General features: G+C 60.0%; 377 protein-coding genes, 4 tRNA genes and 1 pseudogene (2 of these 382 running past the window's edge). 196 read left to right on the top strand and 186 right to left on the bottom strand.

Going from position 1 to position 461,373, the window contains the following annotated elements; translation table 11 throughout:
- The 3 genes from E5K02_RS02395 to E5K02_RS02385 form a co-directional block, all read left to right on the top strand.
- Positions 1–491 carry the 3' portion of an SCO family protein gene (locus E5K02_RS02395; RefSeq protein WP_135391707.1) on the top strand. Its footprint begins 196 nt before the window's first position, so only the last 491 of its 687 coding nucleotides appear in the window; its start codon lies beyond the left edge, outside the window; it ends in the stop codon at positions 489–491.
- Positions 491–925: a c-type cytochrome gene (locus E5K02_RS02390; protein ID WP_135391706.1), complete on the top strand. Its 435-nt coding sequence runs from the start codon at positions 491–493 to the stop codon at positions 923–925. Before E5K02_RS02395 ends, E5K02_RS02390 begins: the two co-directional genes overlap by 1 nt.
- A gap of 117 nt (positions 926–1,042) precedes the next feature.
- Positions 1,043–2,011, top strand: a complete 969-nt coding sequence (locus E5K02_RS02385) for an enhanced serine sensitivity protein SseB C-terminal domain-containing protein (protein WP_135391705.1) — start codon at positions 1,043–1,045, stop codon at positions 2,009–2,011.
- 70 nt (positions 2,012–2,081) lie between these two features.
- Here the strand turns inward: E5K02_RS02385 and E5K02_RS02380 are convergent, their stop codons facing one another.
- The gene (locus E5K02_RS02380; protein ID WP_167856257.1) at positions 2,082–2,612 is read right to left on the bottom strand and encodes a DUF2062 domain-containing protein; all 531 of its coding nucleotides are present in this window, start codon (positions 2,610–2,612) and stop codon (positions 2,082–2,084) included.
- A 99-nt stretch (positions 2,613–2,711) separates the two neighbouring features.
- On the opposite strand from E5K02_RS02380, the gene E5K02_RS02375 reads away from it, so the two are divergent.
- From E5K02_RS02375 to E5K02_RS02335, 9 genes are all read left to right on the top strand, one after another.
- Positions 2,712–3,677: a YihY/virulence factor BrkB family protein gene (locus E5K02_RS02375; protein ID WP_167856256.1), complete on the top strand. Its 966-nt coding sequence runs from the start codon at positions 2,712–2,714 to the stop codon at positions 3,675–3,677.
- Between the two features lie 197 nt (positions 3,678–3,874).
- Positions 3,875–5,257: a DEAD/DEAH box helicase gene (locus E5K02_RS02370; RefSeq protein WP_135391702.1), complete on the top strand. Its 1,383-nt coding sequence runs from the start codon at positions 3,875–3,877 to the stop codon at positions 5,255–5,257.
- A 29-nt stretch (positions 5,258–5,286) separates the two neighbouring features.
- Complete coding sequence (locus E5K02_RS02365; protein ID WP_135391701.1) at positions 5,287–5,883, top strand: YfgJ family double zinc ribbon protein; 597 nt, start codon at positions 5,287–5,289, stop codon at positions 5,881–5,883.
- Between the two features lie 161 nt (positions 5,884–6,044).
- Positions 6,045–6,254, top strand: a complete 210-nt coding sequence (locus E5K02_RS25845; RefSeq protein ID WP_240737119.1) for a hypothetical protein — start codon at positions 6,045–6,047, stop codon at positions 6,252–6,254.
- A gap of 31 nt (positions 6,255–6,285) precedes the next feature.
- Complete coding sequence (locus tag E5K02_RS02355; RefSeq protein WP_135391699.1) at positions 6,286–7,590, top strand: hypothetical protein; 1,305 nt, start codon at positions 6,286–6,288, stop codon at positions 7,588–7,590.
- A 42-nt stretch (positions 7,591–7,632) separates the two neighbouring features.
- Positions 7,633–8,580 (top strand): M90 family metallopeptidase, encoded by a 948-nt coding sequence (locus tag E5K02_RS02350; protein ID WP_135391698.1) that lies wholly within the window; start codon positions 7,633–7,635, stop codon positions 8,578–8,580.
- Positions 8,581–8,977: 397 nt separating this feature from the next.
- A complete protein-coding gene (locus E5K02_RS02345) occupies positions 8,978–10,849 on the top strand; it encodes a M2 family metallopeptidase (protein ID WP_135391697.1) in 1,872 nt (623 codons plus the stop codon).
- Positions 10,849–11,157, top strand: coding sequence for a hypothetical protein (locus tag E5K02_RS02340; RefSeq protein ID WP_135391696.1), 309 nt, complete (start codon positions 10,849–10,851; stop codon positions 11,155–11,157). The genes E5K02_RS02345 and E5K02_RS02340 overlap by 1 nt, the downstream gene beginning before the upstream one ends.
- Before the next feature lie 11 nt (positions 11,158–11,168).
- Entirely contained in the window at positions 11,169–12,023 is an 855-nt protein-coding gene (locus E5K02_RS02335; RefSeq protein WP_135391695.1) for an alpha/beta hydrolase, read from the top strand.
- A gap of 366 nt (positions 12,024–12,389) precedes the next feature.
- Here the strand turns inward: E5K02_RS02335 and E5K02_RS02330 are convergent, their stop codons facing one another.
- The 12 genes from E5K02_RS02330 to E5K02_RS02275 form a co-directional block, all read right to left on the bottom strand.
- The gene (locus tag E5K02_RS02330; protein WP_240737118.1) at positions 12,390–13,829 is read right to left on the bottom strand and encodes an erythromycin esterase family protein; all 1,440 of its coding nucleotides are present in this window, start codon (positions 13,827–13,829) and stop codon (positions 12,390–12,392) included.
- Positions 13,830–14,038: 209 nt separating this feature from the next.
- The gene (locus tag E5K02_RS02325; protein ID WP_135391694.1) at positions 14,039–14,758 is read right to left on the bottom strand and encodes a pirin family protein; all 720 of its coding nucleotides are present in this window, start codon (positions 14,756–14,758) and stop codon (positions 14,039–14,041) included.
- 154 nt (positions 14,759–14,912) lie between these two features.
- The gene (locus tag E5K02_RS02320) at positions 14,913–15,722 is read right to left on the bottom strand and encodes a LexA family transcriptional regulator (protein WP_135391693.1); all 810 of its coding nucleotides are present in this window, start codon (positions 15,720–15,722) and stop codon (positions 14,913–14,915) included.
- 139 nt (positions 15,723–15,861) lie between these two features.
- Entirely contained in the window at positions 15,862–16,746 is an 885-nt protein-coding gene (locus E5K02_RS02315) for a hypothetical protein (protein ID WP_135391692.1), read from the bottom strand.
- A gap of 65 nt (positions 16,747–16,811) precedes the next feature.
- The gene (locus tag E5K02_RS02310) at positions 16,812–17,576 is read right to left on the bottom strand and encodes a hypothetical protein (protein WP_135391691.1); all 765 of its coding nucleotides are present in this window, start codon (positions 17,574–17,576) and stop codon (positions 16,812–16,814) included.
- Between the two features lie 85 nt (positions 17,577–17,661).
- Positions 17,662–18,363, bottom strand: a complete 702-nt coding sequence (locus E5K02_RS02305; protein ID WP_135391690.1) for a DUF2306 domain-containing protein — start codon at positions 18,361–18,363, stop codon at positions 17,662–17,664.
- A 415-nt stretch (positions 18,364–18,778) separates the two neighbouring features.
- Positions 18,779–21,013 (bottom strand): DNA helicase RecQ, encoded by a 2,235-nt coding sequence (gene recQ / locus E5K02_RS02300; protein ID WP_135391689.1) that lies wholly within the window; start codon positions 21,011–21,013, stop codon positions 18,779–18,781.
- A gap of 299 nt (positions 21,014–21,312) precedes the next feature.
- The gene (locus E5K02_RS02295; protein ID WP_135391688.1) at positions 21,313–21,933 is read right to left on the bottom strand and encodes a hypothetical protein; all 621 of its coding nucleotides are present in this window, start codon (positions 21,931–21,933) and stop codon (positions 21,313–21,315) included.
- 118 nt (positions 21,934–22,051) lie between these two features.
- The gene (locus E5K02_RS02290; RefSeq protein ID WP_135394745.1) at positions 22,052–23,923 is read right to left on the bottom strand and encodes a glycoside hydrolase family 13 protein; all 1,872 of its coding nucleotides are present in this window, start codon (positions 23,921–23,923) and stop codon (positions 22,052–22,054) included.
- A gap of 206 nt (positions 23,924–24,129) precedes the next feature.
- Entirely contained in the window at positions 24,130–25,317 is a 1,188-nt protein-coding gene (locus E5K02_RS02285; protein ID WP_135391687.1) for a THUMP domain-containing class I SAM-dependent RNA methyltransferase, read from the bottom strand.
- 95 nt (positions 25,318–25,412) lie between these two features.
- On the bottom strand, positions 25,413–25,712 hold the full coding sequence (locus E5K02_RS02280) for a carboxypeptidase regulatory-like domain-containing protein (protein WP_167856255.1): 300 nt from the start codon (positions 25,710–25,712) through the stop codon (positions 25,413–25,415).
- 201 nt (positions 25,713–25,913) lie between these two features.
- The gene (locus E5K02_RS02275) at positions 25,914–26,894 is read right to left on the bottom strand and encodes a Na/Pi cotransporter family protein (protein WP_135391685.1); all 981 of its coding nucleotides are present in this window, start codon (positions 26,892–26,894) and stop codon (positions 25,914–25,916) included.
- A 440-nt stretch (positions 26,895–27,334) separates the two neighbouring features.
- Here E5K02_RS02275 and E5K02_RS02270 point away from each other — a divergent pair, with 440 nt between their 5' ends.
- Positions 27,335–28,735 (top strand): sugar MFS transporter, encoded by a 1,401-nt coding sequence (locus tag E5K02_RS02270; protein WP_135391684.1) that lies wholly within the window; start codon positions 27,335–27,337, stop codon positions 28,733–28,735.
- Positions 28,736–28,939: 204 nt separating this feature from the next.
- On the opposite strand, the gene E5K02_RS02265 is transcribed toward E5K02_RS02270, so the two are convergent.
- Positions 28,940–29,491, bottom strand: a complete 552-nt coding sequence (locus E5K02_RS02265; RefSeq protein ID WP_135391683.1) for a hypothetical protein — start codon at positions 29,489–29,491, stop codon at positions 28,940–28,942.
- A 472-nt stretch (positions 29,492–29,963) separates the two neighbouring features.
- Between E5K02_RS02265 and murB the strand changes: the two genes are divergently transcribed.
- The 3 genes from murB to E5K02_RS02250 all read left to right on the top strand — a co-directional run bounded on the left by murB (position 29,964) and on the right by E5K02_RS02250 (position 34,560).
- Positions 29,964–30,998 carry a UDP-N-acetylmuramate dehydrogenase gene (gene murB / locus E5K02_RS02260; RefSeq protein ID WP_135391682.1) on the top strand — a complete coding sequence of 345 codons (1,035 nt, stop codon included), beginning with the start codon at positions 29,964–29,966 and terminating at the stop codon, positions 30,996–30,998.
- A 149-nt stretch (positions 30,999–31,147) separates the two neighbouring features.
- Positions 31,148–32,134 (top strand): fibronectin type III domain-containing protein, encoded by a 987-nt coding sequence (locus E5K02_RS02255; protein WP_135391681.1) that lies wholly within the window; start codon positions 31,148–31,150, stop codon positions 32,132–32,134.
- 134 nt (positions 32,135–32,268) lie between these two features.
- The gene (locus E5K02_RS02250; protein ID WP_135391680.1) at positions 32,269–34,560 is read left to right on the top strand and encodes a phospholipase D-like domain-containing protein; all 2,292 of its coding nucleotides are present in this window, start codon (positions 32,269–32,271) and stop codon (positions 34,558–34,560) included.
- Positions 34,561–34,636: 76 nt separating this feature from the next.
- Here E5K02_RS02250 and E5K02_RS02245 read toward each other — a convergent pair whose 3' ends face one another.
- Both E5K02_RS02245 and E5K02_RS02240 read right to left on the bottom strand, forming a co-directional pair.
- Positions 34,637–35,110, bottom strand: coding sequence for a hypothetical protein (locus tag E5K02_RS02245; RefSeq protein WP_135391679.1), 474 nt, complete (start codon positions 35,108–35,110; stop codon positions 34,637–34,639).
- A 3-nt stretch (positions 35,111–35,113) separates the two neighbouring features.
- A complete protein-coding gene (locus E5K02_RS02240) occupies positions 35,114–37,537 on the bottom strand; it encodes an endonuclease MutS2 (protein ID WP_135391678.1) in 2,424 nt (807 codons plus the stop codon).
- Positions 37,538–37,833: 296 nt separating this feature from the next.
- On the opposite strand from E5K02_RS02240, the gene E5K02_RS02235 reads away from it, so the two are divergent.
- From E5K02_RS02235 to E5K02_RS02225, 3 genes are read left to right on the top strand one after another with little or no spacing between them, the layout of a single operon-like run.
- Entirely contained in the window at positions 37,834–38,763 is a 930-nt protein-coding gene (locus tag E5K02_RS02235; protein ID WP_167856254.1) for a WD40/YVTN/BNR-like repeat-containing protein, read from the top strand.
- 2 nt (positions 38,764–38,765) lie between these two features.
- Entirely contained in the window at positions 38,766–39,404 is a 639-nt protein-coding gene (locus tag E5K02_RS02230) for a hypothetical protein (RefSeq protein ID WP_135391676.1), read from the top strand.
- Positions 39,405–39,433: 29 nt separating this feature from the next.
- Positions 39,434–40,999 carry a hypothetical protein gene (locus E5K02_RS02225; protein ID WP_135391675.1) on the top strand — a complete coding sequence of 522 codons (1,566 nt, stop codon included), beginning with the start codon at positions 39,434–39,436 and terminating at the stop codon, positions 40,997–40,999.
- 88 nt (positions 41,000–41,087) lie between these two features.
- On the opposite strand, the gene E5K02_RS02220 is transcribed toward E5K02_RS02225, so the two are convergent.
- Together E5K02_RS02220 and E5K02_RS02215 are read right to left on the bottom strand one after the other, a co-directional pair.
- On the bottom strand, positions 41,088–41,855 hold the full coding sequence (locus E5K02_RS02220; RefSeq protein WP_135391674.1) for a TIGR02757 family protein: 768 nt from the start codon (positions 41,853–41,855) through the stop codon (positions 41,088–41,090).
- An 87-nt stretch (positions 41,856–41,942) separates the two neighbouring features.
- Entirely contained in the window at positions 41,943–42,917 is a 975-nt protein-coding gene (locus E5K02_RS02215; protein WP_135391673.1) for a DPBB and LysM peptidoglycan-binding domain-containing protein, read from the bottom strand.
- A gap of 264 nt (positions 42,918–43,181) precedes the next feature.
- On the opposite strand from E5K02_RS02215, the gene kdsB reads away from it, so the two are divergent.
- Complete coding sequence (gene kdsB, locus E5K02_RS02210; protein WP_135391672.1) at positions 43,182–43,937, top strand: 3-deoxy-manno-octulosonate cytidylyltransferase; 756 nt, start codon at positions 43,182–43,184, stop codon at positions 43,935–43,937.
- 9 nt (positions 43,938–43,946) lie between these two features.
- Here the strand turns inward: kdsB and E5K02_RS02205 are convergent, their stop codons facing one another.
- From E5K02_RS02205 to gap, 4 genes are all read right to left on the bottom strand, one after another.
- The gene (locus E5K02_RS02205; RefSeq protein ID WP_240737116.1) at positions 43,947–44,369 is read right to left on the bottom strand and encodes a DUF1622 domain-containing protein; all 423 of its coding nucleotides are present in this window, start codon (positions 44,367–44,369) and stop codon (positions 43,947–43,949) included.
- Positions 44,370–44,466: 97 nt separating this feature from the next.
- On the bottom strand, positions 44,467–44,817 hold the full coding sequence (locus E5K02_RS02200; RefSeq protein ID WP_135391670.1) for a translation initiation factor: 351 nt from the start codon (positions 44,815–44,817) through the stop codon (positions 44,467–44,469).
- A 92-nt stretch (positions 44,818–44,909) separates the two neighbouring features.
- Positions 44,910–45,803, bottom strand: a complete 894-nt coding sequence (locus tag E5K02_RS02195; RefSeq protein ID WP_135391669.1) for a diacylglycerol/lipid kinase family protein — start codon at positions 45,801–45,803, stop codon at positions 44,910–44,912.
- Between the two features lie 116 nt (positions 45,804–45,919).
- On the bottom strand, positions 45,920–46,927 hold the full coding sequence (gene gap, locus E5K02_RS02190; RefSeq protein ID WP_135391668.1) for a type I glyceraldehyde-3-phosphate dehydrogenase: 1,008 nt from the start codon (positions 46,925–46,927) through the stop codon (positions 45,920–45,922).
- A 321-nt stretch (positions 46,928–47,248) separates the two neighbouring features.
- Here gap and E5K02_RS02185 point away from each other — a divergent pair.
- The 6 genes from E5K02_RS02185 to E5K02_RS02160 all read left to right on the top strand — a co-directional run bounded on the left by E5K02_RS02185 (position 47,249) and on the right by E5K02_RS02160 (position 54,935).
- A tRNA-Glu gene (locus tag E5K02_RS02185) sits at positions 47,249–47,320 on the top strand.
- Positions 47,321–47,343: 23 nt separating this feature from the next.
- Positions 47,344–47,415: transfer RNA gene (locus tag E5K02_RS02180), tRNA-Glu, on the top strand.
- A gap of 434 nt (positions 47,416–47,849) precedes the next feature.
- Entirely contained in the window at positions 47,850–48,500 is a 651-nt protein-coding gene (locus tag E5K02_RS02175) for a hypothetical protein (RefSeq protein WP_167856253.1), read from the top strand.
- Between the two features lie 55 nt (positions 48,501–48,555).
- Positions 48,556–51,333: a TonB-dependent receptor gene (locus E5K02_RS02170; RefSeq protein ID WP_135391666.1), complete on the top strand. Its 2,778-nt coding sequence runs from the start codon at positions 48,556–48,558 to the stop codon at positions 51,331–51,333.
- Positions 51,334–52,470: a DUF4249 domain-containing protein gene (locus E5K02_RS02165; protein WP_135391665.1), complete on the top strand. Its 1,137-nt coding sequence runs from the start codon at positions 51,334–51,336 to the stop codon at positions 52,468–52,470.
- Positions 52,471–52,496: 26 nt separating this feature from the next.
- Positions 52,497–54,935 carry a hypothetical protein gene (locus E5K02_RS02160; protein ID WP_135391664.1) on the top strand — a complete coding sequence of 813 codons (2,439 nt, stop codon included), beginning with the start codon at positions 52,497–52,499 and terminating at the stop codon, positions 54,933–54,935.
- Positions 54,936–55,020: 85 nt separating this feature from the next.
- On the opposite strand, the gene E5K02_RS02155 is transcribed toward E5K02_RS02160, so the two are convergent.
- From E5K02_RS02155 to kduD, 13 genes are all read right to left on the bottom strand, one after another.
- Positions 55,021–56,565, bottom strand: a complete 1,545-nt coding sequence (locus E5K02_RS02155; RefSeq protein WP_135391663.1) for an aldehyde dehydrogenase family protein — start codon at positions 56,563–56,565, stop codon at positions 55,021–55,023.
- Positions 56,566–56,664: 99 nt separating this feature from the next.
- Positions 56,665–57,699, bottom strand: a complete 1,035-nt coding sequence (gene fbp, locus E5K02_RS02150) for a class 1 fructose-bisphosphatase (RefSeq protein ID WP_135391662.1) — start codon at positions 57,697–57,699, stop codon at positions 56,665–56,667.
- Between the two features lie 285 nt (positions 57,700–57,984).
- Entirely contained in the window at positions 57,985–58,461 is a 477-nt protein-coding gene (locus tag E5K02_RS02145; protein ID WP_135391661.1) for a nuclear transport factor 2 family protein, read from the bottom strand.
- Between the two features lie 93 nt (positions 58,462–58,554).
- Positions 58,555–59,877 carry an MFS transporter gene (locus E5K02_RS02140; protein WP_240737114.1) on the bottom strand — a complete coding sequence of 441 codons (1,323 nt, stop codon included), beginning with the start codon at positions 59,875–59,877 and terminating at the stop codon, positions 58,555–58,557.
- Positions 59,878–59,906: 29 nt separating this feature from the next.
- Positions 59,907–60,563 carry a beta/alpha barrel domain-containing protein gene (locus E5K02_RS02135; protein ID WP_135391659.1) on the bottom strand — a complete coding sequence of 219 codons (657 nt, stop codon included), beginning with the start codon at positions 60,561–60,563 and terminating at the stop codon, positions 59,907–59,909.
- A 163-nt stretch (positions 60,564–60,726) separates the two neighbouring features.
- Entirely contained in the window at positions 60,727–61,737 is a 1,011-nt protein-coding gene (locus E5K02_RS02130) for a sugar kinase (RefSeq protein WP_135391658.1), read from the bottom strand.
- A gap of 68 nt (positions 61,738–61,805) precedes the next feature.
- Positions 61,806–63,257: a glucuronate isomerase gene (gene uxaC, locus E5K02_RS02125; RefSeq protein WP_135391657.1), complete on the bottom strand. Its 1,452-nt coding sequence runs from the start codon at positions 63,255–63,257 to the stop codon at positions 61,806–61,808.
- 135 nt (positions 63,258–63,392) lie between these two features.
- Positions 63,393–65,048: a UxaA family hydrolase gene (locus E5K02_RS02120; RefSeq protein ID WP_135391656.1), complete on the bottom strand. Its 1,656-nt coding sequence runs from the start codon at positions 65,046–65,048 to the stop codon at positions 63,393–63,395.
- The gene (locus tag E5K02_RS02115) at positions 65,045–66,571 is read right to left on the bottom strand and encodes a tagaturonate reductase (protein WP_135391655.1); all 1,527 of its coding nucleotides are present in this window, start codon (positions 66,569–66,571) and stop codon (positions 65,045–65,047) included. The genes E5K02_RS02120 and E5K02_RS02115 overlap by 4 nt, the downstream gene beginning before the upstream one ends.
- Positions 66,572–66,581: 10 nt before the next feature.
- Positions 66,582–68,633 carry a pectate lyase gene (gene pelA / locus E5K02_RS02110; protein ID WP_167856252.1) on the bottom strand — a complete coding sequence of 684 codons (2,052 nt, stop codon included), beginning with the start codon at positions 68,631–68,633 and terminating at the stop codon, positions 66,582–66,584.
- Positions 68,634–68,690: 57 nt separating this feature from the next.
- A complete protein-coding gene (locus E5K02_RS02105; RefSeq protein ID WP_135391653.1) occupies positions 68,691–69,041 on the bottom strand; it encodes a cupin domain-containing protein in 351 nt (116 codons plus the stop codon).
- Between the two features lie 12 nt (positions 69,042–69,053).
- Positions 69,054–69,884 (bottom strand): 5-dehydro-4-deoxy-D-glucuronate isomerase, encoded by an 831-nt coding sequence (gene kduI / locus E5K02_RS02100; protein ID WP_135391652.1) that lies wholly within the window; start codon positions 69,882–69,884, stop codon positions 69,054–69,056.
- Positions 69,885–69,994: 110 nt separating this feature from the next.
- A complete protein-coding gene (gene kduD / locus E5K02_RS02095; protein WP_135391651.1) occupies positions 69,995–70,765 on the bottom strand; it encodes a 2-dehydro-3-deoxy-D-gluconate 5-dehydrogenase KduD in 771 nt (256 codons plus the stop codon).
- Between the two features lie 276 nt (positions 70,766–71,041).
- On the opposite strand from kduD, the gene E5K02_RS02090 reads away from it, so the two are divergent.
- Positions 71,042–72,064, top strand: a complete 1,023-nt coding sequence (locus tag E5K02_RS02090; RefSeq protein WP_135391650.1) for a LacI family DNA-binding transcriptional regulator — start codon at positions 71,042–71,044, stop codon at positions 72,062–72,064.
- Between the two features lie 87 nt (positions 72,065–72,151).
- On the opposite strand, the gene E5K02_RS02085 is transcribed toward E5K02_RS02090, so the two are convergent.
- From E5K02_RS02085 to E5K02_RS02060, 6 genes are all read right to left on the bottom strand, one after another.
- The gene (locus E5K02_RS02085; RefSeq protein ID WP_135391649.1) at positions 72,152–73,342 is read right to left on the bottom strand and encodes an MFS transporter; all 1,191 of its coding nucleotides are present in this window, start codon (positions 73,340–73,342) and stop codon (positions 72,152–72,154) included.
- A 165-nt stretch (positions 73,343–73,507) separates the two neighbouring features.
- Positions 73,508–74,551 carry a T9SS type A sorting domain-containing protein gene (locus E5K02_RS02080; RefSeq protein WP_135391648.1) on the bottom strand — a complete coding sequence of 348 codons (1,044 nt, stop codon included), beginning with the start codon at positions 74,549–74,551 and terminating at the stop codon, positions 73,508–73,510.
- Between the two features lie 238 nt (positions 74,552–74,789).
- The gene (locus E5K02_RS02075) at positions 74,790–75,923 is read right to left on the bottom strand and encodes a pectate lyase family protein (RefSeq protein ID WP_167856251.1); all 1,134 of its coding nucleotides are present in this window, start codon (positions 75,921–75,923) and stop codon (positions 74,790–74,792) included.
- 182 nt (positions 75,924–76,105) lie between these two features.
- Positions 76,106–77,938, bottom strand: coding sequence for a glycoside hydrolase family 88/105 protein (locus E5K02_RS02070; protein ID WP_240737224.1), 1,833 nt, complete (start codon positions 77,936–77,938; stop codon positions 76,106–76,108).
- A gap of 106 nt (positions 77,939–78,044) precedes the next feature.
- Positions 78,045–79,706, bottom strand: coding sequence for a glycoside hydrolase family 28 protein (locus tag E5K02_RS02065; RefSeq protein ID WP_135391646.1), 1,662 nt, complete (start codon positions 79,704–79,706; stop codon positions 78,045–78,047).
- A gap of 444 nt (positions 79,707–80,150) precedes the next feature.
- Positions 80,151–81,254 carry a glycosyltransferase family 2 protein gene (locus E5K02_RS02060; protein ID WP_135391645.1) on the bottom strand — a complete coding sequence of 368 codons (1,104 nt, stop codon included), beginning with the start codon at positions 81,252–81,254 and terminating at the stop codon, positions 80,151–80,153.
- Between the two features lie 326 nt (positions 81,255–81,580).
- On the opposite strand from E5K02_RS02060, the gene E5K02_RS02055 reads away from it, so the two are divergent.
- Positions 81,581–81,904, top strand: coding sequence for a hypothetical protein (locus E5K02_RS02055; protein ID WP_135391644.1), 324 nt, complete (start codon positions 81,581–81,583; stop codon positions 81,902–81,904).
- 195 nt (positions 81,905–82,099) lie between these two features.
- The gene (locus E5K02_RS02050; protein ID WP_135391643.1) at positions 82,100–84,280 is read left to right on the top strand and encodes a bifunctional alpha,alpha-trehalose-phosphate synthase (UDP-forming)/trehalose-phosphatase; all 2,181 of its coding nucleotides are present in this window, start codon (positions 82,100–82,102) and stop codon (positions 84,278–84,280) included.
- Positions 84,281–84,404: 124 nt separating this feature from the next.
- On the opposite strand, the gene E5K02_RS02045 is transcribed toward E5K02_RS02050, so the two are convergent.
- Positions 84,405–85,439, bottom strand: coding sequence for an LLM class flavin-dependent oxidoreductase (locus tag E5K02_RS02045; protein WP_135391642.1), 1,035 nt, complete (start codon positions 85,437–85,439; stop codon positions 84,405–84,407).
- Between the two features lie 356 nt (positions 85,440–85,795).
- Between E5K02_RS02045 and gndA the strand changes: the two genes are divergently transcribed.
- From gndA to pgl, 3 genes are read left to right on the top strand one after another with little or no spacing between them, the layout of a single operon-like run.
- Positions 85,796–87,295, top strand: coding sequence for an NADP-dependent phosphogluconate dehydrogenase (gene gndA / locus E5K02_RS02040; RefSeq protein ID WP_135391641.1), 1,500 nt, complete (start codon positions 85,796–85,798; stop codon positions 87,293–87,295).
- Positions 87,296–87,328: 33 nt separating this feature from the next.
- On the top strand, positions 87,329–88,843 hold the full coding sequence (gene zwf, locus E5K02_RS02035) for a glucose-6-phosphate dehydrogenase (protein WP_135391640.1): 1,515 nt from the start codon (positions 87,329–87,331) through the stop codon (positions 88,841–88,843).
- Positions 88,830–89,579: a 6-phosphogluconolactonase gene (gene pgl / locus E5K02_RS02030; RefSeq protein WP_135391639.1), complete on the top strand. Its 750-nt coding sequence runs from the start codon at positions 88,830–88,832 to the stop codon at positions 89,577–89,579. Before zwf ends, pgl begins: the two co-directional genes overlap by 14 nt.
- A gap of 11 nt (positions 89,580–89,590) precedes the next feature.
- Here the strand turns inward: pgl and rpiA are convergent, their stop codons facing one another.
- The 4 genes from rpiA to E5K02_RS02010 form a co-directional block, all read right to left on the bottom strand.
- Positions 89,591–90,340, bottom strand: coding sequence for a ribose-5-phosphate isomerase RpiA (gene rpiA, locus E5K02_RS02025; RefSeq protein ID WP_135391638.1), 750 nt, complete (start codon positions 90,338–90,340; stop codon positions 89,591–89,593).
- A gap of 147 nt (positions 90,341–90,487) precedes the next feature.
- Positions 90,488–90,670 carry a hypothetical protein gene (locus E5K02_RS02020; RefSeq protein WP_135391637.1) on the bottom strand — a complete coding sequence of 61 codons (183 nt, stop codon included), beginning with the start codon at positions 90,668–90,670 and terminating at the stop codon, positions 90,488–90,490.
- A 46-nt stretch (positions 90,671–90,716) separates the two neighbouring features.
- Positions 90,717–91,373, bottom strand: coding sequence for a beta/alpha barrel domain-containing protein (locus E5K02_RS02015; RefSeq protein ID WP_135391636.1), 657 nt, complete (start codon positions 91,371–91,373; stop codon positions 90,717–90,719).
- 62 nt (positions 91,374–91,435) lie between these two features.
- Positions 91,436–93,220, bottom strand: a complete 1,785-nt coding sequence (locus tag E5K02_RS02010) for a glycoside hydrolase family 15 protein (RefSeq protein WP_135391635.1) — start codon at positions 93,218–93,220, stop codon at positions 91,436–91,438.
- Between the two features lie 188 nt (positions 93,221–93,408).
- Between E5K02_RS02010 and E5K02_RS02005 the strand changes: the two genes are divergently transcribed.
- Both E5K02_RS02005 and E5K02_RS02000 read left to right on the top strand, forming a co-directional pair.
- Positions 93,409–94,146, top strand: coding sequence for a TVP38/TMEM64 family protein (locus E5K02_RS02005; RefSeq protein WP_135391634.1), 738 nt, complete (start codon positions 93,409–93,411; stop codon positions 94,144–94,146).
- Positions 94,147–94,258: 112 nt separating this feature from the next.
- Positions 94,259–96,415 (top strand): hypothetical protein, encoded by a 2,157-nt coding sequence (locus E5K02_RS02000; protein WP_135391633.1) that lies wholly within the window; start codon positions 94,259–94,261, stop codon positions 96,413–96,415.
- 106 nt (positions 96,416–96,521) lie between these two features.
- Here E5K02_RS02000 and E5K02_RS01995 read toward each other — a convergent pair whose 3' ends face one another.
- Together E5K02_RS01995 and E5K02_RS01990 are read right to left on the bottom strand one after the other, a co-directional pair.
- Positions 96,522–99,242, bottom strand: coding sequence for a PAS domain S-box protein (locus tag E5K02_RS01995; RefSeq protein WP_135391632.1), 2,721 nt, complete (start codon positions 99,240–99,242; stop codon positions 96,522–96,524).
- 81 nt (positions 99,243–99,323) lie between these two features.
- Positions 99,324–102,392 carry a CheR family methyltransferase gene (locus E5K02_RS01990; protein ID WP_135391631.1) on the bottom strand — a complete coding sequence of 1,023 codons (3,069 nt, stop codon included), beginning with the start codon at positions 102,390–102,392 and terminating at the stop codon, positions 99,324–99,326.
- Positions 102,393–102,630: 238 nt separating this feature from the next.
- On the opposite strand from E5K02_RS01990, the gene E5K02_RS01985 reads away from it, so the two are divergent.
- The 10 genes from E5K02_RS01985 (at position 102,631) to E5K02_RS01940 (ending at position 114,275) form a co-directional block, all read left to right on the top strand.
- Entirely contained in the window at positions 102,631–103,686 is a 1,056-nt protein-coding gene (locus E5K02_RS01985) for a chemotaxis protein CheB (protein ID WP_262709828.1), read from the top strand.
- Between the two features lie 464 nt (positions 103,687–104,150).
- Positions 104,151–104,726 carry a hypothetical protein gene (locus E5K02_RS01980; RefSeq protein ID WP_135391629.1) on the top strand — a complete coding sequence of 192 codons (576 nt, stop codon included), beginning with the start codon at positions 104,151–104,153 and terminating at the stop codon, positions 104,724–104,726.
- Positions 104,727–104,919: 193 nt separating this feature from the next.
- Positions 104,920–105,285: an STAS domain-containing protein gene (locus E5K02_RS01975; RefSeq protein ID WP_135391628.1), complete on the top strand. Its 366-nt coding sequence runs from the start codon at positions 104,920–104,922 to the stop codon at positions 105,283–105,285.
- Between the two features lie 216 nt (positions 105,286–105,501).
- The gene (locus E5K02_RS01970; protein ID WP_135391627.1) at positions 105,502–106,266 is read left to right on the top strand and encodes an OBAP family protein; all 765 of its coding nucleotides are present in this window, start codon (positions 105,502–105,504) and stop codon (positions 106,264–106,266) included.
- A 231-nt stretch (positions 106,267–106,497) separates the two neighbouring features.
- Complete coding sequence (locus E5K02_RS01965) at positions 106,498–108,195, top strand: MFS transporter (RefSeq protein WP_135391626.1); 1,698 nt, start codon at positions 106,498–106,500, stop codon at positions 108,193–108,195.
- A gap of 323 nt (positions 108,196–108,518) precedes the next feature.
- Positions 108,519–110,312: an ABC transporter ATP-binding protein gene (locus E5K02_RS01960; protein WP_135391625.1), complete on the top strand. Its 1,794-nt coding sequence runs from the start codon at positions 108,519–108,521 to the stop codon at positions 110,310–110,312.
- A 302-nt stretch (positions 110,313–110,614) separates the two neighbouring features.
- A complete protein-coding gene (locus E5K02_RS01955; RefSeq protein ID WP_167856250.1) occupies positions 110,615–111,487 on the top strand; it encodes a M48 family metalloprotease in 873 nt (290 codons plus the stop codon).
- 139 nt (positions 111,488–111,626) lie between these two features.
- Positions 111,627–112,523: a PhzF family phenazine biosynthesis protein gene (locus E5K02_RS01950; protein ID WP_135391623.1), complete on the top strand. Its 897-nt coding sequence runs from the start codon at positions 111,627–111,629 to the stop codon at positions 112,521–112,523.
- 120 nt (positions 112,524–112,643) lie between these two features.
- Positions 112,644–113,474, top strand: a complete 831-nt coding sequence (gene mutM / locus E5K02_RS01945) for a DNA-formamidopyrimidine glycosylase (protein ID WP_135391622.1) — start codon at positions 112,644–112,646, stop codon at positions 113,472–113,474.
- Between the two features lie 303 nt (positions 113,475–113,777).
- Positions 113,778–114,275, top strand: a complete 498-nt coding sequence (locus E5K02_RS01940) for a hypothetical protein (RefSeq protein ID WP_135391621.1) — start codon at positions 113,778–113,780, stop codon at positions 114,273–114,275.
- A 90-nt stretch (positions 114,276–114,365) separates the two neighbouring features.
- Here the strand turns inward: E5K02_RS01940 and E5K02_RS01935 are convergent, their stop codons facing one another.
- A complete protein-coding gene (locus tag E5K02_RS01935) occupies positions 114,366–115,403 on the bottom strand; it encodes an SDR family NAD(P)-dependent oxidoreductase (protein ID WP_135391620.1) in 1,038 nt (345 codons plus the stop codon).
- A 176-nt stretch (positions 115,404–115,579) separates the two neighbouring features.
- On the opposite strand from E5K02_RS01935, the gene E5K02_RS01930 reads away from it, so the two are divergent.
- Both E5K02_RS01930 and E5K02_RS01925 read left to right on the top strand, forming a co-directional pair.
- Positions 115,580–116,083 carry a hypothetical protein gene (locus E5K02_RS01930; RefSeq protein ID WP_135391619.1) on the top strand — a complete coding sequence of 168 codons (504 nt, stop codon included), beginning with the start codon at positions 115,580–115,582 and terminating at the stop codon, positions 116,081–116,083.
- Between the two features lie 194 nt (positions 116,084–116,277).
- Positions 116,278–116,907: an HAD family hydrolase gene (locus tag E5K02_RS01925; protein WP_135391618.1), complete on the top strand. Its 630-nt coding sequence runs from the start codon at positions 116,278–116,280 to the stop codon at positions 116,905–116,907.
- An 82-nt stretch (positions 116,908–116,989) separates the two neighbouring features.
- Here E5K02_RS01925 and E5K02_RS01920 read toward each other — a convergent pair whose 3' ends face one another.
- Complete coding sequence (locus tag E5K02_RS01920; protein WP_135391617.1) at positions 116,990–117,772, bottom strand: sulfite exporter TauE/SafE family protein; 783 nt, start codon at positions 117,770–117,772, stop codon at positions 116,990–116,992.
- Between the two features lie 139 nt (positions 117,773–117,911).
- Here E5K02_RS01920 and E5K02_RS01915 point away from each other — a divergent pair, with 139 nt between their 5' ends.
- From E5K02_RS01915 to E5K02_RS01895, 5 genes are all read left to right on the top strand, one after another.
- Positions 117,912–119,507 carry an MDR family MFS transporter gene (locus E5K02_RS01915; RefSeq protein WP_240737112.1) on the top strand — a complete coding sequence of 532 codons (1,596 nt, stop codon included), beginning with the start codon at positions 117,912–117,914 and terminating at the stop codon, positions 119,505–119,507.
- A gap of 115 nt (positions 119,508–119,622) precedes the next feature.
- The gene (locus tag E5K02_RS01910) at positions 119,623–120,663 is read left to right on the top strand and encodes an LLM class flavin-dependent oxidoreductase (RefSeq protein WP_135391616.1); all 1,041 of its coding nucleotides are present in this window, start codon (positions 119,623–119,625) and stop codon (positions 120,661–120,663) included.
- A gap of 108 nt (positions 120,664–120,771) precedes the next feature.
- Complete coding sequence (locus E5K02_RS01905; RefSeq protein ID WP_135391615.1) at positions 120,772–121,224, top strand: ankyrin repeat domain-containing protein; 453 nt, start codon at positions 120,772–120,774, stop codon at positions 121,222–121,224.
- A gap of 152 nt (positions 121,225–121,376) precedes the next feature.
- A complete protein-coding gene (locus E5K02_RS01900; protein WP_135391614.1) occupies positions 121,377–122,447 on the top strand; it encodes a bile acid:sodium symporter family protein in 1,071 nt (356 codons plus the stop codon).
- A gap of 343 nt (positions 122,448–122,790) precedes the next feature.
- Entirely contained in the window at positions 122,791–123,027 is a 237-nt protein-coding gene (locus E5K02_RS01895) for a hypothetical protein (protein WP_135391613.1), read from the top strand.
- 134 nt (positions 123,028–123,161) lie between these two features.
- Here the strand turns inward: E5K02_RS01895 and E5K02_RS01890 are convergent, their stop codons facing one another.
- On the bottom strand, positions 123,162–123,866 hold the full coding sequence (locus tag E5K02_RS01890) for a dienelactone hydrolase family protein (RefSeq protein ID WP_135391612.1): 705 nt from the start codon (positions 123,864–123,866) through the stop codon (positions 123,162–123,164).
- Positions 123,867–123,993: 127 nt separating this feature from the next.
- Here E5K02_RS01890 and E5K02_RS01885 point away from each other — a divergent pair, with 127 nt between their 5' ends.
- Positions 123,994–124,461: a hypothetical protein gene (locus tag E5K02_RS01885; protein WP_135391611.1), complete on the top strand. Its 468-nt coding sequence runs from the start codon at positions 123,994–123,996 to the stop codon at positions 124,459–124,461.
- 20 nt (positions 124,462–124,481) lie between these two features.
- Here the strand turns inward: E5K02_RS01885 and E5K02_RS01880 are convergent, their stop codons facing one another.
- Positions 124,482–127,106: an MGH1-like glycoside hydrolase domain-containing protein gene (locus tag E5K02_RS01880; RefSeq protein WP_135391610.1), complete on the bottom strand. Its 2,625-nt coding sequence runs from the start codon at positions 127,104–127,106 to the stop codon at positions 124,482–124,484.
- A 421-nt stretch (positions 127,107–127,527) separates the two neighbouring features.
- Between E5K02_RS01880 and E5K02_RS01875 the strand changes: the two genes are divergently transcribed.
- From E5K02_RS01875 to E5K02_RS01865, 3 genes are all read left to right on the top strand, one after another.
- Positions 127,528–128,673: an acyltransferase family protein gene (locus E5K02_RS01875; RefSeq protein WP_135391609.1), complete on the top strand. Its 1,146-nt coding sequence runs from the start codon at positions 127,528–127,530 to the stop codon at positions 128,671–128,673.
- A gap of 323 nt (positions 128,674–128,996) precedes the next feature.
- Entirely contained in the window at positions 128,997–131,600 is a 2,604-nt protein-coding gene (locus E5K02_RS01870; RefSeq protein ID WP_135391608.1) for a PAS domain-containing sensor histidine kinase, read from the top strand.
- Between the two features lie 38 nt (positions 131,601–131,638).
- Entirely contained in the window at positions 131,639–132,055 is a 417-nt protein-coding gene (locus E5K02_RS01865; RefSeq protein ID WP_135391607.1) for a response regulator, read from the top strand.
- Between the two features lie 99 nt (positions 132,056–132,154).
- Here E5K02_RS01865 and E5K02_RS01860 read toward each other — a convergent pair whose 3' ends face one another.
- The 3 genes from E5K02_RS01860 to E5K02_RS01850 all read right to left on the bottom strand — a co-directional run bounded on the left by E5K02_RS01860 (position 132,155) and on the right by E5K02_RS01850 (position 136,371).
- A complete protein-coding gene (locus E5K02_RS01860; protein ID WP_167856249.1) occupies positions 132,155–132,907 on the bottom strand; it encodes a S1/P1 nuclease in 753 nt (250 codons plus the stop codon).
- 341 nt (positions 132,908–133,248) lie between these two features.
- A complete protein-coding gene (locus E5K02_RS01855; RefSeq protein ID WP_240737110.1) occupies positions 133,249–135,891 on the bottom strand; it encodes a TonB-dependent receptor in 2,643 nt (880 codons plus the stop codon).
- A gap of 120 nt (positions 135,892–136,011) precedes the next feature.
- On the bottom strand, positions 136,012–136,371 hold the full coding sequence (locus E5K02_RS01850) for a winged helix-turn-helix domain-containing protein (RefSeq protein WP_135391605.1): 360 nt from the start codon (positions 136,369–136,371) through the stop codon (positions 136,012–136,014).
- A 94-nt stretch (positions 136,372–136,465) separates the two neighbouring features.
- On the opposite strand from E5K02_RS01850, the gene E5K02_RS01845 reads away from it, so the two are divergent.
- Positions 136,466–136,969: a hypothetical protein gene (locus tag E5K02_RS01845; RefSeq protein ID WP_135391604.1), complete on the top strand. Its 504-nt coding sequence runs from the start codon at positions 136,466–136,468 to the stop codon at positions 136,967–136,969.
- 138 nt (positions 136,970–137,107) lie between these two features.
- Here the strand turns inward: E5K02_RS01845 and ygiD are convergent, their stop codons facing one another.
- Together ygiD and E5K02_RS01835 are read right to left on the bottom strand one after the other, a co-directional pair.
- Positions 137,108–137,941, bottom strand: a complete 834-nt coding sequence (gene ygiD, locus E5K02_RS01840; RefSeq protein WP_135391603.1) for a 4,5-DOPA-extradiol-dioxygenase — start codon at positions 137,939–137,941, stop codon at positions 137,108–137,110.
- 209 nt (positions 137,942–138,150) lie between these two features.
- Positions 138,151–138,732 (bottom strand): Crp/Fnr family transcriptional regulator, encoded by a 582-nt coding sequence (locus E5K02_RS01835; RefSeq protein ID WP_135391602.1) that lies wholly within the window; start codon positions 138,730–138,732, stop codon positions 138,151–138,153.
- A 233-nt stretch (positions 138,733–138,965) separates the two neighbouring features.
- Between E5K02_RS01835 and E5K02_RS01830 the strand changes: the two genes are divergently transcribed.
- From E5K02_RS01830 to E5K02_RS01815, 4 genes are all read left to right on the top strand, one after another.
- Positions 138,966–141,470 (top strand): TonB-dependent receptor, encoded by a 2,505-nt coding sequence (locus E5K02_RS01830; RefSeq protein WP_135391601.1) that lies wholly within the window; start codon positions 138,966–138,968, stop codon positions 141,468–141,470.
- A gap of 132 nt (positions 141,471–141,602) precedes the next feature.
- A complete protein-coding gene (locus tag E5K02_RS01825) occupies positions 141,603–142,865 on the top strand; it encodes a PepSY-associated TM helix domain-containing protein (protein WP_135391600.1) in 1,263 nt (420 codons plus the stop codon).
- A gap of 195 nt (positions 142,866–143,060) precedes the next feature.
- The gene (locus E5K02_RS01820) at positions 143,061–144,317 is read left to right on the top strand and encodes a pyridoxal phosphate-dependent aminotransferase (RefSeq protein WP_135391599.1); all 1,257 of its coding nucleotides are present in this window, start codon (positions 143,061–143,063) and stop codon (positions 144,315–144,317) included.
- A 172-nt stretch (positions 144,318–144,489) separates the two neighbouring features.
- Positions 144,490–145,140, top strand: a complete 651-nt coding sequence (locus E5K02_RS01815) for an HAD family hydrolase (RefSeq protein WP_135391598.1) — start codon at positions 144,490–144,492, stop codon at positions 145,138–145,140.
- Between the two features lie 693 nt (positions 145,141–145,833).
- Here E5K02_RS01815 and dnaB read toward each other — a convergent pair.
- Positions 145,834–147,363 carry a replicative DNA helicase gene (dnaB, locus tag E5K02_RS01810; RefSeq protein WP_240737223.1) on the bottom strand — a complete coding sequence of 510 codons (1,530 nt, stop codon included), beginning with the start codon at positions 147,361–147,363 and terminating at the stop codon, positions 145,834–145,836.
- 288 nt (positions 147,364–147,651) lie between these two features.
- On the opposite strand from dnaB, the gene E5K02_RS01805 reads away from it, so the two are divergent.
- Together E5K02_RS01805 and E5K02_RS01800 are read left to right on the top strand one after the other, a co-directional pair.
- Positions 147,652–149,037, top strand: a complete 1,386-nt coding sequence (locus E5K02_RS01805; RefSeq protein WP_135391596.1) for a UDP-N-acetylmuramate--L-alanine ligase — start codon at positions 147,652–147,654, stop codon at positions 149,035–149,037.
- Between the two features lie 155 nt (positions 149,038–149,192).
- Entirely contained in the window at positions 149,193–149,891 is a 699-nt protein-coding gene (locus E5K02_RS01800) for an alpha/beta fold hydrolase (protein WP_135391595.1), read from the top strand.
- 468 nt (positions 149,892–150,359) lie between these two features.
- On the opposite strand, the gene E5K02_RS01795 is transcribed toward E5K02_RS01800, so the two are convergent.
- Entirely contained in the window at positions 150,360–150,932 is a 573-nt protein-coding gene (locus E5K02_RS01795) for a hypothetical protein (protein ID WP_135391594.1), read from the bottom strand.
- 23 nt (positions 150,933–150,955) lie between these two features.
- The gene (locus E5K02_RS01790) at positions 150,956–151,750 is read right to left on the bottom strand and encodes a M48 family metallopeptidase (RefSeq protein WP_135394741.1); all 795 of its coding nucleotides are present in this window, start codon (positions 151,748–151,750) and stop codon (positions 150,956–150,958) included.
- A gap of 219 nt (positions 151,751–151,969) precedes the next feature.
- Between E5K02_RS01790 and E5K02_RS01785 the strand changes: the two genes are divergently transcribed.
- The 7 genes from E5K02_RS01785 (at position 151,970) to E5K02_RS01755 (ending at position 159,496) form a co-directional block, all read left to right on the top strand.
- The gene (locus E5K02_RS01785) at positions 151,970–152,584 is read left to right on the top strand and encodes a fumarylacetoacetate hydrolase family protein (protein ID WP_135391593.1); all 615 of its coding nucleotides are present in this window, start codon (positions 151,970–151,972) and stop codon (positions 152,582–152,584) included.
- Between the two features lie 48 nt (positions 152,585–152,632).
- Positions 152,633–154,588: a M23 family metallopeptidase gene (locus tag E5K02_RS01780; protein WP_167856248.1), complete on the top strand. Its 1,956-nt coding sequence runs from the start codon at positions 152,633–152,635 to the stop codon at positions 154,586–154,588.
- Positions 154,589–154,752: 164 nt separating this feature from the next.
- Positions 154,753–155,328, top strand: a complete 576-nt coding sequence (locus E5K02_RS01775) for a lipocalin family protein (protein ID WP_135391591.1) — start codon at positions 154,753–154,755, stop codon at positions 155,326–155,328.
- 20 nt (positions 155,329–155,348) lie between these two features.
- Entirely contained in the window at positions 155,349–155,795 is a 447-nt protein-coding gene (gene bcp, locus E5K02_RS01770; RefSeq protein ID WP_135391590.1) for a thioredoxin-dependent thiol peroxidase, read from the top strand.
- 356 nt (positions 155,796–156,151) lie between these two features.
- Positions 156,152–157,033 carry a transketolase gene (locus E5K02_RS01765; RefSeq protein WP_135391589.1) on the top strand — a complete coding sequence of 294 codons (882 nt, stop codon included), beginning with the start codon at positions 156,152–156,154 and terminating at the stop codon, positions 157,031–157,033.
- A 69-nt stretch (positions 157,034–157,102) separates the two neighbouring features.
- Positions 157,103–158,506 (top strand): vWA domain-containing protein, encoded by a 1,404-nt coding sequence (locus E5K02_RS01760; RefSeq protein WP_135391588.1) that lies wholly within the window; start codon positions 157,103–157,105, stop codon positions 158,504–158,506.
- A 30-nt stretch (positions 158,507–158,536) separates the two neighbouring features.
- On the top strand, positions 158,537–159,496 hold the full coding sequence (locus tag E5K02_RS01755) for a transketolase family protein (protein ID WP_135391587.1): 960 nt from the start codon (positions 158,537–158,539) through the stop codon (positions 159,494–159,496).
- An 86-nt stretch (positions 159,497–159,582) separates the two neighbouring features.
- Here the strand turns inward: E5K02_RS01755 and E5K02_RS01750 are convergent, their stop codons facing one another.
- The 6 genes from E5K02_RS01750 to E5K02_RS01725 all read right to left on the bottom strand — a co-directional run bounded on the left by E5K02_RS01750 (position 159,583) and on the right by E5K02_RS01725 (position 164,598).
- On the bottom strand, positions 159,583–160,062 hold the full coding sequence (locus tag E5K02_RS01750; RefSeq protein WP_135391586.1) for a hypothetical protein: 480 nt from the start codon (positions 160,060–160,062) through the stop codon (positions 159,583–159,585).
- A 135-nt stretch (positions 160,063–160,197) separates the two neighbouring features.
- Positions 160,198–160,776: a hypothetical protein gene (locus tag E5K02_RS01745; protein WP_135391585.1), complete on the bottom strand. Its 579-nt coding sequence runs from the start codon at positions 160,774–160,776 to the stop codon at positions 160,198–160,200.
- 256 nt (positions 160,777–161,032) lie between these two features.
- Complete coding sequence (locus E5K02_RS01740) at positions 161,033–162,622, bottom strand: ABC-F family ATP-binding cassette domain-containing protein (protein WP_135391584.1); 1,590 nt, start codon at positions 162,620–162,622, stop codon at positions 161,033–161,035.
- Between the two features lie 159 nt (positions 162,623–162,781).
- Positions 162,782–163,180 (bottom strand): OsmC family protein, encoded by a 399-nt coding sequence (locus E5K02_RS01735; RefSeq protein ID WP_135391583.1) that lies wholly within the window; start codon positions 163,178–163,180, stop codon positions 162,782–162,784.
- A 129-nt stretch (positions 163,181–163,309) separates the two neighbouring features.
- Positions 163,310–163,906 carry a hypothetical protein gene (locus tag E5K02_RS01730; protein WP_135391582.1) on the bottom strand — a complete coding sequence of 199 codons (597 nt, stop codon included), beginning with the start codon at positions 163,904–163,906 and terminating at the stop codon, positions 163,310–163,312.
- A gap of 113 nt (positions 163,907–164,019) precedes the next feature.
- Positions 164,020–164,598 carry a hypothetical protein gene (locus E5K02_RS01725; protein WP_135391581.1) on the bottom strand — a complete coding sequence of 193 codons (579 nt, stop codon included), beginning with the start codon at positions 164,596–164,598 and terminating at the stop codon, positions 164,020–164,022.
- 215 nt (positions 164,599–164,813) lie between these two features.
- On the opposite strand from E5K02_RS01725, the gene E5K02_RS01720 reads away from it, so the two are divergent.
- A complete protein-coding gene (locus tag E5K02_RS01720) occupies positions 164,814–165,542 on the top strand; it encodes a DUF481 domain-containing protein (protein WP_167856247.1) in 729 nt (242 codons plus the stop codon).
- 8 nt (positions 165,543–165,550) lie between these two features.
- Here E5K02_RS01720 and E5K02_RS01715 read toward each other — a convergent pair whose 3' ends face one another.
- The gene (locus E5K02_RS01715) at positions 165,551–166,243 is read right to left on the bottom strand and encodes a hypothetical protein (protein ID WP_135391579.1); all 693 of its coding nucleotides are present in this window, start codon (positions 166,241–166,243) and stop codon (positions 165,551–165,553) included.
- Between the two features lie 55 nt (positions 166,244–166,298).
- Positions 166,299–167,162, bottom strand: coding sequence for a pirin family protein (locus E5K02_RS01710; RefSeq protein WP_167856246.1), 864 nt, complete (start codon positions 167,160–167,162; stop codon positions 166,299–166,301).
- A 229-nt stretch (positions 167,163–167,391) separates the two neighbouring features.
- Between E5K02_RS01710 and E5K02_RS01705 the strand changes: the two genes are divergently transcribed.
- From E5K02_RS01705 to E5K02_RS01690, 4 genes are all read left to right on the top strand, one after another.
- Positions 167,392–167,943, top strand: coding sequence for an RNA polymerase sigma factor (locus E5K02_RS01705; RefSeq protein WP_135391577.1), 552 nt, complete (start codon positions 167,392–167,394; stop codon positions 167,941–167,943).
- A gap of 30 nt (positions 167,944–167,973) precedes the next feature.
- Positions 167,974–168,432, top strand: a complete 459-nt coding sequence (locus E5K02_RS01700) for a hypothetical protein (protein ID WP_135391576.1) — start codon at positions 167,974–167,976, stop codon at positions 168,430–168,432.
- Between the two features lie 37 nt (positions 168,433–168,469).
- Positions 168,470–168,979, top strand: a complete 510-nt coding sequence (locus E5K02_RS01695) for a periplasmic heavy metal sensor (RefSeq protein ID WP_167856245.1) — start codon at positions 168,470–168,472, stop codon at positions 168,977–168,979.
- A gap of 178 nt (positions 168,980–169,157) precedes the next feature.
- A complete protein-coding gene (locus tag E5K02_RS01690; protein ID WP_135391574.1) occupies positions 169,158–170,360 on the top strand; it encodes an aspartate aminotransferase family protein in 1,203 nt (400 codons plus the stop codon).
- A gap of 3 nt (positions 170,361–170,363) precedes the next feature.
- Here the strand turns inward: E5K02_RS01690 and E5K02_RS01685 are convergent, their stop codons facing one another.
- Entirely contained in the window at positions 170,364–170,822 is a 459-nt protein-coding gene (locus E5K02_RS01685; protein ID WP_135391573.1) for a tellurite resistance TerB family protein, read from the bottom strand.
- 250 nt (positions 170,823–171,072) lie between these two features.
- On the opposite strand from E5K02_RS01685, the gene pfkA reads away from it, so the two are divergent.
- Entirely contained in the window at positions 171,073–172,044 is a 972-nt protein-coding gene (gene pfkA / locus E5K02_RS01680) for a 6-phosphofructokinase (RefSeq protein WP_135391572.1), read from the top strand.
- 239 nt (positions 172,045–172,283) lie between these two features.
- Here pfkA and miaA read toward each other — a convergent pair whose 3' ends face one another.
- Positions 172,284–173,189, bottom strand: coding sequence for a tRNA (adenosine(37)-N6)-dimethylallyltransferase MiaA (miaA, locus tag E5K02_RS01675; protein ID WP_135391571.1), 906 nt, complete (start codon positions 173,187–173,189; stop codon positions 172,284–172,286).
- Positions 173,186–174,310 (bottom strand): glycosyltransferase, encoded by a 1,125-nt coding sequence (locus E5K02_RS01670; protein ID WP_135391570.1) that lies wholly within the window; start codon positions 174,308–174,310, stop codon positions 173,186–173,188. Before E5K02_RS01670 ends, miaA begins: the two co-directional genes overlap by 4 nt.
- A gap of 146 nt (positions 174,311–174,456) precedes the next feature.
- On the opposite strand from E5K02_RS01670, the gene E5K02_RS01665 reads away from it, so the two are divergent.
- The 3 genes from E5K02_RS01665 to E5K02_RS01655 all read left to right on the top strand — a co-directional run bounded on the left by E5K02_RS01665 (position 174,457) and on the right by E5K02_RS01655 (position 179,881).
- Positions 174,457–178,569 (top strand): PAS domain S-box protein, encoded by a 4,113-nt coding sequence (locus E5K02_RS01665; RefSeq protein ID WP_135391569.1) that lies wholly within the window; start codon positions 174,457–174,459, stop codon positions 178,567–178,569.
- Positions 178,570–178,630: 61 nt separating this feature from the next.
- Positions 178,631–179,008 carry a response regulator gene (locus tag E5K02_RS01660; protein WP_135391568.1) on the top strand — a complete coding sequence of 126 codons (378 nt, stop codon included), beginning with the start codon at positions 178,631–178,633 and terminating at the stop codon, positions 179,006–179,008.
- A 105-nt stretch (positions 179,009–179,113) separates the two neighbouring features.
- On the top strand, positions 179,114–179,881 hold the full coding sequence (locus E5K02_RS01655) for an MBL fold metallo-hydrolase (protein WP_167856244.1): 768 nt from the start codon (positions 179,114–179,116) through the stop codon (positions 179,879–179,881).
- A 9-nt stretch (positions 179,882–179,890) separates the two neighbouring features.
- Here E5K02_RS01655 and E5K02_RS01650 read toward each other — a convergent pair whose 3' ends face one another.
- The gene (locus E5K02_RS01650; protein ID WP_135391567.1) at positions 179,891–180,370 is read right to left on the bottom strand and encodes a hypothetical protein; all 480 of its coding nucleotides are present in this window, start codon (positions 180,368–180,370) and stop codon (positions 179,891–179,893) included.
- A gap of 190 nt (positions 180,371–180,560) precedes the next feature.
- On the opposite strand from E5K02_RS01650, the gene E5K02_RS01645 reads away from it, so the two are divergent.
- Complete coding sequence (locus E5K02_RS01645; RefSeq protein ID WP_135391566.1) at positions 180,561–182,111, top strand: NFACT RNA binding domain-containing protein; 1,551 nt, start codon at positions 180,561–180,563, stop codon at positions 182,109–182,111.
- 133 nt (positions 182,112–182,244) lie between these two features.
- Here E5K02_RS01645 and E5K02_RS01640 read toward each other — a convergent pair.
- Positions 182,245–182,326 (bottom strand) — tRNA-Leu (locus E5K02_RS01640).
- A 353-nt stretch (positions 182,327–182,679) separates the two neighbouring features.
- The gene (locus tag E5K02_RS01635) at positions 182,680–183,366 is read right to left on the bottom strand and encodes a Dps family protein (RefSeq protein WP_135391565.1); all 687 of its coding nucleotides are present in this window, start codon (positions 183,364–183,366) and stop codon (positions 182,680–182,682) included.
- 172 nt (positions 183,367–183,538) lie between these two features.
- Between E5K02_RS01635 and E5K02_RS01630 the strand changes: the two genes are divergently transcribed.
- The gene (locus E5K02_RS01630) at positions 183,539–184,249 is read left to right on the top strand and encodes a VIT1/CCC1 transporter family protein (protein WP_206025916.1); all 711 of its coding nucleotides are present in this window, start codon (positions 183,539–183,541) and stop codon (positions 184,247–184,249) included.
- Between the two features lie 76 nt (positions 184,250–184,325).
- Positions 184,326–184,856: an MOSC domain-containing protein gene (locus tag E5K02_RS01625; protein WP_135391564.1), complete on the top strand. Its 531-nt coding sequence runs from the start codon at positions 184,326–184,328 to the stop codon at positions 184,854–184,856.
- 25 nt (positions 184,857–184,881) lie between these two features.
- Here the strand turns inward: E5K02_RS01625 and E5K02_RS01620 are convergent, their stop codons facing one another.
- On the bottom strand, positions 184,882–185,742 hold the full coding sequence (locus E5K02_RS01620; protein WP_135391563.1) for a sulfurtransferase: 861 nt from the start codon (positions 185,740–185,742) through the stop codon (positions 184,882–184,884).
- A gap of 109 nt (positions 185,743–185,851) precedes the next feature.
- Positions 185,852–186,631, bottom strand: coding sequence for a DUF2490 domain-containing protein (locus E5K02_RS01615; RefSeq protein WP_135391562.1), 780 nt, complete (start codon positions 186,629–186,631; stop codon positions 185,852–185,854).
- A gap of 421 nt (positions 186,632–187,052) precedes the next feature.
- On the opposite strand from E5K02_RS01615, the gene E5K02_RS01610 reads away from it, so the two are divergent.
- The 5 genes from E5K02_RS01610 (at position 187,053) to E5K02_RS01590 (ending at position 192,527) form a co-directional block, all read left to right on the top strand.
- The gene (locus tag E5K02_RS01610; RefSeq protein WP_135391561.1) at positions 187,053–187,754 is read left to right on the top strand and encodes a dihydrofolate reductase family protein; all 702 of its coding nucleotides are present in this window, start codon (positions 187,053–187,055) and stop codon (positions 187,752–187,754) included.
- A 163-nt stretch (positions 187,755–187,917) separates the two neighbouring features.
- Positions 187,918–188,958 carry an NAD(P)-dependent alcohol dehydrogenase gene (locus E5K02_RS01605; RefSeq protein WP_135391560.1) on the top strand — a complete coding sequence of 347 codons (1,041 nt, stop codon included), beginning with the start codon at positions 187,918–187,920 and terminating at the stop codon, positions 188,956–188,958.
- Positions 188,959–189,128: 170 nt separating this feature from the next.
- A complete protein-coding gene (locus tag E5K02_RS01600) occupies positions 189,129–190,019 on the top strand; it encodes an AraC family transcriptional regulator (RefSeq protein WP_135391559.1) in 891 nt (296 codons plus the stop codon).
- An 85-nt stretch (positions 190,020–190,104) separates the two neighbouring features.
- On the top strand, positions 190,105–190,842 hold the full coding sequence (locus E5K02_RS01595; protein WP_135391558.1) for an SDR family oxidoreductase: 738 nt from the start codon (positions 190,105–190,107) through the stop codon (positions 190,840–190,842).
- A gap of 272 nt (positions 190,843–191,114) precedes the next feature.
- Complete coding sequence (locus E5K02_RS01590) at positions 191,115–192,527, top strand: D-alanyl-D-alanine carboxypeptidase (RefSeq protein WP_167856243.1); 1,413 nt, start codon at positions 191,115–191,117, stop codon at positions 192,525–192,527.
- Positions 192,528–192,659: 132 nt separating this feature from the next.
- Here the strand turns inward: E5K02_RS01590 and E5K02_RS01585 are convergent, their stop codons facing one another.
- Positions 192,660–193,019, bottom strand: a complete 360-nt coding sequence (locus E5K02_RS01585) for a winged helix-turn-helix transcriptional regulator (protein ID WP_135391556.1) — start codon at positions 193,017–193,019, stop codon at positions 192,660–192,662.
- Between the two features lie 237 nt (positions 193,020–193,256).
- Between E5K02_RS01585 and E5K02_RS01580 the strand changes: the two genes are divergently transcribed.
- Complete coding sequence (locus E5K02_RS01580; RefSeq protein ID WP_135391555.1) at positions 193,257–193,853, top strand: FMN-dependent NADH-azoreductase; 597 nt, start codon at positions 193,257–193,259, stop codon at positions 193,851–193,853.
- A gap of 538 nt (positions 193,854–194,391) precedes the next feature.
- Entirely contained in the window at positions 194,392–195,120 is a 729-nt protein-coding gene (locus E5K02_RS01575; RefSeq protein WP_135391554.1) for a sterol desaturase family protein, read from the top strand.
- 189 nt (positions 195,121–195,309) lie between these two features.
- On the opposite strand, the gene E5K02_RS01570 is transcribed toward E5K02_RS01575, so the two are convergent.
- Positions 195,310–195,708: an endonuclease domain-containing protein gene (locus tag E5K02_RS01570; RefSeq protein ID WP_135391553.1), complete on the bottom strand. Its 399-nt coding sequence runs from the start codon at positions 195,706–195,708 to the stop codon at positions 195,310–195,312.
- 327 nt (positions 195,709–196,035) lie between these two features.
- On the opposite strand from E5K02_RS01570, the gene E5K02_RS01565 reads away from it, so the two are divergent.
- A complete protein-coding gene (locus tag E5K02_RS01565) occupies positions 196,036–196,224 on the top strand; it encodes a hypothetical protein (protein WP_135391552.1) in 189 nt (62 codons plus the stop codon).
- 38 nt (positions 196,225–196,262) lie between these two features.
- Positions 196,263–199,031 carry a class I SAM-dependent DNA methyltransferase gene (locus E5K02_RS25840; RefSeq protein WP_135391551.1) on the top strand — a complete coding sequence of 923 codons (2,769 nt, stop codon included), beginning with the start codon at positions 196,263–196,265 and terminating at the stop codon, positions 199,029–199,031.
- A gap of 543 nt (positions 199,032–199,574) precedes the next feature.
- Here E5K02_RS25840 and E5K02_RS01555 read toward each other — a convergent pair.
- Positions 199,575–200,141: a hypothetical protein gene (locus tag E5K02_RS01555; protein WP_135391550.1), complete on the bottom strand. Its 567-nt coding sequence runs from the start codon at positions 200,139–200,141 to the stop codon at positions 199,575–199,577.
- A 483-nt stretch (positions 200,142–200,624) separates the two neighbouring features.
- Between E5K02_RS01555 and E5K02_RS26020 the strand changes: the two genes are divergently transcribed.
- A complete protein-coding gene (locus E5K02_RS26020) occupies positions 200,625–201,824 on the top strand; it encodes a tail fiber domain-containing protein (RefSeq protein ID WP_135391549.1) in 1,200 nt (399 codons plus the stop codon).
- Positions 201,825–202,156: 332 nt separating this feature from the next.
- Here the strand turns inward: E5K02_RS26020 and E5K02_RS01545 are convergent, their stop codons facing one another.
- Together E5K02_RS01545 and E5K02_RS01540 are read right to left on the bottom strand one after the other, a co-directional pair.
- Positions 202,157–202,594 (bottom strand): VOC family protein, encoded by a 438-nt coding sequence (locus E5K02_RS01545; RefSeq protein ID WP_135391548.1) that lies wholly within the window; start codon positions 202,592–202,594, stop codon positions 202,157–202,159.
- Between the two features lie 180 nt (positions 202,595–202,774).
- Entirely contained in the window at positions 202,775–203,557 is a 783-nt protein-coding gene (locus E5K02_RS01540; protein WP_135391547.1) for a hypothetical protein, read from the bottom strand.
- Between the two features lie 168 nt (positions 203,558–203,725).
- Here E5K02_RS01540 and E5K02_RS01535 point away from each other — a divergent pair, with 168 nt between their 5' ends.
- Positions 203,726–205,393, top strand: a complete 1,668-nt coding sequence (locus E5K02_RS01535) for an SBBP repeat-containing protein (protein WP_135391546.1) — start codon at positions 203,726–203,728, stop codon at positions 205,391–205,393.
- 185 nt (positions 205,394–205,578) lie between these two features.
- Positions 205,579–206,733 carry a sterol desaturase family protein gene (locus E5K02_RS01530; RefSeq protein ID WP_135391545.1) on the top strand — a complete coding sequence of 385 codons (1,155 nt, stop codon included), beginning with the start codon at positions 205,579–205,581 and terminating at the stop codon, positions 206,731–206,733.
- Positions 206,734–206,841: 108 nt separating this feature from the next.
- On the opposite strand, the gene E5K02_RS01525 is transcribed toward E5K02_RS01530, so the two are convergent.
- Positions 206,842–207,315, bottom strand: coding sequence for an META domain-containing protein (locus tag E5K02_RS01525; protein ID WP_167856242.1), 474 nt, complete (start codon positions 207,313–207,315; stop codon positions 206,842–206,844).
- 243 nt (positions 207,316–207,558) lie between these two features.
- On the opposite strand from E5K02_RS01525, the gene E5K02_RS01520 reads away from it, so the two are divergent.
- A complete protein-coding gene (locus E5K02_RS01520) occupies positions 207,559–212,025 on the top strand; it encodes a DUF4394 domain-containing protein (protein ID WP_135391543.1) in 4,467 nt (1,488 codons plus the stop codon).
- 78 nt (positions 212,026–212,103) lie between these two features.
- A complete protein-coding gene (locus E5K02_RS01515) occupies positions 212,104–212,319 on the top strand; it encodes a PID-CTERM protein-sorting domain-containing protein (RefSeq protein ID WP_135391542.1) in 216 nt (71 codons plus the stop codon).
- A 201-nt stretch (positions 212,320–212,520) separates the two neighbouring features.
- Here the strand turns inward: E5K02_RS01515 and E5K02_RS01510 are convergent, their stop codons facing one another.
- Together E5K02_RS01510 and E5K02_RS01505 are read right to left on the bottom strand one after the other, a co-directional pair.
- The gene (locus E5K02_RS01510; protein WP_135391541.1) at positions 212,521–213,054 is read right to left on the bottom strand and encodes a GNAT family N-acetyltransferase; all 534 of its coding nucleotides are present in this window, start codon (positions 213,052–213,054) and stop codon (positions 212,521–212,523) included.
- Positions 213,055–213,086: 32 nt separating this feature from the next.
- On the bottom strand, positions 213,087–213,752 hold the full coding sequence (locus E5K02_RS01505; protein WP_135391540.1) for a DUF2461 domain-containing protein: 666 nt from the start codon (positions 213,750–213,752) through the stop codon (positions 213,087–213,089).
- 169 nt (positions 213,753–213,921) lie between these two features.
- Here E5K02_RS01505 and E5K02_RS25430 point away from each other — a divergent pair, with 169 nt between their 5' ends.
- Positions 213,922–214,131 carry a hypothetical protein gene (locus E5K02_RS25430; protein ID WP_167856241.1) on the top strand — a complete coding sequence of 70 codons (210 nt, stop codon included), beginning with the start codon at positions 213,922–213,924 and terminating at the stop codon, positions 214,129–214,131.
- A 2-nt stretch (positions 214,132–214,133) separates the two neighbouring features.
- A complete protein-coding gene (locus E5K02_RS25425; RefSeq protein WP_167856240.1) occupies positions 214,134–214,310 on the top strand; it encodes a hypothetical protein in 177 nt (58 codons plus the stop codon).
- Between the two features lie 130 nt (positions 214,311–214,440).
- Here E5K02_RS25425 and E5K02_RS01495 read toward each other — a convergent pair whose 3' ends face one another.
- The 8 genes from E5K02_RS01495 to E5K02_RS01460 form a co-directional block, all read right to left on the bottom strand.
- Positions 214,441–215,868: an RtcB family protein gene (locus tag E5K02_RS01495; protein ID WP_135391538.1), complete on the bottom strand. Its 1,428-nt coding sequence runs from the start codon at positions 215,866–215,868 to the stop codon at positions 214,441–214,443.
- A gap of 341 nt (positions 215,869–216,209) precedes the next feature.
- The gene (locus E5K02_RS01490; protein ID WP_135391537.1) at positions 216,210–216,863 is read right to left on the bottom strand and encodes a zinc ribbon domain-containing protein; all 654 of its coding nucleotides are present in this window, start codon (positions 216,861–216,863) and stop codon (positions 216,210–216,212) included.
- 166 nt (positions 216,864–217,029) lie between these two features.
- Positions 217,030–217,926 (bottom strand): carbohydrate kinase family protein, encoded by an 897-nt coding sequence (locus E5K02_RS01485; protein WP_167856239.1) that lies wholly within the window; start codon positions 217,924–217,926, stop codon positions 217,030–217,032.
- A 123-nt stretch (positions 217,927–218,049) separates the two neighbouring features.
- The gene (locus tag E5K02_RS01480; protein WP_135391536.1) at positions 218,050–218,670 is read right to left on the bottom strand and encodes a YdeI/OmpD-associated family protein; all 621 of its coding nucleotides are present in this window, start codon (positions 218,668–218,670) and stop codon (positions 218,050–218,052) included.
- Between the two features lie 229 nt (positions 218,671–218,899).
- Positions 218,900–220,300, bottom strand: coding sequence for an RtcB family protein (locus E5K02_RS01475; protein WP_135391535.1), 1,401 nt, complete (start codon positions 220,298–220,300; stop codon positions 218,900–218,902).
- 1,456 nt (positions 220,301–221,756) lie between these two features.
- Positions 221,757–222,590, bottom strand: a complete 834-nt coding sequence (locus tag E5K02_RS01470; RefSeq protein WP_135391534.1) for a TIGR02452 family protein — start codon at positions 222,588–222,590, stop codon at positions 221,757–221,759.
- A 134-nt stretch (positions 222,591–222,724) separates the two neighbouring features.
- Positions 222,725–224,248 (bottom strand): TROVE domain-containing protein, encoded by a 1,524-nt coding sequence (locus E5K02_RS01465; RefSeq protein ID WP_135391533.1) that lies wholly within the window; start codon positions 224,246–224,248, stop codon positions 222,725–222,727.
- A 47-nt stretch (positions 224,249–224,295) separates the two neighbouring features.
- Positions 224,296–225,597: a PcfJ domain-containing protein gene (locus tag E5K02_RS01460; protein WP_135391532.1), complete on the bottom strand. Its 1,302-nt coding sequence runs from the start codon at positions 225,595–225,597 to the stop codon at positions 224,296–224,298.
- 960 nt (positions 225,598–226,557) lie between these two features.
- On the opposite strand from E5K02_RS01460, the gene E5K02_RS01455 reads away from it, so the two are divergent.
- Together E5K02_RS01455 and E5K02_RS01450 are read left to right on the top strand one after the other, a co-directional pair.
- Complete coding sequence (locus E5K02_RS01455) at positions 226,558–227,460, top strand: histone deacetylase family protein (protein WP_135391531.1); 903 nt, start codon at positions 226,558–226,560, stop codon at positions 227,458–227,460.
- Positions 227,461–227,585: 125 nt separating this feature from the next.
- Positions 227,586–228,578: a J domain-containing protein gene (locus tag E5K02_RS01450; protein WP_135391530.1), complete on the top strand. Its 993-nt coding sequence runs from the start codon at positions 227,586–227,588 to the stop codon at positions 228,576–228,578.
- Positions 228,579–228,824: 246 nt separating this feature from the next.
- On the opposite strand, the gene E5K02_RS01445 is transcribed toward E5K02_RS01450, so the two are convergent.
- Both E5K02_RS01445 and E5K02_RS01440 read right to left on the bottom strand, forming a co-directional pair.
- The gene (locus E5K02_RS01445; RefSeq protein WP_135391529.1) at positions 228,825–229,697 is read right to left on the bottom strand and encodes an alpha/beta fold hydrolase; all 873 of its coding nucleotides are present in this window, start codon (positions 229,695–229,697) and stop codon (positions 228,825–228,827) included.
- A 34-nt stretch (positions 229,698–229,731) separates the two neighbouring features.
- The gene (locus tag E5K02_RS01440) at positions 229,732–230,523 is read right to left on the bottom strand and encodes an XRE family transcriptional regulator (protein ID WP_135391528.1); all 792 of its coding nucleotides are present in this window, start codon (positions 230,521–230,523) and stop codon (positions 229,732–229,734) included.
- Between the two features lie 203 nt (positions 230,524–230,726).
- Between E5K02_RS01440 and E5K02_RS01435 the strand changes: the two genes are divergently transcribed.
- From E5K02_RS01435 to E5K02_RS01395, 10 genes are all read left to right on the top strand, one after another.
- Entirely contained in the window at positions 230,727–231,125 is a 399-nt protein-coding gene (locus E5K02_RS01435) for a type III secretion system chaperone family protein (protein ID WP_135391527.1), read from the top strand.
- A gap of 20 nt (positions 231,126–231,145) precedes the next feature.
- The gene (locus E5K02_RS01430; protein ID WP_135391526.1) at positions 231,146–231,862 is read left to right on the top strand and encodes a PspA/IM30 family protein; all 717 of its coding nucleotides are present in this window, start codon (positions 231,146–231,148) and stop codon (positions 231,860–231,862) included.
- 60 nt (positions 231,863–231,922) lie between these two features.
- The gene (locus E5K02_RS01425; protein WP_167856238.1) at positions 231,923–232,573 is read left to right on the top strand and encodes an OB-fold-containig protein; all 651 of its coding nucleotides are present in this window, start codon (positions 231,923–231,925) and stop codon (positions 232,571–232,573) included.
- 71 nt (positions 232,574–232,644) lie between these two features.
- Positions 232,645–234,813, top strand: a complete 2,169-nt coding sequence (locus tag E5K02_RS01420; RefSeq protein WP_135391524.1) for a flotillin family protein — start codon at positions 232,645–232,647, stop codon at positions 234,811–234,813.
- A gap of 175 nt (positions 234,814–234,988) precedes the next feature.
- On the top strand, positions 234,989–235,411 hold the full coding sequence (locus tag E5K02_RS01415; RefSeq protein WP_135391523.1) for an endonuclease domain-containing protein: 423 nt from the start codon (positions 234,989–234,991) through the stop codon (positions 235,409–235,411).
- Positions 235,412–235,450: 39 nt separating this feature from the next.
- Positions 235,451–240,373 carry a DNA repair ATPase gene (locus E5K02_RS01410; RefSeq protein ID WP_135391522.1) on the top strand — a complete coding sequence of 1,641 codons (4,923 nt, stop codon included), beginning with the start codon at positions 235,451–235,453 and terminating at the stop codon, positions 240,371–240,373.
- A gap of 10 nt (positions 240,374–240,383) precedes the next feature.
- Positions 240,384–240,806: a DUF3592 domain-containing protein gene (locus E5K02_RS01405; protein WP_135391521.1), complete on the top strand. Its 423-nt coding sequence runs from the start codon at positions 240,384–240,386 to the stop codon at positions 240,804–240,806.
- 117 nt (positions 240,807–240,923) lie between these two features.
- Positions 240,924–241,334, top strand: a complete 411-nt coding sequence (locus E5K02_RS26205; protein WP_394346411.1) for a DUF3592 domain-containing protein — start codon at positions 240,924–240,926, stop codon at positions 241,332–241,334.
- Between the two features lie 146 nt (positions 241,335–241,480).
- Complete coding sequence (locus E5K02_RS01400; protein ID WP_135391520.1) at positions 241,481–241,975, top strand: hypothetical protein; 495 nt, start codon at positions 241,481–241,483, stop codon at positions 241,973–241,975.
- Positions 241,976–242,133: 158 nt separating this feature from the next.
- Positions 242,134–242,670 carry a pyridoxamine 5'-phosphate oxidase family protein gene (locus E5K02_RS01395; RefSeq protein ID WP_135391519.1) on the top strand — a complete coding sequence of 179 codons (537 nt, stop codon included), beginning with the start codon at positions 242,134–242,136 and terminating at the stop codon, positions 242,668–242,670.
- Between the two features lie 26 nt (positions 242,671–242,696).
- Here E5K02_RS01395 and E5K02_RS01390 read toward each other — a convergent pair whose 3' ends face one another.
- The gene (locus E5K02_RS01390; protein ID WP_135391518.1) at positions 242,697–244,292 is read right to left on the bottom strand and encodes a sensor histidine kinase; all 1,596 of its coding nucleotides are present in this window, start codon (positions 244,290–244,292) and stop codon (positions 242,697–242,699) included.
- Positions 244,293–244,477: 185 nt separating this feature from the next.
- Positions 244,478–245,242 (bottom strand): type I methionyl aminopeptidase, encoded by a 765-nt coding sequence (gene map, locus E5K02_RS01385; RefSeq protein WP_135391517.1) that lies wholly within the window; start codon positions 245,240–245,242, stop codon positions 244,478–244,480.
- Positions 245,243–245,545: 303 nt separating this feature from the next.
- Here map and E5K02_RS01380 point away from each other — a divergent pair, with 303 nt between their 5' ends.
- Positions 245,546–246,337, top strand: a complete 792-nt coding sequence (locus E5K02_RS01380; protein ID WP_135391516.1) for an alpha/beta fold hydrolase — start codon at positions 245,546–245,548, stop codon at positions 246,335–246,337.
- 144 nt (positions 246,338–246,481) lie between these two features.
- On the opposite strand, the gene E5K02_RS01375 is transcribed toward E5K02_RS01380, so the two are convergent.
- Entirely contained in the window at positions 246,482–247,642 is a 1,161-nt protein-coding gene (locus E5K02_RS01375; protein WP_240737107.1) for a multinuclear nonheme iron-dependent oxidase, read from the bottom strand.
- A gap of 3 nt (positions 247,643–247,645) precedes the next feature.
- The gene (locus E5K02_RS25420) at positions 247,646–247,804 is read right to left on the bottom strand and encodes a chryseobasin-related MNIO class RiPP peptide (RefSeq protein WP_167856237.1); all 159 of its coding nucleotides are present in this window, start codon (positions 247,802–247,804) and stop codon (positions 247,646–247,648) included.
- Between the two features lie 222 nt (positions 247,805–248,026).
- On the opposite strand from E5K02_RS25420, the gene E5K02_RS01370 reads away from it, so the two are divergent.
- Positions 248,027–248,446, top strand: a complete 420-nt coding sequence (locus tag E5K02_RS01370; protein ID WP_135391515.1) for a DUF3592 domain-containing protein — start codon at positions 248,027–248,029, stop codon at positions 248,444–248,446.
- A gap of 68 nt (positions 248,447–248,514) precedes the next feature.
- On the opposite strand, the gene E5K02_RS01365 is transcribed toward E5K02_RS01370, so the two are convergent.
- A complete protein-coding gene (locus tag E5K02_RS01365; RefSeq protein ID WP_135391514.1) occupies positions 248,515–249,522 on the bottom strand; it encodes an SDR family oxidoreductase in 1,008 nt (335 codons plus the stop codon).
- Between the two features lie 357 nt (positions 249,523–249,879).
- Entirely contained in the window at positions 249,880–251,661 is a 1,782-nt protein-coding gene (locus E5K02_RS01360) for a DUF885 domain-containing protein (protein ID WP_240737105.1), read from the bottom strand.
- Between the two features lie 177 nt (positions 251,662–251,838).
- On the opposite strand from E5K02_RS01360, the gene E5K02_RS01355 reads away from it, so the two are divergent.
- Both E5K02_RS01355 and E5K02_RS01350 read left to right on the top strand, forming a co-directional pair.
- Positions 251,839–254,388 carry an alpha-amylase family glycosyl hydrolase gene (locus tag E5K02_RS01355; protein WP_135391513.1) on the top strand — a complete coding sequence of 850 codons (2,550 nt, stop codon included), beginning with the start codon at positions 251,839–251,841 and terminating at the stop codon, positions 254,386–254,388.
- A gap of 271 nt (positions 254,389–254,659) precedes the next feature.
- Positions 254,660–255,643 carry an SDR family oxidoreductase gene (locus tag E5K02_RS01350; protein ID WP_135391512.1) on the top strand — a complete coding sequence of 328 codons (984 nt, stop codon included), beginning with the start codon at positions 254,660–254,662 and terminating at the stop codon, positions 255,641–255,643.
- Positions 255,644–255,773: 130 nt separating this feature from the next.
- Here the strand turns inward: E5K02_RS01350 and E5K02_RS01345 are convergent, their stop codons facing one another.
- The 3 genes from E5K02_RS01345 to E5K02_RS01335 form a co-directional block, all read right to left on the bottom strand.
- Positions 255,774–256,442, bottom strand: coding sequence for a response regulator transcription factor (locus tag E5K02_RS01345; RefSeq protein ID WP_135391511.1), 669 nt, complete (start codon positions 256,440–256,442; stop codon positions 255,774–255,776).
- Positions 256,443–256,686: 244 nt separating this feature from the next.
- Positions 256,687–258,189, bottom strand: coding sequence for a serine hydrolase domain-containing protein (locus E5K02_RS01340; protein WP_135391510.1), 1,503 nt, complete (start codon positions 258,187–258,189; stop codon positions 256,687–256,689).
- A gap of 286 nt (positions 258,190–258,475) precedes the next feature.
- A complete protein-coding gene (locus E5K02_RS01335) occupies positions 258,476–259,201 on the bottom strand; it encodes a hypothetical protein (RefSeq protein ID WP_135391509.1) in 726 nt (241 codons plus the stop codon).
- 233 nt (positions 259,202–259,434) lie between these two features.
- Here E5K02_RS01335 and E5K02_RS01330 point away from each other — a divergent pair, with 233 nt between their 5' ends.
- Entirely contained in the window at positions 259,435–259,914 is a 480-nt protein-coding gene (locus tag E5K02_RS01330; protein WP_135391508.1) for a DinB family protein, read from the top strand.
- A gap of 32 nt (positions 259,915–259,946) precedes the next feature.
- Here the strand turns inward: E5K02_RS01330 and E5K02_RS01325 are convergent, their stop codons facing one another.
- Complete coding sequence (locus tag E5K02_RS01325) at positions 259,947–260,777, bottom strand: GNAT family N-acetyltransferase (RefSeq protein WP_135391507.1); 831 nt, start codon at positions 260,775–260,777, stop codon at positions 259,947–259,949.
- A gap of 206 nt (positions 260,778–260,983) precedes the next feature.
- On the opposite strand from E5K02_RS01325, the gene E5K02_RS01320 reads away from it, so the two are divergent.
- The 3 genes from E5K02_RS01320 (at position 260,984) to E5K02_RS01310 (ending at position 262,976) form a co-directional block, all read left to right on the top strand.
- Complete coding sequence (locus E5K02_RS01320) at positions 260,984–261,721, top strand: ThuA domain-containing protein (RefSeq protein WP_206025915.1); 738 nt, start codon at positions 260,984–260,986, stop codon at positions 261,719–261,721.
- A gap of 112 nt (positions 261,722–261,833) precedes the next feature.
- Positions 261,834–262,340: a hypothetical protein gene (locus E5K02_RS01315; protein WP_135391506.1), complete on the top strand. Its 507-nt coding sequence runs from the start codon at positions 261,834–261,836 to the stop codon at positions 262,338–262,340.
- Positions 262,341–262,655: 315 nt separating this feature from the next.
- Positions 262,656–262,976: a hypothetical protein gene (locus tag E5K02_RS01310; protein ID WP_135391505.1), complete on the top strand. Its 321-nt coding sequence runs from the start codon at positions 262,656–262,658 to the stop codon at positions 262,974–262,976.
- Between the two features lie 156 nt (positions 262,977–263,132).
- Here the strand turns inward: E5K02_RS01310 and E5K02_RS01305 are convergent, their stop codons facing one another.
- Entirely contained in the window at positions 263,133–267,770 is a 4,638-nt protein-coding gene (locus E5K02_RS01305; protein WP_135391504.1) for a glycosyl hydrolase, read from the bottom strand.
- A gap of 539 nt (positions 267,771–268,309) precedes the next feature.
- Positions 268,310–269,914, bottom strand: coding sequence for a protein adenylyltransferase SelO (locus tag E5K02_RS01300; protein WP_135391503.1), 1,605 nt, complete (start codon positions 269,912–269,914; stop codon positions 268,310–268,312).
- Between the two features lie 219 nt (positions 269,915–270,133).
- On the opposite strand from E5K02_RS01300, the gene E5K02_RS01295 reads away from it, so the two are divergent.
- Both E5K02_RS01295 and E5K02_RS01290 read left to right on the top strand, forming a co-directional pair.
- A complete protein-coding gene (locus E5K02_RS01295) occupies positions 270,134–271,105 on the top strand; it encodes a helix-turn-helix transcriptional regulator (protein ID WP_135391502.1) in 972 nt (323 codons plus the stop codon).
- Positions 271,106–271,170: 65 nt separating this feature from the next.
- Positions 271,171–271,692, top strand: coding sequence for a DinB family protein (locus tag E5K02_RS01290; RefSeq protein WP_135391501.1), 522 nt, complete (start codon positions 271,171–271,173; stop codon positions 271,690–271,692).
- Positions 271,693–271,754: 62 nt separating this feature from the next.
- Here the strand turns inward: E5K02_RS01290 and E5K02_RS01285 are convergent, their stop codons facing one another.
- The 5 genes from E5K02_RS01285 to E5K02_RS01265 all read right to left on the bottom strand — a co-directional run bounded on the left by E5K02_RS01285 (position 271,755) and on the right by E5K02_RS01265 (position 275,145).
- The gene (locus E5K02_RS01285; protein ID WP_135391500.1) at positions 271,755–272,153 is read right to left on the bottom strand and encodes a cupin domain-containing protein; all 399 of its coding nucleotides are present in this window, start codon (positions 272,151–272,153) and stop codon (positions 271,755–271,757) included.
- 322 nt (positions 272,154–272,475) lie between these two features.
- Positions 272,476–273,279, bottom strand: a complete 804-nt coding sequence (locus E5K02_RS01280) for an SDR family NAD(P)-dependent oxidoreductase (RefSeq protein WP_135391499.1) — start codon at positions 273,277–273,279, stop codon at positions 272,476–272,478.
- Between the two features lie 252 nt (positions 273,280–273,531).
- A complete protein-coding gene (locus E5K02_RS01275; protein WP_135391498.1) occupies positions 273,532–274,122 on the bottom strand; it encodes a hypothetical protein in 591 nt (196 codons plus the stop codon).
- A gap of 157 nt (positions 274,123–274,279) precedes the next feature.
- Positions 274,280–274,807, bottom strand: coding sequence for a hypothetical protein (locus tag E5K02_RS01270; protein WP_135391497.1), 528 nt, complete (start codon positions 274,805–274,807; stop codon positions 274,280–274,282).
- A 98-nt stretch (positions 274,808–274,905) separates the two neighbouring features.
- Positions 274,906–275,145: a hypothetical protein gene (locus tag E5K02_RS01265; RefSeq protein ID WP_135391496.1), complete on the bottom strand. Its 240-nt coding sequence runs from the start codon at positions 275,143–275,145 to the stop codon at positions 274,906–274,908.
- A 234-nt stretch (positions 275,146–275,379) separates the two neighbouring features.
- Here E5K02_RS01265 and E5K02_RS01260 point away from each other — a divergent pair, with 234 nt between their 5' ends.
- From E5K02_RS01260 to E5K02_RS01245, 4 genes are all read left to right on the top strand, one after another.
- The gene (locus E5K02_RS01260) at positions 275,380–278,622 is read left to right on the top strand and encodes an AsmA family protein (RefSeq protein ID WP_135391495.1); all 3,243 of its coding nucleotides are present in this window, start codon (positions 275,380–275,382) and stop codon (positions 278,620–278,622) included.
- A gap of 20 nt (positions 278,623–278,642) precedes the next feature.
- Positions 278,643–279,956 (top strand): flavin monoamine oxidase family protein, encoded by a 1,314-nt coding sequence (locus tag E5K02_RS01255; protein ID WP_135391494.1) that lies wholly within the window; start codon positions 278,643–278,645, stop codon positions 279,954–279,956.
- A 190-nt stretch (positions 279,957–280,146) separates the two neighbouring features.
- Positions 280,147–281,160 carry a zinc dependent phospholipase C family protein gene (locus E5K02_RS01250; protein ID WP_135391493.1) on the top strand — a complete coding sequence of 338 codons (1,014 nt, stop codon included), beginning with the start codon at positions 280,147–280,149 and terminating at the stop codon, positions 281,158–281,160.
- A gap of 363 nt (positions 281,161–281,523) precedes the next feature.
- Positions 281,524–283,368, top strand: coding sequence for an endo-1,4-beta-xylanase (locus E5K02_RS01245; RefSeq protein WP_135391492.1), 1,845 nt, complete (start codon positions 281,524–281,526; stop codon positions 283,366–283,368).
- Between the two features lie 142 nt (positions 283,369–283,510).
- Here E5K02_RS01245 and asnA read toward each other — a convergent pair whose 3' ends face one another.
- Both asnA and E5K02_RS01235 read right to left on the bottom strand, forming a co-directional pair.
- A complete protein-coding gene (gene asnA / locus E5K02_RS01240) occupies positions 283,511–284,548 on the bottom strand; it encodes an aspartate--ammonia ligase (protein WP_135391491.1) in 1,038 nt (345 codons plus the stop codon).
- A gap of 394 nt (positions 284,549–284,942) precedes the next feature.
- Positions 284,943–285,653: a PD-(D/E)XK nuclease-like domain-containing protein gene (locus E5K02_RS01235; RefSeq protein WP_135391490.1), complete on the bottom strand. Its 711-nt coding sequence runs from the start codon at positions 285,651–285,653 to the stop codon at positions 284,943–284,945.
- Positions 285,654–286,229: 576 nt separating this feature from the next.
- Here E5K02_RS01235 and E5K02_RS01230 point away from each other — a divergent pair.
- Complete coding sequence (locus E5K02_RS01230; RefSeq protein ID WP_135391489.1) at positions 286,230–286,421, top strand: hypothetical protein; 192 nt, start codon at positions 286,230–286,232, stop codon at positions 286,419–286,421.
- 745 nt (positions 286,422–287,166) lie between these two features.
- Here E5K02_RS01230 and E5K02_RS01225 read toward each other — a convergent pair.
- The 9 genes and pseudogenes from E5K02_RS01225 to E5K02_RS01185 form a co-directional block, all read right to left on the bottom strand.
- Entirely contained in the window at positions 287,167–287,370 is a 204-nt protein-coding gene (locus tag E5K02_RS01225; RefSeq protein WP_135391488.1) for a hypothetical protein, read from the bottom strand.
- 192 nt (positions 287,371–287,562) lie between these two features.
- Entirely contained in the window at positions 287,563–290,727 is a 3,165-nt protein-coding gene (locus E5K02_RS01220) for a lantibiotic dehydratase (protein WP_135391487.1), read from the bottom strand.
- 360 nt (positions 290,728–291,087) lie between these two features.
- A complete protein-coding gene (locus E5K02_RS01215; protein ID WP_135391486.1) occupies positions 291,088–293,232 on the bottom strand; it encodes a peptidase domain-containing ABC transporter in 2,145 nt (714 codons plus the stop codon).
- 718 nt (positions 293,233–293,950) lie between these two features.
- Positions 293,951–295,108, bottom strand: coding sequence for an HlyD family secretion protein (locus tag E5K02_RS01210; protein WP_135391485.1), 1,158 nt, complete (start codon positions 295,106–295,108; stop codon positions 293,951–293,953).
- A 486-nt stretch (positions 295,109–295,594) separates the two neighbouring features.
- The gene (locus E5K02_RS01205; RefSeq protein ID WP_167856236.1) at positions 295,595–295,831 is read right to left on the bottom strand and encodes a class IIb bacteriocin, lactobin A/cerein 7B family; all 237 of its coding nucleotides are present in this window, start codon (positions 295,829–295,831) and stop codon (positions 295,595–295,597) included.
- A 240-nt stretch (positions 295,832–296,071) separates the two neighbouring features.
- Positions 296,072–297,223, bottom strand: coding sequence for a M50 family metallopeptidase (locus tag E5K02_RS01200; protein WP_135391483.1), 1,152 nt, complete (start codon positions 297,221–297,223; stop codon positions 296,072–296,074).
- Between the two features lie 1,111 nt (positions 297,224–298,334).
- The gene (locus E5K02_RS01195; RefSeq protein WP_135391482.1) at positions 298,335–298,769 is read right to left on the bottom strand and encodes a response regulator; all 435 of its coding nucleotides are present in this window, start codon (positions 298,767–298,769) and stop codon (positions 298,335–298,337) included.
- A 36-nt stretch (positions 298,770–298,805) separates the two neighbouring features.
- Positions 298,806–302,228 carry a PAS domain-containing protein gene (locus E5K02_RS01190; RefSeq protein WP_135391481.1) on the bottom strand — a complete coding sequence of 1,141 codons (3,423 nt, stop codon included), beginning with the start codon at positions 302,226–302,228 and terminating at the stop codon, positions 298,806–298,808.
- Positions 302,229–302,474: 246 nt separating this feature from the next.
- A pseudogene (locus E5K02_RS01185) lies at positions 302,475–302,651 on the bottom strand (sensor histidine kinase); the annotation flags it as partial.
- 620 nt (positions 302,652–303,271) lie between these two features.
- Between E5K02_RS01185 and E5K02_RS01180 the strand changes: the two are divergent.
- Positions 303,272–304,357, top strand: coding sequence for a PAS domain-containing sensor histidine kinase (locus E5K02_RS01180; protein WP_135391480.1), 1,086 nt, complete (start codon positions 303,272–303,274; stop codon positions 304,355–304,357).
- A 744-nt stretch (positions 304,358–305,101) separates the two neighbouring features.
- On the opposite strand, the gene E5K02_RS01175 is transcribed toward E5K02_RS01180, so the two are convergent.
- Positions 305,102–305,177 (bottom strand) — tRNA-Lys (locus tag E5K02_RS01175).
- 266 nt (positions 305,178–305,443) lie between these two features.
- Here E5K02_RS01175 and E5K02_RS01170 point away from each other — a divergent pair.
- Entirely contained in the window at positions 305,444–305,965 is a 522-nt protein-coding gene (locus E5K02_RS01170) for a hypothetical protein (protein ID WP_135391479.1), read from the top strand.
- A gap of 47 nt (positions 305,966–306,012) precedes the next feature.
- Here E5K02_RS01170 and E5K02_RS01165 read toward each other — a convergent pair whose 3' ends face one another.
- Positions 306,013–306,819: an SDR family oxidoreductase gene (locus E5K02_RS01165; RefSeq protein ID WP_135391478.1), complete on the bottom strand. Its 807-nt coding sequence runs from the start codon at positions 306,817–306,819 to the stop codon at positions 306,013–306,015.
- Positions 306,820–307,011: 192 nt separating this feature from the next.
- Between E5K02_RS01165 and E5K02_RS01160 the strand changes: the two genes are divergently transcribed.
- The 7 genes from E5K02_RS01160 to E5K02_RS01130 all read left to right on the top strand — a co-directional run bounded on the left by E5K02_RS01160 (position 307,012) and on the right by E5K02_RS01130 (position 318,265).
- The gene (locus tag E5K02_RS01160; RefSeq protein ID WP_135391477.1) at positions 307,012–309,222 is read left to right on the top strand and encodes a GEVED domain-containing protein; all 2,211 of its coding nucleotides are present in this window, start codon (positions 307,012–307,014) and stop codon (positions 309,220–309,222) included.
- 82 nt (positions 309,223–309,304) lie between these two features.
- On the top strand, positions 309,305–314,563 hold the full coding sequence (locus tag E5K02_RS01155) for a T9SS type B sorting domain-containing protein (RefSeq protein ID WP_135391476.1): 5,259 nt from the start codon (positions 309,305–309,307) through the stop codon (positions 314,561–314,563).
- 142 nt (positions 314,564–314,705) lie between these two features.
- Positions 314,706–316,112: a 23S rRNA (uracil(1939)-C(5))-methyltransferase RlmD gene (gene rlmD, locus E5K02_RS01150; protein ID WP_262709826.1), complete on the top strand. Its 1,407-nt coding sequence runs from the start codon at positions 314,706–314,708 to the stop codon at positions 316,110–316,112.
- Positions 316,113–316,120: 8 nt separating this feature from the next.
- Complete coding sequence (locus E5K02_RS01145; RefSeq protein ID WP_135391474.1) at positions 316,121–316,456, top strand: hypothetical protein; 336 nt, start codon at positions 316,121–316,123, stop codon at positions 316,454–316,456.
- Positions 316,457–316,481: 25 nt separating this feature from the next.
- A complete protein-coding gene (locus E5K02_RS01140) occupies positions 316,482–316,862 on the top strand; it encodes a hypothetical protein (protein WP_135391473.1) in 381 nt (126 codons plus the stop codon).
- 20 nt (positions 316,863–316,882) lie between these two features.
- A complete protein-coding gene (locus tag E5K02_RS01135; RefSeq protein WP_135391472.1) occupies positions 316,883–317,257 on the top strand; it encodes a hypothetical protein in 375 nt (124 codons plus the stop codon).
- A gap of 72 nt (positions 317,258–317,329) precedes the next feature.
- Positions 317,330–318,265 (top strand): hypothetical protein, encoded by a 936-nt coding sequence (locus E5K02_RS01130; RefSeq protein ID WP_135391471.1) that lies wholly within the window; start codon positions 317,330–317,332, stop codon positions 318,263–318,265.
- An 88-nt stretch (positions 318,266–318,353) separates the two neighbouring features.
- Here the strand turns inward: E5K02_RS01130 and thiL are convergent, their stop codons facing one another.
- Entirely contained in the window at positions 318,354–319,382 is a 1,029-nt protein-coding gene (gene thiL / locus E5K02_RS01125) for a thiamine-phosphate kinase (protein WP_135391470.1), read from the bottom strand.
- A 293-nt stretch (positions 319,383–319,675) separates the two neighbouring features.
- Between thiL and E5K02_RS01120 the strand changes: the two genes are divergently transcribed.
- The 5 genes from E5K02_RS01120 to E5K02_RS01100 all read left to right on the top strand — a co-directional run bounded on the left by E5K02_RS01120 (position 319,676) and on the right by E5K02_RS01100 (position 323,939).
- Positions 319,676–320,554 (top strand): helix-turn-helix transcriptional regulator, encoded by an 879-nt coding sequence (locus E5K02_RS01120; protein WP_135391469.1) that lies wholly within the window; start codon positions 319,676–319,678, stop codon positions 320,552–320,554.
- Between the two features lie 142 nt (positions 320,555–320,696).
- Positions 320,697–321,581, top strand: a complete 885-nt coding sequence (locus E5K02_RS01115; RefSeq protein WP_135391468.1) for an NmrA family NAD(P)-binding protein — start codon at positions 320,697–320,699, stop codon at positions 321,579–321,581.
- Positions 321,582–321,585: 4 nt separating this feature from the next.
- Positions 321,586–322,524, top strand: coding sequence for an alpha/beta fold hydrolase (locus E5K02_RS01110; RefSeq protein WP_135391467.1), 939 nt, complete (start codon positions 321,586–321,588; stop codon positions 322,522–322,524).
- 217 nt (positions 322,525–322,741) lie between these two features.
- Positions 322,742–323,335 carry a hypothetical protein gene (locus E5K02_RS01105; protein WP_135391466.1) on the top strand — a complete coding sequence of 198 codons (594 nt, stop codon included), beginning with the start codon at positions 322,742–322,744 and terminating at the stop codon, positions 323,333–323,335.
- A gap of 112 nt (positions 323,336–323,447) precedes the next feature.
- Positions 323,448–323,939 (top strand): hypothetical protein, encoded by a 492-nt coding sequence (locus E5K02_RS01100; RefSeq protein WP_135391465.1) that lies wholly within the window; start codon positions 323,448–323,450, stop codon positions 323,937–323,939.
- A gap of 130 nt (positions 323,940–324,069) precedes the next feature.
- Here E5K02_RS01100 and E5K02_RS01095 read toward each other — a convergent pair whose 3' ends face one another.
- Positions 324,070–325,815, bottom strand: coding sequence for a M3 family oligoendopeptidase (locus E5K02_RS01095; RefSeq protein WP_240737101.1), 1,746 nt, complete (start codon positions 325,813–325,815; stop codon positions 324,070–324,072).
- Positions 325,816–326,151: 336 nt separating this feature from the next.
- Positions 326,152–327,258 (bottom strand): ferredoxin--NADP reductase, encoded by a 1,107-nt coding sequence (locus tag E5K02_RS01090; protein ID WP_135391464.1) that lies wholly within the window; start codon positions 327,256–327,258, stop codon positions 326,152–326,154.
- A gap of 166 nt (positions 327,259–327,424) precedes the next feature.
- Between E5K02_RS01090 and E5K02_RS01085 the strand changes: the two genes are divergently transcribed.
- Positions 327,425–328,129: a peptidoglycan DD-metalloendopeptidase family protein gene (locus E5K02_RS01085; protein ID WP_135391463.1), complete on the top strand. Its 705-nt coding sequence runs from the start codon at positions 327,425–327,427 to the stop codon at positions 328,127–328,129.
- Between the two features lie 329 nt (positions 328,130–328,458).
- Here the strand turns inward: E5K02_RS01085 and E5K02_RS01080 are convergent, their stop codons facing one another.
- Positions 328,459–329,673, bottom strand: coding sequence for an ABC transporter permease (locus E5K02_RS01080; RefSeq protein ID WP_135391462.1), 1,215 nt, complete (start codon positions 329,671–329,673; stop codon positions 328,459–328,461).
- A 48-nt stretch (positions 329,674–329,721) separates the two neighbouring features.
- On the opposite strand from E5K02_RS01080, the gene E5K02_RS01075 reads away from it, so the two are divergent.
- The 4 genes from E5K02_RS01075 to E5K02_RS01060 are packed head-to-tail and all read left to right on the top strand — an operon-like array spanning position 329,722 to position 332,769.
- The gene (locus E5K02_RS01075; RefSeq protein ID WP_135391461.1) at positions 329,722–330,957 is read left to right on the top strand and encodes an exo-beta-N-acetylmuramidase NamZ family protein; all 1,236 of its coding nucleotides are present in this window, start codon (positions 329,722–329,724) and stop codon (positions 330,955–330,957) included.
- 6 nt (positions 330,958–330,963) lie between these two features.
- Positions 330,964–331,302, top strand: a complete 339-nt coding sequence (locus E5K02_RS01070; RefSeq protein ID WP_135391460.1) for a hypothetical protein — start codon at positions 330,964–330,966, stop codon at positions 331,300–331,302.
- Between the two features lie 40 nt (positions 331,303–331,342).
- Positions 331,343–332,287 carry a methionyl-tRNA formyltransferase gene (gene fmt, locus E5K02_RS01065; protein ID WP_135391459.1) on the top strand — a complete coding sequence of 315 codons (945 nt, stop codon included), beginning with the start codon at positions 331,343–331,345 and terminating at the stop codon, positions 332,285–332,287.
- Positions 332,284–332,769, top strand: a complete 486-nt coding sequence (locus tag E5K02_RS01060) for a dihydrofolate reductase (protein WP_135391458.1) — start codon at positions 332,284–332,286, stop codon at positions 332,767–332,769. Before fmt ends, E5K02_RS01060 begins: the two co-directional genes overlap by 4 nt.
- Here E5K02_RS01060 and E5K02_RS01055 read toward each other — a convergent pair.
- The 4 genes from E5K02_RS01055 to E5K02_RS01040 form a co-directional block, all read right to left on the bottom strand.
- Positions 332,741–334,009 (bottom strand): acyltransferase family protein, encoded by a 1,269-nt coding sequence (locus tag E5K02_RS01055; RefSeq protein ID WP_135391457.1) that lies wholly within the window; start codon positions 334,007–334,009, stop codon positions 332,741–332,743. The two genes, E5K02_RS01060 and E5K02_RS01055, sit on opposite strands and share 29 nt — an antisense overlap.
- Before the next feature lie 39 nt (positions 334,010–334,048).
- Positions 334,049–339,256 carry a putative type IX secretion system sortase PorU2 gene (gene porU2, locus E5K02_RS01050; protein ID WP_135391456.1) on the bottom strand — a complete coding sequence of 1,736 codons (5,208 nt, stop codon included), beginning with the start codon at positions 339,254–339,256 and terminating at the stop codon, positions 334,049–334,051.
- 90 nt (positions 339,257–339,346) lie between these two features.
- On the bottom strand, positions 339,347–344,524 hold the full coding sequence (porU2, locus tag E5K02_RS01045; protein ID WP_135391455.1) for a putative type IX secretion system sortase PorU2: 5,178 nt from the start codon (positions 344,522–344,524) through the stop codon (positions 339,347–339,349).
- 71 nt (positions 344,525–344,595) lie between these two features.
- Positions 344,596–345,708 (bottom strand): putative type IX sorting system protein PorV2, encoded by a 1,113-nt coding sequence (locus E5K02_RS01040; protein ID WP_135391454.1) that lies wholly within the window; start codon positions 345,706–345,708, stop codon positions 344,596–344,598.
- 316 nt (positions 345,709–346,024) lie between these two features.
- Between E5K02_RS01040 and E5K02_RS01035 the strand changes: the two genes are divergently transcribed.
- Together E5K02_RS01035 and E5K02_RS01030 are read left to right on the top strand one after the other, a co-directional pair.
- Positions 346,025–346,384 (top strand): PadR family transcriptional regulator, encoded by a 360-nt coding sequence (locus E5K02_RS01035; protein WP_135391453.1) that lies wholly within the window; start codon positions 346,025–346,027, stop codon positions 346,382–346,384.
- 60 nt (positions 346,385–346,444) lie between these two features.
- Positions 346,445–349,147 carry a GIN domain-containing protein gene (locus tag E5K02_RS01030; RefSeq protein WP_135391452.1) on the top strand — a complete coding sequence of 901 codons (2,703 nt, stop codon included), beginning with the start codon at positions 346,445–346,447 and terminating at the stop codon, positions 349,145–349,147.
- Positions 349,148–349,335: 188 nt separating this feature from the next.
- On the opposite strand, the gene E5K02_RS01025 is transcribed toward E5K02_RS01030, so the two are convergent.
- The 3 genes from E5K02_RS01025 to mce all read right to left on the bottom strand — a co-directional run bounded on the left by E5K02_RS01025 (position 349,336) and on the right by mce (position 352,105).
- The gene (locus E5K02_RS01025) at positions 349,336–350,766 is read right to left on the bottom strand and encodes a CCA tRNA nucleotidyltransferase (protein ID WP_135391451.1); all 1,431 of its coding nucleotides are present in this window, start codon (positions 350,764–350,766) and stop codon (positions 349,336–349,338) included.
- Between the two features lie 333 nt (positions 350,767–351,099).
- Positions 351,100–351,693, bottom strand: coding sequence for an L-threonylcarbamoyladenylate synthase (locus tag E5K02_RS01020; RefSeq protein ID WP_135391450.1), 594 nt, complete (start codon positions 351,691–351,693; stop codon positions 351,100–351,102).
- Positions 351,686–352,105, bottom strand: coding sequence for a methylmalonyl-CoA epimerase (gene mce, locus E5K02_RS01015; RefSeq protein WP_135391449.1), 420 nt, complete (start codon positions 352,103–352,105; stop codon positions 351,686–351,688). The genes E5K02_RS01020 and mce overlap by 8 nt, the downstream gene beginning before the upstream one ends.
- A gap of 163 nt (positions 352,106–352,268) precedes the next feature.
- On the opposite strand from mce, the gene E5K02_RS01010 reads away from it, so the two are divergent.
- From E5K02_RS01010 to E5K02_RS00995, 4 genes are all read left to right on the top strand, one after another.
- Positions 352,269–353,483, top strand: coding sequence for an IscS subfamily cysteine desulfurase (locus E5K02_RS01010; protein WP_135391448.1), 1,215 nt, complete (start codon positions 352,269–352,271; stop codon positions 353,481–353,483).
- A 96-nt stretch (positions 353,484–353,579) separates the two neighbouring features.
- Entirely contained in the window at positions 353,580–353,996 is a 417-nt protein-coding gene (iscU, locus tag E5K02_RS01005; RefSeq protein WP_135391447.1) for a Fe-S cluster assembly scaffold IscU, read from the top strand.
- Between the two features lie 88 nt (positions 353,997–354,084).
- Positions 354,085–354,492 (top strand): RNA-binding protein, encoded by a 408-nt coding sequence (locus E5K02_RS01000; RefSeq protein WP_135391446.1) that lies wholly within the window; start codon positions 354,085–354,087, stop codon positions 354,490–354,492.
- Between the two features lie 78 nt (positions 354,493–354,570).
- Entirely contained in the window at positions 354,571–354,897 is a 327-nt protein-coding gene (locus tag E5K02_RS00995) for a HesB/IscA family protein (RefSeq protein WP_135391445.1), read from the top strand.
- A gap of 82 nt (positions 354,898–354,979) precedes the next feature.
- Here the strand turns inward: E5K02_RS00995 and E5K02_RS25415 are convergent, their stop codons facing one another.
- From E5K02_RS25415 to murI, 18 genes are all read right to left on the bottom strand, one after another.
- Positions 354,980–355,555: a T9SS type A sorting domain-containing protein gene (locus tag E5K02_RS25415; protein WP_167856235.1), complete on the bottom strand. Its 576-nt coding sequence runs from the start codon at positions 355,553–355,555 to the stop codon at positions 354,980–354,982.
- Between the two features lie 958 nt (positions 355,556–356,513).
- Positions 356,514–361,250: a T9SS type A sorting domain-containing protein gene (locus E5K02_RS00985; protein ID WP_167856234.1), complete on the bottom strand. Its 4,737-nt coding sequence runs from the start codon at positions 361,248–361,250 to the stop codon at positions 356,514–356,516.
- A gap of 243 nt (positions 361,251–361,493) precedes the next feature.
- Positions 361,494–363,776 (bottom strand): T9SS type A sorting domain-containing protein, encoded by a 2,283-nt coding sequence (locus E5K02_RS00980; RefSeq protein WP_167856233.1) that lies wholly within the window; start codon positions 363,774–363,776, stop codon positions 361,494–361,496.
- A gap of 1,510 nt (positions 363,777–365,286) precedes the next feature.
- A complete protein-coding gene (locus tag E5K02_RS00975) occupies positions 365,287–366,822 on the bottom strand; it encodes a carboxypeptidase regulatory-like domain-containing protein (RefSeq protein ID WP_135391441.1) in 1,536 nt (511 codons plus the stop codon).
- A gap of 69 nt (positions 366,823–366,891) precedes the next feature.
- A complete protein-coding gene (csgH, locus tag E5K02_RS26015) occupies positions 366,892–367,233 on the bottom strand; it encodes a curli-like amyloid fiber formation chaperone CsgH (RefSeq protein WP_262709843.1) in 342 nt (113 codons plus the stop codon).
- 143 nt (positions 367,234–367,376) lie between these two features.
- A complete protein-coding gene (locus tag E5K02_RS00970; RefSeq protein WP_135391440.1) occupies positions 367,377–367,970 on the bottom strand; it encodes a hypothetical protein in 594 nt (197 codons plus the stop codon).
- Positions 367,971–368,201: 231 nt separating this feature from the next.
- Positions 368,202–369,176 carry a hypothetical protein gene (locus E5K02_RS00965; protein WP_135391439.1) on the bottom strand — a complete coding sequence of 325 codons (975 nt, stop codon included), beginning with the start codon at positions 369,174–369,176 and terminating at the stop codon, positions 368,202–368,204.
- A gap of 125 nt (positions 369,177–369,301) precedes the next feature.
- A complete protein-coding gene (locus E5K02_RS00960; protein WP_135391438.1) occupies positions 369,302–370,246 on the bottom strand; it encodes a hypothetical protein in 945 nt (314 codons plus the stop codon).
- A 242-nt stretch (positions 370,247–370,488) separates the two neighbouring features.
- Positions 370,489–371,898 (bottom strand): CsgG/HfaB family protein, encoded by a 1,410-nt coding sequence (locus tag E5K02_RS00955; RefSeq protein WP_135391437.1) that lies wholly within the window; start codon positions 371,896–371,898, stop codon positions 370,489–370,491.
- Positions 371,899–371,916: 18 nt separating this feature from the next.
- The gene (locus E5K02_RS00950; RefSeq protein ID WP_167856232.1) at positions 371,917–372,357 is read right to left on the bottom strand and encodes a curli assembly protein CsgF; all 441 of its coding nucleotides are present in this window, start codon (positions 372,355–372,357) and stop codon (positions 371,917–371,919) included.
- Positions 372,358–372,384: 27 nt separating this feature from the next.
- A complete protein-coding gene (locus E5K02_RS00945; RefSeq protein ID WP_167856231.1) occupies positions 372,385–372,972 on the bottom strand; it encodes a CsgE family curli-type amyloid fiber assembly protein in 588 nt (195 codons plus the stop codon).
- Positions 372,973–373,346: 374 nt separating this feature from the next.
- Positions 373,347–374,525: a glutathionylspermidine synthase family protein gene (locus E5K02_RS00940; protein ID WP_240737098.1), complete on the bottom strand. Its 1,179-nt coding sequence runs from the start codon at positions 374,523–374,525 to the stop codon at positions 373,347–373,349.
- 15 nt (positions 374,526–374,540) lie between these two features.
- Positions 374,541–375,272 carry a hypothetical protein gene (locus E5K02_RS00935; protein ID WP_135391434.1) on the bottom strand — a complete coding sequence of 244 codons (732 nt, stop codon included), beginning with the start codon at positions 375,270–375,272 and terminating at the stop codon, positions 374,541–374,543.
- 128 nt (positions 375,273–375,400) lie between these two features.
- On the bottom strand, positions 375,401–376,063 hold the full coding sequence (gene nfi, locus E5K02_RS00930) for a deoxyribonuclease V (RefSeq protein WP_135391433.1): 663 nt from the start codon (positions 376,061–376,063) through the stop codon (positions 375,401–375,403).
- Positions 376,064–376,112: 49 nt separating this feature from the next.
- Entirely contained in the window at positions 376,113–376,760 is a 648-nt protein-coding gene (locus tag E5K02_RS00925; protein WP_135391432.1) for a hypothetical protein, read from the bottom strand.
- A gap of 3 nt (positions 376,761–376,763) precedes the next feature.
- The gene (locus tag E5K02_RS00920; protein WP_135391431.1) at positions 376,764–378,104 is read right to left on the bottom strand and encodes a DUF4280 domain-containing protein; all 1,341 of its coding nucleotides are present in this window, start codon (positions 378,102–378,104) and stop codon (positions 376,764–376,766) included.
- A 1-nt stretch (position 378,105) separates the two neighbouring features.
- Complete coding sequence (locus E5K02_RS00915; RefSeq protein WP_135391430.1) at positions 378,106–378,954, bottom strand: hypothetical protein; 849 nt, start codon at positions 378,952–378,954, stop codon at positions 378,106–378,108.
- Positions 378,955–379,157: 203 nt separating this feature from the next.
- Positions 379,158–379,991 (bottom strand): glutamate racemase, encoded by an 834-nt coding sequence (gene murI, locus E5K02_RS00910; protein WP_135391429.1) that lies wholly within the window; start codon positions 379,989–379,991, stop codon positions 379,158–379,160.
- 120 nt (positions 379,992–380,111) lie between these two features.
- On the opposite strand from murI, the gene E5K02_RS00905 reads away from it, so the two are divergent.
- The 3 genes from E5K02_RS00905 to E5K02_RS00895 all read left to right on the top strand — a co-directional run bounded on the left by E5K02_RS00905 (position 380,112) and on the right by E5K02_RS00895 (position 382,937).
- Positions 380,112–380,345, top strand: a complete 234-nt coding sequence (locus E5K02_RS00905; protein ID WP_135391428.1) for a hypothetical protein — start codon at positions 380,112–380,114, stop codon at positions 380,343–380,345.
- Between the two features lie 9 nt (positions 380,346–380,354).
- Positions 380,355–380,903 carry a DUF1877 family protein gene (locus E5K02_RS00900; protein WP_135391427.1) on the top strand — a complete coding sequence of 183 codons (549 nt, stop codon included), beginning with the start codon at positions 380,355–380,357 and terminating at the stop codon, positions 380,901–380,903.
- A 114-nt stretch (positions 380,904–381,017) separates the two neighbouring features.
- Positions 381,018–382,937 carry an ABC-F family ATP-binding cassette domain-containing protein gene (locus E5K02_RS00895; protein ID WP_135391426.1) on the top strand — a complete coding sequence of 640 codons (1,920 nt, stop codon included), beginning with the start codon at positions 381,018–381,020 and terminating at the stop codon, positions 382,935–382,937.
- 62 nt (positions 382,938–382,999) lie between these two features.
- Here E5K02_RS00895 and E5K02_RS00890 read toward each other — a convergent pair whose 3' ends face one another.
- The 3 genes from E5K02_RS00890 to E5K02_RS00880 form a co-directional block, all read right to left on the bottom strand.
- Positions 383,000–383,887: a hypothetical protein gene (locus E5K02_RS00890; RefSeq protein WP_135391425.1), complete on the bottom strand. Its 888-nt coding sequence runs from the start codon at positions 383,885–383,887 to the stop codon at positions 383,000–383,002.
- A 136-nt stretch (positions 383,888–384,023) separates the two neighbouring features.
- A complete protein-coding gene (locus tag E5K02_RS00885) occupies positions 384,024–384,377 on the bottom strand; it encodes a DUF952 domain-containing protein (protein WP_167856230.1) in 354 nt (117 codons plus the stop codon).
- Positions 384,378–384,529: 152 nt separating this feature from the next.
- Complete coding sequence (locus tag E5K02_RS00880; protein ID WP_135391423.1) at positions 384,530–384,928, bottom strand: hypothetical protein; 399 nt, start codon at positions 384,926–384,928, stop codon at positions 384,530–384,532.
- 186 nt (positions 384,929–385,114) lie between these two features.
- Here E5K02_RS00880 and hppD point away from each other — a divergent pair, with 186 nt between their 5' ends.
- The 5 genes from hppD to E5K02_RS00860 all read left to right on the top strand — a co-directional run bounded on the left by hppD (position 385,115) and on the right by E5K02_RS00860 (position 391,039).
- The gene (gene hppD, locus E5K02_RS00875; RefSeq protein ID WP_135391422.1) at positions 385,115–386,248 is read left to right on the top strand and encodes a 4-hydroxyphenylpyruvate dioxygenase; all 1,134 of its coding nucleotides are present in this window, start codon (positions 385,115–385,117) and stop codon (positions 386,246–386,248) included.
- A 396-nt stretch (positions 386,249–386,644) separates the two neighbouring features.
- Positions 386,645–388,381 (top strand): phospho-sugar mutase, encoded by a 1,737-nt coding sequence (locus tag E5K02_RS00870; RefSeq protein WP_135391421.1) that lies wholly within the window; start codon positions 386,645–386,647, stop codon positions 388,379–388,381.
- Between the two features lie 654 nt (positions 388,382–389,035).
- Positions 389,036–389,557 (top strand): response regulator transcription factor, encoded by a 522-nt coding sequence (locus tag E5K02_RS00865; RefSeq protein WP_240737096.1) that lies wholly within the window; start codon positions 389,036–389,038, stop codon positions 389,555–389,557.
- Between the two features lie 3 nt (positions 389,558–389,560).
- Positions 389,561–389,695 (top strand): response regulator transcription factor, encoded by a 135-nt coding sequence (locus E5K02_RS25830; RefSeq protein WP_240737094.1) that lies wholly within the window; start codon positions 389,561–389,563, stop codon positions 389,693–389,695.
- A gap of 183 nt (positions 389,696–389,878) precedes the next feature.
- Positions 389,879–391,039, top strand: a complete 1,161-nt coding sequence (locus E5K02_RS00860; protein ID WP_135391420.1) for a hypothetical protein — start codon at positions 389,879–389,881, stop codon at positions 391,037–391,039.
- Positions 391,040–391,104: 65 nt separating this feature from the next.
- On the opposite strand, the gene E5K02_RS00855 is transcribed toward E5K02_RS00860, so the two are convergent.
- The 8 genes from E5K02_RS00855 to E5K02_RS00820 form a co-directional block, all read right to left on the bottom strand.
- Complete coding sequence (locus E5K02_RS00855) at positions 391,105–392,169, bottom strand: DUF4349 domain-containing protein (protein ID WP_135391419.1); 1,065 nt, start codon at positions 392,167–392,169, stop codon at positions 391,105–391,107.
- A gap of 189 nt (positions 392,170–392,358) precedes the next feature.
- Positions 392,359–394,041, bottom strand: coding sequence for an ABC1 kinase family protein (locus tag E5K02_RS00850; RefSeq protein ID WP_135391418.1), 1,683 nt, complete (start codon positions 394,039–394,041; stop codon positions 392,359–392,361).
- A 136-nt stretch (positions 394,042–394,177) separates the two neighbouring features.
- Positions 394,178–394,723: a phasin family protein gene (locus E5K02_RS00845; protein WP_135391417.1), complete on the bottom strand. Its 546-nt coding sequence runs from the start codon at positions 394,721–394,723 to the stop codon at positions 394,178–394,180.
- A 240-nt stretch (positions 394,724–394,963) separates the two neighbouring features.
- On the bottom strand, positions 394,964–395,953 hold the full coding sequence (locus E5K02_RS00840; RefSeq protein WP_135391416.1) for an alpha/beta hydrolase: 990 nt from the start codon (positions 395,951–395,953) through the stop codon (positions 394,964–394,966).
- 182 nt (positions 395,954–396,135) lie between these two features.
- Positions 396,136–397,296 (bottom strand): lysophospholipid acyltransferase family protein, encoded by a 1,161-nt coding sequence (locus E5K02_RS00835; protein WP_135391415.1) that lies wholly within the window; start codon positions 397,294–397,296, stop codon positions 396,136–396,138.
- A 139-nt stretch (positions 397,297–397,435) separates the two neighbouring features.
- Positions 397,436–398,569: an aspartyl protease family protein gene (locus E5K02_RS00830; protein WP_167856229.1), complete on the bottom strand. Its 1,134-nt coding sequence runs from the start codon at positions 398,567–398,569 to the stop codon at positions 397,436–397,438.
- Positions 398,570–398,790: 221 nt separating this feature from the next.
- On the bottom strand, positions 398,791–399,861 hold the full coding sequence (locus E5K02_RS00825; RefSeq protein WP_135391413.1) for an o-succinylbenzoate synthase: 1,071 nt from the start codon (positions 399,859–399,861) through the stop codon (positions 398,791–398,793).
- Between the two features lie 152 nt (positions 399,862–400,013).
- The gene (locus E5K02_RS00820; RefSeq protein ID WP_135391412.1) at positions 400,014–400,298 is read right to left on the bottom strand and encodes a KGG domain-containing protein; all 285 of its coding nucleotides are present in this window, start codon (positions 400,296–400,298) and stop codon (positions 400,014–400,016) included.
- A gap of 299 nt (positions 400,299–400,597) precedes the next feature.
- Between E5K02_RS00820 and egtB the strand changes: the two genes are divergently transcribed.
- From egtB to E5K02_RS00790, 6 genes are all read left to right on the top strand, one after another.
- Positions 400,598–401,908, top strand: coding sequence for an ergothioneine biosynthesis protein EgtB (gene egtB, locus E5K02_RS00815; protein WP_135391411.1), 1,311 nt, complete (start codon positions 400,598–400,600; stop codon positions 401,906–401,908).
- A gap of 38 nt (positions 401,909–401,946) precedes the next feature.
- Complete coding sequence (gene egtD / locus E5K02_RS00810) at positions 401,947–402,927, top strand: L-histidine N(alpha)-methyltransferase (protein WP_135391410.1); 981 nt, start codon at positions 401,947–401,949, stop codon at positions 402,925–402,927.
- Positions 402,928–402,973: 46 nt separating this feature from the next.
- Positions 402,974–404,086: a pyridoxal phosphate-dependent aminotransferase gene (locus tag E5K02_RS00805; protein WP_135391409.1), complete on the top strand. Its 1,113-nt coding sequence runs from the start codon at positions 402,974–402,976 to the stop codon at positions 404,084–404,086.
- 65 nt (positions 404,087–404,151) lie between these two features.
- Positions 404,152–405,519 carry an MATE family efflux transporter gene (locus tag E5K02_RS00800; protein ID WP_135391408.1) on the top strand — a complete coding sequence of 456 codons (1,368 nt, stop codon included), beginning with the start codon at positions 404,152–404,154 and terminating at the stop codon, positions 405,517–405,519.
- A 118-nt stretch (positions 405,520–405,637) separates the two neighbouring features.
- Entirely contained in the window at positions 405,638–406,204 is a 567-nt protein-coding gene (locus tag E5K02_RS00795; protein ID WP_135391407.1) for a DUF922 domain-containing protein, read from the top strand.
- A 23-nt stretch (positions 406,205–406,227) separates the two neighbouring features.
- Positions 406,228–406,581: a tRNA-binding protein gene (locus E5K02_RS00790; RefSeq protein WP_135391406.1), complete on the top strand. Its 354-nt coding sequence runs from the start codon at positions 406,228–406,230 to the stop codon at positions 406,579–406,581.
- Positions 406,582–406,593: 12 nt separating this feature from the next.
- On the opposite strand, the gene E5K02_RS00785 is transcribed toward E5K02_RS00790, so the two are convergent.
- Complete coding sequence (locus E5K02_RS00785; RefSeq protein ID WP_135391405.1) at positions 406,594–406,959, bottom strand: DUF4296 domain-containing protein; 366 nt, start codon at positions 406,957–406,959, stop codon at positions 406,594–406,596.
- Positions 406,960–407,050: 91 nt separating this feature from the next.
- Between E5K02_RS00785 and E5K02_RS00780 the strand changes: the two genes are divergently transcribed.
- The 5 genes from E5K02_RS00780 to E5K02_RS00760 all read left to right on the top strand — a co-directional run bounded on the left by E5K02_RS00780 (position 407,051) and on the right by E5K02_RS00760 (position 411,210).
- Positions 407,051–407,899 carry a DUF58 domain-containing protein gene (locus E5K02_RS00780; protein ID WP_240737092.1) on the top strand — a complete coding sequence of 283 codons (849 nt, stop codon included), beginning with the start codon at positions 407,051–407,053 and terminating at the stop codon, positions 407,897–407,899.
- A 1-nt stretch (position 407,900) separates the two neighbouring features.
- Positions 407,901–408,809, top strand: coding sequence for a hypothetical protein (locus tag E5K02_RS00775; protein WP_135391403.1), 909 nt, complete (start codon positions 407,901–407,903; stop codon positions 408,807–408,809).
- Between the two features lie 33 nt (positions 408,810–408,842).
- Positions 408,843–409,892 (top strand): vWA domain-containing protein, encoded by a 1,050-nt coding sequence (locus E5K02_RS00770; RefSeq protein WP_167856228.1) that lies wholly within the window; start codon positions 408,843–408,845, stop codon positions 409,890–409,892.
- Positions 409,893–410,058: 166 nt separating this feature from the next.
- Complete coding sequence (locus E5K02_RS00765) at positions 410,059–410,742, top strand: YggS family pyridoxal phosphate-dependent enzyme (RefSeq protein WP_135391402.1); 684 nt, start codon at positions 410,059–410,061, stop codon at positions 410,740–410,742.
- A gap of 90 nt (positions 410,743–410,832) precedes the next feature.
- Positions 410,833–411,210: a DUF423 domain-containing protein gene (locus tag E5K02_RS00760; RefSeq protein ID WP_135391401.1), complete on the top strand. Its 378-nt coding sequence runs from the start codon at positions 410,833–410,835 to the stop codon at positions 411,208–411,210.
- A gap of 315 nt (positions 411,211–411,525) precedes the next feature.
- Here E5K02_RS00760 and E5K02_RS00755 read toward each other — a convergent pair whose 3' ends face one another.
- The 4 genes from E5K02_RS00755 to E5K02_RS00740 all read right to left on the bottom strand — a co-directional run bounded on the left by E5K02_RS00755 (position 411,526) and on the right by E5K02_RS00740 (position 414,612).
- Positions 411,526–412,071, bottom strand: coding sequence for a DUF1573 domain-containing protein (locus tag E5K02_RS00755; protein WP_135391400.1), 546 nt, complete (start codon positions 412,069–412,071; stop codon positions 411,526–411,528).
- A 128-nt stretch (positions 412,072–412,199) separates the two neighbouring features.
- Positions 412,200–413,612: an ATP-dependent DNA helicase gene (locus E5K02_RS00750; protein ID WP_135391399.1), complete on the bottom strand. Its 1,413-nt coding sequence runs from the start codon at positions 413,610–413,612 to the stop codon at positions 412,200–412,202.
- Between the two features lie 34 nt (positions 413,613–413,646).
- Positions 413,647–414,147: a hypothetical protein gene (locus E5K02_RS00745; RefSeq protein ID WP_135391398.1), complete on the bottom strand. Its 501-nt coding sequence runs from the start codon at positions 414,145–414,147 to the stop codon at positions 413,647–413,649.
- Between the two features lie 27 nt (positions 414,148–414,174).
- The gene (locus tag E5K02_RS00740; RefSeq protein ID WP_135391397.1) at positions 414,175–414,612 is read right to left on the bottom strand and encodes a PaaI family thioesterase; all 438 of its coding nucleotides are present in this window, start codon (positions 414,610–414,612) and stop codon (positions 414,175–414,177) included.
- A gap of 92 nt (positions 414,613–414,704) precedes the next feature.
- On the opposite strand from E5K02_RS00740, the gene E5K02_RS00735 reads away from it, so the two are divergent.
- The 4 genes from E5K02_RS00735 to coaD all read left to right on the top strand — a co-directional run bounded on the left by E5K02_RS00735 (position 414,705) and on the right by coaD (position 417,610).
- Entirely contained in the window at positions 414,705–415,292 is a 588-nt protein-coding gene (locus E5K02_RS00735) for a DUF4126 domain-containing protein (protein WP_135391396.1), read from the top strand.
- Between the two features lie 19 nt (positions 415,293–415,311).
- Positions 415,312–415,845 carry an NUDIX domain-containing protein gene (locus tag E5K02_RS00730; protein ID WP_135391395.1) on the top strand — a complete coding sequence of 178 codons (534 nt, stop codon included), beginning with the start codon at positions 415,312–415,314 and terminating at the stop codon, positions 415,843–415,845.
- 71 nt (positions 415,846–415,916) lie between these two features.
- Positions 415,917–416,816, top strand: a complete 900-nt coding sequence (locus E5K02_RS00725) for a DUF3822 family protein (RefSeq protein ID WP_167856227.1) — start codon at positions 415,917–415,919, stop codon at positions 416,814–416,816.
- A 314-nt stretch (positions 416,817–417,130) separates the two neighbouring features.
- Complete coding sequence (gene coaD, locus E5K02_RS00720) at positions 417,131–417,610, top strand: pantetheine-phosphate adenylyltransferase (RefSeq protein ID WP_135391393.1); 480 nt, start codon at positions 417,131–417,133, stop codon at positions 417,608–417,610.
- On the opposite strand, the gene E5K02_RS00715 is transcribed toward coaD, so the two are convergent.
- On the bottom strand, positions 417,607–418,071 hold the full coding sequence (locus E5K02_RS00715) for a hypothetical protein (protein ID WP_135391392.1): 465 nt from the start codon (positions 418,069–418,071) through the stop codon (positions 417,607–417,609). The genes coaD and E5K02_RS00715 overlap by 4 nt on opposite strands.
- A gap of 38 nt (positions 418,072–418,109) precedes the next feature.
- Positions 418,110–418,814 carry an NUDIX hydrolase gene (locus tag E5K02_RS00710; RefSeq protein ID WP_135391391.1) on the bottom strand — a complete coding sequence of 235 codons (705 nt, stop codon included), beginning with the start codon at positions 418,812–418,814 and terminating at the stop codon, positions 418,110–418,112.
- A gap of 206 nt (positions 418,815–419,020) precedes the next feature.
- On the opposite strand from E5K02_RS00710, the gene E5K02_RS00705 reads away from it, so the two are divergent.
- Complete coding sequence (locus E5K02_RS00705) at positions 419,021–419,527, top strand: metallophosphoesterase family protein (RefSeq protein WP_135391390.1); 507 nt, start codon at positions 419,021–419,023, stop codon at positions 419,525–419,527.
- Positions 419,528–419,979: 452 nt separating this feature from the next.
- On the opposite strand, the gene E5K02_RS25410 is transcribed toward E5K02_RS00705, so the two are convergent.
- Positions 419,980–420,153 (bottom strand): hypothetical protein, encoded by a 174-nt coding sequence (locus tag E5K02_RS25410; protein WP_167856226.1) that lies wholly within the window; start codon positions 420,151–420,153, stop codon positions 419,980–419,982.
- Positions 420,154–420,270: 117 nt separating this feature from the next.
- Here E5K02_RS25410 and E5K02_RS00700 point away from each other — a divergent pair, with 117 nt between their 5' ends.
- Positions 420,271–421,311 (top strand): threonine aldolase family protein, encoded by a 1,041-nt coding sequence (locus tag E5K02_RS00700; protein WP_135391389.1) that lies wholly within the window; start codon positions 420,271–420,273, stop codon positions 421,309–421,311.
- A 5-nt stretch (positions 421,312–421,316) separates the two neighbouring features.
- Here E5K02_RS00700 and nhaA read toward each other — a convergent pair whose 3' ends face one another.
- On the bottom strand, positions 421,317–422,495 hold the full coding sequence (gene nhaA / locus E5K02_RS00695) for a Na+/H+ antiporter NhaA (protein ID WP_135391388.1): 1,179 nt from the start codon (positions 422,493–422,495) through the stop codon (positions 421,317–421,319).
- A 208-nt stretch (positions 422,496–422,703) separates the two neighbouring features.
- On the opposite strand from nhaA, the gene E5K02_RS00690 reads away from it, so the two are divergent.
- Together E5K02_RS00690 and E5K02_RS00685 are read left to right on the top strand one after the other, a co-directional pair.
- A complete protein-coding gene (locus E5K02_RS00690) occupies positions 422,704–423,360 on the top strand; it encodes a metallophosphoesterase (RefSeq protein ID WP_135391387.1) in 657 nt (218 codons plus the stop codon).
- Positions 423,347–424,003 (top strand): DNA-3-methyladenine glycosylase family protein, encoded by a 657-nt coding sequence (locus E5K02_RS00685; protein WP_240737090.1) that lies wholly within the window; start codon positions 423,347–423,349, stop codon positions 424,001–424,003. The genes E5K02_RS00690 and E5K02_RS00685 overlap by 14 nt, the downstream gene beginning before the upstream one ends.
- Here the strand turns inward: E5K02_RS00685 and E5K02_RS00680 are convergent, their stop codons facing one another.
- Genes E5K02_RS00680 through E5K02_RS00670 form a run of 3 tightly spaced genes read right to left on the bottom strand, consistent with a single transcriptional unit; the run spans position 424,004 to position 425,429 of the window.
- The gene (locus tag E5K02_RS00680) at positions 424,004–424,219 is read right to left on the bottom strand and encodes a CHASE3 domain-containing protein (protein ID WP_135391386.1); all 216 of its coding nucleotides are present in this window, start codon (positions 424,217–424,219) and stop codon (positions 424,004–424,006) included.
- 33 nt (positions 424,220–424,252) lie between these two features.
- A complete protein-coding gene (locus E5K02_RS00675; protein WP_135391385.1) occupies positions 424,253–424,510 on the bottom strand; it encodes a hypothetical protein in 258 nt (85 codons plus the stop codon).
- 1 nt (position 424,511) lies between these two features.
- Positions 424,512–425,429, bottom strand: a complete 918-nt coding sequence (locus tag E5K02_RS00670; protein ID WP_135391384.1) for a DUF58 domain-containing protein — start codon at positions 425,427–425,429, stop codon at positions 424,512–424,514.
- A gap of 271 nt (positions 425,430–425,700) precedes the next feature.
- Here E5K02_RS00670 and E5K02_RS00665 point away from each other — a divergent pair, with 271 nt between their 5' ends.
- The 4 genes from E5K02_RS00665 to E5K02_RS00650 all read left to right on the top strand — a co-directional run bounded on the left by E5K02_RS00665 (position 425,701) and on the right by E5K02_RS00650 (position 428,292).
- Positions 425,701–426,054, top strand: coding sequence for a DUF3276 family protein (locus E5K02_RS00665; RefSeq protein WP_135391383.1), 354 nt, complete (start codon positions 425,701–425,703; stop codon positions 426,052–426,054).
- 365 nt (positions 426,055–426,419) lie between these two features.
- Positions 426,420–427,520, top strand: a complete 1,101-nt coding sequence (gene ychF, locus E5K02_RS00660; RefSeq protein ID WP_135391382.1) for a redox-regulated ATPase YchF — start codon at positions 426,420–426,422, stop codon at positions 427,518–427,520.
- A 20-nt stretch (positions 427,521–427,540) separates the two neighbouring features.
- On the top strand, positions 427,541–427,750 hold the full coding sequence (locus E5K02_RS00655) for a zinc ribbon domain-containing protein YjdM (protein ID WP_135391381.1): 210 nt from the start codon (positions 427,541–427,543) through the stop codon (positions 427,748–427,750).
- A 167-nt stretch (positions 427,751–427,917) separates the two neighbouring features.
- A complete protein-coding gene (locus tag E5K02_RS00650) occupies positions 427,918–428,292 on the top strand; it encodes a hypothetical protein (protein ID WP_135391380.1) in 375 nt (124 codons plus the stop codon).
- Positions 428,293–428,354: 62 nt separating this feature from the next.
- Here the strand turns inward: E5K02_RS00650 and E5K02_RS00645 are convergent, their stop codons facing one another.
- Positions 428,355–429,794 (bottom strand): M48 family metalloprotease, encoded by a 1,440-nt coding sequence (locus tag E5K02_RS00645; protein ID WP_135391379.1) that lies wholly within the window; start codon positions 429,792–429,794, stop codon positions 428,355–428,357.
- A 171-nt stretch (positions 429,795–429,965) separates the two neighbouring features.
- Positions 429,966–431,420 (bottom strand): M48 family metalloprotease, encoded by a 1,455-nt coding sequence (locus tag E5K02_RS00640; protein WP_135391378.1) that lies wholly within the window; start codon positions 431,418–431,420, stop codon positions 429,966–429,968.
- Between the two features lie 208 nt (positions 431,421–431,628).
- Here E5K02_RS00640 and E5K02_RS00635 point away from each other — a divergent pair, with 208 nt between their 5' ends.
- Together E5K02_RS00635 and E5K02_RS00630 are read left to right on the top strand one after the other, a co-directional pair.
- On the top strand, positions 431,629–432,624 hold the full coding sequence (locus E5K02_RS00635) for a DUF2157 domain-containing protein (protein WP_135391377.1): 996 nt from the start codon (positions 431,629–431,631) through the stop codon (positions 432,622–432,624).
- Positions 432,605–433,831, top strand: a complete 1,227-nt coding sequence (locus E5K02_RS00630) for a hypothetical protein (protein ID WP_135391376.1) — start codon at positions 432,605–432,607, stop codon at positions 433,829–433,831. Before E5K02_RS00635 ends, E5K02_RS00630 begins: the two co-directional genes overlap by 20 nt.
- A gap of 259 nt (positions 433,832–434,090) precedes the next feature.
- Here the strand turns inward: E5K02_RS00630 and E5K02_RS00625 are convergent, their stop codons facing one another.
- The gene (locus E5K02_RS00625; protein ID WP_135391375.1) at positions 434,091–435,431 is read right to left on the bottom strand and encodes a type IX secretion system plug protein; all 1,341 of its coding nucleotides are present in this window, start codon (positions 435,429–435,431) and stop codon (positions 434,091–434,093) included.
- 191 nt (positions 435,432–435,622) lie between these two features.
- Here E5K02_RS00625 and E5K02_RS00620 point away from each other — a divergent pair, with 191 nt between their 5' ends.
- From E5K02_RS00620 to E5K02_RS00600, 5 genes are all read left to right on the top strand, one after another.
- Positions 435,623–437,284, top strand: coding sequence for an alkaline phosphatase PhoX (locus tag E5K02_RS00620; protein ID WP_167856225.1), 1,662 nt, complete (start codon positions 435,623–435,625; stop codon positions 437,282–437,284).
- Positions 437,284–438,201 carry a leucine-rich repeat domain-containing protein gene (locus E5K02_RS00615; protein ID WP_135391373.1) on the top strand — a complete coding sequence of 306 codons (918 nt, stop codon included), beginning with the start codon at positions 437,284–437,286 and terminating at the stop codon, positions 438,199–438,201. Before E5K02_RS00620 ends, E5K02_RS00615 begins: the two co-directional genes overlap by 1 nt.
- The gene (locus E5K02_RS00610; protein ID WP_135391372.1) at positions 438,198–440,021 is read left to right on the top strand and encodes a cytochrome c peroxidase; all 1,824 of its coding nucleotides are present in this window, start codon (positions 438,198–438,200) and stop codon (positions 440,019–440,021) included. The genes E5K02_RS00615 and E5K02_RS00610 overlap by 4 nt, the downstream gene beginning before the upstream one ends.
- A 226-nt stretch (positions 440,022–440,247) precedes the next feature.
- The gene (locus E5K02_RS00605; RefSeq protein WP_135391371.1) at positions 440,248–440,931 is read left to right on the top strand and encodes a hypothetical protein; all 684 of its coding nucleotides are present in this window, start codon (positions 440,248–440,250) and stop codon (positions 440,929–440,931) included.
- 339 nt (positions 440,932–441,270) lie between these two features.
- Complete coding sequence (locus tag E5K02_RS00600) at positions 441,271–442,260, top strand: hypothetical protein (RefSeq protein WP_135391370.1); 990 nt, start codon at positions 441,271–441,273, stop codon at positions 442,258–442,260.
- 187 nt (positions 442,261–442,447) lie between these two features.
- On the opposite strand, the gene abc-f is transcribed toward E5K02_RS00600, so the two are convergent.
- Complete coding sequence (gene abc-f, locus E5K02_RS00595) at positions 442,448–444,337, bottom strand: ribosomal protection-like ABC-F family protein (RefSeq protein WP_135391369.1); 1,890 nt, start codon at positions 444,335–444,337, stop codon at positions 442,448–442,450.
- A 59-nt stretch (positions 444,338–444,396) separates the two neighbouring features.
- On the opposite strand from abc-f, the gene E5K02_RS00590 reads away from it, so the two are divergent.
- The 3 genes from E5K02_RS00590 to E5K02_RS00580 all read left to right on the top strand — a co-directional run bounded on the left by E5K02_RS00590 (position 444,397) and on the right by E5K02_RS00580 (position 448,665).
- The gene (locus tag E5K02_RS00590; protein ID WP_135391368.1) at positions 444,397–445,104 is read left to right on the top strand and encodes a hypothetical protein; all 708 of its coding nucleotides are present in this window, start codon (positions 444,397–444,399) and stop codon (positions 445,102–445,104) included.
- Between the two features lie 10 nt (positions 445,105–445,114).
- Complete coding sequence (locus tag E5K02_RS00585; protein WP_135391367.1) at positions 445,115–445,444, top strand: hypothetical protein; 330 nt, start codon at positions 445,115–445,117, stop codon at positions 445,442–445,444.
- 470 nt (positions 445,445–445,914) lie between these two features.
- Positions 445,915–448,665 (top strand): S8 family serine peptidase, encoded by a 2,751-nt coding sequence (locus tag E5K02_RS00580; protein ID WP_135391366.1) that lies wholly within the window; start codon positions 445,915–445,917, stop codon positions 448,663–448,665.
- Between the two features lie 83 nt (positions 448,666–448,748).
- Here E5K02_RS00580 and E5K02_RS00575 read toward each other — a convergent pair whose 3' ends face one another.
- Together E5K02_RS00575 and E5K02_RS00570 are read right to left on the bottom strand one after the other, a co-directional pair.
- A complete protein-coding gene (locus E5K02_RS00575; RefSeq protein ID WP_135391365.1) occupies positions 448,749–450,377 on the bottom strand; it encodes an amidase in 1,629 nt (542 codons plus the stop codon).
- Between the two features lie 75 nt (positions 450,378–450,452).
- Complete coding sequence (locus tag E5K02_RS00570; protein ID WP_135391364.1) at positions 450,453–450,635, bottom strand: DUF2256 domain-containing protein; 183 nt, start codon at positions 450,633–450,635, stop codon at positions 450,453–450,455.
- 122 nt (positions 450,636–450,757) lie between these two features.
- Here E5K02_RS00570 and E5K02_RS00565 point away from each other — a divergent pair, with 122 nt between their 5' ends.
- A complete protein-coding gene (locus tag E5K02_RS00565) occupies positions 450,758–451,780 on the top strand; it encodes a hypothetical protein (protein ID WP_135391363.1) in 1,023 nt (340 codons plus the stop codon).
- A 53-nt stretch (positions 451,781–451,833) separates the two neighbouring features.
- On the opposite strand, the gene E5K02_RS00560 is transcribed toward E5K02_RS00565, so the two are convergent.
- The 3 genes from E5K02_RS00560 to E5K02_RS00550 all read right to left on the bottom strand — a co-directional run bounded on the left by E5K02_RS00560 (position 451,834) and on the right by E5K02_RS00550 (position 455,207).
- Positions 451,834–453,942 (bottom strand): hypothetical protein, encoded by a 2,109-nt coding sequence (locus tag E5K02_RS00560; RefSeq protein WP_167856224.1) that lies wholly within the window; start codon positions 453,940–453,942, stop codon positions 451,834–451,836.
- A gap of 351 nt (positions 453,943–454,293) precedes the next feature.
- Positions 454,294–454,833, bottom strand: coding sequence for a PAS domain-containing protein (locus E5K02_RS00555; protein ID WP_135391361.1), 540 nt, complete (start codon positions 454,831–454,833; stop codon positions 454,294–454,296).
- Between the two features lie 11 nt (positions 454,834–454,844).
- Positions 454,845–455,207 (bottom strand): hypothetical protein, encoded by a 363-nt coding sequence (locus E5K02_RS00550; RefSeq protein WP_135391360.1) that lies wholly within the window; start codon positions 455,205–455,207, stop codon positions 454,845–454,847.
- A gap of 554 nt (positions 455,208–455,761) precedes the next feature.
- On the opposite strand from E5K02_RS00550, the gene E5K02_RS00545 reads away from it, so the two are divergent.
- Positions 455,762–458,347, top strand: coding sequence for an outer membrane beta-barrel family protein (locus E5K02_RS00545; RefSeq protein ID WP_135391359.1), 2,586 nt, complete (start codon positions 455,762–455,764; stop codon positions 458,345–458,347).
- Here the strand turns inward: E5K02_RS00545 and E5K02_RS00540 are convergent.
- Entirely contained in the window at positions 458,344–459,102 is a 759-nt protein-coding gene (locus E5K02_RS00540) for an acyl-CoA desaturase (protein ID WP_135391358.1), read from the bottom strand. The two genes, E5K02_RS00545 and E5K02_RS00540, sit on opposite strands and share 4 nt — an antisense overlap.
- 202 nt (positions 459,103–459,304) lie before the next feature.
- Between E5K02_RS00540 and E5K02_RS00535 the strand changes: the two genes are divergently transcribed.
- The 4 genes from E5K02_RS00535 to E5K02_RS25405 form a co-directional block, all read left to right on the top strand.
- Positions 459,305–459,877, top strand: a complete 573-nt coding sequence (locus tag E5K02_RS00535) for a DUF1572 family protein (protein ID WP_135391357.1) — start codon at positions 459,305–459,307, stop codon at positions 459,875–459,877.
- Positions 459,878–459,882: 5 nt separating this feature from the next.
- Positions 459,883–460,503, top strand: coding sequence for a 2'-5' RNA ligase family protein (locus tag E5K02_RS00530; protein ID WP_135391356.1), 621 nt, complete (start codon positions 459,883–459,885; stop codon positions 460,501–460,503).
- A gap of 121 nt (positions 460,504–460,624) precedes the next feature.
- On the top strand, positions 460,625–461,089 hold the full coding sequence (locus tag E5K02_RS00525; RefSeq protein ID WP_135391355.1) for a hypothetical protein: 465 nt from the start codon (positions 460,625–460,627) through the stop codon (positions 461,087–461,089).
- A gap of 215 nt (positions 461,090–461,304) precedes the next feature.
- Positions 461,305–461,373 carry the 5' portion of a hypothetical protein gene (locus E5K02_RS25405; RefSeq protein ID WP_167856223.1) on the top strand. 108 nt of this gene lie beyond the right edge of the window, so 69 of the gene's 177 nt are visible here — the first part of the coding sequence; the start codon lies at positions 461,305–461,307; its stop codon lies off the right edge, out of view.

The raw sequence follows: 461,373 nt of genomic DNA, 5'->3' as shown, positions 1-461,373 counted from the left end.
CCAACCAGGAAGGCCAGACCATTACTAATCAAACCTTTGCCGGCAAGGTCTACATCGCCGACTTCTTCTTTGCCTCCTGCCCCAGCATCTGCCCCAAGATGCAGAGCGAAATGCTGCGCGTCTACGAGCAGTACAAGGATAACCCACAGGTAGTGTTTTTGTCGCATACCATCGACCCGGCCCACGACTCCATTCCGGTGCTGCGCGACTATGCCGAGCGCCTGGGCATCAAGGACGCCAGCCGCTGGCATTTTGCCACCGCCCCCCACGACACGATTTTCCGCTTGGCCCCGCGCTACTTCGCCGCAGCGCAGAAAGACAGCACCGTGGCCGGCGGCTACGCCCACAGCGGCGCCTTTGCCCTGGTTGACTCCGACCGTCACATCCGCGGCGTCTACGACGGCATGGTGAAGGAGAAGGTCGACCAGCTTATTAAGGACTTGCCCGTGCTGCTGCGGGAAGAGGCCGCCAAACAGAAAAAAGCGCAGTAATGAAGCCGCGGATCCAGCCCATTCTCGTTTTGCGCGCCCTGGCCGTTTTGGCCGGAGGGGCCAGCGTCGTGGGCTGTTTTTCCAACCGGCAGAACGAGGGTGCCAAGCTCTACGCCTCGCACTGCTCCAACTGCCACGGGGCGGCAGGAGAAGGCCTGCAGCGCCTGATTCCGCCCCTGGCCGGGGCCGACTACCTGGTTAAAAACCGCAGCGGCCTGGCCTGCCTGGTACGCAAGGGGATGCAGGGGCCGCTGATAGTTAATGGCGTGGATTACAACCAAGTGATGCCCGCGGCCGACACCCACCTGACCGACTCGCAGATTACCAACATCCTGAACTTTGTACAGACATCGTGGGGAAATAAGGGCGAGATTTTCACTATTCGGGAAGTATCTGAGCAGCTGCGGGGCTGCGGGGCCAGCGACGGACAGTAAGAGCCCAGCAAACCCGCTGGGAACCAAATTGCTACCATAAAAGTCATACGAAGGAGCATTTTTGGCGGTATTCTTCCGCAAACCTCCTTAGCTTGCGTATCCAATCCACTACGTCCTATGGGTCTCTTCGACTTTCTGAAATCCAACAAACCGGCGCCCCAGACGCCTCCTGCTACTCCGGCCCCGGCCACTCCCGGCGCCGCGTCTTCTACGCCTGAAACACCGGCCCCCGGCGGCCCCCGCTACAAAGGCTCCAGCTATACCTCGCCTACGCCGGCTGCCCCCAGCCCAGTTCCGCCCATGCCAGCCCCGCAGATGCCGATTCCGGAGATGCCGCAGATGCCGCACTTCGAGCCGGTCAATGTGCTGGAGCAGTTGCTCTTCAACGCGGCCACCATGCCCGAGTTTCGCCCCGGTTTTTACCAGGCGCTGCTCAACGAGGAGGTGTTCGTGGTAACCATTCCCAAGGAAGGGGAACCCATGGGCGAAGTAACGCCCGTGGAAGGCATGGAAATTCAGCTCCAAGTGCTCAACGACGGCAAAATCCCGGTTTTCACTTCTAAGGAGCGGATCTTTGAAGCCGATGGGCAGGAAGAGGATACCCTGCCCTACATGCGGCTGCGCGGCCTCGACTTCTTCCAGATGGTTCAGGGAGCCGACTGCGCCCTGAACCCTTTCTCCACCGTGGGCAAGCTGCTGCCCGCCGCCGAAATTGCTGAAATGCTCAACAGCAGCATCACCCAGGGTCCTCCCGGCAACGTGCAGGTAATGCTGGGCCCGCCCACCGAAGAGCACGCCGGCCTGATTGAGGCCCTGCGCGGCTTTGCCCTGAGCAAGCCCCAGGTAGAAGCGGCTTACGTGGCCATGGTGCACTTCCAGGACGGCACTTCGCCCTCCCGCCTGCTGCTGGCCTTCTACACGGCCGACAACGACCCGGCTTTCCTCGAGGAAATGGGGCCGGTGGTGCAGGGCAACATCAAGGAAAACGACCTGGTCGACGTGATGGTGCTCGACAAAAATTCCGACGAGCCTCTGAACCAGTACTTCCTACAGGCCGAGCCCGTGTATAAGCGCGCCGACGCTTAGCCTCCCATAACTTTCATAAAAAAAGCTCCGCTTAACGTCGGAGCTTTTTTTATGGCTACTTATTGGTCAATCACAAGGGCGTGGCAACCGTCTGCCGGGCCAGCAAACGCCGAAAAACGGGCTTGAGCGCAAAGTAGAGCAGCAGGCCCAGCGGAATGGATAGCACCACCCAGAGCAGCACGGCCCCCAGGCCCGCCCGCCACAGCAAAGCCAGGGCACTGGTCCAGTCGTGCTTGAAGAGGGTGCTCAGCTGGTCGATGGTCAGTTCGGGGCCTTGGCCGTTGCCCAGCAAGCGGGCCCCCAGCCGCATCAGCGGAATCAGCACGATTAGTTGAAACGGGCTCATCAGGTGGCTGACGATGAGCATGGCGGCCACGTTCAGGCGCAGGCGCACGGCCGTGAAGGTGGCCAGCAGCGTGGTAATGCCCAGAATCGGCACCAGGCCCATGGGTATGCCCAGGGCCATGGTTAGGGCGAGCTGGGGCGGGGTCAGGCCTTGCTTGAGGATGTTGCGCACCGGGTCCACGACGCGGCGGCGCCACCAGTTGCCGGGGCGTTGGGGCGGGGCAGAAGGCAGCACGGACGAAGACGGAGAAGACACGGGCAGGGCAAAAAAATGAGTCTGGGCAGTACGACGCCGGCACCTTACCTTCGCTCTTCGCACCAAACGGCCGGGCGCCGAAGTTCGTACGCGAAGCCGATGACAAATGTACGCCAGCCGGGGCAGCCCCGGCGAAAAGTCTGGACAGATTTCTTCCTGCTGCTAAAGCGGGCGGCCCGGGAATTTGCCCTGAATGACCCGCTCCGGTTGGGCGCGTCCACGGCCTTCTTCACTACGTTTGCCCTGCCGCCCATCCTGATTATCCTGATTCAACTGCTGGGGTCGGTGTATTCTACCTCGGGCGTGCGGCAGTTGCTGCTCAACAAGCTTTCGGCCCTGCTGGGTACCTCGGCCGCCGAGCTCGTCGAGCAGATTCTGCTCAACGTAACCAACGTGGAGCGCAGCCGCCTGCTGACTTGGCTGGGCTTTGCCTTTCTGCTCTTTATTTCTACCACCCTGTTCGTCGTCATTCAAAACTCGCTGAACCAGCTCTGGCAGGTGCGTACTACCCGCACGACAGGCCGCTTCAGCAAGATGCTCAAGGAGCGCAGCCGTTCTCTGGGCCTGCTCCTGACGACGGGCCTGCTGTCTTTGGTAGCCTTTCTGAGCGACGCGCTGCTGGCCTTTTTTGCCGACTACATCCGCGGCTTCGACCCCAATTTCGGCTATTTCCTGGTGCAGACGCTCAACCAGCTGGTGTCCTTGCTGATTCTGGCCGTGTGGTGCGGCGTCACGTTTCGCAACCTCAGCTACGCCCACGTGCCCTGGAAGGCGGTGCTGCGCGGGGCCGTACTGACGGCCGTGCTCATCGACCTGGGCGAGTTTGCCCTGGGCCACTTGCTGGTGCCCCGCAACCTGGGCCCAATCTACGGCCACGCCTCCAGCATCGTACTGGTGCTGCTGTTTGTGTTCTACTCGGCCATGATTTTCTACTTCGGTGCCTGCTTTACCAAAGTGTATGCGCACTACGTTGGCATGGATATTCGCCCCAAGAAAAACGCTGTGCGCTACCGCCTGGTCGACATTCCGGAGGAGAAAAAGCGCGGGGCCTCCGGCCGTTGGTAAGTAGGGCCAAACGCCCGTAGTAAAGCCACCAAACACCGGCAGCCGCAGTAGGCACCGCGCGGCGGGGCACGCCTTACGGCCGGCCCCGCGACCAGTCCCCAGGCTAGCTCCCCAGGCCAGCCGCTTGCTATCCACAGCCGACCCGCGGCGGCTGCCGAAATCCGGCGTACCTTTGCATTTATACTATACCGTTTCGCATGCCCTCTTTTGCCGACCTTGGCCTCGCGCCGTCTTTGATACAAGCTCTCGACGAGCTGAATTTTACCGTTCCTACGCCCGTTCAGGAGCAAGTAATTCCGATGGCGCTGGCCGGGCAGGACGTGGTGGGGCAGGCGCCCACCGGCTCGGGCAAAACGGCCGCCTACGGCTTGTCTATCCTGCACCAGGTTGACCTGAAGCTCGACGCGGTGCAGATTATCGTACTGGTGCCGGCCCGGGAGCTGGCCCTGCAGGTGCGCGACGCGCTGAAAAAGCTCGGCAAGTACACGCCCAACCTGCGGGTGGCGGCCTTCTACGGCGGCCACGCCTTCCGCGACGAAACAGCTTCCCTGAAGCAGGCGCCCCACATTGTAGTGGCCACGCCCGGCCGTTTGCTCGACCACTTCGAGCGCCGCACCATTATTCCCAACCAGCTCAAAGTCCTGATTCTGGACGAGGCCGACAAGCTCCTGGAGCTGGGCTTCCAGGACGAGCTGGTCGAAATCATCAAGCGCCTGCCCCGCCGCCGCCAGACTTTGCTGTTCTCGGCCACGATGTCGGACAAGGTGTTGGACTTGATTCGCAAGAACCTGACCCGGCCTCGGGTGGTGAACGCCGGGGAAGACGAAGGCACTCTGCCCGAAAACCTAAGCTTGCGCGGCCACGTGGGTCCCATCGAGAAGAAGCCCGCCGCGTTGCTACACCTGCTGCACCAGCCCGAAACCGGCCGGGCCCTGATTTTCTGCAACACCCGCGAGAAGTGCACCGAGCTGGCCCGCTTCCTGCAGGGCCGGGGCGTAGCAGCCGAGGTGCTGCACGGTAAAATGCCCCAGCCCGAGCGCGACAAAGCCCTGATGAAGCTGCGCAACGGCTCCAGTCAGGTGGTCGTCGCCACCGACGTGGCCGCCCGGGGCCTCGACGTAACGGCCCTCGACACGGTCATCCAGTACGACGCGCCCGACAAGGCCGATTCCTTCCAGCACCGGGCCGGCCGCACGGCCCGGGCCGGCGCCGAGGGCGTGGCCCACATCCTGGCGACGCCCCACGAGCAGAAGCACGTGCAGAAATGGCCGGTGGCCGAAACCATCCAGTGGCAGGACATGCACGCGCCCAAGCTGCCGCCCGCCGCGCCCAAAGCCCCCCGCCCCACCAGCACGACCCTGCACGTATCGGCTGGCCGCCGCGACAAAGTCAGTGCCCACGACCTGGTCGGAACCTTCGTGGCCCACGGCGGCCTGGAGCGCGACGCCGTCGGCCATATCGAGGTGTTTGACCACTACAGCTACGTGGCCGTGCCCCGGGAACAGGCCCAGGAAGTAGCCAACCGCGTGACGGGCGCCAAGATTAAGGGCCGCAAGATTCGGGTGTCGGTGGTGGAATAAAAGCAGATTATGGTGCGAGGACTTACCACATGAAAGACGAAACTATAACTCGTTTTACCGGTGGTCCTCGCACCATTTATAGTTTCACCGATACATTCGTTGTCGAGTGTCCACATTGCCGGCACCGGGCCGAAGTCACCAAGAATTCAGCGTCCGGCCAGTACGAATTTCATTGCTCCACGTGTCATCGGGGCCTTGCGCAACGGGGGCTCTATAAGGTATCTGTGAACCGATACTGTCCAGATTGCGGATATCGGGTAGAGGTTACGCTTCCAGCCGTAAAGCAGAAGACCAGCTTCGTCCTCCTCAAATGTCCGGCTTGCCGCCTTAGCAATAGGTTCACTCCCATTTACGAGGATTATGTACCACCCCAAGTGCAGGATGGAGAAACCGAGCCATATTTCGGCTCCAAGCTTTGGCTACAAGACTCGTTTGGTGCAGCAATTTTATGGGCCTATACCTACGAACATCTGCAGCATCTGAAAGAATATATTCAGGCAAAGCTGCGGCAACGGCAGACTACTACTTTCTCACCTATGGTTGAAAGACTGCCACCCTTTATCAAATCAGCGAAAAACCGGAAGGCGCTGCTCGCTTCCATCGAGAAACTCACGCTTAAAAAGTAGCTTACGTTATCAGCGCTTCTTTACAAACCTCAGCCTCTCAGCCCCGCCAACTGCTGTTTATCTGCAGCCAGAACCGCTGGCGCAGCCTCACGGCCGAGCGGCTCTTCGACGACCACCCGCACTACGAGGCCCGCTCGGCCGGCACCGAGCCGGGCGCCCGGGTGCGGGTGACGGCCGGCCAGTTGGGCTGGGCCGACGTCATCTTCGTGATGGAGCGGCGCCACGCTGATATTCTGCGCGACAAGTTTGGGGAAGCCCTGGCCGGCAAGCCTATTATCAACCTGCGCATTCCCGACAAATTTCAGTTTCTGGCGCCCCTGCTGGTCGAGCTGCTGCGCGAGCGGCTGCGGGAGCACCTCCCCCAACTCTAACACACCATTCATCAAGTACCTATTGCAACGTATGATTCGACGCTTACTCCTTGCCGCCTGCTTTAGCCTTTGCGCGGCCCACCTGCAAGCCCAGGCTTTTGAACCCGGCCTGCTGGTGCAAAGCAACGGCGACACCCTGCGCGGCCTGATTGAAAACAACTTCTGGACCGAGCCGCCTACGTCTATCCGCTTTCGGGCCCAGGCCGATAGTCCCGACCAAGTCTTCAAACCGCGGCAGCTGCGGGCCGTGAGCTTCACGCAAGGGCGTTACTTCCGCTACGAAGTGCTGCCCATCGACCACGCGGCCGAAACCCGGCTGGAAAAACTGACCCTGGGCTACAGCCCGGATGTCCGGCGCGACTCCGTGCTGGCGGATGTGCTGCTGGAAGGGCCGGTTATGCTCCTGCGGGTTGTTACGACAAGCACTCCCCACTACCTCATTCACCTGCCCGGCCAGCCCATTCTGGATCTGAGTGAGCGAAAATACCTGCGCAACACCACGGGCAACCGGGTTATTACGGACGGCAACAACTACCAAACCCAATTGAACCTGCTGTTTGGCAACTGCCCGGCCGCCGTCGAGCAAGCCAGCAAAATTCCTTTTACCCCCGAAGGACTGGCCGCCGTCATTCAGACCTATACCACCAAGTGCACACCCAACCAGCAACCCACCCGAAGCTGGCTGGCAGAGTCCCGGCCCCGCCGCCGGACCGCTTTTCAGGGGGGCCTCCTGGCCGGGGTGCGCTACAATCGGATTGAGAGTGTTTATACTCCTTTGTACAATCCCACCACCGACGGCGCCTGCGTGGATTGCCGCCCCCGCCCCTTTGGCGGCTTGTACGCCGAACTGTTTCAACCCGGCCGCCGGACTGCCGTGTATGGGGAGCTTAGCCTCAGCTCTTTTCGCAGCAAGGGGCAGCGGTACTTTGCGGCCGACCAAGGCGGTATTGTGTACGCTCCTTTCACGTACCAGGCATTACTGGGCACGGCCCGCCTGGGCGTCAGGGTTTTCTTGCCGCTGCCCCACGACCAGCAATGGTTCGTGGGCCTGGGCTATGAGCTGAATAAGGTAATAAAGCCGAAAGTCGTAGACAATGCCAACCCCTTGTTCACGCCCAATCCCCAAGACCTGGGATACGCGAGTACTACGCTGCTGCCTAATATAAGCACAGGGTGGCGGCATAAACGCTTGACAGTAAGCCTAGACGGGCAGCTTTACGTGACCGGTAATGTCGAGGATGACAAGGGCGCCCTTTTCGGTTCCAACTTCGCTCTGCGCCTGGGCCTGGGCTACCGCCTGGGCCGCAACCCCGACGTAGAGGCCCAGCCGAAATAAGAATTACCCCAACCTAACGCCTGCTGCCGCGTTTAGCCGCCCATGAATTATATCGTTTACCTAGCCGTGCTGGCCGGGATTGTCTTTCTGTTTTACCGCTACGCAACGCGCGACGCCCGCGTAAAAGCCGCCGCCCTGGCCGCCGATTTCCCCGAGGAGTGGCGCCAGATTCTGGCTACCCGGGTGGCTTTTTATCTGTCCCTCACCGTGGATGAGAAGAAGCGCTTCGAGCGGGAAGTGCAGGTGTTTCTGGCCCAGACCCGCATTACGGGCCTGCAAACCGAAGTCGACGACGTGACCCGGGTGCTGGTAGCGGCCTCGGCCATCATTCCCATCTTCGGCTTCCGCGACTGGGAATACGGCAACCTGGGCGAGGTGCTCATCGTGCCCGACTCCTGGAAAGAAGCCCGCGACCCGGACAAGGAAGTGGCCCCGCTGCAAGGCCAGCTGCTGGGCTCGGTGCGCAATTTCCAGAACCAGCACTACATGCACCTGTCGAAAGCCTCGCTGGAGCAGGGCTTCAAGGATGGCCTGGACAAGCAGAACGTGGGCATTCACGAGTTTGCCCACATGCTCGACGAGGCCGATGGCGTTATCGACGGGGTGCCGAAGATGGCCTTGCCGCCCGAGCTGCTCCAGCCTTGGGCCGAGGTCATGGCCCGCGAGATTGAGGCTATCCGGGAAGGCAAGTCGGAAATCAACGCCTACGGGGGCACCAACGAGGCCGAGTTTTTCGCCGTCGTGACGGAGTACTTCTTCGAGAAGCCTGAGAAGCTCCAGGAAAACCACCCCGAGCTCTACCAGCTCCTGAGCCGGGCCCTGCGCCAAAACCCCAAGAAACGCTTCCTGCGCTTCAGCGTCGACCCACGGGAATGGCTCAAAACCCTGCGCTCCAGGCGCAAGTTCGGCCGTAACGACCCCTGCCCCTGCGGCAGCGGCAAGAAGTATAAAGACTGCCATTTGCTGCAGCAAGAAGCTCAGGCCGCGTAACTCTTTCGTGTCATTGCGAGGCGCAGCCGAAGCAATCCGTCCTCTGCGCAGGTAGACACGCTCTTTAACCAGAAAGCCCTTTATCGTGGCCCGATGTAGAGACGCATACTTGCGTCTCGTCGTTGAACGACGGCGCCCCAACAATTCCGGGCTAAGCACCCTCAGCAACGATTGAGACGCAAGTATGCGTCTCTACACGCCAGCAATACAAAGCCCTTACTCGTTGCTTACGGGTAAGGGCTTTCTGGTAAAAGAGCGGGACTACCTGCGCAGAGGACGGATTGCTTCGGCTGCGCCTCGCAATGACACGAAAGATCCGACTTCGGCCGTTTTGTCGGCAAGTGGCTATTTTAGCCAGCGAAATACTTGTTGCCCTTTCCGCTCCTCTTCCCTTCCAATGAAAAAACCTTTGATTTCCGGCCTGGCCCTGGCTACGCTGGGTTCGGCGCTGTGGGCCTGCGCCCCCACGGCCAAAACCGCTACGGCTACTACCCCGGCCACCGAAGCTGTTCCAGCTCAGGCTTCTACCCCACCCGCGCCTATCGATTGGGGCCGGCAGGCCGATGAGTTTCTGGCCAACTATTCGGCCCAGTACCAGCAGCTTTACACCCGCTCGGCGGAGGCCGAGTGGCGCTCCAACACCCGCATCGTGGCCGGCGACACGACCAACTCGGCGGCTACGGCCCGGGCCAACGAGGCCATGGCCGCCTTCACCGGCAGCAGCCAGAACATTGCCGATTTGCGCCAGCTCTTGGAGCACAAGGACCAGCTCACCGACATCCAGGTGAAGCAGCTGCAAACGGCCCTGTATAACGCCGCCAACTCGCCCCAGACCATTGCCGACGTGGTGAAGCGCCGCATCAAGGCCGAAACCCAGCAGACCGAAAAGCTCTACGGCTTCGACTACAAGTACCAGGGCAAGTCGGTAACGACCAACGACCTGGACGAGCTGCTGCGCAAGGAAAAAGACCCCAAAAAGCGGCAGGCCATCTGGGAAGCCAGCAAGGCCATTGGCCCCACGCTCAAGGACGGCCTGCTGAACCTGCGCGGCCTGCGCAACCAGACGGTGCAGGCCCTGGGCTACCCCGACTACTTCACCTACCAGGCCTCCGACTACGGCATGAGCCGGGAGGAAATGATGACGCTGATGCGCAAAATCAACGAGGAGCTGCGGCCCCTCTACCGGGAGCTGCACACCTACGCCCGCTACGAGCTGGCCAAAAAGTACGGCCAGAAGCAGGTGCCCGACTACCTGCCCGCCTCCTGGCTGCCCAACCGCTGGGGGCAGGACTGGAGTGCCATGGTCGAGGTGAAGGGCGTGAACCTGGACGGCACCCTGGCCAAGAAGGGCGCCGAATGGCAGGTGAAGCAGGCCGAGCGGTTTTACCAGAGCCTGGGCTTTCAGGCCCTGCCGCCGGTGTTCTGGGAGAAAAGCAGCCTCTACCCGCTGCCCAAAACTGCTACCTACAAGAAGAACAACCACGCTTCGGCCTGGCACATGGACCTCAACAACGACGTGAGGAGCCTGATGAGCGTGGAGCCCAACACCGAGTGGTACGAAACGACCCACCACGAGCTGGGCCACATTTACTACTACCTCACTTACACCAACCCCGAGGTGCCGGTGCTGCTGCGGGCTGGGGCCAACCGCGCCTACCACGAGGCCATGGGCAGCCTGATGGGCCTGGCCGCCACCCAGAAGCCCTTCCTGGTGGGCCTGGGCTTGCAGGACGCTAAAGCCAAGACCGACCAAACCCAGACGTTGCTCAAGGAAGCCCTGAACTACGTGACTTTCATCCCCTTCTCCTCGGGCGTGATGAGCGAGTGGGAAAACTCCTTCTACGCCGACAACCTGCCCGCCGACCAGCTCAACGCCAAGTGGTGGGAGCTGGTGAAAAAGTACCAGGGCATCGTGCCGCCCAGTACGCGGGGGGAAAACTTCCTCGACCCGGCCACCAAAACCCACATCAACGACGACCCGGCCCAGTACTACGACTACGCCCTCTCGTACGTCATCCTGTTCCAGCTCCACGACCATATCAGCAAGAAAATCCTGAAGCAGGACCCGCACGCTACCAACTACTACGGCAGCAAGGAAGTGGGCTCGTTCCTGGCCGACATCATGCGCCCCGGCGCCAGCAAGGACTGGCGGCAGGTGCTGAAGGAGAAAACCGGCGAAGACCTCTCGGCCCGCGCCATGGTCGACTACTTCCAGCCCCTGATGGCCTACCTCAAGGAGCAGAACAAGGGCCGCAAGTACACGATGTAATGGGTAAGGAACTCCGGCTTAGCGGCCAGAATTTCAACCCGGAGGCGGCGCTGCAGTTTGTGCAGCGCCGCTTTCGTGTGGTGCAACACGAGGCCTCTCAACTCGGCCTTAGCCTGCCCATCACGCAAGAAAGTTCGGCTTTTTCCGGCAGCCTTGCGGCGTGGCCTCCGGTTATCGTGGCTGTGGAAGCCGATGGGTTCTACTACTGCGACAATCTTTCCAACGCTCCGGTAGCGGCTCTCATCTTCAAGCAACTATGCGAATTCATGCTCACTACGAATGAGGTAATTCAAGTAGCAGAACTCTAACATCTTCAAGCATGAACACCAGACATATTTTCTGCGGCTTTCTACTGCTGCTCCTCCTTTTCGCGGGCACTTTTGCTTCCTCTGCCACGGCCCAAAGCAAAGCCGAGCCCCTGGTCATCGGCCAGACCTTTACTATAGACTCCAAAGTCCTGGGCGAAAAGCGGCGCATCAACGTGTACCTGCCCGCCGGTTATGCCGAAACCCCGACCCTGCGGCTGCCGGTGCTCTACATGCCCGACGGCGGCCTGGCCGAAGACTTCCTGCACGTAGCGGGTTTGGTGCAGGTGTCGGTGGGGAACAACACGATGCGCCCTTTCATCGTGGTCGGCATCGAAAACACCCAGCGCCGCCGCGACCTGACCGGCCCCACGACCAACGAAAAAGACAAGCAGATTGCGCCCAAGGTGGGCGAGTCGGCGGCTTTCCGCAAGTTTATCCGCCAGGAGCTTATGCCCCAGGTACAGCAGCGCTACCGCACCACCCCGGAAAAAGCCATTGTGGGCGAGTCGTTGGCGGGCCTGTTCGTCGTCGAAACCCTGCTGCTCGAGCCCGACCTGTTCGACACCTACCTGGCCTTCGACCCCAGCCTGTGGTGGAACAATGAGCAGCTCGTCAAGCAGGCCGCGGCTACCGTCAAAGCGTACAAGGGACCGGCCAAAACTCTGTATATGACCTCCAGCGACGAGCCCGTCATTGCCGCCGCCTCGGCCCGCCTGGCCAAGCTTCTGCAGGACACGCCCAACCCCGCCCTGACCTGGCACTACGAATCGATGCCCACCGAAACTCACGGGACCATCTACCATCCGTCGGCGCTGCGGGGCTTTCGGGTCGTGTTTAAGCCCAAGGCGGAAGGAGCAGCTAAATAGTAGAATGTACTGGATCTGTAGCATAACTTACTTTTGCGCAATGAAGAAGCTGCTTGAGAAACCCATGCTTCTCTGGACCCTCAGCCTCCTGATGGCGGGGCTCAACCCCGTACTTGGCACCCTTAATGACATCCGGCGCCTTACGGCGCATGACTTCCTTTGGAGCTTCGGCCTCGCACTGAGTCTAGGCCTTCTTGCGGCTCTCGTTATGAGCCTGGCTCCACTGGCCAATAGATCTTACAGTAAGCGCCTGCTCTATTTGCTTCCCCAAACAACCTTCCTATATGTGAGCCTAGTCTTTTCGTACTGGATTATACTTCACGCAGTAGTACTTATCCATTAGGTATAGCCGGTTGGGGCCAGCTACTACGTTCCCGATGGGTACAAGTCCGGGGGCTCATTGGCTTTTACCGGGGTTTCGAGCGGGTGCAGGGCCGTGGTTTTATCCAGGTAGATAAAGGCGTCGTAGCGCTGCGGTATCACCGACGGCACGTAGTTACCAAACCGCTCGGTTCGTGGATTATATACCACGCCGATGGCCCGGTGGCCGAGGCGGCGCTTGAAATACGGATTGTCCCGCAAATCCTGGGAAAGAACTAGCTTATCGGCGGGGCCTACGGCGTGCAGCAAATCTTCCCAGCTGCCCGCCTTGGCTTCGGGCACCAGCATCTGCTTGATGGGCGCGCCCCAGGCATCGGCCGCAATTACGGAGCCTTGGTAAGAGCCAAAACCCACGATAAACACGTTTTCCCGGCCCAGCTGCTGCCGGGCTAGTTGCCCCACGTTTACTTCGGCACTGCTGGCCATGTCGGTGTAGCGGGCGTCGCCCACGTGGGTATTATGCTCCCACACAATGGCTTTGCTCTGCGGGCCGTGCAGCTCCAGCAGGCGCTGTAGGGTCTGCATCATGTGCTTGTCCCGAACATTCCACGACTCGGCGTTGCTGGTGGTCATGGCCCGGTAGTATTTCTCTCCATTCATGGCTACTAGCGCGTGCTGCTGGGCCACAAACAGCTCTTCATTCTTGGGCACGGCTCCGCCCGTGAGCTTCTCCAGGTACTTCCACAGCCGGTTGGTTTCCGTCCAACAGCTTTTATCGGCGCGTGCAATGGCCAGGGCGTATTGCTGAGCATCATTGCTGTAGGGTTTAAAGCACTGCTGGGCCCGCTGAGCTGCCTGGGCCGCCTGGGCATCCCGGCTTTCGAGGTGGGGCACAATATCGGCCAGCGACTCCCAGACACAGTACACATCCAGGCCGAAGAAGCCCACCTGGCGGGGCCGAGCTGCTTGCTGGTTGTGGTGGTTTAGCCACTTCACCAGCGAGGCTACTTCGTGGTTGCCCCACATCCAGGTGGGCCAGCGGTTGTAGGTGCGCAGCAGCTTTACGGCCGCCGCACTGTCCTGACGCGGGCCTTTGATGAAATTATTCACCCGGTACGAATCGGCCCACTCCCCTTCCACGGCAATAAAGCTGAAGCCCTTTTCCTGGATCAGGCGCTTACTCAGCGCCGCCCGCCAGAGGTAGTACTCCCGCGTGCCGTGCGAGGCCTCCCCGAGCAATACCACCCGCGCCTCCCCAATCTGGGCCATGAGTCGGTCAAGGTCAGCCGGGGAGCGGAGCGGATAATAGGGAATCTGCACCTTCTTCTCTTTCCCGCCCTGACTGGCAAAGTGCACCGGGGCTTCTGGTTCCGGCTTCGGCCCGGAGGCCTGCTCAAGCGGCTGTTTGTGGTAGTTACAGGCCAGGGCATGGACCGCAAACAACCCAACGGTCATCCATTTGGCCGCGCTATTAATGGCAATCATAAAGCCTCCTTCCGAATCAGGCACTCACTGCTGTGGGTGCATACCCAAGGTTTTACGGTTGTTTGCCAGGCTTCGAACTACGCATTTTTGGCGGTACTTATACGGAATTAGCTTGCGCTGACTCTCCTAATAAGGAGTTGGTATAGCCTATAAACACGACAAGCCGGACATAACTGTCCGGCTTGTCGGTAGCAGCGGGTACTTCTGGTTTAGTAGTTGGCTTCGGCCGCCGGCAGGTCAATCAGGATAAACTGCGAGTCCTTCGTGGCTCGAATCTGTACGACGTGCTCATCGGTCATGCGGGCTTGGTCGTTGGGACCCAACTCGGTGCCATTCACGTAAATCGTGCCTTCTTTGACGTAGATAAAGGTGTTGCGAATCGGGAAGGTTTTGAACTCGATTTCCTTGCCTTCCTTCAGGTTCGACCAGTAGATGGTACTGTTGGAGTTCATATAGACCACATCCTCCAGCACTTTCTGGCCCGAAACTATCGGCATTAGCTCGTTTTTGCTGTCGAGCAAGTCGAGGTCCTTCTGCTCGTAGCTGGGGGCCAGGCCTTTCTGGTTGGGCAAAAACCACAGCTGGTAGATATGCAGGGGTTTATCCGTGCGGTTGAACTCGGAATGGGCCAGGCCCGTGCCCGCCGTCATGCGCTGCACTTCCCCCTTGGGAATAGTGGTTTTGTTGCCCATCGTGTCCTCGTGGGTTACTTCACCGTCGAGCACGATAGTCACGATTTCCATTTCCGAGTGGGGATGCTGCGGAAAGCCCGAGTTGGGCGCAATGCTGTCGTCGTTAAAAACCCGCAGGGGCCCGAAATGCATGTTATTCGGGTCGTAGTAGTCAGCAAACGAGAACAGAAAATAGCTGTTCAGCCAGCTCACGGGCGAGGCGTGGTGACGGTCGGTGGCGGGGATATACTTCAGCATGGAGTTTCAGGGCGTTGGTGTGGTAGCAAATTGCCTAAAGCATACGCGCAAAGGCCGAGCGAAGTTAGACACCCCCTGAAAACAGCAAGGCCCACCCGCGAAATACGAGTGAGCCTTGCTATGATACGAATGCGGATCAGGAGATGAAAAAGCGTTACGCCTTTTTCAGCGTGCTCATCTGCTGCTGCAGGTCGAGCACGATGCTGGCCAGACGCGAAAGCGACAGATCGGCAATGGGGAAAGTGCTGCTGATATAGGACTTGGCCTCCCAGATTTCCACTACATCCTCCACCCCAATCTCGTACGGCGAGTACACGGGGTTGTCGGAGTGCAGGGAAAGCGTGGCGCCGTCCTTGAGCTTGTTGAAGATGCGCTTGAAGACAATGCCTTCCTTGCTGCTCACCACAATGCAGGGCGTTCCATCCTTAATGGTCATCCAATCCTCTACGTACTTGCCCACGATGACGGTGCCCGAAGCAATGGGCAGCATCGAGTCGCCGGCAATTTCGAAGGCCCGGTAGGTGCCGCCCGTGCTGAGCATGGGCAGGCGGAACTTGGGCAGATCCTCAATAAACTCGGGGTCAGCGTAGCCATTGAGGTAGCCGGCGCTGGCCTTCAGCGGCACAAGCTCGATGTTCTCGTTCTGCTCTTTATCGACGGTAAGAGCCAAAATGCGCAGGCCGTTGGCGGGGCGTGGCGTGGGAGGATCGGGGGAGGCATTCACGGGCTCGAGCTGGCGCAGGGCGGCTTTCTGGGCGCTCTTCTTGGTGAAGTCAGTGGTGACCAAAGCATCCAGGGAGATACCAAACAAGCGGGCCATGTTGACCAGGGTGCTGAGCTTGGGCTCGGCGCGCCCCTCCTCATAAGCACCTACTAGTGAGCGTTTGATACCTAGTTTTTCGGCCATCTGAGCCTGAGTCAGGGCCAGTTCGCGCCGCCAGAATTTCAGGTTGGTGTTAATCATCGCGGGTAGGGAGCCGGGAAAGGCTTCGACATCAAAGGGTTATCGGCTCGTGAAATTAGCAACAAACCCGCAGCTTTACTAATTCAATTAGCTTTAAATTTTTAGAAAAAAGTTCCGCTCTATTTTCCTGCACGCTAGCCTAAAGTCCCAGGCTGTCGGGCAAGGCCTGGGCCACGGCCGTACCGGGCTCCGCCCACCACTCCTCATTCGTCCAGTACTCGTTCCAGCCGAGCTTGGCGTACTTAGGATTGATAGCCATTTCCCGCTCCCCAATGCTGAAGTCGGCCAGCACGCCGCTGGCAATGGGCAGGAAATTGAAGGCCCACAACGCGGGCTTTTCCTGACGGTTTTGGTAGCTGCGCCACGTCCCCTCGTAGAGCAGGCCCGTGCCCCGGGTGGGCGAGGCTTGCACGGCCGGAATGTCCAGCGCGAACAGTTGGAGCCCATCGGGCCGGTTCGGGTCCATGCTAAAGTTTACGGCCATGCTGCCGGCGAAGGTACCGGCTCCTTTGCTGGCTGGCTCCTCGTTGAAAACATACGTTCCGGTAGCGGTATAGCCCTTAGCATCCCCGTTGTCGTCCATATACTCCCTGATATCTTTGCCCAGATCCTGCACGGTCTGTAGCGTAATAGTGCCCGTAAACGGGGTAATCCGGCCCTTAAAGCGGTTTTTACCCGTGACGTAGTACACCTCGGGCTGCAGCGTGTCTTTCCGGGCCGAGAGCACTACTACTTCCACCCGGTAATGGTCGGCACCCAGGAAGCCATTCATCAGGCTAATCCGGGTTTTATCATCCGGCGACCAAAGCTCCGACAAGTCGTATTGAGCGAGGAAGGTTCGCATTTCGGGCGTCAGCACCGGGGCCGGCGCGGTCGGCTTGGCGGCGGCCGGGCGAGCGGCGGCCATCGTTGGCGCCTCAACGGGGGCCGCGGCCGCTGTTGCTGAAGTGGAGGGCTGCTGGCAGGCCGCCAAGCCCAGGACCGATAGCAGGGCCGCAGCCGTTACTTGTTGTAGCGAATTCATATAAAGGAGACTAGTTTGCCCAACCAGCCGGGCTGTTATCAGGAGACAAAATACGGTTTTTAGGGCTACAAAACCGGCCCTTCGGCTTCGACCCACCACTCGTCGTTTTCCCAGTAGCGCGACCAGCCAACCCGGGCGTATTTGCGGGTGATGCCCGGCCCCCGCTCCCCCACGCTAAAGCCGCTGATAACCGAGTCGACGATGTTCATAAAGTTGCTGGCCCACACCAGCTTCACGGGCTGGGGATGCATCGCGCTGGTCCAGGTGCTGGTGAAGGTAGAGCCCTCCCCCGCCGGGCCTTCCGTCCACCAATACGGCCGGCCGGGCATGTACGACAAGCCCTCGGGCGTATGGGAAAACGTGGTGGTAAAGGTGCCCGTAAACGTGCCCGCGCCTTCTTGCTGAGCACTTTCGGTTAGTCGAAACCGCCCGGTGGCCTGGTAGTGCGCCGGGGCCTTCGAGGCCAAGGCGCTATTACCATACGTTACCTTTTTCAGGGCCACGACGGTGATAGTGCCGCTGAACGGCAGGAGCCGCTCCCGCTCCCGGCTTTTTCCCTGCACGTGGTAGACAGCCGGGTTCTTACTGTCGCGCATCACTTTTTCGTACACCAAATCGAAAGGCCGGTATTGCGGGCCCATGCACCCAAGCATGGTCTGGGCCTCGGCCGGTTTGGCCGACACCAGCCACAGCGGAGCCAGATTGAACTTGCGCAGCACAGCAGGGGCACTGGCTACCGAGGAGCTGCGTGGGGCAGTCCTGGCAGGACGCGTAGAAGGATTGCCGGCGGTGGCAGTGCCTAGCAGGAAAAGCAGCACCAGGAATTTCATAGGCAGAAAGGAAACACAGCAGAAAGAGGCCAGGACCACGGTTGGGCAAAGTTGTACTAGACGAGGCCGGTGCTTGGTATCGGCACTAGGCAACTACTGGTGGCACGGACGCCGAGGCTTTAAATACCTGCGCCTGCCGTAACAGTCGCCGCGCGGCCCCAGCCTGAATCAGCACTTCGGCCAGCACCAGGTTGCCCGTCCACGAGAGCCAGGTAACCGTCAGGTAGGTTTCAATGGGCTTGGTGCCAAAGACGTAATACAGCAGGTAGCTTTCCGAGCGCAGACTCAGAGCCGCCAGCGTCACGGCGAAGCTGCGCAGCATCCATTCGGTGTGAAGCTCCCAGCGGTGCTGCCGGGCCAAGCGGTATGCCTGCCAGGTACTGAGCCACCACACCAGGCATTGCAACCCAAAACCGGCCTTGGCCACCAGCCCGCCGTTCGCATATCCGGCCAGGATCAGTCCGGAGGGTGCGGCCAGGGCCAGAACGGAAATAATATAGAGCTTACCCAGGCGGTGGTGCCAGGCCACCCGGCCCCGAAACCAGCGGGGAAAGAACTGCACCAGTCCGGCCGCCAATACCCACAAGCTACTGGTAATGTGCACGTAGAATCCGAAGCGAAACAGGCCGCTGGCGTTGGTAGCCTCCGATTTGGTTGTTAGAAAGTGAATGCCCGGCTCCAGGTTCCGGTACGGCCACACTTTGCTGACCATCAGGAGCAGAAACGCAGCAACCAGAGCGCCAGCCAGCCAGTGCAGCAGGCGCGGAACAGATAAGGAGGAAGACATACAGAGGCGGGCAAAGCGCGAAGGCAATATAACGCGGCTGGCATATTCTTAGGGTGCCGCCAGCCAAGTATTTTCCCAGACCTTTTACCTCGCAAAATACAGTCGTAAAGCCTGCTTCTAAGGAGCCGCCCTCCTTGTCCTTGCGAGGAGGAACGAGGAAGCCATCCGTCCTCGGCGAAGTGCTAAGCTTCCTTCACTGAAAAGCCCCTTACTACGACATGGAGTAAGGGGCTTTCTGGGTAAGTGGCGTGACTACCTGCGCCGAGGACGGATGGCTGCGCTTTGCTCGCCATGACAGCGCAAAAAAGGCTAGCATATGAAGGATAAATCGTGGGACGCAGCGGATGAATTGCCTCGCGCTGCTTGCAAGGACGGAAGAACGTCAACTCATCCGTTCACTAACTCACCGTCTACCCTACTTTCCTCGCAGACGCTTTTGGTACATCACGGCCAGGCGGAGCTTAAAGTAGTCGTACTGCTCCCGCAAGTGGTCGAACAGGTCGCGCAGGGGCGGGTCGCCGCCGAGCTGGCCGATGGCGGTCTGGATCTTGGCGAATTCGTCCATGGTCAGAAACTCCTCCAGGCGGATGGGCTGGCCCTTGGCGTAGAGGGTTTCGATGTGGGCCCGAATGGTGCTCGGGCTCAGGCTGCGGCGCTCGGCAATGGCCTCCACGCTCAGGCCCGCGCGGTGGAGCTGCAGGGTGTTTTCGTGGGTGTCGCCGGCTTCGCGGGTGCGGCGGGCGGGCTTGCGCCCGGTGCTAAGCAAATCCTCATCCTCGTCGTCATCGGTGGTATCCGAAGGATTCGGGGCGCCCCCGTGCTCCAGAATAGCTTTGATAAAGACCTCCCCGTAGTTCTCAAACTTCTTCATACCCACGCCGCCAATAGCCAGCATGGCCGTGCGCGACACGGGCCGCTCGGCCGCCATTTCCTGGAGCGTGGTATCGGTGAAGATAACGTACGGGGGCACGTTCTGCTCGTCGGCAATGCGCTTGCGCAGCTGCCGCAGCCGGTCGAAAAGCTGAGTCGTGGCATCGGTGGGCGCCGCGGTTTCGCGGGCAGCCTTTTTGCCCTTGGCCTGCTTTTCGGCTTTTTCGGCAGGCTGGAATTTCTTCATCGGCAGCTGGCGCTGGCCCTGCAGCACCTGCTTGCCCAGCTCCGTGATTTTCAGCGCATAGCCCTCTTCGTAGGCAATGTAGAGCAGGCCGTCGTTGAGCATCTGGTGGATGTAGCTGTACCAGTCCAGATAGGGCAGGTCGCGGCCCGCGCCGTAGGTTTTGATTTGGTCGTAGCCGCCCTGCAGGATGGCCTGGTTGCGCATGCCCCGCAGCACGTCAATCAGCAGCCCGATAGAGGCCCGCTCGCGCATGCGCACCACGGCCGATAAGGCTTTCTGGGCCAGCTCCGTGCCATCGAAAGTGGTGGGGGGGTTGCGGCAGATGTCGCAGTTGCCGCAGTCGGTAGCCAGGGTTTCGCCGAAGTAGTTGAGCAGGATTTTGCGGCGGCAGCTGGCCGCTTCGGCAAACTGCTGCATGCGCTCCAGCTTGGCCAGACTAAGCTGGGACAGGCGCGGATCGGTATCCTTGGTGAGCATGTCGCGCAGGCTCATCACGTCGGCGTAGCTGTAGAAGAGCACGGCCGTAGCCGGGGCCCCGTCGCGGCCGGCCCGCCCGATTTCCTGGTAGTAGCCCTCGATGTTCTTGGGCAGGTTGTAGTGAATGACCCAGCGCACGTTGCTCTTGTCGATGCCCATGCCGAAGGCAATGGTGGCCACAATGACCTGCAAATCGTCGCGCAGGAAGGCTTCCTGCACGGCCCCGCGCTGGTTGGGCGTCATGCCGGCGTGGTAGTGGCCGGCGCGCACGCCCTTCTCCTTAAGCTTCTGGGCCAAAGTTTCGCACTGCTTGCGCGAGAGGCAGTACACGATGCCCGCCTCCGTGGGCCGGCCGGTTACGAACTCCACAATGCTACCCACCCGGTTCTGGCCGGGCCGCACTATCAGGTTGAGGTTGGGCCGGTCGAAGCTCGAGAGGAACACCTGGGGCTCGTGCATGCGCAGCTGCTGCTGGATGTCGCGCTGGGTGAGGCGGTCGGCGGTGGCGGTGAGGGCAATAATGGGCACCCGCGGAAAATGCTCCCGCAGCAGCTTGAGCTGGGTGTACTCGGGCCGGAAATCGTGGCCCCAGGACGAGATGCAGTGGGCCTCGTCGATGGCGAACATGCTGATACGCAGGCGCTGCAGAAACTGGATAAAGCCCGGGGAGACGAGTTTTTCCGGGCTCACGTAGAGCAGCTTGAGGTAGCCGTTGAGGCAGTCGGAAGCAATGCTGGTTTGCTCGCTCTGGCCCACGCTGCTGTTGATGTACTCGGCTGGAATGCCGTTGGCCTTGAGGGCCTCGACCTGGTCCTTCATCAGGGCTATGAGCGGAGACACGACCACGCACACGCCCTCCTGCACCACGGCCGGCACCTGAAAGCACACCGATTTGCCGCCCCCGGTGGGCATGAGCACCACGGTATCCTTGCCGCTCATGATGTTGGTAATGATACTTTCCTGCATGGGCCGGAAGGTATCGTAACCGTAATACTGCTTCAGGACGCGCCGGGCGGAAGCCAGCGTGGGCGCGAGGGGTTCGGGGGCAAATAACATTCGGTAAAAATACGGCTAAACCAGGACTTGACAGACGTAAATAAACCACGGCCACGGGGAAATAGTGCACGAGCTACGCACAATCCTGGCCTGCCCCGGCCGCAGGGTTACCGCAGAGCTTGGGAACGGCTTGTTAGCCACTTTCTCCGGCTTTTCGATGCACCTTTTCGCGCCGGCCCGCCTACTACCCACTCGAAATCTGCCGCCAGGGTGCCCAGTAGCGCCGCCAGCACCAGGATGCATACTTGCCAACAATGCGCCGCCGGCCGGAGCTGCGAAAAGCCTGCGAGGCTTCCCAATCAGCGACTTAGCGCTTCCACTATTTCTACTCCGCTTTGCCGTAGGGTCAGGTCGAGCGTGTACTTACGGCGGCCATCAGGAGTTTTGCCGGCTCGTTGCAGCGTAGCGGTGGCCTGCCAGCGCGGCACCCGCCCACCCCGGGGCGGCACGGCCGCCGCTACCACGCCTTGGGCAGCGGGCTTCGTCTGGCGGCGGACGAAGCCCTTGGCGTCGAAGTCACCGACCCACTGGGTGGTGCCGTAGCTGTAGTAGTCGTTATACACCTCGTAGGACGGGAGCGGGCCGCTACCTCGGACGGCAAACCAGTAGTAAAGCGGGGCTAGGTCGGGAAACGCCAGCCGCACCCCGAAGGACTCCGGCCGAAGCGGCCCCACGGCGCTGGAGCCAAACGACTCCGACAGCTCGCGGGTAAACTGCCCGGCTTGGTCGAGGCGAAACTCGTGCTGCCCGCTGCTCCGGTCCCAGAGCAGCAGCCGCTGCGGGGGCAGCGGCTGTCCCTGAGCGTCCAGCACGGTCAGCTTCAGTTCGTAGGCCACGGCCCGCTGCCCCAGAGAATACAGCAGCAGACCACCTACCGCCGCCACGACCAGCCCCCCGACGATATATAGGATTTTCAGCATCTGGCTTTTGGTAGATTTACGGCCCAAGGTAATTACATGCAGCAGCTCCCAACGCACAAAAAGCCCCGCCTCTTTGGGTAGCAGGCGGGGCTTTCTGTGCGGAACGAGAGTAGCCGGCTTACTTCATCAGCTCCAGCACCACCGCCGTTTTGGCCGGCAGTTGCAGGGTTGCCAAGCTGCTCAAGGTTTCGCCATTGAGTACGTTGCGGGCTTTGTTAAAGCCGCTCATCCGCTCCGCAAAACGGGCCGTGGGCAGGGCTGCCGCCTTATCGGTGGTGTTAGTCGCCACCATCACGGTACCCGAGGCATCGTAGCGGAAGTACACGTAGAGGCCATTTTCGGGCAGATATTGCATCAGCTTGCCCGAGTGCAGGGCGGGGTGGGTACGGCGGTAGGTAGCCAGGGTGCGCACAAAGTTGAAGGCCTCGTTTTCCTTCTGGCTGCGGCCGGCGGCGGTAAACTTATTCTCCTTGTCGCCGGGCCAGCCGCCGGGGAAGTCCTTGCGCACCTCGGCGTCGGTGGGGTCCTTGAAGTTCTTCATCAGGATTTCGGTGCCGTAATACAGGCTGGGAATCCCGCGGGTAGTCAGCAGCCAGGTCAGGCCGATTTTGTACCGGTCAAAGTCCTCCCCTACTTCCGACAAAAACCGGTTGTGGTCGTGGTTGTCGATGAAGGTCACCAGCTTGGTGGGGTCCTGGTACACGGCATCCTGGGCCAGGGCCTGGTAGAGACGCTGGGGGCCGTTGTCCCAGCCCGTGGCGGCCGGGGTGCCCACTTCCTTCAGGCCGGCCAGCATGGCGCCTTCCACCACAAAGTCGAGGCCGCCGGGTTGGTTGGATTTGAAGGGGAAGTCAATCTTGTTCTTGACGTAGTAGGCCTGGTCCACAATGCTGGTCACGGACGACTCGCCGAAGATGTGAATCTTGGGATACTCCGTGAGCAAGGCCGCGTTGCAGCGGTTCATGAAGGGCTGGTCGTTGTACATGTAGGTATCAATACGCCAGGCATCTACGCCAAACGTTTCCACCGACCAGATGGCGTGCTGAATCAGGAAGTTGGCCACGTAAGGATTCTGCTGATTGAGGTCGGGCAGGAAGGGCACAAACCAGCCGTCCAGAGTTACGCGGCGGTCAATCTGGGCGGCGTGGGGGTCGGTAATGGGCTGCTGCCGGTAGCTGGTGTTGGTGTAGGTGGGCCACTGGTGGAGCCAGCTTTTCATCGGCAAGTCCTTGACAAACCAGTGGTTGATGCCCACGTGGTTGTACACCGCATCCTGCACCACTTTCAGGCCCGCGGCGTGGGCCTGGCGCACGTAGGCCTTGTAGGCCGCGTTGCCGCCCAGGCGCCGGTCGACGGTGTAGTGGTCGGTGAAGCCGTAGCCGTGGTAGGCCGCGCGCATGGTGCCGCCCTCGTTGGTCAGGGGCTGGTCGTTTTCCAGCACGGGCGTAAACCACACGGCCGTCATACCCAAGTCCTTGAGGTAGCCAATGCGCTGGGCGGCCCCCTGCAAGTCGCCGCCGTGGCGGAAGAAGGGGTTGGCCCGGTCCATATTCGGGTCGGCTAGGTCGGCAAACTTGTCGTTGCTGGGGTCCCCGTTGGCAAACCGGTCGGGCATGGCCAGGTAAATCAGGTCGGCCTGGGTCACGCCCTGAGCTTTCACGGTGTTGTCGCGGGCCAGCAGCTCCCATTTCTGGGTTACAGTCTGGGTGCCTTTTTTGCCAACAATACTCACAGTGCCGGGTTTGGCCGTGGCCGCAATAGTCAGGTCCAGAAAGGCGTAGTTGGGATTTTCGACCGTGCTGGCTTTCACCAGCTTCACCCCCGGATAGTTAACTGTATAGCTCAGCGTGCCGGCCTGGGGGCCGTAGACGAGCAGCTGCACGCTGCCGTTTTTCATACCCACCCACCAGTTCGTCGGGTTCACGCGGGTAATAGACTGGGCTGAGGCCGCCAGCGGCAGTAGAGAAGCCGCCAGCAGCAGGCGGAGCATGGTTTTCTTCATGGTGGGAATTAGAGAGAGCAAGAGCCGGCAAAGGAGGCCCGCAGCGCGGCAGGACCTTGCACAATACTAGCAATAAATGACGCAACTAATTCACCCCGCGGGCAGAACAGTCGCGGCGGGGCGGGGCGCGAAACTGGCAGCGCCCCGCCGACCACGGGGGCCGACGGGGCGCTACGCGAAAATCCGGGCGCTGGCTACTCCGGACGGGCCGTTTTGCGGGTGCCCTGATACAGTTCGTACTTCAAGAGGCGGCAGTCGATGGGCCCGTTGAAGAGCGGAATGCGGCGGGAAGCTTTCAGGCCCACGCGCTTGGCGGCTTCGAGGTTGCCGGTAAACAAGTACGCGTCGTAGCCCTGGAAGCTGGTTTTGAGCGTGTCACCGATGGTTTTATACAGCGCTTCCATCTGGGCCTCCTCCCCGATTCGCTCCCCGTAAGGCGGGTTGGATACCACGATGCCGGCCGGCTCGTTCTTCGGAGCCTGGGCGTCTTTCACGTCGCGCACCCCCAGGCGGATAAAGTCCTCCAGGTCGGCGGCGGCCACGTTTTCCCGGGCCAGCTCGATGTACTCCCGCGACAGGTCGGAGCCGGCAAGGTAGGCCTGGGGCTCGTCGAGGCGGGCACTGCGGGCGTCCATCACCACCGAATCCCAGAGCTGCTGGTCGAAGTCGGCCCAGTTCTGGAAGCTAAACTTGCCCTGGTGATACAAGCCCGGGGCAATGCGCTGGGCAATCAGGGCGGCCTCGGTGAGCAAGGTGCCCGAGCCGCACATGGGGTCAATAAACGGCTTCTTCCCGTCCCAGCCCGTGAGCAGAATGATGCCGGCGGCCAGGGCCTCGTTCAAGGGGGCCACGTTGGTTTGCTGGCGGTAGCCGCGGCGGTGCAGGGAGTCGCCGGAGGCGTCGAGGCTGAGCACGACGTCATTTTCAATCATGTGCAGGTGCAGGCGGATGTCAGGGTTCTTGACGTCCACGCTGGGCCGCGAGCCGGTGCGGTTGCGAAACTGGTCGACAATGGCATCCTTGGTGAGCTGGGCCACATACAGGGAGTGCTCAAACGTGGACTTGTTGACCACGGCCGTAATGGCGAAGGTCTGGTCGGGGCGGATGTAGTTCTGCCAGTCGATGCGGCCGACTTCGCGGTAGAGGGCCTTTTCGTCGCGGGCGTAGAAGCCGGCGAAGGGCTTGAGGATGCGCACGGCGGTGCGGCACCAGAGGTTGGCCTCGTAGAGCAGCTGCTTGGTACCGGTAAACTCAATGGCCCGCTGCCCCACCTTCTCGATTTTGGCGCCCAGGTCCCGCAGCTCCTGGGCCAAAACTTCTTCCAGGCCAAACTGGGTGGTGGCGGTCATAAAGAAGGTGGCGTCGCGGCGGTTTTCAGACATAAGGCGGGGAGCTAAGGAAATGAAGAACCACAAAGGTCGGAGTTTTTTGCTGCCGCTCCCTCTTGCCCGGCCTCCTGCGTAGCCCCCACCCCGGACTAGTGCCTGGTCCGCCGCGGATGCGCCGGCGGGCGGGTCGAAAACAGCCTTACCCGCAGCGGCAGGCGCGTGGTATCCGTCACCACGACATCCGTCAGCAGGTGGGCCGGGTAATCAAACCGCAGGGTGTAGGTACCGGGCCCCGCGAGAGGCAGTAAAAACGTCCCCTCCGCATTCGTGGTGGTGCTGATGGCGGTGCCCGTCACCAGGACGCTCACGCCCGCCAGGGGGTGATGAGCCGCGTTTTCAACCTGTCCCGTCAGGGGTGGATACGGCTGAGCAGATTGCGCCTGCGACACCAGACCCGTGGGCCCCAGCACGACGAGAAGGACCCCAAGAAAAATACGCATAGTGGTTGCGACAAGTGGGTAGACGACCGGCGCAAAGATGCAATACCCCAACCCACTATCCTTATTATCAAACCATTACAGCAAGTACTACCCCGCAGACCCAGGGCGGCGGCGGGCCCGGCGCCACGGCCCCTACCTGCCCACGTAGCCTTAGGCTACCTGGGGCCGCGCCCCGGCTGCGGGCAGGCCCTCGTCGGGCAGCCAGGCATCGAGCAGGCGCTGGCACAAAGGCAGCAGGGGGGCAAACAACAGCACGCCGCCCACGTTGAACAGCACGTGGGCGTGGGCCAGCTGCCGGGCCACGTGGGTCCCGTCGGCCAGGTGCAGCACCAGGGCGGTGAAGGGCCCGATTAGCAGCAGGCCCAGGGCAATGGACAGGACGTTGAAGAACAGGTGAAACAGCCCGGTTTTCAGGGCGGGGCGCCCCCGGCCCAGCGTCGCCAGCAGCGTATCGGAACAGGTGCCCAGCTCGGCCCCGAGCATTACGGCTATGCCGGCCGGCAGGGTCAGCAGCCCTTTGTCGGCCAGCTTGATGGCCATGCCCAGCGTGGCCGACGACGACTGAATCAGCAGGGTAAGCAGGGCCCCGGCCCCGGCCCCGCGCAGGGGCGTTTCGAGCTGCAGCAGCCAGGCCTGCACGCCGGGGTAGTCTTTGAGCGGAGCCGCCGCTTCGCCCAGCAGAAACAGGCTGAAGAACAGCAGGCCAAAGCAGAACAGGGCCCGGCCCGCCGTGCGCCCCCCGCGTTTTTTACTCAGCGACAAGAGCAGCAGCCCCGGCAGCATGGCCACGGCGGCGTACTGGCCCAGGTCGAAGGCGAATAGCTGACTGGAAATCGTGGTGCCGATGTTAGCCCCCAGCACCACGCCCAGGGAGTTGCGGAACGGCAAGGCCCCGGCACTGACCAGGGCAATGGCCAGAATAATCACCACGGAAGAGGAATCGAGCAGGGTGGTAACGACCGTGCCGGTGAGAATCGCCAGGGGCACCGAGCGGGTGAAGCGGTGGAGGATGTCCTGCACCCGGGGGCCGGCTACCTGCCGCAACGCCAGGGCCAGGCGGTTGACGGAGTACAGAAATAACAGTAGCCCGCTGCTGGCAAACAGGCCTATTTCCAGGGGGGAGGAGTTCATGGCACGGGGCGCCGGCCTGAGTACCGGCCGTATGCTCAACGCTAGTTCTGGTCCCGGCAGCCACCGCCGGAAGTTAACAAATCATTACGCTGTGCAGCGGCGGCCCGGGCGCGGCCGGAAGCGCCGGGGCTACTTTCTCTCTTGCCTTCCCCGAACTGACCGGCCCGCCTGCTCGAAGCCGCCCCCGACGCCTTATTTTCCGAAGCTCCGGCCCCGTGGCGGCCGGGCCGCTGGCTGGCTGCCCGGCCGAAGGAGCCGCACCAGTGGCCCCTCTGGAAGTAGCGCGAACTTTGTAGTACGCGTGCCCCGAGCCGTTTCCACGATTAACGTGCTGATACGCACAGCCAAAGTTCGCGCTACTGGTCGGGCCACTGGCTTGCCGCCGCGCTTCGCCCGAATTCTTATCTTTAAGGCCTCACTAGTTCCACTCTCCCGCCTGCATGGCCGCTCCCGTTTCTTCCTCCTCTACTTCCGCCAGCACTGCCACCCGCTCCTACGCAGGTCCCATGCTGCTGATGACGACCCTGTTTTTTCTCTTTGGGGCCGTCACCAACTTTAACGACGTGCTCATGCCCTACCTCAAGGACGTGTGCCAGCTCACCGATCTGCAGTCGTCGTTGGTGCAGTCGGCCTTTTTCGGGGCGTACTTTTTGATGTCGTTGCCAGCGGGCAAGGTGTTGGAGCGCATCGGCTTTAAGCGCGGCATTGTGCTGGGCTTGCTGGTCATGGCGGCCGGGGCGCTGCTGTTTGTACCGGCGGCTAATTCGCGCACGTTCGGCTTGTTTCTGCTGGCCCTGAGTCTGCTTGGCGCGGGCGTGACGCTGCTGCAGGTGGCGGCCAATCCCTACGTGAGCGTACTGGGGCCGGCCCGCACGGCAGCCAGCCGGGTGAGCATCGTGGGCGTGGCCAACGGGCTGGGTGGCACCATCTCGCCCCTCATCGGCGGCCTGATCCTGTTTGGGGGCTCGGCCGTGCTCCAAGCCCAGCTGGCAGCCCTGCCCCTGGAGCAGCGCCTGACGCAGGAAGCCACGCTGGTCAAGCCCCTCTACTTGGGCCTGGCCTTGTTCCTGGCTTTGCTGGCGGTGCTGTTTTTCCTGGTGCGCCTGCCCGAAATCGAGAGTATTCCCGCCGACGAGGAAGCCGCCCTGGCTGCCGAAGCCGGCAGCACCGGCCGCCGCTCGGCCCTCGACTACCGCCATTTGGTGCTCGGTATCGGCGCCATCTTCATGTACGTGGGCGTCGAAGTAGGCCTGGGCTCCTTTCTGATTCGCTACGGGGAAAGCCAGAACATCAGCCAGCTCAGCGGCTTCACCCAGCAGTTGGTGCGGGGCCTGAGCGTGGCTACCGGCTGGGCCGCGGCCCTGTTTGGCCACTCCCCCGAGCCCATCGACACCAACACGGGCTTTACCAAGGCCGTGGGCGCGGTGCTGGTGTCGTCCTACTGGTTTGGGCTGATGGTGGGCCGCATCATCGGTATTCCGCTGCTCACGCGCTTCAACGCCCGCAAGCTGCTGGTGGGCGTGTGTGCGGCCGGCACTTTGTTTGTGCTGGCATCCTTGGCCAGCCGGGGCGAAACGGCCCTGTGGCTGGTGGTGCTCTGCGGCCTGTGCAACTCCATTATCTGGCCCGTGGTGTTTCCCTTGGCCATTACCGGCCTGGGCAAGTTCACCAAACAAGGCTCGTCCTACCTGATTATGGCCATTGTGGGCGGGGCCATCATTCCGCCCCTCATGGGCTGGATTGCCACCAACGGCGGCGGCCTGCGGGTGGCCTTCGTGCTGCCGGCCCTGTGCTACGCGTACCTGTTGTTCTACAGCCTGAGCGGGTACCGGGTGCGGTAGAGCGGCTTGATTGATTCGGCTCGAAGCCTGCTTGTCTACCCTACTTGCCTTTACCCAACTTTTGAAAGTGTTTCAGCTTATGGTTGAAACACTTTTTTAGTATTGCTGGTGGTCTCTGAGAAAACAGAAGCTATAGCAGGGTGAACGGCGCCTAGCGCCTTTTCAATGAAAACCACCGTTTAAGTGAACAGTTGCAGTAACACCTTAAGGCATGTGCTGAAAGAACCGAAACGTTTTCGTTTGGGTATTTAGCCGCACGTAGCCTCCTCGCAGGCCAATGCAGACCTCGTTGTTGTTGAAAACGGCCACGGAATTAGGATACAGACTGCTCCAAAAGGTCTTCTTCACAATGACCTCTTTCTGTAGATTCCGCAGTATGGTAAAGCCGTGAAATTGGGCAATGTATACGTCGTTGCCCACCACCGCAAACGCTTCTGGCGCGTCGTCGAAATCCGCTAATTTAGTCCACGTAAACGCCGGGGCCGTTCCGGTGATTTGGTAGAGCGCCCCGGCATTCAAACTCATGTGGGCTAAGCCCTCGATGAAGTACACGCAGTTATTGGCCTGGAAAATCAGGCGGATGTTGCCCTCTTTAATGGGCACCGGTTTGGTTTGTTTCGCGGCGGACTGAAACACCAACTTCCCGCCCCACTCGCCATGGTCTTCGCCAAGGAAAGTCCCGTCGGGCGTTTGCAACTGGGTGGCGTTCTGCTCGCTGCTTTTTCCGGTCAGGAGCTTCCCGTCAACGTTTTTCACAGAATACCCCGGCGCGTAGTTCAACTTCAACCAGGCCGAACTCCCAATTGCGGGTGGGGGCGTTTCGCGGAACGAGGCCGGTGCATAGGCTTGACCAGTGCTGGAAAGAACCCGGCTCCAAAGCAGCAAGACGAATAGCCAGCGAGTACGCATGCAAGAAGTATTTTTAGTGGAGCATAATGTTACGCTCCTTTTCCTGAACTGCTGCTTATGCACATTTATTGGCATGGCAAAGTCGTCCTACAGCCCAGATTGAGTTCAGGAAACTGGTTCAGTTTATCAAAGTACAGAAAACGCCCAGGGGCACGAGTTTCGTGAACTCCTAGCTTTCCGAAAGATTTGGGTAAGGACAAGCTAGTTCAACGAGTAGGCCTTTTCATTTCGCGCAGGAATTACAGGGTCATCCTTCTACCGACTCCCACAAGCGGTAAACGGCTAACTTTGCCGTTCCACGCATTTACTCCGCTTTGCTATGGCTTCGGCTCCCGTTTTAGAACACCACGTTTCCCTGCTGCCTTTCAACACCTTCGGCATCGACGCCCAGGCCCGCCTATTTGCCCGCTTCCGCTCGGTGGAGGAATTGCGCGCCCTGCTGGCTTTACCCGAGGTGCAGCAGGCCGAGAAACTGGTGCTGGGTGGGGGCTCCAACCTGCTTTTCACCCAGGACTTCGACGGCGTAGTACTCAAAAATGAAATCACCGGCCTCGAAATCATTGCCCAGGATGAAGCCCAGGATACGGCCCTGGTGCGGGCCGGGGCCGGCGAGTCGTGGCACGGGCTGGTGCAGTACGCCTTGAGCCAGAACCTGAGCGGCATCGAGAATCTGTCGTTGATACCTGGCACGGTGGGCGCGGCCCCGCTGCAGAACATCGGGGCCTATGGAGCGGAGCTCAAAGACACGTTCGACCACCTCGAAGCTGTGGAAATCAGCACCGGGCAGCTACGCACCTTCACCCACGAGCAGTGCGGCTTCGGCTACCGCGAAAGTGTGTTCAAGGGCCCCTTGCGCAACCAGTACATCGTCACGGGCGTGGTGTTGCAGCTGCGGCGCAAGCATCAGATCAACGTCAGCTACGGGGCCATCAGCACCACCCTGGCCGACATGGGCATCGAAGCCGACCCCACGCCCCACGACGTGAGCGAGGCCGTTATTCAGATCCGGCGCAGCAAGCTCCCCGACCCGGCCCAGATCGGCAATGCGGGCAGCTTCTTCAAGAACCCCGAAATTTCTCAGGCCAAGTACGACGAACTCAAAAGCCAGTATGCCGACCTACCCGGCTACCCCGTGCCGGGGGGCGTGAAGGTGCCCGCCGCCTGGCTGATTGAGCAGTGCGGCTGGAAAGGCCGGCGCTTCGGGGCCCACGGCGTGCACGACCGGCAGGCCCTGGTGCTCGTGAATCACGGCGGGGCCCAGGGCGGGGCCATCCGGGATTTGGCCCAGGAAATCATTGCCTCGGTGCGGGAAAAGTTTGGGGTGGAGCTGCACCCGGAGGTCAATATTTTGTAAGTATTGCTGATTCCTTGCATCAACCCGATCAGCTTCTCAAGGGTGGAGGTCATTTTGCGCGAAATCCGTAATTACAATTAGGCTAGAAATAGGCATATTTGTGTTTTACACGCTGACCTGAACTCAACCACTTGTTGCTTTTTAGCTTGATGAAAAACGTTACTTTCCTCGCGCTGCTCGTTGGTGGCGCAACTTCTGCTCACGCGCAAGCCCCGGTGACTATTACGGCGGCCCGCGCAGCCGGCCCGGGGGCAACTGTCGTGATTCGCGGTACCGTATCCAACGGCCCCGAACTCGGGGGTTTGCGCTACGTGCAAGACAAGGACGCCGGCTTGGCGGCCTACTCGCTCAACGCCCAGGGCTTTTCTTCCCTGGTGCTGGGCGACAGTGTGGAGCTGCGCGGCACACTGAAAAACTACAACGGCCTGCTGGAAATGGACCCTATTTCCTCGGTGAAAGTGCTGGCCAAAAACCGCCGCCTGAGCATCGTGGAAGTACCCGCCGCCGAGCTAGCGAAAGTGTACGCCGAAGCCTACGAAGGCCGGCTGGTGAAAATCAAGGGCGTCTCGACGCTGACAACGCTGAACGGCTCGCCGCTGACGAGCATGAACGGCAACAGCAACTATCTGATCAACGGGCAGAAAAGCAACCCGATTCGGATCAATGTGGCCTCGGCCGGCGAAACCGGCCTGGTGGGCAAAGCCGCCCCCGTCGGCGACTTCGACCTGGTGGGCGTGGTCAGCCAGTTTACCAACTCGGGCACAGGGGGCTACCAGATTCTGCCCCGTCTCTATACCGACTTCATCCTGGGTGGCGGCCTGCCCAATGTGATGGGCGAGCCAGTACCCACGGAAATGAGCCGCACGGGTTTCACCGTTACCTTTCAAACCCAGAACCCCGGGGATACCAAGGTGGAATACGGCAAAACCTCGGCCCTGGGCACGGTGGTAGCCAACGCCACTCAGACCACCAAGCACAACATTTCCCTGACCGATCTGCAGCCCGGCACCGTGTATTACGTTAAGGTATCGTCGACCAACTCGGTGGGAACCTCCTCCTCGCCGGCCGTGCCCATGATTACGGACACCAAAAAGCGCTCTACCTCCCGGGTACGCACCGCCGATGATGCGGAATAATCCGGCCCCCCGCCCCCTGCTTTCCATTCCTGAGTAGCCCTCCAGCGCCGGGTTAGCCATAACTTAACCTGTGGTTAACCCGGCGTTGTGTTTCTTTGTGCGCCTTTTTTCTCAGTGCCTCCTACCCACATTTCATGAAAAGAATTACTCTTCTAGGCCTGCTTGCTCTCGGGGCAAGCGTCCGGCCGGCCCTTGCCCAAACCGTGGAAACCATTGCCGCTGCCCGGGCCAAGGGTGTGGGCGCAACGGTAGCGGTGCGCGGCACCGTTTCCAACGGGTCCGAACTCGGTGCCATTCGCTATTTGCAGGATAAAGAAGCGGGGCTGGCCGCCTACGCCACCACGGCCGCTTTTACCGGCCTAGGCGTCGGCGACAGTATTGAAGTACGGGGGACGCTGAAAAACTTCAACGGCATTCTGGAAATTGACCCCGTGACGTCGGTTACGGTGCTGGGCCAAAACCGCCCGCTGACGATAACGGAAGTGGATGTGGCCACGGCGGCCTCGGTGTACGCCGAAACGTATGAGAGCCGCTTGGTTCGCGTCAACAGTGCCACCAGCATCACGGGCGCCAACGGAGCCGCCGTCACCGTTTTTACGGGCAATACCAACTACCTGCTCAACGCCCAGCCCACGCTGGTGATTCGCCCCAATACAGCTTCGACCGGCGCCAATGGCTTGGTGGGCAAGCCCGTGCCCCGGGGCCCGTTCGATATCATCGGCATCATGAGCCAGTTTTCCAGCACGGGCACGGGTGGCTACCAGCTGCTGCCGCGCCTCTACGCGGATATTATTCTGGAAGGTCCCAAGATTCTGAATGGCCCGGTGCCCTCGGCCCTGACCCGCAACAGCTTCACGGTTTCCTTCACCACGCAGTTTGCCGGCGACACCAAGCTGGAGTACGGCCCCACCCCCGCCCTGGGCACCGTGCTGACCACGCCCGCCGCTACCACGGCCCACGAAGTGAGCCTGAGTGGCCTGCAGCCCGCCACCGTGTACTACGTGCGCGTGTCGTCGACCAACGCCAACGGTACTTCGACCAGTGGCATCGTGCCCATGATTACGGTATCGAACTCGACCGGCAAAATTCGGAACTACTTTAACAGCTCCGTAAACACCAGCCTGGCACTGCCTTCCAACGCGGCCCTCTACCTGAATCAGACGGTGCCCGACACGCTGGCCCGCTACATCGACCAGGCCCAGGAAACCCTCGACGTGGCCATCTACAACTGGAACAACCAGACGATTACCGATGCCATTAACCGGGCCCAGGCCCGCGGGGTGAGAGTGCGCCTGATTTACGAGGCCACCAATACCAATGCCAGCGTGCGGGTGCTGAACTCGGCCATTCCCCGCATCGGCCGCGACTCGGACAGCGACGCCAGCAACCGGGGCATCATGCACAACAAGTTTGTGATTATCGACGCCAACAGCACCAACGCCAACCGCCCCTGGGTCTGGACCGGCTCGACCAACTGGACGCAGGCCCAGCTCTTTACCGACCCTAACAACGTCATTGCCGTGCAGGATCAGAGCCTGGCCCGCACCTACACGATGGAGTTTGAGGAAATGTGGGGCTCTAGCACCGCTACGGCGGGCACCCCGGTGTATGGCAACCGCAAAACGGACAACACGCCCCACTTCTTCGTGATTGGTGGCTCGCGCGTAGAGTCGTGGTTTAGCCCCACCGACAACGTCAACGCCCGCCTGCTGGAAAGCATCCGCACGGCCGACAACGATCTGCACGTTGAAACCATGCTCATCACGCTGAGCGAAATCGGCCAGGTAGTGCGCGACCAGGTGCAGCTGCGCACCATTGCCGGCTGCTCGGAAGTCCTGCTCAACGACACTTCCAACACGGGCACGGGCGCCATTTTCCGCACGATGCGCACGGCCCTGGGCAACCGCATCCTGGTGAAGAATACCAACGGTATCATGCACCACAAAACCCTGATTGTGGACGCCGGGGCGTCGCAGTCGGACCCGCAGGTATTCGTGGGCTCGCACAACTGGAGCCTGTCGGCCAACACGACCAACGATGAAAACACCCTGGTGGTGCACGATCCGCGGGTGGTGAACCGCTACTACCAGGAGTTTGCCGCCCGCATTGCCGACCAGAACCGCGGCATCTCGGTGTGCAACCTGGTGCTGTCCAACAAAACGGCCACGGTGCAGCAATCCTCTATCCAGGTGTACCCCAACCCGACCAAGGGCAAGTTCCAACTGCGCGTAGAATCGGCCAGCAAGGCCCGCACCGCGACCATCACCCTGCGCGACGCCACCGGCCGCGTAGCCCTGACCCAGACTCAGACTATTGGGGCCGGCGAGGAAGTGAAAGTAGACGCTTCGAGCCTGAAAGCCGGCCTGTATATGGTGCAGGTAGTAACGCCCGAATCGACGCAGGTTAGCCGCGTGGTCGTGGAATAATCCTTTACTATCAGACATAAAAAAGGCGGCCTCCGAGTTCGGAGGCCGCCTTTTTTATGGAGCTTAGGCCTTAGAATTACCGTGGCATAAGCTCAAAGCTGCGCTCCAAGTCCTGCCGCAGCAGTCGGGTAGAAGCCTGGTGCAGTATCCGCAACGCGCCCGTGCCTAGAATTCCAAAGCCCGCGCTCAGCCCCACGTGCAGCCAATGGCTATGCCGCAGGCAGGAAAAGCCCGACCACAGGGCCACCACGATGATGCCGTAGAACAGGGTCGGTAAGGACGCGGCCGGGGACACGGTCAGGTGCACCAGCGTTTCGCCGTTACCAGGCCGGAAGTCGAGCGTAGCCCGCTGCCGGCCTGTATATTTCAGGCCGCCCAAAGCCCCTTTCGGGGCTACTTCAAGCACCGTTGCCGACTGCCAGCCGGCCGAATACATCTTCGGATACTGCACGCTCCCCTGCCGGGCAACAAACTCGTCAGCCGAAGCGCGGAGGGCTTCGGCCGACAGGTTGCTGCGGTACGCAAAATGCTGGGGCTCGCTGACGAACATAAATTACTTCAGCACGGCCACGGTGGCGCCGTCGCCGCCCCGGTCGGCGTGCTCGTCGGCGACGCTGGCGGCGGCCCGCACCCGGTGCAGGTAGTCGCGCACGACCTGGCGCAGCACCCCGTTGCCACGGCCGTGCAGGAATTTGATTTCCGGTACGCCCAGCATCACCGCATCGTCGACGAAGGCCATTACCTTTTGCAGGGCATCTTCGGCCCGTTCGCCGCGCAAGTCGAGCGTGGGGCTGAAGTTGGCCATGCGACCGGTCAGGTCCATACCCAGGCTGGCCGAGGAGTTGAAGCTGGCTTTTTCGGCCTTTTTCTCCCGCTCCCGAATTTCAGCCCGGCCCACCTTTTCCAGCTGGTTGGCTTTGACGATGGTCTTCATACCGCCAAATAGCACCTCGGCCGTTTTGCCTTTGATGCTGATCAGCTCCCCATAGCCGTCCTGGCCAATGAGGGCCACTTTGTCGCCGGCCTTCAGCGTGGTAGCATCGGCCAGTTCCCGGGTAGCCTTGGGCTTGGGCGGCTCAATCTGAAGCTTCTCGCGCACAAAGGTGTCGAGCTTCTGCCGGGCATCCTTGGTTTTCTCCTTATCGGCCTGATTGGAGCGGATTTCGGCAATGGTGGCTTCAATCTGCTGGTTGGTATCCTTGAGCAGCAGCTTGGCCTTGGCCTTGGCATCGCGCAGCACGTCGAGGGTGGTATCGTCGAGGTGCTTCTTGAGGTCCTGGTATTCCTGGGCGGCTTTTTTCATGCGCCGCTCGGCCTTGGCGGCTTCGGCGGTGCGCTGCTCCAGGTCAGCCTTTTCCTTCTCCAGGCCCTCCAGCAGCCGGTCGTAGCGGATTTTGTCCTTGCCCACGAGCTGGGTGGCCCGCTCCACAATTTGCTTGGGCAACCCGATTTTGCGGGCAATTTCGATGGCAAACGAGGAGCCTGGCTTGCCAATTTCCAGTCGGTAGAGCGGCTGGAGCTGCTCGGGGTCGTAGCGCATGGCCCCGTTCACGATACCGGCGTTGCGCTCGGCAAAGTTTTTCAGGTTGGTATAGTGCGTGGTGATAACGCCAAAGCTGCGGGCCCGGTTGAGCTGGTCGAGCACGGCTTCGGCAATGGCCCCGCCCAGGGCGGGCTCGGTGCCGGTCCCGAATTCGTCGATGAGCACTAGGCTGCGCTTGCCGGCCAGGGTCACAAACTGCTTCATGCTCAGCAGGTGTGACGAGTAGGTACTCAAATCGTTTTCCAGGCTTTGCTCGTCGCCGATATCGAGGAAAATATCGTCGAATACGCCGGCCTCCGACCCGTCGCCGGCCGGAATCAGCAGGCCACACTGCAGCATGTACTGCACCAGGCCTACCGTCTTCATAGCCACCGACTTACCCCCAGCATTGGGGCCCGAAATCAGCAGGATGCGCTGGTCGGGATTGAGGTCCATATCCAGGGGCACCACCTCGCGCGGGTTTTCCTTGAAGTGCTCCTTGAACGTGAGGTAGAGCAGCGGGTGGCGCACCCGCTTCCACTGTAGCAGCGGGCGGGGGTGCAGCACGGGCATGGTAGCTTCCAAGCGGCCGGCCAGCAAGGCTTTGGCCCGGATGAAATCGAGCAGGCCCAGGTACTGATAAGCCTTGCGCAAGTCCGGGATGTGGGGCCGCAGCTGGCTGGTCAGGGCCGTGAGGATGCGGATCAGCTCCCGCTGGTAGGCATTCTCAAGGTCCTTGATGTCGTTGTTTAACTCAAAAACGGCTTCGGGCTCGATAAACACGGTCTGCCCCGAGGCCGACTCGTCATGAATCAGGCCCTTGACCCGGCGCTTGTGCTCGGCAATGACGGGCAGCACCAAGCGGCCCCCACGAATGGTAGGCTCGGCGTCGCCGGGAATCCAGCCTTCGGTTTTGGCGTGGCGCAGAATGCCCGCAATCTGCTTGCGCAGCATGCCCTGGCGGTTAATCAGCTCCTGACGCAGCTGCGACAAGAGCGGGGAAGCGTTGTCGCGCACCTGGCCTTCGTCGTCGATAACCTTGTCCAGGGCCGCCATCAGGTTGCGGTCGACCTGCACGCCGATGCCCAGCAGACGCAGCGTGGGATACAGGGTTTCCTCGGCGTGGGTAAAGAAGGTAAGCGCCTGACGGATAGTACGCAACGACATTTTAACCGCAAAAAAAGCGGGCACGTCGAGGTAGGCCCCGGGCAGGCTAGCGCGCACCAAGTGGGGATGTACGTCGTGGTAGTGCTGGCTGGGAAAGTCGGCGCCCGACTGGAGCAGGGCGCGGAACTCATCGGTTTGCAGCAGCAGCTTCTCTAGCTGGTCGTGCTTGGTCTGGAACTGCATCTTGGCCAAAAACTGGCGGCCCAGGGCACTCAAACACAAGCTTTCCAGCATCTCGCGCAGTTGCGCAAAGCCGATTTTCTGCTCGAAGTTATGGGGAAGAATCAAACTCGGTAGTGGGTAGTGGGGTCGTAATCAAACAAGAATGTAAAAGTAAACATCTGCGGCGAGGGGAAAGATTCAAGCAGGTTAATAAATGATGTTTTCGGGCTCTTTTGGCTATGTTCCGGGTATAAACACAGCATATTAAAATATTTCAATAAGCTCCACCGTAACACTCGTAAATCAGATATCTTTGAAACCATTTATCTGATTGCATGCATAAAACTCTACTAGCGTATCTTTTTGTTGGACTTGTAAGCGGCTGTTCTGAGGAAAAGTATATTCTTGACCGCTATTCCACTATGCGTTTCGAAAACCTGCCAGTACCCGCGGCGGCCGCCGGGCAGGACTTGTTGACGGTCGACTTCATTTCAGCTACTCAGGGCTTTGTGGGCGGCAATCAGGGGACTTTGCTGACGACCACCGATGGGGGGCAAAGCTGGCAAAACCGCAGCCGCTCCAGCCTGGGTGATATCCGGAAGCTGGTATTCAACTCGGCCACCACGGGCTGGGCCGGCACCAGCACGGGGCTGTACCGCACCGCCGACGGGGGCCAGAGCTGGACGCTGGTAAACTACTCGCCCACTTATGACATCCAATTTGTCAATAGCCAGGTCGGTTACGCCGTCGGGAGCCAGAACAGCATCCTGCGCACCAGCAACGGGGGCCAGAGCTGGGTGGCCCAGAACGCGTACAACTGGTATCCGCGCCTGGATTTGCACGCCGTTTCCTTTACATCGGTGGATTCGGGGGTAGCTATGGGTGCGGAACGCTCCCGCTACCAGACTACCGATGGGGGCCAGAGCTGGCAGCGCGACAGTCACGGCAGCCTGACCACTATTTACGACGTGATTCGCTACCGCAACGGCCGGGGCTTCGTGCGGGTAGGCGAGCCCCAGTCCTATGGCGACTCTCAGTCGGGCTTCGAGGATGCGTATCTGGTAGGGTCCACGCCGACCAGCTCGTTCTGGTCCTCGAACTACGCCTGGCCGAACAATACCTTTGCGGTGTATGGCCTGGCGCAGTGGCAGAATCGCATCGTGGCCGTGGGCAACTCCACCATTATCCGGCAGCACCGTGAATATGCCACGCACGACTCGCCCTGGGTACAGGTGCTGGGGCCGGATGCCACTACCATTCGCAATAACTACCACGCCGCCGATTTTTCCACTGCGGACACCTTTTATGCGGTGGGCGAAAAGGGCCTTGTTTCGCGCTTTCACTATAACTAAACATGAGTAAAGTACTATGGAGCGCCCTGCTGCTGTCGGCCGGGGTGCTGCCGAGCGCGCACGCCCAGGTCAGCAAGTTTTCGGGCTACTACGGCACCGGGGTGGTGCTGGTGCGCAGCACCGGGCCCGAAGTAGCCGAAACCTACGTTGTCACGTCGGGGGCCCAAAACGAAACCTACGATCTGAAAACGGTCAACTCGACGGCGCTGCACATTTCCGGCGGCATCAGCTTCGATACGCCCCTGTATAAGTTCAGCCCCGACCAATCCGTTGGAATTTCGCTGAACGCCAGCGCCGGGATTCTGGGCGCGCCCGAAGACATTGACGGGTTCAATACCCGCCTGCTGCTGGATTTCCCCGAATACCTTACCTGGCGCTACGGAGCCAAGGCGAGCCGAAAAACGAAGAAAACCTTCGGCATCGGGGCCGGGCTGGGCTACCGGTTTTCTTACTTCTTTGTGCCCTTCCACTCCCCCAGCGCTATGCTCGAGGGCGTGTATGCCGGAACCCGCGCCGACTGGTTTCTGCGCCTGAGTGGTGACTTGCGCCCGACCCGCTTCTACAATATGTACTCTAGTGAAGGCCCCGTTGAGGTACTCTCCCTGCGGGAGCTGCACGTGGTGGTTGGCCGCTCCTTTTAGTTTTTTGCCCTTTTTCTGCTTTACCTTAGATGAAACACCTATTACTCGTTGTAACCCTAAGCACCGTGGCGGGCCTGCCGCCGGCCCTGGCCCAGGCGCCGCAATCGGTGCGCACGATTACGCTGACCAAGGACGAAACTTTTCACGGCACCGTGCAGCTGGCCAACGCCAACACCGTTGCCTGGATTGGCAACGACGACGACCACACGGCCCGCCTGCTGGCATTGTCGGGCGGGGGCCAAACGGTCTGGGAAGCGAAAGTGCAGCGGCCCAAGAGCACGTATCTGCACCACGACCTGAGCCTGGAGGCCTGGGGCAACCGCCTGGTGGTAGCCGAAATCCTAACCCGCGACGACGACAAGCTCAAAGGCAAAACCGGTCAGCTGCTGCTGCACATTGTGGATGAGCAGGGCAAGGTTAGCCGCAAGCTGGTCAACCAACCCCCGCTGGATAAGCGGGAGGAGCGCACCACGTTTACGGGCTTCGTGGAAAACGACAACTACTATATGGTGTCGGAATACCGCAAGCCGCGCGACGTGACCGAGGAGTTTTTCCTGGACCGCTACGACCTGACGACCCACACCCTGCAGCACACCAAGCTGGAGCTGCCCGCCCGCTTCAGTGACAAGGAAGACAAAGACCGGTTTACCGACTGGGTATTTGGCGGCCACCAGCCCAACCGCAACTTCTTTTACCGCCACACCGGCACGCCCGGCCAGAAATCAAATTTCAAGGGCGACGAAGGCTTTGAGTTTGAAGTCAAAATTCTGGATAACGCCGGCCACGCGGTGGGGGGCTTCACCAGCGCCCTGCACCAGCAGCTCAAACCCGGCACCTACAGCTACTACTCGGGCAAAATGCCCCACTACGCCGGCCAGGGCCACACCCCGGTCTGGATAACGAAAACCAGCAGCACCGGCAGCGGCAAGGTGTACTCGACCACCTACGATTTGTACGACGTGAGCATGGGCGCCATCGGCGACTTTTACCTGGAGCCCACCACCGGGGAATGCTGGTTTTTGGGGGAATATGCCAACGAGAAGTACGGCCCCCGCCACGACTCGGAGCGCACCTTTGGCACGTTCCTGCAGCGCTACTCCGCCGACGGTAAGCTGCTCTCGGCCGTGCAGGCGCCCTACCCGCTGAAGCCCAGCGCCCAGATCCGGGAAGTGAATTATCTGCGGCGGGTCAGCTACCTGCGCGCCCCAAGCTCGGGCGCCCTGACCATGCAGTTTACCCCGGCGCGCTACCGGCAAACCCTTTTTGCGACCTACGATACCCAAGGTCAGCTGAAGACCACGGCGGCCTGGCCCAGCGAGGAAGTCAAGAACCTGGGCACCAAGCTGAGCCTTACGGCCGGCCGCTTCTGCACCTGGGAAGGCAGCGGTACCAGCCAGATGCGCCTCGACGCCCTGCTGGCGGCCGAGCAGGACGACCCCCTGCTGCGGCGCATAGCGCCCGTGGCCAAGCTGGCCGGGGAAGACCGGGACAACCCGGACTACCTCTTCCTATCTACTTTACCCGGCAACAAAGGCCTCATGCTGCGCCATCACGCCGAGCGTAAAGGGGGCTTTCTGCAAGTGTACACCCTGTAAGGCCGGACTTAACTCACAAAAAACGCCGCCTCTTCCTGGGAAGGGGCGGCGTTTTCTAGTGGTGCTAATAGCCAAATGGCCTACGTCTTCAGCGTTTTTCTTCAACACCCAGGCCAAACAAGGCAAAATCGTACTTCACCGGGTCCTGCGGGTCGAGCTGGCGCAGGTTGTCCGTCAGCTCTTCGGCGGCCCGCCAGTCCACGACGGGGCGCTCCAGCAACCCCAGCTGCCGGGCCTGGCGCTCGACGTGCACATCAATGGGGCAGACCAACTCGGCCATGGGCAGGCGGGTCCAGAGGCCGAAGTCGACGCCGTGGCCATCCTGGCGCACCATCCAACGCAGGTACATGTTCACCCGCTTGCAGGCCGAGCCCCGGGCCGGCGTGGCCACGTGCTTGCGGGTACGCTGGGGCGCATCCTCCAAGCTAAAAAACAGGTCGTGGAAGTTTTCGAGCCGCTCACGCTGGGTAGAGCCCTGCAAAAACGCATCTTCCAGCGTGTCGTGGGTGGCATAAAACCAGCGCAGCCAGTGCACGAAGTACAGCAGGTCGGTGTCGCAGAAGGTGCGGTGGCAGAAGCCCAGCAGCTGTTTCAGGTCCTCATCCTGGTGCTGGCGGATAAACTGGTAGGGCGCGTTGTCCATGCGGCGTAGCAGCTCCTGGCACTTGCTGATGATGGTGGGGCGCCGCCCCCAGGCCAGCAGGGCCGCAAACAAGCCGCTGATTTCGACATCCTGCCGCTGGCTGAAACCGTGCGGAATACTGATGGGGTCGTGCGCAATGAAGCTGGGCTGGTTGTAGCGCCGGTAGCGCTCCTCCAGCACTTCCCGAATCTTGTTGACTTGCGCTGCTTGCACGGAAAAAGGACGTTGGTAAATAGGTAGTAAACGATAAAGGCCATCGAATCGACAGCCTTTAGGGAAAATGCCTCGGGGAAGCCCGGGCTACGGCACGTAGGAGGTTTCCACACGGAAGCGCGAATCAGGAGTAGCCAGCTTTTGCACGGCGCGCTTGGAGAGGCGCACCAGGATGTTGCTGTTTTCACCCGTATCGGGCAGCTGCCCGATAACGCGCACGTACACCGACTGCCCATTCATAATGTTGCGCACCTGCATAATGGTCCCCACCGGCGCGGTTTTGTGCAGGGCCAGATACTTATCGGTTCCGCCGCCTTCAATTACGGCCGCCAAGCCGCCCTCCGTGACTTTACGCACAATCTCGCTGGCCCGCTCGGGGGCTTTCTCCTCCTCTTTGGCCGGAGTAGTCGGCGGGGTAGCCGGCGCGATTTCTTTTTCCTTGTCGGCTTCCTCGGCCCGTTCCGGCCGATTGGTAGGGGCCGGGGTTTTAGGCACCGGGGCTTTGGGCGCTGGAGCCGCCGCAACGGCAGGCTCGGCAGCCCCACTGCCCCCACTCGCAGGCACAATAATCAGGGTCTGGCCAATCCGGACGCCGGCATTTTCCGGCAGCTTGTTCAGCTGGGCCAGGGCATCAGGGGTGGTATTGAAGCGGCGGGCAATGGAAAACAGGGTTTGCCCCTTCTCTACCTTATATACTTTGTTGCCCCGGGCATCGGTGGTCAGCTCGCGGGTAGCGGCGCTGGGCGCGGCGGGCGTAGCCGCCGGTTTGGCCGCACCGGCGGTGGTCATCACAACGCGGTTGCGCGGGACCAGCACAATCTGGCCGGTTACGAGCGTGCCTTCCAGCTTGGGATTGGCCTCCACAATCTGGTCGACGGGCACCTTGTAGCGGCGACTAAGCCCGTAGAGCGTTTCGCCGGGCCCGACCCGGTGCTTGATCAGGATTTTATTATTGCGGTACTCAACGCCAATGGAATCAGGCAAGACCACGGGCCCAACGGCCGCACTGGCAGAAAAACCACAGGTAAGAAATGTGGCTACTAGCAAAGAAAAACGAGTCATACGGACAGGGCGCGAAAAACAGGCAACGGGCGAGAAGATGGGAACAGATGGCACGCTGCCAGCAGAGTAAACGCGCCGAAAGATAAATAAATAATCCTGGAGCCGACCGGGTAAGCCTGGCCAAACCAGGACTATCGGGTTATGAGCCGGCCGCGCCAATCGTTCCGAAACCCAGGGTTAGCCAATTTAGCGCCATATTGGGTGGAAGCCTACCTTTGGGCTACTTTCGGCCTGATTTTCTCCGCTTTCTTCGCCTTTGCCGCTATGCTCAACGCTGTTGGTATCATTCCCGCCCGCTACGCCTCCACCCGCCTGCCCGGTAAGCCGCTGACCGACCTGGGCGGCAAAACCATGATTCAGCGGGTGGTCGAGCAGGCCCGGCAGGCCCAGCTGAGCCGCGTGGTCGTTGCTACCGACGATGAGCGGATTCTGGACCACGTGCGCGGCTTTGGCGGCGAGGCCCTGCTGACTTCTCCCGACCATCCCAGCGGCACCGACCGGGTATTCGACGCGTATTGCCAGCTCGACGCCCCGGCCGACTGCATCATCAATATTCAGGGCGACGAACCATTCATTCAGCCCGAGCAGATCAATGCGCTGGTTCGCCTATTCGAAGCCGACCCGCGCACCCAGCTAGCTACTTTGGTAAAGCCCGTGGAAACCCAGGAGGAGCTGCTGAGCCCGCACATGCCGAAGGTAGTGCTCGACGCGCGCGGGCAAGCCCTGTACTTTAGTCGGCACCCCCTGCCCTACCTGCGCCAGGCCCCGCCAGACCAGTGGCTGCGCCAGCACCGCTACCTGCGCCACATCGGCCTGTATGCCTACCGCCCCGATATTCTGGCTGAAATAACCCAGCTTCCGCCCTCCCCGCTTGAACTAGCCGAGTCGCTGGAGCAGCTGCGCTGGCTGGAAAACGGCTACCATATTCTGACCGCCGAAACGACGGTAGCCACGCTGGGCATTGATACGCCCGAAGATGTCGAGCGGGCCCTGCAGGTGCTGGCCGGCCAGGCTCGGTAAGCCCAAAACTCAGGCCGCCGGGGGCGGTGCCTGCTGCGCCAGCCGATCTGTTTTTTGGCTTATGTGCTGCTCGCCCTCGGCCCGTTGCTCGTCTTTCATTTCCTTGGACAGGAAAAAATTCAGCGCCGTGCGAATCACGGCAATAGCACCCAGCTTACCGATCTGCTCCCAACTCGGCGCTATTGCCGTGGATAAGATATCGGCGCCCAGCTGAAACTCCAGGGCCAGAGCCAGGTAGCGCGCCAGCGTGAGCCGAATAGCCGTAAAATCGGCCGTGCGCCGGTGCCACAGGGCCAGCACAAACAGGCGCCCGGCCACCAGAATGCCCAGCCCGATGATAAAGGCCCCGACGGTTTCGATGCCAAGCTTGAGCCACTGTACGGCACTGATGACGCCGCTTTCGGCTACGCTATGAAGGGTTGTGGGTTCCAAAGGCAGAAGTCAGGAGCAGATAAGACAAGAGTTTGGTGCTAAGGCAGGCCGGTGGAAGGTTGTACGGTCCGCTGGTTTGCTCCGCCGACCAGCGCCCTTATCCCCCGGCCTTTTTCGCCTTGTATTTCTGCTCGAGCAGCACGGCCAGCACTTTGTCGCGGAAGTCGCCCTGAATCAGGATTTCGCCGTCCTTGGCATTGCCGCCCACCCCGCACTTGGTTTTCAGCAGCTTGCCCAGGCTCTGCAAGTCGGCGTCTTTGCCCACGAAGCCGGTAATGAGCGTCACCATTTTGCCCCCGCGGGATTTTTTATCGAGCTGCACGCGCAGATTTTGCTGCTGGGGCGGCAGGGTTTCGGCGTCCTCCTCGTGGCTGTGCTGGTACTCAAAGTCCGCATTGGTTGAGTACACCACGCCTTCCCGACTCTTGCGGTTTTTATCGGTTTTCATATAACCCTATGTGAAGTGGTAAAACGGTCCTGCCAGCTATTCTCGGCTGATTATGACAAAGTAAGCCCGGAGTTTGTGCTGCCCGCTGGCGTCTATCGGCTTTGCCCCGGAACAGCGACTTCCAGCGCCAGGGGCTCCAGCCGAACGTCAAACTCGCGCGCATCGCCCACGTAGTCGCCGTCGACGTGAAAACCCAGCGCCCGCGCCGCCTGCACCCGCACCTGGCTGCAGGTATGGTATACGGCGGCCCCGGAGGCGGGCAGGTTGCCCAGGGCCAACCCGATACCAACCCGCACGGCCCGCCGCAAAGGTAGCGCATCAATCAGGCACAAGTCCAGCAGGCCATCGGCAATATCGGCCAGGGGAGCAATGTAGGCGTTGTTTCCATACTGCGCCGCGTTGGCAAAAGCCAGCATGTAGCAGTTCGTTGCCAGCGTGTTGCCCTGCATGGTTACCTGAATGGGCGTGGGCTGGTAGCGCCGATACTCGCGCAGGGCCACCTGCACGTAGGTGCCCAGGCCCCGGGTACCAGCCACGGCAAAGCACTTGCTTACGTGCGCATCAAAGCCCAGCCCCGCCGTGCAGAAAAAAGCCCGCTCATTGATGTAGCCCACATCAATACGCTGGAACGCGGGAGTTGCCAGTTGCCGAATAGCCTCGGGCAGAGCCAACGGCACCCGCAAGTGCCGGGCCAGCCCGTTGCCCGAGCCCCGGGGCAGAATGCCCAGCGCCGCCGCCGTGCCCAGCAGCCCGCGCCCTACCTCATTAACGGTGCCGTCGCCGCCCACGGCCACCACAATGCGGAACCCATCGGCGGCGGCCTGCCGGGCCAGCTCCACGGCGTGGCCGGCGTATTGCGTTAGCCGCACCTCGTACGCCACGGCCTCGCCCGGCAGGTAACGGGCTATGAGGGCAGGTACGTCCTGGCGCCGGTTGGTGCCGGAGTTGGGGTTGACAAGAAAGCAGATGCGCAACGTATCGGACATAGACGGCAACAACGCAGGAGGTAGCGGAAAGTTGAGCAGCAAACGCGCTGCTTCACATAAAAAAAGCCCACCCAAGCGGGCAGGCTTTCTTTAGGTAGTCAGCAAAGATGCCGCCCTTACTTGCTCATGGCCTCACCCAGCTTCTGGATCAGGTCGGCGGTGCGGGTGCTGTAGCCGGTTTCGTTGTCGTACCAGCCGATAACTTTAGCCAGCGTACCGCTGGCAGCCGTCAGCTCCGAGTCGAAGATGCAGCTGTGGGGGTTGCCCACGATGTCGATGCTCACCAGCGGGTCGGTAGCGTACTCGATGATGCCTTTCATGGCGCCGTTGGCGGCCGACTTCAGGGCCTCGTTGATTTGCTCCTTGGTGGCTTCTTTCTTCAGCACCACGGTCAAGTCGGTCATCGAGCCGTCCGGCACGGGTACGCGCATGGCCAACCCATCGAGCTTGCCCTTCAGCGTGGGCAGCACCAGACCAACGGCCTTGGCAGCACCGGTGCTGGTGGGGATAATGCTGTAGGCAGCGGCGCGGGCGCGGCGCAGGTCCTTGTGGGGGGCATCCTGCAGGTTCTGGTCGGAAGTGTAGGCGTGTACCGTGGTGATGTAGCCTTTCTCGATACCGAACACCTCGTCGAGCACCTTAGCCATGGGGGCCAGGCAGTTGGTGGTGCAGCTGGCGTTCGAGATGATGGTCTCGTTGCCGGTCAGAATATCTTCGTTTACGCCCAGTACTACCGTGGGAATGTTGCCGGTAGCCGGAGCCGAAATCACAACTTTCTTGGCGCCAGCGGTGATGTGCTGACCAGCGCCGGCTTCGTCGACGAAACGGCCGGTCGATTCCAGCACCACGTCAACGCCCATGTTGCCCCAGGGCAACAGCTTGGGGTCACGCTCCGCCAGGGCGGCGATGCGCTGGCCGTTTACCGTCAGGCTTTCCTCGTCGTAGGTCACCGTGCCATCGAAACGGCCGTGTACCGAATCGTACTTCAGCAGGTGCGCCAGCGTTTTGTTATCAGTCAGGTCGTTGATGGCAACAACTTCAACGTTGTCGCGGCCAAGAAGAGACTTGAACGTCAGGCGGCCAATGCGGCCGAAGCCGTTGATGGCGACTTTAATTTTAGCCATAATAAAGGGAGATGAGGTTTAACGGCCCACAAGAGGCCGAGTGAAAACGCGGAGCGAAGGTACCGGGTCCGGCCAACTTCGCCAAATCAATATCCAACCAGAAAAAACACCCCGCATCGGCAGCTGCACCCCGCAACTTAGCACTTGGCTCCCGTACTGGCCAACACCCTCCGGGTTGTGAAGCTAGGACGAAGTATTCATTTTTTTAACCTGGAAATCAGCCTACTTGCTGTCCTGGCACATTTTTTTTTACGCCAGCTATTGCGCTGCAAGCTTCGCTATCTATCTTTGCAGCATCAAAACGGGATAGGACAGTTATCTGGTCCGTTCGTCTAGGGGTTAGGACTGCAGATTTTCATTCTGCCAACAGGGGTTCGATTCCCCTACGGACTACTACCCGTCCCATTTTGATATCTGGTCCGTTCGTCTAGGGGTTAGGACAGTAGATTTTCATTCTACCAACAGGGGTTCGATTCCCCTACGGACTACAAAGGTCAATTTATTTTGCCTGCCAAAAGCCTTCTGGTTCTCACCAGAAGGCTTTTTTGTTTTGGCCCCGTTCCTAGCTGCTCCGCCCCTGCGAATGGCCCCCGTGTGAACAATAGCGCCAGTGTCGGCAGCTACCAGGGGCAGGCGGTAACCGCAAGCAACCATGTTGCTGCTTGGTGGGTCATGTCAAGCAATAAGGGTAACCGAGTTGTTTTAGGCTTATATTTAGATAATCCTTAACGTTTCAAATAAAATATTAACCCTCACCAATACATCATCTACCTTATCAGCTGCTAGCCTACTCACTGTGCCCCTGGTCCCCTATCTAGTTGCTCCTATGAAGTCATTACGTTTGCTGGGCACATTAGCACTCTTCGCTTTAGAATCTACAGATCAGGCATTTGGCCAAAATAAAACTGCCGATTCCACCGCCTTGGCAGCCGCCACGCACCACCTGACCCACCTGCAACGCCAGCCCCTCGAAAATACCGCGGCCTTGTACAGTGGCCCCGAGTATCTGAATTACGAGAAAAATTACCGCAACGTCACAGGGCATCAGTTCTACCTGAGTTCGGAAGAGCAACTGGGCGACGTTTTCTATGATGGAGCATTGTACAGAAACGTGCCGTTGCTGTATGATATTCGCCTTGATCAGTTGGTGCTGAAATTCCCCGGGAGCCCCTTCAAACTCAGGCTCGTGGAGGAGAAGGTAAATTACTTCACGGTCAAGGGCCATCGGTTTGTGCGCTACGCCGGCCAGAATACAACCGGGGACTTGCCCACGGGCTATTACGACGTACTTTTTGAAGGCAAAACCCGCGTGTTGGCAAAGCGCCTGAAGAAGTGGAACGAGCAGATAACGGGCGGCGGAGTGCAAGTAGAGTTGCAGGAATCCAACCGCTTCTACTTGGAAAAGGACGGTAAGTTTTACCCGCTTACCAGCAAGGGCTCCTTGTTAGGGGCAGTGCCGGAAAAGAAAAAAGACCTACGCCACTACATAAGCGCGCAGAAGCTGAGCTTTGCCAAAGACCAGCAAGAACAATCCTTTATCAAAGTCGCTCGGCAGTACGACAGCCTGCCCTAGCCGAGCAGATTCACTTTTGCCGGGTTCCGCGTTTTTTGGCCGCATTTACGCTTCTATGAGAAATATTTATGCTCTGTTTTTTTTCTTTCTACTGTGGAGCTACCCAGGCAGCCCGGCCGTGGGCCAGCAACTTTCCGACCCGCTCGTAAGCGGAGAGTTCAATGCTATTCGGTTCCCCGAATTTGTCAGACAGCTGGAGGCCCAAACGGCATACCGCATTTACTACCAACCCGAGGCCCTGGACACGCTGCTCGTGCGGCTGCAGGTGCACGACCAGCCCCTGCAAGTCGTGCTACAAACGGCGCTGCGCAACACGTCCTTCCGTTTTGCCATCGATGCGGAACGACGTGTGTTCGTTACCAGCGGCACTGCCATTCAGCCCAATCTGCCCGACAATATCTTTACGCGGGATGGGGCCATGCTAGCCGCCGCCGCCGAAGCAGAACCTACTCCTACCGAAGAGGAGCCCCGTCCCGCGGGCACTTCCGAGCTCAAGCTGTATGAAATTGGGAAGAAAGGAGCTGCACCAGCCTCGGGCAAAGTAACGCTGGCCGGGCACGTGCGGGAGGCGGCCTCCGGGGAGCCCGTTATTGGGGCCGCCGTGTTTGTAGAATCGCCCAGTACGGTAGGCACCACCACCGACCAGTTTGGCTACTATGCCCTGACTTTGCCCGCGGGCCGCTACACGCTTAATATCCGGGGTATCGGCATCAAGAATACCCGGCGCCAGGTGCAGTTGCTGGCCGACGGCAAGCTGGAGCTGGAAGTGGAAGAAGACATTACCAACCTAAAGGAAGTCGTTATCGAGGCCGAGAAGGACCGCAACGTGGCGGGCTTGCAGATGGGCGTGGAAAAGCTCGACATCAAGACCATCCGGCAGGTACCCACGGCCTTCGGCGAAACCGACATTCTGCGGGTGGTGCTCACGCTGCCGGGCGTAAAGTCGGTGGGCGAAGGCAGCACGGGCATGAACGTGCGCGGCGGAGCCACCGACCAGAACCTGATTCTGTTCAACGACGCGACGGTGTATAACCCGGCCCACCTGTTTGGCTTCTTCTCGGCCTTTAATCCGGATGTGCTCAAAACCGTGGAGCTCTACAAAAGCGCCGTGCCGGCGAAGTACGGCGGACGGCTGTCGTCGGTGCTGGATATTACCACCCGCGACGGCAACAAGAAGAAGTTTTCGGGCTCGGGCGGCATTGGCCTGATGACCAGCCGCCTGACCCTGGAAGGCCCGCTAATCAAGGACAAGAGCGCCTTTATTCTGGCCGGCCGCACGAGCTACTCCGACTGGCTGCTGCACCAGATTCCCAACAAAACCTACCAGGAAAGCTCCGCCTCTTTCTACGACCTGAACGCCCACATAAGTCATCAGATCAACGACAAAAATGCGGTGTATGCCACCGGGTACAGCAGCCGCGACCAGTTCAAGCTGGCCTCCGATACGCTGTACCGCTATGTAAACCAGACGGCCAGCCTGAAGTGGCAGCATAACTTTAGCAACAAGCTGTACGGGGTGCTGACGGGCGCCTACAGCCATTACCGGTACAGCATCAAAAACGAGAAGAACGAGGTGAATGCCTCGGAGCTGGCCTTCGGCATCAACCAAACCAACCTGCAGGCTGATTTCAGCTACTTCCGTAACAACAAGCACACTATCGACTTCGGCATCAACAACATCTACTATTCCGTGGCGGCCGGTAGCTTAACGCCCATCGGTGGCGCGTCCCTGATTAAGCGCGACGTGCTGCCCCGGGAGCAGGCCCTGGAACACGCACTCTACGTGTCCGATAAAATAGATGTCACCTCGCGGTTTGCCGTTTCCCTGGGCCTGCGCTACTCCTTGTTTAATGCCCTGGGGCCGCGCGATACCTATGCCTACTTGCCCGGCCTTTCCAAGTCGGAGAATACGATAACGGACACGATTTCGCACAAAGCCGGGGCCAGCATTGCCACCTACCACGGCCCCGAATACCGGGTGTCGGTGAAGTACGCCTTGTCGGACAACGCCTCGGTGAAGGCCAGCTACAACCGTATGCGCCAATACATTCACATGCTGTCGAATACGGCGTCGATGTCGCCGACGGATATCTGGAAGCTGAGTGACGACCACCTTCGCCCCCAGGTGGGCGACCAGTATTCCATCGGTTTCTACCGCAACTTCAAATCCAACACGATTGAGACATCGGTAGAAACCTACTACAAGGCCATGCACGACTTTGTGGACTACAAGAGCGGGGCGACGCTGGTGCTCAACCACCACATCGAAACCGACGTGGTGAATGCCGAGGGCAAGGCTTACGGCGTGGAGGTGATGGCAAAAAAGCTGACCGGCAAGCTTAATGGCTGGGTGAGCTACACTTATTCCCGCTCCCTGGTGCGCGTCGATACGGGCCCGAACGGCGACGTTATCAACGGCGGCAAGTTTTACCCCAGCAACTTCGATAAGCCCCACGACTTCACCATGATTGGCAACTACCGCTTCAGCCGGCGGTTCAGCACTTCCCTGAATTTCACCTACAACACGGGCCGCCCCATCACCCTGCCCCTGGCCAAGTTCTACGTCGGCAACTCTATGCGGGTATACTACTCGGAGCGCAACGCCTACCGCGTGCCCGACTACTACCGCGCCGACCTGGCGCTGAATATTGAGGGCAACCACAAAATCAAGAAGCTGGCCCACGGCTCCTGGACCCTGGCGGTGTACAACCTGACGGGCCGCAAAAACCCCTACTCCGTGTACTACAAAGCGGAAAACGGGCAAATCAACGGGTATCAGCTGTCCATTTTCGGCCGGCCCATCCCGACCATCACCTACAACTTCAAATTCTAGATGAATACGCACGTGAGTTTACGGGTTCGGCTGCTGGTCTGGTGCACATTGGTGCTGGGCCTGAGCAGCTGCATCGAAACGTTTGAGCCGGACATCAGCAATGCCCCCCAGAGTTTTCTGGTGGTGGACGGCTTTCTGAACAGCGACGGGGTGACCACCATCCGGCTTACGCGCAGCCTGGGGCTGAAAGCCAAAACGCCCCCGCCGGTGGAGGCCAAGGCTACTATCTTTATCGAGGAGGAGGCCGGGCAACGCTACCCGCTCACCGAAACCACGGCGGGCACCTATGTTTCGGCCCGGCTGCAGCTCAACCCGGCCCGCAAGTACCGGCTGCACTTCAACACCCGGACCGGCCGGGAGTACGTCACGGACTACACCCGGGCAAAATTCACCCCTCCCATCGACGAGGTGGCCTGGGAGGTGGAAAACGCCGGGGTGCGGGTGCTGGTGAGTACCCACGACAACACTAACCAAACCCAGTATTACCGCTGGGATATGGACGAAACCTGGGAGTTTACCTCGGCCTACCGCAGCTATTACGAGTACGTTAATAACAAGATGCAGCAGCGGACGGTGAATATTTACCGGTGCTGGACCTCCCAACCCAGCGGCTTTATCAAGCTCAATACCACCACCAAGTTGAGCCAGGACGTGGTAGCCAAATATCCGCTGCTGACGCTGCCCTCCACCTCGGTAAAGCTGCGCTATAAGTACAGCGTGCTGGTGAAGCAGTACGCCCAGAGCGTGGAGGAATTTGCCTACTGGGAAGCCCTACGCAAGAACACGGAAAACATTGGCACGCTGTTCGACCCGCTGCCCAGCCAGCTTACGGGCAACATTCACTGCCTGACCGACCCCTCGGAACTAGTGCTGGGCTTTATCGGGGCCTACTCGGTGCAGGAAAAGCGGCTGTTCATCAGCCGGGAGGATCTGCCGGCCGCCTGGACCTTTGAAACCGGTTACGAGAACTGCGTGCGGCCCGACACGGTAAATTTTATAAACGTGTCTGTCTCCTTTACCACGGCCAACTACCTGCCGCTTGACTTTCTGGAAGGCCGGGGCTACACGGCTCACTACGCCGACTGCATCGACTGCCGCCGCCGCGGCAATAATACCCCCCCCGCTTTCTGGAAGTAATCCTTGCGCATTCAGCCCGTTCTTCTGTGAATAGAAGCTCTACCTCGTATTATCAACGTGCCGGACGTGGGTTTCTGGTTCGGGCCAGCCTGCTCACGGGCTTGCTGCTGTGGGCAGCGGGCTGGGGCACTGCCTACGGCCAAACCGATTCGCTGCGCGCCGTGAGCCGGCAACTGAGCCGCTACAGCCAGCAGCAACTGCCGGAAAAGCTGTTTTTGCACGTCGACCGGCCCTTCTACGTGAGCGGGGAAGTTATGTGGTTTAAGGTATATGCCGTGGACGGTATGCTGCACAAACCACTCACGGTGAGCAAAGTAGCCTACGTAGAACTGCTCGACCAGGACCAGAAACCCGTACTGCAGGGCAAAATTGGCTTGCAGCAGGCCATGGGCCAGGGCTCGTTTGTGCTGCCCAAAAATATGGCCTCCGGCACCTACACCATTCGGGCCTACACCAGCTGGATGAAAAACGCGGCGCCCGACTTCTATTTTCACAGCGCCATCACCATTTTCAACACCTTTGGCACCGGGGGCGGAAAGCCCGCTTCGGAAACCGCGGGCTTCGAGGCTCAGTTTTTCCCGGAAGGCGGTCAGCTGGTGAAGGGCCTGACGAGCACCGTGGCCTTCAAGGTAACCGACCCACTGGGCAAAGGCACGGAGGCCGCCGGCATTATCATTGACCAGCAGGGCCGCAACGTGGCCCAGTTCAAGACCTTGAAGTTCGGCTTGGGCTCGTTTTCCTTTACTCCGGCAGAGGCTGGGGCTACCTACAGCGCCATTATTCAGCTGCCCAACAAGCAGACCCTCACCCGCAAACTCCCCGCCGTGCAGGAGCACGGCTATGTGCTGCACCTAAGCCAGGACCAACCCGGGGCGCTGACTCTTTCCGTTCAGACGACCAGAGCGGAACTGGCGGCCGAGGATGTTTTGCTGCTGGGCCACGCCCGCCACGTGCCTTCCGTTGCTACCGTGGGCCGCTTTCGGGGGCAGCAGGCCGTGTTTACCATAGACCAGAACGACCTGGCCGACGGCATCACGCACTTTACCGTTTTCAACAGCGCCCGTAAGCCCCTGTGCGAACGGCTTTATTTCAAAGCCCCAACGCAGCGGCTCTCCATCAGTGGCAAGACCGACAAGACCACGTATGCAACCCGCGACAAGGTGACGCTGCAACTGGCCGCCGGGCCCGTTCCCGCCAGTTTATCCGTGGCGGTATACCGGCTCGATTCGTTGGCGGCGGCCCCGGCTGCTACAATCAGCAGCTACCTGTGGCTGGCCTCGGACGTGAAAGGATACATTGAAAATCCGGAATACTATTTCTCGGCTACCTCGCCCGACGTAGCCCAGGCGGCCGACAACCTAATGCTGACCCAGGGCTGGAGCCGCTTCCGCTGGGAAGACGTGGTGGCGAATAAAAAACCGGCCCTGCGCTTCTATCCCGAAAGCACCGGCCCCTGGATTCAGGGGCGGCTGACGCAAGGCGGCACCGGGCAGGCCGCGCCGGGGGTCACGGTGTATCTGGCCAGCCCCAGCCGGCAGGCCCGCCTCTACACCGATGTCAGCCAGCCCGACGGCACCTTCCAGTTCGACATGCGGGACTTTTATGGATTCAAAGAAATCGTTGTTCAGCCCAATACCCAGCTCGACAGCACTTTCCGCGTGGAAGTATACTCCCCTTTTTCCGCGGAATACGCTGCCCGGCAGGTGCCGTCGTTTCAGGTAACCGAGTTTTTTCGACCCGAAATTGCCCAGCGCCACGTGCAGAGCCAGGTGCAAACGGCTTACTTCAAAAAGCTCACGAACCGCTTCCGCTTCCCAGCCAATGACAGTATTCCCTTCTATGGCAAGCCGGGCGAACGGTATTTGCTGGAAGACTACACCCGCTTTAAAGTGATGGAAGAGGTGATGCGCGAGTATGTGCCGGGGGTGCTGGTGCGCAGCCGCAAAGGGCATTTTCACTTTCAGGTGATGGATCAGCTGACCAAAACGCCGATGACCGACGACCCGCTGGTGCTGCTCGACGGAGTGCCGATCTTCAACATCGACAAGGTAATGGCGCTGGACCCGCTCCAGATTCAGAAGCTGGAAGTGGTTACGAGCCGGTATTTTCACGGGCGTAGCATTCATCAGGGCGTGGTGAGCTACACCACGTACAAAGGCAACCTGGGCAACCACAAGCTTGACCCGCACGCCCTGCTGCAAGAGTATGAGGGCCTGCAGCTGCAGCGGGAGTTTTACGCGCCCCGCTACGATACGCCCGAAGCCCGGCAGAGCCACCTCCCCGACCTGCGCAACCTGCTCTACTGGAACCCGGACGTGAATACCACGTCCGCCACCCGCAGCACCAGCCTGGATTTTTACACCGCCGACCAGCCCGGCCGCTACGTGGTAGTCGTGCAGGGACTTGCGGGCAACGGGCTGGCCGGCAGCACCCGGTTTACATTTGCCGTAAAACAGGTTTTGTAGTCTGAACAGGGGCGACACAAGAAGGGGCGGAGTCTCCAACCGGAAACTCCGCCCCTTCTTATGCTCAGCTCAATCAACCGGCCGCCTAGATTTTCTCGGGCAGCAGCGTGGCCTCGGGGTAGTTGCCGAGCACCGGTTGGGCGGGGGCGCCTTCGGTCACGGCTTCCACCAGCAGCTTGCCACCCACAAAGGCACCCTTCCAGGATTCGCCCAGGCCGCCGAACACCTCTTCCCGGTCGCCGCGGGAGCGGAGCTTGTTGACGCCCACCTTAAAGGCGCGCACTTCGCGGGCCGTGCGGGCAGCCCACTTCGGGTCGTCGGAGGCCACGGCGGCTACCAAAGCCCCGTTGGAGATGTTCATTTCGCCCACCAGCTCCTCGACCCGGTCGACGAGCACAATGGAGTCGATGGGGCCGAAGGGTTCCTTGAAGTACAGCTCGCTCTGCCGGGGCAGGTTGACCAGGGCCCGCGGGGCGCGGTAGGTACTCCTGTCCTGGCCGGGCAGAAACAGGCTGTCGTCGAGCTTGCCGGCATAGATGGGAGTAGCGCCGGTTTTCAGCGCGTTGTCGTAGAGCCGGTCGAGGTCTTCGGCCTGGGTTTTATTGATAACGGGCCCGAAAGCCAGGTCGGGCAGGGCGTCGCCGGGGTTGTCGACCAGCGTGGGGTTGCCCACTTTCAGGCTCTTTACGGCCGCGTGGTAGGTTTCGAGAAACTCCGGGAACAGGCTCCGCTGCACCACAAACCGCACGTAGGCCGTGCAGCGTTGCTTGCCGTAGTCGTAGCCTTTCTTGAGCTGGTCGGCCAGGGAGTTCCAATCGGAGTAGTCCCAGATGCCGTAGGTGTTCACGCCTTCCATTTCCAGCATGTAGCGCTTGTGCTCCTGGCTCAGGGCGTCGGCAATGTTGCGGCCGTTGTAGCGCCCGCCCACAAAGCTCAGGCAGTCCACGGCTTCGTTTTTGACCAGCACCTCGCTCAGCTCGCCGCCCCCACCGCTGACCAGCGTCACGGGCAGGCCGCAGCGGCGGGCAATGGCAAAGGCGAAGCTCAGGGAGATAAAGCCGCCGTCGGTGGGGGTTTTGGCAATCACCGAGTTGCCGCACAACGCCTGCACCAGCACCGCGTGCAACAGCACTGAATGTGGGTAGTTCCAGGATGCAATGTTGCTCACCAAGCCCAGCGGGGTGCGGGAGCCCAGCATTTCCTCAATGTTGTCGACGTACCACTGCACGCCCTCGATGGCGCGGTCAATGTCGGTGAAGCCCAGCTTATAGGTTTTGCCGATTTCCCACATCAGCAGCTTGCCTACCAGCTCCACGTGGGGGCGCAGCTGATTAAGGCAGTTCTGGACCTTCTCGCGGCGGGCATCGAGGTCGGTGGCGGCCCAGGCGGTAGCTTCCTTTTTGGCAAACTGCACGGCTTTCAGGGCCTGCTCCCGGTTCAGCATGGGCATCCAGCCCAGCTGGGTTCCGTCGATAGGCGAAGTAAACTCGCGGGGGGTGCCGGGCTGCTGCCACTGGCCTTCCATCAGGTTCTGGAACTTGCCGTCCTGGGTAAAAATTTCAGGGGTAATCTGCTTAACCTGGTTCAGCAAAGAGCCGAATTCTACCGCGGGCGAAATGATTTTGGGCATGAAAGAATGTGTGAGAATGGTGGATTGGACCGGGCGGGTGGGAGCAGATGGAGCGTGCAATAGTAGCGTAAGCCGCCTAAGAAAGTTGTTTGATTTAACTTAGGCAACCTTGGACGGGGCCGTTCTTCCCTCCTGTTCCATGCAAGCCACCAGGTCGTCGACCATCTGCGAAGAGCCAATAAAGAGCGGGGCGCGCTGGTGGTAATCGGTGGGCACGATGTCGAGTACGGCTTCGGCGCCGACCAGGGCTTTGCCGCCCGCCTGCTCGATGAGAAAGGCCAGCGGGTAGCCTTCGTAGAGCAAACGCAGCTTGCCGTTAAGGTTTTTGGCCGTGGGCGGGTACAGGTAAATACCGCCCTTGAACAGGTTGCGGTGGTAGTCGGCTACCAACGAGCCGATGTAGCGCCCACTGTAGCGGCGCTGCTTGCACTCGGTCAGGTAGCGGCGCACCCACTCCGGGTAATCAAACCAGTTGCCTTCGTTGCAGGAAAACGTGGTGCCCTGCTCGGGGATTTTCACCCCGTCGTGGGACAGGAAAAACTCGCCCAGGGAATTCTCATAGGTAAAGCAGGCCACGCCGTGCCCGGTGCTGTACACGAGCATGGTGCTGGAGCCGTAGAGAATGTAGCCGGCCGCCACCTGCTTGCGCCCGCCCTGCAGGAAGTCTTCCCGGGTGGCCTTGGTGCCCATCGGCGAGACGCGGCGGTAGATGCTGAAGATGGTGCCGATGCTGACGTTGACGTCGATGTTGGACGAGCCGTCCAGGGGGTCCATGGCGACTACGTAGCGGCCCTGGTCGTTGCCGGTGTGGATGATTTCGTCGTCTTCCTCCGACAAGATGGCGCAGGCTTCGCCCCCGTTTTTCAGGGCCCGGATAAAGCGGATATTGGCCACCACGTCGAGCTTCTGCTGCTGCTCCCCCTGCACGTTTTGAGCGCCGTAGTTGCCGGTAATGTCCATCAGGCCGGCCCGGTTGATTTCCCGGTTCACGATTTTGGCAGCCAAGGCTATGTCGCGCAGCAGCTGGCTCAGCTCCCCGGTGGCAAAGGGAAACTCGGCCTGCTTGCGCATGATATAACGGTCCAGCGTCGTCCCGACGGGGCTGGCAAGGGTGTTTTCGTTAGGAGCACTCATGGGGGAGGTCAGAAAGTGGGGAGGGTAGAATTTGGGCAATAGGACGGCACTCCGCTCCTATTGGCGCGGTGCAGAGGATGATTCGAAGGCAAAGTTGACTGGCAGACGGCAGGTGAGGCCAGCAAAGTCGGGCGGAGGCGGCCGGACGACGGCTGTGGAAACGTTTGCGCAGACCGGAGGTTAGGAGCCGCGCGAAGTTGCCAAACCAAGGAGAGGAAATGGGGCAAGCGGCCCGGCGGGTTCCCCACCTCTGCCAAGGTGGGGAACCGCGCTAAGCAAAGAAATTTAGCTTTTGGCTTCGGGCTGCTTCTGGCTTTGCCAGAGCACCACCTGCCAGCCTTTCTTGGCGTCTTTCACCTGCACCACCACGTACTTGAGGTGGGCCACGTTGGGCGTGCCGTCGGGCTTATTGGGCTGGTAAATGGTGATGGTGCCGTTGACTACGGCAGCTTTACCGTCGTTGTAGGCGCGCACGTTCAGGGCTTCCACGTCAATCTTGTCGTAGACGCTCTTGCCGTCCCGGATGGACTGGATGTAGTCGGGCTTGCCGTTCTGCTTGCCGTTGGAGTGGGTGTAGACCAGGTCGTCGGCAAAGACTTTTTCCAAAAAGGCGTAATCCTTCTTGACCTGGGCCTCGAAGCGCTGCCGCTCCAGGGCTTCTACTTCCTTGACGGCGGCCTGATCTTTTTTATTGCCGGCCGACTGGGCCAGGGCCGTTACGCCGAGCACGAACAGCAGGGCAAAGGTGAGGAGTCGTTTCATGAATAGTGGTTGGTTGTTGGTTATTGGTTGTTTGCTTTGACACCAGTCGTTTTAGCGACCAAAAACCAAAAACGAACAACCAACAACCAGTCCTTATTCGATTTCAATAGGCTTCATGCGCGGCACCAGGAAGTGCATAATCACCCAGGCCAGCAGGTAGGCCCCGCCGCAAATCAGGAACATGATGAAGTAGGCCGTTTCCTTCTGCCCGATGCTTTCGTAGTAGACGAACATGCGCTTCTGCACTAGGGCCGAAAGCAAAATACCACCCAAACCGCCGGCCATGCCGCCGATACCGGTTACGGAAGCCACGGCCCGCTTGGGGAACATATCCGACACGGTAGTGAAGATATTGGCGCTCCAGGCCTGGTGGGCCGCCGCCGCAATGCCGATTACCAGCACGGCCAGCCACATGTTGATCTGCCCCAGGTACTGGGCAAATACGATGGGGAATACGCACAGGGCAATGAGCAGCATGGATGTTTTGCGGGCCCGGAACGGCTCCCAGCCCTTGCGGATAAAGTTCAGCGGAATCCAGCCCCCACCCACGCTGCCCACGCTCGACAGCACGTACACCATGGCCACGGGAATAGCCACGGCCGTGCCTTTCAGGCCGTACTGCTTGTTGAGGAAGTCGGGCAGCCAGAACAGGTAAAACCACCAGATCGGGTCGGTCAGGAACTTGCCCAGCACGAAGGCCCAGGTCTGGCGGAAGGTCAGCAGCTTAAACCACGACACCTTGGGCTGGGTCTCGATGGAAGCCGCAGCCAAATCGTCCACGTCGGAGTGGATGTAGTCGAACTCAGCTTTGGTCAGCTTGGCGTGGCGGGCGGGCACTTCGTAGAAGTAGAACCAGAGCACCAGCCACACGAAGCCCAGGGCCCCGGTGATGATGAAGGCCCACTGCCAGCCAATGGTTTCGGCAATGAGCGGCACGGTGAGCGGGGCAATGATGGCACCCACGTTGGAGCCGGAGTTGAAAATACCGGTAGCCAGGGCCCGCTCCTTCTGCGGAAACCACTCGGCCGTGGTTTTGATGGCGGCGGGGAAGTTGCCGGCCTCGGTGACGCCCAGAAAGGCGCGGGCCACCGAAAAGCCCAGGGTGCTGGTCACGAAGGCGTGGCCGATGGCAGCCAGGCTCCACAGGAACGTGGAAAGCGCGTAGCCCATCTTGGTGCCGAGCTTGTCGATGATGCGGCCCACGCCCAGCATACCCAGGGAGTAAGCCAGCTTGAAGGCAATTTCAATGTCGGCGTAGTCGGCGTCGGTCCACCGGAACTCGGTTTCGAGGTAGGGCTTGAGCAAGGAAATTACCGCCCGGTCGAGGTAGTTGACCGTGGTGGCAAAAAACACCAAGGAGCAGATGGTCCAGCGGTACTTACCGATGGTATCGTTTAGCGAGGGCGGGTTAGGCACGGCTGGGGGGATAACCGGGGCTGTTTGCATCAGGAAGCGCGAGAGGTGAGAAACTGCATGAGCGGCGCAATACGCGGCGCGATGACCGCCACGTCATCGGCACCTTTAAAGAGCTGGGAGCCAATCCCAACCACATTCACGCCGGCCCCAAACCACTCGGTGAGGCTGGCCTCGGTAGGCTCAACGCCCCCCGTTACCATCAGCTTCACCGAGGGCATGGGCCCGCGCAGACTCTTAATAAAATCCGGGCCCAGCACGTTGCCGGGGAAGATTTTCACCAGGCCCGCGCCGAGTTGCGTGGCGTTGTAGACCTCGGTCAGCGTCATAGCGCCGGGCACCCAGGCCACGTCGTGGCGGCGGCAGGCGTCGGCTACGTCGGTGGTCATGATGGGCTGCACCACAAAGTCGGCGCCGGCGCTGATGAACTGCTCGGCCTGGGCGGCGGTGTAGATGGTGCCGATGCCCAGGAGCATGTCGGGCAGATTTTCGCGTACGAAGCGTTGCAGCTGGGAAAACACCTCGAAGGCGTTGGCGCCGCGGTTCGTGAATTCAAAGACGCGGATGCCGCCCTCGTAGCAGGCCTGCACCACGCGTTGGGCGTAAGCCGCGTCGGCGTGGAAGAAGACCGGCACCAGGGGCGCCGCCAGTACGCGCTCTAGCACTTCGGCGGTAGAGTATTGGGACATATTTTTGGTTTTTGGTTACTGGTTTTTGGTTTTTGGTCTTCAGCTTCAAGCCACTTGGGCCACAACCAAAGACCAGTAACCAAAACCGACAGGCTTTTAACTATTGGCTTCCAGAGCTCAGCCTAACGGGCCAACAACCAAAAACCAATACCTAAAAACCAACTTACCGGAGCAGGCGCCCCGAGGTGTTGCCTTTCACGACTTCGTCGACTTCGGCCTTGGTGGCCAGGTTGAAGTCGCCGTGAATGGTGTGCTTGAGGGCGGAAGAAGCTACCCCGAAGGTCAGGGCCTGCTGCTGGTCGTTGAAGCTGAGCGAGCCGTAGATGAAGCCCGCAATGAAGGCGTCGCCACCGCCGATGCGGTCCACGATGGGTACGATGTCGTAGCTGGGGCTTTCCACGAAGCTCTGGCCGTCGTAGAGGATGCCCTTGAGCTGGTTATGAGAAGCGCTGAGAGTTTCGCGCCGGGTCGTAATGACCTGCTTCACGTTCGGAAAGCGGGCCATGAGCTGCTCGGCCATCGAAGTAAAGCTATGCGCGGCACCTTCTTGTGGTATAATGCCGAATAAATCCTCGGAATCGTTTTCGGAAGCCACGATGACGTCGCAGCCTTCGACCAGGCCGGGCATGACATCCTGGGCTTTCTGCCCGTACTGCCACAGGTTGCGGCGGTAGTTCACGTCGCCCGAAACGGGGATACCCAGGCGGCGGGCCGCCGCAATAGCGTCCTTACAGGCCTGGGCCGCCGAAGCGGAAATGGCCGGCGTGATGCCCGTCCAGTGAAACCAGCTGGCGTCTTTCAGAATCTCTTCCCAGTTGAAGTCCTCGGGCCACAGGTTGGCAAAGGCCGAGTCGAACCGGTCGTAAACCACCTTGCTGGGCCGCATCGAGGCCCCGACTTCCAGGAAGTACAAGCCCAGCCGCTCGCCCCGGAACACGGTGTGCGCCATGTTTACGCCGTAGCGCTGAAAGTGCTGGGTAGCGGCCTGGCCCAGCTCGTTGGCCGGAAAGCAGGTGACGTGGGCCGCGGGCATGCCCAGCTGGGTCAGGGAGGCGGCCACGTTGGCTTCGCCGCCGCCGTAGGTAGCCTCGAAGGTGGCGGTTTGGGTTAAGCGGTAGTTCAGCGGCGGCGAGAGCCGCAACATGATTTCGCCGAACGTTACTACCTGCTTCATCTAGGGGGTGGTTGTGAGTAAAGGAAAGGGAAAGAGCGGGGCCGCCGGTCAGCCGGCCCCGCCGCAAGCTAGGCTTTCTCGGCTACGTCGGCAGCTTCGACCGGCTCAGCCTGCTTTTCGAAGCCGAAGTACTGCCGGGCGTTGTGGTAGCAGATGTTCTGCACCATGGTGCCGAGCAGCTCCATATCGTCGGGCAGCTCGCCGTTTTCCACGTCGTTGCCCAGGATGTTGCACAGAATGCGGCGGAAATACTCGTGGCGCGGGTACGAGAGGAAGGAGCGCGAATCGGTGAGCATACCCACGAAGCGGCTCAAGAGGCCCAGGTTCGACAGGGCGTTGATCTGCCGCTCCATACCGTCCTTTTGGTCGAGGAACCACCAGCCCGAGCCGAACTGCAGCTTGCCGGGCACGGTGCCGTCCTGGAAGTTGCCAATCATGGTGGCAAACAGCTCGTTGTCGGCCGGATTCAGGTTGTAGAGAATGGTCTTGGCCAGCTTGTCCTGGGTGTCGAGGCGGTCCAGGAACTTGCTCATGGCCTGACCCTGGGCAAAGTCGCCGATGGAGTCCCAGCCCGTGTCGGGGCCGAGCTGGCGCAGCTGCCGGGCATTGTTGTTGCGCAACGCGCCCACGTGGTACTGCTGAGTCCAGCCCTTCTCCCAGTCGAGCTCGGCCAGGAAAACCAGCATGGCCGACTTGAACTGCAGGATTTCAGCTTGTTCGAGCTGCTCGCCGCCGCGCACTTTAGCGAAAATGCGGCTGATGTCGGCGTCGGTGTAGTCGGCGGCGTAGATCTGCTCCAGGCCGTGGTCGGAGAGGCGGCAGCCCAGGGCGGCGAAGTAGTCGTGGCGCACGCGCAGGGCCGTGAGCAGGTCCTGGTAAGTCAGGATTTCCACGGCGGCCGAGGTGCCCAGCTTGTCGAGGTAGGCGTTGTAGCCCGCGGGGTCTTCCGGCGACATGGCTTTGTCGGCCCGGAAGGTGGGCAGCACCTGCACCTCGAAGCCGGAGGCGGCCAGGGCGCGGTGGTGTTCCAGGGAGTCCGAGGGGTCGTCGGTGGTGCAGAGCGTCTGCACGTTCATCTTGCGCAGCAGGTTGCGCACCGAGTACTCCGGGGTGCGCAGCAGGGCCGAGCAGTGGTCGTAGATGCGGCGGGCCGACTCCTTGTTGAGCAGCTCCGTGACGCCGAAATAGCGCTGCAGCTCCAGGTGGGTCCAGTGGTAGAGGGGGTTGCGCAGGGTGTAGGGCACGGTTTCGGCCCACTTCTCAAACTTCTCCCAGTCCGACGCGTCGCCGGTGATGTAGCGCTCATCGATGCCGTTGGTGCGCATGGCCCGCCACTTGTAATGGTCGCCGTAGAGCCAGATCTGGGTCAGGTTCTCAAACTGCTTGTCGTCGGCAATCTGGTCGGGCAGCAGGTGGTTGTGGTAGTCGATGATGGGCTGCGGGGCCGCAAACTGGTGGTACAGCGTGCGGGCCGTTTCGGTCTGCAGCAGGAAATCCGCGTCGAGGAAGGGCTTTTTCATATTCACGGGGCCGGGTGGGAAGTCGGCCGTAAGAGGATGGTCTGAGTTACAATTTAGTTTTTGGTTAGTGGTTTACGGTTTTTCGCCTGCTGTTTTATATCGACCAAAAACCATAAACCACTAACCAAAACCCACTTACAAAGAAACGCCACGTTTCCAGGGAATGAAGTCGGTTTGGCCGTGGCGCACGGCGGCTACTTCCTCGCCGCTGGCCACGCGAATGACGTAGTCCAGAATCCGTTCCCCGGCCTGCTCGATGGTTTCTTCGCCGTCGATAACCGTTCCGGTGTTCAGGTCGATAATGTCGGGCATGCGCTGGGCCAGGGCCGTGTTGCTCGAAATCTTTACTACGGGCGCAATCGGGTTGCCGGTGGGCGTGCCCAGGCCGGTGGTAAAGAGCACGATGTTGGCCCCCGACCCTACCTCGGCCGTCGTCGACTCCACGTCGTTGCCGGGGGTGCAGAGCAGGTTCAGGCCCGGTTTGGTCACCAGTTCGGGGTAGTCGAGCACGGCCACGACCGGCGAAGAACCGCCTTTGCGCGCTGCCCCGGCTGATTTCATGGCGTCGGTAATCAGCCCGTCGCGGATGTTGCCCGGCGAGGGGTTCATGTCGAAGCCCGAACCCACGGCCACCGCCGACTCGCCGTAGGCCTTCATCAGGGAGCTGAACCGCTCGGCCGTCGGCTGGTCCACGGAACGGTCGACGAGTTCCTGCTCCACGCCGCAGAGCTCGGGGAATTCGGCCAGGATAACCGAGCCACCGAGGGCCACGAGCATATCCGACACATGCCCCACGGCGGGGTTGGCCGAAATGCCGGAGAAGCCGTCCGAGCCGCCGCACTCCAGGCCAATAGTCAGCTTACTCAGGGGCGCGGGCTGGCGGTGCTGGGCGTTGGCCTGCATCAGGCCGGCGAAAGTCTGGCGCAGGGCCGTGCTGATCAGGGCCTCTTCGGTGCCGATTTTCTGCTGCTCCAGAATGTAGAGCGGCTTATAGAACTGGGGGCTGCGCTTGTTGATTTCGTCCTGGAGCATGCTCACCTGCGCGTTCTGGCAGCCCAGGCTGAGCACCGTAGCACCCGCCACGTTGGGGTGGGTGATGTAGCCAGCCAGCAGGCCGCACAGGGTTTGGGCATCCTGGCGGATACCGCCGCAGCCGCCCTCGTGGGTTAGAAACCGTACGCCGTCCACGTTGGGAAACAGCCGGGGTTTCTGCCGGCTGGTTTCGGCGCCCTGCAAGTCGGCCTGCAGGATTTCCTCCACCGTTTTGCCGGCCTGCATCAAGGCAATCAGCTCCTGAGTCTGGGGCTGGTAGCTTTTCTTGCGGCCGTACCCCAGGTCGTCCACCAAGGCGGCTTCCAGGACCTGAATGTTGCGGTTTTCGCAGAATACCAAGGGAATTACGAGCCAGTAGTTGGCCGTGCCCACGCGGCCGTCGGCGCGGTGGAAGCCCATAAAGGTGCGCTCCTGCCACTTGGTTACGTCGGGCACGGGCCAGTTGAGGCGGTGCATGCCCGAAGTTTGGTCAAACGAATCGGTGGCGTGCTGAATGTTGGACGTCGTGAGCAGGCCGCCGAGCGGAATGCTCTGGCGCACTTTGCCCACGAGCACGCCGTACATGTGGACCAGGTCGCCGGGCTCGAAGGCCTGGGGGGCTACTTTATGCTTGGCCGGAATGGCCTGGGTAGTGGTAATCATGCCGTCCTTCCACGGCACGGGCGTACCGATGGGCAGGTCCGTGAGGGCTACCAGGACGTTGTCGTGCGGGTGAATCTGGGCTACTAAATGCTTCATGAGGCAAGGGAAACCTTTTGGGTGAAATAGCTGGCCAGCGTGGCCGGGGCGCCGTCCTGCAAGAGCTTGTGCAGGTACTTCTCGACGCGGGCCGCGAAGCCGGGCAGTTGGGCCAAATCGTGGCCCCAGAGGGTTTTATTACGCAGTACGGTTTGGATTAATTCCGCCGGCGCCTGGCGCTGCCAGAGGTCGGCGAAGTAGCCGGCCTTCTCGTCCTGAATCGGGTAAGCCTGGCCGTTCGCCTCGCCGTACCACACGTCGTCGTGCAGCTGGGTGCCGCGCATAAACAGCAGGTAGGCGGCAAAGCCCAGGGCCATGTAGTCGGGCACCACGGCCAGCTTCTGGTAGTAATGCAGCAGCGTGGGCACGTTGCGCATCTGAATTTTCATGGTGTAGTTGAGCGTAATGCCCAACCACCGGTGCTCGATGTAGGGGTTGCGGAACCGGTCCAGAACCTGCATGCCGAAGCGCTGCCCCACTTTTTCATCCACGCTGTAGGGAATGCCGGGCAACAGATCGGCCAGCATCAGGTTTTGGATAAAGCCAGCCAGGGCCGCGTCGTCCATGGCAGAGCGCACGGTGTCGAAGCCGGCCAGAAAGGCCAGGCCGCAGCTGAGCGTGTGGGTGCCGTTGAGCAAGCGCAGCTTCAGCTCGCGGAACAGGTCGATGTTGGGCTGCACGACAACGCCCGCATCAGCCTGCTCAAAGGACAGCACCGATTTCACGTGCGCGTCGCCTTCAATGGCCCAGAGCAAGTAGGCTTCCGACATCGTGAGCAAGTTGTCGGAGTAGCCCAGCTCAGCTTCCAGCGCGGCTTGCGTGGCGGCGTCGGGGCGGCCGGGCACGATGCGGTCCACGAGGGAGTTGCAGAACGAGTTGGCCGATTCCAGCCACTCGATGAACTCGGCGTCGAGGCCGTTGAGGTGGGCCAGCTCCAGCACGATGCTTTCCAGCTTGCTGCCGTTGTTGGGAATCAACTCGGTGGGCACGATGACCAGACCCTTATCCGGGGCGCCGCCAAACGCCTGGTAGCGGGCGTAGAGCACGGCCAGCAGCTTGCCGGGAAACGACTGGGGCGGGCTTTGCTGGATGGACTCCGAAACCAGCTGAATACCGACCTCCGTGGTGTTGGAAATAACGACCGTCAACTCCGGGTTCCGGGCTACGCGCAGCACCTGCTCCCACTGACTTTTGGCCGACAAGACCCGGCTAATGGCCGAGCAGACCACGTTTTCCTCGATGGTACTGCCATCTTCCACCCCGCGGATGCTGAGCGTGTAGAGCCCGTCCTGCCGGTCGAAAGCCGTAGCGTCGCCCCCGTCGGTCGACTTGACCACCACGATGCGGCCGTTGAAGATGCCCTGGCGGTTGGCTTTGTCGATGAGGTAGTCGGGCAGGCCGCGCAGCAGCACGCCCGTGCCGAACTGCAATACCTTTTCGGGCAGCTCAAAGTGCTCCGCCTCGGGCATAACGACGGCCGCCGACGAGAGGGCCAGTGCCGCTTGTTTGGATAAGTTGGCCATAATCAGAGCCTTAGATTTTACTTCCTTCTTTCTTCTCCCACTTCTGCTGCCACTTCGGATAGTCCTTGGTTAGCAATTTCTGCGGCCAGGTGCTGGCGTACACGTAGCCCGTCCGGCGCTCATTCTCAATCTCGCTGAGCTGGCTGCGCTTCTGCCCGTCGCGGCCCACGTACATCGGCTGGTTCGTATCCAGGTCGTAAAACCGGGCCCAGAGCACGCTGCCGGCTTCGGGCACAATGACCCGGTCACGCCCCGTGGGCTGGGAGGCATCTACCACGTCTTTCAGCACGAAGCCTTCCATCTTCACTTCCTGAAACCAGGCGATGGCTGCCTGAATCGACTTTTTCACCTCGGGCGAGGGGTTGTCGAGGCTCATCAGAAACTGCACGATGCCCACGCTCTCGGCCCCGCTGAGCGAGGCCAGCTCGAAGGCCCGGGCCTTTACCGGCAGCAGGGTTCTCCGGTCGTGCTGGGCGCACCAGGCCGTAAGCTTGCCGCGCTGCACGTACTGGGTTTTGAGAATGCAGCTCACGCCCTTGTCCACGGCAAGCTTCGCGGCCGGGGCCAGCGTCGGGTCCAGGGCGGCGTAGTCGGCTTGTTTCTCGGCTACGGCCTTGAGCAGAGTCAGCACCCGCACCATGGCGTTGTCGTTGTAGGTAATCTGGGCCCGGTAGCTGCTGCTGTCGGGGTAAAACTGGGGAAAGCCGCCGTTTTTATGCTGCATCTTGAGCAGGTAGCGGATGCCCTTTTCGGCGGCCGCGCGGTAGGCTGCGTTACCGGTAGCTTTGTAGGCCTTGGCCAAATACTCGATTTCCCGGGTCGTGGCGTTGTTATCGATGGTGGCGTCCTTGCGGTTAGCGTCGGCCAGGGTAGCGGCTTTCACGGCAGCGCTGAGCGGGGCCTTGTAGTCCACCTTCTTTTCCTTCACGGCCTTGGGCCAGCCCCCGATGCTGCGCTGATACACCAGCATTTTCTCGGCCGTGGTATCCACTGCTTCGGCCAGCAGCCCGCCCATTTTCAGAGTTTGGGAAGCGGCAGCCGAGCGGCTGCCAAACTGAGGCCAGCGACTACCGAACGTCCAGGCGGCGTCAATCTGCTTGGCTTTGGGCGCGTTTTCGGCGGTATTCAGGTTGTCGCGGTGCCAAGCGTAGTCGCCGCCCTGCCGGTGGCAGCCCGCGTAGTACACCCGGCGGCCCCACTGCGGCGCGCCCTTGCCCGACGGCGCCGGGTAGATATCCGCGTCGGCCATGTTCTTGGGGAACTGGCAGTCAATCAAATAGAACTGCGACTCGGTGTGGTAGCGGCCCAGCTTGAAGTTGTCGTCGCCCTCGAAGGTGCAGTTCTTGAGCACCGTTTTGGCGTCTTTGCTGCCCGAGCCGTCGTGCCAGATGGCGGCATTCATATTGTGGCAGATAAAGCGGCAATTCTCGGCAAAGGCCCAGCCGCGCGGACAGTAAAAGTCCACGCTGCCTTCCAGGGTGCAGTCTTTGAAGTAGTACACCCCGGCCTCGGCATCCCAGGGGCTCACCGTGTCGTTGCCCAGGGTCCGGAAAGTGCAGTTCTTCACCGTCAGCCGGGTCGTGCCCTTGCCGGTGTACAGCGCCATCTGGTGGTCCGACTTCTTGATCAGCTTCTTGCCCGTGGGGTCCGAGGGGCAGTCGATGGTGACGGGGCCGGTGGCTTCGGCGCCGTAGGTGTTCAGTACCGTCAGCTTTTCGAGCGTGATATCGGGGCTGTTGCGCAGGCTCAGCGTGGCAATGGTCCAGTCGTTGGCATTGGCCGGGTCGCAGCGGAAAATAGCGTTGGCCTGGGAAAAAGTCAGGATTACGCCCTTTTCCGATTCGCCCTGCAGGGTAAGGTGGTCCTTGCCGTCGATAAAGACCTTCTCTTTATAAGTGCCTTTTTTAATGCGAATCACCCGTTGCTGGGTGCTGCTGGCGGGCAGGCTGTTGACGGCGGCCTGAATGGTCGGGAAGTCGCCCGAGCCATCCAGGGCCACCGTCAAATGCTGGGCGTAGGCCGAGGAAACCTCTCCCAAAATTGCCCCTGCCAGCACCAGCATTGCCTTCAAATACCCTTTCATCAATTCTTTTTCTTTCAGTCGAGTTGCCCCTGAGTTCTACACAAAATCTTCCCGCATCGGCGAAAAGGCATCAATCAGCACGCCGGCTTCGAGGCAGACCACGCCGTGCCACACGTCGGAGGGCACGTAAAACGCGTCGCCGGCACGGAGCACCTGTTTCTGCTCGCCCAGCGTCACCTCGAACACCCCACTCTGGATGTAGCTCTGCTGCACGTGTACGTGGTGGTGCAGGGCCCCTACCCCACCGGTTTCGAAAGTCACTTTCACCAGCATCATCTGCGCGTCGTAGGAAATGATGCGGCGGCGCATGCCAGGCCCGACATCTTTCCAATCGGCACCTTCTTCCGAAATGAAGCTGGCTGGCATTTCTTTAAAGTCAATTGTCATGCTAGCAAGCAGTTAGCGAAGCTGGTCCAGCGCCACGGCGTCCATGTCGGTGTACTCGCGGTTTTCGCCGGCCATACCCCAGATGAAGGCGTAGTTGCTCGAGCCGCAGCCGGTGTGAATCGACCACGGCGGCGAGAGGATGGCCTGTTCGTTGCTCACCCACAGCGGGCGGGTTTCCGAGGGCTCCCCCATCAGGTGCAGCACCCGCTGCCCGGCGGGCAGATTGAAATAGAGGTAGGCCTCCATACGCCGGTCGTGGGTGTGCGAGGGCATGGTGTTCCAGACCGAGCCGGTTTTGAGCTGGGTCAGGCCCATCACCAGCTGGCAGCTCTGGATGCCTTCGGCGTAGATGTACTTATAAATGGTGCGCTGATTGGCCGTTTCCACGGCGCCCATTTCCACGGGCGTCGCTTCGGCCTGAGTTTTGAGCGTGGTCGGGTGCTCGGCGTGGGCCGGGGCCGACAAGAGGTAATACCGGGCCGGCTCATCGGCCGAGGCGCTCAGAAACTGTACGTCCTGCGCGCCTTTGCCGACATACAGGCAGTCCTGGTTGCCCAGCTCGTAGGTCGTGCCGTCTACAGTGACCTGGCCGGCGCCGCCCACGTTGAGGATGCCCAGCTCCCGGCGCTCCAGGAAGTAGTCGGCCTTCAGGTTAGCTGGGTTGGGCAGCACCAGGGGCTTGTCGGTCGGCACGGCGCCGCCCACAATCATCCGGTCGTAGTGGGTGTAGACCAGGGTAATATCATCAGCCACAAACAGGCGTTCAATCAGGAAATTCTCCCGGAGTTCGGTCGTATTCATGCCCGCAGTTTCGCGGGGGCTGATGGCAAAGCGTTGGGTCATCGGGGAAGTGGTGAGGTGGTGAGATGGTGAAATTGGAAGTTGATGGAGGTAGCGAAGCAGGAGTAGTTGAACAAAAAACTCACTATTTCACCACTTCCCAATTTCACCTTTTACCGGCCCATCCAGCCGCCGTCGACGGTGAGGATGGTGCCGTGGATGTAATTGGCGGCCTCGGAGGCCAGGAATACGGTGGGGCCCTTGAAGTCGGCGGGGGTGCCCCAGCGGCCGGCCGGAATGCGGGCCAGAATGCTCTGGCTGCGGTCCGGGTCGTTGCGCAGGGCCTCGGTGTTGTCGGTGGCAATGTAGCCGGGGGCAATGGCGTTGACGTTGACGCCGCGGCCGGCCCACTCGTTGGCCAAAGCTTTTACCAGGGAGCCGATGGCGCCCTTGCTGGCCGCGTAGCCCGGCACGTTGATGCCGCCCTGAAAGGTCAGCAGCGAGGCGGTGAAGATGATTTTGCCCGAGCCCTGCGCCAGCATGCGCCCTCCGATGGCGCGGGCCAGGCGGAAGGGCGCGTCCAGATTAATATGGAGTACCTCGTCCCAGAGTTCGTCCGAGTGCTCAGCGGCCGGGGCGCGCTTGATAGTACCGGCGTTGTTGATCAGAATGTCGATGCGGGGAAAATCCTGCTGCACCTTTCCGATAAAGGTATCCACGGCGGCGCGGTTGCTGAAGTCGGCCTGGTAGGCGTAGAAGCGGCGGCCCAGGGCCCGCACCTGCTGCTCGGTTTCGGAGCCGCTCAACGCCAGCGTGGCCGAGACGCCAATGATGTCGGCGCCGGCCTCGGCCAGGCCCAGGGCCATAGCCTGCCCGATACCCCGGTTACAGCCCGTAACGATGGCAAGTTTACCGGCGAGGCTGAAGCTAGGGGCAGTATGCATAGGACGAGGCTTTTCGTAATTTTTTAGGGAATCAGAATTGGTTTTGGGCACGATGGGCCCAGAAACCGGTTTGATAAGTTTACACGACTACCCAGGCAAAAGGAAGAATAGCACAATGTTTATTTGCGCAAACGTTATCGGGAACGTTGCCGATAGCGCTTTTTGCCGGGGGTCAAAACTGGGATGAAGAGAAATTCGGAATAGAACTCTACTTTAGGCCCCGAAATGGCCTCCTTTCCAGCCTTTCGCATAATTGCACTTTAACAAGCCCACCCCTTGGATAACGTTACTATAAAGGATATTGCCAAGGCGCTGAACCTGTCGACCTCCACCGTGTCGCGGGCCCTGCGCGGGAGCTATGAGATTAACGCTGAGACCAAACGGCTGGTCATGGAATACGCCGAGCGCCTCAACTATCGGCCCAACCCGATTGCGCTCAGCTTAAAGGAAAACCGCAGCCGCGCCATCGGCGTCATCGTTCCGCAGATTGCCAACTACTTCTTTTCCCAGGCCATCAACGGCATCGAGGCCATTGCCTACAACCGCGGCTACCACGTTATTATTTTCCAGACCCACGAATCCTATGAGCGGGAAGTAGTGAACATGCAGCAGGCCGTGTCGCGGCGGGTAGACGGGCTACTGATTTCCCTTTCCAGCGAAACCTCCGACGTTACGCATCTCAAGGAGCTGCAGGATCAGGGCATGCCGGTGGTGTTGTTCGACCGGGTTTCGTCGGAGCTGAACGCTACGCAGGTCGTGGCCGACAACTTTAAGGGCGCTTTTGAAGCTACCGAGCACCTGATCTGGTCGGGCCGGCGGCGCATTGCCCACCTCACCATTCCTCCCTTTCTTTCCATTACCCAGGAGCGCCTGGCCGGCTACCGCGCCGCGTTGGAAAAGCACGGCATCCCGTACGACGAAAACCTGATTCGCTACGGCACTTTCGGGCCCGATGAGGTCGGCCCCATGGTGGATGAGCTACTGGCCCAGAACCCACGGCCCGACGCGTTTTTCACCGCCAGCGACCGGCTCGCCGCCGGCTGCCTAGGGGCCCTGCAGAAGCGCAACCTGCGCATTCCCGAGGATATCGCCCTGATTGGCTTTACCAACATGACCGTGGCCGAGTTGCTTTCCCCGCCCATGAGCACCGTGGTGCAGCCAGCCCAGGAAATCGGGCAGGTGGCTGTCGAGCGCCTCATTGAGCTCATTGAGCGCAAGCAGAAAGCCGCCCCGCCGAGCGTGATTAAGATTCCGACGACGCTCGTGGCCCGCGACTCGACCCGCACCATTGTGGGATAATGTGGCTCAATACTCACCTTTACCTAGAAATGCGCTCCGGCCAGGTGCCAGGGCGCATTTTTTATGACTTCAGAACCCGGCTGACCATTATTCTTCCACCCGGGACACCAGCAGCACAACAACGAGCCCAAGCACGGACATCAGCGCCAGCGCCCAGCGCAGATTGGCAGCGGAGGCAATAAAGCCCACCACCGGCGGCACGATCAGAAAGCCTAGGTAGCCCACGGTAGAGACGCCCGCAATGGCCGCTCCCGTGCTCAGGGTGCCGGAGCGGCCCACCATGCTGAACACCATCGGCACCACGCACGACACACCCAGGCCGACCAGCGCGAAGCCTAAGCCGGCCGTAAGCGGCAGCGGCAGCAGGGCCGCCAGCACCAGTCCGCTGGTCATCAGCAGGCCACTCAGGCGCAGCAGGAGCTTCACGCCGTAGCGGTTCACGAGCCAGTCGCCCAGGAAGCGGCCGGTCGTCATGGCCACCATGTAGGTAGCAAAGCCGGCGGCTACCCAGTTTTGGGGGGCATGCACAGCTTTGTCGAAATAGACCCCGCTCCAATCGTACATCGTGCCCTCGCAGGCCATGGACGCAAAGCAGATCAGGCCGAATTTGAGGAGGTGCTTATCGGGCAGGGCAAACCGGGGGCGGGCGCGCTGGTCGGGAGACGGCGGGGCGGGCGCCAACTCCAGGCTGCGCGGGAAAAAGGCCAAGGCCAGCCCCGTGAGCACCGTACCCACGGCCACAAAATGGTAGCCCGGGGCGATATTCAGGCTAATCAGCAGGGCTCCCACGGCCGCGGCCCCGAAGCCAGCCACGCTCCAGACCCCGTGAAAAGTGGCAATGATGGACCGCTGGTAGAGCGCCTGCACTCCCACCGACTGCGCATTCATCGAAATATTGAGCAGATTGCGCGAGCAGCCAAAGCAGAACAGCACCGTTACGAGTTGCCAGGTAGTGGTTGCGAAGCCCAGCAGCCCCAGGGCCACATTGTAGAGCACGGCTCCAACCAGCATGATCTGCCGGCTGCTGAAGCGCTGCAGCAGATACCCCGTTACGGGCAGGGTCAGGAGCAGGCCGGTGGGCAGAGCCAGCAGCACACCGCCCAGCTCGGCCTCACTCAGGCCAAGCTGCTGCTGAATTGTAGGAATACGGGAAGCCCAGGTAGCGTAGCCGAAGCCGGATACCAGGAAAAATACGCCGATAGCCAACCGGGCCGCGGCAGCTCTAGGCTCTGAGGCAGCGGCCGTGTGCACCTCGGCCGCTGGTGGGGATACGCTCATGTACTTTGCTCTAATCACCGAATTAGCAGCCGTATACGCGGCGGCGGCCCCAACGCCGAATCTACTTGGCGCCAGCACTGGCTACGGTGGGACTTCTACCCAACAAAAACGCCGCCCGGCTTATGTCGGGCGGCGTTTTTTGGTACGCACGTAAGTAGAGTGGCGTTATTGCTTTACCACTTTGGAAGTGATGCGCTGCTGACCGTCCGAGTATTCGACCATGTACATGCCGGCCGACAAATTTGCCAGGCGCACGTCGGTGCTGGTCGAATTGGGCTGGGCCGCAAACGAGGCTACTTTCTGCCCGCTGAAGGAGTACACCGCCACCGTAGCGCCTTTCGGAGCGGCAGGGTGAGCCACCAGCAGGTTGTCCTGGGCGGGGTTGGGATACAGGTTCAGGGCCTGCTTGGCCACGGTGGCCTTGTTTGCCAGCGTCACGGCCTGCAGACTCTTGAGGGTTACGTTCTTCAGCAGCACGTAGCGGCCTACGCCGCTGCTGCCCGCGCCAAAGTACAGGCGCAGCGTCAGCGTTTGGCCGGCGGCCAGGGTTACGCCATCCGTACCGTTGAGGGCAAAGCGGAAGGTGCTGGGCACTCCACCGGTAGCGTACTGGGGCAGCACCGCGCCGGCCGAGGAAACCCCGCCCGTGGCCGATCCAAACGAGCCGTTGGCCGTGGCGGGCAGCACGCCGCCGGGCGTGATAACAGTAGAGTTGTTGATGGCCGGGCCTTTCGAACCAGTGATGCTGGCGGAGTCGGCCGTGAAGTTGCTCAGCGAGTACATCACCACGATTTTACCAGCGGCCGTGCTGACCATGGCTGCATCCAGAATTACTGAGTCGAGGCGGGTAGCGGCCGAAGCCGTGGCCGTGAACTGCTGATAAAATGTGCGGCGCGGGTTAGCCCCCGGACCGGGAGGCGTGTTGTTGGAGCTCCAGCCGCCACCATTGGCCAGCACGGCAAAGGCCTGCCCGGTAGCCGCCGAGTAAGGCGCGTAGGCAGCGGCACCCGTGGGAACCTGCCCATCCGAAAGTGTTAGGCGTCGAAACGTCGAAGGTGCTCCGGTCAGGCCAGCCGAACGCACGGCTGGGTTATCCTGGTTGTTGACCAGCAAGGGCCACTGGACAAAACCCCGGGTCTGAGCCACGGCTTTATCCGACAGGGCAACCGAGGCCAACAAGGCAAAACCAGTAAGTAGATTTTTCTTCATAAGGAAGGGAAACTGTTTGTGGGAATTTTACAGATAGATGCTTCCAGGGGCTGCATCAAGCCCTGAAGACGCTTTCTTAAATTTTCACTATTCGAAGCAGAATGAGAAGGATCCGGCTTCTTAAATTTGCGCAATCGTTACCGGGAACGTTGCCAGAACCACGCAGTTGCTCCACAAGCCGCCCGTTATGGGCAACTACACCGGGCTTGCGGCCTTGCTTTCACAGCTACTGACGCCTTTAGAGTCGGCCTACTCCGGCTCCTTTCACCACGATTTCCCGGACCTGAGCTGCCTCATGCAAAGCACTGGCGTAGGCATAGGGCGGCGTAAAGGAGCAGGAACTCGTTGTGGGCTGGGAGCCCGAGCAGCCCACGTACAGATTATCGGCGGCATCCCACTTGCCCGGCACACTGCTATTTTTGGTCGTAACTGGGTCCTTGGTGTCCTCAAAGTAGTTTTTCTCCACCCGCACGCAGGCATCCATGCGGCTGTTGATGCCGGTGCCGTAGACGTGCTTGTAGTAGTTATTGAAGACGTGCCCGGTTCCGAAGCGGTACACGGGCACCCGCTCGTGAATGTTGTTGTAGTAGTTGTGGTGGAAGGTCACCTTCCGGTCGCCGGTGTCCTTGTCGGAATTGCCGATCAGATGGGCCTTGTGGTGGTCGTGGAAGTAGCTCCAGGAAATGGTGATGTAGGCACTGGCTCCCTTGGCATCGATCAGGCCGTCGTAAAGATCCTGGTTAGGTTGGGTAGCAGGGTCCTGGTTGAAGAACTCACAGTGGTCGACCCAGATGTTCTGGCTGCTGCCCTGAATCGTGATACAGTCCCCATCGTTGACGGCTACCTGGGGCCGCTTCTCATCGTTGATCTTGGTGTTGGTGACCGTGGACATCGTGAACTTCAGGTTCTGCACAATGATGTTGCGCTTGCTGCTGATGTTGAGCCCCACTCCTTCCAGAAACCCGTTCTTGCCCACGCCCAACAAGGTTTTATTGGAATTCACGTTGACAGAAGCACCCTGAGTGCCGGCCGAAATCGGGCGGTCGATGGTAATGACCAGCGGCTCGCTGCTCTTGGCAAACTCCAGCAGCTCTGCCAGGGTACTGGCGGTCACCGTGCGCCCCCCAGCCCCGCCCGTCGTGCCCCCGTTTTCAGCGGCAAACCCAATCAAACCAGTCGCCGGCCCCGCTTCCACCGCCGCAGGGCTGGTAGCCGCCGGCAAGGTAGCCGCCACCGATTCTTGAGGCTTTTTGGCACAAGCTAGCAGGCCTAGCAGCAGGGCCGAGGCAAGCGCGGGCGAAGTCAGGGGCAACAGGCGGTGGTACCCACCGCGGCGCGCGGCGGTAAGCAAGGGTAACAGGTGGTGCTTCACAATTGGTGGTTCGTAAGAGAAAAAAGCCGGCCCAAGCGTCGCTCCGGCGGCCGTAAGAAGAGCGAAAACTTACCACGGGAAAGCCCAAACCCTCCACTGGCCGCCCGGCCCCGCGTCCCCTTCCGGAACGGGGCCGGGCTTTCTTCACCCCAAGGTCAGCTTCGGGTTTGCGCTACGTAGGCCTAGCGTTTAGACTGTTGCAGCAGCCAGGTTGCCAGGTCTTTGCCCGCTTGAAAATTCTCGTACTCAGCCGGAATCTTGCGGCCGTCGACGTATTCATTGTACAGCCACGGGTCGCCCACGGCCAGCACGGTGCCTTTGCCGAGCTTGGCGACGGCCACAATCTGGTCCTGGCCCTGGGTAATAACGGGTTTAGCAGGGTCCTGCAGGCTTAGGGGCGAGAGTTCTTTGATGTAGGCGGCGCGGGCGTTGGTAAAGACGGGGTTACCGGCTGGCAACACCACTTTGCCCTGCTCGAACTGGCTGCCTTTCACCATGTTCACGCTGCGGTTGGTGAACTGAATGCCGAAGTTCTTGGCCAGCTCGTTGAAATGCTTGATTTCGCAGTTCGCCGTGTCGTTGGCCATCAGCACCAGTACGCCACCATCTTTCACCCAGTCGGTCAGCACCTTGGAGTCGGCGGCCCCAATGAAGTTGGGCTTGGCCGTTTCTTTCTTGGTATCGGGGTCCACCAGGATGTACACATCCACGCCCTTAAGCGCGGCTTTGGTGGGCGCTGTCGGAATAGAAACCGTCTTGGCGCCTAGGTCACGGAAGGTATTGCCCCAGAGCCAGAAGCCCGAGTGCATCCGGTCTTCCCAGGTATAGTGAAACCGCTCCTGCTGGCCGGTAATGGCGCTTTTGCGGTATTCGTTGTTGAAATAATAGTCCAGGCCGATGGTCTTGTTCTTGCCCACGTTCTGGGTGGCGGCAATTTCCATTTCCAGACTAGCCATAATAAACGGACCCACACCCTTCAAGTCGTTCTTGCGCAACGGCTCCGAGAGGTAGTACTCAAAGCTGCCGTCGCGGTAGGGGTTGCCACCTAGGCCGCCCACACTCACGGTGCCGTTGAAAGCCAGGGCGCCGTTTTCTTCGGCCACAAACGTTTTAACCAGTCCGTCGTAGCCCTTCTTGGCCACGTCAGCGTACTTTTTATCGAGGTAGCCCATGCGCACACCTTTCTGCAGGAAGTAGACAAACATGCTGCTGCCCGAGGCCTCGGCGTAATTGCCCTTGCGCGCGGCCTGGTCGACGACAAGCGACCAAGTCCCGGTTTTCGAATCCTGGTACTTGGCCAGCACCGGGGCCAAGCGCTGCACATCCTTTATCAGCTGCTGACGCTGCGGATGGTTCTGGGGAAAGTAGTCGAGCACGTCCACCAGCGCCATAGCGTACCAGCCCATTCCCCGGTCCCAGAAGTTGGGGCTTTGGCCGGTGGTTTTGTTGGCCCACTTCTGCTCCTTGCTTTCGTCGTAGCCGTGGTACATGAGCCCCGTTTTGGGGTCGACCAGGTTCTTCTCGATCAACGCAAACTGCTTGGCCACGTCGTCGAAGCCCTCGGGCCGGTTGAAAACGGCGCTGTACTCGGCGTAGAACGGCTCGGCCATGTAGAGGCCGTCGAGCCACATCTGGTTCGGGTATACCTTTTTGTGCCAGAAGCCGCCGGCCTTGGTGCGGGGCTGCCCGTCGAGCTGCTTGCGCAGGAGCTGGGCCGCCTTGATGTACTTTTCCTGCTTGGGCACCGAGCTCTGGCTCAGCGTGAGCAGAGCGTGGCCGGTGGTCAGGTTGTCGAGGTTGTAGTCCTCGAGCTTGTAGGTCCGGATGGTGCCGTCCTCGCGCACAAACTGGTCGAGGTCCTTCTGAATGTAGGTGAAGTACTTCGCATCGCCGGTGCGGTTCCAAACCCGCTCCAGGGCCTTGAGCATCAGGCCCTGCTCGTAGTCCCAGCGGGCGGTTTTGCGGGAGCCAATCAGGATGGAATCGGGGTGCCAGCCGATAAAGGCATCAGCCATGCGCTGCGACATGGGCTTAGCAGTCGAGGCAGCGGTCTGGGCCTCGGCGGCCGAAGTCAGAGCCAGCAGGCTCAGGAGCAGAGAAACGGATTTCTTCACAGGGATTTTACAGCTTGGAAATGGTTACCGTTTTCTTCGAGACTTTGTCGCCAAACTCCAGGTCTTTCTTGGCCGCTTTGGTGTCGGTGCCCACCAGCTTCACGTTCTTGGCCCGGTCGCCCGTTACGCGCATCAGCAGCTCGGCGCCCGGCGTGTAGCGAATTCCGTCGAGGCTGATGTCTTTGCTGTTCTGGATTTCCATGACCGGCATGGTGTCCTTGCTCAGCAGGGTCACGTTTTTCAGCCGGATGTTCTCGGCCTCAATGCACACCAAGCCCTTTTTGCTTTGCAGCACGGCGTTTTCAATAGAAATGTCGCGCAGGGGCATTTCGGGCAGGCCGCGCATCATGATGCCGGTTTCGGCCCCGTTGCAGGTGATATTCTTGATGTCGATGCGGCGAAACTGGGGCGTGCCTTCCCCGAGCGGCTCGGCCTTAATCACGGGCGGGGCCGTCGACTCGCCGGCCAGGGGCACTGGGTCTTTGGCCATGTAGTAGAGGTCAAAAATCACGGCCTGGCCCACAATGTCCTTCATGTCCACGTTGTTGATGAAGATATTCTCCACCACTCCGCCCCGGCCGCGGGCGGCCTTGAAGCGCAGCCCCACGTCGGTGCCCATGAAGGTCAGGTCGTAGGCGTAGATGTTGCGGGCCCCGCCCGACATTTCCGAGCCAATCACGAAGCCGCCGTGGGCGTGGTACACTTTCGTGTCGCGGATGATGAAGTTTTCGGTGGGCATGCCCCGCTGCCGCCCCTGCTCGTCGCGGCCCGATTTGATGCAGATGCCGTCGTCGCCCACGTCGAAGGTGCAGCCTTCCACGATGCCGTTTTTGCACGACTCCAGGTCGATGGCGTCGGTGTTCTGCCCATACTCGGGGTTGAGCACCGTCACGTTGCGCACCGTAATATCCTCGCTCATCAGCGGGTGCAAGGACCAGGCCGGCGAGTTCTGGAACGTCACCCCTTCCAGCAGCAGGCGCTTGCAGTGGTCGAGCACGAGCATGTCGGGCCGCAGGAAATCCTTGATTTCCTCGTAGTCCTTCACGTCCTTCCCCGGCTTCAGGTAAAAGGCTTCGGGAATAGTTGAGCCCTTGAGCGAGGAGGCCGACGGGTACCAGGTATCTTTTTTCTCGTTGGTCACCCCGCCGCCTTCCACCAGGCGCTTCCACTGGGTTTCGGTCAGCTTGTTTTTCTTCACCGAGCGCCAGGTGCCCCCGTCGCCGTCGAACACCCCTTTACCCGTAATGGCAATGTTTTCGAGGTCTTTACCGTAGATCTGGGCCTGGTTGCGCACGGCGGCCACCCCTTCCCAGCTGGTCTTGATCAAGTGGTAATCAGCGCGCTCCTTGCTGAACTGGACCAGGGCGCCTTTGGCCAAGTGCAGGTTCACGTTGCTACGCATTTCGATGGGGGCCGTAAGCCAGTGCCCGCGGGGTACCAGCACGACGCCCCCACCGGCTTTGCCAGCGGCGTCAATGGCTTGTTGAATAGCCGTAGTTTTGGTCAGCCCGTCGGCCACGGCGCCGAACTTGAGAATAGACAGGGTATCGGCGCGAAAGGCAGGCGTTTTGACGGCCGGTAGATTAGGCTTGGGTTGGTCGGCGGCCGCAGCACTCAGGCTGGCAAGTAGCAGGCTAAAGGCGGCCGGGGAAGCAAAAGGAAATTTCATACGGGGTGGTTAACGTCTACCGGGGGTGGTGGGAAAGCAGACTACGAAAGGAAGCAACCAGGCAAGCAGACAACACTACCGAATTGCTTCCTTGATTACACTATTCCAAGAAGTAAGCCAGAAGATACCCTAGCCTATCCGTTCGTTAAGATTGAAGGAAATTCAGGATTCTTCACAGGAAGGTCTTTATTTTCTATGCAAACGTTACCGGGAACGTTCTCACTACCGCCTATATCTTCTGCTTTAATCAGCCTTTAATTTATCTTTTAAGAATAGCTGCCTGCTCGGCGTTCCCGCAGGCAGCAGCTGTGGGCTCAACCAATTGACTTTTCCCAACCTGCCGGTAACCAATACCCCGAAAGCAGGACGCGTGCCAAAAGCCCGAGGAGGCCTTTGGCACGCGTCGTAAAACTCACGAGAATTTTGCCGACCGCAGCAGCGGGTTTAGGCACCCGCTAGACGGGCTTTTCTACGGACCCGCTCCACAACCGGCTGTACGCTGAGGACCGTCGGTATGGGTGGAGCAAACCGCGCCTTCAAATCTTTCACCCAGAACTTCAGCCGTAGCTTGGCTCCGAGGGGATATTCCCGGCTGAGGGGGAAGTTGTAAAAGGTTTGCAAGCCTCGGACGCTCGAACTGCAATTATTGTAACAGGTCAGGAACCATCGTTCGGCAATGCATTTGAGCATTGTGGCCGAGTGAAGCGAAGTGCTGACTTGGGTATGCACATAGAGTTTCCAGAGCCAGGTGTGCACCTCTTCCAACGACAAATTGCCCAGGCGGAACGGGTAACTGCATACGGTATTATGCACCCGTAGCTCCCGCCGGGTAAAGGGAATGTTGATGTCGCGTAGCAGCCGCTCCCGGATTCGGTTGGCCTGAGCCAGGCGCGCAGCAAGAATTTTGGCTTTGACCGGGGCCGCCTGCGTCCGGTACTGCACCAGCACCTCGGGCTGATTCACCATCGTGACCTTTTGGGCCGCCCGGGAGATGAAGTCGTAATCTTCCGTCTGGGCCAGCGACTCATCATAACTCAGCCCATGCTCGCGCAGGATGCTCCGGCGGAAAAACACCGACGGATTACCAACCGGCATATCAAATAGCACCGCGCTGCGAATCTGGTCGGTGGAAACCGGGTATTCATACACCAGGCGCGACTCGCCGATACATTGCAGGAAACTGCCTGTTAGGTCCACTTCCGGATGTTGTTCCAGAAATGCGACCTGCGTCTGTAGCCGCTGCGGCAGGGCAATATCGTCGGCGTCCATTTTGGCGATGTAGCGCCCCCGGGCCAGCTGGGCCGCATAGTTGTCGCAGAAGGCCCGGCCTTTGTTCTCCGGCATGCCGAATACCCGCACACGTGGGTCGGCTGCGTAGGTCTGGGCTACCGCCCGGCTACCATCCGAGGAGCAGTCATCGACAATAAGCAGCTCGAAATCAGTAAAGGTTTGGTGCAGGACACTTTCTATGGCCGGTCGCAGAAAATGGCCGCCATTGTACACGGGCATGATTACCGATACCATTGGGGGTTGCAGCACATCCATCATGATGATTTGGGTTAAAGAGAACAACTCAACACTACCTACTTCTCTCCTCAAAGCGCCCTGTATCAGGCAGCTATACTTTTAACACGGCCAAAAGTACCGGTCCGAATTTATCTCCTGCTCGGTATAAACCCCTAATTTTAGATAAAAAATACCCCAAATAGTTCTACCAACCTCCACCGTAGAGGGCCACTTCTATAAAGTGGAGGAAGCGACGTGGGCGGGAATACTTAATTAAAATTATTCTAAATAACACTTGCTCTTCTGGGATTAGCCACTACATTTGGGTTATATCTAGACAAATTCTAAATAACAACCCACCCCGTTTTATGCGCCAGTACTTGCACCACAATGATTTCGGCTGCATTTCCCGCTGCCCCACGGGCTGCTGCTTACACGTCTACTTCGGCAATGTGGCGCTGTGCCTGCAAACCGATGAGCTCGAGGAATGGAGACGTATGACGGCCGAGCTTTACGGCAAGCACGCACCTTTGCTCTCCGACCCCAGCAGCCGGTGCATTACGCTACCAGGCCCGGTGGCGTATCAGGCCTTTGTGTTTTCCTTGGAAGAAGTGTTTCTACTTCACGACTTACTGATAAGCGCGGGGCTGCTGCTTGAAGCCGAGCTAATATTGGCCAGCAGCACGCTGTAAGTAACGAGAAGCAACGGGCGGCCTCGCTATTTTCCCTTGCATAACCCTTAGCATATATTACTGTATATCAGCTAGTAATGACGCTACCTAAAAGAATATTACTGTCGAGCCAGGAGGAGACTGGGGGCTTTTTTTTGGGCGCAAACCCATTTTCCTCCGTAAGCACAGGGCAAAAGAATACGAAGCACAACGCTTATGTCCCGCACGATTATCGTTTCCAACCGCCTTCCCACGAAAGCACACCGCACTGAGGAAGGCCTGCATTTTACCCCGAGTGAAGGGGGCCTGGCAACTGGTTTGGGCTCCATTTATCGGGCTGATGGCAACATTTGGGTAGGCTGGCCCGGCCTGGAAGTGGAAGACCCCGAGGAGCAGCACGCCGTGACGGAGGAGCTGCGCAACGACAGTATGGCCCCCGTTTTTCTGAGCCAGGAAGAAATCCAGAACTTCTACGAAGGCTTCAGCAACGAAACTCTGTGGCCCACTTTCCACTATTTCAGTCAGTACGCCGTGTATGAGCAGTCGTACTGGGAAGCCTACGTGAGCGTGAATGAGAAATTCTGCCGGGCTATCTTGGCATTGGCTGGCCCCGAAGACACCATTTGGGTGCACGACTACCAACTCCTGCTGCTACCCCAGATGCTGCGCCAGGCCCGGCCCGACAGCAGCATCGGCTTTTTCCTGCACATTCCGTTCCCTTCCCACGAACTGATTCGCGTGCTGCCCTGGAGCAAACAGCTGCTCGAAGGTATGCTCGGGGCCGACTTGATTGGCTTCCACACGTATGGCTACATGCGGCACTTTCTTAGCTCCGTGGCCCAGATTATCGGCTATCCCAGCCAAAACGGCCTGATCGAAGCCGGACAGCGCAGCGTACTCGTGGATGCTTTCCCCATGGGTATCGACTACGACAAGTATGCGCAAGTGGCCGAATCACCGGAGGCGCGCGAAAGTGAGGAGCTCTACCGCGAAGCCACCGGCGACGCCCGCGTGATTTTGTCGATTGACCGGCTCGACTACACCAAGGGCATTGCCGAACGGCTACGGGCCTATGAGCAGATGCTGCAGCTCTATCCCGAATGGCGCGAACGGGTGACGCTGCTGATGCTGGTAGTGCCCTCCCGCGACCAGGTAGAGAAGTACAAAGAGCTCAAGGTGGAAGTCGATGAGCTGGTGGGCCGTATCAACTCGCAGTACCGCACTATCAGCTGGACGCCTATTCAGTATTTCTACCGCTCTTTTCCGCTGGAGCACTTGTCGGGGCTGTATCGCTTGGCCGAGGTGGCGCTGGTAACGCCCATGCGCGACGGGATGAACTTGGTGGCCAAGGAGTTTGTGGCCAGCAAAGGCGACCAGGCTGGCGTGCTGATTCTCAGTGAGCGGGCCGGAGCCGCCCGGGAACTGTCGGATGCCATTATCATCAACCCAACTGATACCCGGGAGCTGGCCGAAGCCATGCACGAAGCCCTGGTGATGCCCGAAGACGAGCAGCGCCTGCGCATGAGCAACATGCAGGCGCTGGTAAGCCAGTACAACGTGTATCAGTGGGTGAAGCTGTTTATGGACCGCTTGGCTTATATCAAAATTAAGCAGCAGACCCTGGCTACCGAAACCCTGGGCGAAACAGCAATCCAGCAGATGCGGACCGATTTTGACAAGGCCCAGCGGCGCATCCTGTTTCTGGACTACGACGGCACCCTGGTTCCGTTTAGCAAAAACCCGCAACATGCCCGCCCCGACGACGAGTTGCGTTACCTGCTCAGCTCCCTCAGCGCCGACTCCCGCAACCGGGTCGTTATCATCAGCGGCCGGGACCGGAATACGCTCTTCAATTGGCTCGGCGACCTGCCCGTGGACTTTATCACGGAGCACGGCGTGTGGCTCCGGGCCGCCGGTGAGGGCGAAGACTGGACCATGCTGCAGCCCCTGACCGACACCTGGAAAAAGGAAATCCGGCCTATCATGGAGTTGCTCGTGAGCCGTACCGCCGGGTCTTTCATTGAGGAAAAGGAGTATTCCCTGGTATGGCACTACCGCCGCGCCGACCTCGAGCTGGGGGCCGTGCGGGCCCGGGAACTGACCAGCCACCTCAACTTCCTGGCTTCGAATACCGATTTGCAGGTGCTGGAAGGCAATAAAGTGGTGGAAATCAAGAACGCCGGCGTCAATAAAGGAGCCGCCGCGGCCCGCTGGCTAGCCACCTACCCCGCCGACTTCGTGCTGGCCATCGGCGACGACCGAACCGATGAGGACACGTTCCAGGCCATGCCCGAGGAGGCCTACACGGTAAAAGTTGGGGAAACCGGCCGCTCGTTTGCGCGCTTCCACATCAGGTCGCACCAGGATGTGCGCCATACCCTACGGGCGTTGCTATAGCCCCGCTGCCCTAAGCCACTGTGCCGGCCTGATGCGTATTGTATTACTCACCTAAGTAAGCAGACACGCGCCAGGCCGGCATGCTATTGTTCGAACGCACCCAAGCCCAAGTGCCGGAAGCGCCTTATTTGCCGGCTTGCCGTAGCAAGGGAGCCACGCGGGTACCCAGCAGCTCGATGGCCTGCAGCAGCTTTTCGTGCGGCAACGTGGCTACATCAAGCTGAAAGGTGACCCGCGAAATACCACCCAGGGCCTCGCTATGCCGCAGGATTTTGGCCGCCACCTCCTCCGGATTGCCCACTAGCAGCGCCCCGAGCGGCCCCACCTGCGCCTCAAACTGGGGGCGGGTGATGGGCGAGCCGCCCCGCTCCCGGGCCCGGGCCGTGAAGGTGCGGGCATAGCCCGGATAAAAACTCTCGTGGGCTTCCCGGGTGGTTTCGGCCACGTAGCCGAGGGAGTGCAAGCCCACGGGCAGCTGCTCGGGCGTAAAGCCCGCCCGGCGGCCGGCTTCGCGGTACAAATCTACCAGCGGGCGAAACCGGTGGGTTTCGCCGCCGATGACGGCCACCATCAGCGGCAGCCCCAGCATGCCGGCCCGGGCAAAGGACTGCGGAGTGCCGCCCACGCCCAGCCAAATAGGTAGCTGCGGCTGCACGGGCCGCGGGTAGATGCCCTGCCCAGTTAGCGCGGGGCGAAACTTGCCCTGCCAGTGCGGGCGCTCCTCGGCCCGGATTTGCAGCAGTAGGTCGAGCTTCTCGGCGAAGAGCGCATCGTAGTCGTCGAGGTCGAAGCCAAACAGGGGAAAGGCTTCGATGGACGAACCCCGGCCCACTACCATTTCGGCGCGGCCCTGGGAAATCAGGTCGAGGGTGGCAAACTGCTGGAATACCCGCACTGGGTCGGCGGCGCTGAGCACGCTCACGGCGCTGGTCAGGCGGATGCGGGAGGTGCGGGCCGCCGCGGCCGCCAGAATAACGGCCGGCGCCGAGTCCAGATACTCGGGGCGGTGGTGCTCCCCGATGCCAAACACGTCGAGCCCGACCTGGTCGGCCCGCTCAATCCGGTCGAGCAGGTGGCGCATGGCCTCTACCCCGCTGGGGGTCTTGCCGGTGCCATTGTCGAGCAGGGCCGCGGCGAAACTATCGATACCTATTTCCATACTGCCACTGTATACCACCAGGCTATAGGTTATGTTTTTTGACGCTGACCGCCGGCATGGTGGCGGGAATAGCACCGGTTTTTTCAACGCAAAAACCAGTAGACATCCTATTGACTATCAATTTATTGCTTCTTGCCATCCCCTAGTGCAGCCCAACCATTGAAAACCCTGGCGGCTGATTTTACTTACTACGTTGGCTGAACAGCACTACCCGCCGCGGGCTTTCTCACCTGCTTCATCCCCACGTCTCGGTTAACAATAGCAATAGCCCTATACTTGCAGCCGCCCGCTTGCCCTTCGTCTGGCAGCCTAGCTGCGGCTACTTTCCCGTACTACACCTCTGAAAATTATTTCTGATGAGCGTACCTCCGACTACTTTTTCCTTTGGCATGATTGGCCTGGGCACGATGGGCCGCAACCTGCTGCTGAACCTGGCCGACCACGACTTTGCCGTGGCCGGCTACGACAAAGACGCGGCTAAAATCAGTTTGCTGGCCGAGGAAGGCGCCGGCAAGCCCGTGCAGGGCTTCACCAGTCTGCCCGAGTTTATCGGCAGCCTGAGCACGCCCCGGGCCATTATGATGCTGGTGCCGGCCGGCAAGGTTGTCGACAGCGTGGTGGAGGAGCTACAGCCCCTGCTGGCCCCGGGCGACATTCTCATCGACGGCGGCAACTCGCACTTCACCGATACCAACCGCCGCGCCGCGGCCCTGGCCGCCGCGGGCCTGCACTTCTTCGGCATGGGTATTTCGGGGGGTGAGGAAGGGGCGCGCTTCGGGCCCAGCATGATGCCCGGCGGCGACCGGCAGGCCTACCAGGTGGTGCAGCCCATGTTTGAAGCCATTGCCGCCCGCGTCGACGGGGAGCCTTGCGTGACCTACATCGGGCCGGGCGCGGCGGGGCACTTCGTGAAAATGGTGCACAACGGTATCGAGTACGGGCTGATGCAGCTTATTGCCGAAACCTACGAAATCATGCAGCGGGGCCTGGGCCTGGATAACGCGGCCATCGGTCAGGTCTTCGCCCGCTGGAACAGCGGCCGGCTACAGTCTTTCCTGCTCGATATTACCAAGGACATCTTCACCTTCCAGGCCCCCGGCACCGACCATCTGCTGCTGGACGATATCAAGGACGAGGCCCGCTCGAAAGGCACCGGCAAGTGGACTTCCCAAGTGGCCCAGGACCTGGAAATGGCTATTCCGACCATCGACACGGCCGTGGCCCTGCGGGACTTGTCGAAGTACAAAGCCCTGCGCGAGCAGCTGGCCCAGCTCTACAGCCCGGCTCCGGCCCAGTTTACCGGCAACTCCGACGCCTTTCTGGCCAGCCTGGAGCAGGCCTTTTACTTCAGCATGGCCCTAACCTACGCCCAGGGCATGCACCTGCTGAGCAAGGCCTCCCGCGACTTCGGCTACGACCTGCAGCTGGCCAATATTGCCAAAATCTGGCGCGGGGGCTGCATTATTCGCTCGGAGTTCCTAACTCACATTTTCAACGCCTACCAGCACAACTCCACGCTCGCGCACCTGCTGCTCGACGAGCAGGTACGTGCCCTGGTAAGCGCGGCCGTGCCGGGGGCCCGCGCGGTGGTAAGCGCGGCCGTGGCCGCCGGGGTAGCCGTGCCGGCTTACGCGGCTTCCCTGAGCTACTTCGACACCATCCGCAGTGCCCGCATGCCTTCGAACCTGATTCAGGCCCAGCGCGACTATTTCGGGGCCCACACCTACGAGCTCATTGGCAAGGAAGGCGTGTTTCATAGCCAGTGGACGCCCGCCCACGAGGACGCGGCCAACAAGCAGGACACCGTGGTGGAGCCCGGCAAGCAGGGCGAGCAGCCGGTTATTCCCAACAAGTAGGCTGTCGATTTACTACCCCTTAACCTGATTTGTATGAAGGCCACACTCACGTCGCAGCCCACAATATTTGTCATTTTCGGCGGTACCGGCGACCTGAATGCCCGCAAGCTGGCACCGGCGCTGTACCATCTGTTTCTGGACGGCTGGCTGCCCGAGCAGTTTGCCATCATCGGCACGGGCCGCACGAGCTTGTCGGACGAAGATTTCCGGGCCAAGCTGCTCAAAGACATCAACCAGTTTTCGCGCACTGGCAAGGCCGACAAAGCCCAGTGGGGCCGGTTTTGTGAGCACATCGTTTACCAGGTAGCCGACGTGAAAGATGCGGCCACCTATAAGGAGTTCGGCAAGCGCATCGAGGCGTATGAGAAGGACTGGAAAACGGCGGCCAACGTCATTTACTACCTGGCCGTGGCTCCCGAGTTCTTTCCCATTATTGCCTCCAACCTGGCCAAAAGCAACCTGACGGCCGATGCCGACCGCACGCGCATCGTCATCGAAAAGCCGTTTGGCCACGACCTGGAATCGGCGCGGGCCCTGAACCAGCTGCTGGGGCAGATTTTCAACGAGCGGCAGATTTACCGCATCGACCATTACCTGGGCAAGGAAACGGTACAGAACATCATGGCCTTCCGCTTTGCCAATGCCCTGCTGGAGCCGCTGTGGAACCGTAACTACATCGACCACGTGCAGATTTCGGTGACCGAGCAGTTGGGCGTGGGCGAGCGAAGCGGCTACTACGACGGGGCCGGGGCCCTGCGCGACATGATTCAGAACCACCTACTGCAGCTGCTGTGCCTGGTCGCCATGGAGCCGCCCATCAATTTCACGGCCGACGAGGTGCGCAACCGCAAGGTGGACGTGCTGCGGGCCATGCGCCGCTTCGGGCCCGACGAGGTGCGCGAGTCGGCGGTGCGGGGGCAATACGGCTCGGGCTGGATGGAGGGTGAGCAAGTGCCCGGCTACCGCGAAGAAGTGGAAGCCAACCCTACCTCAAACACCGAAACCTTCGCGGCCGTGAAGTTTTTCGTCGACAACTGGCGCTGGCAGGGCGTGCCCTTCTACCTGCGCACCGGCAAGCGGATGCACCGTTCGTCCTCCGTAATTACCATTCAGTTCAAGGACGCGCCCCACTACATCTTCCCGCCCGAAACGGCCGAAAGCTGGCAGCAAAACCGGCTCATTATCAGCATTCAGCCCGAAATGAGCATCCGCCTGCAGGTGCAGGCCAAGCGCCCGGGCCTGGATATGATGCTCAACACCGTGGACATGGTGTTCGACTACAAAGGCACCTACACAACCCAGACGCCGGAAGCCTACGAAACCCTGCTGCTCGACACCATGCTGGGCGACCAGACCCTGTTTATGCGGGGCGACCAAGTGGAAGCAGCCTGGGACCTGATTATGCCGATTCTGAACTCTTGGGAGGGCCGGGCCAGCCAGAGCTTCCCCAATTACTCGGCCGACTCCTGGGGGCCGGAAACGGCCGAAGCCCTCATTGCCCGCGACGGGTTCCACTGGTTTACCCTACCCCTCAATGGCAAGAAATAGCACGCCGCAGCTCCACGTTCAGCCCACCCCCGAAGCGGTGCTGCACGACGTAGCCCGCTTCTTCGTGACCCGGGCCCGGCAAGCCGTAGCCGACCGGGGCCGGTTTACCGTGGCCTTATCGGGGGGCAGCTCGCCCCGGAAGCTTTACGAGCTGCTGGCCTCGCCCGCCTACCGCACCCAAGTAGACTGGGCCAAGGCCTACTTCTTTTTCGGGGATGAGCGCAACGTGCCGCCTACCGACGCGGAAAGCAACTACCGCATGGCGGCCGAGGCGCTGCTCACGCCGCTGGGCCTTGCCGCGGGTCAGGTGTTTGCCATCGACACTTCCCAAGGGCCGGCCGAAGCCGCTCGGGCCTACACCCAAACCATCCAGGAGTTTTTTGGTCCCGAACCGGCCATTTTTGATTTGGTGCTGCTCGGGCTGGGCGACAATTCGCATACCGCTTCGCTATTTCCGCATACGCCCGTGCTGCACGAAGCGCTACCAGCAGCCCGGGAAGTGTACGTAGAGGAAAAGCAGACGTACCGCATAACCCTAACAGCCCCGCTGCTCAACCAGGCCCGGGCCGTGGCGTTTCTGGTGTACGGGGCCGACAAGGCCGCGGCGGTGCAGCATGTGCAGCACGGCTCGCGCAACGTAGAGGAGTTTCCGGCCCAGCTGATTGAGCCGGCTGGCGAGCTACACTGGTTTCTGGATGTAGCTGCCGCCGCGTTGTTGGTGCCCACCCATGAGTAGCCCGTGGCCTTTTAGGGCAGAGTGCTAAATGCGGCAGCCGGTGCCATCATTTGCCCGGGGCGCAGCACCACTACGCTCGTGCCCCGGGCTACGACGGCCGCCTGGGCCATACCCAGAAACAAGCCGTGTTCAACCACTCCCGGAATGGTCTTCAGGTGAGCGGCTAGTGCCGGAGCGTCCGACACAACCTGAAAGTGGCAGTCTACCAGCAGATTGCCCTGGTCGGAATGAGCGGGCTCGGCACCCGTGTGCGGGTGCATGCGGAGCACTGGCTCCCCGCCCAACTCTGCCACGGCATCCAGCACCCAGGGCAGGGCAAAGGGCACTACTTCGAGCGGCAGGGGAAATTGCCCCAGCTTGATGACCTCCTTGGAAGAGTCGGCAATGATGAGCAGGTAATCGGAGGCGGCAGCCACTATTTTTTCGCGCAGCAACGCCCCGCCCCCGCCTTTCAGCAGTTGCAGGTCGCCGTCCAGCTCGTCGGCCCCGTCTACGGTCAGGTCAAAGCGCAGCCCGCGCCGGGGCTCGACCAGCGGGATGCCGACTTCCCGGGCCAGCTGTTCACTGGCCAGGGACGTGGCCGTGGCCTCAATCTGGAGCTGGCCTTCCCGCACGGCGTCGCCCAGCAAGCGGATAAAGCAGGCGGCCGTGCTGCCGCTGCCCAGCCCCACGCGCATGCCGCTGCGCACCCAGCGCAGAGCCACTGCGGCGGCTAGCTGCTTTTCCTGGTTGAGGTTTTCGAGTTGTGCAGATGCTGCCATAGGATGGACCCGTTAGGTTCTTTTTTTAGCGCGACCAAGTGGCAAGATTACGGCACGGAGTCGGTTTTGCAACCATTTTCGTGCCGCACTGCTTTCCGGACCTTACGGCACCGGCCCTCCGGCCAGCCCAATCACAGGGTGATGCTGCTACTTCGGCCGGCGGAAATTGTAGGCCAGGGCCAGTGTAGTACGTAGGCAACGGCCATTCAAAAACCGGTTGGCATAAGGCGTCAACTCAAACACGACCTGCACGTTACGGTGGCCCGGCAACGGCTTGATACGGGCCCCGGCCGTTACCGAAAAGCCACTATGCCAGGGAATATTTCTCATGCTTTCGTGGGGCAGAATGCTGGGCGGGTAATTACCGCGCCGCTTACTACGCCGGGGTAGCCGGGCGCATGGCCGCTAGCAACTGCTCGACCTGGGTGGTTAGCGCCGCCGGATCATCGGTTTGCAGCATTCGGGAGTCAACTCCCACGCAGGTAGCGCCGACCTGCATCCAGGCGGCTACGGTGTCCGGGGTGGGATGAATGCCGCCGGTAGCCATGAAGCGCACCTGCGGCAAGGGAGCCCGCACTGTTTTCAGGTAGTTAGGACCCAGCATGGCCGCCGGAAACAGCTTGGCGAAGGTAGCCCCCAATCGGTCGGCCTGGTAAATTTCGTTTAGGGTAGAAACCCCGGGCAGCCAGGCCAAATCGTGCCGGTGGCAGAGCTCGGCCACCTCTGCCCCAATTATGGGCTGCACGATGTAGTCGGCCCCGGCCTCAATAAACCGCTCGGCCTCTTCGACGGTGTAAATCGTGCCGGCTCCCAGCATCAGATCCGGGTACTCGGCTTCCACAAACCGCTGCAGGTCGGCGAAGTTGGCAAAGGCGTTTGCCCCCCGGTTGGTAAACTCAAAGAGGCGTACGCCACCCTCGTAGCAAGCCTGCAGTACGCGCCGAGCATACGGTATTTCGGCGTGGTAAAACACCGGAATCAAGGGGCCTTGCACTGCCTTCGTGACGACATCTGCTTTGGTGAAACGGGCCATATGAAGTAAGATGAGTTAAAGTCAGGAATAAGGCACCCCATGCCCCGGCGCAAGCCCAGGGCTTACAGGAAGTTGGGCCGGTCAAGCTTTTTAGCAATGCGGTAGGCCGCGTTGACGAGGCCCACATGGCTGTAGGCCTGCGGGAAATTGCCCCACTGGGAGCCGGTGCGGGCGTCCACGTCTTCGCTGAGCAGGCCCAGGTGGTTGGTGTAGTTGAGCAGCTTATCAAATTCACGAGTGGCATCTTCCAGGCGGCCCACGCAGGCCAGGGCCTCCACGTACCAGAAAGAGCAGATCAGGAAGGTGGTTTCGGGCGTGCCGAAGTCGTCGGGGTGGCGGTAGCGGTAAAACAGACCTTCGGGCGTCTTCAGCTCTTTTTCCAGTTCCCGCAGGTGGGTTTTGGCCCGCTCGGAGTTGGGGTCGAGGTAGCCCATCAGAATCAGCTGCAGGCCGCTGGCGTCGAGGTGGGGCGAGCCGATGGCGTTGGTATACACGCCCCGCTCGGCATCGAAGCACTCCTCGATTTTCTGGGCCGCGGTGCGGGCCAGCTGCTCGGCCATGTCCTCAATGTCGCGGTTGCCGAGGTAGCGGGCCACCTTGCGGGCGGCATGGGCCCCGGCCCAGTGGAAGAGGTAGGTGTAGCAGTGGTACTGGGCAATGTGGCGGAACTCCCAGAGGCCGGCATCGGGCATCTCCATGGTTTCCTTAATCAGGCGCAGGGCCTCGTACATCATCCGCTCGGAGTCGGCCCGCTCGGCCCCTACAAAGCGGCGGTCAACGTAGAGCGGCAGTAAGGCCACCAGCACTTGCCCGTACACGTCGTTCTGGATGTGGGTGTAGGCGTCGTTGCCGATGCGCACAGGCTGGTTGCCCAGGTAGCCTTCCAGGGGCAATTCCTGTTCGATGAGCTGCGAGGCCCCGCTGATGCTGTAGAGCGGCTGGTACTTGTCGCGCACCTTGGTCGAAATGTTGGCGATGTAGTGGAAGTACCGCTCCATTTCCTCGAAGTGCCCGATGTTGTTGAAGGCCGTCAGGATGTAGTACGTGTCGCGCATCCAGCAGAAGCGGTAGTCCCAGTTGCGGGTGCTGCCGGGCGCTTCGGGCAAAGAGGTAGTAGTGGCAGCAATGATGGCGCCGGTGTCTTCGTACTGATGCAGCTTCAAAGCCAAAGCCGAGCGAATAACCTGGGTCTGGTAGAAGTTGCTGATGCTGGTGCTTTTCACCCAGCGCTGCCAGTACTGCACGGTTTTGCGCAAAAACTCCTCGGCCGTGCTGTGAATGGCGGCTTCCAGCGGGGCCCCGTAGGTGAGGACCAGGTAGCGGGTTTCGTTGAGCACAAACCCTTCCCCGTCCAGAATGTAAGTCAGGGGAATGTCGGTGGTCAGGCGCACTTCCTCCTCCATGCCCAGGAAGGCAATGTGGTTGGAGCTGCGCCGCCGCGTGAGCTGCTGCTGCCCGTAGTCGGCCACGGGGTTGCACACCACCTTCACCCGCGGCAAACCGGCCAGGGGCTCGATCTTGCGAATGAACATCAAGGGTTTGTAGTTCCGGTCGTACTGAGCGAAGCGCGGGGCGAAGTCAGTGACGCGGTAGCGCCCTTCCGCGTTTTCAATTTCGGTGCACAGCACGTTGGTATTCTCCAGGTAGTACTGCCGGGTGCGGTAGTCGGCCTCCTCGGCGGGCTTGATGCTAAACTCGCCGCCCTTGTGGGTGTCGAGCAGGGAGCCGAAAACAAAGCTGCTGTCGAAGCGGGGCCAGCAGAGCCAGGAAACGGAGGTATCTTGCTTAATCAGGGCGAGGTAGGCGCAGTTGCCCACCAGGCCCATGTCATAGGTATGTTTGCTCATTGCCGAAGAGTCAGGTAAGGCCCCGCGGGGCGCTAGTGGCGGAGTTTCGAGCTCCTTAGTACCCCATACGTGCCGGTCGGGTTGCCCCCAACTACCCGCCGAAGCCTGCGTAAACAGAAATCCGTCGGCTGCGCCAGGCTACCCACCGCGTCATTTTCCGGCTTTCCCTCACTTTTTGCTTGTCCGCTTTGGCTGCTTCTCCTTCTGAATCCTACCCTAAAAAATCCAGCCGCCTGCCGCTTTACCTGGCCGGGGGCCTGATCCTGGCCCTGGTGGCTTGCTACTTTCTGTGGCCCGCCTTCCAGACCGGGGCCCGGGAGGCCTTCACCGTGCTCAAAAGTGGCGACCATGACAAAGTATCGGCCTGGGTGCAGCAGTTCGGCTACTGGGGGCCCATCGTCATTGTGGGCGGCATGGTGCTGCAGATGTTCTTGGTGGTGGTCAACGTGGTGCTGCTCATCCTGGTGGCCATTCTGGCCTACGGGCCGTGGTGGGGCTCGTTGCTGGCGCTGGCGGGCGTGGTGGTGGCTTCCTCGGTGGGTTACTGGCTGGGCCACTCGGCCGGCGAAGCCTTTATCGGGCGCCTGATCGGGGAAAAGAATGAGAAAAAGATGGTGGACGAAGTGCAGCGCTACGGCACCTGGGCCGTGGTTATTGCCCGCCTCTCCCCCGCCCTGTCCGACGACGCGGTGAGCTTCGTGGCCGGGGTGGCCCGCCTGGGCTATTTTCGCTTTATCCTGGCCACGGTAGCCGGCGTGGTGCCCCTGATTGCGCTGCTGGCCTGGCTGGGCGAAGACAGTGACCGGCTCAAAACCGGCCTGTGGTGGGTGTCGGGCATCAGCCTGCTGCTGTTCGTGGGCTACGTGTGGTGGGACAAGCGCCGGGGGAAAAACCAGCCGGAACCGGCACTGGCCAAGAAAAACTAATAAGTTGGACGAAAACCGCCCGGATAGGATTCGGGAGCTGCTACCTTTGCGAGCGTAACCGGAAGCCGACTTGCCGGCTTGCCCGCTCCCCTCACCTCTGATGCAGTGCCCCGTGCGTTTTCTTCCGGGTTGTAGCTGGCTCGCCAGCTTAGCCGTCCTTCTGTGCCTGTCCGGGTCGGCCCGGGCCCAGACCCTGCCCTCCACCCCGCTGCTGCGCGACCTGGTGCTGCGCACCGACACGACGCGCTACGCGCTGAGCCGCAATACCATCGGCGTGCAGGGGGAACCCAATCTGTATTTTTACTACCGCCAAGACGACGAAACGGCCGAGCTGCTGGTGTACCCGCTGAGTTGGCAGGCCAAGGCCCCGCTGCGCCTGCGCCGCTCGGCCGACTTCGTGCTGCTCGACTCGCTCTCGGCCGTGGGTACCCAGTTTTACCGCACTAAAATCCGGTTTAAGGACCTGCCCGCGGCCCGCTTCCTGCAGCTTACCTTCACCCAGGCCGCCGACAGCGCCGGGCGCCCCCCGCTGGTGCAAACCGTGAACCTGCTGCCCGTGACGCGCACCACCCTGGAATTCAAGCCCACCGATACCGAGCTGTTTGTGGGCGAGGAAAAGGTGTTCGATTTGACCAGCAACAACCCTAAAAACATCCGGGTATCGACGGAGTGGACCAAGGGCCAGGACATCGACTGGCGCATTGTGCAGGAAAAAGGCCAACTGCGCCTGCGCGTGGTACCCAACGAGCTGGGCACCCGCCTGCTCACGGTACGCCCCCAAACCGAGCGGCCCTTCCTGACCGACAACAACCGCCGCCTGAGCTACGGCCTGCCCCCGCTGCGCCAGGAATTCACGGTGAAGGCCTCCCGCCTACGCTTTTTGAGCGTGGACAAAAAGGAAATTACCATGGATGAGCTTTCCCGCCGCAAGGGCGTGGAAATCATCCTCGACAACGGCCGCACCTTCGACTTGAAGCGCACCTACCGCATCGAGGACCAGGAGGAAGCCGGCGGGGCCCTGATGGCCGAGCTTTTCACCCGCCAGTACCTGACCAACGACCGGGTGCTGTGCTGGCTGCGCGTGTACAACACCCACCGCCAGAGCGACAGTTACCTCTACATCAAGGAAAACGACCAGGCCAAGTACATTACCAACTTCAACATCTCGCCCAAAACGGCCATCAGCAGCGTGCAGGTGCGCCACCGCGGCGGCGACTGGGGCCCGAGCCTGAACGTGAACCCCGGCGAAACGGTGGATGTGCGCCTGGAAGGCGAATCCTTGCAGAAGGCGCGCTTCCATTTCGAGGATGTGGCCATCATCCCTTCCGACTCCTCTATTCGCTCGGATGCGGCCGTCGTCTACCGCGTGCAAGTGCCCCAAACCATTGACAAGCGCCGCGTTACGATCTTCAACGCGGGCCAGCCCACGGGCTATGCTTTGTCGGTTAAGGAGTTTCAGCGGCCCCACCCGCTCGATTTTGTGGCCGTCAACTTCGGGGAAAGCCCCCGGGTGATTAACCGCCTCAACGGCCCCGTGCTCTACGACCGGACCATCTCGGACGTGGTCTTCAGCTTCAACCCCAACGGCATCGACACGGAGAGCCAGCTCTACGGCAAGCAGTACCTGACCTTCGACATCCGGACCCAGAACGCCAAGGGCGAGCTGATTGAGATGCGCACCCTGGACAACGTGGTGGTGTGCCCCGGCGACAACTCGGTGCGGGCCGCCTTCTACCAGGACAAGCAGTGCCAGGTGGGCAACATCAGCCTGAATAACCTGCTCAGCTCCCGCAAAACCTACGACCTGGACGACTGGAGCACCATCATCATCACCATCCGCCACAACCAAAGCCAGTACTCGGAGCCGGGCTTCACCCAGAAGCTGGAGCTGGTGCTTAAGCGCCGCATCAAGTTCGACATCGACGTGAGCTTTCCCGGCGGCCTGCTCACCAAGTACAAAGGCGAGTCGAGCTACACCTCCTTCGGGGGTATTTCGTTGGCCATGCTGGGGCAGCTGAGCTTCTACCACCCCGAGAAAATCAACCGCCTGCGCCCGTATAAGGTCGGGGCCGGCTTCGTGGCCCTCAACGCCTTCGACCTGAGCAAAAACGGCGGCAACCGCGACCTGGGCGTCGTGATTCTGGGCTCTATCTACCCCACCCGCCGCGACGCCAAGCTCACCTTCCCCCTCTACCTGGGCGGCGGCTACCTGCTCTCCAAAGGCGCGCCCTTCTTCCTGCTGGGGCCAGGCATCGGGGTAAGGCTGTAAGGCGCTATTGAGAGGTGATGGTGCTTTTTGTGTCTTTGCGAGGAGGTACGACGAAGCAATGACACAAAAAGCATTGCCCCGCAGCACATAATTCACCTTGCCGGCTTTACTTCACCACAATTTCAATGGTGATGATGGAGCCTTTGCCGGGGCGGGAGTCGACGAAGAGGGTGCCGCCGAGCAGGTCGAGGCGGTTGCGGATGCCGGCCAGGCCGATGCCTTTGCTGGGCGAGTCGCCGGGCTGCTGGTTGAAGCCCACGCCGTTGTCTTCGGCCGAGATGTGCAGGCGGCCTTCCTCGTAAACCACGTGAATAAAGGCCTCGTGGGTTTGGGCGTGCTTGATGATGTTGGACAACAGCTCCTGCACAATGCGGTACACGGCCACGTCGTAGAGGCGGGGCAAGGGCCGCTCCAGGCCCTGCAGGTGCATCTGCACGTCGAGCTGCTGCTTGGGAATACGCTTGACGAGCTCCTGCAGGGCTATTTTCAGCCCAAAGTCTTCCAGGATGCCGGGTGTGAGCTCATGGGAAATGCTGCGGGTGGTGCGGATGCCTTCGTCGATCAGGCTCAGGGCGGCTTCCCGGTTGCGGGCAGTGGTCGAACGGTTTTCCAGGTTGAGCCTGGCCGCGTACAGCAGCTGGCCCACCCCGTTGTGCAGGGCTTCGGCAATACGCTTGCGCTCGGCTTCCTGGGTCGTCAGGATGGCGGCCAGCACTTCCTGCTGCTGCTGCAGTTTCAGGCGGGTTGCTTCCTCGGTCATGCGCACCCGGTCGGTTACGTCGCGGATGATGACCAAGCCCCCGCTGATGCTGCCACTCGGGGAGGCCAGGGGCACAAAGTAGGACTCGAAGTGCCCCTCCTGGTGGTGAAAAGGCATGTCGTAGCGCATCATGCGCATGCCCTGCAACACCTCCCGCAGGGCCCGTTGCTGATCTTCGCTGGTATATTCCGGGAACAGCTCCTGCACCGACTGGCCCAGCACCTGCTCTTCCGACCGATCCGACAGCACTTCCTGCACCCGGTTCCAGGCCGTGATGCGCAGCTCCCTGTCGAAGGCCAGAATCCCGTCGACGCTGTTGTCGAGCAGGCTACGGGTAAACTCCTCTTCTCGCCGCAGCTGGGCTTTCACCTGCTCCGACTCGGTAACGTCGATGCCAAACAGAACGCCCTGCTGGCGCTGCTCATCGAAAAACCCGTACTGCTGAAAATAGGCGCGCTGCCCGGCCTGTTCGATGGCGCTAACGAACGACACCGGCTGACCGGTAAGCAGCACTTCCAGCGGACCGGCCAAATCGGGGAATACGTCGTCGAGGCGCTGGCCTTGCCAGGCATTGTCCGGAATCTGTAGGGGCCGCAGGGCCGCGCCGGTCAGCTCCAGGTACTCGTGCTGGTGGTTGAAACGGCTCAGCACCACCGGCAGATTCGCCAGAATATGTTCCAGCAGGCGGGTTTTGTAGGTCAGCTCGTCCTGGGCTTCGCGCCGCTCGGTCACGTCGCGCATCAAGCCCACAAACCGCGTCGGCTGGCCGTTGACATCAAGCATAATCTTGCCCACTGCCGACACGTAGTGCAGGCTACCGTCGGGCCAGATAATGCGGTGCTCCAGGTCGAAAGGCCCCTGCTGGGTAACGGTACGCCGCATAGCGGCCGCCACCCCGGGCAGGTCGTCGGGGTGAATAGCCTCCTGTAGCACCTGGAAGGGCGTGGGGTTGGCATCGTAGGCTCGCCCAAACACTTGCTGGGCCCGGGCATCCCAGTGGACTAGGTTGGTGGTGTAATCAAGCACCCACACGCCGGTATGGGAACCACGGAGAGCCATTTGCAGCCGCTCCTCGCTTTCCCGGATGCGGAGGTTGGCCTGCTTCTCGTCCGTCACATCGCGCCAGGTGGCGTGCACCAGCACTTCGTCGCTGCCGGGGTCGGGAATGGCCGTGAGCAGGATGTCTTCCCAGAACTCTTCGCCCGAGGCCCGCAGGCGGCACCACTCAAAGCGGCTATGGCCCCGGCGCAGGGCTTCGGCCCAGTACGCATTGGCCTGCAGCATCGAAAACTGGCCGTTGGGCTGCTTCTCGGGCGAGTAAGCCGAGGCGTGGCGCCCCAGCAGCTCTTCCTTGTGGCGCAGGCCCAGCAGGTGCAGGGCCGCCTCGTTGCAATCCACAAAGCGGTTGTCGCGCATGAGCAGCATGCCGTCCTGGCTGCGCTCAAATAGCACGCGGAAGCGCCTTTCACTTAGTTCCAGGGCCCGGCGGGTTTGGTACTGCTCAGTTACATCGGTAAGGGCCAGGCGGCAGCTGCTGATGGCTTGGTCCGGCTCTCCTTCTACCGCCCCTCCTTCTATCAGCACCTGAATGCGGGTGCCGTCGGCCCGGAGCAGGGTGGTTTCGTGGCTTTGGCGGGCGCCGGGGCGCAAGGCCCGGGCCAGAAACTGCCCAAACTCCATCCGGGCTTCGGGCGCCACAAATTGGCCCAGCCGGCGGCCCTGCAGCTGCTGGCGCGGTTGGTTCAGCAACTGGCTGCTGCGCAGATTGAGCTGCTCGATAGTGCCGTTGGCGGCCACGGTGCAGTAGCCCACCGGGGCAAACTCGTAGAGGTCCGTGAAGCGGTTGCGGCTGGCTTCGGCTTCGGCCTGGGTCAGCAGCAGCTCCTCGTACTGCATTTCCAGTTCTATCTGGTGCACCTGCAAGTCCTGCACCAGGCGCTGCACGTCGGCGGGCAGCTCGTCGCTCAGGCTCTGAGTCACCAGGCTTTTGCGCTTCTCCGCCCGGGCCCGTAGCTCCTGCAGAGCCGCGTGCACCGAGGAGGTTGGGTGGGGAGTGGGCGTATCCATATCAGCAAGCTAGGCAATCTGGCCGCAAAAGCGAAGCTCAGCCGTGCACTTAAAAAAGGCTTTGCTTAGGTGTTCAGCCAGTTACAACTGCATAACCGGCTCTATTCGCTCCACTCCCAGCAGCACCCGCCCGGTGGGGCGCCCTTCGAAGAGCAAGGGCCGCCCATACAGCACCAGGCACTGCTGGCCCTGGCCGGGAAGATCCGCTACCACCGCCAAGTTATCGAACTCACTTGGGTTGAGCCGCGTGTCGAGCAGCTCGCGCACGGCCGCCAGCAGCCCGGGCTGGTCCAGGGTGCCCCCACCGATGGTGGTCAGGGAGGTGCCCTGCAAGTCGTTAATGGTGGAGCCGAAGATCTGGGCGAAGGAATGATTGACAAAGACCATACTCAGGTCGGCATCGAGGGCAGCCACGGGTTGCCGCATGGTTTCCTGCAAGCTGGCCTGCAGCTGGGCGCCGGCCTGCAGCTGGGTTTCCATCGTTTTGAGGGTCGTCACGTCGGAGAAGGTAATGACGGCCCCGCTGATGTAGTTGTCGAGGGTGCGGTAGGGCAGAATGCGCATGGTATACCACTCGCCGGAGGTAGCCTGAATAGTGGCTTCCACGCTGATAAGCCGGTCGAGCACATCCTGCACGTCGCGCAGCAGGTGGTCGTAGCGCAGGTTGGCAGCGAAGTGGCTGATGGGCCGGCCCAGGTCGGTGGGCAGCAGGTGAATAATGCGGGCCACCCGGGGCGTGAAGCGCTTCACGTTCATGTCGTTGTCGAGAAAGACAATGGCAATTTCGGTGGCGTCCAGCAGGTTTTTCATGTCGCTGGCCACCTGGCTCAGTTCCTCGGTTTTGGAGAGGTACTGCATGTTCAGGGTCATCAGCTCCTCGTTCAGGCTCTGCATTTCCTCCTTGTTGGTCATGGCCTCCTCGTTGGTGCTCTGTAGCTCCTCGTTGGCGCTTTGCAGCTCCTCGTTGGTGCTTTTGAGTTCTTCCAGGGAGCTTTCCATTTCCTCAATCGTGGTCTGGAGGCGGTGGCGGGTGTACTGCAGCTCCTTGTCGAGGGCGGCTACCACGGCGTCGCGGCTGAGCTCGTCGCTGGCGCCTTTGCCCAGGCGCACCTTGCGCGGGGTGGGCTGGTCTTCGAAAGCCACCAGCAGCAGGCCGGCCAGGGCTTCGGGCTCTTCCAGGTATTTCACGGTCAGGCGCAGCAGCTGCTGCTGGCCGTTATCGGTTTTCACCCGCACGTTGTCGGCCGTCACGTTCTGGCGCGACTGCAGGGCCCGGCGCACGGCAGCGCTGATTTCGTAGCTGAGCTCCTCGCGGGCCATGTCGAAGAGGTTCATGCCGCTCAGGCCCGGGGCTGGCTCCAGGTACTTGCCCGTGCGCCCGTTCACGAACAGGATTTCGCCCTTGGGATTGATAACGACGGCCGGCGGGGCGTAGGTACTAAGCAGGGTTTTCTGCACCTGGGCAGCAAACGGCCCGCCTTCGCGGCGGGTGGAGGCAGAAGCAGACATAAGGACAGAGGGATGCGGAGCCGGGGTCGTTTGCCGCGACAGGTCGAAGGGGAAGTTGATGAGGCGCGGCAGGGAGCTGGCCGTCTTGGTACGACGGGAAATCTTCCACTTGACGTCAAGGGGCTGGAACAGGTCCTGAAAGGAGGTGATATTCTCGCTGGGCCCCAGAAACAGCAAGCCTTCGGGATTGATGGCGTAGTGAAACACCGGCATCAGGTTTTTCTGCAGCTCGGCCGAGAGGTAAATCAGCAGGTTGCGGCAGCACAGCAGGTCGAGCTTGGTAAAGGGCGCGTCCTTGTTGATGTTGTGCAGGGCAAAAATCACGACGTCGCGCACTTCCTTGCGAATCTGGTAGTGCCCGTCGGTCTTGTGGAAGAAGCGCTGCAACCGTTCGGGGCTCACGTCGCCCACAATGTTGTCGGTGTAGAGGCCCAGGCGGGCAAAGTCGATGCCCTCGGTTGAAATATCGGTGGCAAATATCTGGAGCTTAACGTAGCCGGCGGTGTCTACCTCGTCGAGAAGCTCCAGCAGGGTCATGGCCAGGGAGTAGGCTTCTTCCCCGGTAGAACAACCCGGGGCCCACACCCGAATAACGCTGTCGGATTCCTTGGCCTGCACAATGGGCCGCAGGTGGTTTTTGATGCTTTCGAAGGCGTCGGGGTCCCGGAAGAATTTGGTCACCCCAATCAGTAGCTCCTTAAATAGTTGCTCGACCTCCTGGGGATTTTCCTGCAGGAAGCGTACGTACTGGGTAAACTCCTTGATCTGGTGGGAGTTCATGCGCCGCTCGATGCGGCGGAATACGGTATTGCGCTTGTAGTGGCTAAAGTCGTGGCCGGTTTGCTGGCGAATGAGCAGAAAGATTTTCTGCAGGGCGTGGGCCGGCTTGGCTTCGGAGGTTTCCTGCTGCTCGCGCAGGGGGCGGCTCATCAGGGGGCGCTCCACGTAGTCAAGCAGCTTGGCCGGCATCAGCTCGGGAGCCAGCACAAAGTCGACAAACTCGGTGGTCAGGGCCGCGCGCGGCATCGAGTCGAAGGCGGCCGTGGCCGGGTCCTGCACCATCACCATGCCGAAGCTCTCCATTACCAGCTTCAGGCCCAAGCTGCCATCGGAACCCAGGCCCGAGAAAATGATACACACGGCCCGCTCCCGGGCGTCTTTGGCCAGGGTTTGGAGGAAAAAGTCGATGGGCATGCGCCGCCCCGGGGCCTGGCTGGGCTTGAGCAGAAACAGGGAGCTGTGCATCACGCTCAGGTCACTGTCGGGCGGAATCACGTAGACGTTGTTGGGCCGCATTTTCAGCCCGTCGGTGGCCAGCTGCACGGGCAGGCTGGTGTAGTGCTGTAGCACGCCCACCAGGTTGCTCTCCTTAGTGGGCAGCTGGTGCACGATTACGACGAAGGCCATGCCCGAATGGGGCGTGAGGTGGCGAAAGAACCGCTCCAGGGCCTCCAGTGAGCCAGCCGAGCCCCCCAGGGCTACAATGGGAAACTTCTCGACCGAGGTGAGCACGCCGGCGGTAGAAGGGTTTTCACGAGTGCTAGATACCCCAGTTGTTTTGGGGGCTGTTATTCCTAATTCCTCAACGGAAACGTGGTTTTCCCCGGCTTCGGGTGAAGTCGGGTTAGCATCTGGATTCATACGGGCAAAGCAAACCGCTGCACCTACGCAGCTTTATCATCAACGGCAGCCGGTCGGCACAAGACAGGTCACAACGTCAAATTTATTGAAAAATGGGGCAAAGGCGGTGTTTCGCTCCTACCCGGTAAAAAACAACCTCAGCCGAAGCCTTCGTTTCTCATCCTACGTATCCTTGCGTAGCTAGTAGCATCAGCGCCGGCTCACCGGGCCGGGTTTACTTACCTTTTCGCTTTAGTCCGTGGCCAGACCTGCCTATCTCATTGTTATTGGAACTTCGGCGGGCGGCATGCCTGCCCTCACACGCTTGGTAGCCCAGCTACCGGCCACCCTGCCCGCCGCGGTGCTGGTAGTGCAACACTTGAGCCCCGATTCGACGGGGCAGCCGCTGGTAGACCGCCTAAGCGAACATACCGCGTTGCACTGCCAGCTAGCCCGGAATTTGGCCCCCCTCCAAGCTGGCTCGCTCTACCTAGCCCCCCCCGACCGGCATTTGCTGGTCAAGGATCAGCAGCTTTTGGTGACCAAGGGCCCGCGGGAAAACAACTTTCGCCCGGCCGCCGACTCTTTATTTCGCTCGGCAGCTGTGGCTTACGGCCCCAATGTGGTAGGCGTGGTACTGACCGGCATGCTGCACGATGGCACGGCCGGCCTCGATTATATAAAACGCTGCGGGGGCACGGCCCTAGTGCAGGACCCGTCGGAGGCCGAGTTTCCGAGCATGCCCGAAAGCGCCATGCGCAACGTGGCCGTGGACTACATTTTGCCCATTCATATGATGGGCCGCGTGCTAACGGAGCTGGTAGGGGCGCCGCCCACGCCCCCGGGCTCGGCACTCATTCCGGAAGATTTGCAAATGGAAGCCGCTATAGCCGAACGAGTTGTGGGAACTACCGACGAAGTTAACCGCTTGGGTCAGCAAGTGCCCCTCACCTGCCCCGACTGCGGCGGGGCTCTCTGGGAGCTGAAGCACGGCAGCCTGCTGCGCTACCGCTGCCACACCGGCCACGCCTTCACGGCCGATGCGCTGCTGGAAAAAACCCAGGAGTCGATGGAAGAAACCCTGTGGGTGGCCCTGCGCATGATGGAGGAGCGCAAAAATCTGCTCACCAGCATGGCTAGCCACGGTGCAGGCCCCTGGAACGTGCAACAGGCCGAAAAGCTGGAAGAAATCAAGCAGCACATCAACCGTCTGCGCGAGTTTCTGCTCAACGGCGGCCTCACCGCTCAGCCGGCCCCCACGTCCACCCCGGACCCTAATGCCGACTCTCCACTGCGCCTTTCGCCCAATTCGTAGGCTGGTAGCTTTACTCCTTTCGTAGCCCTCACAAAGCCCTTTAATCTTCGTATTAAGGGGCTTTTTTTGTGTTCGAGACGCACGGGTAGGCAGGTTTGCAATGAGCTACCCAGTGGTTGGTCTTATCCCCCCCGCCGGGCTAGTGCTGCAACAGGGGCTAGCGACACTCAAGCAACGAACTAGCCGCTGCCGCCGGGTACCCTACGAGCCGCCTCCTCCGACTATCTACCGGTAGCTGTTCTGGGAAGCTCCGGGAAGCACCTGCGCCTTGTACGCAGCTGAAAATCAGTGTTTACAGCCGGGCTTTTCCGTACTACTGCGGGAGCCAACCAAGGGGGTTCGTCGTTTAACTTTGAGAAAAGCAGCCAGCTCTATTCCCCCGCGTTGCTTTCCGGCCGCTGCTCCTATAGAAAGCAAAAGCCAGCCGCTCTACCTCCGTACCTCGACCACAGGCCTTTCTGACTATGAATCACCTATCTACTTCAGCCCTACCCTACGCCTTAGGCAGCGTTTCTTACCTCGATTTGGCCCACGCGCAGCCCAGCCAGGCCCGGGTATCGGTTCCGGCGCTAGGTGGGTCCCGGTTACCTGCTCCTGCCCAGGCCACAGCCCGGGGCCCCAAAACGCTGCGCGTCGATACCCTGCGTTACGTGCTGCACCAGGCGTCCTCGGGGGCTTCCTATCTGCATTTGTCTTTGTTTGATGATGACCGGGAATTAGCGCATTGGGTGCTACCGGGCGGCGTGGTACAGTCGGCGCTAGCCCCGCCTACGTACCTGGTGGAAGCTTCCCGCCCCCTGGCCCCGACGGCGGCGCAGATTCTGGATGAGGGCAGTTGCCAGCCGGTGGGCACGTATCGGTGCCATCCCCTGCACCAGCTCGAACAAGGCCTGCGCAACGGGCATCTGGAACTGCTACTGCGGGGCCAGGAGCTGCAAGGCGAGTTTTCGCTGCTGCGCCTCCACCCGCAGGGCCACACCTGGGAGCTGCACCGGCAGCAGCCCAGCTTGCTGACCCAGCGCCTGGTGGCCTGGGCCTAAACGGACGAGGTGATAAATACGGAGAAGCAGAACCGGTACTTACCCCGAAACAATGCGTGCAAATACGCTGGCGCTTTTCCTAACACCTTGACTATATTTAACTTCCACTTAACGCCACCCACCTACAGCAGGCGCCTACTGGGGCGGTAGCAGTTGTAGCCGGATTTGTGAAACACAAACTTTCCTTCTTTTTATGCACGGCCTTTCTACCTCTTCCACCGACGACTTTACTCCGTACATCATTCGGGTAAACTTCGACGAAATAAAACCCATGGAGCTGGCGCGTATGCTGATGCGCTATAACAAGCTGCGCCGCCCCCGCCTGCTCATCGACTGCCAGAGCCTGCGCTGCCTGCGGACCCGGGGCGTAGCCTACTTTGCCTCGCAACTGCTCACCCTGCAGGCCTCGGGCGCGAAAGTGCTGCTGCGCAACGTGGACCCCGTTCTGCACCGCACCTTGCAGGTATTGCACCTGGATAAGGTGTTCCAAATCGACTTGTCGGGGCTTGAGGCCTCCGCGGCGCATCCTACCCCATCGGTTTCGATGGGCGCCGCCTAGCCCGGTATTCTGATCCTGCTGTTGCCCTTGCCCAGCCTTTTCCACAACCTTAGTTACCAGCCACCTGCTGCCGACGGCAGGTGGGCAACTTTTTACTGACCGCCCGGTAGTTTAGCACTTCTGCTGCCCTACCGGTGGCAAGCCTCCGGGAAGCAATTTCTGGGGGCTTGTTCTTTTTCCGACCCTTTCCTCACTTTTCTTCCCGGCCCCACTCCCATGACTATTCGACCTTGTTTTCGTGTTGCTGGCTACCTATTTCTGACGGCGGCGGCTCTGGCCTGCGGCGACCAAAACACCAGCTCGCCCGTAGAGGCTCCCGGAGCCGAAAAAACAGCCAAGACCCGGGTGCTGGAAGCCGGAGCTGACATTTTGCAGGGCAAGGCGCCCCTGCAGAAGCTGAACATGTACCTCGATGGGTTTCACTTCTACAACGGGGCGCTGGGCCAGCAGATGGAAGCCCACCACTTCTGCGCCAAGCTCAACGAAGACGTAACCCAGTGCGTGATTTACGACGGCAATGGCCCCGACGCCAAAATTATGGGCATCGAGTACATCGTCTCCAAGAAGCTGTTTGAGCAGCTGCCAACCGAGGAAAAGAAGCTCTGGCACAGCCACGTGCACGAAGTGAAGTCGGGGACGCTGGTTGCGCCCGGCATCCCGGCCGTAGCCGAGCATGAATTGATGGAAGAGCTGGTGTCGACCTACGGCAAAACCTTCCACACCTGGCACACCGACCGGGACAAAACCCTGCCCCTGGGCACGCCCCTGCTGATGATGGGTTTCACCAAGGACGGCCAGATTGATACCAACATGGTAGCCCGGCGCGACCAGCGCCTGGGCATTTCCTCGCGCCAAAAGCGGCAGGAACGCGCCGATATTGCCGCCCCACCCGTAGCTCCCGGTGCCGATGCCTGGGAAAAAGGCGAAGTGCGGCAGCTGGGCATTGCAGAAGATGCCCAGGCAGCTCTGCATAAACACTAAGCGGCGGTTGCGGATTCTACTACAGCGCACAGCCAGAAGCCTAGCCAAAGGTCTGGCAGGGGCTTTCGGCTAGGCTCGCCCTACCCGTTGAAGCTAGCCTGACCTCCCTGCACCGGAACGGCCAGCTCAGCGGCCCGGTCGGCTGAGCTGGCCTTGTTACGTGAAGCGGTTGTGTGCAGCGGCTGCATCTAGTCGGCAACTTCGCGGCCCGGACGGCAGTATGGTTTGGGTATGCCTGCTTCCGCTTCTGTGGCTCCGGCCGCGCCCGTCAGCTCCTCGCCCTTCTCGCCCCTGCGGATTCCATTTTTCCGCATGCTCTGGATAGCCTCCTTCGTGTCCAACATCGGCACCTGGATGCAGAATGTGGGGGCCGTGGGCCTCATGACGGAGCTGACTCCTTCGCCCATCCTGGTGTCGTTGCTCCAAACGGCCTCGGCCCTGCCGGTCTTCCTGCTCAGCCTGCCCGCCGGCGCCCTGGCCGACCTGGTCGACCGGCGCAAAATGCTGCTCCTGACCCAGACCTGGATGGCGGCTACGGCCCTGGTGCTGGCCACCGTCACGCTGCTGGGCTTTACCACGCCCTGGCTGCTGCTGCTGCTCACCTTTCTGCTGGGCCTGGGCGGAGCGCTGAACAACCCGGTGTGGCAAACCGTGACGCCCGAGCTGGTGCCCCGCCCCGAGCTGCCCCAGGCCATTGCCCTCAACAGTGTAAGCTTCAACCTGGCCCGGGCTTTCGGGCCCGCCTTGGGAGGTCTGGTTATCGGCTACTTCTCGGCCGGCGCCGCTTTCTTGATCAACGGACTGTCGTTTCTGGCTACGATGTACATGGTCTGGAGCTGGAAACGGGAACCCCAGGCCACTTCGGCCCTGGCCACTGAGCGGGTGCTGGCCGCCATTCGGGGCGGCATCCGGTACGCCAGGTTTGCCCCGCCCGTGCAGAACATTCTGGTGCGGGGCGTCAGCTTTACTTTTGGAGCCAGCGCCTTGTTTGCCCTGATGCCCGCGGTAGTGGCCCGCCGCCTTCACGAGCCTACCTCGTTTTACTCCCTGCTGCTGTCCTGCATGGGGCTGGGCGCGGTGCTGGGCGCCGTAATTTTGCCGCGGCTCAACAAGTATCTGAGCATCAACTGGCGGGTAGCAGTAGCCACCGTGGCCTTTGCCGCAGGCCTGCTGGGCCTGGCCTTTGCCGACAGCCACTGGCTGCTTTATAGCCTGCTTACCCTAGTGGGGCTGGCCTGGATGCTGGTACTCAACTCCTTCAGCGTGGGGGTACAAACGGTAGTGCCGCGCTGGGTGCAGGCCCGCACTATTAGCCTGTATTTGCTTACGATTCAAGGCGGTATGGCACTGGGCAGCATTGTCTGGGGCAGCGTAGCCGAGCGGGTCGATATTGCCTGGGCCCTGACCGGCGCCGCGACCTGGCTGCTGCTGAGCACCTTGCTGGTTTTCCGCTTCGCCCTGAGCAGCGGCGAAACCATCGATTTCACGCCGGCCCGGCCCCGCCTCGAACCCGTGCTGGCCGAAGAACCCGTACCCACGCAAGGCCCGGTCATCGTGACCACCACTTACCACGTAGCCCCCGAGCACCGGCAGGCGTTTGTGTTCATCATGGACCAGCTGGCCGACATCCGCCGCCGCGAAGGCGCCATCCGGGTGGGCACCTACGCCGACTTAGCTGAGCCGAGCCGCCTGGTGGAATACTTTATGGTTGAAACCTGGGAAGAGCACGAGCAGCAGCACGAGCGGGGCGTAAGCCGGGAGGAAGCCGAGCTCAAGCTCCGGGCCCGGCAGTTTCACCTGGGCCCCGAGCCGCCGGTTATTGCCCACCTGCTGGCCCAGCACGCCCTGCCCTTGTCCCCGGCCGAGCCGCCCATGGTGCCCGGCAGCACCCGCCTCGTAGCCAGTACTGCCGGCGAAGCTACGGCGTAAGGCAAATGTAGTGGAATCTGCCTGGGTACTACTCATCTGTCCTGGCGAGGCGGAGCCGAAGCCATCCGTCCGCTGCGCAGGTAGTCACGGTCTTTTACCCAGCAAGCCCTTTCCCGGAACGAACAGGAAAGGGCTTTTCCCCTTAGAAAGCTTTGCACAGCTCAGCGGACGGATGGCTTCGGTCTTCCGCCTCGCAAAAACACGAGTTCTGCATCCGCACATTCTCCCCAGTATAGCCCCTGAGTTCATTATCCTTTTATCTTCCCGTAAACCTTCTGGGCAGCTTCCTTCTTTGTACCAAAGCTCCTCTCTCAACCCCACACATGAAACTTCTCTACAGTTACCTGCGCCACTACTGGGGCCTTTTGGCGCTGGCATTGCTGCTGGCTGCCATCAACCAGGTGTTTTCCCTGCTCGACCCGTATATATTTCGCCAAATCATTGACCGCCACGTCGTCAAGTCCGGTGAGTCGGCTTTTCATGACGGCTTCTGGGAGTTTCTGCGCGGCGGGGCGGGCATTCTGATCCTACAGGCTATGGGCGTGGCCATGGTGTCGCGCATTGCCAAGAACTTTCAGGACTACTACACCAACGTCATCACCCAGCGTCTCGGGGCCCAACTATATTCCGACGGCCTGCGCCATTCGCTAGATTTGCCCTACCAGGTGTTTGAGGACCAACGCTCGGGCGAAACGTTGGGCAAGCTGCAAAAGGTACGCACCGACGTGGAGCGCCTGATTCAGAGCTTCGTCAACGTGCTGTTTATTTCGTTGGTGGGCATCATCTTCGTTATGTGGTACGCCATCAGCGTGTACTGGCCCATTGCCGCCGTCTATTTCCTGACCATTCCGCTGCTGGGCTCTCTAAGCCTGTTTCTGAGTCGCCGCATCAAGGTTATTCAGAAAACCATTGTGGCCGAAACCACCGCCCTGGCCGGCTCCACCACCGAAAGCCTGCGCAACATTGAGCTGATTAAAAGCCTGGGGCTGGCCCAGCAGGAAACCAAGCGGCTGAACGCTACTACCGACAAGATCCTGAAGCTGGAGCTCAAAAAGGTGCGCTACCTGCGGTCCTTGTCGTTTGTGCAGGGCACGTTCGTGAACCTGATGCGCAACGTGATTCTGCTGATGCTGCTGTTTCTGGTGGTGCAAAAGGTCATTTCCGTGGGTGAGTTCTTCTCCTTTTTCATCTACTCGTTTGCCATTTTTGGGCCGCTCCAGGAAATGGGCAGCATCATCAACATCTACCGCGAAACGGAAGCCTCACTGGCCAATTACCAGCTCATTCTCGATACGCCCAAGGAAGTCAAGCCCACCCACCCGCAGGTAGTGGAGAAAATTGAGACCCTGACCTTCGACGACGTGCACTTCAAGCACCTTTCGGCTTCCACCTCGGCCCTGGATGGCATTTCGTTTGAAACCCGGCTGGGCGAAACCATTGCTTTCGTGGGGCCTTCGGGCTCGGGCAAAACGACCCTGGTCAAGCTGCTGGTGGGGCTGTATCCGCCGGCCAGCGGGCAGATTCGCTACAACAACATTTCCGGCATTCACCTCGACCTGGACCGGCTTCGGGAGCAAATCGGCTTCGTAACCCAGGACACCCAGCTGTTTGCGGGCACCATCCGCGAAAACCTGCTTTTCGTGGCCCCGCAGGCCACCGATGAGCAGTGCTTGCGCGCCCTGCACCAAGCCGCCGCCGATGGCCTGCTGGCCCGCGCCCCGCAGGGCCTCGACACCGTTATCGGGGAAGGCGGCGTGAAGGTATCGGGCGGCGAAAAGCAGCGGCTCAGCATTGCCCGGGCCCTGCTGCGCCGGCCTACCCTACTCGTGTTCGACGAAGCTACTTCCTCCTTGGACTCCTTGACCGAAGAAGAAATCAGCACGACGGTCCGGGAATTGTCGGGCTCCCGCCAGCACATTACCATCCTGATTGCCCACCGCCTGAGCACCATTCTGCACGCCGACAAGATCTTCGTACTCGAGCGCGGCCACATTGCCGAGCAAGGCCGGCACGACGAGCTGCTGGCGCAAAAAGGCTTGTACTACGCCATGTGGCGGCAGCAAATCGGGGAACGGCCCGCCCCAACGGCCGCCCCCAAACGCTTGGAAAAGGTGTAGTGTCGTTTCGTCAGTCAGAGATGAAAAAGAGTCATGTGGGGCCCCGCCCCGCATGACTCTTTTTGCATTGTCTACCACCCAGGCAACCATCGGGCCCGCCGCCGGCTCTTTGCAATACGGCTGGCTCTGACAAGGTCTGTTTTTGTCTTACTTCCGCGGGGCGTAGTGCTAGATTTCTTAGTGGATAAAGCACGAAAACAGTCGGGGTTTCGTTTACCAAATAGCCCCTTGCTTCCCAGCCAGCGCCTTATTTTCGGCAGGGTTCTTGAATTAGTAGTTGTATCAGCCAAAAGGATTTTTCCATGACCCACTACCGCACTTTCCGCCGCTTCGCAGGTTTGATGCTTGCCGGGTGGTTTTTGATTATACAGGCCGCTTCCGCCCAGAACGCCAGCCGCGACGTGCTGCGCGAAATCACGGATGTGGTAGGCCTCAAGCCGCGCTTCGAGCTGCAGGCCACTTCGCAGGTGCAGAATGCCGCCGCGGTGGTTTACAACGGTAAGCGCTTCTTGCTCTACAATCCTCAATTTGTATCCTCCGTAAACCGGGCCGGCCGCACCGACTGGGCGGGCATCAGCATTCTGGCCCACGAAATGGGTCACCACCTCAACGGCCACACCCTACGCCCCGGCGGCAGCCAGCCCGCCGATGAGCTGGAAGCCGACGAATTTTCGGGCTTTGTGCTGCGCAAGATGGGCGCCAGCCTCGCCGAAGCCCAGGCCGCTATGGCTGTCGTCTCGGATGAGGAAGCATCTCCGACCCATCCCGGCCGCTCGACGCGCCTATCTGCCATTGGCAAGGGCTGGCAGCAGGCGAATACCCAGATTGTGGCCAGCAGCCGCACGGCGGCCCCTTCGGCCGCGCCGGTAGCCATAGCCAGCACCCCTGCTCCCGTGCGGCCCGTGGCTAACACGGCCGTGCCGATGAACGTGGTAGGCCAGATTGTATTCCGCGACAACCCCGACCAGCGCTACTACCTGACCAGCAAGCTGAACGTGGTGCGCATGCAGAACAACTCCATGGGCCAGATTGTAGGCCGCGTAACCCGGTCGAACAGCAACAGCTTCCCCTATATTCTGGTCGATGGTCAGGACCGCCGCCTCTACATCAGTGCCAACGGTGGGGTGTTTAACAACCGGGGTCAGCAGGTAGGTCTGCTCTCCGACCCTTCCTAAGCTACTTTTGTCCTTTAATTCCAGGCCTGCTCTCCCCAGAGCGGGCCTTTTTGCTTTATAAGCCAAGCCGGATTTTTTCCAGCTTCGGCTCACGCTGGTATGCTAGCTTTGGGACTTCTACCCTAGTTGTTCCTTCTGTATGCCTACCTATCCGTTCCTGCTCGTCGACGCCTTCACTGCTACCGCCCTTGGGGGCAACCCTTGTGCCGTCGTGCTGGATGCCGACGATCTGTCGGCGGAAGCCATGCAGCAGTTGGCCCGCGAATTCAATCAGTCGGAAACGGCCTTTGTGCGGCGCTCAGCGGTAGCTGAGTTTGGGGTGCGCTATTTCACGCCCGCCGAAGAAATTCCGCTGGCTGGGCACCCCACCATTGCCACCGTTACGGCCCTGATTCACACTGGGCGCCTGACGTTAACCCAGCCCCAAACCGGCCTGCGGCTGGAATTGCTCCACGGCCCCATCGACATTGCCGTAGTGCCTCCGCAGGGCCAAGAACCCGCTCAGGTATGGATGACCCAGCGCAAGCCCGTGTTTGGCGCCGTGCACGACCCGGCCTTGGTACTGCCCCTCTTCGGCCTGACGCCCGACGACCTGGAGCCGGGCTCCTTGATACAAACCGTTAGCACCGGCACGCCCCAGCTCATGCTGCTCTTGCGCGACCAGCAGGCCCTGCGCCGCTCCCATATTCCGGATCCAGCAGCTTTTGCCCGCTACCGCGCCGGTAGCGACTTTTTCAGCCCCCATCTGTTCTGCCTGGGCGGCGCTACGGCTGCCGGGCACACCTTCGCCCGCCACTTCGGGACCCCGCCCGACATTGCCGAAGACCCCGTGACGGGCTCGGCCACCGGCGGTATGGCCGCGTATCTGTGGCACCACGGCTACGTATCCAGCCCCGAGTTTGTAGCCGAACAGGGCCACTGGATGGGCCGGGCCGGCACGGTGCACGTGCGCATTGCCGGGCCCCGGGAGAATATCGAATCCGTTACTATTGGCGGCCAAGGCCTCGTCGTGGTGGAGGGGCAGCTGAAGCTCTAGGCAGCGGCAATAGCTGAGCCGTAGTGCAACTTGGCGGGGCTCTGGCGTGTTAAGCAGAACCACCGTTCCTTACCCGGGAAATGGTGGTTCTGCTTTGTTTTCCGCCCTTACCCCAGCCCCGTGCCCGAACTACCCGAAGTTGAAACCTACCGTCGTTTCCTCGACGAACTTGTGTTGCACCAACCTATTACGGCTCTGGAAGTGCAGGACGCCCACGTACTAGGCACCGATGAAGAAACCCTGCGCCAGCGCCTGGTGGGCCAGCACGTAACGGCGACTCGCCGCATCGGCAAGAACTGCTTTCTGGAGCTCAGTGACGGGTCGGCCCTGGCCCTGCACTTTGGCATGACCGGCGACGTGGGGGCCTACCGCCACGCCCACGACGCGCCCCGCTTCACCCGCGTGGCCCTGCATCTGGCCGACGGCCTGCGCATTGCCTTTATCGACCCGCGCAAGTTTGGCCGCATCCGACACGCGGAAAGCGTGGGACACTACCAGAAAGCCAAGAAGTTGGGACCTGATGCGCTGGACGTAACGGCGGCCCACTTGCAGCAGGTAATGGGCGCCAAAAAGGTTTTGCTCAAGCCCTTGCTGCTCGACCAGAGCATCACGGCCGGACTGGGCAACTGGATAGTGGACGAGGTGCTATTTCAGGCCAAGCTGCATCCCGAACGCCGGGCCAATACGCTGACCGCTGAAGAATTTAACGCCTTGCACGCGGCTATTCAACTAGTACTAAGTACGGCCATCGGCCACGAGGCCACCTACCGGCATTTCCCAGCTTCCTTTCTCATTCATGCCCGGGAATGGGACACCTCGGCTACACCGGGCACGGAGCAACACCGCTTCTGCCCGCGTCACCCGAAAGTGGAGATAGAAAAAAGCTACGTTGGAGGCCGGGCAACCTATATATGTCCGCGCTGCCAACCGGCACCCGTTGATACAGAATAATACTATTCACCCTTACAAAAACCCTTTCTAAAACCTATTAGAAAGGGTTTTTGCGTATGTAACTAACCTGTAGCACAAAATCTTATGTTTGATTTGTCGAGTTGAACTTTGCTTACATAATGTTTGAATAATTGTCTTTTTCCGCGAAAGTACGAACTATGTTTTTTACCTTTGAGTTAGAACCACGACTTCGAGGCATGTGCGGCGGAGAGATTGTGAAGTTGGAAGAAGAAAACCCTTGCCTATGCCTGACGGCTACTACGCGTTTTTGCGTGTTGTTTCACTCACCAAATTGTCGTTTTCATGAAGAAACTGCCCATTTTCCTGAGCCTGGCGGCTGCTACTCTTTCGTTGGCAGCCTGTAACAAAGAGTTGGATGAAGTAAAGGAGCCTGTTCAGGAAACAGCAGCTGTGAAATCCCAATCAGCCACGGATTTGCTCTCGGCTGGCAACTGGCACCTCACGGACCTCACTTCGCGCACCGTTACGGCGGGCTCCACCGAAGTTCCTACCGTTAGCCTGCTGGCTCGTCTCAAGCCCTGGATGCGGGATAACACCACCGAATACAAAACAGGAGGTGCGTACACCGTCAATGAAGGAGCGCTGAAAATTTCCCCGACTACTCCCCAACTCGCAAGCGGTGCCTGGCAGCTTAACGCCAAGGGCGATTCGCTGACCGTGCGCCAGGACAATACCGTGCGCCGCTACTCCATTGCCGAGCTGACAGCCACCACCCTGCGTCTTAACTACTCGGAAGGCACCAACCCGGTGACTACCTACACGTCGGTGTTTGGCCACTAAGCCGGAGTTTACCACCGTTCGGATCAGTACTAAAAGAGCCTCAGTTACGGCCGGAACTGAGGCTCTTTTCTGTGCGCTTGGCTGGCCGGCTTACCCGTTGCTGGTCAGCTCGTTGTTTTCCCGCTCGGCTTTGCGCGTCAGCGTCGTCAGCCACGACTGGGACACTTCCGATTCGCTTTCGTAGCCGTGCCGCCGCTCATTGCCCAGGGCTCCGATAGGGTCGGGCAGGGTGCGGTTTACCCAGCTGAGGACGTTGCTGGTGGTGCCGGGCAGCAGCCCGTGCAGGCCCGAAAGCAGCTTGGCGGGTAAGCCCAGAATCACCTCCGCGTCGCCGCGGCGGCAGGCGTTCCAGATTTGGCGGGCCGCTTTTTCGGCGTCCAGCGTGAGGGCGGGCAGGGAGTCGGCTACGATGAAGGCGGCGTACTCTTTCTGGTGCTGCCCCTTGACCAGCGCATGCCGGGCGCTGCCGGTGCGCATCAGGCCCGGGCACACCGTCGTCACAAGGATATCATGCTGCAGGAGCTCCGAGCGAAAAGCCTCGGACAGGCCGACTAGGGCAAATTTGCTGGCGCAGTAGGGCGCCAGGTGCGGCACGGCCACTTTGCCGCCCACCGAAGCAATATTGACGATTCGCCCCTCGCCCCGGAGGCGCATGCCCGGCAGCACTGCCTGCATAGCGTGCAGCGGCGCCCAGAAGTGGGTATCCATCGAATCCTGGTAGTCGCGCAGGTCGGTGTGGTCGAGCGGGCCGGCCGTGATGATGCCGGCATTGTTGACCAGCACGTCGATGGTTCCAAGCTTTTGCTGCACTTCGTCGACCAGGGAATGGACTTCGGCCGCATCGGTCAGGTCGCGGGACAGGGCCAGCACTTCGGCCCCGCCGGCGGAGAGTTCCTGCCGGGCCCGCTCCAGCTCGTCGGCGTCGCGGGCACAAATGGCGACTCGGGCGCCTTCGGCCACGGCCTGCCGGGCCAGAACCAGGCCCAGGCCCCGGGAGCCCCCGGTAATCAGCACAACCCGGCCCTCCAGGTTGTAAGAACCGCGCCGGTTGGTCCACAAAGAGGCGGCGGCCACCAGGGCGCCTACGCCGACTGCCGTCAGCCAGTTGTTTCGGGTTTTTCGCTTCATACTCTCTTGTAAGCAAAGCACGGTGGAAAGGTTGCGCCGGCGGGCCAACAACCCGGACAAGAAAACATTCGGCGGCAACGTTATAGCCGCCACCGTGTCATTTTTGGCACCATCTTTACGTTGGCAAGGTTCTTATTCCACTTACCGAATTACCTTCTGCTCCCGATTCTGCCCTCATGATGAAGAACCCTTTGCTGGCCTCTCTCCTCCTTTTCCCGGCCACCATGTATGCCCAAACGGCCCCGGTCAAAACCAAGACCAAGACCGAAGTAGCCGGCACGACGGTCAAGACCAAGGCTAAGACCACGGCCCCGGCCGCTGCTCCCAGGCCCACCCCGACGCCTTCGGCCGAGAAAGTAGAAGCCAAGGCCAATGCCCTGACCGACAATATGCGCCAGGCCCTGAACCTGACGCCGGCCCAAACCGAGAAAGTGCGCCAGATCAACCTGACCAGTGTGCGCAATGTGGAAACGGCCCGCCTGCAGTACCGCTCCGATGTGCGCAAGCTCAACGCCGTGGTCGACGACATCGGCCAGTCGCGCCTGGCGATGCTGAAAGATGCCCTGGCCCCCGACCAGTTTGCCAAATACCAGCGCAAGCGCGAAGAAAAAATGGGCGTCCCGAATACGACCGGCAGCCAGGGCAATGCCGCGCCCGGCCTGCCGAGCCGCGACGAGTAAGCAACTAAAAATCAAGTAGCCGCGGGGTAGCCTGGCCAGGTTACCCCGTTTTCATGCAGGCTAATCCGCAGTTCTCCCACAACCCCGGTGAAGTTCAGCTTGCCCCGGTTCTGGATCAACAAAACGAGCCGGGCAAGGTTGTGAGGCCGATGTCTTGCTTGGGCAGAGCGTCGTTTTCACCTACTATCATTTGCATGCCACTTCACCTCGACAGCCTGATTTTTGACCTCGACGGCACCTTATGGGACGCCACGGCCACTGTCCTGGAGGGTTTTCACCAGGCCAAAAAGCGGGTCGACTTCGTTCACAACGACCTTACTCCCGAAACCCTACAGGCCGTGACGGGCCAGCCCTACCCAGTGGTGTACGAGCGGCTGTTCCCGCACCTGACGGCTGAGCAGCGCGAAAAGTTTCACGGTATCTGCTCCGAAGAAGAGCTGAACAGCGCCCGGCAGCAGGGCGGCCGGCTGTATCCGCAGCTGCTGGAAACGCTGGCGTATCTGGCAAGTAAATACCGCCTCTTTATTGTCAGCAACTGCCAGACGGGCTACATCGAAGCTTTTTTGCAGCATTCCGGAGCGGGCCAGTACATTGAAGGACACCAGTGCTTTGGCACCAAAAACCTACCTAAGGCCGACAATGTCCGCGAAATTATTGAGCAGTTTGGCTTGCAACACCCCGCTTACGTGGGCGACACCGACGGCGACTACCAGGCCAGCCGGGCCAACGGCATTCCGTTCCTTTTTGCCGCCTACGGCTTTGGGCAAGTGCCAGAATACGAAGCCCGCCTAGAGCAGCTCAGCGACTTGCGGAAGCTGCTGTAGAGAACTACTGTTAGTCAACAGAAAAGGGCCAACTGCTTATCCCTAGATAAATAGTTGGCCCTTTCATTTTTCTGCCCCGCCGCTACACGGGCTTAAAGGTTTCCCAACCCAGCTTGAGAATAATGCCGCAAACTACCACCAGAAACAGCACCCGCACGAAGCCCACGCCCTGCTTCAGGGCCAGGCGGGCGCCCAGCGTGGAGCCCAGCATGTTGCAGGCAGCCATGGGCAGGGCAATATACCAGAGAATCTGGCCGGTGTAGGCAAAGTAGGCCAGGCTGGTGAGGTTGGTAGCCACGTTTACCAGCTTCGACGAAGCCGAGGCACTCAGGAAGTCGTAGCCGAACAAGCCCACGAAGGCGAAGAGCAGAAAGCTGCCGGTGCCGGGCCCGAAAAAACCGTCGTAGAACCCGATAATCAGGCCAATCAGGGCGCCGTAGAGGGGCTCTTTGCGCTCGGGCAGGCGGGGCGCGTGAATGGCGCCGAAATCTTTGCGCCAGAAAGTGTAAATGGCAATAACCACCAGCAGCCCCAGCACCAGGGGCCGCAGCAGCTCGGAAGGCAGCAGGCTCACGAGCCGGGCCCCGACAAAGGAAAACACCCCGGCCGTGACGGCGGCCACGCCCACGGCCCGCCAGCGGATGGGCACCTGCCCCATGTAGCGGCGTAGCGCCGCCGCCGTGCCCGCTACCGACGATACTTTGCCCGTGCCCAGCACCGTGGGCACCGGCACGCCGGGCAGCAGCAGCAGCATGGCCGGCAGCTGAATCAGGCCGCCCCCGCCCACGATGGAATCAATAAAGCCGGCCAGAAACGCAAAAGCACAGAGCAGCGCCAGCGTGGCGTCGAGAAAATCCAGGTTCATAAGAAGGGGCAAAGATAGACGGCCCACGGGCATTGAGCGGCCCTAAAGCCCGGCTTTTCTTTTCGGGGAGTCAGGCAGTTGCCCAGGTGCCGCAGCCGAAACCCGTACCCCACGGGCAAATCTGCCGTACATTCGGCCCATGACCGAAAATCTTACCCAGCGCAGCAAGATGCTGACGTTTGCTGGGGTATTGCTAGCCCTTTTCCTAAGCTCCCTCGACCAAACCATTGTGGCCACGGCTTTACCGCGCATTGTGGCCGACCTGCACGGCTTCGACCGGTTTGCCTGGGTAGCTACGGCGTATCTGGCGGCCAGCACGGCCCTGGTACCGGTATATGGCAAGCTGGCCGACATGTACTCGCGCCGCAACATTGAGGTCACCGCCATCCTGATTTTCCTGACGGGCTCAGCCCTGTGCGGCTTGGCCGGTGAGTTTGGCTCCCTGCCTTTACTAGGCGACGGGATGAGCCAGCTGATCATCTTTCGGGCCCTGCAAGGCTTGGGCGGGGCCGGGTTGCTAGCCATGGCCTTCATCATCATTGCCGACTTGTTTCCTCCGGCCGAGCGAGGCAAGTACCAGGGTTTTGTAGGCGCTACGTTTGGGTTGTCGTCGGTGCTGGGCCCCTCGCTGGGCGGCCTGCTCACCGACCACGGCTCGGGCCTGCTACCGGGGGTGGCCGGGTGGCGGCTGGTGTTCTACGTCAATCTGCCGCTGGGCGCCCTGGCGCTCTGGTTTATCCTGGGCCGCATGCCCCGTCTGAAGCCCCGGGGCGAGAAAAAAGCCTTTGACTACCTCTCGGCTTTGCTGCTGATAGCCGCAATTATTCCGCTGGTGCTGGGCCTGCAGCTCAACAAAGTCGCGTACGGCTGGGCTTCGCCCCTAACGCTGGGCCTGTTTGCCACGGCTGCTGTCGTGCTGGTGCTCTTTGTGCTTCGCTCCCTGCATTCGGATAACCCGATTCTGGATCTGACCCTGTTCCAAAACCCAGTGTTTCGCACGGCCAACATTGCCACGTTTCTGCTGGGTGGAGCCTTTCTGAGCATCGTCATCTTCGAGCCCCTGTTTATGGTGAACGTGCTGGGCGTGTCGGCCACCCGGGCGGGCATCAGCCTGATTCCCTTGTCGTTGGGTGTGGTTGGAGGCTCGATGCTGGCCGGGCAGATGGTAGCGCGCTTCGGGCACTACAAGCGCTGGATGCTGGCCGGCGGCGTACTGCTGCTGACGGGCCAGGTGCTGCTGGCCACCATGCCCCCAACGGTTTCTTATGAGCAAGTGCTGCTCTACGTGCTGCTGTGCGGCCTGGGCTTGGGGCCCTGCATGCCGCTCTACACGCTAGCCATTCAGAATGCCATTGACCCGCGCTTTACCGGCCAGGCCACTTCGGCCAGTCAGTTTTTCCGCCAGATTGGGGGCGTCATAGCGGCGGCCCTGCTGGGTACCGTCCTGACGATGAGCTTGGCCCAGAACCTGCCCGCCGCTACCCAGCCTACTGCCACGGAAAGTCGCCCGGCTGTGGTGGAAGAAGGAGCCGCCGGGCTGCGGGCGGAGGTGCTTACCCGGCCCACCCCCGAAGTGCGGGCCGCTTTCACGCACGCCATTTCCCGGGTGTATTTCTGCACCTTGTGCCTGGTGCTCTGCGGCTGGGTTGCCACGCTCTTTATCCCCGATTTGCCCCTGCGTACTTCCAACACCGTGTGCCCGACTCCGGTGCGGGTGGCCGAACCCGTGAAGTAAAAGGGCTCACCCGCGGTTAGCCGCCGAAACCACTCGGCGCTAATCGGGTTTTACAGCCAGAAGTGTTCTTGGGGCCGCCTGCGCAGCAGGTTGACGCTCTTAATCGATTCTGCTTATGAACCACTCCTCACTCCGTCTGAGTATTCTGGATCAGTCGCCGGTGCGCCAAGGCGGAACGGCCCGGCAAGCCATTTTGGAAAGCGTGGAGCTGGCCCAGCTAGCCGACCGCCTGGGGTATAGCCGCTACTGGGTTTCGGAGCACCACAACACGCCCACGCTGGCCGGCTCGACGCCCGAGGTGCTCATTGCGCACCTGGCCGGCGTCACGCAGCGCATTCGCGTGGGCTCGGGCGGGGTGATGCTGCCCCACTACAGCGCGCTGAAAGTGGCCGAAAACTTTCGCATGCTCGAAACTCTGTTTCCGGGCCGCATCGACCTGGGCATCGGCCGCGCCCCCGGCTCCGACCGGCTTACGGCCTCCGTACTCAACCCGGCCAATACCTTTACCGAGTCGGATTTCATTGAGCAACTCATGGATTTGAGCCGCTACCTGACCGATACGGTGGAGCCCGATACGGTGCAGGAAAAGGTCAGAGCCACGCCCCTGGCCGCCACCGTGCCCGAACTCTGGATTCTAAGCTCCAGTGGCCAAAGCGGCTTGTTTGCGGCCTATTTGGGGATGGCCTTTTCATTTGCCCATTTTATTAACCCCGTGGGCGGCCCCCAGATGGTGCGTATGTACCAGGACCGGTTCAAGCCCTCGGCGCACTTGCAGGCCCCGCTGGCGAATGTGGCTATTTTTGTACTCTGCGCTGAAACCGAAGAAAAATCCCACCAGCTGCACGAGTCGATGGCCCTGCAAATGGTCCGCCTGGAGCGGGGTGAGCGGGTGCCGATGCCACCCTACGAGGAAATTAAAGATTACCAATATACGCCGGCCGAGCGGGAACGACTTGCTTATAACTGGCAGCGCATCATTAGCGGTACGCCCCAACGGGTAAAGCAGCAGCTAACCGAGCTGGCGCAGCAATACGGAGTCGAAGAAGTTGTGGCCGTGACCATTACCTACGACTTTGCCGACCGTCGTCGTTCCTATGAACTTTTGGCGGATGTTTTTGCACTTACACCAGCTTCCATTTCCACAGCCGCCGGGTAAGTACTTTTTTACATAGCCAGGCAAAATTATATGAAGCTTCGGATGGTTACATCCGGAGCTTTTTGTATTTTTGCCGTCTTCCCTATCTGCTGATTCTTCCTTAACTCTATGAAGAAGAGTTTTTTCCTGCTTTCCCTGCTGGTAAGCCTGGCCTCAGCCGCTTCGGCTCAGACTGCCAGCAAAGAGCTGTATACCGCCGTTGTAAAAAATAAGCCCGCTGATGCCGAAGCCCTGCTCAAAGGAGGCGCCGACCCCAATGCGGCCATCGAAGTAGTACCGGGCTTCCCTACCACCTTCCTGATTACGGCCGCCAACAACGGCAATCTGGACCTGGTTAAGGCCTTGGTGCAGCACAAAGCCCAGGTCAACAAAGCGGATGCCTTCAAAGGAACGGCGCTCATGGCGGCCGCCTCCAAAGGTCACAAGGCCGTGGTGGAATTTCTGCTGGCCAACGGTGCCGATGCCAAAGCCAAGGATGATGATGGCAAAGACGCCCTGGCCCACGCCAAGGAAAGCGCCAACAAAGAGGTAATTGCCCTGATTGAGCAAAAGATGATGTAAGCACCGTCCTGGCCGGGCCTGCCGGCTGGCACGCACCTTACGCTTCTGCTTCGCCCCCGCAGGCCCCGTTTTTGAGGCGGCTTGCGGGGGCGAAGTCGTGTTCCGGCTTTTCTTTGCCTGACCGTTGCTTTCCAAGCTTCGTACAAGCGCCTATGCCACATCCTGCCCCTACTGCCGCTCCCGTTGCTACCCCTCCTGCCCCCGGTTTGCTAACCCGCCTCGGCATCGACTGGTTCTTGGGGGCCTTGCTAGTGGCGGTTGGGCTGGCGTATGTGGCTCCCGGCATCGGCAGCAAAACCAGCCCCGTGCCGTGGTCGGCCCTGACGACAGGCGGCGTAGCGGTAATTTTCTTTTTCTATGGCCTGCGCCTGAGCACCGAGAAGCTACGGGCCGGCATGCGCAACTGGCATCTGCACCTGGTTACCCAGAGCGCTACCTTTGTGTTGTTTCCCTTGCTGGCCCTGGCCGTGCGGCCTCTTTTCGAGGGGGCCAAGGCCGAAGCCTTGTGGGCCAGTATCTTCTTCCTGACGACGCTGCCTTCTACGGTTTCGACTTCGGTGGTCATGGTTTCTATTGCCCAAGGCAACCTGCCGGCGGCCATCTTCAACGCCAGCATTTCCAGCCTGCTGGGCATTCTCGTGACGCCCGTATGGGTAAACATGGTCTTGCACACCGGGGCCGCGCAAGTAGGGCTGGGCGGCATGGTGGCGAGTCTGGGCGGCCAGGTAGTGGTGCCCGTGGCCCTGGGCATGCTGCTCAACGCCCGTTTCGGGGCGTGGGCCGAGGCGCACCGCCAGCAGTTGCGCGTGTTCGACCAGCTTATTATTCTGGTATTGGTCTACACCTCCTTCTGCGAGTCATTTGCCGAAAACCTGTTTCAGGACTACCGCGCGCTGGATATTCTGGGCCTGGCGGCGGGCATGATAACCCTGTTTCTGCTGATTTTCGGGCTGATTACTGTTATCAGCCGCCTGCTGCACTTCTCCGACGAAGACCGGATTACGGCCGTTTTTTGCGGCTCTAAAAAGTCGCTGGTGCATGGCACCGTGCTGGCGAAGGTCCTGTTTGCCAATACCATTGCCCTGGGCACCCTGCTGCTGCCCCTGATGCTCTACCACGCCCTGCAGATTATGCTGGCCAGCGTGATGGCCCAGGCCGCGGGCCGGCGCATGAAAGCCCAACACCAAGCCGCCCCCAGCTCAGTGGCAACCATCAATAAATAGCCTGCTAGCCTATGTCGGTGCGCGAAGCAGTGCTCTGGAGGCTGACGCCGGCCTGACTACACCCGCACTGGCCTACACCTACCAACTTATCCTACTCGCGTGAGCATAGTCCCGGGCTTACGAGTGCCAAGTATTCTGCAGGCTGCACTGCTTTTGCACCGGCTGGCTGCCGGGCTCCCCTGGCTAGGTTACGGGTAAATTATTTTTACGAATGCCGCCAGCAAAAACCGCGTTTCTGACGTATAGAAGCCAAGTTAACCCACAAATCAGAATATTTTTTCACCAGATATGAACTATCGAATGAAGAATATGATTGTGGCCCTGAATACATAAAACATTTACTATGCTTACGGTGCAGTTGGCAAATGCTGGTTTCTACGAAATTTCCTGGCCTACTCAAGTGGAGGAAGGTACCACATTTATCCGGCCCGGGGCCCGGGAATCTGTTCGGGTTTTTGTACCCCGCCATTCGGCCGAAGTTGAGGTCTACGCCGGGGCGCTGAAAGACGGCCGTCTGGTATACCAAGGCCCCGCCGATATGGCCGCGCAACTGACGCTGCTAGCGAACCGCGACAACTAACGCACGCTGTTTACCCTACTCCGCACGCTTGGTTTGCTTCAGCTTTGCCCACAAGTTTAGCCCAGAGCTTTACATGCCAAAAGGCGCCTGACGTATCTATCAGGCGCCTTTCTCAGGCTCGGCTGGCTCTAGCTTTAGCGTAGCTTTTCGTTAAAGAATGCCAAGGTAAGCGCCCAGGCTTCCTGGGCCGCTTCCGCGTGGTAGCTGGGCCGCTCGTCGCAGAGAAAGCCATGGTCGGCGTAGGAAATAACGGTGTTGAGGTAGGGCTTACCGGCCGCATCCAGCGCGGCCATCACCGCATCGACCTGCTCCTTAGGAATGTGCTTGTCTTGCCCGCCCCAGAAAAACAGATGGGGCGCGTGCAGCTCAGCAGCCCGGCCCGCCAGGTGATGCGTGCCACCGCCGTAGTACGAAACCCCGGCTGCTAGGGGCAGCACGGCATTCGTCAGGAACGACACGCGGCCTCCGAGACAAAAGCCAATGCTGCCGATTTTCTCCGTCACGTTGGGCTGGTTGCGCAGCCAAGTGTAGGCGGCCTGCACATCAGCCGTCAGCCCCTCGGGCGTAATGGCCTGGTAGTGGGGCGCCGCGCTGGCAAAGTCGGAATACGGAATTTCCAGACCGGCCGGGGCCGTCCGGTGAAACAGCTCGGGCGCAATTACTACATAGCCCGCCTGGGCCAGCCGGTCGGCCACGGCGCGGATGTGCCCATTCACCCCAAAGGCTTCCTGCAGCAGAATCATACCGGGATGGGGCCCTTCCAGGGTGGGGAAAGCAGTGTAGGCGCTGAAGTGCGAGTTGTCGGCGGCCGTCAGGGTTACGGCATTCGGGTAGCTCATAAGGGTTGTGTGGTTGGTGAAGTGCGGTTGGAAAAGCGAGGTATCGGGAATTTTGTTTTTAGCTGGCTACCGGTGGCATGCTTGGGTTTTGGTAGCAGGGAGGCAAGCTATGCGGTAGCTTTGGCGTATGCAACGACTCTCCCGTACTGCCTCTACCTTAGTAGCCCTATTGCTCATGGGGTTTGCCGCGCCCCAGGGCCCCACGGCCCCGCAGACAGCCGAAGCGGGCAGCACCATCAAGCTCCTGGCCCTGAATCAGCCACCCTGCGCTACCCTGTCCCGCGAATCGGTCGTGACGGCGAAGCTACGGTATCAGCTGGCCCCGCAGGAACAATCGGCGGAGGGCTTCGTGGTGTCCATCAAGTTTCAGAGTACTAACCCGAAGATGACGTTCTCCAGCACCCAGTTGGGCAGGGTGAAGCTGACGCAGCGCGCCGACACACTGACGCTGCGCTACCCCATGGCCGCCGTCTGGAACAACCCCCAACTGCGGCGCCCCCTGACCTGCTACTTTTACCTGCACCGCAATTTGGGCAATGGGCGCAGCACGGTCATTGCCCAAACGCCCCCGATTGTTTTTACCGAGTGCCAGTAACCGGCTGCCCGCCTTTGTGCTTACCCCTGCATCTGCAGCAGGCGCACAATTAGGCCCGTCCAGCCGGTTTGGTGGTTGGCGCCCATGCCGCGGCCGTTGTCGCCGTGGAAGTACTCGTGGAAGAGCAGGTAGTCTTTAAAGTGGGGGTCGGTCTGCAGCTTCTCGTTGTCGCCGAAGGCGGGGCGGCGGCCCAGCTCGTTGCGCAGCAGTAGCCGGGTCAGGCGGCCGGCCAGGGCCGCGGCTACGTCCTGCAGGTTGAGCAGCGTGCCCGAGCCCGTCGGATACTCAACGGTAAAGTTCTCGCCGTAGTAGAAATGAAAGCGCTGCAACGACTCGATAATCAGATAGTTAATCGGGTACCAGATGGGCCCGCGCCAGTTGGAGTTGCCCCCGAACATGCCCGACTCGGCCTCGCCCGGCACGTAGCCCACCTCAAAATCGGCCTCCTCGGTGCTGAACACGTAGGGGTGCTCGAGGTGGTAGCGCGACATGGCCCGGATGCCGAACTCGGAGAGGAACTCCGTCTCATCGAGCATGCGGCTGAGCAGGCGTTTGAGACGGGAGCGGCGCAGCAGGCCCAGCAGGTGGCGGGCCCCCTTGCCGGGTTCCTCCCAGCGGCTGACGAGCTGCGCCAGGTGGGGCCGGTTGTCGAGCAGCCAGCGTGCCCGCTCCGTAAATTCGGGCATGGCATTGAGCAAATCGTCCTCAATAATCTCTACCGCAAACAGCGGTATCAGGCCCACAATAGAACGCACCTTGAGCTTGGTGCGCTCCTCGTCGGGGGTGTGGAGCACGTCGTAGTAGAAGCCGTCTTCCTCGTCCCAGAGGTTGAAGAGGCCGTCGCCGCCCCGGGTCATGGCATCGGCGATGTAGAGGAAGTGTTCGAAGAACTTACCGGCCATTTCCTGGTACACGGGGTTGGTTTTGGCCAGCTCCAGGGCCATGCGCATCATGTTCAGGGCAAACATGGCCATCCAGCTCGTGCCGTCGCTCTGCTCGATGAAGCCGCCCGTGGGCAGCGGGGCCGAGCGGTCGAACACGCCGATGTTGTCGAGCCCCAGAAAGCCGCCCTCGAAGATGTTCCGCTCGCTCTTGTCCTTGCGGTTTACCCACCAGGTGAAGTTCAAGGAAAGCTTGTGGAAGATGGTTTCCAGGAAGGCTGTGTCGCCGCGGCCCTCCCGCAGTTTTTTGTCCATCTGGTACACGCGCCAGGTGGCCCAGGCGTGCACCGGCGGGTTCACGTCGGAGAAATTCCACTCGTAAGCCGGCAGCTGGCCGTTGGGGTGCATGTACCGGTCGCGGGTGAGCAGGCGCAGCTGGTCTTTGGCAAACTCGGCATCGACCATGGCCAGGGGCACGCAGTGGAAGGCCAGGTCCCAGGCCGCGTACCAGGGGTACTCCCACTTGTCGGGCATGGAGATGATGTCGGCGTTGTGCAGGTGGCGCCAGTGCCGGTTGCGGCCCTTGCCGCGCTCCACCGGCGGGGTTAGTACGGCCGGGTCGCCTTCCAGCCACTGGGCCACGTCATAATAGTAAAACTGCTTGCTCCAGAGCATGCCCGCAAAAGCCTGGCGCTGCACGTTGCGGGCGTCGGCATCGGGCAGGCTTTCCTGCAGGCAGTCGTAAAACTCGTCGGCTTCCTGGCGGCGGACAGCAAACAGGGCGGCAAAGTCGGCGAAGGGGGCTTCGTGCTGGCTTTGGCTCAGGCGCAGGCGCACGGTTTCCGACTGCCCGGGCTGCAACTCAAACGCGTACTGGGCGCCCACCTTGGTGCCCCGCTGCTCGTCGTTGATGGCCGAGGCAATGCCATCGACGACAAAGTCGTTGATGCCGTCTTTGAAGTGCATGCCGTCGGCGGTCAGGTCGTAGAGGCGGCGGCCGTTGGTGTCGTTTTCACAGAACAGCAGTGGGGGCGTATTTTCGCAGTAGAGGTAGTAGCGTCCCAGCTTGGGGTGCTCGGCCGCCACCGTGCCCAGGGCGGTTTCGCGCAGCACGGGCCGGGTGCTGTCGTAGCCCCAGCTCCAGGTGTTACGAAACCAGAGCTGGGGCAGCACCTGCAGCGGGGCCTTTTTGGGGCCGCGGTTGTGCACGGTTACCTGCACCAGCAGGTCGTCGGGCCCCGCTTTGGCATACTCGATGAACACGTCGAAGTAGCGGTTCTTGTCGAAGATGCCGGTATCGAGCAGCTCGTACTCGGGCTGCTGGCGGGTGCGGCGGGCGTTTTCCTTGATCAGCTTGCGGTACGGGAAGGCCTGCTGCGGATACTTATACAGCATCTTCATGTAGGAGTGCGTGGGCGTGCTGTCGAGGTAGTAGTACAGTTCCTTCACGTCCTCGCCGTGGTTGCCCTGCCCGTTGGTCAGGCCAAAGAGGCGCTCCTTGAGAATTTCGTCCTGCTGGTTCCAGAGGGCCACCCCAAAGCACAGCAGCTGCTGGTCGTCGCTGATGCCGCCCAGGCCTTCTTCGCCCCAGCGGTAGGCCTTGCTGCGGGCCATGTCGTGGGTGATGTAGTTCCAGGCGTTGCCCTCGGTACTGTAGTCTTCGCGCACCGTGCCCCACTGCCGCTCGGTGAGGTAGGGGCCAAATTTCTTCCAGGAAGCGGTGCGCGCGTTATGTTCGGTTAAGCGTAGCTGTTCTTGCGTCATACAATGTGGGGTGCTCCTGCGTCTGCTTACCTGCCCTTGCGGGCAAAGACAGAGCGGGCCTGCCGGCTTTTAGGCGGGTGCCCTAGCCAGGGAACCCGCCTCAGCCGTGCTGGGCCGGCCGAATGAAGTTCTGCCCTACTGCTTTTTCAGGCCTGGGGTTGCTACAGTAGAGGTTGGAGCAAAACTGCCAGGCAGCTTTTTCTTTGGCAACGGGGAAGCTATTGCAGCCGGTTCCTGGGGCCTTTTCCGGACTGCAGCCAACCGCTACCTGCCTTGTCGCAGCTGTACGATCATCGAATAGCATCTACGTATATACTTCTGTTTTTCACACAGTTACCTCCCCAACCCGCATTACACAAATAAAGAAAAAGCAATATACTCTACTGGTCAGCGTTTGCCTACGAAGCAAATTTCCTTGTGCATGGTTGTATCTGATGCGAAGCGGCAGGTAATACGCTCCCCCCTAGTTTCCCGGTATTTTCCGGCCCTGACGGGTCTGCGGGCCGTGGCCGCCTACCTGGTTTTCTTTACCCATTTCAATCCTTTTGCAACAGGCTCCCTGCCCTGGAAAATAGCCCACGAGGGAAATACGGGCGTAACCATCTTTTTCGTGCTCAGCGGCTTTCTGATCTGCACGCGCTACCTCGACAGCGTGCAAATATCACGGCCCTGGCTGATGAGGTATTTCCGCAACCGGTTTGCCCGGATTTATCCGCTGTACTTTCTGATAACTGCCACTACGTTTTTGCTGATCGGGCTGGGCTATAGCCAGGATATCAACGACCAGTGGCATCAGTACAAGGGATACGACCGGGAAATCGTCCTCTTCCTCAATTTCACGCTTCTGCGGGCCTTTTTCCGCGACATTATCTTCACGGGGGTACCGCCGGGCTGGACGCTGACGGTTGAGGAAACCTTCTACCTGCTGGCTCCTGTGCTTTTACTGCTCCTGGCCAGGACGCCGGCGCCGCGCCTGCGCTACCTGCTACTAGTAGCGGCAAGTCTGCTGTTGCTGGCCATCGGGGGGCTGTTTGTCTGGCAGGCCCCGCACTGGATGGGCTTTTTTGGTTCCTACCCCTATATGCTCACGTACACGTTTTTTGGGCGGTGCGTGGAATTTCTCAGTGGCATGGGGCTGGCCTTATTTATCCGGCGGCAGCCCGCACCGGCTCGGGCCCGCCATACTACCTGGGCCGGCTTGCTGCTGATGGTCGTCTGCATCGGGGCTATGGCCTACTCGAACCCGGTCAAGGAAGGCCTTGATTCCTTCAGCTTTATCAGTATCGGCATCAACAACTTTGTGCTTCCGGCGGGCGTCGTGCTGCTGCTCTACGGTCTGCTTTCAGAACCGACGTGGCTGCGGCGCCTGCTCGAAACCCGGGTGCTTGGTTTGCTGGGTAAGAGTTCCTACGCCTTTTACCTGGTTCACTTCAGCGTTATTACTCCTTTTATCACCACGTATATTTCGTCGCAGATAGCGGTGTGCTTTATTCTGCTGGTCCTGCTTTCCCTTCTGCTTTTCCGGTTTGTGGAAGAGCCCCTGCAGAAACTACTGCGAGCCTACTAGCTTGTAGCAGTCGCGGCAGCAGGTATTTTCCAAGTTAGGAGCAGCTTATCTTGTTCACAATGGGGCCAGTTCGAACCGGCCGCGCCAAGCCCGCCTGGGACGTGGTAATGCCCTGGCTTTTGCCCAGCACGGCTGCCCGCCGTCAGACCGGGCGCTCAGGCTGGTGAAAGGGCGGCCGAACTGGCCGGCTAGCGGCCCGCAGCAGCGGAACCAACGAAGGTCACTACTTTCGGGGCAAATCTGCGTATGAGAAAACGCCCTCATATCTCATCGTTGATTTTTTACTGCGAGCTACCGCTTATCGTAGTTACTATACGCACGAAATGTCTTCTTCCCCTGCTCTGCCGACCAAGCTTCCCGACTGGCTGCCGGCCGATGAAATGCTGCGCACCGTCTTAGACATGTCGCTCACCGGCCTGATTTACTACACCCCCATCCTGGATCCGGCCGACAAGCATACCATCGTCGATTTTGCCTTCGTGTACTTGAATCCGGCGGCCCAGCGCATGATGAGCATGCCCGAGCGCCCCACCCTGACGCATCTGCAGCAGTGGCCCCAGAGCAAGGCCCACGGTACGTTCGACTTCCACGTCGATGCGTTCGTGTCCGGGGAGCCACGCTCGTACAATATCAACTACCAGGCCGACGGCTACGATAATTACTACTGCTTGGTCGCCCGCCGCACCGGCCCGGGGCTGCTGGTCAGCTTTACCGATACAGCCGACCAGCCCCGCTCGCCCGTCGAGATTTCGCTACGCGCAAGCCAAGCCCGCGAACAGGTGGCCCGGGCCGAAGCCGAGGCCCAGCGCCAGCAGCTGGAGCGCATGATTATGCAGGCCCCGGCCTGTATTGCCCGCCTCGAAGGCCCCGAGCTGACCTTTACGCTGGTCAACCCTTTGTATCAGCAGCTGGTCGGTAATCGGGTACTCGTGGGCAAACCGTTGCGCGAAGCCTGGCCCGAATTGATTGAGCAATCCTTCCCCGAGCTGCTGCAGCAAGTGTACCGCACGGGCGAAACCTACTACGGCAATGAGCAGGTAGCCTACCTGGACCGCACCAACTCCGGCCGGCTCGACCCGGTGTATTTCAACTTTATCTACCAGGCCATCCGGGACAGCAATGAAACCATCATCGGCGTCCTGATCTTTGCTTACGACGTGAGTGAGCAGGTGCAGGCCCGCCAGCTGATCGAGGCCCAGGAGCTGAAAACGAATATCCTGAATGAGGAGCTAGCTGCTACCAACGAGGAGTTGCAGGCCTTCAATGAGGAAGCGCTGGCGAATAATGATGAGCTGAGCCGAACGCAGATTTCCCTGCATCAGCTCAATCAGCAATTGGAAAACCGCGTGGCCGAGCGCACCATGGCCCTGCAGACCGCTCAGATGGAAACGGAGCATCAGCGCCAGCGCCTGGAAACACTCTTCATGCAGGCCCCGGCCGCCATCTGCATCCTCGGCGGCCCCGACCTGGTGTACGAGCTGGTCAATCCGAGCTACCAGCAGTTGTTTCCGGGCCGTAGCTTGCTGGGCAAACCCTTGCTGGCCGCTTTGCCCGAACTGCAGGACCAGCCCGTGTGGCATACGCTGCGCCGGGTGTACCAAACCGGTATTTCCCACGAGGAAACAGCCATTCATATTCCCGTAGCGGAGTACGAAAACGGCCCGCTCAAGGATTTTTACTTTAACTATATTCAGCAGGCCCGCTACGATGAGCAAGGCCAGATAGACGGCGTGCTGGTATTTGCCTTTGAGGTGACCGAGCAAGTACTGGCCCGCCAGGCCAGCGAGGCCAGTGCCCACCGGCTGCAGCTGCTGACCGACGCCTTGCCAGTGCTCATCGGCTACCTCGACCGGGACCAGCGCTACCGCTTCGCCAACCAAGCCTACAAGAGCTGGTTTAACCGAGAGCCCCAGGAGCTGCTGGGCCAGCGGGTGGTCGATATTGTGGGCCAAGAGGCTTACCAAGGAATTGAAGGCTATATCGAGCGGGCCTTAGCCGGTGAAAACCTTGACTTTGAGGCCCGTATGCCCTACCGCAAGGATTTCGTGAAGTATATCCGGACCAGCTACGTGCCCGATGTGCAGCAGGGGCAGGTCGTGGGCTTCTACACGCTCATCAACGACATTACCGAACAGGTAATGGCCCGCCAGCAGGTTCAGAGCCTGAACGAAGAACTGGCGGCCATCAACGAGGAGCTGCAGGCCTCCAATGAAGAGTTACTGGACTCCAACCAGCAGCTCACGCGCACCAACGTGGACCTGGACAACTTCATCTACACGGCCAGCCACGACCTGAAGGCCCCCATCACCAACATCGAGGGCCTGCTGAATGCCCTGCGGGAGGAACTGCCGCCAGAGGTAGCCAGCACCGATAGTGTGGGGCCCATTCTGGCTCGTATGCTCGATTCGGTGAACCGCTTCAAGCGCACCATTGCCCATTTGACGGATGTATCCAAACTGCAGAAAGAGCATTCTCCCGCCAGCACCCCGGTGGAGCTGTCCAGCGTCATCGACGACGTACGCCTCGACCTGGCCCCCTTTCTGCACGAAACCCAGGCCGAACTACTACTCCATCTGGGTGACTGCCCGGCCATTGTGTTTCCGGAAAAAAATCTTCGCTCGGTGGTGTACAACCTGCTCAGCAATGCGCTGAAATACCGGGCCCCCGACCGCCCCCCCCGCATTGAGCTGCGCTGCCGGCGCGAAGAGCAGTACACCGTGCTCGAAGTGCACGACAACGGTCTGGGCATCGACGATATTCAGCGGCCCAAGCTGTTCAGCATGTTCCAACGCTTTCACGACCACGTCGAGGGCTCGGGCATTGGGCTGTACATGGTCAAGAAAATGGTGGAAAACATGGGCGGCTACATCGTGGTGAGCAGCCAGCCGGGCCAGGGCAGCAGCTTCTTCGTCTATTTTAGAAACTAATCATCGACGCCCCCCGGTTGGGCACCTTTCTTCCTTGTATGCACAAGCTTCCCGCCGTTTTGCTGGTCGATGACGACGACACTACGAATTACCTGAACCAGCTGCTCTTCCAACGCCTCGCCGTTACGGAGCAGCTCCTGACGGCGCTGAACGGGCAGGAAGCCCTGCGCGTGTTGCAGAACTGCTCCCCGCAGGGCCCCTCCCCCTGCCCCACCCTGATTTTGCTGGATATGAAAATGCCCGTCATGGACGGCTTCGAGTTTCTGGAGGCCTATGTGCGGCTGCCGGCCGTCCAGCGCGAGGCAGTTATCATTATGCTCACTACCTCGCTCAACCCCCTGGACATGGGCCGGATGCAGAACCTACCCATTGCCGGCTTTCTGAGCAAGCCCCTGACCAAGGAGAAGATTCGTACGGTGCTGCAGCGACACTTCGGGCAGGCGGTAGCGGACTAAGGGCGGGCTTCGGCAGACCCAGCCGAAGCCCCTACCTAAAACAACGAAGCCACCCAGACTGGGTGGCTTCGACAGAACACAGAAACAGGGAACTGGCGCTTAGCCAAATACGGCATTCAGCACGCCCGCCAACCGGATACCGGCCTGCAGCAGCCGGTCTTCTACCGTGGGCAAGTGAGCCGGCACGTACTTGTAGTCGAACGTGGCGCTTTTCTCGGTTTCGGCGTAGAGCTGCTGGCTGATGCTGTACGATTCCCAGAGCCACTTGGTGATGTCGTCTTTCTGCCACTGCTGCACCTGCAGGGGCGTGGGCTTGTCGAGCAGCACGGCCAGCTCCGAGTAGGTCATGCCTTCGTAGTCGAGCAGACCACTGTCCCAGAGGCTGTGCAGGTTGGTGTCTTTGCCCTGGTATTTCACCTGAATGGCATTGCCGCCCTTGTCTTCGGCCCGGCTTACGTGCATGGGCTGGTGCACGTCGCCCACGATGTGCACCACAAACTTGAGGGCCACCAGCTTCTGCTCCTTGGTTTTGCCCGGGTCTTTCAAGTCCTTCAGGTTCTGGGTCAGGGCAATGTAGGCATTGGGGTCTTTCAACTCTTTCACGACGCCCACATACTGGTCGAAGGGCAGGCCCAGGGGCGTGTTGATAAAGTGCCAGGGACCCGTGCCCTCAAACTCCGGGGAGTTGCGTACTTCGTCGGCCCAGCTGGCCGTGAGCGGAAACCGCTCGGAGCCCAGCAGCAGGGTAATCTGGTCTTTGGCTTTTTTGGACAGGTGATTCTCGGCAATCTTGGCCACCACCCGGTGCCCCTGCACGCCCCAGGCCATCAGGCTGAAGGGCAGAACACTCAAACAAAACAGGGCAACACACTTCTTCAGCATACGTCAGGAAAGGAAAAGCACGACCAGGTCGTTTTAAAAGATTCGGCCCAGGGACTGCGGCGCCCCCTGGCCGTTCGGGGAAACCACAAAAGTAGCACGAAAGCCAGAACTCCACCGGCTCAGGCGCCCACTCCTTTCCGCAAGCCGGGTCACCTGAGGCTCTCTGGCCCTAGGCCCACCGGTCCTTCCCGGGCCACCTACGGCGGCCGGCAAAGAGACTAGGCACGCAATAACACCGGAAGGCCGCCGCAGTTGCACGCCTCACCGTCGGCAATGCGGGTAAAGGTTACTTTGTGGGGGCGTCGCGGAGCTTACCGCAACTTGCTGACCAAGCAGCTTACCGACAGATAATACAGCCCGCCCACGCTGGGGCCGCCCAGAAAGGAGGTGTAGTAGTGGTTCAGCACGTTGGTAGCCCCCAGCTTGAAACGCAGCTCGGGCTGGGGCACTACGTAGGTCAGCTGGGCATCGAGGCTGTGGTAGGCAGGCACCTCGCCGCTGACCAAAAACGTCTGGGAAGAGTAATGCTGCTGCCAGTGGTAGCTCAGCCCGAAACCCAGGTGGTGGTACACGTTTTCGTGGCCCAGGCTCAGATTCAGCATCCAGCGCGGGGTGTTGAAACCGTCTTCCAGCCCGTCGCCCGATTCGGTGCGGGCCAGGCGGGCGTAGGTGGCATTGGCCCCGGCCAGCAGCCCAGCGGCCCGTTCGTAGCGCAGTCCCACCGAGCCACCGTAGTTATAGACCCGGGTTTGAGCGTTGGTCCAGAGGCGGTAGCGGTTCTGGGTGCTGCGGTTGGTAAGGTAAATGGCGGCCGAGTCGGGGTTTGGGGTCTTGGGCACGTAGGCTTCCACCTGGGCAATAAAGTCGCGGTAGGCGTTGTAGTAAAAATCCACGTCGAGCAGCAGCGCGCCCCCTGGCAGCAGGGCCGCCTTGTAGCCCACTTCCAACGACCGGATTTGTTCGGGACGCAGGTAGGTATAGGGGTTGCGCTGCAATAACTTCTTATTCTGCTCAATAGCCAGGCTTTGCTTCTGGGCCGGCGTCAGCGTCGTAGAGCTGTTGGCATTCACGCTGGCCGTTACGGCGGCGTTGAACGCGTCGATGCTGCTACGCAGGTAGCTGTTCTCAAACACCCCGTCGGACATAACCCGCAGCCCGCCGATGCGTTTTACCTGCCCACTATTCACGTTGGAAAACCCTTCGAATAGGCTTGGAAACCGGTAGCCGCTCTGGTAGCTTACCCGAAAGTTGTGCCGCGGGGCAGGCGAGTACACCGCCGTCAGGCGCGGGTTGAAGCGCAGGTCGAAGTAGTCGTTCTTATCGGCCCGCAGGGTGGCCGTCAGGCGTACTTTCTGGTCGAAAAAACGCGCCCCAGCCTGCACAAAGCCGCCCGTTTTACCATACACCAGGTTGTCGCGCAGCGGGTCCCTGCCTTTCTCCGGATTGATGAAATAGTTGCCATCGGGCACAATAAGGTAGGTGCGGTGGTCGGCCCCGGCCCGCAGATCCACGTTGGCCGGCAGCCACGTACGGCGGCCCCGGCGCAGGGCCTCGGCCACATCCACCTGGGTTTCGGCGTGCAGCAGGTTGGCCTGTACGCGCAGCGCCGCGCCCAGGTCCCAATTGTTAATATTCTGCAGCTCGCTTAGCTTCCGGCTGAACAAAGCCGTGCCTGGTTGGTAGCGGCCCGCATCGGCGGCCAGCCGGGCGGCGGCGTGCGCCTGGGCTACCGGCCGGCCGGCCCCGATGGTCTGGTCATAAGCCGTGCCGTAGTCGGCCAGCCAGGTATTGTCCGACTTGTAGTTGCGGTCCAGGTTCTCGGCCATGGAGCGCAGGTTGTAACTTTTGCCGGTGTTTTCGCGCGTGAGGTAGGCCCGGGCCTGCACCACGGGGCCCAGCAGCTGCAGGGCGTGCTGCTGCAGCCGGTAGTCCTGCAGCTGAAACCGGTTGGAGCGCTGATACACATTGTCAAGCACGGCCAGGCGGTAGGTGTAGGCCAACTCGGTGGCGGGGCCCGGCTTGTAGTGCAGCGCCGCATCCGCCTTAAGGGTTTGCAGGTGGTAGTCTACCACGTCCTGCTCGTCGTAGCCGGTGCGGGCCACGGAGTAGGTTTTGCCCCCGCGCCGAAACGTGAGCCGGTTCGACGACTCGTTGCCGTAGCTGTTCACCGGGTCGCGGGCGGGGTTGTCGGCCCCCAGCAGGCCCGTGGTAGCATTGCCGGTGGGGTTTAGCTCGGTTTGGTCGTCGGCAATCCAGTCGTAGCCCCGGCTGTAGGTGCCATTTACTTTAAAGGCCAGCTTAGAACTGAGCACCTGGGCGTAGCGCACACTGGTTTCGGCGTAGGCTTTCACGCCCACGTTCGAGTCATTCAAATGATTCACCCCGGTCTTCTGCTGCACGCTCAGGCCCGCCGCAGTAAAAGGGTTACGGGTGCTGAAGTTGGCCAGGCCGTTGATGGCGTTGAGGCCGTAAAGCGCGGCCGCTGCGCCGGGCACTATCTCCACGCTGGCAATATCCAGGTCACTAGGCCCCAGCGCGTTGCCGATAGGCCCGCCGATATGCGGGGCCTGATTGTCGATGCCATCCACGAGCTGCACGAAACGCACGTTGGTCGTATTGGCAAAGCCCCGGGCATTGACCACCTTAAAGCCCAGACTGGGCGTGATTACCTGCACGCCCTTCACTCCTTCCAGGGCGTCGAAAAACGATGGGGCCGGCGTCAGGCGCAGGGTCCGGGCGTTGAGCTTTTCTACCGTCACGGGCGACTGTAAAATGCTTTCCTCCACGCGCGAAGCGGCTACCACTACTTCCTGCAGCTGCACCAAACGCGGGGGCACCGTGTCGGGGGCAGCTTGCGCCGGGCGCATTTGGGCCTCGCTGCGGGCCGCTCCGGCCACCAGCAGGCTGGTTATAGCGATTCTCCACTTAGGCTGGCCGCGGGTAAACGTTTGCATAGGCACCACGATACGGGATTAGCGTTGTATTCCTGCAAACATAACGCCTAAACCGGCCGATGGTTTTCAGCCCAATCCCAGCCTACCGGTGTTTGTGCTAACTCTTGCAAGCAAACTGCCTCATTCGGCCAGCCGCTGGGTTTCCTCGGCCAGAAATGCCTGAAACCGCGCCTGCAAAGCCGCAAACTCCCGGAGCATCTGCTGCCCGGCTGCTGTCACTACGGCCCCCCCGCCCCGTTTACCACCGGTTTGGGTACTCACCAGCGGCTCCCGGGCCTGCTGATTCATGGAGCTAACCAACTCCCAAGCCCGCTTGTAGGACATTCCCATTTCCTGGGCCGCCTTGGAAATAGAGCCCAAACGCTGAATTTTCTCCAGCAGCTCCAGCCGCCCGATGCCCATAAACCGGTCGTCGGGGCCTTCAATCCAGAGGCGGCCGTTCAGGCGAAATGCTAAATCCGGGTGCAGCAGGTTTTTCATAGCTGCAATCTTAGCCAAAACGCGGGTTGCTTTAGCTTTGCTGGTTCGTTAGGGGTGCTTCCGAATGGGCCCTTGCCTTCCCTATTCTTTTCCTATGCCCCATTACCATCTTTTGCGCCGTGCGCTGGTTAGTACCCTGCTGCTCGCTGCCTGCAGCCACGACAACGTTACTTCTTCCGTTTCCTCGCCAGTTTCGGCTGACTCTACAGCGGCCGAAACGGCACCCACTGCCGCCCCTTTGCCTGGGGCCGCCCCAGCGGCAGGTGCTGCGCCGGCCGCTACCTCCCTCGCCCCCACTTCCACGCTGGCGCTACTGCAGGGAAAATGGCAAAGCACTCAGGATGAAAAGGATGTCATTGAGTTCAAGGACCACCGCTACCTCGACTATTACGACGGCCAGCGCCTGGGCAGCAAGCCCTTCGTGCTCGATAAAGCCTGCCCCGGGGAAAACGGCGCTGCCACTCCCGGCGACAACGAATCCTACCTGGTGGTGCCGGCCGACAACATGTGCTGGCACATTGCCTCCCTCGACGACACCAGCCTGGAATTGGAATACGTAGCCGGTGGCAACATACTGGTTTACAGCAAAGTCAGGTAACCGCCAGTTTCGTCCCTGTTGGCCTACCTACTCCGGCGCTTAACCCGCCGATGTGGTTCACCAACTACAAGAAAGCCCCCTTCAGACGCAGCGTCCGAGGGGGCTTTCTTGTAGTCATTGGCTACCCGGTCTTGGCTATTAACCAGCCATAAAGGTGCGCATGCTCAGGCCACCGTAGCTGACTTCCTCGAAGGCGTGGGTGATGTCCTCGTCTTGGTCGGCCAAGCCTAAACTGTAGAGCACGGGCAAGTAGTGGTCGGTAGTAGGCACCGACAGCTGGCCACTGGCGCCGGCCAGCTGTTGGTAGTTGACCAGGCTGGCAAAGTCGCGCCGGTCGATTCTGGTTTTCACCCACTCATCGAACTCGGTGGCCCAGTCGTAGGGTGTGGCGTCGCCCATCATGAGCTTGGGCATGCTCTGGCGCAGGTTGTGCACGATGTTGCCACTGCCCACAATGAGGACGCCCCGCTCCCGCAGAAACTGCAGCTGCCGGGCCAAATCAAAGTGCTGCTGCATGGACTTGGTCACGTCCAGGCTCAGCTGAAATACGGGAATAGTAGCATCCGGAAACAGGTGGTGCAGAATGGTCCAGGTGCCGTGGTCGAGGCCCCAGTCGTGGGAGCCGTGCACCTCGTGCACATGCTCGATGATGGACTGGGCAACGGCAGGCGCACCCGGGGCGGGGTACTGCATGTCAAACAGCTCCCGGGGAAAGCCCCCGAAGTCGTGGATGGTTTCGGGCTGGGCGTTCAGGCCGGCAAAGGTGCCGCGGGTCAGCCAGTGGGCCGAAACGACCAGAATGGCATGGGGCACCTGGCGCTGCCGGATTTCGCGGCCCAACTGCTTGAGGCGGCGGGTAAAGGCATTGTCTTCCAGGGCGTTCATCGGGGAGCCGTGGCCCACGAAGAGCACGGGCATCCGCTCTGATTTTGGGAAGGAAGTGGCCGTTTTATGAATGTCGCGGAGGTTCATGGCGGAGGCAAAAGGGAAGCAGAGCCCGCATTGGGAGAAAAGTGGGGCGGTGCATGCTGCTTCCGTAGGTATAACCCAAAATTACCGCCCCGGTTAGCCCCGCGCCTTGATGTAGGATAAGAAAATGGGTGAACGGGCGCAATCAAAGTGGGGGTCATGGCTTGCCTGCCCGGTGACACCCAACCTACTTGTAGCAAGTGGCCCTACTGCTACCTATGGCCCGCCAGCTCCTTGCGGATGCGGCTCAAACTTTCCGGGGTAATGCCCAGGTAAGCGGCAATCAGGCGCAGGGGCAGGCGCTGCGCCAACGACGGGTAGGTGCGAATAAAATCCAGGTAGCGTTCCTCGGCCGTGGCACTGAGCGTGGCAATCAGGCGCTTTTGCATGGCCTGCATGCTGTTCTGCTGCAACTCGTAGAAAAACGTCTGCAACGGCGGACCCAGCTGGGGAAGCTGCTGGTAGAAATCGGGGCCGAACAACAGCACCTGCGACTCTTCCAACGTATCGATGGAAAACAGGGCCGGCTCGTGGTGAATCAACCCGTACTGATCGGCTATCCACCAGTTTTCGGGGGCAAACTGCAGTACGTGCTCCTTGCCCTTCTTATCGACGACATAGCTGCGCAGGCAGCCCTGGGTAACGAAGGCTCCGTAGCGGCCCACCTCCCCCTGCTGCACCAACACCTGCTGCCGGGCCAGGTGGCGGGGCAGCAGCAACGGGGCCAGGGCATCAAACTGCGCCTCGGAGAGCGGCAGCTTGGCCTGCAGATAGTTCTTCAGGTGAACCAGCATACTAGTAAGGAGTTCAGGCGCGGTCAAGTTTACGAGGAAAGGACCGACTACCAACCTCCTTCGGGCAGATTGGGTAGGCTGGGCCCTGCCTTACGCTGAACACGTTGTAAGGCATTTCGCCTTCGTTACCTCGGCCCCGATTTCTGGAATCATTCTAAAAAGCTGATATTTTATTTGGATCCTTTCTAAACAAGCCCCAACTTTGCCTTAAGTTTAATCATTCTAAATAACCAATGCGCCGTTTTCTACTGCTACCGCTACTACTTCTCACTCTATTTCTGCCCACGACCAGCTGGGCCCAGGCAGTGGGTGGCTTGATTGTCGGTAAGATGATTGGCGCGGACGGCGGCCCGCTGGAGAATATTTCCGTGAGCCTGAAAAAGGCCGGTACCGGGGTCAATACGGCCGCTGATGGTAGCTTCAAGCTTAAAGCCGAGGCGGGAGTGCAGCTACTGCACATCAGCGGCCTGGGCTACGTAACCCAGGAAACTTCGGTGGAAGTGCTGGCCGGTAAAACCACGACCATCCCCACCCTTACCCTGCAAGTCAACAAACACGAGCTGGCGGAGGTGAAAATCACCGAGCAGCGCGGCCTCAACCAGCGCCCGGCCAGCATCAGCAAGATGCCCATTGCCCCGCTGGATCTGCCCCAGGCTGCCGTCACCGTCGACCGGCAGGTCCTCGAGCAGCAGCAGGTGCTGCGCCTGAGCGACGCGCTGGCCAACGTGAGCGGCCTGTATGTGACGAGCACCACCGGTGGTACCCAGGAAGAACTGGGCAGCCGGGGCTTCGCCTACGGCTCGAACAACACCTTTAAGAATGGGGTGCGCTTCAACAACGGCGTAATGCCCGAGGCCAGCTCCCTGGAGCGCATGGAAGTACTGAAAGGCAGCGCCGCCATTCTCTACGGCAACGTGGCCGCCGGCGGCGTCCTGAACCTGGTCACCAAGAAGCCCCAGTTTGAGCGCGGCGGCTCAGTAGGTCTGCGCGTGGGCTCCTTCGGCTTCTGGAAGCCCATGGTCGACGTGTACGGCGCGGTGGGCAACAGCGACAAAGTAGCCTTCCGCCTGAACGGTACGTTTGAAAAAGCCAACAGCTTCCGCGACAAGGTCGAGTCGGACCGCGTGTATGTGAATCCCTCCCTGCTGTTTGAGTTGACGCCCAACACGACCCTGGTTGTGGAAGGCGACTACCTGCGCGACAACCGCACGCCCGACTACGGCATCGGGGCCATCGACTACCAGATTCAGGACTCGCGCACCCGCTTCCTGAACGTGGACGGCGCCAAAAACGCTACCAGCCAAACCAGCACCACCGCCACGCTTAGCAGCCGCCTGAACGATACTTGGCAGATTCGCGGGGTGGCTGGCTTTCAGCGCTACGCCAACGAGCAGATGAGTGCCACGCGCCCCGTAGCCAGCGCCGCTACGGCGACCTACGGCGACCTGTCCCGCGGTTTGCAGCGCTCCGAAACCCAGGAAAACTACTTCCTGGCCCAGCTCGACCTGACCGGTAAATTTCGCACCGGGTTTTTGGAGCATACCCTGCTAGTGGGGGCCGATGCCGACCAGTACCAGACAACCGCCATTGCCTACACTACTCCGCAAACGGCGGCCGACGCCAGCAAAGCCATTGCGACCTTCGACATCATCAACATTCTGGACCCCAACAAAGTCATTGCCCAACCCAAAGAGCGGCTAACGGGCTTTCAGGATCTGGTGCGCAACACCTACACCAAAGGCAACACCCGCCGGGCCGGCTTTTATGTGCAGGACTTGCTGAGCGTGACGGAGAAAATCAAGGTGTTGGCCGGCCTGCGCTGGAGCTACCAGGAAACGCCCTCCGACGTGTACTACTACAACACGGTAGCCAACCGCAATACCCGCCCCGTGCCGCTGGCCGGCACCCTGGCCGACAACCGCCGCTTCGACAATGCCTTCTCCCCCCGCCTGGGCGTGGTGTTCCAGCCGGTCAAAACCACGGCCCTGTTTGCCTCTTACTCCAACTCGTTTACCCCCAACTCGGGTTTCGACCTGCAGAACAAGAGCCTGGCGCCTTCCATCATCGACCAATACGAAATCGGTATCAAGAATGACCTGTTCAAAGGCGCCTTGTCGGCCAACGTAACGGCCTACCGCATCGTGAACAGCAACCAGTCGCAGAGCGTGCTGCCCAATGACCCCCGCTTCGCCTCTTCCCTCACCAACAGCCCCCAGGAGCTGGCCGGCGAAGTAACCAGCAAAGGCGTGGAAGTGGATGTGCAGAGCAAGCCCATGAATGGCTGGTCGGTAATCACGGGCTACAGCTACAACAACACGGCCTACACCAACAGCAACATCTACGAAAACGGCAGCCGCCTGCGCTACAACCCCGCCCACACGGCCAACCTGAGTTTGTTCTACAACTTCGGCAGCGCCTTTGGCAGCACAAGCTTCCTGCGGGGCCTGAGTGCCGGCGTCACGACGTACTACGTGGGCGACAAGCTGGCCGGCCGCAACCCCCGCCTGGTGGACCCCGCTACCGGTGAAGCCTGGAAAACGGCGGATGCCAACAAGATGATCAGCATTCCCAACTACACGCAGTTCGACGCCTCGCTGGGCTACAGCTACGAGCGGTTCTCGCTGCGGGTGAAGCTGGCCAACCTCCTCAACGAGCTGAGCTATAACATGCACGACGACAACAGCGTGAACCCCATTGCGCCGCGCAATTTCTCGGCTACGGCCAGCTACCGTCTGTAAAAGTGAACTAAATAGGAAGTGAATCGGTGAAGTAAGCCCGGGAGGTTCCAGCTGCAACTGGTGGCCTTCCGGGTTTACTGCCGATACACCCTCCACCCCGATCTTTGTCTTTCCGACTCGACCGACCATTGTATGAAAATCCTGTTTCGCAACATTCACCTGTACCTAAGCTTAGCTTCGGGCCTTATCATTGCCATTGTCTGCTTCACCGGCGGCGTGCTGGTATTTGAGAAAGAGCTGGACCAGGCTTGGCACCCCGAGCGGTTCTTCGTAACCCCGCCGGCGGGCCAGCCGCGCCTCCCGCTAACCCGGCTGATTGAAAACGTAAAGGCCACTGACCCGAAAGCCAAAATCGGGGGAGTGAAAGTGTACGCCGACCCTACCCGTACCGTGGAAATCAGTCTGGCCGGTGGCCCGGGCGGCCCGGGTGGCAAGCCCGAAGGCGGCCGGGAAGGCAAGGCGGAAGGGGGCCAAGCCCGGGCTGAGCAACCCAGTGCCGAGCACGGCCCCAAAGGCGAAAAAGGCAAGGGAGAGAAGGGCAAAGGCGGTGGCGAAGGCGGCCGGGGCCCGGTGCTCTACGTGAACCCCTACACCGGCGCGCTGCTCGACAAAGTGAATTACCGCGACACGTTCTTTTTCACCATGATGGCCCTGCACCGTGGTATGGTGGGCGGGGCAGCCGGCAAGCTCATCGTGGGGGTCAGCACGCTCATGTTCCTCTTCATCATTGCTACCGGCATCGTGCTGTGGTGGCCGGCCACGCGCAACATCGTGCGGCAGCGCCTGACCATTAAGTGGGACGCCAGCTTCAAGCGCCTCAACCACGATTTGCACATCGTGCTGGGTTTCTACAGCGCCCTGTTCTTGTTCGTGTTTGCCTTCACGGGCCTGGCCTGGTCGTTTGAGTGGTTCAACAACGGCATCTTCGCCGTGACCAACTCCGACCCCAAAGGCCCCGAAGCCCCCAAATCGACCCTGGACCTGACCGGCGGCCAGCTCAGCTTCGACCAAGCCTACACCGTGGCCCGGCAGCAGGTGCCCGGCGCGTTGTCGTACGCTATTTCCCTACCCAAGGACTCGACCGAAGCCGTACGGGTGAATACAACCTCCGCCAACGCCGCCTACGAAGGCGCCACCGACGAGCTGTACCTGGATCAGTACACCGGCCAGCCCCTGGGCAAGCTCAACTTCGAAGACCGTAACCTGGGCCAGCGCGTGCGGCGCACCTTCAAGCCGGTGCATACCGGCGCCATCTTCGGCACCCCCTCGAAAATCGTAGCCGTAGTGGTGTGCCTGCTGGGCGTGACCTTCCCCGTAACGGGCGTTATTATGTGGCTCAACCGCCTGCGCAAAGGCAAGAAAAAGCAGCGCAAGCAAGCTGCCATAGCCGCCTAAGTCTTTTAGGGTGAATAATTTCGTGACCAGGCCCGGGCAACGCTGTTTGTCCGGGCCTGCCTGCTTTTCGGCCCTGGTCTGCTGGCTGGGTCGGGCCTGCAGAAGTGCTCATTTTCTCCGGTAGAAATCATAACGGCAACAATTAATTCCGCTGCACAACATGCGACAGTCCTATATTTGGCAAAAAACGACGTAATGATGGTTTCTAAAATGGCCGGCAGCCTGATAGGCTCCGAGATTATCAAGATTGGTAACGAGGTCAATGACATGATTCGCAAGGGCGAGGAAATCTGCAACCTCACCATCGGCGACTTCGACCCCTCGATTTACCCCATCCCCGACGGCCTGCAGACCGAAATTTCGGCCGCCTACGCCGCCGGCCAGACCAACTACCCGCCCGCCAACGGCATGGCCGACCTGCGCACGGCCGTGGCCGAATTCACCACCGAGCGCCTGGGCCTGACCTACTCCGTCAACGATATCCTGGTAGCTGGCGGCTCCCGGCCCCTGATCTACGCCACCTACCTGGCCCTGATTGACCCCGGCGACAAAGTAGTGTTTCCGGTGCCGAGCTGGAACAACAACCACTACTGCCACCTTTCCGGCGCCGAGCCCATCATGGTTGAAACCACGGTGGAAAACAACTTTATGCCCACGGCGGCCGAAGTAGCGTCCCACCTGAAGGGTGCCACCCTGTTGGCGCTCTGCTCCCCACTCAACCCCACGGGCACCGTGTTTTCCCGGGAAGACCTGGAGGCTATCTGCGACCTGGTGATTGCCGAAAACAAAACCCGGGCCGAGGGCGAAAAGCCGTTGTACATCATGTACGACCAGATTTACTGGATGCTGACCTTCGGCGAAACCAAGCACTACGACCCGGTAAACCTGCGCCCCGAGCTGCGCGACTACGTCATCTACATCGACGGTATTTCCAAGTGCTTTGCCGCTACCGGCGTGCGTGTGGGCTACGCCTTCGGCCCGAGCAACGTCATCGACAAGATGAAGTCCATTCTGGGCCATGTGGGCGCCTGGGCCCCCAAGGCCGAGCAGGTAGCCACCGCTAAGTACCTAAAGAAGGGCCCCGCCGTGGATGAGTTCCTGACGGGCTTCAAAGTGAAAGTGCAACGCAGCCTCGACGCGCTCTACAACGGTCTGCAGGATCTGAAAAAGCAGGGCTACCCCGTCGATGCCGTCGTGCCCCAGGGTGCCATCTACCTCACCGCCCAGATTAACGCCATCGGCAAAACCACGCCCGAGGGCAAGCTGCTGGCGACCAACAAGGACATTACTTTCTACCTCATTGCCCGGGCCCGCCTGGCGGTGGTGCCTTTCGGCGCCTTCGGCACCGACGAAACCTCGACCTGGTTCCGCATGTCGGTGGGCGGCGCTTCCCTGGAAAGCATGGAAGCGGCCCTGCCCCGCCTCAAAGAGGCCCTCGACGTGCTCCAATAATCCTCGCCGTAGGGGCGCGTTGTACGCGCCCGGTCGTTGAACGATACTCGTTCGGCTCAACAACGTCCGCAACGATTGAGACGCGAATACGCGTCTCTACACCCATATTTCCTGAATACGAGCTGGGGCAGGCCGCAAGGTTTGCCCCAGCTTTTTGTGTACTCCCTCCCCTATGAAAGCCTTTCTGTTTGACTTGAACGGGACGATGATCCACGACATGGATTATCATACCAACGCCTGGCACCACATCTTCAACCACGAGTTGGGCGGCAATTTCACCCGCGAGGAAGTGAAGCCCCAGATGTACGGCAAAAACCAGGAAGTCCTGGTGCGCATGTTCGGCCCCGACCGGTTCACCGCAGCCGAAATGGCCGAGCTGGCCCTGCGCAAAGAGCAGCGCTACCAGGAGGAATTTCGTCCCCACCTGGCTTTGCTGCCCGGCCTGCCCGAGTTTCTCGAGCGGGCCCACCAGCGCGGCATTCGCATGGCCATCGGCTCGGCCGCCATTCCCTTCAACATCGACTTCGTGCTCGACACCCTCGGCATCCGGCACTACTTCCAGGCCATCGTCAGCGCCGACGACGTGACCCTGAGCAAGCCCCACCCCGAAACCTTCCTCAAAGCCGCCGCCCAGCTCGGCGTGAATCCGACGGACTGCCTCGTCTTCGAAGACGTGCCCAAAGGCGCCGAAGCCGCCCTGAATGCCGGCATGAAAGCCGTAATCCTCACCACCACGCACCAGCAAGCGGAGTTCACCCACCTGCCCAACATCCTGCACTTCGCTCCTGACTTCCGGGACGAAGCAATAAAAAACCTCGTCTAGCACAAGGTAAGTAAGAGGAGGGATTTGTTACCGAAGTATGCTGGACTTCTCGGCCTAGTTGTATTGATCTTAGGGGTCTTTTTCATTCGAAATAGAATTCTGAATAAAGAAGAACAGGTCCGTACCAGTGGTATATATAAAAGAGCTTGTATTAAGGATGCGTATTTTATCAAAAATGGGTGGACTTTTACCTCCGATATAAGCTTAATGACGGCATTTATGAAGTTAAAGGCTATAGTTCTAACAAGCATTCGATAGGAGACTCTCTTCTTATCAAATTGCTACCTGATGAGCCGACTGGCATGGTACTGATTATTGAAAAAGATTCCTTGCCTTGATTAATCATGCCAAATACTGCCACCCTTCGGCACAGCTTCGGGAGTCATCGTCGGGCTTTCGAGAATCACCGTTGGTTAAGGAGTAAGTGCTCCTTGCCACTTTATCCTACCAGCCCCTCTGGCGGAAGTCTATAGGCCGCAGTCCTGACTTCTCGCCAGCTTACGCGGTCAGTTTTCAGACTGAAAACCAGGCGCAGACCTCGCAAGTTTGAAAACTTGCCGCATGCAAAGGCGAAAGTTCCGCGTCCTACAGCCGCTAAAACATCCACCAGGGGCCAGTTGTGTTTACAGCTTCCTACCAACAAAAAGCCTCCCGCAGCAGTGCGGGAGGCTTTTTTCATGACTATATCCAGGCTTAAAACGGCGGGTCGTCGTTGCCGAAGTTACTTTTCGGGAAGGGCACCGGCCCGGGGCCGCCCTCGTTGATCTTGCTGCCCAGGCGGATGGTGTTGGGCGCAAAGCCGGGCTCGTCGTCGAAGGTGCTGGCCGGGAAGGCGCCGGTGTTGTATTCGGCGTCCATACCGAAGCCCCCGCCGTCGAGGTCGGCAAACTTGGTGAACTTGCCGATAAACTTGAGCTGCACCGTTTCCAGGGAGCCGTTCCGGTGCTTGGCAATAATAACTTCGCCCGTGCCCTGGGTCGGGTTGCCCATTTCGTCCTCCGTAATCTTGTAGTATTCGGGGCGGTAGAGAAACACCACCATGTCGGCGTCCTGCTCGATAGAGCCCGATTCCCGCAGGTCACTGAGCTGGGGCTTCTTGTCGCCGCCCCGGGTTTCCACCGAGCGCGACAGCTGGGACAGGGCCAGCACCGGCACGTTGAGTTCTTTGGCAATACCCTTCAGGGCCCGCGAAATCGAGGCAATTTCCTGTTCACGGTTGCCAGCCCCTTTGCCCCCATCCGAGTTGCCCGTCATCAACTGCAGGTAGTCGATGATAATCATCTGAATGTCGTGGTGGGCCTTGAGGCGGCGGCACTTGGTGCGCAGCTCCCGAATGCTAAGGCCCGGCGTGTCGTCGATGTAAATCGGGGCCGACGACAAGCCGGCAATCTTGTGGTTGAGCTGGGCCCACTCGTAGTCGGCCAGGTTGCCCTTCTTAATCTTCTCGGAGTCCAGCTCCGCCTCGGCCGAAATCAGACGATTCACGAGCTGAATCGAGGACATTTCCAGCGAGAAAATCGCCACCGCCTTCTTGTGGTCCACCGCCGCGTTGCGCATGGCCGACACGACGAAGGCGGTTTTACCCATACCTGGGCGAGCCGCAATAATTACAAGGTCAGATGGTTGCCAGCCCGAGGTGACGCGGTCCAGGGCCGAGAAACCCGAGGGTACGCCGGTGAGGCCGTCCTTCTGGTTTTTCTTTTCCTCCAGTTCCTTGATGGCCTTGCCCATCAGGCTGCGCATGTCGTCGAAGTTCTTGCGGATGTTGGATTCCGACACTTCGAACAACGCCTGCTCGGTGCTGTCGAGCAGGTTAAACACGTCGGTGGTATCCTCAAACGCGTCGCGGTGAATGGTGCTGGCAATGTTGATCAGCTCCCGCTTAATGGCGTTTTCGGTGATAATACGGGCGTGGTACTCGATGTTGGCCGCCGAGTTCACCTTAAAGGTGAGGTTAGCCACGAAGTGGGCTCCGCCGCCGGCCTCCAACTCCCCCATTTCCCGCAGCTCGTGGGTTACGGTCAGGATGTCAATCGGCTCGGACTTGTCGAACAGATTGAGGATGGCCTTGAAGATGCGCCGGTGCTTCTCATCGTAGAAGCTCTCGGGCTTAAGGATGTCGATAACGGTGGTCAGAGCGTCCTTTTCCAGCATTAGGGCCCCTAAAACAGCAGCTTCCAGCTCCCGCGCCTGGGGCGGGAGCTTACCCGAGGGCGTGCCCATGGACAGCTGCGGGGGGCGGCTGTTCCAGGCGGCTTTGGCCCGCGAGGCAGATTGTTTTAGGCGGTCATCCATCCGGTCGTTCATCGGTACTCAGCAAATCTAACGCAAAAGGGGCACAAAGCTAACGGCTGAAACGCACATTATCTGATGGGCTCCATCCTTTCTTTTCGGTATATTCCCGGCCTGCTGCGGTGGCGCTTGCCCATCAGGCCCCGGTACAACGGCCCCGGTTTATTACCTTTGCCGCCCGGCTCTTAAAGCCCATCCGCCCCGATTTAGTTTTCTTAAATGGCTCCAACGCCCACTTCTCTCCAGCGTCTGCACCTGATTGCCACCGGTGGCAGCATCATGCACAACCTGGCGCTGGCCCTGCATCGTCGTGGTGCTCAGGTCACTGGCTCCGACGACGAAATCTTTGAACCCGCCAAAAGCCGCCTGGCCGCCGCCGGTCTGCTGCCAGCCCAGGAAGGCTGGTTTCCGGAGAAAGTAACGCCCGAGCTCGACGCCGTGATTGTGGGCATGCACGCCCGGGCCGACAATCCTGAGCTGCTGCGGGCCCAGGAGTTGGGCTTGCGCATTTACTCCTTCCCCGAGTTTATCTACGAGGCCTCTAAGGACAAGCAGCGGGTCGTCATTGGCGGCTCCCACGGCAAAACCAGCATTACCTCGCTGATCCTGCACGTGCTACGCTACCACAACCGCAAGTTCGACTACGCCGTGGGCGCCCAGCTCGAAGGCTTCGATTTGATGGTGCAGCTCTCCGAGGACGCGCCCATTATCATCATCGAAGGCGACGAGTATTTGTCGTCGCCCATCGACCGACGGCCCAAGTTTCACCTGTATCAGCACCACATCGGGGTTATTTCGGGCATTAGCTGGGACCATATCAACGTGTTTCCCACCGAGGAAGACTACCGGGAGCAGTTCCGCATCTTCGCCGAGATGACGCCCAAGGCCGGCGTGCTGATTTATGACCGCGACGACGAGCAGGTGCAGCTCGTAACCGTACCCAGCAGCACCGACGTGAAATACATCGGCTACGGCCCGCATGAGAACAAAGTGCGCAACGGCAAGACCGTGCTGGTGACCAAGAAAGACGAGGAAGTGCCGATTCAGGTGTTTGGTGAGCACAACCTGCGCAACATCTCGGCCGCCAAGGAAGTCTGCAAGCAACTGGGTATCAAGGGCAAGGATTTCTACGAGGCCCTGGCTACGTTTAAAGGTGCCGCCCGCCGCCTGGAGCTGGTGCGCGAAGGCAGCTCGTCGGTGGTTTACAAGGACTTTGCCCACGCCCCGTCCAAGCTCAAAGCCACGGCCACGGCCTTTAAAAAGCAATTCCCCAAGCGCCGCCTGGTGGCCTGCCTGGAGCTGCACACCTTCAGCTCCCTGAACCCGGCCTTCCTGCCCCAGTACGCCCACACCTTCGACGCGCCCGACGTGGCCGTGGTCTACTTCAACCCCCACGTGCTGGAACATAAGCGCCTGCCGGCCCTGCCCGCCGCGGCCGTGCAGCAGGCTTTCCAGCGCCCCGATTTGCGGGTATTCACCGACAGCAAAGCCCTGGCCGAGTTTCTGCACCAGCAACCCTGGCCGGACGCCAACCTGCTGATGATGAGCTCCGGCACCTTCGACGGCCTGGATTTGGCCCAGCTGGCGGCGGAAATCACGAAATAACTTGTTCTTGCGACAATAGAACGTCATGTCGGGCCCTGGCCAGACGTCTCGCCTGCAGTGGTAATCTGATTACTTTGGCGGAAGAGATGCTTCGGCTGCGCTCAGCATGACGTTCTGTTTATTCTTTCCTTATCCTTTTTCTCCCGCTCTCTCCCATGAAAGAAAACCTCCTGCTCCTGCACGGCGCGCTGGGCTCGGAAAAGCAGCTGCGCGGCCTGGCCCGCGACTTGTCGCAGTTCTACCAGGTCCACACCTTTTCTTTTAGTGGCCACGGCGGGCGGGAAATTGAAATAGAGGCGTTTAGCGTGTCAGCCTTTGCCCGCGAGGTTATCGGCTACATTCAGGAGCACAACCTGGGCTCCGTCCACATCTTCGGTTTTAGTATGGGCGGCTACGTAGCCTTGCTGGCCGCCTCGGAAGCGCCGGGCCTCATCAAGACCGTAACGACGCTGGGTACCAAGTTCGACTGGTCGGCGGAAACTCTGGCGGCCGAAACCCGGATGCTGGACGCCGCTACTATTCAGGAGAAAGTGCCCCAGTTTGCCGAGCAACTGGCCCAAACCCATGCCCCCACCGACTGGACGGCCGTAGTGGGCGCCACGCGCCAGCTACTGACTGGCCTGAGCGTGCAGCCCCCACTTACCCCGGCTCGACTCACCAAAATTAGTATCCCGGTGCAGATTCTGGTGGGTGAGCTAGACAAAACGGGCGGTGTGGACGCCTCTTCCCTCTACGCCTCGTACTTACCCCAGGCTACCTTCGAAATTTTGATGAACACGCCCCACCCCCTGGAGCGCGTAAACCCCGACGAGCTAGTGAAGCGCATCAGCCGCTTTATTCAGGGCGCAGCCTAAGCCGGCACCAGCCGGTGCGGAGCAAGCAGTAGCAGCCGTATAGCCCGATGCCCCAAAGCGCTCCATTCAGCACGCACAGCCAGAACCATGCGGCGGAGCTGCTGCCCGCATTCGGGTTAATAGGATTGTCAAGAAACAGCGAAACCAGCAGGACGTGCCCGGGAATTTTCGGGGCTCCCCAGGTCACCAGAAACGGCGTGGTAAACAAGAGCAGTGTATTCATAACAGCTCCGTAGACTCCACTGAGTACTAACCATGTATAGCGCATAACTTTCTTCGCAACTTTAATTGGTATAGGACCAAATTGCACAAAAAAGACCCGCTAAGCACTTAGCGGGTCTTTTTCTGGTGTGTCCTTCGGTTTGGGCGGCTCCGGTTCCGGCCGTGGCTGAGGCCTGGGCCGGCGGCGGTCCGTGGTTACGAGCAAGGCCAGAGCCGTCAGGCCCAGGCGCAGTAGCCAGTTGCGGTTCATTGCCGACGAAAGAGGTTGTTGCTATTTTCCACGACCATGTCGCAGCGGCTGCCCCCGCTGTTGTCGCCGCAGGTAGTGCCCGTAATCTGGTTTTTTTCGAAGGAAAAGTAGCAGAACGAGCAGCCCACGCTGGTAATCACGTACCGCTCGGCGTTGGAGCTCAGGTACAGGCTCTGGTCGGTGGAGGTGATGAGCGGAATAGCCATGGAGCGGAACATGCCGTCGCGCAGGCCCATACCCACCAGGTAATAAACCGGCTTGTCCTTGGCGCTTTCCTGCACCTTGCGGATCATGGTTTTATCCACGACGGTACCGTCGTTGAACTCTCGGATAAAGGCCGTGGCCAGCTGGGCCCGGGGCATGATGTACTCAACTTTGCCTTCGTTGATGCGGGCCAGCTGGGTACTGGTCGCTTCCCGCTTGCGCCGGGCGGCGGCATCCTCGGGGTCGTTGGTCGGGGAGCTCATTTCCGGAAAGCCCCGCTTGGTTGTTTCGCAGGAGGAGAGCGTGCCCAGAGCCGGCAAGGCCAGCAGCAGGGCACAGAAAATGGAGCGGGGTGATACGTTCATCAGGGAAGGGCGGTGCCCAGCTGTTAGCGGGCTTTGTAATACTTACGGGCTTCGGGCAATTCGCGCTGAATGTCCGCAATCCGGGTACCATTGGAGGGGTGAGTCGAGAGAAATTCGGGTGGGGAGGCTTGGTTTTCGCGGGCATCCATGCGCTGCCAGAACGTAATGGCGCCGTCGGGGTTGTAGCCAGCCATGGCCATAAAGATCAGCCCCAGGTGGTCGGCCTCCGATTCCTGGTTGCGCCCGTACTTGAGCAGGCCTACCGACGAGCCTACCCCGAAGGCCTGCAAGGCCAGTTGCTGGGTAGCGGCGGGGCGCGCCGACAAGGCCGCCGACAGGGCCTGCCCGCCGTAATCCTGCAGCAGGCCCTGGCTCATGCGCTCCGAACCGTGCTTGGCTACGGCATGGGCAATTTCGTGGGCCATCACCACGGCCAGGCCGTTTTCGTCCTGAGTGATGGGCAGAATGCCGGTATACACGGCCACTTTGCCGCCGGGCATGCACCAGGCGTTTTCCTGCTTGTCCTCAATGACATTGAACTCCCAGGCGTAGCCAGCCAGCTGGTCCTGCTGGTTCTGGCTGCGGAAGTACGTTTCGACGGCCTGTTGAATGCGCTGACCCACGCGGCGCACCATGGCTACCGAGTTGGCGTCGGAAGAAAGGCGGCTGGTGCGCAGCACTTCCTGGTACTGCTGCACGGCCAGAGCGTTGATTTCCGCGTCGGATACCAGGCTAAGCTGGCGGCGACCCGTAATGGGAACGGTAGAGCAGGCCGCCGCTACGAACAGGCAGCTGGCCAGCATGAGCTTCTTTATCATGGTAGCATCACGTTGAGAGGGAAAGTTGACGCGGCGAAGCATAACAGCAAGCGCCACCGTCGTCCGCTGTGCTGCTATACGACTGGGGCCGGGTAAAATGTTTAGGGCCGCCCAGCCCAACGCGGCCATTCGGGGTTACGTAGGCGGCATTTTGATTTTCCGGGCCGCGAATAAGCGCTATTTTTGGCCACGCACCTTTTTTCCTTCCGACTTCCCTCCATGAAAATACTCTGCATAGGCCGTAACTACGCCGAACATATTGCCGAACTCAACAACGAAACGCCCGACGAGCCCGTCATTTTCACCAAGCCCGAAACGGCCCTGCTGCAGCGCGGCATGCCTTTCTTCTACCCCGATTTCTCGACCGACATCCACCACGAAATCGAGCTGGTGCTGCGCGTGAGCAAAAACGGCAAGAACATCGACCCCAAGTTTGCCCACACCTACTTCGACGGCATTGGCCTGGGCATCGACTTCACCGCCCGCGACCTGCAAAGCAAAGCCAAAAGCAAGGGCCTGCCCTGGGATTTGGCCAAGGGCTTCGACGGCTCGGCCCCCCTGTCGCCTACGTTTAAGCCCGTTACCGATTTCCCCGACCTGGCCAACATCAACTTCCGCCTGGAAGTAAACGGGGAGGTAAAGCAGCAGGGCAACTCGGGCATGATGCTGCACAACTTCGCGGCCCAGATTGCCTACATTTCGCGCTTTATTACCCTGAAAATGGGCGACCTGATCTTCACCGGCACGCCCAGCGGCGTAGGCCCCGTCAAGATTGGCGACCAGCTGACGGGCTACCTGGAGGAGGAGAAGTTGTTGGAACTGTCGGTTAAATAGAGTCGAGTGCTGAATACGTTTTTTCGGCGGAGTAAAACCTCCGTTCTGTTGCTTACGCTGCTCACTACCATGAGCTTGCGCCCAGCTCCCATGGCCGGCCAGGAGCCCGACTCGCTGCCCAAGCCCCCGGGCAAGCCGGGCGACACCTCGCCCCGGCCGACCGTGGCCCCAGGCTACTACCTGTTTCCCATCAAGCCCGGTCAGCCCAACTTTCTGGCCGCCAGCATGGGAGAATTGCGCCCCAACCACTTCCACGGCGGCCTCGACATCAAAACCGATGGCCGCACCGACTTGCCGGTCTACGCCTCGGCCGACGGCTACGTGTCGCGCTTGAAGCAGTCGGCCTTCGGCTACGGCAACGTGCTCTACATCACTCACCCCAACGGCACTACTACCGTGTACGGCCACCTGAACCGGTTTATGGGCCCGGTGGCGGCGGCCCTGCGCGAAAAACAGTACGAAAAGCAGACCTACGAGCTGGAGCTGTTCTTTCCTAAAGACCAGTATCCGGTGAAGCGCGGTGAAATAGTGGCGTTGTCGGGCAATACCGGCGGCTCGGCCGGGCCCCACCTGCACTGGGAAGTGCGCGACGCCCAGGACAACCAGCTCAACCCCCTGCAGTGGGGCGGGTTCACCGAAATTCAGGACCACGTGGCGCCCACCCTGCAGGCGTTTGCCGTCGAGCCCCTCACGATTGAGGCCCGGGTGCAGGGCCGCTTCGACAAGGCCGTGTTTGTGCCCAAAGTGGCCCCGGCCGCCGGCGTCGCCACTGCCTGGCCCGATACCATCCCGGCCTACGGTACCGTAGGCGTGCTGCTGCAGGCCTTCGATAGGTACGACAACGCCTGGAACAAAAACGGCTTGCAGAAAGTCGAGGTCAAGGTGAACGGGCAGCCGCTCTATTCCCACGTAGTCGACAAGGTGCCTTTCCCGACCGGCACGCGCACCGTAAACCAGCACGTGGATTACGAATGGATGATGACCCAGGGCCGCACCCTGCAAAAGCTGTTCGTGGACGACGGCAATGAGCTATCCATATACACCACCGGCCCCACCAAGGGCAAACTGCGGGTAGACGACGGCCAGCTCTACGCCGTGGAAGTGCTGATGAGCGACTCCTACGGCAACACGACGCCCCTGCGCTTCGTGCTGCGCGGACAGAAGCCGGAGTACACCAAAACCCGCAGCGCGGCCGTGAAAAAGCCGGCCTTGCGCTGGGAAATCACCCGCAACATTCTCAAGGTCATTGCCGCCGACCCCGACACGGCCCGGCAGAGCGCCAACGCGGTGCTGCTGCGCGGCAACCGCCGCCTCGAGCTCAAGCCCAGCTACACCGCCCAGAGCCAGAACGTGTACCTCTACGACCTGCGCGCCGGCCTGCCCGACTCCATCCGTTTCGGCAACGTGACCAAGCGCTTCGACCGGCAGGCCCTGATTCCGGCCGGCACCGAGCAGGGCTTTACCGACAACTTTCTCAGCCTGAGCTTCGCGCCCCAGACCTTGTTCGACACGCTCTACCTGCAAACCGGCTACAAGGATGGGGCCTGGACCGTGCACAGCCCCCGGCAGTCGTTGTATTTGCCCCTGCGCATCACGCTTAAGCCCCAGACCGAAGTGGCAGATAAAGAGCACTCGGCAGTGTACCTGGTGAATGCCCGCGGGGGCCGCAGCTACGTGGGGGGTAAGTGGGACGGCAACCAGGTCACGTTTCCGGCCAAGGTGTTCGGGCAGTTCCGCATCTTCTCCGACACCATCCCGCCCTCGGCCCGCCTGGTGCGCAAAGGCCCGGGTGGCCTCACCTTCCAGGTCGGCGACAACCTCTCGGGCCTGAACAGCTACACGCTGCAGGTGGGCGGCCGGTTCCGGCTGCTGCGCTACGAGTACAAGAATTCCACGCTCTTCACCGAGCCCAACGATACGGTGGGCCCGCCCCTGCGGGGCCCGGCCACGCTGCGCCTTACCGACCAGGCCGGCAATGAAAAGGTGATAAGCTTTAATTTGTAGGAAAAGGCGGGCCGCGTGGTCCGCCTTTTTTGCTGGACATCTTTGCGGCAATTCTACCCGTAGAGCTGTAGCGCGAACTTGGTAGTTTGCGTGCCTGAACGACAACGGTTGAGGCTTCTCGTTCTGCCCCGCGAACTACCAAGTTCGCCCTATTCTCCCTTACTATGCCCTACCTACCCAAACGTCGTCAGCCTGTCATCCTCGGAGCCGCCGTGGCTACCCTTGCCACTGGCGTGGCCGCCTACGCCTACTTTCGGCGCAAGCTCTACCCCGACCTGCCCGTGTCGGCCCACGTGGATGTGCGCCGCTACATGGGCCTATGGTACGAAATAGCCCGTCTGCCCGCCCGCTTCGAGAAAGGCTGCGAGCATGTCACGGCCGAGTACAAGCTGCTGCCCAGCGGCAAAGTCAGCGTGCTCAATACCTGCCACAAGGAAGACCTCAATGGCCCGGTTGAAACGGCGAAAGGCACGGCCCGCATCGTCGACAGCCAGACCAACGCCAAGCTGCGGGTGAGCTTTTTCTGGCCCTTCGAGGGCGACTACTGGATTCTGGACCACGACCCGGAATACCGTTACGCGCTGGTGGGAGAGCCCAGCCGGCAGAACCTGTGGCTGCTGTGCCGTACGCCCCACCTGGAGCGCGCCATCCGCGACCGGCTCGTGGGCCGGGCCCATGCGCTGGGTTTTCCGACGGAAAACCTGATTTTTACGCCCCAGCCCGTCGCTGGCAAACCGTAACCGCCCTTATTCCTCGCCTCATGGCCCTCACTCCCGGCACTCCCGCCCCCGATTTTGAAGCCCTCGACCAGGATGGCAACCTCATTCGCCTCCAGGATTTGCGCGGCAAAAAAGTAGCCCTCTACTTCTACCCCAAAGACGACACGCCCGGCTGCACGGCCCAGGCCTGCAACCTGCGTGACCACCAGGAAGAACTCACCGCCAAGAACATCCAGGTTATTGGTGTGAGCGTCGACAGCGCCAAGTCGCACCAGAAGTTCGTCCTGAAGTACGAGCTGCCCTTCCCGCTGCTAGTCGACACCGACAAGAAAATCGTGGAAGCCTACGGCGTGTGGCAGGAGAAATCCATGTACGGCCGCAAGTACATGGGCACCATGCGCCACACGTTTTTAATTAACGAGGAAGGCATCATCGAAAAAGTAATCGAGAAAGTCGACACTAAAAACCACGCCGCCCAGCTGGTCTAGGGTGAATCTGCCCAGGTGCTAATGGATTGGAATAGGCTGCTATTCCCGTGTCCTTGCCAGGCGCAGCCGTGGCCATGCGTCCGCTGCGCAGTACAGAATGCCCTTTACCCGAAGAGCCCTTTATTCCAGCCGGAGTAAAGGGCTTTTCCCCTTAGAAGGCTGAGCACTTTTCAGCGGACGGATGGCTTCGCGTTGCTCGCCAGGACACACAGCCACGTTCAGCACATTACCCATATTACTAATTCCCACCTTACCCTCACCTATCGTCATCGGTTCCGATAAGAAGCCTTGCATTTCGGCTTCGGTGCCTTCGCCAAGACCATTACCTTTGTCTCATAAACCCTCTTCCTTATTCCATGTCCCAGGAAAATACCCTTACCTCCCCCACCCAGCAGAAAAGCGTGGCGGAGCTCAAGCAGATTGCGGCCCAGGTGCGCCGCGACATCGTGCGCATGGTGCACGCCGTCAACTCGGGTCACCCCGGCGGCTCGCTCGGCTGCGCCGATTTGCTGGTGGCTCTCTACTTCCGTATCATGAAGCACGACCCGAGCTTCAGCATGAAAGGGGAAGGTGAAGACCTGTTTTTCCTGTCGAACGGCCACATTTCGCCGGTGTTCTACTCGGTGCTGGCCCGCTCGGGCTACTTCCCCGTGAGTGAGCTGGCTACCTTCCGCAAGCTCAACTCGCGCCTGCAGGGCCACCCCGCCACGCATGAGCACCTGCCCGGCATTCGCATTGCCTCGGGCTCGTTGGGCCAGGGCCTGAGCGTGGCCATTGGCGCGGCGCAGGCTAAGAAACTCAACGGCGACAACCGTCTCGTGTACGTGCTCATGGGCGACGGCGAACTGGAAGAAGGCCAGGTGTGGGAAGCGGCGATGTATGCCCCCCACCACAAAGTCGACAACCTGATTGCCATCGTGGACCGCAACGGGCAGCAGATTGACGGCTCGACCGAAGAAATCATGGACCTGGGCAACCTGCGCGCCAAGTTTGAAGCGTTCGGCTGGCGCGTGCTCGAAACCGACGGCAACGACCTGGAGAAGCTGATTCCGACCCTGGAAGAAGCCGGTAAGCTCAGCGGGCAGGGCCAGCCCAGCATCATCCTGATGGACACTCAGATGGGCTTCGGGGTAGACTATATGATGGGTACTCACAAGTGGCACGGCACCGCTCCGAACGACGAGCAGCTCGAAAAAGCCCTGCAGCAGCTGCTGGTCGAGGAAGCCGGCGACTACTAAGCCGGGGGTACTACTGCAACTGTCAGGAGCTGCTGCTAGCACGGCAGTGTAGAGGGTAAAACGAATCGTATGCGCCACCTGGGCACTTTGCGCTGGATTGTAGTACTAAGCGGCCTGCTGCTTAGCACTACTTTCTTGCGCGCCCAGAACGTGCCACCGGAGAAGCCCCGGGTCACGCGTATTCTGTTCGTGCTGGATGCCTCGGGCTCGATGCTGGCGCCGCTGGAAGGCACCCCGCGCTGGTCGGTAGCCAAAGACCTGCTGGCCAAGATGGTGGATTCGCTCAATGCCTACCCCAACCTGGAGCTGGCCCTGCGTGCCTACGGCCACCAGCACGACGACAAGGAAAACAACTGCGAGGATTCGCGGCTGGAAGTGCCTTTTGCACCTAAAAATGCTAAGGCCATTAAAGACCGGCTCAAGACCCTCGAAGCGCGGGGCAATACGCCCATTACCTACTCGCTACAGCAGTCGGCCAACGACTTTCCCGCCGATAAAACCGCCCGCAACGTGCTCATCCTGATTACCGACGGGCTCGAATCCTGCAAAGGCGACCCGTGCGCTACGTCGGTGGCCTTGCAGCGGCGGCGGGTCTTTCTCAAACCCTTTGTTATTGGCTTGGGCAACGAGAAAGATTTTGGCAAGCAGCTCGACTGCCTGGGCCAGTACTACAACGCGGCCGATGTGAAAACCTTCCGCCGGGTGCTCGACAACGTCATTACCCAGACGCTGACCAAAACCACGGTGAGCGTGAACCTGACTGACGAGGCCGGCAAGCCAGTGGAAAGCAACGTGAACCTGACCTTCGTCAACAACGTCACGGAAACGCCGGAGTACAACTACGTGCACTACCGCGACGCGCAGGGCAAGCCCGACGTGCTCGACATTGACGCCCTGCAGAGCTACGACCTGGTTATCAACACGGTGCCCCCGGTGCGGCAAGCTAACCTGCCCATTCGCCCCGGCAAGGCCAACGTGCTGACTTATAAAACGCCCCAGGGAGTCTTGTCCTTACAGTCGCCAAATATCTCGCCGAATCCCTACGGCAAGGTGCAGGCGGTGGTACGGGCCCAGGGCAACCCGAGCACGGTAGTGAGCCTGAACTTTGGCACGAAGCAAAAGCTGCTGGCCGGCAACTACGAAGTGGAGCTGCTCACCCTGCCCCGCCTCGTGCGCCGCATCACCGTTAAGCAGGGCCAGGAAACGGCCGTCACCTACGAGGCACCCGGCACGCTCAACATCGTGACGGACCTGAAAGGCTACGGCAGCATCTACCGCCTCAACAACGACGAGTCGCAGACCTGGGTGTATAACTTGCCCGAGGGCAGCAGCAAAGTCAATTTGCCCATGCAGCCGGGCGCCTACCGCCTGGTGTTTCGCACCGCCTCGGCCACCGGCAGCAAGTTCACCGACGTGCGCAACTTCACGATTCGCAGCGGGCAGACTAGCTCGGTGAGCATGTTTAACAAATAAGATAGAACTCAAAAACTTCCCATACCAAGCATGAAAGATTTCCCCTACACCGAATCAAAAGACACCCGTTCCGGCTTTGGCGTGGGTTTGCACGAGCTGGGTAAAAGCAACCCCAACGTGGTAGCCCTCACGGCCGACCTGACCGGCTCGCTCAAGATGGACGCCTTCAAGAAGGACTTCCCCGAGCGGTTTTTCCAGGTGGGCATTGCCGAGGCCAACATGATGGGCATTGCGGCCGGCCTCACCATCGGCGGCAAGATTCCCTTCACCGGCACGTTTGCCAACTTCAGCACCGGCCGCGTCTACGACCAGATCCGCCAGAGCATTGCCTACTCGGACAAGAACGTGAAGATCTGCGCTTCGCACGCCGGCGTAACCCTGGGCGAAGACGGCGCCACCCACCAGATTCTGGAAGACCTGGGCATGATGAAGATGCTGCCCCACATGACGGTCATTAACCCCTGCGACTTCAACCAGACCAAGGCCGCGACCATCGCCATTGCCGAGCACGAAGGCCCGGTGTACCTGCGCTTCGGCCGCCCGGTAGTACCCAACTTCACCCCCGCCGACCAGAAGTTTGAAATCGGTAAGGCCGTACTGCTGAACGAAGGCGCCGACGTGAGCATCTTCGCCACCGGCCACCTGGTGTGGAAGGCCATCCTGGCCGGCCATATCCTGGCCGAGAAGGGCATCGACGCCGAAATCATCAACATCCACACCATCAAGCCCCTCGATGCCCAGGCCATCCTGGAGTCGGTGCGCAAGACGCGCTGCGCCGTCTCGGCCGAGGAACACCAGATGAACGGCGGCCTCGGCGACAGCATCGCCCAGCTGCTGAGCCGCGAGGAGCCCCTGCCCCTGGAGATGGTAGCCGTCAACGACTCCTTCGGCGAGTCGGGCACCCCCGACCAGCTCATGGAGAAATACGGCCTGATGGAAAACGACATCGTAGCTGCCGTGGAGCGCGTACTGGCCCGTAAGGCTAAGTAGGCTCTCAGATTGCTATTAAATAAAAACGGCCTCGGTTGCGCAGTGCAGCCGGGGCCGTTTTGTTTGCGGGAGATACAATGGCAAAACTATGGGCCATTCCCGACTCCTAGCATCCCCACTATTCTTTTCCGGTCTTCACCAGCCGACCAACTCCCGAATGGATACAAGGCCTGATTAACTATAATAAAACAGTTTTCGCCTTTGTAGCCTGTTATTATCTCTTGCAATTCAGTATTGCTTTTACCCGCCAACGTACGAGCGGCGGCAGTGCTCATCGTTACCAAAAGGTATTTTCTTTGAGCTTGAGTTATAATTTTCTCATCCTGGAGAATGCGCCAACCCAGTTCCTGATTTTTTTGCACTTCCTTCGTCACAATAGCCAGCAAGACAAGTCTGTTATCAACCGTGCGGCGGTTATTGGGGTTTAGTGAAATACATTTTTGGGCACTTTCAACACTTGTGTACGTTTTTTCACAGCACGTGCAGGGCTTATTTTGCCCAACGCTTATAACACCACAGTTGTGCAGACAAATGGTAAATATTAAAAAGTAGATGAGGCGCTTCATATTCGCTGGTATGTTGTCCAGGAATGCTGCATTAATTGATTAATGCTAGTTAAAAGCCTTGGTGTTTCCGGTATCTAACGCGTGGTGCCATCCCGACTCGAAAAGCAGTTTCCGTATCAATGGACCGAGGCCTTCTTAGCCGTTGGACTTGCTGACCGGTAGCAACAGCGCCAGCTTCGAAATGCCAAACAGCAGGGCGCGGCGGATATATGCATGCAGCACCAGGCCGATTAGCCCTAGCACGGTACCGACTATCGTAGGCAGCACCGCCCCAAAAGTGGAAGTCATTCCCAGCACAAAGCCGAGCAGGCACTCCGGCCGGTATATCGGAACGAAGAAGGCGAAGGCAAATAAGCCCAGCATCATGTTGCCCGCCATATCCGACTGGCCGGCCGTAAACAAAACTGATATCAATACCCCAAACGACAAAGCACCCACAAACCCAATCAGCGCGCGCCACAGCGGCTGGGGTGCTTGAGCATCTGCTTCGTTGCCAAAGGCTTGCTTCCGGACGCGGGACAACAGAAACCAGGTAAGCCCCGGCAGCAGCAGGGCGCCCCACCAGTTGGAAACGGCGGGCATATCCGGCCGGGCCAGGAAATGGTGACTCGGCACCCCGCCGTGGGTGTGGCTCCAGGCCAGCAGCACCCCGATACTTACCGTCACGAGTAGCGTGCCGTAGAGGCGGAGTCCGGAAAAGCTCTTTTCATTCATAGGTTCTGCCGTTGGGTTCGTGCCTGGGGACGAGGTGCGGTAGCAGGTTATTGCCCGCCGGCTAGCCGGCATCACTCATTCAGGAGCAATATAGGAGAACATCGATACTGTGAGCTATATACTTGGTTTGTGGCCGCATTAAGCACGAGTCAGTAAGCTAAAAAACGATGTCGTAGCGTCTATTCTGCTTTACTTGGCACGATGGGCTAGCAATGCAGCCTGATGCCTTTGCTTACCCAACCGCCCACCGGCGGCGCTACAGTAGCTCGAGGGTGCGCTGCACCTTGATTTGTTCGAGAAATACCTGGTCGTGGCTCACGACAAGCAACGTGCCCCGGTAGTCGGTGAGGGCGGCTGTGAGGATTTCAATGTTCTGAATATCGAGGTTGTTGGTGGGCTCATCGAGGATAATCAGGTCGGGTGCCTGGCTGCTGATGGTCAGGCAGCAAAGCATGAGGCGCATCTTCTCGCCGCCGCTGAGGCCGCGGCAAGACTTGCTCCAGTCGTCCTTCGGGAAGAGGAAGCGGCTGAGCCGGATTTTTATTTCGTGCTCCGGTAGCGCCGTGCCGTTGAAGCGCTGGGCCTGCTCGTACACCGTCAGTTCGGTAGCGAGCAGGGAGTACTCCTGGTCGACGTACACCACCTTGCCCAGGGCCCGGTGTATCGTTCCGCTGGCCGGGGCGGCGGCCCCGAGCAAGAGCTTAATCAGGGTGGTTTTGCCCGCGCCGTTCGGGCCTTTCAGGGCCAGCCTTTCCCCGCTGGTAATCTGAAAGCTCAGGTCCTGGGCCCAGAGCGGCGTTTCGGCGTAGCGAAAGTTGATGCCCGTGGCCGTCACCAGAATTTTGCCCTGGTGCAGGCCGGAAGAGTCGAACCCGAACTTCATCTTGTCGGTGGCGGGCAGCTCCTGACGCAGCTCGTGCAGCTCCTGGGAAATGGCCCCGATTTTCTCGGCGTGGACGCCCTGGAGCCGGGAAGTACTTTTCTCGGCGTTGTTGCGAAGCGTGTTGAGCATGATGGTGGGCACCCCAGCTTTTTCCTGCTTTTTCCGGCCCCGGGCGTCGAGCTTCTGCTGCCGCTCGGCGGTTTCGCGCTCTACTTCCCGGGCCTTGCGCAGGGCCTTTTCCTTGCCGCGCACGTCCTCCTGCAAAGCATTGCTGGCCAGCTGTTTTTGCTCCTGGTAAAAGGCGTAGTTGCCCCCGTACACCGTTATGCCGCGCCGGCTGAGTTCGTACACCGAATCGAGCAGGTGCAGCAGCGTCCGGTCGTGACTCACGACTAGCAGGGTGCTGGTCGTGGCTTGGATAAACTCGTAGAGCCGGCGGCGGGCGGGGGCATCGAGGTGGTTGCTGGGCTCATCGAGCAGGATGATATCGGGTTGATGCAGGGTCATGCCGGCCAGAAACAGCTTGGTTTTCTGGCCCCCGCTCAGCGCTTCCACCGGCTGGGTCAGGTCGAGGCCAGCCAGGCCCCACTGCGCCAGGGCGTCGGCGCTCCGCTCCTCCAGGGTCCAGTCGTCGTCGAGCAACGCCAGGTTGGCCTCGGTGGCGTGCCCGGCCAGAATATCGTGCAGCGCCTGCAGCTGCTCGGCAATGCCCAGGGCCTGGGCCACGGTCAGGTGGTTGAACTGCCCGACGAGCTGGGGCACATAGTACGGTGGAGAATCCAGCTTCACGACCCCGCTGGCGGGCGGCAGTCCGCCGGCCATTATCCGCAGCAGCGTCGACTTGCCGACCCCGTTGTTCCCAATCAAGGCTACTTTCTGCTGCTTTGTAACGCTCAGGTGGATGCCCGAAAACAGGACATCCTTATTGGGGTGAGCGTACCCCACATTCTGTAAAACCACCATGGCAATTTCTTTAAACGAATGAATAGCAGCTGCTAGGCCCCGAGCGGGGGCGGCAGGTCTGGTCGTCGAAAGAAATTAGCTATTACATAAGGCGGGTAGTCGTACGTGGCGGGGCAAAGCTACAAAAAATGACTTACCGCACGGCCCGGCAGCGGCTGTTCAGGGCCTTAGCGTAATCGGCACGCCGTTTCTTAGCGTCTTGTGCACTTCGGCAACCTGGTCGGTGTGCCGGATCAGGGCCTCGATGTCGGCCGCCGGGGCGTCGGCCGTGACGGTGGCCCGGTACGTGAAGTTGCGGCCGGCTTCTCCTTCCCCGTCAAAGTCGCCGGAGCACTCCACCTCCACTGCCGTTACCGTCAGGCTCCGCTTCGCTGCTTCCCGGTACAGGTCGTTGCAAAAGCAGGTAGCCAGGGCCAGCAGCAGCAATTCGCCCCCGTTTACCGCTGAGCCCGGCCCGCTGGTTTTGGGCGGCACGGCCAGCACCTGCACGACGGAGCCCGTCTGCACGCTGGTTTCGTGGCCGCTTGGGTGGCTGCTGACGCGGGCTGAAATTCTCATACAACGCCGACTGATTACGTTAGACTGCCCAGGTTCCGGGCCGACTGGGGTCCGGGGCCCATTAAGCTTTATGCAAGAGTCTAAATATAGCAAACTACCCAGAAAGCCCGGTACAACTTTACGGGCGGCTTAGTGCATACACCCCACGTACACATTCGCCTTCACCTTGAAGACGCCCTTGTCGGCTTTTCCCAGCACGGCCAGGGCGCTGTCGGCGGAGGCTTCTTTTTCGTAAATCCCCGTTACCAGGGCCATGGTTGGGGCGCCGGCCCGGTCCTGGTACTCGTTGAGGTATTCCAGGCTCAGCGAATGGGAAGGAAAGCGCCGGGGATAGTACTCGCCGGCGTACATGTCGTCCGCGTCGTTTTCGGGCACCACGATGCGGTTTTTCTGGGCGTTGAAGTACCGCCCCAGCGTATCGATAGGCAGCGTAAACTGCCGGCTCAGCCCCAGCATTTGGCTGCGCAGCGCGGGGTACGAGCGGCCGGTGTCGGCCACGACTACAAAATACGTGGCATAGTCTGCCGCGGCACTATCGGGGGCGGCTACGCCGGCCTCCTCAGCGCCGGGGGCTTGGGTCGGGGCGGCGGCTTGGGAGGCGACACCCGTGCCTTTCACGGGTACGGCGGAGGGCTCGGCCCCCGGGGCTGAGGCCGGGGCTGACTGACAGGCCAGAAACAGAACCGGGGCCAGCCGCAGCGGGCCGGCGAAGTAACGTGAGAGCATAGAAACGGAGCGGCCGCCCGGACCAGGTGATTTCCGGGCAAACCGGGGCAAACATAGGCAATACTGGATTCCTAGGCGGCAGCTCCCAAACTAAGGCGTTGCCAGCCTCTGCATTACAACGGCCCGATGGCCAAAGACAGCTCCACGGCCACGGTGTTGCCGGCCAGCCGGGCAATGCGGTCCACGGAGACAAAGCTGGGCAGCGTCTCGGAGCCGTACGCAATTTCCTGGCCGAGCACCAGGGCCTGGGCCTTATTGCCCTTGTGCCGGTCGAGGTAGGTGCGCAGGGCCCGGAGCCCGCCGGCAATATCGACCGGGGAGTCCAGGCCCGGGGCCGTTTCGGTCAGCAGTTGGGCCGCATTCCGAAACCAGGCGTCCAGGGCCGTCGGGCTTTGCCGAAACCGGGCCGTTTCGAAGTGGAAGCGCAGCACGTAGTACTCGCAGCCCTCGTGGTGAATTGTCAGCCGGTCGCCCAAGGGCAGGGCCACGGTTTCAAGCCCGGTGCGCTTGTCGGGCAGCCGCCGGAAGCTGGTTTTGGGAAAAACCTTCTTCCGGACGACCGGCTCGGCGACGCCCCGAGGACAGCTTTCGTCCTGCTCCGGCGGGGCGGGTACGAAAAGGGGCCGACTGGTGCTTGGCAAGCCTGACGGGCAGCTGAACAGCAGGCTGAACATAAAGGGGGTACGCAGCATGAGAATTACGTAGCATAAGCGGCCCGCAGCCGCCGGCCCCAGGCTCAATGAGGGCCCGGCAAGGTACAGAAGTTGCTGAGTCGACAACTTATGAGCTGGGTATGGGTGCCGACCACCGGCGGAGCGCGCCGGCCAAACTCCGGCAAGTAAGGCCAACGGCTTTGCCCGGGCCGTCCTACCTTTGCCGCTCACAACGGCCCCGGGGCTTGGCTTTCATGACGTTTCGTACCCTGCTCGGCTCAGCCATGGTGCTGGGCGCCTTTCATTCAGCCCGCGCCCAACAGGCCGATACCACCCTGATCCGTTACAGCGGGCAGCTGGCCGGGCAGTACTCGGCCGGGGGCGTCAACCGCACCCTGTTTTCGACTACCCATTCTCTAACCTTGCTACGCGGCCTGCATTTCGGCGCCCCCGTCACGGGCAGCTTCCTGTTCGGCAAGCAGGAACGACTGCTCAAGGAACGCGAGTGGCTTTTCAATACGACGCCCTACTACTGGAAAGGCCGGTTCCGCTTCTACGGCATCGGGGGGTACGAGCGCAGCAACCTACGGGGCATCGACAACCGGTTTCAGCTGGGCCTGGGGCCGGGCTGGGCCTTTTATTCCGACTCGTTGGGGCGGGAAGTGGCCGTGAGCAACCTCTTCATCCGGGAGGCCACGTATTTCCAGGGCGGTACCGAGCGGCTCGTGTCACGCAGCTCGACGCGGCTAAAGGTGGTGTATTCTTACCGGGTATTTTCCCTGAACGCCACCACGCTGTATCAGCCGAACCTGGCCAACGCGGCCGACTACCGGGCCACCCAGCTCACGTCCCTGGCCCTGCGGTTTAGCCCGCGCTTTGCCATTACGGGCACCTACACTTACACGTTTGAGAGCCGCGTACTGGAAGGCAAGCCCACCGACAATACCAATGTGACGCTGGGCGTGGCCTTCAGCACCAAGTAAGGGCCGGCTTACAGGGCCAGCCGCCGCAGGGTCGGTACTCCCTGCCACTGGGCCACGGGTTTGCCGGTGGCGTCGTACACGCCCAGCTCGGCCTTGTCCACGTCGGAACCGATACCAATCAGGATGGAGAAGTTGCGTGTGGGCGTTTCGTGCAGGTACTCGCTGGCGCCGTAGGCCGTCTGACTTTCGGTATCCTCGGGCACTTCGGCGGCCATGATGAAGCCGGGGTTCAGGTCGGCCACGCCCTCTTCGTGCTGGGGCCCATTTTTGCCACCCAGCATTTCCGCCGCAAACCGAATGCTGGTGTAGTTGAGGCGCGTAACGGTCAGGGTGAAAGTCTGGGAGCCTTGCTGGCCACTATAGGTCACGGCTTTGCCGGCGGGCAGGTCGGTGGGAAAATCGGCGGAGCCAAAGGCATCCATTACCAGGGTCTTCCCGCTTACCGTATACTTCTGGGCACCGGCTATGTCCTTCAGCCCCCGCACAAACTCCGGCGACAAGCCGGTAGAATCGGTTAGCGAAACTGCGGCCGTAGCCCCCGAATCGGCGGCGGGCGGCGGGGCGGCATCCGTATCGGCTACGGCCGCCAAGGGCTCGGCTGGCTTCGTGGCAGCTTGGTTGTTGTTCTCTTTAGACGAGCAAGCAGCCAATACGCTTAAGCTCAACGCGGTGCTCCAGAAAGTGATACGACGTAAATACACGCAGCAAGTAGAGTTGACAGGGTAGAAAAAAAGGAAAAGCTTTTCCGGCCGCAACTTACTCATCAAACAGCATCCCCATCTTGCCCATCCGATAATCGCGCATGGCCTCCATCAGTTCGGTCTGGGTATTCATGACGTAAGGTCCTTGCCAGGCCAGCGGCTCGTGGTAGGGCTGGCCGGTGCAGAGCAGAATTGTCGTTGGGGCCGTAGCCACCAGGTGAATGCCCGTATCCCCGGGCTCAAACTCTACCAGCGTATGCCCCTCAACGTCGCGACCATTGACGTGCACGGCCCCGCGCAACACGTAAAACAGCACGGTTTGCCCCGCTTCCACGTCGGCGGGCAGCTGCCCGCCGGCTGCCAACTCCACCACCAGAGCCCGCACTCCGGTAATTGACTCTATCGGCCCCGTAACTCCCTGCCAGTTCCCGGCCACCACCTTTACCGAACCGTGGCCGGCGGGCAGGGCTACCACCGGAATCTGAGCCGCGGCCGCCCCCTGGTAACGAGGCTGGGTGCGCTTCAGGCGAGCGGGCAGATTTATCCAGAGCTGCACGTACTCGATACTACCGCCGGCCTCGCGCAGCTCCCGGGAAATATTCTCGCTGTGCACAATGCCCAGGCCCGCCGTCATCCACTGCACGCCCCCGGCCCCGATAACGCCGGTATTGCCCCGGGAATCGTGGTGGCGCACGTCGCCGGCAAAAACAAAGGTCACCGTTTCGAAGCCCCGGTGCGGGTGGGGCGCAAACGGCAGGCCCCGTCCCTGGGGCTCCAGTTCCTCGGGACCGGTATGGTGCAAGAGCAGAAACGGGTCGAGCTGCTCGGCAAAGCGACTGGGCAGCGGCTGGTAGGTGGTCAGATATTCCTGCTCAAGACGCTCTGAGACGATGCGGCGGCGGACAACTTTTAACGCCATAGAGAATGCGGAAGTGGTGAGGCCCAACGGCCGGGCACAAGCCGCCCCCCGCGCAGAGCGGGCGGGCTTGCCTACGCGGTAAGGGGAAGGGCAGCTCGTCAAGGTACAACCCGCGGCGTACATGCGGCGGGGGAACTGCCGCAAAATTTTCTGCGCCCCCTGCTAAACCCTGGCGTACCTTCCTGTTCTAACCCGGCACAGCCCCGCCGCTCCTAACCCGCTCCCCTGCTTGGAAGACCAGGAAATCCTCGTCAAGTTCGCCGACCCTGCTACCCGTAACGTGGCCTTTAACCAGCTGGTGCGCAAGTATCAGTCGAAGCTGTATTGGCACGTGCGCAAGATGGTTATCGACCACGACGATGCCGACGACCTGACCCAGGATGTGTTTGTGAAAGTGTGGAACCACTTGGGCAACTTCCGTCAGGATGCCTCGCTCTACACCTGGCTCTACCGCATTGCCACCAATGAATGCTTGAATTTTCTGTCGTCCAAACGCCGCAAGTTCTTTCTGCCCCTCCACGACGTAGCCGCCGAGCTAACCCAGAAAGTCGAGGCTGACCCCGGCCTGGCGGGCGACGAAATCGAGCTGCGCCTGCAGAAAGCCATTCTGCGCCTGCCCGACAAGCAGCGGCTGGTGTTCAACATGAAGTACTACGACGAAATAACCTACGAGCAGATGGCCGACATAACGGGCACCAGCGTAGGGGCCCTGAAAGCCTCGTACCACCACGCCGTCAAAAAGATTGAGCAATACGTCAACGAAGAATCCCGCCACGATTAAACCTCTCGGCCTGAGCCGACTCTAAGCCTTATGAATACTCCTTTTCGTCTGGATGACCACACGCGGCGGCCCCAGCCGCTGGCTCCGCCGCCAGCCGACTACTTCGCCACATTGCCCCGCCAGATTATGGCCCGGGTGCAGCCCGAAGCGGCCCGGGAGGCGGCCCTGCTGGGTTGGCTTTCCGCTCTGCCGCTGCCGCTGCGCACGGCCCTGGCGTCGGTGGTGGTGCTGGGCGGCTTTGCCACCAGCTTTTTTCTGAGCCAGCCGGCCGTAGCGCCCGCCACCGCGGTTTCGGTAGCGGCCCTGGAAGCGGTGCCCCGTACGGAAATGGTCCAGTATCTGCTAGCCACCGACTCGCGCGTGAGCCTGACCGATTTGGCCGAGCTGCCCGCCGCCGACCACACCCTGACCGACAGCTTTCTGCAAGCCTCCCCCGATGAGCTGCAGGATGCCCTGGATGCCCAGCCCACCGACGAGACCTACTTATAACTCCTACTTTTGCTTCTTGCTTTTGCCTTCCTCTCCCATGAAATACCTTCTCCGTAGCGTTCTGGCCGTATTGCTTTTGGCAGCCGTGCACAGCCCGGGCCTGGCCCAGGGCGGGCTGGGTGGCCCGGGGGGCCGCCGCCCGGGTGGTCGACTCAGCCAGCTGGAAAACGCGAAAATTGCCTATCTGACCGATAAAATTGCCCTGACGCAAGACCAGGCCCAACGCTTCTGGCCCGTGTACAACGAGTTTTCGGACAAGCGCCGCGACGTGGCCCGCCGCATGCGGCAGCTGCGCACCGAAAACCCCGACGGCCTCACCGATCAGCAGATTAAGGACAACCTGACCCAGGCCTTGGCTTTGCGCCAAAACGAGGTGAACCTGGAAAAAGAGTACTTCGACAAATTCCAGAAAGTGCTTTCAATTCGCCAGGTTGGCAAGCTCTTTATTGCCGAGCGGGACTTCACCAAGGAAGTCCTTAGGCGCGTGGCCGACCGCCGCGGCAGCACCGCCGGCGCCGGACAGTTTACCGGTCCGCCGGAAGACTGATCTTTTCCTGCTTCAAGCCTAAAAAAGACTGCCTCGGCAGTCTTTTGTGCTGTCTGGCGGGTTAGGATACCGAGAGGCTGAATAGATAGGGCTTCTAGCTCCATCTTAGCCTAACCTGGTTTTTGCTGCTGGGAGTCTGCGTACCTTTGCAGCCCGAATTTGCCTATTGTCTACCCGTATGCTTACTCCGCGCCAGCTGTTTCTTCGCTACCAGGCCCAAACGTCCGACTTTCCCTTGCTCCTCGAAATTGAGCGGGCTGAGGGCGTGTATATGTATGGCACCGACGGCCGCCGTTACCTGGATTTGATTTCGGGCATCGGGGTGAGCAACGTAGGCCACCGTCACCCGCGCGTGCTGCAGGCCATTCAGAATCAACTGGATAAATACCTGCACCTGATGGTGTACGGCGAGCTGGTGCAGGCCCCGCCAGCCGAGCTGGCCTATGCCCTGCACCAAACCCTGCCCGAGCACCTCGACAGCGTCTACTTTACCAATTCCGGGGCCGAAGCCATTGAGGGCGCGCTGAAGCTGGCCAAGCGCCACACCGGCCGCACCGAGCTGATTTCCTGCCATAACGCTTACCACGGCTCCACCCACGGCGCCCTGTCCATTACGGGCTCCGAGAGCTTCAAAAACAGCTACCGGCCCCTGCTACCCGATGTGCGCCACATCCATTACAACGACCTGGCCGACCTGGAGCTGATTACCGAGCGCACCGCCGCCGTGGTCATCGAAACGGTGCAGGGTGAGGCGGGCGTGCGGGTACCGCGGCCGGGCTACCTGCCAGCCCTGCGGCAACGCTGCCGGCAGGTTGGCGCCCTGCTGATCCTGGATGAAATCCAGTGCGGCTTTGGGCGGACCGGCTCGTTCTGGGCTTTCGAGCAGTTTGGGGTTACGCCCGATATCCTGGTGTGCGCCAAGGGCATGGGCGGCGGCATGCCCATCGGGGCTTTTATTTCGTCCCAGGAAATGATGGCGGGCTTCAAGACCAACCCCATCCTGGGGCACTGCACCACGTTTGGGGGCCATCCGGTGTCGTGCGCGGCCTCACTTGCCACCCTGCGGGTTATTCAGGAGGAAAATCTGCTGGCGGGCGTGCACGAAAAAGCCGCTCTGTTTCGGCGGCTTCTGCAGCACTCGGCTATTCGCGGCATCCGGGGCCACGGCCTGCTGCTGGCCGTGGAATTCGACTCCTTCGCGGTACTCAAGCCCATCATCGACCACGCCCTGGCACACGAAGGCATCCTGACCGACTGGTTCCTGTTCTGTGACAACTCTTTGCGAATTGCGCCGCCCCTTACAATTTCGGCCGCCGAAATCGAGGAAAGCTGCGCGGCCCTGCTGCGGGCCATAGCGCACGTCACGGGGCAGCAAAGCTAGCCCCTACAGGCCGGTGCCTTTGGGGTGAGTGCCGTTGTAGTTCAGAAAGGATTCCGACTCGGTTTTGATTTGCTCCCGGGGTAGACCATCCTTTACGCCCACCGAAATTTTGCGCACCAGCACGCCCACAATGGCTTTGCGGAAACCCAGCTTTTCGGCCATATCAATGCAGAAGTCCATTTCGTGGTCATCGACAATGCCGTCGGCCAGCATCATATCTACGAGGTCGAAAATCTGGTCGAACCGCTCAGAGTCGTTGTCGGGCAGCACCAGGTTCACGTTGCCCGAGTTAGCCACTATGGTGCGTACATCATCCGCCCGCATGCCGTTCTTCTTCCCTACCGCTACGATGAAGCTCATTTCCCGCTCATCAATATGACCGTCGGCTTTGGCCAACGCTGCCAGATTCATGAGGTGGCTCTTTACTTTCTTGGTTTGCTCGTTTTCAAAAAAGCCAAACATATACGGCGTTGCTTAAGTAACGGTGAAGAAAAGAACAGGCCCCGCTAGGCCGCAAACTAGGCAGCTGTGGGGGGGTTAAGATACTCGGCAGGGGGCTTTTCTGCAATACGCAGTTCTAAAAAAAAGAGCCAGACCGCACCAATAATCTGCGCTGTTTTTTGCCTTTCCTGACTTCGAAGGCTTTGTTTTCAATTTGGATTTATCACCTTTGCCCCGCCCGCACTGGGCAGTTCCGATTACCTGAATTATGATGAAACGTATTGCAGTTTTCACCAGCGGCGGCGATTCGCCGGGTATGAACGCCTGCATCCGGGCCGTGGTGCGCACGGCCGTGTACCACGGCATTGAGGTGTATGGCATCATGCGTGGCTACAGCGGCATGATTAAAGGCGAATTTGTGAAGCTCGACTCGGCTTCCGTGGCCAACACCGTGCAGAAAGGCGGCACCATTCTCAAATCGGCCCGCAGCCAGAAATTCCTGACCAAGGAAGGCCGGCAGCAGGCCTTCGACCAGCTGGTCAACAACGGCATCGACGGCCTGGTCGCCATTGGCGGCAACGGCACGTTCACTGGGGCAACTATTTTCGAGCAGGAGTTTGGTATTCCGACCGTGGGTGCCCCCGGCACCATCGACAACGACCTCTACGGCACGGACTATACCATCGGCTACGACACGGCTGTAAACACGGCCCTGGAGGCCATTGATAAGATTCGGGACACGGCCGACTCGCACGACCGCTGCTTCTTTATTGAAGTAATGGGCCGCGACTCGGGCTACATCGCCATTCCCTGCGCCATCGGGGGCGGGGCCGAAATCGTGATGATTCCCGAAACCCAGATGTCGACTGAGGCCGTCATTGAGACCTTGCAGCGGGGCTGGAAACGCTCCAAAACCTCCTTTATCGTGGTGGTAGCCGAGGGCGACGAGGAAGGCAACTCCCACGCCGTCGCCAAACAAGTGAAGGAAGCCATTCCCGAGCTCGATACCCGCGTGACCATCATCGGCCACGTGCAGCGCGGGGGCTCCCCCACCGCCGCCGACCGCCTGCTGGGTTCCCAGATCGGCATTGCCGCCGTGGAAGGCCTCATGAACGGCATGCGCAACGTGATGGCCGGCATCGTGGACCGCAAGCTGGTCTACACCCCCTTCTCCGACACGATTCACAAAAAGAAGCTTATCAACCAGACCTTCATGCGCATGGTCGAGATTCTCTCGGTGTAGCGGTGAATGAGTTAGTACTTGAGTGAGTTCTCTATTCTCACCGCGCTAACGCTGTTTTACTTGTGGCACGAAGCCATCCGGCCTCTGAAATGCGGAAAGCTTCCTTCACTGAAAAGCCCCTTACTCCACGCGGCAGTAAGGGGCTTTTTCGAGTCGTACTTCGCAGAGGCCGGATGGCTTCGTCATGCTTGCTCGCAAGGACAGGTAAAATGGCGCCGCTCGAACAACAACACCCCGTTTCACCATTTCACCGCCTCGGGGTGCACCCACTGATACTCCGGGTCGCGGCGGAGCCAGGTGAGCTGGCGCTTGGCGTAGTGGCGGGTGTTGCGCTTGAGTAGGCGCACGGCCTCGGGCCAGTCGTGCAGGCCGTCGAGGTAATCGAATATTTCCTGGTAGCCCACGGTTTGCAGGGCGTTGTGGTGGCGGTAGGGCAGCAAGGCTGTTGCCTCTTCCAGCAGGCCGGCTGCCAGCATCTGCTCCACCCGTTGGTCGATGCGCTGATAAAGCTCTTCCCGGTCGCGGCTCAGGGCAATCTTGATGGTTTGAAAGGGCCGCTCCTTGGCTACTTTGGGCGTGTGGAAGCTCGAAAACGGCTGGCCCGTGCTGCGCGTCACTTCCAGGGCCCGCACCACGCGCTGGTGGTTTTGCCGGTCGATGCGGGCGTAGGTAACCGGGTCGAGGCGCTGCAGCTCGGCCACCAAGGGCGGCAAGCCGTGCTCGGCCAGCTCCTGCTGCAAAGCGGCCCGCACGGCCAGGTCGGCCAGGGGCATTTCATCCAAGCCCTCGGTTACTGCCTGCAGGTAGAGGCCCGACCCCCCGGTCAGAATAACCAGTTTCTTCTCCTGAAACAGCTCCGCCAGCAGCGCCAGGCAGTCAACCTCAAAACGCCCGGCATTGTAGTCCTCCGTGATGCTGTGCGAGTCGATGAAATGGTGTTGCACACCCTGCATTTCGGCCGGCGTGGGCTTGGCCGTACCAATGCTCAGCTCCCGGAAGAACTGGCGGGAGTCGGCGGAAATGATGTCGGTCTGGTAGTGCTGGGCCAGTTCTACGCACAGGGCCGTTTTGCCCACGGCTGTGGGGCCGGATATGACCAGCAAAGTAGGGTGCTGAGGCGGGGTGGCGGGAAGTAGAGAATTCATGCAGGAGTGGTGTGAGGAGCCCACAGGCTCTGGTAGAGGGCCAACAGGTGGTGCTCTTCCTGTTGCCAGTTGAAGGCCTGCCGGGCCCGGCGGCAGTTCTGGGCCAGCTCGTGGTAGCGGGCCGGGTTGTCGCGCAGCAGCCCGTTCAGGGCCCCAGCAATAGATTCAGGCGTCAGCTCCACAACCTCGGCCACTTCGTACTGCTGATTGAGGTAGCGGTACTCCGGAAAATCGACGATGAGTTGGGGAATCCCGGCGTGCAGGTAGTCGAAAAATTTATTGGCCAGGGAATAATAATAGCTCAGGCCCTGGTTTTCGAGCAGCATAATACCTACCGCCGCCTGGCTCGTCACCGCCCGCAGCGCCTCGGGCAGTACGTAGCCCCGGAATTCAACTTTACCGGAATCGAGCAGGCCCAGGCGGGCGGCGCGGGCACGCAGGTCTTCCGACAAGTCTCCTTCCCCGCACAGCACCAACCGGCCCGCCACCGCGGGCATGGCCTCGAGCAAGGCTTCCAAGCCCCGGCCCGCATTCAAGGCTCCCTGGTACAAAATATACCCGTCGGGGGGCGCGGCAACCGGCGCGGGGGGCAGTTCGGCCCCGAGGCGACTAATGTTGCGCACCACGGCAAAGGGCCGCTGGTAGCGCTGCTCGAACACCCGCGCCAGGGCTGGCCCCACGGTGTAGGCCAGCGTGGTGCGGGGCACCACAAACCGCTCGACGGCGCGCCACAGCCGCTGAATGCCGGGCCGGGCTACCACTTCGGGCACTTCCGTGAAAAGCTCGTGCGCGTCATACACAAAAGGCTGCCCGGCCACCCGGGCCCGCAGCCACACGGGCAGGGCCGTGTCCAGATCAATGGCGCACCAGGCCGCCGCCCGCTGCCCTAGCAGATAGAAAAACAGACGCAGGTTGAATTCTAAATAGAATAATTTGCCTTTATTGTTCCAGCAGCGTAAGCGGTGTTGCCGGTACGGTTGTACTGTCAGGGGTTGGGAGGCAGGCCATTGGCGTCCTACGAGCAACACCTGGTAGCCGTGCCGGGCCAGGCTGCCGCAAATTCGCTGCATGCGCTGGTCGTAGTTTAAGTCGGTGGTTACCGTGAAGATAAGGGTGCGCATAGAGCAATCAGCGGCCTTTTTTCGGAGCAGAATCGCCCTTGAAAACGCAGTATCTGGGATATTTTTGACAAATTTAAGGAGTTAAAATTCGCGTACTGGTCAGTAGTGGTGGGCCAAGCCCCGCCGCGGACCGCCTACCCTACCCGATGCCGATTCACTCTGTAACACCGGCTACCTCAGCGCCGGGAGCTGCCCCGGCTTCCAGTGCTGACTTTTACCGCGCCCTTTTTGAGGAAGCCTACGACGCTATGCTTCTCTACAACGAGCAGGGCGGGCTGGTCGACTGCAACCAAACGGCGCTGCGCCTGCTGGGCACGACCCGCCCGGAGCTGCTGAGCGCGGGCCTGATGGCCTTTGCCGTGCCCCCGCAGGAGGAACGGCACGACCACTGGCTGTCGGAGCAGATGCTGCACGAAGCGGTGCTGCACACGGCCCAGACCGGCACCAAATTCTCGAAATGGTGGTACGGCCGACACAGCGACTTTACATCACTCGATGCCTGGGTGACCCTGCACCGCGTGACCGTGGCCGAGGGCCAGCACCGGGTTCAGCTCACCCTGCGCGACGTTACCCAGGGCCAGCGCCGCCACGAGACGTTTACGCAGCAGCAGGTGCTGGACCGCACCCAGCAGCAGCTGCGCGACTTGCTGAGCCGCACCAACCTGAGCTACGTGCGCGCCGACCGCCATGGCAATATCGAGGACGTCAACGACTTCTTTCTGCACTACACCGAGTACACCCGGGAAGAAATTATCGGCCGCAATTTCCACGAAACCTTTACCCCGGCACCCGACCGGGAGAAGCTCTACAAGGCCTACCTGACCTGCATTGAAACCGAGCAGCTCCAGGATTTTTACGAACGGGCCATCATCACCAAGTCGGGCCAGACGCGCATGGTGTACTGGCACGCCGAGTTCTCCCGCGACTTCGACGGCCATATCACCGGCATGTTTGTGGTGGGCCGCGACTACACCGACCGGCACGTGGCGGCCCGGGCCCTGACCGACAACCGCCACCGCCTGCAGGACTTTCTGGACAACGCCCACGACCTGATTCAGAACCTGAGCATCGACAACCGCTTCCTGTTCGTGAACAAGGCCTGGAAGGAAAAGCTGGGCTTTACCGACGAAGACCTGACGCAAATGACGCTGGGCGACGTGGTGCACCCCTACTACAAGGCCAAGCTCCTCTACCAGCTACGCAACCTTTACAAGGGCGAAAAAGTCAACAAGCTCGAAACCGTCTTTCTGACCAAGACCGGCAAGCCCATTCACCTGATTGGCTCCATCAGCTGTTCCTGGCAGGACGACGAGCCGGTGAGCACCCGCGCTATCCTGCACGACATCACCGACCGGATCAAGGCCGAGCGCCTGCAGAAGGTATACTATAGCATTGCCAACCTGGCCATCAGCTCCAAGGATTTACAGTCGCTCTACGGAGCCATTCACCGGGAGCTGAGCAAGATCATCGAAACCAATAACTTCTACATTGCCCTCTGCGACGACGCGCGCACCCAACTGCAGTTCAGCTACTTCGTCGACCAGAACATCCAGGGCGAGCAAGGCCTCGTGTCGCGGCCGTTTTCGTCGGGCGTGTCGGAATACATTATCCGCACCGGGCGGCCCCAGTATCTGCTGCGGCCCGAGCTGCAGGAGCTCATTGCCAACGGAACCATTACGGCTTACGGGCTGATGCCGGAAGTCATGCTCTGCTCGCCCCTGAGCATCGGGGAGCGAATTATTGGCGTCATTGCCGTGCAGGACTACCACAAGGCCGATGCCTACTCGGCGGCCGACATCGAGATTCTGCACTTTATTTCCAACCAGGTGGCGCTGGCCATTGAGCGCAAGCGCAATGAGGTGCAGATCAACAAGCAGAATGCCCGCCTGAACGCCATTTTCGAGAGCGGCTCCCACCTGATGTGGTCGGTGGACATGCACTCGCGCCTGACCTCGTTCAACCGCAACTACTCGGCCTACTTCCTGCGCCGCAACGGCGTGTACCCCTCCCTGAACGTGAATCTCTGGCAGGCCGATCTGGGCATGATGGAGGAAGAAGCCCGCGAGGCCTTTGTGGAAAATTACCGCCGGGCGTTTCAGGGCCAGCCCCAGCGCTTCGAGGTGCGCGGGCGCGACCTGCGGGGCCAGGATACCTGGCGCGAAGTCTACCTCAACCCGATTTACCTGGACGACGGCACCTTCGAGGAAATTTCGGGCATGGCCCACGACATCACCGAGAAAAAACGCTCCCAGCTGGAGCTGGCCGCCCAGGAAGAGAAGTTCCGGGCCATTTTCGAGTCGTTCCAGGACGTGTACTACCGCACCGACGGCAAGGGAGTGCTAACCCTGGTCAGTCCTTCGGTGCACGACATGCTGGGCTACGAGCCCGAAGAGGTGATTGGCACGCCCATCATGGACTACTACGTGCACCCGGAGCAGCGCAACGACTTGCTGGCCAGCATTCAGCAGTTCGGGGAAGCTCGCAACATCGAAATCGACATGCGCCACAAGCAGGGGCATGCGGTCAGTGTGCTGGTGAATGCGCGCATGGTCAACGACGGACCGGCCGGCACGGAAGGCATCGGGCGCGACATTACCGAGCTGAAGCAGATGCAGGACGACCTGCGCCAGGCCAAGGAGGAAGCCGAAACGGCACTCGAAGCCAAGACGCAATTCCTGGCCAACATGAGCCACGAGCTGCGCACCCCCATGAACGGTATTATCGGCATGATTGACTTGCTGCACCAGACCGTGGCCTCGGAAGAGCAGGAAGAGTACGTGGACACGCTGCGCAAGTCGAGCGACGCGCTCCTCACGATTCTGAATGATATTCTGGACCTCTCCAAGATTCAGGCCGGCAAGCTCCAGCTCAATGAGTCGGGCATCGACCTGCACTACACCCTGGAAAAGATTCACTCGCTGTTTGCCAACCGCGCCAACCAGAAGCACCTCAAATTCACCTACCATATCACCCCGCACACCCCGCGCTTCATCATTACGGACGAAACCCGGGTGCTGCAGATCCTGAGCAACCTGACTTCCAACGCCATTAAGTTCACGGCGGCCGGCACGGTGAGCATCATCGTCTCGTCGGTATCCACGGACGGCATTGAGCATACCCTGCGCTTCGCCGTGCAGGACTCGGGCATCGGGATTTCGCCGGCTAATGCCAAGCTGCTGTTCACCAATTTCACCCAACTCGACACGACGCCCACCAAGGCCTTCGGGGGCACGGGCCTGGGGCTGGCCATCAGCAAGCAATTGGCCGAGCTGTTGGGCGGGGAAATCGGCATGATTTCCAACACCGACGACGGGTCCACCTTCTGGTTTACGATGCGCTGCCGGGTGGCCTACAACGAAGAGGAAATCGTGCAGGAGCGCGTGGCTTCCCGCGACCGGAGCCACGAAATCATGCGCCTGGAAACGGCCCCGCGGGTGCTGCTCGTCGACGACAACCCCATCAACCAGAAAGTGGCCGTGCGCCTGCTCGACAAGCTGGGCTGCCAGATCGACGTGGCCAGCGACGGGTTTGAGGCCATCAGCAAAGCAACGGCCCCAACCGGCAACTACGAGCTGATTTTCATGGACATTCAGATGCCCGAAATGGACGGCATCACGGCCATGCACGAAATCCGGCAGCGGTTGGGCCGGCAGTGCCCCCCCATTGTGGCCATGACGGCCTACTCGATGAAGGAGGACGCCGAGCGGTTTGTGCAGCAGGGTATGGACGACTACATCTCCAAGCCCGTCAAGTCGCAGGACCTCTACACCGTGCTGCTGCGCTGGACCGGGGCCAACGAGCGGCTGGCCGCCCTGCACCTCTCGGCCGCCCCCGACGCCCCCCCGGAAACGCCGGTGGCCGAGCCCGAGGTGCCCTACGATACGGCTGCTGCTGCCCCAGCCGAGCCCGAGGAAGTTGTCTTCATCGATCCGGAAGTACTGGACCAGTTGCGGCAGCTGGGCGGGGCCGAATTTGCCGCCCAGCTCTACGCTGATTTTGAACAGGAAGCCGGGCAGGTGCTCAGCGAAGCGCAGGCTTTGGTGGACCAACAGCAGTACGAGCAGATCCTGCCCCACCTGCACCAGCTCAAGGGTACGGGCTTCACGTTGGGCATCAATGAGCTGGCCGAACACGTGAAAAGCTTGGAACATGACCTAAAAAAAGGCCAACTTGACCACGTAGAACGGGATTTTCGCACTATCATGCACCACTTCGGCGTCTTTACCAAAACGTATCAGGCTGTTACCCAGAGCGAGTAAATGCCGTAGTAATTTGTAACCGACCCTTCCTTACCACTTCCGACCGTAAACTTTCTTTCCCATGGCTGATTCTAAAACCATCCTGATAGCAGAGGATAGCTCTGTTATTTTAAACCTGACCAAGAAAATTCTGGAGCTCCAGAAATACCGAATCGTATCGGCTAAAAATGGCGGGGAAGTAATCAAACAGGTCGAGTCGCAACCCATCGACTGCGTGCTGATGGACATTAATATTCCGGTAAAGGACGGCATGGAGTGCACCCGGGAAATTCGCCGCAACGCCGACCCACGCATTGCCCAGATTCCGATTATTGCCATTACCGGCAACGCCAATAATTACTCGATGGAGCAATTCCGCGAAGCTGGCGTAACCGACTACCTACCCAAACCACTCGACTTTGATGCCCTCGTACGCGTGGTAAAACAATACATCGGATAAGCTTTTACGTAAGAAATAGCAGGTAAGAATCAGGAATGAAGGAGCGCACGAAAGCGGAATCCCTTCGTTCCTGATTCTTACTTGCTAGTTGCTAATTCAGACGAAGTGCAAGTCACGTTTCTTGGTACCGGTACGTCGCAGGGGGTGCCCATGATAGGCTGCCACTGTGCCGTGTGCAGCTCAGTGGATTACCGCGACAAGCGCTTGCGCGTGTCGGTGCATATCCAGACGCAGGGCAAGAGCCTGATTATCGACTCGGGGCCCGACTTTCGGCAGCAGGTGCTGCGGGCCCGCATCGACCACCTGGACGCGCTGGTATTCACCCACGAGCACAAAGACCACACGGCCGGCATGGACGACATCCGGGCCTACAACTTCAAGCAGCAGCAGGACATGCCCGTGTACGCCGAGCCCCGGGTGCTGGACCAGCTGCGGCGGGAATACGCCTACATCTTTGCCGAGCACAAGTACCCGGGCGTGCCCAAGGTGCAAACCATGCCGATTCTGAGCGACACGGAAAGCTTTCTGGTGGAGGGCGTGGAAGTGCACCCCATCCGGGCCCAGCACTACAAGCTGCCGGTGCTGGGTTTTCGGATTGGCAACTTCACCTACATTACCGATGCAAACTACCTGTCGCCGGAGTCGATGGAGCGGGTGCGGGGCTCGGAAATAATTGTGCTGAACGCCCTGCGCCACGAGCAGCACATTTCTCACTACTCCCTGCCCGAAGCCGTCGACATTCTCACCGATCTGGCCCCGCGCGTGGGCTACCTGACCCACATTGGCCACCAGCTCGGCAAGCACCGCGAGGTAGAAGCCACCCTGCCCGACTTCATCCGCCTGGCTTACGATGGACTACAGGTGACGCTGTAGCTGGCAACGCTACCGATTGGCCTTGTCGACGTGAAACCAGAGCACCCAGTCGGCTTTGGCGGGCCCTTTGCCCTTAGCGGGCACCCGCTCGAGGTCCCACTGGGTATAGGTGAGCAGGTACCGGCGGCCGTTGGCCCGTATGCTGGCCGTGTCCAACCAGGTTCCGCTCCAGGTTCGAGCCTGGTTCTTGGGCAAGGTCAACTGCTGCTGCTGGCCGTTGGCATCCGATATGGTTAGCACCGGCCACGCCGACGGACCCACTATGCACATCATCCCCTCGGGGCAAAAGGAGGTATGCAGCTCTTCCAGCCGCAGGGTGAGTTCGGCTCCGCTGGTGGCGGGCAGCGTAGCCTGTTGCCGATGGTGGAGTCCAAAGTCCTTGTTAAAGTCTACGGCGAAATCCTGGGGGGCCGCTTCTGGGTCGATGGCCGTTTTCTGGCAGGCGGATCCCACCAAAGTGAGCGTAAGAAATAGTAGAGTTGATTTCATGGTACGAATAGCAACAGGTAGCGGTGGTCAGGCGTTGGCAGCCTTTGGCTGTTGCATGATTCAGTACTGGCCCAAATAGTTGCACCCCTCCCCTACAAAGTTTTCGCCCACCTGCTATTCTTGGCCCCGCCTCCGGCGTCTTGCCCAGGTGCTGCCGGTTGCCTGAGCCCCTTTTTTCCCCTGAGTATCCATGCACAATAACTATTACTTCCTGCGCCAGCTGGCCCCGGCCCTTACCCAGCAGTTGGCTGGTTTTACCGTAGCCACGTGTTTTTCGCAGGAAAAGGATGAGTTGGTTGTCGGGCTGACCAATGGCACGGCGGAGTTCTGGGTCAAGGCCCAGCTGTCGGCGGGCTTCACGGCCCTGGCCCTGCCCGAAACCTTTCACCGGGCCCGCACCAATTCGGTGGACCTGCTGCCCGGCCTGCTGGGCAAAACAGTGGCCGAGGTGAGCGTATTTCCCCACGACCGGGTCTTGCGCCTGCGCTTCAGCGACGACGCGACCCTGCTGTTCAAGCTCTACGGACCGCGCCCAAATGCGGTGTTTCGCTCCTCCCCCGAGGCCGGGGCCGAGCTGTTTCACCAGCGCTACCTGGCCGACGCCGACCTGGCCCCGGCCCCCGAGCCAGCCCCCGACCCGCTAAACCCGCTCCGCAGCTTCCCGGCCCTGGGCGACGTGCCGCCCCGCTACCTGCGTGCCCACGGCTACGACGCGGCCAACCCAGCACAGCGCCAGCAGCTGGTGCAGCAAGTGGTGGCCCAGCTGGAAAACCCGGCCCACTTCTACCTGACGGCCATTGAGGGCAAAACCCGCCTGACCTTGCTGCCCATCGGTGAAGTAGAGCAGACCCTGCCCCCCGACCCCGTGGCAGCCCTGCGCCTGTTTGTGCCCCTGACGCTGGGGCGGCGGGCCTACGAAACCGAGCTGCGACAGGTGCGGCAGGAACTGGAGAAACGAGCCGAAGAAGCTACCGTCAGCGCCAGCCAGGCCCGCACCCGCCTCTACGCGCTGGAGCACACGGCCGGCTACCGCCAAACCGCCGACCTGATTATGGCCAACCTGACGCAGATTCCGGCCGGCGCCACGCAGGTGGAGGTCGTGGATTTTTACCAGAACGACCAGCGGCGCACCCTCAAGCTCAAGGCCACTGAAACACCCCAGCGCACGGCTCAGAATCTGTACCGCAAGGCCAAAAACCAGAAGATCGAAACCGAGCAGCTGCAGGAGCGCGTGGAGCGGCGCGAGACGGAGGCCTTGTGGTGCCTAGAGCGCCTGGAGGAGCTAGCCAGCATCACGGACCTACGCAGCCTGCGCACTTGGCGCAAAACCCACGACCTGCAACCCGAAACCAAAGCCAAGGAGGCGGCCGAGCTGCCTTTCAAGGTGTTTACCGACAGCGGCTACACCATTCTGGTGGGCCGCAATGCCCAGAACAACGACCTGCTCACCCAGCGCTACGCCCACAAAGACGACCTGTGGCTGCACGCCAAGGACGTAACCGGCTCCCACGTGGTTATCAAGCAAAAGCCGGGGCAGACCACCCCCGAGCCCGTGGTGGAGCGGGCCGCCCAGCTGGCCGCCTGGTATTCCCGCCGCAAAAACGACTCCCTCTGCCCGGTAACCGTGACGCCCAAGAAGTTTGTGCGCAAGCGCAAAGGTGCCGTAGCCGGACAGGTAGTAGTGGAACGGGAGCGGGTGGTGCTGGTAGTACCCGCCAACCCCTTCGAGCGGGTTCAGTAAGAACCGGCCACCGAGAAGCGTATCGAATGGCGGCTGCCATCTGCCCTGTTGCCGGAAATGCTTCATCCAGGGCCAAACAAAAAGCCCAACCTGCTTCCAGGTTAGGCTTTTTGTTTGGCTATTTCAGCCGGTGTGCGCGCGGGGAGATTCGAACTCCCACACCCGAAGGCACCACCCCCTCAAGATGGCGTGTCTACCAGTTTCACCACGTGCGCAGAGGGGTAAGAAAGCGGTATTCGCAGCAGCAACCGGGGCTGCTGACTTCGCTGAGGCGGCGAAGTGGGGACAAAAGTAGCCGGTTGGCCCAAGCGGTGCAAGCGGAAAGGTGTTTTTTCTGCAAAAAAGAACCGTCCCAGGTGAGCTGCGAAGTCTGACAAGCTAAGAATCAAGGATAAAGCCCGCCGGAAAAATTTAAGCAACCGTTCCCTGCTCATGGCATCAGGCCTAGCCAGTGTCCTCAACTCCTGCTTTGCTCGCCCTGTTTTCGGCTTGGTCAGTTGGAGTAGCCTACAAAAAAGCCCGCCACCGGTTAGGAAGCGGGCTTTTTTGCCAAGTCTGGCAGCGAGGCTTACTCAGCGCGGGCCAGCGGAGTGTCGACTACGTGTTCCGAGACGAACCACACCTGCATTTCGTTGGCGCGCAACACTTCGCTTACCAGCAGGTCGTTGGTGCCATCGTCGCCGCTTTCATCGGCTTGTTTGGCAAACTCGTGGCAGTTTTTGAGGATAATCTGGTGCGCCTCCAGCAGCCGCGACACCTGAATTGGGGCCTCTTCCCGGTCGCGGGGCGGGCGTGGAATGCTGGCCAGCTCGGCTACGTCGTGGGCCATGGCTACGGCCACGCCACCCAGAATCTGGATGCGCTCGGCAATGGTATCAACGAGCACGCTTTGCTCTTCGTAGTGCTTGTCGTAGAGCAGGTGAAGCTGGTAGAAAGTGGGACCTACTACCTGCCAGTGGTGTTTTTTGTAAAGGTCGCGCAGGGTGATGGTGTCGGCCAGCATCTGGTTGAGGTTGTTGACGCTTTCCTGCCGGGTCTTTTCGTCCAGGCCAATCGGCAGGCGCTGCGACACAGTGCCGTACTTCTGAAGGGCGGCCGGGGCGTTGAACTGCTGGTTGAGCACGGGCTGCACACTAGGCCCATCTTGGCCGTTATTGGGAGTAGCGCCCGTGGAGGCAGTGGGCGAAACTTTTTTAGGAGCCGCGGCCTTGGCGGCAGCGGGTTTCTTGGCGAGGGTTGTGTCTTTGGTAGCCATTAGGTAGAGAAGCAGAAAGTACTATGGCCAGGGCGGCCACTACCGGGCTTTACGAGTGTCAACGCGCTAGGTTCCGGGTTTTGTGGCCCCCACCGGCTGCCGCTGGGCCCAGACAGTCCCAATCGGGTTCTATCTTGGCAACCTCCGTCCCGCTTTCCGGTTAGAAGTTTCTATGGCCGTCCACGCGCATCTGCACCCACACCCCGAAGACCACCTGACCAGCTCGGCGATGCTGCAGGACATTGTTATTGGCCTCTCCGACGGGCTCACCGTGCCCTTTGCCCTGGCCGCGGGCCTGAGCGGGGCGGTGCAGTCGGCGGCGCTGGTGATTACGGCGGGCCTGGCCGAAATTGTGGCCGGCTCCATTGCCATGGGCCTGGGGGGCTACCTGGCCGGCCGCACCGAGGTAGAGCACTACGAGGCCGAGCTGGCCCGCGAGTACCGCGAGGTACGGGAAGTACCGGAGGTAGAGCGGGCCGAGGTGCGCGACCTGCTGGCCGAAATCGGCCTCTCAGAAGCCACCCGGGAACTGGCCGTGCAGGAGCTGACGGCCGACCCCGAGCAGTGGGTCAGGTTTATGATGAAGTATGAGTTGGGCCTGGAGAAGCCCGACCCGCGGCAGGCACCCAAGAGTGCGGCCACCATCAGCCTCTCCTACGCCGCGGGCGGCCTGATTCCGCTCAGTGCTTATTTTGTTACGGCCACGCCCACTGAGGGCCTGCTCTGGTCGGCCGTTATTACGCTGGTGTGCCTGCTCATCTTCGGCTACCTGAAGAGCCGCCTAACCGGGCAGCCGCCCGTGGCCGGAGCCCTGAAAATGGCGGGCACCGGCGCGTTGGCGGCGGGGGCAGCGTATTTTGTGGCCCGGCAAATCGGCGGCTAATGCCCACGGGCCGCCCCACAACCGTACCAGGGCTGTTACCTTTTCAGCACTTATCCCTTTACTCTAGCCCCCGACCATGGCCTTCCCTTTTTTCGGCGACGATAAATCCGTCGTAACCCGCTTGCTCAATACCCTGCCCCAGGAGGGCCGCGTGGAGTGGATCGGCATCCGGCCCGTGCGGCGCGAACCGTTGGTGAGCTTATCCGAAGTAGAGGTGCTCACCGATGCCCGCCTGCAGGGCGACCATGCCCGCGTGAAGCCGGGGGGCAAGCGGCAGATAACTCTGGTGCAGCACGAGCATCTGGCCTCGGTAGCCGGATTTCTGGGCCAGTCCTCCCCCATCGACCCGGGCCGCCTGCGCCGCAACCTGGTCATCAGCGGCCTGAATCTGCTGGCGCTGAAAAACCGGCGCGTCCGACTCGGCGACGAAGTGATTCTGGAAATAACCGGGGAGTGCCACCCCTGCTCCCGTATGGAGGAGGAACTGGGCCCGGGCGGCTACAACGCCATGCGCGGCCACGGGGGCCTGACGGCCCGCATCGTGCAGGGCGGCCGGCTCCGGGTGGGCGACGCGGTACAGGTGCTGCCAGCCGAGCCAACTCCGTAGCTTTCGGACTGCTTGCCCGGACCCATTACGCGCCGGTGGCCTGGGGAAAGTCGTTGCGGGACCATTCGCTCCAGGAGCCCACATACAGGCGGGGCGTGCCGAGGCCGGCCTGGGTAAAGGCCAGCAGAGTGTGGCAGGCCGTCACGCCCGAGCCGCAGTGCACTATAACTTCCTGAGCGTCCCGCCCGGCCAGCACCGCCGCATATTTCTGCTGAAGCTGTTGGGGGCTCAAGTAGTGCCCGTCCGGGGTCAGATTGCCGGTAAATGGCACATTAACAGCCCCGGGAATGTGGCCGGCCACTAGGTCAATGGGCTCGGTTTCGCCCCGGTACCGGGGTGCTTCGCGCACATCAAGGATGAGGTGGCTACCGGTTTGGGAGGCGTGCTGCACCTCGGCGGCAGTGGCCAGGGGCAGCTGCCAGTTCAGGGCCGGGTAGGGCGCCACGGGCACGGGCTGCTCCGGGGCGTCGGTTAGCGCGAAGCCCGCGGCCACGGCGGCGGCCAGGCCCCCATCCAGCACCTGCACGCTGGTGTGCCCGGCGCTGCGCAGCATCCACCAGAACCGGGCCGCCGCGTTGGCGCCGCTTTTATCATCATACACGACTACCGTGCTAGCCGGCCCGATTCCCAGCTGGCCCAGAAGCCGGACAAAGTCGGGTAGGGGTGGCAAAGGGTGGCGGCCGCCCTGGGCCGCATCGGCCACCACCCGGGCCAGGTCCTGCTCCAGGTCCACGAAGAGAGCCCCGGGCAGGTGGCCCGCCTGGTAGCGTAGGCGGGCCTCGGGACCAGACCGGGCGTCGATGAGCACGAAGCTTTCGGTTTGTTGGCGCTGCAGCAGCTCGGCGGCATCGAGGAGGTGCTGATTGGGGGAGGGAGTTGGCTGCATATGCGGGGTGCTAAAACATGGGCACGCGCCCGTCGTCAGGACCGGCGCGTGCCCAAGATAAGCCGCTTCGGCCCAGTACCCCGCCCCGGCCCCAACTGCCCGGCTCGGCTTAGTCCTGCTGGGAAGGCAAGGACTCGGGCACGGGCGTGGAATTGCGGTGGGCCAGCTTGTAAATAAGGGTAACTACCACGTTGTTCTTGGTGGAGGTGGTCAGGGGCACTATTTGCCCCTGCTGCAGCCTCGGCTGCGTATAATTGGCTTGCCGCACCCAGCCCAGCTGCGCGCTCAAGTGCTTGTCGAACTGGTAGCCTACGCCAGCGTACACCCGGTTACGCTCAAACACCGGCCCCCTGGGGTTGAGAAATATTTCGTCGTAGACCGACAGAAACAGGGTCTTGTCGGTGATGGTGTGGTGAAACAGGGGCAAGAAGGCGTTGAGACGGTAGCGCAGGCGCTGCCGAAACGCCGTGCTGTCGTTGCCGCCGTCCGTCGGGAAGGTCTGCCAGCGCTGCTCCACGCGGTAGCGGTGCTCAAGCTTGAGGCGGTCCATAAACTGGCTCAGCACCAGCTGCTGCCACAGGCGCTTTTCCACGTTCACCGGGCCGGGCTCATCGTAGGTGTGGTAGCGCCCCGCGCCCAGCAGTACCGTGAAGTTTTTATCCAGATTGTAGCTGACGCCCCCCTTCAGCTCATTGTAGAAGTACTGGTTGAACAGCCGGTTGGAGCGGGCTTGCACCTCGGCGTACCCGCCCCACTTCTTCTCCACGCTGCCCGGCAGCACCACCGTACCAATACCCCAGCTGCCCCAGGGGCCCGGCGTTTGGGCGTGGGCGGCCTGATAGCTAACTAAGGCAGGAAGGACTGCGGCAAGGCACAACGCTTTGTTCATGGAGCAGGATGGTGATTGGGGCGGCGAAGGTAAGCCGGAAGCCGGGAAACCCGCGCCGGCCCGTTTAGCCGCCGGTACCGGCCGGCCCCCCAATACGGCGGCGCCAAGGGAAAGGTGGCGCTGCTGTAACAAGCGGCATTCGTTGAATTCGGCGGCGGCCGGTGCTGGCTACTACCGGGCGCGGGGCCAACCGAGCCGCTTCTGCTATAGCTAAAACGAAACCTCGGCCCCCCGCGGCGGTTATAGACTCTCGATAAGGGTAGCTAGCCCGCCTTTTCGTTTAAAAACACGGCATCTTCTTTCCGCAACGTGCTGACCGGCAAGCGGGTAACGTGCGGCCGTATGCCTACTAGCCTTTGGAAACACCCCTTCCCTGCCCCGCTCCCGGTACGCGGGCCCTGCCGGGCCGTATAGATTCGTTATGAAAAGACCCCACGTAATTTGCCACATGATGTCGTCGGTGGACGGCAAAATTCTGTCCAGCAACTGGCAGGACGAAGAAATCTACAATACGTTTGCCGGCTACTTCGAGAAGTACCACGAAACCTTTACCAGCCAGGCCTGGATGTGCGGGCGCATCACGATGGAGCGCGACTTCTCGGGCGGTGTGCAGCCCGAGCCCCAGGCCCCGCCCCAGCCTATTGCCCGGGAGCCCTTTATCGGCAACCCAGCCGCTACTTCCTTCGCCATTGCCGTGGATGCCCACGGTAAGCTGGGCTGGGACACCAACGAAACCGGCGGCGACCATATCATCGAGGTGCTGACCGAGCAGGTGAGCGACGAGTACTTGTACTACCTCCAGCAAAAGCAGATTTCCTACCTGTTTGCCGGGGCCCGGGAAATTGACTTTGCCGCGGTACTGGAGCAGCTGGCCACGCTGTTTCCCATCCAGACCCTGATGCTGGAAGGCGGCGGCCACCTGAACGGCTCGTTGCTGAACGCCGGCCTGATCGACGAGCTGAGCCTGCTGCTGCTGCCCCTGGCCGACGGCACGCCTGCGTCGCCGACGACTTTTGAAGTCAGTGACTACCTGACCAAAGGCCCGGCCACCCGCCTGAAGCTGACTCAGGTGAAGCAGCTCGATAACGACGTGGTCTGGCTCAAGTACCGCTTCGACCGCTAAAGGAAATTCTTTCCTGCAAGGGTAAAGCCCAAGCAAAACAGGTCGACGAGCTCAGCATGAGCGTTTAGTAAGCTTCCTGAAGAATCCTTTTTAACCACTTCCCCGCCGGCGGGGCCCCTATTTTTGTCGCTCCCAATCCCCATTCTACTTAACCAACCCTCTCATGATCCAAACCAAAGCCTACGCGGCCCAAAGCCCCGAAACCGACCTCGCCCCCTGGACTTTTGAGCGCCGCGACGTGGGCGCCCACGACGTGCAGATTGAAATCCTGTTCTGCGGCGTGTGCCACTCCGATTTGCACCAGATCCGCAACGAATGGTTTCCCGGCATCTTCCCCATGGTGCCCGGCCACGAAATCGTGGGCCGCATCACCCAAGTCGGCGACCATGTAAAGAAATTCGCGGCCGGCGACCTGGCCGGCGTCGGCTGCATGGTCGACTCTTGCCAGGTGTGCTACAACTGCAAAGACGGGCTGGAGCAGTACTGCGTAGAAGGCAACACTCAGACCTACAATAACCTCGGCCGCGACGGGGTACCCACGTACGGCGGCTACTCCAACACGATTGTGGTGCGCGAGGAGTTCGTAGTCAGCGTGTCCGACAAGCTCGACCTGGCCGCCGTGGCCCCGCTGCTCTGCGCCGGCATCACGACCTACTCGCCCCTGAAATACTGGGGCGTGGGCAAGGGCCACAAGCTGGCCGTCGTGGGCCTGGGCGGCCTGGGCCACATGGGCGTCAAGTTCGGTGTGGCCTTCGGGGCCGAGGTAACCGTGCTCAGCACCTCGCCCGCCAAGGAAGCCGACGCCAAAGCCCTGGGCGCCCACCACTTCGTCGTGACCTCCGACGAGGAGCAGCTCAAGGCCGTGCAGGGCTCCTTCGACTACATTCTCGACACCGTGGCGGCCGACCACAATATTCCGCTGTATCTGTCCTTGCTCAAAACCAACGGTACCCATATTCTGGTGGGCGCCCCGCCCAAGCCCCTGGAAATTCCGGCCTTCGCCCTGATTCCGGGCCGTAAAAGCGTGTCGGGTTCTACCATTGGCGGCATCGCCGAAACCCAGGAAATGCTGGACTTCTGCGCCGAGCACAACATCGTGTCCGACATTGAGCTTATCAACATCCAGGACATCAACCAGGCCTACGAGCGGATGGTGAAAGGCGACGTGCGCTACCGCTTCGTGATTGACATAGCCAGCCTCTAAACCCATAGCGGCCAAACCCAGCCGGCTCCGGCCCCACTGCTTTTCAGCACGGGCGGGAGCCGGCTTTTTTGTCTCCGACGCCGGCTGCGCCGGCGCCAACCATTCGGGCCGGGCGCGGTTAGGCGATGGGGCGGCCTTCGTATTTTGCCCACACGCTAGCCTTCCAGAATATGTACTCCTTTCCCAGTAAGCCCCCGATTCCGATATACCCTTCCGAGCGAAACGAAGCCGCCCAAACCAAACCCTTCACCATCACCCAATCGGAAGGCGCCCTGGTGTACGAGGAAGATTTGCTGATTCCGCACCGCAAGGCCTACTACCTGCTGGTGTTTGTGAAGCAAAACCAGGGCCGGCACTGGGTGGACATGAAATCCTACGAGCGCAAAAACCGCACGCTCTATTTCACGGCCCCGCACCAGATTCTGGTGAAGGAAGCCCCGACGCCGTTTTGGGGCACCTACCTCACGTTTACCAACGAGTTTCTGACCCTGCAGCAGCATGCGGCCCTGCGGGAGCTGCCCCTGATTCAGAACCCACACAACGGCCACGAATTGTTGCTGTCCGACGCGGACTGGTCCTTTGTGGAAGAAATGCTGGCCAAGCTTACGGCCGAGTACCAGCGCCCCGGCGAGTGGCAGCACCGCATGCTGACGGCCTACCTCACGCTGCTGCTCACCTACCTGAGCCGGCTCTATACCGAGCAGTTTACCGGGGGTCAGCCCTCGGCCGACCAGCTGCTGCTCAAAACCTACCTGGCCCGGATTGAGGAAAGCTTCCGCGAGCTGCACGAAGTAAGTGCCTACGCGGCCCTGCTCCACATTTCGGCCGGTCACTTGAGCGAGGTCGTCAAAGCCCAGAGCGGGCGGCCGGCCAGCAAGCACATTCACGAGCGCCTGGTGCTGGAGGCGCGCCGCCTGCTGTTCTACACATCCCTCTCGCTCAAGGAAATTGCCTTTGACCTCGGGTTTGCGGAGGCCTCCTACTTCAACCGCTTCTTCAAGCGCGAAACCGGCGCTACCCCGGCTGAGTACCGCGCCGCCATCCGTGAAATGTACCAGTAATACCGCAGAATAGGTGCCAGCCGCGCTAGGGGGTCCGGTAGTTTTGTGGTGTTCAAGCAAGTAAGCAATTGACCAACACCCAACCATGAAAACCGCACTCATTACCGGCGCCAACAAAAGCATTGGCTTTGAAACCGCCCGCCAGCTTCTCCAACAAGGCTACACCGTGTACCTGGGCAGCCGCGACCTGCTCAAAGGCCAGCAGGCCGCCGACCAGCTCCGGGCCGAAGGCTTCGCGCAGGTCGAGCCCCTGCAGCTCAACGTGACCGACAGCGCCTCCATTGCCGCCGCCCGCGCCGCCCTGGGGCAGAAAACGCCGGTGCTGGACGTGCTCATCAACAACGCCGGCATCCTGGGCGGCATGACGCAGCCGCCCCTGAGCACCTCTACCAGCGTGATTAAGGAAGTGTTCGAGACGAACGTGTTCGGCGTCATCGAGGTGACGCAGGCCTTCATCGACCTGCTGCGCCAGTCGCCCGCCCCGCGCATCGTCAACGTTACCTCGGGCCTGGGCTCCCTGACGCTGCACAACGACCCGTCCTGGAAATACTACGCCGTGAAAGGCGCCGCCTACCAGCCCTCGAAAGCGGCCCTGAACGCCTACACCATCATGCTGGCCTACGAGCTGCGCGACACGCCCTTCAAGGTCAACGCCGTGGACCCGGGCTACACTGCCACCGACTTCAACCACCACAGCGGCCCCGGTAGCGTGCAGGATGCCGCCGCCCGCCTGGTCAAAGCCGCCACGCTGGGGCCCGACGGTCCGACCAGCCAGTTTTTCAGCGACGACAACGCCCCGGAAACCGGTATCAGCCCCTGGTAAAACGTGGGGGCAGCCGCTTAGTCGTCCGTCCGAGCCCCGCGAGGCATCTCGCGGGCGGGTGCTGCCTACGTATCTGTCCTGCTTGCCCTGGCCTCCGCCAGAGCAAGCAGGACGTTCTTTTTTTCAACCAAGCCCCGTAGCGGCGCCCCGCAAGATTCCCTGGGTGCTGCCGCATGGGCAGAATACCCCGAACAACGCGCAGAACGCGTGTTCCTACACTTCCCTACCCCAACACGCCGTATTAGCCGGCTGCGCTGCCTAACTTGCAGGCTGTGTTGCTACGTCCCGTTTTCTTCCTGCTCCTGGTGGTCTGGGGCTCTGCCCAGCCCCTGGCCTGTGCCCAGAACTCCCAACCGGCCGCCCCCGCCGACAGCCTCCGCCCGGGCTCGGCCCCGCTGCCCTGGCTCGACTCGCTGCTGACGGCCGCCCCGGCCCTGCGCCAGCACCAGGTGGGCCTGAGTATTACCGACGCCTCGACGGGCGAGGAAGTGTATGGCCTGAATGAAACCCGCTACTTCACGCCGGCCAGCGTAATGAAGCTCTTTAGCTTTTACACCGGTCTGCGCCTGCTCGGCGACTCCCTGCCCAGCCTGCGCTACTTCAGCCGCCACGATACCCTGTTTTTCCAGGGCACCGGCGACCCCACCTTCCTGCACGGCGACGTGCCCTCGCGCCGGGCCTACACCTTTCTGGCCCGCCGGCCCGAGCGCCTGCTGGCGTACTGCGACATTGCTACCCCGCCGCCCTACGGCCCCAGCTGGGCCTGGGACGATTTCAACTACTACTTCCAGCCCGAGCGCACGGCCTTTCCGCTTTATGGCAACACGGTGCGCTTCTACGCCAGCACGCCCGTGCCGGCCCGGGGCAAGCTGCCCGCCCGGCCCCAGCGGGTGCGGGTGCTGCCCCGCCCCTTCGCCCCGCTCACCAGCCTGGCTACCGCCGACGACCTGCTGAGCCACAACCCCGACCAGCACGTAAGCCGGGGGCAGCTCGACAACCGCTTCACCTACTTCCCCGCCCCGAAGCGGTGGGTCGATGAGGTGCCCTACCGTACCAGCCGCACCCTGCTGCTGCGCCTGCTCGGCGACACCCTGCGCCGGGCCGTGGTGCACACGGCCTGGCAGCCCCGCCCCCAGGATTCCATCCGGACCCTGCCGGGCCTGCCCGCCGACTCGCTCTACCGCCGCATGCTGCGGGTGAGCGACAATTTCCTGGCCGAGCAGCTGCTGCTCATGTGCGCCACCAAGCTGGGGCCGCCCCGCGACTCGCTCAGCGCCTGGCGCGTCATTCGCCACGCCCGCCGCACCTACTTCAACACCCTGCCCGATAAGCTACCCTGGGTCGACGGCTCGGGCCTGTCCCGGCTCAACCTGGTGACGCCCCGCTCCCTGAATGCCCTGCTGGTCCTGCTCCACCAGCAAGTGCCCGAGCCCCGGCTGCTGAATCTGCTGGCCGGCGGGGGCGGACAGGGCACCCTGCACCGGCGCTACAAGGATGCCCAGGGCACCTGGTTCTGGGGCAAGACCGGCACCCTGACCCACACCTGCAACCTGGCCGGCTACGTGCGCACCCGCAGCGGCCGCCTGCTGGCCGTGAGCTTCCTCAACAACAGCATCGCCGGCGACGACCAGCCCGTGCGCAACGAGATGCAGCGCATCCTGGGGCAGGTGCGGCAGCGGCTGTAGGACCAGGAGTCTGGCCGTGGCTGGTGGCTCGGGTACTTTTGCCACCCCGCTGGCCCCCGAGGTCCCGGGCAATTTCCCAATCCGTCCGGGGCTGCAAAAGGGGCGTGCCGCCGGGGGCGTCAGAGCAGCTCTCTACCCCGGCCCGGCGCCACCCGCGTCTAAGCGCTGCTGGTGCTGCATGCCCCATACTCTCAAGACCTCAATCACCGGGTCGAGCGTGCGGGCATAGGGCAAGACGTGGTACTCCACGAGTACGGGTGGGCCCGGGTGTACCGTCCGGGCAATGAGCTGATGGGCTTCCAGATCCTTCAGCTCCTTGGCCAGCACCTTGGTGGAAATACCCGGAACGCTGCGCTCCAAGGCGCGAAAATGCCGGGTACCCGAGCGAAGCGCCACAATTATCTGGAGCTTCCACTTTCCGTTGACTACCAGTAGGGCGTGGCGCAGGCCCTGAATCGTCAGGGCGCATTGGGAGTGGTCGTGGTTGGTCATGAGAGCAGCGGGTACTGTAAGAGGGCAGGGTAGAAACCCTGATTACCAGCAGGTAATCAGGCTACCGCCACGTAATCTGAAGTGGGGGCAAGGTACGAACAAATGGCTAGCTGATTACTTGAGGTAACCAGAGTACCAGGCCACCAGCTGGGCTACTCCGTGGGCGGGCAGCCCTCCCGGGCTGGTAGGTCCGCGGGGGCCAACCCGTAGTTCATCACCTTTCTTACCCCCTCTTGTATGCAGATTCTGCAAATCATTTCCAGCGCCCAGGGCGCCGCCTCCTTCAGCACCCGCCTCAGCCAGGGCATCATCGACAAGCTCCTGGCCGCCGAGCCCGGCAGCCGCGTCGTGGTGCGCGACGTGGCCAGCCAGCCATTTCCCCACCTCGAAGAAGCCCACTTGCAGGCTTATCTTACGCCCACCGAAGGCCGCTCGCCCGAGCAGCAACAAGCTGTGCAGCACTCCGATGAAGCCATTGCCCAGGTAATGGCCGCCGACGTACTCGTCATCGGGGTGCCGTTCTACAATTTCAGCATTCCCTCCTCGCTCAAATCGTGGCTCGACCACCTCACCCGGGCGGGCATTACCTTCCGCTATACCCCCACGGGTCCCGAGGGGCTGATTACGGGCAAGAAGGTGTACCTGGCCGTGGCCAGCGGCGGAATCTACTCCGAAGGCCCCATGCAGGCCTACGATTTTGCCACGCCCTACCTGCGCCTCGTGCTTCAATTCCTGGGTCTCACCGACGTCACCGTGGCCCGGGCCGAAGGCGTCAAGCTGCCCGATTTCCAGGCTACCGCCTTGCAAAAAGGCATCGACAGCGTGCTGGTATAACGGCCTCCTTCTTACAGACACAACGGCCGCCCCCACTTCTGCGGTAGCGGCCCCGCCCCCGGCTGGCGCTGCATGGCCAGCGGCAGGCTACTAGCCTAAACGAGGTGGCATCTTACTTCTTCAGTCGGCCACCTCCAGGCCAACCAAAGCGGCTACCCTGTGCGGGGTAGCCGCTTTGGTTGGGTGCGTATGCAGGCAGCCCGGCGAGGCGGCTTGGCCGGTGGCGCTGGGAGTAGCCCGGGGTAATAGCGCGGCCAGAGCTGCGGCCCGGCCGGCGAATACTTGACTGTCACCAGCTGCGATACGCCGCTGCTACCACCGGCAACGTAGCTATGGCCGGTAGTATCTACCGGTATTGCCTGGGTTAGGTCCCTGGTTTGAGCAACATCAGAGTCATCGTAGCGGACGGCCCATTACCCGGTAACCTGCTGGGCCCGCAGCGTACTGCCCCACGAAGCAGGCCGCACGCTTTTGGTTAGCAGAGGCAAAGGAATCGGTATCTTTCGCCGACACTGCTGCTCCCTTCTTGCCGTACCCTATGTCCTTGCTTGATTTCTGTAAAACCCTGCCCTGGCAGGCGGCGCTGCCCCTTTTCCTGGTCGAAAACCTGCTGGTGCTGCTGCTGGCCGTGGGCCTGGGGTACCTGCTCCAGGTTGGGTTTGGCCGGGCCCGGGCGCTGGGCCCCTTGTACCAGCCGGTCAGCGCCCAGGAATTCCGTTTTGCCGCCTACACCCTGTTCCTGAACACCGGCATTACCTTCGTCGGCTTCCTGCTCTGGCGCCACGGCTATATCCGGATTCGGGAAGACGTATCCTGGCGCGTCCTGCTCGATTTTCTGGTGCTCTTCCTCGGCATGGATCTGCTGATGTACGTGTTCCACTACGGCATTCACCACTCGGTGCTCTACCGCTGGGTGCACGGCCTGCATCACCACTACACCGCGCCCCAGCCCATCGACCTGTTTGTGCTCCACCCCCTCGAAACCCTGGGCTTCGGGGGGCTGTGGCTGCTGCTGATGCTTGTGTACCCGGCCAGCCTCACGGCCATTGTGGCCTACCTGGTAGTCAACGTGCTGTTTGGGGCGCTGGGCCACTGCGGGGTGGAGCCGTATCCGGCCACCTGGGCCCGCCACCCCCTGCTCCGGCACCTGGGCTCCTCCGCCTTCCACTTTCAGCACCACCAGGACGACACCCACAACTTCGGCTTCTACACTTCCCTGTGGGACCGGCTGTTTGGCACCTATGCGGACGGGCCGGAGCAGAAGTAGTGTGGGCGCCTCACCCCCAGCCCCCTCTCCGAAAAGGAGAGGGGGAGCCACAGCGGACCTGCGGCTTGTATGAATGGTACTGTAAGCCCCTCTCCTTTTTCGGAGAGGGGTTGGGGTGAGGCGCCCCGCCGCATCTACTTTAGGCCCAGAACCCGAGGAGAGAGGGGGCCACGGCGGCTTTGGGCTTGCTTATAAGTTGGCTTTAATGGTCTGGAGGACTACTTCGGTTTCGTGGATGGCCTGCTCATTGGAGAAGCGCAGGATACAATAGCCGAGCCCGGTCAGGGTTTGGGAGCGGCCTTGGTCGTACTCGGCCTGGTTGGGTTCCTGGTGGCCGGGGCCGTCTAGCTCTACGATTAGCTTATGCGAGAGGCAAACGAAATCGGCAATGTACCGGTCGATGCTGTGCTGGCGACGGAACTTCACACCCAGCTGATTGCCCCGCAGCCGTTGCCAAAGCACTTCCTCCGCCGGTGTCGGCGCGTGCCGCATGCTCCGCGCCCGCCCTCTCAAATCTAGCTTCCCATACTGCTTCTTATCGGCGGTAAAGATTCTATCCTGCGGCAAATAAGAATCGTTCGTTTCCATATAAGAGTACAGTATCAATCAATATATCACTAAGTCAGTATACTCCAGTGCTCCAATACTCCACAAATTCTCCTTCCACTTATCGTCAGGCTCCCCCTCTCCTTTTCGGAGAGGGGGCCGGGGGGTGAGGCGCACGACAGAACGAAACGGCCCGACGAATAAGGCGCCACCCAAACCAAATTCCTCCTATCTTCCTACCCCCCATTTCTACCCTCACACCTACCCCCCACCACTACCCTTTACTTATCCCGAATTGGCAGCCCGTTGGCAGAGATTTGGCGATGAGACTAGACGGGCATTTGACTGCCGTACTCATTTCCATAACCTATGTTCCCCATTACGCAGCGCCGCCTACGCCATCTAGAGCGCAAATATGAGCGGGGTTCTCTGACCTACTCTGAATATGTGGAGCTACTAACCAAAGCATACCACGAGCCCGAGGAATTTGCCCAGCAGTCCTACGTAGGCTACCGGCACCGGTATGCTCCCCCCTACGGCCTAACCAAACTCTATTAAGCACCTGCTTACCCTCCACTTCCCACTTTTCTTACTCTATGCCCCTTTCCTTATCTGAGATTAAAGACCGTGCTATTCGCTTCGCCCAGGAGTGGCAGGGCGAAACCCGGGAGCATGCCGAAGCCAAGGCTTTCTGGGGTGACTTCTTCAACGTCTTCGGCATCAACCGCCGCCGGGTAGCAACCTTCGAGGAGCCCGTAAAGAAGCTCTCCGGCCAGCAAGGCTTTATTGACCTGCTCTGGAAAGGCACCCTGCTAGTAGAGCACAAAAGCCGGGGCAAAGACCTCGACAAGGCCGTGCAGCAGGCCAAAGACTACTTTCCTGGCCTCAAAGACCACGAGCTGCCCAAATACATCCTGGTTTCTGACTTCGCCCGCTTCCGCCTCTACGACCTCGACGAAGGCAGCAGCTTCGACTTTCCCCTCGAACAGCTCCACCAGCACCTGCACCTGTTTTCGTTCCTGACCGGCTACCAAAAGCGCCAGTATCAGGCCGAAGACCCGGCCAACATCAAAGCGGCCGAACTGATGGGCGACCTGCACGACGCCCTGCTGCGCGGCGGCTACCACGGCCACAAGCTGGAAGTACTGCTGGTGCGCATCCTCTTCTGCCTGTTCGCCGAAGACACGGCTATTTTCGAGAAAGATGCTTTCCGGGCCTTCCTGGAAGAGCACACCCGCGAGGATGGCTCCGACGTGGGCGCCCAGCTGGCCCAGTGGTTTTCGGTGCTCGACAAAGCCCCCGACCAGCGCCAGCGCCACCTGCCCGTTCACTTGCAGGTGCTGCCCTACGTGAATGGCTCCCTGTTCACGGAGTTCTTCGAGTTTCCGGCCTTCGACAAGGCCCTGCGCGAACAGCTTATCCGCTGCACTTACTTCGACTGGTCGCGCATCTCGCCCGCTATTTTCGGCTCCCTCTTCCAATCCGTCACCGACCCTGTGAAGCGGCGCAACCTGGGAGCCCACTACACCTCCGAGGCCAATATTCTCAAGGTTATCCAGGGCCTGTTCTTGGATGAGCTGCGCCAGGACCTGGCCCAGGCCGGGCAAAACCGCCACAAGCTCGACCAGCTCCACCGCCGCCTCGAAAAGCTGCGCTTCCTCGACCCCAGCTGCGGCTGCGGCAACTTCCTGGTTGTGACCTACCGCGAGCTGCGCCTGCTGGAACAAGAGATTCTGGAGCGCCAGTTTGCCGACAAAGTAGCCACCGGCCAAACCGTAGACCTGGCCCTCTACGCCCGCGTGCAGGTCGACCAAGCCTACGGCATTGAGGTTGAAGAATTCCCGGCCCGCATTGCCGAGGTAGCCATGTGGCTCATGGACCACCAGCTCAACCTGCGCCTCTCCGAAGCCTTCGGCAACCTCTACCTGCGCCTGCCCCTGACCCGCACCGCCAAAATTGTGCACGGCAACGCCCTAACCACCGACTGGGAAACCGTTGCCCCCAAAGACCAGCTCAGCTACATCCTAGGTAACCCGCCGTTTATTGGCTCTAAGCTTATGACTGAAGGTCAGCGCAAGGAACTATTGGCCGTAGCAGGACCGAAGTTGCAAGGCGCAGGCGTCCTTGATTACGTGGCGGCATGGTACCTCAAAGCAGCTCAGTACGTGCAGGGGACAGCTATAAGGGTGGCATTAGTTAGTACCAACAGCATAACCCAAGGCGAGCAGGTTAGCATTCTATGGGGTGAGATGCTACGGCTTGGGATGCATATTCAGTTTGCCCACCGCACCTTTAAATGGAGCAATGAAGCTAAAGGTAACGCTCAAGTATTTTGTGTGATTGTCGGCTTTGGTACCCAGGCTATTCTACCACGGCGCTTATTCGATTACGCGACCGTCAAAAGTGAACCGCAAGAACTGAAAGCGAAGAATATCAATCCGTATTTAGTAGATGCAGATAATGTAATAGTTGGTAAACGAAGTAAACCTCTGAGTAACGTACCTGAAATAAGCTATGGCAGTATGGCAAATGACGGTGGCAATCTACTCTTATCAGATGATGAAAAGGACGAGTTGTTAAAAAAGGAGCCTGAAGCGGTGCAATTCATTAGACCTTTTGTAGGTGCCCAAGAATTCATTAACAAAATTCCACGTTGGTGTCTTTGGCTCATTGATGCTTCTCCAAGTCAAATAAGGAGTTTGCCAGAAGTAGCTAAACGAGTGGAGGCAGTGCGATTGTACAGAAAAGCAAGTAAGCGCGCTGCGACAGCAAAACTGGCTGACTTACCGTCTTTATTTGGAGAACAGCGCCAACCTATTTCCGAGTATATTTTAATTCCAGGTGTATCATCGGAAAATAGGCGTTACATCCCAATAGGCTTTATGCTACCAGAAGCTATTGCCTCTGATTTGTGCCGCACGATACCAAGCGCGTCCATCTACCATTTCGGTGTTTTAACTTCACATATGCACATGGCATGGATGCGTGCCGTTTGTGGAAGATTGAAAAGTGATTTTCGCTATTCGGGTCTACTCGTCTACAACAACTTCCCCTTCCCCGCTTCCCCCACTGCCAAGCAAACCGCTGCCGTAGAGGCCGCTGCCCAGCAGGTGCTAGCCGCCCGGGCCCAGTTTCCTAATGAGAGCCTGGCAACGCTCTACGACCCGCTCACCATGCCTCCGGCCCTGGTAAAGGCCCACCAGCAGCTCGATAAGGCTGTGGACCTCTGCTACCGGGCTGCCGCCTTCCCTACCGAACTCAGCCGCCTGGAATTCCTCTTCGAGCAGTACCGCCTGCTGCAAGCTCCCCTGCTGCCCACCGCCCCCAAGGCCAAAGCAAGCCGCAAAAGCAAGCTGACGGCATAGCCTAGCTCCTCACCCTTGGCCTGCCCAGCCTATCATCCGTCTCCTTACTCGTATCCACTAATCCTCTCGTTATCCGATGCCTCCTGAGTTTTTCCGGGCTGCTGACTTGGCCGCCTTCCAAGACCGTATCCGCACCATCCCCTAATACAACAGCCAAGAACCGCTCGACCAAGTCTTCAAACATGAGCTACAGGCCAGCATCTTTGCCAAAACCATCCGCGCCAGCACTGGCTGTATATGCTGGCTGGATTCCTGCATACCCACGGTGCCCTTGATATGAGCTTGCAGGAAGCTTACCAATAGTTAAGCATTCTTCTCATCGACCAGCTTGACTGGCCCTCCGCAAAGTAACGCCCACTTTGGCCTCTCCTACACCCAAACGGCCGCCCCGGAATCCGGGGCGGCCGTTGGTCATTTTAGCATTTCTGCCGGATGCAGCGCTCAGGCTGGGTAAAGGGTGCCTATACAGTGCCTATACGGAAGCTATACGGCGCCTATTCAGCGGGCAAATCGCCGGAAATTGAACGAAACCAAGACTACTGCCTATAGCGTCTTGGTTTCCGTAGTCGGATTGCCGGGCTTGTCGGTGGCCCGGAAGGTGATTTTGTCGCCCTCCAGGCTGGTATTCGCTTTCTTGGCCGTAAACACCCAATCCACCGCGTTGGGCTGCTGCACGGCCGGGCCTTCTTCCACCAGGCTCCCGTCCCCGTTTTCGATCCGTACCGTGACGCCCACTACCTTAAAGTTGTCCGTCACCCGCGCCCGCATGGTGTCCCCCACTTTGCCGGCGTAGTTGCTCAGGTCCAGCTCCCGAATGTCGGGTGCCTGCATAAAGTCGGCCACGGCAATAGCGTAGGCGCTGTTGTTGTTTTCGTCGCGGGCGGCTTCGTACTCGGCCTTGCCTTCGGGCGTGGCCAGCTGGGCTTTGGCATACAGGGCCGCTTCCTGAAACCGCTGCTGATGGGCCAGCTGCTTGGGCGAGGGTTCCCGGTCCGTTTCCCGCGGGGCCGTCGAAACGATGGTCCGGTTGCCCGATTGCCGGAAGACCAGGGTGCCGCCCAGCGTACCGCTCAGACCCTGGGTAATAATGTTGTTGTTAACACGTGCCATGTGGCTTATTACTGGATAAAAGGTGAATAATGCCAATAAGCTATATATTTTCCAAGACCTTAAGTATAGCCTTTACTATATTTATTTTTCCGACTTCAAAAAGCTGCCGCATAGCCGGTTAACACCCTCCGCAGCTGCTCCGACGGACCCCCAGGTCCTGTATCAGCCTGCTCGTAGCGCTACGTTCCGTACCCGGCCCGCCACAACGGGTACTGCGGGGTGCCGCCCGGAACCGCCGTTTCGTTTTGGCCCGTCATGCGGGCGGTCCAGAGTCAGGTCCGTAGCCTGAGCTTCCTCCCAAAAGGGCCATGGAGGCGGCTGTAGTCGGCAAGGCGCCCCTGCCGGCCGCGGGTAGGTCGCCCCTGCCGTAGCCGCGGCCGGGCGAAAAATAGCGTTGCAAATATATAGTTGGACTAAGCCTATCCGGGGCCTGATTTATCTGACTAGCTTTGCCCGTATTTCCCCCTCCCTGCTCTTACCCCAATGGACAACTTTTACGCTTCTCTTGCCCGGCGGGCCGGGTTGTTCGGCCTTACGCTGCTACCCCTGACGTCCCTGCTGGCCCAAAACACCGACACCCTGCTGATCGTGCGCAAGCGCAACCCCAGCGAAGCCCGTTTCAGCGTGTTCAAATCCGGGGGCTTGCTGGCCGGCGGCACCTACGACGGGGGCAACACCTCCAACGCTATTCCGGCCGAAGGCAGCGGCACCCGCCTGATGTGGTATCCGGAGAAGGCCGCCTTCCGGGCCGGCTACATCAACGGTACCCAGTGGGACAACGCCAACATCGGTATCTACTCCACGGCCGGCGGCTACAACGCCCGGGCCTCCGGCGACTACGGCACGGCCTTCGGCAAAGACGTGACGGCGGCCAACCTTAGCAGCACCGCCCTGGGCGAGTTCTGCACCGCCTCGGGGGCGGCCTCGGTGGCCCTGGGCTACTACGCCCACACCAACACCCGCCAGGGCACCTTCGTCTTTGCCGACCGCTCGGTAGTCGACGACGGCAACTTCGCCACCGACGAAGCCTTCCGGGCCGAAACCAACCACTCGGCCACCTGGCGCGTCACCAACGGCTTCCGCATCTACACTTCCTCCAACCGCAGCAGCGGCATTATCTTCCAGTCGGGCACGCCCATTACCGGCACCAACTCGACGCCCTCCTGGTACCAGTCCAGCGCGGTGATTTCTACCTCTACCGGCGCCTACCTGAGCACGAGCGGGGTCTGGACGAACGTGTCGGACCGCCACCGGAAGCACCGCTTTGAAACCGTGGCCGGCGAAGACGTGCTGGCCAGGCTGCGCCAGCTGCCCATCACTCGCTGGAGCTACAAGGTAGATAAACACCACGTGCGCCACCTCGGCCCCATGGCCCAGGACTTCCACCGGGCCTTCGGCCTGGGCCCCGACAGCATCAGCATCGGCACCGTGGACGCCGACGGTGTGGCCCTGGCCGCCGCCCAGGCCCTCGACGCCCGCACCCAGCAGCAAGCCGCCCGGCTCAGCGCCCTACAGGCCGAAAACCAGGAGCTGCGCGCCCGCCTCGACGCCCTGGAGCGCCGGGCCTTGGCCGCTACGGTTGCCGCTACCCCCCAAAGCCCCGCCCCGGCGGGCCTCCCCCTGGCCGCGGCCGTGCTGCTGGCCGGCGGAGGCATCGGGGCGGCCCTGCTGCGCCGCCGCTAGCCCGCTCCTTTACTATGCCACCAGGGCCGCCCCGGATTCCGGGGCGGCCCTGGTGGCTTTACGGGGGTAAGGACTCAGCCCTTTGCTCAGACACCAGCAGTTGAATCGTCTAACCGCCACCCAGTGTAGAGACGCATACTTGCGTCTCAATCGTTGTTTAGCCCGGGCCGGAAACGCGTTACGAGTCGTTCAAGCCGGAGACGCCACTATGCGTCTCTACACCGGTCCGACGGACCTGCTACACCCTGGAATAGCCGCCGCGCCGACCAGAAGAACCTTATGCCTCAGCCCGCAGGCGGCAGCCGGACGGTGAGGTATGCAGCCCGGCGCCGTTACTGGGCGGCAGCTTCGGGGGTAGCCGGCTGCTGGGCGTAGGTGGGGTCCATGTACATCACATTCCAGAGGTGGCCGTCGAGGTCCTGGAAGTTACGGTCGTACATGAATTCCATTTCGTTTTCCGGCTGCTGCGGCACGGGTTGCCCCCCGGCGGCCAGGGCCGCCTCGGCGAGGCGGTCAACCTCGGCCCGGCTGTCGGCCGACAGACAGATGATAACTTCGTTGGCCTGGCGGGCGTCAACCAAGGGCTTGCCCGTGAACGTCTGGAAAAACGGCTCCACCAGCAGCATCACGTAGATGGTGTCGCTGATGACCATGCAGGTGCCCCGTTCATCAGTCATCTGCGGATCGAAGCGAAACCCCAGCTGGGTAAAGAAAGCCACCGAGGCGTTCAGGTCCTTGACGGGCAGGTTGACAAAAATATTAGTTGCCATATGGGTAGTAGTTAAGTGGGTACAAAGCAAATGTACCAGCTAAAACACCCCTGCACGGCGGCTGAATGCGACATCCTGCGGGGGCGTTTGCGACACGTTTTTTAGCACTTTGGAGCAGGGCCTTTTTGCTGCCCACGGGCTGCTGCGGCCCAGCTGGCCCCCACCCCACCCGCGGCCGGCTTATTTCACCTTCGCAAACACCGCCCCGTTGAAGCCGTAGCGGATCCGCTTGTCCGTGACCTTGCCATCGGCCCACACCACCGGAATGGCCAGCACCTGGGCTTTCGGGTCGTAGGTAATCAGGCGCACGGGCCGCTCGGGGCGGTCGACCACCGAGAAGAAGTCGAAGGCAAAGCCCAGGGTGTTGCGCAGCCCCGAGCCAGTCTGGATCAGCTTGGCCTCGGGGTTTAGCTGCCCGCCCTCCACGGCAAAGGCCTTCACGTGCTGGTAGGAGTCGTGGCTGGAGTAGATGCCCTGCCCGTAAGCCAGATAGTAGGTCTGGCTGCCCTTCTGCACCTGGAAGATGTCGAAGTACAGCTTGCCCGCGTCGTTGTCGGGGCGGGTGCCGGTCAGGCTGCGGGCAGCCACCTTGGCGCCGGCCCGGAACTGAAACACATTGTTGAAGAAGCGCATGGTGCCGCCCTCCTGCGAGTCCCAGGAGTAGATACGGAAGCGCCCGTCGGCCGAGGTCGTGATGGTAATGTGCTCCCGCCGCAGGGCCGCAAAGGCGTAGGTCAGGCTGGCGGGCTCGGTGGCGGTGTAGTGCAGCAGCCGGCGCATGAACCGGCTGTTGGCCCGGGCCAGGGAATCCTCCACGTGGGCAGTGCCCGTGCTGTCGTCATACTCGGCCCAGTACGAGATGCGCCGGGCCTCCCGGACCAGCTCCCGCTCGATGGCCGGCAGGTCTTGGCTGTATAGGCAGGTGGGTAAGAGAAGCAGAACGGCTAGGAGCAGGAGTTTCATTTGATAACGGATGGATAAGCCGGGAGCTGCCTCCCGCGGGCGGTAGCCCCACGCCGCGAAAGTCGGTAATTCGGGCGGGGATGCAAGCCAGGGCCCCTCAGGCAGTTCTTTTGCAGTCGGCCAGGACCGCCGACTTGCGCAGCTATCCTTCATTGGCAATCTTTGAGCATGCCTATTTCTACTCCCTCCTACTTGCTTCGCGCGGCCCTCGCCCTGGCCGCCTGTGGGGCTACCCTACCCGCAGCCCGGGCCCAATACGCGCCGCCTTCCTGGCTGAATGCCTACGCCCCGGGCTTTGCCCCCACTACCTCCAGCTCCCTGGCCACCGACGCGGCCGGCAACACCTACGCGGCCGGCTCCTTTACCGGCAGCATCACCATCGGCACCACCACGCTCACCGGTCAGGGTCAGAACGACGGGTTTCTGGTCAAGTACACGTCCGCGGGTGCGGTGGCCTGGATCTTTGCGTTCAGTACGCCCGGCAATGAATCGGCCACCGACGTCGCCCTCGACGCGGCCGGCAACGCCTACGTGACGGGCAGCTTCACCGGCCCCATCTCCCTGCCCAACGGGGTGAGCCTGAGCAGTACCAACACGGCCAGCAAGGTCTTCGTGGTGCGCGTGTCGCCCCAGGGTGTGCCCGAGTGGGCCCAGCAAAGCTCGGCCAGCGGCACCACCGTAGTCAATGGCCACTCCATCGGCGTCGACGACCTGGGCAACGTGTACGCTTCTGGCCTGTATACCGGCGCGGCCAATTTTGGCAACGGGGTTCCGGCAATCACGACCCGCACGGGCTTCGGCACGTTTCTGCTCCAGCTGCGCGCCGCCACCGGCGACGTCCGGGGGGCCGTAGCGGCCTTCGATTACCAGGTGCCCCAGGGCCCGGCTACCTACCAGGTGCCCCGCCTGGCCGCGGGGGCCAGCGGCAGCGTGTATCTGGTCAGCAGCTTCACCGTGCCCATCGACCTGAACGGCACTACCTACACCTCGCGCGGCAACAACGACCTGCTGCTGGTGAAGTTTAACGCTCAGGGCACGGCCGAGTGGGTACGCCAGGAAGGCGGTCCGAATGAGGACCGCATAACCGACGCGGAAGCAGACGCCAGCGGCAACCTCTACCTGACCGGCACCCTGAACGGGGCCTCCAGCTTTAGCAACACTGACCTGCCCGGGGCCGGCGGCCTCGACGGCTACCTGGCGAAGTATTCGCCCCTGGGGTCCCTGCTCTGGATACAGCCCCACGGGGGCCCCGGCTCCGATGGCTGGGGCAGCGTCAGCCTCGACGCGGGCGGCTCGCCCCACGTGGCGGGGCACTTCAGCACCGGCGCCCAGCTGGGCACCCAGAGGCTAACGGCGGTCGGCAGCAACGACATCGTGGTGGCCGCCTACACCCCCCAGGGCCAGCTCCAGTGGGTGCAGCAGGCCGGCGGCCCCGGCTCCGACGTGGGCTACCACGTCGGGTTCAGGCAACCCTACTTCTACGTGTTTGGCACCTTTGTCGGCTCCTGCACCTTTGGTTTCCAAACCGTCACCAGCACTACGACGACCACAGCCAACTTCCTGGCCCGCCTGGGCGACCCCACCCTGGCTACCCAGGCGGCCCGCTCCCAGCAGCTGGGCCTGTATCCCAACCCGGCTTCCGACCAACTGCACTTGCCCGCGTTGCCCGGTGGCACCCCGGTGCAGCTCATTGACGCCCTGGGCCGCGTAGCCCGCGAAACCAGCGTCTCGGCGGCGGCGCAAGTGTCGGTGCGGGGCTTGGTTCCGGGCCTCTACACCCTGCGCGCCACCAACGCCCAGGGCCAGCCCGTGACGGGCCGCGTGGTGGTAGAGTAACGTCCGGCCCGGCAAGGACCAGCCGGTAGCCTGGCTTACCTTCTTGCCAGGCGCTACCAGTTGTAAGTAGTGATGATGGAAGTCAGCGGCCCGGCGGCAGTAGCACACGCTACCGGCCGGTGCCGCTGACTTCCGCTTTTAATAGCAATTCTCCTATACTTGTCGGCGTACTTCGATTCTATCCTATGCCGAACCAGACTACCTCCCTCAAGCAACGCTTCTACTTTGGCCAGGGCTACGTGAGTGGCTATATCTCGATTTTCCTCTCGATGCTGGCCTTGTGCGCCGTGCTGTGCTTTCATTATCCGGAATACCTGACCACGCCCGAGTTTCGGGAAATCTATACCGGGGAAATGATGAAAACCCTGCTGGTCGCGGTTATTGTGGCTTCCTTCTTCTTTGCCACGCTGAGCTTTCTGCTGAGCCGGCGCAAGCAGCACGCCGTCATGGGCATTGTGCTGTCGGCCATGGCCGTGGTCATTGGGGGCTTTTCGGTGCAGCCCCGGGCCGTGGAGAAAACCTTCTGGCATATTGGCCTCGACTGGCTGCTGCTCGACCTGCTGCTGATGGCCGTGATTTTCGTGCCCATCGAAATGGCCTTTCCCCGCCACGAGAAGCAGGCCCGCTTCCACGCCGAATGGCGCACCGACCTGGTGTACTTCACCATCAGCCACCTGTTTGTGCAATTTTTCGGCGTCATTACCCAGGCCCCGGCCAAGCTGCTGTTTGGCTGGATGGGCCTGGCCCCGCTGCAGCACTGGGTGCAGCAGCTGCCCTTCGTGGCGGGCTTTCTGCTGGCCTTGTTCGTGACGGACCTGTTTCAGTACGCTGCCCACCGGCTGTTTCACTCCCACGTGTATTTGTGGCGCTTTCATTCCATTCACCACTCCACCCAGGCTATGGACTGGCTGGCCGGCTCGCGCACCCACTTCGTGGACATCTTCGTGACCCGCTCCATTTCCTTTATCCCGCTGTATGTGCTGGGCTTTTCGGAGCTGACGTTCAACGCCTACATCCTGTTTGTGTCCATTCACGCGGTGCTGATTCATGCCAATACCAGCCTCAACTTCGGCTGGCTGAAGTACCTGCTCGTCACGCCCCAGTTTCACCACTGGCACCACTGCGAAGACCCGGCCCACTACGGCAAGAACTTCGCCATCCACTTCCCCCTGATTGACCGGATTTTTGGCACCTACTACCTGCCCGGCAACGAGTGGCCGGCCGCTACCGGCGTGCGGGAGGGCTCCTACCCCAAGGGCTACCTGAACCAGCTGACCTACCCCTTCACCAAAAGCCCGTTCGATAAAAACCTGAACATGGAAGAGCAAAGCAGCCGCTAAGCCGACACTAGCCCGGCCGTCTCTCCATACAAAAAGCCCTGCCGACTCCCGGCAGGGCTTTTTGTATGGAGAGACGCTTAGGAACGGGCCCGCGCTTTTCTTCGCGACCTACTCAGCCACGGCCTTGAGGCGGGCCAGGGGGGTACCCAGCGTGTCGGCGGTAAACAAGGTTAGGGTATTGCCGCTGATGCGGTAGCGCTGGGCCTGGTTGAGGGCCTGCAGAAAGCTTACCTCGGTTTGAATATCGGGACAGGTGCTGCGGGTGGTGACCAGGGGCCCCAGGCGCAGGCGGCCGGCGGTAAAGAGCGTATACGGCCCGGAAAAGCGGTTGCAGCCGGCCCGGCCCTCGGCCCGGGCCCGGCCGCCCTGCAGCACCAGGTAAGGGGTTTGCTCGGCGGCGGTGGCGGGCTGTCCGGCCAGGTCTACCAGCTCCCAGCGCACTTCCTGCAGGGTAGCGGCGGGTACGGTCGTGGCCGTGGCGTCGTTGTTGGCGTTGGGGCGCTCATTCAAGTCGAAGCTACAGCCCACCGCACTGAGCAGCAGCAAGGCGGAGGCCGGCCGGAGAAAAGTAGATAACAGCATAGCAGCAGAACAAGGGTGGCACGTCAACCCGGTATACGTAGCCCGACGGCTTTGGTAAAGATTCCACCGGCCACGCTGCCATTCCATCCTAATGGGAATCAACCTTATTAATCTTTTTTTAATCCTTTTTTCTGCAATCCAAACCCGGCGCCACTTCCGTAGCTACTCTGCCCGTCCCAACGGCTCTGCTTAGCGTGGCGGCCCACTTCTCGTATTCCTTTCACCTCTATTTCTACTGTTTACATGCCAATACCCCTACTCCCGCCCCTGGCGCGTCCTGAAGGCTTACGTTTGTGGTGGCAGCGGGCCGCCCTGGGCGCCCTGCTGCTGGGGGCTGCCTCTCCGGTGGCCACGGCCCAAACCGTGTTTGGTCTTTCTGGCACCGACCTGACCTCCCTGGATCTGGCCAGCCCGACGGTCCGCAGCCGCAAGGCCATTACCGGCATCACGCCCGGGCAAATCCTGGTGGGCCTGGATTTCCGGCCCGCCACCGGGCAGCTCTACACCCTGGGCTACAACGCTGCTACCCAGCAGGCCCAGCTGTATACGCTGAATTTTGATTCGCCTTTGGCCGTGCAAACCACGGCCGCTACGCCCGTGGGCAGCGCCCAGACCCTGGCCCTGGGCGGCACGGCCGAGCGCATCGGCTTCGACTTCAACCCCACCGTGGACCGCATCCGGGTGGTGAGCACCAACGACGCCAACTACCGCCTCAACCCCAACGACGGCACCATCTCGGCTACCGATGGGGCCGTGGCCTACGCCGCTACCGACACCAACGCCGGTCAGAACCCGTTTATAGGGGCGGCGGGCTACACCAACAGCTTTATCGGCTCGACGGCTACCACGCTCTATACCGTGGATGAGCAGCGCTCCTTGCTGCTGATTCAGAACCCGCCGAACAATGGCACCCAGAACACGGTGACAACCATCAAAACCCCGATTCCGCTGAATACGCCCGGGGTCAGCACCGACCTGGATATCTTTACCAACCCCACTACCCGCGTCCAGAAAGCGTATCTGAGCATCAACGGCCCCGACCCGGACCCCACGCGGGCCGGGCAGTTTGTGACGGCCCTGTACGCGCTGAATCTGGCCGACGGCACCGTGACCCTGGAAGGCGGCATCGGGGGCGGCAGCCCCTTCGACCCACCCGTGAATGCCAACCCCGCCCCCGGCATCACCGACATTGCCATTCGCATCGAGCGGACGGCCCCCGCGCCCAGCGGGCAGCTGCTCTACGCTACCACGCCCACCGGCAACCTGATTTCGTTCTATTCCGGACGGCCCGACTTTTTGCTTTCCTCGACGACTATAACGGGCATTACGGCCGGACAAACCCTGGTGGGCACCGACTTCCGCCCCAATACTGGGGAATTGTTTGGCCTGGGCTATAACCCCACCACCGGCGAATCCCGCCTCTACATCATCAACCGCAGCACGGCCGTGGCCACGGCCGTGGGCCCGGGCCCGGTGCTCCTGGACCTGGGCAGCTCTCCCGAGGCGCTAAACGCGGTGGGCTTCGACTTCAACCCCACCGTGGACCGCATCCGGGTGACGGGCCTGAACACGCGCAACTACCGCCTCAACCCCAATAACGGCGCCGTGGCCGCCACCGATGGCAACCTGAACTTTGTGAGCGGGGCCACCGGCACGCCCTCCATCGGGGCAGTGGCCTACACCAACTCCTACGCGGGCAGCACCAGCACCACGCTCTTTGATATTGATGACGTGCGTAACCAGCTCTTCACCCAAAGCAACCCCAACGCGGGCCAGCTGTCGGGCTCCGGGGCGGGCAACCTGCTGCCCAGCAGCGGGGCGGTAAACGACCTGGACTTCTACTTCGACGCGGCCACCCAAACCAACCAGGGCTACCTGGTGTCGAATGCGGATGCGGCCACCACGACGGCTTCGTTCAGCACGCTCTATACCCTGAACACGGCAGCCGGCTCGGCGACGGCCGTGGGGGTTATCGGCCTGGGAATTCCGGTGCGCGACGTGTCGGCTACTATTGCGCCCCTGACGCAGCCCATGCTGACGGGCCGCCTGATGTACGGCCTGGCCGGCGGCAACCTGATTTCGTTTGACTCGGGCACGCCCAACAACATCCGCTCGGCCGTGAACATCACGGGCCTGCCCGCCGATGGCTCGCAGGTGCTCGTCGGGGCCGACTTCCGCCCCCTCGATGGGCAGCTGTACGCCCTGGGCTACAACGCCACGGCCCAAACTGCCCAGCTCTACACCCTGAACCTGAGCACGGGCGCGCTGACGGCCGTGGGCAGCCCGGGCAGCTACAACCTGGGCGCCGCCAGCGGCATCGGCTTCGATTTCAACCCGTCCGTCGACCGAATCCGGGTGACGGGCAGCAACGGCACGAACTACCGCGTGCATCCGCTGACGGGCGGCGTAACGACCGACCTCGCCACTGGCCGGGCTGTATCGGCTGCTGCCTACACCAACAACGACAACAACCCGGCTACCACGACCACCCTCTACGGCTACGACCAGACCACCAATCAGGTCGTGGTGTTCAGCGACCCCAACTCGGGCACCAATACGCCGGTGGGCAGCTCCAACATCACGGTGAACCCGGCCACCGGCGTCGAGTTCGACATCTACTCGGACCTTTCCAACCCGAGCAACCCGACCAACACGGCCTTTGCCGCCGCGGCCCCGACCGGCACCACCGCCGAGTCGCTGTGGGAAGTAAACCTGGCCAACGGCTCGTTTAACCAGCTGGGACGCATCGGCAGCGGCACCAACCTGAGCGGCCTGGCCGCCTTCGTGGCGGCGCCGGCCGCCGCGGGCCTCACCTGGACCGGCGCCGTGGATACCAACTGGGGCACGGCCGGCAACTGGAGCCCCAACCGGGTACCCACCGCCACCGACGACGTGACCATTCCGGACACGGCCAACGACCCGGTGCTGCTGGGCAGCCAGTTTGCCAACAACCTGACCCTGGGCAGCGGGGCCCGGTTTACCATTGCGGCCAACAGCATCCTCTCGCTCAGCGGCAACTTTACCAACAATGGCGGCACCACCGGGGCCGGCGACCGGGGCGAAGTGTACCTAACCAACGCCTCGGCCCAGCAAATCAACGGCACGACGACCTTCTTCAACACCCTTACCGTCAACGCCGGGGGCCTAGTACTGAACGCCCCGGTACAGATTCAGCGGGTGCTGGTAGTGAGCGGAGCGGTGGTAACCAACGGCAACCTGACGCTGCTGTCGAACCCCACGGGCACGGCCAACATCCTGCAGGCCGGCAACGGACCGGTTATCGGTACGGCCACCGTGCAGCGCTACATCGACGGGGCAGCCAACAGCGGGGCGGGCTACCGGCATTACTCGTCGCCGGTAACGGGCAGCACCGTGGCCGACCTGACAACTACCGGCTTTACGCCCGTGGTCAATCCGGCCTACAACTCGGCGGCTGAACCTAGCCTGGTAACGCCCTTCCCCACTGTGTTCAGCTACGAGCAAAGCCGCGTGCCTTTCACCGGCGACTACGTGATGGACTTTGACAAGGGCTTCCAATCACCGGCCGCGCTGAGCGACGGGCTGGAAGTAGGCCGGGGCTACACGGTCAACATCCCCGCTTCCCAGACGGTGGACTTCGTGGGCACTCCCAACAGTGGCAACATCACCCGCGGGGGCCTAGCCCGCAACGCCGCCCCGGGCGGTACGCCGGCAACCCAGGATGCCTCGGGCTGGCAGCTGCTGGGCAACCCCTACCCGTCGCCCATCGACTGGGACGAAGTGGGCCGCTCGAACGTGGATGGCGCCGTGTACGTGTACCGTTCCTCGGGGCAGTATGAAGGCACGTATTCCAGCTACGTGGCCGGCAGCGGCGTGGGCACCAACGGCGGCACCGATGCCATTGCCCTGGGTCAGGGCTTCTTTGTGCGCGTCAGCACGCCAGGCACCAGCAACGGGCAGGTGAGCTTCACCAACGCGGCCCGTATTACCGACGGTCGTACGCCCGGCTTCCAGCGCACCACCAGCCCCGACCCCTCGGTCCGCCTGGAACTGCGCGGCGGCAGTGGCCCGGCCGATGAAGCCCTGGTATACTTTAATGCTGGCGCTTCCCCGGGCTTCGACTCAGCTCTGGATGCGTACAAGCTCACGGCCGGCACGGCGCCCACGCTGGCAACGGAAACCACTGGTAGCCTGCGCTTGTCCATCAATGCCCTCCCGGCCCTGGGCAGCGCCGACGTGACAGTTCCCCTGCGTCTGCAGGTGTATCAGAACGGAACCTACACGCTGCGGGCCGCGGCTTTGCTGAACTTGCCCACCGGTACCTTCGCCTACCTGCGCGACGCCCAGACCGGCGCGACCATCGACCTGGCCCAGCAGCCTAGCTACTCGTTTGTGGCCACGGCCGGTTCGCAAGCGCCCCGCTTCACGCTGCTGCTCACCCAGAGCAAGGTGCTGGCCTCGGCGCCGGCTGCCCTGGCGCAGCTGGTAAGCGTGTACCCCAACCCCGCCTCGCGGACGGTGTTTCTGAGCCTGCCCGCCAGCCTACGCACCCAACCGGTGGCTGTTACGCTCGTGAACAGCCTGGGACAAGTGGTGCTGCGCGATACGCTTCAGTCCGGCCGCTCGGCCGCCGACCAACAGCTGCCCCTGACGGGCGTGCGCAAGGGCGTGTATACCCTGCGCCTGACCACGGCCGAGGGAGTAGTCAACAAACGCCTGGTCGTTGAATAAGCAAATTTCCTGTTCTCCCGGACGGCCTGGGGCCGTCCGGGGCTTAGGGTTTCTCTTTTCCAGCCTTCATTGTTTCCTATGAATCATATCTTCTTCTCGCTACGGCTGGCCATCGGCACCTTGGCAGTAGTGCTGCTTAGCAGTCTGGCCCAGCCGGCTCGGGCTCAGGGCCCCGGTACGGGCGGCCCCCGTCCCGGCGCTACGGCCGCGCCCATTGATGGCGGCGCTTCGTTGCTGCTGGCCGCCGGAGCCGCCTACGGCCTGCGCCGCCTGCGCCGGCACCAACAGCGCTGAGTAGTCGGCCGCTACTGGCGTGTTTAAGCCGACAAGGGAGGCACTACCGGGTAGTGCCTCCCTTGTTGTTTTAGGGATAGTTGGGGGATGGGGCCTACTACCAGGCGACTCCCTGGCACGCAGCTACTGCGGTACTTTATTGACGGGCAGCACTGCGCGGAATTGGGCCGTGCGGACTGAGGCGCCGACACCAGAGTAATTCTACCGGCTCCCCTCCGCTCCCTCGGGCCACTCCTCCTTTAGCACCGACATCACCAGCTTGTCATGAAAGGCGTTGTGCCGGTAGCAGGCCTTGCGCAGGCGGCCTTCCAGCTGAAAGCCGGCCCGCAGGTAGGCTTTTACCCCGCCCGCGTTGGGCTCAGAAACCGTGAGCATGATGCGGTTCAGTCCCAGCTCCTGAAAGCCCCGGCTGACAACCTGCTGCGTAACGGCCGTGCCGATGCCCTGGCCCCAGTAGCGCTTCTCGCCCAGCAGAATAAAGTACTCGCCCGAGCGGTTGACCCGCGAAATGCCGCTGATGCCCGCGTACCCGATCAGCTCGTTGGTTGCCGCCAGGTAAATACCCAGGTTCAGGCTTTTTGAATCCGCTAGCGTGTGCTTGAGCCACTGCGCTACTTGCTCCAGGGTTTTCAGGTCCTGAAAAGCCGACATGGAATAGACAATGACCTCGGGGTCACGCATCCAGCGGTGGAACGTGGGGGCCTGGTCAGGGTGCAGGGGCAGCAGTTGGATCATCGAAGGAAGGCAGGGCGAGCCGCCATAGTTGGTTAGTCCAGGGCCTGGTTCAGAAAGTAAACCAGCGGCTGCAGGGCACCAAAAGCTGCCGCAATCTGCCCGCTGACGCCCGGGCGTTGCAAGGCCGCATCAGCCAATGGATGGGAGGCCGTGAAGCTTTTGAGCTTGAGGTAGGTCAGAGCCGGATTGTTGGCCTCGTAGCCCTTGGGAGGGCGCTTCAGGCTGGTTTCCTGGCTTAGTCCCGCAAAGTGCCGCTGAAACTCCGGCGCGGTGAGCAGGGCCTCGAAAGCGGGCAGGTTGTAGTCGATTTCCTGGCGCAGCGTAGCCAGGGTTTTGGCCTCGGGCATGTACATGCCCCCCGCCACAAACGAGCCGCCCGGCTCCAGGTTAAGATAGTACCCGGCCGTGGGTGCGCCCTTGCCCCCGGCGTTGAACCAGGCGCCGAAGTTGGTTTTATAGGGCGTCTTATTCGTCGAGAAACGAATATCCCGGTTGAGGCGAAACACGCACTTTTTGGGCTGCAAGTGCGACTCGGCAATGGCCGGGTCGGCAGCTTCGAGCTGGCCCAGCACCTCGGTTACCAGGGCCAGAAAGTCATCTTTGGCCGCTTCGTAGGCCAGGCGGTTGGCGTCCAGCCAGGCTTTGTTATTGTTGGCGCGTAAGTCGGCGAGAAAAGTAAACGTGGCGGCGTGCAGCATGAGGGGCAGTATGATGCGAATTTCGGTAGTCAAAGTCAGCTCAACGGGCACCCAATATGGGCAATAACCAGAAACTGTCCGCCTTTATCCCCCCTTGCCTTTCCCTCCCCTGGGGTTTATCGAGCCGCCCTTTGCCTTCTTGCTTTATGCTTTGTTTAGGCTTCCGCTTATGTTCTTTTCTACTTTTCCGGTTAGCCGCCTCTGGCTGGCGCTTCTGCTCTGCGTATCCAATCTGACCCTGGTCCAGACGACGCTGCCGGCGGCCACTACTTTTTCGTTTACCGGTGCTCCTCCAACCTATACTGCCTATACTGTACCAGTGGGCGTGACCCGCCGGCCGGTAGTGGCCCCAACCCAACACCCGGCCACGGCCTGCTGACGGTGGAAGGCGCTGCCCCTGGTGTGCTCATCGAGGTGTATGAGGCCACCGGTCGCCGGGTAGCGCAGCAGTCGGCCGATGCGGCTGGTACCGCGCAGCTGCGCCTGCCCACCGACGTAGCGCCCGGTATCTACCTGGTGCGCAGCGGTACCCAGTCCTGCCGTCTCATCGTCGAGTAAAGTCGATACCCAAGCAAAAAGCCCGGCCGCGTCTGACAAACGCGGCCGGGCTTTTTGCTTGGGTATCGACTGCCAGCAGCACGCTGGTAAGGCGCTCAGAATAGGCTAGAAAAACTCGTTTTTAGGTATACTACTCCCCTCCTTTACCACCCTTGCCGCCGGCATCCATGCGCACAATTTTGGGTGTGAAGGAACCCAGCACATCCACTAGGTCGCGCTGGTGGGCCATTACCTGGTGAATGTCTTTGTAGGCCATGGGCGCTTCATCCAGGCCACCGCCCATCAGCTCGATGCCGTGGTCTTTGAGTTCCCGGCGCACGTCGCCTTCCTTCAGGGTTTTCATGGCCTGTCCCCGCGACATGCGCCGCCCGGCCCCGTGCGAAGCCGACTGTAGCGAGTCCCGTTCGCCCCGGCCCCGCACGATAAAGCCGGGCGCGGTCATCGAGCCGGGTATCACGCCCAGCACGCCCTTGCCGGCCGGCGTGGCGCCCTTGCGGTGCACAATGGCCTCGCGCCCGTCGGAAAGCGTTTCGCGCCAGGCGAAGTTGTGGTGGTTTTCCACCTTGGCCAGCGGCTTTTCGCCCAGGGCCCGGCTGATGCGGCGGTGAATCTGGTCGTGGCAGGCCGAGGCGTAGTCGCCGGCCAGGTTCATGGCCGCCCAGTATTCCTGTCCGGCCTGGGAGCCGAGGCTGAGCCAGGCCAAATGACGGGCTTCGGGTGGCAGCGGACAGGCATTCATGGCCAGCTTGGTGTAGTGCTGGGCCACGGCCGCCCCGATGCCCCGGGAACCCGAGTGGCTGAGCAGCCCCAGGTATTTGCCCACGGGCACGTCTAGCTCGTTGTCGGGGTCGGTGATGTCGACCACGCCGAACTCGACGAAGTGGTTGCCCGAGCCGGAGGTGCCGATCTGGTCGACGGCCGTTTGGCGCTTGCCGCGCAGCACGGCTATATCCTTGAACTCGGGCCGCTCGAAAATGGCATCGTCCATTTTCTTGTCAAAGGCCGGGAACTTGTTGCCGAAGCGGGTATTGGCCAGGATGATGTTGCGCAGCTCCTTGGCCCGCTGATACAGCTCGTGCTCGGGCAGCGGAAACACCGACAGGGCCATGCGGCAGCCAATATCCATGCCCACGCCGTAGGGAATGACGGCGTTGTCGACGGCCAGCACGCCGCCGATGGGCAGGCCGTAGCCCTGGTGGGCATCGGGCATCAGCGCCCCGTCGATGCTCACGGGCAGCTGCATGGCCACGTCCATCTGCTTGCGGGCCCCGTCCTCGATAAACTCCTCGCCGTAGCGGCGGTAATCCTTGATTTCGGGGTTGAGGCCCACGTTGTTGCTGGGTTGGGGCACGAGTTCCTTGGCCACGTCGCGCCAGGTTTCGTCGCGCAGAAACTTGTAGGGGTCGGCCTGGATTTGCTGGAGCAAAGCCAGGGCACTGCCTTTGTCGAGCTTTTTAAACTGGCGGTCGGCCAGCACGTCGAGGGCGCGGCCAATGGCGGGGCCTTCGGGAAAACCAATCTTGCGCAGGTCGTTGCCGCGCACCGTTTGCTTAGACATAACCGGGAGTAATGGGTGGTCCCGGTTGTAGCGCGGATTACGGGCGTGGGGTTATGGTTGAGGTGAACTAGTGAGCTGATGTTCGGCTGGCGCTGTCCTTGCGAGGCGCAGCCGCGGCCATCCGTCCGCTGAAATGTAGAAAGCTTCTCAAACTGAAAAGCCCTTTACTCCCGCTGGAATAAAGGGCTTTTTGAGTAAAGGACATTTGTCACATTTCCGCGGACGGATGGCCGCCGCTTGCTGCGCGGAATGTCGTGCCGCCTCGCCAGGACACAGAGAAAACGGCGCGCAGTTGATGCTCGAACGTCAACTCAGCATTTCACTAGTTCACCATCTCAGCACTACGCCTGGGGCTTGCCGCACTCGGCGCAGAAGCGCTGGCCGGGCTTGACGCTGGCCCCGCAGTCGGAGCAGAACTTTTCCTTGGTTTGGGCCGCGACGTTGGGGGTGCCGCACTCGGGGCAGAACTTCTTGTTGGCGTCGAGGGTAGCCTGACAGTTGTTGCACTGCACGACGCTGCCTTTGTTGAGGAAATCGAGGCTGCCGGTGTAGTTCTGCTCCCGGGTTTTGGTGTAAATCTGCTCTTTGGCGGCCTGGCGCTGCTGGGAGGCTAGCTCCTCGTGCTCGTCGGGGGCGCAGTCTTCGCAGAGGCCGGCTTTGTGGTTCCAGCATACGTCGGGGCACACCCAGTGGCCGCAGCGGGTGCACTGCTTGAAGTACTGCTTGCCTTCCTGCACGGCTTTTTCCAGGGCTGCGTCGTGGGCCTTGCCCCCGATGGCGCGCTGCACGTGGTAGGCCGCGTTGCCGGCGTCGGAGAAGTGGCCGCCGAAAAGGCTGCCGGCGGCCCGCATCAGCTCCCCGGCAATGCCGATGCTGTTGGGGCTAAAGCGCGACATGTGGCCGTTGCGACATTTGTCGCAGTAAAATTTAAACTGAAAGCCTTTGTCGGTGGACAGGTCGTCGTGGTTGGCGACAAACTGAATCAGGTTGCTCATGGCGGGTGTGGAAGGATGTTGGAGGCTTAAAAGTAGAGGATATAGCCGTATTGATATACCTACCCCACATGACTATGTGAGAGGAAGCCAGCGTGGCGGCCGTAATCCGGAGAAAACCAGGAGCTACCGGATGCTCCCCCCAGGCATTTACTTGCGGGTATTGAACCTACGGCGAAGCCGGCCCGGCCAGCAGCCCGCGCACGTCGGCGTCGGTGAAGCTGGGCGTGGCCCCTGCCTGCGTCGCTACCAAGGCCCCGGCGGCGCAGGCAAACCGCAGACACTCGCCCGACTCCTGCCCCTGCTGCCAGCCTTTGAGTAAGGCGGCCAGAAAGGCGTCGCCGCTACCGATGGTGTCTTGAACTTCGACCCGCAGGCCGGGGGCCTGATAGAGCTGGCCGTTGGTCCAGAGCAGGGCCCCGTCGGCCCCGCACGTCACGCACACGGCCCGCAGGTGAAAACGCGCGGCCAGCGCCTGCATGGCCATCGGCAGGTCGGTTTTCGGGCCAACCCAACTCATGATTTCGGCCAGTTCGTGGTGGTTCATTTTCACGAGCTCGGCCTTGCTGAGCAAGTATTCGACGACTTCTCTGGTGTAGTGCGGGGGCCGCAGGTTCACGTCGAACACACGGAACCGGGCGTGCTCCAGCAGGCGGTACAGCGTGGCGCGGGTAATGGGGCTGCGGGCGGCAAGGCTGCCAAAGACAAACATATCGGCCTGCTCCACTGCCGCATCCAAAGCCGGTTCGGGCTGCACGTAGTCCCAGGCTACGGGGCCGACGATATCGTAGCTTACTTCGTGGGTGTCGTCCACATTGACTGCCACGACGCCGGTCTGCTGGTGTTGGTCGCCCTGCACATAGGCAGTGCTTAGGCCTTTGGACCTGATAAAGTCGAGCAGCTCGGTACCCAGCTCATCGTCGCCGACGCGGCTGATGAGCCGGGCCGGTACGCCGAGCTGCCGCAGGTGCACAGCCACGTTGCAGGGCGCCCCACCCGGCTGCTTGCCGGTGGGCAGCACGTCCCAGAGAATTTCGCCGAAGCAGACGACATTATTGGCAGTCATAGACACGTATGTGAATCAGTAGATTAGCCGTTCCCCGTGCGCCCAACTCCCCCCGTCTTGACCTAAGCCTGGTTCCCGCCCGGCTCGTTCTGCGAGGCAGGGTACGGAGGCCGAGCCAACCGGCTAGTCATGCAGGCCCTTGCCCCGCAAGATCTGGGGAGTGTATTTCGCAATTCTGGCCGCCCGGGTTTTGGCTTGCTTGGGTGCCGCGAAATAAAGAAGATATCCGCGTTGCCGGCCGGGGGTCAAGGTATTAAAAGCGGCTTTCAACGCGGCGTTACTGGCCAAGGCGTGTTGGAGCTCCTCGGGCAGGACGTATTCTGAAGTTGGTTTGAAACTAACTTTCAACCCCGCTTTTTCCACTTCTATGGCCTCCTGAATATAGGCTTGCACAACGGCCTGCTGCCTGGTTATTTCCCGGACGTCGGTGAACCGAATCTGGCGGGTGGCCTGGGAGTTTTCGGTTTGTTGCATCAGCAGGCCGGCAGGGTCGGCTAGCAGGGCGCCGTGGAAGAAATTGAGGGCGCAATAGTCCTTGAAAGCGTGGATAAGCAGGACGTTCTTTTTCTGAAAGGTGTAGCAGGGCACTCCCCACTTCCGCTCTTCCGTCAGGCCACAGCCGAGCACCAGGGCTCTTAGCTCGCGCAACTCCGCCCTCCACGTATTGACGTTGCAGGCCGGGGTGCTCACCAGGGCGCAACGGCCGCAGCCGTCGGTGAAATAAAAGTCAACGGTTGTAGTCATTGTCAGTGGGGGTAGCAGCCATGGTTTTTCTGGGTGGGACGAAAATACCACGATTCAACCGTCAGGCCCCGCAGAAGCAGCAAGAAAAGACACTTTCCCGATAAGGTGCCCGGCGTCGGGCTCCGGCCGTGAATGTCCAAGCTTGTGGCTGTAGAACTATGCGGCGTAATTCGAACGGCAGGGACAAAAAAGAGGCCCCGGGCGGGGCCTCTTGTTGGCAAGGATCAACTCACGCGCCATCCATGCGCACAATTTTGGGCGTAAACGAGCCGAGCACGTCCACCAACTCCTGCTGGCTTTGCATCACGGCGTGAATGTCCTTGTAGGCCATGGGCGCTTCGTCTACGCCCCCGCCCTGCAGCACCACGTCGTGGGCTTTCAAATGCTGGCGCACCTGAGCGTCGGTAAGCTCCTGCTTGGCCCGGGTACGCGACATGAGCCGCCCGGCCCCGTGGGAGGCGGAGCCCAGGGCCTCCGGCACGCCCCGGCCCCGGACGATAAAACCGGGGGCCGTCATCGAGCCGGGAATGATGCCCAGCACGCCCTTGCCGGCCGGCGTGGCGCCTTTGCGGTGCACAATAACCTCGCGGCCATCCTGCAGCTGCTCTTTCCAGGCAAAGTTGTGGTGGTTTTCCACCTTGGCCAGGGGCTTTTCGCCCAGGGCTTTGGCCAGGCGCTGGTGAATCTGGTGGTGACAGGCCGAGGCGAAGTCGCCGGCCAGACTCATGGCCGCCCAGTATTCCTGCCCCAACTCCCCATCCAGACCCAACCAAGCCAGGTGCTTGGCCTCATGGGGGAGCTGGCAGTTTTCCATAGCCAGCTTGGTGTAGTGGTTGGCCACGGAGGCGCCCAGGCCGCGGGAGCCGGAGTGCGACAAGAGGCCCACGTACTGCCCCACGGCGAGGCCTAGTTCGTTGCTAGGGTCGGTGATGTCGACCACGCCGAACTCGACGAAGTGGTTGCCCGAGCCCGAGGTGCCGATTTGCTCGGCGGCCGTGGCTTGCTTGTTGCGCAGGAAGGGCACGGCGCGGAACGTGTCGCTGTCGAGCACTTCGTGGCTTAGTTTCTTGCCCCGGTCGAAACCGGTGCGGTTGCCGAAGCGGGTATTGTCGAGCAGCAACTTTTGCAGCTCCTGCACCCGTTGGCTGATAAACTTGGGCGGCAAAGCAAACACCGACAACGCCATGCGGCAGCCAATGTCGACGCCCACGGCGTAGGGAATCACGGCGTTATCGGTAGCCAGCACACCGCCGATGGGCAGGCCGTAGCCGTGGTGGGCATCGGGCATCAGGGCCCCGGCCACGGTCACGGGCAGCTTCATGGCCGTGTCCATCTGGTGCAGGGCGCCGGGCTCGATGTGCTCGGCGCCGTAGAGAGTGTAAGGCTTGCGGGCCACCAGTTCGAGGTGGCGGGACGGGGGCGGCAGCAGGGCGGCCGCTACGTGGCTCCAGTCGAGGTGAGTCGAGAAGTCGTGGGGAGCGGCCAGGATGTGCTGGAGCAGGGCCAGCTGGCCGGTGAGGGAAATTTTCTTGAGGTGCTTGCGCTGGAGCTGGGCCAGGGCCAGCCCGATGGCACGGCCTTCGGGGAAGCCAAGCTGGCGCAGGTCGTTACCGCGTAATTGATGGGCCATAAAAAAGGAGTCCGCAGACGAGAAGTTAAAGAAAAAGCGGCTGGCAATAAGGCGGCGGCACCCACATTTCGGTGCCGCCGCCGGCCGCGTGTTGTAGCCGAGAAAAGAAAAGCGAATCCGGACCGGAGCAACGGGCCGCCCGCGCCTGGGGCACTCGCGTGACTCCCAAATTGGCAGGTCGAAGCAGCGCGGACGTACGGCATCCGGCCGGAAAAGCCGCTGCCGGGCTAAGGAAACGGGTAATAGAGAGGGTAGTCCGATGGCGTATTTTCAGAACGAAGGAATACTACCCGACGACACCGTTTCCGGCCCGGCTCCTGCAGGGGGCAACCAGGCGGGCAGCCATACCTTACTGCGCCCTAACCACTAGGCTACTGCCAGTTGGCAGGCGGGATTCGAACCCACGACCTCAGTAACCGAAGAAAGGCGGCCCTACGGCACCACGACAGGAAAACCAGGCTGCTTACCGGGGCAACGGACGGTGGGCGTTGCCGCTGCGCCGTGGCCGGCGCAGCTCCCGCCGCCGAAGCGGCGGGGTGCGGGAGTTGAACCCGCTCTTCCAAAGAATCACCGAAGTAGCGCCTTCCTACGGCACCCGGTAAGCAGTACAAACAAAACTCGTTGGGGCAACTGGGTGCCCAGCCCGTTATCCTGCTCTACCCAGCTGAGCTACCGTCAATCCGGGGAGTGACGAGGGGGACTCGAACCCCCGACCCGGGCATTAAAAGTGCGAAGTAAGGCTAGGCTACGGCACCCAACGAGGTACTATTCTATTCTGATTTCGGGGCAACAGGCGGGGCGCCCTAACTGCTGGTGCGTCTACCTTTCGCCACCGGCGGCCTCGCGGCCACCGGGCGGGAGTTGAACCCGCACGCCTTGCGGCTTCCAGCCCGGAACGAAGGATTGCGCCCCTACGGCACCCGAAAAAAGAACGGATAAAACGCCCCATCCAGGGTAATAAAAGGGAAGCGCGGCCGCAGCCTTTCCGCTCTAACCAACTGAGCTACTCTCGCCGCTGAAGAACCAGACGGCAACAGGCGGGACTCGAACCCGCGACCCGAAGGAACGCTTCCCGACGACACCCGGCGGGATATTTTGCTTGCTAAAGTCAACCCAAAGCAAGGGCAACAGACGCCAGCGAATGTTTTCCTACGGCGGCCTAAACCACCGCGCGGGATTCGAACCCGTAACCGCTCGTTGCCGAACAGCCTGAAAACTCCCCGAAGTAACGCCCTGCTACGGCACCTGGCTAAGAGTTGGTTACCCAATAGTCGGAGGCGGGCCCGGCCCGATTGGCTATGCATTTAGGCCCCCGACTAGGTTGGCTTTAGAAGTGAAAGGGAGTGCCAGCCGCGTGTAGAGACGTATGCGTGCGTCTCCACCGTTGCGGCTGGTGTAGGATTGTCGTTCAACGAGGAGACGCACGCATACGTCTCTACAGCGGTCAACCCAGAGCTTACACGCCGGCCAGCTCGGCCTCAAACGCGCCAAGCACGGCGTGCGGAGCGTTGGGGTCGAAGATGGCAAAGTCGATGCGCTTGAACTGGTTGCGCCAGCCAGGCTGGGTCAGGGCTTCGGCAAACAGCCGGGCCACCTGAGCCGGGTCGTTGCCGAAGACGCCGCAGCCCCAGGCGCCCAGCACCAGGGCCTCGCAGCCGGGGCGGGCGGCCATGCCCAGCACCTGCCGGATGCGCCGCCGCATGGTGGGCTCCAGCTCCGGCAGCAGCTCGGGCGAATTGCGGCGCAGCGCCCCGGCATTCACGGCCGGCGAGGTGATGATGTCGACGCGGTAGGGCTCCGAAAGCCAGTCGCCAGCGTCGGTACGCAGCACCGGCACCCCGGGCGAGTAGATGGCGTAGTCGCTGTAGAAGCCGTTGAGGTGGGCGTTGTGCTCGTACATTTCCCGGAATTGGGCAATGCACGGATACAGGCCGGAGGAGCGGGCCAGGCTTTCTTCCTGGGCCTGGCTTCCGCCCAAAAACCCGCCGCCAGGGTTGCGGGCCGAGGCAAAGTTGAGCACCCCGACGCGGGCAAATTGCCGGCTCAGGGCCGCCGCCGCTTCGAGCGTGGTGGCCTGGTACACGCGCACTTCGCCCTGGGCGTTTCCGGCGAGTCCGGGTTCCTGCCCCACCGCTGTGGCGTCCGCCGGCCGGTAGAGCAGACTGCCTTGCATGGCAGCGTGTTGCCAGGCCTCGATGCTGACTTCCGTGCCGCTACCCGTATGGTAACGGCCGGTGTTGAGGGCTTCGAGGGTGAGGCGGGCCAGGTGTTGACGTTGTTCACGGTTCATAAGGGGGCAGGAATAGTCGGACTTCCTTAAGGCGAGGAGCAGCGGCCGGATTACCGCCGCTCCGTACCGCTTGAAGGGTCGTAGCGTTGGGGGGAGTATGGCAAGAGAAAAGCGGAACTCAATCAGGCCCTCTCCTACAGTTCAATTTTTTCAATTTCAGTTAGCGCCGAGCCCTGGTTTTCCAGCGCCTGCAGCACATCGAATACTTTATCCGACCAGCCGGCAATCAGCGCCACGCCGTGGCCTTCGCGCACTTCGAGCGGGGCCGAGCCGTGGCCGGCCAAGTCGAAGAGGTAAAGCCGGGCCTGGGGCGCCACGGTGCGGCGGTAGTCCAGCCAGGCCTGGGCCAGGGTGCCGCCGTCGCCGGTGCTGTTCCAGAGCTGGCAGTCAGTGAAGATCATCACCTTATCTACCACCTCCCGGCGCTGCACCAGGTCCTTGATGACCAGATGCCCGTTGGTGCTGTAGCCCACCTCGCCTTCGCGGCGGTAGAACTCCTGCACGTTTTGCAGGGTCCGGCCCCGGGGCAGGCTGATGCGCTTCCACGTGTCGCCGAACATGCCCGTCACGACGTGGCCGCAGCGGCTCTGCAACAGCATCCCGAGCACCAGGCCTACGTCGTAGAGCAGTACTTTGCTGCGCGCCGACACCGGCTGCTGCATCGAGCCCGACACGTCGCAGGCCACTACCACGCGGGTATCGGCCGCGAAGCCACGCAGGTTGACCACGCTGTGGGCAATGGCCGTTTCTAGGGCTTCGAGCACCACGCTCACGTAGCCCGACTTCAAGACCAGCACCTCGCGGTAGGCGGCCAGGAAGCGGAAGGGCAGCTGCTTGGCGCGGCCCACGGCCTGCTCGTTGCTGAGCGTAGCACACACCCGCTCCACGGCTCCAGCCGACACGCCGGCGTCGAGGATATTGCGCAGGTTGCGCAGCAAGGCCATGTAGCCCAGCTTGCCGCTGCTAATCAGGGTTTCCCAGGTGCTACGGAAAGCCGCGGCCCGCTCTTCAGCCGAGGCAAAACCCCGCTGGCCCAGGGCCGACAACTCGGTTTCCCAGGTGTAAGGGGTGGGCAAAGTACCCTGCACGAGCTGGTCGAACAAGGCTTGCTGCTCGGCGTCGCGGGCGGTGGGGTGCACCAGGAACAGGGCGTCGCGCAGGCGCACCGGCCCGGACCGGTCGTACTTGGCCAGCTGGTAGCCGTCGAAGCGGTTGAAGCTCATAGCCAGGCCCTTCTGCACTTGCTTGGAAAGACGGTTAAGGGTTTTGGCTCCGTCCCGCTCGTTGGCCCGGGCGTAGTAGGCCAGCAGCTCGGTGATTTCGTCGGCGCGCTGCACCACCCGGGCCACCAGGCGGCTCACGAGGCTGTTGCCTTGGTGCCGGCGGGCCAGCTCCACGGTCAGCACCAAGGGTACGGTGCGCAGGTAAAGCTGCTCGCGGGCGTACACGGCCAGCCGGGCCACGAATTCGGGGTCGTTGCGGGCTACCAACTCGCGCAGGCGTTGCAAGCGGGTGTCGGCTTTTTCGTAAAACTGGTCGCTCAGGGCGGCCGTGGCTACGGCCGCGTACAGCTCCAGCTGGGGCGTGAGGGTATAAGCTACCGCGCCTTCGTGGTTGAGGACCGGTTGCACTTTGCGGAAGGGTAGATTGAAGCGCATGACGGGGTGAAGTTGTGAGATATTGAGTTTCAGCGACTGACAGCTACCTAACTCAGCAGGTGCCTGGGCACCAGCAGGCGGTTATGGGCAGCCCAGCGTTGCACCCAGAGGGCTTCCTCATCGTTGGGGCGGCGGTTGAACAGGCCCCGGGCTTGCACCACGGTACGGTTGGCCTGCACTTCCAGCGTCACGGTGCGGGTGCCGTTGAGGGTCAGAGAAAAGATGCCGCTGCGCCCCCGCCGGCAGGCGTCCAGATAAGACGCCACGCAGTGCCGCAGGCTGCGGCCTTCCGTTAGCAACTCGCCGTAGGTGCGCAGCTGGGTGATGCGTACCGGAAACTTGCCGCCCCCGGCAAAGTCGGGCACCGGCAACGGCTCCCAGCTTGTGCTCAGCGTCAGGCTGGGCTCGGGCGGCCGGCGGGCGGCTTGGCTGAGGTGCTGGTGCCACTGCGCCGTGTGCGCCAGCAGACTATGCATGGAGCGGCCCTTGAGCGAGAAGCCCGGCTGGGCCTGCTCGTCGCCCAGGCCCACGGTCCGCTTCTGGTGAATCCAGTCGCACACGGGCCCCAGCTGGTAGGGGTCGACCATGGGGGCCGCGGCAAAAAAGTCCACCACGCGCAGCCAGAACTCATCGTCGCGCCCCAGGCACCGGCCCAGGCGGGAGTCGAGCACCGGCCCGAGCCAGCCGAGTTGGTCGCGGGCGGCGAGCTGGGCGTAGCGCAAAGCGTGCAGAAACGTGTAGCCCGCTGGGGCCAGGCGCAGGTAGTGTTCCGTCTTGCGACTCAGCGGCACTGGCAGCCCCGGAAAGGTGCGTAGCGCTTCTCCCCGCCCGAGGTGAACGGTCAGGGCAGCCACGTCGAGGCCGTCGTGCAGGCGGCCCGCCGTCCAGGAGTTGATCAGCCAGGCCGGCACGTCGCCGTACTGGTCGAAGAGGTGGCGCACCAGGCTTTCCAGCTGCCGAAACGGGTTGCGGCTGCGGGGGTGCCAGTCGGCCAGTTGCCGGCAGCGGTGGGGCATACACTTGGCCACTGCTGCCAGGGCTGGGGCCAGTTCGGGCCGCCACAATAGCTCGGTCCGTTTCTGGGCCAGGCCCCGGAGCAAGCCGGCGCACTGGTCACGCCACGGGCCTTGCTTTTCGTGCAGGCAGTGGCGGTAAAAGGCAGTCAGCGCCGATTGTTCACCCAATCGGGCTTCGATGAGCGGCAGCGGGCCGTAGAGGGAGAGCAGGTGCTCGACCTGCTCGGGGAGAGTCCAGCGGCGCCAGTTCAGGCGCTTAGACGCGGCAAGTACTATGCGGGCCTGTTGGGCTTCCCAGAGGGAATAGGGTACGGGCTTGTGGCGGTTAGACATCCGGGTGGATTCCCTGCACGAGGGATATTACCGATTGAAAAATCAGAGTGAGACGTGGCCTTGGCAGTAGGCGTAGCGAGTAAAATTCTGAAGCTTTCGTACATGATGTTTTATTTTAAAAGAGCGGGAAATTAAATTCGCATTTATCGCAAATTTGACGCGATTCTTAATTTAATACTTTACCAATTAGGCATAGCTTTTCCGCGTCGCGGGAAATTATTTTTCCGCGAATTTATAAGTATAAAAAAGCCCGGCTTCAGGGAGAAACCGGGCTTTTTTACGAATCAGTCACGTAGTATTTACCTACGAGAATTGTTCGACAAAAAATCCCGGCCGCACCCGTTCCAGTCCCGGCGCAGTGGCCGTTTGGATTCCGATTGGTGAGTAAAGCTGTCCTGCAAGAGGTACATGGCCGAAGGATATAAAGGGCTGAAAAACAAACCACCCGAACCTTCTGGGGTTCGGGTGGCGGAAGTATCAGGAAAACCTGCTGCTACTTAGCTATACCGAACCGAGGCGGAAGCCCCTGGCTTCATACCTTCTTGCTTGCTGGTGTAGTTAAAGGAGCGGAGCATGGTTTTGAGTTGTCGTTTAGTGGTTGAGTGATGCAAATATGAAGGGAGTTTTTGTATCCACCAAATAAGTTCGAAAAATAATTTAAATATTTTTTTTCAGCGCAAAACAGGTTCAATGATTGAGTTACGAATAGACTAGTTCAACGAGTATGCATATCGCTCAGGAACACTACATAAATTCAGCATGGCTTTCCTGTTCGAATAAAAAATAGTCACACAACAACGTGCGTTAGGCTGCCGCAGCAACTGAATATCGGGTAGAACAGGCGGTCCTAGTTTACCTAAGATAATCACCAATGCCCCTAGGGTAACGGCAGAAGCCATTTGCCCCCGCGGGCCGGCGCTGCCGTAGAAGGACGTTCCTGCCTCCCTGTTTTGCCGAGTTATGCCCTGCCTTGCCACATCCGAGCGTTATACGTTAGACTTACCCGCCGGCCACCGTTTTCCCATTGCCAAGTACGAACTGATTCGGGAGCAGCTGCTCTGGCAAGGCATTGCCCCACCCCACGACTTCTACGACCCGGGGCTGTGCAGTGAGGAAGACGTGCTGCGGGTGCACACCCCCGAGTACTGGCGCAGGGTGCGCGACCAGCAGCTTTCGATTCAGGAAGTGCGCCGCCTGGGGTTGCCGCAGAGCGAGCGGCTCGTGCTTCGCTCGTTGAGCAGCTCGGCGGGCACGCTGCAGTCGGCGCGGCGGGCTCTGCTCGATGGTATTGGCCTGAATCTGGCCGGCGGAACCCACCATGCCTTTGCCGACCGGGGCGAAGGATTCTGCGTCCTCAACGACCTTGCCATTGCCGCCGCCCACCTGCTGCACCACGGACTGGCACAGCAGGTGCTGGTCGTGGATCTGGACGTGCACCAAGGCGACGGCACGGCCCGCATTTTCCAGCACGAGCCCCGTGTGTTTACCTTCAGCATGCACGCCGGAGCCAACTACCCGCTGCGCAAGGAGCAGTCGGACCTGGACGTGGCCCTACCCCTGGGTCTTGACGATGCGGGGTATCTGCAGCAGCTTACGGCCGTGCTGCCGGGTCTGCTGGAGCAGGTGGAGCCTGATTTCGTATTTTTCCAGGCCGGCGTGGATGTACTGGCCACCGACAAGCTCGGCAAACTGGCCCTGACCCAAGCCGGCTGTCGGGCCCGGGACGAGTTTGTGCTGGGCCTGTGTAAGCAACACCGCCTGCCCGTGGCCGTGAGCATGGGCGGGGGCTACTCCGAGCGAATCGGCGACATTGTGGATGCCCACTGCAACACCTTTCGGGTAGCGTACGAGCTGTTTGGGTGAGCAAGTACGCTTACCAAGCGAAGCTGCATTTGGCAAGCCCTTGCTACTGCCCTACCGGTTGTCGTGCAACGATTCGCGAAGTGCCACTTCGCCTTACACCTGGTTTGCTGCGTTACCTTTGCGCTATGAACCTGCACAACCCCGCCACCGACTTGCCCGCTGCCAACGCTTTGCCAACCCGCGTACCGGAAACAGCCCCGGGCACGCCCGCTCAGCAGGCGTTCCGCCAGGCCATTCAGGATGTGGAAAACCTGCGGGAACGGCTGCGGGAGCTGGAAACCGGGCAAGCGGAGGGCCGGCGCCGCTACTGGCAGCAGGTCGGGCCCCTGGCGCAAACGGTAGTAGCGGCCCGCCGCGGCTTGTTTGAACCGCTGGAAGAAGCCCTGCTCCTGCCCTACTTCAGCCGCGCCGAGCACCGCCAGATTGAAGAGTTGATTCTGAACAATGCCAAGTCGCTGCAAAACCGGTTTGGGGAAGACGTAGCGGATATCGTGCAGCGTCACGCAGCTGCACGAGCTATGAATTCGCCGGAAAAAACCGCCGACCAGCCACCAGTCGATTCGGCGGCAACTAGCCCGGGTGCCTCCGGACCGCAAAAGCGCCAAGCCAAGAGCAAAAAAGCCCGGGAGGCCGAAAAAGCAGCGTTGGAAGAGCAGCAGAAGCTGCTGGGCAACACCAAGAATCTGTATCGGCAGCTGGCCCGGGCCAACCACCCCGACCTGGAGCGCGACCCCGCCCTGGCCCAGGAAAAAACCGAGCGGATGCAGCAAATCACCCGGGCTTACGAGGCCAACGACCTGTACACCCTATTACAGCTGCTTTCCGAGCACGCGCCCGGCAGCACCGACTCCGAGTCGGAAGACTTGCTGGCTCGCTATACCAAGGCCCTGCGCCAACAGCAGGACGAACTCAAGCAGCGTATGAATGAACTTAAATACGGCACGAGCAACGCCTTTGCGGCCACCGGCAAAAAGCAGGAAGCCGAGCTGCGTCAGGTGAAGCGCCACCTGCGGGCCGAAGCCGAATATCTACAGCGCATCCTGCCCCTACTCCAAGAACCCACCGAGATGCGCGACCTGCTCCGCCAACTCGCCGCCGAGGGCCATGACACTATTTAGTGTATCGAGGTGGTTGAATGGGAGCAATAGAAAAACGTGCCGTTGCGAGGAACGAAGCAATCCGGCCTCTGCGCAGTGACCAATACTCTTTTACCAGAAAGCCCTTACTACTGCGTGTAGTAAGGGCTTTTCAGTTAAGGTTGCTCCGCACATTTCCGCGGACGGATTGACGCCGCTTGATGCGCGGAATGTCGTACCTCCTCACAAGGACACGTGGTGTAGCACACTGCCCGCCGCAGCGGCACCTCATTCGGGCTGCAAAAACGCTACTACCTGGCTGATTACGTCCGGGTCGCGCATGATGCGGTTGTGACCCAGCCCGGTGGTGGGTCGGAAGTCGAGGCCGGGCCAACTGCGGGCAATGGCCTCGGCTTCGTGGAAAGGAATGGTTTCGTCGGCCCGGTCGTGGAGCAGCAAGGCCCGCTCGGCCGGCACTTGGTGGCCCACCTGGGTTAGGCTGTAGCTTTCGGAGCGGCGGCCGTGCCGGGCCTCGGCAAACTCCGTCATGCGGGCCAATACACTGCCGGGCAGCTCGAGCAGGTCGGCAAAGCGCTGAAACACGGCCGGCGTGCTGCCCGGCACACTCAGCAGCACTAGCCGTGGCAGCAACTGGCCATTATTAAAGTGCACTGGCAGCCCCGCCGTGGCCGCGGCCCCAAACGAGTGCGCCACCACGCCCCAGATTGGCCCTACTTGGTCAGCCACGGTCTGAATGGCAGCTCCAAACATGGGCAGGGTAGTGCGCCGGCCCGAGGAAGCACCGTGGGCCGGCCCATCAAAGGCTATTACCCGGTAGCCGGCCGCTACTAAGCCTTGGGCAAAGGCCCCCCAGAAGCTGGCCCGGTGTTCCCAGCCGTGCACCAGCAGCACGGTGCGCTTCCCCGCGGGGTTCCACTCGTAGGCAACTACGTGCCCCTGCTCAAACGGCACTTCAAACCGCCGAGCATCAGCCAGGGCCGCGGCTTCCCAAACCTTGACTGCTAGCTTACGCGGCGTGGTAAACAGCCGCCACGCTGATTGAAAGGCGACTGTGGTAGAAATAACGGTCAACAACCGAAACTTCAGCCGGAGCAGCTTTAGGGCCGTTGGCACCGGCGCCGGTGTAATGGGGGGTGTCATACGAGCAAATATCCGCACTCCCGCCGACTCTGGCTTAGTCCTCCTGCTCACCCAGGCGGGCCAGCAACTCTTCCACCTGCCGCTCCAGGCGCGTGAGCCGCTCTTCCATCGTGGATGGGGGCCGTAAATGAGTGGTAAATACGGCCTTTACCTCCCAGATTTCCAGGGCCTGGTCGAGGGCAAATTCCTCGGAGCCGTAGTCGGGGTTATCAGCCCGCAGCCGCAGACGGGTGTCGGAGAGGCGCTCGGAGAGGCGGCGCACCAGCAGCTTGCTCTGGGTGACGAAGGCGTAGATGCGCTGTACCCGCAGGTTGGGCGCGGCCAGATCCACGCGGCGGCACAGAATAACGTCCTGGTGGCGCAGCCCCTGCTGCTGGTGCTGCATTTCGGCCCCTACGATTTCAAAGGCCCGGGTAGCTGGCCCCAGGCTGTGCGGAAAAGTAAGCGGGGGCAGCGCGTCGAGGAAGGCCGCGCTGTGGTGCTGCACAATGTATTCGAGCAAACGGGCGGCTGGCACGAAGGGCGTCACGCTGGGCTGCTGGTCGGCCCGGGCGGCGGGCTGAGCGGTAGGTGCGGGCAGGGCTTCTTTCTGGTAAATATCGAAGTGGTAGAGCTCATTTACCGTTAGCTCTTTTGTTAGTAGCAAGTCGACGGACAAGCCAAAATGCTGAGCAATCTGAATCAAGGTCTCCATTTTGGGTTCGGAGCGGCCTTCTTCGTAGGCACCCACGCTGGGCCGGGCCAACCCAAATAATTCGGCAAAAGCCGCCTGACTCAGCTTCTTAACCGTTCGAATCTTGCGGATGTTCTTACCAACGTAGGACATAGCAGGGAAAAAATATTTCGCTCAAAACTTGAGCACCTCTCAAACTTTGAGTACACTTGCACCGTAAAGCTACCACATAACCACCAACTACATTTATCAATTGGCTATTTTCTTGAGCCATTAGCTAACAATCCTCCCTCCGCGCCGCCAACCGCCCAGCTTTCCTTACCTTTTACGCCTATTCTTCCACCTCAGTACTTGCTATGGCCGACGCCTACTTCCTCAAAATTTACCGCTACTTACTGGAGCTCGGCTTCGACATTCACCACCAGGACCCGGCCGCACATATTCTGGTCGTGAGCCGGCCCGAGCTGGGCATCGAGCACCTGGTGCTGGGCTGCGGCGAGCCCCTGCTGATTCTGGAGCAGCACCTGCTGGATTTGCCCGGCCCGAGCTGCGAGGTGTACCAGCGCCTGCTCCAGAAAAACCGCGACATCATCCACGGCGCCTTCGTGCTCGACGACTCGGGCCGCAAGGTCATTTTCCGCGACACCCTCCAGCTTGAGCACCTCGATTTGCCCGAGCTGGAAGCGGTGTTCAACTCCCTGGCTCTGCTGCTGAGCGAATTCGGCGACGAGCTGATTGCCTTTTCGAAAGCGTAAATCCCCGTAGCCCAACCGCCATGAACATTTTCAGCCGCCTCTTTAAAATCGGGCAGTCGGAAGCCCATTCCGCCGTCGACCAGCTCGAAAACCCTATCAAAATGACCGAGCAGGGCCTGCGCGACCTGCGCCAGGACCTCGATAAGAGCCTGCACGCCCTGGCCGAGGTGAAGGCCATGGTGATTCGGGCCCGTAACGAGGGCGAGGACTTCCGCGCCAAGGCCCTGGACTACGAAAACAAGGCCGTGCTGCTGCTCCAGCGCGCCCACAAGGGCGACCTGCCCACGGCCGAAGCTGACCGGCTGGCCGGGGAAGCCCTGCTGAAAAAGGCCGAAAACGAGGCCCACGCCACCCGCAGCAGCACCGACCAGGAGAAGTTTGCCGCCTCGGCCGCCCAGCTCGACCAGAACGTGCAGCAGCTCAAGCAAACCATCAGCCAGTGGGAAAACGAGCTGAAAACGCTCAAGGCCCGCGTCACGGTGAGCACCGCCACCAAGACCATCAACCAGCAGCTGGCCCAGATTGACTCCTCGGGCACGGTAAGCTTGCTGGAGCGAATGAAGGAGCGGGTAGCCGCCGAAGAAGCCCTGGCTGAATCCTACGGGCAGATTGCCCAGCAAAGCCGCACCGTCGACCAGCAAATCGACAAGGCCCTGCAGCAGAGCGGCGCCGGGCAGGCCGCCACCGACTTACAGGCCCTGAAAGACAAGCTGGGCCTGAATTCGCCCCCGCAATAAGCCGCTGATGGTTGACCCGCGCAGCCTTTTTTCTACCTTTAAGCTGCCCTCTTTATGCCCATGACCGAATTAGCCCAAGCCGCACTTTCCCCGCCTAATCTGGTGGCCACGAGCTTGCTGATTTTCGTGCTGCTCTACTGGCTGACGGTTATTCTCGGGCTGCTCGACTTTAAAACCCTGGACCTGCACCTCGACCCCGACGGCGGCCTGACCGAAGCGCCCAACGACCCGCACCTGAGCGTGGCCTGGCTCAACAGCGCCCTGGCCTTTTTCAACCTGGGCCGGGTGCCGCTGATGGTGTTCGTGAGCTTCGTGGCTCTGCCGCTCTGGGTGGGCAGCATCCTGACCAACTACTACACCCACAATACCTCCTGGCTGCTGGGTTTGGCGTTTTGCCTGCCGCTGTTTGTCGGCAGCCTACTGGTAGCCAAGGTGCTGACTACGCCCTTCGTCAAGCTTTTCGCCGTGCTGGAAAAAGACCAGGCGGGCACCAACCCCATCGGCAAGGTGTGCACGGTGCTGCTGCCGGCCTCGCACGAACACCTGGGCCAGGCCGTGGTAAAAGCCAACGGCGACACGCTGATGCTCAACGTGAAAGCCGCCTCGGCCGCCACCGAGCTGCACAAGGGCGACACGGCCCTGATTATCGACTACAGTGCCCGCAGCCGCTGCTATTTGATTGAGCCCTACGACCACGACGACGCCCGCTAAAGCCGGCTGACCTGGTCGTTTTTTACAATTCACCGCCTCTTCTACTGATTCTACTTTACTCCTCCCCTCCTATGATTGGTCAACTTTCCCTCGCCGTGCTGGTGCTGCTCGGCGTATTCCTGCTCGGCATCATTGCCGTGGTGGCGCGCATGTACAAGAAAGCCGTGCAGGGTGAGGCCCTGGTGCGCACCGGCATGGGCGACACGAAGGTGTCGTTTACCGGTATCTTCATCGTGCCCGTACTCCACAAGATGGAGGTAATGGACATCAAGCTCAAGACCATCATCATTCAGCGGGCCGGCTCCGAAGGCCTCGTGTGTAAGGACAACCTGCGGGCCGACGTGAAGGTGAACTTCTTCGTGCGGGTCAACAAAACCCACGAGGACGTGCTCAACGTGGCCCAGAGCATCGGGGCCCACCGCGCCTCCGACCCGGCCGCCCTGGAAAACCTCTTCGACGCCAAGTTCTCCGAAGCCCTCAAAACGGTTGGTAAGCACTTCGACTTTATTGAGCTGTATAATTCCCGGGAGCAGTTCAAACAGGAAATCCTGCGCATCATCGGCACCGACCTCAACGGCTACGTCCTCGACGACTGCGCCATTGATTACCTGGAACAAACCCCGCTCACGGCCCTGAACCAGGATAACATTCTGGACGCCGAGGGCATCAAGAAAATCATTGCCCTGACCTCGGAGCAGAAGATTCAGGCCAACTCCATCCAGCGCGAGCAGCAGAAAACCATCAAGAAGCAGGACGTGGAGGCTCAGGAAACCATCCTGCAGCTCGAAAAGCAGCTGGTGGAAAACCAGGAAAAGCAGAAGCGGGAAATTGCCAACATCAAGGCCCGGGAGCTGGCCGAAACCGAAAAAGTCTTGCAGGAAGAGCGCCTGAAGGGCGAAAAGGCCCGCATTGCCACCGAGGAAGAAGTGCGCATCGCCGAGCAGAACCGGGACCGGCAGGTGCTGGTAGCCGAGCGCAACAAGCAGCGCACCGACGCGGTGGAAACCGAGCGGGTAGCCCAGGCCAAAGCCCTGGAAGCCAACGAGCGGGAGCGGATTGTGGCCCTGGCCCAGATTGAAAAGGAAAAGGCCCTGGAAGAAGAGCGGAAGAACATCCAGACCATCATCCGGGAGCGGGTGGTGGTGGAAAAAGCCACGGTGCAGGAAGAAGAGAAAATCAAGGATACCCGCGCCCAGGCCCAGGCCGAGCGGGAAAAGCTCGTAGCCCTCACGGCCGCCAAGCAGCAGGCCGAAGCCGCCACCGTGGCCCTGGTGGGCAACGCCGACATGGAGCGCCAGGCCGCTGAGTTCCGCGCCAAGCAGGCCCTGATTGACGCCGAAGCCGAAAAGGCCGCCGCCGAGTTCAAGGGCCAGGCCATCCGGACCCTGGCCGAAGCCGAAGCCAGCAAAGCCACGGCCGTGGGTTTGGCCGAAGCCCAGGTGATGCAGGCCAAGGCCACCGCCCGCCAAAAGGAAGGTGAAACCCAGGCCAACGTATTGCAGCTCACCGCCGCCGCCGAAGCTCAGGCCATTCAGGCCAAGGCCGGCGCCCAGGCCGAAGCCGACGAGAAGCTGGGCCTGGTAGCCGCCAAAATCAACCGGGAGAAAGGCCTGGCCGACGCCGACATCATCCAGGCCAAAGCCGACGCCGACCAGAAGAAAGGTTTGGCCGAAGCGGCCGTATCAGAGCAGAAATTCGCCGTGGAAGCCAAGGGCATCGAAGCCAAGGCCGACGCCATGAAGAAGCTCGACGGCGTGGGCAAAGACCACGAGGAATTCAAGCTGCGCCTCGACAAGGACAAGTCGGTGGAGCTGGCCCAGATCAACATTCAGAAAGACATTGCCGCTTCGCAGGCCGAGGTGATTGGCGAGGCCCTCAAAGCCGCCAAAATCGACATCGTGGGTGGGGAAACTATGTTCTTCGACCAGATCATCGGCTCCATCACCAAAGGCAAGATGGTGGACCGTACCGTGCACAACAGCGAAGTGCTGGGCACCGTGAAAGACGCCTTCTTCTCCCAGGATGGCGGTGGCGACTTCAAAACCAACCTGCGCCGCTTCGTGGACCAGTTCGGCTTCTCGGCCGAGGAAATGAAGAACCTGAGCGTCTCGGCCCTGCTGCTGAAGATGATGCACAAAGCCGGCGACGATACAACCCGTAACACCATCACGGAGCTGGCTAGTACGGCCACGGCCCTGGGGATTGGGGATAAGCCGGCCAAGATGCTGGAGCTGAAGTAAAGAGCGACTACCTCTGCTAGAAACTAGCTCCCCTCCTCAGATGAGGAGGGGTTGGGGGTGGTTGACCAGCGCGTCTGAACATCCTACTAGTTCTAGTTTTCTAGCTCTAGTGCTTCAACCACCCCTAGCCCCTCCTTATCTAAGGAGGGGAACTAGTCTTTAGGCTTCTATAGCTATGCCCGATACAAATCACATTCATAACCTAGGCTATCAAGAGGCTACCCGTCGCACGCTCCGCAGCAACCTCACTCCGGCAGAAGCCTTACTCTGGAAAGCACTCCAACGCAGCCAGCTAGCCGGCCGCAAGTTCCGCCGCCAGCACGGAATCGGGCCTTACATCGTGGATTTCTACTGTCCGGCTGAAAAGCTGGTGGTAGAACTAGACGGAGCGGGACACTTCACGGCTAGCGGCGAGGCGCGGGATGCGGAGCGGGACGCTTACTTAAGCAGTCTAGGGTTGAAAGTGTTGCGGTTTGAGAATAATCTAGTCGTGCAGCATATCGAAAGTGTATTGGCTGCCATTGAAGCGGCCTTTCAGAATCCCTTTCTACCATCATCAACCACCCCTAGCCCCTCCTCATCTGAGGAGGGGAACTAGTTTCTAGCCTTAGCTCTAGCTGATGTTCGGGCTGCTTTTATGGAACAAACTACCCAACTCGAAACCGGCACCTACGAAATCCTGCGCAACCGCCTGCTCAAGAGTAGCACCGACTTGCGCCAGCGCCTCGATAAGCTGAATACGGAGCGCAAGCAGGTGTTTGGGGCCGTGGATACGCGCCTGCTAGGCACCGGCCGCATTACGACGGAAAACAACTGCGTGCCCTGGGACATGGTGTCGGTGGGGCAACGGTTCATCTTTGGGTATAACGTGGTGCTGGGGCTGAAGGCGGAGCCGGATTTAGCGGACGTGTTTGGGGTGTACGAGTACGCGGAGCACGACTTCCGGCCGCTGGGGCTGGAGCTGCTGCAGAACCCGCAGTTTCTGGAGGAGTTTCGCAACCTGTACCGCTACTACAAGAACACCCAGTTCGTGAAGTTTGCGGTGCTGGGCACGCACCTGTTCATGGTGTTTCGGGTGGGCAAGAGCGCCTCGGATGTGAAGACGTTCAAGTGGCTCGTGCAGGGCGACACGCTCACCTACCTCGACAACCGCTCCGACCACGAGTACACCTTTCCGCCCCAGCACGAGTTTCAGTGGAAGCGAGCCACCCGCGACATGCAGCGTGGTGGCAAGCACCCCCACATCAGCATCGAGGACAAGGTGTTCGTGGAAACCATTGGCGGCGACCTGACCATCAAAGTTGAGGACAACACCAGCACCGGGCAGGGCATTCTGAGCGAGCCGGTGGATGACAAGGACCAGACCCTCGACGACTCGGAAATCTACTTTGCGGTAGTGGGCAACCTGATTCTGCTCAAGATCCGGCCTTACCAGGAGCAGCAGTACCGCTACTTCATCTTCAACTTCAAGCTCAAAACCGCGCAGCGCCTCGATGCCCTGGCCGATGCCTGCGTGCTGCTGCCCGATGGGCAGGGCTTAATTTTTCCGCACGGCTTCTACCTGCAAACCGGCGACAACAAGCTCTTCGACAACGGCCTGCGGGAGATGCTGTTTGAAAAGCGCGTGGTGTCGCCGAACGGGGAGGATTTCCTGTACGTGTTCTACAACAAGGACCAGGGCACCTACCTGCTGCTGAGCTACAACCGCATTGCCCAGCGCGTCGACAACCCCATTGTATGCCACGGCTATGCCCTGTTTGAGAATGGGGAGCTGTGCTACTTCCGCGCCGACGACGAGCCCAAGAAGCACCACGCCGTGCAGATCTGGCAGACGCCCTACACGGCCCCGGATTTCGAGTTGCCCGTCACCTCCGATTCCTACCTCTACAAGCTGGGCAACAAGGAGATTGTGCGGGCCATGAGTGAGGTGCAGGAAGTCCTGACGCTGACCAGCAAGGACGATTCCTACGCCGGCCTCTACCTCGACCTGATTCGCCAGACGACCAGCCTCACCGACGCCTACCACTGGCTGCGCGAGCCCGCCGCTCAGGCCCTGGCTGAGCCGCTGGGCGACATCCGGCAGACGGCCACGGCCGCTGTGGAGGAGTTTGAGAAGGTGCAGAGCATCCGCAAAAACACCGCCCAGCAAACCCAAACCGTTTTCCAGAAGGCCGACGAGCTGGTGGGCCGCATCCGCCGCTCGGCGCCCGACACCGTGACGGAGTTTGTGCAGCTGCTGGGCGAGCTGCGCGGGGTGCGGGGCGAGGTAATTTCCCTGAAGGAGCTGCGCTACGTGGAGCTGCCGGCCGTGGAACAGCACGCCACTGGCCTAGGGGAGCTAAGCAAGGAAGTAGCCACCCAAACCGTGGATTTCCTGCTCAGGCTCGATGCCCTCCTGCCCTACGCCCAGCGCGTGCAGGCCATTGCCGACGGCGTGGAGCAGGTGCAGAAAACCATCGAGGCCGACCAGCGCGAGCAGGAAGCCACCGCCGTGGCCCAGGAGCTGGAGCTGCTGATTGAGGTAGTGAGCAACCTGCCCATCCCCGACCCCACCCAGACCACGGCCATCATCGACAACATCTCGACGGTGTACGCCCGCTTCAACCAGATTCGGGCGGCGCTGAAACGGCGGCGGCAGGCGCTGGCTGGCACGGAGGCCCAGGCGGAGTTTACCGCCCAGCTCAAGCTGCTGGAACAGGCCCTCACCAACTACCTCGATCTGGCCGACACGCCCGCCAAGTGCGACGAGTACCTGACCAAGCTCATGGTGCAGCTGGAGGAGCTGGAAGGCAAGTTTCCCGACTTCGACCAGTTTATTGAGCAGCTCACCACCCGCCGCGAGCAGGTGGTAGAAGCCTTCGAGTCGAAGAAAACCGCCCTGGTAGCCGCCCGCAACCAGCGCGCCACGGCCTTGCTGCAAAGCGCCGAGCGGCTGCTGAAAGCGGTGCAGAGCCGCCTCACCCGCCTGGAATCGGTGGCGGATATCAACGGGTACTTTGCCGCCGATGTGATGGTGGAGAAGGTGCGCCAGACCGCCCAGGAATTGCTTAACCTCGGCGACTCGGTGAAGGCCGACGACGTGCAGAGCCGCCTCAAAACCCTGCGCGAAGACGCCGTGCGCCAGCTCCGCGACCGGGCCGACCTGTTTGCCGATGGCGGCCAGACCCTCAAGTTCGGCCCCCACGCCTTCACCGTGAATACCCAGCCCCTGGAGCTGACCGTAGTGCTGCGCGACGACGCCCTGCACTACCACCTCACCGGCACTAATTTCTTCCAGAAGATAACCGACCCTACCCTGCTGGCCGCTAGGCCAGTGTGGGAGCAAACCGTGGTGTCGGAAAACCAGGACGTGTACCGGGCCGAGTTTTTGGCCTGGCGCATTCTGCAGGCGGCCCAGCACCCTGCGCCCGCCGATGCGGAAGCGGGCCGCCCCGCCGTGCTGTCCGTAACGGAGCTAGGCCACCTCAGCGCTGCCGAACTCCTGGCCTACGTGCAGCAGTTCATGGCCGCGCGCTACCAGGAAGGCTACCTCAAAGGCGTGCACGACCACGACGCCACCCTGCTGCTCACGGCCCTGGTGCGCCTCACCCGCACCGCCGACCTGCTCCGCTACCCCGCCGACACCCGCGCCGCCGCGGCCCTCTACTGGCTGCGCTTCGCCGACCCCGACCAGCGCGCCCACTGGGAGCGGCAGCTTCAGGGCATTGGGGTGCTGCTGCAGGTGTTCCCCGATTCGCAGGAGTTCGATGAGCTGAAAACCGAGCTGCAAGCCGCCGTGGAAACCTTTGCCCAGCAAACCGGCCTCTTCACCCTAGGCCAGGTAGCGGAAGCCGGCGACTACCTTTTCCACGAGCTGACCCACACCGGCACCTTCATCATTGCCGCCGAAGCCGCCGAGCTGTACCAGCAGTTCCAAAAGCAGCTGCAGGAGCGCCAGGCCACGGAGCTGTTCCAGCAGTCGGTGACGGGCCTACAGGACCAGCCCGCCGCCCAGCTGCCCCTGATCCGGCAGTGGCTGCAGGCCTACCTGCGCCAAGCCCCGGCCGCTGCTACCCTCTCCGATTTCTGCAACGAGTGCGCCGTGCTCCTGCTCACCGGCACGTATGATTCGGCGCGGGTGGTGCACACGCCCCTGCGCGAAATCCTCAGCGGCTTCCAGGGTAGCCACCCGCGCATTGAAACCAACAACCAACAACCACAAACCACCAACCAATACCACCTCAACTTCCCCGACTTCAGGCGCCGGCTACTGCACTACGATCGGGTGCTGGTGCCACAGTTCGAACAGTTTCAGGAGCTGAAGAAGCAGCTGCTGGTGCGGGCCGCCCAGGATATGCGCCTCGAAGATTTCCGCCCGCGGGTGCTTACCTCGTTCGTGCGCAATCAACTGATTGATAAAGTGTATCTGCCGCTGATTGGGGCCAACCTGGCCAAGCAGATCGGGACGGCGGGCGAGGGCAAGCGCACCGACCTCATGGGCCTGCTCCTGCTCATCTCGCCGCCCGGCTACGGCAAAACTACGCTCATGGAGTACGTAGCTAACCGCCTGGGCCTCATCTTCATGAAGATCAACGGGCCGGCCATTGGGCACGCCGTAACCAGCGTAGACCCCGCCCAGGCCCCCAACGCCGGAGCGCGGCAGGAGCTGGAAAAGCTGAACCTAGCCTTCGAGATGGGCGACAACGTGATGATTTACGTGGACGACATCCAGCACTGCAACCCCGAGTTTCTGCAGAAGTTCATCTCGCTCTGCGACGCCCAGCGCAAGATTGAGGGCGTGTACGAGGGCCGCGCCCGCACCTACGACTTCCGCGGCCGCAAGGTAGCGGTGGTGATGGCCGGCAACCCCTACACCGAAAGCGGCGACGTGTTTCAGCTGCCCGACATGCTGGCCAACCGCGCCGACATCTACAACCTCGGCGACATCCTGAGCACCGGCTCCGAGGAAGCCTTCCGCCTCTCCTACCTCGAAAACGCCCTCACCAGCAACGCCGCCCTGGGCCGCCTCGCCACCCAGAGCCCCCAGGACGTGCCCGCCCTCATCCGCCTGGCCGAAACCGGGCAGCAGGACGGCCTGAGCCTGGAGGGCAACCACTCGCCCGAGGAGCTAAACGAGTACGTGGCGGTGCTGCAAAAGCTGCTGCGCCTGCGCGACGTGGTGGCCCGCGTGAATGCGGCCTACATTGCCAGCGCCGCCCAGGCCGACGCCTACCGTACCGAGCCGCCGTTTAAGTTGCAGGGCTCCTACCGCAACATGAACAAGCTGGCCGAGAAGGTGCGCCCCGTGATGAACGACCAGGAAATAACCGACCTGCTGGCCGCTCACTACGAAAGCGAAGCCCAAACCCTGACCAGCGCCACTGAAGCCAACCTGCTCAAGCTGCGCGAGTTGCTAGGCTGGCTCACCCCCGCCGAGGAAACCCGCTGGCAGGAAATCAAAGCCACCTTCCGCGACAACCTCCGCAACTCCGGCGCCGGCCAGCTCCTGCAGATGCTGGATAAGCTCGAAAGCATTGCTGGTGGGCTGAGTGGGATTCGGGAGGTGTTAAAGCGGGAGTAATTCTACGACAGTGTATTCTATCGACACAATTCTTGATGCTCTAGCGCCAGGGGCACTGCTCTTAGCAAGCCCTGTATTCCTCTACACGGCTTTTAAAGACTGGCGTAGGAAGGTATACTTCCGTAGGTATGGCATTGAGGCGGAAGGAATTGTTGTTCGGGTTGAGGAGAGAAAAGAGGAGGAACACATTCTTCGTATTCCGATTGTGAGCTTTAGCACCCAAGATATGCATTGGATTACCCTTCCTTACGAGGGTGGCAACCTCGCCAATAAATTACAAACAGGGCAAACCATTCTGCTACGCTATGACCCAACCAATTACAAAGACTTTATTATCCCTGTAGATGAGTCAAGTACTACTATATGGCTTTGTCTACTAGCCGGTGCCAGCTTGTTCACAGCCGGAGTTGTTAGCTTGGCAAAAGCTCAGTAAACCAACAACCAACTTATTCGGCAACTCCGGCGCCGGCCAACTCCTACAGATGCTCGATAAGCTGGAAAGCATTGCCGGTGGCCTAAGTGGGGCTCGGGAGGCGTTAAAGCGGGGATAATGGACTTAATCTTTATTACCTGGGGTGCTTTTATTGTCCTGATGATGGCGTTTGCTCTCTTCTCTTCGAATAAAAAATCCTACGGCAGAATACATATTTTAAGACAGGGCATCCGCACGCAGGGCGAGGTTATAGCGATGGACTTTGTCGGTCTAGATCTACTCCACCGTTACCCTATCGTCCGATTTAAGACAACTGATGGTCGGATACTGACTCAGACTTCGAAGGAAAGAGTTCATGTTACCGACTTTCAAAAAGGCCAAACAGTAGAAGTATGTTACCTCCCAGCAGCACCCGAGCAGTTTGTGATAGTAGCAGGTCTTGATGTGTTGGTAAAATCTAGAACCCAACCAAAAACTTACCGCCTTGCCAAAGGGCAAGAACCCCGATCCGGAAGACGTAGCAAGTAAAAGCCTGTCATGTCGACCAGCGGGAGCCAGCTCACTTGGCTGACGTTGCCATGCTAACTGTCATGCTGAGCTTGTCGAAACATCTCTACCGCTGACGCTAATTACCAGCCGCGTCAACTTCCTTTCTAACCCTAAACTCACCTCGCATGAAGCCCCTTGATGTAATAAATGCCAAGCGTGTTCACCTGGCCCGCTTGGCCAACCAACAGGGAGCGGCCGGTGAAATCCAGGCGCTTAACAATATGAGTAATTGGATGCCAAGGCCCCGTGGTAAAGAGTTGAAGACTCTGCTGGCAGCCCTGCGCGACACTGGTATCAGTATAAAGGCCAGTAGCTTCGACGCTATTGAACTACCCTACGCCGTGCAGGTAGATTTTACGGATGAGGAAGCAGTACGAAAAGTACTGCCTCAGATGATATTCATTGAGGTGAAAACCGCCAACCAAGCTCGCGTAAAAGCAGATTTCTCCGGCTTCTTCTTTGCCCTGACCGAAAGCGAAATAGCTGCTGCCGACGCACTAGGTTCCCGCCATCGGGTAGCGCTGCGTAACAACCTCACGGGCGAAACTTATATGACCTCTGTGCCAGAAATTATCAGTCGGGCCAAGTCTTCCAGTTGGCAACTATCAGTGCAGCTATAGAAGCCTACGCCCACCTATCATAAGGGCGCATTTATTCATAATACCACAAGAATTTCAAGCTACACTAACGCTTCTATTACTGCGTAGGCTTGTTCTTGAATACTTGGTACCAGCCCGTCCCGGCCCTACCTTGCTCACCCACCAAACTCCTCTTCCTCATGGGCAAGCAATACACTACCATCAGCGCCGACATCCAAGCCTTTATCGAACAACAGCACATGTTTTTCGTGGGCACGGCCGCCGCGGATGGGCGCGTCAATATCTCGCCCAAGGGCCATGACACCCTGCGCGTGCTCGATGCCAACCGCGTGGCCTGGCTGAACCTGACCGGCAGCGGCAACGAAACCGCCGCCCACCTGCTGGAGGTAAACCGCATTACCCTGATGTGGTGCGCCTTCGAGGGCAAGCCCAACATTCTGCGCCTCTACGGCACTGCCACCGTGTACCACCCCCGCGACGCGGAGTGGGCCGAGCTGCTCCCGCTGTTCCCGCCCCTGCCCGGCTCCCGGCAGATAGTTGTGGTAACGGTGGATCTGGTGCAAACTTCCTGCGGCATGGCCGTGCCCTTCTTCGAGTACCGGGCCGAGCGCGACGAGCTAAACGACTACATGGAGCAGGGCGGCCCCGAGCAGGTAGCGCAGTATTGGCACACCCGCAACGCCCGCAGCATCGACGGCAAGCCCACCGGTATCTGAGCCGGGCCCACGGCAGGCTCCGCCCGCTAGGTGGCCGCGTTGGGGATGTACACCGAAAAGGTAGACCCCACGCCCAGCTCGCTTTGCACCTGCACCCGGCCCCCTAGGTTTTCCACGATTTTCTTGACCGTGTACAGCCCCAGGCCGGTGCCTTCCACGTGGTCGTGAAAGCGGCGGAACAAGGCAAATAGCGACGCCTGCTGGGTGGCATCGAGGCCCAGACCGTTGTCTTGCACGGTAAGATGCCAAAACCCGTCCTCGGTGCGGCAGTTCAGGCGCACCAGGGGCGGCCGGTCGGGGTGGCGGTACTTGAGGGCATTGCTGAGCAGGTTGTAGAGCACCGAGCGCAGACTCTTGGCCGGCATGGCTACCACGGGGCAGGCTACTGCGTCTACTTCCAGCTGCCCGCCGGTTTGCTGCAGGGCCGGCAACAGGTCCTGGCGCAGGTCGTCGACCACCGCGCCCAGCTCCACGGGCGGGGCCGCCGGGTCGTGGGCCTGGTGCAGCTGTAGCACGTCGCTGAGCTGAGCTAGGGTCCGTTGAAAGCGCCCCACCGCGTCCTGCATCATGTGCAGCAAAGGGCGGGCCGGGGCGTCGGGCGGGGCGGGCAGCTCCTCGCTCAGGGCCTGCACCAGTCCTTCCAGGTTGTTGATGGGCCCTTTCAGGTCATGGGCGGCCATGTAGACAAAGCTGTCGAGGTCGGCATTGACGCGGGTGAGCTGGCGGTTGGCCTGGTCGAGCTCCTGGTTCAGGGCCTGCACCTGCTGGCGGGCCCGCACCTGCTCGGTTACCTCAAAGGCAAACACGTACACGCCATCGACCTGCTCGTGCTCGTTGCGGCGGGCCTGAAACGTATAGTTGAAATACCGGTCTTCCCGCTGGCCATCGGGCGTGCTGTGGAGCGGCACCAGCACCTCGTGCGACTGGCGCGTGTGGCCGGTGCGGTACACTTCCCGCAGCTGCTCCCACACCCCCGTATCGCGCAGCTCGGGCAGGGCTTCCAGGATGGGCCGGCCTAGCAGCTGCCGGCCCGGAAACAGCCGTTCGTAACCCGGGTTGACGAGCTCATAGGTCAGCGCCGGGCCCGCGTGGATGCAGAGGGCGGCCGGGGCCTGCATAACCAGGTGGCTGAGCCGCAGCCGCTCCCGCTCGGCCTCGACCAGGGCGTCGTGCTCCCGGTGCTGGCTTACTTCCAGAGCCCGGCGGGCCTGCACCTCCTCGGTGATATTGACGCTGCTGTGAATGATGTAGTGCAGGCGGCCTTGCGAATCGAAGACGGGCGTGTTGAGCGGCTGCCAGTGGCGTTCCACGAAGTGGCCCGGCCGCTCGGGGTCGGGCACGTCGTAGTGCTGCTGGTCCATCTGGTGGGGCTGGCCCGTGGCAATAACCCGCTCCAGGGAGGCGCGCCAGTTGCGCACGGCATTGGCTTCGGGCGCGGCGGGGTTATCGGGAAAGACGTCGAACAGGTAGCGGCCCACCAGCTGCTCGCGCTGAGTCAGGGTATCGGCCAGGTAGGCGTTGCTGGCCGTGAGAATAATCAGCTCGGGCGATACAACTATGTAGGAATCGGGGACCGTTTCGAGGGCCTGCAGCTGCCGGGCAAGAGCCTCAGTAGAATTCATGACGACGGGAATCAAGCGCGGAAAAGAGAGTTTAACGCAGCCCAGAGGAAAGAAGCCGGGTTGGGTCCGCCGCTTAAATAGTATGGCCACCGGTTCAATTTAAAAAAAGCGCCCTGGCCGAAGCCGGGGCGCTTTTTTCGGAGCTTTATCCCGCTTGACAGCCCTCTTTCAGCGGCCAGAGCGACTTACTCCCAAATCTGGTTGGCCTCGGTCAGGATCAGGGGCGGGCCGTCGGTGATGACGATGGTATGCTCGTGCTGGGCTACGAAGCTGCCGTCTTTGGTAGCCAGCGTCCAGCCGTCATTGAGCTGGTGGGCAATGGAGGCGCGGGTGGAAATAAAGGTTTCGACGGCGACTACCGAGTTCTTCTTGAAGCGCTTCAGGTTGTGCCGGTCGTAGTAGCAGGGAATTTCTGAGGGCTCCTCGTGCAAGCTGCGCCCCACGCCGTGCCCCACCAGGTTCTTAATCACCCGAAACCCCGCCTTGCGCGCTTCACTTTCAATTAGTCCGCCGATGTCGGCTATGCGCACGCCCCCGCGGATACGGCTCAGGGCCGTGCGCAGAATCTGCCGGGAGGCATCTACGAGGGGCTGGTGGTTGTGCAGATCCTGGCCCAGGACGAAAGAGCCGCCGTTATCGGCCCAGAAGCCGCCCAGCTCGGCCGATACATCCACGTTCACCAGGTCGCCCTCCTGCAGCACCTTCCGCGCCGACGGAATGCCGTGCGCCACCTCGTTGTTGACGCTGATGCAGGTCCAGCCCGGAAAGCCATAGGTCAGCCGCGGGGCCGATTTGGCACCTAATTCTGCCAGAATGCTGCCGCCATAGTCGTCCAGCTCCTTGGTCGTTATGCCCGGCCGGGCGTACTCGCGCATTTGCTTTAGGGTAATACCAACGGCCTGGCTGATGCGCTGCAGGCCGGCTAATTCTTCTTGCGAGGTAATGGACATAAGGCAGAGTTTTTGAGCGCGCTAGCGGAGTAGAGCGTTGGCCAGCTAACAAGCAGAAAGCAGTGCCGGTTTTACGAAAGCCAGTGGCGGGCCTCAAGCTAGCCAGCTACGGTATTCACCTGTTTTCACCCTTGCTCCCGGCCGGAGCAGACCGGTTAGCTGCTTGGCCAGGAGGAGCACAGGCTGGAAAGCAAAGGTAAGTAGGCGCAAACTGTCTATTTTTTTTGTCATCATTGCCCCATACCCTTTTCCAAACCGCTGCCTTAGCATATTACAGCCTCCTCGAGCTTCTCAATACACCCCATGACCACTTGGCCCGCCGCCATCTGCGACAGGAACGGTATCCGGATCCACTACACCCGCACCGGGGGCGACAAACCGCCGATTGTTCTGCTCCACGGCTTAATGACGAACGGCCTGTGCTGGACGGAGTTGGTCCGGACTCTGGAGGCCGAGTACGACGTCATTATGCCCGATGCCCGGGGGCATGGGCAATCGAGCGTGCCCACTGCAGGCTACCGCTACGAAGACCACGCCGCCGACCTTATCGGTCTGATTCAGGCTCTCCGGCTTCCAACGCCCGTTCTGCTCGGCCACTCCATGGGAGGAATGACCGCTGCCGTGGTAGCCAACCAGGCCCCTACCTTACTTCGGGGCCTAGTCTTGGCGGACCCCACGTTTCTCAGCCCGCAAGTGCAACGCGAAGTATGGAACAGCGACGTGGCCGAGCAGCACCGGCAGATGCTGGCTTTACCCTTGGAGGAGGTAGTGGCCAGCGCCCGAGCCCGGCACCCGCACCGGTCGGCGGAAACGTTGGCGCTCTTTGCCCGGGCCCGCCGGCAAACCAGCCTGCGAGCCTTCGAGGTGCTCATGCCTCCCAACCCGGACTACCAGCAGCTGATGCGGCAGACAGACGTCCCAACCCTGCTTGTATTCGGTGACAAAGGGGTTGTCTCAGCGGCGGTTGCGAAAGACTTACAGCGGCTCAATCCTGCTTTACGAGTTGAACAAATCCAGGCAGCCGGGCACACGCTCCAGCTCGACCAGCCGGAACGCTTTGCGGCAATTGTGCTGGGCTTCCTGCGGGCCATTTAGAACAGCCGCTCCGTGCCTCTTTGTGGCAGCGCGACCCGCTTAGCCGATACTTGGCCGCGGTGCGCCGGCACTTCAACGAGTAGCTTTTGTGCCCGGCAGTCCCTATCGCACCGGCAGCTGGTGCCATCGGCGGGCGAGGGCGGGTTACTGCCATTTCTGAGCGATGCGCCGGGCCGTTTCCAGCATGTGAGGCTCCCACTCCTCAATTTTCCAGGCGGAGTGCGCCAGCGGTGAGGCCTGAAGTTGCCGCCGGGCTTCCTCGAAGGTAGGAGCCGTTTCCAAAATGCGGGAAAGCTGCTGCTGCTGGGCATACAGCGACTCGTCCTCGGCCACCGGTCCGGCAGCGCCGGGCTGCAGCGGCAGAAACAGCTGCCCCGCCCGACCAGCGGCCCGGGAGCGGTGCCGAGTTACCAGGGCCTCCATGCGGCAGAAGTCGGCGCGAAACTGGGTGTGCTGAGCGTCGGTTTTGAGGGCGTTGCCGAGTTGCTCCAGCACCACGTAGCGCAGGTTGGGGCAGCGGGGCATGGTCTGTTCCAGCAGTTGAAACACCTCTTCCGGCACGGCCCCATCGTGGGTGTCGCGCCGCACCGGCCGGCCGGGCGTCGGGCCCGAATCGTCCCAGCTGCCACCCGAAATGTGAATTTCCCGCACCCGGTCCAGGGGATAGCGCCTGATGAGCTCCTCGTACGGAACGGCAAAGTTGTGGAGCTGGCAGAACAGGTTGTGCACATCCAGAATCAGGAAACCATTTACCGGCTCCACCAGTTCATCAAGAAACTCGCCGTGCCGTTGCACTTCGTCCAGGGAGTAGGCAAAGGCCAGATTCTCCAGTCCCACCGGGCACCCGCAGGCCTGTTGGATACGCTGCAGCCGGTCTTGGCCCAGGTGCAGGGCCGAGCGGGTGTAGGGAATGGGAAGTGGGGCCCCGGAGTGAAAGTTCTGGCCCGTGAAAAAGCCAAAATGCTCGGTGATGTGGTCGAAGGCAAAGCGCTTGGTCAGCTCTTGCAACTGCTGCAACCACTGTTGCTGTTCGGCCGTCCACCGGCCCGAAAGCAGGGAGAAATATACCCCATGGCCTACCAGCCGCTGCTGCTGGCTGTAGGTGAGCAGCAGCTCGGTAAACCATTCGGGCACTTGTTCGGCCCAGAAAAGCGTATCGAACGACCATTCCAGGGCCTCCACCCGCCCGACTTCCAACAACGGAAAGGACGCCGACAGGATATCGGCGTCCAGGTTGCAAGCTATGGCCGACAGAATATCAGGAGTGCCGGCGCTGGCCCCTACCGGTTGTAGTTGCTCAGCCACGACCTAGCCCATGCCGCAGGCTGGGCAGTTATCGGGCACTTTTTTGCCTTTGACGGTCCCCTCCTCCTTCTTGGGGCCGGGGGCGTCTTTTTTGCAGCTCGTGGTGGTTTGGGCGACCATTCCCACCAAAATAGCGCCGAGTAAGGCTTGGGATAGTTTCATGGCGTAAGGGTAGTTTCAGAATGATAGAGTAGGTTTTGAGGCATTCGGAAGCCACGCCACCGGGCAGGCATCCCAGGGGAGGAGTCCAATACCGAAGGGACGGTTGCATGCGCCGCTTCAAGCCGGCTGCTTTTTTTAGTGAACGGGTAAAATGCAAGCCGGCTTATCTTCCCCGGGTCGTATTTCCAGTTTCGCTTAATTTGCCGCCTCCGTTTGTCTCAGATGTCTTTTTTCACGTTCCTGCTACCGTATCTGAAAGCTGTGCTGGCGCTCCTGCCCGGCACCTGGATCCTGGTTGCGGGCCTGCTGTTACGTCGGCAGAATCAGTATTTTCTGGCCCAGGGCCGCCAAACTACCGGCCGCGTTACCAGCATCAGCGCTACTCGAGGGCAGCGCGGCACCGCCTACCGCGCCCAGATCAGCTACCACCCGGAAGCCACTGCCCCCCTGACTACTACCCTGCTCGTCGACGCTGATTGCTTCGTGGGGGCCTACCTGCGCCTGTATTACGACCCGCGCCGCCCCCAGCGCGTAGCCCTGGCCGACGACGTGGCCCCACACAAAGAAATTGTTCCGCTGCTGGCCGGTGGATTTTTGTTTCTGAGTGGGCTGCTTTTCGCTCTTTCCTTAGTTACCGATTAGGCCCCGGACTCCATAAAAAAAGCGCCTCGGCTTCCACCAGGGCGCTTTTCCTACGAAAGGCAGGTTGCCTACGGCATGCCGGCACCGCCGCTGGCACCGTACACCTGGCCGGTGGCGTAGCTCGCCATGGGGTCGGCGAGCTGCACGTAGATGGAGGCCAGCTCGGCCGGCTGGCCGGGGCGCTTCATGGGCGTGTCGCCGCCGAACTTCACCAGCTTCTCCTGCGTGGCCCCGCCGCTCACCTGCAGGGGCGTCCAGATGGGGCCCGGCGCCACGCCGTTGACCCGAATGCCTTTCGGGGCGAGCTGTTTGGCTAGGGAACGAACGTAGTTGGTCGTGGCGGCTTTGGTTTGGGCGTAGTCGTAGAGGTTTTCCGACGGGTCGGTCGCCTGCTCAGAGGTCGTGCCGATAATGGCCGAGCCCGGCTTCAGGTGAGGCAAGGCCGCTTTAATGGTCCAGAACGGGGCGTAGATATTGGTTTTCATCGTCGCGTCGAAGTCCTCCGTCGTCAGGTCCAGAATCGACTGGCGCTGCTGTTGCCGGGCGGCGTTGTTGACCAGAATATCCAGGCCGCCGAGCTGCCGCACGGCCTCATCGACCATGCGTTTGCAGAAAGCCTCGTCGCGCAGGTCGCCGGGAATGGCTACGGCCTTGCGGCCTTCGGCCTTGATTAGGGCAATAACCTCCTTGGCATCGGCCTCTTCAGCGGGCAGGTAGTTGATGGCCACGTCGGCGCCTTCGCGGGCGTAGGCTATGGCCGCGGCCCGGCCCATGCCCGAGTCGCCGCCGGTAATCAGGGCTTTGCGGCCCTTGAGGCGGCCCGAGCCTTTGTAGCTTTTCTCGCCGTGGTCGGGCTTGGGGTCCATTTGCGAAGCCAGGCCCGGCCAGGGCTGCGACTGACTCTTAAACGGCGGCTTGGGGTAGGCAGTAGTGGGGTCTTTCAGAGGTTCGGCGGCCGTTTCGGCGGCATTGCTAGCATCATCAGCGCCCAGCACGGGGCTCACGGCGGCCACCGCCAAACTGGCGCCTAGCCCACTAATTACTTTGCGGCGGCTGAGCATGGTATCTTCTTTCATAGCTATAGGAGTTTTGGTTTGGTGTACCTGTTTACGGGCAGAAGTACCTTCGCAGTTACCCAAATACTGCCTATAAGCCCTGCTATTCGTCCTAGCGTCTCTGGCGCTCGGCAAAGCGCGTCTGTGGCCAGTTCGTGGTGGGCTTTCCGCAGGTGGCCCAAGCCCGCCCTTGCGGGTAGGCAACGCGGTGGCAGAGGCATCCTTGTTTCTAAACCCAGAACATTTAGTTTTTGTCTCGTCGACACTGCAAGCCCGTTCGGCTCCTGGCAGCTTCACCGAAAGTATGCCGCATAAAAAAAGCCCTGTACCGTTCGGCACAGGGCTTTGCTCAACGAGCTATCCGGCTTGGCTCATTCTTTACTTCTGCGTGGCGGCCCAGGCGTCCATGGTCTTCTCGGCCAGGTCGAGGGGCATGGCGGCATTTTCCAGCAACTCGTCGTGGAAGGCGCTGAGCTTGAACTTCGCGCCTAGCTGCTGCTGATACTTGCTGCGCAGGCCGATAATTTTCATCTGCCCGGTCTTGTAAGCCAACGCCTGCCCCGGCCAGGCCATATACCGCTCAATTTCGGCTGTAGCCGCCTGCTCGTCGATGGAACGGTTGGCCATCATGTACTGAATGGCCTGCTCGCGGGTCATATTCTTGGTATGCATGCCCACGTCGACCACGAGGCGAATGGCCCGGTGCATCTCCCCGTTCAGGGCCCCCATGCGCTGGTACGGGTCGGTGTAGAGGCCCAGCTCTTTGCCCAGGCTCTCGGTGTAGAGCGCCCACCCTTCGCTAAAGGCGCTGTAAAAGCCGAAGCGGCGAAATTTGGGCAGTTGCTCGTTTTCCTGCTGCAGGGCAATCTGGTAGTGGTGGCCCGGAATAGCCTCGTGCAAAAACAACGACTCCATGCCCCGGGTCACGTTGTACTTGGCAGGGTCGAGGATGGGCACGTAGAAAATGCCGGGCCGGGAGCCGTCGGCCAGGCCGCGGTTGTACTGGGCCGAGGCCGAGGCCGCGCGGAAGGCTTCCGTCTGCCGCACCTCGAAGCCGGTTTTGGGCACCCGGCCAAACATCTTCTTCAGATTGGGGTCAATTTTGGCCTGAATGCTCCGGTAGTTGTTCAGCACCTCGTCGGCCGTTTTGAAGGGCATGAACTTGGGGTCGGTATTAAGGTAGGCAAAGAAGGCGTTCAGGTCGCCTTTGAAGCCCACTTCCGCCTTGATTTTCTCCATCTCCTGCCGGATGCGCTTCACCTCGGCCAGACCAGTCTGGTAGATTTCCTCGGGCTTTTTATCCGTGGTAGTCCAGAACTTGACGGCGTAGCGGTACATATCGGGGCCGCCGGGCACGGCCGAAATGCCGGTCGTGGTACGGGCCTTGGGCAGGTACTCGTTTTTCAGAAAGTCGTGCAGTTTCTGGTAGGTGGGCACCACCTGCTCCTTGATGGCCTGCTGGTAGGCCGCAGTCAGGCGTTGCTGGTCGGCGGCGGGCACCCCGGCCGGAAACTTGGCTACGGGGCCGTAGAAAATGCTCTTGGTTGGGTCGGGCGTGACCATGGCCTGGAGCTGGGGCAGCATCTTTTCCACCAGCGGGCGGGGCATCACGACGCCAGCTTTCATGCCGCGGCGAAAGTTGCTGATGGCCGTATCGGCCCACACGGGGTAGGCCCGCACCCGGCCCAGCCAGTTGTCGTAGTCCTGGGTGGTTTTAAAGGGCTGGTTGCCCGAGCCGGCGCCGTACTGGGCCAGGGAAATCGGCAGGCCGCTAAACTGGGTGAAGGGCATCATCCAGGAATTGAGCTTGAGGCCTTCCAGGCGCATCTGCATCTCGTAGAGAAAGATGTCGTAGCTCACCCGGTCATTTTCAGAAAGCTTGGCGCGGTCAAACTTCTTGAGCTGGTCGAGGTACTGCCGGAAAAACTGCTGCTGGGCCTGGCGGTAGGCCAGGGTGCCGTCGTTGGGCAGCTGGTCGTTGTAGCGGTTGTCGCCCTGGGACGTAGCCTCCAGCGGATAAAGCCTGGCCCGCTCGTCCCAGTACTTGTCGAACAGAGTGGCCAGGGCCGGCGAGTCGGCCGCCGGGGGCGCAGTGGTGGTGCTCATCAGGGTACCCAGCAGGCTGGCCGCCAGGGCCGCCGACAGAATCAAGTGCTTCACGGCTAGAAAAATCAGGTTGGTGGAGCCTAAATGTAACGCCGTTTGCGCTTTTGATGGAGCCAATGTCCCGGGCAAACTAACTTTATTTCCCGCCGATTTGCTGATTTCGCCCTATCTTTAGTGGGATAGTTGACTGTTTTTTCTTGCGTTGTTTTTTCTGCTTCTCACACCTGCTTAATGAAACACATTTTACTGCTTGCCCTGCTGCTCACTAGCCTGGGCGCCCGGGCCGTGCAACTCACTTTCCGCGTCGACATGCGCCAGCAAACCGTGGCGGCCAGCGGCGTACACGTGGCCGGCAACTTTCAGGCCGCCGCCGGCTTCGGCGCCGACTGGAACCCGGCGACTACCCAGCTCACCGACGCGGACAATGACCGGATATATGAGGTGACGGTGAACGTGCCCGCGGGCATCTACCTCTACAAGTTTGTGAACGGCAATGCCTGGGGCGGAGCCGAACTGCCCCCCGCCAGCTGCGGCGTGGCCGATGGCGGCGGCAACGTGAACCGTCAGGTGACGTTGGGCAGCACAGCCCTGCGCCTGCCGGCCGTAGCCTTCGGCGGCTGCCCCACCCTGGTTACGTTCCAGGTGAACATGCGCGGGCAAACGGTGCCGCGGGCCGGGGTGCACGTGATGGGTAATTTTCAGACTCTGGCGGGCTACGCCGGCAACTGGGACCCTACTTCCATTGCCCTGACCGACACCAACGGCGACGAAATCTACGAGGCCCAGGTGGCCCTGCCCGCTCCCGGCCGCTTCCTCTACCGCTTCGTGAACGGCACCACGGCCGCCGACACCGAGACGGTGCCCGCCGCCTGCGGCCTCGACGACGGGACCGGAACCGGGGCCCGGGCCCGCGTCTACGAAGCGACGGCTGCTTCCAACACGGCCCCAGCGGTTTGCTTTAGCACCTGCCAGACCTGCAGCCCCACGCTTACCGGCTACGACACGCACTGGTGGAACGACGCGGTGTTCTACGAAATCTTCGTGCGCAGCTTCTACGACTCGAACGGCGACGGCAAAGGCGACTTCGTGGGCCTGACTCAAAAGCTCGACTACCTCAACGACGGCAACCCCAGCACCACGACCGACCTGGGCGTAACGGCCCTGTGGCTGATGCCCATGATGGAGTCGCCGAGCTACCACGGCTACGACGTGACCAACTACAAAGCCACCGAAGCCGACTACGGCACGATGGCCGAGTTTGAGGCGTTTTTGGCCGCGGCCCACGCCCGCGGCATCAAGGTTATCATCGACCTGGTGCTCAACCACACCTCCGACCAGCACCCCTGGTTCCAGCAGGCGGCCAGCTCACCGACCAACTCCTACCGCGACTGGTACCGCTGGTCGACCACCAACCCGGGCCTGGGCTGGTACCTGCGCAACGGCAGCTACTACTACGGCTACTTCTACAGCGGCATGCCCGACCTAAACTGGCGCAACCCTCAGCTGAAGGCCGCCATGTGGGATGCCACGCGCTTCTGGCTGCGCAAGGGCGTGGATGGCTACCGCCTCGACGCGGTGAAATTCCTGGTGGAAGACGGCACCGTGAACGAAAATACGCCCGGCACCTTCAGCGTGCTGGAAGAATTCCACGACTCGGTACGCGCCGTGAACCCCAACGCGTTTACCATCGGCGAGGCGTGGTCGAGTACCCCGCAGGTCGTGCCCTACGTGGTAAACCAGCGCCTCGACGCCTGCTTCGAGTTTGACTTGTCGGCCGCCATTGTGAGCAGCCTGCAAGCCGGCAACCCCAGCGCCCTGCGCAACCAGCTGGCCACCGTGGACGCCAGCTACCCCCGCCTGCAGTACGGCACGTTCCTGAGCAACCACGACCAGAACCGCATCTTCAATACCTTGGGCGGCGACCAAGCCCGCATGAAGCAGGCCGCGGCCCTGTACCTGACCATGCCCGGCGTGCCCTTCCTGTATTACGGAGAGGAAGTAGGTATGCTCGGCGCCGGCGCCGACGAGGAAAAGCGCAAGCCGATGCAGTGGACGGCGGGCCCCAACGCGGGCTTTACCACCGGCACGCCCTGGCGGGCCCTGAACAGCAACTACGCCCAGTTTAACGTAGCCACCCAGCAGGCTGACCCCACTTCCCTATTCAACCACTACAAGCAGCTGATTCGCCTGCGCAACACCCACGAAGCCCTGCGCAAGGGCTACGTGCTGCCCGTTACGGCTTCGGCCACGCCTTTGCTCGGCTACGCGCGCGTGTTCAACCAGGAGGCTGTGGTAACGGTGGCCAATATGGGTAACAGCCCGGTCAGTAACCCCGCCTTGTCGGTCAATATCTCGACGCTGCCGGCCGGTACGTACCGCGTTACGGAGCTGCTCTCGGGGCAGGCCGCGGGCACGGTCACGCTGAATGCCCAGGGCGGCTTCAGCACCTGGACGCCGAGCCTGAGCGCCCTGGGGGCCAACCAGACCTGGGTGCTGCAACTGGTCCCCGCCCAGCCAACCCCAACGGCCGGCGCTTCGGCGAATTTTGTGCCCCAGCTCTACCCCAACCCGGCCCAGGCGCAGGTTCGGCTGGAGTTAAGCCAGCCCGCGGCCAGCGCCCGGGTGCAGGTCTACGACCTGCAGGGGCGCCTGGTGCACACCGTATCTTTTGCCGGCAAGAGCCTCACCCTGAATACGAGCACCTGGACTCAGGGCGTCTACTTTTTGCGCATTCAGGCCGGCAGCGCCGTGTCAGTGCAGCGTCTGCAAGTGACTCACTAGTCAGTGAGCATCCGTAAGCGGCTAGCGGCCAACCAGGAGTAGCGCCGAAAAGAAATTTGACTCTTGTTCCAAGGCCGCAAAAAAAGCCCTGTACCACGTTGGTGGTACAGGGCTTTTTTTGCTTTTAGACCTGCTTCGGTGCAAAATAGCGGGTGGCGGCGCGCAGAATGGCTACGAACACTACCGCAGCTGGCCGCCCATTTCACCTCCTGCTGAACCCCAGTGGCTACGGCGCGTTAAACCAAGCCTACCTTATCCGCTACGCCCTGCTATGAAACCCCTGTCTCTTCGCCACGCCGTGGTGGTTATTACCGGCGCCACCAGTGGCATTGGCCGCGCCACGGCCCTCACCTTTGCCGAGCACGGTGCCACGCTGGTGCTGGCCGCCCGCCGGGCCCACGTCCTGGCCGAAGTAGTGGATGAGTGTGAGGAGCTGGGGGCCCGCGCCCTGGCCGTGCCTACCGACGTCACCGATGCTGCCGCCGTGCAGGACCTGACCAAAGCCGCCCTGGCGTTTGCGGGCCACATTGACATCTGGGTTAATAATGCCGGTAGCGGGGCCGTTGGGCGGTTTGAGGAAGTGCCCCTAGATGCCCACGAACGGGTTATTCAGCTCAACCTGCTGGGCTACCTCTACGGGGCCCACTGCGCCCTGCCCCACTTTCGCCGCCAGGGCTACGGCACGCTCATCAACGTTATTTCGCTGGGTGCCTGGGTGCCCGAGGCCTACACGGCTTCCTACAGCGCCAGCAAGTATGGCCTGCGGGGCCTGATGGACACGCTGCGCACCGAACTCAGCAACGAGCCCCGCATCCACGTCTGCGACGTGCACCCTTCCTATATCGACACGCCCGGCTTCCAGCACGGAGCCAACTATGTGGGCCGCGTTATCAAGCCCGCTCCACCGGTATTTCCAGCGCAGAAAGTGGCCGATACCATTGTGGCGGTGGCTAAGCGGCCACGCCGCACCACCATGGTGGGCTGGCCGGCCTATCTGCTGCGCTGGACCTATGCCCTGGCTCCCGGCCTCATCGACCACGCCGGCCGCCGCCTCTTCGACACCTATTTCCAGCAAGCCAAACCCGCGCCCGTGGGCGAAAACAGCCTGTTTGAACCCAACCCTGCCCCGCACGGAGCCGATATTTCCGGGGGGTGGCGGCAGCCCGCTACGCCGCGCAACGGGCAGTGGCTGGGGGCCGCCTTGGTAGCTGGCCTGGCCGTGGGGCTGCTGGCCTGGCCCCGCAAAGCCCACTAAGCAGCAAGGCCCCTGCATAATTCCTAGCGGACTTTCGCCCCCAGCATACCAGTAAAAAAGCCCAGCAGGCTGCCGGGCTTTATTAGTGAAATACTTTCGATAACCGGGAGGTAGCTCCACTGCCTCGCCGCTAAATCAGGTCGAAGGCGCGGGCGTACTCCATTAGGTCGAAGGCGGTGGTGGCGCCCAGCTTCTGACGCACGTTGCGGCGGTGGGTGGCGGCAGTCAGTTCCGAAATATGCAGCAGGCTTGCTATTTCGGGCGCCGAGTGACCCAGGGCCAGCAGGCGCAGCACATCCCGCTCCCGGGCTGTGAGGCTGGAAAAAGCCGTCCGGTGGCGGCGCAAAAACTGGTTTTCGTCGATCAGGCGCTGCACCTTGGCGGCGAAGTGGTTTTCGGGGTGCAGCGGAATGGCCATGCCCATTACCAGCAACGGGCCGCCCTGCTCGTCGGTCAGCAGGCGGCGCATGGAGGTCAGGTACCAGCTCCAGCCCTCCCGCTCGGTGGTGCGCACCTGCTGGTAGAACGTGTGCACGTCGGGTACCCCACTTTCGTACATGAGCTGGAACACCCGGGCCATGTACTCATCCGACTCCACGGGGTTGAAATACGTGGGCGAAAAGTCGGGCCCCAGGGCCATCAATTCCTCCAAGGTAGCGCCCAGTAAATCGAGGCCCCAGCGCGAAAGGTAGCGCACGGTGCGGGTCGGGACGTGGTGGATAATCACCACGGCCGGGTACTCATCAGCTGTGGTAGCAATTTCGGCGATTTTGGCAGTAATACGCTCTTCGTCGGTCATGCAGGGCAGGAAGTCAGGTAGTAAAAAAGTTCCATGGACTGGGCAAAGAAGTGCGTGCGGAAGTTCCGCAACTTACCATTGTTTCTGGCCATCTGTATTACCTGAGTACAAATTTTCCCAGGCTCTGCCAACCCGTCTGTCCTCTCCCTAGCGCCGCTGGGCACAGCGCCGTCTGGGAGGCTACCCATGCACAAAAAAGCCCCGGCAAGAACCAGAGCTTTTTCTTTAGGACTATAGCAGCGACTTACCGGCGACCCACTGCCTTGGCGTCCTTGCCCTTGGAAGCGGCTACCGGTGGCAACTCCCGTTTCAGGAATTCTTCCATTTCCGTCACCCGGTCCTGGCTGATGTTATCATTGACCAGAATGACGAAGCTCGTATTCTGCTCGGGATAGAGCACGAGGCGGGTATTAAAGCCGGGGAAGTGACCATTATGGAAGATGCGCCGCTGCCCGGCGGGGTCCGTATCCAGCATCCAGCCCAGCCCGATGCGGCCCTGCCAGGCCGGCTGATGGGTCAGCTCCACGGCGGGCTCCTTTTCCGAGAGGTTGGCCTGCGCGTAGGTGAGCAGGTCGGCGGGCGTGGAGCTCAGGGTGGTGCCGCCCCAGTAGCCGGTGTAATTGGTATGATGCTGGGCCCGGCTGCCTTCGTAGCCGACAGCAAAGCGGGTCTGCTCCTTGTCCGAGAGGATCCGCTTGGTGTCTTTCATGCCGAAGCGCGACTGGACGTAGCTAGTAATCAGCTGCTCGTAGGGCTGCTGGTACGCCCGCTCGAGGACCAACTGCAGCACCAAGATGCCCAGGTTGTTGTAGCGGTAGGTAGTGCCGGGCTTGGTGGCCAGCTGAAAGCCGTGCATGGCCTGCAGCAGGCTGTCGGCGGTGAACTGGTTGTAGTAGGCCGTTTTCACTCTAATATCCTGGTGCTCCTTGTCGAATTTCGCCTGGGTTTCCTTTGAATAGGTCCGGGCCCGGCCGGGAATGCCCGAGGTATGAGTGGCCAGGTCGAGCAGGCGCACTGGTTGCCCCTCAAACTCCAGGTTGGGATATTGCCCGGGCAAGTACTTGCGGATATCATCGGTGAGCTGCACTTTTTTATCCAGCACGGCCTGGGCCAGCAGCGTGGTCACGAAGGTTTTGGCCACCGAGCCCATGTTATAATAAGTGGTTGCCGAGGGCAGGCGGCCACTGCCTTTTTCTACCTCCCCATAATTGTAGAAGTAGCGCTGCCCCTGCCAAAACACCCCAATGGACATGCCTACCGCATCAGGATTCTGCATGTAGAGCGTAGCGGCCCGGTCGACGGCCTGGTCGAGCGGGGTGCGGCGGCGGTTGTCGGTCAGCACCGGGGTGGCCCGGGGCGTGGGCTGGGCAATGAAGTCGGAAAGGAAGTAGTCGTCGAGCGTGCCCGGGGCCGACGATACCCAGCGGACCCGCAGGTTCTGCTTTTCGCCCCGCCAGGCAAACTCGTGGACGTTCTGCCGCTCGGCCACCGGGCTGCTACCCAGGATACGGCCGGTTTTGGCCTGGAGGCGGCCCAGGAGAGCTGTCATGCTGCCGGCGGGTTCCAGCTTTTGCAGGGCCGGACTGCCGTAGGCCTCGATGGCCTGGAAGTCGCCCCGGTTGAAGCGGGCCACCAGCGTGTCGTTGAATTGGGCGTAGGAAGTGAAACCCGTCGTTGGGGCCTGGGCCAAACCCGAAAGCGGCGCCCCGGCCGTCAGCGCCAGGCAAGGCAGGAGTACTTTAAGCATAATGAGCTAGAAAGGATGGGTAGAACAAGAAGGATAGAGCAAGTTGCATATAGGTACCGGCAAGCTACACAACTAACCGCAGCTATGCAGCCGGAAGAAGGCTAAATCAGCGTGAGCCACGAGCTTCTTATCCTGTTTCGGCCGAGTCCTGTTCTACGCCTTCGCCGGTCCTTGCCGGCGTGCGGGGCCGGGCCCGGTAGTGTACTTACCTACTTGCCCCTACAGAAACAGCGGCCCCGGGTAGCTACCGGGGCCGCTGTGAAGGGCTCTAAAACAGATCTGGCCGCTACGGCAAGGGCTTACGCGACACGTATATCACGGCGGGCAGCTTGCCTTTTGGGGTAATCACCTCGCCGGTAGCCTCATCAAAGCGCAGGCCGGAGGCTCCTACATACAGGCGGTTGTTCGAGTCGAGGTACACCCCGTTAAGATAATGCCGGGCGGGCAGGCGCATGGCTTTCGATTCGTTGCCCGCTACGCGCAGCAGGTCGGAAGCCAATACCAGCCGGGAAGTGGAGTTGGGCTGGGGCTTGAAGTTTTCCCGCACCTGGTACGTAATCCCCGCCGCTTCGACGCGCCCGATAATCTGCGTCAGGTTGCGATACTGTCCTCTCGGATACGCTACACTCGTGTAAGTCCAGGTTTTGCCCAAATCAACCGTAAACATGTCGGCGTAGCCCGCCAGGGGCTCGCCCTCCAGCAGAGCGGGTAAGGCTCGCAGGGCAAACACGGTGTCGTGGCGGGGCAGCAGGTGCACGGGACCGAAAAAGTTGTACGACTCCTGCCAGGTTTTGCCCTGGTCGGCAGTCGAATACACTTTCTGATTGGTTGATACCAGCAGGGTTTTATCCAGGTCGCCCGCCATGGAGTAGGCTTCGTCGCCGGAAAACACGGTTGAAATTTCGAGCTTTATCCAATCCGGATCCGGCGCTTCGGCTGGCGCTACGGCTTCTTGTTTCTGGCAGGCCGTGGCCAGCAGGCCGGCAATCAGGAGTAAAGAGTACGGTCTCATAAGTAAAGCGGGCAAGAATGGGACACTATAATAAAGGCCTGGCAATTTCTGGCATAGGGTAGCAAGGTACTAGTATTGCATCCAATAGCAAGCCCGTAGCTAGTAGCTGAGCAGCGCCGGCCGGCCCCAATTGCCCGGCGACCCTTATCTTGACCGGCCCTGGCTCTTGAAAACTCGCCGACCACCACCGGGTGCAGTACCCATTTCCTTTCCACCACTTTTCTTTCCCTCTCATGGACCACACGACCCGAAACACACTGGTAGCCGAACTGACGGCCCTGCTCAGAAAAGGCTACGCCCACGCCTCTCTCGAAGAAGCCTGCGCCAACCTTCCCCTGCCCCTCGTGAATCAGCCCGTGCCGCAGGTGCCCTACACCATCTGGCAGCTGGCCGAGCACCTGCGCATCGCCCAGTGGGACATTCTGGAGTTCAGCCGCAACCCGGACTATGCGTCACCCGAGTGGCCCGAGGGTTACTGGCCCAGCGCCGACCCCGTGGACGAAGCTACCTGGCAGGCTACGCTGGCCAGCCTCACCCGCGACCGGGAAGCTTTTATTGCCCTGCTGCAGGATCCGAGCCTGGATTTGCTGGCTTCCTTTCCCCACGGCACCGGCCAATCATTGCTGCGCGAGGCCATGCTCATCGCCGACCACAACTCCTACCACATGGGCCAGCTGATTCTGGTGCGCCGTCTGCTGGGAGCCTGGGAGTAAGCGGCAGGGCTGTCAGTCATACGTCGGGCTGCTCACGCTGGCTGGGTTTCCGCCATCAGCTGCCACTTCATGCGGGTATAGGCCACGCGGAAGCCATTTTTCTCGGCGTTGCGCTGCGACTGGCTGCCCGGCAGCGCGCCCATCATGGCCAGCGTGCAGCCCTGCTGGGCCGCATAGTGCAGGCGGGCAGCCAGCAAGGCCGACTGAGCCCCCTGCCGTCGACCGGCGGGCACGGTGCTGGCGCCCATCAGCAAGGCTACGCCCTCGTGCATGAACAGGCCCCCGGCAGCAATTGGCTGCCCCTGCAGCTCGGCCAAGAACGGCGCGGCCCCTGCGCTGCTGGCGCTCAGCTGCCCATAGGCCCGCATGAATTCCTCCAGCCCGGGACTCTCGCTGGCCCAGCCCGCGGCCGAGGTCTGGGACCAGAGCGGTACCTCGTCGGGGCCGATGCGGCGGGTGCGCAGCTGCGGGGTGGGCAGCGAAGGCGCGGCCTCCTCTGGGCTCAGGGCGCGGTAAAGCACGTTGGTATACTCGATGGGAACGTAGCCGCGGGTGGGCAGCAGGGCCAGCAGCGCCGCATCAGCCAGAGGGCTTACTTCGTGGTAAACCGGGGCGCCGTGCCCGGCGAAAAACTGCTCTATCTGCGTTAGCTCGGCGGCGCCTACCGCCTCGAACAAGCCCAGGCCAAAGCTCTGAGTCAGGGGCGACTCTACCCCGTCGAACATGGCGTAGGCGCCGGCCACGGCTATCCAGTTGGCGCCGCTGCCGGGAAACAGGCGCTGCCGGGCCTCAACGAAGTTAGCGTTGGCCTGGGCTTCGGTACGCTCCAGCCGCCGGGCCAGGGCAAGGTCAGAAAATAGCATATGGGTACTATATTCAACGGGTTAGAGCACCAAGGTAGTGCTTCGGCTCTGCGTGGCAGTGGCCCGCACCTCAGTTGGGCCGTAAGCCGAACCACAGTACGGTCCAAGTCCTCCGTCTGGTTGTAGTCCCGACTAGGGTGGCTGGACGGCGGCCATAGCGGGCCGTTATTTACTCGACTCCCAGCTTCTCCATATTTTTCTTTCCTATGAACGCTCTGATTTTGCTTCTATTGAGTGGCTTGCTGGGCGGCGCCAGCCTTCCCGCCGCAGCTCCGGCTACCAGCCCGGTCCGGCAGCCAGCCATTCTGGTATTTCACAAAACGGCCGGTTTCCGGCACAAGTCTATTCCCGACGGGCTGCGGGCCTTGCTGAAGCTGGGGCAGGAAAACCGTTTCCGCGTAGATACCACTGCCGACAATACCCGCTTTACGCTGGCCCAGCTGCGCGCCTACCGCGCCGTGGTGTTTCTGAACACGACAGCCGATGTACTGAACCCGGACCAGCAAGCAGCTTTTGAGCAGTACATCCGCGCCGGCCACGGCTTTGTGGGGGTGCACGCCGCCTCCGACACGGAGTTTGATTGGCCCTGGTACGGCGGCCTGGTTGGGGCCTACTTCGTGAACCACCCGAAGGTGCAGCCCGCCACGGTGCGCGTCATCGACCAGCGCCACCCGGCCACGGCCCACTTGCCCGCCGCCTGGCTTCGCACCGACGAGTGGTACAACTTCCGCAGCCTAGCCCCCGACCTCACCGTGCTGGCCACCATCGACGAGACGACCTACTCGGGCGGGACCAACGGGGCGGCTCATCCTTTCGCCTGGTACCATCGCTACGACGGGGGCCGGGCGTTTTACACGGCGGGCGGCCACACTCCCGAAAGCTACCAGGAGCCGGCTTTTCTGCAGCATCTGCTGGGCGGTATTCGGTATGCCATGGGGAAGTAACGGCCGGCCTGGGGCAAAGCAGCCCGGGTCCCGAGTTAGCACATCAGCGGGCAAACCCTAGTATATTAGCAGGATTTTGCTCACCTGATTTCCCCTTTTACGCTTGCACTTGATGTCATTTTTACGCCGCAGCCTGTTTACCGCTGCTTTGGTAAGCAGCCTGACCGTCGGCAGCTTCGCCCAAACTTCCACCCCAGCGGCTCCGGCCAGCCCCGCCCCGACTTTGCCCACTCCACTGCTGCGGCCGGCCCAAGTGACGGGGGGACAATACAAGGACTACCTCACCAAGCGCTACGCCAACGACAAGGAGGCCCGGGCCGTTGTGCATCTCTTTGGTCGTAAAAAAACCGGCGGGGCCCTGTGGCTGGCCACTGGCGCGGGGGTCATTGTGCTAGTAGCTGCCCAGACCGGCTCAAAAACGACCAGCTCCGGTACCACCACCACGACAGTTACGCCCCTGGGTTATGGTCTGCTGCTAGGCTTGTTTGGCAGCGTAGGCATCGGCAAGCTGGCCCGCTTCAACAACGAGAAGCTGTATCAGTGCCTGGAAGCCTACGAAAAGGGCCACTCCTTCCCAGACTTTGTCTATGATTATCTGACCGAAAAGGACTATCAGTAGGACCAGTTCTTCGGCCTGGCCGTCTCTACTACAGCCCCAGCCGACATGACCGGGGCTTTTTGATGCTCCACTAGTTCCAGTATAAGCCACTACCGCGCCGGCGGAGCCAGTGCTAAGCCCGGAGCCGGCGGGAAAACTACCCAAGCCCCAGAGGCAATTACGTAAGCGCAAAATCAGGATTTAGACTCATAGCCGGGGCCAACTAGCTGGCTAGCTTTGCACTACCTGCTTCAACCATCTTGCTGCACGCATCATCTGGCTGCGAAAGCCGAGCAGCAGTGGTCTTGTCTTCACAGCCCCCTACCCCGTCTTGCCATGCGCTTCCCTCCCGTCACCTCGAAATTCTCGCCGCTGCCAATCCTGCCGGTCATGTCCATCAATCTGGACACCACGGCCGCCACCGAGCTAGTACGCACCTTACAGCGCACCCGCCAACGATACCCACGTCTGCTCATCGACTGCGGCAATCTGAAGTGCCTTCGTACGCTGGGCGTAAGTCACGTCATTTCCGAGCTGCTGATTCTGCACCGGGCCGGGGCCCACGTGTGGCTGCGCAATGTTACTCCGGTGCTGCACCACTGCCTGGCCTTGCTGAAGCTCACCGCCCTATTCCGGACCCTGCCCGCGGCCGCCTAGAAAAGCCCTGGCAGAGCGTAGCGGCTGCCGGATTACCACACATGCCGGTGCCGCCCTTCGTATTTTACTTCAGCAGCAGTTACTGACCGTACGCAAAAAGCCCCGGCCTGCGCAGGCCGGGGCTTTTTTGTAAACACCAGATAGTTCTGCCGGGCCTTAGCGCGTGAGTACCAGGCGTTGGGTTAGCGTATGCCCCTCCGTTACCAGGCGCAGCATATACACGCCCGCCGGATACGAGCTGGCCAGCAGGCTTACCTGCTTGGTGCCCGTGGCGGTACCGGTAGCTACCTGCCGCACCAGGCGACCTTGCAGATCGTAGAGGGCCAGGGAGTAAGCCCCGGCCTGCGGTAGCGTGAAGAACACCTGCACCAGGCCCGCGCTGGGGTTAGGGGCCAACTGCATTTCCGGCGCTGCCGCCGACAGCGTAGCCTCTGCCGTAGGCAAGGCGGTGCGCGCCTGCCCCGAGCAGGTAGTGCCCACCGTATAGCTGAAGGGGGTAGCCGCCGAGTTGCGCTCGGGGCCGCCGGCGCCCACTTGGTAGGTGAAGTAAAGGCTGGTCACCGTGCCGCTGGCAATGGCCTTGGTGAAGGTAAAATCCCCCGCCGCATTCTTGGTCATGGTGTAGCCCGGGTAGCCGCCCGCGCTGCCTTCGCGCAGATACAGAATAGCCAGGTTGCCGCCTACCGTAGCCCCAATCGGGTGGAAAGTAAACGTAACGCTGCCGTTGCTGGTCACGGCTCCGTAGCTGAAATCGGCCGTGGTGGCGCAGTAGCCGCCGGGCGTGGTGGTGCCATTCACCGTGACGCTCACCGCCGCGGAAGTCGTGACGGCACCAGCATTGTCGGTAGCCTTGGCCGTCAGAGAATACGTGCCGGCCGCTACACCGCTCCAGCTGAAGCTGTAGGGGGCCGAGGTGTCGGTGCCGAGTAGCGTAGTGCCCCGGTAGAATTCGACCTTACTCACGCTTCCATTGACATCGGCCGCATTAGCCGTGATGGTGATAGTAGCTGGTGCGCTGAAGCTGGCGTTGTTGGCCGGCGAAGTCAGGCTGACCGTCGGCGGGGTGTTGGTCGGCGGCGTGCTGCCGCAGCTGCCCACTACTACGCTGTGCGGCGTTTGGCTGGTATTTTTCTCCCCGCCTTCGGGCACGCTGTAGGTGTAGTAGAAATATACCGTCTGGCCCGAAGCCGCCGTCAGCGTGAAGGGCGTATTGGCCTGGACCGCGTAGCCCGGGTACGGCCCGGCAGCGTTGGTGCCGTAGTACAGCAACAAGGTAGTACTGCCCACACCCGTACGACCGGGCACAAAGGTAAGGGTGGGGTTGCTGCTGGCCGACGAAACCGCGTAGGTATAGTCGCCGCTGGTGGGGCCGCCGGTGCAGGAGCCGCCCGGGTTGGTGGTGCCGTTCACCGTGACGCTCACGGCGGCGGAAGTCGTCACAGCTCCGGCGTTATCGGTAGCCTTGGCCGTAACCGAATAGGTGCCGGCGGCTACACCGCTCCAGCTGAAGCTGTAGGGCGCAGTCAGGTCTTCGCCCAGCTTGGTAGCACCCTGAAAAAACTCGACCTTGCTCACCGTGCCGTTAGCATCGGCCGCGTTGGCCGTGATGGTGATAGTAGCCGGCGCGCTGAAGCTGGCATTGTTGGCCGGCGAAGTCAAACTAACCGTAGGAGGCGTGTTGGTGGAGGCGCCGGTGTAGGTGAACGTCAGACGGCCCACGTTCAGGCCCCCTTGCGTGAAGCTCAGGCGCAGCACATGCTCCCCGGCCGGCAGGTTCAGGCCGGTAATGGTTTTGGTGGCCCAGGTACCCCAGTTGCTGGTGGTCGTCACGGTCTGGTCGGCGCTGATGACGTTGCCGTCTACCGACAACGAGAACGGCCCGCCCCCGCTGGGGTTGCCGGCCGCGTAGCGCAGGGCCAGGGTGTGGGTGCCGGCCGTGGCCACATTCACAGTGTACTCCAGCCACTCACCGGCATCCACCCAGCCCACGGTAGCTCCTTCGGCCCCATCCGACACGGCATCCACGTTTTCATTGGTGCGGAAAGCCACCGTCGGGGCTGGCTCATACGTGGCCTGGTTGCCATCCGAGGCATCGTTGTAGCTGATGCCCTGGCCTTTGCCGCCCGGATACGTGTCGTACTTGCCCGCCTCAATGGTGCCCGGAATGGGTTGGGGCGTGCCCGTGTAGGACGCCTGCTTACCGACCTGCACCGCGGCAATATTGGTTACCTTAAACAGGGAGCCGGCGTACACTTTCGCGTAGAAGTTGTGAATAGCCACGGGCAGGTTGGCAGCCGTGCGGGTGTAGGGCGCGGCCGTTACCGTGCCCAGGGACGTGCTGCCATCGAAAAACTCCACGCCCGTAATGCCGGTGCCGGTGGTGGCTACCGTCAGCGTCACGCTGCCGTTGGCGGCTACTTCCGTTGCGTTGGCCCGGATGGTACCGGCCACGGCCACGTCGCGGCTGGTGGCCAGCTTGCGGGCGGGCACCTGGAGCGAGTAGCCATCCGAGAAAGTCACGGTGATGGGCGCGCTGGAGTAGTTATGGGCCACGTAGGTTTTCTGGCCGGCTTTGTTGAACACCACCGCTTCGGGGTTGTTGGCCGTCACGGTCGGGTCCAGCTGGCCCAGGGCGTTCATGGCGTGCAGCCAGTAGTAGGTCTGGGCATCCGACACCCCGAACTTAATAGCGCGGTTGGGGTAGGAATCGTAGAGCTGAATAGCTTTCACCGGGTCAATAAAGGCCAGATATTCCCACAAGAGGTCGTGCCAGGTGTTGGGGTTGGCCTCGTTCTGCAGAATACCGGTGTTCTGGGTAATTTCGGTCCAGAGCTTCTGCACGTAGGCCTTGTTCTGGCCCAGATACAGGGAGCCGCCGTGCATGGGGTAGAGCTGAATGCCATAGACGGCCCGGATGTCGGAGGTCCAGAAAGTGCCCGCATCGTAGCCCGCGCCCCACACCCGGCCCGTCGCGCTGTAGGCATAGTCGGGCTGGAAGGTACGGTCCCTCACGTCGAACCAGTACTCTTCAATGGCAACTTGCTCGGTAGCGTAGAGGTAGATGCCCAGGTCGCGGGTGGCCTTGTTGCCGGTGATGGCGCCCCAGTGAATCAGGGCCGAGTTGAACTGCATGCTCTCGGACGTCGACTCCTGGTTGTTGCCCATCGGCGAGCTGGCAAACCCGTCGGCCCAGGCGTGGCCGGCGTAGGGGTCGAAGTTGCGCAGGAAGGGAAACTTGGTGTCGGTCCGGCTCGGGTTGGCCGCGTCGCGGATCAGCATATTCACCATCTCGCTCCACTGGCTGGCCCAGCCGGGCTGATACTGCTCGACGAAGGCAGCGGCGTGGATAAAGTAGCCCCAGTGGAAGTGGTGGTCGTTCAGGTTGTCGTCCTGGTGGTGGCCGGCCGGGTAGCCCAGCAGCGTCGACCACTTGGTGTCGTAGTAAAACAGAAAGGCCTTTTCCCCACCTTCCACCGACAGCCAGTCTTCCAGCCGCGTCTTGATGGTGGTCAGGATTTTGTCGCGGGCCTCGGTGTTGCCGGCCTCATCGGCAATGCGGGCCGTCTGAATCAGCTTGTTCATTTCCTGGCCTTCGTTATAGGAGTCGGTCCACTCGGCCAAGCCATTGTTTTGCAGGGCTTTGACTTTCTCATTCAGCTTCACGGGGCTGAAGCCGGGGCTGTAGTTATCCAGATACGGCAGCGTAGGCAGAATGCCCCGGAACGTGTAGGCCGTCGAAAACGTGTTGGAGGCCAGCATCTTCAGCTGCCCCCGCACCGAGGGATACACCTGCCCCGCGGGCTGGGCCGAGCCACTGGCCAGATAGCCCCACTGGTGGGGCAGCAGGCCCTGGAGCACAACGTTGTTGGTGCCTTCCTTCACGGCGGGCGTCACGGTGAAAGTCGTTTTCAGCGCGGACGTAGTTTCCGTGTACTGCCAGTCGACCCGGGTGCTGCCGGGAAACACGTAGGCGTACTTCTTGTAGTCGTTGGCGGCGGCCAGCGCATCGGCGGCCGTCGGGTTCAGAAAGGCCATCGACCAGTACGTCTTCCCGTTCAGCGTCGAGGTGTAGGTGCCCGCGTTGTTGGTCCAGGTCGAGCCCACGGGCGCGTACACGGCATAGTCGGCTCCGTTGTAGGAGTCCCGAATGAGCAGCATTTCGTTGTTAATCGTCACTGTGCCCACTGTTACTTTCACCGCGGCTACATCGGCCGCCCCTTTGGTGAAATACACGAAAGGCATACCCATGCCGATGGTGGCGTTGAAGTCGTTTGAGTTGCTGCGCCAGTTCATGGTTACGGTCCAGTCGGAGAAGTCCGACACGGTAGCCCGCAGGGCGTTCAAGCTCTGCACGCCCACGGTAACGGCCATCACGTCGCTGTTGGGCTGCCGGTATTCCTTGGGGCCCGACGGCGGAATGATGTAGTTCACCACCAGCCCTGTTTCGTGGGTGCGCAGGGCCAGCGGGTAGTTGAAGATGTTGTTGACATGGTCCCGTTGCAGCTTGGCCGACCAGAACTCGTTGGTCGGTACCGGCTTGGTGGCGGCTACGCCACTGACGAGCGGAGAGCCCGGGGGCACGGCGTTGCGCCCGGCTTCGTCGGTACCCGGAAACTGGGTGGTGTAGCTGCCCGAGCCCACGGGCACTATTTGGCTCAGGGCGGGCGCGGCGCTCAGGCTCAGGCCCAACAAAGAAAGGGTTAGGGCTTTCCATGCGCGGAGCCGGAGCTTACGCGACGGAGCCAACTGCCCCGGCAAACTGCCGGGCAGGTGGTTAGGTAGGGATATACCCATAGAGTGAAGTGGTTGGTGGGGTTTATGAAAAGGAATAGAGCAGCGCACAAAAACCTGCCGGCGGCAGGCAAAGCCGCTCAACCACGGTGGGCGTGGAAGTAGCGGTACATAAGTTCTATGGCAGGTAGCGCCAGAGGACGGCACTACGCGGAGGTGCTATACTGATAGATATCCCAATTCACCCAACTTCTCTCCTGTCAACTTGCATCTGCAAAGCGTGTGCAGCAAGTGGCCGCGCGCTGAAACGAAGCTTTACAAAGCTAATTTTTTATCATTCCAGCCACACTATCTACTGAAAATAAACTCTTTACACACAATTTAGCACGAACTGCACACTTACAAACGGCTACTTAGCTACCGCCCACACTTTGTTACTCAAGCGTATACCGGGCCTTCCTCTACTTTATTGTCTATTCACACTATAATTTAACTTTCAGACAATTATGCAAAAAGGCCGTGAGCAATACCTGTATTGCCCACGGCCTTTGCCTTAGTTATAGTGCCATCATGCATTTGCGCTTACGACACACCCAGAAGAATTACGAGCTGCACGAGAGCGTGGCGCAACCCGGCTTCTCCCGAGCCCAGTCGGGGCGCTTGGCGGCTAAATCTTCGTGCTCGGGCTGCTCGGCAAACGGAGTTTTGAGCACTTGCATCAGCCGTTCCAGTACCGACAGGTTGCCGGCCTCGGCAGCTTCGATGGCCTGCTGCGCCAGGTAGTTACGTAGCACGTACTTGGGGTTGGCACTAAGCATCCGTTCCCGGATAGCCTCGGGTGCGGCCGTTTCCTGTTGCAGGCGCAGCAGGTAGCGGTGCAGCCACTGGGTCAGGCTCTGTTCTTCTTCCGGCGACGTGGAGTACGCCGCCGCTGCCAGCAGCTCCGGCCAGGCAGTGTCGGCCGAAGCCGGATGCCGCAGCACGGCTGGGGCCGCGTGCGAGAGGTGGCGGAAGAACAGCGTCATATCTACTTCGGCCCCGGCCAGGGCTTCGTGCAGGGCTTCAAACAAGGCTTTATCCTCCTCTGGGTTCTGGCTGGTCAGGCCCAGCTTGTGCAGCATCATCTCGTGGCGGGTCTGCTCGAACGTAGACGAGTACAAGTCCAGACCGGGGCGCAGCAGTTCAGGGTCGGGCACCAGGTGCGCCAGGGCGCGGGCCAGCTGCCACAGGTTCCAGAGGCCCACATTGGGCTGCTGCCCGTAGGCGTAGCGGCGGGAGCCAAAATCGGTGGTGTTGGGCGTCCAGTCGGGGTCGTAGGGCTCCAGCCAGCCGTAGGGGCCGTAGTCGATAGTCAGGCCCAGGATACTCATGTTGTCGGTGTTCATCACTCCGTGCACGAAGCCTACTGACATCCAATACGCAATCATGACGGCCGTGCGGCGGCAGATTTCCTCGAACCAGCGCACGTATACTTCCGGCCCCGTAGGCTCGCCCAACTCGGGGTAGTAGCGCCGAATGACGTAGTCGGCCAGGGCCCGCAGGTTGTCGAGTTCCCCCGCCGAGGCCATCATCTGGAAGTTGCCGAAGCGTACAAACGTAGGGGCCACCCGGGCCACAATGGCGCCGGGCTCGGCCTGGGGGTTGCCGTTGTAAAACATGTCTCGCACGACCAGGTCGCCGGTGCCCACCAGGCTCAGGGCCCGGGTGGTGGGTACGCCCAGGTGGTGCATGGCCTCACTGCACAGAAACTCGCGCAGGGACGAGCGCAGCACGGCCCGGCCGTCGGCGCGGCGCGAGTACGGCGTGGGGCCCGCGCCCTTGAGTTGAATTTCCCAGAAGGTGCCATCAGTGGCCGTTACCTCGCCCAGCGAAATGGCCCGCCCATCGCCGAGCTGCCCGGCCCAGGAGCCGAATTGGTGGCCGCCGTAGCGGGCGGCAAAGGGCTTCATGCTGCCCGTCACCAGGTTGCCGGCCAGGGCATCGACGGCCGAGCCCCGCTCCGTGGGCTTGGCCAGGCCCAGAAAAGCGGCCAGGTCGTCGGACCAGGCCAGCAGCCGGGGATCTTGCACCGGGGTGGGCTCCACGCGGGAATAATGGTAGCCGGGCACCTGCCGCGGGCGGTTCAGATTCGAGGTGTCGCCGCGCAGCTCCTCCACAAAGGAGTTCTGAAAAGAAGTCTGATCTATCGTCGGAAAAGCAGAAGACATAGCAAGTGGGTGGTTTGTAGAAATGAGGTAACCAGCAGATTTCCGCTGCCCCGGGCCGGCCGTTGGGGTATACTGGCAGCGTGCCGTAGGGGCTTAAACGTGGAAAGGAAGGCCGCAAGTTCGCCAACCCGCTTCCCGCCCTCTTGTTTTGTCAGCTAGTGTTGGGCTTGCCGCCGGCGAGTTTTTCGCGTGGCCGAGAATCGGTATTTTGCCTTCGCTATGAACCGCTTCGACCGTATTACCGCTCTTCTGATTCAGCTCCAGGCCAAGCGCGTGGTGAAAGGCCCCGAGCTAGCCCAGCGCTACGGCGTGAGCCTGCGCACCATCTACCGCGACCTGCGTACCCTGGAGGAAGCCGGGGTGCCGCTCTGCGGGGAAGCAGGCGTGGGGTATACGCTGGCGGAGGGCTACCGCCTGCCGCCGGTTATGTTTTCGCGGGAGGAAGCCACGGCTCTGCTCACGGCCGAAAAGCTGGCCGCTCAGCTCACCGACGCCCACACCGCCCAGCTCAACCAGACGGCTATGGACAAGCTGCGGGCTGTGCTACGCCGCGCCGACCGCGACTATCTAGAAGAGTTGGGGTCGCGCATCCGCGTCTTTGGGGGTACCCGTCGCCCCGCCCTACGCGCCCCGGCTGCCGGCACCCAGCAGCCCCTGCTCGATGCCATTGCCCGCCAGCGGGTGGTGCGCCTGGAGTACCGCGCCGGCCACCAGGGCACGCCCTCCCGCCGCGACGTAGAGCCCATCGGCGTGTATTTCGGGCAGCATTGGCACGCAGTAGCCTTTTGCCGCCTGCGGCAGGAGTTCCGCGACTTCCGCCTCGACCGGATAGTAGGCCTACAGGTGCTCGACGAAGCTTTTGCGCCCCGCCCCGATACGCTGCAGTCATACTGGGCCGAGCTGGCCAAGGAGCGCCAGACCCAAGTAGCCGTGGTGCGCTTCGGGCCGCAGGTACTCGGGCAGGTGCACGAAAACAAGCACTACTACGGCTGGAAGCAGGAACAGGCCCCGGACGAAGCTGGCTGGGTGGAAATGACCCTGGTGCCCGGCTGCCTGAAGCACTTCAGCCGGTGGCTGCTGCTATTCGCCGGGCAGGTGCAGGTGCAGGCGCCAGCCGAGCTACAAGCCCAGGTGCGGGAACTGGCCCAGGCCGCCCACGATTTTTTTTGCGTTCCGGTCGAAAGCTACTGACATAGAGCTGTCAGTAGGCGGTGCGAGGTTTGGGCTATCAATCACCCCTAACCCCCTACAAGCCCATGGAAACTACCCTGGTAGCCCCCCTCGCCGTAGCCTTCAGCACCGAACTGCTCGAAGAAGCCAAGCTCACCCGCCGCGTCCTGGAGCGCGTGCCCGTGGCCCAGTCCAACTGGCAGCCCCACCCCAAGTCGATGACGCTGGGCCAGCTCGCCCGGCATACCGCCGACCTCATTGGCTGGATCAAAGATACGCTCGACACCACCGAGGTAGACGTTGCCGTATTCGACGATGCGCCAGTGACGCCCATTACCAGCACCGAGGACTTGCTGGCCTACTTCGAGCAGCGCACCGAGGCTGCCTCCACGGGGCTGCGGCAAGCCACGCCCGAAAGCCTGGAGCAGCTCTGGACCATGCGTAGCGGCTCCCAAGTACTGGTTGCGCAGCCCCGGGCCGAGGTAGTCCGCCACCTCATCAGCCACATGATTCATCACCGCGGGCAGCTAAGCGTGTATCTGCGGCTGCTCGACGTGCCGGTGCCGTACATCTACGGCCCCACGGCCGACGAGGCTACCTGGTCTTAACTGGCTCGTCTTCCGTAGCTCTGGCTGGGCGTTGCAACACGTTGTTGGCACAGCAGCCGGAGCTACGGCAAGGCGCTGGGGCTGTGCGTCAGGGGCAGTTGCAAACGCTCCACGGTTTCGCCTTCGAAGTCGAATTCGATTAGAACAGCCGGCTCGTCGCCAACCACCCAGCCATCGTGGCCCGGCTCAATAGCCACGGCCTGGGGCGCCACAAATGATTCAACGACCCCATCGGCGTACTGAATGTTAATCTGGCCATGGGCCAGGAACCCTACGTGCGCGTGCATGCACAAGGGAGTGCCCACAATCTTTTGTAAATGGGTCGACCACCGGAAGCCCACTGGGTATACGATTCGCTTCACCCGTGCGGCCCCGGTCGGCACCACATCTACCTGTACGCCTCCCACTTCACGCCGCGTGGCCCCTTTCATGGGGCCCAGTAATGAGTCTGGCTGGTTCATAGGTTTGCATTGAAATACAAAGAAATAGGACAATTATTCCGTTAGCCAACACCTTCATTGGCAGCCTATGCGTAGGCAGCAGCGTTTTGAGGGCTACCTTCTGGTTCAATATAGAAAAAAATCGCAGCTCCAACCTAGCTATCTGCATTTTGCAACCCTCAAGCCGTTCCCTACCGTCCTCTTCACCGAGCAGCAACCACCCTAAACCTTGGCTTTTCTTCAGGGTTTGCCGATAGCAGGCGGCAAGGAATAATTCAAAACACAAAAGCCGTACCCTCACCAGGTACGGCTTTTGGCTGATGCAACATCCTACCGGATTCTTCTATTTGCTTTCGCCATCGACGGGCTTGCCTTGCTGGTGCATATTGGCCGCTACCAGGTCATCGGGAATGACGTTGCTGACGGCCACTTGCACCTTGTTTTTAAGGCCGGAGATAATCTTATCTTTGCCAGCTAATAGGGCTTCGTAGCCGTCCCTGGCTACCTTGGCCGGATCGGCTTTGGTGCTTTCGGCTACCAGCTTGGAACGCTCCATATCCGCCTTGCGGAAGAAATCAGTGTCGGTTACCCCGGGCAGCAGCGCCGTGATGGTCACGCCGCTATCCTTGGTTTCTTCCCGAATGGCTTCCGTGAAAGAGGTTACAAAGGCCTTGGTACCGTGGTAGACCGACTGCAGCGGGCCCGGCAGCTCGCCCCCGATAGAAGACACCTGCAGGATCTTGCCGCTGCCGCGGGCCACCATTTCCTTCAAAAAGCACTTGGTGAGCACCACGTAGGCCCCGATGTTAAGCTGAATGATATCCAACTCCCGGTTGATATCGGTTTCGATAAACTCCCCGTACTGGCCCTGCCCGGCATCATTCACCAGCACTTCCACTTCGAGGCCCTGGGCCCGCACCGTTTCGTACACTTCGAAGGGAGCTTCGCGCTGAAACAGATCCTTGGCCAGCGGCACCACCCGGATGCCGTACTCCTGCTCAAACTCCGCGGCCGTTTTGTCCAGCTCCTGCTGGTTGCGAGCCACAATCACGAGGTTATACTTATCCTGGGCCAGGAGCTTGGCCAGTTCGTAGCCGATGCCGCTGGTGGCGCCCGTCACGAGGGCAAATTTCTGTTCGTTAGCCATAGTTTTTTAGGTTAGGTAGTGGTACACAGAACTTTCCCTTACGGTGTATTCCACCAGCCGTTTTGAAAAAACAATGGCTGTTGAGCTTCCTGAGGGGCTTTTAAGCAGCTTAGTAAGCGCGGGCAGGGCGCCGAAGAACCCAAGAGGCCGGGCACAAAAAAATCCCCGCCAGATTAAGACTAGCGGGGATGTTACAAATGCGTTTAGCGGCCGTTGCCCACCAAAATGCCTGGCGACATCAGGCTGTAAAAGCTATTTCTTGTTGACCGGGGCTACTTCCAACACGGCATTGGCCGGCAGCGGAATTTCGCGGGACGTCTGAAACTCGGGCGCTTTATCAGCTTGCTCTTCTACTTTGCGCTGCACAATGCGCAGGGTGCGGCCACCTACGTTCATCACGGCCAAGTCGTAGCTGGTGCCCGAGCCGGGGTCGTAGCTGCGGAAGCCCATGAGCATGTCGTTGGGGAAACCGGCCAGCTTGGCCTTGTCCTTACTGACAACGTCAGGCTTGCCGCTGAACTGCCCCAGATCAATGTCCTGGTCCTTGGAGCCTTTCAGCAGTAAGTGAGCCGCCGTCTTGCGGTCTTCGCTGGTGGGGCCGGGCTTAAAGCTGAAGCTGAGACGAACATTTTCGGTGGTATTGGCGGGGGCGGCTGCCGGGGCCGCGCTGGGCGCCGCGGCGACGGTCGTGTCGGCGGGGGCAGGAGTCGTCGCGGCCGGAGTTTCCGTGGCAGCCGGAGCCGTGGCCGTTTCGGTGCCGGCTTGTTCGGCCGCGGGCGGTGTTTGGTTGCAGCTTGCCAGCAATACGAGGCCCGCTACCAGCGTCAGAGAGGAGAATTTCATCCGCATGAAGAGATAATCAAAAACACAACATCAGTTTGAGACTATAAGATTACGGATAATTAAGCTGCCGAACACCTCCAAAAGCAAATTGAATTTGCATTTTTCTCGTGTAGCGCCCCTTTCACCCCCGTGAATTCTGCCCTCGCTCAGCACCGGGTTAGCGGGCACCAGTGGGCTTCAAACGGGTTCCTACCACGGCCGATATGGACTGTTTCACGCGGCGCAGGCGCAGGGTATTGCCCCGGGCCGTATAGCTGAGCGTCAGGCTGTTGGGCGAGTATCCCAGCACAGTATAGCACCGGGGCGCGTTGCAGGCCATATCCACCACCGCCAAGTACTCGCCGCGGGCTACTTGTTGGGTGTCGAGCGACGCGCAGGTAGTAGCGCAGGTATCCGTTATGTGGAGCCGAAGCCGGTCGTCGTCGGCGCTGGTGCCACTCGTGACGTAGCGCATCGTGAGGCTAGTGCCCTGAATAATCCAGAACTCCCGTTCATCATCTACTGCTTGCCACTTGCCCTGCAGTTGGGCCTGGGTAATACCAGCCGGGCGCCTGTTGGACGCCTTTGGGAGTGCTTGGGCCGCTGACCCGGTTTTTGGTGCGGCCTTACCCGGGTTTCCCTGGCCAAGAGCCGACTGCGAAAAAAGACCGATAAGACTGACTAAGAGCGTAAACGAATGCTTCATTCAAGTGTGCTGTAAAGTAGAATGCAGAAAGCCGGACTGTGTTTTCTAGCAGAACGGCTTGTTGCAAGGTAGCTTCATGCAGGCTTGCCCCTGCTTGGCTACAACGGCTGGGCGTCGGAATTCGTGCTGGCTCCGGGGTCAGTAAGCTCGGACGGGGAACCCAAGGGGACTTCCTCCGGCCTTGCGGCGCTAGTCTTTTCCTCCGGCTCGGCGGCGGAAGCTGGAGCTGCCTCTGCCTCCGGATCTGTACTGGCGGGCTGCGGGTCGGGCCGGTCTTTCGGGCCGGGGATGGTGCGGGGCCCCGGCTGGGCGGGCGTCTTAGGTGCGGCAGGTTTCATACTTGGAAAAAAGAAAGCGGGGTAGTACAAAAGACCAGAATAGTTGAGCTATTAACGTAATGTCCTTGAGCATAGTTGAGTTTGGCAGGCCGAGCCCCACGCCGCCGCCCGGCCGGCCCGGCCGCCACTTGCCCGGAGCAGCTAAGTAGCTTACTTTTCCGTACTCCGGGTAGCTCCGACCAGCCCGGAGACGGTGGCGTAGCCCGCACACCCGGATTTAGCAGCTCTGCCCCTATGAAATTGTTACTTTTCCGGCGTTTTCTGCTGGCCGGATTTCTCCTGCTGCTGCTTGCCCTGGGCGGGGCTGGTTGGCTGCTGGGCACCCGCTGGGGTCGGCAACAGCTGGAGAACATGGTGCGGGAACAGCTCACGCGCAACTCGGAACTGGTGCTGGGGCCGTTTGAAGTGAGTATTTCTCCCTGGCGCGACTTTCCCCATGTCACGGCCTCCATCCAGCACATTCAGCTGACCGACACCTCCTTCCGGCAGCAGCACCCGGTGCTGAGCATCGGCCGGGCCGACATGCGCCTGGAGCTGAAAAGCCTGTTGCACAAACAGGTGCGCATTACTCGGCTTGTAGTCTGGAACGTGGATTTTCAGGAGCGGGTCGATTCGCTGGGGCGCAGCTGGGGCCTGCACGGCAAGCGCCGCCACACCAGTACCGGCGCCGGCCCGCCCCTGGATGTAGAGCTGGACTCTCTCGTAGTGCACAACTTCCGTATGCGCACCCGCAACGACTTTGCTCACAGCGCCTTCGGCGCCCAGGTGCAGCAGGGCCGCCTCGTCGCGGCCATTCGCCGGGGCGTGCTGCGGGCTCACGGCACCCTGCGCGGCGAGCTGAGCTACCTGCGCAACAGCCGGGGCACGCTTTTTCGCAAGAAGCCGGTATGGGCCTCGGTCAACTACAAGCTGGAATTTAAAAAACATCGGGGCACGTTGTTCAACACCCGGGGCACACTCAACGGCGACACCATCCGTATTCGGGGTACCCACGTGACGGTGCCCAACAAGCCCGGCACCCAGCTCCATTTTCAGTTTGAGGGGCAGCAACCGCTCATGGAAGTGCTGCAGGGGGCGCTGCCGCCGTCCCTGACGCCCTACCTTGCGGGAGCCACCAGCCCGAGCAAAGCCCGCATCCGCTATACCATATCGGGCCTGACCAGCCCCACCACCCGCCCACGCAATATACTTACCTTCAACTTGTTGCGGGCTAGCTTGCGCTGGCCCGACAACATTCGCCGCATCGACCACTGGGACCTGCAGGCGACCTACGACAATGGCGTGGCCCACAACCTGACGACTACGCAACTAGCGGTGCAACACTGCCGCCTTTACTCCTCGGCCGGCCGGCTGAACGTGGTACTCACACTGCGGGATTTTACCAAGCCGTTTATCAGTGGGCGGCTGCAAGGGCGCACTGAGCTGCCCCAGTTGGCGGCCGTGCTGGCCCCGGGTCAGTGGCAGGCCCGGCGCGGCACCGCCGAGCTGGATGTGCGCCTACACGGCCTGCTCCCGCCCACCGACGATGGGAGTCAGCTGCCCGCCGAGCCCCAGCCAAGCCTGTCGGTACGGGGCACCGTCACTCTGCAAAACGCCTCTTTTGTGATACTGGAGCGGCGCGCCGATTTTTCGGAGCTGAACGTGCGGCTTGGTCTGCGCGACAATATCTGGACGCTTTCCCAGGCCTCGGGGGTGCTCGACCAGATGCGGTTCACGGCTTCGGCCACCACCACCAACCTGTTCGATTACGTGACGGGCCAGCAACTGAGTATGGCCGTCCAAGGGAATTTTGCGGTGGATGAACTGCGGGTGCAGCGCCTCCGGGAGCTTCTACGGCCACCAGTGGCTACCTCGCGCCTGGCCGCCCGCCGCCGCGCCGCCAACGCCTCCACCCACATAGCTACGCTCGGGGGCAGCCTGATTCCGCAGGGAGTGCACCTCGACGTGGGCCTGCGCTGCCACCGCCTCGTGCTGGCGGCCGACACGATGGAGAACCTGGCAGCCACCGTGCGGCACGACGGGCAGCGCGTGGTACTGCGCCAGCTGGCCGCTCACGTGTGGGGAGCCGATGTGCAGGGGCAAGTATCGTGGCCGACCGATACCTTGCAGCAGGTTGCCCCTATTCGGTTTAATCTGGGCGTGCACTTCGACACCATTAACTACCGGCGCTTGGTAGCCCGCCTTTCCCGCCCCCCGCAGCGCGCGGCCAACGCCCCCCGCAGCCCGGCCCTGCGGGAGCTGCTGCTGGCGGCCAACGGGCAGCTGACCTGTGCCATTGGCACCCTGAAGCTCAACGGCAGTGAAAACCTGGAGCAGCTCCGGCTGCAGCTCACCAAAACCGGCCCCGAACTGCGCCTCCCTACCCTGGACTTTTCCACCACCCGCGGCGGCTCGGGCCATGCCTCGGCCGTGGTGCAGCTGGCGGGCATTCGGCTAACGGCGGCTGATGTTGATTTGAATCTGCACTACGCGACGCTTGATGTGCAACGCCTGCTGCAATTGCTGGCCAGCTTGAACCCGGAAGATAAATCGGTGCCCTTGCCCCTCAGCCTCGCCGCCCGGCGGGCCGAGCGCCGGGCCCGACGACCACAAAAGGAAGGCTCAATTCTTACCAATGGTACGCTGCAGGCAGTGGTACACGTGCAGGCCGACCGGGTAAACTACGGGGCGGTGCGGGGCCGCAGCTTCGAGTTGGTTTCCCACCTGCGCGACGGAGTGGCCCGCGTCGATAGATGCTCGTTGCGGGCCTTTCAGGGCATGATCGAGCTGCGCGGCCAGATGCTGCTGAACGTGGACCGCCAGCACCACCCGCTGCACGTGCAGATGCGCCTGCAGGATGTAGAGCTTACCGACCTGTTTTCGGCCGGCGCCTCCATTGGCCTCACCGTGCCCGACCGCCGCAACATCCGCGGCTCCATGCGCTGCACTACCGACCTGCACACCGACCTGGATTCGACCTTCCTGCCCCGCCTCGACCAGACCGTGGGCTACCTGCGGGCTACCATGCGCGGGCTGGAGCTGATGAATGTCGAGGCCCTGTCGCAAGTCCTGAAATTCATGCGGGAAAAGCGCACCAACCACCTGTTCTTTGAGCCGTTTAGCAGCGAGTTTGTTTTGAACCGCGGCCAGGTACTGATTCCCAACCTTAATCTGAACAGTAACCTGAGCAACCTGCAAGTCAGCGGCACCTACTCGCTTGATGGGGAAGCCAACCTCTACATTGGCCTGAACCCGATGCAAGCCCTGTTTGGCGATAACAAAAAGCGGATTGAGCGAATTAAGAAGAGTGAGCCGCTGCGCCGGCCCAATCACAAGCTCACCTACGTCAATCTGCAGCGCCCTGCCGCGGGCAGCCGCTACACCGTACGCTTGTTTAAAGGCCCCGAGCAACGCCAGCAGCAGGCCACGCTCCGCCAGCAGCTGCGCGACATTCTTACCATCCAGGACCTGGATACTACCCTGCACCTGCTGCGCTGAGTTCTTTCTTTTCCCTTTGCATGTTTCAACCTGATATTCTCATTATTGGCGCCGGGGCCGCCGGCCTGATGGCCGCCCGCCACCTTACCCGGGCCGGCCGGCGCGTGCTGGTGCTGGAAGCCCGCAACCGCCCGGGCGGGCGGGTGCACACTTTCTCCGACGCCAGCTTTTCCGGCCCGACTGAAGCCGGAGCCGAGTTTTTGCACGGCGAAGTAGCGCTTACCCAGGAACTGCTGCAGGCCGCCGCCACGCCCCTGCACGATACGGCCGGCCTTACCTATGAAGTAGAGCAAGGGCGGGTCAAAACCGCCGACACCTTTCTCGACGACATGCCCCTGCTGCTGGAAAAGCTGCACGCCCTGCCCCACGACCTGCCCTTGGCTGAGTTTCTCACCCGCTACTTTCCCGCCGAAGAGTACCGGGACCTGCGCGACACGGTCACCCGCTTTGCCGAAGGCTACGATGCGGCCGATGCCAGCCGGGCCAGCGCCTTTGCCCTGCGCGAGGAATGGTCGGGCGGGAGCGCCGAAGACTCGCCGCGGCCCCAGGGCGGCTACGGCCCCCTACTCGACCGGCTGGCCCGCGAAGTTGAAGCGGGCGGCGGCCTCATTCAGCTCTCAACCCGGGTTGAGCAAATCCGGTGGCAGCGGGGTTCGGTGCAGCTTCACTGCGACCAAAACCGCTCCTACACCGCTCCACTGGCTATTCTGACCGTGCCGCTGGGCGTGCTGCAGGCCGAGCCTGGCGTGCCAGGGCACCTGCCCTTTGTTCCCGAGCTGCCCCGGCACCGGCGGGCCGCCAGCGCGCTGGGGTTTGGGCCGGTCATCAAGATTCTGCTGGAATTCAAAGGGGCGTTCTGGGAGGGAAACCCCGCCGTCGGCCACCCCATGCCCGAGCTGAGCTTTCTGTTTTCCGACGCCGCCGTGCCTACCTGGTGGACCCAGCTCCCCGACCCGCGCCCCCTGCTCACGGGCTGGGTGGCCGGCCCCGCCGCCGACCAGCTCCGCTCCGCCCCCGACGAGGCCTTACTGACCCAAGCCCTGGAGTCGCTCGGGTATATTTTTGCCACCTCGCCCGAATTTCTGCGGGCCCAGCTCCGGGCCTGGCGCATTGCCAACTGGGGCGCCGACCCGCTGGCCCGCGGAGCCTACGCCTACGCCACCGTCGACTCGGCGGCGGCCCGGGCTGTGCTAACTGAGCCCGTGGAAAACACGCTGTTTTTTGCCGGGGAAGGCTTGTACGAAGGTCCGGCCATGGGCACCGTGGAAGCCGCCCTAGCCAGTGGTCAAGACGCGGCCGAGCGGGTGCTGGCTCATGGTCATTCATTAGCATAAACAGGCGCTATAACCCGGTTCGACACGAAGCGGAAGAAAACGTGAAGCCCTGCAGAATAGCAGCTTGCTTACACAAAATTGGACCCTGGTTGCAGGAAAGGCGCATCTGGATTTTTTCGCTTTCCTACACTTTTTTCCTGACCTGAAAGCCCAGACATTTGCCATCTTGTCTGTTCTCAATCTCACCGCAATGCAGCACTTTTATCGTCGTGCCCGCCGCTGGCTTTCCGTCACGGCCCTGTTTCTGACAACACCCTCCATCCTCTTTGCCTGGGGAACCTGGGGCCACGAGCGAATCAACCGCGCCGCCGTGCTGGCCCTGCCCCCAGCGATGCGCACGTTCTTCTACAACCACGTCGACTTCATGGTGCAGGAGTCGGTAGTGCCCGACCTGCGCAAGTACACGCTCAGCGACAAAGCCGAAGGCCCCCGCCACTTTATCGATCTGGAACACTACGGCGACCAAATCAGCCAGCTGCCCCAGACCTCGACCGAGGCCTACGCCAAGTACGAGCCGGCTTTCCTGGACAAAAACGGCCGCCTGCCCTGGTTTATTCAGGACATGCTGGGCAAGCTGACCCAGGCCATGAAAAACGGCCGGAAGGAAGATATTCTCTTCATTGCGGCCGACCTGGGTCATTACCTTGGCGACGCGACTCAGCCTCTGCACACGTCGCAGAACCACGACGGCCAGCTGACCGGTCAGAAAGGCATCCACGCGTTCTACGAGTCGCAGATGGTGGAGAAGTTTGGCAAGAGCTACAACTTCAAGCTCAAAGAGCCCCAGCTGATTCAGGATCCGGTGGCCGAAACCTGGCGTATCATTGCCCAAAGTCACGCCTCGGCCGATACGCTGCTGGCCGTTGAGAAAAAGTTGCAAACCGAAATGGGCACGACCAACATGCTGGAAACCGACGCCCAGGGCCAGGTAAAAAAGAATGTGTTTAACAGCAGTGTGCGGACGGCAGCTTACACCGAAGGCTTCCACAAGGCCCTGAAACGCATGGAGGAACGGCAGCTGCGCACCGCGGCGCAGGCGGCGGCCAACTTCTGGTACACGGCCTGGGTGAATGCTGGCAAGCCCGACCTAACCAAGCTCGACACCGAGTATACAACCAAGAGCAGCCAGGCCAACTTAAAAGAAGAACTCAAACTGCTCCAAACTGGCAAACTGGTCGACTTTTCCTCCTTCATGGAGTTCTAAGCTCTAGATCGGAACTCCCGAGTTCCTGGCGTAGTATGCTACGCCCTCAGTAGCCTGCTTACCCTCCCACTTGGGAGAGGGTAAGCAGGCTTTTTTGTGATTAACACCTCCTCCTTTTGGGCGTTGCCGCTCGGGTAAGTGTTTACTCACTTCTGTGCTAAGCAACTATTTTATCACCTACACGCAGCCTTGACCTACCGAAACCGATTGCATAATCGATTGCATAGTTTATCTGCTATCGGGGCCTTCTACGAGACATCAATTCAGCTGTGTAAGCTTCTATTTTTAGCATCGGAGAGTGGTCAAATATGACTTTTGCTATTCTCTCGCCAATCCCATTTTCTAACCTTCCCTTCTTCCCACATGCGTAAAAATCGACCCTCTTACTTGTCCGTAGTCTTACTATGGGCCAGCCTGGCCACGGTGCAGGCCCAAAATGCCCCGGTACTTCAGCAAGCCGAGTCGGGCACACTCGGGGCCGACTGGACTACGGCTACCCAGAACAGCGTGCAGTACATATCGGTTGTTCCCACCGCTACTATTGCGGCCCAGAACCCGGGTACCGCGGCCCGCGTGGCCACCTACACCGTCACTTTTCCGGGTCCCGGCACCTACGACCTGTACGCCCGCGTGCGGGTAGGCGCTGGCGCGGCCAACGACGACAGTTTCTACTACGGCAATGGATTCGGTACTAAGTCGCCGGCCAACGACAACGACTGGATTACCATCAATCAGGTAGCCGGCGTGGGCTATACAATTGGCTCTCAGGTGGTCGATGGCGCCGGCTCGGCCCAGAGCAATGTCTGGAAGTGGGTAAACATGTCCAAGATTGGCGGCGCCGAAACACCGATTTCCTTTACCATCACGGCCGGCAACCTGACGCAGACCTTCCAGCTTGGAGCCCGGGAAGACGGGTTCGACATCGACAAGGTTGTCTTTGGTACTACGGGCCTGTACTTCACCGTTACCAACCTCGACAACGGCCAGCAGGGCTCGGTCAATCCCCCGCCCCCACCCTTCACGCCGGTGGGGCCGCCGATGGCGACGGGCAAGCCCAAGTTTCTGGGTGGCGTACACAGCACCCCGCAACTAGCTAATTTCACGGCTTATTGGAACCAGGTAGTACCCGAAAACGCGGGTAAGTGGGGCAGCGTGGAAGCCACCCGCGACGTGATGAACTGGACCGAGCTGGACGCGGCCTACAAGCTGGCCAAGGACAACGGCTACCCCTTCCGCATGCACGTGCTGATCTGGGGCAGCCAGCAGCCCACCTGGATTGCCACGCTGCCCGCCGCCGAGCAGCTGGCCGAAATCAACCAGTGGTATGCCGCCGTGGCCCAGCGCTACCCCGCCATCGACTTTCTGGAAGTAGTGAACGAGCCCCTGCACCAGCCCCCGGGACCCAACAGCGGCGGCGGCAACTACCTCAACGCCCTGGGCGGCAACGGCACTACGGGTTGGGACTGGATAATTACCTCCTTTCAGCTGGCCCGGCAGTACTTCCCGACTACCAAGCTGATGCTAAACGACTACAGCGTCGAAAACACGGCTACCAGCGCCCAGCAGTACCTGGGCATCGTTAACCTGCTTAAGGCCCGCAACCTGATTGACGTGGTCGGCATCCAGGGCCATGCCTTCTCGACCCGCAACACGCCCGCCGCGTCGCTAACGGCTAACCTGAATACGCTGGCCTCAGCCGGCCTGCCGCTTTATATTACTGAGCTGGACATCGACGGCGTAAATGCCCAGAACCAGCTTGACGACCAAGTGCAGCTGGCTGAGTACCAGCGCGTGTTTCCCGTGTTCTGGGAACATCCGGCTATTAAAGGCGTTACCATGTGGGGCTACCGCCCCGGTCACTGGCGCACCGCCCAGGGCGCTCAACTGGTCAACGAAGACAACACGGAGCGGGCCGCTTTGGTGTGGCTCAAGAACTACGTAAAGTCCACGACGCTGGGCACGACCAAGGCCGATAACGCAGCCATTAGTCTGTTCCCGAACCCGGTTACCAACGGCTCATTTACGTTAAAAGGCATTGCGCACATCAACACGATTCGCGTACTAGATATTCGGGGCCAAGTAGTGCAGGAAGCAACTCTGCACAATCAAATTGCCGTTGACATGAAGTTAAATTTACGGCCCGGCATCTATGTAGTACAGCTGCTAGACGGCAAGACAGTGGCTTCAAAGAAGCTGATGATTAAATAACAACGACCCGAAACCCGTCTAAAGTTTGATTACTTTTTAAAGACACGAAGCGCATTATCACTACTTAAACTACATATCAATTAGTAACAAGAATAGCCGTGTAAATAATATACATGGCTATTCTTGTTTTAGGGATTTTTTATTAGAGCAGCTCTATTCCGCTAGCCGCTAATTCCTGGCGGACCGCCTCGGGCCAAATGCTGACTTGCACTTCGCCGATATGGGCTTTGCGCAGCATAAACATGCACACCCGCGACTGGCCAATACCACCGCCTATGCTTTGGGGCAGGCTGTCGGCAAGCAGCAGGCTGTGGAAGTGCAGGTCTTTACGCTCGGGGCAGCCACGCAGCTCCAGCTGCCGCGTCAGGGCCGTTTTATCTACCCGAATACCCATGGACGACACTTCAAACGCAGTTTCCAGTACGGGGTGCCAGAGCACGATGTCGCCGTTCAGACCGTAGTGGCCGGCTTCGTTCTGGGTGCTCCAGTCGTCGTAGTCGGGGGCGCGGCCATCGTGGATTTCGCCGTGGCTCAGCTCTCCGCCAATGCCCATCAGGAAAATAGCACCGTACTGCTTGGCGGCCTCGTGCTCCCGCTGCTTGGGCGTCAGGTCAGGGTAGCGCTGTAGCAGCTCTTCGGCGTAGAGAAACGTAATGACCTCGGGCAGTACCGGCTCAATCTCAGGGTATTGCTCGGCTACTTGCTGCTCCACAGCTTTCAGTGCTCCGTAGATTTTTTCAACAGTAGCTTGGAGGTAAGGAATAGTTCGCTGCTCGGGGCTGATGTGCTTTTCCCAGTCCCACTGGTCCACGTAGATAGAGTGAATCGGACTGTACTCTTCATCGGGCCGCAGGGCGCGCATGTCGGTCAGCAGACCTTTGCCTTGCTCGATGCCCAGCTCCTGCAGGCGCAGACGCTTCCACTTGGCCAGGGAGTGTACTACTACCGCCCGCCGCTCATCCAGAGCCTTGATGGGAAAATGCACGGGGCGCTCAATGCCGTTCAGATCATCGTTGATACCGGTACCGTCGAGCACGGCAATCGGCGACGATACTTTTACCAGGTTCAGCTGGCGGCTCAATTCCCGGGCAAAAGAGTCTTTGACAAAGCTGATGGCTTCCTCGGTTTTGAGCAGTTCGGCCGGGGTGAGGGTGCGGGCAGTGGCGATGGCAGTTTCCATACGTAAAAAGGGTTATGAAGTGAAGTAGAAAATGGCAGTTTTAGGACGCAAAAGGCAATAAGCAGCCAGCCGCCTTACAGGCAGTTTTTTATTTTCGAGAAAGGCCCGTTCGGGCAGCAAAGGCAAAAAAAAAAGCCTTCCGAATGATGGAAGGCTTCAATCAAATTGTTGTTCTTTTTCCTTTATATGAACAACAGCCTTCCGGTCTCGAACAAATTATTATTCGAGTTATTATTGAAAAGCACGTTGTTGAGCAGTTGCATGGCTTGCGCTAGTTGTATTTGCCTTGTCAAATAGAAAACAATATTTCAAATTTCCAAATACTGGATAAAAACTAGTGATTTATTTTTCATCTTTATTTTTCTACCTAACGTGTGTTAGTGTAGCAAAACAGCTATTCACGGTCACTAGACATCCCTTCGCGCACATCCCGCACGGCCTCGGTCATATAGCTGGGTACTTGGGCATCGGGCTGTAGCAGGTGTAGCAGCCGCAAGTACTTGGCCCGGCCCTCCTCCAGCATATGAGCAGGCACCTCTACGGTGAACAAGCTAAAGGGCTCTACTTTCTGAACCCCGACAAGTAGAAACCGGTCGGCACGGAGGGCATCGAGGTAAAAAGCAGCTTGCCGGTCGTAGTCATAGCCGCTGCACTGGGCCAAAAAATGGCTGTAGTCGCGGGCCATGGTCGTTTTGAAATCGATAATAGTATAGCCCCGGTCGGTATCGGGGGCAACCAAGTCGGCCCGCAGCTTACACACTGTATCGGTTGTGGGCTCGGTGAAGATGCAACTGGGCTCGGGCACCCCGTTAGCCAGCAGGTCACTCAGGTAGGGATTTAGTTTCACTCCTTCCACCATCCACCACACCAGCGAGTCGTTAATACCGGGCTGCCCGGCTTCGTAGAGTTCTGGCTCGAGCAGAGCCGTATGAAAGGCAGTACCCAAGCCTAGGGCCCCAGCCATCGAGGACGGCTTCTGATAACGCCCATTCAGCGCGTCGCGCAGGCGCGACAAATCCGAGTTGGCAATGGCGGGCAGAGCACGATAATCGTCGTAAGGCAGGCGCAGCAGATCGGGCCGCCGAAAAGAATCGGTTGTAGACATAGAGTATAGGTAACAACGGGAAGCACTACAATGTCCCGGTATACTTACGATATTTTGTTGAATAGAGTCCTTACCACGCCAAGCTAGGTGTGAGGCTGTCAGTGTACCACCTAAAAAGCTGGCAGGCTACAGGTGCAGATACCTATTGCTTCGCTGCCTGTGGTATGACCTGGATTATCCGTAACGAATAAGACTTGGCCTGCTCCACGCTCACCCAAGATTGACTGCTTGGAAAAAGCCAGTCTGCTTTTGCTATGTGGCCATCCTACCCCTAGCAAAACCTGCCAAAGCCTGAAGGCTTATGAACCAAGCCCAACACTACTGTACCATGCGGGCCGTCCCAGCTAAACCGTACCCTGACCGGCAGCAGCAGCAGCACGAGCTGCAAAGCAACGAAGTCTGCTGTGGCAGGGTATATTCCTTGAGGAGGTCTTTCAGAGCCTACTCCAGAACCTGCCGTACGCGCAACTCTTGCACCTCAACCATTCATCATTTCTTACTGCTATGAGAACTCCAGACCCCAACCCAGCCTCCAATAATACACAGGTCGTCCGGTATAGGATTCAGCTGCCCGCTATGGTAGAACCTGCCAGCTTAGCCGAGGTACGCGCCTTGCTTCAGGACCAGCAGTTAATAGTCGACCAACTAGTACCCGGTGAGGCCCGGGTAACCTCGGCAACCGGCTCCGTTCCCGACTGGGAAATGATCAAGCGAACTTTGCTTGCCGCAGGCTACCCCGCCGAGCATACCACCACGGAAGATGATTAACCCACGCCTTGTCTGAGACAACTTATTGTTTGGCCAGCTGCTCTGGTGGTTCCTCTAGCGAGCTGCTAGAGCAGACTCTGCTGCTAATTAAAAAGAAGTGATACAGTAAGTCTAGACCACTTATACTGTTAACGTAACATGACAGTCGGGAGGGGATTTCCACCATTGCTTAAAGGCGCTGCGTCGTTCAGGCTACACTCTGCGCTCTATTCTAAATGCCAGCCTAGTAACTACCCAAGAAAACCTCGAAAATGGAAACCTCGTGAGGTTTCCTCAGCGGCTGCTTTAGTAGGGCTTTTCCGCTCTTTCTACAGCACCTTAGTTGCGAATGCAATAACTAGTAAGTATTTGTAATAATTTAAGAGTAATCTATAGGGCGAGAACTAGAGGCTAAAAGTTATGGAGGCAAGGCTAGCTAACATCATGCAAGGTTACTGGAGCAAAGTTACCAATACACAAAACAGGGTAGTCAGCTCAACAAAAGCCCCAGCCTAATCGGGCTGGGGCTTTTGTTGAGCTGACTACCGGCACGTCATCAGGTAGCAGGCCAGTTGCTGGCAGTGATTAGTTATCAGCCTACCTGGGAAAAGCAAAAGACTGTGCCTAGTAAAGTTACAGAGCAGTCCCTAGTACGTGGCTCAGCCCTCACCCCACCTGCACTGGCTGCAGCACCCTTATCGAGCCCGACCACGAATCCAGGGTGGTCCGCTCAACACCCGCATCAGACACTCAGTGTATGCTTTTATTAAACAGCCTCGCTTACTCGTGCCATAATTTCGTCATAAGTGTGGTTCACGCGCAAAGTTACGCTCTCACCACCCAACGATGTTTCAAATAAGGTAATACTCGTTTCTCCTTTAGCAGTATCCTTAATAGTAATGACAGAGCTAATTGCTATAGCTGCACGCTTCTTACCATTGTCATAGGAAACTTCAATAAATCCTTTCATAAAACTCTAGTTAAGATGATTAAATTATGCTACAATATTTTATTTACGGCTTTAACTGGCACTTTCCGAACTTCACGTATCGTCAGTATGCTGAGCAAGAAGCAATCCATAAAAATATTATTCTTTTTGCATAATTCCACCATTACTGAAATATTTAGATGCCAATGGAAGTAGAATTCGTTCTATCGAATTTTACAGCATAGCTTCTGCTTCTGTATGAAGGAATACACTTGAACTCACTTTGTTCACATACCGTTGCGTAGTATAAAACTTATGTAGAAACTCATAAACAAGCAACTCATGGGTTCTCTCTTTATGCGTAATCAACCTATTGAGCATCATATGGATGATACTGGACAACAGATGAAAAAGATCTACTTCCAGCGACTTATCGTTATGAAGGCGCATTACATGTTGCATCAACGGCGCTAATGCGTTGGACTTCCAGTCTAACAGCTGCATTAGCTGAGCATGTTTACTTCTGTTTCCTTCACTCATCACCTCCTGTATCAATGCTTTATACGTAGTATATTTTGCATTAATACTATTCATCGAGTGCTTATTTGTATCAAACTCCTGCTGAAAGCTCTTTCTCACAACCTCCACAAATGCTGATTTTTGCTCAAGAGCAAAGCCACATGCGTTCAGGATATCGTCGATAAGCCGTAAGCTCCAGATTGATCTTAACACCTCGTTTTTATCGCCGCTGAATGCATTCAACAGTTCAACCGTTACCGCACTGTCGATAAAGAATACGGATTCGCATACCTCCATAGTACGGCTGCCGTATCGCTCGATTTCCCGGCTATATGTCTCAGGCTGAATTTTCCAGATCAAGTCGCAGTCCCGGGATTGCTGAATACCCTGCTGCAATAGCGCCAAAACCTTAAGCGAGTCCGAGGCATCCTTCAGATGCAGACGCAAGCGAATATGGAATTCAGGGTCTCTATACTTGATAAAGAACCACTTGTCCACCAGTTCTTGCTGCAGGACGGATTTCACCAGTGGCGTTATAAGCTTAGACAACAGTATATCTGCTGAGCCTGGACCACAATATAATTTGAGATACAGCCATTCGCTACCAATAGGAAAGTCTCGCTGCACTTCGGCAACCGATTCCGTGGTACAAGTACTGAGTATGGGAGTGCTGAATGTGCGTTTCTCGGTAGTCACAAGCGTCGCAATGTACTGATGTAAATAACTATGCTCCTGCGTGTTACTGGCCCACAAAAATTCCTTTAACAGAGCTGCTTTCTTGCTTTTAACCAAGCTTAGCCATACTTCCACGGAAGTAAGGTTTGAAAAATCAACCAGCAGTTCATTATCTCCTTCTGAATATAGAACCTGCACGGGCAGTTTATATTGCTCTCTCAACAGCTCTATCTGCGTCAAAAGGCTATCCGAGCTTGCTGAGCTCAACTGCTCGAGTACATTTTGATTGAGGTACCACATGGCTGGTGAGACAATCATGTTCTTGTAGCTTACTCTAGGCAGAAATGAGTACAGCTGCATCAAGCTTCCCCAGGTAAAGTTTATACTTCTATCCATGCCTTGGCTTTGCAAATCACCCAGAAAGTGATACAAAGGCAGTGAATTAGTATAATGATTATGCATATGGCTTTTACAAGGTATAATCCTCTTATTCAGCCTCTTGGAGAACAATATAATTTCATTATTCTCAACTTTAACAAAGAGGTCATTTATACCAATTGTAAAATCATCTTCGACGGAAGACTTGGCTAGGTATGGAATCTCATACTTTCTGAACACTGGATGCTTGATAATATTCGTTATTCTGTTATCAGGCATGTGGACCAACTCAGCAAACACACAATTTTCTAGTGCCTTCTCCTCAGCGGCTACAACTCGTTCAACAATATTGCCTATTTCCGGATTGCCATGGGCAAAACGCCCTAGGACAGAAACACCTGACGGTCCAAAAAAACCCTCAAATAGAATAGACTTATCCTCATCGTTCAGCAGACGAAACATTGCCGAAAGTGTAGCAGGAACGTCTCGGAACGAGTCATCTTGGTTGTATGTTGGCAGCTTTTGCTTATCCAAAGCAATGCTGTAGGCATCTTTATTTTCACGCTCTCTGAGAATTGTCAATAGCCATTTTTCCTTCGCATCAAGGCGGAAATGTGAATCCCGGACTTTCACATTGAATGGTATGTCATCCACCAAGGGTGCGGAGCCTGCCCTTTTATTTATCGGGTAGCCTATACCATAATCATTGTCTAGGACATCAGCCAGAAGAATGGCCTGTGAATCATATCGATGTACAAATTTTTTCTTGAATGATTCAAGATGATCGTTTACATCCCGTGCCCCAGCATTCAAACTCTTGAGGTATTGCAACAGCTCTATTAGCTCATCCTGGTGCTTCTTCTCAATCACAGGCTTTGCACCTACCTGATACGAGTCAATATGAAATGCTTTACTTTCTTCAATGCGGGGATTAATACTCCGCATTTTTTGAATGATATTCCTATATAGACGAACATCATTAACTTTATTATGATCAAGATTTTTTACATCCTGAATAATTTCTGAAAAAACATTCAACGCAACGTGAATTTCAGGGCTTCCGGAAGCATCATATAATTCTTGTAGATGTTTCTGAATTTGCTCTGCAAAGTCTACTTTACTTGTTAGAGCGACCTCAAAGTCGGAGACCAACAATTGCGACTGGATTAAATCATCAACAAACTGTTCACTTTGCTCCCTGCTAATTGCGCATGCAGTAATGAGGCCAACCATTTGCCCTCTAGAGAGACCACCGCGGCTATTCCCAAGTATTATATCAATATATTTATTCCTAGTGACACCAGATATTTTATATTTTCTTAGCCCATACTTGTATGTGTACTCGATGTATCGAACTTCACTTCCAATGGTGTAATGGCTACTGTTGGGGAAGTATTTTAAATGCTTCTGCACGTCAGGCAGAAGTAGTATTGGTGTAACTAAAGTGTACAGAAGATGCATATCAAGCCGAGTATGCCTTGCTCGGCTTCTCTGGATTTCTTGCGTTTCCTTCCCTTCGGAATCACCCCAAATAGCTACTCCACACGTGGAAAATAAGCCAAAAGGGGTACTTCTGGTCGTCATCCGAGTGATATACCGGTATAGACTATTTACAATCTTTGTTTTCTCCTTTGAAGTTTTTACTCGACCTTCCTTAAGCTTAACACACTCATCATGCAACAAAGGTGATGCTATGTAAATAGCCTCCATAAAGAAGCTATCTTCAAGCAACACAAGAACATCTTCAGAGTTAATTTTCTCCCTATAGGTATACACAGGGGATCGAACAATAACCTCATCAATAAACTCTAATGGAACGTTATTCATATCTTATTAGCTTTGAGCGTTAAAATAGTTGAATCGTATGTATTTCGTAATAGGCAGCTAAGAGCTATGGCATTCTGTACTATATAAATATTGGCAAATCTATACAAGTAGGTAATATAATTCGTGTTGGCCAGTAATAACCCACTCAGTGATGGTGACTTGTAAGACGCTTTGCTTACCCCCAATCGCAATTGCTTACTGCACTTCTTGGCCGGTTCTTAGATTTGCTATAAAGCACCCTGGTTAACACGATTAATATTCAGTGTCACTATACAGTGTCGTCTGTACCAAGTATCGCCAACAGTGACAATAGGCTTATCTTACCCATCTTTTCTGCACACCGAAAAGACAAGCATTGTTCTAAATCTGGTTCTTCCACAGGCTATAGTAATAGCTTTGTGAATTGACTAATGTTTCGTGCGTTCCTTGCTCCACAATTTTACCGTCTTTTAAAACAATTATCTGATCAGCATGGGTAATGGACGACAATTTATGTGTAATAATTACAATCGTTTTATTCTCCTCCTTAAGATCTTGGATGATGTCCTGAACGTAGGAATCACTGAAACCATCTAATGACGAAGTAGCTTCGTCCATTAGCAGAATATCAAAGTTTCTGTAAAGAGCACGGGCAATACCAATACGCTGCCGTTGTCCCTCTGATAATGTAGTACCGTTCTCCCCAATATAAGTATGATAGCCGTTAGGAAGTGACTCAATAAAGTCAGAGATACGAAGCTGACGGCACACTTTTATAACTTTATGAACATCAGGTTTAGGATCGCCAATCGTGATGTTCTCAAAAATATCCCCAGCAAATAGAACAATAGATTGAGGCACAACACTAATTGCTGACCGCAATGATTGATTCGACAAATTTTGCAAGTCGCAGTCACCTACGAATATTTTACCTGAACCAACTGGATATAATTTCTGGAGCAAACCTAAAATAGTGCTCTTACCAGAACCACTAACACCAATGATAGCTGTTATTTTATTCTGTGGAATAACAAATGATATATCTTCAAAAATTTTAGCTCTAGATCCATATCTAAACCCAACATTCTCGAAGCGAATATCACCCATAAGCTCTGGGGTTAGCTCTATTTTATTAATTTGCTTCTCATCTTGTTCTAAGTCCATAATCTCAAACAAACGATCGGCTGCAATTGATGCTTCTTGAATTTGTCTGTTAGAATTGACTAATGACTCGATAGGACCAGTAAAGAAGCCAATCAATGCATAGAAAGAGAATAGCTCACCAGGGGTTAATACATTTTTTGATATGTAGTAAGTCCCAGCCCAAAAAAGCACGACTGTCAGAATCCTTGCGAAAGCATCCCCTGCAAAGAAGAATGATATATTATTAGTATTTACTTTATACAAATTATTCAACAGGGAAATGAATTTCTCTTCAGTTTTAAGATTTGAATACTCTTCTAATCCAAATTGCTTAATAGTCTCCATTGCATTAATACTCTCCACCAATTGACTTTCTAAGTCAGCTGACTTCTCCATCACAGTCCTAACGCTTTTTTTATTCAATTTATTTGAAATAAAAAAAAGCCCACCATAAAATGGAATGCAAGTCGAAATCATCAATGCCATTTTCCAATTGTATGTATACATAAGCAAAAAGGAAAAGACAACGATGCAAATATTGATAAAAAAATTCACCGCTACTTCATTAATAAAGGAACGGATCTTAACCGCATCATTTATACGGCTTAAAATTTCACCTACCCGCATGCTATCAAAAAAGCTTTGCTGCAATTTCAACAGTTGCTTATAGTATCCGAGTATTAATCGAGCATCAAGAATTTGCCCTACTTTCATACTCAGTATATTTCTGAACAAGCCAACAATAAGCTGAATTATAATTATCATGAGCATGGCCGTGCTCATTAAATTCATTAGATTCCTATTATCGTTTGGAATAACAAAATCAGTTATCTTACCTATATATATGGAAGTTGTAATACCCAGAAGTGTATACAACAAGGCACCAATGATGATTTGTATCAGACTGCCGGTGTTTGGTTTGAGGAGAGAAAACAATTTCACCCTGTTGGATACACCGACAACGCCCGCTTTAAAAGTATCATCAGGTGAAAGAATCACGAGCAACCCCTTCCACTCTTCCTCAAATTCGGAATGCGTGAGTTTTTTAAACTCCCCAGACTCCGGATCCATGATTTTAATGTACTTAGATCCTACATGATAAATTACCACATAGTGAGGAAACTTTCCCTGCGCCAGTATGTGCGCTATAGCAGGCATTTGTACCTCAGAGAGGTTTGCTATTGAAGCTTTAACTCCTTTGGCAGCAAACCCTAGTTTTTTCGAGGCCTCGATGAGGCCCAGCATATTTGTGCCTCTTCTATCTGTGTTAGCATACTGCCTGACACGAGCTATTGGAATTTGTAACTTATAATGGATACAAACGCTTGCCAAAGCAGCAGCCCCACAATCCATAGGATCGTGTTGTTTTATCTTAACTCCCATAACGTTGCAAGCCTGATAGCAGGCAAAATATGATAAAATAAATAATGATTATAACAGCGCTTAGATCTTTTGCTAGGTCTAACAAAAGCTTAAGCGAAAGCAATAATAGTGGGTGAAGCCTAAATAGGCCTACTGGAAGGGCGAACTTTATAATAGTCGTTAGTCATTCGAAAAAGCTTAAAAGTACCCTAAATTGTATTATAAGAATAGTACAAGATACTACACAGAGCCAATGAATAGCTCAGCTGCAGCAGCTATATATAGACAAATATACATCGGATAGGCAATTTATACACTATTATAAGGAAGTATTGATCACTTTTTTTGAGTCATCTTAGCCTTCTACCACATTCAATACAACCACCTAATTAACAGCCTATTACCTAAATGCGGATAAGTTATCCGGTAGCATAATCTATAAAATATACTCATTCCTGTCGTATTCTCTTGTATGTATGCTAAGCTGGTGTATTCAGAGCCCAATTACTGGCTCGAGTAACAATAGTGTGCATCGAGCTCAAACAATGTCAGCCTGGCAGTGGCGCCCTGCTGAGCACCGTTAATATCAGTACTGCTTCATAAAAGCACTTGCTAGCCCCCGCATAAAAAATTACCCCTGTAAAGTTTTGCATAGCTCTACAGGGGTATATAACAATTTGATATATAATATCTTAAAACACACCCTGTCCCAGACTCATGCTTAGACGGGGGCCATGATCTAATCCTGCTTTGGATCCAGCCACTCATTAATGTTAGTGAACAAAAGCTGCCATAGGGTTCTATTTGTTAGAACAAAATTAGCTCTTCCAGTCATTCCTTTAAGCAGATTACCTCTGTATCCGCTTTTTAGGGTTAGGAATGTTTTGTCAGCTTTGCAATGAACAACGTAGAAGGGTTGGTTATCTACAATGCTTACGTCCTTTACTATTTCTAAAACTGATCCATTGATTGTTCCCCAATCATAGTAATTGTAAGCATCTATTTGCAAGCGGACCTTTTGATTTTCTTTGATGAATCCAATATCCTTTGGTGAAATCAAACAGATTGCAATTAAATCATTGTCCGGTATTATTTCTGCAATCTTCTGTCCTCCCTGCACGAAAGTGCCTGATTGAATGCCTTCGGCGTTGTACCCTGTGCCGGACATATTTGCAACAACTACGCTCTTAGTAAGTAGTTCTCGCTGCTGGGCTTCTCTTACGGCTAGATTGTCAAGCTCTTGCCGCAGAGAATATTTATCCGTTTGCCATTGAGACCGAGTGGTTGTCTCAAGAATCTTGAGGTCGATCTGCGCTTGCTTATGATCTAACTCATACTTTTCGTATTCACTTGAGGGAATGACTTTTTGTTTGAATAGATCTGAATAACGCAAATAGGCGCGTTCTGCATTGTCAAACTTTGCTGACAACAAGGATTTTTGCTCTATGTAGTGAGCATACTGTGATTGATATTGTGTTGTATACAACATTAGTGGCCTCACATCCTTCAGGTTATTCTGTAGGATTGTGATATCGTGCATATTTTGCTCAATAACTGCCTTCCTATCCTTTAATAGCTCTATTTCGTTTATGATATGAGCATCATCTAATACAAGAAGGGTATCCCCTTTTTTAACTGGACGGTTATTCTCTATTTTAAGAGTCGCTATTTTACCAGATAAGGGCGAGTAGATAGTCTGCTGATGCTTGTTGGTTTGTATAGAGGCAGGCGATGACGTAGTTACTTCTATCGAGATAAATGGCAGAGCTATAATTATTAAAATAACTGTAATTAGAATAAAATTATAAAATGCATTGGAAGGTCGAGACAATTTCTGTAAATAACCAAACTGGTTATTCTTCATATCATCTAATTCAGGTATATGTTTGTTATTCATAACAAGCCTAATTTAAAAAGACTGATAACATAGTTTATTTAAGACCTGAACTTACAAAATATTTATCATTTACGCAATACTAGATTATAAAAGAAGCACTGCAAGTTGCTTGCAGTGCTTCTTTTATAATCTAGTACCAGTAAGGTATTAGTTAGCTTCTGCGAAGTAGCCAACTACAACACCTGCCAGCAGTACGCCGCCAGCGATGCACCAGTTTGACGAAGCCACAGCAGCAGCGCATACTGGAGTCGTGCCACCGTCGATTTGCATCATCTCGAGTTCAGACAGCTCAACAATAGTACGCGATTCGAACATTGATTCGGTAGCAGGGGCGAAAGTGTAATTTGAGTTCACAGGATTGTAATTTAAGTATTCTTAACGCTTACTCTATCAAAGCTTTTCAGCATCCGCTTTTAATAATAATACTCACAACACATTGACCATTTTATCACCAGATATTGCTTCTGGTATAGGCCAAGTATTTATTTAGTCAGCGTGAGTTGCGTCGTAAATTGCGCGACCAATCTGAACACCAGTCCAGAAAATAGCAGCAGTGGCGCCAACAGCTACACAAGCTGGGGTTGTACCACCATCAATTTGCATCATCTCGTCAAGAGACAATTCAACGATAGCACGCTTTTCAAACAGAGCGGTTTGTCCACCGAAGTGAACTTGTGATAAATTGTTCATAATGTTTTTTGTAATGGTGAATGGATGTATCAAACATACTGGATGAAGTAAATGAAACCAAAACTTTTGAGCGATTTTTAAAAAAAAAATAATTTATATAACTTTTCAAGTAACAGCTTAACTAATTATTTACTGCTTAGTGACAGGTAGTCATAAATATTTTCACAGGCCGCCACCTCGTCAGTAATTAAATATGTTAGCAGGTATAGATTTACACTATGGATTTCTGCGCTTTCGACCTTATTTAAACGAAACACTAGAATACATATGTAATTAGTGAGGTACTGCCTCGTTCTTCTTTATCTGAGAGTTGCTGTGTTGCAGATGAGCGGCCCATTGCACCGTCCCGTTCAGCCAATCAGCGTAAAAGCGACAACTGCCTTTGTCAATGTTATAGTGTAGCTGACGTAAAGCAAGCTGAGCTTGAATACTCGCACTGGGGGCATCACCAACTAAGCGAGCCTGGGCGGCAGCCACTCGGGGAAGTACATCGGCGGGAGTAAGAGAGGACTGGCTTGCCCGTGCCAAGAATGCCCGTGCGGCTGACAAATCGTGCTCATAGGCCGCCGCAAAGAACGCCGACTCTAGCCATATAGCACTATGCATGGCAACAGGTATTTGAGCAATATCTTGTCGGCAAGCCGACAGATAGTAGCCGGCTTTGGCAACAAGACCTTTATCGAGAGCCGCCAAGTATAGATAATGGTATACGTAGAGCTTAGCAGACAATGAAAAGGGTAAGCTGGCGGCGGCTTCAAGGTCAGCTAGGGGCAACTCGCGTGGGCGCACGCCTGCCACGGAGCGTCCTACAACGGAAAGTAGCGTTATTTCAAGCTGACCCGCCGGAGTATTGCGCCACAGCTTCAGCACCTTTGCTCCGTCGCTAGCAACGCCCGCGGAGTGGACAGGCACTAACGTGAAGCAAGCAAGCAGCAGGGAAACTGCGCCACTCATCGCCAGGCCAATACTACTAGGCTGTGTCTGGACAGAGGCAGGCAAAAGCGCTTGAATTCCTAACGCCAGAACTGCCCACATTAAACTAGCCAATGGTCCTGCTGCACTATAGATAATGTAACGCCGGCGTAGATCATGCCCATCCAGCGGCACACTGAGTGTCATACCGCCAGCCATACCGAGGTTAGTGTTCCAGCAAAAATGCAACCGACCCTTTATCTGCTGCCACTTGCAAGGACCAACGACAAGCCACTGAAACCGAAAACCCTGCCATCGGCCTGCCAGGCTATGGCCTAGCTCATGTACCAATACGGCAAGCATCCAAGCCAGAGGCAGCAGCAATAAAACCAAGCCTACCTGCCACAGGGGCCATTTCCCAGGAGTTGCGGCATATGAACGGGCTACTCTGCCCACGCCCACGCTCAGCAGAAAGAGGAGCGCCGCCACGATAAATCTGAATAACGTTTTCATCTAGTATATAACACATAAGCTTATAGAAGCATAAGTCTAAGAAATTACTAGCACATTTACAGATCTACTTTTAAATGACGCGGCTTGCTTCCGCTTTGGTAGCTCAGAAGTCGAGTCATGTGGGATAGGGCTGGCTAGTAATGGGCTTAGGAGTCAGTAAATAAGCGTAAGCCGCAACCGTGGCCAGGTGCGTGAAGCGCAAGCCGCAAACTAGTTCTGCAGGCGCCCCAGTAAGGTTACATTACTCGTTATTGAAGGAAAAAGGCTGAGACTACGACTGACCGTATTGTAGCAGGATGCACAGCTAACTGTTACGCGTGGCAACAATTCACACTTATAGTTGGGCGACACGAGGACGATGCGCCCAACAACATTATTCGGCCAGTAGTACCGAAGCCATCGGCCCTGCCTAGGGCACCTATTAAATGTACCCAGCTGCCCTTAATGGCATCCTCTCCCACACGGGTCTCAAAACCACTGCTGGCGCGGCCCTTGGCACAAACGTGCTGTTCATCGAGGAACGTGACTACCTGCGGAAGGTGTGCGGCTTCACCAACGCCACTGCTCGACGTGACATGCAATGTGCCAGCCCGGAGCAGTTGAGGCTATTTACTCCCCGACTGCCTGCTACCCCGGTTGTACAAACAAGGGGTAATTAATGGCTCCTTGCACCGAACGCTCTAGTAGCTCACGTGCGGCAACACTTGCTTCTCACCTTTCTCGTTTTCCTTCCTCACGCGGACAGTGCTGCCGGTCAGCCTTTTCCCGCATATCTCCCCACCGAAAATCTATGGCCGCCATTTCTTGCATGCTGCCTTAAGTGTATTACCAGCAGCTGTAACAGGGCAAGCGCCGGGCCTTATACGAGCTAGCCACCACTGAGTAAGCAACTTAATACCGCACTATCTACGGAATAGGTATTGGTCAACAAAAAGCGTTGGAAGCGCCGGAGCGCGCCTTCGTCGCTTTTATCACAAGCCATAAGCAGGATTACGAGAGGGACCACAACGGCTTTAATGGCTTACAGACGACCTGACGACTCCACACGGAATGAATATTGCCGTTGCCACTGCCGGCCGCGCTTTGCCGCCGAGCCAACTCGTAGCGGGCCCTACGCCCCTCCCTCACTAGAGGCAGCCAAGGGAAAATGCTGGGCGAGCAGCGCCTTTACTTTCTCCGTGGTTAAGGGCTTGGTCAAAAAACCTGCAACGGGCAGTTCGCGGGCCCGGGCCATATCCCGCTCGTGCAGCGACGTGGTGAGCATCACGATAACAATAGCTTGGCGTTGGGCCAGGGGCAGGTGGGTGTAAGCTTCCAGAAAGCCCAGGCCGTTGAGCACGGGCATGTTCATATCCAGGAAAATAAGCTGCGGGCAAGTGGCTTCTTCGTTGTTGCTGCATAACTGAACCAGGGCACGCAGCGCCTGCTCCCCATTCTCCGCAACAAACACCTGCTGGCTCACCCCCATCTTGTCGAGCAGCAGTTTATGTAAGAAATTCGTCGTGCTATTGTCATCAACAAGCAGCACACTGGAAAGCAGGGCCATACAGAGAATACAAAAGGAATAGAAAGGTTGCGGGCCTTAGCCGGGAAAGGATACGGTAAACGTGGCGCCCGCGTCGGGTTGGCTGTGGATGGTGATACTGCCCCCGGCGTTTTCCAGCAGGCGCTTAACAATGTAGAGCCCTACGCCCGTGCCTTCTACATGCGTATGGAGCCGCTGAAAGAGCCCGAAAAGTTGGCGTTGCTGCAGTTCACTCACCCCTAAGCCATTGTCTTGTACGGTGAAAAGGACGGCTTGGTCGGTGCGCACGGCCCGCACCCACACCCGCGCAGGACGGTCGGGCGAGCGATACTTCACCGCATTGCTGAGCAGGTTATAGACAATAGAGCGCAGATTGGCCGGGGAAAAGGAGACGAGCAGCCCCGGCGGCACCTTTACCTCTACCTCGGCCTTGGCAGCCTGGATGGCCGGGGCCAGGTCGTGCAGCACTTCTTCGACCACGGCGGCTAGCTCGACGGCCTCGGCGGGACCCGTATGGGCTAGCTGTAGTTTGGTAATATCCGTGAGCTGGGTGATAGTGAGTTGGAAGCGCGTGACCGTCTGCTGCAGCATACCCAGCAACTGCGCGACCAGGACATCGTTCTGCAGGGGCTCTATCTCCCGCAGATGCTCGCGCAGGGCCAGCAGAATCCCTTCGATATTCGCAATGGGTTGCTTTAAGTCGTGGGAGGCGGTGTAGATGAAGGTATCCAAATCGATGTTGGTGCGGGTTAGCTGCTGATTAGTTACCAGCAGTTCCTTGTTGGAGGCCTGCAACTCCTCATTGATGGCGGCCAATTCTTCATTCAGCCCCTGTACCTGCTCACGCGCCTTCACCTGCTCGGTAATATCCGCTACGAGCGTGTAGAAGCCAATGACCTCGCCCGCCCGCACCTCCGGAATATAGTCCGTTTGGATATACTTCACCAAGTCTTCTCGGTAGGGCATCCGGGCGGTAAAAGACAGCCGCTCCCCGGCCAGGGCCCGGTCCATGTAGGGCACCACCACGGCATACGCCTCCTCCCCGATAATCTCCCGGGCCGGCCGCCCGAGCAAGGCGGCCGGGTTTTGGTTGAACCAGGTCCGGTAGGCTTCGTTGGTAAACTGATAGCGCCGCTCCCGGTCGACGTAGCTAATGAGTACGGGCAAGGCGTCGGTCAGCAGGCGCAGCCGCTCGGCGGTAGCTTCTACCTGCCGCCGGGTGTGCACCTGCTCGGTCACGTCGTGGGCAAAGACGCGCACGCCATCAATGCGGCCTTGTCCGTCGCGGCGGGCCTGGTAGGTAAAGGTCCAGTAGATTTCTTCGGGCGGGGCTCCTTCGTAGCGGGCCATCATCAGCGGTAACTCGCGCACCGTAACCGGCTCCCCGGTCTGATATACCCGCTGAAACAGGTCCGGAATCGGGGTGCCGACCAACTCGGGCAGGGCTTCGAGCAGGGGCTTGCCGGCCAGCTCCCGCCCCGGAAAAATGCGCTGGTAGGCCGGGTTCACCAATTGGAATACCAGCTCCGGGCCATCCAGAATAACAATTGGCGCCGGGGCTTGCAGGAAGAGTTCCTGTAGCTGCTGCTGGTACGCGTCGCGCTCCTGACGAGCCTCTACCTGCTCGGCCACGTTGTAGGCAAAGGTCGAAATGCCCACAATCTGGCCGTTTTCCCGGTAGGCCTGGTAGGTAAAGGTAAAGTACATCTGCCGCAACGAGCCATCGGGTTGGGCGATGAGCAGGGGCAGCTCGTTGCCGTAATAGGTTTCGCCGGTGCGGTACACGTGGTCCAGCAAGTCCACTACCCCACTTTCCACCGTTTCGGGCAAGGCCTCGGCGACGGAGCGGCCCAGCAGCGGCCGCCCGGGGAAAAAGTCATAATAGGCCTGGTTGGCGTAGGTATAGCGGTGCTCCGGGCCTCGTTGAATACAAATGGCCGCGGGAGTCATGGCAAAGACCTGGTAGAGGGTTTCGCGCTCCTGCACCTGGCGCTCGGCAGCAGCTAGCAGCTCCGCTTGCAGGGCCACCGCCTGCTGGCGGCTCCGCACCTTGTCCGTAACCTCAAAGCCGAACACGACCAAGCCATTAATGTGGCCGGCCGAGTCGTGGCGGGCTTGGTAGATAAAGTCGAAGTAGCGCTCTTCCAGCTCGTCACCACCGGGGCGGGCAAAGGGCATAAGCACTTCGCGGCCCTCGAAGGTCACCCCGGTTTCATACACCTGGCGGAGCAGCGCGGCGCCGGGCCCCTCGACGAGCTCCGGCAGCCCCTCCAAAATAGGCTTTCCCCCGAGGTTCCGGTCGGGAAACAGAGCTTCGTACTCCGGGTTTAGCAGCTCGACTACCCACTCCGGCCCGTCTAGCACGACAATGGCAGCGGGGGCTTCCTTAATCAGGCGCTCCAGGCGGCCGCTTTGCTCCTGAATCTGGCGGGTACGCTCCGATACCCGCGCTTCGAGCTGCTGGTTGAGGGCCACGAGCTCCTGCTGCACCTGGCTTAAAGCCTCATTGGCGGCTGAGTACTCTTCGTTGGCGGCCTGCAATTCTTCGTTGATGGCGGCCAATTCCTCATTCAGCGCCTGTACTTGCTTGTGGGCCTCTTCAGCCTGCTGCCGCGCCAGCACCTGCGCCGAAACCTCGTAGGCAAAGACCAGGATGCCGTCAATTACGCCCGCCACATCCCGCCGCGCTTGGTAGATGAAGTTGTAGTAACGCTTCTCCAACTCCTGGAGCCCCTCGTTCTGGTGGTCGAGCTGCACGAGCATTTCATGTGCGTAGAACGTTTCGCCCGTCGCGTAAACCTGGTCGAGCAAGTCGAAGATGGGCTGGCCGGCCAGTTCGGGCATGGCCTCGGCAATGGGTTTGCCTACCAGGGGCCGGTTGCCCACCAGGGCCTGGTAGGGCGGGTTGACAAACTGGAACACGTGCTGTGGCCCGGCCAAGAGGCAGATCATGGCCGGGGCCTGCTCAAACACGCTGTGCAACTGCTGGCGCTGCAGCTCGGCTTCGGCCCGGGCCCGCTCCACCAGCGTGAGGGCCGTTTCTAGTTCCTGATGCGCGGCTACGAGCTCCTGCGTTAACGCTTGGGCTTCCTCTGGCACTACGCCGGGCACCGCCGGGTCAGGCGTAAAACGAACCAACAACTGGTCGGCTGCTCGCTCTATCCGAAGCTGATAGGTATTGTCCAGACCGAAGGCCCCATTACTCGCGTTGCTCTCCGCCGGAGAGGCCGTGCCGAACGTGTGTTGTAGCAGCGCCCATGCCCGGCTGCTTTCCCCATCGGCAAACTGGCTCCGGTACGAAAACCTGGGCTGGGCGGGCAACTCGAGCAGGTGTTGCGCGGCCGGGTTGAGGTGAAAGAAGCTGAAGTCAACCACCTCGCCCGCTGCGTCATAGACGGGCTCCAACAGAAGAGCCGGCGTAGGCGAAAGATCAAAGAAGGCTTTGAACGGGCTGTCAGCAGCTGGCGGCGTAGGAGGCATAGAGAAGTACGAGAAGTACAGACCGTGAAACTACGGCGATACTGCCCCGCTGGTAACGAACTATACGGACGTGGTTTGGGCCAGTTTTTAAGATTACTTTCCTGGAATGTAGACGAACAGCTTGTTGCCGAACGGATATGCACGTCCCGGCAGGTGCTAGGCCAAAGCAAAGCCCGCCTACCGGGGCTACTTGAGACCTTTCGCTGTTTTCTCACGGCCACGAATGCCTTACTCGTAAGGACAGCGCTATGCCGACGCCCGCGGCAGCTCAATGGTTACCATTGTGCCCTGACCTTCGGCACTAGCGATGTAGAGGGTGCCACCGTGCCAGTCCACGATGGTCTTGCAGAGCGCCAGCCCCAGACCTCTGGTTGGCCCGCCGCGCAAGCCGGGCCGCCGGGCCTTGGTAAAGCGCTCAAATAAGCGGGGCTGGCTTCCGCCTGGTCCCTAAATACGGCGGCGAAGTTAGTCGCGCGGCGGAGCTTAGCAGTATGGGTATATAGGGAAGGGACGAGCCTTCGACACGGGTCAATTCTTACCGGTGCCGTTAGGTTCTGTCGTTGCCCACAGGAGTTGGCCTTGCAGGCTGAAAAGCGTAGCGCGTTTAGCTGCCGCCCAAAGCCACTTCAGGATGCGAGGTAAGTACAACGGCAGCACACTATGGAAAACACTGAATCCCGCGACAGAACCAGCTGCTCCCGCAAACTAAGCTGTGCATCCGTTCGTTGCAAGCTTTGCTCGCAGCACCTGGGCAGGTACTGAGAGTCGCTATCGGCAGGAATCAACTGGATAGGCATGCGGTAGGCCCAAATGATTCCGGCTTATTTTAACTCCATGTCCGCTGTATCCGTCCAGGAGCCCCGGAACTTCGTAGGCTTGCTATGACGGGCTCTCAGGAAAAGATTTTGACGCCGGGAACGACGCCCCGTCAGGGTAGTTCTATCGTGGCTTGCGCTTTACTTTGATGTACCCGCCCGGCCCTAGCACTTTTATTACATACGACCTCTTCTTTCTGCGAACAGCTTCTCGCAAACCACTCCCCCATGCCTTTGCCCGACTTTTTTACCCGTTTTATCGAGGAAGCTTCTCAGCTCTTTTTCGTTTATAACCTCGACAGCCACCAAGTCACCTACGTCAATCAGGCGTATCATACCGTGCTGGGCGGAAACCCTGCGCAGGTTAATGCCGAGCTGCCTGACCTGCTAGCCCGCTTGCACCCGGAGGATATAGCGTATCTGCGGCAGCAGGTCCAGCACTGGAGCCAGGGAGAACTGCCGGAAGCGGTGGAGTTTCGCCTGCTGCGGCCTGACGGTTCGGAGCAGTGGCTGTGCCTGACGCCTCACCTGGAGCAACAGGCGAACGACCCGCATCAACTCGGCGGTTTTCTTACCGACACCACAGCTTCCAAGGAGAGTATAGCCAACGCCAACAAGTTCAACAACAAGAAGAACGCCACGCTGGAGATTCTCTCCCACGACCTGGCAGGCCCCTTCACGCTACTCGAGCAGATGGGCGACTACTTCCTGGAGCAGGTGCAACCCCTGCAAAACGCCAGGCTCAATGAGATGCTGGGTGTTATGAAGGCCACCTGCGCCGACGGCGTGAACCTGATCCGCGACTTTGTGGATGACGAGTTTATGCAGTCGGTGAATGTGGAGCTGAAGCGGGAACGGGTAGACTTGGTCGAGAAGCTGGCCTTCATGATGGAAGAATACCAACGCTCGGAGCGGCATATTGCCAAGCACTTCGTCTTCGCTCCGGCCCAGGTGCCGATTTACGTACAGCTGGACGAGAACAAGTTCATGCAGGTAATGAATAACCTGCTCAGCAACGCCATCAAGTTTACCCACGACGACGGGGTTATCCAAGTAGGTATCGAGCCGCTGCCGGGCCAGGTACTCGTGACCGTCCGCGACAATGGTATCGGCATTGCCGATCAGCTCCATCCCATCCTGTTTGAGCGCTTCACCAAAGCGCGGCGGCCTGGCTTGCGCGGGGAAAAGACGACGGGACTGGGTATGTCTATCATCAAAACCATCGTCGAGCTGCACGACGGCCGCATCTGGTTCGACAGTGCCGAAAATCAGGGGGCCACTTTCTTCATTGAATTGCCTACCCTGGAGGGGTAGAATCTGAAGGCTTATAAGGCAGGCCAGCAGCACGTGTTGCGCACCCAAACCTTCGCTCGGCAGCTACCTTGCGCGGGTTATGGCTGCCTCCGAAAACCAGTTGCCGCTGCTGGCCTGCCCCAACTATGGGGTTCCCCGTACGTTGCCGGCTGGAACCCTGGCTTATACCTGCTCCCTTGACCACCTTTTGCCCCCGAGTAAGTAGAAGCCCTCTTGCAACAGCGCGCACGACTCAAGCTTAACCGTGACGTTCAATAAACGCAAGAACTAAACACGTGGCACAGCCGGTCGCCCAACGCCAGCTGATTGCCTTGCACCAGCCCGTGGTACTAGAATATAGCTATTACTACTCGGTGCAACCGGTAACTGCGGCCCTATTCCAGCTGGTGGGTTTCCCTGTTCAGTAGCGAGTATGCTTACTTAAGCTAAGGCCAACCAGCACCGGAACGAGGGCCAGCCAATGGGGCCACAGGGGTGCATCACCCTATCGGCGCTTCTGTTACCTGCCCGTACAAGAGGTGCCGTTGATATGCACCTAAGGATGGATGCGACGATTCGGCATAATGAGGTAAGGAAATAGTGGTGGGCTCACACGTGCCAAATACCCTTTACCACCTGTCATACCAGGCTACTGCCGATAGTTGCCCACACTTGCCACCGCATCCAGTATTTTCCACAATACACGATGCTTGCACAGCCCGCAATAACAAAAAAACCTCGCCTGCATTGCGCAAACGAGGTTGTTGGTGATCCCGCTGGGATTCGAACCCAGGACCCATACATTAAAAGTGTATTGCTCTACCAGCTGAGCTACAGAATCGTTTATTTGCACTTAGGAACTATCTTCCCTGATTGCGGATGCAAAAGTAGATGCCTTTGCCTAACTTTCCAAATGCTTTGCTAAAAAACGGCTTATTTTTTTTCTTATCCAGCTTCCTGTTCAGCCAGGGCGCTTGGAGTCAGACCTCTAGCGCGGCTATTCAAAAGGCCGACTCGTTGTTTGGCCGGAGTCAGTATGAGGCGGCCTTTCCTTTCTACCGGCAAGGATTGCGCGAAGGGCTGGCCTCTCCACGCATGTTGCTACGCATGGCCTATATTCAGGAGGGGTTGGGTCACTACCCGGCGGCCCTTTATTACCTGAGCTTAGCTCAGCGCCGAAAACCGACCTATGCTACGTGGCACAAGATGTCGGAACTGGCTCAGAGCTACCGGCTGGCGGGCTACCCCGATACTTGGCGGGCTCGCCTCCTGATTACGTTTCGGCGCTACTACTATTCGGTATTACAAGGCTTGCTCCTTGGGGCCGTACTGGGGGGCGTGTTGCTGCTGGTGCGCTACCGAACCGCGCGCGCCGGGTGGCTGGCCTACGGTGTGTATCTGGCCAGCGTGGGCTTTTACCTAAACTTTCTGCGCTCGAGCCAAGTGGGACTGGTGGCCCAACCCCACGCAGCCTTGATGAGCGGCCCCAGCGCCGGCGCGGCCTGGCTAACTACCGCCCGGGCCGGCGACCGGCTGCTCGTCCGCGACGAGCAGGATATCTGGTACCGCGTGGAATGGCGCAACCGCGACGCTTACATTCGGCGCAGCGACTTGCTTGTTATCCAATAACTACGCGGCCAAACTCGATGCGGGAGCTGACCCTAGCCGGAAACCAGCTACTTTACCGGCGAGCCTTCCTCTTTACGAAAATGATTCAGAACTAATGTATCGGCGAGGCCAGGCAGCCACTTGTTCAGAAATACCGTCAGCTTGCCCTGGGCCGTAAGCACCAAGTCGCGGCGGCGCTGCTGCACGGCGCGCAACAACTGCTGGGCGACTTCCTCGCTGGTCATCATCTTGCCCTCATCACGCGGCGATTCGCCCTGAGCCGAGCCGTCGGCAGCCAGAGCGGTCTGGCGAATATTGGAAGCCGTAAAGCCCGGACAAGCTACCAATACGTGCACACCCTGCGGCAGCAACTCGGTGCGCAACGCTTCTAAAAAGCCCTGCATCGCAAATTTTGAGGCCGAATACCCAGTCCGGCCGGGCAAGCCCCGATAGCCAGCAATGCTGGAAATCCCCACAATGGAGCCTTTCGATGCCAGCAGATGGGGCAAGGCGAACTTGGTGGTGTAGACCGTGCCAAAAAAGTTGGTTTGCATCAGTTGCCTGATAACGCTTAAGTCGGCGTCCTGAAACATGGCCCGCATAGAAATACCGGCGTTATTGATCAGCACGTCGAGGCGGCCGAAAGCGGCTATGGTTTCGGCCACGGCCCGTTCCGAATCGGCTTCCACGCCTACATCGGCGCGCACCGTGCGGTGCGCAATGCCATGCCGCGCTAGCTCCTCACCCGTGGCGCTCAGGCGAGCCTCGTCACGCCCCGTAACCACTACGTGAGCCCCCGCCTGCCCGAAGACCAGGGCGCAGGCCCGGCCAATGCCGGAAGTTGCTCCGGTGATAAGCACTACTTTACCTTTCATATGCTCTAAATAGGATGATTACCGGCCCCAATTCCGATGCCGATATTGCCCCAAAACTACAGTTTTTTGAGGTTCATGCATTTGACAAGCGGCCACTGATACGCTTTCCCGTTGAGCGGCCGCTATTTTCAAAATTGGATTTAGTCGCTACATTTAGGGACAAAATTTTCCTTCTTTTTCCGGGCGGCATATATGATGCAACTTCTACGCATAGGGCGCGGCGCGCCTGTTTTTCTGGGTGCTTTGCTGCTGGCTACCACTGCCCGGGCCCAGTGCCCGGCCGCCACTTCGGCCTGCACGCCGGGTGCTGCCCCGACCAGCAGTTACTCCTTTGCCATGGGCATTCTGAACGTGACGCTCGGCTCGATAAATAATACGACGGCCGGCGTCTCGGAGGGCTACCGCGACTACTCCTGCACCGGGGGCGCTGCGTTGACCGTCGGCACGGACTACCCTATTTCTATCCGGACGGGCAACAATGCCAACGAAAACGTGCGGGTATGGCTGGATTTGAACAATGACGGTACGCTGAACCCCACCACGGAGCAAGTATTCAGCTCAACCGACAAAAAAATTCATACGGGCACCCTGCGCCTGCCCGGGGGCACCACGCTCGGGACCCGGCTGCGGCTGCGCGTAGCGGCCGACTACGTAAATTCGCCCCTGCCCACGCCCTGCTCTACCCCCCAGTATTCGCAGACCGAGGACTATACCGTGACGGCCGTAGCCAACTCCACGCCGCCCGTAGCCGAGTTTGCCGCCGACCAGCCCCTGACCTGCTCGGGCTGCGTGCAGTTCACCGACCAGAGCCAGAACTCGCCGACCGCATGGCTGTGGAATTTTGGCGATAATACGACCAGTACCCTGCAAAGCCCCCGGCACTGCTACACCGCGGCCGGCACCTATACCGTGACGCTGACGGCAACCAACGCGGCCGGCACCAACCTCCGGACCCGCACCAACTACATTACCTACAACCCCTCGGTGCCCGTAGCGGCCAGCTGCACGCCCAATACCTCGGCGTACTGCTGCGGCTACGGTATCACCCAATTTACCCTGGGCACCCTAACCAAGACTTCTGCCAACGGGCAAGCCGGCTACGAGGACTTCACCTGCGCCAGCCGCGTAGAACTCACCGAACGCAATTCGTACGCCCTGAGCATGACGACCAGCCCAAGCAGCCCACAGGACACGCGGGTGTGGCTGGATCTGAACAACGACGGCAGCTTTAGCACAGCCGAGCTGCTCTTTACTGCCCTGAACCGCTCTAACCCGAGCGGCACGATTACGATTCCGGCTACGGCCGTGAAAAACCAGCCGCTGCGGCTCCGGGTGATATCCGACTACGTGGGGGCGCCGGCCGGGCCCTGCGTGGAGCCCCAGTTGGGCCAGGCTGAGGACTATACCGTGACGGTGAAACCCAACACCAACCCGCCGGTGGCCGCCTTCACCTCGAACTACGTGCCTACTACCTGCGTGAATCCGGTGCAGTTTACGGACCAAAGCCAGAATGCGCCGACCGCATGGCTATGGAATTTCGGCGACAATACGACCAGTACCCAGCAGAACCCTGCGCACCAGTACGCCGCTTCGGGCACGTATACCGTGACGCTGACGGCCACCAATGCTTTTGGGCAGAACGTGGCGACGCGCAACAACTACCTGACCGTAACGGTGCCGTGCGTGTCGTACTGCACGCCTTCGGGCCTGAACAACAACGTCTGGCTAACGAGCGTGGCCGTCACGGGCAGCACCACTTCCTTTAGCAATGCCTCCGGCGCCGACCCCTCGGGCTACGGCAGCTACATCAACCAGACAATAAGCCTGCGGCAGGGCTTGAGCTATACCCTGGCTACGACGGCCAACCAGGCCTTCCAACGCACGACCTCGATGTGGCTGGACTTGAACCGGAACGGGGTGTTCGATACCAACGAACTGCTGGTGAATACCGCCTCGGGCATCAGCTCCTCCAGCTCGTTTGCCATTCCCAATCTGGCCAGCGTGGTCGGCTTTACCCGCATGCGGGTGATGACCCGGGCCAATGCCAACCAGCCCCAGGCCTGCCTGCAAAACCAGGCCAATTCGGAAACCGAAGACTACTCGGTGCGCATTGAGCTGGTGAACGGCACGGCCGAGGCGCGCCGGTTGCCCTCGCTCAGCATTTTCCCCAACCCGGCGCCCGATGGCCAAGTGCACCTCCGCCTTGCTGATGCAGCCGCGGCCGGCACCTACTCGGTAGCCGTGCACACGGTGGTGGGCGCCCGGCTGCTGACGACTTCCCTGCGCCTGGGCCCGGCCGCCGACGCCCTGCTCGACCTGAGCAGCCTGCCCCGGGGCCTTTACCTGATTCATCTCACGGATGCCAACGGCCTGACCGCCGTGCGGCGCGTGGAGCGCAACTAACCCGTTCTGCTACGCTTGCCACCCTTCCCGGTAGCCCGCTATAATCTAGCGGGCTACGCTCTTTTCTCCTTTACAACCCTATATGCAAACACCTCTACTGCGCGGTTTATTCTTGCTGCTATTACTACTGGGGCTGCGGGCCACGCCGGCCGCGGCTTCTCACCTTGTGGGCGGGGAGATGAGCTATAAATACTTGGATGCCAATGGCAGCCCCGCCACCCCCTTCCGCTACCGCATTACGGTGTTGCTGTATATCAACTGGGAATGCACCAATTCTGCGGATGTGTCGAACGTGCCCGACGGCCGCTGCAACATCTTTGTCAACATCTACGACAAGCAGAATGGCCTGCGCCTGAACAGTGGGCAGGCGGCGCAGTCGTTTAACTGTGCTCAGGTGAGCTGCCCGGGCCGGCCCTCCCAGATCGATAATCAGCCCGCTGGCTCCTACCGCCTGCCCCGGATTACGAACCCCTCGATAACGCCCCCGCTCCCGGGTGGCTGCTCGCTGCCGGGCGGCCCGCCCCCGCCCGTGCGCCTGTGCCGCTACGAGGCCATTGTGGAGCTGCCCCGGTCTTTCGACGGCTACTACGTGGTGTATACCGACGGCACGCGCAACCGCTCCATCAACAACCTACTGCAGCCCGACAACCAGAACCAGACGATCTTCGTGGACATGGCGCCCCCGCTGCTGCCCAACACGTCGCCGACTTTCTCGGACACGGCCGTAGTCGTTATTTGCCAGGGTGATACCAGCATTGTGGTCAACAACGCGGTGGACCCGGACGGGGACCGACTGATTTACTCGTTTAGCACGCCCTATAATATTCCTGGACCAATAGGCGGGTCGCCGCCCAACAGCTTTGGCCCGCCGCCCCCGAGCGTCACCTACATTGCGGGTTATTCGGCTACCGCACCTTTCGGGCCAGGCAGTGGCAATTATGCTTTTTTGAATGCCAGCAACGGCCTGAGCCGCTACGCCACTTCCCAGCAGGGCCGTTTTGTGGTGTCGGTTGAAGTCAAGGAATTCCGCACCATCAATGGCAACGAGGTGCTGATTGGCTCCACCCGGCGCGAAATTCAGCTGGTTTCCCGGCAGTGCCAACCCAACCGCGCGCCTCAGTTTACGGCCGGCACCCTGGCCAATAAGGTGTTTACCATAGAAGAAGGCGAAACCCTGAATTTCAACCTGGCCGCCACCGACCCCGATGGCAACGCCATTAGCCTGAAGGTAAATAGTGTGCTGCTCGACGGCTCCGGCCCGTTCAACGCCAGCCTGAACGGCAACCAGGGAACCGTGCAGCCGGGCAACCCGACCGGCAGCGTAACGCTGACCGGTACCGGCGGCCTGGTGAATGGGACCTTCAACTTTACTTCCCAGTGCGGCAACGCCCGCAGCACGCTCTACGACGTAGTCGTGACAGCCACAGACCAGGCCTGCGGAGCCAAAAGCGTGTCCGATATCTTCCAAATTCGGGTAAACCGGGCGGCCGGCCCGACCAGCATCAGCGGCGACGCCATTATCTGTGACCAAAGCCAAGTGCGGACCTATGCGGCCGGCGGACCGACGGCGGCCACGTACCGCTGGAAAGTTCGGGGTGGCATCATCCAGGGTTCGAGCACGGCCAACACGGTGCAGGTGCGCTGGAACGCGCCGGGCGCCGGGCGCCTGACCCTGCAAGGCGTATCGAACCTGGGCTGCCCCTCCGACTCGGTCACCCGGGACATTGAGATTCGGCCCGCTAGTGCGTTGGCCGTAACGCCCACCAGCGCCTCCATCTGCGTGGGGGCCTCGACCACGCTGACGGCCAGCGGGGCCTCGTCCTACACCTGGACCGGGGGCAACCAGACCTTCACCGGCCCGACTATTACAGTAGCCCCCACGCAAACCACTACCTACACCGTCACCAGCACCGACGGCGTGTGTACTACCTCGCGTCAGATAACGGTTACCGTCAACCAAACCGCCGTAGCCAATGCCGGGGCCGATGCGGTGACTTGTTCGGGCGAGGCCCGCACGCTGGGCTCGGCGGCTTTGGCTGGCTATACCTACCAGTGGAGCCCGGCCACGGGCCTGAGCAGCGCCACGACGGCCCAGCCCACCTTCCAGCTGACCAATACCGGCTCCGCGCCCCAGCAGTTTACTTACACCCTCACGGCCACCACCGCCGAAGGCTGCACTAGCTCCGACGTTGTAGTGGTAACCCTCAACCCGGCCGCCGTGGCGGATGCTGGCACTAACCAGGTGTTTTGCTCCGGTGGCTCGGCGGTTCTGGGTAACCCTGCCTCCGCCGTGGCCGGCAGCACGTACCAGTGGAGCCCGGCTACCGGCTTGAGCAACGCAACCGACGTAGCTCCCACTGTTACGCTGACGAATACCACCTCGGCCCCGATTACTGTGACCTACACGTTGCAGGTCACTACGGCCCAAGGCTGTGTTGGAACCAGGACGGTACAGGTAACGGTGAACCCCGCCGCTGTGGCCAATGCGGGCACCGACGTAGCGGCTTGCTCGGGCGAGGCCCGCACGCTGGGCTCAGCGGCCCTCACGGGTTACACCTACCAGTGGAGCCCCGCTACCGGCCTGAGCAGTACCAGTGTAGCCCAGCCGACCTTTTTGCTGACCAATACTGGTACCACGCCGCAACAGTTTACCTACACGCTGACGGCCACCACCGCCGAAGGCTGCACCGCGACGGATGCCGTTGTGGTGACCCTGAACCCGGCCGCTGTAGCGGATGCGGGCACCAACCAAGTCTTCTGCTCGGGCGGCTCGGCAGTTCTAGGCAATCCGGCTTCCGTCGTGGCCGGTAGCTCCTACCAGTGGAGCCCCGCCACCGGGCTGAGCAGCGCCACAGCCGTGGCTCCTACCGTTACGCTGACGAACACTACCTCGGCCCCGATTACCATACTCTACACGCTGCGCGTGACCACAAACCAGGGCTGCGTAGCTACCCATACGGTGCGGGTAACGGTGAACCCAGCTGCCGTAGCCAACGCGGGCACCGACGTGGCCGCTTGTTCAGGCGAGGCCCGCACGCTGGGCTCGGCGGCTTTGGCTGGCTACACCTACCAGTGGAGCCCGGCCACGGGCCTGAGCAGCGCCACGACGGCTCAGCCCACCTTCCAGCTGACCAATACCGGCTCCACGCCCCAGCAGTTTACCTACACCCTCACGGCCACGACAGCGCAAGGCTGCACTAGCTCCGACGTTGTAGTGGTAACCCTCAACCCGGCCGCCGTGGCCAATGCCGGCGCTGATGCAGCCCTGTGCGACGGTGGCAAGGTGACGCTGGGCTCGGCAGCTTCGGCTGGCTACACCTACCAGTGGAGCCCCGCCACGGACCTGAGCAGTGCTACCACCGCCCGGCCCGAGCTAACGGCCGTAAACACAACGCAGAGCCCAATTACCCGCACCTATACCCTGACGGCAACCACGGCCCAGGGCTGCACTCAGACCGACCAAGTCGTGGTGACCATTAACCCCCGGCCCCTGGTCGACAATATTCAGGGGGCCCGCTCGGTGTGCCCCACCGTGCAAGGGGTGGTATATAGCATCGTAGATCCGCGCAGCAAGGAATACCGCTGGGCTGTGGCGGGTGGTACAATAACCAGCGGCGACGGCACGGCCAGCATCACCGTCAACTGGGGCCCGGCCAGTGCCACGGCCAGCGTGCAGGCCTACGCCGTCAACCAGTTTCAGTGCACCTCAGCCCCGGTAAGCTTCCCGGTCATTATCAACCAGCGCCTGGAAACGGAAACGCCCAAGGGCCCTACCAGTGTGTGTTTAGCCAATGGCCCTTACACCTACTCGGTAGCGCCAACTGCGGGCTCCATCTACGCCTGGCAGATTATTGGGGGCACCCAGATCAGTACGGGCCCTGGCTCGGTGCAGGTGCAGTGGAATGGTCCCGGCACGGGCAGCATCATCGTGACGGAAACCAGCAGCCCCGCCGGCGGCACCGTTACCTGCTTTGGCCAGAGCCAGGCCCTGGCAGTAACCATCCTGCCCTCACCCGCTGCTACCCTGACCATTGTCGGCCCCGACCGGGTATGCGCCGGTAGCCCGGCCAGCTTTACGCTGCCCGGCGCGGCTACGTCGGCGTATGTGTTCAAGCTGAACGGCACAACCATTGCCAACACCGGCAACACGGCGGCCTTTACCGCGGCGGCGCCCGGCCCGTACACCCTCACGGTGCAGGAAACCAACACGAGTGCCTGCGCCGGACCAGTTTTCACCAAGCAGTTTACGGTTGACCCGCTGCCGGTTGCGGCTATTATTTCGGGCCCAGCCAGCATTTGCCCCGGCCCGAACGGCTTTGGTACCCAGCAATATTCGGTACCCAACACGCCGGGCTCTACCTACGCCTGGACGGTAACGGGCGGCACGATTGAGAGCGGCACCGGCAGCAGCACTATTACTGTCAGCTTCCCGGCGGGCAGCACGGCCCGCACAATAACCGTTACGGAAAGCTCCGGCTTCGGCTGCGCTGGCCCAGTAGCCTCGCTCACCGTGCGCCCCGACAACGCCAGTGTAGCCTTGCGCACGGCCTCAGTGGCCACCGGCGACCGAAGCATTACCCTGAACCTGACGGTGCCCAACAACACGGGCAACGGAAACCAGGTGCGCATTCTGCGGCGCGACGCCGGTGCCACCGGCAGTTTTGCCGCGGTGGGCACTGTGGCCAACACGGCCACCACCTTTACCGATACGAATGTCGACGCTGACGCCCGCGCCTATGAGTACCGCCTGGAGCTGCTCAACAACTGCGGTACCACCCTGGCCAGCCAGGAGCACACCACGGTGCACACCACGGCCACCGCTACCGAAGGCAGCAAGGATGGCTACCAGGAAGGCACGGTGAAAGTTGCCTGGAACGCCTACAAAGGCTTTGAGGTAAAAGAGTATCAACTCTTCCGCACCGCCGACAACGGCTCCGCCCAGCTGCTGGCGACGGTGCCGGCCAGCACGCTGGAAAAGGAATTTGCCAGCAGCTCCGTCGGTTTCGACCAGTGCTTCCGCATCGTGGCCGTGAGCACCCAACCGGCGGCCGTCACCGCTTCGTCGAACGATGCCTGCGTCAACTTCGCCAACGACCTGGTGTTCTACAACGTCATTACGCCCAACAATGACGGCCTGAATGATGCCTTCTTTGTTCGCAACCTGGACCTGTACGCTAACTATTCCATGAGCTTCTTCAACCGATGGGGCAAGGAAGTGTACAAAACGGCCAACTACGCCAACAATTGGAAAGCCGAGGAACAACCCGCCGGGGTGTACTACTACCTGCTCAAGCTCAGCAACGGCAAGTCGTACAAAGGCTGGTTTGAAGTGGTTAAGTAAGCCAGTCTATTCTCTTTCTCGAAAAGGCGCTTCCCCGGAAGCGCCTTTTTTGCTTTTCAGCGCCTGGTTTCCAGCCGGGCCCTGACCACAAAATCCGCTTTGCCCGCAAAATCCGCTGGAATACCTCCTTACCTTTGCACTTGTGAGGAAATCGAAAAAATACCCGGCGGAAACGCTCCGCGAAATTGAAATCACCGACATGGTGGCCGAGGGCAAATGCCTGGTGCGGCACAACAACCTGGTCATCTTCGTGACGGGCGTGGCGCCCGGCGACGTGGTGGATCTGCGCATTACCCGCGCCAAGAAAAGCTTCCTGGAAGCCGTGCCCACCCATTTCCACAAGTACTCCGACCTGCGCGTGGAGCCGTTTTGCCAGCACTTTGGCACCTGCGGGGGCTGCAAGTGGCAGCACCTGGGCTACGACACCCAGCTTAAGTTCAAGCAGCAGCAGGTGCAGGACAATCTGCAGCGCATCGGCAAGGTGGCCCTGCCCGAACTGGAGCCGATTCAGCACTCCCCGGCTTTGCAGTACTACCGCAACAAGCTCGAATACACCTTCAGCCACAACGGCTGGCTGACCAACGAGCAGATTCAGGCCGGTGAGCAGATCGAGCGGCGGGTGCTGGGCTTCCATACCCCGGCCCGCTTCGACAAGATCATCGACGTGCAGCACTGCTGGCTGCAGCCCAACCCCTCGAACCAGATCCGGTTGGCCATCCGCAACTACGCCCTGGAGCACGACTTGCCCTTCAACAACCTCGTGACCCAGGAAGGCTTTCTGCGCAACCTCATCATCCGCACGGCTAACACCGGCGACCTGATGGTGATTCTGCAGTGCTACTACGCCCACGAGGCCCTATTCCCGCTGCTGGATTTCGTGCAGGAGAAATTCCCCGAAATCACCTCGCTCAACTACGTGCTCAACAACAAGGGCAACGAAACCTTCCACGATCTGGACGTAGTCTGCTACCGGGGCGAACCGCACATTCACGAGGAAATGGAAGGCCTGCGCTTCCGCGTGGGGCCCAAGTCCTTCTACCAGACCAATTCCGAGGGCGCCTACAACCTCTATAAGCTCACCCGCGAGTTTGCCCAGCTCACCGGCTCCGAGCTGGTCTACGACCTCTACACCGGGGCCGGCACCATTGCCAACTTCGTGGCCCGGCACGCCCGGCACGTGGTGGGCGTGGAGTACGTGGAGTCGGCCGTAAAAGACGCCTACATCAACTCCGAAATCAACGGCGTAACCAACACCGAGTTCTACGCCGGCGACATGAAGGACGTGCTCAACGCCGAGTTTATTGCCAAGCACGGTCGCCCCGACGTGGTCATCACCGACCCGCCCCGGGCCGGCATGCACCCCGACGTGGTAGCCCGCCTGCTCGAAATGCGCGCCCCCCGCATCGTCTACGTCAGCTGCAACCCCGCCACCCAGGCCCGGGACCTGGAGATGCTCGACGAGGCGTATCAGGTGACGCGCGTGCGGCCCGTGGACATGTTCCCCCACACCCACCATGTGGAGAATGTAGTGCTGCTGGAGCTGAAGTAAGGGTACCTATGCAAGTATCGGCAGAGCATAGCTTCTGGTGCTGGAAACACAAGCTGCAGGGCATCCTGCAGCTTCTTTCATTTCTTTCTGGCTATGCCTATTCAGAAGCTGATGCCGACGCCGTAGCGTACGGCCTGCACACCACCGATACGGATCAAAGGCGAGTGTTGCCGTATGACCTGTCCGGAATAAACGGACAGTGCCGGGTAGAACTCGCACTGGACGCGGACGACCGGGACATTGTCTTCATCACGACAACGGCATCCGGCGCACTACAGGAGCGGATAGTATTTCTTTCTCAGGTGCAGGAAGTGTTGAAAACAATCGAAGTCAATTTCACTTAGCCTGAATAAAGCGAATAAGCTCACGATGACCGATCCGCTAGCATACCTAGACTTTACAGCTCCGCCTGTGCTAAAGCAGATATTATGTTGGATGGACGGCGGCTCCGTAACACTTAATTTATGTGATTGTAGAGCAAAGCCTTTCAGCGTAGAGTTCAGTCAGACGATAAATTTGGACAAGGACTATGCAGCAAAATATTCCGACTCTCATATTCCAGGCAGCTTCTTACTGAATGATGCTGCCGTTCCCATCCGCTCGAATGATGAGCAGATTATACTCGACGCTTTGAAGCAGCTTAATCTCAAAAATCAAAGTGCCTTAGAGCAGCAAATACTCCAGGAGCGGATTGCCTTTGTTGAATCAGAGGAATACTTACGCGTTGCGGCCCTAATGGGCCGTATGTAGAACTAGCAACACACTCACCAATGGACTACGCCAACGACCCTGAACTGAACGGCAAATACCTCGGTACCATCTCCAAGGACTTCGCCATGGTATCCGACACCATCATGGAAGCGTCTTCCCAGGTGCGGAAGATGGACATTTCGAAGTACCCGATTTTTATCTTCGCCAAGCGCGAAATTCCCCTGGGCAGCCTGCTCGTCAACGCCGACGAGGCCCACCTGGAGTGGCACGTATTTGCCTCCTACCTGGAGCTGTTCGTGCAGCAGGGCATCGTGGGCCAGGAGGGCATCGAGGCCTTCCAGCAGACCTACAAAGACCCCAACGAGTACTGCTGCCTGTTCGTGCTCGACGAGGACTTCACCAACTTCGTCTTCATTCCTTACCCCGAGGACTAAGCGGCATCCGCAAGCAAATAAGTAGAACGTTACGTTGTTGCGCTGTAGATCTTACACACCCAATTCTGCCATATGCGCCTCGCCCACCTGCCCGCTCTACTGCCACTGCTCCTGCTAAGCTGCTCCTCGGCGCCCACCGGTGCTCCGGAAAACAGCTTCTCCCCCACGCCGGAGGTCAGCCAGTACTGGCAGCAGGGCAAGGCTGAGCTAACGAGCTATGCCCTGGAGCAGGCCCGCTACGGGGAAATGCGGCAGGGCGAGGCCGTGCTGGTGTTCGTGACGGAAGATTTGTCGAAGGCCAAGCAAGTGAAGCTCGACAACCCCGCCGCTACGCCCCAGGATGTGCTGCCGGTACTGAAACTCAATACCAGTGTAAAGTTCCTGACCGGCATCTACCCCTACTCCATCCTCTCCTCGGTTTTCACACCCCTTGCCCCCAAGCTCAGTACCGTCAAAGTCACGACCTCGGTGCAGGAGTGGTGCGGCAACGCCTTTACCCAGCTCAACCGGCGCGGCGCCGGCTACAGCCTGATGCAGCGGTCCTATTTCGAGTCGGAGGGCGACGTGGACAGTAAGCTGGGCCCGGCGGTGCTGGAAGATGGCCTCTGGAACCAGATTCGGCTGCAGCCGGACGCCTTGCCGGTGGGCCCGCAACAGCTGATACCCAGCACCATCTACTGCCGGCTGCAACACCAGCCGCTACGCCCCACCGCCGCCACGCTCAGCCTGACCGATGCGCCAAACGGGCCGTTCGGCCCCGCCCCGGCCCGGGCCTACACCATCAGCTACCCGGCTCCGCTAGACCGGACGCTGGTCATCTACTTTACTAAGTCTTTCCCTTACACCATTCTGGGCTGGGAAGAAACCTACCCCGACCGGGCCGGCACCGCCCAGCCCGTGCGCCTAACGACCCGCGCCACCCGCCGCAAAACCATTCTGCTCGACTACTGGCGCACCCACAGCAACGCCGACTTACGCTGGCGCGACTCGCTCGGCCTCAGCCGCTAACACAGAGAAAGGCCACCGCCGCGGTGGCCTTTCTCTGTGTTAGCGGGACTATCAAACCGGCCGGTTTCGCTCAGCACGACCGGGCGTTCTAAAAGTGCTGCCAGCCCTGGGCCCGTAGCGGAATGGGCTGGCCCTGCTTGGTTACCAGGTTCACGCCGTCGCTTTTGTCGGTCATGTGGCCGAGCACGGTGATGTCGGGGTGGTTTTTGATTTTGTCGTGGTCTTTGAGGGCAATAGTGAACAGCAGCTCATAGTCTTCGCCGCCGTTGAGCATGCACATAATGGGGTCGAGCTGAAACTCGTCGGCCACTTCCAGCATGGGGTTGGCGGCCGGCAGGTTCTCGGAAAACACCCGGGCACCGGTGCCGGACGCCTTGCACAGGTGCAGCACTTCGGAGGCCAGCCCATCCGACACGTCAATCATGCTGGTGGGCACCACGCCCAGGTCGCGCAGCTCGTGAATCACGTCCATGCGGGCCTCGGGGCGCAGCTGCCGCTGCAGTACGTAGGGATACTTGCTCAATTCGGGCTGCATTTCCGGGTCGGCCGACCAGGCGGCTTTTTCCCGCTCCAGCACCTGCAAGCCCAGGAATGCCCCGCCCAGGTCACCGGTGACACAAATCAGGTCGTTGGGCTGGGCCCCGCTGCGGCGCACGGCCTGCCCATGCGCGACCTGGCCCATGGCCGTGATGCTGATGGTCAGGCCGCCGCGGCTGGCGGTAGTGTCGCCGCCCACCAGGTCCACGTTATAGGCCTCGCAGGCCAAGCGCATACCTTCGTAAAGCTCATCAATGGCCTCCACCGAGTAGCGGCTGCCGATGGCCAACCCCACCACAATCTGAGTGGGCGTAGCATTCATAGCGGCAATATCCGACACGTTGACGGCCACGGCCTTATAACCCACGTGCTTGAGCGGGCAGAACGTCAGATCAAAGTGGACGCCTTCCACCAGCAGATCAGTACTGACCACGATGTCGTGGCCCGCTTCGGGGGCCAGAATAGCCGCGTCGTCACCGATGCCGAGGCTGGTGCTGGGCTGACGCAAGGTCACGGTTTCCTGAATCCGGCGAATCAGGCCAAACTCTCCAAGGTTTTCCAGGGGGGTGATATCACTCATAGCAGGCAAAAGTACGGCGCGGGATGAATAGAATGCTGCAACTGGTACGGATTTGCCGCGGGCCGCGCCGAAAAGCAGCTTCTAACAGTACTACCCCGCCTCGCCCCCTGGGGTCTCCAGTCTATGCTTTATGATTTTGACAAACCCGAAAAAGTAAAGCAAAATCGAAGTCGGAGTTGCTCTCCCTTTTTTATAACACTCGAAAAGTATAGCAACCCAGCCCCTTAGTAGTACCGTACTCCAACTAGCTACCGGAGTAACCATTCCACGCCCCACGCGGTTACTTGCCACGTATGCCGGACTTCACCACCTGTACCTATACTTCTGAACTCTACGAGCAGCCGGCCCTGGCGAGCAGCAGTGCCCTGAACTGGCCGGGCGTGCGCGTGGAGCGCTACCACCTGGAAGCCACAACCCTGCCCGCTCACACCCACGAGCACCACTTGCTCTTGGTGCACCTGGGCGCCCAGCCCGTGGTTTCGAGCCGCCGAACCGGGTCCCGCGTGGAAGAAGATCAGTTTCGAAGTGGGGATGTAGGCCTGTATCCGCGGGGGGAATACGGGCCCCTTGGCTGGAATGCTCCAGCCGATATTATTCACGTGCATCTTGATGTCCAAGCCCTGGAAACGCGGGCCCGCCGCGACCTGGACTTGCGCTACTTCACCCTGCGGGAGCGGTTTCGCTGTGAGGATGGCCTGCTGGCCCAGCTGGGTCAGCAGCTCCTGGCCACCGCCACCCGGACGCATACCCTGGGCCAACTCTACGCCGAGTCGCTGGTAACGACGCTCAGCTACCACCTCATCGAGCACCACGCCACGGCCGAGCGCCGAGCGGCCGGTGCTGCGGGCAGCCAGCTGTCGGCGGCAGTGCTGGCCCGCATCGATGCCTATTTGGAGGCTCATCTGGAAGGGCCCGTCACGCTGGACGCCTTGGCCGGCCTAGCTAATCTGAGCGTATTTCACTTCGCCCGGCGTTTTAAGCACACCACCGGCCGCTCGCCCTACCAGTACGTGCTGGACGTGAAAATCCGGCGGGCTCGTGCCCTGCTGCGAGCCCGGGAGCTACCAGTGGCTGCCATCGGCGATGCGCTGGGCTTTGCGTCCCCGGCCCATTTTGCAGCCGCCTTCAAGCGGGCCGTGGGGCAGAGCCCCCGGGCGTTTCAACAAAGCTAAGCCAGGCGAAAAAAGCGCAAGAATGTGTAAGTAAAGGGCAAGAATTGGGCGTACGGCCTGCTGCCGTTACGGGACCTTTGAAGTAGATAAAGCCGCGGCTTAATAGCGGCTGTTTCACTTCTCTATCCCTCCCTGTTTACCCATGAACTCTCTTATTATCGTAGCCGGTGCCACCGGCGACCTGGGCGGCCGCATTGTTCACGCTCTGCGGCAGCGCGGCGCCACCGTGCGGGCCTTGGTGCGGCCCGCCACCGACCCAGCCAAAGTTGACCACCTCACCCAGCAGGGTGTGCAGGTGCAGCACGTCGACTTTGCCGACCCGGCGGCCCTGACCAGTGCCTGCGCCGGGGCTAGCTGCGTGGTGTCGGCCCTGGCAGGACTGCGCGAGGTCATCGTTGACACCCAAACCGAGTTGCTGCATGCAGCCGTGGCGGCCGGCGTGCCCCGCTTTATTCCCTCCGATTTTGCCAGCGACTACACCCAGCAAGCCCCAGGGCTGAACCGCAACTTCGACCTGCGGCGCGAGTTTCAAGCCCGCCTCGACCAAGCGCCCATTGCGGCAACATCCATTCTCAACGGGGCCTTTGCCGAAGTGCTGACCTACAGCATTCCCCTGCTCGATTTCAAGCAGCAGCAAGTGGGTTACTGGGAAGACGCCGACTGGCACATCGACTTCACAACGATGGACGACACGGCCGCCTTTACGGCCGCCGCGGCCCTGGACCCGGCTACGCCCCGTTTCCTGCGCATTGCCAGCTTTCAGCCCAGCCCGCGCGAGCTAGTGACCATTGCCGAGCAGGCCGGCCGGGGGCAGTTTGCCCTGGTGCGCCTGGGTTCCCGCGCCGACCTGGCCGCGGCCATCCAGCACGCCCGGGCCGCCAACCCCGCCGGTGAGCAGCAACTCTATGCCAACTGGCAACAGATGCAGTACATGCTGAGCATGTTCAGCGTGCAGAACCAGCCCCTCGACAACAGCCGCTACCCCGACCTTATCTGGACTAATCTGCCTACTTTCCTAACCGCCTAGCGCCATGCAATCTGCTTCTTCCCCGACCCTGGCTGCTTATTCCGACGAGGAGCTCGTTAAGCGCCTGCCCGGCTTTACTAACCACTACGCTACCGTCAACGGGGTGCGCCTGCACTACGTCGAAGGAGGCAGCGGCCCGGCCCTGGTGTGCCTGCCGGGCTGGCCCCAGACCTGGTACTCCTACCACCCCATTGCCGCGGAGCTGGCCCGGCACCACCGCGTTATCATCGTGGATATTCGGGGCATGGGCAGCTCCGACAAGCCCGCCACCGGCTACGACAAAAAGACGATGGCCCAGGACATTTATGCGCTGCTACACCACTTGGGGCTAGAAAAAGCGTCATTATTGGGCCACGACATTGGCGGCATGGTTGCCAGCAGTTTTGGATTCAACTACCCGCAGGCCACCGAGAAGCTGATTCTGGCCGACGGCGCCCACCCCAGTGAAGGCATGCGGCAGATGCCCCTGCTGCCGGCTCCCGGCACCTTCACCGACAAGATGAGCGGGCAGCAGCCCTACGTCTGGTGGATGGCCTTCAACCAGGTCAAGGAACTGCCGGAGCAACTGCTGGCCGGGCGGTTTGAGTACCTGCTGGACTACCTTTTCCGCTACGTGATGCTGGACGAGAGCCGGATGCCCCCCTTCGACCGGGCGGTGTACGCGGCCGTTTACAACCAGCCCGAGAACATTCGGGCGGCCAACGCCTGGTACCAAGCCCTGGAGCAGGACATTGCCGACGCCAACACGTATAGCCGTCTGCCGATGCCGGTGCTGGGCATTGGGAGCCACGTGTCGTATAGCTACCTGCACATGAGCCTACCTTACATGGCCGAGAACGTCGAGGTCGTCGGCATCTTGGATAGCGGCCACTACATGTTTGAAGAAAAGCCGGCCCAGGTGCTGGCAGCGGTTCTAAATTTCCTGCACCCTTCTGCTGGCTAACGGGCGCATTCCTACTGGCAGGGGCAATGCCTTATGGCCCCCCTGACCAACATGGCTTACAGCAGCATAGCGCTAGGCCGGGGATTGCCGATTGGTACAGCCCTGCCGCAGACGTCAAAATTGGCTTTGGGCTTAACGAAGCTAGCCGGCACCCGTAAATTCCGCTCAACTTCCGTAGCCACGGAATATTTTAGGGATTATTGACGTTTTTGCCGCTATGAAAATTATCCTGCCCATGGCGTTGCTTGTGCTGCTAAGCAACCTGAACTCCTGCAAAACCGACCGTTCCAACAAAACCGTGGACCCGACTTCGCCCGCCGCCGCCAAGGCCCAGCTCGACGTACTGCGCGACTCCGTGGACGCCCGCTGGAGCCGCATGACGACCAGCGACGATGCGAAGATGAAGGCCACCGCCCAAGTATTGCAAGCCCTGGAAAAGCAGCCCGGCGCCGATAAAGCGCAGCTCAAAGCCCTAGCCCGGGCCAACGACAAGCTCAAAAGCCGCCGCTACGACCAGCAGAGTATGAGCGTTTCGGAACAGATTGATGCCTACGACTCGGCCCAGGATTCTGTGCTCCGGGCCGTTTACAACTTCGCCCAGCCGGCCGCCGGCCAACCCGACGCCACGGTGCAGCAGCTCACCAACGATATTCAAACGGCTGACGGGCAGGTGGTCGGCTACCGCGTCAACTACGACCGGGCCGCCAAGCAGTTCAACAACTACCTGCAGCTCCATCAGGAAACGCTAGGCAAACTCGGAGGCAAGTACGGCAAGCTGCAGCCTTTGCCACTGTTTGAGTTGAAGGAATAAAACGTTGCGGATGGTTTGTGCAATCGGGGCCGGGCCGGCATCGTGCCTGTAACGCCGTAACCGCCAGTTCCGGGCTGGGCGCGGCCCGCCTTCCGCCACGACATGTACGCCTATGAAAGATTTTCTCTTGCCTTTTTTACTAGTTCTGCTGAACGCATCCCTGGGGTACTCCCAACCGGCCGGGCAGCTGGTAGGGGGAAACAATTACCGGGGGGTCATTTTTCCAGCCGACTATAAAATCCAGCCCCTGGATACTATGCGCCGGTGGACTCCCACCGCGGCAGACATCCTGCCTCTGGAGCAAGACCTGGTTGTGTTTATGAACAAACAGCCCCGAAAATCGCTGGTTCATCAGACTACCTACGGGCCTTCGATCCGCAAGCAGTTAGGCAGGTATATCCGGCAATACGCCGGTTACATTTCTCCCAAAGGCGAGAAAATAATTTACGTGAATTGCCTTTGGGACAAAGGGGCTACGGGTTTTACCCAGGACTGGCCCACTCATTTCATCCAAGTACTCGACGGAGGAACCTCGTACTGGCGGATTTATTACGACACGGTCAAGCGCAAATTCGTGGGCCTGTCGACCAACGGCGTCGGGTAATACCTTCCGCTCGGAAAAGCCCACGCCGCATTCATCGCCCAGTAAGCAGGGTGCCCCGCTAAGCTACCACGTAAAAAGGCCCGTAGAATGTCCTACGGGCCTTTTTACGTGGTAGCTTAGCGGGGGCTGGTTACAGCTTGGCCATTTCTTCGCGCACGAAGTCGGCCAGGGTCCGCAGGTACTCCGTGCTGAAGTCGAAGCGGATGCCGGCGGCAGCGTAGATTTCGCCGATAGGCGCGGTGTAGCCCAGGGCCAGGGCCCGCTTGTAGGCGTCGAGGCCTTCCTGCGGGTTCTGGCGGAAGTTGCGCCACACGGCAATGGCGCCGAGCTGGGCCATGGCGTACTCGATGTAGTAGAAAGGCACTTCGTAGAGGTGAAGCTGCTTCTGCCACAAGTAGGGCTTGTAGTTTTCCAGGCCTTTCCAGCTCACGGTGCGCTGGTTGAACTCGTCGAACGTCTTGGTCCACTGGGCGTGGCGCTGCTCGACGCTGTGCTCGGGGTGCTCGTACACCCAGTGCTGAAACTTGTCGATGGTGGCCACCCAGGGGAAGGTTTCCAGCACACTTTCCAGGTGAGTTTTCTTGGCCCGTCGCAGCTCGTCGGCATCGGGGAAAAACAAGTCCCACTGGTCCATCGAAATCAGCTCCATGCTCATCGAGGCCAGCTCGGCCACTTCGGACGGCGGGTGCTTGTCGGCCGACAGCGGCAGGGAACGGGTCAGGAAGGAATGCACTGCGTGGCCGCCCTCGTGCAGCATCGTAATGACGTCGCGCAGCGAGGAAGTGGCATTCATGAAGATAAAGGGCACGCCGGTTTCGTCCAGCGGGTAGTTGTAGCCGCCCGGCGCCTTGCCCTTGCGCGACTCCAGGTCGAGGTGGCCCATCTGCCGCATTGTTTTCAGGCAGTCGCCCAGGTAAGGGTCGAGGCGCTGAAACACGGTAATGGTTTTCTCCAGCAGCTCTGCGCCCGTTTCGAAGGGCCGCAGCGGGGCTTTGCCCGTCACGTCCACGTCTAGGTCCCAGGGGCGCAGCTCGGGCAGTCCCAAGTCTTGGCGTCGCTCCAGGTCGATGTCGTCGATGAGGGGCACTACCGTTTCGCGAATGGCGCGGTGGAAGGCAAAGCAATCCTCGGGCGTATAGTCGAAGCGGCCCAGGGCGGCAAACATATAGTCGCGGAAGTTGGCAAAGTCCGCGTTGCGGGCCATCTGGTGGCGCAGGGTCACAAGCTCCGTAAAGAGCTGGTCCAGCGGTTTGGAATCCTGCAGGCGGCGCTGCTGCACAGCTCGGTAGGCTTCTTCGCGCACGGCCCGGTCGGGGCTTTTCAGTCGGTCGGAAGCCCGGGGCAGGGTCATTTCCTCCCCGTCGAGCGTAACCGTCATGGCGCCCACGGTGGCGGCATACTGCTGCTGCTTCGTGCTGATTTCAGTTTTGAGCGGAATATTCTCGGGCCGGTAGATTTCCAGGGCCTGCCGCACGGAGCGCACGAAAATACGGTAGCGCTGCGGGTCGAGGCTGTCCAGAAACGGCGAGCCAATCATTTTCTCGTTGAGCGCGTGGTCGTAAGGCGCTACGTTGGGCTCAATCTCGCTGACAAAATACTGAAACGAGTCGGCGCGCTGCTGGTCCTGCGTATCGCAGGTCATGCGAATGTAGCGCCAGGCTAGGTCTTCGCTCAGCACGCTTTCCAGCTCGCTGCGGTCGAGCAGCCAGCGCTCCAGCTCGTGGGCTGAGCCAACCTGCCGGTCGCGCAACTCGACGAAATATGGTTCGAGTGATTCCCAGTCGGTTACGGAGAAGGACTCGGGCAAATACTGACGCGGCGGGCGCTGCGTATCAGTAGCTGAGGCTAGGGTAGGTTCGGGGGCGGTATTCATCATGAATAGCAAGATACGTCGGTAGACGAAACAATGTAAGCTAACCAGTAGGAAGCTTTAGCACGCAGCAATTGGGTATAAACGCAAGACCAGAAAATCCTTCCCGTCGCGCAACCTTATTTCTACGGCCCGTGGAGAAAGTCGTTGACCTTCCTGGACCAGAAAAATGCTATAACGTTTAACCAGCAGCTCCCGGAAAAGTTGAGACGATCTGTGGTTGAAAAACGAACGTCATGCGGAGGACAAGCTCCGCATGACGTTCGTTACAATCTAGCAACTTCAGCCCGCGAGCTTCTGCGCTGGGCTCGAAATGACAACTGGCGAGTCGGTGCTCTGGCCTTAATCGATTTCGATAACAACGTCGCTGGTGACGGGGTGGCCCACGCAAATGAGCACGTAGCCCTGCTTCATTTCCGAATCCGACAGGCCTTCGCGCTCATCCAGATGCACCTTGCCCGAGAGGCACTTGCCCCGGCAGGCCGTGCAAAGCCCGGCCTGGCAGCTATACGGCAGGTCGATATCCTGGTCGAGGGCGGCTTCCAGAATCGTCTGGCTGGGCTTGACGGCTACTTCGTATTCGGCTCCTTCGTAGTGAATCGTCACGGTGTGGGCCGTGATTTTATCGTCTGCGGCGTCCGATACGTCACCATGGCCGTGGGGCTGCCCCGCCGCGGCTTCAATGGTTTCGGCCGCGGCCACAAAACTCTCCCGCTGAATACGAGCGGCTGGCACCCCCAGCAGGTCGAGGGCGGCGCGGGCTTCGGTCATCATACCTTCGGGGCCGCAGAGGTAGTATTCGGCCTGCTGGGCCGGAAACTGGTGGCGCTGCTCCAGAATGCGCAGGAGCGTGGTGCGGTTCAGGCGGCCGGTGTGGCGGTGGCCCGAGGTAGGGCTGGTGGGCTGGCTGAATACGTGCTCGACTTGCAGCCGGCCGCCGGCCTGATTCTCCAGCTGCTGCAGCTGCTGCCGAAAAATGACGGACTCCTCGTTGCGGTTGCCATACACCAGCAGCACGTGGCTCTGGGGCTCCTCGCGGACCACTGCTTTCAGGATGGACATGAGCGGGGTGATGCCGCTGCCCGCCCCGACCAGCACGATGGAACGCGCTGCTTTGGGGCTGGTTTTCAGGGTAAAATTGCCCAGCGGAGCCATTACCTCGATCTGCTGCCCGACGCGTACTGTGTCGAGCAGGTAGTTGCTTACCAAGCCGCCGGTCACGCGTTTCACCGTGACGGACAGGCGCGGAGCCTCCGAAGGCGTGCTGCTGAGCGAATACGCGCGCCGCTCTTTTTTGCCACCGGGGCCGCAGGGCAGAATCAGCGTCAGGAACTGGCCGGGCTCACAGGCCACGGGCTGGCGGTCGGGCCGTTCGAGGTGGATGGTGGCGGCGTCGGAGGTTTCGTGGGTGATTTCCACGACGTTAAGCATCAGGTACGGGCTGCTCATCGGGGCGAGGGACTTCGAAGATTAGAAAGGAGAAATCAGGGTTAACCGTCGCGCTTGGGCGACGGGCGTGCAAAGTACGGTAAATGGGGCGGCTTGGTCGGCATGCGCGAAGGGTTTAGCTTGCAGCCTGCCTTCCTACCTCCCTGTTGAAATAACGATTTTACCTATGTCTGGTTTTGACCTTGCCGCGTTGCTCGAACGCCATCAGCACGAGTTTGGGCCCGTGCTGCCGGTTGACTTGAATTCGGCCGAAGTTACCCGCCTCGATTTTACCGCCCAGAATCCTACGCTGGCCCAGGCCGACCTGCGCGACACCGAAGCCTTCGAGGCCCTGGTAGCCACCTTGCTGGAAGAAAAAAATGCCCTGATTGGCGTGGGCGGCTACCTCGAAAACCGGGTTATCTACCGCCGCAGCCCGGGCTTGTTTGGCGACCCGGCCGTGCCGGCCCGCTCCCTGCACCTGGGCGTGGATGTATGGCTGCGGGCCGGCACGCCGGTGCTGGCCCCCCTGGAGGCCACCGTGCACAGCGTGGCCGACAACGACAATTTCGGCGACTATGGCCCCACGGTGATTCTGCAGCACGAGCTGGAAGGTGTCCCGTTTTATACCCTCTACGGCCACCTGGGCCGGGCCGAAGTAGTGCTGCTGCGTCCGGGCATGACGTTGGAAAAAGGGCAGAAATTTGCCGAAGTAGGTCCCCACCCCGAAAACGGCGACTGGCCGCCCCATCTGCACTTCCAAGTTATTGCCAACATGCTGGGTCGTGAAGGCGACTTCCCCGGCGTGGCCCTGCCCGCAGAACGGGAGCAGTGGGCCAAGCTCTGCCCCGACCCGAATCTGATTCTGCAGAGCCGGTGGCTTTCGGCCTAATCCAGAGCCCCAAGTACCAGCAGCAGTAGCCCAATGCTGAAGAGGCCACCAATTACCTCTACCGCACCAAGCCCCAAGACGAAGAGAGCGGCCAGCTTACCCCCTAGGATACGCTGGCCGCTTTTGTTTCGGCTAAACAACTCAACTACTCCCAGTCCTACCGTTAAGAAGCCGCAGGGCAAAAGGCTCAGCAGAAACAAAACCCAAAAACGCATATTAGCATCGGCCCCAATCAGCTGCTCAGCTACGAAGGCCGTTAGGAATAGGCCCGGCAGCAAAGCAGCACAGAACGCAACCAACAGGCGGGGTCGTCTGAACATCCCAGCGGCTTAGTCGAACTTGATGGCCGCTACCGGGCGAATGCGCGAAATCAGGTAAGTCGGAATCAGCACGGCCAGCAGGGACGTGAGGAAGGTGGCAATGTTGAGGATGACCACCATCGTGGGGTCCCAGAAAATCGGCACGCGGTCCATGTAATAATTCTCGGGGTCCAGCGGGATGGGGTGGAAAAAGTACTGGATGGCGCAGAAGCCCAGCCCGATCAGGTTGCCGTAGACCATGCCGCGCAGCGTCAGGCTCAGGCCCCGGTAGAAGAACATGCTCCGAATCTGGTTGTCGGTGGCCCCCAGCGCCTTCATCACCCCAATCATATTGGTGCGCTCCAGAATCATGATGAAGATGGTGGCCACCATGTTGAAGGTAGCCACGAAGATGATCAGGATCAGGAAGATAACCACGTTACGATTCAGCAGCTTAAGCCAGTCGAAGAGCTGGGCGTACTGGTCGGTGATTTTGTCGAGCTTGAGGTCGTAGCGCAGGTTTTCGTACATGTTGTCCGAAACCGGGTCCAGCTGGTTGAAGTCCTTGAGCACGACTTCCACCCCGCCCACCAGCGAGTCGGGCCAGGCGTTTAGCTCCCGGATCTGACGAATGTCGCCGATGATGTAGACCTCATCAAACTCGTCGAGGCCAGTCTGGTAGATACCCTTGACGTTGAACTTGCGCACCCGCGGCGGGTTCTGAATAAAGTAGAACAGGGCCTCGTCCCCGACTTTGAGCCGGAGCTTATCGGCCACCTTGCGGCTGAGTAGCACGTCGTTGCTGGCGGCCGAATCCGGAAACGAGAGGAATTTACCGGCCACCAGATTGGTCCGCATGGGCGAGGCGCCGTCTTTTTCGTCGATGCCCTTGAGCACCACGCCCAGCACTTCCTCCTTGGTCTTGATAATAGCCGTTTTGCGGGCAAACGACTGCGTGGACTTGACCTGCTTGAAGCGGTGCAGGTCCTTAATTAGTCGGGGGCCACCGATGGGCTCTACCTCCAGCGAGTTATTGGTATCGTACTTGCTGACCTGCAGGTGGGCCCCGAAGGAAAAGATCTTGCTTTGAATCTCATTGCGAAATCCTTCCAGGATGGCAAACGACACAATCATGACGGCCACTCCCAGTGCAATACTGATAATGGCTATTTTTGTCACCGACGAGGTAAAAGACCCGGTGTCGGCTCCGTCAATCTTATTGGATATGTACCGCGAGATGTTCACTGGCGTAAAGCTACGCGTCTACGTTCAGTTTCCTAGCTTCGTTTCCTGATGGCATCTTCTATCTTCTCCGGGCTGCTTAGCCTGACCTTGTTTTTGGGCGACTGCAGCCGCCCGGCGGCCAGCACCGCTACGCCGCCCCTGCCCGCCCCAACGGCCCCGGTCAGCACTGCCCCTGCGGTGGCCGGGCTGCAAATGGGCGCGGCGCAGTTCGGCACGTATTTGCCCCAGCTTCAGGGCAAACGCGTGGGCTTGGTAGTCAACCAAACCTCCCTGGTCGGCCGCTCCCACCTGGTCGATACGCTGCTGGCCCAGGGCGTGCAGGTGAAAGCCATTTTCGCCCCCGAGCACGGCTTTCGGGGTGAGGAAGCCGACGGTGCCACCATCAAAGACGGACGCGACACGCGCAGCGGCCTGCCAGTGAAGTCGCTCTACGGCAAGAGCAAAAAGCCCACGCCCGAAATGCTGGCCGACGTGGACGTGCTGATTTTTGATATTCAGGACGTAGGCGTGCGGTTTTATACCTTCATCAGCACGATGCACTACGTGATGGAAGCCGCCGCTGAGCAGGGTAAAAGCGTCATCGTGCTGGACCGGCCCAACCCCAACGGCTTCTACGTAGACGGGCCCGTGCTGGAAGCCAAACACAAGTCGTTTGTGGGCATGCACCCGATTCCGGTGGTACACGGCCTGACGGTGGGTGAGCTGGCCCAGATGATAAACGGGGAAAAATGGCTGGCCGGCGGCAAGCAATGCCCCCTGACGGTGGTGCCCGTGCTAGGCTACACCCACGCCACGCGCTACGAGTTGCCGGTGCGGCCTTCGCCCAACCTGCCCAACGCCCACGCCGTGCTGCTCTACCCTACTATCTGTTTGTTTGAAGGCACCAACGTGAGCGTGGGCCGCGGCACCGAGGCGCCGTTTGAGCTGATTGGCGCACCCACCCAACCCACGACCCGGCCCTTCAGCTTCACGCCCCGCCCCACCGCCGGCTCGCCCCAGCCGCCCCTGAACGGGCAAAAGTGCTACGGCCAGGATTTGCGCAAGCTGCCCGCGGCCGAATCGGGCGGCTTTACCCTACGCTACCTCATCGACTTTTACCAGCAAAGCACGGCCAAGGACCAGTTTTTCGGCAAGTACTTCGAGCAGCTGACCGGCACTAATACCCTGCGGGAAATGGTGGTGGCGGGTAAGTCGGAAAAGGAAATCCGCAAGAGCTGGGAGCCGGCCCTGGGCCAGTACAAGGTGATGCGCAGGAAGTACCTGCTGTACCCGGATTTTAAGTAACAACTGGTGGAACAGACCTTGTTTGCTGAATTGATCAACCAGCAACTTAGCGCGGTAATCTTTGTCCAAGACTATCTGCAACTCGATTTCGATGGTAACAGGATGACCATGTACGAGTGGCCCACGCTACGCATGCCACAAGTAGACCGTAGTTTTGGCGAGCTAGAGTACCGGAACGACTTGTGCGGCTTTATTGCCAGAAAAATTTCGAGTGTTGTGCTAAGAGAGAACGAGTATTTAACTCTCGAATTTCATGACACCTCAGCCAGTATCGAGCTTAACTTAAGTACTGGGCGCGAAGCCATGTACTATGTCCAATACGACGGCAATTGGTTGTCCTTATAAACTTAGCTTCCGCAACCGTACTAACCGCCTTTCTATTTTCATGACTCCTCTCCGCCTCATCTTCATGGGCACGCCCGAGTTTGCCGTGCCCACGCTCGAAACCCTGCACACCTGGCCCGGCTGCGAAGTGGTGGCCGTTATTACGGCGCCCGATAAGCCGGCGGGCCGGGGCCGGCAGCTGGCCGAGTCGGCGGTGAAGCAGGCAGCCGTGGCCCGTGGCATTCCGGTGCTGCAACCCACCAACCTGAAGTCGCCCGAGTTTCAGGCGGAGTTGCACGGCTATGCCGCCGATTTGCAGGTGGTAGTGGCCTTCCGGATGTTGCCCGAAGCGGTGTGGAACATGCCCCGCCTGGGTTCCATCAACATTCACGCCTCCCTGCTGCCCCAGTACCGCGGGGCGGCACCTATCAACTGGGCCCTGATTCACGGAGAAAAGGAAACGGGCGTTACGTCTTTCTTCCTGCAACACGAAATTGACACCGGCAACCTGATTTTCCAGGACGTGGTGCCCATTGCCGACGAAGACGACTTCGGTGCTTTGTATGAAAAGCTCAAAGCGGCCGGCGCCCAGTTGGCCTTGCGCACCGTGCAGGCCATAGCCGCCGGCACCGCGCCCAGCATTCCGCAGGCTACCGGCCAGGAACTCCGCTCGGCGCCCAAGATTCAGAAGGAAACCGGCCGCCTCGAGGTGCAGCAGCCGGCCGCCACGCTGGTGAACCTAGTGCGGGGCCTCTCCCCCATTCCCACGGCTTTCACTCAGCTGCCCGATGGCCGCACGCTTAAAATCTTTACGGCCCGGGCCCTGGACGAGGACTCGGCCGCACCCGGCTCCTGGACCACCGACGGCCGCACGTATTTGCGGCTGCAAACGGGTCAGGGTCAGCTCGACCTGCTCGACGTGCAGCTGGAAGGCAAAAAGCGGCTGCCCGTGGTCGAATTTCTGCGGGGTTTCAACACTGCTGTTCTCAACCCTTCTGCCGTATGATAGCCGTAGTAGTTGCCGTAGCCGATAACGGCGTCATTGGCCGGGACAATCAGCTGATCTGGCATTTGCCCGACGATTTAAAGCACTTCAAGAACATCACCCTGAACCACCCCATCATCATGGGGCGGCGCACCTTTGAGGCCATTGGCCGGCCCCTGCCCAAGCGGCGCAACATCGTCGTGACCCGCCAGACCGACTGGCAGGCCGAGGGGTGCGAGGTGGCCTTTTCGGTGCCCGATGCGCTGGCAATGGCTCATGCTACCGATGCAGACGTCTTTGTTATCGGGGGCGGAGAAATCTACCGCCAGACCCTACCCACGGCCGATACCGTGTATCTAACCGAGGTGCACCACGATTTTGAGGGAGACGTGGTTTTTCCGGAACTCTCGCCCCTGGAATGGCGGGAAGAAGCCCGGGAGCGGCACGAGCCCGACGATAAGCACGCCTACGCCTTTAGCTTCGTAACGCTTCGTCGGCGGTAGCCAGCGGAGCCGAAGCTGATTGTGCCGCGCTGGGGTTTACGGCCGGTTGGCCCGGTCGAAAGAAGGTAGTATAGAGCCACTGCGCCAGCCGGATACCGGGCAAGTCAACCAGCCGGTACATAGCGTAGGATACCAGGGCCAGCACGGGCACGGTGGCCAGCACCGTGAGGCCTACGCTGGCGGCGTAGCTAAAATGGTTGTACAAGGCCAGGAAAACGGCGCTGGAAAATGAGCCCAGCACCAGAAAGTGCACCAGATAAAGTGAAAACGAAACCGCGCCGAGCCCCCGCAGCCAGCGGCCAGCCAGCAGGCGTTGGAGGCGGGGCCAGGCAACTACGGCCAGCAACAGGCAGGCAGCGCCGGCCAGGTGCCACACCTGAATAGCCCGCTCACTACCCAGCCAGCTGGGCTGCAGAAAGCGGTACATTGTATTTTCGACCCGAATCAGCTCGGCGGTGGGAAACGAGCCCAGCAACACGCCGACTGCCAACAGGCCCAGCCCCGGCCAGGGGCCGGCCGGTAACTTGCGGGAACCGTGGTGGCGCCAGTCGTTGAGCCAGACGCCCAGGATAAAGCCGGTGTAGTAAAAGTTCAGCTCGGATACGGCCAGAAACAGAATTGCCACGCTATACACTGCGCCGCGGTGACGCACGGCCCCGAACAAGGCCAGCAGCGTGAAGACCACAAACGAGCCAAACAGCTCGATACTCAGCGTCCAGAACACGGGGTTGTAGCTCGACTCGCCGCCGAGCGGAATACCGACCACAAGGTCGTGGAGAATCTGCTTGGCGCCCGGCAGCTCGGCCCAATATTCCCCGAAACGCTTGGCGCCGGTGATTTCGGCTACTTCCGTATTCTGATACGCCCCGGCCACCCACAAAGCCAAGGCTACCAGCGCGGCAAACGTGACGGGCAGCATCAGGCGCACGTAGCGGCGGCAGGCCTGGGAGCGAAGCACTTCCAGCTGCCCCGTGCGCCAGAATTTCTCACTGAGCACCAAGCCGCTTAACACAAAAAACAAGCAGACGGCAAAGTTACCCCCAATCAGAATGTTGGCCGGGCTACTGGCAATACCAACTTCCACCCCCTGCCCCAGCCGAGCCGAATAAGGGTCGCCGGACAGCAGCGTGGGGTAGAAAAAACCGGCTAGGTGGTGCACCACTACAATGGCCGCCGCCAAACCACGCAGACCGTCGAGGTAGCCCAGGGTGTGCGGTGAAGAAGACTGAATTGCTGACATGCAGGAAATGTCGTTGTTGAAATGCGTGCCTATCAGGCTTTAGCGGAGCAGTACAAGCTTTCCCCAGCCGTTCTTGAAGGCCTGGTCGGCCGCGGTGGCCCGGTGCTCGAGCTTCTGCTCGCCCTGGTCGAGCACGACCCGGTAGAGATACGTGCCGTTGGCCAGGCGCTGGCCGTACTCGTCGGTGCCCTCCCAGCGGTAGGCACTGATGTTGTGGCCGATGCGCACCGGGCCCAGCTCCTCGAGCAGGATCTGGCGCACGACCTTGCCCGTGAGCGTGAGAATCTGAATCTTCAGGTTGCGCGGCACCTGCTGGCCGGTCAGGGTGAAGACGAACTGGGCCGAGTGGGTGATGGGGTTGGGATAGGGATACACATGCGTGATGCTGGCCGCGTTGACAACCTCGAAGCTGACCTGGTAGCTGCTGGCCCCGGCCGCGCGCCCGGTGGCGTCGCGGCCCTGCACCTGCAGCGAGTAGTGGCCGTCCTCGAGCGGGGTGCTCAGCCCGGGCTCGTACTCGAGCTGGGCCGTGCCCTTGGCCGGGTCGGCGCGGAAGCGCACGTTGGCCCCGTTCAGGTTCACGGGCTGGGCCGCCCCGTTCTGCTTGGTCAATACCACGGAAAACGCAGTGCGGTCGGTAATGGGCCGCAGCTTGTCCTCATCGGTGAGCAGCACGGTGATAATGGGCCGGGGCGAGACGATGTCGCCGTTGAGAATGTGCTGCCCGTCGAAAGCCACATCCAGCACCGGCGGCACGCTGCGGTCCTCCACCCGGAAGGTAGGCAGCGTCAGCTCGTTGTTGAAGTAGTAGAGTTCGGGCAAGCGGCGCCCTTGCCGGTTTACATTCAGCGTGACCGAGCCGGTGATGTCGCCAAACAGCTCCAACACATTCAGGGTCGCCTCAAAGCGCACGGCCGCGTTGGTCCCGGGCGAGGTAAGGTCGATTTCCTGGGTGCTTTCTTTCGTGGCGCTGCGCAGGGTGAAGACGGCCGTGAGCGGGGTGCCAAACGGCAGACCTGCCACATTCTGGAAGATGACGGGCACTTTCACCTGGCCCGTTTCGGTGGCCTGCTTGGCCAGCCCGGCCGCCTCATAGGCAGCGGGCTGAGCGGCCAGCACCGAGTCGCGGCGCACCACGCCCTCGGGCACGCCTACATACGTCACCAGCAGCTGCTCGACTTGCGGAGCCGTGCGGGTCTGCTCGTCGCGCAGCTCCAGCTCCAGCTGCAGGTACGGGTACTCCTTGGCCGAAATACCCGCCAGGGAATACGCCGGGTCCTTGACGTTGATGGCCAGTACGCGGGAGGTGCCGTCGGCACTGATTCCAACCAGCTTCAGCGTATAGCTGTCGGATGCTTCGGTGCGGATCGTGTGCTGTAAGCTGGTCCACTGCTGGGCCGGGCCAATCCGCGTCGAGGTAAGCGTACCGCTGCTGCCCGATGCCGCTAAAATTCCGTTCAGCGTTACCACCTGATTGCTACGCGGTACCGGACTGTTGCTATCAGCCGTGGCCTCCTGGGCTACGGGCGCCCCGGCTACTTTGTGGCTAAACAGGACGTAGGGGTCACCATCTTGCAGCATCCCAACCTTCTGGGCGCCCAAGGCTGCAATAGCCGCTTTCAGGGCCGGGGAAAACGAAGTGAAATCGACTTTGTTGATGGAAACCAGCGCTACGTAAGCCCCCGCCGGAACGCGGCTCAGCAAGGCCAGCAGCTGGGCCTGACGGGCGGGCGTATTGATGTTATCCGTGGCGCTGAGGGCAAAATGGTAGTAGCGGTTGGTTGCCGCCCCGCAGGAGTCGTAGGGACCACCGCCCAGGGTGCGCAAGGGCCGCAGGGTGCTACCGTCGAAGACGCTGACCAGCATGTTGGGAAAGCCAATGCCACAATCCACGGCATCGACGGGCTCATTACCCAACCGAATACCGTAGCCTGGCTCGTAGGTAACGCCGCCCGTGCCCCCACCCCGGGTCGACAACGCCAGGCGTTGGGTAACCTCGCTGAAGCTCCACTTGCCCGAGGGCGCCGCCACGGCTACCTGCTTCAACTCGTCGCGCCGGAACTGCCCGTGGTGGCTCTGCGACCAGCCGCCGGTGGTACCGCGCACCACCCGGAACGAGCTGACGCTCCATTCGTTGGTTTCGTCGGGGGTAAGCTTGGTTTCGAAACGCATGCGCCAGTACCACACTACCCCGTCGCGGCCCGCCACCTGCGGCAGCTGGGGGCGCCAGTCGGCCAGCAGCGGGGCCTGTACCTTGGTCCGCTGCAACCAGGCGCTGTTGAACGTCGGCACCGTATCGAGCTCCAGCTCAAAGCCCCGCGGGGGCCCGGCCGGGTCGTTGGTCTGGCCCACGAGGCGTACGCTGCCGGGAGCCACTAGGGCAAATTCCGGCGGGTTGAGCAGGCTGATGCCATCCTGCAGAAACACGAAGTCGACCTGCGCCTGGTTGTTGCCCTCATTCAGCTCCTCAATCCGGTTCTGATAGTCGAGCTTGACGGTGAAGGTGCTGTTGCCAAATACCTTGGCCGGGCTAGCCGGGTTGGGCAGCGTGAAAGTGTACGTTACCTCGTCGGTCGTGGTGGGCGCCGCTTCGCTGCGGATGTAGGTATCGGGGGGGCGGTTGTCGGTGGCCGGGCCGTCGTATTTGCGCTCAATCAAAAAATCCAGCCGGTCAGAAGTGAGCTTGCCCGTGTTTTTGACCCGTACTACCAGGGTATAGCTCGTTGACTTGGCCCGCACGGGGTCCGGGCCAACGGGCTTGATTTCCAGGGCAGGAGCCCCGAAGGCATAGTCGGGCTTGAGCAGCGAATACAGGCGCAGGGCCGGATCGGCGTGCCAGGTCGTGGTGAGCATGTTGCTGATGGCCGAGGGTTCGGTGCGGCCCGCGCGCTGCAGTTGCCGCACGGCCTCGTTCTGGGCTTCCGCCACCGACCGGCCGTACCATGTGGCATCGTTCAGCAGCAGGTCGTACATCTTGGTCTGCAACACGTGCACGTTATCTTCGAAACCAGTGCTGGATTCCGACATAAAGCCAATCAACCCTTTCTGCTCGGCAAACAGCCAGCTCTGCGGATACGTCGCCCGCAGCCCGCGGTAGGCATTGCCGGCCGCGCAGCCATTCACGAACATTACCGGGTATTTGCCCCCGTTGTTGTACCCGTTGGAGGCATTGTTGATGTCGCCCAAATCGAGCTGAAGCAAGTCGGCGCCGCCGTGCCCGAAGTAGGTAATCAGACCCAGACCGGCATTCAGCTCGGCGGCAATGTTCTTGGTCGTAACAATACCGGCCGTGCTGAATGTGTTGATGACTTTGCCCCCGAACAGCGGCTTCTCAATCTGCCGCTTGTACTGCTCCAGGTAGGGGGCAAATTGTCGAAATTCGCTCTCCGTCTTGGCGCCCAGCAGGTTCAGAGCATTCTTGCGCCAGGGCTGGGTTTCCAGGGAGGCGTCCAGCTTGCTTTCGTACTCCTTCAGCTTGTTCAGGTAGGCCAGCACCTCGGCGGGGGTAGTAGCGGCCAGGCGGCCCGTGGCCATGCGGGCGGCATAGTCGCCGCGCGACCAGTCGGCCGTGAAAAAGGCATCCGAGGCGCCTTCGGTGCTGGTTGGTACCAGGTCGTGAGCCAGCGGGTCGCCGCTTCTGAGCAGGTAGCGTTTTGGCTGGTTCCGGTAATAGAAAATAAAGTAGTTGCGGTTGGGAGCCGTCGAATCGATGGCCTCGCCGGCCGCCACCCCGTGGCCCAGCAGCAGCAGCGACTTCGGACGCGCATCGGTGAGCATGAACTGAGCAAACTGCCGGACGGCCAGGGCCGACTTTTCCCCGTAGTGAAACTGGTCGTAGAGCTCTTCACTGGTCACGACCAGCGGGCTGAAGCGGGCCGCGCGGTAGGCGGCGTAGTCACTCACGGGGTCGCTCGAGCCGGGGGTGGGCTTCATCAGCGCGGCGCTGCTGACAATCAGAAAATTGTAGGCAGCCGGCGCAATAGCGCGAAATTGCACCCGATGCGCCGGCAGCGGCGTGCGGGCCCAGGCCAGGTCGGAGAGCAATAAGCGGCGCGTGGCCTGGGGCGTAGCACTGGGAAAGACGAAGCTGCGCCGGCTGCCGCTGCCGCTGCCTTCGATGCGCTGCACATTGTAGGGGTCCGTCACGTCGAAGCCGCGGACGGTAGCGGGCACGTTCTCCAGCTGGTAGAAGGCGGCCGCCGAGCCCAGGGTCGAATCATTGGTAAAGGGCACGTCGCGCCGGCCGGAAGGCCAGCCCGCTGCCGACGGGTAAATCAGGCGCTGGTAGACCATGCGAAACCAGTTCCGGCTGGCCGGGTTTACCGCGTTGTTGATGTCCACTATCATCCCGACAAACCCGTTGGGGTAGACATCAGAACGAAGAAACGGGTAACTCAGCTTGCGGGCTTCAAAGCCTTGCAGGACTACGGCGGGCCCCAGGGGCCGCACCACAATGGTAGTGGCGGTAGACGAGGTTTGCTGGGCCGAAACGGTCAGCTGATGTGGGCCCGAGCTGGCCCCGGTCAGCAGCATTTCCACCCGCGGAGCTGGTCCGCCGGCCGGGAGCATGTCCGACAGCGTATCGGGCTGCCAGGCAAACATTCGGCTCGGGTCGTTGCTGCCCCCGCCCTTACCGTAGCTGTAGGACATAAACCCTTCCCCGGCCTCGCCCCAGGGCTGGTACACTTTGTCGTCCTCATTTACGCGGCTGTACCGCTCGTTGCGCGCCCACAGCCGGTTCTTGAGCCAGTACGGATGGGCCCCGCCCGTGGGCGCTACGCTCGAAGAAGCCATGCGCTTCACCGGTCCGGTGGCCGCCCAGGTCAGGAAATAAGAGGCTGTGTCGGTGTAAAGGCTGTAGTGCTTCTGGTAATGGTCGGCGGGCGTTTTGTACATGCCCGCATCCAGGGCCCCATCGTTGCGCTGCCCGTAGAACTCGATGTAGGTTGTCGGTCCTAACGTGGTGGGGTTGTCCGGCCCGACAAAAATGGCGACTTGCTTACCCCGACGCCAAAGCTGGAAGCGTTGGGGGCTCACCCCGCTGATGCCGGCCTGGGTCAGGTAAGCGTAGTCGAGGCGGTAGATTCCGTCGCGGCTCACCTTAATCTTGTAGTACTGCTGGCTGGGCACTATCCACTCGTTGCCATACGGCCCCGACTGCGCCCGGCTCGGGCTAGCCAGCAGCAGTGCTCCTACCCAAACACCCAACCAGCACAGGAGATACCGAATGTGGTAAATATCTGTCATATACGTTGTAAGCAAGCCTCAATAGTACCACAAAGAAAAACAGGCAGCCGGACTTGGCTGCCTGTTTTTAGCATTTATAACTCAGATAAGTTAGCGGAGCAGTACAAGCTTCCCCCAGCCATTCTTGAAGGCCTGGTCGGCCGCGGTGGCCCGGTGCTCGAGCTTCTGCTCGCCCTGGTCGAGCACGACCCGGTAGAGATACGTGCCGTTGGCCAGGCGCTGGCCGTACTCGTCGGTGCCCTCCCAGCGGTAGGCACTGATGTTGTGGCCGATGCGCACCGGGCCCAGCTCCTCGAGCAGGATCTGGCGCACGACCTTGCCCGTGAGCGTGAGAATCTGAATCTTCAGGTTGCGCGGCACCTGCTGGCCGGTCAGGGTGAAGACGAACTGGGCCGAGTGGGTGATGGGGTTGGGATAGGGATACACATGCGTGATGCTGGCCGCGTTGACGACCTCGAAGCTGACCTGGTAGCTGCTGGCCCCGGCCGCGCGCCCGGTGGCGTCGCGGCCCTGCACCTGCAGCGAGTAGTGGCCGTCCTCGAGCGGGGTGCTCAGCCCGGGCTCGTACTCGAGCTGGGCCGTGCCCTTGGCCGGGTCGGCGCGGAAGCGCACGTTGGCCCCGTTCAGGTTCACGGGCTGGGCCGCCCCGTTCTGCTTGGTCAATACCACGGAAAACGCAGTGCGGTCGGTAATGGGCCGCAGCTTGTCCTCATCGGTGAGCAGCACGGTGATAATGGGCCGGGGCGAGACGATGTCGCCGTTGAGAATGTGCTGCCCGTCGAAAGCCACATCCAGCACCGGCGGTACGCTGCGGTCCTCCACCCGGAAGGTAGGCAGCGTCAGCTCGTTGTTGAAGTAGTAGAGCTCGGGCAAGCGGCGCCCTTGCCGGTTTACATTCAGCGTGACCGAGCCGGTGATGTCGCCAAACAGCTCCAACACATTCAGGGTCGCCTCAAAGCGCACGGCCGCGTTGGTCCCGGGCGAGGTAAGGTCGATTTCCTGGGTGCTTTCTTTCGTGGCGCTGCGCAGGGTGAAGACGGCCGTGAGCGGGGTGCCAAACGGCAGACCTGCCACATTCTGGAAGATGACGGGCACTTTCACCTGGCCCGTTTCGGTGGCCTGCTTGGCCAGCCCGGCCGCCTCATAGGCAGCGGGCTGAGCGGCCAGCACCGAGTCGCGGCGCACCACGCCCTCGGGCACGCCTACATACGTCACCAGCAGCTGCTCGACTTGCGGGGCCGTGCGGGTCTGCTCGTCGCGCAGCTCCAGCTCCAGCTGCAGGTACGGATACTCCTTGGCCGAAATACCCGCCAGGGAGAAGCTGCGGCTGGTCACATTCGGGTACCACACTTTGGTGGCACCCAGCGTGTCAATGCCGACTACGCGCAGGGTGTAGCTGTCGGATGCTTCCGTGCGAATGGTATGGTGCACGGCGGTCCACTGCTGGGCCGGGCCAATCCGCGTCGAGGTCAGTGTGCCGCTGCCCTGCTTGGTCCCGATGGTACCGGTCAGCGTAATGACCTGGTTCTGGCGGGGTACCGCGCTATTCAAGTCAGCCGTTTGCTCCTGCGCGGCTTGCCCGCCGGGGCCCTTCTGCCCGATGAAGGCATACGGGTCCCCATCCTGAAGCTGAGTTATTTTCTGAGCTCCGAGGGCGGCCAAAGCGGCTTTCAGCGGCGCGGGGAAAGAGGAGAAGTTTACTTTATTAACCGACAGCACCGTGACGTAGGCCCCGCGGGGTATGTTGGTTAGCAGGCTGAGCAGCTGCTGCTGGCGGGCCGGCGTGTTGATGTTGTCGGTGGCCGAAGCGGCAAAGTGGTAGAATCGGTTGGGCGCCGTGCCGCAGGAGTCGTAGGCGCCGGCCACGTTGCGCAAAGGCTTCAGGGTGCTGCCGTCGAAGACGCTGACCAGAATATTGGGGAACGACACCCCGCACCCCAGCACCGACACCTGGCTGTTGCCGACCTGTAGCCCGTAGGAAGTCTGAAACGTCACATCGGAGCCCGTGCCACCACCCGCGGTTTGCAGGGTCAGGTTCTGGGTAATATCACTGAAACTCCACTTGCCCGAGGGCGCTGCCACCGTCAGGTTCTGCAGCTCGTCGCGCCGGAACTGCCCGTGGTGGCTCTGCGACCAGCCGCCGGGGCTGTTCGGAATCATGCGGAACGAGCTGACCACCCACTCGTCGTTTTCCTCAGGGGTAAGCTTGGTCTCGAAGCGCATGCGCCAGTACCAGACCACACTGTCGCGGCCGGCAATAACGGGCAGGGTCGGGCGCCAGTCGGCCAGCAGCGGGGCCTGAATGCTGGTGCGCTGCACGTAGCGGCTATTGAAGGTTAGGGTCGTGTCGACTTCCAGCAGGAAGGTGCGCTTAGGGCCGACCGGGTCGTTGGTTTGGCCTACCAGCCGGGGCTTGGGCGTCGAGACAATGGCAAACTCCGGCGGGTTGAGCAGGGTAATGCCTTCCTTGATAAAGGCAAAGCTGGTAGTAGCCTGGTTGTTGGCTTCGTTGAGCTCATCCACGCGGTTGCGGTAGTCGAGCGTAACGGTAAACTGGTTGGTACCAAACACGTTGCCCGTGTTGCGCAGCACCAGCACGTAGGTCGTATCGCGCAGCACCTCCCGCAGGCCGGTGAAGGTGTAGGTCGTATCGGGCCGGGCGGGTTGGGTGTTGCTGTCGTACGCGCGCCGCACCGAAATATCCAGCTTGTCGTAGGTTACCTTGCCGGGGTTGCGCACCTGTACCAGCAGCTTGAAGCTCGGGGAGTTGGCGCGCACCGGCTGGGTACCCACGGGGGCAATGGTCAGGGCCGGGGCTCCGAAGGCGTAATCAGGCTTGTTAGGCGAATACAGGCGCAGGGCCGGGTCGGCGTGCCAGGTCGTATTCATCAGCTGGGCGTGGCCCAGGTCACTGTTCAGGGCGCCGTTTTGCAGGCGGCGGGCCGTTTCGTTCTGAATTTCGGCCACCGGCCGGCCATACCACTGCGGGTCGTTGAGCAACAGCTGGAAGGTTTGCTTCTGCTGAATGTGCAATTCTGACTCGAAGCCGAAGCTGGACTCCGACATAAAGCCGATCAGGCCTTTTTTGGCCACCAGCAGCCAGTCTTCCGGATACAGCGCGTTGTAGATGGTGTAAGTGTTGCCGGCCGCGCAGCCGTTCACGAACATGACCGGGTACTTGCGGCGGTTGTTGTAGCCCTTGGCCGGCTCGGTGCGGATGTTGCCCAGGTTCAGGTCCAGGTAGGTATTGGAGCCGTGGCCGAAGTAGTTGATGATGGCCAGGCCCTCGTTCAATTCCTTGCTCACGTTGATATCCACGGGCAGGCCCGGGTCGGTGCGGGAAATGGTGCGCACCACGCGCCCCCCGAACAGCGGGCTTTCAATCTGACGCTTGTACTCGTTCAGGTACTGCTCAAACTGGGTAAACTGGTAGGCATCCTCGCCCCCACCCAGGTGCAGGGCATTCTTGCGCCAGGCCAAGTCGGGCGAATCGGGCAGACTGATAATTTCCTCGTGTTCCTTGAGCTTGTTCAGATAATCAAGCACTTCCCGGGGCGTCTGGGCCGAAATCCGGCCGGTAGCCATGCGGGCCGCATAATCGTCGCGGTGCCAGTCGGCGGTGAAAAACACGTCCGAGGCCCCGCGGGTGCTAGTGGGCACCAGGTCACGAACGGTGGGCGAAAACCCGACGGGGTCTTTGCGGTGGTAGAGGTTGCCATTGCCGACCTCCCCGGTAATGAGCCCCTTGCCCAGCAGCAGCAGGTATTTCGCCCGGTTGTTGGTGAGCATAAACTGGGCAAACTGCCGGATGGCCAGGGCCGACTTTTCCCCGTAGTGAAACTGGTTGTAGAGCTGGTCGGTCGTCACCACGAGCGTGTCGTAGCGCCCCCCGGCCGTGGAAGCGCGGTATTTGGCGTATTCGCGCACCGGGTTGAGCGTGTCGCCGGCCGGCTTCATCAGGGCCTGGTGGCTCACGATAAGAAAGTTGTGCGCGGCCGGGGAAATGGACCGGAAGCGGATGCGCTGGGCAGGCTGCGGAACCAGGGCCTGGGCCACGTCGGCCAGAAACAGATTGCGCGCCCGGGCGCCGGCTATGGCTTGCGGAAACACGTAGCTGCGCTTGCGGCCGGTGCCGGCAATGCCCTCGATGCGCTGGATGTTGTAGGGGTCCGTCACGTCGAAGCCCCGCACGGTAGCCGGAATACTGTCGAGCGTGTAGTACGCCGCCGAGGAGCCCAGCGTGGAGTCGTTGCGGAAGCTGATGCTGCGCCGGTTGGCAAACCAGCGCGCGGTTTGCGGGTAGGTGACTTTCAAATAAGCCAGGCTGACAAAGTTGTTGTCGTTGCCGGGCGTAGCGGCCGTTACTACTTCAATCAGCATGCGTACCTGCCCGTTGGCTTTCACGTCGGTGCGCTGCAGGGTTTCCACGATTTTGCGCTGCTCAAAATTCTGCAGTACAAACGTGCGGAACACCCGCCACTGGGTGGTGCCTTCGGGCTGCACGTACAGATTCACGGTGTGGGGCGTGGCACTGGCGCCTACCACCAGGGTTTCGAGCACCGGCAGCGGCCCGCTTCCGGCCCGGCTGACGACGGAGTCGACGGTGTAAACATCCCCGGGCTGCACATTGCCGAAGTTGTCGCGCCCCTTGCCCCAGTGCTTCGACAAAAAGCCTTCCCCGGCTTCGGCCCAGGGCTGGTATACAAAGGAATTCAGGGCTACGTCGTTGTAGCGCTCGGCAATAATATTGAGGCCGGGCTTGCTCCAGTAAGGGTGCGCGCCGCCTACCGGGCCCACGGCGGGCTGGGCCATGCGGCGCCCGTTGGCCGTAGCCGACCAGGTCAGGAAGTAGGAAGCCGTGTCGGTATAGAGACTGTAGAGGCGCTGGGCCTGGTCGGCGGGGTTCTTATACATGCCCCGGTCCAGGGCTCCGTCGTTGCGCTGCCCGTAGAACTCGATGTAGGTCGAGTTGTCCATCACCGTCGGGTTGTTGCCACCCACGTAAATGGCCGTTTCCTGGCCCCGGCGCCAGAGCTGGAAGCGTTGGGGGTTCACCCCGCTGATGCCGGCCTGGCTCAGGTAAGCGTAGTCGAGGCGGTAGATTCCGTCGCGGCTCACCTTAATCTTGTAGTACTGCTGGCTGGGCACTATCCACTCGTTGCCATACGGCCCCGACTGCGCCACCGCCATGTTTCCGCCCAGGAGCAAAGCGCCCAGCAGAAAGGTAAACCAGCGCAGCATGTTCTGGAGTTGGTAAGGGTGTGTCATATACGCGTGTACACGGGTAAAAGAAGCTCGGGCCGACCAACACCAAAGTGGGCCGGCCCGTTCAGTTCAGGTTACTTAAAGCCGTAGCCCAACGACACGATAACGGAATTGGTCGAGCCCTGGTCGCCTACTTTCTCGATGGCCAGGCGCGTCAGAGCCATGTCCAGACGCAGGCCGCTGAAGGCCACCCCGACTCCCAGGCTGGGCTGGGGGCGCCAGCCGCCTTTGCCGTCAAATGACTTGGCCGCGTCGATCTTCTGAAAGTTGCTCACCCCGCCGCGCAGGAAAATCAGGTCTTTGTAGCCCAGCTCCACCCCGGCTTTAGGGTCCACGCTCACGGCGTTGCTCGACAGCAGGGTGTTGCGCTTGCCGTCGGTGGTCATTTCCAGGTCGAGGGCGGCCAGGGCCGTGAGCTGGCCGGGGAGCTTCACGCTGCGGCTTACGCCCAGGATGAAGCGGGGCAGGGTGATTTCGGTGCTGTTCGAGGGAATGGAGTCGGTGCTGTTGGCCGTGCCCTTGAACTCCTCGGCGTTGATCGACCAGGCGTTGAACGTGGTGGTAATGTCGCGGGCCATCAGGCCCATGCGCCAGCCGCCCCGGTCGTACTGCACGCCGGCGTCGATGCCAAAGCCCCAGGCATTGCCAAACTTGCCCACGTTGCGGTAGATAATCTTGCCGTTACCGGCCAGCTTCAGGCCCTCGATAGCGCCAATCTTGCGCGCGTACGACAAGAGCAGGGCGTAGTCGGCCACGGAGAAGTAGGTGATTCGGTCGTAGGAAATCTGGCCGTACTCGTTTACCAGGGCCCGGGTGTCGGCAATGTCGTCGACGCCGACGCGGATGAGGCTGGCCCCAATGGCACTTTGCTCGTCCAGGGGCATGGAAAAGGCCGCGTAATCGTTTTTGACGATGCCCGAAAACAGCTCCGAGTGCATGAGCACTCCGTCGTACTTGGTTTTCTGGTTCAGTAACCCCGCCGGGTTCCAGTAGCCGGCCGTGGCGTCACTGGCCAGGCTGACCTGCACGTTGCCCATACCCAGGGCCCGGCCCCCTACCCCAATGTTGAGAAAGTCGTTGCTGTACTTAGGAGTCAGGTCCTTGGATTGGGCCAGGCTCGTGGTGGTCAGGCCCAGGCCCAGACCAGCTCCGAGCAGTGCGGGAGCTATGCGGGAGAAGTGCAGCATAGAGATGAATGAATAGAAACGGGTTTAGTTCGCAGCAGCAACGCAAGATACTTATTAATAGTGCGCTGTTGCGTTTTGGCTTTCTGTGCGCTCGAGCTTTGCAAGTCTAAAATCGGCCTTAGAGCCGCAAAAAGGCTGTTTTTCAAGCTCTATCTACTCCCCTGGCCCGTGCTTTGGATTGCGGTTGGCAAAAGATTTTCGTTTCAGCCAGAGCTATGTAATACCTAGTACTAAAAATTATTTTGACAAGTACCTTGCGTCGCATAGTACCTTCTATTATCTTTGTTTCATTCTTCACCGATTTCTGCCACAGCCCATGAAAGTAGAGAACACCCAAGTGCAGATGCGGAAGGGCATCCTGGAGTTCTGCATCCTGGAAATCATTGCCCGCGGCGAGGTGTATGCGTCGGACATGCTCGAGGAGCTCACCTCCGCCCGCATGATTGTAGTGGAAGGCACGCTCTATCCACTGCTGACGCGCCTCAAAAATGCCGGCTTGCTTGATTATACCTGGAAAGAGTCCACCTCCGGACCGCCCCGCAAGTACTACACCCTCACCCAGGACGGGCAGGAATTCCTGCATCAACTGCGCCTGACCTGGGAGGAAGTGCAGGATTCGATCCGCATCATCCGCCAAAAGCCTCACCTCAATGGCGCCGCAACCCCAACGCCCTAGCGGCACCCAGTTGGCCCGGACCATTCCTCCATTCGAGAAATCTTGATTTGCAGCACTGAGATGAAAAAGAATATCAGCATCAACCTCCAAGGCCTCATCTTCCACATCGAAGAAGATGGCTACGACGTACTTAGCCGCTACCTGGCGGAAGTAAGGGCGCACTTTTCCGGCTACCGCGGACACGAGGAAATCGTAGCCGACATCGAGGGCCGTATCGCCGAGCTATTCGCCGCTCGCACGTCCTCCACCAAGCAGGTCATCACCCTGGAGGATGTGCAGGAGATGGTCGGCAAAATGGGCCGCGTCAGCGACTTCCAGTCGGCCGACGACGCCGAGGAAGAGGAAGAAGCCCTGGCTGGCGGCCCCGAGGTGTACACCAACTACGCCAAAGCCGGCAACGCCGCCGCGGCCGCCGCTGCTAGTGCCGACACCGACACGGAGCCCAAGCGCCTGTACCGCGACATGGCCAACCGCAAGATTGCGGGCGTCGCTGCCGGTATTGCCCGCTACTTCGCCGTCAATCCGCTCTGGATTCGGCTGGCTTTCCTGGGCCTGCTGATCTTCCCCCCCATTGCCTTCGATGACCACCACAATGACTTTGGCGGCAACGTGGCTGGCTTCTCCCTGATTGCCTACATCATTCTCTGGATTGCCCTGCCTAAGAAATACGACGCGACTTCCTCCGACGAGGACCCGACCTTCAAAAAGCTCTACCGCGACACCGACAACGGGAAAGTCGGCGGGGTATCGGCCGGTCTGTCGGCCTACTTCAAGGTGGATGTGGTGCTGATTCGGGTCTTGTTCGTGGCCTTCGTCTTCGCCGGCGGCTTTGCCATCCCGCTCTACATCGTGCTCTGGATTCTGCTGCCCGAGGCCAAAACCGTGTCCGACCGGATGCGGATGCGGGGCGACACGCTGACGCTTTCCAGCCTCGACAGCAACCTGCGCAACAACTCCTTTGATGCCGACGCCGACGCGGCGGGCAACAACCGCCCCGTGGGCACCTTTCTGGAGAACTTCTTCCGTAACGTGCGGCCCCTGCTCAACTTCATCGGCTCGGCCTTGCGCATCTTCATTGGCGTGATGATGACCGTCATTGGCTTCGGCATCCTGCTGGCCCTCATCATTGCCCTGCTCATCGGTGTCGGCCTGATTCCCGAAACCCAGAACTTCGTGCTCGGTGATGTGCCGGCCTACGTGCTGCTCAATGGCATCCCCGGCTGGGCCATTCTAGCCTTCTTCCTGGTAACGGCTATTCCGCCCCTGGCCATGATGCTGGCCGGCCTGGGTCTGCTGCTGCGCCGCTCGATTTTGAGCCGCACAGCCAACCTGACCATGTTTGGCCTCTGGCTCCTGGGCCTGGTGGGCTCGTCCATTGCCTTTGCCCGCATCAGCCACGACTTTCAGGAGGAAGGCCAGGCCGTGCAGAATCAGAGCTTCCCCGCTCTTTCGGCCGCGCCCAGCATCTACCTCGACGCCCGCAAGCTGGACCGTCCCTCCGACCAGTGGGTGAGCGTGGACTTGGCCGCGGCCGACAGCGGCGCCGTGCTGCAGGTCGATAAAACCTTCTCGGCCAACGGAGCCACGGAGGAAGAAGCCCGACAGACGGCCGTTAGCTCTGTGGCCTATGTCGTACGTCAGAGCAACGACACATCCCTGGTTTTCGACGACCACTTCAGCTTCCGCTCGGGGGCTAAATTCCGGGGGCAGGACCTGCACCTGCTCGTGCACCTGCCCCGCAACAAGACGTTCCGCCTCGGCGAGCAGTTTGCCTACATGCTCGATGACGAAAACTTTGTGAACGACCAGCGCCCCAAAGATCCTCAGAAGCACAGCTACCGCCTGCGGGGCAACCAGCTGGAGTGCATCGACTGCAGCGGCGACGACCTGCAGGACACCTTTGGCTCCTTCGACGATGAAGACCAGAACGACAGCGAGAACGAGGATATGGAGTCGGATAGCACCGACACGACGCTGAACGTGGACACGGGCGACGAGAGCTACCGCATCCGCGTCAACACCGACGATGACGAGGACGGCAACCCCAGCATCGACATCGACATCGACGAAAAAGGCTTCTCCTCCGACCCCAGCCGCTACGGCTCCTCGCGGCGCAGCTTCAACCTGCAGAATTTCCGCACGATTCAGGCCAGCGGCGCCTACCGCGTGTTTGTTCGCCAGGGCTCCGAGTTTAAGATTGAGGCCGCCGGCGACGAGCGGGATCTGAACAACCTGCGGGTAGACACCGACGGCGACGAGCTGGTTATCCGCAACCGCACCAGTTCCTCGTTCTTCCGCAACCTGCGCAACAACCGCCCCGTCCTGATCCGGGTGCAGATGCCTACCCTGTCGGACCTGTCGCTGACCGGGGCCTGCCAGGCCAACGTGGCCGGCTTCCGGGATGAAACCCTGCGCGTGCAGCAGTCGGGGGCCAGCCACGCCACCCTGAACGTGAATGTACCCCGCCTCGACCTGGACATGAGCGGCGCCTGCAAAACCAACCTGGTAGGTACCGCCAACGACCTGAACGTGGAGGGCTCGGGCGCCTGCCAGGTACAGGGCCTGCGCATGACAACCCAAACTGCCGACGTCGACATGTCGGGCATGAGCAAGGCCCGGCTGAAAGTAGCCGACCGCCTGCGGGCCGAGCTGAGCGGGGCCAGCCGCGTCGAGTACGCCGGCTCGCCCAACAAGGTGCAAAAGTCGGTGTCGGGTTCCTCCCGGGTTACCCGCCTATCGGGTCAAGACCAAGACAACGAGTAGCCTATCTGCCAGCAGATACTTACTCCCATACTCAGGGTACTGAGCCTCTAGTTGCTCGACTTCATGCCCGTATCATGTTGCCAGTCCTAGCTTTGGCACAATTATTAAGAACATAAAAAAAGCCGGCCAGGCAACTCTTGTCACCTGGCCGGCATCTTTCCCGCAACGACACGAGAAAATGGGTTTACTTATTGGTGAGTGAAAAGGTGACCCGGAGGAAGTCCTTTTGCCTGGCCGAGCTGCAACAGGTAGGCAAAGGCTTCCTCATACTCGTTCCGAATCTTGCCATCCAGAATAGCCTCTAGTACGGCTTCCTTCAGCTCGCCCACTTCGCGGGAGGGCTTCAATCCAAAGGTTTCCATGATGACTTCCCCGGTAATGACGGGCTTGAAGTTGCGTAGATGATCCTTGGCTTCTACTTCCCTTAGCTTGTCTTCCACCAGCCCAAAGTTGCGCAAGTAGCGCTCTTTGCGCTGGTGGTCTTTGCTTGTAATGTCGGCCCGGCACAAGAGCATCAACCGGTCGATATCGTCGCCGGCCTCGAACAGCAGGCGGCGCACGGCCGAGTCGGTCACAGTTTCCTTGACCAGGGCAATGGGCCGCAGGTGCAACCGTACCAGCTTTTGCACCATGCGCATCTCCTCGCCCTGGGGCAGCTTCAGGTCAGTGAAAATGCCGGGCACCCAGCGGGCCCCCTTGTCTTCGTGGCCGTGGAAGGTCCAGCCTACCTTTTTGTCGTAGCGCTTGGTCGCCGGCTTGGCAATGTCGTGCAGAATGGCGGCCCAGCGCAGCCACAGGTCGCCGCCAGCGGCCACCACGTTGTCGAGCACCTGCAGGGTGTGGTAGAAGTTGTCTTTGTGGGCGTGCTGCCCCACTTTCTCGACGCCGTAGAGCTGGGCCATCTTCGGAAAAATCAGCTGCAGAAGGCCCGTCTGAAACAGCAGCTTGAAGCCGTAGCTGGGCTTAGCGGCCTCGATAATTTTGTTCAACTCGACGGTAATGCGCTCCTGCGACACAATCTTGATGCGGTCCTTGTTGCGAGCTATGGCGTCGAAGGTATCGGGCTCGATGTCGAAGTCGAGCTGGGTGGCAAAGCGTACGGCCCGCATCATGCGCAGCGGGTCGTCGGAGAAGGTAATGTCCGGGTCGAGCGGCGTGCGGATGGTTTTCTGCTGCAGGTCGCGCATGCCGTCGTAGCGGTCTACGAGCGCACCGAAATCCTGGGGGTTGAGGCTCAGCGCCAGGGCATTGATGGTAAAGTCGCGACGGGCCAGGTCTTCCTCCAGGGTGCCGGCTTCTACTTCGGGCTTGCGGCTCTCGGCCCGGTAGCTTTCCTTGCGGGCTCCCACAAACTCCAGCTCAATGGTTTCGGTGGGCAGCATGGCCGTGCCGAAGTTCTTGAACACCGTCACCCGGGGCTTGCCCGGCAGCTTGCGGCCCACGGCCTGGGCCAGCTTGATTCCGTCGCCCACGCACACCACATCGACATCCTTGCTGGGTCGGCCCAGGGCCAAATCCCGCACAAAGCCCCCGATAACGTACGCCGGGTAGCCTAGCTCACCGGCGGCCTCGGCAATAGTTTGGAACAACGGGTCGTCGGGAAGTTGAGGAGTATTCATACGCAATGCTGACAGGTCAAACGGCCGCAAAGGTAAGGAGCCGAGGTGCCAATGTGGTTGAAAGTGCTAACGGGCTGTTAATGTGCTGAAGGGGAAAAACGTGCGCAGGTGCTGGAGTCGTGTCCTGGCGAGCCGCGCGAAGCCATCCGTCCGCTGAAATGTGCTCAGCCTTCTAAGGGGAAAAGCCCTTTACTCCGGCTGGAATAAAGGGCTTTCTGGGTAAAGGCCATTCTGTACTGCGCAGCGGACGCATGGCCACGGCTGCTTGGTGCGCGGAATGTCGTACTTCCTCGCCAGCACCGACCATTAGTACATCAGCACAGTACCAATACGCTACTCCCGGATTACCTCCAGCCCGCCGTCGGGTAGCACCCGGACGATGCGGGAAGGTTGAGAGCGGGTTTCGTCGTCCTGCCGCCAGTTTACCACGTAGTCGGCGGCCCGCACCACGGCCGGACTGATTTCCGAGTAGATAGCGGCCGTAGGCTCGCCGCTAATATTGGCGGAAGTGGAAACCAAGCCGTGACCCAGGCGGCGCACTACCTTGTGGGTAAATTCATCCTGCTGCACTACCCGCAGGCCGATGGTGCCATCGGGGGCCAGCAGGTTGGGCGCCAGGTGGCGGCTGCCTTGCACAATGTAGGTAGTAGGGCGCTCTTGCGTGGCCAGCAGCTCCGCCAGGTGGGGCGGCACCACGGCAGCGTACTTGGCAAACATGGCCTCATCGGCGACTAGCACGATGCAGCCCTTCTCGGCCGGCCGGTTCTTGATCTTGTAGATCTTTTCCACCGCCGGCGGCACCTCGGCGTCGCACCCCAGGCCCCACACCGTGTCGGTGGGGTAGAGAATAACCTGCTGCAGCAGCAAGGCATCCACGGCCGCATCGACCTCCTGGCGAAAGAAATTACTGTTCGTATTGCTATTCATGGTCGGTGGGGGGAATAGATTGGCAGAGCTCTACCAGTACGCCGACGGCGCTTTTGGGGTGCACAAAACACACCAGCTTGTTATCGGCGCCGCGCTTGGGTTCCTCATTTAATAAGGTGAAACCCGCCGCCCGCAGCCGCTGCATTTCGGCCCGGATATCGTTTACTTCGAAAGCCACGTGGTGAATGCCTTCGGGTTTCTTGCTTAGGTACTTGGTGATGGCACTATCGGGGGAGGTACCGGCCAGCAGCTCAATCTTGGAGCCGCCCACTTGAAAAAACACCGTATCGACGGCTTCGCTGGCCACATGCTCCTTTTTGTAAGGGCCCTGACCGAGCAGCGTTGTGTACAAGGCGGTGGCGGCTTCAAGATCGTGTACGGCCAGGCCTAAGTGCTCCAGATTGGTAAACATGAAAGTTGGGGTGGGAAGCTGGTGAACTCTATTTGGAATATATCTACTTTTGTGGGGCAAAGTAAAACCTGTTTACCGGTTTTTGTGTTCTACCTGCGAATCATTCTCCACTAGGATTCGCCCCGCTTACTCTGGTTTTTCGCTGATTTACATACTCCGAGCCATGCTCAAGCTACCTATTTACCTCGACAACAACGCTACCACTCCGCTGGACCCACGCGTGTTGGAGGCCATGATGCCCTACCTGACTGAGGTGTTCGGCAATGCCGCTTCTCGTAACCACCCCTTCGGCTGGGCTGCGGAAGAAGCCGTTGACTATGCGCGGGAGCAGATTGCTTCGCTCATCAACTGCGACCCGAAAGAAATCATCTTCACCTCGGGCGCTACCGAGTCCGACAACCTGGGCATCAAAGGGGTGTTTGAGATGTACGCCCAGAAGGGCAACCACATCATTACGGCTACCACCGAGCACAAGGCGGTGCTGGACACCTGCAAGCACATCGAGAAGCTGGGTGGCCGCGTAACCTACCTGCCCGTTAACGAAGAAGGCCTGATCAGCCTCGCGGACCTGGAAGCGGCCATGACGCCCCAGACCGTGCTGGTAACGATTATGTACGGCAACAACGAAACCGGTACCATTCAGCCGATTCGCGAAATTGCCGCTATTGCCCACAAGCATGGCGCCCTGTTCATGACCGACGGCACGCAGGCCGTAGGCAAGATTCCGGTTGACGTTATTGCCGACGGCATTGACCTGATGGCCTTCACGGCCCACAAAATGTACGGTCCTAAAGGCGTCGGTGCCCTGTATGTACGTCGTAAGAACCCCCGGGTGAAGGTGACGGCACAGATGGATGGCGGCGGCCACGAGCGGGGTATGCGCTCCGGTACGCTGAACGTTCCCGGCATTGTAGGCCTGGGCAAGGCCTGTGAGCTGGCCCGTCTGGAAATGGCTGCTGATACGGCTCGTCTGTCGGCCCTGCGCGACAAGCTGGAGCGCGAGCTACTGACGTTGGAAGAAAGCTACGTGAATGGCTCGCGCGAGCACCGCCTACCCCACGTGACCAACATTTCCTTTAAGTATGTGGAAGGCGAAGGCCTGATGATGGGCGTGAAAGATCTGGCGGTATCGTCGGGCTCGGCCTGTACGTCGGCTTCCCTGGAGCCTTCCTACGTGCTCAAGGCCCTGGGCTTGAGCGACGACCTGGCCCATAGCTCCCTGCGCTTTGGTCTGAGCCGCTTCACGACGGAAGAGCAAATCGACTATGCCATCAATCACGTAAAAGAAGCCGTGACCAAACTCCGCGAAATGTCGCCCCTGTGGGAGATGTTCAAGGAAGGCATTGACCTCAGCAAGATTGAGTGGGCTGAGCATTAATTTTTAGCGCTTAGAATTGAAAGCCAGAAACCAAGTTTTTGGCGTTAGGTCTAAGTTCTGAGTTCTAAAATCTGACATCTAAATTTCTTCAAAGCCATGGCTTACTCCGATAAAGTTATCGACCATTACAGCAACCCCCGCAACGTGGGCACGCTGGACAAAAGCAAAAAGAACGTAGGCACCGGTCTGGTGGGCGCTCCTGAGTGCGGCGACGTAATGCGTCTGCAGATTGAGGTAGACGAAACGACCAATACCATCACCGACGCCAAGTTCAAAACCTTCGGTTGCGGTTCGGCAATTGCTTCTTCTTCCCTGGCCACCGAGTGGCTGAAGGGCAAAACCGTTGACGAGGCCCTGGCCATCGACAACATGGAAATTGTGGAAGAACTGGCGCTGCCCCCCGTTAAGATTCACTGCTCGGTGCTGGCTGAAGATGCCATCAAGTCGGCCATCAACGACTACCGTGTGAAAAACGGCATGCCCGCGCTGGAGGAATCGAAGTCGCACCACTAGTAGCTACCGAGTCCGTCGAAGTGAGAAGTTGGTCCCGTTGGGTGGCCCGGCTTCTCACTTCTGAGTTCTACCCTCTCCCTTCTAGTTCATGGAAGTATCGCCCGATATTCACGTTGAGAGCAGCCGCATTCAGAAGCAGATCGAAGACCATCTGGGCATGGGCGCGGGCAACCTGCTGTTCGAGTTTCGCCAGGTAGACGGCCTGGTGCGCCTGGATTTGATTACGGTCAATCCGCGGCACCACCAAAGCTTTCTGTTCCGCTACGAAGAGGGCTACGACAAGCTGGATGCTCTGCGCAAGATGCTGACCTACGTGCAGCGCCTGCGTGACACGGAAAGCTCGTACACGATTCAGTGGCGGGCCCACGGCGAGAAAGAGTTGCAGACTTCCTATTTCCGGGCGCACAATGCCTACGAGGCGCTCGACAAGCTCTATTACGGGCGCGACCTGAATACCATCACCGTGTTTAGCGTCGTACTAAACCCTTCTTCCTAATTGATTGTTGATGGGGCGTAGTTGATTGCTTGACGCAAGTCGCAGTCGGTCCGCTTCACACTCAGCCAGTAACTTGCCATGATTACCGTTTCTGATAAAGCCAAGGAGAAAGTAGAGCGTCTGATGTCGGATGCTCAGCTTGACGATACCTACCGCCTTCGTGCGTCCGTAGCGGGGGGCGGCTGCTCGGGCCTGTCTTACAAGCTCGACTTTGATAATGAAGTGAAGCCTATGGACCAGGAGTTCGAGGACAAAGGAGTCCGCGTCGTGGTTGACATGAAAAGCTTCCTTTACCTAGCTGGCACCCAGCTTGACTTCTCGGACGGCCTGAACGGCAAAGGCTTCTTCTTTGACAACCCGAATGCCTCGCGCACCTGCGGTTGCGGGGAAAGCTTCTCGGTATAGAGCAGTACCTTACTTGCTGTCGCCAACAAAAAGGCCCCTCCACTTAGTGAAGGGGCCTTTTTCGTTAGCACTTGCGGTTTTTCTATTTGCGCATAAATCGTTGCACGGCCCGGTCGCGCCCGGTTCCGGTTTCCAGAAAGTAGTTGCCCTCCAGCAAACTCTGCACACTGACAGCGCCAGAAGCCGGCACGATGCCTTGCTGCAAGGTTTGCCCCAGGCTGTTGTAAATCCGGAAAGGCGTACCGACCACCGCCGCCGGCAGATTAAGTACGTCGTAGGTAGGACTGGGGTAGACCGTAGTCAGCAAGGGTGCCACTACCCGCACGGGCGAGTACGAAAAGCTCCCATCCTGGTCGACCTGCTGCAGGCGGTAGTAGCTCAACCCAGCCAGGGGCTCCGTATCCTGGGCAGTGTAAGCTGTGCTTTTGCCGGTAGTACCAGTGCCGCGGACTGTGGTGATGGTCGTAAACTCTTGGCCGTTGGTGCTGCGCTGCACATTAAACCGGTCGTTGTTCTTTTCACTGGCGGTAGTCCAGTTCAGCTGCACTGCTCCTGATTGGCGCGTGGCATCAAAGGAGGTAAGCTCAATGGGCAGGGGGCCGTTGCTACCGACACGCACATCATCAATAAAAATGGCCGTCTTGTTGGTCGCAGACATGAATATCTGTACCTGAACACTCGTTATGGCGGCGCCGAAATTTATTCGAACAGTGGAATATCCAACTCCCCCGGATGTCGGAACAGTACCGGCATTGGTTAGATCATTAGGTGAAGTAGAAATTGTGGGTGAAGCCGGGGCGGCATTTATGGCAGCTGCCGGGGCGGCAACACCGCCAGCATTGAAATCGAAAACTGAGCCGTTATTTCCTCCTCTTACTTCCAGGGTGTTGGTAAAGGTAGCAGAGCCATTATAGGCAATGCGCACCACAATGCCGTTGCTAGTACTCCCCCCCACCACTGAGTTATCTATTCCTCCGTTATTGTTCGTAGCATATGAGGCGAGCCGTAGGGAAAGATAATTTCCTGTTGTGGTAGGAAAAGTTACAGGTTCAAATGTTAGAGTAGCAGATTCGGATCCTCCACCCTTGTTGTTGACAACTCCGAAACCAGTGGTTCCCTCTGAGAAAACATTAGCCGTCAGAGGTGCAACGTTGTTATTATTTGCGGAGGTAGCCTGTGCCAGAGTACCCGTAAAAAGCCCTGAGTTAGCCGTTCCGGTACTTGTATACACCAATTGAGTTCTGGTACCAACCGGGTTGGTGTTGCCATTGAGTTCGAAGCTTTGTTGGAGGTACGATTGGCTCCATCCTAACAGAGGAGCGAAAAGTCCGGTAAGCAGAAGGCTTGTTGCAGGTAGTCGATTCATCGGCAGGTGTGTTAGAATGCTATTTTGAACCAGGTCAGCTTACTAGTAGGTTGAGTAGTTTCAGCGCGTCTTCTTATGCTCAACAGCTTGTTCACGTCCGCATGGATTAGCAATATATAAAAATATTGCCGCAAAGTACCAAAACTACCCGCACGAGTTCCGTAAGCTGCACAGTATAAGTAAAAAGGCAAGCATTCTTGGTAGAATGCTTGCCTTTTTTTATCCTATTGGCACAAATATTTACAATCGACTAACGCTTCACAAGCGTACGGGTTATGCGGCCTATTCCTTCACCGATATGAATCAGATACGTGCCTGGCGGCAGCCCACGCACATCCATCTGTCCAGCGCCATCAAGTATCGACTGAGTAACGAGCCGGCCCGTCAGGTCGGTGATTTGTACGTTTACCCCGCCAACAGACTGCGGCATTTGTATCTGGACCACATCCTCCACCGGGTTAGGATACAGTTGCACATCCACTATGGGCCGCACCGTAGCCACTGGGGAGAAGGCGGCCGTTCCGTCCAGGTCTACTTGGCGCAGGCGGTAATAGGCCAGTTGGGCGGTAGCCTGCTGATCCAGTGCTTCGTACTGCGTGCTTCGGGTGCTCTGCCCCTGCCCAGCAACGGTTGTCACTACCTCGAAGTCTTTTCCGTTTACACTACGCTGCACCTCAAAATGAGCACTGTTGCGCTCAGACGAAGTAGTCCAGCGTATAACGACGGCGGCTTTCTGCCGCTCAGCTGCAAAGCGCGTTAGCACGACAGGCAACACCACCGGGGAGCCAGGCGCGAAGGCTACACCGCGAAAGGCCTGGTTCGTAGCACTAGTGGCTAAAGAGGTGAGAGTAGAAGTGCGCGGGGCGGCGTTATAAGCCACATCGTCGAGAACGGTGTAGAGGGTGCTGGCATTGGTGGCAAAGAGCCGAATACCAGTAGCGTCGCGGGAGCCAGCCAAGCCCCGCAGGCCCGTGCCAGCCGTAATTGCCGCCCCATTCTGTACCCAGTTGCCATTAGCCAGCAGCGAGTACTTCCGGATACCGGAGTTGCCGTCGGCGACATATACCACATCGGGTCCGGCCACGGCATCTGTCAAATCGAAGAACACATAGCCGTAGGCATCCGCGGCGTTCAGCCCCGAAGCCAAAGTGGTTGACTGCCCACTGGCAGTGGGCATGCCCGTACCAACGCTGTTTACCCCAACGTTGCTGCCAGAGGCCGTGCTGACGTAGAGTTGGTCGAAATATATGGCAGCCAGGCGCGTGTTGGCAGGGGAAGAACTGACCTGGGTAGAGACTCCACTGCTGCCCAGCGCTACGTAACGGGTGCCGCCGGTAGCCGTATTGGCACCACTGCCCCCGCCGTTACCGGCCGTCCAGAAACCATTGCCATCCGTCGTTACTGCCGAGCGGATATCTCCACCCAAGTAGCCATCGGTAATCCGGGTCGAGGTGTTTACGGCGCCGTTGGCCGTAACCAAACCGACTACCCGCTCCACGCCGGCCGCACTGGCTACGCTGCTTGTGCCAGGGGCCGCATTGAAACCTGCCAGAGTGATAAACTGCCGGTTGGGCGACATCATTATCATACCGTTAGTGGTAGAAGAGCCGTTGGCGGTAAGCGCATAGTTGCTGCCGCTGGTACTGGTGGGCAGCGCGATACTGCGCACCAAGTCGCCGGCCGGTGTATACTCATCAATAAATACGGGAGCGGCGGCGGTGGTCAGCGCCGTGCTGCCATCCCCTACCCGCACCACGGCCAGATTACCCGGTCCGAAAGCCGTTGTCACCGGGGGCGGGGTTGCCTCGCCGGTTATGGTTACCGGAGCCGACAAAGCCCCGCTGGTATTGCTAATAGTGGCCGTGGTGGTACCCACAGCGGCCGGTGCCGTGAAGCGCACCCGGACTACCTGATTCACAGCGCCCGTATTGCTGGCCGTAAGCGTTGCGGCGGCGGCATAGCTAGCCCCCCCGTTGAGGGAGAAGTCCATGGCGGCGTTGTTGCTACTCAGCTCTACTGTCGCATTAGCAGGCAGGTTGCTACCCTGGAGCTGGTAGTCGCGAGTGGCCGACTGGTTTGTGGGAGCCGTTAGGGTCAGGGTGCTGGGGGTAGCGGTGAGGGTAGCAACCGGCGCGCTTACCGTAATTACGACTGGGTTGCTGGTCTGGCTACCACAGGCCGCAAAAGTGGATACGACGGTAACGTAGTAGGTTCCGGCGGCAGCGAAATTGGGCGTGTAGCTTACGCCGGTGGCGTTGGCAATAGCCGTTACAGGGCCATTGGCAACGGTAGAGTAATACCACTGGCGCGAAATTGCCGCGGGGGTTTCGGTAGCCGTAAGCGGGGCCCCATCCGTGTTAACGACCAGCGTTTGCGCGCCGCCCGGGGCCACCGACACCGTAGGGGAGTTGAGGATGGTAAGCGCTGCCGAGGCCGTGCCAGTTGTGCCGGGGTCATTGGCCACGACCCGCAGCTTATACCCGGTGCCGGTGGCCGTGCCGGCCGGAATCGTAATGCTCACCGCGACTGGGGCTCCGTTGGTTGCGTTGTCCGAAACAGTGCCGACTATTACGGGATTAGCAAAGGAGCCCGCGGCATCGGATAGCTGAACCAGGAAGTCGTTGGCAGTGGCAAAAGTGCCCGTTGGCGTAAACTCAGCGTTGAATGAGCTAGCCGTAGTGCTGCAAAAGCTGGTTCCGCTGAAGACAGGAGCACTAATAGCGGTACCGGTACCCGCAAAATCGGTGATGGTGATATCGTCAATGTTCAAGCGCGGATTGCTGCCTACTGTTCCGTCGGCATGCCGCACCCGCAGGCGGATGTTGCCGGCTATGTTTACAGTAAAGGAGGTGGCTGCCAGCGTGCTGCTTACCAGCGTCGCTGGTCCATTGTAGGCGGTAAACGTTGTCCCATTATCGGTGGAAATGTCCAGAGCATATGATGAGGGCGCATCCGAGCCGAAGGCAGCCCCATTGATGGTAACCGTACCGGCCCCGTTGGCCTTGTTGAAATTCATATAGACGCTTCCGCCGCGCAGGCGGGCCGCCTTGGTGCCGTTTTTCTTGTCATTAGCCAAATTACCCACAGCAGCTTCGTCGAAAGTCCAGCTACCTGTAGCAGTAGCCACCGTTCCGATACCATAGCCTGTTTTCGTTGGCGTCGTTACCTCAAAGTCTTCAAATAGTCCGGTTGGCGGGGCAGCAGTCGTGAAGGTCTGGTCGGTGGCGTAGGTCGTACCAAATTCGCTGCTGGCGTAGGCCGCCACATAATAGGTCGTAGCGGCGGTTAGTCCGGTCAGGTTGCTGGTAAAAGAGCCGGTCGTACCCGTTGCGCTTAGCTGACCTACGCCAGGGTTGCCAATGCGGGGAGCTGGGCTGGTGCCGTATACAACGCCGCGTCCAGTGATGGTCGCATTATTGCCAACGACTGTGCCGCCCGAGGTAGCGCTGGTAGTTGCAATAGATGCTACTGCAGCCGTTGTAACAGTTGGGGCAGCCGTCAGGGTGAAACTACCGGGGACGGTGTAGGAAGCAGTGCCATCAGAGGCAACTACTGCGTTGGCTCCAAGCGGGGTGCCGGCCGCTACGGTAGCTGTTACGGAGGAGGGGGCTGACGTTACTGCAGTTGCTGCTACTCCTCCTACGGTCACGCTGGTAATGGTGCTCAGGTTGTTACCCGCTATGGTAATCGTGGTACCGACGGGCCCCGAGCCCGGGGTGAAGCCACTGGCGACGGGCGGCGGAGCTGGAGTAGTTACGGCCAGTGTAACCGGCGTAGCCTGCAGATTCGGCACGGCGTCTTCGGCCACTACATACACCTCATACGATGTGCTGCCCGCCAAGCCACTGACTACGACTGTTGCGGCAGTGCCGGCAGTAGGGTTTGCGAAAGTACCTCGTACTACTGCCTGGGTCCCCGTAGCATCTTGTCCGGCTTTCACCTGGCCGGCCGAGGGAGCTGCGGCACCACTGGCAAGTACTACATAATAGGTAGCGCCAACTTCGTCAATCGTGGAAGACAACGTAAAGCCCGTGACCGTTACGTTCGAGCTGATTGGTGAGCCAGCGGCAAAAGCGGGCGGCGTGGTGTCTGCAACAGCCAGTGTGGCTACCTCTACTTTAACGACTGTGGTCTGGGTGTTTGGCGTCGGGGTCACATTGTCGGCCGCCACAAAATACACATCATAGTTAGTGCCGGCGGCCAGTCCTGTTACCGTACTGCTTCCTTCAGCCGTAGCTCCCGTGCTAATGGTTCCGCTGGCTAGGGCCGGGGCGCCTCCACTCTGCTGAGCCGCTTTTACTTCGGCTACCGTTGGAGCCGTTGCATTATCGGCCACGACTACAAAGTAGGTCGAACCTGCTTCACTGAGCTTGGTTACGGCGGCAAATCCACTAGTTGTAACGCTGTTGACAGCCGGGTAACCAGCAAGAAATGCAGGGGCCCCGGTGTCTGTACCTTTCAACTCAACATCATCGACCCGCATTGATCCAGCTGTCTTACGAAACCGAATCTTGAGTCCGTTGATTTGGGCTGCTACTGGTAGCTGTACTCCTGTGATAAGGCTCCAGCCAGCACCCGAATTGGTAGCCGGCAGACCGGTAACGGTTAAGGGCTGGTAAGCACTACCGTCCCAGTATTCAACCAGCAGCGTTCCAAAAGACGTACCGGACGCTGATTCCTTACGCACGGCAAAGCTTAGCGTCAGGCCGCTGAAGCCTCGAGCCTCAATGCCTTCAATAGCAAACCCCCGTTCGTTGGTAGTGGTGAAGAACACATTGGCGCCTCCGCTGGCACCGGAATAGGCTCCAGTTGAGGCAGATGATGAACGGATATCCGCTGGATTTGCAGCTCCACCATCGGTCATGGTGTACGCATCATTATCAAACCCGTTGTTTGACTCGTGCACGCTGATAGCCGTGTTACTGCCCACGGTACCCATAGTTTCCCGAAACAGCGTGCTCTGCCCCCAACCAGCCAATGGCGACAAAACCAACACCAAAAAAAGTGACCATAGCGCCAGGCGCCATGGTCGGAAATGAGTACTTGTTGTACGCATGCAGTAAAAAGCTTAGGGTCAGGGGATGAACGAGGCAATGTAGCCATTAAAGGTATAGCCTAAGCCGACTATTGTTTAATTAAGTCATTGTTAAGTAATAACGATACCTACACCAGAGGCACAAAAAAAAGGCCTCCCGTACGTGGGAGGCCTTTTTCAACTGAGTGGTTCTAGTTAGTCTTTGATCAGCTTGCGGCTCACTTTCGCCTCGCCTTCGCCAACTACGACAATGTAAGTACCTGCTTCCAGGTCCCGAACATTGAGTTCACCCTGGCTACCCAGGCGAGCTTCACGAATCAGACGACCGGTCAGGTCGGTGATGCGAACAGCCATGCCTTCAGTCGAGCCGGAGGGCAGTGCAATGGTTACAACATCACTGCCTTTGGTTGGGTTGGGATATACGCTTACGTCGGTCAGTTTCGCTTTTACAACTACTGCCTTCGAGTACGAAACCGTACCGTCGTTGTCGATTTGCTTCAGACGGTAGTAAGAAACGCCAGCCAGGGGCTTCGTATCTACAGCTTCGTAGCTAGTCCGGGTCGTGGCATTACCTGCACCTTCCTTATAGAGAACGGTCGTGAAATTCTTGGCATCAGCGCTGCGCTGTACTTCGAAGCCACGGTTGTTGTTTTCGCTAGCCGTAGCCCAGTTCAACACAACACTGTTATCACGCATCTTGGCCGTGAACGACACCAGCTCCACGGGTAGTGGGTTCTGGGGCTCGTTGTTCGGTACGCGGTAGTTTTCAGCGTTCAGTACACCGTCGTTGTTGAACTCGAAGGCGAAGAAGTAGTAAGTCAGGTTCGGGTCCAGGTTAGACACGGTGAAGTTATCCGAGGCAGCGCTGAACACAACGTACGTGTTGGTCGAGGCTTCGATAGCCGTGCCACTGCCAAACTGGTAAGCACCGTTCACTGTGGTACCAGGGTTGAAGTTCTGCTTATCGCGGGGGAACAGGCTAGCGGGCAACTGCTGGTAGGTGCTGCTGGCAATTACCAAACGGTTCTGTCCATAGCTAGTGCCGGCGGGTGGGTTCGACAGGTTGAAGGTAATCGTAGCCGAACTGCCGTTACGTACGATCGAAGCCGTCGACTGTACCGTAGGCTCAGTAGCAATCGAGAAGCCTGAAGTACGACCGAAGCCGCTGGTCAGAGCGAAGAAGTTACCGTTGAAGAAGCTAGCGTTGCTAAACTGCAACTCCTGAGCTGCATTACCAACCCGGGTTGGAGCGTAGCGCACCAGTACGTTGCGGGTGAAGTTACCCTCACCATCAGGCGTAATAGAAGCGCTTTTCACGTACGTCACACCGTTATCCAGCGAGAACTCAAACTGAGGAATCTGAGTGGGGTTACGGGTCGGGTCGTTAGCATCAGGCGGGAAACGCAGAGTAACGTCACCAGCCAGCAGGAAACCATCGAGGCGAACCGAGGTGGGCGACGACTGCGTGCCTTTTACGATGTTGTCGGGGAAGGCACCAATGCCACGGTCCAGACGGATCGTTGGTTCGCTGATACCGGTTACGGACACGTCGAAATCGGGAGCCGGAGCACTCGAGTTACGGATGTTGGCGCTAACAGTCACGGCATTTACGCCAGGCACGAAGCGTACATAAATAGGGCGCTGCGTTACGTTGCCCTGGCCGTCAGGCGTGAAGGACAGACGCGATACGAAGTTGACGTTATCGGCAGAAACCTGGAAATAGCCGGCGTTCGGGCCAATAGGCTCTACAATCAGCGGATCAATCAGGTTGGTGCCGGCTACCAGGTAAGACTGGGATACCGACTGCGTGGTAGGACGGGTAACGAAAGTAAATTCGTTGCCATTGGGGTTCGATACCGAGATATCCGAAATCGCGCCGCTGGTATTAGTAGCCGTTACCGATACCAAGGTTGGCTGCGCGCCCGTGCTGGTTACGTCGATCCGCTCATTGAAATTACCAGCTGCTACTAGAGCTACCAGACGTACTTCGATGATCTGAGAAGCAACCGTGCCATTAACCGGATTGATGGTCAGGGGAGCCGACGAGAAAGTACCACCGGCCGAAGCATTGCGAATCTGGATGTTGCTAATGCTAGGCGTCAATACAATGCCAGCCGTTAGGTCAGTGCCGCTTACCTCGAAGCTGCGGGTGCTTGTGCCACCGCTGCTAGTTACCGTGCCAAAGTTGATTGCGCCGGGGTTCACAGCCACAACCGGAGAGCCTGAGCTAGGAGTGCCTTCACCCGTTACGCGTACAAGCTGCGTTGTGGCGTTGGTAGATGCTACCGTGATGTCGCTAGCATACGTTTGTACTGCCGTGGGGCTGAAACGCACGTCGATTTGTGTGCTGGCTAACGAGCCATCAGCAGCGGGATTCAGAGTGATGGCACCAGTAGAGAAGAAGTTCGAACCGATACGAATCCGGAACCCGGTGGGAGGCGTGATAGTAACAGGACCTTGCAGGTTCTGGCCACTCACAGAGAAAGAACGGATTGCTGCGCTCGACGAACCAACGGTAACCTGGCCGAAATCAGCCAGCGTGCTCGGAGTAGCCGTTAGAATAGGAGTAGGCAGAACACCTGTACCCGACACACCAACATTTATAGTGGTAGCACCAGGGCTCGAAACCGTAACGTTGCTAACGTAGCCTTGGGCAGCCGTTGGCAAGAAGCGGATGTTAACCGTAGTAGAGCTAACCGTACCATTGACAGGGTTCAAGGTAACCGACGTGTCATAAGCACCATTTCCCACGCTTACTTGAAAGCCTGCGGGAGCTGTCACCGTGATGGGGCCCGTCAGGGAAGTTCCCGAAACAACGGTTGTTTGTGGAGCAGAGGCAGTATTGACCTCCTGGTTGCCAAAGCTACGCGAGGTTGGGTCTGCAGTTACGGTAGGGGTACCCGCGGCACGGGTGCCGGTAAGGGTGAAGCTAACCGTAGGCGCTTCATCTGAAGTAAAGTTCAGCGTGCGACTAACTACACTTCCGGCAGCACCTGCCGTCGGACGGAAGCGCGCATACACTGTAGTGTTGATATCACCATTGGCATCAGGGGCGAGGTCAAAGGCGCTACCGCTAAAGGTTACATTGTCACGGCTGATTTCGAAGCTCGTGCCACTGAGAGCTACCGTAACTGGCATCGTAAGACGGGAACCCGTAACCACGTACGACTTCGAACCGGACGCCGAACCAACTGCTACTGACCCAAAATTCTGGGGAGAGGCAGGATCCGAGGGAGTAACCGAAAACGTCTGGGCACGTCCCACAAAAGGCAAGGCCAATAACAGCAGAAGCAAAAACCGCAGGTGCGGCTTTCGTGCCCACTGTAAGGCACTCATGTAAGTGTTTTTCATAGTATGTTCAGGTAAAGGTTACGAAAGGAAGGTGAAAAGCAAACGGGTAAAGACTATGGTTTTAAACTCAACGTCATTACGGGAGAACCCAAGAAATAGATTACTAAATTTCACAGGTTCCATAGTATTTTTTAATGACAAAAGAGGATTGCTGCATTTTTTGAAGTTGTACATTCCGACCATAATTCGTGCCAAACATGGCCTATGTGAAAGTTGTTTACCATATTACACAAAAGCGTAACAAGTATTCAAATTTAACTTTATAGGTAAATTATAGTATTCCACTAAATATGCATTTAACATGATATTACCTCTGAACGCACAAAGTTGCATCATTTTTCGTACATCCGTAGCATGCATTGAGCACGAAAGTATAAGGCAAAGCATCAGAAAGTAGCGCTCAACCTTAGCTCTTGAGGCCGGGGTTATACAATTACTGAAGTAGTCTGGTTCGACCTAGACGACAATTTTATTCCTCTTAAAGTCTATTAGTTTGGCATGCAGCCTGATACAGCAAGATTAGAATTGTGATTCTTCGCAGTCTGATTTGTTTGCCAACGCCAAGCCCATGGCTCGACAGTGGCAACTGCTACTGCTGAACCATGGGCTTGGCGTTGACTTTCTTTTTAATCGAGTTCTATTTCCAATCCGGCAAAGTGGCGTTTTGAAATAAGCGGGTACGGTTGCGTCCATCAAGATCCATCACCCAGACTTCGGGGGGCGACTGATTATCGTTGCTCATATTAACAAAGATGACTTTTGCCCCATCGGGTGAAAAGCGGGGAAACAAATCATTGGTACCAGCGGGCTTACCGGTATTGGCCGTTGTGCCGGCCGGGGCGGCCGATAGGTCCACGAGCCCGGTGCCATCGGGTCGTTGCAGCAGGATGTGAGCATTAAGCTGACGACCACTCACGTTCTCGTAGCCATCTATATCGCGGCTGTATAAGATTGTGCGGCCATCAATACTATAAGAGGGAGAGTCGAGTCGCCCCGGCAGGTTGCCGACTAGCTGGGTCAGGCCGGTGCCATCGGCATTCATGGTGTAGATTTCAGCGTCGTAGATATTAGCTCCAACAGTCTGGACCAAGATACGGTTGCCTTGGGCAGTCCAATCACATTCGCGGAAGTGACGTCCGGCGGGAGCAGTGGCCAGGTGCGTCAGGCCAGTACCATCCCGGTTAATACGCCACAACTTGTCGTAGCTAGCATAAATGAGTTGGGAACCATCGGGCGACCAATGGAAAGCAACTCCAAAGTTGCTGTAGCCTTCCAGGGGCACCATATCCGGAGTTATTTGGCGCTGGTCGGAGCCGTCCCGATTCATGGTGTAGAGCTGATAGCGCCCCGTTGCATTGGAAGCATAAGCAATCCGGTTGCGAACAGGGCTAAGCTGCGGGGCCGTCTCAACAAAGGCCGAGTTGGTCAGCCGCAGTAGGTTTGCGCCCGTGTTGTCGCTCGAATAAATATCGGTATTCCCATCCACCTGACGGGCGTACAGGAAACGGTTGTCGGGCAAGGGGCCGGTTTGAAAACTCCAGACATCCCCTTTTACTGTTTCCCCGGCCTTGTCGCGCACGGTTACCTGCCAGAAATATATTGTATTGTACTTCAGGTCACTGATGGCCACGGCGGTGTCGCGGGCGTTAGTCAGCAACTGTCGGCGGTCGGTGGAATTGCTCTCAAACAGCACCACATCCGAACGCAGAGAATCGCCTTTGTCAGGATCCGTGACGCGCCAGCGCAACGTCAGGCGGGTTGCCTGGGCCGTAGCCCGGTCGGTGGGGGTCGGACTGCTGGGGGTGTTGGGACGACGATTGGAGCCAGTCGCTTTTTCCAGGGGAATCCGCACCTGGGTCAGATTACCCTCATCCACCTGCACATTGACATTCTCGGTCTTGAAATCGGTTTTGCGCACCGAAATGGCATACTTACCAATTAGTATATTCGGTAAATAAAATTTACCCTCCGTGTCGGTCGTAAACGAGGAAGTTGCCGGATTGGTCGTTACCACGGCATTTGCTAGCGGGGTATTGGTGCTGGCATCGAGCACCACCCCTTCTATAGAGCCGTACTGAACTGGCTCGACCGTATCGTCCTCACAAGCCAGCAGAGTCTGCCCTATTACTAACATGAGCAACAGGCGAGACAGCGCGCGTAGAGAAAAGAGCATATAAGATAAAAGGAAGGGCGGGAAAGGGTTACAACAGGGCGGATTATCTGAAAATGATCAGGCGGCTATCTAAGGGCGGTGCACAAGCGAGTCTTCTGCCACAACCCGGCCCTGCAGATCGAGCACCCGCAGGTTGATCTGGTAGAAATCGGTGGCGGCGACGCTCATGGTAGTTTGGGATAGATTGGCCGTTTGCTGCGGGGCTACCGTAAAGCGGCCCGATTGGGAATTACGAGAACTGCCAGCTTGCCCTCGTTTATTAGCAGATAACTCGTATTGCAGCGTCAACGGCTCATTGCCCGCATTCTGACAGTGCCCAATTACAGTGAGGCGACCAGCCTCCAGCTTCGATTCCAGGGTGGCACGACAAGGCGCCCCGTCCAATCCGGTTGCTCGCCCCTGCCCTAGCATGGCAAGGATAGGCCACATGGCCAAGAACCAATAGTGATTCATAGGTAAAGGTCTGAGAGTCTAACGAAAACGCAATAATTCAACCGCGGGGCGCGGGTAAAACACTCCGGTTAGCTGTTGCAACCGGAGTGTTCTTTTCCGGGTTATGGCATGGTTGAGGCCCGGCCTTGCTCGATAATGATGCGGATGCCGTTGCCCTTCATGGTGACTTCATAGCCAGGGGCCGTGCTGCCGCTTTCGCGCTGAACCAGGTTGTTGTTATTCCCCATTTGCTCAACGCTGTAGCGCCGGTCGTCTACGTTCAGCCGCTGATCCACCCGATTGCCGTTGCCTTTCTGCAGTATCTCCGACTCGGTATTATAGCCATTGATTTCGCTGCTGGCAACATTGTTGGCCCCGGCTTGGGAGATGATAGTGCGGCTACCGGCCCCGTTCTGCAAAATGGCGGCTAGGTTGCTAGTCCCATTCTGATTGATGCTGGCCGTGTTTCCTTGCCCAACGCCAATTATGCGCTGATCGATGCTGGCCTGGTTCTGGTTGCCGAGCTGTAGCAAGGCTGCCTGATTTTTTCCCAAGGCCGCCTGCTGCGTACTACCGGCGAGAGTTTCGGTTTCGAGTCGTTGTTCCAGGAGCTGGCCTGTGCTGATATCTTCAGGGTCCCGACTGGTTTGTGCCTGCGTGCGGTGAGCCCCCGTAAGAAGCCCCACGAGCACACCAATGGCAAGTACTCTTTTCATAGTTAAGAATGAAAAAGTAGAGTGAGAGATGATAAATAAGGTATTAGCTCTCTAAATGGCTCATGGAGCACTTCTAGCATCTGTATAAAAATAAGGTTATTTATTAATAATAAAATACAATAGGCAATATTTATTTCCAGCGCATTCCTCGCCTGCAACGACAAAGAGCATCTTACAAGCAGCTGCCTGTTAAGATGCCCTTTTTGTCATAGGTGAGCGGTAGCGCCGAGCTTATGGGTGGTTTTGCTTTACCACGCTGGTGTTGTTGTTTCCGGTTTGGGTCACGTCGCTGCTATTGCCGCTGGCTCCTTGCCAGGTGTCGGCTTGGTTGCCCACGCCGGTCTGAATCTGCCGGGCGAAATGGCCGTCTCCATCCTGGTCGATGTAGGCACGGTTGCCGATACCCCCGATGCTATTGCCTTGGGTTTGGATGGCGATGTTCAGATTGCCTTCCTGCTCGATGATGGCCCGTTGGTTGTCACCGTTCTGAGCCTGCGTGGCTTTGTTGGTATTACCGAGCTGGTTGATCGAAGCAGTAGTGCGGAAGCTGCCATCGAAGTTGCTGCCCTGCGTTTGGGTAGCTTCGTTGAAAGAGCCATTCTGAATAGCAGTAGCCCGGTTCTCAACCCCGCGCTGCTCTTGGCTGCTCTTGTTGTAATTACCCGTCTGCTCGATGAGGGCTTTGTTGTCGTTCGTGCCATAGCCCGAACTAGCGTCGCGCTGCACTTGGCGGGCATTGTTGAAGTCCCCGCCCGTTTGCGTCACCGTAGCCTCGTTGCGGGAACCATCACGCTGCTCCTGATACGAGATGCTCGTGCCGCCCAGCTGCGTGGCCGTAGCCTGGTTGCGCTGCCCAATCTGAAGTTGGGTTGCTTCATTGCCGTTGTCACTGGGAGTTCCGTCGCCCTGGGTCACAGTAGCCTGGTTGCGCGAGCCGGACTGTGACTGCGTCACGATATTGTCGTTGCCACGCTGAGTGGATACGGCCGTATTCAGGGTATTTCCGTAGCCAGCGGCAGCTCCTTGGCTCTGAGTCAGCTTGTTATTGTTGCCAAGCTGGGTGGCAGTGGCGGTGCTGAAGCTACCCGACTGCGTTACGTTCCCGGTGTTGCCACTGCCAGTCTGCGACAACGACTGGATGTTGCTTTGCGCTTGGGCTGCCCCAGTAACGAGCAGAGCAGCTGCTATAAGTGAAAGATTTTTCATGGAAGGAAGGATAAAACCAATTGAAACTGACCTTGTGTAAAAAGCAGATAGCACCTCCCACATCAGCTGATGGTAAGAAGGTGCTATCTGGACTTAGCTAGGAGTGGCAGATAGCTGCGCCCAGCTTATGGATGATTTTGCTTTACTACGCTGATGTTGCTGTTGCCGGTCTGGGTTACGTCGCTGCTGTTACCGCTCAGGCCCTGGTAAGTGTCAGCCTGGTTACCGATACCCAGCTGGGTCTGACGAGCGAAGTGGCCGCCGGCATCATCCTGGTCGATGTAGGCACGGTTGCCGGGCTGCACCAAGTCAGCACCGGCGCTCTGGTTCTGAATGGCGGTGCTACCGTTACCGGATTGCTCGATTGTGGCATTCTGATAGTCGTACTGCTGGGTTTGGGTAGCAGTGTTGCCATTGCCAATTTGCTCAATGGAGGCAACCGAGAACCAGCTTGCCGAAGGGTTAGTGCCTTGCGACTGCGAAGCGCTGTTGGAATTGCCTAGCTGATAAATAGTGGCTTTGTCCTGCAGACCGCGCTGATACTGCGTAGCGGTATTACCCGAGCCCAGTTGCGTAATGTAGCCCTGCTGGCTGCTTCCGAGCTGGGTCTGCGTGGCGGTATTGCCTTCGCTGGTGCTCTGGAAAACCTGTCCAATGTGGTCGTTGCCGCTCTGGGTCTGGGTCGAAACGTTTGCTCCGCTCAGCTGCTCCGCTCTGGCGCTGTTCCGGTCGCCGGTCTGAGTTTGCGTGGCGGTGTTACCATTATCCAGCGGAATCCCGTCGCCTTGCTTCACATAAGCAGCATTTGAGTTACCAACCTGGGTCTGAACCGACGTCTGGTTGTTACCCCGCTGGAGAGAGGTAGCCGAGTTAAGGGCACCACCCGACTGAGTTTGCGTCAGAGCGTTGCTATTACCCAGTTGGGTTCCAACGGCCGAGCTGCTACTACCCGATTGGGTAACGGTTACGGCGTTCGAGTTGCCTGTAGAAGTTGAAGACTGGGTGTTGTTTTGAGCATAAGCGCTACCGGCAACCAACAACGAGGCTGCGAAAAAAGAAATCTTTTTCATGAGTGGGATTAAACAAGGTTGAAGAAGGGGGTGCCTCAGCCGGCACGTAGCTAACATAGATTATTCCCTCCGGAGGAATAAGACAAATATATATTGAAAAAAGTAAATGTCAAGACCTGTTCAATAAAAATTGTTAAATATTTTATTGACTTATTTATATTAAATTCATCTAGTCTTCATAAATACAGAAAGCGCTATTCTTAGCGCTTTCTGGTTCAACTAGTTATAGCATCCTGGTAAGACTATGGTGTGCTAGGCTTGGAGAAGTTGGCACCACGGCCGAGGTAAAAAATCATACTAGCCTTGAGGCTCCAATACGAGTCGTTATACTTTCCAAGTTTGATATGATCTAGCTTATCAGTCATATAGTAGCGGTTATCGATACCAATGCCAATACCGAGGTGGTCAGTGGGCAGATATTCTACCCCAAGCCCCGTGGTAACATGACCAAGTACAGCCCGCATATCGGTTGACTTGTTACGGGAGGTGATGCCGGCCCCGGCCAGTATGTACGGAGTAAACCGGTCACGGGGGAAAAGCCTGTAGAGCCCGCTTAGCTCGGCGTAGTTGAAGGTTTCGCGGTAGAAGTCGCCAGCCCCTAATTGAAACCGGCCGATATTAACGGCCGCCGAAAGCTTGGCAGCCGGCTTGGGGGCATAGCGTATCGTCAGCTCTCCCCCACCCCGCAGCTGCGGCTTGCTGAAGTCGCCGCTGTAGCGAGCCGTAGCCGCGCTGAGGCCAATGCCAAGCGTGCCGCGCCGGTCGCGCTGCACCCGGCCCAACACATCGATATCCTGGTTTTCCCGCTTTTCCTGCTGATACGCTGCCATGCCGGCTCCAGTACGGTCGGCCTCATTCTGGGGCGACCACAGCCGCTCCTGAATCCCTTCGTACACCAAGGCTTCGACGGCCTTCTCAATAGCTTCCTTCACAGCCATTTCGGTTGGCTCGTTATAGGTAAAGCCCGTTTCGGTTTCGAGCAACCGTTTGAAGTCGACGAAGCGGAACAGGCTGGCATCGACCTGCTGCGACAAAATGGTTTTGGAAGTGTAGACCGTTTTCAGAATCTCGCCGGTGCTGGTACTTATAGCCCGCAGATACACAGTAACCCGGTCTTGGCGGTATTGCCCCGAAGCGCCGGCACCAAAATAGCGCAGTCCGGCCCCGCCGGTTATTACGTTGGCATCGTAGGAGATAATACCGCCTTCGAGAATAATGCCGGCAAACAGCAAGGACGGCAGCATGGGTTGGCGCTGGCCGGTTTGCTCCTGGTATTCAGCCCGACTAGAGCGGATAATTTTGCGTTCGTTTAACAGGTTGCCCAGGTTTTCGCGCTCAATGGGATTAAACCAGCGTGATTCCTCCAGGGCGCGCAGCAGGATACTGGTGCCTCCTTGCGTAATGGCCGTAGAAAAGCTGGAGCCGTTCTGGCTAGGTTTGTATTGCCCAGTTTGGTCGCGAAACTTGTACACAGCGGCTACAATTCGCTCCCGGGGCTGGGGCAAGCCGCGCAACTCCTGATTGCCGCGGATATCCGCTCCAAGGCGGGCCTTTTCGGCGGCGAAGGGCTGGTGAAAGTAAGGGGCGCAGCCCGCCACCCCGCCTACTGCCAGGCAGCCCAGCAGCAAACGACGACAACTAGCAAGAAACATGGGTGGGGAGGAACAGGATTAGAAATAAGGGATGGTAACCGTGGTCTGGTTGCCGGTATTCGAATCAGTTATCTGCACCGAAAATCCGCCGTTGGTCGGTACCACATTGATGCGGTAGGCTCCTACGGAGTAGCTCCCTTCCTGCAACCCCTGGCTCTGGCTACCAAGCTGATTGCCGATCAGGCGCTGCGCCAGCTGCCCCAGAATCTGCTGATTCAGGTTTTGCTCGAACTGTTTGAGCGGATCCTGCTGAAAGGGGTTGCTGGCATTCGACGTGGCGGGGTCAGCAATGGTGTTCTGGGCCTGGGCCGAGCTGAGCATCCAGGCGTAGTTGAAGGTATTGCCGCCGCCGAATGAAGGGTTCTTAGGCTCATACACAAAATCCTGGGCAGCCGCTTGGTGAGCACCCAGCAGCAATAAGAGGAGCAGTAGGGGCCAGCGAAGTAGAAATTGCTTCATATATGTTGGGGAGAAATACATGGCCGATTAGAAGACTTCGAGGGGGTGGCGCCCCCCTTGCTGCTCTAGATGTTTACTATCGTTGCGCAACTGCACCAAAAAGTTGGTCGCCACTTCAAAAGCGTAGGCCGCAGTTTCTTCAATAACTTCCGCCTTGGGCTGCAGGGGTAACTCTAGCAACTCATTCTCATTCACTTCCACCGAAATTAACGTGCTGGTACCCCGGGCTGGCTTTTCGTGAATAATAATGGTATAGTCGCCTACCTCCGCCGGCACCTCCCAGATGCTGTAAAAGGCATCATAGAAGTCGTGGCCTACTTTCGTAATGGTCTGGTCCATCACCAGGCCCTCTATTTCAGTGGGCCGGAAGCGGCGGCGCTGGTTGTTCACCTGGCTGCTGTCCTTGGTAGTGACTTTTAGCAACAATTGCAGAGCTTCTTCCAGCTTTTTGGCCGGTAAGGGCGCGGCCTCCGATTCCTTCTGCACTTGTGGTTTGCTGGCCGGAACTTGCTGAGCATAGCTAACGGAAGAAACGAACAGTAATAGCCAACAGCCCAGGCCCATCATCCAGGGGCGCCACCACAGTACCATCAAGGTTTGTGGCGTAGGAGGCACAACAGGGGTTACCTCAATTTTTGGTGTGGAGGCACGGTTGTCCATAGCTATAGAGCTGAGCGGAATGAAAGAAATGTAATAATGAGAACCACCGGCCCAGTTTGTGGCGGCCAGCTATTTTGCGGAATAAACTTAATTATTTAAAAGAATTATCCAAAGACTGAACGCCTTTATTTCGTAAAAATATTTAATGAAATTTTTATATAATATTACAATACGCCCTTAAGCGGCTCGCCCGCCTAGACGTAACTATGTATCTGTAAGCGGGTTGCTAAAAACAGCAAACTTGGCTAGCCATTGCCACCCTCGTTCAGTAATGCGGGGCACCCGGGCCGAACTCTCTACTTGGCGCTTGGCGTACAAAAGCTGGCCTACTATTCCAGAATATGGGGCACAAATTCGGACAGGTTGGTAATGACCCCGGATTCGCGCCGAAAGCTGATGGCACAGGCCTCCCCGGCCCAGAATACGCCGGCTTGGTACTGACGGCGCTGAGCATCCTGGGGCAGTTCGACCCAGCGCTGCCGCACCTGGGGCTGATGGGCAAAGTCGCCGGGCTGCTCCTGCACCAAGCGGCTACCGTCTACCTGAACCACGTTCTGTCCTTCCCGGCCCAGCAGAGGCTTACGGACGTAACGGCCCGTCAGGTCGTCCAGAGAAGCTTCCAGCAGCAGCGGGTGGTGCGGATACACCTGCCAGAGCCAGGCCAGCAGCCCTTTACTTTGGAATAATAAGGTATAGGCGGGGTTGGCAATAATAAGGTCACGGCTTTGCAGTAGCTGGCAGAGGTCGGCCGTCAGCTCGGGTTCGTCTTCGGCCAGAATTTCCCAGGGCACAAGTTTGAACAGAAAGCCAAACCGCACCCACTCACCCGGCTTCACTTCCGCCCAGGCGCCGCGCTCCTCGCCCGCCACGGATACCTGCATAGCATCAACCGGGCACACGTGTACCTGGCGGAAGCCCGCGGCCCGGGCGGCTTCGGCCAGCACCACACAATTGGCCTCATCTTCGGCGCTGTCGGGCAAATACACCAGCAGCAAGGAGTTGTCCAGGTCAGCGTTAAGCCCCAGCCAGTGGCGGAATTGGGCCTCCAGCCCTTCAAACAACCCATTGGCCTGACGCTCATCATCGTCTTGCTGGGCGGCCACCAGGCTAGCCCATTGCACGACGGCCGTTTCGGGAATACTGGTAGCCGTATCGGCGTTGAACTCAATCAGCTTGGGGCCATCGGGCGTGCTGGCCAGGTCGAAGCGGCCATAGAGGTGCCAGTGCCGGTCGTCGTTCCAGGAGTGGCGCACGGCAGCCCACAGGTTTGGGGGAATAGCCAGCAGTTGCAACAGATCCTCGGGCACGGCGTCGGGAATAGCCCGCACCATCATATCATAGAGGGTGTCGGCGGCGGCCAGCAGCGCATCGGCTTCGGCCTCGGGCAGCAGCACGGCTTCCCGGGCCACGTAGTTTTCGCAGGCTTCTTCCACGGCCCAGTCCCAGCCCAGGGCACGCACGGCCGGCCCGACGTTACCGGGCAGGGGCAACAGCTGAATCATTTCCATACCCATTACGCTACATTACCCACCAAATCCGCCCCGGAAACCCCCGCGGCTCCCAAACCCTGAGCTACGCGCATTACGCGGGCCCGAGCTGCGTACCGCCGAGCGGTAGGCCGAAGTGCTGGGCCGAATGCCGGAAGCAACCCCAGCGGCGCCGGCCGCAGTGCTGGTAAAGCCCCGCCCAAAAAAGCCCCGCCCCTGCCGTCGTTCCTGTTCTACCCGCTGCCGCCATCCGCCATTGCCTTGCATAATGCCAGGGTTGGCGTAATACCCGGGGTTGGGCGTCAGGAAGCGGCCCGCCATGTAGCCAATGCCACTCCACATCAACACATCCATCATGCTGGTGCCGCCCACCCGGTTTTCGGGGTACTGGCGGCTATAATCCTGCATTTGCCGCTGCAGAGCCGCGCCCTGCAGGGTATCGATTTTGCCATCGTAATGACGCATAATGGCGGCCACTTCTTCTTTGCCAGCCGGCCGCTCAGCCGTAATTTTCCACTGGCCGGGCGAGGTTTCGGTCATTTCGGTAACGACACCCTCCGAGTAGCTGCCCTCATTGCCGCTGCCCCACTCGGCCTGGGCCCCGGCGTTGTCGGAGCCCGAATCGGAGGAGCAGGCGGGTACAGCTAAGCCAAAGCTGGCGGCGGCGGCGGCCAGCAGCACGTTGCGGCGCCAGTCGCCGAGACGGTAATAGTTCTTTTTCATGGCGGCGGGAGAGGTCTGGAACGAGTTGAACAGGAATGGTGGCAAGAACCGGCAATATAAAAGTCCTCTGGCAGAGTATACGGGTTGCACCCGGAAACGGCAGCCGCTGCAGCTGTGCTGATCAGACCAGGAAGACCGTATGGCTGCTGGCTCCGTGGCAAGTCCCTCGCCGTTTATTGCAAGGCATGCAGCAAGGCGGCCCGGGCGTAGGCATCGGCTTGGCGGGTCGTTTCTGGTTGGCGCACGGCCTCACTCATGGCCAGCACCAACCCGGCCGCCGTGGGTAACGCAACGCGGTGCCCGACGGATACAAAGAGCGGGTTGATGCCGGGCTGGGTACGCACCACCAGCCCCAGCACCTCGCCGGTGGCTTCGTCGGTAAGCGGCGCCGTGGAGCCCCGCCCCGCGGCCAGGTTTTCATATTGGCCCGTTAGCCGGGTTTTCCCGCACCCAATGGTAGGAATATCCAGTTCCACCCCGATATGGCAGGCTAAGCCAAACCGGCGCGGGTGGGCCAGGCCGTGCCCGTCACAGATCAGCACGTCGGGTTGTTGGTGCAGCTTCCCGTAAGCGGCCAGCAGTGGCGGCATCTCCCGAAAGGAAAACAACCCCGGAACGTAGGGAAACGATACTGGCATGACGTGGGTAGCTACTTCCACCACCGCCTTCGTATCGGCATCGAGCAGCACGATGGCACCGGCAATGAGCTCCGTATGCGGGTTGTACTCGACATCGGCGCCGGCGACAAGGCGTATTGGCCGGGGGAAGGCGTCGTGCTGGATTACCCGCTGGCGTAGGGTTTGCTGCAAGGCTACCGCCTCCGGCTCGGTTAGCATACAATTAATCAATTGATTAGCAAGCGACTAGCATAGCTCAGACCCACCCCTAAAGATGCTCGCGCATTTCCGCCAGGTTATACCGGATACGCTCATCCTGCCCCAACAGCTGCTCAAACTGGGTTACCTGAGCCAAGGCATACGCAGTGTCGTATTTGGCCAAGACGGGCAACAACTGACTGGCCTGGTAGTAGCGCTTGTGCTCCAGAGCCAACTGCACCGCTTGCTTTATAGCCGGCAGCAAGGCCGAAGCATCTAGGCGCAGCAACGTAGCCTTTAGCCTGCTTTCGAAGTAGCACTCCCCGTACAGCGCCAGAATCCGCCCTAGAATCAGCAGGATCTGGTGCTGGTCGTACTCCGACAGAACGGCGATTCCCAGGGCCTCGGCAATTACATCGTAGACGTTGTCCTCACCCGACAACCGGTGCGGCTCCAGTTCCACCAATTTGTCGATTCGGGTGTCGACCAACTGCCCCAGATACTCAACCCCTGCCTCAACGCCCCAGGCGGCCAGTACCAAGCCGCACTGGTAGGCCAGATACACATCATCACTGGCCAGTAAGGAGGTCAGCTCCGGGATGCGCGCCGTCGGAACAGGATCCAGCAGCTGCACTTCATCGAGGCCGATGACCTCGCCGGCTTCATCGGTGTAGAGCGCCTGGTAGATGTGAGGAGGATATTCAGCTGGCTTAGCCATGTATTAGGGCTTCTTCTTGGTTACTTTCACATACTTGGCGGGCACCGTGCCTTTCACCAACACTTCTTTGTCGCGCGTGGCATTGGCAATGTCGCCTTGTGCCCGCTCGAGGCTCAGCTTATTCTTGGGCGTGGGGTTCTGGTCGTACTTAGCCTGGGCTTCCACCCGCTTGGCTTCCAGCTGCCCCACTACCGCATCATTCTTGATGATTTCCACGTCCTTGACCTTGCCGCTCTGAATGTCGCGCTCCAGGTCCTTGGCGTTTATACGAATCTCGTGCTCCCCGTACGCTTTACCGGTGTTGCGCTCCGCCGAGGTCGACGTGTACGGGCTGTCGCTTTTGCGCGGCTCCGACCCACGGACGTGGTCCTGAATGGTGGCCTTGCCATTGGGGTTGGCCGGCCGGAGGTTTCCGTCGGCGTCTACGTGGGATTTCACGCGGTCCGCGGTTTTGCCCTGACTCGAGTACGGGAAGTTATCCTCCCGGTACAAGTACTTCCCTGGCACCGGCCGGGTCGCGACGCTGATGCCCTTGGCCGTAAGGCCCCCGGCCAGGATGCCGGCTCCGGCCCCGACCAGCACCAGGCCGTTTTCGCGGCTGGGATTGTGGTAGTACGCTTTACCCAGAAATCCTAAGCTGGCCACGCTGGCCCCAGCGGCACCCAGCGCCAGGGCCCCCGCTACCACGCCGGCTCCACTGGCTACGGCTATACCGCCCAGGGCCCCGAAAGCGGCCCCCTGGAAAAAGCCGCTGATGGCTCCTTCGGTGCCCCCGCTAATCCCCCCGGCCACGGCCCCGCCTACGCCACCTACCGCGGCGCCGGTTGCCGCGGCAGCTCCCAGCACCGCCAGGGCCGCCCCGCCCGTCCCGACGATAATAGCGGCCGTACCTACTACGGCGGCGGCTACCAGCAGGCCCTTGCCCACATTACCCCAGAAATTAGCATCTTCCTTAGCCTCCTGCTCGGCGGCGGCATTGTCGGCGGCCTGCTGCTGAGCGGCTCCGGCGGCCAGCGCCGCCTGCTGGCTAAAGAAGATTTTGATGGTACCGCCCACCGTACACCGGCAGGTCGAGGTGTCGAGCAGGGGTTTTTGGCCCAGTACGCTGACGTTGTCCATCACATTTTCCCACAGCACCGTCAGGGGTGCGCAGGGCGTGCGGGTTATCAGGCAAACTCCAAAGCTGGGAATATTGACCAAAGGCACGGCATCGAGCTGAGCCGCCCAGTCTTTGCCGTAGAGCTTCACATTCTTGGGCAATATGGTCAGGGCGCCCGGGGCCGGGCCCTTGTCACAGAGCAGCCACACGCCACTGGTGATGTACTTGTCGCCGGTGCTTGCCATGCTACGCGAGTTTCAGCTCATGCTGAATATGTTGGTGGTAGAAGTTCTCGATTGTAAAGGTCAGTTCCTGGCGGGCGGCCGTGAGCCAGCCGTGCTCATCCAAGGTATACTCTTCCCGGCAGTTGAGGGAGTGGGCAACCCGGAAGTTGAGCATGTCCATGGCTTGCTTGACCAACGCCTGCAGGCCGGGCTCATCGAAGCGGGCCGCATCCAGTTCCCCGCTTACGCGCAGCTGACACTCGCCCGGCACCGCGCTACTGGGCACCACTTCGGTGTGCAAGCGCAGCGGCAAGTCGAGGCTGCCGAAAAAGCCGGCCATTACCCGCTCACTGTACCCCGCTCGGACGGCGCCGGCCGGCCCAACCGGACTAAACAGGCCCGGAAACAGAACCCCGTAGCCTCCTTTATGCCGAAAACTATCCAGGAGTGTGGGCGAGGTCAATTGCTGCTCGAACCCCTGAATAAACGCTTGGCCCTCCCGGGTGGTCCCATACGTGTGTAGGATGTGGGGCCGCAAACCCAGCCACTGCTCTTGCACCTGCTCCCGGTTGCGAATAGCCAGCAAGTCGCCATAGGTGCCGACTTCCAATAGCAGCTGGTTGTTCACCGGGTTCAGATCGGCCAGCAGCAGGGCCAGGGGCGACTGGTCGGTTTGGGCAAAGCTGAGTTGCTCGACCAGCACCGCGTGGGTGCCGGCGGGGCTGCGGCCCCCGTAGGTTTGCCGCAGCGTGGTGGCAATGGAATTGCTGACCGTTTGCCCTCGTACGCGGGTGCTGGTGTCGCTCTGAATCTGAAACGTGCGCGACGTCTGCAGAAGCGGTACTGCCGCCGGGGCCGGTAATGGCTGCATAGACTCCGAATAAGATAAACACTAACTAGAAGCCGTAAACTTAGTATTTTCCCGTAACCACGAGCTTTATCCCCCTTCTGGGCCGGCCCAGAAGGCCTACCGCACCCCAGCCTTGGGTAGTAGGCGCACGCCTGGAAATACAAGCTAAGTTCAATATAGAACCGGCCCTATCGCCGAACAGCCCGGTGTAGCCCGTAATAAGTCTATTCCCAGAGCGGGTAATGCTCCAGGTGCACTTCCTGTCCGAAAAAGATGCGGGTGCTTTCCTCAAATGAGCGGGTGAAATCGGAAACGTAGAACTGATGACGCGGCGGCACTTTTTGAGCCTTGACGGCCAGCCCGTTTTCTTCCAGATACTGCTTCACGTGGCTGGCTACTACATCGGACGCGTCGAGCACGGCCACGTCACCTTTATAATAGGCCTTAATCTGGTCCTGAATCAGCGGGTAGTGGGTGCAGGCCAGCACCAGGGCTTCGATATCGGCCAGCACGGGCTGGGCCAGGTAGGAGCTGATGATATTCTCGCTGATGGTATTGTTAAAAAAGCCTTCTTCTACCATGGGCGCCAGCAGCGGGGTGGCCAACGAGCGAAGCTCCACGCCCGCATCGAGGTCGTCAATCTTCTTTTTATAGACGTTGGAGTTGACCGTCTGCTTGGTGCCAATCAGGCCCACGGTCCGGTCGGCGTAGGCCTGGCCCACGTGGGCCACGATGGGGTCGATGACGTTGAGCACCCGCGCCTTGGAGCCCACGTATTCGCGCACCAGTTCATAGGCCGCGGCCGAGGCCGAATTGCAGGCAATCAGAATAACCTTGCAGTGCTGGCGCAGCAATAAGTCACAGATCTTGACGCTGTACGCTTGAATAGCGGCCGTCGATTTGTCGCCGTAGGGCAGGTGGGCCGTGTCGCCGAAATACACGAGCTGCTCGTGGGGCAGGACGCGGTTGACGGCCCGGGCCACGGTGAGGCCGCCAATGCCGCTGTCGAACACGCCAATGGGGCGGCTGCTGAGGTCGGAAGAAGAGGAAGGTGCCATACGGGGCGAAGGTAAGGCCTTTTTTGGCGGCGCTGCTGGGACTACGGCAGCAGCCAAGCAGTACAATTTATTCCGGAATAATTTTATATTGTCGCACCCTGCACTCCCACCGTATACCCCATGAGTAAAATACTGGAAGAAATTGACCGCGCCCTGGGTGCCTTCGATTCCAGCCACGGCCGCCCGGTTGCCATTGAGCTCGGGGAGCGAAAATACACCCAGCTCGTGCTCGACGTAGCCGACCGCCACAGCGCCGGCGGCGACCTGACCACCAACACCGGCCGCCCCCTGGCCTACCGGGGCCTGGAAATTCTGCGCGACGAGCGTAACGTGGACCGGATTCGGGTTATCTGAGGTAGCTCAATGGGACAGGTTGCTTCTCTTCATAGTGTGCCGATAGCGCGCTTCCAACGCCTGGCTGATACTGCAGCACCATTTGTCTATGCAGTTGATGTCGAGGAAAGCGTATACTTCGACCAAACCTTTCAGGGCCTTACCTATACCTTGGCCAAAGCCTGTGACAACACGGCTGCCCCGGGGCTGATGGAACACCTGTTTGAGTCCACTGAATTTCTGGGTGAGGATTTCGACCTCGCGAAAGTTGACTGGGATTCAGACGCGGACTTGGACCATTATATGGCGCTGGAAGAGGCCCGCATATACTACCATTCTCCCGACAAGGTCCAGGCAATTGCGGCCTGTCTGGCAACGGTAACGGATGAGGCGTTTTTGGCGGCCTTCGACCCGGCCGACATGAACCGGCAAGGCGTCTATCCGGGAGTCTGGAATAGAAACACCGGGCCGGACGAGGCATTTAATGAACAGAATACGCTCCAGGAATTTCACTTTCTGCGGGACTTCTTTGCCCGAATCAGCAGCGGCGCCTATTACTGCGTGTGCTATGTAGGCTGAGCTGCCCGGTAGAAGGTCCGGTCGAAAACACGCCTCCAGGTGCTGGCAAGGCCGTATAGCGCTTATTTGGCGGTTGGTTCTGGCTTCCCGCATTTAGCGCCGTACCTTTGCCCCATGAATCTGCTTTCCGGAGAAAACCTCTCAAAAAACTACGCGGACCGCTGGCTCTTTCGGGAGCTGGGCTTTGGTCTGAATCAAGGGCAGCGCGTGGCGCTGGTTGGTATCAACGGTACCGGCAAAACCACATTGCTGCGTATTCTGGCCGGCCTCGAGCAGCCCGACACCGGTTCGGTGAGCGTGCGTAAGGGCATTCGGGTAGCCTTTCTGGGTCAGCAGCCGGTGTTCAATGAGAACCTGACGGTGGAAGAAACCATCTTCGCCTCCCAGAACGACACGCTGGCTGCCATCCGCGACTACGAGCACGTCGTGAACGACCCCAACCACAAGCCCGACGACTTGCAGCGGGTGATGGAGCTCATGGACTCGCTCAACGCCTGGGACTACGAAGCCCAGGTCAAGCAGATTCTGGGCCGCCTGGGCATTCTGGGCGAGCTGCTGGAACGTAAGGTGAGCATGCTCTCGGGCGGGCAGCGCAAGCGCGTGGCCCTGGCCCGGGTCCTGATTGAGGAGCCCGAAGTGCTGATTCTCGACGAGCCTACCAACCACCTCGACCTCGACACCATCGAGTGGCTGGAGGGCCGCCTGGCCTCCCCTTCTCTGACGCTGCTGATGGTGACCCACGACCGGTATTTTCTGGACAAAGTCGCCAACGAAATCGTGGAAATGGACCAGGGCCGGGTGTTCCGCTACCAAGGCAACTACTCCTACTTCGTGGAGAAAAAAGCTGAGCGGGAGCAGATTGAGGTGGCCGAAGTAGAAAAGGCCCGCAACCTGCTGCGCAAGGAGCTCGACTGGATGCGCCGCCAGCCTCAGGCCCGCGGCACCAAGCAAAAGGCCCGCATCGACGCCTTCTACGAAACCCAGGAAAAGGCCAAAACCAAAATCAGCGGCCCCCAGATGGAGCTCAGCGTGAAAACCACGCGCCAGGGCGGCAAAATCATCGAAGTCGAGCACCTGCATAAGCAGTTCGGCGACCATGTCGTGCTCGACGACTTCAGCTACGTCTTCAAGAAAAAGGACCGGATTGGCTTGATCGGGCCCAACGGGGCGGGCAAGTCGACGCTGCTCAACATGCTGACCGGCAAGCTCCAGCCCGACTCCGGCACCGTGGACGCGGGTCAGACCACCGTGTTCGGCTACTACACCCAGACCGAGCTGGAGTTCGACGAAACCCAGCGCGTGATTGACATCGTGAAGGAGGTGGCCGAAGTGGTGGAAATGGCCAACGGCGAAGTCGTGACGGCCTCGCAGTTCTTGCAGCACTTCCAGTTTCCGCCCGCCCAGCAGTACACCATGGTCAGCAAGCTCAGCGGGGGCGAAAAGCGCCGGTTGCAGCTCTTGCGCGTGCTCATCAAGAACCCGAACTTCCTGATTCTGGACGAGCCCACCAACGACCTGGACATCATCACGCTCAACATCCTGGAGGACTTCCTGCTGAATTTTGCCGGCTGCATCCTCATCGTTTCGCACGACCGGTACTTCATGGACGCCTTGGTGGAGCACGTCTTCGTGCTGGAGCCCGGCGGCCACATCCGCCAGTTCCCCGGCAACTACACCGACTACCGCGAGTGGCAGAAGGAGCACCAGGCCGAAGAATACGCCCGTGAGAAGGCCCAAACGGCCAAGGCCGCGGCGGGTGTGGCTCCGGTGGCAACTCCGGTAGCGGCGCCAGCTGCCGCGGCGGCCGGTTCGGCCCCGAAGCGCAAGGCCACTTTCGCCGAGAAAAAGGAGTACGAAACCCTGGAAAAGGACATTGAGAAGCTCGAAACCCGCAAGCAGGAGCTGATTGAAAAGCTCAACGCCGGCACCGGCTCCCACAAGGAGCTGGCCGACTGGGCCGCCGAGCTCAAGCAAACCGACAAAGACCTTGACACCAAGGGGGAACGGTGGCTGGAGCTGGCCGACTTCGTGTAGTCATTCGAACTCGAAGACGTAAGCAAAACGCCCTGGCCGAGTTATCGACCAGGGCGTTTTGCTTAGCGGACCGGAGCGCTAGGTGCGGCCTCCGAAGGGGCAACGGTAGCCGTAGGCGGTACCGGCGGCGCTACAGGGCGGGGCGTTGGGGGCGCGTAGTAGCCCTTGTTTCGCTCCTGATCAAAGTCATAAATCAGGGTTCGTTCCCCGATCGGCATTGAAATGCGCAGGAGCAGCGTTTGATCGAAGACGGGGAAAACAACGTAGCCGTGGGCCATTTCACCGGGCCGGAGGATGTTTTTACGCAGCATTTTCACTTCCCACAATTCCTTTTCGTTAAAGGCCCGATCGGCCTGCTCAGCATGGTTTAGGCGTTGCTCCTCGAAATAGATTTTATTGTCGATCCGCGCTTGCTCGCGGCGCAACTCTTCAGCCTGCTTTTCTTTTTCAGTGCCTTTCACCGGGGTCAGGTCTTCGGCCACATTGCCAATGATTGAAAACCATTCCAGGGCGCTGACGCCGTTAGCTTTGCGGGCCTCCTTGTCGAGGCGGGCACTGAGCTGCTGAATGCGCGCTTCCGGGTTGATGGCATATACCATGGACGGAACGTAGCTGACATTGGGATTCAGCTTTACCGCATTCTTTTTGGCCGTGGCCCGATCCATCATCACGGGCTGGTAGTAGAACGTGCCCGGATTGATAGCCACGGCACTGTCGGAGCCGTTGCGGATTTCTACTTCGAACATCAACTCCTTGTCGCGCAGGTGCGAGTACGCTAGCTGCACTTCCACGCTGTCGAAGTTGGTGCTGACGGCCGGGCGGCCATCGTGCCACTCACTGTCGGGCTGACTGGGCTTTACGGTTAGATAGTAAGAGGGCCCGCAGCTGGGTAGGCCAGCCGCCAGCAGAGCCGTTGTGGCCCCCAGCGCCAGAGTAGACCGAAGGTTCATACGCACGAAGAATATAGTTGGTAGAGCCAGAAAAGATGTATAAGGTGGCAGCGCCAGCCGCTTTTTAGGGCCCGGCGGCACCACTTATCAAACATAAGCAGCGCCGGGGAAACTTATAGCTTTTCTTCGGATCTTGTTATTGCCCTAGCAGCTGCGGCGGCAAGGAAAAATCGCCCGCCGCATCGGCCAGGAGCGGCCAGTGCCGCACCACTGCGGGTAGCGGAACCGGCCCAAAGACGTGGGCAAAGGTTGCCTGGCGCGTGGCTACCCATTCGCGCTCCACGCGCACTCCGGCCGCAATCAACTGTTTATCATCGAGTTCGAGCAGGATAAGGTTAGGGTGACCGGCGTAATAGCGCCGGGCTGTTTCAAGCACCTGCGGCAGGTCGGAGGTGTGAATGAAGCCCTCAGTGGTCAGGTCATTACTGGCAAAAAAGCCGGTTTGCTGCGCCTGTAGCCAGTCGGCTGTTTCGGCCAAACGGTAAATCATCCGGTACCAGGAAAAAGTACTACCTAAAAAAGTCATCCTAAACACCGCGAGTTCTGGCCCCGGTCCCCAGCAAATCGGGACGATTTCGCTGGGACCGGGGCCAGAAACGTAGCAGTGCTTAGGATGACCAAAAAGGGGTGGCAACGGCTAGCTTAGGCCTTCCACACTTCCTTGCGCACGTTTTTGCCAACCGACAAAATCAGGCGCGTGGGGTTCGGCACCAGCACGAGGCGGGCTTCTTTGCCGGGGAACTCGTCGGAGTCAACCCAGACCCCTTCCTTGTGGGAGGGCAGATAGCCCGTGTCGCCCTTGATATCGTTGGGCAGGTAGGCCGTGGGCAGCAGCACATCGGTATCGGGGCAGAGCTGCTCGTGGACTTTCTCTAGCACTTCTTCCAAATACTGGCCGTACTCATCATTAAAATCGTCTTCCAGATCGTGCAGTTCTTCTTCCACGTCGTCGTAGCGGGCATCGTCGTAGGTCAGCTTGTGCAGCTCCTGCTTTTTTTCGATCAGCGCAACGAGGGCACGGTTGAGTTCCTCCTTATTCATAGCTACGGGAAAAAAGGGTTAATGCGCAAAGGTGCGTAGGATTCTGCAATTGTACGCAGCAAAAGCGGCAAACGCCACAGGGAGTCACGATTTGCGGCACGGGCCGAAATAGGAACGAATTGGGGCAAACGCGTATTTTTACCCAAACAACCCCTCTTCCACCCGTATCCTTTCTTCTATACGACCATGCAAACCATGACTTCGCCTGAGGTGCAGGCCCACCCCGCCCACGACTTCCTGCCCCTGAAGGGCACCGACTTCATTGAGTTCTACGTCGGCAACGCCAAGCAGAGTGCCTACTACTACCAGGCGGCTTTTGGCTTCGACTTGGTGGCCTACGCCGGCCCCGAAACCGGTCTGCGCGACCGGGCCAGCTACGTGTTGCAGCAAGGCAAAATCCGCTTCGTGCTGACGACCTCCCTGCTGCCCGACTCCGACATTACGCGCCACGTAGCCCAGCACGGCGACGGGGTAAAGGTCATGGCCCTGTGGGTGGATGACGCCCGCAAGTCGTGGGAGGAAACCACCAAGCGCGGCGCCAAGTCGGCCTTCGAGCCCTACACCATCGAGGATGAGTTTGGCAGCGTCACGCTGTCGGGCATTTACACCTACGGCGAAACGGTGCACACCTTCGTGGAGCGCACCACCTACACGGGGCCCTTCATGCCGGGCTTCGTGGCCAAGAAAGGCCTGGTACCCCAGCCTACCCAGGTGGGTCTGCTCCACGTGGACCACTGCGTGGGCAACGTGGGCTGGGGCGAAATGAATCAGTGGGTGAAGTTCTACGAGGAAGTAATGGGCTTTAAGCTCCTGCTCACCTTCGACGACGAGGACATCAGCACCGAGTACTCGGCCCTGATGAGCAAGGTGATGAGCAACGGCAACGGCTACGTGAAATTCCCCATCAACGAGCCGGCCGAAGGCAAGAAAAAGTCGCAGATTGAGGAATACCTCGACTTCTACCACTCGCCCGGCGTGCAGCATATTGCCATTGCCACCAAGGATATTCGGGCCACCGTGGCCGAGCTGCGGCGCCGCGGGGTAGAGTTTCTGAGCGTGCCGGCCTCGTATTACGAAGACCTGGTAACCCGCATCGGCACCATCGACGAGGAAATTGACTCCCTGAAGGAGCTAAACCTGCTCGTCGACCGGGACGAGGAAGGCTACCTGCTGCAGATTTTCACCAAGCCGGTGGAAGACCGCCCCACGGTGTTCTTCGAAATCATCCAGCGCAAGGGGGCCAAAAGTTTCGGCAAGGGCAACTTCAAGGCCCTGTTCGAAAGCATCGAGCGGGAGCAGGCCCTGCGCGGCAACCTGTAAGCTTTAACGTGTTCTTGCGAGGCAGAGCCGAAGCCATCTGTCCTCTGCGAAGTACGACACGGCCTTTTACTCACAAAGCCCCGACGCCTGCCCAGACGTCGGGGCTTTTTTACGCCTGTACAGGACAATCTCACACAGCTTCACCTCACACAAAAAGGTGTGAGGTGAAGCTGTGTGAGGCAGCTACTGACCTAACAGCTTTTTACCTTACAAAAAAAATTCTTAGGTCGAAACGTGTTAGGTCGCCTACTCCCCTGCTATGAAGGGCTTCTCTGGCAAAAGGAAGTTTGTCACCAGCCGAGGACGGATTAGCTACGCGCTGCTCGCAATGACACGGAAAAACCTCTTTTCTTTACGCTCGTTCTTTACCCGCACACAACCTTACCCATCCCATACATGGCCCTGACCTCCGACATCCAAGCTAAAATCAACACCTGGCTGACCGGCAACTACGACTCCGACACCAAAGCCTCTATTCAGCAGCTGCTCGATTCCGGCGACGAAGAAAGCCTCAACGATGCCTTTTACCGGGACCTGGAGTTTGGCACCGGGGGCCTGCGCGGCATCATGGGCAATGGATCCAACCGGATGAACCGCTACACCCTGGGCATGGCCACCCAGGGCCTGTGCAACTACCTGCTCAAGTCGTTCCCCGGCCAGGAAATTAAGGTGGCCCTGGCCCACGACTCGCGCAACAACAGCCGCGAGTTTGCCCGCATTGCGGCCGGCATCTTCTCGGCCAACGGCATTCACGCCTACCTCTTCTCCGACCTGCGCCCCACGCCCGAGCTGTCGTTTGCCATCCGGTACCTGGGCTGCCAGAGCGGCTGCGTGATTACGGCCTCGCACAACCCCAAGGAGTACAACGGCTACAAGGTGTACTGGCAGGATGGCTCCCAGGTGGTAGCCCCCCACGACAAGAACATTATCCGGGAAGTCAACGCCATTCAAAGCGTGGACGAGGTGAAGTTCCAGGCCAACGAATCCCTGATTCACCTCATCGGGGAGGACATTGACGCTGCCTACCTGGCCCAGGTGAAGGCCCTGAGCATCAACCCCACCGCCATTCAGCGCCAGCACGATCTGAAAATCGTTTACACCCCCCTGCACGGCACCGGCATTACCCTGGTGCCCAAGGCCCTGGCCCAGCTGGGCTTCACCAACGTGAGCATCGTGGAAGCCCAGGCCACGCCCGACGGCAACTTCCCCACGGTTCAGTCGCCTAACCCCGAGGAAAAGGTAGCCATGCAGATGGCCCTCGACCAAGCCAAGGCTCAGGACGCCGACCTGGTTATTGCCACCGACCCCGACGCCGACCGGGTGGGCATTGCCGTGAAAAACAACCAGGGCGACTGGGTGCTGGTAAACGGCAACCAAACCGCCGCCCTGCTGACCCACTACTTGCTCTCGGCCCGCAAGCAGGCGGGCAAGATGCAGCCCAACGACTTTATCGTCTACACCATCGTGACCAGCGACGTGCTCGGCGACGTAGCCCGGGCCCACCAGGTGAAGGCCTATCAGACCCTGACCGGCTTCAAGTACATTGCCGGCATCATCCGCGACCTGGAAGGCCAGGAAAACTACATTGGGGGCGGCGAGGAAAGCTACGGCTACATGATTGGCTCTTTCGTGCGCGACAAGGATGCCGTATCGGCCTGCGCCCTGCTGGCCGAAATGGCGGCCGTCGCCAAGGACAACGGGCAGACGCTCTACCAAGCCATGGTGGACATGTACGCCACCTACGGCCTCTACAAGGAAGACCTGATTTCGCTGACCAAGAAAGGCCAGCGCGGAGCCGAGGAAATCCAGGAAATGATGGCCAGCCTGCGGGCCACTCCCCCCAAGACCATTGCCGGCTCGCCCGTGGTAGAGCTGCGCGACTACAAAACCGGCGTAATCCGCAACCTGCTGACCGGTGAGGAAACGGCCACCGGGCTGGAAAGCTCCAACGTGCTGCAGTTTATCCTGGCCGACGGCAGCAAGGTCTCGGCCCGCCCCTCGGGCACTGAGCCCAAAATCAAGTTCTACTTCAGCGTGAAGCACCCCCTGCAGTCGGCTGTCGACTTCGACCAGGTCAACCAAAAGCTGACCGACTACATCAACCTTATTATTGAGGACATGCAACTGAAGTAATCAATCTTCCTGCTGCTACTTTTACAGCCCGGTCTACTCCCTAGGCCGGGCTGTTCGTTTTTGGTCGACCCGAATGGTAGCCCGGCTTTGGTATCGACCTCTGCTACATGACATTTTTTGAGGTAGGTCCACTCCTAAATAAGAGGCCCGTTACGGCAAGCGTTTTTTATTCGCACCTAGGTAGGCATTTGTGGACGTAGTAGGGGTCTACCGTCTCCCCTACCACTTTACAAGCGGGTTTTGCTTGTGCTAAATACAGTCAGAAAACTACTCGGCACTCCCTCGTTTGGCTCTACGTGTCAGCTAGCAGATGTACCCGCTGAGCTTGCTTAACCCGTCATAAAGAGGTTAGTTACAGCTTCGTATCGGGCTTAGGCCGTAAGCTACGGCTACCATCTGGCCAGAAGTGTTGCTGTAGCAGCCGAGCACCAGAAGCTTCCTCTCCCTAATTCTGCGTCGCCATGCCTGCTCCTTGCCTACCCGCAGACGCCGGCCCGGGCTTTGGCCCCACGGCGGCCAGCAACGTTGGCATTAGACGGCGCCCCACCCGCGGCCGGGTGGCCCTGCTGGGTGGCACCGTCGAAACTGGTTCCTCGCCTAATCACGGAACTCACCTGCGCATTCGTATTCCTGTACCTGCTACTTCCATTACCCATGATACGCCTTTTTCTAGTAGATGACCACGCTGTGCTGCGTGACGGCTTGCTCTCCCTGCTGAACGACGAGCCGACCCTTACGGTCGTAGGAGAAGCCTCCAACGGGCAGGAACTGCTGGAGCTGCTGCCGACTACCCCGGCCGATGTCGTACTGCTCGATTTGCACATGCCCGGCCTTAATGGTCTGGCCACCACCCAGCGGCTGAGCCAGGAGTTCCCCAACGTGCGGGTGCTGATCTTGTCGATGGTGGAAAACGAGCGCAGCATCGGGCAAGTGCTCGAAGCCGGGGCCCACGGCTACGTCCTCAAAAATGCGGACAAGGGTGAACTGGTCGTTGCCATTCAGGCCGTTGCCAACGGCAAGCGGTTTTTGTGCTCCGACCTGGGCCTGGCCATGCTGGATAAAGTACTCCGCTCGGTGCCAGGCAGCCTGGCTACCCTGCCGGGCAAGCAGCCCGGCGACCTTTCCCAGCGGGAGAAAGAAGTGCTGCACCTGCTGGCCGAGGGGCTCACCAACTAGGAAATGGCCGACAAGCTCTTTACCAGCAAGCGCACCATAGAAACCCACCGTCAACACATTCTGGAAAAAACCGGCGCCAAAAACACCGCGGCCCTGGTCAAGTACGCCCTCGACCAGGGCTGGTTGGCCAAGCAGTAACAGGCAGATTATCGGCTACGCAATTCCAGAGGTTGTTGCGGCCCGTTTGCCCGCCGGGCACCGAAGCATAGCTACTACGTGCAAGTATGGTTTGGGAAACAGACTGAATTCGTATTTTGCGGTATCTATGGTTGTTATCAGTAGTGCCCTATCCGGCTAGCTGACTTATCTCTTTCTACGTACTTGAAACATTTTTACTTAGCTACGCTGCTACTCTGCGGCACTGTTGGTGCGTCTGCCCAAGGTTTACCAGGCTACGTCATTACGCCTGCCGGCGACACGCTACGAGGTATTGTGGCAGAAAAGTCGCCGCAACGCATCGGCCTGTATCGGCCCAACGCCCCCATCGCCCTGTATCGGCCGGAGCAGCTGCGGGGGTACGGCGTGGGCCGCCAGGCCGCCTATTTGAGCCGGATAGTGCACCTCAGCACCGGTGCCGATTCGGTGCGCTTTGTGCATCCAGTGTTGCAGGGCCGGGCCAGCCTCTACACCTCCGGCACCGACGCCCTGTTGCAGCCGGCCGGGCAACAAGAGTTGTACGAGCTGACGCCCTTGAACTGGCATTTGCTTTTCCATCGCTACTTATCGGGGTGCCCCAACCTGGCGGTTTCTACCCCGGAAGCACTGCAAAAGCCCTTTTCCAAGGAAGAAGTTGAGCGGCAAATCATTCTATACAACAGCTGTGGCCCCACTGGTCAGTCCCTGACTTTCACGGAAGACCACAGCCAGGGTTGGCTGGCTCGTTATGGTTTCTGGGGTGGCACTACCCTGACATCGATGAAGCTGAATGATAATTTCCGGGATTATCTGCCCTCGCGCACAAAGCCCGGCTCCGGGTATGTACTGGGCCTGGAAGCTATGGCCGTGCGGGCCAACGGCTTGTTTTTAGGGGGTCAGGTTGTTTTCAGCCAGCACCAGACCGAGACAGCGCCCTACACCTACTCACTGTATGCAACTCCGGCTCCGCAAACGTTCACCGAAACCCTGGCTTTTCGGTACCTGCAAACGTCTATCCGGGGCAGTATCGGCAGCAGCTTCGGGCCGCCCCGACTTGTTACTCCTTTCGGGTCGGTTGGCTTGGCCATGACCAGCACCTACCAGACCAAAGAAATCATTACGCAAACCAGTAGCCCGACGGGCCCCCAAACCCTGGAAAAGGACTTGGAAAACGGCGGCAACTTCTACCTGGAAGGCAACCTGGGCATTTGGATTAGAAGCTCGGCTACCACGAGTGTGCGCTTGTCGCTGCAATACGGCTGGGGCTATCTGACGAATCATACCTTCAATGCCGGCAGCACCCAGGTACTTATGGGGCAGGTGGGGTATTTCTTCCTGAGCCACTAAACCCGTGCAATGAGCTTGCTCAGCCGCTTTCCTCCAATCAGAGCGGCGGAGCAAGCCCGTTGATTTTAGAACACGAAGTTGAATGAAGCCTGCCCCAGGATACCGCGCAGGTCGCGGCTGTGCTCGTAGAGCGGCACGAAGTAGCTGGCTTTGGTATCGAGCAGAATGTGCCGGGTTTTGATTAACTCCAGGCCCAGCCCCAGGTTGAGGTTGGGAATAAATTCGTTGCTTTCCTCCGCATTCCGGTTCAGAATAAAGCCGCCCAGCTGGTAGCTGGTGTAGAGGTTGAGAAACTTGCGCCGGCCCCGGCCGAAGTTGCGCGGGTAGAAATCCTGGCCGAAGTTGATGACAAACAGCTCATTCACAAAATCAGGCTCCTCGCCTTTCACCAGGGGCTTGTACACGCCCAGGTTGAAGTAACTCTTGCCGCGGGTAAACATGTACTTGATGGCGTAGCCCTGGTAGGCGCGGCTGGTCAGGCCGGGTTTGGGGTTGTCGAGGCGCAGGTAGCTATACTCCACGCCGGGCATATTCACAAAGCTCACCTTGCGGTTGCCGGTCGGGAAGCTGACCTCGTCGTAGAGGCGCAGGGTCACGTAGGCCTGCCCGGCGTGGCTCTTGATAGTCTGCTGCCGTTGCCGGAGCCGACTCAGGCTACTGCTTTGCCGCTCGAGCTCGGCTTCCAGGCGCTGCCGGTCTACTTCGCTCAGCCGGCCGGCCTGCAGCTCTTTTTCAACGCGGGCCAGCTGGGCAGCCGTCACTTCCTCCTCGGCGCTGAGCTCCTGCAGGCGCGAGGTCAGGTTTTGGGCATTCAGGTTGTTTTCCAGCACGTAGCCCAGGCCCGCCGTCAAGGAGTCGAGGCTGCCCAGGGCGGGGGTCGGCAGCGCAAACTCGGCCGTCAGCTGGTCGGGCGTTTCCTCCTGCTTCTGCACCCACACGGCCCGGCGGCCGATAAAGGCCTTAAGCGCGGTGCGGGCCTCGGCAAACTTGGTGACGCCGACCGTCAGGCGCTTCTGGGTTTCAAACAGCTCCTGGTCGTGGCCCGACTGAGCTAGGGCCGGCAGCAAGCTGCCACTCAGGAGCAGCGTGGCCGCCCAGCGGCGTATGGCAAAGGGAGTAAGCGAATACATGGGGTTGGTCGTCTAAATGCACTCTACCAATCAGCGGTAGACGGGGGCAAGTTGAGCGACATTCACCAATAGCTATATACTTTTCGGCGGCAAAAGCTGCGTTTTTCAGACTTTTCAACGACCCAGCATACCAAGTATTACCCACTAGCAATCAAGGTTTTACTAGTAAATATTTCGACTTAAAATACATCAATCCTTACGCTTCTTGGTGCCCAGAATCAACAGGATCAGGAACAGAAACCCGGTAATTCCGAGGCTCCACCAGGTAATGACCGGAATGCCGTGCAGGTAGCGCATGTCGGGCGAGTAGCGGCCCAGTAGACTCAGGCCCGAGAACAGCAGGAAGGCCACGGCAATGAGGGCAATGATGGTGCGCGAAACGAGCTGGTCGGCCGTGCGCATCAGGGCCTGGTAGCCGCTGAGCTCCACTTTCAGGCGCAGGTCGCCGCGCGAGATTTTGCGCATAATCTGGCGCACGTCGGCCGGCAGGGTCTGAATCAGGGCCAGCAGCTGGGTACCGGTGTACTGGGCCTCGCTCAGAATGTTCTCGGTCGAATACTGCTCGGCAATAATCCGGGCGCCGTAGGGCCGCACAAACTCGAAGGTATTGAAGCGCGGGTGCAGCACTTTGCCGATGCCTTCGAGAATTACCAAGGCCCGCAGAATGAGGAATACCGCGCCGGGCACCTGCAGCTTGTAGTCGTAGATAATTACTTGCAGGCGGTCGGCCAGGTCGCTCATGCTCATCTCCTTCACATCGAGCGTGGTGAAGTCCTCAATCAGGTCGTTGAGGTCGGCTTCGAAGGTACGCATGTCGGGAATATCGGCCGTGAGGGCCAGGCGCCGGAAATTCAGGGCCATGCTGCGCGCGTCCTGCCGGGCCATTCCGATAAATACCCCCGCAAAGGCATATTTCTGCTGTTTGGTAAGCTTGCCCACCATGCCAAAGTCGATGAGCACCAGCGTGCCGTCGGGGCGCACCAGCACGTTGCCCGGGTGGGGGTCGGCGTGGAAAATCCCGAACTCAAAAATCTGGGTCAGGTAGATATCCATGCCGGTTTCGGCTACCTTCTCCGGGCTCAGCTTCCACTCCAGCAGCTGCGCCTTGTCAGTAATTTTGCAGCCGCTGACGAACTCAATGACCAGGATTTTGGCCGAGGAAAGCTCCCGGTAGGGCTTCGGAATGTAGAAGGTTTCGTAGTTCTCGTAGAGCTTGCGAAACTGGTCCATGCTACGGGCTTCGGAGGTGTAGTCCAGCTCCTTCATCATGCTCCGCTCGAAGGCATCGACAATGTCCTGGGGGTTGCTCAGGCCGTGGTTGCGCAAAAAGCCGGCCGTCAGCCGTACTAGCTCGTGCAGCAGGCTCAGGTCGGTGCGCACCTTTTCCTGCACGTCGGGGCGCTGCACCTTCACCACCACGTCTTCGCCCGTGAGCAGCTTGGCCTTGTGCACCTGCCCGATGCTGGCCGAGCCCAGGGGCTTCTCTTCAAACTCGCTGAAGACCTCGGTAATCGGGCGGCCCAGCTCCCGCTCGATAATGGTGCGGGCGACGCGCACGTCGAAGGGCGGCACGTCGCTCTGCAGCTTCTGAAACTCGTCGATGAGGGCTTCGGGCAGCAAGTCGGGCCGGTTGCTCATGGCCTGGGCCAGCTTGATAAAAGTCGGGCCGAGCTCCTCAATCACCATGCGAATTCGCTCCCACCGGCTGGTTTCAAATACGGCCCGCTCGGCGTGCTGCCACGACAACCGCCGCTTCTGGGTAATCAGGCGGCGCAGGGCCGTGTTGGTTACGACATCCTCGAATCCGTAGCGCACCAGCACCTCCACGACCTGCCGAATGCGGGCCAGATTAGAAATCGTGTTTTTGAACATGCGGGCGGTAGCGGAAAAGGACGAGTTTAGGGCTGCAAAATACGCGCTGCGCCCGAGCAATTCCGGCGGCAGCACGAAAAAGCCAGCACCCCACGGAGCGGAGCGCTGGCTTGTCGAATGCTAGAAAGCAAGGGTATTAGGAAGCCGACGAATCGGAATCGGCGGCTGGTGCGGCCGGCGTGGCCTTCTTGGCGCCCGACGACTTGCTGCCGCCCGACGATTTGGACGCCCCGGCCTTGGCTGCGGCCGACTTCTGGGCCGTACCGGCTGCGCTGCTCACGCTGTCGGCGGCCTTTTTGGTAGCGCCCGCCGCTTTGGCCGTGCCGCTGGTAGCCGACGACTTGGCACCACCGCTTTTGGCGGCCCCGGTCGAACCAGCGCCCGAGGTGGCAGTCGACGACTTAGAGCCGCCTTTCACGCTGCGCTTCAGTTCTTCCACGTCGGAGTTGGAGGCCACGCCCACGCTCTTCATCAACTTGGTAGCAATGCTGCTGAACTGCTTTTCCAGCTCCTTGCGCTTGGTCTCGGAGTTCTTTTTCAAGTCGTCCATAATCTTCTTCCCTTCCTCCTCCGACAGCTTGCTTTCACGTACCAGCGCATCAATGGTGGTTTGCACCCGGTCACTGGTCAGCGACACGAAGCCGACGCCGGCATTGATGAATTTTTTAAACAAATCTTCCATGGTGCTAAACGGTTAAAAAGAGTTGAGGTGAGTGGGAAACAACATTATGGCCGCGCTAGGCAGGAAAAGTAGTATGCAAGCCGAGTACTTTCAGCAAACCTACAAAAACATAGCTATATAGTTGGTTGTGAGGTGCAATTTTTTCCGAATACACTTCCATACGAGCTTTTCAGGCGGTGCATACAGGGCTTGTTCATCTCAATTACTATTGAATACTATTGAACACCAGTGAGGTTGGTCTTACAGCCGGGCCCGGAGCCGGGCATCGGAAGACAACTTTTCAGCTGGCCGACGCACGGTTTTCAATACCTGAGCAGCGGCCTGCTGAGCGGCCCAGATACCGGTTGTGAAGCAGGCTACCTTGTCGAGGGCCTCCCGGGCTTCGGGCACGTAGCGCCAAAACAGGTGCCACCAGTGCACCAGGCCCGAAAAGGATTGCAACGTAACGGGGACGCCGGCCTTGGTGGCTTTGGCAGCAAAGGCCAGCACGTCGTCGTAAAGCACTTCCGCATCCGAGGTCTGGAGCAGCAAGGGCGGCAACTCGTGCAGGCGGGCCCGCACCGGCGACACCAGCGGCGAGGTCAGCGGCACGTCGCCGGCATAGAGGCCGCCCCACCCCCGGATGGCCAGTGCTTCGACCAGTTGGATTTCCTCGTCGGCTACGCGGCGGATGGTGCTGGTAGGGAGCACGAGGTCCGTCCAGGGCGAGAGGCCGATACCGGCAGCGGGCAGCGGAAGGTGTTGGTCGCGAAGGGCCAGCAGCAGGGCCAGCATTAGACCTCCTCCGGCCGAGTCGCCGGCGACTATGATATTGTGCGCCGCATAGCCCTGGCCTAACAGCCAGCGGTAGGCCAGCAGGGCGTCCTCAAGGGCGGCCGGAAATGGATGTTCGGGGGCTTTTCGGTAGTCGATAGCCAGGGCCTGCATGCCGCAGCGCTGGGCCAGGGCGCCCACCATGCTGCGATGGGTATTCAGGGAGCCCAGCACGTAGCCGCCGCCATGCAAATACAGCAGCACCCGCCGCGAATCGGCTATTTCGGGGCGAATCCACTCGGCGGCCAAGCCTTCAATTTGCAGACTGTCGAAGTGGACGCCCCAGGGCATAAACTGGCCTAGGCTACCGAGTTCCAGGCTTAGGCGCATGGCCGCAATACTGGGCCGGCGCCGAGCCAAGGGCATGGTAGAGGCCGTCAGAAACTGTTTGAGGAGCAAATGCTGGGGGGAAGGCATTTGAAAAAGAAAAAAGCGGGGAATCGGAAATCAGAGCAGCGGGGCCACGCTGGCGGGCGTGGTATTTTGGCAGGCAAAAAGGCCGCCGTATGGGCAGCACTCAGGTAAGATATTGTCTTTTACTGACTGAGACAGAACAGGTTTCGAGATTAGCGCCCGATTTACATTTTATAGCCTTTCAATCACATTTTTTTACCGATCCGGTGGCCTTTATACCCGCGAATGGCAATCGGAATCCAGCCCAGAATAGGAATGAAGAAGCTGATGGTAAACGGATTGCGCCAGATCATGCGCAGCCAGCTCCCCGGGCTGGTCAAATCCAGACTGATGTCGCGCTGGCCTTTGCGGGTGTACTGCTTCTCAAACTCGGTAAAGACGGCCGGCCAGGCAAAGGGCAGAAAAAACGGGAAGTAGCGCCAGTTCTGCTTGATGCGCTGCCACATTTCGGCCCAGCGGTAGGGCTTTTGGCCGTATTGCTGCACGGCCGCATCCATCTCCGCTTGCATACGGGCCCGCACCTGGTTGGACAGTTCCTCGTATTCGGCCCGGCTCAGCTCATCGTGGGCCTTGTCGGTCAGTTCGTAGGGCTTGATGCGGGAGCCGAGCACGAAGGTGAGCTTGGCGGGAAAGGCCATGTAAAAAAACCAGGGCTGCAACAGCACCATGAGGATAATGGGCCCCATGGGGATAAAGGGAATCCCGATTTTCTTGCTCAGGTTATTGATCCAATCCCAGCTGTAGGCATAGGGGTTGAGGTATTCCCCGTTGATAGTATAAAACGGGATGATGTCGGTGCGGTGCTGAATGCCCAGGCGAATGATGCTGGTAGCCAGGCGCTGGAGCTGATACTTGCGGTTGAAGCCTTTGCCGATGCCCGGCACGCCTTCCGGGTAGAGCATCAGGTTGTGCTCCTGGTAGTACATCATCGTTTCGAAGTTCAGCGTCGTGGCATCCACGCAGCCGCAGCGCTTCCAGAAGTCGCGCACCAGAAACGGGTTCATCAGGGCCGACTGCGACAACATGGGCGCGGACAGGGGCCGGGGCAGGTCCCGCAGGCTGGGCAACTTGCGCCACAAGTGCGACAGGGCCACCATAGCATCCCAGGGAAAGGCCATGCCCGAGTGGTTAGAGGCAAAAATCAGCGGGGTATCCGGGTTATTGCGCTGCGGGTAATTTTCGAACCCCACCAGCTCGGAGCGAAACCACACCCGGTCGAGCAGCTGCAGGATGTTTTTGTCGAGCTGGTAGACAAACTCCTCGTCGAAGTAATCAGAGTAGATATGCTGATTGGCCCGGATTTCGGGCGGCGGGGTCGGCAGCGCGGGCGAAGGGGCCGTGGGCATCAGGCAAGATCGGACGAGAAAGTGGGTGGCAAGGAGAAGGTCGGGCTTCTAAGGTAGAAAAATATACGGTTGAACGGCCCTGCGGGCTGCTTTCCTGCCCTTCCGTCCCAGCGCAGCCTGCCCCGCAGGTGGGCCTACGTTAAATTTCCCGCTTGAGCTGTACCTGCTTGGTGGCCAGCTCCCCATCGGGGCGGCGCACAATGAACAGCACTTTTCGGCCGTCGGCCGAGTGCAGAATCCGGCTTACCTGCGTCAGGGTAAGCGCCCCGGCCGGCAGCAGGTTGATAGACAGAATCTCATCATTGACCTGCAGGCCGGCTTTGGCCGCGGGCGAGTTGGGCATGACCTGGGTAATTACGTAGCGCCGGTAGTCGGGGCCGGCCGCCACAATGTCCATGCCGCACATATCGTGCTCGAAGGGCTCCCGATACAGCATGTTGGGGCGCAGCAGCAGGTAGTTCTGGCTGTAGTTGATAATCACATCAAAGCGCTTGAGCAGCTCAAACCCGATGTTGCCGTTGCGGGGCACGTCGGCCCGCATGGCTACGTCGGTCGAGTCGGGGAAGGAAGTCAGCAGGGAGTTGAGCTGGTAGCGGCCCAGCTGCAGCCCCGACACGCGGCCCAGGTAGCCGTTGATAAAGCCATTGAGGCCCTTGCCCAGCTGGGAGCGGAGCCGCTTGGGGGGTACGCGCAGCTGGGAGCTGGAGGTGGTTTCGATTGACAAGGCGTGGCCGGCCCCGGTATCGAGCACCAGCTTCAGGGGCAGCTGCAGGGAGTCAGTTATCTGCACCTGGGTGGTGAGGTAGGGCTTATTGCCTTCCAGGTCGATGGGGAGGTGGGCCCAGCGGCGGCCCCGGGGCTTACGGAAGCTGGCCGGATCATGAAAAACCAGCATGCTTTCGGCCGGTTTCACCTCTACTACGAAGCTGAGGAAAACATCGGCCCCCAGAATACCGTGGATGGGCATCCCGACGTAGCCGGAAAGGTTGAGAATGTCTTCCGACAAGGTCAGAAACAGCATGGACGGGGCAACGATGCCGGGTATTTCCACGCGTACTCCGTTGGTTTCAAAGGCTTCCAGCGGAGCCTCATTGCCGGCCCCGGCCACCCGAAAGCTCCGCCCCACGCGCAGGTTCAGGGTCTTGGTGAGCGAGGGGTCGGTAATGAGCGAGGTGCCCACGCCGGTGTCCAGCAAAAAGTTAAACGGCCCCTGCCCATTCAGTAGTACATTGACTACAATCAGGTTACGCTCCAGCTCAAAGGGAAATTTCACTTTATGCGCTTTCGCCCGGGCAAAGCGAAACGGAGCGGCCGACTGCCCCGCCCCGGGCAAAGCCAGCAGGCAGCAGGCTAGCAAAAACACCAAAATCCCCACCCGGGGCCTGAAAGGGCTACGGCAGCAGAACGTATGTACGGCTGAAGAGGACATAGAAACAACGTGGCGGCCTGGTAATATAGCAAATTTTCACCGGGCTACCGTGGCTGTCGGTATGGTTATTCTAAGTCGCCCCAGGCCCTATTCTGCTCGTAATGCAACTGGCCTCGGCGAATCGTGAGGGGCGATTCTATGTTGTTGGTATAGAGCTGGCCCGTACCCAGGCCCTGGGGAAAATCGGTGGTGGCAAACCGGGCGGCAAACTGGCTGATGGCGTTCAGCCCCACATTGGACTCCAGGGCCGAGGTCAGCCACCACCCGATGCCCCGGGCCTGGGCCAGGTCAATCCAGTGCCGGGAGGCCGCCAGCCCGCCCAGCAGCGTCGGTTTGAGAATAATATAGGCTGGCCGGATGTGGTCGAGCAAGGCCTCTGCCTGCCCGGCCTCGGTTACCCCAATCAGTTCCTCATCGAGGGCCACGGGCACGGGCGAGGTGCGGCATACGGCGGCCATAGCCTCCCACTGCCCGGCCCGGATGGGCTGCTCAATGGAATGTAGGTCGAAGCGGGCCAGCTGCTCCAGCTTTTGCGGGGCTTCGGCGAGGGCAAAGGCCCCGTTGGCATCGACGCGCAGGGTCAGCTGCTCGGGGCCCGCCACGGCCCGGATTTCGGTGAGCAGCCGCAGCTCGGTGGCAAAGTCGATACCCCCGATTTTAAGTTTCAGACAGGAGTAGCCCTCGGCCAGCTTTTTCTGAATCTGCTCCCGCATAAATTCTGCGTCGCCCATCCAGACCAGTCCGTTGATGGAAATACCGGCCTCCCCCTGGCTAAACGCCGAGTCGTAGAGCAGGCGCCGGCCACCCTGCTGCCAGTCGAGGGCGGCCGTTTCCAGGGCAAAGCGTAGGGCGGGCAACTCAGCGGGCACCAGGGCCGCTGCCGCGTCCGGGCTCAGGGCGGCGTGTTGCTGCTGATTGAACTGCTGGCAGAAGGCGGCAATCTGGGCTTCCGTGCCGGGGGAATAGTCGGGACTGAGGCCAGCCAGTGGGGCCGCTTCGCCCACCCCCTGCCGCCCGGGCTGGGTGGTATCGGTCAGGCGCAGATAGTAGGCGTAGTGCTCGGTCAGGGCGCCGCGGGAAGTGCGGGCCGGGAAGTTGAAGCGCAGAATACGCTTGGAGTAGGAAAGATGCAGCATGATGCGGCAGCGAAAAACGGGTGGACAGGCAAATAACAGAGAAATCAGCGGCCTGGCCCGAAACTACCGGAAAAGAACAAGCCCGCGTGCAGAACACGCGGGCTTGTCGGCTTGATGGCAACCGTTATAGCTGCCGATACTTCAGAGAGAAACTATCGGGTGGCACCGCCCTGGTTGCTCCGTCCGCGACTAGCCTGGCCCCCCTTACGGCCGGCTTCACGGGCTTCTTCTGAAGTAAAACGATGGCCGCGGCCACTTTCATGCGAGGCCTTGCCTCCTTCACTGGCTATGCGGCGCTGTTCGGCCGGATCCATGGCGGCAAAGCCCCGGAGGCTTTTGCCGGCTGGCGTCGTTTTGCTGTTCGTGGCCCGGGCGCCCTGACGGCCGGCTTCGCTCTGACGGGAAGAGCTGTTACGGGAAGTGTTGTTCGTAATCATAGTGTTGTAGGGTTTTGGAGAACGGGGGTTGTGACTTGCCCTCTTCAACGGGCGTTGCTTAACAAGGATAGGCATTCTGGCAGCTAATTCGCCCTCTAAACTCCAAAATACCAACTACTACTGATGAGCTGCTGCGTAGTTACAGAGGGGCCTGCGCGATAAGTACCCACTCCTCCTAGCTGTCGAGCTTTTTTTGCGCCTAATCCCTTAAAAAACGTATAAGACGCACCCGTTCAACCTGGGCCCCAAAACTCGGTGTGGCTTTTCCGGTTACCTTACCACCTCCCTACCCCTGCGCTATGACTGCTGCTACCCTGCTTATCCCGTCCCAGTCTGCCCCTGTCCCTGCCACTGCCCCGCTGGTGAGCCGCTACCAAGCAGTACGGCAGCAGACCGAAGCCCTGTGCCGCCCGCTGCTGCCCGAAGACACCGTGGTGCAGCCCATGGTTGATGTGAGTCCGCCGAAGTGGCACCTGGCCCACACCACCTGGTTTTTCGAGACGTTTCTGCTGGGCGAATACCAGCCCGGCTACCAAGTATTTCACCCCGACTACGCCTTTCTGTTCAACTCCTACTACAACTCCCTGGGCAGCCGCGTCAACCGGGCCGACCGGGGCACGTTGTCGCGCCCGGCCCTGGCCGACGTGTATGCCTACCGAACCCACGTCGATGCTCAAATGCTGGCCCTGCTGCAGCGACAGGCGGAGTTGCCCGAGTCGTTTGCGGCCCTTCTGGAGCTGGGCCTGCAGCACGAGCAGCAGCACCAGGAGCTGCTCGTCACCGACATCAAGTACATTCTGAGCACCAACCCGCTGGCCCCGGCCTACCTGCCGGCTTCGGCCGACGCGCCGGTTTCGGACGCGCCGGGCCCGCCCGCTGCCTGGCTGCCCGTGCGGGGTGGCGTACACCGCATTGGCTACGAAGGCGCGGGCTTCTGCTTCGACAACGAGCAGGCCCCCCACGAGGTGTACGTAGCCGACTTCAGCCTGCAAAACCGTTTGGTAACCAACGCCGAATACCTGCAGTTTATCGAAGCCGGCGGCTACTCGGATTTCCGCTACTGGCTCGGTGAAGGCTGGGAGCTGGTGCAGCAGGCCGGCTGGCAGGCGCCGCTGTACTGGGTACGCCGGCCCGAGGGCTGGTTTCGCTTCACCCACCACGGCCTGCGCCCGCTTGATCTGGCTGCGCCCGTTACCCACGTGAGCTTTTACGAAGCCGACGCCTATGCCCACTGGGCCGGAGCCCGCCTGCCTACCGAACAGGAGTGGGAAATTGCGGCCCGCCAGTTTCACCCCGAAGCCGCGGCCGGCACCTTCCTGGAAAGCCGTAGCTTCGACCCCCAACCCCTGCCCGCGGATGCGGCCCCCGACCAGTGCCACCAGCTGCTGGGCGACGCCTGGGAGTGGACCTACTCGGCTTACCACGCCTACCCCGGCTACGAGCGGGCCGCCGGGGCCCTGGGCGAATACAACGGCAAGTTCATGATCAACCAATTGGTGCTGCGCGGGGGCTCCTGCGCCACGCCCGAAAGCCATATCCGCCTTACCTACCGCAATTTCTTTCACGCCGATAAACGCTGGCAGTTTACCGGCATCCGCTTGGCTCGCTAAGCCTCCGCCCCTTTACCTCTCTCCTTACTGTTCCTTGCATGTCTGCCCCCTCTCTCCCCGCTGTGGCTTCTCCTGATCTGGCCCGGCACGTTGCTCAGGGCTTAAGCCGCACGCCCAAAACCCTGTCGTCGATGTACTTCTACGACGATGCCGGCAGCCAGCTGTTTCAACAGATTATGGCCCTGCCCGAGTACTACCCTACCCGCACCGAGTTTAGCCTGCTGACCACGCACCAAGCCGCCATAACCCAGGCCCTACGGCCCGCCGCTACTGAGGAACCTTTCTTTCTGCTGGAATTGGGGGCCGGCGACGGGCTGAAAACCAAGATTCTGCTGCGCCACTTGCTCGAAACCGGGGCCAACTTTACGTATGTACCCGTCGATATTTCGGCGGCGGCCATCGACGGGCTGGTGGCCAGCCTGCAAGATGAGCTGCCCACGCTGCAGGTCGAGCCCCAGGTGTCGGACTATGCTGCGGCCCTGGTGCTGATGGCTGCCCGCCCCGGCCGCAAAGCGGTGCTGTTTCTGGGCTCCAACATCGGCAACTTCCTACCCGCCGACCGGCGCGAGTTTTTGCGCCAGCTGGCTGAGCCGCTGTCCGCCAACGACCGGCTGCTGGTGGGCTTTGACCTACAGAAAGACCCGCGCCAGATCCGGGCCGCCTACGACGACTCCCAGGGCGTGACGGCCGCCTTTAACCTGAATCTGCTGACGCGCCTGAACCGGGAGCTGGGCGCCGACTTCGACCTCGACCATTGGCAGCACTACACCGATTACGACCCACTCAGCGGGGCAATTCGCTCTTACCTGGTAAGCACCCGCGACCAGCAGGTGCAGGTAGCGGCCCTGCAGCAAAGCTTTGCCTTCCAGGCCTGGGAGGTTATTCACACGGAGAATTCTTACAAGTTTACCCGCCATCTGATTGAGCAGACGGCTGCCGAGGCCGGCCTGGAAGTGCAGCAGTTCTTTACCGATGCCGACAACTATTTTGCGGATGTAGTGCTGGCTCCCGTGGTCTAAGCCGGCGGGGTGCTACTTCAATAGCTCTTTGACAATAGCGTTGCGCATGACTTCTTTTCCCGAGACGATTAGCCTGGCTTCCGGCTACGGCAACTTTCAACCGCCGACCGTGGCCGTGCAAGCCGCCGCCCACTTGCTGACGGCCGGCCCGCTACCGATAAGCCCCGTTGAAGGTCTGCCCGAGGTGCGCGCCGCCATTGCGGCGCGCTACCAGCGGCAGGGGGCAGCGGTTCAGCCCGAGCAAGTAGTACTGACGGCCGGGGCCAAACCGGCCCTGCTGGCCGTGTTCCAGGCCTTGCTCCAGCCCCAGCAGGAAGTACTGCTGCTGACACCCAACTGGTTTGGCTTTCGGGGCCTGGTGGAAAAGGCCGGCGGCACGCTCCGCACCCTGCCCCTAGACCCGGCCACCGACTACGCTCTTGACCTCGAGGCCATCCAAGCAGCCCTGACCCCACAAACCCGGATTTTGCTGCTGAGCAACCCCAACAATCCGACGGGCCGGGTCTACACCCGCCCCGAATGGCAAGGCCTGCTCCACCTAACCCGCCAGTGGCCCAACCTAGCGGTAGTATCCGACGAGATATACGACGGTATCAACTTCGGGCCCGAGCGGGTGGTTTCCTTGCTGGAGTTTGCGGACCCACACCAGCAGCACATAGTAGTCAGTGGCTTTTCCAAGTCGCTGGCTCTCATTGGCTGGAGCGCCGGCTACCTGGTGGCCCCACTCCCCCTGGTGCGCCAGGCTACGGCCTGGCAGTTTGCCACCAATGCCGCCGTGGCGGCCCTGTCGCAGGCGGCCGCGCAGGCCGTTACCGAGCACGCCGAAACCATTAGCCGGGAGCTGTGCCAAGGGCTGGCTGCTACCCGGGAGCTGATGCAAACTGCGCTAGCGGCCCTGCCGGGGGTGAAAAATCAGGTGCCAGCCGGCACGTACTACTTCTTTCCTGATTTTCGGGCTTATCTGAACCCGGCCCTGGCGCCCGGGCCGGCCTCGGCCGAGTTGGTAGCCCGGCTGCGGGCGGGTGGGGTGGAAACGGTAGATGGCGCCAGCTGCGACGCGCCGGGCTTTTTGCGTCTTTCCTACGCCCTGCCCGAACCCTTGCTACGGGAAGCCCTGCGCCGGCTGTCGACCGTGCTGGTGGGCAGCTCAGCAGGCTAATTTCGAGGTGGTGACGGGTAGGCCCGCCGGGGGTTGTACCTTTGCGGCTGTTTTTGCCCCGCCTTATGCCCTTCGATCAGCTTCGTCCCCATATCAAACCAACCCTGCTGCTAGCCTACCCGGTAGTGCTCAGCCAGCTCGGCCACATTCTGGTCAGCGTTTGCGACAGTGTGATGGTGGGCCAGACGGGTAAGCTGCCCCTGGCGGCCGTATCGTTGGGCGTCAGCGTCAGCACCGTAGTCATGATTTTTGGGATGGGGCTCTCCTTTGCCATCACGCCGCTAGTCGCGGCGGCCGACGGGAAGCGCGACGTTTCGGCGTTGGGTCATCTGCTCACGGGCGGGGTGTGGCTGAGTTCGGTGGCGGGCCTGGTGCTGGCCGGCGTAGGCTTTTTGGTGGCCCCATTTCTGAAGTATCTCGACCAGCCCGCCGAAGTCGTGGCCCTGGCGGCGCCCTGGGTGCGGGTAATGTTCCTGTCCCTGTTTCCGCTGATGATATTCCAGGGCTTCAAGCAGTTTGCCGAAGGGCTGGGCCTCACCCGCCAAGCCATGATCTTGTCGTTGCTGGCCAACGTGGTGAATGCCGTGCTGTGCTACGCGCTGATTTTTGGCAACCTCGGAGCCCCCCAAATGGGCATGATGGGTGCCGCCTGGGCCACGCTGGTTGCCCGCATGCTGATGGCCGTGTTGATGGGCACCTACGTGCTGCGCGCCAAGCGCCTGGCTCCCTACCGGGCCGCTGCCACGCATTGGCTCCGCCCCGCCGGGGCTACCCTGCGGCGCCTTGTGGGCCTGGGCGCCCCCATTGGCGGACAGATGATGTTTGAGATGGGCGCCTTCAGCTTCTCAGCCGTTATGATTGGCTGGCTGGGTGCTACCTCCCTGGCTGCCCACCAGATTGCTATCAACGTGGCCTCCGTAACCTACATGGCTGCTAGTGGTGTAGGGGCGGCGGCCACCATTCGGGTTGGTAATTTCCGGGGACACGGTGATGCAGCCGGAGCCCGGCAGGCGGGCCTCGCCGCGTATCTGATTACGTTCCTGTTTATGAGCACCATGGCGCTGGTGCTTATCGGGGGGCGCCATAGGATTCCGTACTTCTACAACCACGACCCGGAAGTAGTAGCCCAAGCCTCGCTGCTCCTGCTCATTGCGGCCCTGTTCCAGATTTCCGATGGCCTGCAGGTAGTTGGCTTGGGGGCTTTGCGCGGGCTGGAAGACGTAAAGATTCCCTCAGTAGTGGCGCTGTTGGCGTATTGGGCCGTGGCCCTGCCCTTTGGATACTGGCTCAGCACGCGCCTGCAGATGGGCGCTACCGGCGTCTGGATTGGCTTGCTGACGGGCCTTACGCTGGTAGCCGGCCTGCTCCTGTGGCGCTTCCGGCAGCACAGCGCCTCCCTCGTTGCGCCGGCCCAGGCTTCCCTGGCGAGGTAGTGAGCTGATGCGTACCGCACGAGATTTTACGCGACAAGGAATTGAAAAGCATCCAAAATAGTTGTTCAGCCAACCCGTAGCCCCCTACCCTGACAATTGTACTTTTCAGTTATTTCTGATGCCTTTTCTCTCTTTTATCCTCTCCTTCCTGGTCTTGGCGCCAGGGCCGCAGCAGGGCACGCCCAAACCAGTGGCCAAACCACAGCCGGCACTGCTGGGCTGGTCGGCGAACCGGCCCCTGACCTGGGACGATTTTCAGGGCAAACCCATGCCCACTGAGCAGCTGGCAGCCCTGACGGCGGCCAACATCGACGTGCAGGTAGCCTGCAAAGACTATGTTTTCTCCTCATCGGTAAAAGCGGTATTCATTCCTCAGGAATCCTGGACGCGCGACAAGAAAAAGGCTACGCCGGAGCTGCTGCGCCACGAGCAGCTGCACTTCGACATTACCGAGCTGCACGCCCGCATGCTGCGCCAGAAAATCAGCTTGGTTAAGTTCGACTGCGAGCGTCTGAATCCGGCGTTTAACAACCTGACCAACGCGGCCTTTGCCGCCTGGAAACGGGAGGAATTCAACTACGACCGGGAAAGCAACCACGGTCTGAATGCCACAAAGCAGGCTTTTTGGGAAACGCAGGTTAAGCAGCGCCTAGCCCTGCTGGAGAAATTTGCCTCCCAGCCTTAGGCGTTTCGGTGCTATGTTGCGGCATGAACCCTGCTGCCACTACTACGATTTCCTGGGCCGACTTTGCGCGGGTCGACCTGCGGGTGGGTACCATTCTGGAAGCCCGCGAATTTCCCGAGGCCCGCAAGCCCGCCTACCAGCTCCTGATTGACTTGGGGCCGGAGGTAGGCCAGAAACGCTCCAGCGCCCAGATTACGCACCACTACACGCCGGCGGCACTGGTAGGCCGCCAAGTGCTGTGCGTGGTCAACTTCCCGGTTAAGCAAATCGGGCCCTTCCGTTCGGAAGTACTGGTAACGGGCGCAGCCGACGCCGACGGTCATATTGTGCTGGCGGCCCTGGCCGGGCCGGTGCCCAATGGCAGCCGCTTGATCTGACCCCGGAAAAACTTACTGGGGTGGCAGGGTCTGCAGCCGGACTTTGCGCATGGCAATGCTGTCGAGCACGATGCCGTACATTTCGTCCAGGTCCTTGTCGTGCACGGCGTAGTAGCGGTAGCTCTGCCAGAAAGTCGAGTCCGACACGTCGTGGCGCCAGAGCATATCTTTCTGCAGCTGGTTGAACAGAGCCTGGGCCGAGTCGGCGCGCAAGCCCGAGCCCTGCACGCGGCTTTCGTTCACGTGCAGTTCTACCAGCATCTGCACCATCTTCTCTTTGGGCAACAGGTTGGCAGGCGGCGCGGCTTCTTCCGGCCGCTGACAGCTGGTCAGCAATGCACTCAGAATCAAGGCCAGGCAGATGGGGAGCTTTTTCACGTGTGCAAAGTTAGGAGGAACCCGTAGTTTAGCTGAAATGAATTCACCGGCCCTCACTCCTTTCCAACAACTTGTCCGGAAGCTACGGCAGATGGAAATCCGTATACTGAAAGCAGCGGATGCACAGTTGCAGGGCGATTTTCATTCCGTTTTCAAAGGCACGGGTCTCGAATTCGATGATGTGCGCCTCTACCAGTACGGCGACGAGGTGCGGGCCATCGACTGGGCCGTGTCCAGCAAAGGCCACGGCACCTTCGTCAAAACCTACAAGGAAGAACGGGAACAGTCGGTTTTATTGCTGCTCGACGTCAGCGCCTCCCAGCAGGTGGGGGCCGAAGGGCGCCGCAAGCTGGACGTGGGCCGCGAAATCTGCGGCATTCTGGCCCTGGCCGCCGCCCGGCAGGGGGCTCAGCTGGGCATTCTGGCCTTTTCCAGTCAGAAAGAGCTGTATCTGGCCCCGGGCAAAGGTATTCACCACGCGTATTCGCTTATCAAGCGGTTGTTTGAGCTGGAGCCCCGCTCCCGCCAGACGGCCGTGGGGGCGGGCATCAAGCAGGCGCTGGGGCTGCTCAAGCGCCGCAGCATCATCCTGCTCATTTCCGACTTTATTGACACCAACTACGAGCGGGAACTGACCATGCTGGCCCGCAAGCACGATTTGGTGGTGCTGCAGCTGCTCGACAAGCGGGAAAAAGAGTTCCCCCCCCTGGGCATCGTGCCCCTGCTCGACCAGGAAACGGGCCGCACGGTGTGGGTGAATACCTCGGCCGAAGCCTTCCGCAAACGCTACCGGGCCACCTACGAGCAAAACCGGGAGCAAATCGGGCAGATTTGCCGCCGCCACCGCACCGAGTTTCTTTCCATTGCCACCGATACCGATTTTGTGCCGCAGCTGGTCCGGCTGTTTCGGCGGCGCAATCAGCGGGGAGGCCGGGCCTGATATGCAGCGCGCTTCTCCGTTTTTGTTGGGGCTGGCCCTGCTGCTCCTCGCTTCGGCCGAGCCCGCCGCCGCCCAGGCGCCGCGCAGCCGCTTTATGCGCCCGGGCACCCGCGTGGGGGAAATTGTGGACTATGAGCTAAGCTATGCGCACGCGCCCGGGCTAGAGGTAATTTTTCCTGACTCCACGGCCGAGTTCAAACCCTTCGAGTACGTCGGCAAAACCTACTACCCCACCCGCACCCGCCGGGGCCAGAGCCTCGACCGGACCGTGTACCACCTACGCACCTTTGCCCTCGATTCGGTGCAGCGCCTGAGCCTGCCCGTGACCTTGCTGCAGGGCAACGACACGGTGACGGTGCCCAGCACGGCGGCCAGTGTGCGGCTGCAGCGCACGGCTCCCGCGCCCGGCCCCGAGGCCCCGGTGCTGCGGCAGAACACGACGGCGCTACCGGTTGCCACGCAGTTCAACTACCCGTATTGGCTGGCGGGCACGGGCTTGCTGGCGCTGGTCGCCGGCGGCTTCTTTATTGGCTTCCGTCGCACGCTGCGCCTGCGCTACCAACGCTACCGGCTCCGGAAAAACCACGCCTACTTTCTGGCCCAGTACGCCCGCCATATCGAGCGGTTTACGCTTTCCCGCTCCCTGACCAATATGGAGCGCGCCATTACCCTCTGGAAAAACTACCTCACCGGCCTGGAAGACAACACCATTAACAGCCTGACCACCCGCGAGATAGTAGCCCACTACGAAAATGACCACGACGTAAATACGGCCCTGCGCATTACCGACCGGGTAATCTACGGCAACCAGTTTACCGAGGAGGAAGCCGAGACGGACATGGCCTTTATTCTGCTGCGCGACTTTGCCCAGCGCCGCTACGACCTGGTTTCGGCCCGGCCGCGCGCTTAGCTTGCCGCCGCCTTTTCTTCTTACCTTTCCGGCATGAATCAGCTCTGGCACCGCTTCCTGGCTCCCCTAGTGGATGGATTGCGCTATGCCACGCTCACGAGCTACACCTGGCAGCAGCCCCGACTGCTGCTGCTCATTGCCCTGATTCCGGTACTGTTTCTGGTGCGCTGGCTGCTGGTACACCGCCGCCGGCCCCGCCTGGGCGTGGCCTTCGTGACCGGGCAGGTGCGCCGCGACTACAGCGCCGGCCTGCGTTTTCTGCCCGATATTGTGCTGGGGTTGAGCTTGGCGTTTGGCATCGTGGCCCTGGCCCGCCCCCAGCGCACCGACGAGCGGGTGGTGCAAACCGGGCAGGGCATTGATATCCTGCTGCTGGTCGATGTGTCGTCATCGATGGAGCTGCAGGATTTGCGGCCCAACCGCCTGGAGGCCGCCAAACGCGTGGCGCGGGAGTTTCTCGACGGCCGCACCGGTGACCGAATCGGCGTAGTGGTATTTGCCGGCGACGCGTACTCTATTGCGCCGCTCACGACCGACTACGAGCTGCTGCGCGAAAACCTGAACAGCCTGAAGCTGGGCATGATAGCCAACGACGGCACGGCCATTGGCACGGCCCTGGGCGTGGCCACCAACCGCCTGCGCGACTCCCGCAGCCGTACAAAAGTCTGCATTCTGATTTCGGACGGAGAGAATACCGCGGGCAACCTCGACCCGCTCACGGCGGCCCAACTGGCCCACGCGTACGGGGTCAAGATCTACACCATCGGGCTGGGCAAGGACGGTTTTGTACCCTACGGCCGCGACGCCAACGGGCGGCCACGCTACGTGGAAACCCAGCTCGACGAAACCACCATGCGTCAGCTGGCGCAGGCCGGGGATGGGCAGTTCTTCCGCGCTACCGACAACGGGGCCCTGCGCGGGGTGTTCCGCCGCATCGACCAGTACGAAAAGTCCGAAATCAAGCAGACCCGCTACCGCAATACCAAAGACTATTACCGCATTTATCTGTTCTGGTGCGTAGGCCTGTGGCTGCTGTGGCTGGGTTTGAAAAACACATTTTTAACTAACTCTCTGGAAGACTGAGGGCAGTGTGCGCAAGGTGCTGATGGAAGTACTACACGGTGCCTGTGAAACATATGAACTCGGGCAAGGCCAGCTTCTACACCCCGTAAACCGGTACATCTACCTCTTGTAGTATCCTTGGGACTAGCCCCCTTCCCACTTTCCAACACAGTAGCCCCTTTACAAAATGCCTGTTGCCGACAACCTTCACTACTTCGAAAACGAATTGCGGGGCACTCCGGCCCGGCTGGTAGCCGTTACCAAAACCCACCCCGTGGCCGTACTGCAGGAAGCTTATGACGCCGGCGGGCGGCTATTCGGCGAAAACAAAGTGCAGGAGCTGGTGGCCAAACAGCCCGAATTGCCCGCCGACATCGAGTGGCACCTCATCGGGCATTTGCAAACGAATAAGGTGAAGTACATTGCGTCCTTTGTTCACACCATTCAGAGCGTCGACAGCCTGAAGCTGCTGCAGGAAATTGAGAAACAGGCGGCCAAACACAACCGGGTAATTCAGTGCCTGCTGCAGTTTCACATTGCGGCTGAGGAAACCAAGTTTGGGCTTTCCCTGCCCGAAGCAGAGGAAATTCTGCAGTCGCCGGCCTACCAGGCTATGCGCCACGTGCAGCTCACCGGGGTGATGGGCGTGGCCACCAATACCGACGACGAGCAGCAGCTCCGCCACGAGTTTGGACTGTTGCGCAGCTACTTCGAGCAGTTGCAGGCCCGCTACTTCGCCGACCAGCCCGCTTTCAAGGAAATTTCCATGGGCATGAGTTCCGACTACCGCCTGGCCCTGGCAGAAGGCAGCACGCTGATTCGGGTTGGCAGCGCTATTTTTGGGGCCCGCAACTACGGAAATGCCGGTTAACTGCTGGCAAAAGCACGGCTGCATCTTGAGGCAACTCGTCATAAGCAGCTTCCCTAGTAGCAACAAACGACCACCCACCACTAACCAAATATGACTGCTCGTTTAATCATACAAATTGCGGCGCTGCTGGGCGGCTCCGGCGTAGCCATCGGGGCCTTCGGAGCCCACGGCTTGCGCAAGATGCTGGAAGCTTCCGGCCGCTTCGATACCTTCGAAACCGCCGTGCGCTACCAGTTCTACCACACCCTGGCCTTGCTGGCCGTGGGCATTCTGCTGGCCTTCCGCCCCGATTTGAAAAGCCTGGGCACCACGGCCTGGCTCTGGCTGGGCGGCGTGCTCATCTTCAGCGGCTCGCTCTACACGCTGTGCTTCACCGGCATCACCAAACTGGGCGCCGTAGCTCCCATCGGCGGCCTGCTGCTCATTGCCGGCTGGATCAGCCTGCTCCTGGCCGCCCGGCAGGTATAACTACATAGCAGTTTCTGAATCGTCGGGGGCCCCCAAACCCGTACCCTTGCCAGGCGCCGCCGAATCCATCCGTCCTCTGCGGAGGTAGGCACGGTCTTTTACCAGCAAGCCCTACCGTCTGCTCAGGCATTAGGGCTTTTCACAGCAGAAGGCGCCGCACAGTTCAGCGGACGGATGGCTGCGTCTCGCCATGACGTGGAGAAAAGAGCTTCCTGCGCCGCGGGCGGCTAGCCGTACTTCTTTCACTGCGGCAAGCCAAAACAAAAAAGGCGTCTCGCAGCTGCGAGACGCCTTTTTTGTTGCTATACAGTCTGCTTACGAAGACTTGCGCTTGGCTTTAATCTTGTTCTCGCCAATCTTCGACTTCTGCTTGGCATCTTTCTCATCCATGATGCCGTTGGTTTTCGACTCGGCGCTCATGGTAGGCGCGGCATTAGCCGAGGCGGCATCTTTTACTTCGCCCACCAACGATACCATAGCGTTGCCCCCGGCCGAGTTCGACTCAATGGTCAGCACTTTGTTTTGCATGCCCATCTTGCCGGCGCTGTTGAATTTGGCGGAGATGATACCGCTCTTACCGGGCATGATGGGGTCCTTGGTCCAGTCGGGGGTGGTGCAGCCGCAGCTTACGCCGATGTTGGAAATCACCAGGGGCTGGGTACCAACGTTCTTGAACTTGAACGTGTGGTCGACCACGTCGCCCTGCTTGATGGAGCCGAAGTCGTACTTCACTTCTTCAAACTGAATCTGGGGACCAGCTACTTTCTCCTGCGCATTGGCGGGCTTTACTGCGGCCGACTGCGCCTGAGCGGCCAAGCCCGTCAGCGAAAGCGACAAAGCCAGAATGAGTGCCTTTTTCATGGGTAATTTCGTTAGTAAGTTGAGGTAAACAAATTTAAGAATTTCGAGGTGCGGGCCAACTATCCTGCCAGTTTTATGCCCGGTGGCCGGGAATTGCCTACCGGTAACCAGGCGGCCAGCACCAGAGTTTACTGAGCCAGCAGTTTCGAGTTGAAATTCAACAGAAACAGCCGGTCGGACGCCCGCGTGACGGCTGTGTAGAGCCAGCGCGTAAACTCGGCGTGTATCATATCCTCCTTGAGAAAGCCGTGGTCGACGAAGACGGCCTGCCACTGGCCACCCTGGGCTTTGTGGCAGGTTAAGGCGTAAGCAAATTTCACCTGTAAAGCGTTCAAAAACGGGTCTTTACGCAAGGCGGCACTCTTGTCCTTCTTGGTGGTCAGGTGGGCGTAATCCTCAGAAATGGCTTGGTAGAGGGCATTGCTACGGTCGGCGGGCAGGGCCGGACTTTCGGTGTGCAGCGTGTCGAGCAGCAGCTTGATTTCCTGCTCCTCTTCGTCGGGGTAGTCAACAAAGCGGATGCGGGCATCGGCAAAGCGAAACCCGAATTCTTCCTGCCGGCGCACGATTTTGGTTACCTGCACAAAGTCGCCGTTGGCCAGAAAGCCCATTTCCGAATCCTTGGGCAGCCAGAAGTAGTTGTTGCGCACCACCATGAGGTAGTCGCCGGCCTCGATTTCCTCCTCGGCGTCGAACAGGGTGCGCCGGATCATCTGGTTGTAGAGGTTGGCGTTTTTGTTCGAGCGGCAGATGATGGTCGTGTTTTCGTGGCCGAAGTTCTTGTACGCCCAGCGCAAACCGTCCTCCAGTTTGTCGCCGCCCACGGGAAAAATATCAGGGTAGCCTTTGGTATAAAACTGAATGCTGGGCGTTTCCTGACGGAGCTCCTCGCGCAGGGCCGTGGCGTTCATCAGAATACCCGACTCCTCGGCTTGCCGCATCACCTGGCGCAGCTCCACGCCATCGACCTTGGCCCGGAACCGGTGCATCAGCAATTCCGGGTCGAGGGCCGGCGACAACATCTGCCCCACGGGCGGTAGCTGGGCCGTGTCGCCGATGAGCAGGAGCTTGTTGGAAGGTTTCTCGAACACGTAGCCCATCAAATCGTCGAGCAGACCGTTTTCACCAAACGACTTTTCATCCGAAATCATGGAGGCTTCGTCGACAATGTAGAGCGTGTCGGTGGTGCGGTTGGGCTGGCGCTGAAAGGACAGGCTGTCGGAAGGCGTGCTGGACGTCTGCCGGTAGATTTTTTTGTGAATTGTGCTGGCGCCCACGCCCGAGTAGGCACTCATCACCTTGGCGGCGCGGCCGGTGGGGGCCATCAGAGTGTACTTGCGCTGCATGCGGTGCAGCCACTGCACCAGGGCACTGACCACGGTGGTTTTACCCGTACCGGCGTAACCGCGCAGCACGAACACCTTGCGGCCCGGCAGGTCGTCTTTCAGAAACTCATCCAGCTTATAAAACAGCGTGGCCTGGTCCTGGGTGGGGTCGAAGGCAAAAAAGTCGCGGACAGATGGAGTGCGAACAGAAAGCATAGGAAAAGAAAAATAGGCGGGCCACGAAGGCCGTTTAATCGAGCAGGGCCGGATTGACCTCGCTCAAAATCTGCTGCAAGAACACCATTTCGGCGCTAGAAAGTCCCGTGCGGCGCGCACTATCGAGGCTGGTTTCTGTAAAACGGGCCAGGGCCTGCGCCCGGTCTTCTTCAGTGCACAGGCGGGCGCTCAGGCCCCAGATCAGCTGGGGCCTGAGCAAGGACTTGGGGTGCTGGTAGAGGTAGTCGAGCAGCAAGGTAAACTGCTGGTCCCAGATAGTAGCCGCGGCCGCATCCACTGCTTCCGTGATGTAGCCGTCGCTGATGCAGGCCATCGAGTCGAGCTTCAGCAGGGCGGCCCGCGACTGGTGCTGGGTCACGGCCAGCTGCAGGCTGTCGATATAGGCCAGCACCTGGTCATCGTTGGCCACCGGCGGTGGCACGGCCACTACCGTTTCCGGCCCCGACTGGGCGGGCTTCTCCTGCTGGCAGCTGGTTAGTAAAAATGCGAATGGCAGGAATAGATACTTGCCCATTGATAAGGGACCTCCAACTGCACCTGTTTACTGCGGCTCTACTACAGCCATCGTGGCCGAGGCTTTGGCTACCAGCACTTCGTCGCACCACACCTCGGCCTCGCAGAAATGCAGGCGGCGGCCCGGCTTGAGCACCCAGCCCACGGCCCGCAGCGTGCGGCCGGTGCCGGGGCGCAGGTAGGTCGTTTTCAGCTCGGCCGTGACGACGCCCGTGCCGTCGGGCACCAGGGTTACGGCGGCAAAGCCGGCGGCCAGATCGGCCATGGTAGCCACCAGGCCCCCGTGGGCAAAGCCCAGATTCTGGAGGTGGCGCTGCTCCAGCGTTAGCTCGAATACCACCCGGCCCGGTTCAACGCTCGTGAGGTCGGCACCGATCAGGTGCATAAAATGCTGGCGTTCCAGCTTGCGGCGAATGCGAACTTCGAGGGTTTCGACGTTCAGATCAGGGTGCACAGAAGTACTCATTGCCCAAAGGTACGCACGGGGCGGGCGGCAGCCGCAATCCGCTGGCTTACGTATCTTCCCGGCACAGCTTTTTCCCGTTGCCCTGACACGTTATGACAACACTCGACTATCTGGTAGCTGGCGGACTGGGGTTGGCCCTGGCCGCTTGCAGCGGCTTTCGCATATTTGTGCCCCTGCTGGCGGCCAACCTAGCCTATCTTACGGGCTTTATGGCCCCCTCGCCGGGCTTCGAGTGGCTGGGCACCTGGCCGGCGCTGGGGGTGCTGGCTACGGCTACCCTGGCCGAAATGCTGGCTTATTACGTGCCCGTTATTGACAACTTTCTGGATACGATTACGACTCCGGCCTCGTTTATAGCCGGTACCCTGCTCATGACGTCGGCCCTGCCCCACCTCGACCCTATGGTGCGCTGGGGCTTGGGCATTCTGGTGGGCGGGGGCACGGCGGGCATGGTGCAGTCGGGCACGGCGCTGCTGCGGGCGGGTTCTACCGCTACCACGGCCGGTTTTGGCAACCCGATTTTGGCAACGCTGGAAAACATTCTGGCCGTCGCTGGTTCTGCACTAGGCTTGTTTCTGCCGCTGATTATGGCCGGACTGGTCATTGTACTGTTGCTTTACCTTGGGGGGCGGTTTTGGCGGCTGATTTTCCGTCGTTCTGCGCCTACTCCTAATTCCTAATTTCCTACATCCGTCTTCTATGTCAACCTCCTCCGCTGCCCCCGATACGGTTTCTGATTCGTTGCTGCAAGCCTACACTGGTCAGGTGCGGGTGCGGGTCTGCGGCATGCTGATTCACCAGGGGGCGATGCTGCTGACGGCCCACCGGGGGCTACTGGCCGGCAACGCGCCTTTCTGGTCGCCGCCGGGTGGGGGCTGGCAGTTCGGAGAAACCATTCAGGAGTGCCTGCGCCGCGAGTACCGCGAAGAAACTGGGCTGGAAGTCACCGTAGGCCGTTTTCTGCACCTGCACGAGTTTAAAAGCGACTCGTTGCAGGCCTTGGAGCTATTCTTCGAAGTAAAGCTGCTCAACGAAAAAGCCACACCTAGTCTAGGCTCCGACCCCGAGCACAGCCCCGACACGCAACTCCTGACCGAGTTGGCCTTTCTCACGCCCCGGCAACTGGGCGAGTTGCTGCCCACGCAGGTGCACCCCATTATGCGCCACGTCATCAGCCCCGACGACGTGTTTATTCCCCATATTCTGTTCCAGCAGCCCAGCAGCAGCTTGTAACAACGCATCGGGCGGTTTGCGGTCCTTTCGTACCTTTAACGGCCTGATTGCTCTTTTTTGCTTGCTCCGCCGTGTCTTCCAACGCTTCCTCAGCTGCCACCTTGCCTCTTCCCGCTCCGCCCGTTGCCTTGCAGTCTTTGCGCGATGAAACGCTGGAAACAACGTCGCCAGCCAGCTGCAACCTGTACCTGACGGCCGGGGCCAACGGCCTGCGGGTAGGTGTGGCCGACATGCGGCGCAACAAGTTTGTGGCCTTGGAAGATTACGCGTTTAACAGTCAGGCTTCGTGGGCCGAACAGTTTCAGGCCTTGGCCCAGGAGCACGACTTACTGGGCCAGACCACCTGGAACCAGGTGCGGCTGGCCGTGCAGAACCGTCATTTCACGCTGCTACCCGCCCCGCTGTTCCGGGCCGGCGACGAGGCGGCCTACCTGCGCCTGCACCATTCCGTCGACCCCGATTACGAAACAGTAGACCGCTACGTGCACACCAGCCTGGAAATAGCCAGTGTATTCGCTACTGAAAAGGCCCTGGCCCAGTGGTTTCACCGCACGTATCCTACGGGCAAGATGCTGCACCAAACCAGCGCCCTGCTGGAAGGCATTGTTCACCAGAGTGAGGTGGCGGCGCCGCGCCGCCTGTACCTGAGCCTGGGTCACCAAGAAGTCACCATCGTGGCCGTGCGCGACAAGCACCTCGAGTTCTGCAACGTGTTTGCCTTCAGCACCGCCGAGGACCTGATCTACTTTACGATTCTGGTAATGCAGGAGCTACAGCTCAACCCCGACCAGGATACGGTAGTGGTGTGGGGCGACCTGATGCACGATTCCGAGCTGTTTACCATCCTGCGCAAATACATTCGTAATATCCGCTTCGGCAACCGCCCCTTCGACCTGGCCTACAGCTACCGGCTCAACGACGTGTTCGAGTACCGCTACTTCGAGCTCTACAGCCTGCATCTGTGCCAGTAGGGTACAAGGTCCGTACTACGAATACGCTGCCGAATCTTTTTTCGGTCATGGCGAGCGAAGCGTGGCCATCCTTCCTCTGCGCAGTACGACCTGTTCTTTACCCAGAAAGCCCTTTATCAAACCACTGATGAAGGGCTTTTCTCAGTAAGCACTTGGCTCCTTTCTGAGGGCGAAGTTCTTCGCGTTTCTCGCAAGCACAAAGCAACAAGGAGTTCAGCCCGCCCAGCGCAAGGCACGTTCTTACCACTGCACTTGAGCTCAGTAACGGAAGGTTTTCCCATCTTCGCAGCAGTGTATCACCATTTCTGCGACGCATGAAGCGCATTGCCCTCTTTCCCGGCTCTTTCGACCCCTTTACCAACGGCCACCTCGACGTAGTGCGCCGCGGGGCTACGCTCTTTGATGAAGTCATCATTGCCATCGGCAACAACAGCAGCAAGTCGCGCTACCTGCCCGTCGAGCAGATGGTAGGCCTGATTGAGGACGTATTTGCCGGCGAGCCGCAGGTGTCGGTGCAGGCCTACAAGGGCCTGACGGCTGATTTTGCCCGGGAAGTGGGCGCCAAATTTCTGCTTCGCGGTTTACGCAACACCACGGACTTCGAGTACGAAAACACCATTGCCCAGGCCAACCGCCACGTGAATCCCGAGCTGGAAACCGTGTTTTTAATTACGTCCCCCGCTTTGGCCGCCATTAGCAGCACCATTATCCGGGAAATTCACCGCTTTGGGGGCAACGTCGATGACTTTGTGCCCTTTCCGTTACCGGCTTACCCGACTCCCACTGGCTCCTAGCGCCGCGACACCATCCGGACGCCCGAAATAGCCTGCGGGCGTTTCGGGTCGGGCACGGGCAGTACGATGTACTCGGGCGCAGTCATGACCAGGTTGCCACGGCGCATCAGCTCGTCCTCATCTGAGCCGATCAGCACCATGTCCAGCACCTTGCGCGACTTGGCGTTGAAAGTCACCACGATGGTGGAGCCATTTTTCTCGAACGTATTGATCCAGTCGGCGCCCTTGGTGCTCTTCATCTGCTCGGCGGTAGGCTCCAGGCCAATGGGCTCGTCCTTGCTTTCCAGTGGCGTGCCCAGTGCCCGGCGTACCTGGTCGATATTTTTACCTGCCAGGGAAGGCAAATCCAGCTGGCTTGGGTTGGCCGCCGTGCCCTGCTCCGTTTTCGGACCGCTGTTTTCGGAAGCATTCTGGCTGCCGGTGCAGGCGGCTGCGCCACCTAATAACAATGCGAAAGACAAGTAGCTACATGGGCGCATAAGCGGGGCGGTGAGGTGGGTTATTTTTCTTTGGCTGATTCCTTGGCCGACTCCGTACCCGAGGTTTCGCCCAGATAATGGCGCACAACCAGGGCAATAGAAGCGTAGGCTTCGTCTAGTACGGCTAAAGCCTCCTGTGGGGTCATCCACCGAACTTCTTCGATATATTCCTCGGCCTGGGGCTTCATCAAGGAATCGTCCGAACAGCTCATGATATACCAGTTCGTCTTTTTCAGGATTTTGTTGCCGTTGTAGGCATACGAGTGCCAGGTGCTGGGCAACTCTTCGCCCATTTCCACTTTGATATTGCACTCCTCCTCGACTTCGCGCAACGCGCCCAGGCCGGGGTCTTCATCCTTTTTGAGCTTGCCTTTGGGCAAATCCCACTTGCCGAGGCGGTAAATCATCAGCACCATGCCGTCCTTCACGACCAGGCCGCCGGCCGCTTTCACAATGCGGAACTGGTCTTTCAGGTGCAGAATCAGCCGCTTCTTCTTGCGGGCCAGCAGCGTGAGCGACTTAAGCTTCTTGAGCTTCTTGACCTCCATCAGCCGCAGAATCCGGTCGATGAAGGGGTCGGTCACGTCGCGTACGAGCACGTCGCCGATCAGATCTTTGGAGCTGAACTCATCCTCCGCGTTCAGAATCAAATCGTAGCGGTGCTTGTATATTTTCTCGCTGTTCTTTTTGATGATCAGCGGAATATCGTTGATGAATACGTTCATCGCAGGGTAATCAGAGGGGCAGAAAATGAGGAAGTGGCGCCGAGGTCCATTGCAAAACACAGCATAAAAATCGGCAAACGGAAATCGGGTAAAGCTGGGCAAGATACGGGATGCAGCCGGTTCTGTTGCCGGGCTGTAGCCCAACGGTGTATTTCCAAAACCAGGATTTATCGTAAGCTTCAGACTAGCTCTACTTTTACGCAGCAATGAGAAAAATCGGTTTACTTTCGGACACCCACAGCTACTGGGATGAGCGCATCCTGCACCACCTGCAAGGATGTGACGAAATCTGGCACGCGGGCGACTTTGGCACCGCCGCCGTAATTGAGGCCCTCGAGACCGTGGCGCCGCTGCGGGGGGTGTACGGCAACATCGACGGCCGCGACGTGCGCCAGACCCAGCCCCTCGTGCAAAATTTTGAGATTGAGGGTCTGCACGTGCTCATGACCCACATCGGTGGCTACCCCGGTCACTATTCGCCCGCCGCCCGCTCCTTGGTGGCGCAGGAGCGGCCCGGCCTGTTTATTTCCGGCCATTCCCACATTCTGAAAGTAATGCCCGACCCCAAGCTAGGCCTTTTGCACCTAAACCCGGGCGCAGCCGGCATGCACGGCTTTCATAAAGTCCGGACGATGCTGCGCTTTGCAGTAGCCGATGGCAAAGTGCAGGACCTGCAAGCTATTGAACTGGGGTTGCGCGCCGCCGTGCGGTAAGCCGACTCGGGTACCGGCCAAGGGCACGTGATACCGCGGGGCCAGCACCAGCCTGCGTTTTCGTGTCATGGCGAGCAAAGCGCGGCCATCCGTCCGCTGTTAGCCACCAACGTCCTTTTACCCAAAAGCCCTAACGCCTGAGTAGACGTTAGGGCTTTTCACATTAATAGGCTCAGCACCTTTCGGAGTACGGATGTCTTCCTCGTGCCTCTTCGCGGGGGCACGACAAAGCGGGCTGCTAAGAGGAAGGCGGCCTCTGCCCCGCAACAAAAACGATGCTAGCACAAACGCAACAAGCGCCTTTCTCCGCGGAGAAAGGCGCTTGTTGTAGGTCTACTTGAAACACACCGACGCGGAGAGCGGGCCGCTGTACGGGCGCTTTCCGACCTGGAATTTCTGCCTGCTCACCGGTGTGGCTTACGGGCGGTTGGCATCTTTACGATGCCAAGCACTTATGCTTCAGTAGTGGTGGTCGAAGTGGTGCCGCCGTTGAAGCGGGACTTCAGTTCATCCAGGTCCACGTTCTTCAGAACGGGGGTCAGCAGCAATTGCTTGATGATGCGCTGCTTGTTATTGGCGCGCGCAATGTTCTTGCGGTGCTTACGCTTCAGTCGGGTGACGCTCATATCCGGGTCGGTTAAGTCTTTTTGTAAAGGAGGGGCAAAAGTAAGTCTTATTTTTGAATCGGGAAACAGTGTATTACTTCTTCCTGTTCTTCTTCGCCTTCACTTTGCCCCTAGCCCATGTCTGAACCCATTATCGATTTACGCTCCGACACCGTTACGCGCCCGTCAGCGGCCATGCTGCAGGCCATGCTCCACGCCCCTACCGGCGACGACGTGTACGAGGAAGATCCCACCGTGCGCGAACTGGAGGAGGTTTCGGCGGCCCGCTTTGGCCTCGAGGCGGGCTTGTTTTGCCCCTCCGGCACCATGACCAACCAGATTGCCATCAAGGCCCACACCGAGCCGCTGTCGGAAGTTATCTGCGAGCAAACGGCCCACGTGTATTTGTGGGAAGTGGGCGGCATTGCCTTTCACTCGGGGGCCTCGATGGCCCTGCTGCCCGGCGACCGGGGCCGGGTAACGGCCGCGCAGGTGGAAGCGGCCATCCGGCCCGCCAACAACGTGCACTACCCCACTTCCAACCTGATCTGCCTGGAAAATACCAGCAACCGGGGCGGGGGCAGCTGCTACTCGATGGAAGCCCTTGCCAGCATCGCCGAAGTGGCGAAGCGCCGCGGCCTGGCCTTGCACCTCGATGGGGCCCGAATTTTTAACGCCCTGGTAGCTACCGGGCAGAAAGCCGAAGACTATGGCCAGTATTTCGACTCGATTTCGGTGTGTTTGTCCAAAGGCCTGGGCACGCCGGTAGGCTCGGTGCTGCTGGGCAGCAAAGCCTTTATCCACAAGTGCCGCCGTATCCGCAAGGTGATGGGCGGGGGCATGCGCCAAGCCGGTATTCTGGCCGCCGCGGGCCTCTACGCGCTAGAACACAATGTGGAGCGCCTGGCCGATGACCACCGCCGGGCTCAGGAGCTGGGCGCCGTATTGGCGGCCCAGCCCTACGTGGCCGAAGTCCTGCCTATCGAAACGAACCTGGCTATTTTCCGCCTCCGCGACGAGATGCCGGCGGATGCTTTCCTGGCTCAGCTCGAGCAGCAAGGAATTCGGGCCTCGTCATTTGGCCCCCAGATGATTCGCTTCGTGACCCACCTCGACGTGGACGACACGATGATTGAGCGGGTAAAAACTACTCTGCAGGAGCTGAGCGTGCCCGCCTAGGCAGGCTATTCCGGCTCAATAACAAGGTCGGCGGCAGCGGGGCTGTCGTCGGCCTTGTCGGCCAGGTGCAGCACCAGCATCCCGACCAAAGCCGCCAGCAAGGAGCCCGTTATGACGGCAATCTTGGCCAGGTCAATCCGGTTGGGGTCTGTGAACGACAGATTGGCAATGAAGATGGCCATGGTAAAGCCAATACCGGCCGTAAAGCCCAGGCCCAGCAGTTTAAACCACGTTACACGCTCCGGCAACGCAGAAATTCCGGCTTTGACGGCCAGCCAGGTGGCCCCGAAAATCCCGAGCGGCTTGCCCAGCAGCAACCCCAGGCCAATACCCAGACCAAGCGGACTAAGCAACTGGCCGACCGACTCGGCGGATATGACGATGGCCGTGTTGGCCAGGGCAAAAATGGGCAGAATCAGGTAGCTAATGGGTTTGTGCAGGGAAGCTTCCAACCGCTCAATGGCATCGGTGGGAATGGTCAGGGCCAGTAGTACGCCGGCAATAGTGGCGTGCACCCCGGATTTGAGCACGAAAAACCACAGGCCAATACCCAACAGAAAGTATAAGGGCAGCCAGCTCACTCTTAACCGGTTGAGCCCTGCTAACACCGCCAGGATGGCCCCAGCAGCCAGCAAATACGTGGTCTGCAGCTCGGCCGTGTAAAACAGGGCAATGATAACTACGGCTATCAGATCGTCGATAATAGCCAGGGCCGTGAGGAAGATGCGCAGGCTGGGGGGCACTTTTTCGCCCAGCAACGAGAGGATGCCCAGCGAAAAGGCAATGTCGGTGGCCGTAGGCACGGCCCAACCCTGGCTAGTGGCCGTACCGGCGTTGAAGAGCAGGTAAAGTCCGGCCGGTACGGCCACTCCACCGGCCGCGGCCAGAATCGGCAGCAGGGCCTGGCGAAAATCCGTCAATTCCCCGTAGAGCACTTCCCGCTTGATTTCCAGGCCTACGGAAAAGAAAAATACCACCATCAGGCCGTCATCCACCCAGTGAGCTGTGGTCTTGACCAAGGGCCCCCAGCCCAACGACGTTTCCCAAAAATGCCGGTAGTGACTGGCCCAGCCAGAATTGCTAACCAGCATGGACAGCAGCGTTGCTACGAGCAGCAGCAAACCCGAAAGCTTCCCACTTTCCGAAAGCTCCCGGATAGGCACCAGTATTTTGCGTAGCGGCATTAGAGCGAATTTAGCGTGGCGGGTAACGGAATCAACCCGGGAATTCTACGGGAGCCGGCTGGCTTTTGCCCCTGTTATGGCCTCTTCTGCCTGCGCAGCGGGGAAATAACCTTCGGCGTAAACTTACAACTAAGAACTTACTAGCATCTTTGCCCCGTGGCGGCCCAGCCCCGTGGCTTCTGTCGTCCGTCAGCTCCCGGTCTACCCTATGAATCTGTTTGTAATTGGTGATGTGCACGGCTGCTACCACACGTTTCTGGAGCTGATTCAGCACTGGCAGCCCGAGCAGGAGCTCCTGATTCAGGTCGGCGACCTAATGGACCGGGGCAACTTTGCCCCCGATACGGTGGGGCTGGCCATGAGCCTGAGCGAAAAACACCCGCAGCAAACGGTTTTTCTGAAAGGCAACCACGAAATGGGCATGACGCGCCACTACGGTCCGCAGGGTCCTTATCCCAACTGGCTGCAGTGGGGCGGCCGCCACACGCTGGCGCAATACAGCCTCCACCAGGAGTTACTGGCCAGCCATTTGCCCTGGCTACTGCAACGACCCTTGTTCTGGGAAAATGACCACGTCTTTGTCAGCCACGCGGGCCTGGCCGATACGCCCGACCCGCTGAACGAAGACAACCCGGACGGAATCTTGTGGCGGCGCGGACTGCTGCGCAACATTGGCAAGCTGCAGATTATCGGCCACACGCCTACTTCTGGCCGCCCCGACTTCGACCCGATTCACCACGTGCTCAACATTGATACCGGCGCCGTGTATGGCCGGGCCCTGACCGGGGTGAAAATTCGACCAGACGGGGACGTGTTCCACGTAATTTCCGTGCCTACTCATCCCATCGACAGTGACCGAACCTAAGCTGAACTCCGCCCTGCCAGCCTATTCGCCGGCGCAAGCCCTGGACCACTTAACCCAGGCCGATACCGTGCTGGCTGGCCTTATTGCCCGGGGCCGCCCCATTGAGCCCCGCCCCCACGAGGACTTGTATCTGGCCTTGCTGCGGGCCATCGTGAGCCAGCAGATTTCCACCAAGGCGGCGGCCGCCATCTGGAAGAAAGTACAGGCCCTATTTCTGCCCGACGGCTACCCCGAGCCAGCCGTGTTGCTGCAACTCTCCGATGAAGAACTGCGGGCGGCGGGTATTTCGCGCCAAAAGGCCGGCTACCTGCGCGCCATTGCCGACTTTGCCCAGCAAGGTCAGCTCGACCACGCCCAACTCAGCCAGCTCGACCCCGAAGCCTTTACCCAGCACCTGACGCAGATCAAAGGCGTGGGCCGCTGGACGGCGCAGATGCTGCAAATGTTTGCCCTCGACCAGCCCGACGTATTTCCCGAAGGAGATTTGGGGATTCAGAATGCCATGCGCAAGCACTACGGCCTGCAGGAAACCGGCCGGGCCCTGCTGCGCCGCATGACCGAGCTTGCCGAGCCCTGGCGCCCCTACCGCACGCTGGCCAGTAAGTACCTGTGGCAGTCGTTGGACAACACGCCGGAGGACTAATCAGCGCCGGTCTGGTTCGGAGTCCGATTTGTCGGCCGCGGCCCGCTTCTGGTCGTAGTAGGTCACAATCATGGCCACAAAAATTGCCACGAAGGGCACGCAGAAACCAAACAACAGCCAGCGCCACAAGGAGCGGTTGTTCATGTGGGCAATGTAGGCCGTTATCAGGGCCGAAGGAAAGCACAGAAACAGAAGTGCAAAGAGGTAATCTATCAAAATCAGAAGTTTTTAACGGGTACTATAAAGTCCCTAGCGGTACTTTTCCGGCACATAGGCCAATTGTTCCTCCAACTGCCAGTCGGCGGGCTGCAACTTGGGGTAAAACCAGGAAGAGCCGGTACTGAGCCACTGGCGGCGGTAGGCTTGCGCGCCCGACACAGTGTAGTCGTCAATGCCAAACTGCGCGCCGCAACACTCGCAGATGCTATAATCGGGTTCGTCGTCATTCGGCCCCCAGGGCGAATAGTCGTAATCCAGACCGCAGACGCGGCAATACCAGAGTGCCATACTACCGGACTTTGCCCCGCTTCACCAAGTAGGCATAGAGCACCTTGTCGAACGGCTCCCGAATATCGACCGGCACGAAGTCGATGCGGTACTGCCCGCAGCGCAGGGCCAGCTCCTGCTCGTACTGCTGCATGGCGGCCCGGTACTGCTCGCGCACCTGGGCCGGCTGCAGCTTGATCTGCTCCCCGGTTTCGACGTCTTCGAACAAGTAGGGCCGCTCGGCAAAGGCAAACTCCGACTCGGTGGCGCGGTCCATGATGTGGAATAGCAACACCTCGTGCTGGGCGTGGCGCAGGTGCTGCAGGGCGGCCAGGCTGGCGGTTTGCTCCTCGGGGTTGCGGCCCAGCATGTCGGAGAAAAGCACCACCAACGAGCGTTTGGGAATCTGCTGGGCAATCTGGTGAATCACCCCCGACACGTCGGTGGCCCGGCGTGGGGCGGGCGGCCGCTCCAGTAGCTGCTGGAGCGTCAGCAGCAGGGTATGGCGGTGAGACGAGGTAGAGCGCACGGGCGTTTGCAGTTCAATCTGGTCGGCAAACGTGACCAGGCCCACCGCGTCGCGCTGCTTCTGCAACAGCGTCGTTAGGGCAGCAGTACAAAGCACGGCAAAGCGGAGCTTGTCGTGGCTGGGGGCCGGATAGTACATGCTCGGGCTCACGTCGAGCAGGATGTGGCAGCGCAGGTTGGTTTCCTCCTCGTAGCGCTTCACAAACAGCTTATCCGTGCGGGCCAGCACTTTCCAGTCGATGTGGCGGGTGCTTTCGCCGGGGTTATAGAGACGATGCTCCGAAAATTCCACCGAAAAGCCGTGGTAGGGCGACTGGTGCAACCCGGTGATAAAGCCTTCCACGAGCTGGCGGGCCAGAAACTCCAGGTTCTCGAACGAGCGGACAGCGGCCAGATCAAGCGGTTGGGCCATGGGTAAGGAAATAAAGTGGTGAAGACAAGGGACGACGAGGGGCAACGGTCAACATAGGCTTTGCTAGATATAATCCAGATTTAAGCATTTGCTCAACTTTTTCTTCTCCCCGTCCTAGAAACCCGCTCCTAAACGCAGGACGCCCTTAAACAAAGATACCCGGCATTTTGTGGAAAAAAGTTGACCTCAATATTTTTATATACGGCTGGAACACTTTACTTTGGGTTGCAATTCAATCATCTTGGAATAAATCAACCTATTTGAAGGCACCGTGGAAGACCGTCACGATCAGGAAGAAATCTACTCCCAACGCATTAAAGCTGGCAAACGCACGTACTTTTTCGATGTAAAAGCAACGCGCGGTCAGGACTATTACCTCACCATCACCGAAAGCAAGCGCAAGCTGCGGGATGATGACACGTTTTCCTACGAGAAACACAAAATCTTCCTCTACAAAGAAGACTTTGCCAAGTTTGTCGATGCCCTGCAGGACGCCGTGGATTATGTGCGCGAGGAACTGCTGACCGAAGAGGAAGTAGCCGAGCTGGACCGTCCCCGCCCCGCCTACGACAACTACGAAGGCGACAACGGCTTCAACCCCAACCGCTCCGACGACAACTACTAGCCCCGAAGCTTAGCGAAACACTGCTTTACTCTCTTTTCAGTACGTCAGAACCTTCGCGCGGCGCGCTTTGACTCTCGGGTCGAAGCGCGCCGTTTTTTGTTGCACTGCGGTCATTTTTTCATCTGCCATCCTTGATCTGACGTCCGCAAAGCGAAGGACCTTATCACGGAAGCACGATAGTCGAAATAACGACTCGTTCCAGCGTAATAGGGGCCTTCGCAGGCACAGGATGACCGATAGAGGCAGACGGGGCTAGTCTACGCCGGGTTACGCCAAGGATTCCTTGAAAAACAGCCGTACCTTTGCCCCTCGAATTACGCCAACAGGTGCTGATTCACCATTTCACAACTTCACAATTTCACCATATGGGTCTCCGCTGCGGAATCGTCGGTTTGCCGAACGTGGGTAAGTCCACGCTGTTCAACGCCCTTTCGAACGCCAAGGCCGAATCGGCCAACTATCCTTTCTGCACCATCGAGCCCAACGTGGGCGTGATTACCGTGCCCGACGAGCGTCTCCAGATTCTGGAAGCCCTGGTAAACCCCAAGCGCGTGCTGCCCACGATTATTGAGTTTGTGGACATTGCCGGCCTGGTAAAGGGTGCTTCCAAGGGCGAAGGCTTGGGCAATAAATTCCTGGCCAACATTCGCGAAGTCGACGCCATCATCCACGTGGTACGCTGCTTCGACGACCCCAACATCGTGCACGTCGCCGGCGGCGTCGACCCCGTGTTCGACAAGGACGTTATCGACACCGAGCTGCAGTTGAAGGACCTGGAAAGCATCGACAAGAAGCTGCAGAAGTCGGAGCGCTCGGCCAAGGCCGGCGACGCAGCAGCCAAAAAGGAAGTGGCCGTGCTGCAGCGCTTTAAGGCGGCTCTGGAAGCCGGGCAGAACGCCCGCGCCGTGCAGGCCGACGAAGTAGAGCTGGAGGCCGTAGCCGATTTGCAGCTGCTCACCATCAAGCCCGTGATTTACGTGGCCAACGTGGACGAAGCCAGCATCAAGACCGACGGCAACAAGCACGTAGCTGCCCTGCGCGAGCATGTGCAAGCTGAAGGCGCCCAGGTAGTACTCGTATCGGCGGCCATTGAGGAGCAGATTGCCGACATGGAGGACCCCGAGGAAAAGGAAATGTTCCTGGCCGAGTACGGCCTCACCGAGTCGGGCCTGAACAAGCTGATCCGGGCTTCCTACGAGCTGCTGAACCTGATTACCTACTTCACCGCCGGCGTGCAGGAAGTACGGGCCTGGACGATTCATCGTGGCGACAAGGCGCCGCAGGCGGCCGGCGTTATCCACTCCGACTTCGAGAAAGGCTTTATCCGGGCCGAGGTGATTAAGCTGGCCGATTACCAGGAGTACAAGACTGAGGTAAAAATCAAGGAAGCCGGCAAAATGGCTGTGGAAGGCAAGGACTACGTGGTGCAGGACGGCGACATCATGCACTTCCGCTTCAACGTGTAATCGTTGACGAATAACCAAGCATGGACGTAAAAGACAGCAACGGCAACCTACTCAACGAGGGCGACTCAGTGACGCTGATTAAGGATCTGAAAGTGAAAGGCTCGTCGCTCACGCTCAAGCGCGGCACGATGGTGAAGAACATTCGCCTGACCAACAGCCCGGCCGAAATCGAGGGCCGCGCGGGCGGCTCCACGATGGTGCTTAAAACTGAGTTTCTGAAGAAGGCTTAGTTTAAGCTGGCTTACTTATAACTTCAACGCCCCGGCCGATATTCAGTCGGGGCGTTTTACTTGAATTAAAGTCAATGCAAATAAGGCTGCTCATACCCTTAGCCGCTAGCCTTTTAAGTGGTTGTCAACAAAGGCCCAAGACAATTCAAGAGACAGGCCTACTGGTCATGAGCAATGCTCGCAACGACACAAGTTTTGACTTCTTTATTCCTTGCAAAATAAACGACAAGGGCTTGTTCAGTGAAAATATTGCGGCAATACGGTCGCACCGAGCCTACCGTGTTTTTCCTGGAAGGCTTGAATTTTCTTTAATGAATGTTTCCTGGCCAAGTTCTGCTGACTCATTTTATGTGCAGGACCACAGAAATTATCGGTGGTATTTATGTCCTGCTGAACTTACCCTTGAAGATGATGGAGATGGATCCGTTACTACAATGGATACTATTGAGCCTATGCGCGTCGCAAGAACAATTGTTGTGAACCAGATGCATCCGGGATACTATCGAATAACAAGAGCGAGGAAAATAATTTTGCAGGAATAAATAAGCAGAAAGGGCACTTGGTAAACCAAGTGCCCTTTCTGCTTATTTATTAAGGGCTATCCTTACTTGCCCACCACCTTATAGAGCGTACCAGCTGGCATTTTGGTCGTTAGCTGCATGCCGTTCAGGATGGCCAGCTCCTCGCGGCGGGACGAGGGAATACCGTTGGCCGTAAGGGCTGCGCCCAGTGTAGTGGCAGTTTTCACCGTTTTGATGCGGATTTTCTCTGATTGCCGGTTCAGCTTATTCGCGTCGGTGAGGCGGCTGAAACCCTGGGCCACTTGGGTGAAGACCGGGGCGTAAGAGGCAAACGTCGAGGGCGAGGACAGGCCGATAAAGGCATAAATGCTCTGGCCATCCTGAATCAGGTAGCTCAACGTGCGGGCCGACTGCTCCTGGGTTACCTGGTCGGCCTGAATGGCTACGGCGGGGAAGCCGTTGATGGTGGTGCGGCTGGCCTGGGCATTCTGCAAGCTGAGCTGCTTGACGAGGGCTTCGGCGGCGGCGTCGAGCGAGGAGCCGGGAGCCGGTACCAGGGCCATCAGGGCTTTGCCGCTGGGCTCACCCATCTGGAATTGCGACGGGGAGTTTTGGGTTTTCCAGCCGGAGGGAACGGGAAAGCGGAACTTCAGGTCGGGGTGGTAAAACACGCCGCCTTCCACGAAGCCCTGACGCGGGTCTTCGCCGTAGGGCAGGCCTTCGATGGAACGCAGGTACCCGTCGCGGTTCACGGCCAGCTTAGCCGAGCCGGTTTGCTGCTTGGCCTGGGCGGCCAGGCCTTTCACCCGGGTGTAGCGGTCCGCGGAGTTGGGGTGAGTAGAGAGAAACGTGGGCACCCCACCCGCGCCGCTTTGGGCCTCAGTACGCTGCAGGGTTTGGAAGAAATCGGCCATGTTGGCCGCGTCGTAGCCGATTTTGGTCGAGTATTTCACGCCCAGCACGTCGGCCTCATTCTCCGCGTCGCGGCCGTACTTAAGCAGGCCCAGGCCCACGACCTGCGACAAGGGCTGGGCAAAGCGGCCCACCAGATTCGGCGATACTACCGAGCCCAGCAGCAGGCCGATGTTGGCAATGGTGGAGCGGCTCTGCTGCTTCTGGCCGTGGCGGGCTGTGATGTGGCCCAGCTCGTGGCCGAGCACCCCGGCAAACTGCGCCTCGTTATTAAAGTGCGCCATGATGCCCCGGGTAAAATACACGTGGCCATCGGGGGTAGCAAAGGCGTTGATGACGGGCGAGTCGACGATGGTAAAACCATAGTCGCCGGGACGGTCCGACACCTTGTTCATCTGCTGGCCTTTGGTGTCAATCAGCCGCTGCAGGGTAGCATTGTTATACAGCCCGAACTGCGCAATAACGGCCGGGTCGGGCTTGGGGCCCTGCCAGGCACTCAGGTTGAGCGTAAGGGGCTTTTCGGCCGGAGCCGGATTGGTGGAGCCGCCCAGGGGCAGTAAGGAGAGCAATAGGGCGCTGGTAGTCAGGCCGCGCGAGAGGGAAGATTTCATAGGTCAGAGAAGCGGCAGGGGCCGCGTAGCATGGGAAAGGATGAGCTTGCAACGGCCGGCCGGCGGGCAGGGTTGCAAGCCGGGTGAACCATCACCCTGGCTGCTGGTAGTAGAGGCAGATGAAGGACCTAAGCCAAAAAACCTGCCAACCTACTGCAACCAGGGTTGGCCCTACTTGCCCACCACCTTAATCAGGGAGCCGGCATTGACCTGCTCGTTAAGCTGCATACCGTTGAGAATGGCCATTTCCTCCAGGCGGGCATCCGGCACGCCGTTGCTTTTCAGGGCCTGGCTCAGCGAGCTGCGCAGCTTCAGGGTTTTGACGCGCACGTGCTCGGGCTTACGGTTGAGCTTGTCGGGGTCGGTGAGGCGGGCAAAGCCTTCCATCGTGGTGCTGAACGTGGGCTGGTAGCTGGGGAAGTCGGCCGGGGCCGAGGCGCCGAGCAGGGCGTAGATGGTTTTGCCGTCCTGAATCAGGTAAACCATGGTGCGGATGCCGGCTACCTGCTGCCCGGTTTGCGGGTCCTGCTGCACCTGATCGGCCACGAAGGCCAGGGCCGGGAAGCTGTTGACGGTGGTGCGGCGCGAGTCGGTGGGCTGCAGACTGAACTGCTTGACCAGGGCCTGGGCAGCCTCATCCAGGGAGGTGCCGGGCGCCAGGGCCAGCATCATCAGGGCCTTGCCGGCCGGGTCGGCCATCTGAAACTGCTGGGGCGTGTTCTGGTGCTTCCAGCCCGCGGGTACGGGGAAGCGGAATTTTAGCTCGGGGTGATAAAAGGCGTTGCTTTCCACGAAGCCCTGGCGGGGGTCTTCGCCGTACACGATGCCGTCGATGAGGCGCAGGTACTGGTCCCGGTTGATTTTCAGGTTGGTCGGGTTGCCGTTTTGCTGCTTCCACTGGGCGGCCAGCTGGTGCACGCGGTTGTAGCGGTCGGCCGGGTTGGGATGGGTCGACAAGAAGTCGGGCACGGGCTGGGCCGCGCTTTTCTCCTGCTCCCGCTGCAGGGTCTGGAAGAAGTCGGCCATCTGGGAGGCATCGTAGCCAATTTTCGAGGAATATTCCACTCCGAGTTCATCGGACTGGCTTTCGTCGTCGCGGCCGAACTTGAGGAAGAGCAGCTGCATGCCCTGGGCGGCCTGCTCCCCAAACTGGGCCAGCTTGGGCGAGGCTATCATGGCGCCCATCAGGCCCACCTGTCCGATAATGGCGTTGGTTTGCTGCTTGGCCGAGTGCCGGGCCGTGACGTGGCCGATTTCGTGGCCGAGCACCCCGGCAAACTGGGCCTCGTTGTTGAAGTGCGCCATAATGCCCCGGGTGAAGTAGACATAGCCCCCGGGAATGGCAAAGGCATTGATAACGGGCGAATCGACGACGCGGAACTGGTAGGTCAGGTCGGAGCGGTGGGAAATGGCGCCCATGGCCTTGCCCTTCTCGTTGATAAAGTTCTGCAGCTTCTGGTCCGGATACAGGCCAAACTGTGCCGTCACGGCTGGGTCGGACTGCTGGCCCATGGCTAGCTCCTGCCCTTTCGAGACGAGCATGACTTCCTTTTTGCCGGTAACGGGGTTGGTAGAGCAGGCCGAAGCCAGCAGTAAAGCAGTTGCAAGAGGCAGGGTTGGTTTCATGGGTGGGTGGCGGAGTGAGAGTCGTGTTTTGCTGCAACGCTTCACCTAGGGTTTGGTTACAGCGCAGCTTGCGGCGGCTGCTTTCGACGGGCAAACCTAGCCACAAATATGCCATATGGCCTATATAGAATCAGCTGACCTCCGTGAAAGTGCTATGTTTGCCCGGTGATGCGGCTTTGCTTCCCTCCTGGCACTTGTATACTTCTTCATGACTGATAAGATTTTAGGGGTACTCCGATCCTTGCACCTGCTTTCGGCCGAGCAGGCCGAAACCATCCGCGTGTACGAGCGGAACAAGCCCTTTTCGCTGTACTACGAGTTGCGCACCCTGCTCTCGTTGGGTGTCACGCTGCTGAGTACCGGCCTGGGCCTGCTCATTTATAAGAACATCGACTCGCTGGGCCACGGCGTGATTGTGGCCCTCATTGCCCTACTTTCGGCAGCGGGCTTCGCCTACGCGCACCGGCAGCGGCAGCCGTTTACCTGGCAGGCCGCCCGCAACTCGGCCAGTGCCGACTACGCCCTGCTGCTGGGCTGCCTCACCCTGCTCACGCTGCTGGGCTACCTGCAGTACCAGTACGACGTGTTCGGCACGCGCTACGGCCTGCTGGTGCTGCTACCCACGCTGGTGTTCTTCGGCTGCGCCTACCGCTTCGACCACCGCGGGGTGCTGTCGATGGCCATTACCGGTTTGGCGGCCTGGGTGGGCGTGTCCATAGCGCCGGTGTCGGCCTTCACCTCCAACAACTACGCCCTGCCCCACCTCGATGCCGTAGCCATAGTGCTGGGCCTGGGGCTGGCGGCCGTGGGCTTGGCCTCGGAGCGTTATGACCGCAAAAAGCACTTTGGCTACACCTATCTGCTGCTGGGTAGCAACCTGGCCCTGGTAGCCCTGCTGACCACCATGTTCCGCAACAGCTTCGAGCCGGGCTTTCTGCCGCCCGTGCTGGCCGCTCTGCTGATTATTGGGCTCAGTGCGGCCCTGTACTGGTACGCCCGCCGCACCCACTCCTACGTGTTTGTGCTGCTGGGAGCATTGTATGGCTACATAGCCGTAACCTACCTCTACTTCCAATTGGCCGAACTGGACCGGGACTTTGAAGTGACGGGCTTCGTGTATTTTCCCCTGTCGACGGTGGCGGTGATATTGCTGTTATTGAATCTGAAGAAAATAGTGGGAAGCCATGAGCAAGAAGGCGTATAACGAGGAGTGGATTTTCAACCGGCTGGTGCAGGACACGGCCCGGCGCTGGGGCAAAAGCGGCCTGCTGACCGCCGAGCAGGTGCAGGCTATCCGGCCGGCGTTTCCCAGCGGATTCTATGAGCCCCACCTGTTCATCCGCATTGCCTTGTTCATTTTCACCTGGATTGCCAATATAACGGCGGCCGGGCTGGTGTTTCTGGCCGTGATGGGTATAGGCGAATACCGGAGCGGCTCGGAGGAAGCGCGGGTGCTGCTGGGCTGCCTGCTCTGCGGCGGGGGCTCGTTGCTGCTGCTGGAGCGGCTTATTTCGACTAACCACCTCTACCGCTCCGGAGTAGACAACGCCTTGCTTTACCTGGGCGTGAGCTACTTGGTCGTGGCCCTGGTTATCAGCTACAGCCTGCTGCTGCCCCATACCGTCGACATCGACGATTTGCAGGAGCTTGGGCTGCAATGGCCGCTGCTGGTGCTGCTGGCCGGGGCCATGCTACTGGCTATCGTCCGCTACGCCGATCCGCTGGCCGCCGCCCTAGCTTTCCTGCTTTACCTGGACATTGTGGGCGTAGTGGTGCTCCGGCTGCCGCTGGGCAAGGCCCTGCTGCCGTTTGCCCTGATGCTGGCCTGCGCCGGCAGCTACTGGGTGCTGCAGCGCCTGACCCGCCGCCCCGACTACCTCTACTACCGCCCGGCCGTGCGCACCGTCAAAGCCCTAACACTGGCTTGCTTCTATCTGGCCGGCAACTACCTGATGGTGCGCGAAGGCAATGCCCTGCTCAACAACCAGGACGTTTCAACCCAAATTCCCTTTGCCCCGCTGTTCTACCTCTTTACCGTGGGCATTCCCCTGCTCTACCTCTACCAGGGCCTGCGGCGCGCCGACCGGCTGGTGCTCTACGCGGGGCTGCTGAGCCTGGCTTTTTCCATCTTCACCTACCGCTTCTACCGCTCGGTGCTGCCGCCAGAATGGGCCCTCACGCTGGGCGGCGTTTTCCTGATAGCCTTGTCGGGCTGGGCCCTGCGCTACCTGCGCCCGGCCCGGCACGGCCTCACCTCCGAGCCCGCCGACAGCCCCTCCGCGTTCAGCCAGCTGAATCTGGAGTCGCTGGTGATGGCCCATGTTACGGAGACGACCATGCAGCCCCACGAACCCGGCTTCCAGTTCGGCGGCGGCTCCTCGGGTGGCGGCGGGGCTGAGGGCCAGTATTAGGTGGGAAACTAGTGAGCTAGCAGGTTGTCGTTCAAATAAACGTGTCCTTGCGAGGACGCAGGACGAAGCCATCCGTCCGCTGCTCGTGACAAACGTTCTTTTACCAGAAAGCCCTAACGCTAGCGCAGGCGTTAGGGCTTTTCACTTTAGGGCACTCAGCACACTTCAGAGGACGGATGGCTTTGCGTGGTTCGCCATGACAGGGAACAAGGAGCCACCAGGTAAGGCCAGAACGACAACTTACCATCTCACCACTACCCTAGGGCCGGCGGCTGTTCACGTCCAGCATCTGGTAGCCGATGAGCAGGTCGGCGCGGGTGCCGGGCGGGCGGTAGTACACCAGCAGGTCGTACTGGTTTTCGGTTTCCTGGTGGCTGCCTTCGAAGTAGACATCATCCGGCGCCCCGGCCGTTTTGCCTACGACGTAGTAATAATTGTAGTAGCCTTGCTTGAGCAGGGCCGTGCCGGTGTACTGCTGCTGCTCGGCGTTGTAGGTGAGCTTAAACTCGTCTTTGAGCTGCCAGTCGGTGAGGGCCCCGAACACGTAGACCGGGCCCGGGGCCGGCTGGGCGGCCCGCAGCTGAAAGGTGACGTTGGCGTAGTCGCCGTTGGTGGCGCCGTTGCCGTACTCCCGGCTTTCAAAGACCCGCTGCCCGTTGATATCGTCGAACTGGGAATAGGCCTGCCCGTTGCGGGTTGCTTCGGGGCTCAGCCGCACGGCCCGGGGTGCGGCGGTGGGGTCTAGCTCGGCAATACCGGCCCCGGCCACGCGCAAGGAGCGCATGTCGAAGTAGCGAAACTCGCTGCTGGCCGGAAAGGCATTTTCAAAGTTGAAGTACTGGTAGTCGAGCCGGCGCTCGGCATCGCGCACAAAGGTGGGGCGCAGGTTCGTTTTGGCATTGTCCCAGCGAAAGTTCTGGCGTAGCATCACCTTCACCTCCTGGCTGGGATTCACCAGGTTGGTGCCCCCGTAGCCAATGGAAAAGTCGACCTGCTGCATTGTGTAGCGCTCTTGCCCGGCCACCGGAATTCCCTGCCGAATAGCTATTTCCACCCCACTCTGGTACACGAGCAGGCGGCGCGTCAGCACGGGGGTGTTGCCCGCCCCCTGCACCACCAACAGGTAGTTGCCGCTGATTTTGACCCGCGGCACCTGCATCCGGTAGTGGTAGTAGGGCACTTTCACGTTGACGCCGGTGCGGTAGTCGGTAATCAGAAACTCGTTTATCTCGTTGAGAAACTGCATGTCGGTCAGCACCGAAGGCTTCCAGTCGGCGTCGCAGTGCACGAGCTTGGCCGTGAGCCGCTCCGAGCCACTGCCCAGCAGGTCGAACTCCAGCACAATGGGCTGCTGCTGGCTAAGAGGCACTACGGGGGGCTGAAATATTTCCGTATTTTGACCGGTAGCCACGTAGCACTGCACCGAGCGCACGTCGGGGCTGTAGGTATAGTCTTCGTAGCGCAGGGTTTTGTCGGCGTAGTACTCAGGGGGGCGCTGCTGGCCGCCGCGGGCGGCATTGGGGTCGGTAATGGGCGTACCCAGGGGCACACAGGCCGTGGCCAGCAGCAGCACAGAAGCTAAAAAAGAGGAATGGGGCATACAAGCGAAGATAGCGCGAACTTTCAGTGTACGATGGTACGGCCCCAACGCATCAAGGGCGGCAATATTTCCCGGCGCGGCCGGGTAACATTTTCATCATCGGCGGGTGATTTACTCTTAACGCAGTGGTAAACCAGACGAAATAATGCATGGCGTACTTGCGGCGCAATTCAACCACCACGCAAGCTCCTATGAAATACACTCCTACTCTCCTGGCAGCCGCGCTGCTCAGCGGTGGAAACGCCCTAGCGCAAAGCTCCTGCCCTACCCTGCCGGCCGACCACATCAGCCGTTTCACCTCGGTGCAGCCCTCTACCCAGCCCCAGGATTTGCGCCTGCCTTCCACCCACACCTTTCAGATGTTGGTGCAGGGTGGGGCGGCCTACTCCACCCCGGCCGAGGGCAACGTGAAAGAGTCTTTCGACTTTACGGGCTACGTGCCCGCGGGCACCAACACCGGCTACCTGTCCATCAACCACGAGGGCTCTTCGGCCGCTACCTCGGGGGTGAGCATGCTGGATCTGACTTTTAATCCTACTACCAAGCTGTGGCAGGTGACGGCCAAGAACCCGGTCAACTTTGGGCCGGTAGTGGGCACGTTCAACAACTGCTCGGGGGGTACCACGCCCTGGAACACGGTGATTACCTGCGAGGAAAACACACCCACGGCCCCGACCGACAGCAACGGCGACGTGTACCTGGACTTTGGCTGGAACGTGGAAATGGACCCGGCTACCCGTACCGTGAAAGACCAGAACGGCGACGGCAAGCCCGACAAGCTCTGGAAAATGGGCCGCTTCAAGCACGAAAATATCGTAGTGGCGCCCGACCGCAAAACGGTATACGAAGGAGCCGACGAAGGCTCGACGCTGAGCTTTGTGTACAAGTACGTCGCCAACACGGCCGATAAGCTGGCCGAGGGTACGCTGTATGCCCTAAAATTGGACGGCGCTATCGGCACGGCCACCACCGGCACCTGGATTCAGGTTCCCAACGGCACGCCGGCCGACTGCAACAACACTTCCAACCTGGCCCTGGCCCTGGGCGCTACCAGCTTCAACGGGGTGGAAGACATTGAAATCAGCCCGGTAACCGGCCAGGTGTACTTCACGGCCAAAGGCCCCGGCACCACCTACCGCTTCACTGACGGGGCTACGGTCAGCAGCTTCGAAGTCTTCGTGGGCAACTCGCCCGGCGTTACCAACCGCACCTACCCTATCAACTACGGCACGGCTACCGTGAACGAAGCCTGGGGCACCGGCAACGACAACCTGACCTTCGACTCGCAGGGCAACCTCTACGTGCTGCAGGACGGTGGCCGCAACCACGTGTGGGTGGTTAAGCCCTGCCATACCCAAGCCAACCCGGCCGTGGAACTGTTTGCCGTGACGCCCGCCGGCTGCGAACCTACGGGCATGACCTTCTCGCCCGACGAGAAATTCATGTTCATTTCCATGCAGAACCCCGACGCCGCCAACACGCTGGCAACTACCGACGCAGCCGGTCAATCGGTCGTGTTCAATAAGTCGACGGCGCTGGTTATCAGCCGCAAAGGTGTACTGGGCACCACGCTGGGCACCACCAAAAGCCAGCCCGAGCTAGCCCAGGCCGACGTATTCCCGAACCCCACCGCCGGCACCGAGCTGACCGTGGAGCTGAGCAGCAGCCGCAAGGAAGCCGCCACGCTACAGGTATTCAACAGCCTGGGGGCCCGCGTACTGGAGCAAAGCACCGTGCTGAACCAGGGCCTGAACCGCCTGAAGGTGCCGGTAGCCAAGCTGCACGGCGGCCACTACACCCTGGTCGTGACCACGCCTACCACTTCCACGACCCGTACTTTCATTAAGCAGTAGTGAGGCAACTCCCCGCTCTTTTTCTTCTACTCGTTGTTGCCCTGCAGAGTCTGCAGGGCAACACTTGTTTGGCTCAGTGCGCTACGCCGGCGGCTTTCACGCTTACCGATGCCCTGAGCCGCCCGGGCTGCATCCGGGAGCTGAACCTGCGGGGCCAGGGCCTGGAGCAGCTGCCCGCCAGCCTGGCGCAGCTACCGGGCCTGCGCCGCCTGTACGCCCACGAAAACCACCTGCGCCACCTCCCCGAATCGGTAACCCGGCTCGACAGCCTGCGGGTGCTGTTTGTGAACAAGAACGGCCTGCTGGATTTGCCGCCCACGCTGGGCAACCTGCACCGCTTGCAGCAGCTGCAAATTGACCAGAACGCCCTGACCGAGCTGCCGCCCAGCATCGGAGGCCTCGACAGCCTGCGGTTTTTGCTCTCGGCCTGGAACAACTTCACCTCCTTGCCCGAGCAGCTGGGGCAACTGGCCCAGCTCGAGTACTTCGACAGCTCCCACAACCAGCTGCTGTTCTTGCCCGCTACCTTGGGCCGCCTGCACCGCCTGCGCTACGCCTACCTCAACGACAACAAGCTCCAGCACCTGCCCGAGCAGCTCGGCACCCTGACCCGGCTGGAGGAGCTGAACCTGGCCAACAACCAGCTCGAAGAGCTGCCCGCCAGCCTCGGGAGCTGCCGGGAGCTGAAGGTGCTCATTGTGTCGGGCAACCAGCTCAAGACCCTGCCCAAGACGATGGGCCAACTGCACAATCTGGAAACCCTGATTGCCAACGACAACCAGCTGACGGCCCTGCCCCGCTCCTTGGGCAAGCTCAAAAAGCTGAAAACTATCATTGTCAAGGGCAATGCCTTTACTCCCCAGGCCTGCCGGGAGGCTGAAGCCCGGCTGCCGGGTGCTAAAATTTACTTTCAATGACCCGCCGCCCTTTGCCCTACCAATCCCTGATCCGGCCCCTGCTGCTGGGGTTGGCAGGCGTGCTGTTCTCGTTTGCAGTGCTGCACAAAACGCCTGCCGACCAGGTAAAAGACCACTACACCCACCACCTGCGCCGCCTGCACGCGGCCCTGACCCACTTCCAGCAGCTGGCTTACCAGGCCGATACGACTGCCTTGCGCCGGCAGTTTGCGGCTTGCCGCACCGAGTATAAGCACTTGGAGTTTGCGGTGGAATACTATTTCCCGCACGTGGCCCAGCGCCTTAACGGGGCCAACCTGCCCGAGACTGAGCCCGGTGAGCCTGGTCAGGTAATTCCGGCCACGGGCTTTCAGGTGCTGGAGGAATACGTGTACGCTGCGCCGGCCCTTGACCGCGCTACCCAGGACCTGATTCACCAGGAAATTGACAACCTGCTCTTCGAGGTGCGCCACCTAGAACAGCAGGTGCCCCTGCTCAGCTTTTCCGACGCGGAAGTATTCGATGCCCTGCGCCTGAACCTCTACCGCCTGGCCGCCAAGGGCCTCTCCGGCTTCGATTCGCCCGCCGCCCACGCCTCCCTGCCCGAAGCAGCCGTGACGCTGCAGGCCACCCGCGAAGTACTCGCGCTGTTTGCCGTGCCCGAAAAGCTACTCGGCCAGCTGCGCCGGAGTGAGGCCGCCGTAGCAGCGCCCGGCACCGATTTCGACAATTTCAACCGGGCCGGCTTTTTTGTCCGCCACTTCACCCCTATGCTGACGACGCTACGCCAGGCCCAGCAGCAGCTGCAGATTCCGGTGGTAGCGGCCCGGCGCGCGGTGCGGCCGGCGGCCGGCAGCTTTTTCGAAGCCGACGCTTTTGAAGCCTCCTTTTTTGCCCCGGCCGATGCCGCCCCGCCCACCCCGGCAGTGCTGGCCCTGGGGGCTGCCTTATTTCAGGAACCCCTGCTGTCGGGCCGCGGGGGCCGCTCCTGCGCCAGCTGCCACGTGCCCGGCCGCGCCTACACCGACGGACTGCGGGTGAACAAGTCCTTGCTGGCGGCCTCGGAGCTGGAGCGCAACACGCCCACCCTGCTCAACGCCGCCCTGCAGCCCGACCAGTTTGCCGACAGCCGGGTGCACTTCCTGGAAGACCAGGTGCACGCCGTTGTTTCGAACAAAGCGGAAATGGGCGGGCAGCTCAGTCAGGCCCCCGCCCTGCTGCGCAAGAAAGGCGGATACGGCAAGCTGTTTACCCAGGCTTTTGCCACCGAGCAGCAGCCCCTTACCGAGCGAAATATCCGCCGGGCCGTAGCGGCGTACGTGCGCAGCCTGGTACGCCTCAACAGCCGTTTCGACCAGTACATGCGCGGCGACACGACCGTACTGACCCGGCAGGAAGTGCTGGGGTTCAACTTGTTTATGGGCAAAGCCCAGTGCGGCACCTGCCACTACATGCCCTTGTTCAACGGCTCGGTGCCCCCACTCTACGACAAGGCCGAAAGCGAAGTGCTGGGCGTACCGGCTACCGCGGATACGCTGCACCCGGTTTTAGATGCCGACGCGGGTAAATTCGGCCTCTACGGCATTGCCCACCAGCGGCACGCTTTCAAAACGCCCACGGTACGCAATGCGGCCCTTACGCCTCCCTACATGCACAACGGCGTGTACCAGACGCTGGAGCAAGTGCTGGACTTCTACAACAAAGGCGGTGGGGCGGGCCTGGGCCTAGCCGTGCCCAACCAAACGCTGGGCGAGGACAAGCTGAACCTGAGTGCCGCCGAGCAACAGGCCGTTGTTGCCTTCATCAAGGCCCTCAACGACGCGCGGGAAGTAGCCTATTAGCGGCTAGCGGTGTAAGCAGGTCGGGGTAGGTAACGGAAAGACATTCCCACTCAACACCCGGTATGCCGCGGCGCTATGGCATCGCACGGCTACGACGGTGGTCTTGGGCATGAGGGGGCACCGAGCTTCAGGATTTTGCGTAAATTCCGAGTAGCAACGGTGCTGAAATTCCCGTCTCCGTCGGTACAACCCACGCAGTGAGCTGTGCTGAGCCAACCCGTAGAGAATGAAAAGCTACCTGGTTACGTTGTATTGGCTGACAATCTGTTGTGCCGCCTACGGCCAGGAAAGTCGGAAGCTTTATAGCCTGACTACCACCGCCGGTCTGACGGCGGTGCACGTGCAGGTGAAGCCAGCAACGTACCAGGGCAAAAAATCAGTAAGGGTCGCGGATACGGCGCGGGTAATTACTCCGGAGCTGAAATATGCCAAGCTGCCAGAGGTTACTTTTCACAACGGCACCATCGAGGTCGAAGTAGCGGGCCGGCCTTTGGACACTGCTGCCGAAACTGCGCGGGGCTTTGTTGGCATTGCCTTTAGAATCAACGAAGACGATACAAAATTCGAATGCCTCTACCTGCGCCCGACCAACGGACGAGCCGAAGACCAGGTACGCAGAAACCATTCGGTGCAATACATTTCCTACCCTGACTTTCCGTGGCAAAAGCTACGCCAGGACTCTCCCGAGAAGTATGAGTCCTACGTTGACTTGGAGGTAGGCAAATGGACGAAAGTAAAAATCGTGGTAAAAAACGGTACCGCCAGATTGTATGTCAACGAGGCTTCGCAGCCCTGCTTACTTGTCTCCGACTTAAAGCACGGCGCAACTTCCAGGGGAGCCGTCGGCCTTTGGGTGGGCTCGGGCACAGAAGCGTATTTTAGAAGGTTGCTGATTACACCGGCCGATTGAATACTTGATTAGGCGGAAGCTCATTTTATAATTCCTCTGAACCTCACCTTTACACAAGTGCTTATCCGCAACAACTCGTGAATCTGAATAACCCCGAAGAACCGCTGCAATTTGCGCTGCGGCGGTTCTTCGGGGCCGGTTAGAAACTTACTTTTTCAATACCTCACCCCCCTTTTTTCCTTGGTCATCAGGACAATTGAGGTAGGTGGTGCCTGCTCAAACAGCACCGCAGCACTTTTCAGCTAGCGTACCGAACAGCTATATTTTTTAATTATTTGTATATTTATTTGTAAAATTATTATTTACTTAGGGATATACATTCACTCCTACCCTTATCCTATGAGAAGTCTTACCCCTTCCCTACTGGGGGTGTGCGCGCTATTGCTGGGAGCCAGCAGTGCCCACGCCCAAAACAACACCAGCGCACTGCAGCAAAGCGGCGGCGACAACCGGGCCCAGGTGATGCAGGTGGGCAGTACCAGTAGCTCGACCGGCTTGCAGCTCGGCGACCGAAACCGACTGGACGTAACCCAAAGCGGCAGTCAGAACACGGCTGCGGCTGCTCAATCGGGCAACCGTAATACAGTGACCCAGGACCAGGGAGGCGCATCCAGCCAGATGAATGCCATTCAGCTCGGCGACCGAAACACCATTAGTCAAAAGCAAGCCATTGGTCCCTTTAATCGGGCCGTAGCAACGCAGGTCGGCAACAATAACGATATCGTGCAGGACCAGACCGGCGGCGGTAATTTGGCCCTGGCTACCCAAGTTGGGAACCGCAACACCGGCAGCCAGCTGCAGCAGGGCCGGGTAAACCAAGGCACTATCACGCAGCTGGGCAACGACAACGACGCGGTCCAGACCCAGGCGGGCCTGGGCAGCATTGCCAGCATTTCCTCGACGGGCAACAATAATAAGTCGACCCAGCGGCAGGGCGGCTCCAACACGGCCACCGGCCTGCAGCTCGGCAACCAGAACGTGCTGCTCCAGCAGCAGGGCGGCATGAACAACCGGGCCGAAGCGACGCAGATCGGGAACCGCAACCAGGCGGAGCAGCAGCAAGCCGACGGGTCGACCAGTTTCAATATGGCTACCATCGAACAAGAAGGCAACAACAATGCGGCCTACCAAGGCCAGGGCACCAGCGGCGCCTTTAGTGCCCAGAACAACGCCTACATCGACCAGGACGGCAACAGCCACCTGGCCCGGCAAGAGCAGAACGGCCTCCGCAACGGCGCCCAAACGTTCCAGGGAGCCAGTGGCCAATCCAGCAATACCATTCAAAATGGCTTGGACAACACCGTGCTGGTAAAGCAGAACCACCCGTAGCCGCCCTTTCTGAGCTTGAAATTGAAAATCCCCGCAGCCGCCCGTTTGGGTAGCTACGGGGATTTCCGGTTCGGTGTGGCCCTGCGCACACTGCATTCCCAGCATGGTAGCTTGGCCTAAAAACCACGCCCGGCTCTGCTACGACGCAAGCAGGACCGGGCGTGGCTTCTGGGACTCGGGCGGTTGCTTACACCAATTCCTCCCACCGCTTGTTTTGGGCGGTCAACTCCTTTTTCACCTGCTCAAATTTCAGCGTAGCATCCTTGAGTTGGGCGGTATTGTTGTAGATAGCCGGGTCGGCCAACTGGGATTCGTACTGGGCCAGCTCTTTTTCCAGCTGCTCAATGCGGGTTTCTACTTCGGCTAACTCCCGCTTCTGCTTGGAGTTGCTGGTGGAGGTGGCCTCTTTTACCGGCTCGGTCTTGGGCAGCGGCTTGGGCGCCGACGGCGAGGGCAGCCCCGCCTTCTTGGCCGCCTTTTCCCGGTCTTCCTGCCACTGCTCGTACTCGGCGTAGGTGCCGGGGTACTCCTTGAGCTGGTAGTCTTCGATGTACCAGATCTTATTGGCCACATTCTCCACAAAGAACCGGTCGTGGCTAATCACGATGTAGGTGCCTTCGTACTGGTCCAGGGCCTGAATCAGGATGTTCACCGACTGCATGTCCAGGTGGTTGGTCGGTTCGTCGAGCAGCAGGAAGTTGGCCTCCGAAATCAGGGTTTTGGCCAGGGCCACCCGGCTTTTCTCACCCCCGCTGAGCACTTTGATTTTCTTGTAGACCTCGTCGCCGGTGAAGAGGAAGGAACCCAGCACCGAGCGCAGTTCCATTTCGGTGCGCTTGGAGCCGGCCTCCACCATTTCCTGCAGAATCTCGTTGTCGATGCGCAGGCTCTCGAGCTGGTGCTGGGCGTAGAACGACATGATGACGTTGTGGCCCAGCTGGTGGGTGCCGCTGGTAGGTGCCTCCTGCCCCGCCACCAGGCGCATCAGCGTGGATTTACCCTTACCGTTGGCCCCGATCAGCGCAATTTTGTCGCCCCGCTCGATGTGTACGTGGGTGTCGCGGAAGATGAGCTTCTCGCCGTACTTCTTGCCCACGTGCTCCATGCGCAGGATGTGGCGGCCGGGCGTGACGGTGAAGTTGAACTTGATGTTCACTTTGGCGTCGTCGGCGGCCACGTCCTCGATGCGCTCCAGCTTGTCGAGGGCTTTTACCCGGCTCTGGGCCTGCTTGGCCTTGGAGGCTTTGGCCTTAAACCGCTCGATAAACCGCTCGGCCTGGCGAATCTGGGCCTGCTGGTTTTCGAAAGCACCCTTCTGAATGGCGTTGCGCTCCTCTTTTTCTTCGAGGTAGAATGAGTAGTTGCCGGCGTAGGGCACCAGCTTGCCGCCGGTTACTTCCACGGTCGTGTTGGTGGTGCGGTCCAGGAATTCCCGGTCGTGCGACACGATAATCACGGCGCCTTCGTAGCCGGCCAGGTAGTTTTCAATCCACTTGATGGAGGGCAGATCCAGGTGGTTGGTCGGTTCGTCGAGCAACAGCAGGGAGGGTTGCTGCAAGAGGATTTTGGCCAGCATCACGCGCATGCGCCAGCCGCCCGAAAACTGCTTCAGCGGTTTCTGCAGCTCCTCGGTCGTGAAGCCCAGACCTTCCAGGATTTCCTCGGTGCGGGCCTGCATGGTATAGCCGCCCAGGGCCTCGAAGCGCTCCTGCAAGTCGGCTAGCTTCTCGACCAGGTCGTCGGTGTAGTTATTCTCGAACTCCACGAGCACCTCGTCGATTTTCTTCTGCACTTCCAGGGCCTCGCCGAAGGCCTGCATGGCCACAATCAGGATGGGCTCGTGGGAGTCGTAGCTGAGCAAGTCCTGGTTCAGAAAGCCCAGGCTCACGTCCTTGCTCATGGAGATGCTGCCGCCGTCGGGCTTGTACTCGCCCACCAGAATGCGCAGCAGCGTGGATTTGCCCCGACCGTTGAGCCCGATCAGGCCAATCTTATCCTTGGGCTTAATATGGAGGCTGGCCTTGTCGTAGAGGGTACGGGAGCCGAAGTGAAAATCGAGGTCAGTAATGGAAATCATCCTACTTTGCGGGGCTTTGAAGCCGCAAAGGTACGGGTTTCTGAGCGCTACTATAGCGTATGGGTTTACAATCAGTTACAATAAAGCATCAAGTCGATTGGCTATCCGCTTCAACGCTTCGTCATGAGTCGCCCTTGAAGGAAGCTTTACCGCCAGGTTTCGCCGTTTATCTTAAAATTCTGACGCCACTGGGCATCGACCGGCGCATTCCATTGGCCGATTATTCCTTTTCCACCCGGTCTATTGAGGCCTTGAATAATAGAGTAAACTTCTGGAATACCTATCAGATTGTGGGTGGTTTCCCAGCGCCTGAAAATCTGGAGCCAATTACCTATCATGAAATTGCTACCAGTCTGGGCGTACCCTACAACGCATCTTTTGACACTGCTGCCATTCGACAGCAGTACAACGGACACTGGCCGCCAAACCTGGGCTCCAGTAATGCTTTGGAAGCTGCTTTTGTTCAGGAATTGGTTGCCGTTCAGGGTGCTACCACGCCAACATATTTTTACGGCACCATAGATGACGGCAACTACCGTTTTACTGATGATAACGATGTAGTAGACTGGCTCGAACTCGGAATAGCAGCCGATTTAAGCCCTATCATGCAGCGCGACCCAGACTATCCTAGCTATGTCTTTGCCGCCGACCATTCGTGGTGCCTGCGGCATCCGGAAGATGCCGGTTGGCTGCTACTCGTCTGTTCAAAGCAATTGTATAATGCCATTTATACCCACTCTACTCTTGAGTACTTCAACCTTACATGAATTATTAATAATGAATATTCTAGACCTCTTCACCATTCTGTTTGATGCAGCCACAATCGGCACAAAGCCTGATAAGCCGAAAAGCTTCTGGAAAATTACTCTGCCAGTATTTATGCTTTGCTGCGAGCTACCGCTCACCATTGGCTATTTAAGTACCAGTGGCAGTTCACTCTCTAATTTGTTGCTTTATTGGCTAGCAGCCTTAGCATTGACACTTCTTATTGCTTATTGCCTGTTCCTGGCACAAGTTTTCAGCAGCGTCAAACCTTCGACATTCGCGTTGTGGATCATTGCTCTAGCCGTTTTTCTAGGGCTGTCAACCGCATATTGTCTCGGCTAATCTTCTAAGCCTTTACACTACCTCAAATCCTCCACCTATTCCAGCCGCAGCTCCGGCAGCGGAACCACCACAAGAGCGCCGGGCAGGTAGAACCCGCAGTAAAGCCGGTCATCAGCGTATTCTACCCGGGCATAATCATCCAGTATCCGTGGACGCCGTTTTTCTAGGAAAGGTCAAACTTATCCGTGGTGCCTTGGGCCACAGTGTCGAAGCCAGGGCATCTGGATAGTTGCGCGAAGTATATCTATTCCTGGATTTACTGTCCTGCGCGGTTTTCGAGCACTATGATATTTCAAAGAAACATATTTTACTATATCATCAACAAAAGTATTGTGTTACTGCTAATTCCTCATATAATACAGAGTTTTAATATTGAATCCTTAAAAATATTCTAAAAAAACGGAATCCATTAGGGGAGATGTGCCGTAGCTCTTCATGAAATCTTCATAAAGCCCACCGCCTCTCCATTTATGAAAAAAACTTTACTAGGCATGCTGCTCTGGATGGGCAGCTCCGCCGTTGCTTTTTCTCAGGCCTTCATCGACTCTCACCTGCAGTCGGCGCTGGCTAATGCCACGACCCTGCACCAGGTGGTAGTCACTTTCCGGGGAGAAGGCGCTCCATCCGCCTCCGACCTGCAGCTGCTCAAAACGCTGGGCATCACCCACGGCCGCACCATGCACGCCCTGCCCGTGGCCGGCGTGCTGGCTACTACGGTCCAAATCAATCAGCTAGCCGCCAACCCCAACGTGGTGTCGGTCTATCTGAACCGCTCCCTGCAGCGGGATAATGACGGGGCCACCGCCCTGACCGGGGCCCAGAAGGTGCGTCTGGAGCCCAGCTTCACCCAACGCAACGGGGGGCTGCCGGTATCGGGCAAGGGCATCGGCGTGCTGGTCAACGACAGCGGCATCGACGGCACCCACCCCGACCTGAAGCTGGGGCAGAACCTGAAGCAGAACGTGCTGGGCACGACCAACCTGAACGCCCAGGACCCGATGCTGCCCATTACCTACCTTGAAGACGTGCCGAACACCGACCAGACCGGCGGGCACGGCACCCACGTAGCGGGCATCGTCGGCGCTACGGGCGCCGCTTCCAACGGCAAGTATGCCGGCGTGGCCCCCGGGGCCGACCTGATTGGCTACGGCACGGGAGCTGGCCTGTTTATACTAGACGTCGTGGGCGCTTTCGACTACGCCCTGGTGCACCAGTTTCAGTACAACATCCGCGTTATCACCAACTCCTTCGGCACCACCAGCGACATTGCCACCAGCGTCAACCCGGCCGACCCGATTACAATAGCCACCAAGCGCTGCGTGGACCGCAACATGGTGGTGGTATTCTCGGCTGGTAACTCGGGCTCAGGCTCGGGCACGATTACCGGCAACTACAAAAAAGCGCCCTGGGTTATTTGCGTGGCCAACTCCGACAAAGCCGGCGTGCTGGCGCCATCCTCGTCCCGGGGCCGCAAGGGCGTGGGCGGTTCCTTCACCCAGGACGGCCAGTCGTTTACCTGGCGCGATGAGCCGACCGTAACGGCCCCCGGCACCGACATTGTCTCGACGCGCACGGTTTCGCCAGTGGGTGTGCTCAGCACCCAGCAGGACATCGAAACCATTGCCCCGGCGCACCTGCCCTACTACACCACCCTCACGGGCACCTCGATGGCAGCCCCGCACGTGGCCGGCATTGTGGCCCTGATGCTGGACGCCAACCCCAGCCTGACGCCCCTGCAGGTAAAGGAAATTCTGGAACAAACCGCTACCAACCTGCCCAACCGCGAGTCGTGGGAAACGGGCCACGGCATGGCTAATGCCTACGCCGCCGTCGACCGGGCTTTCCGCCTGGCCGGCTACGGCCCCACCGTCAATGCCGACCGCACCTTCTTCAGCAGCGTGAATACGGCCGTGGCCAACTCGACTTTCTCCATCAACTACAGCCCCGCCACGGCCGCTACCAACAGCCGCACCTTTAGCGTGCCGGCCGGCACGACGTCCCTGGAAGTGAGCTGCAAAGTCAGTGGCCTGCTGGGCGAAACCGGCAACCCCATCAACTTGGTGCTGCTCTCGCCCAGCGGGCAGCGCTATGCCTCGGGCATTTCCGTGCTCTTCGCCACCAGCCCCGGCCGGGCCGTAGCGGTGGCTAGCCCCGAAGCCGGCACCTGGACCGTGCGCCTGGACGGCTTGCAGGGCGTGGCCCTGCCCGAGACGGTAAACGGCACCATCTCGCTCAACCAGGCCCAGGGCTCTACCGGCCTTACCGACGTAGCCACACACCCGGCCAAGGCTTCCATTGAAATGGCCATCAGCAAGCGGTTGATGGACGGTCTGTCCAACGGCTTTAAGCCCGACCAAAACCTGACCCGCATTCAGCTGGCCGACTACCTGCTCATGGGGCAGGCTATCCGGCAGTTTCTGCCCCTGAACGGTGCCGCTCCCTTCGGCGACGTCAGCGCGGCCCAGCAGCTGCTGGCTACCTCGGTAACCACCCCGGGCGCGGCCCTGCGCGACCGGAACTATGCCCAGAACGGGGTGATGAAGGAAGTGGCTCCCGGCTCTTTTGGCCCCGAGCAGGCCGTAACACGGGCCAGCCTGACGTATTCGCTGGTGCAAAGCCTGGGCCTGCAGAACAAGGCCCAGCAAGCTACTGGCGCCCTGACGGTAGAGGTAAACGGCAAGCGCATTCCGATTGAAGACGCCGCCCAGATTCCGGCCGGGCTGGCGGGCTACGTGCAGGTAGCCCTGGACATGAACATCATCAATGCCTACTACAGCGTAACCCAGGGCCCCTACGACCTGCAGCCCACCGTGCACGCCACCTTCAAGCCCAGCCAGCCGGTAAAGCGCGCCGACTTCGCCGTAATTGTGACCCGCACCCACGACCAGTGGACGTCGGCCCCGGTGGATGCAGCCACTACTGCCCCGGCTTCGCAGTCATCTGGCACTACGGCAACGGCCGTGGCCATGGAGGCCGTCGTAGCCCCGAACCCCTTTGCCACCCAGGCCGTGCTTGGCTACAGCCTCGCCCAGGAAGGCCCCGTGCAGCTGGAGCTGTTCGACATGATGGGCCGCAAAGTGCAAACCGTGCTACAAGCCCAGCAAACGGCTGGCTACCACGAGCAGACTCTGGACGCGGCTAAGCTGCCCGCTGGCACCTACCTCTTTAAGCTGCAGGCTAACCAGAAAACGCAAACCGGCCGCGTAGTCGTAACCCACTAAGCGCACCAACATTCTCCGGACCCGAAAAGGCCCGACTCAATGAGTCGGGCCTTTTCGGGTTAAAGCCTCGAAGTGCTGGCTGCCTACCCGACAAACGGCGCCCGAAACTCGGGGGCCACGCGCTTCTTACTGGCTTGCTCGTAGGCATAAGCCAACGTCAGCAGGGGGCCTTCCTGGTAAGCTCCGCCCACAAACGACAGCCCGACGGGCAACCCGTGGGCCTGGCCCATGGGCACGGTGATGTGGGGGTAGCCGGCCATGGCCGCGGGCGAGGAAAAGCCTGGCCCTTTCCAGGAGTCCCCGTTGATCAGGTCGAGGCAGGGCGCGGGGCCGTTGGTGACGGCCACGATGGCGTCGAGGCGGTTGTCGCGCAGGGCCGCGTCGAGGGCCTGCCGGGCGCCTTGGTGCGACTTCTTCCGGGCCGCCTGGTACTTGGCGCTGCCCAGCCCGTCGGTTTTGTTGGAGGCTTCCAGGATTTCCTGTTGGAAGAAAGGCATGGCTTTAGCCTTGTTCTGGGTGTTGAAGGCCATGACCTCTTCAATGGTTTTGACCTGGGCGCCGGCCGTGCTCAGGTACTTATTCACCCCGTCCTTGAATTCGTAGAGCAGCACGTCGTACTCGGCCTCGCCCAGCGGGTCGATTTGCTTTTCCAGCTCGACTTCCACAATGGTAGCTCCCTGCGCTTTAAGTTGCTCCAGGGCCGCGTGTAGCAGCGCAATAGCGTCGGAGCTGCCTTTCAGGTGGTTTTTCTCCACGCCCAGGCGCTTGCCCTGCAAGCCGTCGGTCTTCAGAAAAGTGCTGTAGTCGGCCGGGGCCTTACCGGTGCTTTCCTGGGTTACGGCATCGGCCGCGTCTGCGCCCGTGAGGGCGCCGAGCAGCAGGGCTGCGTCGCGCACGGTGCGGGCCATGGGGCCAGCCGTATCCTGGGTAGCCGAAATCGGAATAATACCCGACCGGCTGAGCAGGCCCACCGTGGGCTTGATGCCGACAATGCCCGAGCACGAAGCCGGCGACACGACCGAGCCGTCGGTTTCGGTGCCGATGGCCACGGCGCAGAGGTTGGCCGCCACGGCCACGCCCGAGCCCGAGCTGGAGCCGCTAGGGGTGCGGTCCAGGATGTAGGCATTCTTGGTTTGGCCGCCCCGGCTGCTCCAGCCGCTGGTCGAGCGCGTCGAGCGGAAATTAGCCCACTCGCTCAGGTTGGTTTTGCCCAGCAGCACGGCTCCGGCGGCCCGCAGCTTCTGCACGATAAAGGCATCCCGCTGGGCCTTGTGCCCGGCCAGCACCAGGGCCCCGGCCGTGGTCTGCATCTGGTCGGCCGTGTCGATGTTGTCTTTAATCAGCACCGGAATGCCGTGCAGGGGGCCGCGCAGCTTGCCGGCTTTGCGCTCCTTGTCCAGGGCGTCGGCCATGGCCAGCGCGTCGGGGTTTACTTCAATCACCGAGTTGAGCCGGGGGCCGTTTTTGTCGATGGCCTCGATGCGCTTTAAGTACAGCTCGGTGAGGCTGCGGGCCGTGCGCTGCCCGCTGCTCATTTGCTGCTGCAGCTCGGCAATGGTAGCTTCCTGCAGCTCGAAGCTGTCGGAGGCCGGGCCGGCGCCGTCCGCGGCCTGCTGCGGGTCTTTGGATTCAGAGGCGCAGGCACCAAAGGTCAGGGTAGAAAGGGCCACGCCCGCCAGGCTGCCGTTACGGAGAAACAGTCGTCGATTCATTCGTCAGAGTTTGGGCTTCAAGTTACAGCTCCCATCCCGACTTCAGCAAGGCCCTTACTACAGGACCTAGTCATCTCATGAACTTGCGGGGCGGGTCGGCTTGTTGCGTTGGCACCGCTCCCCGCAGTACTTTACCTCCTCCCAGCAGTTGCGCCATTTCTTGCGGTATTCAAAAGGCCGGCCGCAGGTGAGGCATACTTTGGTAGGGAGGTTACCTTTGACCAATTTTGCGGGGCGGGAAGCAGTTGACCGGGGCATATGCGAAAAGACGGGCGTCTTCGTTAACTCCCCTGCCCCGGGATTGTTGCAGTAGCATCCTTTCCAGATTTCCGCTGTTGCCTTATTTGGCCTTACCCTATCTCATTAACTCCTTTTTGCTGATGTCCTTCTTGCGTACTTCCTTGTTTACGTGGTCTTCTCTGCCCAAAGCCTCGGCCCTGCTGCTGGGTTCCGTGGGTCTTTCGGCTTGTCTGAACTCGAGCGAGCCGGCTATTATTCCCGTGCCCGACGGCCCCGATGTCGTCACCTTTACCCAAGCCAACCTGTATCCGGAAGGCCTGGAGCTGGACACCAACAACGGCCGTTTCCTGGTCAGCTCCCTGACCACTGGCACCATCGGGCAGGTCCTCGGCGACGGGAGCTACTTCCCCTTCGCCACCGATACCAGCCTGGTGTCGTCGGTGGGCCTGCAGATTGATGGCCTGCGCAACCGGCTGCTGGTCGCCGTATCCGACCCGGGCTACAACAAAACCAGAACCAAGGCCGCTACCCAGGGCAAGCTGGCCGCGCTGGTCAGTTTTGGGAGCACGGGCCAGCGCCTGAGCTACACCAACCTGGGTAGTCTGCGCCCCAACCTGAGTCATTTTGCCAACGACCTGGCGGTAGATATCGACGGCAACACCTATGTTACCGACAGCTTTGCCCCCATCATCTATAAAGTAAACGCTAGCGGGGTCGCCAGCGTGTTTTTGGAGGATCAGCGCCTGGCCGCTCCCGCTGGCCAGTTTGGGCTCAACGGTATCGAAATTCACCCCGATGGCTACCTGCTGGTGGCTAAAACCGATGATGGCAGCCTATTCAAAGTACCCCTGGCCAGTCCCAAGGATTTTGTCAAAGTCGGCATCAGCGAAAACCTGATTGGTATCGACGGAATCCAGCTGCAGGACGTGAATACGCTGTACGTGGCCGTGAATGCCCAATCCAAGGTGTACCGGCTGGCTACGACCAAAAACTGGACGGACGCCTCGGTGAGCGGCACGTTTACGACTCCGCCCCAGTACCCGACCACCATGGCCCGGCGCACGGCCAACGAAACCTACGTGCTCTACTCTAACATCAACGCGCTGCAGGCCGGCCAGACGCCGCCGGTGTCTTCCTATAGCACCGCAAAACTGAAGTTCTAAGTAGGCCCACTACCGCGCGCAAGAAAGTAGCCCAGTGCAATAGCCAGGCTTCCTTAAGGAGCTTCGCTGATGCGCTGGGCTACTTTTTTGGGGGCGCCAATGCTGTTGAGCAGCCCGCTAACCAGCCCTTGTCGCCACAAAGAGAACACCGACACGCGCAAGTCGCGCCGGCTTTGCATCGAGCCGGTCTTGAGCTTGTTGCCCCCCAGGCCCCGCGGGTTGTCATCCCGGATGACGACGCCATTAAGAAGCTTGGAGCCAAGCTTGGTGAAAAGGGTTTTCTGATCGGGGCCGCCCTGCTGGCTAAGCAGGGTCATTTTCAGGTCGGAATACTCGGCCCGCATGGTACCGGAAATTTGCTGGCGGTTGCCCCGAAACTGCACCGTGGCCCGCTCCACATTGCCGCTTTCAAACCGCACCAGGCGGCTAGGCTCGGTTACGGAGTTGAGCAGGGTAATGGAGCCCCGCCCAAAGGAACCCTGCCCGCTGTGGCTCCCGCGGGGGTCGAGCAGCGGAATGCGGAACGAGGCCTGGGCATACCAGCTGTTCTGCATCCAGCCGCTGGCCTGGGCCACGAGTGGGGTGGCGGCCGTCATCAGCCGCGGGTCGTTGGTAACGTTGCGCAGACTCACCCGCAGCCGGTTGAAGGTGATGTTGCCGCTTTTCCCGGTTTTGGGCCCTACGTAGGAAGTGGCTACGTAGCCCTTGGTGAGCGTAACCCGCCGCACATTGAGCCGGACCGGCAGCTTGGCCAACGACTCCTGGGTGACCAGAGAAGGATTAGGATTCAGGGGAAAGCGCCCGTCCCCGGCAATGAGCACACGCAGGCCCGACAGCTCCAGACTGTTGGCCAGCAGTGCGTTGTGCTGGCTGAAGGCGGCAAAGTCGAACCCGGCAACCTGCACCCTGGGCGCCCGCACGGTAATGTGGGGCGTCTGATGGCCTTTGAGGCGGGCCAGGGCAGCGGGCGTCATCGTGGGGCGCAGGGTAATATCGTTGGCTCGAATCAGCCCCGTGCGGGTCAGCAGCTCGGTGCTCCGAATACCCAGCCAGTACACCGGCGCCGACACGTTGTTTTGAATCCGGCCCGTGCGCAGCGCCCAGGCACGGGCATACCAGATTCGGGCCGGGGCCCGGGCGCCGGCGGCGGTGAGCAGCACGTTGTCGGCCCGCAGATGAATATCCTGAATGCGCGGCCGGGGTGGAATACCCGTCAGGTGCAGCGTGCCACCGCTGACCGCCACGTGCGCCAGGGCCAGATACGGCACATAGGGCGCCAGCGCCTCGTGGATGGGTGGCGGGGGCTGGGTAGGCAGGGCGGCGGCCACCCACGGCCGGCGTAGCACCACCGAATCGAGGCGGAGCTGCCTGCGCCGCAGCTCGGCACTGCTGATACCGGTGAGGCGCAGCCGGGGCAGCAGCATCTCTACCCGAATGGTTTTGCCCCGCTCCTGCACGCCGAGCAAGGAGCGAATCCGCACCGAATCGAGGGTAAGACGCTGGCTTTGGGAAGAAAACTGCGCGTTGCCTATCCTGAAGCGGTGCTGCGCTACGGTTCCGATGACCCCGGCCACTCGGCCGCCAAATGCGGCGGTGTAGGCAAGCCGTTGGGTATCGGCAGCCCCGGCCCGGCTCAGCAGGATATCCTGGGCGGTAAAGTTAACCTGACGTACGCTGGCCGTGGGCCGGGCTAGGGCTCCGTAGGCCAGCTGCACCCCCTGCAAGGCCACGTAACCAATGCGCAGGCCGTTAATACGCCGGGGCAGCTGCTCGTGTAAGGGGCGAGCATCGGGGCGGGGCCTGGGCCAGTGCAGCACCCGTACCCGCCCACCGCTGACTACCACGGAGCCCACCGGCACCTCGGCGCCGCGCAGCAAAGCCCATAACCCGACGCCAGCAATGCGAATTTGCTGCACGTCCGCCAGCAGGCGGGGCAAGGGGGTTGCCTGCCACAGGGCAGCCGCTTTGGCGGGCCGTAGCCGGACGTCGCCCAGCGTTATAGTCCCACTACCCAAGCTGGTATGCAACCGGCCGATGCGCAGCTGGTAGCGACCCTGGCTTTTCTGGGCCACCTGCTTTTCCAGGGTCCGGCGCAGCCAGGGGTCGAGCAGCTGACTGGCTGTTGCCAGGGCCACGAGCAGCAGGAGCACGATGCCTGCCATCCAGTAGGGCCAACGGCGCTTTTTTCGGCCGGCTGAAGCCAACAACTCGCTTTTAGCGGGGGCAGATGAGGTTGGATTCACGGAGAAGAAAAGACAACGGAAAATGACCTTAACGCAGAACGGGCCGGCCACGGTTGTATCCGGCTCCGGTCGGCCTGCAAGCGAAACTCAACTATATGCCCCTACTGGGCGCACTGGCACAAACGGCGCGGTAGCAACTCCAAACTCTCCTGTCCGGGCTAGCGCATTCTTATTCGTTAGGCCGCGGGCGGCTCCAGTCAGCAACCAAGCGGGCAATAAAAAAAGCCCTGCCAGCTGGCAAGGGCTTTCAAAGGGAAGGGGCGCGCGGAGTTACTCGCCCAGGCGCTGGCGCAACTCCTGCATCTGGCGCTCGAGCTCCAGGTTGCGGAAAGTCACTTTCACTTCCAGGTCGGCGTAGGCGCGCTCCAGCTCCTGCTCACGACGGCGCAAGGTCAGCTCGGTCAGCTTTTGGTCGTGAATATCAGTGCAGGTACCAAACCACTGACGGATGGCGCCCGCTTCATCGTACTGAGGCTGGGCCTGGCCCAGAAACCAGCGGTAGTCACCGTTTTTGCTTTTGAAGCGGTACTCGATTTCGTAGAACTCGCCGGTAGCCAACGAATGCCCCCAGATGTCGCGGGCCCGCTGCCGGTCGTCGGGATGCAGCAGGTTGTTCCACATATCGGGCCCTACGCTATCCTCGAGCGAGTAACCGGTAAAGTCGACCCAGCGCTGGTTGAAGTAAGTGTGGTAGCCCTGCGGATCCGTAAACCACACCAGCTGCGGGATAAAATCGGCGAACAATCGAAACTGCGCTTCCGCCTGCCGGCGAATCTGCTCTTCGTTGGATAATAATTCAGCGTTTGCCATAGCAAAAGAAATCAACAGGGTTGGGCGAGCTGCAGCTCCATGCCCGACTGAAAATATAAGTTAAGCTGGCTCTGCAAGCCATCGGCTGAGCGGCGCAGGCGCGTAATCAGGGCCCGGGTTTCTTCCTGCAGAAGTTGCAGTTCCAGGTAAGGCCGATTCAGCAGCCCGTCGCGCTCCACCGACCAGTGGCCGTTGTCCTGCTGCGTGGGCGCGTGTACCTGCAGCGTGCCGGGCTGCAGCAGCAGGCGCGTGGCCTGGGCCAGGGTGCTATCCGGATTACTCCGATTCAGCACCCGGTCCGACACGCACCACTCCCCGGTGAGGTACTCATCGGGCAGCTGTTGCAGGTTGACGTCAAATAAGATTTCGTCCATACTTCAACTGAAGTGTATCAATTTGAGTAGCCTTGGCGGCTGGGCCATCCCCTACCGGGAGCCGCTGTCCGCTAAAACTGATCTATACAAATATACTATTGTGCCCAACGTCTGCCACCCCTGAAAGTTCACTCTACGGTCGAGCTTGCAGACCCATATTCGGTTCTTATTGATTTTCACAGACATATTTTTTACCATACTTATTCAGCGTTTAAGACCACACGCCGTTGACCTAGTTAGGACGAGTCAGTTTCCCATATTTGAATAATACTAAATCAAGTAAGCTCCAACGTTATCAATTGGCAGCGGGGCAGGCCAGCGAAGCGGTGCTTGTTAACGCATGCATTGGTGCCTAGGCTTGCTGCACTATAATTATTTTACCATTCCAAGCAACCTATCCGGAAGCGGCCTAGTCTTTCGGGTACTTCACTCCTCCCCTACGCTTATTGGAATAATTTATATACGAAATATATCGTATGGTTTCTTTCAAAATACGAATTGTTTCGTATATGTTTGCACTACGAAACAATTCGTAAACCCAAGATGCCCGCGCGATGACTGACACCCCCTACCCCGCTTCCGGCCTGTTCAGCGCCCCATTTCTTTCGCGTAAGACCTCTACCAGCCGTCCTTGTTTGCTGGTACCCACCCTGGCCTTGCTGGCGCAGCTGGCAGTAGCCGCCCCGGCCCGGGCCCAGACGCTGGCCGCCCCGGCTGGCAGCAGCATAGCGTCGGCCGCGGCGAAGGGACGCCTGCTGGGCAGCGTGGTGCACGAAAAAACCGGGGCGCCCGTAGAGTTTGCCACGGTGGCGCTGTTGGAGCAGACGACCGGCAACACCGTAGACGGGGCTATCTGCGACGACCAGGGCCGGTTTGTGCTGACCAAAGTCAAGGCGGGCCTGTATAAGGTGACAGTCAGCTTTGTGGGCTACCAGCCCCGCACCGTGGAAAACGTGGCATTTAACACCAATGAGTCGGTGGTGGACCTGGGAGTGGTGAAGCTGGCGCCCAGCGTGCAGCAGCTCGGGGAGGTGAAGGTAACCGGGGAGCGGGAGCTGGTAGAAAACAAGGTGGACCGCATCGTGTACAACGCCGAAAAAGACCTGAGCAACGCCGGCGGCACGGCCAGCGACGTGCTGCAGAAAGTACCGCTGCTTTCCGTGGATTTGAACGGCAACCTGCAGCTGCGGGGCTCCACCAATATTCGGGTGCTGGTCAACAACAAGCCCTCCTCGATTCTGGCCTCCAACCTGGCCGATGCCCTCAAGCAGATTCCGGCCGACCAGATCAAAAGCGTGGAGGTCATCACCTCGCCCTCGGCCAAGTACGACGCGGAAGGCTCGGCGGGCATTGTCAACATCAACCTGAAGAAAAACAACCTGGAGGGCGTCAACGGGTCGGTGAATACTTCACTGGGCACCCGCGGGGCCTTTGCCAGCGGCACGGTAAACAGCCGGCAGGGCAAGCTGGGCCTGAACACCAACGTAGGCACCAATCTGTTTCTGAACCTGGCCCGCAACCAGAGCCGGCGCACCGACTTTCTGCCCGGCGGCCAGCAAAGCACCCTGGAGCAGCGCGGCGACTTCACCAACTTCGGCGGGGGCTACTTCGGGCAGCTGGGCCTCGACTACGACCTCACGCCCAAGGACGCGCTGAACGTAAGCGTACGGGGCAACGTGTTTAATTTCACCAACTCCCGCGCCCAGTTTACGCGCTTTGTTCTGCCCACCGTGCAGGATGAGTACAACCGCGAAATTGAGAACCAGAACGGCAGCCACAACCTCGACCTGAACTTTGGCTACACCCGCACCCTGCCCCGGCCGCGCCAGGAGCTGAGCTTTCTGGCCTTGTACACGGTCAACAACGGGCAAACCAACTACGACCTGGACCAGCAGCGCTACACCGACGTGAGCAGCTACATCGACTACCGGGAAAAGGGCCGCAACGACAACCGCAACCAGGAAACGACGTTCCAGACCGACTACGTGCAGCCCCTGGACAGCACCAAAACGCTGGAAATCGGGGTGAAAAGCATTCTGCGCAACGTGCGCAGCAACTACAGCATCGAAGCCGACAGTCTCAACGGCCGCGGGTTTGAGCTGGTGCCCAGCCGCTCCAACCAGTTTCGCTACGACCAGAACGTGTACGCTGGCTACCTGACCTATGGCTTTGCCGTGGGCAAGACGCTGACCTTCAAGGTAGGTGGCCGCCTGGAGCACACCCGCATCGACGGCGACTTTATGAGCGACCAGGCCCGGCTCCAGACCGACTACACCAACCTGGTGCCCAGCGTGCAGGCCGCCTGGGACGTGACCAAGGACCAGAAAATCAAGCTCAGCTACAACCGCCGGATTCAGCGGCCCAGTATTTTCTACCTCAACCCCTACATCAATACCAGCAACCCGCGCAACGTGCTGGTGGGCAACCCCGGCCTCGACGCCGAGCTGACCGACGCCTACGAGCTGGGTTATAACACCTATATCAACAAAAGCTCGATTACGTTTTCGGGCTACTGGCGCCAGACCAACAATGCCATTGAGGCCATTGCGCGCACGGTGCGGGCCCAGGACGTGCTGCCCATAGCTGATACTACCCGCCTGCTCTACACTACCTTTCAGAACGTGGCCCGCAATGCGACCTACGGCCTAAGCGTGTCGGGCTCGACCAAGCCCCTGCCCAAGTGGAACCTGACGGCCAACGTGAATATCTACTACATGTGGCTGCGCAGCCAGGCCCTGAACCTGGAAAACGGCGGCCTGATGCACAACGCCAACATCACCTCTTCCTGGGAGTTCGACAAGGGCTGGAGCGCCCAGTTTACGGGCCTTTTCAATTCGCGCCGGGTGCAGCTGCAGGGCTTGGCGTCGGGCTACCGGAGCTATAACCTGGCCGTGAAAAAGGAAATCCTCGACAAGAAGGGCAGCTTCACCCTGGCCGTTATCAACCCCTTCAACCGCCTGCTGATCTTCCGCAACGACCTGGCGTCCGACCAGTTTACCTACACCGACAACTCCTACTTCCGCAACCGGATTCTGCGCATCAGCTTCAACTACCAGTTTGGCAAGCTCGAAAACCGGCCCGCCCGCCCCAAAAAGAGCATCCGCAACGACGACCAGAAGGAAGGCGGCGGCCAGGGCTAAGCCGCCGGCGCGGGCCGCGGCAGGGAGTCCGGCCGGAGCCGGATAACGGTGAGCTTGTCCAGGGTCCAGATGACGGGGTAGATGGGGTCCAGCTCCCACCACTTCACGCCGAAGTTGACGCGGCTGGGCAGCTTGTGGTGGTTGTTCTGAAACAGCTCCCCGCCGGTCAGGAAATCGAAGAACAGCGAATTGCGCGACTTATCGTGGTTATCGAAGTTCTGGTAGCCGTACTTATGCCCGCTCCAGTTGACGATGGCCCCGTGCACGGCCCCCATGGAGAAGTGAATGGGCAGCAGCAGATACTGCCACCACGCGGTGGCAAACTGCACGTAGAACAGGATGTAGAAAATGCCCCAGCCCACGCGGGAATACCACTTGTTGCCGAAAGTATCCAGGGTGGTCCACTCGGGGTAGTCGCCGTGCCGGAACCGCTCGGCCACCGCGGAGCGGCCGTAGAGCACGTCGTGGTAGATGGCGCGGGTTTTCCACATCATCAGAAAGGCATTCGAGGAGTAGTGCGGGGAGTGCGGGTCGCGCTCCGTGTCGGAGTAGGCGTGGTGCATGCGGTGCAGCAGGGCGTAAGCCCGCGGCGAGAGAAAGGAAGAGCCCTGGCAGAGGTAAGTGAATACAAAAAAGACCCGCTCCCAGAGCCGACTCATGGTAAACATTTTGTGGGCGGCGTAGCGGTGCTGGAAAAAGGACTGGGTAAACAGCGACGCGTACCAGTGCACCAGAAAAAAGGCGAGAATAGCCATATACAAACCAGCAAAAAGGTGACTACCGGCTGACAGCACGCCCAGGCTCCGAACCAGACGCCTCGGGGCAGCTGGGGAAGATAGGCAATGTGCTGCATTTCAGCGGGTGGTTGCCCGAAAAAGCAGCGTACCGGCCGGCGACAACTGCCGGTTTTTGCTTTTCTTGCCCCCGCTTTCCGGTTCGCGCTTTTCTGGTTTTGCTATGTCGACTACCGATACCCTGGGCCTGGCGGTGCTGGCCACGCTGCGCCACAACTTCACCACCTACAAAACCCTGACCGAGCGGGCCCTGGCCCAGCTGACCACGGCCGAGTGGCTCGTGGAGCCCGCACCCGGCGCCAACAGCGCGGCCGTTATTGTGCAGCACATGAGTGGCAACCTCCGCTCCCGCTTCACCGACTTCCTGACCACCGACGGCGAAAAGCCCGACCGGCAGCGCGACCAGGAATTTGTCCAGCCCAGCACCGAGGCCGAAGTCGAGGCCCTGCAGCAGCGCTGGCACGCCACCTGGCCCATCCTCTTTGCCCTGCTCGACTCGCTGCAGCCCGCCGATTTGCTACGCACCGTCACCATTCGTGGGGAAAGCCACACGGCCTTGGCAGCGCTGGAGCGCCAGGCCACCCACTACGCCTACCACAGCGGCCAGGTGGTGCAGCTGGCCAAGCAACTGCGCGGCGCGGCCTGGCAAACCCTGAGTGTGCCCCGCGGCCAGAGTGAGCAGTTTAACCAGCAAATGCGGGCCCGCCTCAACCCAACGGCCCCTTCCGGAGTTTAGCCAGTATGCTCGCCATTACCACTTTGCTCACGCCGCAGTACGCGGCCCGCATCAACCGCATCATTAAGGGGCTGGAAATGGAGTTCGGCCTCGACGACGTGCAGGCCACCCCCGACCCGCACATTACCTACCAGCTGGCCGGGGTGCGCAAGCTCTCGGCCCTGAAAAGCGTGCTGAGCGAAGTGGCCAGCACCACCGAGCCCTTCGAGGTGCACACCACCGGCCTGGGCGTATTTCCGGGTCCCAACCCGGTTATCTACATTCCGGTGCTGCGAACCGACGAGCTAAACCGCCTGCACCAGCGCATCATTAAGGCTACGGCCCCGCTGTGCCTGCGCACCGACAAGTTCAGCGGCCCCGACTGCTGGCTGCCGCATATTTCCCTGGCCCTGCACGATACCACCCCCGAGCTGCTGGGCCCGGTGCTACAGTACCTGAACCAGCAGACTTTCAACCTCAAGCTCATGCTCGACAACCTGGCGATTCTGCGCCAGGAAGGCGAGCTGTTTCTGTGTGAAGAGCTGTTCCCGTTTGATGGCGCCCCGGCTCAGCCGCCTGCACCGCACGAGCCCGAAACCACTGCCTGCCCCGTGCCGGCTGCCCTGGCTCCGCCCCAGCAAACGTAGCGCGGGAGCCCGCACCGGGTAGTATATACCGCCGCGCCCCGCACCCGCACTTTTTGGCTGCCGGGCGCGGCAATCTGGTTTTCGCACCCGACCTTTACCGCTTCACTCTTCCTTTCTGCTTATGTACAACGCCGTACTTACTCTTCACTCCTGGAGCCGCTGGCTGGTGGTAATTTTTGGGTTGATTGCCGTATTCCGCGCCCTGGGTGGGTGGCAGGGCCGCAAGCCCTACGTGGGCGCCGACAACGGCATGGGCGCCGCCTTTGTGGGCTCCATGCACCTGCAGCTGCTGCTGGGCCTGCTTCTGTATTTCGGCCTGAGCCCGTTCGGGGTGAAAGCCTTTGAAACGGCCGGCAGCGCCGTGATGAAAGACCCCATTGGCCGCTTCTGGGGCGTCGAGCATATTGCCACCATGATTCTGGCCGTCGTTGCCGCTCAGGTGGGCCGCTCTCTGTCCAAGAAGGCTGCCGACCCCGTTCTCAAGCACAAGCGCGCCTTCGTGTGGTTTACCGTGGCCCTGCTGCTGGTGCTGCTCATGATTCCGTGGGGCATCTGGAATCCGGCCCGGCCCCTGTTCCGCTTCTAGCGGTATAGCGCATCAGTAACCTCATGCGGTATTTACAGCGGCGCCCGGGTAAACCCGGGCGCCGCTGTGTTTATCGGGCGGCAACGGGCGTCCGGCGCCTTTTTGCACTGTTGAGCTTGAGAAGCTCCGGCTCTTCTGCTGATCTTGCGTAGAATAAATTGCTATTATTGCACTTTACGCTCCTCCTAGTTGCAGCATTTTTTCTCTTTCTGACTGTGCAAAAGCCCGCCCCAGTATCCCGCTTTTCGCGAGACGAGTTTTGCGACCTGATCAACCACCAGCTG

Source organism: Hymenobacter metallicola (genome assembly GCF_004745645.1).
Lineage (GTDB): Bacteria > Bacteroidota > Bacteroidia > Cytophagales > Hymenobacteraceae > Hymenobacter > Hymenobacter metallicola.
The sequence above is the reverse complement of the archived record's forward strand: the minus strand, read 5'-3'. Positions and strand labels throughout refer to the sequence as shown.

Excerpts from the sequence above, each read along its gene's own strand:
- E5K02_RS01235 (WP_135391490.1), bottom strand. The coding sequence starts at position 285,653 with ATGTCTACAACCGATTCTTTTCGGCGGCCCGATCTGCTGCGCCTGCCT.
- E5K02_RS01565 (WP_135391552.1), top strand. The coding sequence starts at position 196,036 with ATGTTCCCCATTACGCAGCGCCGCCTACGCCATCTAGAGCGCAAATAT.
- E5K02_RS01430 (WP_135391526.1), top strand. The coding sequence starts at position 231,146 with ATGAACATTTTCAGCCGCCTCTTTAAAATCGGGCAGTCGGAAGCCCAT.
- E5K02_RS02060 (WP_135391645.1), bottom strand. The coding sequence starts at position 81,254 with ATGATGGATGTGCTGCAACCCCCAATGGTATCGGTAATCATGCCCGTG.
- E5K02_RS01600 (WP_135391559.1), top strand. The coding sequence starts at position 189,129 with ATGTACTCCTTTCCCAGTAAGCCCCCGATTCCGATATACCCTTCCGAG.
- E5K02_RS00740 (WP_135391397.1), bottom strand. The coding sequence starts at position 414,612 with ATGAGTACTTCTGTGCACCCTGATCTGAACGTCGAAACCCTCGAAGTT.
- E5K02_RS02330 (WP_240737118.1), bottom strand. The coding sequence starts at position 13,829 with ATGATTGCCATTAATAGCGCGGCCAAATGGATGACCGTTGGGTTGTTT.
- E5K02_RS00605 (WP_135391371.1), top strand. The coding sequence starts at position 440,248 with ATGAAAAGCTACCTGGTTACGTTGTATTGGCTGACAATCTGTTGTGCC.
- E5K02_RS01445 (WP_135391529.1), bottom strand. The coding sequence starts at position 229,697 with ATGACACCCCCCATTACACCGGCGCCGGTGCCAACGGCCCTAAAGCTG.
- E5K02_RS00625 (WP_135391375.1), bottom strand. The coding sequence starts at position 435,431 with ATGCCCCATTCCTCTTTTTTAGCTTCTGTGCTGCTGCTGGCCACGGCC.
- E5K02_RS01475 (WP_135391535.1), bottom strand. The coding sequence starts at position 220,300 with ATGGCCCATCAATTACGCGGTAACGACCTGCGCCAGCTTGGCTTCCCC.
- E5K02_RS00580 (WP_135391366.1), top strand. The coding sequence starts at position 445,915 with ATGAAAAAAACTTTACTAGGCATGCTGCTCTGGATGGGCAGCTCCGCC.
- egtD (WP_135391410.1), top strand. The coding sequence starts at position 401,947 with ATGTCTGCCCCCTCTCTCCCCGCTGTGGCTTCTCCTGATCTGGCCCGG.
- E5K02_RS00850 (WP_135391418.1), bottom strand. The coding sequence starts at position 394,041 with ATGTTCAAAAACACGATTTCTAATCTGGCCCGCATTCGGCAGGTCGTG.
- fmt (WP_135391459.1), top strand. The coding sequence starts at position 331,343 with ATGACTCCTCTCCGCCTCATCTTCATGGGCACGCCCGAGTTTGCCGTG.
- E5K02_RS01285 (WP_135391500.1), bottom strand. The coding sequence starts at position 272,153 with ATGAACCAGCCAGACTCATTACTGGGCCCCATGAAAGGGGCCACGCGG.
- E5K02_RS26020 (WP_135391549.1), top strand. The coding sequence starts at position 200,625 with ATGGACAACTTTTACGCTTCTCTTGCCCGGCGGGCCGGGTTGTTCGGC.
- E5K02_RS01890 (WP_135391612.1), bottom strand. The coding sequence starts at position 123,866 with ATGAGCTACCCGAATGCCGTAACCCTGACGGCCGCCGACAACTCGCAC.
- E5K02_RS01220 (WP_135391487.1), bottom strand. The coding sequence starts at position 290,727 with ATGAATAACGTTCCATTAGAGTTTATTGATGAGGTTATTGTTCGATCC.
- E5K02_RS01595 (WP_135391558.1), top strand. The coding sequence starts at position 190,105 with ATGAAAACCGCACTCATTACCGGCGCCAACAAAAGCATTGGCTTTGAA.
- E5K02_RS01260 (WP_135391495.1), top strand. The coding sequence starts at position 275,380 with ATGAAATTGTTACTTTTCCGGCGTTTTCTGCTGGCCGGATTTCTCCTG.
- E5K02_RS01145 (WP_135391474.1), top strand. The coding sequence starts at position 316,121 with ATGCAAGTATCGGCAGAGCATAGCTTCTGGTGCTGGAAACACAAGCTG.
- E5K02_RS01935 (WP_135391620.1), bottom strand. The coding sequence starts at position 115,403 with ATGAAGCGAAAAACCCGAAACAACTGGCTGACGGCAGTCGGCGTAGGC.
- E5K02_RS01435 (WP_135391527.1), top strand. The coding sequence starts at position 230,727 with ATGGCCGACGCCTACTTCCTCAAAATTTACCGCTACTTACTGGAGCTC.
- E5K02_RS00645 (WP_135391379.1), bottom strand. The coding sequence starts at position 429,794 with ATGAAATCTTCCCTCTCGCGCGGCCTGACTACCAGCGCCCTATTGCTC.
- E5K02_RS00765 (WP_135391402.1), top strand. The coding sequence starts at position 410,059 with ATGCCTGTTGCCGACAACCTTCACTACTTCGAAAACGAATTGCGGGGC.
- E5K02_RS00655 (WP_135391381.1), top strand. The coding sequence starts at position 427,541 with ATGGACGTAAAAGACAGCAACGGCAACCTACTCAACGAGGGCGACTCA.
- E5K02_RS01795 (WP_135391594.1), bottom strand. The coding sequence starts at position 150,932 with ATGAACGTATCACCCCGCTCCATTTTCTGTGCCCTGCTGCTGGCCTTG.
- E5K02_RS01310 (WP_135391505.1), top strand. The coding sequence starts at position 262,656 with ATGCGCTTCCCTCCCGTCACCTCGAAATTCTCGCCGCTGCCAATCCTG.
- E5K02_RS00610 (WP_135391372.1), top strand. The coding sequence starts at position 438,198 with ATGACCCGCCGCCCTTTGCCCTACCAATCCCTGATCCGGCCCCTGCTG.
- ychF (WP_135391382.1), top strand. The coding sequence starts at position 426,420 with ATGGGTCTCCGCTGCGGAATCGTCGGTTTGCCGAACGTGGGTAAGTCC.
- E5K02_RS00795 (WP_135391407.1), top strand. The coding sequence starts at position 405,638 with ATGCCTTTTCTCTCTTTTATCCTCTCCTTCCTGGTCTTGGCGCCAGGG.
- E5K02_RS01845 (WP_135391604.1), top strand. The coding sequence starts at position 136,466 with ATGCCCCATTACCATCTTTTGCGCCGTGCGCTGGTTAGTACCCTGCTG.
- E5K02_RS01745 (WP_135391585.1), bottom strand. The coding sequence starts at position 160,776 with ATGAATGAAAAGAGCTTTTCCGGACTCCGCCTCTACGGCACGCTACTC.
- E5K02_RS02310 (WP_135391691.1), bottom strand. The coding sequence starts at position 17,576 with ATGAAATTCCTGGTGCTGCTTTTCCTGCTAGGCACTGCCACCGCCGGC.
- E5K02_RS01115 (WP_135391468.1), top strand. The coding sequence starts at position 320,697 with ATGAACTCTCTTATTATCGTAGCCGGTGCCACCGGCGACCTGGGCGGC.
- E5K02_RS01195 (WP_135391482.1), bottom strand. The coding sequence starts at position 298,769 with ATGGCCCTGCTTTCCAGTGTGCTGCTTGTTGATGACAATAGCACGACG.
- E5K02_RS01180 (WP_135391480.1), top strand. The coding sequence starts at position 303,272 with ATGCCTTTGCCCGACTTTTTTACCCGTTTTATCGAGGAAGCTTCTCAG.
- E5K02_RS00735 (WP_135391396.1), top strand. The coding sequence starts at position 414,705 with ATGACAACACTCGACTATCTGGTAGCTGGCGGACTGGGGTTGGCCCTG.
- E5K02_RS02170 (WP_135391666.1), top strand. The coding sequence starts at position 48,556 with ATGAGAAATATTTATGCTCTGTTTTTTTTCTTTCTACTGTGGAGCTAC.
- E5K02_RS02045 (WP_135391642.1), bottom strand. The coding sequence starts at position 85,439 with ATGGAAATAGGTATCGATAGTTTCGCCGCGGCCCTGCTCGACAATGGC.
- E5K02_RS01480 (WP_135391536.1), bottom strand. The coding sequence starts at position 218,670 with ATGACTACAACCGTTGACTTTTATTTCACCGACGGCTGCGGCCGTTGC.
- E5K02_RS01925 (WP_135391618.1), top strand. The coding sequence starts at position 116,278 with ATGCCACTTCACCTCGACAGCCTGATTTTTGACCTCGACGGCACCTTA.
- coaD (WP_135391393.1), top strand. The coding sequence starts at position 417,131 with ATGAAGCGCATTGCCCTCTTTCCCGGCTCTTTCGACCCCTTTACCAAC.
- E5K02_RS01110 (WP_135391467.1), top strand. The coding sequence starts at position 321,586 with ATGCAATCTGCTTCTTCCCCGACCCTGGCTGCTTATTCCGACGAGGAG.
- E5K02_RS01425 (WP_167856238.1), top strand. The coding sequence starts at position 231,923 with ATGACCGAATTAGCCCAAGCCGCACTTTCCCCGCCTAATCTGGTGGCC.
- E5K02_RS01170 (WP_135391479.1), top strand. The coding sequence starts at position 305,444 with ATGGCCTATATTCAGGAGGGGTTGGGTCACTACCCGGCGGCCCTTTAT.
- E5K02_RS00950 (WP_167856232.1), bottom strand. The coding sequence starts at position 372,357 with ATGAAGCAATTTCTACTTCGCTGGCCCCTACTGCTCCTCTTATTGCTG.
- E5K02_RS01975 (WP_135391628.1), top strand. The coding sequence starts at position 104,920 with ATGCACGGCCTTTCTACCTCTTCCACCGACGACTTTACTCCGTACATC.
- porU2 (WP_135391456.1), bottom strand. The coding sequence starts at position 339,256 with ATGACAGATATTTACCACATTCGGTATCTCCTGTGCTGGTTGGGTGTT.
- E5K02_RS00865 (WP_240737096.1), top strand. The coding sequence starts at position 389,036 with ATGATACGCCTTTTTCTAGTAGATGACCACGCTGTGCTGCGTGACGGC.
- E5K02_RS01130 (WP_135391471.1), top strand. The coding sequence starts at position 317,330 with ATGCGCCTCGCCCACCTGCCCGCTCTACTGCCACTGCTCCTGCTAAGC.
- E5K02_RS01735 (WP_135391583.1), bottom strand. The coding sequence starts at position 163,180 with ATGAGAATTTCAGCCCGCGTCAGCAGCCACCCAAGCGGCCACGAAACC.
- E5K02_RS01900 (WP_135391614.1), top strand. The coding sequence starts at position 121,377 with ATGCCACATCCTGCCCCTACTGCCGCTCCCGTTGCTACCCCTCCTGCC.
- E5K02_RS01300 (WP_135391503.1), bottom strand. The coding sequence starts at position 269,914 with ATGTCTTCTGCTTTTCCGACGATAGATCAGACTTCTTTTCAGAACTCC.
- E5K02_RS02365 (WP_135391701.1), top strand. The coding sequence starts at position 5,287 with ATGAAAGACGAAACTATAACTCGTTTTACCGGTGGTCCTCGCACCATT.
- E5K02_RS01485 (WP_167856239.1), bottom strand. The coding sequence starts at position 217,926 with ATGACTGCCAATAATGTCGTCTGCTTCGGCGAAATTCTCTGGGACGTG.
- E5K02_RS00560 (WP_167856224.1), bottom strand. The coding sequence starts at position 453,942 with ATGGCAGGCATCGTGCTCCTGCTGCTCGTGGCCCTGGCAACAGCCAGT.
- E5K02_RS00540 (WP_135391358.1), bottom strand. The coding sequence starts at position 459,102 with ATGGCTATTCTCGCCTTTTTTCTGGTGCACTGGTACGCGTCGCTGTTT.
- E5K02_RS01555 (WP_135391550.1), bottom strand. The coding sequence starts at position 200,141 with ATGGCACGTGTTAACAACAACATTATTACCCAGGGTCTGAGCGGTACG.
- E5K02_RS01135 (WP_135391472.1), top strand. The coding sequence starts at position 316,883 with ATGGACTACGCCAACGACCCTGAACTGAACGGCAAATACCTCGGTACC.
- E5K02_RS01625 (WP_135391564.1), top strand. The coding sequence starts at position 184,326 with ATGGCCTTCCCTTTTTTCGGCGACGATAAATCCGTCGTAACCCGCTTG.
- recQ (WP_135391689.1), bottom strand. The coding sequence starts at position 21,013 with ATGTTATTTGCCCCCGAACCCCTCGCGCCCACGCTGGCTTCCGCCCGG.
- E5K02_RS01265 (WP_135391496.1), bottom strand. The coding sequence starts at position 275,145 with ATGAAACCTGCCGCACCTAAGACGCCCGCCCAGCCGGGGCCCCGCACC.
- E5K02_RS01760 (WP_135391588.1), top strand. The coding sequence starts at position 157,103 with ATGCGCCACCTGGGCACTTTGCGCTGGATTGTAGTACTAAGCGGCCTG.
- E5K02_RS01800 (WP_135391595.1), top strand. The coding sequence starts at position 149,193 with ATGAAAGAAAACCTCCTGCTCCTGCACGGCGCGCTGGGCTCGGAAAAG.
- E5K02_RS01630 (WP_206025916.1), top strand. The coding sequence starts at position 183,539 with ATGGCCGTCCACGCGCATCTGCACCCACACCCCGAAGACCACCTGACC.
- bcp (WP_135391590.1), top strand. The coding sequence starts at position 155,349 with ATGGCCCTCACTCCCGGCACTCCCGCCCCCGATTTTGAAGCCCTCGAC.
- pelA (WP_167856252.1), bottom strand. The coding sequence starts at position 68,633 with ATGCTGGTGCTGGCAGGGGCAATTTTGGGAGAGGTTTCCTCGGCCTAC.
- E5K02_RS01505 (WP_135391540.1), bottom strand. The coding sequence starts at position 213,752 with ATGCTGCACGCCGCCACGTTTACTTTTCTCGCCGACTTACGCGCCAAC.
- E5K02_RS00535 (WP_135391357.1), top strand. The coding sequence starts at position 459,305 with ATGTCGACTACCGATACCCTGGGCCTGGCGGTGCTGGCCACGCTGCGC.
- E5K02_RS01510 (WP_135391541.1), bottom strand. The coding sequence starts at position 213,054 with ATGATCCAACTGCTGCCCCTGCACCCTGACCAGGCCCCCACGTTCCAC.
- E5K02_RS26205 (WP_394346411.1), top strand. The coding sequence starts at position 240,924 with ATGGACTTAATCTTTATTACCTGGGGTGCTTTTATTGTCCTGATGATG.
- E5K02_RS02385 (WP_135391705.1), top strand. The coding sequence starts at position 1,043 with ATGGGTCTCTTCGACTTTCTGAAATCCAACAAACCGGCGCCCCAGACG.
- E5K02_RS02215 (WP_135391673.1), bottom strand. The coding sequence starts at position 42,917 with ATGACTCGTTTTTCTTTGCTAGTAGCCACATTTCTTACCTGTGGTTTT.
- E5K02_RS01915 (WP_240737112.1), top strand. The coding sequence starts at position 117,912 with ATGACCGAAAATCTTACCCAGCGCAGCAAGATGCTGACGTTTGCTGGG.
- E5K02_RS25415 (WP_167856235.1), bottom strand. The coding sequence starts at position 355,555 with ATGTCTGCGACCAACAAGACGGCCATTTTTATTGATGATGTGCGTGTC.
- E5K02_RS01570 (WP_135391553.1), bottom strand. The coding sequence starts at position 195,708 with ATGGAAACGAACGATTCTTATTTGCCGCAGGATAGAATCTTTACCGCC.
- E5K02_RS01410 (WP_135391522.1), top strand. The coding sequence starts at position 235,451 with ATGGAACAAACTACCCAACTCGAAACCGGCACCTACGAAATCCTGCGC.
- E5K02_RS00565 (WP_135391363.1), top strand. The coding sequence starts at position 450,758 with ATGTCCTTCTTGCGTACTTCCTTGTTTACGTGGTCTTCTCTGCCCAAA.
- E5K02_RS01635 (WP_135391565.1), bottom strand. The coding sequence starts at position 183,366 with ATGGCTACCAAAGACACAACCCTCGCCAAGAAACCCGCTGCCGCCAAG.
- E5K02_RS00640 (WP_135391378.1), bottom strand. The coding sequence starts at position 431,420 with ATGAAACCAACCCTGCCTCTTGCAACTGCTTTACTGCTGGCTTCGGCC.
- E5K02_RS01940 (WP_135391621.1), top strand. The coding sequence starts at position 113,778 with ATGAAGAAACTGCCCATTTTCCTGAGCCTGGCGGCTGCTACTCTTTCG.
- E5K02_RS01515 (WP_135391542.1), top strand. The coding sequence starts at position 212,104 with ATGAATCATATCTTCTTCTCGCTACGGCTGGCCATCGGCACCTTGGCA.
- E5K02_RS02135 (WP_135391659.1), bottom strand. The coding sequence starts at position 60,563 with ATGTCCCAATACTCTACCGCCGAAGTGCTAGAGCGCGTACTGGCGGCG.
- E5K02_RS00915 (WP_135391430.1), bottom strand. The coding sequence starts at position 378,954 with ATGCAGCCATTACCGGCCCCGGCGGCAGTACCGCTTCTGCAGACGTCG.
- E5K02_RS00710 (WP_135391391.1), bottom strand. The coding sequence starts at position 418,814 with ATGAACGTATTCATCAACGATATTCCGCTGATCATCAAAAAGAACAGC.
- E5K02_RS01755 (WP_135391587.1), top strand. The coding sequence starts at position 158,537 with ATGAAAGATTTCCCCTACACCGAATCAAAAGACACCCGTTCCGGCTTT.
- E5K02_RS00545 (WP_135391359.1), top strand. The coding sequence starts at position 455,762 with ATGACTGACACCCCCTACCCCGCTTCCGGCCTGTTCAGCGCCCCATTT.
- E5K02_RS02230 (WP_135391676.1), top strand. The coding sequence starts at position 38,766 with ATGAGTAAAGTACTATGGAGCGCCCTGCTGCTGTCGGCCGGGGTGCTG.
- E5K02_RS01335 (WP_135391509.1), bottom strand. The coding sequence starts at position 259,201 with ATGAGACCGTACTCTTTACTCCTGATTGCCGGCCTGCTGGCCACGGCC.
- kdsB (WP_135391672.1), top strand. The coding sequence starts at position 43,182 with ATGCTCAACGCTGTTGGTATCATTCCCGCCCGCTACGCCTCCACCCGC.
- E5K02_RS01100 (WP_135391465.1), top strand. The coding sequence starts at position 323,448 with ATGAAAGATTTTCTCTTGCCTTTTTTACTAGTTCTGCTGAACGCATCC.
- E5K02_RS00880 (WP_135391423.1), bottom strand. The coding sequence starts at position 384,928 with ATGAATAAGGAGGAACTCAACCGTGCCCTCGTTGCGCTGATCGAAAAA.
- E5K02_RS01295 (WP_135391502.1), top strand. The coding sequence starts at position 270,134 with ATGAACCGCTTCGACCGTATTACCGCTCTTCTGATTCAGCTCCAGGCC.
- E5K02_RS01620 (WP_135391563.1), bottom strand. The coding sequence starts at position 185,742 with ATGCAGCCAACTCCCTCCCCCAATCAGCACCTCCTCGATGCCGCCGAG.
- E5K02_RS02355 (WP_135391699.1), top strand. The coding sequence starts at position 6,286 with ATGATTCGACGCTTACTCCTTGCCGCCTGCTTTAGCCTTTGCGCGGCC.
- E5K02_RS01725 (WP_135391581.1), bottom strand. The coding sequence starts at position 164,598 with ATGCTGCGTACCCCCTTTATGTTCAGCCTGCTGTTCAGCTGCCCGTCA.
- E5K02_RS01670 (WP_135391570.1), bottom strand. The coding sequence starts at position 174,310 with ATGCGCACCCTTATCTTCACGGTAACCACCGACTTAAACTACGACCAG.
- E5K02_RS00760 (WP_135391401.1), top strand. The coding sequence starts at position 410,833 with ATGACTGCTCGTTTAATCATACAAATTGCGGCGCTGCTGGGCGGCTCC.
- E5K02_RS02255 (WP_135391681.1), top strand. The coding sequence starts at position 31,148 with ATGAAAAACGTTACTTTCCTCGCGCTGCTCGTTGGTGGCGCAACTTCT.
- E5K02_RS01040 (WP_135391454.1), bottom strand. The coding sequence starts at position 345,708 with ATGCTGCACTTCTCCCGCATAGCTCCCGCACTGCTCGGAGCTGGTCTG.
- thiL (WP_135391470.1), bottom strand. The coding sequence starts at position 319,382 with ATGAGTGATATCACCCCCCTGGAAAACCTTGGAGAGTTTGGCCTGATT.
- E5K02_RS02120 (WP_135391656.1), bottom strand. The coding sequence starts at position 65,048 with ATGAAGCATTTAGTAGCCCAGATTCACCCGCACGACAACGTCCTGGTA.
- E5K02_RS01215 (WP_135391486.1), bottom strand. The coding sequence starts at position 293,232 with ATGGGAGTTAAGATAAAACAACACGATCCTATGGATTGTGGGGCTGCT.
- E5K02_RS00590 (WP_135391368.1), top strand. The coding sequence starts at position 444,397 with ATGGGTTTACAATCAGTTACAATAAAGCATCAAGTCGATTGGCTATCC.
- E5K02_RS01230 (WP_135391489.1), top strand. The coding sequence starts at position 286,230 with ATGGTAGAACCTGCCAGCTTAGCCGAGGTACGCGCCTTGCTTCAGGAC.
- E5K02_RS02340 (WP_135391696.1), top strand. The coding sequence starts at position 10,849 with ATGGGTAAGGAACTCCGGCTTAGCGGCCAGAATTTCAACCCGGAGGCG.
- E5K02_RS01450 (WP_135391530.1), top strand. The coding sequence starts at position 227,586 with ATGAACCTGCACAACCCCGCCACCGACTTGCCCGCTGCCAACGCTTTG.
- E5K02_RS01025 (WP_135391451.1), bottom strand. The coding sequence starts at position 350,766 with ATGAATACTCCTCAACTTCCCGACGACCCGTTGTTCCAAACTATTGCC.
- E5K02_RS01325 (WP_135391507.1), bottom strand. The coding sequence starts at position 260,777 with ATGCTATTTTCTGACCTTGCCCTGGCCCGGCGGCTGGAGCGTACCGAA.
- E5K02_RS01200 (WP_135391483.1), bottom strand. The coding sequence starts at position 297,223 with ATGAAAACGTTATTCAGATTTATCGTGGCGGCGCTCCTCTTTCTGCTG.
- E5K02_RS02145 (WP_135391661.1), bottom strand. The coding sequence starts at position 58,461 with ATGAAACGACTCCTCACCTTTGCCCTGCTGTTCGTGCTCGGCGTAACG.
- E5K02_RS02320 (WP_135391693.1), bottom strand. The coding sequence starts at position 15,722 with ATGATTAACACCAACCTGAAATTCTGGCGGCGCGAACTGGCCCTGACT.
- E5K02_RS00780 (WP_240737092.1), top strand. The coding sequence starts at position 407,051 with ATGGAAATCCGTATACTGAAAGCAGCGGATGCACAGTTGCAGGGCGAT.
- E5K02_RS01885 (WP_135391611.1), top strand. The coding sequence starts at position 123,994 with ATGCAACGACTCTCCCGTACTGCCTCTACCTTAGTAGCCCTATTGCTC.
- zwf (WP_135391640.1), top strand. The coding sequence starts at position 87,329 with ATGAAGGCCACACTCACGTCGCAGCCCACAATATTTGTCATTTTCGGC.
- E5K02_RS00600 (WP_135391370.1), top strand. The coding sequence starts at position 441,271 with ATGAGAAGTCTTACCCCTTCCCTACTGGGGGTGTGCGCGCTATTGCTG.
- E5K02_RS01320 (WP_206025915.1), top strand. The coding sequence starts at position 260,984 with ATGAACGCTCTGATTTTGCTTCTATTGAGTGGCTTGCTGGGCGGCGCC.
- E5K02_RS01930 (WP_135391619.1), top strand. The coding sequence starts at position 115,580 with ATGATGAAGAACCCTTTGCTGGCCTCTCTCCTCCTTTTCCCGGCCACC.
- E5K02_RS02370 (WP_135391702.1), top strand. The coding sequence starts at position 3,875 with ATGCCCTCTTTTGCCGACCTTGGCCTCGCGCCGTCTTTGATACAAGCT.
- E5K02_RS02130 (WP_135391658.1), bottom strand. The coding sequence starts at position 61,737 with ATGAAGCAGGTAGTAACGTTCGGCGAAATCATGTTGCGGCTCTCGCCG.
- mce (WP_135391449.1), bottom strand. The coding sequence starts at position 352,105 with ATGTTTACCAATCTGGAGCACTTAGGCCTGGCCGTACACGATCTTGAA.
- E5K02_RS01615 (WP_135391562.1), bottom strand. The coding sequence starts at position 186,631 with ATGAACAAAGCGTTGTGCCTTGCCGCAGTCCTTCCTGCCTTAGTTAGC.
- E5K02_RS01250 (WP_135391493.1), top strand. The coding sequence starts at position 280,147 with ATGCAGCACTTTTATCGTCGTGCCCGCCGCTGGCTTTCCGTCACGGCC.
- E5K02_RS00575 (WP_135391365.1), bottom strand. The coding sequence starts at position 450,377 with ATGAATCGACGACTGTTTCTCCGTAACGGCAGCCTGGCGGGCGTGGCC.
- E5K02_RS01855 (WP_240737110.1), bottom strand. The coding sequence starts at position 135,891 with ATGCAAACGTTTACCCGCGGCCAGCCTAAGTGGAGAATCGCTATAACC.
- E5K02_RS01575 (WP_135391554.1), top strand. The coding sequence starts at position 194,392 with ATGTCCTTGCTTGATTTCTGTAAAACCCTGCCCTGGCAGGCGGCGCTG.
- E5K02_RS25840 (WP_135391551.1), top strand. The coding sequence starts at position 196,263 with ATGCCCCTTTCCTTATCTGAGATTAAAGACCGTGCTATTCGCTTCGCC.
- E5K02_RS02085 (WP_135391649.1), bottom strand. The coding sequence starts at position 73,342 with ATGAGCGTATCCCCACCAGCGGCCGAGGTGCACACGGCCGCTGCCTCA.
- E5K02_RS01530 (WP_135391545.1), top strand. The coding sequence starts at position 205,579 with ATGCCGAACCAGACTACCTCCCTCAAGCAACGCTTCTACTTTGGCCAG.
- E5K02_RS01000 (WP_135391446.1), top strand. The coding sequence starts at position 354,085 with ATGGAAGTATCGCCCGATATTCACGTTGAGAGCAGCCGCATTCAGAAG.
- E5K02_RS01710 (WP_167856246.1), bottom strand. The coding sequence starts at position 167,162 with ATGGCGTTAAAAGTTGTCCGCCGCCGCATCGTCTCAGAGCGTCTTGAG.
- E5K02_RS01540 (WP_135391547.1), bottom strand. The coding sequence starts at position 203,557 with ATGAAACTCCTGCTCCTAGCCGTTCTGCTTCTCTTACCCACCTGCCTA.
- E5K02_RS01910 (WP_135391616.1), top strand. The coding sequence starts at position 119,623 with ATGAACCACTCCTCACTCCGTCTGAGTATTCTGGATCAGTCGCCGGTG.
- E5K02_RS02015 (WP_135391636.1), bottom strand. The coding sequence starts at position 91,373 with ATGGCCCGTTTCACCAAAGCAGATGTCGTCACGAAGGCAGTGCAAGGC.
- E5K02_RS01660 (WP_135391568.1), top strand. The coding sequence starts at position 178,631 with ATGGCTGATTCTAAAACCATCCTGATAGCAGAGGATAGCTCTGTTATT.
- E5K02_RS01090 (WP_135391464.1), bottom strand. The coding sequence starts at position 327,258 with ATGAGCAGCCCGTACCTGATGCTTAACGTCGTGGAAATCACCCACGAA.
- E5K02_RS01270 (WP_135391497.1), bottom strand. The coding sequence starts at position 274,807 with ATGAAGCATTCGTTTACGCTCTTAGTCAGTCTTATCGGTCTTTTTTCG.
- E5K02_RS02325 (WP_135391694.1), bottom strand. The coding sequence starts at position 14,758 with ATGCTGAAGTATATCCCCGCCACCGACCGTCACCACGCCTCGCCCGTG.
- dnaB (WP_240737223.1), bottom strand. The coding sequence starts at position 147,363 with ATGGGCACGCCCTCGGGTAAGCTCCCGCCCCAGGCGCGGGAGCTGGAA.
- E5K02_RS00845 (WP_135391417.1), bottom strand. The coding sequence starts at position 394,723 with ATGGAAGATTTGTTTAAAAAATTCATCAATGCCGGCGTCGGCTTCGTG.
- hppD (WP_135391422.1), top strand. The coding sequence starts at position 385,115 with ATGCAAACCATGACTTCGCCTGAGGTGCAGGCCCACCCCGCCCACGAC.
- E5K02_RS00995 (WP_135391445.1), top strand. The coding sequence starts at position 354,571 with ATGATTACCGTTTCTGATAAAGCCAAGGAGAAAGTAGAGCGTCTGATG.
- E5K02_RS00550 (WP_135391360.1), bottom strand. The coding sequence starts at position 455,207 with ATGGACGAAATCTTATTTGACGTCAACCTGCAACAGCTGCCCGATGAG.
- E5K02_RS01290 (WP_135391501.1), top strand. The coding sequence starts at position 271,171 with ATGGAAACTACCCTGGTAGCCCCCCTCGCCGTAGCCTTCAGCACCGAA.
- E5K02_RS02065 (WP_135391646.1), bottom strand. The coding sequence starts at position 79,706 with ATGAAATTTCCTTTTGCTTCCCCGGCCGCCTTTAGCCTGCTACTTGCC.
- E5K02_RS00825 (WP_135391413.1), bottom strand. The coding sequence starts at position 399,861 with ATGCTGCATCTTTCCTACTCCAAGCGTATTCTGCGCTTCAACTTCCCG.
- E5K02_RS01610 (WP_135391561.1), top strand. The coding sequence starts at position 187,053 with ATGAAAAGACCCCACGTAATTTGCCACATGATGTCGTCGGTGGACGGC.
- E5K02_RS00900 (WP_135391427.1), top strand. The coding sequence starts at position 380,355 with ATGGGACAGGTTGCTTCTCTTCATAGTGTGCCGATAGCGCGCTTCCAA.
- E5K02_RS01315 (WP_135391506.1), top strand. The coding sequence starts at position 261,834 with ATGTCATTTTTACGCCGCAGCCTGTTTACCGCTGCTTTGGTAAGCAGC.
- E5K02_RS01825 (WP_135391600.1), top strand. The coding sequence starts at position 141,603 with ATGAAAATCCTGTTTCGCAACATTCACCTGTACCTAAGCTTAGCTTCG.
- pgl (WP_135391639.1), top strand. The coding sequence starts at position 88,830 with ATGGCAAGAAATAGCACGCCGCAGCTCCACGTTCAGCCCACCCCCGAA.
- E5K02_RS00965 (WP_135391439.1), bottom strand. The coding sequence starts at position 369,176 with ATGAAAAATCTTTCACTTATAGCAGCTGCTCTGCTCGTTACTGGGGCA.
- E5K02_RS01520 (WP_135391543.1), top strand. The coding sequence starts at position 207,559 with ATGCCAATACCCCTACTCCCGCCCCTGGCGCGTCCTGAAGGCTTACGT.
- E5K02_RS00700 (WP_135391389.1), top strand. The coding sequence starts at position 420,271 with ATGTCTGAACCCATTATCGATTTACGCTCCGACACCGTTACGCGCCCG.
- E5K02_RS02105 (WP_135391653.1), bottom strand. The coding sequence starts at position 69,041 with ATGACAATTGACTTTAAAGAAATGCCAGCCAGCTTCATTTCGGAAGAA.
- E5K02_RS01455 (WP_135391531.1), top strand. The coding sequence starts at position 226,558 with ATGCCCTGCCTTGCCACATCCGAGCGTTATACGTTAGACTTACCCGCC.
- E5K02_RS00730 (WP_135391395.1), top strand. The coding sequence starts at position 415,312 with ATGTCAACCTCCTCCGCTGCCCCCGATACGGTTTCTGATTCGTTGCTG.
- E5K02_RS00820 (WP_135391412.1), bottom strand. The coding sequence starts at position 400,298 with ATGATTACGAACAACACTTCCCGTAACAGCTCTTCCCGTCAGAGCGAA.
- asnA (WP_135391491.1), bottom strand. The coding sequence starts at position 284,548 with ATGGAAACTGCCATCGCCACTGCCCGCACCCTCACCCCGGCCGAACTG.
- E5K02_RS01095 (WP_240737101.1), bottom strand. The coding sequence starts at position 325,815 with ATGATGAATACCGCCCCCGAACCTACCCTAGCCTCAGCTACTGATACG.
- E5K02_RS01460 (WP_135391532.1), bottom strand. The coding sequence starts at position 225,597 with ATGTCTAACCGCCACAAGCCCGTACCCTATTCCCTCTGGGAAGCCCAA.
- E5K02_RS01880 (WP_135391610.1), bottom strand. The coding sequence starts at position 127,106 with ATGACGCAAGAACAGCTACGCTTAACCGAACATAACGCGCGCACCGCT.
- rpiA (WP_135391638.1), bottom strand. The coding sequence starts at position 90,340 with ATGGCAGCATCTGCACAACTCGAAAACCTCAACCAGGAAAAGCAGCTA.
- E5K02_RS00750 (WP_135391399.1), bottom strand. The coding sequence starts at position 413,612 with ATGCTTTCTGTTCGCACTCCATCTGTCCGCGACTTTTTTGCCTTCGAC.
- E5K02_RS02335 (WP_135391695.1), top strand. The coding sequence starts at position 11,169 with ATGAACACCAGACATATTTTCTGCGGCTTTCTACTGCTGCTCCTCCTT.
- csgH (WP_262709843.1), bottom strand. The coding sequence starts at position 367,233 with ATGCTAGGGCAGGGGCGAGCAACCGGATTGGACGGGGCGCCTTGTCGT.
- E5K02_RS01400 (WP_135391520.1), top strand. The coding sequence starts at position 241,481 with ATGAAGCCCCTTGATGTAATAAATGCCAAGCGTGTTCACCTGGCCCGC.
- E5K02_RS01585 (WP_135391556.1), bottom strand. The coding sequence starts at position 193,019 with ATGACCAACCACGACCACTCCCAATGCGCCCTGACGATTCAGGGCCTG.
- E5K02_RS01865 (WP_135391607.1), top strand. The coding sequence starts at position 131,639 with ATGCACAAGCTTCCCGCCGTTTTGCTGGTCGATGACGACGACACTACG.
- porU2 (WP_135391455.1), bottom strand. The coding sequence starts at position 344,524 with ATGACACACCCTTACCAACTCCAGAACATGCTGCGCTGGTTTACCTTT.
- E5K02_RS01525 (WP_167856242.1), bottom strand. The coding sequence starts at position 207,315 with ATGCTGTTATCTACTTTTCTCCGGCCGGCCTCCGCCTTGCTGCTGCTC.
- E5K02_RS01835 (WP_135391602.1), bottom strand. The coding sequence starts at position 138,732 with ATGCTGGTTCACCTGAAGAACTATCTGCAGGCCAAGCTGCCGCTCTCC.
- E5K02_RS00650 (WP_135391380.1), top strand. The coding sequence starts at position 427,918 with ATGAGCAATGCTCGCAACGACACAAGTTTTGACTTCTTTATTCCTTGC.
- E5K02_RS25410 (WP_167856226.1), bottom strand. The coding sequence starts at position 420,153 with ATGAGCGTCACCCGACTGAAGCGTAAGCACCGCAAGAACATTGCGCGC.
- E5K02_RS25420 (WP_167856237.1), bottom strand. The coding sequence starts at position 247,804 with ATGAAACTATCCCAAGCCTTACTCGGCGCTATTTTGGTGGGAATGGTC.
- E5K02_RS01380 (WP_135391516.1), top strand. The coding sequence starts at position 245,546 with ATGACCACTTGGCCCGCCGCCATCTGCGACAGGAACGGTATCCGGATC.
- E5K02_RS01690 (WP_135391574.1), top strand. The coding sequence starts at position 169,158 with ATGCTTACTCCGCGCCAGCTGTTTCTTCGCTACCAGGCCCAAACGTCC.
- E5K02_RS00670 (WP_135391384.1), bottom strand. The coding sequence starts at position 425,429 with ATGGCCCAACCGCTTGATCTGGCCGCTGTCCGCTCGTTCGAGAACCTG.
- E5K02_RS02115 (WP_135391655.1), bottom strand. The coding sequence starts at position 66,571 with ATGGCCAACTTATCCAAACAAGCGGCACTGGCCCTCTCGTCGGCGGCC.
- E5K02_RS00925 (WP_135391432.1), bottom strand. The coding sequence starts at position 376,760 with ATGGCTAAGCCAGCTGAATATCCTCCTCACATCTACCAGGCGCTCTAC.
- E5K02_RS01820 (WP_135391599.1), top strand. The coding sequence starts at position 143,061 with ATGATGGTTTCTAAAATGGCCGGCAGCCTGATAGGCTCCGAGATTATC.
- kduD (WP_135391651.1), bottom strand. The coding sequence starts at position 70,765 with ATGCATACTGCCCCTAGCTTCAGCCTCGCCGGTAAACTTGCCATCGTT.
- E5K02_RS00755 (WP_135391400.1), bottom strand. The coding sequence starts at position 412,071 with ATGAAAAAGGCACTCATTCTGGCTTTGTCGCTTTCGCTGACGGGCTTG.
- ygiD (WP_135391603.1), bottom strand. The coding sequence starts at position 137,941 with ATGAACCTCCGCGACATTCATAAAACGGCCACTTCCTTCCCAAAATCA.
- E5K02_RS02235 (WP_167856254.1), top strand. The coding sequence starts at position 37,834 with ATGCGTTTCGAAAACCTGCCAGTACCCGCGGCGGCCGCCGGGCAGGAC.
- E5K02_RS02080 (WP_135391648.1), bottom strand. The coding sequence starts at position 74,551 with ATGAAGAAAAATCTACTTACTGGTTTTGCCTTGTTGGCCTCGGTTGCC.
- E5K02_RS01645 (WP_135391566.1), top strand. The coding sequence starts at position 180,561 with ATGCACAATAACTATTACTTCCTGCGCCAGCTGGCCCCGGCCCTTACC.
- E5K02_RS25830 (WP_240737094.1), top strand. The coding sequence starts at position 389,561 with ATGGCCGACAAGCTCTTTACCAGCAAGCGCACCATAGAAACCCACCGT.
- E5K02_RS01730 (WP_135391582.1), bottom strand. The coding sequence starts at position 163,906 with ATGCTCTCACGTTACTTCGCCGGCCCGCTGCGGCTGGCCCCGGTTCTG.
- gap (WP_135391668.1), bottom strand. The coding sequence starts at position 46,927 with ATGGCTAAAATTAAAGTCGCCATCAACGGCTTCGGCCGCATTGGCCGC.
- E5K02_RS01055 (WP_135391457.1), bottom strand. The coding sequence starts at position 334,009 with ATGTCAGCAATTCAGTCTTCTTCACCGCACACCCTGGGCTACCTCGAC.
- E5K02_RS01990 (WP_135391631.1), bottom strand. The coding sequence starts at position 102,392 with ATGAATCCAGATGCTAACCCGACTTCACCCGAAGCCGGGGAAAACCAC.
- E5K02_RS02050 (WP_135391643.1), top strand. The coding sequence starts at position 82,100 with ATGTCCCGCACGATTATCGTTTCCAACCGCCTTCCCACGAAAGCACAC.
- E5K02_RS02390 (WP_135391706.1), top strand. The coding sequence starts at position 491 with ATGAAGCCGCGGATCCAGCCCATTCTCGTTTTGCGCGCCCTGGCCGTT.
- E5K02_RS00555 (WP_135391361.1), bottom strand. The coding sequence starts at position 454,833 with ATGGCAAACGCTGAATTATTATCCAACGAAGAGCAGATTCGCCGGCAG.
- E5K02_RS01305 (WP_135391504.1), bottom strand. The coding sequence starts at position 267,770 with ATGGGTATATCCCTACCTAACCACCTGCCCGGCAGTTTGCCGGGGCAG.
- E5K02_RS01165 (WP_135391478.1), bottom strand. The coding sequence starts at position 306,819 with ATGAAAGGTAAAGTAGTGCTTATCACCGGAGCAACTTCCGGCATTGGC.
- E5K02_RS00975 (WP_135391441.1), bottom strand. The coding sequence starts at position 366,822 with ATGCTCTTTTCTCTACGCGCGCTGTCTCGCCTGTTGCTCATGTTAGTA.
- E5K02_RS00885 (WP_167856230.1), bottom strand. The coding sequence starts at position 384,377 with ATGATTTACCGTTTGGCCGAAACAGCCGACTGGCTACAGGCGCAGCAA.
- E5K02_RS02275 (WP_135391685.1), bottom strand. The coding sequence starts at position 26,894 with ATGAACTCCTCCCCCCTGGAAATAGGCCTGTTTGCCAGCAGCGGGCTA.
- E5K02_RS01395 (WP_135391519.1), top strand. The coding sequence starts at position 242,134 with ATGGGCAAGCAATACACTACCATCAGCGCCGACATCCAAGCCTTTATC.
- E5K02_RS02375 (WP_167856256.1), top strand. The coding sequence starts at position 2,712 with ATGACAAATGTACGCCAGCCGGGGCAGCCCCGGCGAAAAGTCTGGACA.
- E5K02_RS02010 (WP_135391635.1), bottom strand. The coding sequence starts at position 93,220 with ATGAGCAAACATACCTATGACATGGGCCTGGTGGGCAACTGCGCCTAC.
- E5K02_RS00745 (WP_135391398.1), bottom strand. The coding sequence starts at position 414,147 with ATGGGCAAGTATCTATTCCTGCCATTCGCATTTTTACTAACCAGCTGC.
- E5K02_RS01470 (WP_135391534.1), bottom strand. The coding sequence starts at position 222,590 with ATGAACCGTGAACAACGTCAACACCTGGCCCGCCTCACCCTCGAAGCC.
- gndA (WP_135391641.1), top strand. The coding sequence starts at position 85,796 with ATGAGCGTACCTCCGACTACTTTTTCCTTTGGCATGATTGGCCTGGGC.
- E5K02_RS01390 (WP_135391518.1), bottom strand. The coding sequence starts at position 244,292 with ATGAATTCTACTGAGGCTCTTGCCCGGCAGCTGCAGGCCCTCGAAACG.
- E5K02_RS01665 (WP_135391569.1), top strand. The coding sequence starts at position 174,457 with ATGCCGATTCACTCTGTAACACCGGCTACCTCAGCGCCGGGAGCTGCC.
- E5K02_RS02055 (WP_135391644.1), top strand. The coding sequence starts at position 81,581 with ATGCGCCAGTACTTGCACCACAATGATTTCGGCTGCATTTCCCGCTGC.
- E5K02_RS02070 (WP_240737224.1), bottom strand. The coding sequence starts at position 77,938 with ATGGCTGATGCCTTTATCGGCTGGCACCCCGATTCCATCCTGATTGGC.
- E5K02_RS01805 (WP_135391596.1), top strand. The coding sequence starts at position 147,652 with ATGGCTCCAACGCCCACTTCTCTCCAGCGTCTGCACCTGATTGCCACC.
- E5K02_RS01790 (WP_135394741.1), bottom strand. The coding sequence starts at position 151,750 with ATGATAAAGAAGCTCATGCTGGCCAGCTGCCTGTTCGTAGCGGCGGCC.
- E5K02_RS00970 (WP_135391440.1), bottom strand. The coding sequence starts at position 367,970 with ATGAAAAGAGTACTTGCCATTGGTGTGCTCGTGGGGCTTCTTACGGGG.
- E5K02_RS01010 (WP_135391448.1), top strand. The coding sequence starts at position 352,269 with ATGCTCAAGCTACCTATTTACCTCGACAACAACGCTACCACTCCGCTG.
- E5K02_RS01415 (WP_135391523.1), top strand. The coding sequence starts at position 234,989 with ATGCCCGATACAAATCACATTCATAACCTAGGCTATCAAGAGGCTACC.
- E5K02_RS02225 (WP_135391675.1), top strand. The coding sequence starts at position 39,434 with ATGAAACACCTATTACTCGTTGTAACCCTAAGCACCGTGGCGGGCCTG.
- murI (WP_135391429.1), bottom strand. The coding sequence starts at position 379,991 with ATGGCACCTTCCTCTTCTTCCGACCTCAGCAGCCGCCCCATTGGCGTG.
- E5K02_RS01340 (WP_135391510.1), bottom strand. The coding sequence starts at position 258,189 with ATGCTTAAAGTACTCCTGCCTTGCCTGGCGCTGACGGCCGGGGCGCCG.
- E5K02_RS02195 (WP_135391669.1), bottom strand. The coding sequence starts at position 45,803 with ATGTCCGATACGTTGCGCATCTGCTTTCTTGTCAACCCCAACTCCGGC.
- E5K02_RS01830 (WP_135391601.1), top strand. The coding sequence starts at position 138,966 with ATGCGCCGTTTTCTACTGCTACCGCTACTACTTCTCACTCTATTTCTG.
- E5K02_RS01075 (WP_135391461.1), top strand. The coding sequence starts at position 329,722 with ATGGCATCTTCTATCTTCTCCGGGCTGCTTAGCCTGACCTTGTTTTTG.
- E5K02_RS00955 (WP_135391437.1), bottom strand. The coding sequence starts at position 371,898 with ATGTTTCTTGCTAGTTGTCGTCGTTTGCTGCTGGGCTGCCTGGCAGTA.
- E5K02_RS02245 (WP_135391679.1), bottom strand. The coding sequence starts at position 35,110 with ATGTTCGTCAGCGAGCCCCAGCATTTTGCGTACCGCAGCAACCTGTCG.
- E5K02_RS00905 (WP_135391428.1), top strand. The coding sequence starts at position 380,112 with ATGAGTAAAATACTGGAAGAAATTGACCGCGCCCTGGGTGCCTTCGAT.
- E5K02_RS00855 (WP_135391419.1), bottom strand. The coding sequence starts at position 392,169 with ATGTATTCGCTTACTCCCTTTGCCATACGCCGCTGGGCGGCCACGCTG.
- E5K02_RS01965 (WP_135391626.1), top strand. The coding sequence starts at position 106,498 with ATGCCTGCTTCCGCTTCTGTGGCTCCGGCCGCGCCCGTCAGCTCCTCG.
- E5K02_RS00675 (WP_135391385.1), bottom strand. The coding sequence starts at position 424,510 with ATGGCACTCTGGTATTGCCGCGTCTGCGGTCTGGATTACGACTATTCG.
- E5K02_RS00635 (WP_135391377.1), top strand. The coding sequence starts at position 431,629 with ATGACTGATAAGATTTTAGGGGTACTCCGATCCTTGCACCTGCTTTCG.
- E5K02_RS01030 (WP_135391452.1), top strand. The coding sequence starts at position 346,445 with ATGAAAAAGAATATCAGCATCAACCTCCAAGGCCTCATCTTCCACATC.
- E5K02_RS02350 (WP_135391698.1), top strand. The coding sequence starts at position 7,633 with ATGAATTATATCGTTTACCTAGCCGTGCTGGCCGGGATTGTCTTTCTG.
- E5K02_RS01750 (WP_135391586.1), bottom strand. The coding sequence starts at position 160,062 with ATGAAGCGCCTCATCTACTTTTTAATATTTACCATTTGTCTGCACAAC.
- E5K02_RS01160 (WP_135391477.1), top strand. The coding sequence starts at position 307,012 with ATGATGCAACTTCTACGCATAGGGCGCGGCGCGCCTGTTTTTCTGGGT.
- E5K02_RS00620 (WP_167856225.1), top strand. The coding sequence starts at position 435,623 with ATGAAATACACTCCTACTCTCCTGGCAGCCGCGCTGCTCAGCGGTGGA.
- E5K02_RS01955 (WP_167856250.1), top strand. The coding sequence starts at position 110,615 with ATGACCCACTACCGCACTTTCCGCCGCTTCGCAGGTTTGATGCTTGCC.
- E5K02_RS01870 (WP_135391608.1), top strand. The coding sequence starts at position 128,997 with ATGTCTTCTTCCCCTGCTCTGCCGACCAAGCTTCCCGACTGGCTGCCG.
- E5K02_RS01020 (WP_135391450.1), bottom strand. The coding sequence starts at position 351,693 with ATGAATAGCAATACGAACAGTAATTTCTTTCGCCAGGAGGTCGATGCG.
- E5K02_RS00960 (WP_135391438.1), bottom strand. The coding sequence starts at position 370,246 with ATGAAAAAGATTTCTTTTTTCGCAGCCTCGTTGTTGGTTGCCGGTAGC.
- nhaA (WP_135391388.1), bottom strand. The coding sequence starts at position 422,495 with ATGCCGCTACGCAAAATACTGGTGCCTATCCGGGAGCTTTCGGAAAGT.
- iscU (WP_135391447.1), top strand. The coding sequence starts at position 353,580 with ATGGCTTACTCCGATAAAGTTATCGACCATTACAGCAACCCCCGCAAC.
- E5K02_RS01580 (WP_135391555.1), top strand. The coding sequence starts at position 193,257 with ATGCAGATTCTGCAAATCATTTCCAGCGCCCAGGGCGCCGCCTCCTTC.
- E5K02_RS01685 (WP_135391573.1), bottom strand. The coding sequence starts at position 170,822 with ATGTTTGGCTTTTTTGAAAACGAGCAAACCAAGAAAGTAAAGAGCCAC.
- E5K02_RS01155 (WP_135391476.1), top strand. The coding sequence starts at position 309,305 with ATGCAAACACCTCTACTGCGCGGTTTATTCTTGCTGCTATTACTACTG.
- murB (WP_135391682.1), top strand. The coding sequence starts at position 29,964 with ATGGCTTCGGCTCCCGTTTTAGAACACCACGTTTCCCTGCTGCCTTTC.
- E5K02_RS01345 (WP_135391511.1), bottom strand. The coding sequence starts at position 256,442 with ATGACCGACGAAGAGCGTATTACTGCCAAAATCGCCGAAATTGCTACC.
- E5K02_RS01875 (WP_135391609.1), top strand. The coding sequence starts at position 127,528 with ATGGTTGTATCTGATGCGAAGCGGCAGGTAATACGCTCCCCCCTAGTT.
- E5K02_RS00940 (WP_240737098.1), bottom strand. The coding sequence starts at position 374,525 with ATGGAAATGATTCAGCTGTTGCCCCTGCCCGGTAACGTCGGGCCGGCC.
- E5K02_RS01225 (WP_135391488.1), bottom strand. The coding sequence starts at position 287,370 with ATGAAAGGATTTATTGAAGTTTCCTATGACAATGGTAAGAAGCGTGCA.
- E5K02_RS01105 (WP_135391466.1), top strand. The coding sequence starts at position 322,742 with ATGAAAATTATCCTGCCCATGGCGTTGCTTGTGCTGCTAAGCAACCTG.
- E5K02_RS01920 (WP_135391617.1), bottom strand. The coding sequence starts at position 117,772 with ATGAACCTGGATTTTCTCGACGCCACGCTGGCGCTGCTCTGTGCTTTT.
- uxaC (WP_135391657.1), bottom strand. The coding sequence starts at position 63,257 with ATGAAAAAGCCCTTCCTCGACGCGGATTTCCTGCTGCAGACCGAAACG.
- E5K02_RS01085 (WP_135391463.1), top strand. The coding sequence starts at position 327,425 with ATGTCTGGTTTTGACCTTGCCGCGTTGCTCGAACGCCATCAGCACGAG.
- E5K02_RS01440 (WP_135391528.1), bottom strand. The coding sequence starts at position 230,523 with ATGTCCTACGTTGGTAAGAACATCCGCAAGATTCGAACGGTTAAGAAG.
- E5K02_RS01355 (WP_135391513.1), top strand. The coding sequence starts at position 251,839 with ATGAAACACATTTTACTGCTTGCCCTGCTGCTCACTAGCCTGGGCGCC.
- E5K02_RS00805 (WP_135391409.1), top strand. The coding sequence starts at position 402,974 with ATGACTTCTTTTCCCGAGACGATTAGCCTGGCTTCCGGCTACGGCAAC.
- E5K02_RS00525 (WP_135391355.1), top strand. The coding sequence starts at position 460,625 with ATGTACAACGCCGTACTTACTCTTCACTCCTGGAGCCGCTGGCTGGTG.
- E5K02_RS01190 (WP_135391481.1), bottom strand. The coding sequence starts at position 302,228 with ATGCCTCCTACGCCGCCAGCTGCTGACAGCCCGTTCAAAGCCTTCTTT.
- E5K02_RS02165 (WP_135391665.1), top strand. The coding sequence starts at position 51,334 with ATGAATACGCACGTGAGTTTACGGGTTCGGCTGCTGGTCTGGTGCACA.
- abc-f (WP_135391369.1), bottom strand. The coding sequence starts at position 444,337 with ATGATTTCCATTACTGACCTCGATTTTCACTTCGGCTCCCGTACCCTC.
- E5K02_RS01255 (WP_135391494.1), top strand. The coding sequence starts at position 278,643 with ATGTTTCAACCTGATATTCTCATTATTGGCGCCGGGGCCGCCGGCCTG.
- miaA (WP_135391571.1), bottom strand. The coding sequence starts at position 173,189 with ATGAATTCTCTACTTCCCGCCACCCCGCCTCAGCACCCTACTTTGCTG.
- E5K02_RS01275 (WP_135391498.1), bottom strand. The coding sequence starts at position 274,122 with ATGAAATTCTCCTCTCTGACGCTGGTAGCGGGCCTCGTATTGCTGGCA.
- E5K02_RS01330 (WP_135391508.1), top strand. The coding sequence starts at position 259,435 with ATGGACCACACGACCCGAAACACACTGGTAGCCGAACTGACGGCCCTG.
- E5K02_RS01700 (WP_135391576.1), top strand. The coding sequence starts at position 167,974 with ATGAATACTCCTTTTCGTCTGGATGACCACACGCGGCGGCCCCAGCCG.
- E5K02_RS02290 (WP_135394745.1), bottom strand. The coding sequence starts at position 23,923 with ATGCTCCGCCTGCTGCTGGCGGCTTCTCTACTGCCGCTGGCGGCCTCA.
- E5K02_RS01495 (WP_135391538.1), bottom strand. The coding sequence starts at position 215,868 with ATGTCTAAGCAAACGGTGCGCGGCAACGACCTGCGCAAGATTGGTTTT.
- E5K02_RS00870 (WP_135391421.1), top strand. The coding sequence starts at position 386,645 with ATGGCCCTGACCTCCGACATCCAAGCTAAAATCAACACCTGGCTGACC.
- E5K02_RS01605 (WP_135391560.1), top strand. The coding sequence starts at position 187,918 with ATGATCCAAACCAAAGCCTACGCGGCCCAAAGCCCCGAAACCGACCTC.
- fbp (WP_135391662.1), bottom strand. The coding sequence starts at position 57,699 with ATGAGTGCTCCTAACGAAAACACCCTTGCCAGCCCCGTCGGGACGACG.
- E5K02_RS01815 (WP_135391598.1), top strand. The coding sequence starts at position 144,490 with ATGAAAGCCTTTCTGTTTGACTTGAACGGGACGATGATCCACGACATG.
- E5K02_RS01650 (WP_135391567.1), bottom strand. The coding sequence starts at position 180,370 with ATGAAATCAACTCTACTATTTCTTACGCTCACTTTGGTGGGATCCGCC.
- E5K02_RS01785 (WP_135391593.1), top strand. The coding sequence starts at position 151,970 with ATGAAAATACTCTGCATAGGCCGTAACTACGCCGAACATATTGCCGAA.
- E5K02_RS01950 (WP_135391623.1), top strand. The coding sequence starts at position 111,627 with ATGCCTACCTATCCGTTCCTGCTCGTCGACGCCTTCACTGCTACCGCC.
- E5K02_RS01350 (WP_135391512.1), top strand. The coding sequence starts at position 254,660 with ATGAAACCCCTGTCTCTTCGCCACGCCGTGGTGGTTATTACCGGCGCC.
- E5K02_RS00705 (WP_135391390.1), top strand. The coding sequence starts at position 419,021 with ATGAGAAAAATCGGTTTACTTTCGGACACCCACAGCTACTGGGATGAG.
- E5K02_RS01980 (WP_135391629.1), top strand. The coding sequence starts at position 104,151 with ATGAATCACCTATCTACTTCAGCCCTACCCTACGCCTTAGGCAGCGTT.
- E5K02_RS01720 (WP_167856247.1), top strand. The coding sequence starts at position 164,814 with ATGACGTTTCGTACCCTGCTCGGCTCAGCCATGGTGCTGGGCGCCTTT.
- E5K02_RS01060 (WP_135391458.1), top strand. The coding sequence starts at position 332,284 with ATGATAGCCGTAGTAGTTGCCGTAGCCGATAACGGCGTCATTGGCCGG.
- E5K02_RS01775 (WP_135391591.1), top strand. The coding sequence starts at position 154,753 with ATGCCCTACCTACCCAAACGTCGTCAGCCTGTCATCCTCGGAGCCGCC.
- E5K02_RS00585 (WP_135391367.1), top strand. The coding sequence starts at position 445,115 with ATGAATATTCTAGACCTCTTCACCATTCTGTTTGATGCAGCCACAATC.
- E5K02_RS01210 (WP_135391485.1), bottom strand. The coding sequence starts at position 295,108 with ATGAATAACAAACATATACCTGAATTAGATGATATGAAGAATAACCAG.
- E5K02_RS00770 (WP_167856228.1), top strand. The coding sequence starts at position 408,843 with ATGAATCAGCTCTGGCACCGCTTCCTGGCTCCCCTAGTGGATGGATTG.
- E5K02_RS01245 (WP_135391492.1), top strand. The coding sequence starts at position 281,524 with ATGCGTAAAAATCGACCCTCTTACTTGTCCGTAGTCTTACTATGGGCC.
- E5K02_RS01545 (WP_135391548.1), bottom strand. The coding sequence starts at position 202,594 with ATGGCAACTAATATTTTTGTCAACCTGCCCGTCAAGGACCTGAACGCC.
- E5K02_RS00840 (WP_135391416.1), bottom strand. The coding sequence starts at position 395,953 with ATGCCTTCCCCCCAGCATTTGCTCCTCAAACAGTTTCTGACGGCCTCT.
- E5K02_RS02270 (WP_135391684.1), top strand. The coding sequence starts at position 27,335 with ATGGCCGCTCCCGTTTCTTCCTCCTCTACTTCCGCCAGCACTGCCACC.
- E5K02_RS02315 (WP_135391692.1), bottom strand. The coding sequence starts at position 16,746 with ATGAATTCGCTACAACAAGTAACGGCTGCGGCCCTGCTATCGGTCCTG.
- nfi (WP_135391433.1), bottom strand. The coding sequence starts at position 376,063 with ATGCTAACCGAGCCGGAGGCGGTAGCCTTGCAGCAAACCCTACGCCAG.
- E5K02_RS02345 (WP_135391697.1), top strand. The coding sequence starts at position 8,978 with ATGAAAAAACCTTTGATTTCCGGCCTGGCCCTGGCTACGCTGGGTTCG.
- E5K02_RS00530 (WP_135391356.1), top strand. The coding sequence starts at position 459,883 with ATGCTCGCCATTACCACTTTGCTCACGCCGCAGTACGCGGCCCGCATC.
- E5K02_RS01740 (WP_135391584.1), bottom strand. The coding sequence starts at position 162,622 with ATGGTGGTTTTACAGAATGTGGGGTACGCTCACCCCAATAAGGATGTC.
- E5K02_RS02285 (WP_135391687.1), bottom strand. The coding sequence starts at position 25,317 with ATGTCTGAAAACCGCCGCGACGCCACCTTCTTTATGACCGCCACCACC.
- E5K02_RS01765 (WP_135391589.1), top strand. The coding sequence starts at position 156,152 with ATGTCCCAGGAAAATACCCTTACCTCCCCCACCCAGCAGAAAAGCGTG.
- E5K02_RS01970 (WP_135391627.1), top strand. The coding sequence starts at position 105,502 with ATGACTATTCGACCTTGTTTTCGTGTTGCTGGCTACCTATTTCTGACG.
- map (WP_135391517.1), bottom strand. The coding sequence starts at position 245,242 with ATGTCCATTACCTCGCAAGAAGAATTAGCCGGCCTGCAGCGCATCAGC.
- E5K02_RS00890 (WP_135391425.1), bottom strand. The coding sequence starts at position 383,887 with ATGAACCTTCGGTCTACTCTGGCGCTGGGGGCCACAACGGCTCTGCTG.
- E5K02_RS02250 (WP_135391680.1), top strand. The coding sequence starts at position 32,269 with ATGAAAAGAATTACTCTTCTAGGCCTGCTTGCTCTCGGGGCAAGCGTC.
- kduI (WP_135391652.1), bottom strand. The coding sequence starts at position 69,884 with ATGACCCAACGCTTTGCCATCAGCCCCCGCGAAACTGCGGGCATGAAT.
- E5K02_RS01960 (WP_135391625.1), top strand. The coding sequence starts at position 108,519 with ATGAAACTTCTCTACAGTTACCTGCGCCACTACTGGGGCCTTTTGGCG.
- E5K02_RS01895 (WP_135391613.1), top strand. The coding sequence starts at position 122,791 with ATGCTTACGGTGCAGTTGGCAAATGCTGGTTTCTACGAAATTTCCTGG.
- E5K02_RS25430 (WP_167856241.1), top strand. The coding sequence starts at position 213,922 with ATGTTCTTTTCTACTTTTCCGGTTAGCCGCCTCTGGCTGGCGCTTCTG.
- E5K02_RS02020 (WP_135391637.1), bottom strand. The coding sequence starts at position 90,670 with ATGAGAAATATTCCCTGGCATAGTGGCTTTTCGGTAACGGCCGGGGCC.
- E5K02_RS01850 (WP_135391605.1), bottom strand. The coding sequence starts at position 136,371 with ATGAAAAACCTGCTGCACCCGGATTTAGCATTTCGCCTGAACGGCCGC.
- E5K02_RS01035 (WP_135391453.1), top strand. The coding sequence starts at position 346,025 with ATGAAAGTAGAGAACACCCAAGTGCAGATGCGGAAGGGCATCCTGGAG.
- E5K02_RS00570 (WP_135391364.1), bottom strand. The coding sequence starts at position 450,635 with ATGCCCCGGTCAACTGCTTCCCGCCCCGCAAAATTGGTCAAAGGTAAC.
- E5K02_RS01370 (WP_135391515.1), top strand. The coding sequence starts at position 248,027 with ATGTCTTTTTTCACGTTCCTGCTACCGTATCTGAAAGCTGTGCTGGCG.
- E5K02_RS02200 (WP_135391670.1), bottom strand. The coding sequence starts at position 44,817 with ATGAAAACCGATAAAAACCGCAAGAGTCGGGAAGGCGTGGTGTACTCA.
- E5K02_RS01535 (WP_135391546.1), top strand. The coding sequence starts at position 203,726 with ATGCCTATTTCTACTCCCTCCTACTTGCTTCGCGCGGCCCTCGCCCTG.
- egtB (WP_135391411.1), top strand. The coding sequence starts at position 400,598 with ATGACTGCTGCTACCCTGCTTATCCCGTCCCAGTCTGCCCCTGTCCCT.
- E5K02_RS01695 (WP_167856245.1), top strand. The coding sequence starts at position 168,470 with ATGAAATACCTTCTCCGTAGCGTTCTGGCCGTATTGCTTTTGGCAGCC.
- E5K02_RS01490 (WP_135391537.1), bottom strand. The coding sequence starts at position 216,863 with ATGAGCAACCTGATTCAGTTTGTCGCCAACCACGACGACCTGTCCACC.
- E5K02_RS00690 (WP_135391387.1), top strand. The coding sequence starts at position 422,704 with ATGAATCTGTTTGTAATTGGTGATGTGCACGGCTGCTACCACACGTTT.
- E5K02_RS02155 (WP_135391663.1), bottom strand. The coding sequence starts at position 56,565 with ATGCCCAAAATCATTTCGCCCGCGGTAGAATTCGGCTCTTTGCTGAAC.
- E5K02_RS00775 (WP_135391403.1), top strand. The coding sequence starts at position 407,901 with ATGCAGCGCGCTTCTCCGTTTTTGTTGGGGCTGGCCCTGCTGCTCCTC.
- E5K02_RS01420 (WP_135391524.1), top strand. The coding sequence starts at position 232,645 with ATGATTGGTCAACTTTCCCTCGCCGTGCTGGTGCTGCTCGGCGTATTC.
- E5K02_RS02305 (WP_135391690.1), bottom strand. The coding sequence starts at position 18,363 with ATGTCTTCCTCCTTATCTGTTCCGCGCCTGCTGCACTGGCTGGCTGGC.
- E5K02_RS01365 (WP_135391514.1), bottom strand. The coding sequence starts at position 249,522 with ATGAAAGAAGATACCATGCTCAGCCGCCGCAAAGTAATTAGTGGGCTA.
- E5K02_RS01995 (WP_135391632.1), bottom strand. The coding sequence starts at position 99,242 with ATGGATACGCCCACTCCCCACCCAACCTCCTCGGTGCACGCGGCTCTG.
- E5K02_RS01120 (WP_135391469.1), top strand. The coding sequence starts at position 319,676 with ATGCCGGACTTCACCACCTGTACCTATACTTCTGAACTCTACGAGCAG.
- E5K02_RS01280 (WP_135391499.1), bottom strand. The coding sequence starts at position 273,279 with ATGGCTAACGAACAGAAATTTGCCCTCGTGACGGGCGCCACCAGCGGC.
- E5K02_RS00790 (WP_135391406.1), top strand. The coding sequence starts at position 406,228 with ATGAACCCTGCTGCCACTACTACGATTTCCTGGGCCGACTTTGCGCGG.
- E5K02_RS01905 (WP_135391615.1), top strand. The coding sequence starts at position 120,772 with ATGAAGAAGAGTTTTTTCCTGCTTTCCCTGCTGGTAAGCCTGGCCTCA.
- E5K02_RS00800 (WP_135391408.1), top strand. The coding sequence starts at position 404,152 with ATGCCCTTCGATCAGCTTCGTCCCCATATCAAACCAACCCTGCTGCTA.
- E5K02_RS02295 (WP_135391688.1), bottom strand. The coding sequence starts at position 21,933 with ATGCTGAAAATCCTATATATCGTCGGGGGGCTGGTCGTGGCGGCGGTA.
- E5K02_RS00835 (WP_135391415.1), bottom strand. The coding sequence starts at position 397,296 with ATGCCCACGGCCCCTTCGCCCGCGCTGCCGACCCCGCCGCCCGAAATC.
- E5K02_RS00895 (WP_135391426.1), top strand. The coding sequence starts at position 381,018 with ATGAATCTGCTTTCCGGAGAAAACCTCTCAAAAAACTACGCGGACCGC.
- E5K02_RS00920 (WP_135391431.1), bottom strand. The coding sequence starts at position 378,104 with ATGGCAAGCACCGGCGACAAGTACATCACCAGTGGCGTGTGGCTGCTC.
- E5K02_RS01140 (WP_135391473.1), top strand. The coding sequence starts at position 316,482 with ATGACCGATCCGCTAGCATACCTAGACTTTACAGCTCCGCCTGTGCTA.
- E5K02_RS00630 (WP_135391376.1), top strand. The coding sequence starts at position 432,605 with ATGAGCAAGAAGGCGTATAACGAGGAGTGGATTTTCAACCGGCTGGTG.
- E5K02_RS01465 (WP_135391533.1), bottom strand. The coding sequence starts at position 224,248 with ATGCGCTTCAATCTACCCTTCCGCAAAGTGCAACCGGTCCTCAACCAC.
- pfkA (WP_135391572.1), top strand. The coding sequence starts at position 171,073 with ATGAAACGTATTGCAGTTTTCACCAGCGGCGGCGATTCGCCGGGTATG.